At 45.7% G+C, this 461,373-nt stretch carries 386 protein-coding genes, 1 tRNA gene, 2 pseudogenes and 1 riboswitch (2 of these 390 cut by a window edge); of the genes and pseudogenes, 181 read left to right on the forward strand and 208 right to left on the reverse strand.

Annotation, left to right across the window (positions count from 1 at the left end):
* Positions 1 to 559, reverse strand: partial view of an NUMOD4 domain-containing protein gene (locus KOE27_RS05925; protein ID WP_215237896.1) — the 5' portion only. 14 nt of this gene lie to the left of the window's left edge; only the first 559 of its 573 coding nucleotides appear in the window; its start codon is at positions 557 to 559; its stop codon lies beyond the left edge, outside the window.
* A 153-nt stretch (positions 560 to 712) separates the two neighbouring features.
* On the opposite strand from KOE27_RS05925, the gene KOE27_RS05930 reads away from it, so the two are divergent.
* Positions 713 to 1,072, forward strand: a complete 360-nt coding sequence (locus KOE27_RS05930; protein WP_215237897.1) for a CoA-binding protein — start codon at positions 713 to 715, stop codon at positions 1,070 to 1,072.
* A gap of 127 nt (positions 1,073 to 1,199) precedes the next feature.
* Here the strand turns inward: KOE27_RS05930 and KOE27_RS05935 are convergent, their stop codons facing one another.
* From KOE27_RS05935 to KOE27_RS05960, 6 genes are all read right to left on the reverse strand, one after another.
* Positions 1,200 to 2,201 carry a 3-oxoacyl-ACP synthase III family protein gene (locus KOE27_RS05935; RefSeq protein WP_215237898.1) on the reverse strand — a complete coding sequence of 334 codons (1,002 nt, stop codon included), beginning with the start codon at positions 2,199 to 2,201 and terminating at the stop codon, positions 1,200 to 1,202.
* 33 nt (positions 2,202 to 2,234) lie between these two features.
* Positions 2,235 to 2,486, reverse strand: coding sequence for a phosphoribosylformylglycinamidine synthase subunit PurS (purS, locus tag KOE27_RS05940; RefSeq protein WP_215237899.1), 252 nt, complete (start codon positions 2,484 to 2,486; stop codon positions 2,235 to 2,237).
* Between the two features lie 138 nt (positions 2,487 to 2,624).
* Positions 2,625 to 3,326, reverse strand: a complete 702-nt coding sequence (gene pssA, locus KOE27_RS05945) for a CDP-diacylglycerol--serine O-phosphatidyltransferase (protein ID WP_215237900.1) — start codon at positions 3,324 to 3,326, stop codon at positions 2,625 to 2,627.
* A complete protein-coding gene (locus tag KOE27_RS05950) occupies positions 3,323 to 3,970 on the reverse strand; it encodes an MBL fold metallo-hydrolase (protein ID WP_215237901.1) in 648 nt (215 codons plus the stop codon). The genes pssA and KOE27_RS05950 overlap by 4 nt, the downstream gene beginning before the upstream one ends.
* Positions 3,971 to 4,132: 162 nt before the next feature.
* A complete protein-coding gene (locus KOE27_RS05955) occupies positions 4,133 to 4,846 on the reverse strand; it encodes a hypothetical protein (protein WP_215237902.1) in 714 nt (237 codons plus the stop codon).
* Positions 4,847 to 4,969: 123 nt separating this feature from the next.
* Entirely contained in the window at positions 4,970 to 5,686 is a 717-nt protein-coding gene (locus KOE27_RS05960; RefSeq protein ID WP_215237903.1) for an SAM-dependent methyltransferase, read from the reverse strand.
* Positions 5,687 to 5,771: 85 nt separating this feature from the next.
* Between KOE27_RS05960 and KOE27_RS05965 the strand changes: the two genes are divergently transcribed.
* Entirely contained in the window at positions 5,772 to 6,200 is a 429-nt protein-coding gene (locus tag KOE27_RS05965) for a hypothetical protein (protein WP_215237904.1), read from the forward strand.
* Between the two features lie 90 nt (positions 6,201 to 6,290).
* Here KOE27_RS05965 and KOE27_RS05970 read toward each other — a convergent pair whose 3' ends face one another.
* Positions 6,291 to 7,061 carry an alpha/beta fold hydrolase gene (locus KOE27_RS05970; protein ID WP_215237905.1) on the reverse strand — a complete coding sequence of 257 codons (771 nt, stop codon included), beginning with the start codon at positions 7,059 to 7,061 and terminating at the stop codon, positions 6,291 to 6,293.
* A gap of 375 nt (positions 7,062 to 7,436) precedes the next feature.
* Here KOE27_RS05970 and KOE27_RS05975 point away from each other — a divergent pair, with 375 nt between their 5' ends.
* Positions 7,437 to 10,181: a TonB-dependent receptor gene (locus KOE27_RS05975; protein WP_215237906.1), complete on the forward strand. Its 2,745-nt coding sequence runs from the start codon at positions 7,437 to 7,439 to the stop codon at positions 10,179 to 10,181.
* 55 nt (positions 10,182 to 10,236) lie between these two features.
* Here KOE27_RS05975 and KOE27_RS05980 read toward each other — a convergent pair whose 3' ends face one another.
* Positions 10,237 to 11,154: a patatin-like phospholipase family protein gene (locus tag KOE27_RS05980; RefSeq protein ID WP_215237907.1), complete on the reverse strand. Its 918-nt coding sequence runs from the start codon at positions 11,152 to 11,154 to the stop codon at positions 10,237 to 10,239.
* A gap of 273 nt (positions 11,155 to 11,427) precedes the next feature.
* Here KOE27_RS05980 and KOE27_RS05985 point away from each other — a divergent pair, with 273 nt between their 5' ends.
* The gene (locus tag KOE27_RS05985; RefSeq protein WP_215237908.1) at positions 11,428 to 12,402 is read left to right on the forward strand and encodes a polyprenyl synthetase family protein; all 975 of its coding nucleotides are present in this window, start codon (positions 11,428 to 11,430) and stop codon (positions 12,400 to 12,402) included.
* 148 nt (positions 12,403 to 12,550) lie between these two features.
* On the forward strand, positions 12,551 to 13,927 hold the full coding sequence (locus KOE27_RS05990) for a leucine-rich repeat domain-containing protein (protein WP_215237909.1): 1,377 nt from the start codon (positions 12,551 to 12,553) through the stop codon (positions 13,925 to 13,927).
* A gap of 4 nt (positions 13,928 to 13,931) precedes the next feature.
* Here the strand turns inward: KOE27_RS05990 and KOE27_RS05995 are convergent, their stop codons facing one another.
* Positions 13,932 to 16,106: a DUF5916 domain-containing protein gene (locus KOE27_RS05995; protein WP_229252659.1), complete on the reverse strand. Its 2,175-nt coding sequence runs from the start codon at positions 16,104 to 16,106 to the stop codon at positions 13,932 to 13,934.
* Positions 16,107 to 16,141: 35 nt separating this feature from the next.
* On the reverse strand, positions 16,142 to 16,441 hold the full coding sequence (locus tag KOE27_RS06000; RefSeq protein WP_215237910.1) for a DUF3817 domain-containing protein: 300 nt from the start codon (positions 16,439 to 16,441) through the stop codon (positions 16,142 to 16,144).
* 301 nt (positions 16,442 to 16,742) lie between these two features.
* Between KOE27_RS06000 and KOE27_RS06005 the strand changes: the two genes are divergently transcribed.
* The 3 genes from KOE27_RS06005 to KOE27_RS06015 all read left to right on the forward strand — a co-directional run bounded on the left by KOE27_RS06005 (position 16,743) and on the right by KOE27_RS06015 (position 24,746).
* Positions 16,743 to 19,337: a TonB-dependent receptor gene (locus KOE27_RS06005; RefSeq protein ID WP_215237911.1), complete on the forward strand. Its 2,595-nt coding sequence runs from the start codon at positions 16,743 to 16,745 to the stop codon at positions 19,335 to 19,337.
* A gap of 252 nt (positions 19,338 to 19,589) precedes the next feature.
* Positions 19,590 to 23,012: a SusC/RagA family TonB-linked outer membrane protein gene (locus KOE27_RS06010; protein WP_215237912.1), complete on the forward strand. Its 3,423-nt coding sequence runs from the start codon at positions 19,590 to 19,592 to the stop codon at positions 23,010 to 23,012.
* 45 nt (positions 23,013 to 23,057) lie between these two features.
* Positions 23,058 to 24,746: a SusD/RagB family nutrient-binding outer membrane lipoprotein gene (locus KOE27_RS06015; protein WP_215237913.1), complete on the forward strand. Its 1,689-nt coding sequence runs from the start codon at positions 23,058 to 23,060 to the stop codon at positions 24,744 to 24,746.
* 511 nt (positions 24,747 to 25,257) lie between these two features.
* Here the strand turns inward: KOE27_RS06015 and ccsA (KOE27_RS06020) are convergent.
* Genes ccsA (KOE27_RS06020) through KOE27_RS06040 form a run of 5 tightly spaced genes read right to left on the reverse strand, consistent with a single transcriptional unit; the run spans position 25,258 to position 29,980 of the window.
* Positions 25,258 to 27,855: a cytochrome c biogenesis protein CcsA gene (ccsA, locus tag KOE27_RS06020; RefSeq protein WP_215237914.1), complete on the reverse strand. Its 2,598-nt coding sequence runs from the start codon at positions 27,853 to 27,855 to the stop codon at positions 25,258 to 25,260.
* Positions 27,852 to 28,286: a cytochrome c maturation protein CcmE domain-containing protein gene (locus tag KOE27_RS06025; RefSeq protein WP_215237915.1), complete on the reverse strand. Its 435-nt coding sequence runs from the start codon at positions 28,284 to 28,286 to the stop codon at positions 27,852 to 27,854. The genes ccsA (KOE27_RS06020) and KOE27_RS06025 overlap by 4 nt, the downstream gene beginning before the upstream one ends.
* Positions 28,287 to 28,291: 5 nt before the next feature.
* Positions 28,292 to 28,525, reverse strand: coding sequence for a CcmD family protein (locus KOE27_RS06030; protein WP_215237916.1), 234 nt, complete (start codon positions 28,523 to 28,525; stop codon positions 28,292 to 28,294).
* A gap of 55 nt (positions 28,526 to 28,580) precedes the next feature.
* Positions 28,581 to 29,261 carry a cytochrome c biogenesis protein CcsA gene (ccsA, locus tag KOE27_RS06035; protein ID WP_215237917.1) on the reverse strand — a complete coding sequence of 227 codons (681 nt, stop codon included), beginning with the start codon at positions 29,259 to 29,261 and terminating at the stop codon, positions 28,581 to 28,583.
* Between the two features lie 56 nt (positions 29,262 to 29,317).
* Entirely contained in the window at positions 29,318 to 29,980 is a 663-nt protein-coding gene (locus KOE27_RS06040; RefSeq protein ID WP_215237918.1) for a heme exporter protein CcmB, read from the reverse strand.
* Between the two features lie 306 nt (positions 29,981 to 30,286).
* Between KOE27_RS06040 and KOE27_RS06045 the strand changes: the two genes are divergently transcribed.
* A complete protein-coding gene (locus tag KOE27_RS06045) occupies positions 30,287 to 30,514 on the forward strand; it encodes a FeoA family protein (protein WP_215237919.1) in 228 nt (75 codons plus the stop codon).
* A 24-nt stretch (positions 30,515 to 30,538) separates the two neighbouring features.
* The gene (feoB, locus tag KOE27_RS06050; RefSeq protein ID WP_215237920.1) at positions 30,539 to 32,671 is read left to right on the forward strand and encodes a ferrous iron transport protein B; all 2,133 of its coding nucleotides are present in this window, start codon (positions 30,539 to 30,541) and stop codon (positions 32,669 to 32,671) included.
* A gap of 457 nt (positions 32,672 to 33,128) precedes the next feature.
* Here feoB and KOE27_RS06055 read toward each other — a convergent pair whose 3' ends face one another.
* Positions 33,129 to 34,613 carry an NAD(P)H-hydrate dehydratase gene (locus KOE27_RS06055; RefSeq protein WP_215237921.1) on the reverse strand — a complete coding sequence of 495 codons (1,485 nt, stop codon included), beginning with the start codon at positions 34,611 to 34,613 and terminating at the stop codon, positions 33,129 to 33,131.
* Positions 34,614 to 34,810: 197 nt separating this feature from the next.
* Here KOE27_RS06055 and rplS point away from each other — a divergent pair, with 197 nt between their 5' ends.
* Both rplS and dapF read left to right on the forward strand, forming a co-directional pair.
* A complete protein-coding gene (gene rplS / locus KOE27_RS06060) occupies positions 34,811 to 35,173 on the forward strand; it encodes a 50S ribosomal protein L19 (protein WP_215237922.1) in 363 nt (120 codons plus the stop codon).
* An 83-nt stretch (positions 35,174 to 35,256) separates the two neighbouring features.
* Positions 35,257 to 36,036, forward strand: coding sequence for a diaminopimelate epimerase (gene dapF, locus KOE27_RS06065; RefSeq protein WP_215237923.1), 780 nt, complete (start codon positions 35,257 to 35,259; stop codon positions 36,034 to 36,036).
* An 8-nt stretch (positions 36,037 to 36,044) separates the two neighbouring features.
* Here dapF and KOE27_RS06070 read toward each other — a convergent pair whose 3' ends face one another.
* The 6 genes from KOE27_RS06070 to KOE27_RS06095 form a co-directional block, all read right to left on the reverse strand.
* Positions 36,045 to 36,350: a rhodanese-like domain-containing protein gene (locus tag KOE27_RS06070; protein ID WP_215237924.1), complete on the reverse strand. Its 306-nt coding sequence runs from the start codon at positions 36,348 to 36,350 to the stop codon at positions 36,045 to 36,047.
* A gap of 84 nt (positions 36,351 to 36,434) precedes the next feature.
* On the reverse strand, positions 36,435 to 37,571 hold the full coding sequence (locus KOE27_RS06075) for a DEAD/DEAH box helicase (protein ID WP_215237925.1): 1,137 nt from the start codon (positions 37,569 to 37,571) through the stop codon (positions 36,435 to 36,437).
* 196 nt (positions 37,572 to 37,767) lie between these two features.
* On the reverse strand, positions 37,768 to 38,016 hold the full coding sequence (locus KOE27_RS29585; RefSeq protein ID WP_310590059.1) for an Ada metal-binding domain-containing protein: 249 nt from the start codon (positions 38,014 to 38,016) through the stop codon (positions 37,768 to 37,770).
* Positions 38,017 to 38,730 carry a 2OG-Fe(II) oxygenase gene (locus KOE27_RS06085; RefSeq protein ID WP_215237927.1) on the reverse strand — a complete coding sequence of 238 codons (714 nt, stop codon included), beginning with the start codon at positions 38,728 to 38,730 and terminating at the stop codon, positions 38,017 to 38,019.
* Between the two features lie 38 nt (positions 38,731 to 38,768).
* On the reverse strand, positions 38,769 to 39,617 hold the full coding sequence (locus tag KOE27_RS06090; RefSeq protein ID WP_215237928.1) for a methylated-DNA--[protein]-cysteine S-methyltransferase: 849 nt from the start codon (positions 39,615 to 39,617) through the stop codon (positions 38,769 to 38,771).
* 128 nt (positions 39,618 to 39,745) lie between these two features.
* Positions 39,746 to 40,849 carry a lipase family protein gene (locus KOE27_RS06095; protein ID WP_215237929.1) on the reverse strand — a complete coding sequence of 368 codons (1,104 nt, stop codon included), beginning with the start codon at positions 40,847 to 40,849 and terminating at the stop codon, positions 39,746 to 39,748.
* Positions 40,850 to 41,042: 193 nt separating this feature from the next.
* Between KOE27_RS06095 and KOE27_RS06100 the strand changes: the two genes are divergently transcribed.
* On the forward strand, positions 41,043 to 42,299 hold the full coding sequence (locus KOE27_RS06100; protein WP_215237930.1) for a cation:proton antiporter: 1,257 nt from the start codon (positions 41,043 to 41,045) through the stop codon (positions 42,297 to 42,299).
* Positions 42,300 to 42,826: 527 nt separating this feature from the next.
* Here KOE27_RS06100 and KOE27_RS06105 read toward each other — a convergent pair.
* From KOE27_RS06105 to KOE27_RS06120, 4 genes are all read right to left on the reverse strand, one after another.
* Positions 42,827 to 43,480 (reverse strand): LysM peptidoglycan-binding domain-containing protein, encoded by a 654-nt coding sequence (locus tag KOE27_RS06105; protein WP_215237931.1) that lies wholly within the window; start codon positions 43,478 to 43,480, stop codon positions 42,827 to 42,829.
* A gap of 55 nt (positions 43,481 to 43,535) precedes the next feature.
* Positions 43,536 to 44,027 carry a 5-(carboxyamino)imidazole ribonucleotide mutase gene (gene purE / locus KOE27_RS06110; RefSeq protein WP_215237932.1) on the reverse strand — a complete coding sequence of 164 codons (492 nt, stop codon included), beginning with the start codon at positions 44,025 to 44,027 and terminating at the stop codon, positions 43,536 to 43,538.
* A 74-nt stretch (positions 44,028 to 44,101) separates the two neighbouring features.
* Positions 44,102 to 45,241, reverse strand: a complete 1,140-nt coding sequence (locus KOE27_RS06115; RefSeq protein WP_215237933.1) for a 5-(carboxyamino)imidazole ribonucleotide synthase — start codon at positions 45,239 to 45,241, stop codon at positions 44,102 to 44,104.
* A gap of 122 nt (positions 45,242 to 45,363) precedes the next feature.
* Positions 45,364 to 47,421 (reverse strand): BatA domain-containing protein, encoded by a 2,058-nt coding sequence (locus KOE27_RS06120; RefSeq protein WP_215237934.1) that lies wholly within the window; start codon positions 47,419 to 47,421, stop codon positions 45,364 to 45,366.
* 252 nt (positions 47,422 to 47,673) lie between these two features.
* Here KOE27_RS06120 and KOE27_RS06125 point away from each other — a divergent pair, with 252 nt between their 5' ends.
* Together KOE27_RS06125 and KOE27_RS06130 are read left to right on the forward strand one after the other, a co-directional pair.
* On the forward strand, positions 47,674 to 48,225 hold the full coding sequence (locus KOE27_RS06125) for a YcxB family protein (protein ID WP_215237935.1): 552 nt from the start codon (positions 47,674 to 47,676) through the stop codon (positions 48,223 to 48,225).
* Between the two features lie 131 nt (positions 48,226 to 48,356).
* The gene (locus KOE27_RS06130; protein ID WP_215237936.1) at positions 48,357 to 48,800 is read left to right on the forward strand and encodes a GNAT family N-acetyltransferase; all 444 of its coding nucleotides are present in this window, start codon (positions 48,357 to 48,359) and stop codon (positions 48,798 to 48,800) included.
* Positions 48,801 to 48,829: 29 nt separating this feature from the next.
* Here KOE27_RS06130 and KOE27_RS06135 read toward each other — a convergent pair whose 3' ends face one another.
* On the reverse strand, positions 48,830 to 49,438 hold the full coding sequence (locus tag KOE27_RS06135) for a DUF1684 domain-containing protein (protein WP_215237937.1): 609 nt from the start codon (positions 49,436 to 49,438) through the stop codon (positions 48,830 to 48,832).
* Between the two features lie 114 nt (positions 49,439 to 49,552).
* The gene (locus KOE27_RS06140) at positions 49,553 to 50,134 is read right to left on the reverse strand and encodes a collagen-like triple helix repeat-containing protein (RefSeq protein WP_215237938.1); all 582 of its coding nucleotides are present in this window, start codon (positions 50,132 to 50,134) and stop codon (positions 49,553 to 49,555) included.
* Between the two features lie 262 nt (positions 50,135 to 50,396).
* On the opposite strand from KOE27_RS06140, the gene KOE27_RS06145 reads away from it, so the two are divergent.
* Complete coding sequence (locus KOE27_RS06145) at positions 50,397 to 50,816, forward strand: OsmC family protein (protein WP_215237939.1); 420 nt, start codon at positions 50,397 to 50,399, stop codon at positions 50,814 to 50,816.
* 141 nt (positions 50,817 to 50,957) lie between these two features.
* Here the strand turns inward: KOE27_RS06145 and hemW are convergent, their stop codons facing one another.
* Entirely contained in the window at positions 50,958 to 52,085 is a 1,128-nt protein-coding gene (gene hemW, locus KOE27_RS06150) for a radical SAM family heme chaperone HemW (RefSeq protein ID WP_215237940.1), read from the reverse strand.
* Positions 52,086 to 52,116: 31 nt separating this feature from the next.
* Positions 52,117 to 54,171, reverse strand: a complete 2,055-nt coding sequence (locus KOE27_RS06155; protein WP_215237941.1) for a TonB-dependent receptor — start codon at positions 54,169 to 54,171, stop codon at positions 52,117 to 52,119.
* Positions 54,172 to 54,444: 273 nt separating this feature from the next.
* Here KOE27_RS06155 and KOE27_RS06160 point away from each other — a divergent pair, with 273 nt between their 5' ends.
* The 17 genes from KOE27_RS06160 (at position 54,445) to KOE27_RS06240 (ending at position 79,261) form a co-directional block, all read left to right on the forward strand.
* Entirely contained in the window at positions 54,445 to 54,903 is a 459-nt protein-coding gene (locus KOE27_RS06160; protein ID WP_215237942.1) for a hypothetical protein, read from the forward strand.
* Positions 54,904 to 55,279: 376 nt separating this feature from the next.
* Positions 55,280 to 57,505, forward strand: coding sequence for a DUF7133 domain-containing protein (locus KOE27_RS06165; RefSeq protein WP_215237943.1), 2,226 nt, complete (start codon positions 55,280 to 55,282; stop codon positions 57,503 to 57,505).
* 76 nt (positions 57,506 to 57,581) lie between these two features.
* Complete coding sequence (locus KOE27_RS06170) at positions 57,582 to 58,970, forward strand: Gfo/Idh/MocA family protein (RefSeq protein ID WP_215237944.1); 1,389 nt, start codon at positions 57,582 to 57,584, stop codon at positions 58,968 to 58,970.
* A 227-nt stretch (positions 58,971 to 59,197) separates the two neighbouring features.
* Positions 59,198 to 59,764, forward strand: coding sequence for an RNA polymerase sigma factor (locus KOE27_RS06175; RefSeq protein WP_215237945.1), 567 nt, complete (start codon positions 59,198 to 59,200; stop codon positions 59,762 to 59,764).
* A gap of 76 nt (positions 59,765 to 59,840) precedes the next feature.
* Positions 59,841 to 60,950, forward strand: coding sequence for a FecR family protein (locus tag KOE27_RS06180; RefSeq protein WP_215237946.1), 1,110 nt, complete (start codon positions 59,841 to 59,843; stop codon positions 60,948 to 60,950).
* A 194-nt stretch (positions 60,951 to 61,144) separates the two neighbouring features.
* Entirely contained in the window at positions 61,145 to 64,639 is a 3,495-nt protein-coding gene (locus KOE27_RS06185) for a SusC/RagA family TonB-linked outer membrane protein (protein ID WP_215237947.1), read from the forward strand.
* Between the two features lie 46 nt (positions 64,640 to 64,685).
* Positions 64,686 to 66,215, forward strand: a complete 1,530-nt coding sequence (locus tag KOE27_RS06190) for a SusD/RagB family nutrient-binding outer membrane lipoprotein (protein WP_215237948.1) — start codon at positions 64,686 to 64,688, stop codon at positions 66,213 to 66,215.
* A gap of 47 nt (positions 66,216 to 66,262) precedes the next feature.
* Positions 66,263 to 67,027 (forward strand): HpcH/HpaI aldolase family protein, encoded by a 765-nt coding sequence (locus tag KOE27_RS06195; protein WP_215237949.1) that lies wholly within the window; start codon positions 66,263 to 66,265, stop codon positions 67,025 to 67,027.
* An 11-nt stretch (positions 67,028 to 67,038) separates the two neighbouring features.
* The gene (locus KOE27_RS06200) at positions 67,039 to 68,502 is read left to right on the forward strand and encodes a GntP family permease (RefSeq protein ID WP_215237950.1); all 1,464 of its coding nucleotides are present in this window, start codon (positions 67,039 to 67,041) and stop codon (positions 68,500 to 68,502) included.
* 32 nt (positions 68,503 to 68,534) lie between these two features.
* Complete coding sequence (locus tag KOE27_RS06205) at positions 68,535 to 69,398, forward strand: 2-hydroxy-3-oxopropionate reductase (protein WP_215237951.1); 864 nt, start codon at positions 68,535 to 68,537, stop codon at positions 69,396 to 69,398.
* 90 nt (positions 69,399 to 69,488) lie between these two features.
* Positions 69,489 to 70,607, forward strand: coding sequence for a mannonate dehydratase (locus tag KOE27_RS06210; protein WP_215237952.1), 1,119 nt, complete (start codon positions 69,489 to 69,491; stop codon positions 70,605 to 70,607).
* Positions 70,608 to 70,667: 60 nt separating this feature from the next.
* The gene (locus tag KOE27_RS06215) at positions 70,668 to 71,972 is read left to right on the forward strand and encodes an enolase C-terminal domain-like protein (RefSeq protein WP_215237953.1); all 1,305 of its coding nucleotides are present in this window, start codon (positions 70,668 to 70,670) and stop codon (positions 71,970 to 71,972) included.
* 101 nt (positions 71,973 to 72,073) lie between these two features.
* Complete coding sequence (locus KOE27_RS06220) at positions 72,074 to 72,532, forward strand: lipocalin-like domain-containing protein (RefSeq protein ID WP_215237954.1); 459 nt, start codon at positions 72,074 to 72,076, stop codon at positions 72,530 to 72,532.
* 166 nt (positions 72,533 to 72,698) lie between these two features.
* Positions 72,699 to 76,772 (forward strand): hybrid sensor histidine kinase/response regulator transcription factor, encoded by a 4,074-nt coding sequence (locus KOE27_RS06225; protein WP_215237955.1) that lies wholly within the window; start codon positions 72,699 to 72,701, stop codon positions 76,770 to 76,772.
* 128 nt (positions 76,773 to 76,900) lie between these two features.
* Complete coding sequence (locus KOE27_RS06230) at positions 76,901 to 78,166, forward strand: DUF418 domain-containing protein (RefSeq protein WP_215237956.1); 1,266 nt, start codon at positions 76,901 to 76,903, stop codon at positions 78,164 to 78,166.
* Positions 78,163 to 78,543: a nuclear transport factor 2 family protein gene (locus KOE27_RS06235; protein WP_215237957.1), complete on the forward strand. Its 381-nt coding sequence runs from the start codon at positions 78,163 to 78,165 to the stop codon at positions 78,541 to 78,543. The genes KOE27_RS06230 and KOE27_RS06235 overlap by 4 nt, the downstream gene beginning before the upstream one ends.
* 100 nt (positions 78,544 to 78,643) lie before the next feature.
* The gene (locus tag KOE27_RS06240; RefSeq protein WP_215237958.1) at positions 78,644 to 79,261 is read left to right on the forward strand and encodes a YceI family protein; all 618 of its coding nucleotides are present in this window, start codon (positions 78,644 to 78,646) and stop codon (positions 79,259 to 79,261) included.
* A 91-nt stretch (positions 79,262 to 79,352) separates the two neighbouring features.
* On the opposite strand, the gene KOE27_RS06245 is transcribed toward KOE27_RS06240, so the two are convergent.
* The 13 genes from KOE27_RS06245 to KOE27_RS06305 form a co-directional block, all read right to left on the reverse strand.
* On the reverse strand, positions 79,353 to 79,961 hold the full coding sequence (locus tag KOE27_RS06245) for a sterol desaturase family protein (RefSeq protein ID WP_215237959.1): 609 nt from the start codon (positions 79,959 to 79,961) through the stop codon (positions 79,353 to 79,355).
* A 1-nt stretch (position 79,962) separates the two neighbouring features.
* Positions 79,963 to 80,535: a DUF4833 domain-containing protein gene (locus KOE27_RS06250; protein WP_215237960.1), complete on the reverse strand. Its 573-nt coding sequence runs from the start codon at positions 80,533 to 80,535 to the stop codon at positions 79,963 to 79,965.
* 15 nt (positions 80,536 to 80,550) lie between these two features.
* A complete protein-coding gene (locus tag KOE27_RS06255; protein WP_215237961.1) occupies positions 80,551 to 81,459 on the reverse strand; it encodes a PfkB family carbohydrate kinase in 909 nt (302 codons plus the stop codon).
* A 54-nt stretch (positions 81,460 to 81,513) separates the two neighbouring features.
* Entirely contained in the window at positions 81,514 to 82,227 is a 714-nt protein-coding gene (locus KOE27_RS06260; RefSeq protein WP_215237962.1) for an HAD family hydrolase, read from the reverse strand.
* Positions 82,221 to 83,288, reverse strand: coding sequence for a lysylphosphatidylglycerol synthase transmembrane domain-containing protein (locus tag KOE27_RS06265; RefSeq protein WP_215237963.1), 1,068 nt, complete (start codon positions 83,286 to 83,288; stop codon positions 82,221 to 82,223). The genes KOE27_RS06260 and KOE27_RS06265 overlap by 7 nt, the downstream gene beginning before the upstream one ends.
* Complete coding sequence (locus tag KOE27_RS06270; RefSeq protein ID WP_215237964.1) at positions 83,269 to 84,240, reverse strand: CDP-alcohol phosphatidyltransferase family protein; 972 nt, start codon at positions 84,238 to 84,240, stop codon at positions 83,269 to 83,271. The genes KOE27_RS06265 and KOE27_RS06270 overlap by 20 nt, the downstream gene beginning before the upstream one ends.
* The gene (locus KOE27_RS06275; protein WP_215237965.1) at positions 84,240 to 85,109 is read right to left on the reverse strand and encodes an ATP-grasp domain-containing protein; all 870 of its coding nucleotides are present in this window, start codon (positions 85,107 to 85,109) and stop codon (positions 84,240 to 84,242) included. Before KOE27_RS06275 ends, KOE27_RS06270 begins: the two co-directional genes overlap by 1 nt.
* A 71-nt stretch (positions 85,110 to 85,180) precedes the next feature.
* Complete coding sequence (locus tag KOE27_RS06280) at positions 85,181 to 85,894, reverse strand: nucleotidyltransferase family protein (protein WP_215237966.1); 714 nt, start codon at positions 85,892 to 85,894, stop codon at positions 85,181 to 85,183.
* Between the two features lie 53 nt (positions 85,895 to 85,947).
* On the reverse strand, positions 85,948 to 88,506 hold the full coding sequence (locus KOE27_RS06285) for a DUF5686 and carboxypeptidase-like regulatory domain-containing protein (protein WP_215237967.1): 2,559 nt from the start codon (positions 88,504 to 88,506) through the stop codon (positions 85,948 to 85,950).
* Positions 88,507 to 88,615: 109 nt separating this feature from the next.
* Complete coding sequence (locus KOE27_RS06290; RefSeq protein ID WP_215237968.1) at positions 88,616 to 89,626, reverse strand: NAD-dependent epimerase/dehydratase family protein; 1,011 nt, start codon at positions 89,624 to 89,626, stop codon at positions 88,616 to 88,618.
* Positions 89,623 to 90,744, reverse strand: a complete 1,122-nt coding sequence (locus tag KOE27_RS06295; protein ID WP_215237969.1) for a hypothetical protein — start codon at positions 90,742 to 90,744, stop codon at positions 89,623 to 89,625. The genes KOE27_RS06290 and KOE27_RS06295 overlap by 4 nt, the downstream gene beginning before the upstream one ends.
* Positions 90,741 to 91,946 (reverse strand): serine palmitoyltransferase, encoded by a 1,206-nt coding sequence (gene spt / locus KOE27_RS06300; RefSeq protein ID WP_215237970.1) that lies wholly within the window; start codon positions 91,944 to 91,946, stop codon positions 90,741 to 90,743. The genes KOE27_RS06295 and spt overlap by 4 nt, the downstream gene beginning before the upstream one ends.
* Positions 91,947 to 92,068: 122 nt before the next feature.
* Positions 92,069 to 92,680 carry a TetR/AcrR family transcriptional regulator gene (locus KOE27_RS06305; protein WP_229252660.1) on the reverse strand — a complete coding sequence of 204 codons (612 nt, stop codon included), beginning with the start codon at positions 92,678 to 92,680 and terminating at the stop codon, positions 92,069 to 92,071.
* A gap of 507 nt (positions 92,681 to 93,187) precedes the next feature.
* Here KOE27_RS06305 and KOE27_RS06310 point away from each other — a divergent pair.
* Entirely contained in the window at positions 93,188 to 94,204 is a 1,017-nt protein-coding gene (locus KOE27_RS06310) for an NAD-dependent epimerase/dehydratase family protein (RefSeq protein ID WP_215237971.1), read from the forward strand.
* 62 nt (positions 94,205 to 94,266) lie between these two features.
* Positions 94,267 to 95,343, forward strand: coding sequence for a dihydrodipicolinate synthase family protein (locus KOE27_RS06315; RefSeq protein WP_215237972.1), 1,077 nt, complete (start codon positions 94,267 to 94,269; stop codon positions 95,341 to 95,343).
* A 53-nt stretch (positions 95,344 to 95,396) separates the two neighbouring features.
* Here KOE27_RS06315 and KOE27_RS06320 read toward each other — a convergent pair whose 3' ends face one another.
* A complete protein-coding gene (locus KOE27_RS06320) occupies positions 95,397 to 95,798 on the reverse strand; it encodes a DUF4345 domain-containing protein (RefSeq protein ID WP_215237973.1) in 402 nt (133 codons plus the stop codon).
* Between the two features lie 305 nt (positions 95,799 to 96,103).
* On the opposite strand from KOE27_RS06320, the gene KOE27_RS06325 reads away from it, so the two are divergent.
* The 5 genes from KOE27_RS06325 to KOE27_RS06345 all read left to right on the forward strand — a co-directional run bounded on the left by KOE27_RS06325 (position 96,104) and on the right by KOE27_RS06345 (position 101,278).
* Positions 96,104 to 97,189 carry a sensor histidine kinase gene (locus tag KOE27_RS06325; RefSeq protein WP_215237974.1) on the forward strand — a complete coding sequence of 362 codons (1,086 nt, stop codon included), beginning with the start codon at positions 96,104 to 96,106 and terminating at the stop codon, positions 97,187 to 97,189.
* Positions 97,186 to 98,265, forward strand: coding sequence for a sensor histidine kinase (locus tag KOE27_RS06330; RefSeq protein ID WP_215237975.1), 1,080 nt, complete (start codon positions 97,186 to 97,188; stop codon positions 98,263 to 98,265). Before KOE27_RS06325 ends, KOE27_RS06330 begins: the two co-directional genes overlap by 4 nt.
* Positions 98,262 to 99,059, forward strand: a complete 798-nt coding sequence (locus tag KOE27_RS06335; protein WP_215237976.1) for a LytR/AlgR family response regulator transcription factor — start codon at positions 98,262 to 98,264, stop codon at positions 99,057 to 99,059. The genes KOE27_RS06330 and KOE27_RS06335 overlap by 4 nt, the downstream gene beginning before the upstream one ends.
* 118 nt (positions 99,060 to 99,177) lie before the next feature.
* Entirely contained in the window at positions 99,178 to 100,062 is an 885-nt protein-coding gene (locus tag KOE27_RS06340) for a sulfite exporter TauE/SafE family protein (protein WP_215237977.1), read from the forward strand.
* Between the two features lie 367 nt (positions 100,063 to 100,429).
* Positions 100,430 to 101,278, forward strand: coding sequence for a methyltransferase domain-containing protein (locus KOE27_RS06345; RefSeq protein ID WP_215237978.1), 849 nt, complete (start codon positions 100,430 to 100,432; stop codon positions 101,276 to 101,278).
* On the opposite strand, the gene KOE27_RS06350 is transcribed toward KOE27_RS06345, so the two are convergent.
* The 3 genes from KOE27_RS06350 to KOE27_RS06360 are packed head-to-tail and all read right to left on the reverse strand — an operon-like array spanning position 101,257 to position 105,345.
* Complete coding sequence (locus KOE27_RS06350; protein WP_215237979.1) at positions 101,257 to 103,059, reverse strand: ATP-binding protein; 1,803 nt, start codon at positions 103,057 to 103,059, stop codon at positions 101,257 to 101,259. The two genes, KOE27_RS06345 and KOE27_RS06350, sit on opposite strands and share 22 nt — an antisense overlap.
* Positions 103,049 to 104,998: a hydroxysqualene dehydroxylase gene (locus KOE27_RS06355; RefSeq protein ID WP_215237980.1), complete on the reverse strand. Its 1,950-nt coding sequence runs from the start codon at positions 104,996 to 104,998 to the stop codon at positions 103,049 to 103,051. The genes KOE27_RS06350 and KOE27_RS06355 overlap by 11 nt, the downstream gene beginning before the upstream one ends.
* 11 nt (positions 104,999 to 105,009) lie before the next feature.
* Entirely contained in the window at positions 105,010 to 105,345 is a 336-nt protein-coding gene (locus KOE27_RS06360) for a hypothetical protein (RefSeq protein WP_215237981.1), read from the reverse strand.
* A gap of 784 nt (positions 105,346 to 106,129) precedes the next feature.
* Here KOE27_RS06360 and KOE27_RS06365 point away from each other — a divergent pair.
* The 11 genes from KOE27_RS06365 (at position 106,130) to KOE27_RS06415 (ending at position 123,260) form a co-directional block, all read left to right on the forward strand.
* Positions 106,130 to 107,062, forward strand: a complete 933-nt coding sequence (locus KOE27_RS06365) for a type 2 periplasmic-binding domain-containing protein (RefSeq protein WP_215237982.1) — start codon at positions 106,130 to 106,132, stop codon at positions 107,060 to 107,062.
* Between the two features lie 316 nt (positions 107,063 to 107,378).
* A complete protein-coding gene (locus KOE27_RS06370) occupies positions 107,379 to 110,405 on the forward strand; it encodes a SusC/RagA family TonB-linked outer membrane protein (protein ID WP_229252661.1) in 3,027 nt (1,008 codons plus the stop codon).
* Positions 110,406 to 110,443: 38 nt separating this feature from the next.
* On the forward strand, positions 110,444 to 111,871 hold the full coding sequence (locus tag KOE27_RS06375) for a RagB/SusD family nutrient uptake outer membrane protein (protein WP_215237983.1): 1,428 nt from the start codon (positions 110,444 to 110,446) through the stop codon (positions 111,869 to 111,871).
* Between the two features lie 61 nt (positions 111,872 to 111,932).
* Positions 111,933 to 113,384 carry a sulfatase gene (locus KOE27_RS06380; protein ID WP_215237984.1) on the forward strand — a complete coding sequence of 484 codons (1,452 nt, stop codon included), beginning with the start codon at positions 111,933 to 111,935 and terminating at the stop codon, positions 113,382 to 113,384.
* Positions 113,385 to 113,420: 36 nt separating this feature from the next.
* Positions 113,421 to 115,751 carry an arylsulfatase gene (locus KOE27_RS06385; protein ID WP_215237985.1) on the forward strand — a complete coding sequence of 777 codons (2,331 nt, stop codon included), beginning with the start codon at positions 113,421 to 113,423 and terminating at the stop codon, positions 115,749 to 115,751.
* Entirely contained in the window at positions 115,748 to 117,142 is a 1,395-nt protein-coding gene (locus tag KOE27_RS06390) for a sulfatase-like hydrolase/transferase (protein WP_229252662.1), read from the forward strand. Before KOE27_RS06385 ends, KOE27_RS06390 begins: the two co-directional genes overlap by 4 nt.
* A gap of 42 nt (positions 117,143 to 117,184) precedes the next feature.
* On the forward strand, positions 117,185 to 118,582 hold the full coding sequence (locus KOE27_RS06395; protein ID WP_229252663.1) for a sulfatase: 1,398 nt from the start codon (positions 117,185 to 117,187) through the stop codon (positions 118,580 to 118,582).
* Positions 118,583 to 118,670: 88 nt separating this feature from the next.
* Positions 118,671 to 120,101 (forward strand): sulfatase, encoded by a 1,431-nt coding sequence (locus KOE27_RS06400; RefSeq protein WP_229252664.1) that lies wholly within the window; start codon positions 118,671 to 118,673, stop codon positions 120,099 to 120,101.
* A 3-nt stretch (positions 120,102 to 120,104) separates the two neighbouring features.
* Positions 120,105 to 121,574 (forward strand): sulfatase family protein, encoded by a 1,470-nt coding sequence (locus KOE27_RS06405; RefSeq protein WP_215237986.1) that lies wholly within the window; start codon positions 120,105 to 120,107, stop codon positions 121,572 to 121,574.
* Between the two features lie 80 nt (positions 121,575 to 121,654).
* A complete protein-coding gene (locus tag KOE27_RS06410; protein ID WP_215237987.1) occupies positions 121,655 to 122,989 on the forward strand; it encodes a sulfatase family protein in 1,335 nt (444 codons plus the stop codon).
* Between the two features lie 58 nt (positions 122,990 to 123,047).
* Entirely contained in the window at positions 123,048 to 123,260 is a 213-nt protein-coding gene (locus KOE27_RS06415) for a hypothetical protein (RefSeq protein WP_215237988.1), read from the forward strand.
* 202 nt (positions 123,261 to 123,462) lie between these two features.
* On the opposite strand, the gene KOE27_RS06420 is transcribed toward KOE27_RS06415, so the two are convergent.
* A complete protein-coding gene (locus KOE27_RS06420) occupies positions 123,463 to 124,638 on the reverse strand; it encodes a sialidase family protein (RefSeq protein WP_215237989.1) in 1,176 nt (391 codons plus the stop codon).
* A gap of 346 nt (positions 124,639 to 124,984) precedes the next feature.
* Here KOE27_RS06420 and KOE27_RS06425 point away from each other — a divergent pair, with 346 nt between their 5' ends.
* From KOE27_RS06425 to KOE27_RS06440, 4 genes are all read left to right on the forward strand, one after another.
* Positions 124,985 to 126,175 (forward strand): n-acyl-d-glucosamine 2-epimerase, encoded by a 1,191-nt coding sequence (locus tag KOE27_RS06425; RefSeq protein ID WP_215237990.1) that lies wholly within the window; start codon positions 124,985 to 124,987, stop codon positions 126,173 to 126,175.
* A 48-nt stretch (positions 126,176 to 126,223) separates the two neighbouring features.
* Positions 126,224 to 127,474, forward strand: coding sequence for a sugar MFS transporter (locus KOE27_RS06430; RefSeq protein WP_215237991.1), 1,251 nt, complete (start codon positions 126,224 to 126,226; stop codon positions 127,472 to 127,474).
* Between the two features lie 57 nt (positions 127,475 to 127,531).
* Positions 127,532 to 129,247 (forward strand): FAD-dependent oxidoreductase, encoded by a 1,716-nt coding sequence (locus KOE27_RS06435; RefSeq protein ID WP_215237992.1) that lies wholly within the window; start codon positions 127,532 to 127,534, stop codon positions 129,245 to 129,247.
* 125 nt (positions 129,248 to 129,372) lie between these two features.
* Positions 129,373 to 130,578, forward strand: coding sequence for an ROK family protein (locus KOE27_RS06440; RefSeq protein WP_215237993.1), 1,206 nt, complete (start codon positions 129,373 to 129,375; stop codon positions 130,576 to 130,578).
* A 32-nt stretch (positions 130,579 to 130,610) separates the two neighbouring features.
* Here KOE27_RS06440 and KOE27_RS06445 read toward each other — a convergent pair whose 3' ends face one another.
* From KOE27_RS06445 to KOE27_RS06510, 14 genes are all read right to left on the reverse strand, one after another.
* On the reverse strand, positions 130,611 to 134,399 hold the full coding sequence (locus KOE27_RS06445) for a metallophosphoesterase (protein WP_215237994.1): 3,789 nt from the start codon (positions 134,397 to 134,399) through the stop codon (positions 130,611 to 130,613).
* Positions 134,400 to 134,409: 10 nt separating this feature from the next.
* Positions 134,410 to 135,267, reverse strand: coding sequence for an SdiA-regulated domain-containing protein (locus KOE27_RS06450; RefSeq protein ID WP_215237995.1), 858 nt, complete (start codon positions 135,265 to 135,267; stop codon positions 134,410 to 134,412).
* Complete coding sequence (gene ppk1 / locus KOE27_RS06455; protein WP_215237996.1) at positions 135,264 to 137,315, reverse strand: polyphosphate kinase 1; 2,052 nt, start codon at positions 137,313 to 137,315, stop codon at positions 135,264 to 135,266. The genes KOE27_RS06450 and ppk1 overlap by 4 nt, the downstream gene beginning before the upstream one ends.
* A 12-nt stretch (positions 137,316 to 137,327) precedes the next feature.
* Positions 137,328 to 138,560: a Pycsar system effector family protein gene (locus KOE27_RS06460; protein WP_215237997.1), complete on the reverse strand. Its 1,233-nt coding sequence runs from the start codon at positions 138,558 to 138,560 to the stop codon at positions 137,328 to 137,330.
* A gap of 155 nt (positions 138,561 to 138,715) precedes the next feature.
* Entirely contained in the window at positions 138,716 to 141,124 is a 2,409-nt protein-coding gene (locus KOE27_RS06465; RefSeq protein WP_215237998.1) for a GAF domain-containing protein, read from the reverse strand.
* A gap of 199 nt (positions 141,125 to 141,323) precedes the next feature.
* Positions 141,324 to 141,908 (reverse strand): hypothetical protein, encoded by a 585-nt coding sequence (locus tag KOE27_RS06470; protein WP_229252665.1) that lies wholly within the window; start codon positions 141,906 to 141,908, stop codon positions 141,324 to 141,326.
* Between the two features lie 4 nt (positions 141,909 to 141,912).
* Positions 141,913 to 142,755, reverse strand: coding sequence for a metallophosphoesterase family protein (locus KOE27_RS06475; RefSeq protein ID WP_215237999.1), 843 nt, complete (start codon positions 142,753 to 142,755; stop codon positions 141,913 to 141,915).
* 17 nt (positions 142,756 to 142,772) lie between these two features.
* Complete coding sequence (locus tag KOE27_RS06480; RefSeq protein ID WP_215238000.1) at positions 142,773 to 143,501, reverse strand: methyltransferase family protein; 729 nt, start codon at positions 143,499 to 143,501, stop codon at positions 142,773 to 142,775.
* A complete protein-coding gene (cmoA, locus tag KOE27_RS06485; protein WP_215238001.1) occupies positions 143,498 to 144,244 on the reverse strand; it encodes a carboxy-S-adenosyl-L-methionine synthase CmoA in 747 nt (248 codons plus the stop codon). Before cmoA ends, KOE27_RS06480 begins: the two co-directional genes overlap by 4 nt.
* A 49-nt stretch (positions 144,245 to 144,293) precedes the next feature.
* The gene (locus KOE27_RS06490) at positions 144,294 to 145,205 is read right to left on the reverse strand and encodes an ATP-grasp domain-containing protein (RefSeq protein ID WP_215238002.1); all 912 of its coding nucleotides are present in this window, start codon (positions 145,203 to 145,205) and stop codon (positions 144,294 to 144,296) included.
* Between the two features lie 134 nt (positions 145,206 to 145,339).
* A complete protein-coding gene (locus tag KOE27_RS06495; protein WP_215238003.1) occupies positions 145,340 to 148,501 on the reverse strand; it encodes an efflux RND transporter permease subunit in 3,162 nt (1,053 codons plus the stop codon).
* 26 nt (positions 148,502 to 148,527) lie between these two features.
* Entirely contained in the window at positions 148,528 to 149,577 is a 1,050-nt protein-coding gene (locus KOE27_RS06500; RefSeq protein WP_215238004.1) for an efflux RND transporter periplasmic adaptor subunit, read from the reverse strand.
* Between the two features lie 71 nt (positions 149,578 to 149,648).
* Positions 149,649 to 150,968 (reverse strand): TolC family protein, encoded by a 1,320-nt coding sequence (locus KOE27_RS06505; RefSeq protein ID WP_215238005.1) that lies wholly within the window; start codon positions 150,966 to 150,968, stop codon positions 149,649 to 149,651.
* A 66-nt stretch (positions 150,969 to 151,034) separates the two neighbouring features.
* A complete protein-coding gene (locus KOE27_RS06510) occupies positions 151,035 to 151,646 on the reverse strand; it encodes a TetR/AcrR family transcriptional regulator (RefSeq protein ID WP_215238006.1) in 612 nt (203 codons plus the stop codon).
* A gap of 684 nt (positions 151,647 to 152,330) precedes the next feature.
* Here KOE27_RS06510 and KOE27_RS06515 point away from each other — a divergent pair.
* Both KOE27_RS06515 and KOE27_RS06520 read left to right on the forward strand, forming a co-directional pair.
* Positions 152,331 to 152,792 (forward strand): annotated as a pseudogene (locus tag KOE27_RS06515) (sterol desaturase family protein); the annotation flags it as partial.
* An 89-nt stretch (positions 152,793 to 152,881) separates the two neighbouring features.
* A pseudogene (locus KOE27_RS06520) lies at positions 152,882 to 153,567 on the forward strand (thioredoxin domain-containing protein).
* Between the two features lie 107 nt (positions 153,568 to 153,674).
* Here KOE27_RS06520 and carB read toward each other — a convergent pair.
* The 5 genes from carB to nuoB form a co-directional block, all read right to left on the reverse strand.
* Positions 153,675 to 156,518 carry a carbamoyl-phosphate synthase large subunit gene (carB, locus tag KOE27_RS06525; RefSeq protein WP_215238007.1) on the reverse strand — a complete coding sequence of 948 codons (2,844 nt, stop codon included), beginning with the start codon at positions 156,516 to 156,518 and terminating at the stop codon, positions 153,675 to 153,677.
* Positions 156,519 to 156,767: 249 nt separating this feature from the next.
* The gene (locus KOE27_RS06530) at positions 156,768 to 158,609 is read right to left on the reverse strand and encodes a hypothetical protein (RefSeq protein ID WP_215238008.1); all 1,842 of its coding nucleotides are present in this window, start codon (positions 158,607 to 158,609) and stop codon (positions 156,768 to 156,770) included.
* 114 nt (positions 158,610 to 158,723) lie between these two features.
* Positions 158,724 to 160,403 (reverse strand): hypothetical protein, encoded by a 1,680-nt coding sequence (locus KOE27_RS06535; RefSeq protein WP_215238009.1) that lies wholly within the window; start codon positions 160,401 to 160,403, stop codon positions 158,724 to 158,726.
* A 129-nt stretch (positions 160,404 to 160,532) separates the two neighbouring features.
* Positions 160,533 to 161,048 (reverse strand): NADH-quinone oxidoreductase subunit C, encoded by a 516-nt coding sequence (locus tag KOE27_RS06540; protein WP_215238010.1) that lies wholly within the window; start codon positions 161,046 to 161,048, stop codon positions 160,533 to 160,535.
* A gap of 37 nt (positions 161,049 to 161,085) precedes the next feature.
* Entirely contained in the window at positions 161,086 to 161,619 is a 534-nt protein-coding gene (nuoB, locus tag KOE27_RS06545; RefSeq protein WP_215238011.1) for an NADH-quinone oxidoreductase subunit NuoB, read from the reverse strand.
* Between the two features lie 319 nt (positions 161,620 to 161,938).
* Here nuoB and KOE27_RS06550 point away from each other — a divergent pair, with 319 nt between their 5' ends.
* Positions 161,939 to 162,661 carry a hypothetical protein gene (locus KOE27_RS06550; RefSeq protein ID WP_215238012.1) on the forward strand — a complete coding sequence of 241 codons (723 nt, stop codon included), beginning with the start codon at positions 161,939 to 161,941 and terminating at the stop codon, positions 162,659 to 162,661.
* 150 nt (positions 162,662 to 162,811) lie between these two features.
* A complete protein-coding gene (locus KOE27_RS06555) occupies positions 162,812 to 163,570 on the forward strand; it encodes a hypothetical protein (protein ID WP_215238013.1) in 759 nt (252 codons plus the stop codon).
* 30 nt (positions 163,571 to 163,600) lie between these two features.
* On the opposite strand, the gene KOE27_RS06560 is transcribed toward KOE27_RS06555, so the two are convergent.
* Positions 163,601 to 164,071: an NADH-quinone oxidoreductase subunit A gene (locus tag KOE27_RS06560; protein ID WP_215238402.1), complete on the reverse strand. Its 471-nt coding sequence runs from the start codon at positions 164,069 to 164,071 to the stop codon at positions 163,601 to 163,603.
* Positions 164,072 to 164,208: 137 nt separating this feature from the next.
* Between KOE27_RS06560 and KOE27_RS06565 the strand changes: the two genes are divergently transcribed.
* On the forward strand, positions 164,209 to 165,108 hold the full coding sequence (locus tag KOE27_RS06565) for an NAD(P)/FAD-dependent oxidoreductase (RefSeq protein WP_215238014.1): 900 nt from the start codon (positions 164,209 to 164,211) through the stop codon (positions 165,106 to 165,108).
* Here the strand turns inward: KOE27_RS06565 and moeB are convergent.
* The 6 genes from moeB to thiS all read right to left on the reverse strand — a co-directional run bounded on the left by moeB (position 165,105) and on the right by thiS (position 169,529).
* On the reverse strand, positions 165,105 to 166,163 hold the full coding sequence (gene moeB / locus KOE27_RS06570) for a HesA/MoeB/ThiF family protein (protein ID WP_215238015.1): 1,059 nt from the start codon (positions 166,161 to 166,163) through the stop codon (positions 165,105 to 165,107). The genes KOE27_RS06565 and moeB overlap by 4 nt on opposite strands.
* Positions 166,164 to 166,234: 71 nt before the next feature.
* Positions 166,235 to 167,350, reverse strand: coding sequence for a 2-iminoacetate synthase ThiH (thiH, locus tag KOE27_RS06575; protein ID WP_215238016.1), 1,116 nt, complete (start codon positions 167,348 to 167,350; stop codon positions 166,235 to 166,237).
* Positions 167,343 to 168,107 carry a thiazole synthase gene (locus KOE27_RS06580; RefSeq protein WP_215238017.1) on the reverse strand — a complete coding sequence of 255 codons (765 nt, stop codon included), beginning with the start codon at positions 168,105 to 168,107 and terminating at the stop codon, positions 167,343 to 167,345. Before KOE27_RS06580 ends, thiH begins: the two co-directional genes overlap by 8 nt.
* Positions 168,101 to 168,721, reverse strand: coding sequence for a thiamine phosphate synthase (locus KOE27_RS06585; RefSeq protein ID WP_229252667.1), 621 nt, complete (start codon positions 168,719 to 168,721; stop codon positions 168,101 to 168,103). Before KOE27_RS06585 ends, KOE27_RS06580 begins: the two co-directional genes overlap by 7 nt.
* Positions 168,722 to 168,724: 3 nt before the next feature.
* Positions 168,725 to 169,324, reverse strand: a complete 600-nt coding sequence (locus KOE27_RS06590; RefSeq protein WP_215238018.1) for a thiamine phosphate synthase — start codon at positions 169,322 to 169,324, stop codon at positions 168,725 to 168,727.
* A gap of 1 nt (position 169,325) precedes the next feature.
* On the reverse strand, positions 169,326 to 169,529 hold the full coding sequence (thiS, locus tag KOE27_RS06595) for a sulfur carrier protein ThiS (RefSeq protein WP_215238019.1): 204 nt from the start codon (positions 169,527 to 169,529) through the stop codon (positions 169,326 to 169,328).
* A gap of 64 nt (positions 169,530 to 169,593) precedes the next feature.
* A riboswitch (TPP riboswitch) is annotated at positions 169,594 to 169,689 on the reverse strand.
* Between the two features lie 236 nt (positions 169,690 to 169,925).
* On the opposite strand from thiS, the gene KOE27_RS06600 reads away from it, so the two are divergent.
* Positions 169,926 to 170,423, forward strand: coding sequence for a GNAT family N-acetyltransferase (locus KOE27_RS06600; RefSeq protein ID WP_215238020.1), 498 nt, complete (start codon positions 169,926 to 169,928; stop codon positions 170,421 to 170,423).
* 78 nt (positions 170,424 to 170,501) lie between these two features.
* Here the strand turns inward: KOE27_RS06600 and KOE27_RS06605 are convergent, their stop codons facing one another.
* The 20 genes from KOE27_RS06605 to KOE27_RS06700 all read right to left on the reverse strand — a co-directional run bounded on the left by KOE27_RS06605 (position 170,502) and on the right by KOE27_RS06700 (position 199,586).
* A complete protein-coding gene (locus KOE27_RS06605; RefSeq protein ID WP_215238021.1) occupies positions 170,502 to 171,608 on the reverse strand; it encodes a bile acid:sodium symporter family protein in 1,107 nt (368 codons plus the stop codon).
* A gap of 176 nt (positions 171,609 to 171,784) precedes the next feature.
* Entirely contained in the window at positions 171,785 to 172,714 is a 930-nt protein-coding gene (locus KOE27_RS06610) for an RraA family protein (protein ID WP_215238022.1), read from the reverse strand.
* Positions 172,715 to 172,888: 174 nt separating this feature from the next.
* Positions 172,889 to 174,697 (reverse strand): CocE/NonD family hydrolase, encoded by a 1,809-nt coding sequence (locus KOE27_RS06615; protein ID WP_215238023.1) that lies wholly within the window; start codon positions 174,695 to 174,697, stop codon positions 172,889 to 172,891.
* Between the two features lie 32 nt (positions 174,698 to 174,729).
* On the reverse strand, positions 174,730 to 176,004 hold the full coding sequence (locus KOE27_RS06620) for an amidohydrolase/deacetylase family metallohydrolase (protein ID WP_215238024.1): 1,275 nt from the start codon (positions 176,002 to 176,004) through the stop codon (positions 174,730 to 174,732).
* A gap of 317 nt (positions 176,005 to 176,321) precedes the next feature.
* Positions 176,322 to 177,866 (reverse strand): SusD/RagB family nutrient-binding outer membrane lipoprotein, encoded by a 1,545-nt coding sequence (locus tag KOE27_RS06625; RefSeq protein ID WP_229252668.1) that lies wholly within the window; start codon positions 177,864 to 177,866, stop codon positions 176,322 to 176,324.
* Between the two features lie 16 nt (positions 177,867 to 177,882).
* Positions 177,883 to 181,335: a SusC/RagA family TonB-linked outer membrane protein gene (locus KOE27_RS06630; RefSeq protein ID WP_215238025.1), complete on the reverse strand. Its 3,453-nt coding sequence runs from the start codon at positions 181,333 to 181,335 to the stop codon at positions 177,883 to 177,885.
* A gap of 212 nt (positions 181,336 to 181,547) precedes the next feature.
* The gene (locus KOE27_RS06635; protein WP_215238026.1) at positions 181,548 to 182,651 is read right to left on the reverse strand and encodes a FecR family protein; all 1,104 of its coding nucleotides are present in this window, start codon (positions 182,649 to 182,651) and stop codon (positions 181,548 to 181,550) included.
* Between the two features lie 134 nt (positions 182,652 to 182,785).
* The gene (locus KOE27_RS06640; RefSeq protein WP_215238027.1) at positions 182,786 to 183,394 is read right to left on the reverse strand and encodes an RNA polymerase sigma factor; all 609 of its coding nucleotides are present in this window, start codon (positions 183,392 to 183,394) and stop codon (positions 182,786 to 182,788) included.
* 197 nt (positions 183,395 to 183,591) lie between these two features.
* A complete protein-coding gene (locus KOE27_RS06645) occupies positions 183,592 to 184,050 on the reverse strand; it encodes a RidA family protein (protein WP_215238028.1) in 459 nt (152 codons plus the stop codon).
* A gap of 35 nt (positions 184,051 to 184,085) precedes the next feature.
* The gene (locus tag KOE27_RS06650; protein WP_229252669.1) at positions 184,086 to 185,564 is read right to left on the reverse strand and encodes a PQQ-dependent sugar dehydrogenase; all 1,479 of its coding nucleotides are present in this window, start codon (positions 185,562 to 185,564) and stop codon (positions 184,086 to 184,088) included.
* An 18-nt stretch (positions 185,565 to 185,582) separates the two neighbouring features.
* Positions 185,583 to 186,008, reverse strand: coding sequence for a c-type cytochrome (locus tag KOE27_RS06655; protein ID WP_215238029.1), 426 nt, complete (start codon positions 186,006 to 186,008; stop codon positions 185,583 to 185,585).
* Positions 186,009 to 186,101: 93 nt separating this feature from the next.
* Positions 186,102 to 187,844, reverse strand: coding sequence for a PQQ-dependent sugar dehydrogenase (locus KOE27_RS06660; protein ID WP_215238030.1), 1,743 nt, complete (start codon positions 187,842 to 187,844; stop codon positions 186,102 to 186,104).
* 71 nt (positions 187,845 to 187,915) lie between these two features.
* Positions 187,916 to 189,160 carry an amidohydrolase/deacetylase family metallohydrolase gene (locus KOE27_RS06665; RefSeq protein WP_215238031.1) on the reverse strand — a complete coding sequence of 415 codons (1,245 nt, stop codon included), beginning with the start codon at positions 189,158 to 189,160 and terminating at the stop codon, positions 187,916 to 187,918.
* Positions 189,161 to 189,206: 46 nt separating this feature from the next.
* Positions 189,207 to 190,430, reverse strand: coding sequence for an aminotransferase class I/II-fold pyridoxal phosphate-dependent enzyme (locus KOE27_RS06670; protein ID WP_215238032.1), 1,224 nt, complete (start codon positions 190,428 to 190,430; stop codon positions 189,207 to 189,209).
* A gap of 213 nt (positions 190,431 to 190,643) precedes the next feature.
* The gene (locus tag KOE27_RS06675) at positions 190,644 to 192,221 is read right to left on the reverse strand and encodes a SusD/RagB family nutrient-binding outer membrane lipoprotein (protein WP_215238033.1); all 1,578 of its coding nucleotides are present in this window, start codon (positions 192,219 to 192,221) and stop codon (positions 190,644 to 190,646) included.
* A gap of 49 nt (positions 192,222 to 192,270) precedes the next feature.
* On the reverse strand, positions 192,271 to 195,690 hold the full coding sequence (locus KOE27_RS06680; RefSeq protein ID WP_215238034.1) for a SusC/RagA family TonB-linked outer membrane protein: 3,420 nt from the start codon (positions 195,688 to 195,690) through the stop codon (positions 192,271 to 192,273).
* Positions 195,691 to 195,791: 101 nt separating this feature from the next.
* Positions 195,792 to 196,811: a FecR family protein gene (locus KOE27_RS06685; protein WP_215238035.1), complete on the reverse strand. Its 1,020-nt coding sequence runs from the start codon at positions 196,809 to 196,811 to the stop codon at positions 195,792 to 195,794.
* A gap of 67 nt (positions 196,812 to 196,878) precedes the next feature.
* A complete protein-coding gene (locus KOE27_RS06690) occupies positions 196,879 to 197,421 on the reverse strand; it encodes an RNA polymerase sigma factor (RefSeq protein WP_215238036.1) in 543 nt (180 codons plus the stop codon).
* Between the two features lie 267 nt (positions 197,422 to 197,688).
* Positions 197,689 to 198,798, reverse strand: coding sequence for a lactonase family protein (locus KOE27_RS06695; protein WP_229252670.1), 1,110 nt, complete (start codon positions 198,796 to 198,798; stop codon positions 197,689 to 197,691).
* A gap of 44 nt (positions 198,799 to 198,842) precedes the next feature.
* Positions 198,843 to 199,586 carry a carbohydrate-binding family 9-like protein gene (locus KOE27_RS06700; protein WP_215238037.1) on the reverse strand — a complete coding sequence of 248 codons (744 nt, stop codon included), beginning with the start codon at positions 199,584 to 199,586 and terminating at the stop codon, positions 198,843 to 198,845.
* 248 nt (positions 199,587 to 199,834) lie between these two features.
* Between KOE27_RS06700 and KOE27_RS06705 the strand changes: the two genes are divergently transcribed.
* The 3 genes from KOE27_RS06705 to KOE27_RS06715 all read left to right on the forward strand — a co-directional run bounded on the left by KOE27_RS06705 (position 199,835) and on the right by KOE27_RS06715 (position 202,996).
* Positions 199,835 to 201,370: an MFS transporter gene (locus KOE27_RS06705; RefSeq protein ID WP_215238038.1), complete on the forward strand. Its 1,536-nt coding sequence runs from the start codon at positions 199,835 to 199,837 to the stop codon at positions 201,368 to 201,370.
* A 69-nt stretch (positions 201,371 to 201,439) separates the two neighbouring features.
* The gene (locus tag KOE27_RS06710; protein ID WP_215238039.1) at positions 201,440 to 201,691 is read left to right on the forward strand and encodes a DUF6814 family protein; all 252 of its coding nucleotides are present in this window, start codon (positions 201,440 to 201,442) and stop codon (positions 201,689 to 201,691) included.
* A 123-nt stretch (positions 201,692 to 201,814) separates the two neighbouring features.
* Positions 201,815 to 202,996 (forward strand): thiolase family protein, encoded by a 1,182-nt coding sequence (locus KOE27_RS06715; RefSeq protein WP_215238040.1) that lies wholly within the window; start codon positions 201,815 to 201,817, stop codon positions 202,994 to 202,996.
* A gap of 9 nt (positions 202,997 to 203,005) precedes the next feature.
* Here KOE27_RS06715 and KOE27_RS06720 read toward each other — a convergent pair whose 3' ends face one another.
* Positions 203,006 to 203,509, reverse strand: a complete 504-nt coding sequence (locus KOE27_RS06720) for a GtrA family protein (protein ID WP_215238041.1) — start codon at positions 203,507 to 203,509, stop codon at positions 203,006 to 203,008.
* 283 nt (positions 203,510 to 203,792) lie between these two features.
* On the opposite strand from KOE27_RS06720, the gene KOE27_RS06725 reads away from it, so the two are divergent.
* Both KOE27_RS06725 and KOE27_RS06730 read left to right on the forward strand, forming a co-directional pair.
* On the forward strand, positions 203,793 to 204,308 hold the full coding sequence (locus KOE27_RS06725) for a hypothetical protein (RefSeq protein ID WP_215238042.1): 516 nt from the start codon (positions 203,793 to 203,795) through the stop codon (positions 204,306 to 204,308).
* 6 nt (positions 204,309 to 204,314) lie between these two features.
* Complete coding sequence (locus KOE27_RS06730) at positions 204,315 to 204,917, forward strand: hypothetical protein (RefSeq protein ID WP_215238043.1); 603 nt, start codon at positions 204,315 to 204,317, stop codon at positions 204,915 to 204,917.
* Positions 204,918 to 204,928: 11 nt separating this feature from the next.
* On the opposite strand, the gene KOE27_RS06735 is transcribed toward KOE27_RS06730, so the two are convergent.
* From KOE27_RS06735 to KOE27_RS06745, 3 genes are all read right to left on the reverse strand, one after another.
* Positions 204,929 to 205,888: an SMP-30/gluconolactonase/LRE family protein gene (locus KOE27_RS06735; protein WP_215238044.1), complete on the reverse strand. Its 960-nt coding sequence runs from the start codon at positions 205,886 to 205,888 to the stop codon at positions 204,929 to 204,931.
* Between the two features lie 128 nt (positions 205,889 to 206,016).
* A complete protein-coding gene (locus KOE27_RS06740; RefSeq protein ID WP_229252671.1) occupies positions 206,017 to 207,537 on the reverse strand; it encodes an alpha-amylase family glycosyl hydrolase in 1,521 nt (506 codons plus the stop codon).
* A gap of 16 nt (positions 207,538 to 207,553) precedes the next feature.
* Positions 207,554 to 208,132, reverse strand: coding sequence for a Maf family protein (locus tag KOE27_RS06745; RefSeq protein WP_215238045.1), 579 nt, complete (start codon positions 208,130 to 208,132; stop codon positions 207,554 to 207,556).
* Positions 208,133 to 208,303: 171 nt separating this feature from the next.
* Between KOE27_RS06745 and KOE27_RS06750 the strand changes: the two genes are divergently transcribed.
* Both KOE27_RS06750 and KOE27_RS06755 read left to right on the forward strand, forming a co-directional pair.
* Positions 208,304 to 208,759, forward strand: a complete 456-nt coding sequence (locus tag KOE27_RS06750; protein ID WP_215238046.1) for a MarR family winged helix-turn-helix transcriptional regulator — start codon at positions 208,304 to 208,306, stop codon at positions 208,757 to 208,759.
* A 51-nt stretch (positions 208,760 to 208,810) separates the two neighbouring features.
* Positions 208,811 to 209,422, forward strand: coding sequence for a YceI family protein (locus KOE27_RS06755; protein ID WP_215238047.1), 612 nt, complete (start codon positions 208,811 to 208,813; stop codon positions 209,420 to 209,422).
* A gap of 74 nt (positions 209,423 to 209,496) precedes the next feature.
* Here KOE27_RS06755 and KOE27_RS06760 read toward each other — a convergent pair whose 3' ends face one another.
* Positions 209,497 to 209,952, reverse strand: a complete 456-nt coding sequence (locus KOE27_RS06760; protein ID WP_215238048.1) for a type I restriction enzyme HsdR N-terminal domain-containing protein — start codon at positions 209,950 to 209,952, stop codon at positions 209,497 to 209,499.
* A gap of 41 nt (positions 209,953 to 209,993) precedes the next feature.
* Here KOE27_RS06760 and KOE27_RS06765 point away from each other — a divergent pair, with 41 nt between their 5' ends.
* Positions 209,994 to 210,767 (forward strand): AMP nucleosidase, encoded by a 774-nt coding sequence (locus KOE27_RS06765; RefSeq protein WP_215238049.1) that lies wholly within the window; start codon positions 209,994 to 209,996, stop codon positions 210,765 to 210,767.
* A 6-nt stretch (positions 210,768 to 210,773) separates the two neighbouring features.
* Here the strand turns inward: KOE27_RS06765 and KOE27_RS06770 are convergent, their stop codons facing one another.
* Positions 210,774 to 211,193, reverse strand: coding sequence for a DUF1801 domain-containing protein (locus KOE27_RS06770; protein WP_215238050.1), 420 nt, complete (start codon positions 211,191 to 211,193; stop codon positions 210,774 to 210,776).
* 5 nt (positions 211,194 to 211,198) lie between these two features.
* Positions 211,199 to 212,593, reverse strand: a complete 1,395-nt coding sequence (locus KOE27_RS06775; protein WP_215238051.1) for a glycoside hydrolase family 140 protein — start codon at positions 212,591 to 212,593, stop codon at positions 211,199 to 211,201.
* 194 nt (positions 212,594 to 212,787) lie between these two features.
* Here KOE27_RS06775 and KOE27_RS06780 point away from each other — a divergent pair, with 194 nt between their 5' ends.
* The 3 genes from KOE27_RS06780 to KOE27_RS06790 all read left to right on the forward strand — a co-directional run bounded on the left by KOE27_RS06780 (position 212,788) and on the right by KOE27_RS06790 (position 215,353).
* On the forward strand, positions 212,788 to 213,171 hold the full coding sequence (locus KOE27_RS06780) for a globin domain-containing protein (RefSeq protein WP_215238052.1): 384 nt from the start codon (positions 212,788 to 212,790) through the stop codon (positions 213,169 to 213,171).
* 469 nt (positions 213,172 to 213,640) lie between these two features.
* Positions 213,641 to 215,056: a CCA tRNA nucleotidyltransferase gene (locus tag KOE27_RS06785; RefSeq protein ID WP_215238053.1), complete on the forward strand. Its 1,416-nt coding sequence runs from the start codon at positions 213,641 to 213,643 to the stop codon at positions 215,054 to 215,056.
* 96 nt (positions 215,057 to 215,152) lie between these two features.
* Complete coding sequence (locus tag KOE27_RS06790) at positions 215,153 to 215,353, forward strand: hypothetical protein (RefSeq protein WP_215238054.1); 201 nt, start codon at positions 215,153 to 215,155, stop codon at positions 215,351 to 215,353.
* Between the two features lie 36 nt (positions 215,354 to 215,389).
* On the opposite strand, the gene KOE27_RS06795 is transcribed toward KOE27_RS06790, so the two are convergent.
* Positions 215,390 to 216,667, reverse strand: a complete 1,278-nt coding sequence (locus KOE27_RS06795) for a DUF2851 family protein (RefSeq protein WP_215238055.1) — start codon at positions 216,665 to 216,667, stop codon at positions 215,390 to 215,392.
* Positions 216,668 to 216,796: 129 nt separating this feature from the next.
* On the opposite strand from KOE27_RS06795, the gene mtgA reads away from it, so the two are divergent.
* Positions 216,797 to 217,483, forward strand: coding sequence for a monofunctional biosynthetic peptidoglycan transglycosylase (gene mtgA / locus KOE27_RS06800; protein WP_215238056.1), 687 nt, complete (start codon positions 216,797 to 216,799; stop codon positions 217,481 to 217,483).
* Positions 217,484 to 217,536: 53 nt separating this feature from the next.
* Here mtgA and KOE27_RS06805 read toward each other — a convergent pair whose 3' ends face one another.
* The 6 genes from KOE27_RS06805 to KOE27_RS06830 form a co-directional block, all read right to left on the reverse strand.
* A complete protein-coding gene (locus KOE27_RS06805; protein ID WP_215238057.1) occupies positions 217,537 to 218,376 on the reverse strand; it encodes an endonuclease/exonuclease/phosphatase family protein in 840 nt (279 codons plus the stop codon).
* A gap of 245 nt (positions 218,377 to 218,621) precedes the next feature.
* A complete protein-coding gene (locus tag KOE27_RS06810; RefSeq protein ID WP_215238058.1) occupies positions 218,622 to 220,217 on the reverse strand; it encodes a RagB/SusD family nutrient uptake outer membrane protein in 1,596 nt (531 codons plus the stop codon).
* A 23-nt stretch (positions 220,218 to 220,240) separates the two neighbouring features.
* Positions 220,241 to 223,657 carry a SusC/RagA family TonB-linked outer membrane protein gene (locus tag KOE27_RS06815; protein ID WP_229252672.1) on the reverse strand — a complete coding sequence of 1,139 codons (3,417 nt, stop codon included), beginning with the start codon at positions 223,655 to 223,657 and terminating at the stop codon, positions 220,241 to 220,243.
* A 219-nt stretch (positions 223,658 to 223,876) separates the two neighbouring features.
* Positions 223,877 to 224,890 (reverse strand): FecR family protein, encoded by a 1,014-nt coding sequence (locus tag KOE27_RS06820; protein WP_215238059.1) that lies wholly within the window; start codon positions 224,888 to 224,890, stop codon positions 223,877 to 223,879.
* Between the two features lie 201 nt (positions 224,891 to 225,091).
* On the reverse strand, positions 225,092 to 226,927 hold the full coding sequence (locus KOE27_RS06825; protein WP_215238060.1) for an alkaline phosphatase: 1,836 nt from the start codon (positions 226,925 to 226,927) through the stop codon (positions 225,092 to 225,094).
* A gap of 68 nt (positions 226,928 to 226,995) precedes the next feature.
* Complete coding sequence (locus tag KOE27_RS06830) at positions 226,996 to 227,586, reverse strand: RNA polymerase sigma-70 factor (protein WP_215238061.1); 591 nt, start codon at positions 227,584 to 227,586, stop codon at positions 226,996 to 226,998.
* Positions 227,587 to 227,788: 202 nt separating this feature from the next.
* On the opposite strand from KOE27_RS06830, the gene KOE27_RS06835 reads away from it, so the two are divergent.
* The 4 genes from KOE27_RS06835 (at position 227,789) to KOE27_RS06850 (ending at position 232,586) form a co-directional block, all read left to right on the forward strand.
* Positions 227,789 to 228,493, forward strand: coding sequence for an NUDIX hydrolase (locus tag KOE27_RS06835; protein WP_215238062.1), 705 nt, complete (start codon positions 227,789 to 227,791; stop codon positions 228,491 to 228,493).
* Positions 228,494 to 228,644: 151 nt separating this feature from the next.
* Positions 228,645 to 230,315 carry a ribulokinase gene (locus KOE27_RS06840; RefSeq protein WP_215238063.1) on the forward strand — a complete coding sequence of 557 codons (1,671 nt, stop codon included), beginning with the start codon at positions 228,645 to 228,647 and terminating at the stop codon, positions 230,313 to 230,315.
* A gap of 15 nt (positions 230,316 to 230,330) precedes the next feature.
* Positions 230,331 to 231,821 (forward strand): L-arabinose isomerase, encoded by a 1,491-nt coding sequence (araA, locus tag KOE27_RS06845; protein ID WP_215238064.1) that lies wholly within the window; start codon positions 230,331 to 230,333, stop codon positions 231,819 to 231,821.
* A 60-nt stretch (positions 231,822 to 231,881) separates the two neighbouring features.
* On the forward strand, positions 231,882 to 232,586 hold the full coding sequence (locus KOE27_RS06850) for an L-ribulose-5-phosphate 4-epimerase (protein WP_215238065.1): 705 nt from the start codon (positions 231,882 to 231,884) through the stop codon (positions 232,584 to 232,586).
* A 3-nt stretch (positions 232,587 to 232,589) separates the two neighbouring features.
* On the opposite strand, the gene KOE27_RS06855 is transcribed toward KOE27_RS06850, so the two are convergent.
* The 7 genes from KOE27_RS06855 to KOE27_RS06885 form a co-directional block, all read right to left on the reverse strand.
* A complete protein-coding gene (locus KOE27_RS06855) occupies positions 232,590 to 232,733 on the reverse strand; it encodes a hypothetical protein (protein WP_215238066.1) in 144 nt (47 codons plus the stop codon).
* 116 nt (positions 232,734 to 232,849) lie between these two features.
* Positions 232,850 to 233,026 (reverse strand): hypothetical protein, encoded by a 177-nt coding sequence (locus KOE27_RS06860; RefSeq protein WP_215238067.1) that lies wholly within the window; start codon positions 233,024 to 233,026, stop codon positions 232,850 to 232,852.
* Positions 233,027 to 233,349: 323 nt separating this feature from the next.
* A complete protein-coding gene (locus KOE27_RS06865; RefSeq protein ID WP_215238068.1) occupies positions 233,350 to 233,739 on the reverse strand; it encodes a response regulator in 390 nt (129 codons plus the stop codon).
* A 6-nt stretch (positions 233,740 to 233,745) separates the two neighbouring features.
* Positions 233,746 to 234,837 carry a hybrid sensor histidine kinase/response regulator gene (locus KOE27_RS06870; protein WP_215238069.1) on the reverse strand — a complete coding sequence of 364 codons (1,092 nt, stop codon included), beginning with the start codon at positions 234,835 to 234,837 and terminating at the stop codon, positions 233,746 to 233,748.
* Positions 234,830 to 236,998: a sensor histidine kinase gene (locus tag KOE27_RS06875; RefSeq protein WP_215238070.1), complete on the reverse strand. Its 2,169-nt coding sequence runs from the start codon at positions 236,996 to 236,998 to the stop codon at positions 234,830 to 234,832. The genes KOE27_RS06870 and KOE27_RS06875 overlap by 8 nt, the downstream gene beginning before the upstream one ends.
* Positions 236,989 to 237,681 carry a hypothetical protein gene (locus KOE27_RS06880; protein WP_215238071.1) on the reverse strand — a complete coding sequence of 231 codons (693 nt, stop codon included), beginning with the start codon at positions 237,679 to 237,681 and terminating at the stop codon, positions 236,989 to 236,991. Before KOE27_RS06880 ends, KOE27_RS06875 begins: the two co-directional genes overlap by 10 nt.
* Positions 237,682 to 239,964, reverse strand: coding sequence for an Rv1355c family protein (locus KOE27_RS06885; RefSeq protein ID WP_215238072.1), 2,283 nt, complete (start codon positions 239,962 to 239,964; stop codon positions 237,682 to 237,684). It lies immediately after the preceding gene.
* A gap of 319 nt (positions 239,965 to 240,283) precedes the next feature.
* Here KOE27_RS06885 and KOE27_RS06890 point away from each other — a divergent pair, with 319 nt between their 5' ends.
* Positions 240,284 to 240,751: a response regulator gene (locus KOE27_RS06890; RefSeq protein ID WP_215238073.1), complete on the forward strand. Its 468-nt coding sequence runs from the start codon at positions 240,284 to 240,286 to the stop codon at positions 240,749 to 240,751.
* 53 nt (positions 240,752 to 240,804) lie between these two features.
* Here the strand turns inward: KOE27_RS06890 and KOE27_RS06895 are convergent, their stop codons facing one another.
* On the reverse strand, positions 240,805 to 240,972 hold the full coding sequence (locus tag KOE27_RS06895) for a hypothetical protein (RefSeq protein ID WP_215238074.1): 168 nt from the start codon (positions 240,970 to 240,972) through the stop codon (positions 240,805 to 240,807).
* Positions 240,973 to 241,069: 97 nt separating this feature from the next.
* Entirely contained in the window at positions 241,070 to 241,927 is an 858-nt protein-coding gene (locus KOE27_RS06900; RefSeq protein ID WP_215238075.1) for a dienelactone hydrolase family protein, read from the reverse strand.
* 253 nt (positions 241,928 to 242,180) lie between these two features.
* Between KOE27_RS06900 and KOE27_RS06905 the strand changes: the two genes are divergently transcribed.
* Both KOE27_RS06905 and KOE27_RS06910 read left to right on the forward strand, forming a co-directional pair.
* Complete coding sequence (locus KOE27_RS06905) at positions 242,181 to 242,489, forward strand: MerR family transcriptional regulator (RefSeq protein WP_215238076.1); 309 nt, start codon at positions 242,181 to 242,183, stop codon at positions 242,487 to 242,489.
* 42 nt (positions 242,490 to 242,531) lie between these two features.
* Positions 242,532 to 243,755, forward strand: coding sequence for a M28 family peptidase (locus KOE27_RS06910; protein WP_215238077.1), 1,224 nt, complete (start codon positions 242,532 to 242,534; stop codon positions 243,753 to 243,755).
* A 19-nt stretch (positions 243,756 to 243,774) separates the two neighbouring features.
* Here KOE27_RS06910 and KOE27_RS06915 read toward each other — a convergent pair whose 3' ends face one another.
* Positions 243,775 to 244,284: a metallophosphoesterase family protein gene (locus KOE27_RS06915; RefSeq protein WP_215238078.1), complete on the reverse strand. Its 510-nt coding sequence runs from the start codon at positions 244,282 to 244,284 to the stop codon at positions 243,775 to 243,777.
* 253 nt (positions 244,285 to 244,537) lie between these two features.
* Between KOE27_RS06915 and KOE27_RS06920 the strand changes: the two genes are divergently transcribed.
* The 3 genes from KOE27_RS06920 (at position 244,538) to KOE27_RS06930 (ending at position 249,216) form a co-directional block, all read left to right on the forward strand.
* Entirely contained in the window at positions 244,538 to 247,366 is a 2,829-nt protein-coding gene (locus KOE27_RS06920) for an outer membrane beta-barrel family protein (protein WP_229252673.1), read from the forward strand.
* A gap of 21 nt (positions 247,367 to 247,387) precedes the next feature.
* Entirely contained in the window at positions 247,388 to 248,143 is a 756-nt protein-coding gene (locus tag KOE27_RS06925; RefSeq protein ID WP_229252674.1) for a GLPGLI family protein, read from the forward strand.
* Between the two features lie 185 nt (positions 248,144 to 248,328).
* Complete coding sequence (locus tag KOE27_RS06930; protein ID WP_215238079.1) at positions 248,329 to 249,216, forward strand: OmpA family protein; 888 nt, start codon at positions 248,329 to 248,331, stop codon at positions 249,214 to 249,216.
* Positions 249,217 to 249,327: 111 nt separating this feature from the next.
* Here the strand turns inward: KOE27_RS06930 and KOE27_RS06935 are convergent, their stop codons facing one another.
* The gene (locus tag KOE27_RS06935) at positions 249,328 to 249,771 is read right to left on the reverse strand and encodes an SRPBCC family protein (RefSeq protein ID WP_215238080.1); all 444 of its coding nucleotides are present in this window, start codon (positions 249,769 to 249,771) and stop codon (positions 249,328 to 249,330) included.
* 222 nt (positions 249,772 to 249,993) lie between these two features.
* Between KOE27_RS06935 and KOE27_RS06940 the strand changes: the two genes are divergently transcribed.
* The 6 genes from KOE27_RS06940 to KOE27_RS06965 all read left to right on the forward strand — a co-directional run bounded on the left by KOE27_RS06940 (position 249,994) and on the right by KOE27_RS06965 (position 254,453).
* Complete coding sequence (locus KOE27_RS06940) at positions 249,994 to 250,974, forward strand: GlxA family transcriptional regulator (protein ID WP_215238081.1); 981 nt, start codon at positions 249,994 to 249,996, stop codon at positions 250,972 to 250,974.
* Positions 250,975 to 251,064: 90 nt separating this feature from the next.
* Positions 251,065 to 252,018, forward strand: a complete 954-nt coding sequence (locus tag KOE27_RS06945) for a pyridoxal-phosphate dependent enzyme (protein WP_215238082.1) — start codon at positions 251,065 to 251,067, stop codon at positions 252,016 to 252,018.
* Positions 252,019 to 252,158: 140 nt separating this feature from the next.
* Complete coding sequence (locus tag KOE27_RS06950; protein ID WP_215238083.1) at positions 252,159 to 252,629, forward strand: hypothetical protein; 471 nt, start codon at positions 252,159 to 252,161, stop codon at positions 252,627 to 252,629.
* Between the two features lie 140 nt (positions 252,630 to 252,769).
* The gene (locus KOE27_RS06955) at positions 252,770 to 253,510 is read left to right on the forward strand and encodes a FecR domain-containing protein (protein WP_215238084.1); all 741 of its coding nucleotides are present in this window, start codon (positions 252,770 to 252,772) and stop codon (positions 253,508 to 253,510) included.
* Positions 253,511 to 253,717: 207 nt separating this feature from the next.
* A complete protein-coding gene (locus KOE27_RS06960; RefSeq protein WP_215238085.1) occupies positions 253,718 to 254,233 on the forward strand; it encodes an RNA polymerase sigma factor in 516 nt (171 codons plus the stop codon).
* Between the two features lie 40 nt (positions 254,234 to 254,273).
* Positions 254,274 to 254,453, forward strand: coding sequence for a hypothetical protein (locus KOE27_RS06965; protein ID WP_215238086.1), 180 nt, complete (start codon positions 254,274 to 254,276; stop codon positions 254,451 to 254,453).
* Positions 254,454 to 254,664: 211 nt separating this feature from the next.
* Here KOE27_RS06965 and KOE27_RS06970 read toward each other — a convergent pair whose 3' ends face one another.
* The 4 genes from KOE27_RS06970 to lpxK all read right to left on the reverse strand — a co-directional run bounded on the left by KOE27_RS06970 (position 254,665) and on the right by lpxK (position 261,401).
* Entirely contained in the window at positions 254,665 to 257,574 is a 2,910-nt protein-coding gene (locus KOE27_RS06970; protein WP_215238087.1) for a PD-(D/E)XK nuclease family protein, read from the reverse strand.
* A gap of 104 nt (positions 257,575 to 257,678) precedes the next feature.
* Positions 257,679 to 258,272, reverse strand: a complete 594-nt coding sequence (gene miaE, locus KOE27_RS06975) for a tRNA-(ms[2]io[6]A)-hydroxylase (protein ID WP_215238088.1) — start codon at positions 258,270 to 258,272, stop codon at positions 257,679 to 257,681.
* A 69-nt stretch (positions 258,273 to 258,341) separates the two neighbouring features.
* Positions 258,342 to 260,336 (reverse strand): putative porin, encoded by a 1,995-nt coding sequence (locus KOE27_RS06980; RefSeq protein ID WP_215238089.1) that lies wholly within the window; start codon positions 260,334 to 260,336, stop codon positions 258,342 to 258,344.
* Positions 260,337 to 260,348: 12 nt separating this feature from the next.
* Positions 260,349 to 261,401, reverse strand: coding sequence for a tetraacyldisaccharide 4'-kinase (gene lpxK, locus KOE27_RS06985; RefSeq protein ID WP_215238090.1), 1,053 nt, complete (start codon positions 261,399 to 261,401; stop codon positions 260,349 to 260,351).
* 68 nt (positions 261,402 to 261,469) lie between these two features.
* Between lpxK and KOE27_RS06990 the strand changes: the two genes are divergently transcribed.
* Positions 261,470 to 262,549: an o-succinylbenzoate synthase gene (locus tag KOE27_RS06990; RefSeq protein ID WP_215238091.1), complete on the forward strand. Its 1,080-nt coding sequence runs from the start codon at positions 261,470 to 261,472 to the stop codon at positions 262,547 to 262,549.
* Here the strand turns inward: KOE27_RS06990 and hemF are convergent, their stop codons facing one another.
* Positions 262,550 to 263,467 carry an oxygen-dependent coproporphyrinogen oxidase gene (gene hemF, locus KOE27_RS06995; protein WP_215238092.1) on the reverse strand — a complete coding sequence of 306 codons (918 nt, stop codon included), beginning with the start codon at positions 263,465 to 263,467 and terminating at the stop codon, positions 262,550 to 262,552.
* Between the two features lie 454 nt (positions 263,468 to 263,921).
* Between hemF and KOE27_RS07000 the strand changes: the two genes are divergently transcribed.
* On the forward strand, positions 263,922 to 266,231 hold the full coding sequence (locus tag KOE27_RS07000) for a TonB-dependent receptor (RefSeq protein WP_215238093.1): 2,310 nt from the start codon (positions 263,922 to 263,924) through the stop codon (positions 266,229 to 266,231).
* 12 nt (positions 266,232 to 266,243) lie between these two features.
* Here KOE27_RS07000 and KOE27_RS07005 read toward each other — a convergent pair whose 3' ends face one another.
* The 4 genes from KOE27_RS07005 to KOE27_RS07020 all read right to left on the reverse strand — a co-directional run bounded on the left by KOE27_RS07005 (position 266,244) and on the right by KOE27_RS07020 (position 269,123).
* On the reverse strand, positions 266,244 to 266,858 hold the full coding sequence (locus KOE27_RS07005) for a hypothetical protein (RefSeq protein WP_215238094.1): 615 nt from the start codon (positions 266,856 to 266,858) through the stop codon (positions 266,244 to 266,246).
* Between the two features lie 3 nt (positions 266,859 to 266,861).
* The gene (locus tag KOE27_RS07010; RefSeq protein ID WP_215238095.1) at positions 266,862 to 267,260 is read right to left on the reverse strand and encodes a cupin domain-containing protein; all 399 of its coding nucleotides are present in this window, start codon (positions 267,258 to 267,260) and stop codon (positions 266,862 to 266,864) included.
* A 167-nt stretch (positions 267,261 to 267,427) separates the two neighbouring features.
* Positions 267,428 to 267,709, reverse strand: coding sequence for a hypothetical protein (locus KOE27_RS07015; protein ID WP_215238096.1), 282 nt, complete (start codon positions 267,707 to 267,709; stop codon positions 267,428 to 267,430).
* Between the two features lie 154 nt (positions 267,710 to 267,863).
* A complete protein-coding gene (locus tag KOE27_RS07020; protein WP_215238097.1) occupies positions 267,864 to 269,123 on the reverse strand; it encodes an MFS transporter in 1,260 nt (419 codons plus the stop codon).
* A gap of 303 nt (positions 269,124 to 269,426) precedes the next feature.
* Between KOE27_RS07020 and KOE27_RS07025 the strand changes: the two genes are divergently transcribed.
* On the forward strand, positions 269,427 to 271,205 hold the full coding sequence (locus KOE27_RS07025) for a hypothetical protein (protein ID WP_215238098.1): 1,779 nt from the start codon (positions 269,427 to 269,429) through the stop codon (positions 271,203 to 271,205).
* A 106-nt stretch (positions 271,206 to 271,311) separates the two neighbouring features.
* On the opposite strand, the gene KOE27_RS07030 is transcribed toward KOE27_RS07025, so the two are convergent.
* From KOE27_RS07030 to KOE27_RS07065, 8 genes are all read right to left on the reverse strand, one after another.
* Complete coding sequence (locus tag KOE27_RS07030) at positions 271,312 to 272,166, reverse strand: caspase family protein (RefSeq protein WP_215238099.1); 855 nt, start codon at positions 272,164 to 272,166, stop codon at positions 271,312 to 271,314.
* A gap of 53 nt (positions 272,167 to 272,219) precedes the next feature.
* Positions 272,220 to 274,151, reverse strand: coding sequence for a serine/threonine-protein kinase (locus KOE27_RS07035; protein ID WP_215238100.1), 1,932 nt, complete (start codon positions 274,149 to 274,151; stop codon positions 272,220 to 272,222).
* 54 nt (positions 274,152 to 274,205) lie between these two features.
* The gene (locus tag KOE27_RS07040) at positions 274,206 to 275,249 is read right to left on the reverse strand and encodes a PP2C family protein-serine/threonine phosphatase (protein ID WP_215238101.1); all 1,044 of its coding nucleotides are present in this window, start codon (positions 275,247 to 275,249) and stop codon (positions 274,206 to 274,208) included.
* A 3-nt stretch (positions 275,250 to 275,252) separates the two neighbouring features.
* On the reverse strand, positions 275,253 to 275,834 hold the full coding sequence (locus KOE27_RS07045; RefSeq protein ID WP_215238411.1) for an FHA domain-containing protein: 582 nt from the start codon (positions 275,832 to 275,834) through the stop codon (positions 275,253 to 275,255).
* A gap of 25 nt (positions 275,835 to 275,859) precedes the next feature.
* Positions 275,860 to 276,654, reverse strand: coding sequence for a hypothetical protein (locus tag KOE27_RS07050; protein ID WP_215238102.1), 795 nt, complete (start codon positions 276,652 to 276,654; stop codon positions 275,860 to 275,862).
* A gap of 113 nt (positions 276,655 to 276,767) precedes the next feature.
* Positions 276,768 to 277,337: an FHA domain-containing protein gene (locus KOE27_RS07055; protein ID WP_215238103.1), complete on the reverse strand. Its 570-nt coding sequence runs from the start codon at positions 277,335 to 277,337 to the stop codon at positions 276,768 to 276,770.
* 30 nt (positions 277,338 to 277,367) lie between these two features.
* Positions 277,368 to 278,096: an anti-sigma factor gene (locus KOE27_RS07060; protein WP_215238104.1), complete on the reverse strand. Its 729-nt coding sequence runs from the start codon at positions 278,094 to 278,096 to the stop codon at positions 277,368 to 277,370.
* Complete coding sequence (locus tag KOE27_RS07065; RefSeq protein ID WP_215238105.1) at positions 278,093 to 278,659, reverse strand: RNA polymerase sigma factor; 567 nt, start codon at positions 278,657 to 278,659, stop codon at positions 278,093 to 278,095. The genes KOE27_RS07060 and KOE27_RS07065 overlap by 4 nt, the downstream gene beginning before the upstream one ends.
* 349 nt (positions 278,660 to 279,008) lie before the next feature.
* Here KOE27_RS07065 and KOE27_RS07070 point away from each other — a divergent pair, with 349 nt between their 5' ends.
* Positions 279,009 to 279,914: a Nif3-like dinuclear metal center hexameric protein gene (locus KOE27_RS07070; protein ID WP_215238106.1), complete on the forward strand. Its 906-nt coding sequence runs from the start codon at positions 279,009 to 279,011 to the stop codon at positions 279,912 to 279,914.
* A gap of 70 nt (positions 279,915 to 279,984) precedes the next feature.
* Here KOE27_RS07070 and ctlX read toward each other — a convergent pair whose 3' ends face one another.
* A complete protein-coding gene (ctlX, locus tag KOE27_RS07075) occupies positions 279,985 to 280,941 on the reverse strand; it encodes a citrulline utilization hydrolase CtlX (RefSeq protein ID WP_215238107.1) in 957 nt (318 codons plus the stop codon).
* A gap of 75 nt (positions 280,942 to 281,016) precedes the next feature.
* Positions 281,017 to 282,468: an arginine deiminase family protein gene (locus KOE27_RS07080; protein WP_215238108.1), complete on the reverse strand. Its 1,452-nt coding sequence runs from the start codon at positions 282,466 to 282,468 to the stop codon at positions 281,017 to 281,019.
* Between the two features lie 198 nt (positions 282,469 to 282,666).
* On the opposite strand from KOE27_RS07080, the gene sufC reads away from it, so the two are divergent.
* The 8 genes from sufC (at position 282,667) to KOE27_RS07120 (ending at position 289,132) form a co-directional block, all read left to right on the forward strand.
* Positions 282,667 to 283,425: a Fe-S cluster assembly ATPase SufC gene (gene sufC, locus KOE27_RS07085; RefSeq protein ID WP_215238109.1), complete on the forward strand. Its 759-nt coding sequence runs from the start codon at positions 282,667 to 282,669 to the stop codon at positions 283,423 to 283,425.
* Positions 283,426 to 283,481: 56 nt separating this feature from the next.
* Positions 283,482 to 284,798 (forward strand): Fe-S cluster assembly protein SufD, encoded by a 1,317-nt coding sequence (gene sufD, locus KOE27_RS07090; protein ID WP_215238110.1) that lies wholly within the window; start codon positions 283,482 to 283,484, stop codon positions 284,796 to 284,798.
* 81 nt (positions 284,799 to 284,879) lie between these two features.
* Positions 284,880 to 286,115, forward strand: coding sequence for a cysteine desulfurase (locus tag KOE27_RS07095; RefSeq protein ID WP_215238111.1), 1,236 nt, complete (start codon positions 284,880 to 284,882; stop codon positions 286,113 to 286,115).
* A 36-nt stretch (positions 286,116 to 286,151) separates the two neighbouring features.
* Entirely contained in the window at positions 286,152 to 286,532 is a 381-nt protein-coding gene (locus KOE27_RS07100; protein ID WP_215238112.1) for a DUF5618 family protein, read from the forward strand.
* A gap of 18 nt (positions 286,533 to 286,550) precedes the next feature.
* On the forward strand, positions 286,551 to 286,970 hold the full coding sequence (locus tag KOE27_RS07105) for a SufE family protein (RefSeq protein ID WP_215238113.1): 420 nt from the start codon (positions 286,551 to 286,553) through the stop codon (positions 286,968 to 286,970).
* A 55-nt stretch (positions 286,971 to 287,025) separates the two neighbouring features.
* Positions 287,026 to 287,337, forward strand: coding sequence for an SUF system Fe-S cluster assembly protein (locus KOE27_RS07110; RefSeq protein ID WP_215238114.1), 312 nt, complete (start codon positions 287,026 to 287,028; stop codon positions 287,335 to 287,337).
* Between the two features lie 76 nt (positions 287,338 to 287,413).
* Positions 287,414 to 287,842 carry a BrxA/BrxB family bacilliredoxin gene (locus KOE27_RS07115; RefSeq protein ID WP_215238115.1) on the forward strand — a complete coding sequence of 143 codons (429 nt, stop codon included), beginning with the start codon at positions 287,414 to 287,416 and terminating at the stop codon, positions 287,840 to 287,842.
* 180 nt (positions 287,843 to 288,022) lie between these two features.
* Positions 288,023 to 289,132: a vWA domain-containing protein gene (locus KOE27_RS07120; protein WP_215238412.1), complete on the forward strand. Its 1,110-nt coding sequence runs from the start codon at positions 288,023 to 288,025 to the stop codon at positions 289,130 to 289,132.
* A 20-nt stretch (positions 289,133 to 289,152) separates the two neighbouring features.
* Here the strand turns inward: KOE27_RS07120 and KOE27_RS07125 are convergent, their stop codons facing one another.
* Both KOE27_RS07125 and KOE27_RS07130 read right to left on the reverse strand, forming a co-directional pair.
* Positions 289,153 to 291,627, reverse strand: a complete 2,475-nt coding sequence (locus KOE27_RS07125; protein WP_215238116.1) for a PIG-L family deacetylase — start codon at positions 291,625 to 291,627, stop codon at positions 289,153 to 289,155.
* A gap of 45 nt (positions 291,628 to 291,672) precedes the next feature.
* Positions 291,673 to 292,299 carry a 4'-phosphopantetheinyl transferase family protein gene (locus KOE27_RS07130; RefSeq protein ID WP_215238117.1) on the reverse strand — a complete coding sequence of 209 codons (627 nt, stop codon included), beginning with the start codon at positions 292,297 to 292,299 and terminating at the stop codon, positions 291,673 to 291,675.
* A 114-nt stretch (positions 292,300 to 292,413) separates the two neighbouring features.
* Here KOE27_RS07130 and KOE27_RS07135 point away from each other — a divergent pair, with 114 nt between their 5' ends.
* From KOE27_RS07135 to KOE27_RS07205, 15 genes are all read left to right on the forward strand, one after another.
* Positions 292,414 to 294,096, forward strand: a complete 1,683-nt coding sequence (locus tag KOE27_RS07135) for a C45 family autoproteolytic acyltransferase/hydolase (protein WP_215238118.1) — start codon at positions 292,414 to 292,416, stop codon at positions 294,094 to 294,096.
* Between the two features lie 17 nt (positions 294,097 to 294,113).
* Positions 294,114 to 295,376, forward strand: coding sequence for a phenylacetate--CoA ligase family protein (locus KOE27_RS07140; protein ID WP_215238119.1), 1,263 nt, complete (start codon positions 294,114 to 294,116; stop codon positions 295,374 to 295,376).
* A gap of 31 nt (positions 295,377 to 295,407) precedes the next feature.
* On the forward strand, positions 295,408 to 296,025 hold the full coding sequence (locus tag KOE27_RS07145) for a hypothetical protein (RefSeq protein ID WP_215238120.1): 618 nt from the start codon (positions 295,408 to 295,410) through the stop codon (positions 296,023 to 296,025).
* 65 nt (positions 296,026 to 296,090) lie between these two features.
* On the forward strand, positions 296,091 to 296,720 hold the full coding sequence (locus KOE27_RS07150; RefSeq protein ID WP_215238121.1) for a hypothetical protein: 630 nt from the start codon (positions 296,091 to 296,093) through the stop codon (positions 296,718 to 296,720).
* Positions 296,721 to 296,839: 119 nt separating this feature from the next.
* On the forward strand, positions 296,840 to 297,568 hold the full coding sequence (locus KOE27_RS07155; protein ID WP_229252675.1) for a YdcF family protein: 729 nt from the start codon (positions 296,840 to 296,842) through the stop codon (positions 297,566 to 297,568).
* A 4-nt stretch (positions 297,569 to 297,572) separates the two neighbouring features.
* Complete coding sequence (locus KOE27_RS07160; RefSeq protein ID WP_215238122.1) at positions 297,573 to 298,631, forward strand: methyltransferase; 1,059 nt, start codon at positions 297,573 to 297,575, stop codon at positions 298,629 to 298,631.
* A 20-nt stretch (positions 298,632 to 298,651) separates the two neighbouring features.
* Positions 298,652 to 299,140, forward strand: coding sequence for a hypothetical protein (locus tag KOE27_RS07165; protein WP_215238123.1), 489 nt, complete (start codon positions 298,652 to 298,654; stop codon positions 299,138 to 299,140).
* A gap of 28 nt (positions 299,141 to 299,168) precedes the next feature.
* Positions 299,169 to 300,077: a hypothetical protein gene (locus KOE27_RS07170; protein ID WP_215238124.1), complete on the forward strand. Its 909-nt coding sequence runs from the start codon at positions 299,169 to 299,171 to the stop codon at positions 300,075 to 300,077.
* 2 nt (positions 300,078 to 300,079) lie between these two features.
* Positions 300,080 to 301,222, forward strand: a complete 1,143-nt coding sequence (locus KOE27_RS07175) for a beta-ketoacyl-ACP synthase III (RefSeq protein WP_215238125.1) — start codon at positions 300,080 to 300,082, stop codon at positions 301,220 to 301,222.
* A 109-nt stretch (positions 301,223 to 301,331) separates the two neighbouring features.
* A complete protein-coding gene (locus KOE27_RS07180) occupies positions 301,332 to 301,730 on the forward strand; it encodes a hypothetical protein (protein ID WP_215238126.1) in 399 nt (132 codons plus the stop codon).
* Positions 301,731 to 301,734: 4 nt separating this feature from the next.
* A complete protein-coding gene (locus tag KOE27_RS07185; protein ID WP_215238127.1) occupies positions 301,735 to 302,766 on the forward strand; it encodes a BtrH N-terminal domain-containing protein in 1,032 nt (343 codons plus the stop codon).
* Between the two features lie 12 nt (positions 302,767 to 302,778).
* Positions 302,779 to 303,528, forward strand: a complete 750-nt coding sequence (locus KOE27_RS07190) for an ABC transporter ATP-binding protein (RefSeq protein WP_215238128.1) — start codon at positions 302,779 to 302,781, stop codon at positions 303,526 to 303,528.
* 5 nt (positions 303,529 to 303,533) lie between these two features.
* Positions 303,534 to 304,811, forward strand: coding sequence for an ABC transporter permease (locus KOE27_RS07195; protein WP_215238129.1), 1,278 nt, complete (start codon positions 303,534 to 303,536; stop codon positions 304,809 to 304,811).
* Between the two features lie 48 nt (positions 304,812 to 304,859).
* Complete coding sequence (locus tag KOE27_RS07200; protein WP_215238130.1) at positions 304,860 to 305,126, forward strand: phosphopantetheine-binding protein; 267 nt, start codon at positions 304,860 to 304,862, stop codon at positions 305,124 to 305,126.
* Between the two features lies 1 nt (position 305,127).
* A complete protein-coding gene (locus KOE27_RS07205) occupies positions 305,128 to 306,321 on the forward strand; it encodes a beta-ketoacyl-[acyl-carrier-protein] synthase family protein (protein WP_215238131.1) in 1,194 nt (397 codons plus the stop codon).
* A 26-nt stretch (positions 306,322 to 306,347) separates the two neighbouring features.
* On the opposite strand, the gene scpA is transcribed toward KOE27_RS07205, so the two are convergent.
* Entirely contained in the window at positions 306,348 to 308,486 is a 2,139-nt protein-coding gene (scpA, locus tag KOE27_RS07210; RefSeq protein ID WP_215238132.1) for a methylmalonyl-CoA mutase, read from the reverse strand.
* The gene (locus tag KOE27_RS07215) at positions 308,483 to 309,871 is read right to left on the reverse strand and encodes a methylmalonyl-CoA mutase family protein (RefSeq protein ID WP_215238133.1); all 1,389 of its coding nucleotides are present in this window, start codon (positions 309,869 to 309,871) and stop codon (positions 308,483 to 308,485) included. The genes scpA and KOE27_RS07215 overlap by 4 nt, the downstream gene beginning before the upstream one ends.
* A 267-nt stretch (positions 309,872 to 310,138) precedes the next feature.
* On the opposite strand from KOE27_RS07215, the gene dnaA reads away from it, so the two are divergent.
* Together dnaA and KOE27_RS07225 are read left to right on the forward strand one after the other, a co-directional pair.
* Entirely contained in the window at positions 310,139 to 311,566 is a 1,428-nt protein-coding gene (dnaA, locus tag KOE27_RS07220) for a chromosomal replication initiator protein DnaA (RefSeq protein ID WP_215238134.1), read from the forward strand.
* A 33-nt stretch (positions 311,567 to 311,599) separates the two neighbouring features.
* Complete coding sequence (locus tag KOE27_RS07225) at positions 311,600 to 312,583, forward strand: GNAT family N-acetyltransferase (protein ID WP_215238135.1); 984 nt, start codon at positions 311,600 to 311,602, stop codon at positions 312,581 to 312,583.
* On the opposite strand, the gene KOE27_RS07230 is transcribed toward KOE27_RS07225, so the two are convergent.
* The 3 genes from KOE27_RS07230 to KOE27_RS07240 all read right to left on the reverse strand — a co-directional run bounded on the left by KOE27_RS07230 (position 312,577) and on the right by KOE27_RS07240 (position 315,362).
* A complete protein-coding gene (locus KOE27_RS07230) occupies positions 312,577 to 313,371 on the reverse strand; it encodes a DUF3108 domain-containing protein (RefSeq protein ID WP_215238136.1) in 795 nt (264 codons plus the stop codon). The genes KOE27_RS07225 and KOE27_RS07230 overlap by 7 nt on opposite strands.
* A gap of 10 nt (positions 313,372 to 313,381) precedes the next feature.
* On the reverse strand, positions 313,382 to 314,419 hold the full coding sequence (locus KOE27_RS07235; protein WP_215238137.1) for an aminopeptidase: 1,038 nt from the start codon (positions 314,417 to 314,419) through the stop codon (positions 313,382 to 313,384).
* 196 nt (positions 314,420 to 314,615) lie between these two features.
* On the reverse strand, positions 314,616 to 315,362 hold the full coding sequence (locus KOE27_RS07240) for an acyl-CoA desaturase (protein WP_215238138.1): 747 nt from the start codon (positions 315,360 to 315,362) through the stop codon (positions 314,616 to 314,618).
* 375 nt (positions 315,363 to 315,737) lie between these two features.
* On the opposite strand from KOE27_RS07240, the gene recA reads away from it, so the two are divergent.
* Complete coding sequence (gene recA, locus KOE27_RS07245) at positions 315,738 to 316,814, forward strand: recombinase RecA (RefSeq protein WP_215238139.1); 1,077 nt, start codon at positions 315,738 to 315,740, stop codon at positions 316,812 to 316,814.
* A gap of 75 nt (positions 316,815 to 316,889) precedes the next feature.
* Here the strand turns inward: recA and KOE27_RS07250 are convergent, their stop codons facing one another.
* The 6 genes from KOE27_RS07250 to KOE27_RS07275 all read right to left on the reverse strand — a co-directional run bounded on the left by KOE27_RS07250 (position 316,890) and on the right by KOE27_RS07275 (position 324,181).
* Entirely contained in the window at positions 316,890 to 318,428 is a 1,539-nt protein-coding gene (locus KOE27_RS07250; protein ID WP_215238140.1) for a sigma 54-interacting transcriptional regulator, read from the reverse strand.
* A 17-nt stretch (positions 318,429 to 318,445) separates the two neighbouring features.
* Positions 318,446 to 320,017, reverse strand: coding sequence for a ribonuclease Y (rny, locus tag KOE27_RS07255; RefSeq protein WP_215238141.1), 1,572 nt, complete (start codon positions 320,015 to 320,017; stop codon positions 318,446 to 318,448).
* Positions 320,018 to 320,167: 150 nt separating this feature from the next.
* Positions 320,168 to 320,479, reverse strand: a complete 312-nt coding sequence (locus KOE27_RS07260; RefSeq protein ID WP_215238142.1) for a cell division protein ZapA — start codon at positions 320,477 to 320,479, stop codon at positions 320,168 to 320,170.
* Positions 320,476 to 320,820 (reverse strand): hypothetical protein, encoded by a 345-nt coding sequence (locus tag KOE27_RS07265; protein ID WP_215238143.1) that lies wholly within the window; start codon positions 320,818 to 320,820, stop codon positions 320,476 to 320,478. The genes KOE27_RS07260 and KOE27_RS07265 overlap by 4 nt, the downstream gene beginning before the upstream one ends.
* Positions 320,821 to 320,887: 67 nt before the next feature.
* Positions 320,888 to 323,302, reverse strand: coding sequence for a phenylalanine--tRNA ligase subunit beta (gene pheT, locus KOE27_RS07270; protein WP_215238144.1), 2,415 nt, complete (start codon positions 323,300 to 323,302; stop codon positions 320,888 to 320,890).
* 222 nt (positions 323,303 to 323,524) lie between these two features.
* Positions 323,525 to 324,181: a DUF1684 domain-containing protein gene (locus KOE27_RS07275; protein ID WP_215238145.1), complete on the reverse strand. Its 657-nt coding sequence runs from the start codon at positions 324,179 to 324,181 to the stop codon at positions 323,525 to 323,527.
* 189 nt (positions 324,182 to 324,370) lie between these two features.
* Between KOE27_RS07275 and KOE27_RS07280 the strand changes: the two genes are divergently transcribed.
* From KOE27_RS07280 to rodA, 5 genes are all read left to right on the forward strand, one after another.
* Complete coding sequence (locus KOE27_RS07280) at positions 324,371 to 324,748, forward strand: response regulator (RefSeq protein WP_215238146.1); 378 nt, start codon at positions 324,371 to 324,373, stop codon at positions 324,746 to 324,748.
* Between the two features lie 5 nt (positions 324,749 to 324,753).
* The gene (locus tag KOE27_RS07285) at positions 324,754 to 325,515 is read left to right on the forward strand and encodes an MBL fold metallo-hydrolase (RefSeq protein WP_215238147.1); all 762 of its coding nucleotides are present in this window, start codon (positions 324,754 to 324,756) and stop codon (positions 325,513 to 325,515) included.
* A 276-nt stretch (positions 325,516 to 325,791) separates the two neighbouring features.
* Positions 325,792 to 327,360, forward strand: coding sequence for an NFACT RNA binding domain-containing protein (locus tag KOE27_RS07290; protein WP_215238148.1), 1,569 nt, complete (start codon positions 325,792 to 325,794; stop codon positions 327,358 to 327,360).
* Positions 327,361 to 327,497: 137 nt separating this feature from the next.
* Positions 327,498 to 329,375, forward strand: coding sequence for a penicillin-binding protein 2 (gene mrdA / locus KOE27_RS07295; RefSeq protein WP_215238149.1), 1,878 nt, complete (start codon positions 327,498 to 327,500; stop codon positions 329,373 to 329,375).
* 33 nt (positions 329,376 to 329,408) lie between these two features.
* Entirely contained in the window at positions 329,409 to 330,692 is a 1,284-nt protein-coding gene (gene rodA / locus KOE27_RS07300; RefSeq protein ID WP_215238150.1) for a rod shape-determining protein RodA, read from the forward strand.
* A 334-nt stretch (positions 330,693 to 331,026) separates the two neighbouring features.
* Here rodA and KOE27_RS07305 read toward each other — a convergent pair whose 3' ends face one another.
* On the reverse strand, positions 331,027 to 331,410 hold the full coding sequence (locus tag KOE27_RS07305; protein WP_215238151.1) for a DUF423 domain-containing protein: 384 nt from the start codon (positions 331,408 to 331,410) through the stop codon (positions 331,027 to 331,029).
* Positions 331,411 to 331,609: 199 nt separating this feature from the next.
* Between KOE27_RS07305 and KOE27_RS07310 the strand changes: the two genes are divergently transcribed.
* The gene (locus KOE27_RS07310) at positions 331,610 to 332,668 is read left to right on the forward strand and encodes a glycosyltransferase family 9 protein (RefSeq protein ID WP_215238152.1); all 1,059 of its coding nucleotides are present in this window, start codon (positions 331,610 to 331,612) and stop codon (positions 332,666 to 332,668) included.
* A gap of 43 nt (positions 332,669 to 332,711) precedes the next feature.
* Here KOE27_RS07310 and KOE27_RS07315 read toward each other — a convergent pair whose 3' ends face one another.
* Complete coding sequence (locus tag KOE27_RS07315) at positions 332,712 to 333,374, reverse strand: YggS family pyridoxal phosphate-dependent enzyme (RefSeq protein ID WP_215238153.1); 663 nt, start codon at positions 333,372 to 333,374, stop codon at positions 332,712 to 332,714.
* A gap of 139 nt (positions 333,375 to 333,513) precedes the next feature.
* Here KOE27_RS07315 and KOE27_RS07320 point away from each other — a divergent pair, with 139 nt between their 5' ends.
* From KOE27_RS07320 to rplI, 4 genes are all read left to right on the forward strand, one after another.
* Positions 333,514 to 334,455: a hypothetical protein gene (locus tag KOE27_RS07320; protein WP_215238154.1), complete on the forward strand. Its 942-nt coding sequence runs from the start codon at positions 333,514 to 333,516 to the stop codon at positions 334,453 to 334,455.
* A gap of 126 nt (positions 334,456 to 334,581) precedes the next feature.
* Positions 334,582 to 334,962 carry a 30S ribosomal protein S6 gene (gene rpsF / locus KOE27_RS07325; protein WP_215238155.1) on the forward strand — a complete coding sequence of 127 codons (381 nt, stop codon included), beginning with the start codon at positions 334,582 to 334,584 and terminating at the stop codon, positions 334,960 to 334,962.
* A 3-nt stretch (positions 334,963 to 334,965) separates the two neighbouring features.
* Entirely contained in the window at positions 334,966 to 335,217 is a 252-nt protein-coding gene (rpsR, locus tag KOE27_RS07330) for a 30S ribosomal protein S18 (RefSeq protein ID WP_015811483.1), read from the forward strand.
* Positions 335,218 to 335,236: 19 nt separating this feature from the next.
* Complete coding sequence (rplI, locus tag KOE27_RS07335; protein WP_215238156.1) at positions 335,237 to 335,683, forward strand: 50S ribosomal protein L9; 447 nt, start codon at positions 335,237 to 335,239, stop codon at positions 335,681 to 335,683.
* A gap of 173 nt (positions 335,684 to 335,856) precedes the next feature.
* Here rplI and lysM read toward each other — a convergent pair whose 3' ends face one another.
* Positions 335,857 to 336,309, reverse strand: a complete 453-nt coding sequence (lysM, locus tag KOE27_RS07340; protein WP_215238157.1) for a peptidoglycan-binding protein LysM — start codon at positions 336,307 to 336,309, stop codon at positions 335,857 to 335,859.
* Positions 336,310 to 336,614: 305 nt separating this feature from the next.
* Between lysM and KOE27_RS07345 the strand changes: the two genes are divergently transcribed.
* Both KOE27_RS07345 and KOE27_RS07350 read left to right on the forward strand, forming a co-directional pair.
* The gene (locus KOE27_RS07345; RefSeq protein WP_215238158.1) at positions 336,615 to 338,261 is read left to right on the forward strand and encodes a glycerol-3-phosphate dehydrogenase/oxidase; all 1,647 of its coding nucleotides are present in this window, start codon (positions 336,615 to 336,617) and stop codon (positions 338,259 to 338,261) included.
* 22 nt (positions 338,262 to 338,283) lie between these two features.
* A complete protein-coding gene (locus KOE27_RS07350; protein WP_229252677.1) occupies positions 338,284 to 339,339 on the forward strand; it encodes a beta-ketoacyl synthase chain length factor in 1,056 nt (351 codons plus the stop codon).
* A 42-nt stretch (positions 339,340 to 339,381) separates the two neighbouring features.
* Here KOE27_RS07350 and KOE27_RS07355 read toward each other — a convergent pair whose 3' ends face one another.
* From KOE27_RS07355 to KOE27_RS07365, 3 genes are all read right to left on the reverse strand, one after another.
* Positions 339,382 to 340,620, reverse strand: a complete 1,239-nt coding sequence (locus tag KOE27_RS07355; protein ID WP_215238159.1) for an NAD(P)/FAD-dependent oxidoreductase — start codon at positions 340,618 to 340,620, stop codon at positions 339,382 to 339,384.
* 2 nt (positions 340,621 to 340,622) lie between these two features.
* Positions 340,623 to 342,152 carry a phytoene desaturase family protein gene (locus KOE27_RS07360; RefSeq protein ID WP_215238160.1) on the reverse strand — a complete coding sequence of 510 codons (1,530 nt, stop codon included), beginning with the start codon at positions 342,150 to 342,152 and terminating at the stop codon, positions 340,623 to 340,625.
* A gap of 66 nt (positions 342,153 to 342,218) precedes the next feature.
* Positions 342,219 to 346,076: a 1-acyl-sn-glycerol-3-phosphate acyltransferase gene (locus tag KOE27_RS07365; protein WP_215238161.1), complete on the reverse strand. Its 3,858-nt coding sequence runs from the start codon at positions 346,074 to 346,076 to the stop codon at positions 342,219 to 342,221.
* Between the two features lie 148 nt (positions 346,077 to 346,224).
* Here KOE27_RS07365 and KOE27_RS07370 point away from each other — a divergent pair, with 148 nt between their 5' ends.
* The 19 genes from KOE27_RS07370 (at position 346,225) to KOE27_RS07460 (ending at position 364,718) form a co-directional block, all read left to right on the forward strand.
* Positions 346,225 to 347,754, forward strand: coding sequence for an HAL/PAL/TAL family ammonia-lyase (locus tag KOE27_RS07370; RefSeq protein ID WP_215238162.1), 1,530 nt, complete (start codon positions 346,225 to 346,227; stop codon positions 347,752 to 347,754).
* Positions 347,751 to 348,482: a 3-oxoacyl-ACP reductase FabG gene (gene fabG, locus KOE27_RS07375; RefSeq protein WP_215238163.1), complete on the forward strand. Its 732-nt coding sequence runs from the start codon at positions 347,751 to 347,753 to the stop codon at positions 348,480 to 348,482. The genes KOE27_RS07370 and fabG overlap by 4 nt, the downstream gene beginning before the upstream one ends.
* A 3-nt stretch (positions 348,483 to 348,485) precedes the next feature.
* Positions 348,486 to 349,709 (forward strand): beta-ketoacyl-[acyl-carrier-protein] synthase family protein, encoded by a 1,224-nt coding sequence (locus KOE27_RS07380; RefSeq protein WP_215238164.1) that lies wholly within the window; start codon positions 348,486 to 348,488, stop codon positions 349,707 to 349,709.
* A gap of 176 nt (positions 349,710 to 349,885) precedes the next feature.
* On the forward strand, positions 349,886 to 350,152 hold the full coding sequence (locus KOE27_RS07385; RefSeq protein ID WP_215238165.1) for a phosphopantetheine-binding protein: 267 nt from the start codon (positions 349,886 to 349,888) through the stop codon (positions 350,150 to 350,152).
* Positions 350,153 to 350,155: 3 nt separating this feature from the next.
* A complete protein-coding gene (locus KOE27_RS07390; RefSeq protein ID WP_215238166.1) occupies positions 350,156 to 351,028 on the forward strand; it encodes an LpxL/LpxP family acyltransferase in 873 nt (290 codons plus the stop codon).
* Entirely contained in the window at positions 351,021 to 351,434 is a 414-nt protein-coding gene (locus tag KOE27_RS07395) for a hypothetical protein (RefSeq protein ID WP_215238167.1), read from the forward strand. Before KOE27_RS07390 ends, KOE27_RS07395 begins: the two co-directional genes overlap by 8 nt.
* Positions 351,435 to 351,541: 107 nt before the next feature.
* Positions 351,542 to 351,964 (forward strand): acyl-CoA thioesterase, encoded by a 423-nt coding sequence (locus KOE27_RS07400; RefSeq protein ID WP_215238168.1) that lies wholly within the window; start codon positions 351,542 to 351,544, stop codon positions 351,962 to 351,964.
* Positions 351,965 to 351,975: 11 nt separating this feature from the next.
* The gene (locus tag KOE27_RS07405) at positions 351,976 to 353,058 is read left to right on the forward strand and encodes a beta-ketoacyl synthase N-terminal-like domain-containing protein (RefSeq protein WP_215238169.1); all 1,083 of its coding nucleotides are present in this window, start codon (positions 351,976 to 351,978) and stop codon (positions 353,056 to 353,058) included.
* Positions 353,055 to 353,660: a beta-ketoacyl-[acyl-carrier-protein] synthase family protein gene (locus KOE27_RS07410; RefSeq protein WP_215238170.1), complete on the forward strand. Its 606-nt coding sequence runs from the start codon at positions 353,055 to 353,057 to the stop codon at positions 353,658 to 353,660. The genes KOE27_RS07405 and KOE27_RS07410 overlap by 4 nt, the downstream gene beginning before the upstream one ends.
* Before the next feature lie 36 nt (positions 353,661 to 353,696).
* Entirely contained in the window at positions 353,697 to 353,954 is a 258-nt protein-coding gene (locus tag KOE27_RS07415; protein WP_215238171.1) for a phosphopantetheine-binding protein, read from the forward strand.
* 15 nt (positions 353,955 to 353,969) lie between these two features.
* On the forward strand, positions 353,970 to 355,052 hold the full coding sequence (locus KOE27_RS07420) for a metallophosphoesterase (protein ID WP_215238172.1): 1,083 nt from the start codon (positions 353,970 to 353,972) through the stop codon (positions 355,050 to 355,052).
* 30 nt (positions 355,053 to 355,082) lie between these two features.
* Positions 355,083 to 356,267: a beta-ketoacyl-[acyl-carrier-protein] synthase family protein gene (locus tag KOE27_RS07425; protein WP_215238173.1), complete on the forward strand. Its 1,185-nt coding sequence runs from the start codon at positions 355,083 to 355,085 to the stop codon at positions 356,265 to 356,267.
* A gap of 38 nt (positions 356,268 to 356,305) precedes the next feature.
* Positions 356,306 to 357,262: a beta-ketoacyl synthase chain length factor gene (locus tag KOE27_RS07430; protein ID WP_215238174.1), complete on the forward strand. Its 957-nt coding sequence runs from the start codon at positions 356,306 to 356,308 to the stop codon at positions 357,260 to 357,262.
* Positions 357,252 to 358,016 (forward strand): polysaccharide deacetylase family protein, encoded by a 765-nt coding sequence (locus KOE27_RS07435; protein ID WP_215238175.1) that lies wholly within the window; start codon positions 357,252 to 357,254, stop codon positions 358,014 to 358,016. Before KOE27_RS07430 ends, KOE27_RS07435 begins: the two co-directional genes overlap by 11 nt.
* On the forward strand, positions 358,009 to 358,635 hold the full coding sequence (locus KOE27_RS07440) for an outer membrane lipoprotein carrier protein LolA (RefSeq protein WP_215238176.1): 627 nt from the start codon (positions 358,009 to 358,011) through the stop codon (positions 358,633 to 358,635). The genes KOE27_RS07435 and KOE27_RS07440 overlap by 8 nt, the downstream gene beginning before the upstream one ends.
* Before the next feature lie 20 nt (positions 358,636 to 358,655).
* Positions 358,656 to 359,012 (forward strand): 3-hydroxyacyl-ACP dehydratase, encoded by a 357-nt coding sequence (locus KOE27_RS07445; RefSeq protein ID WP_215238177.1) that lies wholly within the window; start codon positions 358,656 to 358,658, stop codon positions 359,010 to 359,012.
* Positions 359,013 to 359,078: 66 nt separating this feature from the next.
* On the forward strand, positions 359,079 to 360,230 hold the full coding sequence (locus tag KOE27_RS07450) for a DUF2062 domain-containing protein (protein ID WP_215238178.1): 1,152 nt from the start codon (positions 359,079 to 359,081) through the stop codon (positions 360,228 to 360,230).
* A 326-nt stretch (positions 360,231 to 360,556) separates the two neighbouring features.
* Positions 360,557 to 363,172 carry a sodium-translocating pyrophosphatase gene (locus KOE27_RS07455; RefSeq protein WP_215238179.1) on the forward strand — a complete coding sequence of 872 codons (2,616 nt, stop codon included), beginning with the start codon at positions 360,557 to 360,559 and terminating at the stop codon, positions 363,170 to 363,172.
* A 313-nt stretch (positions 363,173 to 363,485) separates the two neighbouring features.
* Positions 363,486 to 364,718, forward strand: a complete 1,233-nt coding sequence (locus tag KOE27_RS07460; protein ID WP_215238180.1) for a multidrug effflux MFS transporter — start codon at positions 363,486 to 363,488, stop codon at positions 364,716 to 364,718.
* Positions 364,719 to 364,775: 57 nt separating this feature from the next.
* Here KOE27_RS07460 and KOE27_RS07465 read toward each other — a convergent pair whose 3' ends face one another.
* From KOE27_RS07465 to KOE27_RS07485, 5 genes are all read right to left on the reverse strand, one after another.
* Complete coding sequence (locus tag KOE27_RS07465; RefSeq protein ID WP_215238181.1) at positions 364,776 to 365,714, reverse strand: nucleoside hydrolase; 939 nt, start codon at positions 365,712 to 365,714, stop codon at positions 364,776 to 364,778.
* Between the two features lie 65 nt (positions 365,715 to 365,779).
* Positions 365,780 to 366,673, reverse strand: a complete 894-nt coding sequence (gene rbsK / locus KOE27_RS07470) for a ribokinase (RefSeq protein WP_215238182.1) — start codon at positions 366,671 to 366,673, stop codon at positions 365,780 to 365,782.
* 160 nt (positions 366,674 to 366,833) lie between these two features.
* Positions 366,834 to 367,784 carry a nitrilase family protein gene (locus tag KOE27_RS07475; protein WP_215238183.1) on the reverse strand — a complete coding sequence of 317 codons (951 nt, stop codon included), beginning with the start codon at positions 367,782 to 367,784 and terminating at the stop codon, positions 366,834 to 366,836.
* 66 nt (positions 367,785 to 367,850) lie between these two features.
* A complete protein-coding gene (locus KOE27_RS07480) occupies positions 367,851 to 368,663 on the reverse strand; it encodes a helix-turn-helix domain-containing protein (RefSeq protein ID WP_215238184.1) in 813 nt (270 codons plus the stop codon).
* 74 nt (positions 368,664 to 368,737) lie between these two features.
* Positions 368,738 to 369,097 carry a hypothetical protein gene (locus KOE27_RS07485; RefSeq protein ID WP_215238185.1) on the reverse strand — a complete coding sequence of 120 codons (360 nt, stop codon included), beginning with the start codon at positions 369,095 to 369,097 and terminating at the stop codon, positions 368,738 to 368,740.
* 397 nt (positions 369,098 to 369,494) lie between these two features.
* Between KOE27_RS07485 and KOE27_RS07490 the strand changes: the two genes are divergently transcribed.
* The 4 genes from KOE27_RS07490 (at position 369,495) to KOE27_RS07505 (ending at position 371,687) form a co-directional block, all read left to right on the forward strand.
* Positions 369,495 to 369,878 (forward strand): VOC family protein, encoded by a 384-nt coding sequence (locus KOE27_RS07490; protein WP_215238186.1) that lies wholly within the window; start codon positions 369,495 to 369,497, stop codon positions 369,876 to 369,878.
* A gap of 77 nt (positions 369,879 to 369,955) precedes the next feature.
* A complete protein-coding gene (locus KOE27_RS07495; RefSeq protein WP_215238187.1) occupies positions 369,956 to 370,453 on the forward strand; it encodes a DinB family protein in 498 nt (165 codons plus the stop codon).
* Positions 370,454 to 370,586: 133 nt separating this feature from the next.
* On the forward strand, positions 370,587 to 371,009 hold the full coding sequence (locus tag KOE27_RS07500; RefSeq protein WP_215238188.1) for a secondary thiamine-phosphate synthase enzyme YjbQ: 423 nt from the start codon (positions 370,587 to 370,589) through the stop codon (positions 371,007 to 371,009).
* A gap of 78 nt (positions 371,010 to 371,087) precedes the next feature.
* Positions 371,088 to 371,687, forward strand: coding sequence for a 2OG-Fe(II) oxygenase (locus KOE27_RS07505; protein ID WP_215238189.1), 600 nt, complete (start codon positions 371,088 to 371,090; stop codon positions 371,685 to 371,687).
* 29 nt (positions 371,688 to 371,716) lie between these two features.
* Here KOE27_RS07505 and KOE27_RS07510 read toward each other — a convergent pair whose 3' ends face one another.
* Positions 371,717 to 372,244: a Rossmann-fold NAD(P)-binding domain-containing protein gene (locus tag KOE27_RS07510; protein ID WP_215238190.1), complete on the reverse strand. Its 528-nt coding sequence runs from the start codon at positions 372,242 to 372,244 to the stop codon at positions 371,717 to 371,719.
* Positions 372,245 to 372,371: 127 nt separating this feature from the next.
* Between KOE27_RS07510 and KOE27_RS07515 the strand changes: the two genes are divergently transcribed.
* From KOE27_RS07515 to KOE27_RS07560, 10 genes are all read left to right on the forward strand, one after another.
* Entirely contained in the window at positions 372,372 to 373,172 is an 801-nt protein-coding gene (locus KOE27_RS07515; protein WP_215238191.1) for a helix-turn-helix transcriptional regulator, read from the forward strand.
* A gap of 327 nt (positions 373,173 to 373,499) precedes the next feature.
* The gene (locus KOE27_RS07520; protein WP_215238192.1) at positions 373,500 to 377,978 is read left to right on the forward strand and encodes a PAS domain S-box protein; all 4,479 of its coding nucleotides are present in this window, start codon (positions 373,500 to 373,502) and stop codon (positions 377,976 to 377,978) included.
* 161 nt (positions 377,979 to 378,139) lie between these two features.
* Positions 378,140 to 379,141, forward strand: a complete 1,002-nt coding sequence (locus tag KOE27_RS07525; RefSeq protein WP_215238193.1) for a PAS domain S-box protein — start codon at positions 378,140 to 378,142, stop codon at positions 379,139 to 379,141.
* A 491-nt stretch (positions 379,142 to 379,632) separates the two neighbouring features.
* On the forward strand, positions 379,633 to 381,042 hold the full coding sequence (locus tag KOE27_RS07530) for a mandelate racemase/muconate lactonizing enzyme family protein (RefSeq protein ID WP_215238194.1): 1,410 nt from the start codon (positions 379,633 to 379,635) through the stop codon (positions 381,040 to 381,042).
* A gap of 166 nt (positions 381,043 to 381,208) precedes the next feature.
* The gene (locus KOE27_RS07535) at positions 381,209 to 382,195 is read left to right on the forward strand and encodes a metallophosphoesterase family protein (protein WP_229252678.1); all 987 of its coding nucleotides are present in this window, start codon (positions 381,209 to 381,211) and stop codon (positions 382,193 to 382,195) included.
* A 69-nt stretch (positions 382,196 to 382,264) separates the two neighbouring features.
* Positions 382,265 to 383,503 carry an MFS transporter gene (locus KOE27_RS07540; RefSeq protein WP_215238195.1) on the forward strand — a complete coding sequence of 413 codons (1,239 nt, stop codon included), beginning with the start codon at positions 382,265 to 382,267 and terminating at the stop codon, positions 383,501 to 383,503.
* A 56-nt stretch (positions 383,504 to 383,559) separates the two neighbouring features.
* The gene (locus tag KOE27_RS07545) at positions 383,560 to 383,940 is read left to right on the forward strand and encodes a YchJ family protein (protein ID WP_215238196.1); all 381 of its coding nucleotides are present in this window, start codon (positions 383,560 to 383,562) and stop codon (positions 383,938 to 383,940) included.
* An 87-nt stretch (positions 383,941 to 384,027) separates the two neighbouring features.
* Positions 384,028 to 384,603: a hypothetical protein gene (locus tag KOE27_RS07550; RefSeq protein ID WP_215238197.1), complete on the forward strand. Its 576-nt coding sequence runs from the start codon at positions 384,028 to 384,030 to the stop codon at positions 384,601 to 384,603.
* Positions 384,604 to 385,112: 509 nt separating this feature from the next.
* Positions 385,113 to 387,011: an alpha/beta hydrolase gene (locus KOE27_RS07555; RefSeq protein WP_215238198.1), complete on the forward strand. Its 1,899-nt coding sequence runs from the start codon at positions 385,113 to 385,115 to the stop codon at positions 387,009 to 387,011.
* Complete coding sequence (locus tag KOE27_RS07560) at positions 387,008 to 387,193, forward strand: hypothetical protein (protein WP_215238199.1); 186 nt, start codon at positions 387,008 to 387,010, stop codon at positions 387,191 to 387,193. The genes KOE27_RS07555 and KOE27_RS07560 overlap by 4 nt, the downstream gene beginning before the upstream one ends.
* On the opposite strand, the gene KOE27_RS07565 is transcribed toward KOE27_RS07560, so the two are convergent.
* Positions 387,181 to 388,491 (reverse strand): ComEC/Rec2 family competence protein, encoded by a 1,311-nt coding sequence (locus tag KOE27_RS07565; protein ID WP_229252679.1) that lies wholly within the window; start codon positions 388,489 to 388,491, stop codon positions 387,181 to 387,183. The genes KOE27_RS07560 and KOE27_RS07565 overlap by 13 nt on opposite strands.
* A 170-nt stretch (positions 388,492 to 388,661) precedes the next feature.
* Between KOE27_RS07565 and KOE27_RS07570 the strand changes: the two genes are divergently transcribed.
* Positions 388,662 to 388,889, forward strand: coding sequence for a DUF2905 domain-containing protein (locus tag KOE27_RS07570; RefSeq protein WP_215238200.1), 228 nt, complete (start codon positions 388,662 to 388,664; stop codon positions 388,887 to 388,889).
* Positions 388,890 to 388,923: 34 nt separating this feature from the next.
* On the opposite strand, the gene KOE27_RS07575 is transcribed toward KOE27_RS07570, so the two are convergent.
* Entirely contained in the window at positions 388,924 to 389,931 is a 1,008-nt protein-coding gene (locus tag KOE27_RS07575; RefSeq protein WP_215238201.1) for a cytochrome d ubiquinol oxidase subunit II, read from the reverse strand.
* Between the two features lie 49 nt (positions 389,932 to 389,980).
* Positions 389,981 to 391,306, reverse strand: a complete 1,326-nt coding sequence (locus KOE27_RS07580) for a cytochrome ubiquinol oxidase subunit I (protein WP_215238202.1) — start codon at positions 391,304 to 391,306, stop codon at positions 389,981 to 389,983.
* Between the two features lie 265 nt (positions 391,307 to 391,571).
* On the opposite strand from KOE27_RS07580, the gene KOE27_RS07585 reads away from it, so the two are divergent.
* The 3 genes from KOE27_RS07585 (at position 391,572) to KOE27_RS07595 (ending at position 394,228) form a co-directional block, all read left to right on the forward strand.
* A complete protein-coding gene (locus KOE27_RS07585; RefSeq protein WP_215238203.1) occupies positions 391,572 to 392,504 on the forward strand; it encodes a sugar phosphate isomerase/epimerase family protein in 933 nt (310 codons plus the stop codon).
* A gap of 161 nt (positions 392,505 to 392,665) precedes the next feature.
* A complete protein-coding gene (locus KOE27_RS07590; protein WP_215238204.1) occupies positions 392,666 to 393,562 on the forward strand; it encodes a pirin family protein in 897 nt (298 codons plus the stop codon).
* A 156-nt stretch (positions 393,563 to 393,718) separates the two neighbouring features.
* A complete protein-coding gene (locus KOE27_RS07595) occupies positions 393,719 to 394,228 on the forward strand; it encodes a DinB family protein (RefSeq protein WP_215238205.1) in 510 nt (169 codons plus the stop codon).
* Between the two features lie 68 nt (positions 394,229 to 394,296).
* Here KOE27_RS07595 and KOE27_RS07600 read toward each other — a convergent pair whose 3' ends face one another.
* Positions 394,297 to 394,941, reverse strand: a complete 645-nt coding sequence (locus KOE27_RS07600; protein ID WP_215238206.1) for an SDR family NAD(P)-dependent oxidoreductase — start codon at positions 394,939 to 394,941, stop codon at positions 394,297 to 394,299.
* A gap of 225 nt (positions 394,942 to 395,166) precedes the next feature.
* Here KOE27_RS07600 and KOE27_RS07605 point away from each other — a divergent pair, with 225 nt between their 5' ends.
* From KOE27_RS07605 to KOE27_RS07615, 3 genes are read left to right on the forward strand one after another with little or no spacing between them, the layout of a single operon-like run.
* Positions 395,167 to 395,646 carry a YdeI/OmpD-associated family protein gene (locus tag KOE27_RS07605; protein ID WP_215238207.1) on the forward strand — a complete coding sequence of 160 codons (480 nt, stop codon included), beginning with the start codon at positions 395,167 to 395,169 and terminating at the stop codon, positions 395,644 to 395,646.
* 29 nt (positions 395,647 to 395,675) lie between these two features.
* Entirely contained in the window at positions 395,676 to 396,173 is a 498-nt protein-coding gene (locus tag KOE27_RS07610) for a DUF6265 family protein (RefSeq protein ID WP_215238208.1), read from the forward strand.
* A gap of 7 nt (positions 396,174 to 396,180) precedes the next feature.
* Positions 396,181 to 396,744, forward strand: coding sequence for a DinB family protein (locus KOE27_RS07615; protein ID WP_215238209.1), 564 nt, complete (start codon positions 396,181 to 396,183; stop codon positions 396,742 to 396,744).
* Positions 396,745 to 396,917: 173 nt separating this feature from the next.
* Here KOE27_RS07615 and KOE27_RS07620 read toward each other — a convergent pair whose 3' ends face one another.
* The 4 genes from KOE27_RS07620 to KOE27_RS07635 form a co-directional block, all read right to left on the reverse strand.
* On the reverse strand, positions 396,918 to 397,901 hold the full coding sequence (locus KOE27_RS07620; RefSeq protein ID WP_215238210.1) for a DDE transposase: 984 nt from the start codon (positions 397,899 to 397,901) through the stop codon (positions 396,918 to 396,920).
* Positions 397,902 to 397,968: 67 nt separating this feature from the next.
* Positions 397,969 to 398,268 carry a hypothetical protein gene (locus KOE27_RS07625; protein WP_215238211.1) on the reverse strand — a complete coding sequence of 100 codons (300 nt, stop codon included), beginning with the start codon at positions 398,266 to 398,268 and terminating at the stop codon, positions 397,969 to 397,971.
* Positions 398,269 to 398,406: 138 nt separating this feature from the next.
* Positions 398,407 to 400,425 carry a thioredoxin domain-containing protein gene (locus KOE27_RS07630; RefSeq protein WP_215238212.1) on the reverse strand — a complete coding sequence of 673 codons (2,019 nt, stop codon included), beginning with the start codon at positions 400,423 to 400,425 and terminating at the stop codon, positions 398,407 to 398,409.
* A gap of 53 nt (positions 400,426 to 400,478) precedes the next feature.
* Positions 400,479 to 402,113 carry a T9SS type A sorting domain-containing protein gene (locus KOE27_RS07635; RefSeq protein ID WP_215238213.1) on the reverse strand — a complete coding sequence of 545 codons (1,635 nt, stop codon included), beginning with the start codon at positions 402,111 to 402,113 and terminating at the stop codon, positions 400,479 to 400,481.
* Between the two features lie 144 nt (positions 402,114 to 402,257).
* Between KOE27_RS07635 and KOE27_RS07640 the strand changes: the two genes are divergently transcribed.
* The 4 genes from KOE27_RS07640 to KOE27_RS07655 all read left to right on the forward strand — a co-directional run bounded on the left by KOE27_RS07640 (position 402,258) and on the right by KOE27_RS07655 (position 404,813).
* Entirely contained in the window at positions 402,258 to 402,710 is a 453-nt protein-coding gene (locus KOE27_RS07640; protein ID WP_215238214.1) for a hypothetical protein, read from the forward strand.
* Between the two features lie 78 nt (positions 402,711 to 402,788).
* On the forward strand, positions 402,789 to 404,102 hold the full coding sequence (locus KOE27_RS07645) for an MFS transporter (protein WP_215238215.1): 1,314 nt from the start codon (positions 402,789 to 402,791) through the stop codon (positions 404,100 to 404,102).
* A gap of 18 nt (positions 404,103 to 404,120) precedes the next feature.
* A tRNA-Val gene (locus KOE27_RS07650) sits at positions 404,121 to 404,195 on the forward strand.
* Positions 404,196 to 404,585: 390 nt separating this feature from the next.
* Entirely contained in the window at positions 404,586 to 404,813 is a 228-nt protein-coding gene (locus KOE27_RS07655) for a hypothetical protein (protein ID WP_215238216.1), read from the forward strand.
* A gap of 79 nt (positions 404,814 to 404,892) precedes the next feature.
* Here KOE27_RS07655 and infB read toward each other — a convergent pair whose 3' ends face one another.
* The 3 genes from infB to KOE27_RS07670 all read right to left on the reverse strand — a co-directional run bounded on the left by infB (position 404,893) and on the right by KOE27_RS07670 (position 409,897).
* On the reverse strand, positions 404,893 to 408,015 hold the full coding sequence (gene infB, locus KOE27_RS07660; protein WP_215238217.1) for a translation initiation factor IF-2: 3,123 nt from the start codon (positions 408,013 to 408,015) through the stop codon (positions 404,893 to 404,895).
* Positions 408,016 to 408,081: 66 nt separating this feature from the next.
* The gene (gene nusA, locus KOE27_RS07665; RefSeq protein WP_215238218.1) at positions 408,082 to 409,323 is read right to left on the reverse strand and encodes a transcription termination factor NusA; all 1,242 of its coding nucleotides are present in this window, start codon (positions 409,321 to 409,323) and stop codon (positions 408,082 to 408,084) included.
* Positions 409,324 to 409,414: 91 nt separating this feature from the next.
* The gene (locus tag KOE27_RS07670; protein WP_215238219.1) at positions 409,415 to 409,897 is read right to left on the reverse strand and encodes a ribosome maturation factor RimP; all 483 of its coding nucleotides are present in this window, start codon (positions 409,895 to 409,897) and stop codon (positions 409,415 to 409,417) included.
* A gap of 163 nt (positions 409,898 to 410,060) precedes the next feature.
* Here KOE27_RS07670 and KOE27_RS07675 point away from each other — a divergent pair, with 163 nt between their 5' ends.
* Complete coding sequence (locus KOE27_RS07675; RefSeq protein WP_215238220.1) at positions 410,061 to 411,152, forward strand: endonuclease/exonuclease/phosphatase family protein; 1,092 nt, start codon at positions 410,061 to 410,063, stop codon at positions 411,150 to 411,152.
* A gap of 29 nt (positions 411,153 to 411,181) precedes the next feature.
* Here the strand turns inward: KOE27_RS07675 and KOE27_RS07680 are convergent, their stop codons facing one another.
* Positions 411,182 to 411,535, reverse strand: a complete 354-nt coding sequence (locus KOE27_RS07680; RefSeq protein ID WP_229252680.1) for a DUF4907 domain-containing protein — start codon at positions 411,533 to 411,535, stop codon at positions 411,182 to 411,184.
* 8 nt (positions 411,536 to 411,543) lie between these two features.
* Entirely contained in the window at positions 411,544 to 412,572 is a 1,029-nt protein-coding gene (locus tag KOE27_RS07685) for a Kelch repeat-containing protein (protein WP_215238221.1), read from the reverse strand.
* Positions 412,573 to 413,131: 559 nt separating this feature from the next.
* Between KOE27_RS07685 and KOE27_RS07690 the strand changes: the two genes are divergently transcribed.
* Complete coding sequence (locus KOE27_RS07690; protein ID WP_215238222.1) at positions 413,132 to 414,526, forward strand: DUF4270 family protein; 1,395 nt, start codon at positions 413,132 to 413,134, stop codon at positions 414,524 to 414,526.
* An 81-nt stretch (positions 414,527 to 414,607) separates the two neighbouring features.
* Here KOE27_RS07690 and KOE27_RS07695 read toward each other — a convergent pair whose 3' ends face one another.
* The 7 genes from KOE27_RS07695 to KOE27_RS07725 all read right to left on the reverse strand — a co-directional run bounded on the left by KOE27_RS07695 (position 414,608) and on the right by KOE27_RS07725 (position 425,963).
* On the reverse strand, positions 414,608 to 415,510 hold the full coding sequence (locus tag KOE27_RS07695; RefSeq protein WP_215238223.1) for a bestrophin family protein: 903 nt from the start codon (positions 415,508 to 415,510) through the stop codon (positions 414,608 to 414,610).
* A 141-nt stretch (positions 415,511 to 415,651) separates the two neighbouring features.
* Positions 415,652 to 418,807 carry an efflux RND transporter permease subunit gene (locus KOE27_RS07700; RefSeq protein WP_215238224.1) on the reverse strand — a complete coding sequence of 1,052 codons (3,156 nt, stop codon included), beginning with the start codon at positions 418,805 to 418,807 and terminating at the stop codon, positions 415,652 to 415,654.
* Between the two features lie 93 nt (positions 418,808 to 418,900).
* Entirely contained in the window at positions 418,901 to 420,037 is a 1,137-nt protein-coding gene (locus KOE27_RS07705; protein WP_215238225.1) for an efflux RND transporter periplasmic adaptor subunit, read from the reverse strand.
* Positions 420,038 to 420,100: 63 nt separating this feature from the next.
* Entirely contained in the window at positions 420,101 to 421,459 is a 1,359-nt protein-coding gene (locus KOE27_RS07710) for a TolC family protein (RefSeq protein ID WP_215238226.1), read from the reverse strand.
* 464 nt (positions 421,460 to 421,923) lie between these two features.
* Complete coding sequence (locus KOE27_RS07715) at positions 421,924 to 423,894, reverse strand: sialate O-acetylesterase (protein ID WP_215238227.1); 1,971 nt, start codon at positions 423,892 to 423,894, stop codon at positions 421,924 to 421,926.
* Between the two features lie 225 nt (positions 423,895 to 424,119).
* Positions 424,120 to 425,823 carry a sodium:solute symporter family transporter gene (locus tag KOE27_RS07720; protein ID WP_215238228.1) on the reverse strand — a complete coding sequence of 568 codons (1,704 nt, stop codon included), beginning with the start codon at positions 425,821 to 425,823 and terminating at the stop codon, positions 424,120 to 424,122.
* Positions 425,820 to 425,963, reverse strand: coding sequence for a hypothetical protein (locus KOE27_RS07725; RefSeq protein WP_215238229.1), 144 nt, complete (start codon positions 425,961 to 425,963; stop codon positions 425,820 to 425,822). Before KOE27_RS07725 ends, KOE27_RS07720 begins: the two co-directional genes overlap by 4 nt.
* 245 nt (positions 425,964 to 426,208) lie before the next feature.
* On the opposite strand from KOE27_RS07725, the gene KOE27_RS07730 reads away from it, so the two are divergent.
* Genes KOE27_RS07730 through KOE27_RS07740 form a run of 3 tightly spaced genes read left to right on the forward strand, consistent with a single transcriptional unit; the run spans position 426,209 to position 432,961 of the window.
* Positions 426,209 to 427,966 (forward strand): alpha-L-rhamnosidase-related protein, encoded by a 1,758-nt coding sequence (locus tag KOE27_RS07730; protein WP_229252681.1) that lies wholly within the window; start codon positions 426,209 to 426,211, stop codon positions 427,964 to 427,966.
* Positions 427,967 to 428,014: 48 nt separating this feature from the next.
* Positions 428,015 to 430,858 (forward strand): alpha-L-rhamnosidase, encoded by a 2,844-nt coding sequence (locus KOE27_RS07735; RefSeq protein WP_215238230.1) that lies wholly within the window; start codon positions 428,015 to 428,017, stop codon positions 430,856 to 430,858.
* A 21-nt stretch (positions 430,859 to 430,879) separates the two neighbouring features.
* On the forward strand, positions 430,880 to 432,961 hold the full coding sequence (locus KOE27_RS07740) for a right-handed parallel beta-helix repeat-containing protein (RefSeq protein ID WP_215238231.1): 2,082 nt from the start codon (positions 430,880 to 430,882) through the stop codon (positions 432,959 to 432,961).
* Positions 432,962 to 433,010: 49 nt separating this feature from the next.
* Here the strand turns inward: KOE27_RS07740 and rfbD are convergent, their stop codons facing one another.
* The 24 genes from rfbD to KOE27_RS07860 form a co-directional block, all read right to left on the reverse strand.
* On the reverse strand, positions 433,011 to 433,868 hold the full coding sequence (rfbD, locus tag KOE27_RS07745; RefSeq protein ID WP_215238232.1) for a dTDP-4-dehydrorhamnose reductase: 858 nt from the start codon (positions 433,866 to 433,868) through the stop codon (positions 433,011 to 433,013).
* A gap of 278 nt (positions 433,869 to 434,146) precedes the next feature.
* Entirely contained in the window at positions 434,147 to 435,514 is a 1,368-nt protein-coding gene (locus KOE27_RS07750; protein WP_215238233.1) for a sugar transferase, read from the reverse strand.
* A gap of 691 nt (positions 435,515 to 436,205) precedes the next feature.
* Positions 436,206 to 436,619, reverse strand: a complete 414-nt coding sequence (locus tag KOE27_RS07755) for a VanZ family protein (protein WP_215238234.1) — start codon at positions 436,617 to 436,619, stop codon at positions 436,206 to 436,208.
* A gap of 5 nt (positions 436,620 to 436,624) precedes the next feature.
* Positions 436,625 to 437,491 carry a glucose-1-phosphate thymidylyltransferase RfbA gene (rfbA, locus tag KOE27_RS07760; RefSeq protein WP_215238235.1) on the reverse strand — a complete coding sequence of 289 codons (867 nt, stop codon included), beginning with the start codon at positions 437,489 to 437,491 and terminating at the stop codon, positions 436,625 to 436,627.
* A 66-nt stretch (positions 437,492 to 437,557) separates the two neighbouring features.
* Positions 437,558 to 438,613 carry a dTDP-glucose 4,6-dehydratase gene (gene rfbB / locus KOE27_RS07765; protein WP_215238236.1) on the reverse strand — a complete coding sequence of 352 codons (1,056 nt, stop codon included), beginning with the start codon at positions 438,611 to 438,613 and terminating at the stop codon, positions 437,558 to 437,560.
* Positions 438,614 to 438,646: 33 nt separating this feature from the next.
* Positions 438,647 to 439,195 carry a dTDP-4-dehydrorhamnose 3,5-epimerase gene (gene rfbC, locus KOE27_RS07770; protein ID WP_215238237.1) on the reverse strand — a complete coding sequence of 183 codons (549 nt, stop codon included), beginning with the start codon at positions 439,193 to 439,195 and terminating at the stop codon, positions 438,647 to 438,649.
* A complete protein-coding gene (locus tag KOE27_RS07775; protein ID WP_215238238.1) occupies positions 439,192 to 440,292 on the reverse strand; it encodes a DUF1972 domain-containing protein in 1,101 nt (366 codons plus the stop codon). The genes rfbC and KOE27_RS07775 overlap by 4 nt, the downstream gene beginning before the upstream one ends.
* Before the next feature lie 84 nt (positions 440,293 to 440,376).
* Positions 440,377 to 441,471 (reverse strand): glycoside hydrolase family 99-like domain-containing protein, encoded by a 1,095-nt coding sequence (locus KOE27_RS07780; RefSeq protein WP_215238239.1) that lies wholly within the window; start codon positions 441,469 to 441,471, stop codon positions 440,377 to 440,379.
* Positions 441,458 to 442,597 (reverse strand): glycosyltransferase family 4 protein, encoded by a 1,140-nt coding sequence (locus tag KOE27_RS07785; protein WP_215238240.1) that lies wholly within the window; start codon positions 442,595 to 442,597, stop codon positions 441,458 to 441,460. The genes KOE27_RS07780 and KOE27_RS07785 overlap by 14 nt, the downstream gene beginning before the upstream one ends.
* Positions 442,598 to 442,607: 10 nt before the next feature.
* Entirely contained in the window at positions 442,608 to 443,339 is a 732-nt protein-coding gene (locus KOE27_RS07790; RefSeq protein ID WP_215238241.1) for an SGNH/GDSL hydrolase family protein, read from the reverse strand.
* A complete protein-coding gene (locus tag KOE27_RS07795; protein WP_215238242.1) occupies positions 443,336 to 444,031 on the reverse strand; it encodes an acyltransferase in 696 nt (231 codons plus the stop codon). The genes KOE27_RS07790 and KOE27_RS07795 overlap by 4 nt, the downstream gene beginning before the upstream one ends.
* A gap of 58 nt (positions 444,032 to 444,089) precedes the next feature.
* On the reverse strand, positions 444,090 to 444,857 hold the full coding sequence (locus tag KOE27_RS07800; RefSeq protein ID WP_215238243.1) for a glycosyltransferase family 2 protein: 768 nt from the start codon (positions 444,855 to 444,857) through the stop codon (positions 444,090 to 444,092).
* Positions 444,858 to 444,919: 62 nt separating this feature from the next.
* Entirely contained in the window at positions 444,920 to 446,257 is a 1,338-nt protein-coding gene (locus KOE27_RS07805) for an O-antigen ligase family protein (protein WP_215238244.1), read from the reverse strand.
* 3 nt (positions 446,258 to 446,260) lie between these two features.
* Entirely contained in the window at positions 446,261 to 446,782 is a 522-nt protein-coding gene (locus KOE27_RS07810) for an acyltransferase (RefSeq protein ID WP_215238245.1), read from the reverse strand.
* A 12-nt stretch (positions 446,783 to 446,794) separates the two neighbouring features.
* On the reverse strand, positions 446,795 to 448,114 hold the full coding sequence (locus KOE27_RS07815; RefSeq protein WP_215238246.1) for a flippase: 1,320 nt from the start codon (positions 448,112 to 448,114) through the stop codon (positions 446,795 to 446,797).
* Positions 448,115 to 448,132: 18 nt separating this feature from the next.
* On the reverse strand, positions 448,133 to 449,275 hold the full coding sequence (gene gmd / locus KOE27_RS07820; RefSeq protein ID WP_215238247.1) for a GDP-mannose 4,6-dehydratase: 1,143 nt from the start codon (positions 449,273 to 449,275) through the stop codon (positions 448,133 to 448,135).
* 48 nt (positions 449,276 to 449,323) lie between these two features.
* Positions 449,324 to 450,265 carry a GDP-L-fucose synthase gene (gene fcl / locus KOE27_RS07825; protein WP_304488612.1) on the reverse strand — a complete coding sequence of 314 codons (942 nt, stop codon included), beginning with the start codon at positions 450,263 to 450,265 and terminating at the stop codon, positions 449,324 to 449,326.
* A gap of 63 nt (positions 450,266 to 450,328) precedes the next feature.
* Positions 450,329 to 451,330 carry a mannose-1-phosphate guanylyltransferase gene (locus tag KOE27_RS07830; protein ID WP_215238248.1) on the reverse strand — a complete coding sequence of 334 codons (1,002 nt, stop codon included), beginning with the start codon at positions 451,328 to 451,330 and terminating at the stop codon, positions 450,329 to 450,331.
* Positions 451,331 to 451,391: 61 nt separating this feature from the next.
* Complete coding sequence (locus KOE27_RS07835) at positions 451,392 to 452,717, reverse strand: UDP-glucose dehydrogenase family protein (RefSeq protein ID WP_215238249.1); 1,326 nt, start codon at positions 452,715 to 452,717, stop codon at positions 451,392 to 451,394.
* Positions 452,718 to 452,921: 204 nt separating this feature from the next.
* Positions 452,922 to 455,300: a GumC family protein gene (locus KOE27_RS07840; RefSeq protein WP_215238250.1), complete on the reverse strand. Its 2,379-nt coding sequence runs from the start codon at positions 455,298 to 455,300 to the stop codon at positions 452,922 to 452,924.
* A gap of 47 nt (positions 455,301 to 455,347) precedes the next feature.
* Positions 455,348 to 456,178: a polysaccharide biosynthesis/export family protein gene (locus tag KOE27_RS07845; RefSeq protein WP_215238251.1), complete on the reverse strand. Its 831-nt coding sequence runs from the start codon at positions 456,176 to 456,178 to the stop codon at positions 455,348 to 455,350.
* A gap of 227 nt (positions 456,179 to 456,405) precedes the next feature.
* Positions 456,406 to 457,146, reverse strand: a complete 741-nt coding sequence (locus KOE27_RS07850) for a tyrosine-protein phosphatase (RefSeq protein WP_215238252.1) — start codon at positions 457,144 to 457,146, stop codon at positions 456,406 to 456,408.
* 7 nt (positions 457,147 to 457,153) lie between these two features.
* Positions 457,154 to 458,620 carry a capsule assembly Wzi family protein gene (locus KOE27_RS07855; protein WP_215238253.1) on the reverse strand — a complete coding sequence of 489 codons (1,467 nt, stop codon included), beginning with the start codon at positions 458,618 to 458,620 and terminating at the stop codon, positions 457,154 to 457,156.
* Between the two features lie 88 nt (positions 458,621 to 458,708).
* Positions 458,709 to 460,112 (reverse strand): capsule assembly Wzi family protein, encoded by a 1,404-nt coding sequence (locus tag KOE27_RS07860; protein WP_215238254.1) that lies wholly within the window; start codon positions 460,110 to 460,112, stop codon positions 458,709 to 458,711.
* An 880-nt stretch (positions 460,113 to 460,992) separates the two neighbouring features.
* Between KOE27_RS07860 and KOE27_RS07865 the strand changes: the two genes are divergently transcribed.
* Positions 460,993 to 461,373, forward strand: the beginning of a protein-coding gene (locus KOE27_RS07865) for a T9SS type A sorting domain-containing protein (protein ID WP_215238255.1). 1,830 nt of this gene lie beyond the right edge of the window; the window shows 381 of its 2,211 coding nt (coding positions 1-381); the start codon lies at positions 460,993 to 460,995; its stop codon lies off the right edge, out of view.

Consider the following 461,373-nt stretch of genomic DNA (forward strand, 5'->3'; position numbering starts at 1 on the left):
TTACATGTTTCCAGTTCTCTCCGGAACGAATCCGGTTCAGCTGCGTATGGGTAATACCAAACTGTTTTGCGATCATTTTGAGGCGGTTATTATCGTTCTTCAATAGTTTTTTGATGATGCGAACCTTGCTTTCGGTCAGTTTGTAGTTTTTGGTCCGGCGGGGAATCACCCGGTTGATAAACGCAGGGTTTTCCCTGTTGTGGTCAATCATTTCCGTTTTGGTGACCCACTTCAGGTTTTCATAATAATTGTTCTGTTTCTCAAAATCAAGGTGGATCACAAAATTATTATCGGCACTTGGTTTTTCCACAAAGTGCTCAGCAACAAGCTTATGGACATACCTGTTGATGGTTTTGCCTCCTGTAACCCTGATGTTTAAAGATCGATATCCCTGGATCACAGAGCCTTTGATGATGCTCCCTTCCTTGGGGTTGTTCTGGAAGCTTTTCAGCCTTCCATAGTTGGATACTTCATAATGAGGCGGATTCTCAATTTCGCTGAATATAATCTTTGCCCACTTTTCGTTCCAGAAACTGCGACTTGCATTTGACTCACTCATTTTTCTAATTGTGTTTGCAATATTTAAGATACAAAATTAGTGCTAATATTTTTTCGGTGTTTTCCGAAATGAAACGACTGGTGTACTTTTTTATGTTTTGTTACTGTTAATCTATTAAAAAACAGTTGAATTTCAATTTAATAACGAGTATTTATGAAACGTACCCTGATAATCGGAGCCTCAGTCAACCCCTCCAGATATGCAAACATTGCTGCAAACAAACTTGTTGCCTTTGGTCACCAGATTTTATTATTAGGTCTGAAAAAAGGTACTTTACTTGGAGAAACCATTCAAACCGAAAAGGTTAACTGGGAAAACGTCGATACCGTTACTTTGTATATCAACCCGACCCGCCAGCCTGAGTATTACGATTATATCATTTCATTAAATCCTAAACGTGTTATTTTTAATCCTGGTACAGAGAATGCGGAATTCCAAAGTATTTTGTTAAGTAAAAATATCATACCAGTCGAAGCATGCACCCTGGTAATGTTAGTCACAGGACAGTATTAGAAGCTATCTGGGAGGTTTCTGCCGATATTTCATTACCTGCATCGGGCAGTTATCCTTTTTGCCATGCAGAGAATATCCGGTTATCGCTGACGCGCCCAGACCGCCTGCCTGCTACTACGCTAGTGAATTACCAGCGTAGCAGTGCGGATGCCCAGGTAAAGCCGCTGCCAAAAGCAGCGAGGCAGATCAGATCTCCTTCTTTTATCTTACCCTGTTCCCAAGCCTCGGCCATGGCAATGGGGATGGACGCCGCCGTTGTGTTACCAAATCTCTGAATGTTGTTGATAACCTGGTCTTCGGTAAGCCCCATCTGTTGTCTCACATATTCGCTTATGCGAATGTTGGCCTGGTGTGGAACCAGCAGATTTATATCTTGAGAGGTTACATTGTTGGCCTTGAGGGCTTCATTGATGACTTCTCCAAACCGTACGATGGCATGCTTAAAAACTGCGTTTCCGTTCATGTATACATTGATCCCGCCATTTTCGATCATCTCCGTGGTAATGGCCCTTTCGGGCCGGCTGCTGCCGGGATCGCGTACGTATAATTCTTCAGCATAACGCCCGTCCGCATGCAGGTGGGTGGATAAGACCCTGTGGATGGGGTCCTCGGTTGCCTGAACAACGGCAGCCCCGGCCCCATCTCCGAAGATAACAGCAGTGCTGCGCCCCTGGGTACTTTTGTCAATCCAGGAAGACTGGATCTCTGAACCAACCACCAGCGCAGTTTTGTACATGCCCGTCTTTATAAACTGATCCGCTATGGAGAGTGCATAAACAAAACCGGAACACTGCTGTCTGATATCAATCACCGGCTTTCCGTCCATTCCCAGTTCCCGCTGCATGAGGAATGCCGAGCCAGGGAAAAAATAGTCGGGGGTGATTGTAGCGTATATGATTACATCTACGTCGCTGGGTGTAATACCCGCCCGCTCCAGGGCCTGGCGGGATGCAGCCGTGGCCATACTATGGTTGGTGTCTTTCCCGTATTCAAAATACCGGCGCTCCCGGATACCTGTTCTTTCCTGGATCCATTCATCCGAGGTTTCCATCCATTGTGTCAGATCCTGATTGGTAACAACATTTTCAGGAACATAATAACCGAGCCCGGTAATACGGGAAAAAGCCATATAATTAATGGTAATGTGGGAGTTATTTCCTGGCTATGCGGAATGCAGGGTATAAGTAAATTCTTCCATGATCAGGTTGGCCAACAATTTCTGACAAGCCGTTTTCACCTTTTCGTCTGCTGCCTCTTCCGTATCAGCTTCAAGTTTAAGGGAGATATGTTTTCCAATTCTCACATCATCTACCTGGTCAATGCCCAGATTGTGGAGGCCAAGTTTTACAGCCTTTCCCTGAGGATCCAGGATTTCCTTGATAGGCATGATATCTATTTCAGCAACAAATTTCATATAGTAACGAATATTAGTATAAAAAACTATGTAAATAATTTAATATTTCCAAGTCGAAAGGTGAAAGGATGTTTTTTTCTCAGCATTCCGGCTCAACAAGCCGCAAAATTGCAACAAAAAGTCTTTGATAACAATTGATTACTTTTTTTTCATTGCGTTTATGATCACTGACATCAAAATATAGATTACAATGATAACAGGTACCGCAAAAATTTTAAGAAAGGCTAACAAGGCCAGCGTAATAATGATAAGAAGGTACCTCGCTTCATTATTCTTCCAGGAAAATGATTTGAATTTGAGAGCCAGCAAGGGTATTTCCGATACCAGCAGAATGGACATTACCGCAGTTAAAATCAATAAGTTGTTGGTGTTGATGATGATCGATTTCAGCGATTCGTCACCGATGTGAGCCATAATGGGGAGTGAAGCCACCAGCATGGCGTTGGCCGGTGTCGGTACACCGATGAACGAGTCACTCTGCCGGGGATCATTGTTAAATTTTGCCAGTCGGATCGCCGAAAAAACAGCCATCATAAGTGCGGGATAAGCTTTCCATATTCCCATCAGATCAGGTATGCTTTGCATGAGAAGCTGGAAAATGATGATAGATGGCAACAACCCGAAGGTAACGAGGTCAGCCAGTGAGTCCAGATCCCGGCCAATGGGAGAGGAAACATGTAACAACCTCGCCAGGAATCCGTCCAGGAAATCGAACACCAACGCTATTCCAATCAGAGCGCAGGATAACAGCAGATTATTATGAAAGGCTTCCACCACACCAATACAGCCACAAAGGAGGTTGCCGCATGTGAGGGCATTCGGGATATTTCTACGTATCATATCGCTTCGTTCAGAAATGGGTTATGTTTCTTTTCGTAACCAATGGTTGTGGGCTGCATGTGCCCGGCATATACGGTGTAGTCATCGGGCAAGGTGAACATTTTTGTACGGATGCTATTCAGGAGTGTATTAAAATCTCCACCAGGGAGGTCGGTGCGTCCAATACTTTGCCGGAAAAGTACGTCGCCGCCAACCACCATACGGCTTTCATCATTTACAAATGCAACATGCCCGGGAGCATGGCCTGGTACAAATATGACCTTTAATGTTGTTTTGCCAAAGGTGACATCCTTTCCTTCGGTAAGGTAGGTATCAATTTCGGGTTCTTCAAAAAGCACAAAGCCATAATTGGGAGCATAGGTTTTGACTGCCTTTAACAATGGTTCGTCAATTTTGTGAAGGAGAAAAGGTATACCATATTTTCTTTTGACCGGGGCCACACCCAGAACGTGATCAATATGGGCATGGGTGTTGAGTATCTTAACCGGTTTCAGTCCGTTGGTTTCAATGAAGGAGTATAGTTCATTCAATTCACGCTGTTCATAACAGCCAGGGTCAATAATGACGGCTTCTTTTGTTTCATCATATAAAACGTAGGTGTTTTCTGAAAAGGGATTGAAAGTGAATGTCTGAATCTTTAGCATTTCCTGATTATTCTGGCGCCTGTATAAATTGATTGCTCCATGCAAATTTACAAAACACTTTGTTACATCCTGGTTATTAAAAAGAAATGGCACCCCAGTCATTAGGGTGCCATTCTTTATTGGTAGCAGACAGCTCTGCCGCAAGCCCTGGTCTATCTTTTTTCAGTTGCTGATCTTCTCTGAGATGGTGGCTTTGATCCGGTCATAATAGAAAACAGAAATTCCTTCATAACCCGAATCCGTTCCAACACAAAGCCAGATCTCCCCGCTGGCATTGGCATTGACTGTTACGGAGTTGTCGGCGCTGGACCTTTTCACAATTTTATAGACCGTTTCATCGGAGTCATTGGAGGCGTTCCCTATTACTGCCATTTCTTTTCCTCCCTGGGATTGCTGGCCTTTGTCGAGTGTGAAATTGTAATAGTCGCCTACCAATTTTTTTGCAGGCTCATTCGGTGACGCCCCGGCTTTCAGATAAACCGAAGTACCGGGCGCTCCGCCCGCGCCGAAGCTGTCGTTCGATTCGTTGGTTGCAAAATCAATATCAAATGCCACGTTGTATGTACCGCCCGGTCGAAAACCCTTTATTTTCTTTTTAACAAACATAAAGAGGTCGTCGCTGCGGTTACTTCCCTGCATCAGGATGCCGTACCTGGTGTTATCGAGCGGAGACGGAAGCAGTGCCCTCCGGGATCTCAGCGCGAGTGTGGCAGTGTCTGTGGCTGTTGAGTAATCCGAGAAATCCGCGGACCACCCATCCGTGCCTGACTCAAAATCAGAATCAATGGTTGTTACAGCAGTCATTTTTTCTCCATCGGTGCAGGCCGACAAACTTACAGCGAGTGCCAGGCTGCATCCAATCATCCATCTTTTCATAGCAATAAACTTTTTTGTAAAACTAAAACGATTGCAAGTAAAGAGCCCGTTCTGTTAACGATGGTTGGAATATTTAAGTAATAATTTTTAAAAAGTTGATTTATTCTTCTGAATATCAAATTATTAGGTATAAAACTGTGCCAGCAGGAAAATAGTAGGTTTTTTGTGCAGATCGGGTTTGCTCCTTTGCCAGTTTCGGATGGACTGGGTTCTGATAAACTCGTCGGGTGCCGTAACATTAGCTGCAATACAGAGCCTTGTTTCGGGCCCACAAGTTTCAAGAACGGCGTCGAGCAGCTGATTATTACGGAATGGTGTTTCCATGAAAATCTGGGTCTGGAGCCTTTGTGCTGATTCCCTCTCCAGTTGCTGAATGGCCTTTTTCCTTAACGTTTTATCTATGGGCAGATATCCGTGAAATGCAAAAGACTGCCCACTCATTCCTGAGGCCATCAGGGCGAGTAAAATGGACGATGGACCAACCAGCGGCATCACTTTGTAACCAAGTTCATGGGATACTGCAGCTGCTACCGCACCAGGATCGGCAACACCGGGACACCCGGCTTCGGAGATGATACCTGCATTTTTATTCAGGGCGGTTAGGCGTTGTCTGGTAAGTTCCATGGGGGTATCCTTGTCCAGTTCGAAAAACTCGAGATCGTCAATGACTTTGCCAAGTTTCAGGCTGCTGATGAACCGGCGGGCAGAACGGATATTTTCTACAAAGAAGACATCCAGTCCACCGATAACGGACCTGACCTGGCCGGGTAGTACCTCCTCGGAGGTACCTTCCGCAAGTACCGTAGGAATGAGGAAAATGGTTGGTTTATGATTTGACATTGCTGATCAGCAGGCTATAAAATGATAATCCCTTACAACCTTTTTATCGTGATTTCGGTCTTGAAGGAAGTACAAAGTTAAACTTATGAAATCAGTATTGCACATTTCGTTATTGCTGTTGTTAGTGCTAGGGTGTAAAAAGGACGACGCAGACGGACCGGTCAACTCTTTTGCTACTGGACTGGAGGGCAGATGGAAACTCGTGGAAACAGAAAAAGGAGTGGTGGGAAATCAAGGTTGGGTAGCTGTTCCGGGAGAGCAGGCAGATTATCTCATTTTCCGTTCAGACGGCGTGTTAATTGACTCCACCGGATTACCTGCCTGTTGTTCGCCTATTGCTTTTATCATCAATCAGAAATTATTCGAAATAAAACCCCAGGCCCCGCTGGCGGCTAATCCGGCCTGTTCGTCCAGGAATTGTGTGTTGTGCCCAACCTGGGATATTCAGTATAGTGGAAACGAGCTGGTCGTATCCTATTGTGACAGCCCCAGGAGAAAGTATGTCAGGGGCTGAGCGGGCTCCAAATCATTGTTTAGGTTTTGTATTGTGGCATAACAGCGAGACGGGTCGGGATCTGTCTCGCTGTTTGTTTTCGGGTGGTATTTACTCTTCGAGGAATTCCAGTAAAACCTTCAAAAACGCTTTGGGTTGTTCGGCCTGCACCCAGTGGCCCGCATCCCGGATGGTTTCCAGCCGCGCTGCGGGGAAAATCTTAAGAATATCTTCCCAATCTTCGTCCAGTATGTAATTGGATTTCTCACCCCTGATAAAAAGGGTAGGTACCTGCACGGGTGTATCTGTTTCTATTGCCGCACCTATTTTGGGCATATCGCTTGTCAGAACCGGCAGGTTAAACCGCCAGCCAAATGATCCGTCCTCTTCCCGGTAAAGATTCTTGAGCAAAAATTGTCTTACAGCAAGGCTTGGTTCAAAAGGACTTAGCTGGTCATCGGCGTCTTGCCGGTTGTGTACAGTGGCGAGGTCTATTGTATTCAGTCCCTGAAGGATTTTCCGGTGGTGAATGGGATACTGTTTCGGGCCGATATCCACAATCACCAGCTTGTCATAGGTTCCCGGATGATTCACGGCATATTCCATCACTGTTTTTCCACCCATCGAATGGCCGATGAGCACCGGCGTCTCAAGATTTTGCTGTGTTATAAATTCGGCAAGATCAGCTGCAAAGGTGGGATAATCCATCGGTTCTTCATGCGGAGATCGGCCATGGTTACGCTGGTCCACCAGGTATAAAGTGTATCCGGCATCAGCAATTGTTTTGCTGATGGATAGCCAGTTATCCAGCAAACCGAATACGCCGTGAAGAATAATGAGTGCCGGTCCGTTTTCTCCTACTTTTTTGAAATTCAAATGCATATCTGATATTTTTTTACAATTATTTTTTTGCCAGTCAAACGATTCGATTTGTTCAACAAAAAACAAAGATCACTATGAAATAATTAATGTAGTAGTCATTTGGTTATAACGCTTGCAAAATACTACCTGTTTCCCCGGGATAAAAGGAAAAAGCGCCCGGATGGCTTAACAAAAAAATAATATATACGAATGTGTCATTATTGATACATAAAAATGTATTATATCAACAAATCAGCTAGTTGCAAGATGTAGTATAGTATTTTAGTAGGATTTTGGTGGTTGGATAAGAACTTTAAAAGCCATTATTTTACATTAAAATTCGTTCATCTTCATGGATGAAACTACAACAATCACCAACCAATTCACCAAAAATTTATGGATCAGAAAAGTTTACTTTTCAGGGCAGCGTTCGTGGCGTTGTTCTTATTTTCATTAGCGCTTTTTCATCCTGCGCTGGCTCAGGAAAACGGTGCCTCGGTATCAGGCACTGTTAACGACGATAAGGGAGAGCCTCTGGCAGGCGCTACCATTGCATTAAAAGGAACAGGAAAGGGAACCACGGCTGACGGCGCCGGGAAATTTACGCTGACAGGCCTGCCAACCGGAAGTCAGACCATCATCATTTCTTTTATCGGGTTTGACAGCCAGGAAATTGCCAGGGATCTTGTTGCGGGGGAGAATTCCCTGGGAAACCTTAGCCTTGCGGTTAACGCCGCGGCTCTGAGTGAAGTGGTGGTGGTAGGGGTTGCCGATTACGCCAAAGAACGTCAGACACCAGTGGCGGTTTCCACCGTCAGGGCAACGGAAATCCAGACGAAACTGGGTAACCAGGAATTTCCTGAAATACTTCGCACCACGCCTTCCGTGTATGCAACCAAAAGCGGTGGTGGTTTTGGGGATTCAAGGATCAATATCCGTGGTTTTGATCAAAACAATGTAGCGGTACTGATTAATGGTGTGCCGGTTAATGACATGGAAGGTGGTACGGTTTACTGGTCCAACTGGGCCGGATTGTCCGATGTTACGTCGGCTTTGCAGGTGCAGCGCGGACTGGGTTCATCGAAACTCGCCATTGCATCGGTAGGAGGTACGATGAACGTCATTACCAAGACTACGGATATGAAGCAGAGCGGTTCTGCAAGTGTAGGTATCGGAAACGACGGTTATAATAAGTTTAACCTTGCTTACAATACCGGACTTACCAAAAGCGGATGGTCCGTATCTGCACTGATCAGCCGTACCTCCGGGAAAGGATATGTTGACGGTACGAAATTTGAGGGATACAACTACTTTTTGGGTATAGGTTATAAGCCTAATGCCAAGAACGACTTCCAGTTTGTGATCACAGGTGCTCCGCAATGGCACCACCAGCGCTCCACATTTATTTCCCTGGCTACCTATCAGAAGTATGGCTCCAATGGTGAGCCTAATACCAAATACAATTCGGACTGGGGCTATCTGAATGGAGACGAGTACAATGTGCGCAGAAATTATTACCATAAGCCGGTTGCCTCTATTAACTGGGAACATAAGATTAATTCCCGGATGAGCTTATCTTCAGTTGTGTATGCATCGTGGGGACGTGGCGGAGGAACCGGCCCAACCGGTTCGATCAACGGTAAGGCAGTAGCTGCCCTGCCAAAAACAACAGACGGTCTTATCCGGTTTGATGATATTGCAAGCTGGTCAGCCGGAGACAGCGTAACAGCGCTGGGTAAAAACAATGTTGCAACCAACGGTCAGTATATCAATACAACTTCCAAGGGCATTACAAGGTACGGTTCTATCAACTCTCATGACTGGTACGGTGCCATTATTAAACTGAATACCAAACTTACAGATGCTATTACGTGGGACCTGGGCGTTGACCTCAGGACTTACAAAGGGATACACTACCGCGTGGTGACCGATGTGCTCGGTGCAGACGGATACCTTGATAATACGGACGTCAATAACCCCAACCGCGTGATTACCAAATATTACGATGCCAAAGCCAGCTTCAATCCTTTTGTGAGCATGAAGGACCAGCAGAAAATGGGTTATTATAACGACGGCCTGGTGAGATGGGGCGGGTTGTTCACGCAGCTGGAATATTCAAAAAATAACCTGTCGGTGTTTGTACAAGGTTCGCTCTCCAACCAGGCGTTTAGAAGAATTGATTATTTCGTGAAAAAGAATGACGACCCGCTTCAGAAATCCGACTGGTCAAAATTGTGGGGAGGAACTGTTAAAGGAGGGGCCAATTACAATATTGACGATCACAGTAATGTTTTTGCAAATGCCGGTTTTTACTCGAAACAGCCATTGTTTAACTCTATATTCCCCAACAACGCTCAGACGATTAACCCCAATATCGAGAACGAAAAAATTCTGGGTACAGAGGTGGGGTACGGTTTCCGGTCAAAATTCTTCAATCTTAATCTGAATCTCTACCGTACTTCCTGGGCCGACCGCTTCCTGCGTGCAACGGTACAGGCTTCGGATGGAACCAGAGGCATAGCCTACGTGCAGTCTCTTAAGCAGGTCCATACAGGGGTCGAACTGGAAGCGAATACCAAACTTGTAGAAGGCAAACTGGAATTCCGTGGTATGTTATCTCTAGGAAACTGGAAATACAGCGGAAATGGCGTAGCCACTTATGTGGATGAGGCAACTTATGACATCAAAAAGAATCCTGATGGTTCGGTATTTGAACAAACCTTGTATCTGGATGGAGTGAAAGTGGGAGACGCCGCCCAAACTACAGCGAGCCTCGAAGGTATTTACGAGATCGTTAAAGGCCTTAAAGTCAATGCTACCTGGTTTTATATGGATAACCTGTATGCATCCTTTGCTCCCGCAGATTTTGCCGCAGCTAATAACAAAGGGGCTCTTAAACTGCCGTCGTACAACCTTTTTGATGCAGGTATTAATTATAAGCTCTCTTTGAGCGGCAGAAATGCGCTCATCTTTGGTTTTAATATCAACAACCTGTTTGACACGCAGTACATTGCCGAGGCAAAATCCAACCTTTTCCCTGATGCGGATTCTGCTAAAAACTGGAAAGGTATCAATACGGCCAATACAGTGTATTTCGGTTTCGGCCGCACATGGAACGCAAGTATCAAATATAATTTCTAAGCCACAGCTTAGTCTGGTTAAAGGTACACCGCCAAATGGGGCGGTGTACCTTTTCTCATTTAAGATCTATACTGTCTGAAACGGCTTGGGTTACCGTTTTAACCCCGATCCTGTACCCCTCCACAATTAACCTTGAAATATCCTCGGAAGTAAATCGCTGCATGTCCAGTACAAGGGGAGTTTCCGGCCTGATTACCGTAAGTTTCATGGGTCTGCCACGAAGAATGGAACGGTCAACATAAGACTCGGCCCATTGAATATTGTTGTTCACGATCTGATTTACGGTGATATCCCTGATGCGCTCAATAAGCGTGATCAGGTTACGGGTATTCATTCCCTCCGGCCGGTATAGTAACGGGGAATGGCAGGCAATGAGCACAATCTCCGTGGCACCGTCTTCAATGGCCTGCCGCACAGGTGCCACCTCTCTTAATCCGCCGTCCAGGTATTCTGCATCAGCGATGGGGACGCCGGGCATCAGCATCGGAATGGAAGAACTCGCATATACATAGTCCAGAAAATGAGGGTCATCCGTAGAAACATATTTAATTTCCCCACTTTCGATATTCACTGCGCCAACCTTTGACTTAATGGTGCACCTTTGGACATACTCATCCCGCACATTTTTGCGGATCAGCAGGTGCAGGGGAACGGGGTCCAGCAGGCCGTCAAACCGGCTCATCAGGGTATTAACACCCAGCTTTACACGTGACCTGAGTCTCGAGATGTCGTGCGGCTGGGTAATATTTTTGATCCAGAATTCCAGTAATTTTCTCCCGGCCAAGGGCCACCTGATCTCTTCGTTCTGCATCAGCTGCCTCCCGGTCTCATTAATCAGAAAGGTGGTATTCAACGCCCCTACCGAAATACCGTAGACCATATCCGGTTCAAAACCATTTTCCAAAACAGCCTGGATCGCGCCAACCTGGAAAGCTCCTTTCATGGAGCCCCCGCCAAGAACGAGTGCTTTCATAAGTTTGTGTATTTTTTAATCTGCTGACGAACAATATTTACTGATCTGGAATCAGCTTTGGTTACTGAAAGAATCATTTGCGGGTTTAAACGGTTTAAGAGTTACACCTTTTTTCAATTCTAAACATTTTCGATTTAAAATGCTTAGAAAAAGAAGATTTTGTTCCAAATTTGGAAATCAAATTAAAAAGATTTTTTACGCATAACGAATCCTGGTATCAACGCCGGGAAACCATCATTATGATTCCGGGAGGGAAAGTCCTCTAACTTTTATATGACCCTTTCAATAAAGGAAATTCAGATCCCGATTGCAGATGAAATGAAGGCTTTTGAGCAGAAATTTCGTCAGTTCATGAAAAGTGAGGTAATGCTGCTGGACCAGATCATGAATTATATCGTGCGCAGAAAAGGTAAACAGCTGAGACCCATGTTTGTTTTCCTTTCGGCCGGGGTTTGTGGCAAAGTAGAAGAGTCCTCGTACCGTGGCGCTGCGCTCATAGAATTACTGCATACCGCTACATTAGTCCATGACGACGTGGTGGATGACTCAGGTTATCGCCGGGGCTTTTTCTCCGTTAATGCCTTATGGAAAAATAAAATCGCTGTCCTGGTAGGTGATTACCTTTTGTCACGCGGGCTGCTCTTATCGGTTGATAATGAGGAATTTGATCTGTTGAAAATCGTGTCAACGGCCGTCAGGGAATTGAGTGAGGGAGAGCTCCTGCAGATGGAAAAGGCAAGGAGGCTCGATATTAACGAGGAGGTATACTACCAGATCATCAGACAGAAAACGGCTTCCCTTATCGCTTCCTGCTGTGCAGTAGGGGCTTGTTCCGTGGGTGCATCGGCTGAGGTGGTGGCCAAAATGCATGCATTCGGGGAAAAAGTGGGAATGGCTTTTCAGATCAAGGATGACCTTTTTGATTATGGTGATGACGAAATCGGAAAACCTTTGGGCATTGATATCAAGGAGAAAAAAATGACTTTACCGCTGATATATGCCCTCAATAAAGCTGCCTGGCTTGAAAAACGGAGGATCATCAATATCATCAGAAATGAAAGCCACAAGCCTAAAAAGGTTTCAGAGGTCATTGCCTTTGTGAAAGAATCCGGGGGACTGAAATATGCACAGGAAGTCATGCAGAGGTATGTTGAGGAAGCCAGGGCGCTGTTATATGAATTTGTAGATTCGCCCCACCGTCAGTCACTCGAACAGCTTGTGCAGTATACAATTGAACGTACCAAGTAACAGAGATACTTGTTCAGCAGGAAGTCAGTAAAAACCTTTGGAATACTATTTCCCGAGGTTTTTTTATGAAAATATTGTTTTGACTAATTGTTTAGTTATTTTTGACTAAAATATTAGTTGTGTAAAAAAATTATTGATTCCCCTGGTTATGAGACTATTGCTGCTTTTTGCTTTTGTTTTAGCCGTGCATTATGCAAGTGCGCAGCCGAAGGTTCTCAGAATAGATGCGCTTGGCAGGACTGAATACGATCAGATCCTGACGCGCTATTCGGATGATGTCAATAACCGGACCGACGGACTTCAGCTGAGAATCCGGATGGACAGTGCCGTAACGATGGCTTTTGGTGGTAAAAAGGAACTGGGGTATACCCTATTCCTCCAATGCCTGGTGAACGCTCAAGGTAAGGCCGACTATGTATTTTTTAACCTGGCTGCAGTTGGGAGGTACAATCATGACTCGCTTGAGGCGGAATTGAAATCAGCGGTGATGTCCAGAATGGCGTCATTCAAAGCCCGGGAGCTGGGGAAATACTGCATGTACAACTTTTCATTTATGGGAGGACGCCAGAAGGCTGCACCCCGAAAGGTGCCCAAAGGAGACAGTGCATTATCTGAAATAAAACAGTTACTTACGAGCCGGGATACTATAAGGATAAAGAAACTCTTTCTTCACGAGCTCAGCCTGACCGCCGTGCCAGATGCGATCTACCGGTTTCCCAATCTGGAGGAACTATACCTGGAAAAGAACCAGATTACTTCCGTTGCCATAGATATTAGAAGGCTTCCCAAATTATCAATTCTGAATCTGGGAAGTAATAAAATTACCAATGATAGCTTGCATCTCTCAAGAAACAAATGCCTGCACGTACTAAATCTGAATGAAAATTCTTTCACGGATATCCCCGTTGCTGTAAAAAACTGCCGAAAACTTAGCAGTCTTTGGCTGGCAGGTAATAATATGTCGGCGTTATCCGGGGTAAGTTTTAAGCGGGTCAGGAAATTACGTGACCTCAATTTATACAAGACGCAGATTGGCCAGGTACCTGCCGGTATTAAAAAAATGAGGAAACTGGAAATACTGGACCTGTATCATAACAAACTTACCGAAATTCCTAAGAGTGTAACCAAGCTGAAAAAGCTGACCCACCTGGCCGTGGCGCATAACCAGCTGAAGGAATTACCAGAAAAATTATATAAACTCAAACAACTTCATACGGTGTATGCCCATCATAACTGGCTGAGTTACCTTCCCGAGAAAATCGACAGGCTTAAGGAAATGAGGATTCTGGATTTAGGTTATAACTGGTTTACTAATTTTCCTGTTCAGGTTACGGCGTTTGAAAATCTGACCGAACTGGATATGTCGTCCAATAATTTTACGGAGTTTCCCGCGCAGCTGTTGGAACTGAAGCACCTGGAAAAGTTATATCTCCGCGGCAACCCATTTATCGGGAATGATGCGGAGACCAAGTATGCCAGCCAGTTGGGAAGTCTGAAAGGGAAGAATATTGAAGTTTTTTATTGATCCCTTAAAGATTCCACCAATAAGTTAATTTGAGTACGATGGCCCGGGTCTTTACCCTGAAATTATCCGGCAGATAGTTGTCGGTATAAACAATAAACAAGTCGGAAGCCGGGCGGTACCTCCACTGCAGGCGAGAGTTGAGGTTAATGTTATCGGCTTGTTTGTTGTACTGCATGAAAGTCGTGAAAAACAGACTGTTTGTAAAGGTTACGTCCACACGAGGGCCAACGAGCCAAAGCTCAGTGCGGTTCCAGGGGGTGGGGAGTTTAAGGTTGTTGTAATTCCCTGCAAGCGCGATGGCTACGTAAGGCTGAAAGCGATATCCCAGTTCCGTACGGAGTGTTGTTTTGGTTCCGTTTTCATACCAGCCACCGTGGCTTCCGGCAAGGGTGTAGGTAAATCTCTTCTGAGGGCCCGAAACAATTTCAATTCCTGCGGTTTTCCAGTTGTGAATGGTGCCCGCATCCAGTTTGCTGCCTCCCAGGTTGGTAGGGTCAAAAGGCTGCAACAGGCGGATATAGTTACTGGACACATAAGGTATTATTGTAGCCCGGCTTATGAAATTGATATTATAGGAAAGAATAAATTCCTTATCGCTCACCGAAAACCCTTTGTCCCAGTAAATGTTGGTCACAAACTTGGGCCCATGGCTGATAACTTTCGGAGATTTTACAAACCAGAGATATCCAATATTCGGGCTGATCTTGTAGTAGCCCATCCTTGTGGCATTGGGGACATACCCCACTTCCGCATTGTAGTTTTTTCCCACGTACTCATGCTGCCATTGCCAGAAGAAATTGGCTTTATTGAATTTCAGGTCCGCAGCATGGACGAAATCATCGGAAGATTTCCCCGGGGTGAATGACTTTAGGAACATGACTTTACCCGTCCATAAATTTTTTGCGCTGGCCAGGTTAAATTCCGCACCTATGTTACGGTTGTAGCGGTTGGTAGTACCATACTTTTCCTGCGAATAGTTGAGCGCATCTTTATTTACAAACATAAACCGCACATTGGAGCGGGCCAGTACCTGGCGCTGCAGGGCAAAAACTGCATAATTGTTTTTGGGAGTAATGCTGTCGGGCGATGCCGTCTGAACATCCAGCACACCAATACGCCAGTTTTTATCCAGTTTTCCGCTCATACGTGCCCCAAACTGAATGGGGGTTCCGAGACCTATCCTTCTCGAAAAAAAAGGCCGGAGGTTAGCATATCCGAAATTGGCGAACAAGTCAGCGTTTTCGAGGAAAAACTGCCGCCTTTCAGGGAAAAACAATTCAAACCGGTCGAGGTTGGTTTGCTGCACGTCCACATCCACCTGCGAAAAATCCGGGTTAACGGTGAGGTCCAGGTTCAGGGAAGGAGTGAGGCCTATCTTGACATCTCCACCGATATTGTTTTTATACTTCGGGGGCGAGTCTGTCTGGTAATTTTTGGTCATCCGGGTCGCAGCGTAAGGAATAACCGAAATGTTGGCACCAGGGTTTGGCGGAGGTACATCCCACACCAGCACACCTGTGTAGGCCAGCGATGCAGAGGGGAATTGCCGGGGTACCGGGGCCCAGGCAGATTTCTCGGATACGGTCAGGTCCTGCCTGCTGAAATTAATTCCCCACTCGGTAATGCCGGGTTTGTAACGGATACTCTTAAAGGGAATGGCCGCTTCCCAAACCCATTTGTCATCATCGTTTTTTACCGAAGTTAGCCATTTGTTATCCCAGCTCAGATCCACCGTCCCGCCGTCGCCCATTTGTCCGTCCCAGGGAGCACCAGCCGCATTGGCACCAAACGAAAAACCATTGGTTTTGTCGTGAAAGGTATCCATGAACAAGAGGAAGTTGTCGTTTTTTCCAAAAGTAAAATCCCGCTTCAGAGATTCCACGATGATGGTTCCTTTGATAGGTTTGTAATTGACAACCAGGATATAGATATTATGTTTGTCGTAGGCCATTTTTACCTCCGTCCGGCATTTTGCAAAGCTGGTATCCATCGGGGTAATCATGAAGAAATCAGTTGCTGTTTCCGTATCGTTCCAGGCCGCGTCATTGGCTAGGCCGTCTATTTTGATGGCCGATGTTGACGGGCGGATATGATATTTGTAATTTTCGTTAGGTTTTTGTGCAAAAGTTTTTGTGAGTACAAAAAGTAAAGCAAGGATAATCCGCAGGTTACGTAACACTTTTTAAAATGTGGGATTTAGGATAGAGTAAAAAATCACGATCTGAACCATTTAACATCGGCATAAAAGGTACCAAAGGGGATAAGCGAAGCTACGAAGGCCAGCAGGGACTTTTTGATAGACCATTGCCTTTCTATCGCAACCTGTATGAGCAGCAGAACGTACAAAATAAACAGGACACCATGCGCCATGCCTATCATTCGGACAGGCTGCGGCATTCCGGCAAGATATTTGAGGGGCATGGCTATACCTAAAAGGATGAGGTAGGACATACCCTCAAGAAAAGCGATGATTCGGAGCCTGCCCAGGGCTGACTTTACTAGATCGGTGATCATGAATGTATTTTGAAAATATACTGATATTGGGACAAAGATACGAGCCGTTATCGTTAACGCCTTGGATTTTGAAGCTGATTTTAGAAAAATGTCAGCCCGGAAACGTCTTATTTTGAATATATGAAAGATAGTATTGGTTTAATTCAGGATAGGGATATGCATCTTGAATGGATTTTAGAAAATGTATTGTAATTCTTTGGCTCGTATTGAGTTTAATGAAATTTTATTTTGATTTTTAGTACCACATTACACGTCGGGTATCCCGATTATTTATTATTTGCAAACCTTAATCACTGCATCAATGACAAAATTGATTTACTCCTTACTATTTATTTTAACCATTGGGGCCGCTCATGCGCAAACCTTCAAGGTGAGCGGTAAAGTTACAGACGAAAGCGGACAGCCCCTGATAGGCGCGGCGGTGCTGGAAAAGGGGACCAACAATGGCACTGTTACTGATGCAGATGGCCGGTATCAGTTAACGGTGGGTTATGTAAATGCCATTTTAACGGTTTCTTATGTCGGATACAATAATGTGGAAAGAGGAATTAACGGCCAGGGAACACAGAATTTTTCTCTTGAGGATGCCACTGTACTCAGCCAGGTAACCGTTGTTGGTTCCCGAAACATGAACAGGTCTGCTACCGACACGCCAGTTCCGGTGGATGTAATTGATATCAGGGAAATTACCACCAAACAGGGGCAGTTGGATGTGAACCAGCTGCTGCAGTTTGCAGCGCCTTCGTTTAATTCCAACAGGCAGTCGGGTTCGGATGGGTCCGACCACGTGGATCCTGCATCTCTGCGAGGCCTCGGGCCGGACCAGACCTTGGTGCTGATCAACGGGAAACGCAGGCACCAGTCGGCTCTGGTGAATCTTTTTGGTACCAGAGGGCGGGGAAATACAGGAACGGACCTCAATGCAATACCTGCAGCTGCTATCCAGCGCATTGAGATACTGAGGGACGGAGCAGCCGCGCAATACGGATCGGATGCCATTGCGGGAGTGATCAACATCGTTTTGAAAGAATCCGTAAATGAACTGACCGCCAATGTGAATGCGGGTATATTTCAGGCCAAATACCGGTTTGATAATAAAACTTTTGACGGGCTTAACTACAACGCCAATATTAACTATGGCGTAGCGATCGCCAAAAAGGGTTTTATTAACGTGACTGCCGATTATAATTTCAGGGATTATACCAACAGGGCTAATACTGTTCCTGAGGCAGATCTGGCCAGAAGGCATTTCGGAGACCCTCGCATTAAAAATGCCGCATTGTATTACAACGCCAAAATACCCCTGGGGAAAAATATTCAGGTGTACAGCTTCGGAGGACTGAATAACCGCAAGGGTGACGCCTATGCCTGGACGAGGTTTGCGGACGATGACCGGAACATTCCGTCCGTATATCCGGATGGTTTTGATCCCATCATTTCAAGCAAGATAGACGACCGGGCTGTTACCGGGGGTATCCGCGGAGTTTGGGGAAAATGGGATATAGATCTGAGCCATACCTATGGTTTTAATAAGTTTCATTTTCTGGTATCCAATTCGCTGAACCGTTCTTTGGGTGAGCTGTCGCAGCGGTCTTTTGATGCGGGTGGTTTTCAGCTGGCGCAAAATGTCACAAACCTGAATTTTACCAGGTACTATAAAGGATTTCTCAATGGACTGAATGTAGCGTTTGGAGGAGAGTACCGGACGGAAAAATACAAGATTTTTGCCGGGGAACGTCCGTCCTATTATAATTACGATCCTGACTACCCAGGAGGCTCGCAAGGTTTTCCTGGTTTCAGTCCAACTGATGTGATCAGCAAGAACCGCTCCAATGTTGGGGCCTACCTGGACCTGGAAGCTGACCTTACCAAAAAGTTACTGGTGGATATCGCGGGCCGTTATGAGAATTACAGTGATTTCGGTAATACAGTCAACGGTAAAGTTGCCCTGCGATATAAAATTCTGGATGAATTGTCGCTGAGGGCCGCAGTGAGTACCGGTTTTCGTGCTCCCTCTCTCGCCCAGAAATATTTTAACTCCACTTTCACCAACTTTGTAAACGGTGAAGCGGTGGAAGTACTGCTGGCGAATAATGAAAGCAAGGTTACGCAAGCCCTTGGTATCCCTAAGCTTCGGCAGGAGACGTCCCAGAACGCAAGTGCCGGATTTACCTATTCACCTTCGGGCCGTCTCTCCGTAACTGTGGATGGCTATTACGTCAAGGTGAAAGACCGCGTGGTACTGACGGGGCAATTCAGTAACGACGATGAGGAGATAGGACAGTTACTGACCGATTTGCGCGTAGGGCAGGCCCAGTTTTTTACCAATGCGCTTTCTTACACTACTACCAAAGGCCTGGATGTGATTGTTGCACACAATACACCCCTGGGTCCCGGAAGGCTGAGTACGACACTGGCTGCCAATTTCAACTGGATGGAGCTTGGGCCGATCAACACCACACCTTTGCTGGCCGGAAAGGAAGGAACCTATTTCAGTGAGCGGGAAAGGTACTTTGTAATGGCTTCTGCGCCACCTTCCAAAATCAACCTCACCTTTGATTATTCTCTCAAGAAGCTAAGTTTTATGCTGCGGTTTGTCCGGTTTGGAGAAATAAAACTCATTAACTGGAACTATGGAGGAACCGATGAAGCTACCAATGCGCCATATACGGCTGCGCAATACACGGACGTCTATAAACCCAAAGTGCAGACGGACCTGACTATTAATTACAAAATCAGTAAAAATTTATCAGTTTCTGTCGGAGGAAGCAACATTTTGAATGTTTATCCCGACATGTCATCACCTGCTCTTACCGAAGGCGGGGGAAGCTGGGATTCCGTACAAATGGGAAATAACGGTGCATTCTTCTTTACAAGGATTGGTTTAAAATTCTAGTGCCTGGATTACTTCATATCTTTTGCAAAATGTCACTGTGAGACTGTAAGTATACGAAGTAATCCATCACGGATCCAAGCCGAATTTTGATGTATCAGGTTATTATTTTTTAATTTTTTTAAGAAAGATAGATTTAATATATTCTTAAACGATAAACCTTTCACGATTAATTAAAAATTATATTTAAAAGAATTTATATTTGGTACCAATTCGAACATTTCAAACCCTTTATTATTCCTAATCTTAGACAACATGAAAAAACGTTTCCTCTGGTTACCGGAAATTTCCGGTAAATTACTCTTCCTATTTTTACTGGGGAGTTGCCTGATGGCTCAGGCTCAAACGATTAAAGTATCCGGAAAGGTTACTTCTGCAGTCGACAACAGCGTTCTGGTGGGGATCACCGTTTTGGTAAAAGGTACCAACAATGGTACCACAACCAATGGTGAGGGAGAGTATACCATTAATGCTCCTGCAAATGCCACACTTGCATTCTCTTTTGTAGGATTTGAGAAGCAGGAAATCTCTGTAGATAACCGGAGTGTTATTAACGTAGTATTAAAAGAAGACAATCAGCAGCTTGGTGAAGTGGTTGTAACTGCCCTCGGTATCAAAAGGGAGAAAAGACAGCTGGGTTATTCTGTAACCGAAGTTGCCGGTGCCAAACTGGCCGCTACCAATGAAGTGAGCCCGATCAGTGCTTTGCAGGGACGGGTTGCAGGGGTACAGATTGACCAGGGAGCTGGTGGTTTGATGGGTAATACCAAAATCATCATCCGTGGTAACTCCACCTTGGGTACCAATAACCAGCCCATTTTCGTAGTGGATGGTATTATTCTGGATAATGATGTTTATGATCCAAGTGCCAATGGCTCTGGCAGCAGGGACTTCGGGAACGCCCTTAAGAACCTGAACATGGAAGATTTTGAAAGTGTATCCGTATTGAAAGGTTCTGCCGCTGCGGCACTCTATGGTACCCGCGCCATCAACGGTGTTGTACTTATTACCACCAAAAAAGGAACGCAGCGCAAAGGTTTAGGTGTGAACGTGTCACAAACGTTCACCGCTCAGAAACCATACCGCGGACCAGATTTCCAAAATCAATACGGTGGCGGTACTGTGGGTGCATTTTTTACGGATACCCGGGATCCGAACTATAAACCAGACGAAAGCTGGACCACCAAGGTTTTCCCGACCAATAGTAACGGACAACCTTATATCGACCGTCAGATTGGACGTGAGCTGGAAAACTGGGGGCCGAGATTTGCCGGTCAGCAGGTACTTGACTATGATGGCAAAATGACCACCTACCAGGCGTATCCCAATAACTACCTCGATGCATTCCAGACAGGAAAGGGGAGTATCACCAGCGTGGCTATTGATGGAGGTTCGGAAAGATCTACCTTCCGTTTTTCCTATAATCGTAATAAGGCAACAGGGATCAATTTAAAGAATGAGCTCGAAAAGAATGCTTTTAACCTTCGCGCCACGCAAAACCTGAACAAATTTCTGGTGGCAGACGTGACAGCCGATTACACCACAACCGAAGGAAGCAACCCGCCCAACCTTTCTTTGAATAACTACATCTGGACTTTTCCGCGTAACTATGATACCAACTACTGGAAACAGCGTGCCAACTATGTGGGGTATAACGGAGGACTGCGCAACCCGGGTGACGTAAACGAACCTAACAAAGTGCCTGGTGCAGACTATTGGTTCAATATTTTCGAAAACGATTATCTCCAGAAGGAGCAGATGCTGAGAGGCCGGCTGGCGCTGACGGCCACCGTTACCGACTGGTTAAAATTACAGGTGGAGGGTAACATCAATAACCTGTATACCAAAAACGAAGCCAAAGAATTGGGAACCGGAGTGAATTTTACCGGTGGTAAATATGGCCTCGGACATACCACCAAAGAAACGAACTTCTTGAAATGGATGGCCATTTTTAACAAGCAGATCACCAAGGATATTGATTTCAGCGGTTACATTGGAGGAGAGCAACAGAAGTACAATACATCCTATAACTATTCGGAAACTGCCGGAGGGTTGACTTACCCTGGTAATTTCTTCCTTGCCAACTCGGTCAATTCACAGGTATCAAAAGGAGGTGTGAAAACCCGCCGGACCTATCGTTCACTTTATGCGAGTGCCGACCTGGGCTGGAGAGATCAGGTGTTTTTACAGGCAACCATTCGGAATGACTGGTCGTCCGCTCTGACCTATAAAAACGGGTCAGGTAATAATTCATACGCCTATCCTTCCGTGGCCCTGTCCTGGGTGTTTTCTCAGACCTACCATGCTTCCTTGCCTCAATGGCTGACCTATGGTAAGCTGCGTGGAAACCTGGCTGCTCTGGGTGGTGATGTCGATCCTTTTATATTAAACCCAGGTTTTTCTTTTAGTGGTTATACCAATGCGGGAGGTTTGGGAGACCAGCCTATGTCAACTTATAGCGCTAATTCTACCCTGCAGCCTAATCTGAAGCCATTACGTAAGATATCCAAGGAAATTGGTCTTGAATTGAAAACATTCAATAACCGCCTGGGAATTGACGTTTCGGTTTACCGTGATAACTCCCGCAACCAGCCGCTGCCGATCTCAACGGACATTACTTCAGGTGTGAACAGCATCCTGATCAACGCTGGTAATATTCAGAATACCGGTATTGAAATCGCTCTTGATGCGACACCCGTTCAGGTGGGTGACTTTAAGTGGAACACCATGGTTACTTTCTCACGCAACCGTAATAAAATCGTTGAACTTTATGGTGACCGTGAATATTACGCCCTTGAGAGCGAAGGCAACGGATCCAACGATTTGATTCCTTACGCCAAAGTGGGTGGAGCATACGGTGTGATCCGCACCAAAATAGCCGCCAAAAGATTTAATGCTGTAGACGCTGGCGGAAGTACAGTTAATGACCCCAGAAACGGGATGGCAGTGTTGTCGTGGAGAGGTGATGCACGCGCGGCATTTCCGGCACGCAGCAATGAGTGGAAGGATGTAGGTGATATAAATGCTAAGTTCCGCGGAGGCTGGGACAATACCTTTACTTACAAGAGATTGTCATTGAATGTGCTTTTGGATGCCAAAATCGGCGGCGATATGATCATTACCTCCCTGCGTTACGGAACACACACAGGTATCTTCACCAACAGTCTCAAAGGGCGTGATGCTGCAAACGGAGGTATTACATGGACCAGCAAATTCGATGGCAAAACGTATGATGATGGTATTCTTCCGGAAGGTGTTTTCGATGTAGGACAGACAATCACGCAGGCAGATGGGAGCTCGGTTAATGTGGGTGGCATGACTTTCAAAGAGGCATACGAAAAAGGATATGTAGAGCCTACGCACTTACCCCAGTACATGTATCGTTACGGTTCCTTCTCAACGGCGGTGGGTGACTACTGGATTTCAAAGAATTCGTGGATTTCACTGCGTCAGGTATCGTTAAGTTATCAGGTTCCTCAGTCCATCTGTAACAAGATAAAACTGAACAACCTTTCCGTTAACCTGATTGGCCGTGACCTATTGTATCTGTACAATACATTACCATTGAATTTCAACCCTGCTTCTAACTATTCTAACAGTACTGCGATCCAGAAGGAAGTGGGTTTTATACCACCGATGACCCGTTCGCTTGGTGTTACCCTGCGTGCTGGTTTTTAATGAGTTAGTTCTGAAGTAATAGTGTACTTAATGACATTCGAAATAATGAAACATAACATAAAGAAATGGATTGCAGGGACCACGCTTTTGGCGGGTTTACTGATAAATTCTTCCTGCGAAAATAACTTCGGAGATATCAATTCCGATCCGAGCATTGTAACCAATCCGGACCCTAAATATCTTTTCACTTATTCACTTAACAGCCTCGAATCTTATCAGGGAGCTGAGTGGATATGGGAAAATCTGGAACAGCTGCTGCGTTTTTCCCAGCACCTTACTACGGATCCCTATGAATTGTCTACCAACATCAATTCCAGGTATTCGGCCTATTATTCCAATATCCTTCCCAACCTGGTGCAGATCAGAAAACTGATTGATGCCAAAGCGGATAAGGACCGTTACCAGAAAATGAGAGCAGCTACTTACGTTGTGGCCATTTTACAAGGCTTACGGGTAACAGATATGGACGGTTCGATACCGTATCTGACTGCGATTGAAGGACGTGATGCCGGGAATTATACCCCTGAGTATGATTCTCAAAAAGTACTCTATGATACATGGCTTACTGAGCTGACGGATGCGGTGACTACTCTTACTGCTTCGTCCACAGATCAGGAAAGTTATGGTAACGCTGATATTTTTTATCACAGCGACTGGACGAAATGGGCCAAACTTGCCAATACACTTAAGTTGCGCATAGCCGTTCGTTATGAAAATCAGGACAAAGCCAAAACCCAGCAGATTTTTAAGGACGTAATGGGAAGTTCAGTTGGTCCTATTGTTGACGACGCAGATCAGTTTGTTTACCTTGATCCGGATCACAATCCGATCGGTGGAGACGTGGATTACCGTAGTATCCGTTATGCGACCAAGTCCATCATCACTTTCCTGAAATCTACTAATGATCCGAGGCTGCCAATTTATTTCAGTCCGAATGATTTAACGCCTGAGGCGCTCACAAATCTGGCCACCACCGGACAGGCCCTGCCTGCCTTTATCAATGCGGCTGACCCATTGATCCGCTATCAGGGTGGCCCTGCCGACTGGACTACGGATCCTACGACTGCTGCATTTTATAAAAACCCGCTGAACGCCGGTACCAACAAGTATGTTGTGATGTCTACCATCAACAAAAACTTCTTTGCGCCACGTCGTAATGGAGCCACGGGTACCTTTGTGGACAACATGGTAACAAGCGCTGAAACCTGCTTTTACATTGCGGAATTTATTCAGAAAGGGTATGGTGCTGGTGTGAATACCAATGGTACTGCCGAAGACTGGTATAAAAAGGGAGTTACTTCTTCTCTGAAAAACATGAATGCAATCGCCGTTTCGGCGCAATCAACCACAGGCTTGGTTGCCGCCACAGCGGATGCCCAGATTGCGGCTTACCTGGCTCAGGATAAAGTGAAGTTTAATGGGGTGAATAACCTGGAGCGTATTTATGTTCAGCAATATCTGAATTTCATGCGCCTGCCGACCGAGGCCTTCACCTTTGTACGTCGCACGGGATATCCAAAGAATAGCTCTACTTATTATCCACGTGATGCATTCAAAGAAAGTATTCCCCGCCGTTACTGGATTGATGAGCCCGCTTTGGGAACCAACAATGCGAACTGGTTGAAAGCTCAGCAGGAGCAAGGTTTTACTCCCGGAGACAGAAGCGTTCAGGCGTTAAGCACACAGCGGCTGTGGTTTGACAAAACCAGCCCTGATTTTGGTGCCGGTATCTGATCTGAATGATTAAAGCGTATAAAAAATGGTGGCCTGGCGGGATTTCCGCCGGGCCACCGTTTTTTATAGTTCAGAGTGGGCGGTTTTCAGTAGGCAGTTTTTAGTTAACAGTAGGTAGTTCATGGTAGGCAGTATGCCGAGTTGGCAAAGGCTGTTGACTTTTAGTTTTAAGTAAACAGTTCACAGTGGGCAGTTGCCGATTGGGTAACACTGTGAACTTTAAACTAAAAACTGTTAACTCCGATAGGCAGTATGCCGAGTGTGTAACGCCCTTAATTCTTCACTCTTAACCAGGACTTTTCAAAAGTAGTCAGTTAGCCCAGGGGGTAGCGCTGTGAACTTTTAGCTGAAAACTTTTAACTCAGTCGAGCAAGATATGCGGACAGCTTTCAGTTTGAAGCAGCGAATAGTAAGTATCTGCAAAATAAATAGAGCCGTTGCAGGATTCATCCCGTCACGGCTCTCTTTATTGTTCTAAAAAATAGATCAGCGATTAGACCAGACCTTCGGTCTATACCACCTGTACCTTTCTTTTTCCGTTTTGTTTTCCAGCATTGGCGTTTTCTTTGTCTCGCATTTTGATGAAGTCACGGAACCTCCGGACGGTGGCCATGATGAGGCCTATCACCACAATGAAAGTACCAAGCCATAACACGTTGATCAGCGGTTTTTCCACTGCTTTCATGACAATGAAATCACGCTGAGAAGTATTTACGGCAAAACTGAACTGCCCGGTTTGTGGATTGATCTCCTGGAACTGAACCCGCAAACCAAGATCATTGCTTACTTCCGGTTTACGTGCAACCATCCTGTCGCGGATTACAAAAGAAGGGGTAATTACATATTCCTTATCCTTGTCAAGTACCCGTATAATCGCTTTCACCGCAGCATCACCCTCACCCAGCGAAACTCCTTCCACCTGCTCGGTACGAACAACGTTGTCCAGAATAGCCACATAGTCATTCACGAAAAATGTGTCCCTGAGGTTGACTGTGAAATTTTCGGTCTGGCTCCACACTGGTTCGGCTGTTGGGTTTGTAACCATATTGACATTGGTATACAAATCCTTGTTCAGATTCCTGCGGATATCAGGTGAAGAAACAATTCCACCCATTCGCGGGTTGATCTGCACCCTTGGGAAAAGCGTAAAAATTTTACCGGATGGCTCCCGGTATTCAATTTCGTAGTAAAAATTTTCTGGTGAAATTTCCAGTGTATCTCCTTTGGCGTAATATTTTTTCTCATCCACCACGATATCCCGCAAAGCCACCGCACGGAAGTCACCTTCGATGAGATCCACCCAGCTTTTTGAAATATAACCGGGAATATGTCTCGGTTCAACGCGGATATCACGCCAGGTGAGCATGTAGTCTCCCATCTGCTCCGGCTTATTGAGCCAGAGCGTGATGTTTTCCTTATTCTCCTTGTTGTCGTTCTGGGTAAATTCTTCACTTCTGGATATCATCAGTCCTGAGTTGTTGATGGAAACAACTTTGGTGTAAGCGGATGAAAACAATATCCCGATCAGCATCAGCGCCACACCGATGTGCGTGATGGCTCCGCCCGAAAGTGCATAACTTCCGCGGAGGATATCGACCAGAATACTGCCGTTGGCTACCACTGCAAAGATGGAAGCCGTTAGCAATACAATGTATTTGATGTCTTTTACTCCTTGCAGCGTAATCACAGCGGCACTAAGGACCAGCGCCAGCAGGAGCGGGTTATACAGCGCCTGCAATTTATTCTTGCCAACCCTTTTCCACCAGAAATACTGCCCCACACCCGTAACGATAATAATGAGGGAGAAGAACCACAGCTGGAACTTGTTATAGTGGCCGATCTGGTCTACAGGCAGCGCAAGATTTAAAACAAGCCCGAAAGCTTCTGCAATTTTGTTATAAACCGGTATGGATGTCGTAGCCAGAATCTGGAAACCAGACAGACAAAGCAAGGTAGCACCAATAAAAATCCAGAATTCCTGAGAATAGGTTGATACCTCTTCCTCGTCACTGGGAAGATCTTTCCAGCGGAAAATCAGCAGGCCAACGGCTACAATCGTAAACGTCAGCAGATATATCAAAAGTTGTCCGGATAACCCCAGATCTGTAAAAGAGTGGACCGAAGCATTTCCCAGGATACCGCTCCGGGTCATGAAGGTGGAGTAAAGTACCAGTACAAAAGTTGCTATTGTCAGAATGAAAGACGTTTTTAGCGCAGTTGCATTCCTGCGGCCAATGATCATGGTATGCACTGCTGCTACCAGGATCAGCCAGGGAACAAAGGAAGTGTTTTCAACGGGATCCCAATTCCAGTATCCTCCGAAGTTGAGGGTTTCGTATGCCCAGTAGGCACCCATCAGAATACCAACACCCAGAATCAGGGCCGAGAAAAGTGCCCAGGGCAAAGCCGGACGTATCCATTCCTGTATTTTTTTGGTCCACAAACCGGCAATCGCAAACGAAAACGGAATGAGCGTAGTGGCGAATCCGAGGAAAAGAGTAGGAGGGTGAATGACCATCCAGTAGTTCTGAAGCAAAGGATTCAAACCATTTCCGTCTTTCATGATAAAGTTGGGGTCCGCCTTCCAGATGGGCAGATCCGGCATCACTTCTTTCAGTAAAAGAAAAGGTGTAGAGCCGATTTTCAGATCAAGCCCCGGGATTACCACCCCCAGTATCATGGAGGTAAGGAAAGCCTGTACCAAGGAAAAAATGGTCATAACAGGTGCTTCCCAGGAACGGTTGGTGTAGATGAGTACAGCGCCCAGTATGACGTTCCAGAATATCCATAACAAAAAGCTTCCTTCCTGATCCTGCCAGAAACTGGATATGGTATACCCGGTCGGCAAGGAAAGGGAGGAGTTTTTCCAGGCATAATGGTATTCGAAATAATGATTCCCGATGATCCAGTAAAGCGAGAAAACAACGCCAAGGACCGCCGCCAGGTGGATGTAGAAAGTGATTCTTGCAAATCTCTTCCAGGCCGGCAGTTCACTGGCCGGAGTGTTTGCCATTCCGGCTTTAAAATAAGAATAGGTAGCTACGAGTGCAGATACAAACGCAATAATTACCAGCAGGTGGCCTGCACTTCCGATAGTACTATGAATCATGATTTTTTGGCAGTATGTTCAGTGGTTTCCAGTTTTCCCTCGTTGTATTTAGAAGGACATTTCATCAGGATCTTTTCGGCAGTAAAAGCGCCGTCCTGCATTTTCCCAATCACAACCACCTGTTCCGATTTATCGAAATCCTGTGGTTTGGTACTTTTATATACTACTTTCTGAGCCACATTGTTGTTGTCGATCAGCGTGAAAGTGAAATAGTTAGGGTCAATTTCCGGACGATACTCCATTTCCTGGATTTGGCCGGAGGCATCTTTTTTCAATTTGCCTACCACATGAATACTTTCGTTGTCACCGTCCGCGGCCATTTGTTTGGCCTTGCTGAAGTCTACATAGGTACTGGCATCACCAGCCGTAGAAACAATGATGCCGATGGCAACAGCAATAATAATAAGCCCGAATATTTGGATCTTTTTCATGTTGATTACTTGATGTTTAATTCTTTTTCAACCTTGGTGATTTTGGAGTCCAGCCGGAGCATGTTGATCACAATGCCCAGGAATACTACGGTTACCACGGCCACCACCACCCATATTTTCCCGTCGGCCCTGAGTTTATCAGCCATTTCCACCTGGTCTCCAGCTGTTTGAGCCAGCAAATTTGTTACTGTTGTTAATAAGAACAGGCAGAGCAATGATATTTTTTTCAGAGTATTCATATTTATCTTTATTCTTAACGAAATTTTATATTGAAATGTTAATGCTCGACAAAAATTAGCGTGCATGATCAGTCACTTTGTCCTGCTGAACCCTGTTAATGATTTTTAACCTTACGCGCAGTTCCGCCAGCCAGAGCCCCATCAGTATCCACCCGATGATAGCAGGATAAAAAACCTTTCGCAGGTTTGAATCCAGATCAAACGACCCGAAGGTACTGTTTCCTCCGCTTCCCGGATGCAGGGAGTCGGTAAGGCGGGGCAAAATATAGATCAGCGGAATAAATACAGCGAACGCAAAAATGTTGTAAACAGAGGAAATCCTGGCTTTTCGCTGCTCGTCTTCAAATGAACCTCTCAGCAGCAGGTAAGCAAGGTACATCAGTATCCCCACAGCGGCACCGTTTAGTTTGGGGTCGTTAGGCCATGGGTCGCCCCAGGTGAAATTGGCCCAAACGGAGCCGGTCATACAGCCCAGTATACCATAAAAGATACCCGACTTAGCCAGTTCGCTGGCTATATCGTCATTTTTGATATTTCCGTCGCGCAGGTACCTTATCGAAAAAATCATGGATGCCAGCAGCAACGTTGTCATGGACAGCCATAGTGCTACGTGAAAGTAAGTATTCCGTACCGTTTCATTTACAATGGGCAGATGAGGAACCGGGCCCATAAAACCCATGATCATTACATAGAGTAACAATATGATACACAGTATTTTCCACCACTTTTTTCTCATTTCATTTAGTTTTAATCGTTATTCTAATTTTTTTACCGCCTACCGCCTACTCCAAACTAGCTCCGCCACAGATATGGAAAAAGCAGATAACTCAGCGTGACTACAATCGCATCAATAGCCAGTAAAGTCCTGATCTCGTCCATGCTCGAGTCCCAGTCCAGCCCGTCGATTGCATTTTTGGCAAGCCGGATCGTCATCAATAGCATGGGAAGAATAATCGGAAAACTCAAAACGGTCATCAGGGTGGCACTGTTTTCGGCTTTTGAAGCAATCCCCGCAACGAGCGTCAGCACCGAAGCAAAACCGATTGCTGCCAGCATGATGCTTAAAAGATATAAACCAGGATCACCTACCGGATTACCCATTACAAATGCGTAAAAGCCAAATCCTATCATGGATAAAACGATCATGATCAGGCAATTATATATTATTTTGGATAAAATGATTGCCTGTGGACTGCACAAATTGTAATAGTATAAAAGCCTGCCGTAACGTTCCTGCGAAAAACTCTTGGCAATGGCGTTTACGGCTGTAAACAGAAGGATGATCCAGAACAGGGTATTCCAAACGATGGGTGTCAGCTGGTTCCTTTTCAGGTTGAAACTCAGGTAGCAGATGAAAACAGTACTTACCACATACAGGAGCATTCCGCTGATTGCGTATTTCTGGCGCCATTCAAGGGTAACCTCCTTCCATATGAGGGTTTTGATCTCGTTCAATTTTTAAGTGGCTGTTGATATCCGGTCAACGGTTACCAATTGTAATTGTCCATGGTTTGCAGAGAGCAGTACGGCCGGATCATGGCGTCTATCTATAATATGTGTAATTCCTTGCAGATTTTTCACATAGCTATGTCCTGCTTTTCCGCCACAAAAGTACTACATAAAGCCTCAGGGTAATAATAAAATGGTCATGATTTTGTATGATTTAGGGAATGGCTATGTAAATGGTTAGGTTAAATATTTGATTTACGGGCCGCGAGTGCTTACTTTGTAATTAACTATATTCAATCTAAATAATGTTGTATGTCTGTCCGGACGGTTTCTAACCTGAAAAAGGGAGAAAAGGGAATAATCAAATCATTTAACGATAAGGTAATGTCTCTGAAATTACTGGAAATGGGTTGCATACCGGGCTGTGAAGTGAGGCTGGATGCAGTGGCTCCGTTGGGGGATCCGGTATGTATCAATATCGGAGGAAATTACTGCCTGTCGTTAAGAAAAAACGAGGCGGCCGCCATTGAGATTGAATAACTTTTAACTTCTTTAACAGTACTCTTGAAACAAGAAAATATAAAAATTGCGCTGGTTGGCAATCCCAATGCAGGAAAGTCCACTTTGTTTAATGGCCTGACAGGGCTCCGTCAGAAGACGGGTAACTTTCCGGGAGTAACGGTTGAAAAGAAATCGGGGCGTTTTTCTCTTAAAACGGCAGGCAACCAGTCTCATGAGGTGGTTGTGGTGGATTTACCCGGAACCTATAGCATTTATCCGAAGTCGGCTGATGAAAGCGTGGTGATGGACATCCTTGCAAATCCACTGCATCCCGATTATCCCGATGCAGTGGTTGTGGTTGCCGATGCCTCGAATCTTCAGCGTAATCTGTTACTTTTTACCGAAATCCATGACCTGGGCTTGCCTACAATCCTTGCGCTCAACATGCTGGATGTGGCATCGGATATGGGGCTTACAGTCAATGCTGTACAGCTTGCCATGCAATTGAAAGTGCCCGTGGTGCGCATCAACGCGCGTACCGGGGAGGGTTTGGATAAACTGAAGGAAGCGGTTTTGCAACTGGCAAAAAATACCGGAATTGGGGAGGTGTCTTACTTTTATGATTTCGATCAAAAGGATCACAGGATGATCGAGGAGGTGAAAGAACTTTATCAGCTAAGCAATAATTACGTTGCCATGCAGTATGTATGCCAGCATGATAATTTTTCTTTTCTGGAACAGCCCATCCGCACAAAACTGGATACCGTTATAGATAAATACGGGTTTGATGAAAGCAATTTCCTGGCAGCGGAAACCATAGCCAGGTATGAAAAACTCAGGCCCATTATTCAGAAAGCGGTAAAGTCGGAGGGTATTATACAGCAGCCCTACTGGACGCGGAAACTGGATGCCGTGCTCTTACATCCGTTGTGGGGATACCTGTCTTTTGCTTTAGTTTTATTGCTTGTTTTTCAGGCCATTTTTGCATGGGCTTCTTACCCGATGGATTTAATTGACGCCGGTACAGCGGCAACCATTGAATGGGTGAAAGGTATAGTACCTGCAGGGGTCCTGAACGATTTGCTTACCGACGGCATACTGGCAGGTATTGGGGGTGTCATTATTTTTATTCCGCAGATCGCCATTCTGTTTGCCCTGGTAGCAGTGCTGGAGGAATCCGGTTACATGGCGAGGGTGATGGTGATTATGGATAAACTGATGCGCAAATTTGGATTGAACGGCAGGAGTGTAGTGCCATTAATCTCCGGTGTTGCCTGTGCAGTTCCGGCTATAATGACCACCCGCAGCATCAGCAGCCGCCACGAAAGGCTGCTTACCATTTTGGTAACACCGCTGATGAGCTGCTCGGCCCGTTTGCCCATTTATGCCATACTCATTGCACTTATTGTACCGGATGAAAAAGTGCTGGGTGTTTTTAACATGGCCGGACTAGTACTTTTTGCTTTATATTTCCTGGGCCTGGCAGGTGCTTTGGGCTCAGCCTGGCTTTTGTCTCTTTTTATCCCTAAAAATGAGCCTGGTTATTTCATGCTTGAAATGCCATCCTACAAGCTGCCACGCTGGGGACATGTCGGAATGACGATGTACGAAAGCGTTAAGTCTTTTGTACTGGAAGCTGGGAAGGTGATTGTTACCATATCTATCATCCTTTGGGTGCTGGCCTCATACGGCCCAGGAGATAACATGGAAGTAGCGGAACAGAATGTAGTTGCGAAAATGCAGCAGCAGCCGCAGGAAGAGATTGATGCCGCCGTGGCTTCCGTACGACTGGAAAATTCGTACGCAGGAAGTTTCGGCCGCCTCATCGAACCAGTGATCAAACCCCTGGGTTACGACTGGAAAATAGGTATTGCCCTGCTGGCTTCCTTTGCAGCCCGCGAGGTTTTTGTAGGTACTATGGCTACCATTTACAGTATCAGTGGTGATTCGGAGGATGTACCCACCGTTAAGGAAAGGCTTGCGAAGGAGGTTAACCCGGAGACGGGGACTGCTATGTATACTCCCGCTGTCTGTTATTCACTCTTAATGTTTTATGTTTTTGCCATGATGTGTATGAGCACCATTGCGGTAGTTTACAGAGAGACAAGGGGATGGAAATGGCCGGTCATTCAGTTGGTTTACATGATGACGCTCGCTTATGCGGCAGCCTTTGTGGCATACCAGCTCTTGTCCTGACCTCTTTCCGAGTTAACAGTTTTAAGTTGAAAGTTCACAGCGCTACCGCCAAGGCACACTGCTTACTTTGAACGATCCTGGTTAAGAGTGAAAAATTAAGTGCGTTACACACTCGGCATACTGCCTATCGGAGTTATCAGTTTTTAGTTTAAAGTTCACAGTGTTACATACTCGGCATACTGCCCACTGTAACTGTTTACTTAAAACTACAATTCCACATCATTACCAACTCGGCATACTACTTACTTTGAACTGCTTACTCAAATGTTACAAACTCGGCAACTGCCCACTGTGAACTGTTTACTTAAAACTACAAGTCCACAGCCTTACCAACTCGGCATACTGCCTACTTTGAACTGCTTACTAAAAACTAAAAGTCCACAGCCCTACAAACTCGGCAACTGCCCACTCTGAACTGCCTACTAAAAACTAAAAACTGCCTACTCCTTTAAACTGTTCAATCAATTTTCAGATTTTCGATCACATCAGAGGCGATCATGGCGCTCTGTCCTTTTCTGGATGCGGCCCTGTCTCCCGCCAGGCCATGCTCGTAAACACCGAGTATGGCGGCATGCTCCGGGGGATACCCCTGGGCCAGCAGGCTGGTGATGATTCCGGTTAAGACGTCACCGGTACCGCCTGTTGCCATACCTGCATTTCCGGTTGAATTAAAATGAACGTCGCCATTAGGCAGGATCACGGCTGTGTGGGCACCTTTCAGGCAAATGATTATATTATATTTCTGAGCAAATTTCCTTCCTGTCTCCAGCCGGTCAAAGTCATTGGCGGTTTCCCCCGCCAGCCGTTGAAACTCTTTGGGGTGAGGGGTTAAAATACTTTTCGCTGGAATTTTGTCTAAGAGATCATTATGCTGTGAAATAATATTAAGTGCATCGGCATCAATCACAAGCGGTAGCCTGGCTTCTGTTAAAAGTTTAGCCAGCATCTGAGCTGTTGCATCTTCCTGTCCCAGACCGGGTCCGATTCCAATAGAAGAATAGGAAGAAACTGACCCAAGTGCTGTGTTGAATTTCCGATCTACATCCACAGAAACCATGGCTTCGGGCAGCGATATCTGGGCAATTTCATAACCGCACTCAGGTATATGGAGCGTGAGCAAGCCAACACCTGAACGCAGACAAGCCTTTCCTGCCAATATGGCGGCCCCGATTTTTCCATAACTCCCGGCAATAATGAGTGCATGCCCGAAGGTACCTTTATGCGAAAATTTGTTACGCGGCCTGATGATTGATTCCGCATGAGCGGAGTCAGTATAGTAATAGGGAGTATGCTGTTGCAGCAGGTGCACGGTGTCAAGACCAATATCCACGATCCGCCACTCACCCACAAAAACCGCATTCTGTGGCATGAAAAATGCAAGTTTGGGCAATTGAAATGTGATGGTGAACAAAGGCTGTATAATAGGATCCGTTTCCTGATTGGATTTGTCGATGAATAAGCCGCTGGCTATATCTACCGATACCACTTTATTTCGGGAAGTATTCAGAAGACCTATTACTTTTGCCATGATACCTTCCGCAGGGCGCGATAAACCTGAACCCAGCAGGGCGTCTATACAAATTGTTTTTTCTGAAAGATCGGGCAGATCGGTTTCCTTTCTGATCTGAAAAGGCGTGAGATGGTCTGATAACCGCTTCAGGTTTTCCGAAAAATCGGCAGACGTATTGGCGGTATGTTCTATGATATATACCCGGACGTCATAACATTTCTGTGAAAGGATCCTTGCAATGGCCAGTCCGTCGCCGCCGTTATTACCCTGGCCACAAAAAACAGTTACAGGCCTGGTATTGACAAACTGGTTACAGAACCACCAGCAGAATGCCTGAGCCGCTCTTTCCATCAGGTTAACGGATGAAACAGGCTCATTCTCAATTGTGAAGGCATCTAAATCCCTTATTTGCCCTACGTTCAGTATTTTCATAGCCGATAATTTTCAAAAACGCAGGGCTTAGGCGCTCAAATTTCCGTTCCGGCGTTATAATTTTAGTCCAATCCTTTTATATATCAGCAATTAAGGCTAGCTTTGCACTCGTTTTCTCAAAAGCTGTTCCGAATGAAGGGGCGTCACCTCATCCGCTGGGAGCAAGCTATAAATTTAAATCCAAAAAAGCATTCGTCATGAGCGAACTTATCAAACTCGTTGAAGCTACGATTGAAAATCGTAAATCCGAGTATCCTGATTTTAAATCAGGCGACACAATCAACGTTCACGTAAAAATCCGTGAAGGTAATAAAGAGCGTATCCAGCAGTTTCAGGGCACGGTAATTCAGCGCCGGAACCTAAACTCAACAGGTGAAACTTTTACTGTGCGTAAAATCTCCAATGGTATCGGAGTGGAGCGTGTTTTCCCAATTCTTTCACCAAGTATCGCGAAAATCGAATTACTTCGTCGTGGTAAGGTACGTCGTGCACGTTTGTTTTATCTGCGTGGACGTCAGGGTAAAGCAGCTCGTATCAAAGAGCTTAAGGTATCGAAATAAGAATTTTTCGGTCAAATTTTTAAGCCCTGCAAGCGATTTTTCTTGCGGGGCTTTTGTTTGCTTTATATGCAGTTAACTGGACTATGGAAATTACATTTTATAAATATCAGGGTACGGGGAATGATTTTGTGATGATCGATGACCGATCGGAAAATTTCCCTGTGGATAACGAGCTGATCGCTCATTTGTGTCACCGCCGGTTTGGTATCGGGGCAGACGGGCTCATCCTTCTTCGCCACGCCGAAGGTTATGACTTTCGCATGGTTTATTTCAATGCAGACGGCGGCGAAGGGAGCATGTGTGGAAATGGCGGAAGGTGTGTGGTTCGCTTTGCCCATGATCTTGGGATTTTTAGTGAGCACACTTCCTTCATTGCCGTGGATGGTCCCCACGAAGCAAGTGTGGACGGTGAGGTGATCAGTCTGAAAATGTCCCCGGTTAACAAGGTAGAGCAGTATGAGGCGTACGATTTTATGAATACCGGATCACCGCATTATGTAACTTATGTTGACGATATCAAGGAAACAGAGGTGGTGGAGATAGGGAAAGATATTCGCTATGGGCCGAAATACGGACCTGTGGGAGGTACCAATGTGAATTTTATTGAGGTCCTAAGAAATAATCATCTGAGTGTACGGACATACGAAAGAGGCGTGGAGGATGAAACTTATTCCTGTGGTACCGGTGTAACGGCCTGTGCGCTTTCGGCACATTTGCGGGAAGGCTGGGCTAGCCCCATTGTCGTGGATACCGTCGGAGGAACGCTCGAGGTATCATTTAATGCGCTGCCGGGAAATACATTTGATGAAATATACCTCACAGGCCCGGCAATGCGTGTGTATGAAGGCAGGGTTACGCAGTAACGGCGGCTTCATACAGATTCGATGATGCCGCCTTTGACATGCAAAATTTTCTTATCTGCCCACTCCGGAACCCGGCAGTAATCCATGGCGGCTACTTTGCTTCTGACGCCATTGGTACAGATAACAATGATGGTTTGAAAGGGATCCAGAAGGTCCCTTTTTTGCCTGATATCTGCCAGGGGTATATTGATTCCTCCTTCATTGAATTCTTCAAATTCCCAACTTTCCCGTACATCTACCACCACAGTATCCGTGTTGCTACGAAGCTGTTGCATTTCTGAAAGGGAGATGTCTGTAAAAGTGTTTTTTTGCATTCTGTTAATCCTATTAAACTGTATCAAATGCAAAAACCACAGATTTTTCTCTGTGGTTCCTGTATTTATCTGCTGTAAATCTGATTATTTCGAGTAGGGGTGGTCCTTTACTACCGGAATATTTTTAGCGATCAGTTTGTGGATATCTTTCAGGTATGGTTTTTCCTCTACATCGCAGAAAGACAATGCCGTTCCCTTCGCACCCGCACGTCCTGTACGCCCGATGCGGTGTACATACGTTTCTGGAATATTGGGAATCTCATAGTTGATCACATGCGTCAGATCGTCCACGTCAATACCTCTTGCCGCAATGTCGGTAGCGACCAAAACCCGCGTCGTTTGTGCTTTGAAATTTTTCAAAGCATTCTGGCGCGCATTCTGCGATTTGTTCCCATGAATGGCCTCTGACGTTACTCCCGCCTTACGTAATACCTTCACAACCTTGTCGGCGCCGTGTTTGGTCCGGGTAAATACAAGTGCGGTGGTAATGGCTGAATCTTTCAGGATATGCAGCAACAAAGAATTTTTGTCCGATTTATCAACAAAAAATACGGACTGGCGAATCGTATCAGCAGTAGACGAGACGGGGGTAACCTCTACTTTGGCCGGATTGGAGAGGATCGTGTTGGCGAGGGCGACAATCGCCGGGGGCATTGTTGCAGAGAAAAACAGCGACTGGCGTTTGGCGGGTAAAAGCTTAATTACCTTTTTTACGTCATGCACAAACCCCATATCCAGCATGCGGTCCGCTTCGTCCAATACGAAAATTTCGAGCTGATTTAATTTTATAAATCCCTGATTGATAAGGTCTAGTAATCTTCCGGGAGTGGCAATCAGTATATCAACACCTCGTTGCAAAGCATCGGTTTGAGGTTTTTGTCCAACTCCTCCGAAAATTACGGTATGGCGTACGGATGCGTGTCTGCCATAAGCTTCAAAGCTTTCACCGATCTGAATAGCCAACTCACGGGTGGGTGTCAGGATAAGCGACCGGATCCTGCTTCTTTCTCCTCTTCCAAGTGGCGATTCTGACAATATCTGTAAAATAGGAATTGCGAAAGCAGCCGTTTTTCCCGTACCGGTCTGCGCACAGCCCAGCAAATCCCGGCGATCTAATATAATTGGAATTGATTTAACCTGAATGGGTGTTGGCGTAGTGTATCCTTCTTCTTTCAGAGCCTTGGATATAGGCTCAATGAGTTCTAAATCTTGAAATGTCATTTGTGTTTTTTAAAGGGCCTCCGGTCAATACCTTGACGTTGGGCCCGGAGTAATTTGTTTAGGCTTTCCAGCCAGGAAGTTAACGGTTTTGGAATGGTTCTGGTTCAAAACGACCACCGTGATACTAACTAAGAAGCGGTAATATGCAAAATTACACAAAATGCGACAAATTGGAACTATAACGTTTTGTTCTGTTCTAAATTGATTGTTTCCACTGTATGTACTGTTTTCTCATACAATGGGCGCATGGCCGGTAACCTTGAGCAACAGCTTCTTGCTCCGACCTAAAAAAGAGGCGGTTTTCCGGCTTCATACGCTTGCCTGACTTACACCCGAGTTGTCCGTAAATCCTAAGACTCATGTTTCCGCCAAAAGCAATGACACCTGCTCTGATGGCTGATTTCAGATCGCAGTCACTGATATCCCTATGCCTGATCATAGCCATTCAGTTTAAAGCATCATGAAAAATGACTCCAAGGGTGTGCCGCTCACCCGAATGTAGCTCGCTCACGCCATGTTTGATGCGGGCACGGTAATACCCTCTGCTGCCTTTTACCGGGCGAAAATTTGTAGTGAAAATGAGCATATCTCCTTTGTCGGGTTGCAAAACAATAGCTTTTGACTGGGCGCGGGGTGTTTGCTGGGTAAGTACAAATTCTCCTCCTGTGAAATCGGTATCTGGCTCGTTCAGAAATAAAACTGTTTGAATTGGGAAATACACATCACCATATAAGTCCTGATGCAGTGTATTGTAATCGCCCTTTCCATATTTGAGGATCAGAGCCGTAGGTTTTGTCTGATTGCTTGCACGACAAAGCGTTTGCAGGCCTTCGAAGGTATCAGGAAAGCGGGAGTCCATCTGCAGTACCTGCATCCACAAATTTGCTATAGGTGCCAGTTTAGGATATATATCTTCACGGATACGCTGGATCAAACCGGGTAAGGGATAGCTGAAATACTTGTATTCACCCAAGCCAAAACCATGGCGCTCCATTGTGACTGTTTTTCTGTAAATGGCAGGGTTTTCGTAATTTCTTTTTAGCTCCTCGCATTGCATGGCAGTCAGTACCGAGGGAATGACAGCATATCCCTTTTCATGCATTTCTCCGGTTATTTTCGGCCAGTCAACCGCTTCGATTCTTGATTTTAGTGCGTCCATTTTTTATGTCACCGTTTTAAGAGATTGTATCCGGTACGCTAAAAATTACCGGCTGTTCTGGCTGCCTCCCAACCAATGATCGCTGTTTTACGGATGGGGCCCCACATGTAGCCACCAAAATTCCCGGTAGACTGGATCACTCTATGACACGGGATCAGGAACGCGACCGGGTTACTTCCTATCGCGGTACCCACAGCCCGGGAAGCTTTGGGACTCTGGATTTTTTCCGCCAGTTTTCCATATGTCGAAAGTTCTCCCATGGGAATTTTTAAAAGCGCTTCCCAAACCTTTAGCTGGAATTCCGTTCCTTTCAGATGCAATTTGATCTGGTTTAGTTTACTCCAGTCGTGCGTAAAAATATAGAGCGCATTTTGCTGGCTGAGGTCCAGCATCTGCCGGAATGCGGCGTTGGGAAAATGCCGTTTCATATCTGCCAGTGCCTTTTCTTCACCGTCGGCAAATGCCATATAACAAATTCCCTTGGGGGTTGATGCCACCACCATATTCCCAAATGGGCTCTCGGTATAACTGTAATTGATTGAGAGGTTTTCTCCGCCATTCTTAAATTCTCCCGGAGTCATTCCTTCTATTTTTACAAAAAGATCGTGCAGACGTCCGGTACCTGAAAGGCCGGTTTCATAGGCAGCGTCAAACAATGTGGCCTGTTTTTCCTTCAGGATCTGTTTGGCGTATTCAATGCTGATGTACTGTAAGAATTTCTTGGGGCTCACCCCGGCCCAGTCTGTAAACAGCCTTTGAAAATGAAACGGGCTCAGGTTCACTTTTTCCGCCAGCTCATCCAGTCCCGGCTGTTTTTGAAAGTTTTGTTTGATATAATCTATTGCCTCGGCAATCCGGTTATAATTGATGATATCCTGCTCGCTCATATCTTGAAATAATTTTGATAAGACAAAGGTATGTCTCACAGAAGTTAAGAGAAGCCCGAAACTTGCTCAATTCCTTACTGGGTTACGGTAAGATTAGCGTTGAAATGCGGGAAGTTACGGTGGGTGGTTCAGTGGGGGTATTTGGCCGCCAAAAAATAATAGGAATCCAGCAGATGATGCATGAAAACATTTTTACCGGAATCAGGATAAATTTTGTAGTACGCCTCATCAGGCAGCAGGATGACGGTCGGTCCTATTCTTACATAGTTGCTGCTGGTGGTATATACCGGAGCCTCGTAATCGGGAAGCGTTTTCAAAACCTGTTTTCCTGCGAAATTTCCAAGATACCTTTCATAATTCCGTTGGGTTTTTTCACTCGGTTTCCTCAGACGCTTGTAGGCATGCCGGAGTGCGAGGCGTGTTATTAACTTCTGTTTTTTCATAATTGTGTCAATGTTCGTGAAAGGGTTGGTCGTGTTAAAATCACCCAGGACCTGTACAGAAAATGGTGTTTCGGGTACCCAGTCTGCCGCATTAACCACATTGTATCCCCAGCCGCCGGCCACCATGTTTTCGTATTCATAGGCATAGTAGGAATTGCCTGCTTTGGGACTTGCACTGCTGTAGGTCTTGAAACGGATATCTTTTGGCAATAGATTTTCTTGCCTGAGTTGGTACAGGTAGGAAGTAAGCAGATAGGACAAGGCTCCTCCCTGGCTGTGTCCCGCGATAATGAAATCTCTGGCTCCCGACTTATAACAAGAGTCGATCTTCGGAACAATATCCCGCGCAAGAAATGCCATTCCGATCAGAAAACCAATGTGAACGGCAGCTCTGGGATTTTCTGCGAGTTTGTATTTGAAGGTATAATCCCTTGTGAGTTTTAACTCGCCGGTGGCCGGGGCCATGGCAGCATAAAAGTTTTCAAGCCACCCCACCGGGTTGGTGGTCGTGCCACGCAGGTTGATCATGAAAACATGATCGTCCGTTTTCCAAAGATCCCAGCGGTTGTCCAGCCCGGTAACAGCCGACCGGTAAATCAGTTTTGACGATCGGACCTCAGGTAATTTATTTTGTCCCATACCGTCGTAAATACCCCCGTGCAGCCTTAGAAATTCCATATATTCCATTTTGTCAAAACCCGCTTTCAGGTAAGATTGAGCCCGGAGGGAGGTCCAGCTGCTTATTACAACAATGGCCAGAATCGCATTTCTTTGGAATAGGTACCGCATCTTTTCAAAAAGTCGAATGTGAAAATAAATATACGCTTTTGTTCGAAATCAAGTGCTTTCTCCGTATCGCTGGTAACCCTTCCGGTACCTTTTGGTTTATTAGAATATCGTTAGAGTTATGCCGAAATGAGAGTTCATACTTTCTATTCCGATTGGTTTTTGGTATTTTTGGTTAGTCTAAAAAATATTTTCAATGGAGCTTTATTATTCATTCTCAATACTTATAGTACTTTCCGCTATCTTTTCTTATATCAATGCACGTGTTTTAAAACTGCCTTCTTCTATCGGTGTAATGGTCATTGCATTGCTGGTATCTCTTGGCTTACTGGCCACTGATAATATTTTCCCGCATACTTTCGACAGGCTAAGCAGCCTCGTGGCGAGTGTTGATCTCACCGAAGTTTTGATGGGCGCCATGCTTAACTTTCTTCTTTTTGCAGGAGCCGTTCACATACATCTTGAGGATCTGAAAGAACAGCGCCTGCCGGTCGTGATATTCAGTACCGTGAGTGTGGTGATCTCCACTTTTGTAATCGGTTTCATCATGTACCAGGTTTTGGGCTGGTTTCATATGGAAATACCGCTGATCCAGTGTCTGGTTTTCGGGGCCCTCATTTCTCCTACGGATCCCATTGCGGTGCTTGGCATTTTAAAGCAAGCCGGGGTACCCAAATCACTCGAAACGAAAATTGCCGGAGAGTCGCTTTTTAATGACGGGATGGCTGTTGTGGTTTTTATTATCATGCTGGCACTGGCAAGAGGGGAAGAGGTTAATACTTCATTCTCGGGGATTTCTTTACTTCTGATCAAGGAGGCCCTGGGAGGAATTACCCTTGGATTATTGCTGGGGTTTGTCGGTTCTAAAATGATGGACAAAGCCGATGGTTATAATGTTCACGTGCTCATTACCCTTGCTATCGTCATGGGAGGACACCTGGCCGCACAGGCGCTGCACATGTCTGGTCCGCTGGCCATGGTGGGTGCCGGACTTGTTGTGGGTAATTACGGAATGAACCTGGGAGGCGTAACGGAAACGGAGCGGGATTACATGGACAAGTTCTGGGAACTGATCGATGAGATACTGAATGCGATCCTGTTCCTGATCATTGGTTTTGAACTGATCCTGCTGCCGGATATCAAACAATACGGATTTGTGGGAGCTGTGACCATCGTTGTGGTACTTTTTGCAAGATTTATCTCCATCTGGATTCCTGTCAAAGTAATTCCTTTCCGGAAGCGTTTTGGAAAACAGTCGCTCATTATCCTGGTTTGGGGTGGATTACGTGGCGGGGTTTCCATTGCCCTGGCGCTATCTATAGATCATGATCTGAACAGAGATCTCATCATCTCGATAACCTATTTCGTGGTATTGTTCTCGATTATCGTTCAGGGGCTTTCCGTCGGCAAGCTGACGGGTAAAATCACAAAGCCTGAAACGGAGGTTATTTAGAGTTTTTAGTTTACAGCGGGCGGTAGGCCAGGTGGGTAGCGTTTTAGTTTTAAGTCGGCAGTTCAGAGTAGGCAGTAGGCCGTGGCGAGTTGGTAGCTTGTGTACTATTAGTTTTAAGTAGGCGGCTCAAAGTGGGCAGTAGGCCGAGTTGGTATCGTTGTGTCTTTTAGTTTTAAGCAGGCAGTTCAAAGTGAGCAGTATGCCGAGTAGGTAAGGCTGTGGACTTTTAACTCAAGACTGTTAACTCCGATAGGGAGTGTGCCAAGTTGGTAGTGTTGTGTACTTTAGTTTTAAGTAGGCAGTTCAAAGTGAGCAGTAGGCTGAGTAGGTAAAGCTGTGGACTTTTAACTCAAGACTGTTAACTCCGATAGGCAGTATGCCATGTGGGTAACACTCTTCACTCTTAATTCTTCACTCTTAACCAGTGCCGCTCAAAGTAAGTGGTAAGCCGAGCCGCTAACACTGTGAACTTAAACTAAAACCTGTTAACTCAGTAGCAGGTCAGGACTAGGGCTGGTTTTCAAATATTACTTTCTGCTGGAAAATGGTATGATCAGTTTCTCTCCTCTTTCTGAAAAGTCCTTTGATTTACCATTGGCTTTCATCAGTGCTTCTTTGGTAATTCCGTATTTGCTGGCAACTACTCTTAGCACATCCCCCGGACCAACCGTATGTACCGCCTGAACCTGAACAGACAAAGTGGTCATGTCACTCTTCAGGTCTGATACTGATGGGTTAAGGCCTTGTAGTGTTTCCAGTTTAAGATTGTAACGGGACGCAATACTTGACCAGGTTTCTCCGCCTTTAACTTTGTGTGTGATGGATTGTCCACCCACTGACGATGCCGATACATTGGTTTTTTCTTTTATTTCCGGCTCTGGTTTTTTATCTTCTTTTGGCGCAACTGGTGTTGGTGAGGGGGCTTCCGAGGTGGAGGCTGGTGTCTCCGCCGGGGCTTCATCGGCAGGAGAGACAGATTCCTCCGTAGTGGCCTCTTCAACCGTTGGATCCACCACTACCGAAGTAAGCTCTTCCGAGTCAGACGAGTTATCGGAAATATATTCATAACCGATATATAACATGGCTAAAACCAGTAGAACCAGAACGGCCAGTGTGATAATGGGCAGATTGGATTTTTCGGTTGGGCGCACATTTCTCTTTTTTGGGAATTCGTCTTCCATAGCGGATAGCGGTGATTTTTAGCGGTGTTATTTTTACGAAAATAATAAAGCAACCTTACTTTTCAACCTGATTTTTCAATTCCTCATTCATGATCGCCACTTTTTGCTTTAAATTAACCTTAAATTCATCTAATCTTGACGCCAGGGCCTCATCGGAGGCTCCGATAATCTGTGCAGCAAGAATTCCGGCATTACGTGCGCCATTCAGCGCAACGGTTGCTACCGGTACACCCGATGGCATTTGCAGGATCGATAAAACAGAATCCCATCCGTCAATGGAATTACTGGATAACACCGGAACACCTATTACCGGCAGACTGGTCAGCGACGCCACCATACCCGGTAAATGAGCTGCTCCGCCAGCTCCTGCAATAATCACCTTAAGGCCCCGCTTTCTGGCAGTACCTGCATATTCCAGCATACGTTCTGGTGTGCGGTGTGCCGAAACAATCTCCATTTCAAACGAAACCCCCAGTTCTTTTAGTGCCTCTGCCGCTTCCTGCATAACCTTTCTGTCCGAAAGGCTTCCCATAATGATCCCAACCATTTGTTATATTTTTGAATTAAAGGTGTATCTGTTTTTCAGCTATATCAAATCAGAAAACCAGCGTGAGCTGAGTATCACGCTGGTTTGTAACTTATTACTCTGATATTTCTTTTGACGAAATCGACCTTCTCTCGAAGTGACTCCATGTCATGGTCCATAATTGTGATGTGCCCCATCTTACGAAAGGGTTTGGTAATAGCTTTCCAGTATAAAAAAGGATAGACCTGCTCTGTAGCCAGTAAAGTTTCCATTCCTTCATACACGGCGGGTCCTTCAAAACCCTCTTCTCCCAGTAAATTTACCATAGCGGATGGGCCAAAGGGTACAGTACTTCCCAGGGGTAATCCGAGGATGGCCCGCCAGTGCTGTTCATACTGAGAAGTGGCGTTGGCGCGTATGGTATGATGGCCGCTGTTATGTGGCCGCGGCGCTACTTCGTTGATCAGAACCTCTCCTTCTTTTGTGAGAAATAATTCAACGGCCAAAAGTCCTGTGATACCAAAAGCTCCGGCCGTTCGGCGGGCAATATCTTTTGCTTTTTCATCAACTGCCGGTGAAATCTCGGCGGGGGCAAATAGGTACTCCACCAGATTATGCTCTGGATGAAATACCATTTCTACAGTAGGGAAACAGCTTATTTCTCCCTTTTCATTCCGAGCCACAATGACAGCCAGTTCTTTTTCAAAGTCAATTGCTTTTTCCAGTAGTCCGGGCTGGTCAAATGCTTTGGGAAGATCTTCTGCTGACCGGAGCCGCTGCACGCCCCGGCCGTCATAACCATCTTTTCCCAGCTTATGAAATGCAGGCAGGAAATCAATATGTTTAGCGGTATCATCCCGGTTCTCCGTTAGTATAAAAGGAGCGGTAGGGAGTTGATGCTCCGTGTAGAACTGTTTCTGAATGCGTTTGTCCTGAATTTTCCTGATAACCGAAGGCTGGGGATAAACTTTTTTTCCTTCTTTTTCCAGTGCCTCAAGGGCGTCAACATTTACTTTCTCAATCTCAATTGTAATGATATCCAGACTTTTACCGAAATTATAAACGGTGTCGTAATCTTGCAAAGAGCCTTGTTGAAAGTGAGGGGCGATTCTCCGGCAGGGAGCGTCCGCGTCCGGATCTAATATATGAATATCAAGATTCCAGTCGACAGCCGCCTGCAGGAGCATTAATCCGAGCTGTCCGCCGCCAAGAATTCCTATTCGGGATGAAAGCATTTTAATAAGGTATTGTTCGCTGCAAAATTGGGGCTAAAAAGTCAGAAACAGAAAACCTTTGTACTTCTATTTACTTTAGGCCCCCGATTTTAGTGTAATACAAATGGCATTAGGAGCCTGTTTTATTTCAGCAGCCTGATCAGGGCAATTTCCAGCAGCAGGAAGAACAGAGCGGCGTATAAAAAATATTTCCATAAGCTCGTTCCCAGATTCTGTTGCCTGAATTCCTCGGCAAATGCTGCGTCGTCAATTTTGTCAAATATCTGGACATGCTTCCGGCCCGAAAATATTTTCCTTAAATCGTCCGGGCTATAGTAATCCATTTTCGACTCGTTGTGATTATGGTTCAGCGCAATAGTCTGTTCGGTCTGGCTGTCTTTCACGAGGTCATAATATCCCGCCGACAGGCCTTCTCCTTCATCTCCCTTGGGTATCTCCAGCAGTAGCTGATTTCCCACCGCCCGTTGTATCGGAATGATTTCTGTTTTCCCGCTTCGCAGCTTGTAAACCGTGTTACCCGCTTCGTTGTTCACCGGCAGAACAATTGGATTCTCGTCAAAAGTGAAAGAAGTCCGTTGTTCTCTCACGCTGGCTGCGGCCATTTTATACATAATGGGTACGAAAATAGCATGCTGTGCCATGGATCCGTATTCGGGAGCAAGGGGGGCGGCAAAAAGGTATAATCTGCCTTTGCCCCGGTTAACCTGATTCAGATAGGTTTGTCCGTTACGGAAAGTGAGAAGCAACTGGCCAGCATTGTTCCAGCTCCAGACCGGCGTAGCGGCGGGAAGATTAAGGTTGGCCTCCTGGCGGATAGATTCTTCAAATACATCATTAAAAAAGGGACTGTTACGATCAGGCGGAGCGAGCGGTAGTGGCGCGGCGTTGGAAGGTGTTATGCCGTTCAGGCCGGTAACGCCCATCGTGCCTAGCAACAGGCTGTAACTTGCAACGTCCGGAACGGGTGGCGGGATCACGCCAAGGCTGCCTCCTTTTTGGGCGAAATCCTGCAGGTCGGCAGGGAGGGAGCCCGTCAGACGGGATACCCCATCCAGCACAATCAGATCAGCATTTTTGATCAGGCCGGGATCCATGTTTTGTACACTGAAACTTTGCAGGGAGAACAAACTGTCGTTGGCATACACATTTTCGATGAAATGGTTTTCTGACCGTTGTCCGTAAATATGCAGGATGCGGATCATGGGCGAGGCATTCAGCACAAAGTAATAGTCGTTGTCAAAAGTAACGGGATAGTCATCAAAAGTTATCTTCCCCTTTTTGTATCCCTTGCCCTTCAGGTTAAAATTGAAACGAGCGGTAGCGCTGCCGTTTGCGGGGATTGTCACTGAGGCAGTAGAACTTTGGGTATTGTCCAGGGTGAGTTTAAGTATCACATTTTTTGCCTCCTGGTTCCCTGAATTGCTTACTTTAACCAGCAGGACATTATTCTGAAGCTCACGGATAAATGGGGTGTTCAGCCAGGCAGAATCTACGAAAATGTTTTTTTCAGGCACTGCCTGTATCGGTACAAGAAACAGCCTGTCGGTACTGTCTACCTGAATTTCCGATAAATTACCTGCCGTACTTTTCTGAAAATCCGAAAACCAGAATATCTGGTTGTGACCGCCCGGCTGGTGTCGGGAGATAAGATTTTTTTGTCTTTTGTAAACCTCAGAAAAGGTACGGGGGGAGTGCGAAAGGTCAACTGTGGTGAGCCGGTCTTTTATTTTATCTGCTGAATACAACCCCTGCTCCTGAGCCGAAAAATCGTTGGTTACCAACTGCAGAGAAGTGGCGTTACGGAACAGCCCCAGTAATTCGCTCAGGCGTGCGGTAGCAACATCCAGGTATCGTTTGGTATTCAGCTCATTCTGCATGCTGAATGAATTGTCCAGATACAGGCTGGTAATACCGGTTTTCTTCGCGGCCTTGTCTTCGTTTGCAGGAAGAAACGGTTGGGCAAAGGCCAAAACCAGACACGAAATAGCCAGTATCCTGGTGAGCAATACCAGCCAGTGTTTGATTTTCCGGACGGAGCGCGTTTGGGTTTCAACCGCTTTGAGAAAGGCAACGTTGGTAAAGAATATGCGTTTTGTCCTCCTGAAATTGAATATATGGATGGCTATCGGAACCGATACGGCCAGTAAACCCCAGAGAAAAGACGGAAAAAGAAAACTCATTGATAAATATCAGGATTCGGATTCAGGATCGCAATGTGTTTTAAAAAAAGGGGAAAACAATATTTTGTTACTGATTTAAAGCAGGTGCAGCGCCATGATTGCTTCCTGCAAATTACATTAAATTCCGCTAACTGCTTTTTATTTCAACGCCTTTCTGATAAGTCTATTGCTTTTTTCTAACTTTGCAGTCCTGAAGGTTTTCTGCTCCGAGAGCGGATCGCACGAAAAGAATTATCTAATATCAATATATTTATGGCCAAAGTATCGGTAAATAAACACCAGCCAGTTTATCAAATGCCCACGAATCCGGCAGCGGTTCGTACTAAAAAATATGCGCTGCCAACCAAGAAGTATATCACCCTTGCCATGCGTTATTTCTTTAAATCGCAGATCAAGTGGGTGCTTTTACCCCTGGCTTTGATCCTCATCAATGCAGTGGTAAGTCTGACGGGCCTTTATCCTAATATCTGGATTTACATTACGGTTGTGGTTGGTGTGGTCTTGTATATCCTGTTCTGGTTGGTTCAGTTTGCAGGCATTACACAGCTTGCTCAGTATAAACCGATGTTTGAAAAGTTTCAATATGAAATTGACAACCGTCAGATACTCATGAAGTTAAACCAGAAGGAGGGGAGCGTAATGAAATGGGAGCAGATCCAGGAAGGTTTCAAGGAGAAAGACGGTTATGTGTTGGTGATTTCCAGAGGTCAATTCATTCATTTGCCCTTCAGTATTTTTAACTCGGAACACGAACTAAAGGTTTTTGAACGAATCATGAAACAGAAGGAGTTTTTAAAGTCCTGATTTTCAGATTTTATAGAGAAGAGCCCGGTACTTACCAGGCTTTTTTTATGGGAAAATTAATAAGAAGGGCGATTTCAGTTCTGAATTTTAAGCCTTAATTCTAAATTGTTTGATCAAAAGTGATGGCGTTTATGCAATTGCAGATTAGAGAGTTTAACGAAACGGATAGGGGAGATTTAAGAAAACTGTATCTGGAAGTACGCAGGCAGAGTTTTGGCTGGCTGGAAAAGGATAACTTTATTAAGGACACTTTCGACAGGGATACGGAGGGAGAGACGGTGCTTGTCGCTGTCAATGGCAGTGAGATAATTGGTTTTATCAGTGTATGTCCGCAGGAGAATTTTATACATCATATCTATGTTGCGACGGCCTATCAAAGACAAGGCGTAGGTGAGGCGTTGTTACGGTCCGTTCGCGATCTGGTGGAATATCCCGTCAGGCTAAAATGTCTGCAGAATAATACCGGAGCGGTGGAGTTTTACAAAAAGGGAGGCTGGATTCCTAAAAATCTGGGGATCTCTGCAGAGGGGATTTATATCCTGTTTGAGCTGCAAAAGGAAATTGTTTACAGTTAGGAAAATGCGTAGTGGCTGTTTCTGTGTACTTAATGCCGCTTACCAAAGTTCTTTTCTCCGGCTTCAATACTGATTTTCAAATGGTTGTCTTTGGGAGGTATGGGGCAGCTGTATCCATCGCTATAAGCACAGTAAGGATTGTAAGCTTTGTTAAAATCAAGGGTTAGCTGGTTGCCTTCAATATCTCCCGTTTTTAAGTCGATGTAACGGCCGCCTCCGTAAGTGGTCTTTCCGTTGGTCAGATCTTTGAAAGGTAGAAAAAGGTAATCGCGGTATTTGGGTATCGTCTGAAGTGAGGGGCTGCGATAAACCGTCAAAGTTTGTCCCTCCTGTCCTTCTATCCTGAACTTAAGGATACCGTAAGGTACGTAGGTCTGCTTCCGACCGCTGTAAGTAGGCATTTCAAAAGGCAGGGCATCTATTGTCCTTTCAAAAGAGGCCGTGACACGGTATACTGGGTCAGCCTTAAAGAACTCCAGGTATTTAAGGTCACTTTTCTTAAGCGGAGCATTGGGAGAAATCAGGAATTCTTCCTTGTAATGATCCCGGAAGCGTTCGGTTTCTTTGGCAAAATCTTGCGCAAAACCATTGCCTGAAAACAAAAGAGGCAGTACCAGCAGGGGTAGGATTATTTTCATGAGGAGCGGATCTGACAGGAAAAGAGGGGATTTATACCTTTTGAACAGTTTTAGACTATGGTAGCCTTCAATAATCCGGCTGTCTCATACCGGATTATTGAAGGAAGTACCAGCCTATTTTTTCACTTTGATTTTCCTGATTTTGCTTTCATCTATATTCATCAGCTTTTTCACGGCATTATAGTCTGTGTAGTCGATACCGCCGCTTTTCCGTGTGGCAAAATCTGATGGAATCACTATTACCCTGAAAGTCTGGTTTTGGGTCCAGTCGCTGGCAAGATTCGCCAGGTTAAAATTCCCTTCCAGGAATACTGAAAAATCTTTTAGAGTACGGTCAAAATTGTACATCAGAATGCCTTGGTCAACAATGGCGGTTTGGGGCAAAAGCCTCCATGCTGCAAGAGTTTCATTGCCTACTTTCTGATCATTCCAGTGGATATACACCAGCACGGCATCAGATTCCAAGACATTGACATCGGCATCGTCAAAGGTAAGGCCAAACGTATATTGATTTGCCGCGGTGAAGTTGACGCCTTCTAGATCGAAGGTAACACCGATATTGGCATCACCCGGGTCGCCCTTAGGGCCCGTCGGGCCTGTCGGACCACTCGGGCCTTCAGGGCCTGTCGGACCGGAACAACCCTTAAATAACAAAAGGGTGAAGATGAGGATAAAGGGCATCAGTTTTTTGTTCATGACTGTCTATTATTGGTGAGAAATTATTGTTTTTTGTTAGGCCTTGGATTTATCTGCAATATTAAAGTTTAAACTTAGATTATACGTTAACTTCAATTAACAAAATAATTACACCTGAAGTGGGATTATTCAAGGTAAATTATCCTCTGGCATAAAAAAAACTCGCATTTTGATAACAAATGCCCGGATAATTTTATTTGCGTAGATAACAGGAACATATTACTTTGCTTCTTCTTATACTGTCATTAAAAATAGAAACATCATGATTAATCGTAAGGCCACAGCCGTTTGGAAGGGTACCGGAAAAGAGGGTACCGGGGTAATCAGTACACAAAGCACTGTGCTGGAAAATACACAGTATTCTTTTAATACACGTTTTGCGGATGGAAAAGGGACCAATCCAGAAGAACTCGTTGCAGCGGCTCATGCGGGCTGTTTTGCCATGAAACTTAGTTTTGAGCTGAACGCAGCAGGATTTACTGCCGAAGAGCTGAATGCAACGGCCACCATTACACTGGATCCGGCAAAAGGACAGGTTACCAAAAGTCATATCGATCTGAAAGCGCAGATTCCTGACATCACGCCAGAGCAGTTTGCAGCAATTGCCGATAAGTCTAAAAAGGAGTGCCCGATTTCCCAGTTACTGAATGCTGAAATCTCACTCAACGCCGAGCTGGTGTAGGCCGAACCCGGTTCAGGAGCCGTACCCGAAACACAATCAGTTTCCGGTACGGCCCTCTGATTTAACCTAAAACTAGTTTCTCAAACCAGGTTTGACCTCCTAACAACCTACCGCTCACTGCCTACCGGTCATATTCCACTGCTACCTGTCTATAAAAAGATCCGCCGCAATCCGGTCTGCAAACAGTTTCCCGGCCGGAGTGAGCATGATCACCGCGTCCCGAACGCTTATCAGGCCTTGATCCAGAAAAGACTGCACTATGGATTGCTTTTCATTTAAAAAAGTCCCCCCGGAGAGCACGGCGAGTTGGTGGATGTTTACACCCCACTTGGTCCTGAGCCCTGTTAAAAGGTACTCATTGGTTTGATCTGCCTGCGTGAGTATCTCGAGGGTTGAAGGAATATTCCCTTGCGTTATCGTATTGATATATTGTGCATTGTGGGAGACGTTGTATTCCCTGCTGATTCCGTTAAAGGAATGTGCACTGGGGCCTACACCAAGGTATGGATGCGCTTTCCAGTACGAACTGTTGTGCCGACTGTATTTTTCTTCGCTGGCAAAGTTGGATATCTCATATTGTTCAAAACCGTTTTGTCCCAGCGTGTGCACGAGTATTTCAAACTGTGTGGCAGCGAACTCCTCATCAATGGGTTTCATTTTTTTCTTTTTCAGCCAGCTGCCAAAAGCCGTTTGTGGTTCAATGGTCAGGCAATAGGCCGAAATATGCGGTATTCTCAAATCAAAAACCCGCTGTAAATCCTGATGAAGGATGGTATGGTCGGGGGCTGGAATGGCATAGATGAGATCCACCGAAATATTGCTGATCCCGGTATCCTGGGCAAATTTTACACAGCGCTCTGCTTCGGAAGAAGAATGTATCCGGTTGAGAAATTTAAGGTGCGGTTCATGAAAAGACTGTATACCAATACTCAGCCGGTTGATCCCCGCTCCTGCAAGCTGATTGATTTTGTCCGGATGAAGATCATCCGGGTTGGCTTCCAATGTTATTTCAGCACCGGTGGTAACATTGAAATGGGTATGGATGGTATTTAGTATCAGGTCAAGCTCGGCTTGGTCCAGCAGGGAAGGGGTGCCGCCCCCGAAGTATATCGTTTCCAGTTTTTTATCCGTCAGATAATCCTTCCGAAGTGTGATTTCCTTTGCAATCGCTTCGGCCATTGCCAGCTTACTGCTGAGACTGGTACTGAAATGGAAATCACAGTAATAACAGGCCTGTCTGCAAAAAGGTATGTGTATGTAAAGATGCATTAAGCCTTTTTTTATCCTCGTTTCGCGTCCGTCACTTTTTTGCCCATTCCCAGCCCAGCTTTAAACCAGCCCAGAGATTATCTTTTGGAGAGGCGTTGAAATATCTGTTTCCAAATGCATTGATATCATACCCCTGGCTGTAGATACCGGCATTCACTTTTTCTGCCGAAACGGATACTTCACTGTACAAATGCCGTCCCCAGCTTCTTTTCCAGGACAATCTACCAATCCACTGATTGTAAGGTGTATTTTTAATGGTATTGGCATCGTTCAGGTAAAATGAACTGCCGTGCTGATAAGTCGCAAAAAATGAAATACCGTATTTGAGTAGTACATCCAGGCCTGTGGTTTGAGTAAAACGGGGTATGCCGGGTATTAAATTCCCACTGAGATTAGCCTCTCCCTGAGTATAGCTGTCAAAAGTGTATTTGGTCCACGTTCCTGAATTCCATGCTTTTAAAGTAACATCGTTTTCTGAAAGAATTTCATAGGCAACACTCCATTCCAGGCCGTTCTGTTTTGTTTTCCCGGCATTGACATAGTACTCCGCGCCCGACTCGTCACTTCTTCTCACAATGGTTTCCTTTAATCCGAAATGATAGAGGTTCAGTTCACCGGAAAATTTCCTTGTTATTTTTCGGATACCAATCTCTGTGTTATTACCGCGTTCGGCATTCAGGTCTTTCCGGAAGCCACCTGCGGATGGCCGTACTTCCTGAAGCGTAGGAGGAGAGAAACCTCCGCTATATGATGCGGTTACGGCCCAGGTTTGACCTATGACCTTGTTGAGTGCAAAACGAGGGGTGAATATCCCATCAAAATTTCGTTTTTCTTTACTGTAGGGCAACGCAAAAAAACGTTCGTATTGATATTTCAGTGTATTGTAGCTCAGCCCCGCGCTTGCTGTGAGATTGTCAAAAAGCACTGCTTCAAACTGGCTGAATACCGAAAGATTCATGGTGCGGATGTCTTCAACGGTTTGCTGTTTGCCCGGCAAACCGGCTAAATTATCATAGTTACGCTGTGCTGATTTTCCATATTGCCATTCGAAACCGCTGGTCCAGTTGGTTCTTACACTTCCGAGTTCGGCTCTGTTCTGCCACACGTTCCGGCCTCCAAGTCCCTGTTCGTCCCGCTTTTCATAATTGGAAATGAACGGATTGGCAAAGTCTGTGGTGGTGAGGTATAAAGCGAGCGACTGGCTCCAGTTTTTTGATAGCTGCAGACTGTAGTTGGCGCCTAGTAAGGCAAGTTTTGTATAAATAGCGGCATGCTGGGCTTCACTTCCGGGGACGGTGGCTGTTGACGGACGGGCCAGTTTGGGATTTTGCTGATACTGGGCAAGGTTGATACCTCCGGGTGTCTGGTAGTAAAGATCGGAATACATTCCCAGCAGCGACAAGCTCCCTTTTTCGCCTGCCTTTATGGTGCTGGTGAACCGGATCGCATCCCGGGCCATGGCACTATGGTTGCGGTAACCGTCTTGCTCACTATGCCCGTACTGAACCGAAGTTTCTCCAATCTGAATAACCGTGCTTCTGTTGACAAAGCCATATTTCCCATATCCAACTGCCTGTTCAATCCGGTTGCGTTCCGCATCATCGGTCCGGCTGCTGAGTAAAACAACACCCCCGGTTCCCGCTCCGTACAAGCTGCTGCCCGGTCCTTTGATCACCTGCATGTTTCCGATGGCCCCATAGTCCAGAGCGTTGAGAGGCGTGTTTCCGGCGGCATCGGTAAATGGTATCCCATTCCAGTAAAATTTAACATTACGTACCCCAAAAGGAGACCTGATCATACTTCCCCTTACCGAAAAGCGATAGCTGCCCGGTGACCTTTCTTCCATTTTAACCCCCGGAATCGCACTGAGTGCATTGGCCCAGGTAGTGGGGGAATATCTTTCCAAGGATCTGGATGTCAGAAGTCCGACTGATGCGTTGGCAGTCAGGCGGTTGGCGGAAGAAGCAAATGCGCTGATGGTCAGCTCATCCAGATTTTTAGCTTGTAAACTATCACTCTGGGCAAAGGATACAGACGGACCAAATGCTAAAAAAATGAAAAGAGAATGGTACAATTTAAGGTACATAGCGGGACAGGTATTGGGATAAGAATGCAAATCTGCCGATAAATATGGATAGTAACAATTTTTAAACGTTGTACAGTTTCGTTATCCCCCATTCTTTAAGCATGGGATATCCCATGAGGCGCGCTGCACGGTCATTCTGTTACCACATTGCGTAGATTTTTCCACAGAAACAGATGCAGTATCCTTCCGGAACGTGCTGGCAGTATTTTTCTATATACGCTTGGAAATGATCGGAACCTGGTTTTCCGATCTGGAACCAAACACAAACTAAAAATGAAAAAGATAACCTTACTAGTAGCTTCATTATTATTGTCGGGTACAGTTGCGCTGACAAGCTGTTCAGACAAGACAAAGGAATCCGCAAATGAGACCGTTGAAGAGGCCAAAAATGATATGGATGAAAACGTTGCTGAAGCTAAGGCCGACATCAAAGAGGCAGGAGAGGAGTTCAGTGACAAAGTAAAAAAGGATAAGGAGGAGCTAAAGGCAGATATTGATGATGCGATTGATAAGATCGACAAAAAAATAGAAGAGGCCGATGCCAAAATGGAAAAAGCCACAGAGAAGGAAAAGGCCAAATGGCAGGTTCGCAAAAAAGAACTAAATGAAGAAAGAGCAGAACTCAAAGCTTCATGGGAAAATACAAAGGATGAAACGGCCGAAAAGTGGGATGACTTTAAAGCCAAAACCAAAGCCAAAATCGAAAAGGTGAAAGCCGATTTGAATAGTTAAATTAGAGGGTTAGGATTAGTAAGTAATTCCTGTTGGAGGAGATAACCGAAAGGTTATCCGTTTCCAACAGGAATTTTTTTATGCCTGATACCTTTTCGTGCCGGTCTGGACTCACTTGGGCTGGTACAGGCAATCGTTGAGATTGATCATGTATATCGTTTTTAATATCAATCAGTTATGGCAGACCGCCGGTAAAAATAGGGCCCCAGTAGCTTTTAATATTGAGCATTAAGACAGTACCTGTTGGTAGAAAAAATAATTCGGAACGCAGTGAGCCGTTTCATCCGTGCCGGTACCTGTTGCACCACTGTCCACTCGGAAAGGAAAAACCCGTATCTTAACCTTCGTAATCCTTTTTTATTATAAATACATCACCATGAACAAGCAAATTTGGGTTTTCTTTATTGCATTTGCATTTCTGTTTGTAACCTGCCAGGTTGCCAGGCAAAGTAACATACCCAGAACCACGGACGAATCTGTGAAATCAATTCCGGCATTCACCGAAAACCCCTCTCCACGGCACCTCACACCGGAGCAAAGTTTGAAAACTTTCAAACTTCCCAAAGGATATCACCTTGAACTGGTAGCCAGTGAGCCTATGATCCATGAGCCAGTTGCCATTGCCTGGGACGGTAATGCCCGCATGTATGTAGCCGAACTCAACACTTATATGCAGGACGTGGAGGGTACCAACGAGCATGCACCCACCAGCAGAGTAATGCTTCTGGAGGACACCGATAAGGATGGCCGTATGGATAAAAGTTCTGTTTTTATCGACAAGATGCTGTTGCCAAGGATGATTCTCTGTGTCGGGCACGAGCTGCTTGTGAATGAAACAGATACTTACGACATTTTTAGTTATAAAGATACAAACGGTGACGGTGTAGCGGATGTGAAAAGGGGGGTATACACGCCTGGCAAAAAGGCGCCGGGAAACCTGGAGCATCAGCGCAGCGGGCTGGACTGGAACGTTGATAACTGGATTTATCAGACTGTGGATCCGGTTCGGTTCAGATACGCCAATGGTATACTGAAACCCGATTCAATCCCGAGCGGGTCTGGTGGGCAGTGGGGAATAACGCATGACAATTACGGACGCCTGTTTTATTCTTCTGCTGGCGGAGAGGTACCTGCACTGGGATTTCAGATCAACCCGGTTTACGGACGTATGGAAATAGACGATCAGTATCAGGACGATTTCAATGCAGTGTGGCCAATTATCAAAACGCCTGACGTAGAGGGAGGCCTTAAAAGGCTGCGCCCCGACACCACACTCAACCATTTCACCGCCAGTTGCGGACAGGTCGTATTCAGGGGTGACCGTTTGCCAGGTGACCTCGCAGGAGATCTGCTCATCAGTGAGCCGGTGGGACGTTTAATTCGCAGGGCGAAGGTTATCAATAATAATGGCAAAATAACGCTGCAAAATGCCTATCAGAAAGAAGAGTTCATTGCCTCTACAGACATGAACTTTCGAGTGGTGAATATGTATACGGGTCCGGACGGCTGTCTGTATCTTGTGGATATGAACAGGGGGATTATCCAGGAAGGTAACTGGACAGGGCCCAATAGTTATCTTAGACCGCAGATCAAAAGGCTGGGACTGGATAAAAACATTCAGCACGGACGTATCTATAGGTTGGTATATGATGGAATCAATCCTGGTCCGGCACCTCGTCTGCTGGACGAACCGTCCGGAAACTTGGTCGGCTACCTGGGCCATCCGAATGGCTGGTGGCGCGATAATGCGCAGAAAGAGCTGGTATTAAGAAATGATAAATCGGTGGTTCCTGATTTAAAAGAGATTGCGGAAGGGAAGCAGAACAAACGGCTTAAAACTACTTCGCCACTGGCTCGTCTGCACGCACTTTACACGCTGGACGGGCTGGGTGAGTTAGATAGAGGTATCATTGTCAATTCATTAAAAGATCCTGATATGCAGGTACGCAAAGCCGCTGTGATACTGAGTGAGGGTTTTCTTAAACAAAATGACGAACAGCTCATCGAACAGCTCGCGGTACTGAAAAATGACCCAAGTGTTGACGTCCGTATGCAGCTGGTATTATCATTATCGTACAGCAAAATACCCAAGGCCAAGACGCTGGCTAAGGAACTTGTTAGGGCTTCTGACGGAAATGATATGCTTGCCCGCGCGCAGAGGAGTATTGATAAAAATGAAGATGTGAAGAAATTTGGCCAGCGCCTCGGCCGTATGGATGAGACGGACAGGAATCTGGTACTGAATGGTGCCGTAATTTACAAATCCCTTTGCTCCACCTGTCATGGTATCGACGGGAAAGGTCTCGTCAGTAAAACGGCGCCTCCTTTGCAGGGATCCAAAAGGCTTGGCAGGGGAACTGACGCCTCGGTCCGTATTCTTTTACACGGCCTTTCGGGGAGTATTGACGGGCAGACTTATCCCACTGAAATGCCGGCCATGGGCGACAATGACGACCAGTGGATTGCCTCGGTATTGAGCTATGTGAAGTATGAATTCGGGCAGGCATCTCCGGTGAGGCCCGACGATGTCAGAAAAATAAGAGAACAAACAGCCGGAAGATCAAAGGCCTGGACTTTGGAAGAACTTTCAGTGAAGCAGTAGGGCTCGGTGCGTTTACCGGTTGTGGAATGTCAGTTTAAAAGGATACCCATTTATAACCAATTAGTGAGTCATTGTTATGTCAAATTTTAACGAAAAAAACCGGCGGGACTTTATAAAGAAGCTTACCGGAGGAGCTTTGCTCGCAGCCAGTCCTGTAAACCCGCTTTTGGCCGGTCGGCCCGGCTCAGCGCAGGAGATACCCTGGGCAGGCAAGAAAATTACTGCCAACGATACCATCCAGATCGCATGCATCGGCACGGGAATCATGGGAATGGGAGATACCCGCACGGCACTTAAAATTCCAGGGGTGAAACTCATGGCCGTAGCCGATCTGTACGATGGTCGCCTGGTGCGCGCCAAAGAACTGTTTGGAAATGATATACAGACCACCCGCGATTATTCCCAAATCCTGAGCCGTAAGGATATCGATGCGATCATTCTCGCTACGCCGGACCACCTGCATTCCCAGATCGGTATCGAAGCCCTGAAAGCGGGAAAGGCAGTGTATTGCGAAAAACCAATGGTTCATAAAATTGAGCAGGGACATGACATGATCAAAGCGGCGAAGGCTTCCAAAAAGACATTTCAGGTAGGCAGCCAACGGGTGAGTTCCATTATCTATGCCAAAGTAAAGGAACTGTACAAAGCAGGGGCCATTGGTGAACTCAATTTCATTGAGGTATATTACGACAGGCATTCGGCGCAGGGTGCATGGCAGTATTCGCTGCCGCCCGACGCGTCTCCGGCAACAGTTGACTGGAATCGTTTTCTGAGTGACAAAGCTCCTAAAATAGCCTATGATCCGCTGCGTTTTTTCCGCTGGAGGAATTACCAGGATTATGGTACCGGCGTAGCTGGTGACCTTTTTGTTCATCTTTTTTCCGGTCTGCATTATATTCTGGATTCCAAAGGGCCTAATCGCGTCATGACCAGTGGCGGTTTAAGATATTGGAAAGACGGACGTGACGTACCGGACGTGATGGTAGGGATTTATGACTATCCCAAAACAGCTTCACATCCAGCATTTAATCTGACGTTGAGGGTCAATTTTGTGGATGGTTCCGGAGGTGGGTCGGGCTTCCGGTTTGTGGGTACCGACGGGCAGATTACCCTGTTAGGAGACACCGTCACGGTGAAGAGGAAAAAAATGCCGATCGCTCCCGGTTACTCCATCAGTACCTTCCCGAAAGCTTTGCAGGATCAGTTCCTGGCGAGCTACAATGAAAAATATCCCGTCAAACCCGAAATGTCGGAACCGGATACGGAGGAGTATAAGGCGCCCGAAGGTTATGACGACAGGCTGGATCATTTCGCAAATTTCTTCGACTCAATGCGTAATAACACCAAAGTTGTGGAAGATGCTGAATTTGGCTTCCGTGCAGCGGGGCCTGCCCTGTTATCCAACAAAAGCTATTTTGAGAAAACAATCGTTAACTGGGATCCGGAGGCGATGAAGATCGTTTAGAGATTTTCCAAGACTTTCCAAGTCTTCAAGACTTGGAAAGTCTATGTATATGGGCATTAAATTTCAGAACCATCCGGTTTTCTCCGAATGGTTTTTTGCTACCTCCGAATACAATCAGAAATTATTAGTATATATTAATGTATTATTTTAATAAAAAAGATAAAAATAGTAGGGTATATATTCCTGATTTGCGGCTCATCTAATAAAAGTGTCAGTAAATTGAAAGGATGAAAGCACGTATAACTTCTGATGAGGCCCAAAAACTTTGGCACGACTATCAGTCGGGCGATATGTATGCACTGGCTAATATCATGCAGAGTTATTACTCCGACCTTTTCCATTGGGGCCTTCGCCTTTATGGCGAACGCGAGTTCGTGAAGGACTGTATTCAGGACATGTTTGTAAAGCTCTGGAAAATGCAGGAATCCGTGAATTCAGTTGAAAATGTACGGTCCTATCTGCTTGTTGTTCTTAAAACCCGAATACTCAGGGAACTGTCTAAAAAGCATGTCACCCATCAATCGGTCTTGTCAGAAGATTACTCTTTCTCGGTTGAATTTGCGGCGGATCTCCGGCTGATTGACGAGGAGCACGAAATCTATCGTATCAGGAAGCTGGAAGTAATTCTCAATAATTTATCAGGCAGGCAAAAAGAACTGATCTATTTAAGATTCTACCAGAGTCTGAGTTTCGAACAAATTGCCGAAGTAATGCAGCTCAGCAGGCAGTCGGTTTACAATTTACTCCAGAAGTCTCTGGGGAGTCTGAGGAAGCAGTATGATGGTGTTACATAAAGCTAATTTCTTTATTGATCGAGCGTCGTATAGTGCAAAGCGTGATAAAGGTGTTTAGAAATGCAAGCCCGGACCTATGAATAACTACAAATCATATACCTTAGAGGATTTTCTTCATGATGAAAGTTTTCGTAACTGGGTCCAGGGAGTTGGTAATCAGGAGGTTTTCTGGATCACATTTCTGAATAAGTTTCCCGAGAAACAGGAGGTTTTCAGGCAGGCGGAGCACATTATCCGGGCTGCAGACGTACCTGCTGACCGGATCAGTGAAAGGGAAATAAGGAACGAGGTACAGCTTTTCATAGAACGGGCGGGGCAAATTGATCCTACTGTATCTGGTATTCCTGTCGCATCGGGCCGGCCGCGTATCTTCACGCAAAAAATATTCGTACGCTGGGCGATTTCCGTAGCCGCTATGCTGCTGGTAAGTGTAGGCCTGAACTGGTATCTGAACAAAACGAAAACAGAAGCTTCAGGTTTAACCGCCTTACGTACAGGTCCTGCTGATCTGGTGCAGACCAGTAATGATACCGGCAAGCCCCTCAAAATGACGCTGGCTGATGGCTCCGAAGTGGTTTTGAGCCCGAAGAGTTACCTGCGTTATCCTTCCCAGTTTGCCGATAGTTCCCGTATCGTCTACCTGGTGGGAGAGGCCAGCTTTTCGGTAAAAAGGCAGGGGCAATCATTTCTGGTTTACACGGGTGAAGTGATCACAAAGGTATTGGGTACGAGGTTCGTGGTCAGGGCTTTTGATCAGGATAAAAAAATCACGGTTCAGGTGCAGACGGGCAAGGTGTCGGTATATGTGGCTAAACCCAAGCTTGTTCACTCCGAAAAGGAAGTAAAAGGCCTGATCATCACCGCAAACCAGGCGGCGATTTTCGAGAAGGATATCAGCCAGCTTTCCAAAACGCTTGTGAAAAATCCGGAAAAACTAACGAAAAGTTCAGTTGAAAACATTTCCAGATATGATGAGGTTCCGCTTCCGGTGATCCTGCATGACCTGGAAAAAGCTTACGGTATCACGGTTCAGTTTGATGCACGCAATTTCATGGATTGCAGAATTACAGCCACGCTGTCCAACGAAAGCATGTACGAAAAACTTGATATTCTGTGCAGGACCATATCCGCAAGTTACGAAATTGTTGACGGCCAGATTATTGTAAGCGGAAAAGGATGTCAGTAAGTGACTGAAAATGGCCTGCTGGCCTTCTTCAGAAGCAACTCAAAAGTAGTTCCGGTATTTAGTACCCCAGTGAATAAAAATGGCAGCGGATATCCCACTGCCACATAGGTCAATCCACTGAGTCTTCACTCGCCAAAGTCCGGCTCAGTATCAACAATTCCTTTTAACAAGAACCATTAACCCTTGTCAAACTTATGAAAAAACACGTTACCAGACAATTCTGGCTAAAACTTATGAGGTTTTCAATAACACAGAGTTTTGTCATGCTGATGCTTGTGGGCGTATCTTATGCCCATTCAGGTAAAGCGCAGGAATACCTGAACCGCCGTTTGTCCGTACAGGCCGAAAACCGGGAGATCAAGAAGGTACTGGCAGACATTGAAAAGGAAACCGATGTACGGTTTGTATACAGTTCCAACGTGATTTCCGCTTCCAAAAAAGTTACGTTGCTCGCTAACAATTCTACATTGGAGGAGGTTTTAAACCGGCTGTTCAAACCACTGAAAGTGAAATATGAACTGGCTGGGAGAAAAATTATCCTGTCGGCTGCAGCGCCAGGTCCTGACCACGGTGTAATTCCTGTGACCACAAAGACAGATATCCTGGGCGCCATCAGAAATATATCCGGAAAAGTAACGGATGAAAGAGGCGTGGCGCTGCCAGGCGTGAACATCATCGTTAAAGGAACACAACGCGGAACAACCACCAATGCAGATGGGATATTCCAGATAGAATTGCAGAACGGTGATAATGTATTGTTGCTGAGCTTTGTAGGGTTTCAGAGCAAAGAGGTAACAGTAGGAAACGAATCTAATCTGACGGTTTCACTGGCACCCGAAAGCAAGGCGCTGGAAGAGGTGGTGGTAACGGCGCTTGGCATTAAAAAATCTGCGAAAAGCCTTGGATATGCTACCGCAACCGTAGCGAAAGAAGAAATGACGGTGAACAGGACTGCCAATTTCATGAATGCCCTGCAGGGTAAAATGGCAGGGGTGAATATTACCTCACTGGGCTCTGGGCCAGCTGGTACCAGCAAAATTCGGATCCGCGGACAATCCTCTTTCGGAGGCAATAATTCTCCGTTGATCGTTGTGAACGGGGTACCAATTGATAATACCAACTTTGGTGCAAAAGGTGATGCCGGTGACAAAGGGTCTAACCGGACGTCGGACAGCGGGGATGGCCTGAGCAGTATCAATCCCGATAACATTGAGTCGATGACAGTGCTAAAGGGAGCGGCGGCATCAGCATTATACGGCTCCCGCGCCAAGGATGGCGTCATCATGATCACCACCAAAACCAGCGGGAACGGGGTGGGGATCGGGATTGAATATAACAGCAATTTCACCACCGAAACACCCCTTGACTATACCGACTATCAATATGAATATGGCCAGGGTGAAAATGGCCTAAGGCCTACCACCCCCAACCCAACATCAGGACAATGGAGTTTTGGTGAAAAATTCGCACCCGGCATGACCCAGATATTGTTTGACGGCGTAGAGGTGCCCTATACCCCGCAGCGTCACCAGATCACCGATTACTATCAGAAGGGGAACACCTTTACGAACACCCTGACCCTTTCTTCGGGAAGTGAGTTTGGCGGGTTCAGCCTGTCGCTTTCGAACCTGGATAACCGTACCATTCTTCCCGGCTCGGGTTATCACCGAAAAACCGTGAACCTTGGTTTTACGCAGACAATGGCCAAAAAACTCACTGTTTCCGGTAACATCAATTACTCCAACGAAACCAGGAAAAACCCGCCAAACATTGCGGAGCAGGATTACAGCCCGGTTTCCATTTATAACATGGCTAATTCCATGCCGCTGGACCTGCTCGAGAAATATGCTACGGACGCCAATGGGAATGAGTACGTATGGTCACGGTTTACCAACAGAACCAATCCATATTTCGCTCTGAAACGTTTCGAAAATATTGATAAAGACAGAGTTTTCGGTAACCTTTCGGTGCGCTACAATTTTACGAGCTGGTTATATGTCCAGGGCAGGGTGGGGCAGGACTATTATGCACGGGAGCAGGAGTATAACCTGCCCACCGGGAGCCAGCGCCAGCCAGCCGCCCCGGCGGGTTTTGTCAACGGACAGTATGTTCAGGATACTCGGAGTGTGCGTGAGCTGAATGCAGATATCCTTCTTTCGGCCAACCGTACTTTCGGTAATTTTGGTATCAATGTGAATGTGGGGGGAAACCAGATGTACAGGAAACTGAGCCGTCATAATGTATTCGTCCAGGATTTTTATACCAGAGGTTTATATACGATCGGAAACGGCAGGCAAAGGGATGCAACTTATGATTTTTCGAAAAGACAGGTGAACTCGGTGTACGGCTCGGCGGAAGTGTCCTATAAGGACTTTTTATTCCTGAACGGAACCGTCAGAAACGACTGGTTTTCAACACTCTCTCCGGCCAACCGCAGTATCATATATCCCTCGGTTACCGCAAGTTTTGTTTTCTCCCAGGCACTTGCTGCTTCTCTTCCTGCCTGGATCACCTTTGGTAAAGTGAGGGTTGCATACGCCGAAGTGGGAAGTGATACGGACGTGCAGCCTTATGCCAATAACCTTTTCTATGGCATTAACCCACAGCAATTTCCTAATCCTTCAGGCGTGGCTCAGCCGCTTGCTTCCATCAGCGGATCTACTGTCCCCAATGCTAATTTGCGTCCGATGAGGGTTTCAGAAAAGGAAGTGGGTCTGGAACTCAAGCTGTTTAACAATTTACTTGGGCTTGACTTTGCCTATTACGACAAGCTATCCTCTGACCAGATACTGCAGGCGCAGACTTCGGATGCGTCGGGATATCTCACGCAACTCATTAATGTAGGAAAAGGTCGGAACCGTGGGATGGAAATGATGGTCAACCTTTTTCCTGTGAGAAAGACCAACCTGAGCTGGAACCTGAGTTTCAATGCTGCGTACAATGTAACAAAAGTACTGGACCTGGGTGGAGATGTGAGCGATGCGATGATCACGGTGGGCACAGGGGATTTTACAGGTGAACTGCGGCAGGTGGTGGGCAAATCCATGGGGCAGTTGTACGGGTTCGGGTATCTGAGAAACCAACAGGGGCAGCAGGTTTTTGATGCCGGAAACGGCAGACCTTTGCGTACCGCCACACAGATTTCCTTTGGAAGCGCATTGCCTAAATGGGTGGGAGGAATTACCAACAGCTTTAATTACAAAGATCTTTCCCTCTCCTTCCTGATCGATTTCAAACTGGGGCATAAAATGATATCCGGTACCAATCACAACGCTTGGCGACACGGGCTGATGAAAGAGACTCTGCCTGGTAGGGCCGAAGGGTTCGTGATCGGAGATGGGGTAAATCCTAACGGAGAGGTGAACAAAACGAAGTCGGGAGTGCAGGCTTATTATGAAACCGTGCGTTCGCAGAATATTGCAGAACAGTTTGTCTACAATGCGGGATTATGGCAACTACGGCAGGTAACCATCGGTTATGACTTCTCTAAATTTCTGCCCGGGAATATACCTTTTATCAAAGGTGCAAGGCTGAACGCGGTGGCCAATAACGTTGCAGTCCTGAAAAAATGGGTACCTAATATTCACCCCGATCAGTTTGGGTTCCCATCGGATAATCTTATCGGGCTGGAAGCAACAGGGCTGCCTGTCACGCGCAGTATGGGTTTTAATCTCAACCTCAAATTCTGAACATCGGCAACTGTTTCAATCTCCTAAATTCAATTCTGAAATAGATATGAAAAAAAAATATAACCTATTCAGCACCGGGATCATAACCCTTATCCTGCTCGCTGCCTGTGACAAAGGCTTTGATAAAATGAATATCAATCCCATTGCACTCACCGCCGTGGAGCCTGCCTATCAGCTGAATACCACCATTGTTAACAGCGCGCCCACTTACGGAAACCTAAGTTACGAAACCACGATCGTTAAACAGATGATCACCCCTTTCAGCGGTCAGGGTTCCGCAGCGAATTTCAACCAGGATAACCGGGGCGTCACCTCCGGAAACTGGACCACCTTTTACCGCAGTATTATCAAAGAACTTACCGACGTGGTTGCCAAAACCAAGGATGATGCCAGCCGTACCAATTTATACAATATGGCGCGGATTTGGCGCGCTTATGCCTTCATGATCCTGACCGATACCTATGGAAACGTACCCTACACGGAAGCCGGCTTGGGTTTTCTTTCGGGCAATACCGGACCGGCCTATGATACCCAGGAAGCAATTTATACAGATATCCTGAAAGAGCTTGAAACGGCCTCGGCAGCACTGGACGCATCCAAACCGCTGGTGGCAAGTGACGTTTTATACGGAGGTGACGTTGCCAAATGGAAGCGGCTGGGTAATTCTCTGCTGTTAAGAGCCGCCATGCGGCTTTCAAAAGTAAGTCCTGATAAAGCAAAAGAATATGTAGCCAAAGCTGTGACCGGAGGCTTGATGACCTCTAATAAGGATAATGCGATGATCCGCCATACAGCAAGTTTCAGTAATCCGGTAGGCAGTTCACTGAATGGTGGACAGTCGGCTTTTTTCTATCTCGATAAAGAATTTGTTGATTACCTGATGGTCAATAACGACCCCCGGCTTGCTTCCATTGCGGTGCGTTATGTGGGTGCTTTGAGTGGTGCCAATCAGGTGGAATCCCGGGCTAACCGGGCTGTGAGTGTTCAGATAGGGATGCCGCAGGGATACGACAATACGACGATCAGCGCTGATGTGGCAGATAAAAAACTGGCCAGCCTGTGGGATTACAGCCAGCTGGACAAAACCAGAATGGCAGCACTGACCGCCCCGAGTTTTCTGGTTACTTATGCGCAAACACAGCTGCTTTTGGCCGAGGCCGCCTTCCGGGGCTGGACAACCGGCGCTGCCGCCACACTTTATGCGGAGGGTATTAAAGCACACATGCAACAGCTGGCGGATTATGGGGCTAGCAGTGCCGTACAGGACGCTGCTGTTACAGCATACCTGGCTGCGCACCCGTTGCCTGCCGGTAAGGAACTGGAGGAAATCAATACCCAGTACTGGGTAGCTTCTTTTCTGATAGGGCCCGAGGCTTTTGCGAACTTCCGCCGGAGTGGTTACCCGGTTCTGAAACCAAATCCGTACCCTGGCAGCGACCTCAAAACCGAACCATTTATCCGCAGACTTACCTATACCGATGCCGAGTTGAACGTAAATCACGACAATGTCCAGAAGGCGATACAGTCACAGGGCCCTGATCTGCTGGATACGAGGATCTGGTGGGATAAAAAATAGAGAAGGGACGTGCCAGGACGCGCATATTACTTATCAAAACCATCTGAATGAAAAATCTCAAGAAAAGGCTCAAACAGGGTGAAACCCTTCATGGTTGCTGGCTGAATACGGGAAGTTCGCTGACCGCGGAGATTGTCGGACTGGCCGGATTCGACTGGGTATTGATCGATCTGGAACATGGGGCAGGATCCGAAAGGGACGTTTTCAATCAGCTTCAGGCGCTGGAACATACGGCAACAGCGGCGATTGTGCGGGTGGAAAGCTCCGAAAGCCAGCGTATACACCGTGTGCTGGATATGGGAGCTGAGGGAATCATGTGCCCGAAGATTACTGGCCCGGAGGGTGCGTTGAAAGTGGTTCAAGGTCTCCATTATCCGCCTGATGGAAAACGCGGGGTCGCCAAAATGGTAAGGGCAACGGGTTTCGGACAGTATTTTGACCAGTATTACCGGGATGCAAAGGATAACATGCTGGGTGTGGCGCAGATCGAGACGGTTGAGGTACTCGATCATCTGGATGAAGTGGCTGCTGTGGAGGGTATTGACGTCCTTTTCGTAGGTCCGGCAGACCTTTCCATGGAGCTGGGGATTTTTGGGCAGTTTGATCATCCCCGTTTTAAAGAAGCCTTAAAGGCCACCGTTGATGCGGCCGGTAAGGCGGGCAAGGCCACCGGGATACTTTTCTTTAATCCAGACGATTACAAGATTTACCACGACCTGGGTATCCGGTTTCTGGCCTGTGGTTCCGACGCCACCTTTGTAGCGGACGGCGCCAGGAATCTTGCAAAAAAACTTAATTCTTTCAGACCTTAAACTGAGCTTTCATGACCCTTCCGTTATTTTTCAGTGACCCGCTTTTTATATTATTGATCGGAGTGATCATCGTTGTTGGGGGTATCATCGTATTGCAGCTGCATCCGTTTCTGGCACTGTTACTTGGTGCTTTTGCTGTGGCTGTGCTTACACCCGGTTCAGCCATTGAACAGTTTGCACTGGACAAGGGGCAGGCCCCGGCAGCTGCTCATGCACTGGCAGCCAAAAGTATTGGCGAACGGATCGCTTTTGAATTTGGAAGTACCTGCGGAAAAATTGGTATCCTGATCGCGATGGCGGCCATTATCGGAAAATGTATGCTGGAAAGTGGCGCTGCCGAAAGGATTGTGCGTTCTATGCTTCAGGTTACGGGGGTGAAAAATGCGCCAGTTGCTTTTCTGATCAGCAGTTTTTTCCTGGGAATTCCCGTTTTTTTTGACATTGTTATTTTCCTGATGATACCGCTGGCCAAGGCGGTCAGTATGCGGATAGGCAAAAATTATCTGTTGCTGGTGCTGGCTATTACCGGCGGTGCAGCCATGGCCAATTCCTTTGTCCCTCCCGCGCCCGGCCCCTTATTCCTGATTGGGGAAATGAACATACCCATCGGCATGATGATGGCCGGAGGTACCCTGTTGGGGCTCATCACGATTACAGCCGGGTACCTCTTTGCGGTTTATGTCAATAAAAAATGGCCTGTTGTTTTGCGCGATTCGCTGGATGCCCGGCTGGAAGATATCAAAGCCCTGGCAGCCAAGGAGGATTTTCAATTGCCGAAATTGTGGCTTTCGGTACTTCCGGTTTTACTGCCGTTGGTACTTATCTGTGCAGATAATATTCTGAAATCCATGCTTGCATCCAAAACGCTGGTTGTGAAATCGGCCTTTGCCGTCAAGCTGGTAGCAGTGATTCAACTGTTTGGAGATAAGAATATTGCATTGGTCACCGGCGGGCTCATCGCATTGGTTATTCTGGCAATCCAGAAAAAGGGCAGTAAGGATGGGATGACCACTTTTGTGCAGGCAGCTCTCATGAGCGGGGGAGGTATCATCCTCATTACAGCGGCTGGCGGCGCATTTGGCGGGATTCTTCAGCAAACCGGTATCAGTTCCAGAATCGGGGAAATGACAAAGGATTATCAGATGGCGCTCATTCCGATGGCCTTTGTGATCAGTGCGGTGGTACGTACTGCGCAGGGATCTGCCACGGTGGCGCTCATCACCGCTTCGGGTATTCTCTCAGGTTTGGCAACCAGCTCGCATCTGGAGTTTCACCCGATATACCTGGGGCTGGCAATAGGTTGCGGCTCAAAACTGGTTCCGTGGATGAATGACGCCGGTTTCTGGATCATTGTAAAAATAAGCAACCTGACCGAACGCGAAGCGCTCAAAACCTTTTCGCCCATGCTGGTGGTAATGGGTACGGTGGGGTTGATCGTGTTGCTGATAGCCGCCCGATTGTTTCCTATGGTTTAAAATGTAAGTATCAAAATATAGCTGTTAATCGTATGCAAAAAGTTGGATTCATAGGGCTGGGAATCATGGGTAAACCCATGGTAATGAACCTGATAAAGGCGGGGTATCCTGTTCAGATACTTGAAAAAAGCAGTGCCGCAAAAGAGGTGAGCGAGGCAGGTGCCACTGTTTTTCAGAATATTGCAACGCTGGCTGCGGCCAGCGATATCATTATCACGATGCTGCCGGATTCTCCCCAGGTGGAAGAAGTTGTGTTCGGTTCCGACGGGGTACTGCAGGGTATCCGGGAAGGATCGTTATTCATAGATATGTCCACCATAGCGCCCGCAACAGCCAGGAATTTGCATGCAGCCCTGCAGCAAAAGGGAGTGGAAGCGCTGGATGCTCCGGTTTCGGGAGGGCAGGTGGGGGCGGAGTCGGCCTCTTTGTCCATTATGGCGGGGGGCAGCAGTGCCGCATTCGAAAGAGCTTTGCCCCTTTTTCAGGTAATGGGTAAAAACATTGTCCATATCGGCGAGCAGGGGGCCGGACAAACAACCAAGGCTTGTAATCAGATGATCGTGGGTATGACCATCCAGGCGGTGGCTGAGGCATTTACACTGGCGGGAAAAGCGGGTGTAAATCTCGAAAAGATGAGGGAGGTACTGTTGGGAGGTTTTGCCCAAAGCCGTATACTCGATCTTCACGGGAAACGAATGATCGATGGAAATTTCAAACCTGGTTTTAAAATCCGGCTGCATAAAAAGGACATGGATATTGCGCTGGAAACCGGAAAGGAACTTTCAGTACCGTTGACCGGAACTTCCCAGGTGGCGGTGCAAATGCAACATGCTGTGGACATGGGAAATGGCGAGCTGGACCATAGTGCGCTGTATCTGGTTTTGAAAGAAAGTTAACCCATCAATTCACAAGTTTAGGATCAATCATATTTTGTTCACCCTAGCCGACAGGCAGCCATTGCTTAAAGCTAACAGTCAAACCTGGTTATGAAAAGAGATAATTTTATTAAGGTTTTAACGGCAGGATCCGTAGGAGTTACCGCATTAGGTACCGGACAGGTAAAAGCCGGGACAGCTGCCGAGCCCAAAAAAGTGCTGATGAAAGTCGGATGCCAGTCGGGCGGTACCAGTATCGAAAACCTGGAATTCAAAGCCCGTCATGGAGTTTTTAACCTGGACGGGGGAGCTCCTAAAACCCTTCCCGGCAAAGGCTGGGATCTGGATGACTCCTTGCGCAAGCGAGAGGCCTGTGAAAAATATGGGATCAGCCTGGATGCTTACCACTGGCCGCTGGCGTCGTCGGGGATTGATAAAGCCGAATACCCGAATGTTATGCTGGGAAAAAGCCCCGAACGTGACCGGGAAATAGAACAACTTCAGCAGATGATCATGGTTGCCGGGAAAACCGGGGTACACCTTTTAAATTATAATACAACCATACTCCCCGTTTTACGTACCGGAAAAACTACCGACCCAAAGCGTGGTAATGCGCACTACAGTACCTGGAACTACGCGGAAGCCCTTAAACAAAACCATCCGAAAACCATTGCCGGGGATGTGTCGATCGATATGATGTTTGAACGCATCACTTACCTGCTGGACCGTTGCCTGCCGGTGGCCAAAGAATACAAAGTTAAACTGGCCAATCACATAGCCGATCCCCCGACGCCGGTGGGTTACAGAGGTATCACGAGGTGGAACAGTCCGGATGTTTTTGCAGGTATCAAACGGTTTGCACAGTTGTACGACAGCGAGTATCATGGCTTTAATTTTTGCATAGGGTCCATTGCTGAAGGATTGAAGGATCCAAAAAATGAGATCATACCGATCATCAAATGGGTAGGGGAGCGTAAGCAGATATTTAATATTCATTTACGCAATATCAAAGGCGGATGGAATAACTTTCAGGAGGTATACCCCGACAACGGGGACATGAACTTTCTGCATGTTGTGAGAGCGCTCCGGGATGTCGGTTTCAGTGGGATGGTGATGCCCGACCATGTTCCGCATCACAACGATCCGGCGGCTACGTCGCAGGCATTTTCCTTCTCATATGGTTATATCATCGGCCTTTTACAGGCCGTTTCAGATGAGGTTAAGAGTTAGGGTAAATTAATTCTTACATTTTATCCTGATTACGGTTAATATTTCAAACAGAACAAAATAATGAATTGTATGCCAGGCCCGCTCATAAAGGATATGTTCATCACCCCGATTGCCATTACAGACCCGCCACTGCTCAATGCGGCGGGTCTGCATGCACCTTATGCACTGCGCACCATTGTAGAGCTGATCACCGACGATGGTATTTCAGGTATCAGCGAAATACCGGGCAACAGTAGTATAGACGAGGCACTGGAGTTGTCACGGGACCTGCTGATGGGCAAAGACGTATTTCAGCTCAATGAAATCAGGCAGGTCCTCACACAGTACTTCGGAACAGAAAAGGCGTCGCAAAGAGGAGATGCCCCCTGGGACCAGCGGAAGCTGGTGCATATCTTCAGCGCGGTGGAAGTGGCTTGTCTGGATATTATCGGTAAAGTTACCAGTCGCCCGGTTGTGGATCTGCTCGGAGGGAAAATGCGTGACAGAGTACCTTTTGCCGCTTATTTGTTTTACAAATATGAGGGTGCAGGAGGAGAATTGGCATTCGGGACCGATCCGGCCGCTACCGGCTGGGCAGCGGCAAGGCAGGCTGCTGCCCTGGATCCGGTGGGTATTGTGGCCCAGGCTAAAGCCATGTGTCAGGAGTATGGTTTTCAGTCTGTTAAGCTTAAGGGAGGTGTTTTTGAGCCACGCACGGAGGTTGATACAATGTTTGCCCTCCACGATGCTTTCGGGCCCGGAATACCGTTACGTGTGGATCCCAATGCCGTTTGGGAGGTTGAAACAGCCATAAAATACGGCCGGGAAATGCAGCATATTCTGGAATATTTGGAAGATCCCGTCCGTGGACAGGAGAATATGGCCAAAGTCAGGAAGGAATTAAATATTCCTTTTGCCACCAATATGTGCACTACTTCTTTTGAAGATATCCCCCGTAGCATTCAGCTGGGTTCCGAAGATATCATTCTGAGCGACCACCATTTCTGGGGAGGATTGCGTTCCTCTATCACATTGTCAGGTATTTGTGAAACATTTGGCCGGGGTCTGTCCATGCATTCTAACAGTCATCTGGGGATTTCGCTGGCGGCAATGGTACATCTGGGCGCCGCTTTGCCTGCTGTCCCTTATGCCCTGGATACACATTATCCCTGGCAGTCGGACGAGGTAATTGTGGGAGGACGCATTAAATTTGAAGAGGGGGCGGTTAGCGTTCCGACCGGCCCTGGGCTGGGGGTAGAACTGGACAGAGAAGCCCTGGAAGTACTTCACAGGCAGTATCTGAAATGTGGTCTCAAAAAGCGGGACGATGAAATAGAAATGCAAAAGAAAGTACCGGGGTGGAAATTCAAGGCGGTACGGTGGTAGGTACCCAATGGGGAAATATTCGTTGCTGGATAACGGTTTTACAATCTAAATAAAAACAATAACTTTATAGTCTTGTAACACAGGGTATTCCACAGGTCAAAATGAAAAGATTATTATTAACGCTATCTGTCTTTGCCATTGGCTACCTGACAGTACCTGCTGCCCATGCCCAAAATATTACGGGAACCTGGAAAATGTCATCCGCTGTTTTGGAAGAAAGTAACGGGAAGAAATCGGATACGCATCAGGACCAGTTAAAAAATATGCCTTGTGCTTCCACCATCACCTATACATTCAAACCGGACGGAACGCTGGTTACCAATGCCCCCGACTGCAAAAATCTGAAGGCAATTATAGAATCCCAGAACGGGAAAACAACCTGGAAACAGAACGGAAATAAAGTCACCATCACCACAACCGATACCCGGTTTCCGGCTCAGGTATATTCGGTGAGCGTGACCGGCAACACGATGACCTGGTACTTCGGCTATGCCGATAATCCCAAAACAGCCAACCCAACAAAGGCAAAATCATTGGTAACGGTTTACAAAAAGATTTAGTCAGTATCTTTAACTTACTTCGTGATTCTGATTGTAAATGAAAATAGGAGATGGAGCCATATAGCTGCTACCTGGCTTTCGCCCTTAAAATTAGGCTGGAAATGTGTAGTTCTGGATTTTATTACCCATTTTTACACTGGTTTCGTGACGATTGTTCCGGTTTAAAATGTTTCTCAAAACCTGCAGAGGATTATTGTTTTTGATGTTGGTACCTACCTTGTTTGGGCTAAGGTATCCTTTAAACGCACAAGTCCCCAAAAAACCGGTAAGAATACTGACCCCCCGAGACGGCCTTCCTCAATCATTTGTGTCAGGACTGATACAGGATAAAAATGGTTTTGTCTGGGTAGGAACACGCAACGGTCTGGCACGGTATGACGGCATCAACTTCAAAGTTCTCCGCCATGATAATAAGGATACTTCTTCGCTCAGTTCCAATGTGATTATTTCACTGTCAGAAGATAAAAAAGGGCTTATCGGCATAGAACATGAATCGTTACAGATTGATGTGATGGATCCGGCAACGGAGGCGATCGAACAGATTACCTCACGCACTCTTTTTACTTCCCACCCTGTAAAGTTTGTCAGAAGAGGCTGGCTGAGGGATTTTCAGGGAAATCTTTGGGTCATCGAAAAGGCAAATGGGATTTATAAGTATGACTGGCGCAAAGGAAATATTACACACTTTACAAAAAGAACACATGGTTTCCTGAGTGATACCATCAGGGGATTGTTTGAGGATAAGAAACGGCAGATATGGGTGGTAAGCCAAAAGAGTATCAGCCGTTTGAGTGCTGTAACCGGTCGTTTTGTTCATACCGCAATCCCTTTCGGACTCGATTTTAATAACTACGTAAACGCGGAAGCCGAGGTGGTGCGGATATACGAACGGAGGAATGGAGAAATCATGTTCGGTGATCGCAAACGGCTGGTTTTCTTTAATCCCCTCGCAGGGAATTTCCGAACCGTGACCTTGCCGGTATATCCCCAAAAGGGCATCAAATGTATACAAGCCGGGCCCGACGGTTATGATTATGTAGAGGCAGATGGCAATGTATACCGGTATGAAAATGAAAAGGGCCTTGTCAAGGTTGGCGACATAGGCAAGCAGTACCTAAGGGCGGCAGAATCTTTTCTCATTGACCGTTCCGGGTTGATCTGGCTGGGAACCGACGCCTCTGGCATTCACCAGATAGACCTTACCACGCCCTTTTTTGAATCCAGCCCGGGCAGGCATTCATTTCATTATGATTTACTTAAGCAGGAGATGAATATTTCCCTGGACCAGTTTTCGGGCTGGTCCTTGTCGGATAATCAGTTTGGTACTTCCAGTTATTTTTTCAGATCTGTCTACGATGATCAGCGGCGAGTCTGGATTGCGCTACGTGACAAAGTCGGGTACTACGATCCTGTCCAAAAAACGTTTACGGTACTCCCGCCTGTTCCCGGTGTGTCCAGTGCGGACAATCCCGCTTTGGGTGTAAGAGGAATAGACTTTACACCAGACGGAACGTTGTGGGTCATCGGATACAATGGCTTTGTAGGAAAGTTTGATTCAGTCAATCAAAAATGGGTCACATTCCTTGCATCTTCCGTGATCCAGGATGGGAACGAAGATATCACGCTGGTCGATCTTGCGGCAGATAAAGATAAACTGTGGATAACCACCCGAATGGGAGATGCCCTCCTCTGTGTGGATATAAAAACTAAGCAAATCGGCCGCTTCAACAGGAAAACACACCCTGATATGCTCCCAACGGATATGGTTCAGGGAATGCAACAGGATGTGGCATATCCCGAACTGCTGTGGATAGGAACCTATGAGGGGTTGGTTCGACTGAATAAAAAAACGCTGAAAAGTGAGATTTTTACGATGCAGGATGGCCTGCCGGATAATACGATTTACTCGGTTGAAGCCGACAAAGCGGGGTATTTATGGTTGAGTACCAATAAAGGATTATGCCGCTTCCATCCGGTCAGCCATCAGGTGCAGACCTTTCATACCGGGGATGGCCTGCCCGGAGATGAGTTTAACCGATTCCATCATTTTCAGCTTCCGGACGGGCGCCTGGCATTTGGCGGAACGGAAGGGTGGACGTTATTCGATCCCACGGCCATGAAAGCGGATTATTACCATCCGCAGGTTGCATTTACATCCCTTAAAATTAACAACCTGGTTGTTGATACTACCACCTCCGAAGGGCATTTGCCGGGAGCTTTGAACCATATCAAGAAACTGTCGCTGTCCTATGCACAAAATACCCTCTCTTTTGAGTTTGCAGGCCTGGAATTTAACCGGCCAGGCAGACTACGGTACAGGTACCAGCTTGCAGGTTATGACGAATCCTGGCTGGTAACCGGCAATAATCCGGTGGCAACCTATACCAAGCTGCCACCAGGAAATTACCTGCTGCGAATTAACTCATCCAACACAACCGGGCAGTGGAGTCCGCTGATCAGGGAACTGGCAGTTGTAATCCACCCGCCCTTCTGGCAGACCTGGTGGGCATACCTGTTTTATGCTTTCCTGGTGGGTGGGCTGATATGGGGATACATCAGATACCTCGTAAACCGCGAAAGATTAAAACAGGAGGTAATACTCAGAGAAACTGAAGCCAACCAGCTGAAAATCCTGGATACACTCAAAACAAAGTTCTTCTCCGACATCACACATGAGTTCAGAACTCCGCTGACCTTGATCCTGACACCGGCGCAGCGCCTGAAACAAACGCTTGCAACCCCTGATCAGCTCCGGTGGCTGACAGCCATAGAACGGAACGCGTACCAGCTGCTCAGGCTGATCAATCAGCTGCTGGACCTTTCAAAACTGGAATCGGGATCATTGAAAATCACGGAATCTGTGGGGGACGTCGGCAGGTTTGTATCGGACCAGGTACTTTCATTCAGTGACGAGGCAGACCGGAAAGGAGTAAAAATAGTTTGGATAAATAGTCTGGAAGCAGGAGCGTACTGGTTTGATGTGGAGAAGCTTGAGAGAATTATTTTAAATCTTATTTCCAACGCCCTTAAATTTACTCCAAGGAACGGAACCATCGAGATTGCGCTATCAGCACCCAACCAACTGGACCAAACCGATTCTGCTTCGGAGAATACCGGCATTTTGCTAAGTATAACCAATACCGGCATGGGTATTCCAGAGGATAAACTGCCTCATATATTTGACAGGTTTTATCAAGTGGATACCCAAAGTACTGAAATGAAAAACGACCGGCAACCCTATGGCACGGGTATTGGGCTTTCGCTGGTAAAGGAGCTTGTTGATTTACAGCATGGTAAAATCGAAGTGACCAGTCTCCCGGAAGATAAAGCGCTTTGGCGGACATGTTTCCGGGTATCGCTGCCTTACAGGCTGGTTGCCGCCGGGGAGGCCATCGTAACAGAACCCATCGGTTTCCATGATCCTTCTGACGTAGCAGAGGCAACGGCACCATTGCCGGGACAATATACTGACCTCCCATCTGAACTTTCATCTGTTTTGCTCGTGGAGGATAATACAGAACTGGCTGAATTTATTGCGGATACACTTCCTTCTTTCATCCGTGTCAGCTTTGCTGCTAACGGTGCCGAAGGAATGGAAAAAGCTCTCGAAGCGTTGCCTGATCTCATCATCAGCGACGTGCTTATGCCGGTAATGGATGGCTTTACCTTCTGCCGGAAGTTGAAAGAAGACCAAAGAACCAGTCATATTCCGGTCATTTTGTTAACGGCAAAGGCAGCTTTTGATGATCGTCTGCAGGGCCTCACGACCGGCGCCGACGATTACCTTACCAAGCCTTTTCATATTCAGGAGTTACAGCTGAAAATCAATAATCTCCTGGAACGCCAGCAACGTATGCGGGAAAGAATGCGTGTTGAAATCAGTTCTGCGGACTCCATCCAGCCCGCCGAAAAACCTTTGCCTACGACCGATCCGTTTATCAGCAGAATATATGAGATCATGGACGAAAAGCTTGACGATACTGCTTTTGGAGTGGAAGAACTTTCGTTGCGTATCGGGATGAGCCGCGCCAGCCTCCACCGGAAAGTGAAGGTACTCACTGACATGGCACCCGGTGATATCATGCGGAATTACCGCCTGAAAAGAGCAGCACAGTTTCTTAAAGAAGGTTACAATAGTTCAGAAACGGCCTATAAAGTTGGTTTCGACAGTCCGGCTTACTTTTCAAAATGCTTCCGTGAGTTTTACCAAATGACACCCCATGAGTACGCACAGGCTTAGTACTGCTCTTCGATAGCTTGCCCTGGTTGCAACAGAATTTATAGCATTTGAAACGTAATTTATAACCGGAGAAAACTCATTTTCCGACTTTTGTGCTTTAAAAATCAACGCATTGAAGAACGTAAAAGATGAATTCCTTATACCCCGGGCGTTTTGCTTCCCTTGATATGATCAGAGGTATTGCCGTGCTGGGTATTCTGGTGATAAACATCCAGACCTATACCCTGTTTGCGTTCCTCCAGCCTGAGCAGGTATATGATTTAAGGCTCGATATTCCCGAAGCCTACCTTCCCGTTGAGTTCTTGATCCGCCTGCTTTTTAAGGGGCAATTTTATACGCTGTACAGCTTTCTGTTTGGACTGGGTTTTTACCTGATGTTTAAAAAAAATGAGCAGGCCGGTTTGGATGCTGCCGCTCTTTTTCGTCGCAGGCTTTGGATACTGTTGTGTTTGGGGCTTATACATGCCTTAGTCTTCTGGTTTGGCGATGTCCTGCATAAATATGCCCTGCTTGGTTTTACGCTGTTGTATTTCAACAGGAAGTCGATCCCATCTCTGATCAGGTGGATTGGTATACTGGCTGCTTTTTTCATCGTATTGCAGGTTGTCAAAATATTGTTTTTCCCGGTATCGGCCGAATCCGCGGCGGCAAACAAAGTAGCTACGGAGGAAGTGATCATGCAGGTGATACATACCTGGCGAAAAGGTTCGCTAACTGAGGTGATGACCATGCAAAAATTAGGTGTGGTGATGCTGTACGCCATGTCCGCCCAAAACGGTTTTATGAATATCATTCATTATGAAATGATGTTCCTGCTTGGCCTCATAGCCGGTAAAATGCGTTATTTCTATCGGATTGAAACACTTAGGGCCAAGGCCCTGATGATTGCGTGGAGCATCCTTCCTGTTGCTTTGCTGTTGAAATTTATTTCCTGTTTACCGTTGCTTGCAGGTGAGCCGTTCAGTGAAAATCTGCGGGCCGGAGAAAGTCTGATTATCTCAGTTTCTGAATTTCTGGGCATTGCTTCTCTTACCTTTGTGTACCTTACCTTTCTATCGGTCACCTTGCGTGAAAGACCCTCAGGAATTCTTTTATGGATTGCCCATGCAGGAAGGCTTGGGCTTACCAATTACATCATGCAGACGTTTATTTGCATGATGGTCTTCTATGGATATGCAGGAGGAATGGCGGGAAGGCTTACCCTGGCCGGATCATTCGTGCCGGTGGCACTCATTTATGCTTTTCAGTTATGGTTCAGTAGTGTATGGCTCAGGTACCACACGCTTGGCCCGATGGAAAACTTATGGAGGGTACTGACTTATCGGAAAGATAAAACCGGGAAGGGATGGGAGAAATGGAAAACAGAAATGCAATCCCAACATTTAAATCAATGATGACAGATCACCAGCAGATCATCGAGGCGGAGGAGCGTTTATTGACGGCCGTTCAGTCAGATGATCAGATGAAGTTAAAAGAATTATTTCATGATGAACTGGTGGTCCTTGGACGGGACCGGCCCGGAGCCATGTATGCCACCGGGCTAGGAACGACAGGTTCAGACAATATGAAAATACGGAAGGTAAAAATCCTCGACAGGCAGATCAACCTTACCGGAAATACGGCAATGGTTTTGGTGGTGGAGAAAGTCATGGGGAAATACAAAGGACATCCGTTTGAAGGAAGGTATCTGTACATGCGGGTCTGGAAGAGAACCGGCACTGACTGGAAGGTAGCGGCGGCATCGGGTTCCATGCCCGTCATAGAATTCTAGCATCAGGTTTGTTGAGCCTGAGCGAAATGACAGGGCGGTGAGACATTACTGCGACTGGTTTCTTACACACCAATTATATGGTTTTATAGGTATTATGGGAGTGAAAACAATTCCGATTCTGGCGTTTGCGTGTCTGTTGTGGAACTGTCAGTCGAGGCAATCACCGCCGGCGGTATATACCCTGGACAAAGGTAAGTCGGTGATAACCTGGAAGGGGTATCTGAAAAATGGTGATTCCAACACCGGAACGGTTGCGGTCAGGGGTGATAAGATTACCCTGGAAGACGGGGAGATACAAATTTGTTCTTTCCGTGTGCCCTTGTCCACCCTGGTGAACCTGAACCTCCCCACGGCTGATCTCAAGTACCAGCTGATACAGCATCTCCAGAGCGCCGATTTTTTCAACATGCTGGTATATCCCGAAGTCAGGTTCGATCTCACAGAAATCGAGAAATATACAGACCGAACCTGGGAGCATACCCCTCAGGCAAATTATAGGATTGCCGGCGGGCTTACCATGCTTGGGAAAACGCATCCGGTTACCTTCCCGGCTAGGATCACGATCACGGATGAACAAATTACGGTTGACGGTAAGTTGACTATCGACCGAACCAAATGGGGAATGACATACGCCAGCGACAAAGCGGCCCCGGATGGTATGTACGTCAAGCCGGGGATTGACCTTCATGTGAGGGTGAGGGGAGAAAGAATCCTTTGATTGTGCCTACTCCGGTTCACAGGCAAAAGATAAACTTGGGGATAATTTAAAAATCTGAAAATTATCCCCGGGGAAATAATTTTAACTGATATCAATTGGACCGAAATACTCTGTCCCAGAAATCGGAAGTAACCCCATATCCCGTCTCACTATCCGAATAATGGTGGGTCATATGGTGCTTTTTGAGTTTCTTCCAGAAGCCGTTTTTGAAATTGGCATGATGTAGCGCATAGTGCGTCATGTCATAAAAAAGGTACCCCGTGATGAACCCAGAAAAGAATGCAGACAGGGGAAATACTGACAAAAATACACCGAAAAGAAAATAAAAACCGGTAGCGAGTGGTATGCTGACCGACGGTGGCATGACCAGGCGTTTTGCGTCATTGGGATAATCGTGGTGTACACCGTGGAAAATAAAATGGATGCGCTCCATGAGCTTCCCCCTGGGATTGAAATGGAATACAAAACGATGCATGATATACTCAGTGAGCGACCAGATGAAAAGGCCTGCCAGGAAATAGCCCATAAAGGTTATCAGCGCCATTTCTCCGGGAAAGAGGGCCCTCCAGCTAAAATAACCGATGACCGGCACAAAGATGAAAAGAGGGACGCTGAAATGCACTTTAGAAAGAGACTCAAGAAAATTACTTCTGAACATCCTTGATGATTCCCTTGAGTTGGAAACATAATTCTTAGCCATGTCAGGATGGTTTTATGCGTTGAACAACTGTTTTTCCCGTTGCAATATCTACTCCCTTGAGCTCTATATAGAGTACGTTGGGAGACCAGAACGAACCGCCGTCGATCCGGATAAAAACCCGGCTCAGCATACATTTTTTATTATTGATGTCGGTATACACATGGTATTGATTTTTGACATCACGCCGTAAATACATCGGAAGTTTGGAGTATGCGACAGACCGCAGCTCAAAAACGCCGTTACCGAGTGCCCTGGAATTGATCCCGTAGGCAAATTTTCGTTGCAGATAATTCAGATCTTTACGGATACCGCCTTCGGGGTATCGGATCCAGAAAGTGTGAACGGGCTGTTTTTCACTGATCTGCCCGCGCTCGTCCTGGTTTAATTCATAGACGATCGTATTGGTGTTCGGGTCACGTTGAATGTAAAACAGCAACTTGGGAACATTGGATGGTACCGGAAAGGTATCCGGATCACTCAGGCTTAAATCTGGATGTACCGTGACACGGTCAAAACGTTTGAATGAAAACAGCAGCGGAAGCGCTATAAGTATAATGCTGATGACGTATTTCATGACAATAAAACTTCATTACTTATCAAAAACAGGGGTGGAAATTTCGTGTGTGTAAGCCCCCTGCCTGATTAATTTTTCAATTATATTCCTGTTGCCGGAAAAAGGTCCGGACGATTCTATTTTTAAGGTAGCCATTGCGGCTCCAAACCTGCCAGCTTCGACTATTGAAGCCCCTTTTATTTTCTGGTACAGATAGCCCGCCATGTAGGTGTCACCGCAACCGGTAGCATCTACCACAGCAGTGGGCTGGTAAGCGGGGATTTCATGGAATTCTCCGTTGCTGTAAATCACGGAACCCTTGCTTCCCAAAGTAATGATCACCTCGCGTACGCCCATTGTTGCCAGGTAGCGGGCACCTGCCTGCACGTCAGTAGTGCCGGTAACGGCTTCCATCTCAAACTCGTTCGCTTTCAGGTACGTGATGTGCGGAAGAGCTTCTGTTTTATCGGCCCAGTCGGTGTAGTAAACTTTTTTATCCTTTACATATCTCAGGAAGCCCTGAATGTCAAGAGATACTTCACCTTTTGAGGCAAGCTCTTTTACCAGAGCAACCGAGATATCGTCAGATAGTAAGGGGCCAAGATGAAAAATTTTTGAGGAAAGCGAAGGCATTTGGGGTACATCAAAAGGCGCCGCCGTATGGAGCACATTCTGTTCGCGGTGATCCTGGTTGTGGCTGTATATGTTTTCGAAGTGTACGGTGAAATCACTTTCCAGCGCATGTACTTCAATAGCGGCCTCCCGCAGTCCGTCAACAATGTATTTCTCCCCGCTACCCAGTGCGGTTACCAGGATGTAGCGCAGGTCAAAATGCTGCAATGCCTTCGAAAAATAGAAAGAAGTACCTCCGGGCATGTATTTTACAGATTGGGATGTTACCACTTTATCCAGTGTAATATGCCCTATGGTGCAGATATCGTACATAATTTTTTGAAAGATAAATTCGATCGGTGGTTATCCACCGGCCAAAAATGATTACTATTTCAATTTCTTCATTTCGTTGGTCACGCTGGCAAATTCTGTAATTTCGGCGTCTGCCATCCATTGACCGTCACTAGCGGTTTTCGCTTCTTCCCAGCCTGTCACGTTGAGCCAGATCGCCCGACAGCCCAACTGTTTTGCAGGAACAATATCTTTTATAAATGAATCGCCTATCACCACACAATCCATAGGGTCGAGTTCCAGAAAATCGGCACCGAGCTGGTATATCTTCGGATCCGGTTTTCTTACGCCTACCACGGCCGACTCAATAATGGTTTTAAACAGATGGGCAATCCCGAATATTTCCAGCACCGTGTGGATATTCCCGTAGAAATTGGAAACCAGTACCAGCGGGTATTCCTGTGCCAGCGAGGTAAGTACCGGTTTTGCCCGCTCCACTGTTTGCTGTGCAAAGGCATTACAGTCACTTGCGATGGATTCAATAAGCCGGTCGTCTGTCGGGTATCCGTTCTCTTTTAAAAATTTAAACTGCTGTTCGGTTTTTAGAACAAGGGTATCGTGAAACGAATGCTCAGGTTTTACGATCGGGTGGATGGCCAGGGACCTTTCTCCAAAGGCATAAGCTTTTGAAAACAAGGCCTTGTCAATATTTACCTGATGTTTCTGGTAGCTATCCCACAACACCGCTCCCCAGTGCAGGCCATTGGTATCTATTGTACCGCCGTAATCTATCAAAACTCCTTTTACCATACTCTTCTTTTACTTTCAGCACTTTGATGTGCGTAACTTAATTCTCCATCCTTTTCCACCGGGCCTTCGTGTTGGGCAACGCCCTTTTTACCCATCAGTGCCAAGCCGATCATGATCCAGACAATTTCCCGGATCCGCATCACTACACCGATGAATATTCCGCCCGCCGCAGGCAATCCAACACTTTTTAAGGCCAGGGCAAGGCCCCCTTCACGGGTACCCAGCTGCATTGGGAAAAAGAATATCAGGTTGGCAAAAAGCGAAGACGCTGAACTGACGATCAATGCTTCTGTGAGAGACATATCCAACCCGATGGCAAAAGCAGTGAAATAAATTTCCAGGCAGCCAACCACCCGCGCCACAAATTCCAGTACCAGGGATGAATAAAAGCGCGACCGGCGGTCGGCATAGAAAATCCTGATCTGATTGTCAATTTCATGCAGCGTTTCTTCTTTTTCGCGGGCAAAAATTTTCGCTTTTTTGCCAATCAGCGGTACCCGGCTCAGCAGATTAACGGTGCTGACGGTGAATCCTTTTTTGTAAACCCTTATAAACCAAAATCCTAAAAGCAGACTGATGGCCAGCATCAGGCCGCAGCCCGCCAGCATGATGCTGTTGACCGGGATCACTGCCAGGATGAGACCGATAGAAACCACCCAGAATACAACGTGGGAAAACATATGCATGAGGCTGTACAATAGGACCGAAGAAGTGGCCTTGTGTATACCCAGCCTGGGTTTGAGTTCCATAATGCGGTAAGGCTCACCTCCAAGTGCTACAAATGGTGTGATGTAATTGATGGCGTAACCGGAAATGGTCAGTTTCAAAACGGATAGGAAAGAAAGGTCGGTTCGGGGGTGGCCGGGTTCATGGATCACGGCTTTGAAAGCAAAAGCATTCAGGATATAGATGACTAGCCAGCTCCCGATGACAGGCACAAACCAGATACCCGTTTTCTGTATATTCAGCCATAGGTCTTCTACTCCGATGCCATAGATCATATAGCCCAGAGAGAATATGCCGATCAGCATAAAAATGGCTTTATATACTTTGGTACCCATATTCTTTACTATTCGAAATCTTATTGTAGAAATATCCGCTCACTTTTTCCTGACGCACGCACATGTAGATCAGAATGGGGTTTAACACAAAAATATCAAAGAAGAAATAAACCCAGGCCTGGTCCATAAACAGCCACAAAAACAGAAACAAAACCCGGGTGTTGAACTGAATAATGTTGGTATACTTCATGAGCGGCCTGTTTTGAACCCGAAAATCCGTAATCAGGTTCGCTGGCAAACCGGCTCTGTATTTTCCGCGGATCAGCATCAGCAGTTTCTGAAGCCTGGGTGACAGGCTTTCCTGCAGATTGGTATAGTTGAGGTAAAAACGTGCCACCAGTTTCATGCCAAAATTCTGTGTCCATGTCAGCTGGTCGTACTCCCGTTGCAGCTCACGGCTGTTGTCCAACTCACTGCCCGATTTGCCTTTGATAAAAAACAGGTGGACATTCCGGTAATAATCGGCCATAGCGGACTGTACTACGTGTGAAAAACCTGCTACTACACCCGGTATCCATATCAGGGCGGTCCAGCCTTCGTTCATACTTCTTAAACAAATGGCAATGTGAATGGATATAAACCAGAAATCCCCGGCTGCACCGTCGAGTATCCTGCCCAGCCTGCTTTTGTTGTTTGTCATCCTGGCAAGCTGCCCGTCGGCGCTGTCCAGTGAGTTGGCAAACACCAGGGAGAGCATTCCAATGATATTAACTCCCAGATTCTGGCTGTAAAACAATATACCCGCAGCCACACCAAAAAAGATACTGATTATGGTTACCGTATTGGGGGTCATCCCGATTTTGGCACAGAACAGTGCGATCTGATACCCAATGGGGCGGTAAAACCATATATCAATTTTTTCCTCGGTATCATTCGATTTTAAGGAATTCTCGAATGAAGTTGTTTCTTGTCCGGCAAATGCAACGGTATCTTTCTTAGTCAGGTCGCTCATCAGGCTAATTTTGTGAATCTTTCAAATATTCTTTCGGCAATGTATCCGGCGGCTTCGTCCCGGCAAGGAGCAAAACTGGGCCAGTCGTTCAGGTCGATGATATGAAAACTGCCGTCTTCGCCTACAATTGCATCACCTCCATAAATATCAATCCCCAGCACTTCGGCAGATGCGGCTGCTACCTGTTTTAGCTGATTTTCGTCAAAAGCATGGTACATCGACTTCCCGTTGATACTTTCGTAGGCCGCGTATTTATGGTGGTTGTTGTCGTAAGGATAAAACCAAAAGAAAAAGTCGGTATCATAAACCCCGTAAAATTTCACAAGGTCACCCACGAGGTGTTCGGAAATGACGGCATCCGGGATGTCTCTCAGTGCATATTCTTTGATTATCTCCTTGGCTTCTTTTTTCGAATAGGCAAAAGTTACATCTTCCTTATGAATGGCATGAAAATCACCTCTTTTGATCCAGAATCCTTTTCCCGGTAACTGGTCAAAAACATCATCACCGGTGTAGGTGGTGGGCACTACAAAACTTTTGGGGTAAGGTATCCCGTTGTCCACCAGCCCGTTGGTCATGTTGGTACGGTAACAGTTTTCAATTCCATTTCCGGAGTTCACCACCACTACTCCGTTATATTCAAGAGTTTGTAGTTTTTTAACGGCATCTTTTTGCCTTGCCATGGTGAAAATGTATTGTTCCCCAATATGCTCACGGCTCAAAAAATCATCTTCCGAGCATATTCCCACCTTTGCGCCAAGGTTTTCAAGGGCTTTCATGGTGAGTGAAAAAATGGCATCGTCATTCCCGATATGGTTCGGCGAAAATTTCTTATTTCTGTGTATACCCAGGATGTCTATATCTTCCATAATGTGTAGCTGCAGCCTCCAGCGGGTAGCTCGCAGCTAATTAAATTGGTGTCGTTTTTTTGTTTTCCGGCTTAGGCCACAAATTCTTCGTTGAGGAAAAGCTCGGCTGTTTTTATATCTGCAACATGGTCCACATCCACAATTTTGGAAAACGGATATGCTTTTAGTTGTAATTTATTCTCCAGTAGCTGGCGCTGAAAATTTCGCATCCTGCTTGTTCCTTCTTCAATGGCCTGGGTTACTACATCCAGTGCTTTTCCGCGTAAGCAGTACATCCCTCCAGAAACATAGGAAGTATGCTGGTGGTTGTCATCCGTAAAAGCTGTGATGTTTTTGTTGTCATCGGTTACAACAAACAAGGGACTTTCGTCATCAATGAACGTTGTAACGGCCATTAACCCATCTATTTCCTGATGTTTTTCAAATGTTTCAATAAACGATCTGAATTCCGGTTCCCTGAACACGGTATCGGTAGTTGTCAGACACACTGAGCCGAGGTTTTTCGCACTTTTCAGTAGTTCATAAAAGCTGTGCAGAGAGCTTGGTGTAGACTTACGCACGATTTGTAAGGGCAGTTCGTAATCCGTTTCGGTCAGATGTCGTTCCAGTATTTCGGATTCCTCATTGATAATGATATGAATAGTCTCGGGATTGTTATTTTTGAAAACGCCGATCAGCCGGTCGATTAACGTTTCTCCGTGCAGGGTAACCATCGGTTTGGGAAGTTCGAAACCTTCCTTTGCCAACCTTGAACCTTCTCCTGCTGCTATAATTGCGTAATTCATAATTTATCTTTTACTATGATCCCGTTCCTGTTCATTACTTTTTCAGGATACTGTTAAAAATCGAGCCTGAACCGCGCCCTGATCCCCCATTCCGAAACATTAGGATGATCCAGATAATTAAAACGTTTCACCAGATCCACCCGCAGCAGTTTGAAAATGTTGGCAACGCCTATGCTGCCTTCCATGTAAGGCTGCTTGTCCATGGTGTAGCTGATAGGCCTGCCCTGGTCGTCAACCGGGAACTGGTAAACTGATGCGCCCTTAAGGGGGTTATTTTCATCACGTAATCCGCCAACGGCTGCCTTGAAACTGAATACTTCTCTCAATTTCAGCTTTTTGAGCAATGGGATTTTGTTAAACAGAAATCCGTTCATATAATACTGTACATCCAGACTGGCATAATGATCACTCACGAATTCCAGGAAGTTCATTAGGTTGTAGGAATTGAGCTGATATGCATAGGTCTGGTTGGCGCGGTGTATCGTCAGCAACGGGAAGGGAATGTTTTTCCCGAAGATGTAGCCGCCTTCCGTCGTAATGTCCATAAAGCCCAGTTGAGACAGGTATATCCTTTTGGAAATATTGGCCGTTACATTGTGATAACTGTTCTCGCCGTTCAGCACACCTTTTAATCCGGCATTATACCGCAATGTGAAAATCGGGAATTTATTGATGATCGGGGTACGGTATAGTTTGCCCTGGTAGAACTGTTCGTTGGGGGCATACCTTAATTCCAGGTTTACCTCGGTGTTGCTCAGCTGAGCCACGGTGGGCTGACCGTCAATATGTTCCACTGGCTTGTATTCAAGTATACCCGCCGGGCGCTGGTTCCAGTGTGTGAAGCCAACTTTGTAGGAGAACCTGTTCTGAAATTCCCGCACATATTCTGCCTTATAGATATCGTTGTAAAGCCAGCGGTTGTTCTGCCCTCTTTTGAAAGACAGCAGGAAGTTATCCTCCTGCACAAACTGGAGGTCCTGCCCGGGAATTTTTGTATCCCGCTGATAGCTGGCCCGGATGTAGTGCAGCGGAAAATGATATACAGACTTGTTGTTAAGCGAATAGGTTCCGCTCAGGAAATATTTCCACTTCTGGTCCTTAAAACCATAGGCCGCATAGGTCTCAAAAAATATCCGTTTACTGAGATCTGTGGTCGTACGCCCACCGAACCTTAACCGGAAACCCTCCACCGGATTGAAACTGTAAAAGGTATTCACAGGCCCTACTTCCACAATGTCAAAGGATTTATATCCTGCAAGGAAGAGAGAAGTGATGTCCATGGTGCGCCGGAAAGACGGAATGGTCTGCAGGGTATCAACGTTTCGATAAATATCTCTTTCAGACTTTTCCAGCGGAATATGTCTTACCTGCTGCCAGTAACTTTCCCCTGTTTTGATCAGCGGATTATAGATTGCCTGTTCTGCCGGGCCCCGGTAAACACTATCCGGCCTGGGCTGGTTTACTTCATAGTTTTTATAATTAACCACCCGCTGCCCGAACAGACCGCCACCCTTTTCGCCCAGCGCAAACTCCATTCCGAGTGTTGTTTTGCTCGGATGATAGCGGCCATCCGGACTTTTTTCAAATTCCAGACGTGCTTCCAGGTCTCTCATGAAATTGAGATTGATATCCTTATTTACCGTCAGATAGGCATTTTGCACGGCGTAGTTTCCATCCAGCGTAATGAAGAGTTTCCCTTCAAACAGCATGTCTGTTTTGTTTCGGGGAACAAATCCCAGTTCTACCAGCCATGGTTCGTGTGTTTTTACGGTATCCCGTATAAAGTACTTGTAAAAAGTAGGAGCGGTATTGGCTATCGGGCTAAGCAGCAGGTTGGTGGCAATGGAGATATCATTTTTATAAATATTGATATCCTCATACAGCCGGTTAAAATAGGCACTCAAGCCATCGTTGTCTACAAACCGTGCATCAAACTCAGCACGACGGTTCGCTTTCACCCACTGTTTTTTTGTATACGGATTTTTTCTGAAATATACCTGAGACAGTTTCTCCTGAATATAAGCCGGTAATATGTTTTTCCCGCCTATGGTGGAAGAATCCTGGTCTTTGAACAGGAACTGATAGTTGCGGAAAATACGGCGTTCCTTAAACTTGTCGGAAAGGTTGCTCAGTGCAAAAGAGATTTTCTCATACTGCTCATATTCCGCAAAGTCATAATTAGCCATCTGGTTTTTATCCCGGTTTTCAATGACCTGGCGGATAAGCTGTACTGCCGGGTTATCCTTGTTCCGGTACCGGGCCCTGCCTTTTACCGTCACTTCTTTTAACATGGAAGCATCAACCTTCATCTTGATGTTGATCACCTGGTCAGCACCAACGGTTATTTTTTTATCAATGCTCTCGTAGCCTACGTAAGTGAACCGGATGGCAGCGTAATTCTCCTTAAGAGTAAGTGCATATTTCCCATCTACATCCGCGGAGGTACCCATGGTGGTACCTGGAATGACAATGCTAACGTACGGCAGCGTTTCTCCGGTTTGTGCGTCGGTGATTACCCCTTTGATCGTGGTAGTTTGCGCAAGCACGCCTGTGCCTCCCAGAAGGAGTATACCGGCCATGAGGGCAAATCTTATGTATAGTGTCTTTAACATTTTGTAATCGCAAGAGATTCTGTATTGTTTTCCATGGCGCATATTTGTTCAGACCTTCCTGTTATCTGTCTGAAAAATGATTTTTCCGATACCAGCTTTAACCGTAAGGTTAAAGCCATTTGTTCGTGGTGTACCAGTCCAGCGTTTCCGCAAGACCTTTCTTTAAATTATATTGAGGCACATATTGCAGCTCATTGCTGGCCGCTTCTATACTGCAATACCAGTTTGCAGCCGTTAGTTCATTCACTTTTTCCGTATTCAGAACCGGTGTTTTACCCGACAGAGCCGAAAATCCTTCCAGCAACGTGGCAACCATTCTGATCATCTTTACCGGAACATGGAACCTGAATAACTTTTTCCTCTTTAGTGCTCCAAACAGCTCTGACAATGCGTACCGGTCATATTCCTGCCCGTCCGAAATATTATAGGCGCGGTGCTCTTTTGATTCTCCGGCCACCAGAGCAGTTAATGTAGCTGTTACCAGGTCTTTCACATATACGAAACTCAGCCGCTGCGGTTTTGTTCCGATGTGCAGGTCGAGGCCTTTGTTGAGGGTCTTAAACAAGATAAAAATGTCCTTTTCGCCGGGCCCAAAAACGGCGGTTGGTCTTATAATAGTAAGCGGAAGCTCCTTTAAATCAGCCAGATATTTTTCAGCGAGTAACTTGCTTTTACCGTAGGATGTAACCGGAAAAGGTTTTGTTTCTTCGGTGATTTTTTGTGCTTCTGCATAGGTCCGTGGCCCGATGGCCGCCAGACTGCTCATAAATACAAACCTTTTGAGGGGTAGTCTGGCTGACAGTGCAGCTTCCGCTAGATGAAGTGTATAAGTTGCGTTGACCAGATTGTAAGCTTCCCTATTTTTTGCTCTCGTAACCGCGGCTCCATGAATAATGTAGTCATACTGTCCCTCTTTCAAAAGAGGCTCCAATGTTTGCCGGGAGCTGAAATCCGGATAGACAAAAACAAGGGGTATAGTTGTTTCCATGGCTTTCAATCCTGAAATATCACTGGAAGGCCTCACACCTGCATGGACTTCATAACCTCTTTCCAGCGCCTGCTGCACTAAATGATGGCCTATGAACCCACTTGCTCCGGTGATCAGTACCTTGCCCCTCATATGGTCTTTTCAAATAATCTGTATCTTTTGTATAATACTCCGTTAATCTGCTCAATAGCGTGGTTCATCAGATAATTGTCTTCGAGCATCCATGAACATTCGCCGCCGGTAATCTTGGTGCCGTATGTATTTTTAATAATGTTGCCATACAGGCAGGCCTCTATTCCCATTTTTCTGTAACCTTCTATCACTCCTAGTGTCAGAACACGAATTCTGGTGATGTTTTTCTTTTGAAAAAGCAATTTGAAAATTCCTGTCGGAAGCAAGCGCCCACGTTTTATTTTGATCAGTACCTGGTTGATGTCCGGAATTCCCAGCGCAAATCCTACCAGCTGATCGTCTTTTTCGGCTACCAGACAAAAATTCGGATCCAATATCATTTTCAGATCTTTCGCCAGATAATTGAATTCCGAGTCGGTCATCGGTACAAATCCAAGGTTTTTATCCCATGCCTTGTTATATACCTCCCTTATCTTCCTGACTTCATTATCAAAGTCTTTCAGGTTCACTTTTCTGATCGTTATCCCGCTGTTTTTCAGTCGGTTCTGCAGAGTATCCAGTAATTTCACTGATCGGTCGTTAGACTCGCTCACGTTCAGTTCATATGCCAGGAGATCTGTTTTCTTTGTCAAACCGTTGTTAATCAGTAATTTTTCATAGTAAGGTGCATTGTAGGGCATCATAGCCATGGGAGGCCTTTCAAAACCTTCAACCAGCAAACCACAGGTATCGTTTGTTGACAGGTTCACCGGACCGATCATGTTTTCGGCTCCCTGCTCTTTTAGCCATTCGGAAGCTCTGGAAAGCAGGAGGTTGGCCGTTGGCTGATCATCGATACAATCAAAAAAGCCAAAAAAGCCATCTTTCCCGCCTGTGAAAGCATTGTGGTTGTTGTTCAGGATGGCTGCAATACGACCCGTGACACTACCTCCGTTATACGTCAGAAAGAGCTGGATTTTTGAGTGTTCGTAAAAAGGGTGTTTCCCTGGTGTGAGCATATCGCGCTGCGCAATGAATAACTCAGGAACATAGTTACTGTTGTTACGATACAGCTCATGCGGGAAATCAATGAACTTACCCAGTTCTTTGCCTGGCGATATGGAGACAATACTTGTCATAGTTTTTCTTTGATTGCCTCTGGGCAGATTTCGCGGTAAATTTTTGCCATCTTGTCTATTGCTTCTTCTATCTGACTGAATGTGTGTGTTGCCATTAATGAAAAACGGATCAGCGTTTCGTCGGTACGTACTGCCGGAGATACTACAGGATTTACGAACACGCCTTCTTCCAGAAGAAGTTTTGTGATCATAAATGTTTTTTCGTTGTCTCTGATATAAATGGGCAGGATCGGACTCTCGGTTTGCCCAAGGTCAAAGCCGTTCATGAGCAGCAGTTCCTTGGCGTAACGGGTATTGGCCCACAACCGCTCCATATGAAAAGGTTCCGACTCGATGATTTCAAGTGCTGCCAGGGTGCTTCCCACACTGGCAGGCGTCATGCTGGCGCTGAAAATGAGGGATCTTCCACGGTGTTTGATGTACTCAATGGTTTCGTAATCACTGGCAATAAATCCACCCAGGGAAGCAAACGACTTGCTGAAAGTGCCCATTATCAGATCAGTCGCGTCGGTAAGGCCAAAGTGCGAAGAGGTTCCCGCACCGCGGTGCCCTATAACACCCAGACTGTGTGCATCGTCCACGAGAATGGAAGCACCAAATTCTTCTGCAACGGTGTTGAGCTCGGGAAGTTTTACTATATCTCCTTCCATGCTGAAAATCCCGTCGGTAACAATCAACTTTAAGGCATCCTCAGGCAGCAGATTCAGTTTTTTCCTGAGGTCGGCCATGTCATTATGAGCATATTTGATGACCTTGGAGAAGGATAACCGGCTACCGTCAATGATGGAAGCGTGGTCTCTCTCATCGAGAATCAGGTAATCGTTGCGGCCCGTAAGACAGGAAATTGCTCCCAGGTTAGCCTGGTAGCCTGTGCTGAACAGAACGGCAGATTCTTTTCCTGTAAATTTGGCAAGCCTGTGTTCAAGCTGCTCATGAATGTCCAGCGTCCCGTTCAGGAACCTGGAACCTGCGCAGCCGCTTCCATACTTTTCAACGGCCTTTTGTGCGGCTTCCATGACATAAGGATGCGTGGTAAGCCCCAGATAAGAATTTGACCCGAACATTAAAACCGGCTTCCCTCCAATCATCACCTCCGTATCCTGGGCAGATTCTATTGCTCTGAAATAGGGATAAACGCCCTTTGCCCGTGCCTGGGCGGCTTCTGTAAATTCAGCTACTCTGTTTTGTAATCTACTTCTCATAATGTTTGGTGTCAAATTTAGAGGCTCCTGGTAGGACCAGTCTCTAAAATGTTAAAATATTCGTTCCCACACGCATATTTTCCTTTAAATTCCTTGGTCTTAATCTTATTTTAATCCATCTGTCAAGAATTGAACAAATAATTGGTAACCATCCCGATAACATGGTTTTTATGTGTTTCGGTATATTCGTAAAATTCGGATTCAGACATGTTATGCATTTTCATGTGCATTTTCTTGCCGACAAAAATAAACTGGATACTCCCCAGAATGATCGGCATCAGATGCTCGGGTTCGATATTCCGTATGCCTCCACGCTTCACCTCTTCCTGTATAAGCCCGATCAGTTTCCTGCTCAGGAGCTCCTTGTACATGGATATTTCTGACAGAAGATTTTCGCAGTCCCTATGGATTTCGTTCATAATGAACAATACCAGGGTAGGTTCCTGCCGCATCATCCGATAATCCTCTTCAATGATTTCTATTATTTTTTCCTTCAGACTGATCGGCTGGTCTATGATTTTGAGGGTGTTAGTGCAGTATATGGAAAACAGGTCCTTGAATATTTCAATAAACAGCTTTTCCTTACTTCTGAAATAGTAATTGGTGAGGGCAATGTTCATTCCTGCAGCATCGGCAATATCCCTGGCCGTTGTGCCGGTAAATCCTTTCTTAAGAAAAACAGACTTCGCTGCGTCCTTAAGCTTCTCTTCACTGGATTGATTGATACACTTCACAATTCTTGTTATTTATTGACAAGGCAAATGTCGTATACATTTTTCTTTTCTCCAACGAACTTAATCACAAATTTTAAATGATCGTTTAAAATCTTCACTTAAAATGATTTCGTGTTGGAATATTCATATTTTTAATGACGCTTGCGCCATCGTTGGCTGATTTATTAACTACGGAATTTGTCCTGAAAAGATTCATGTCAGGGCTTTAAAAAAACTAAAAAAAGTAGGGAAGGGAAAATTTAAGGAAGGACGGTTGGCCTGGGCACGGGTTCCGGTCAGATTTTAGCATCGGGTTCGCTGATAGGAAGGAACTGCGGTGTTTCGAACTACCCTTAACAGGAATGGTATCCGGAAGAGGATTTACGCAAAATATTTTAGATATAATTTGAAAAAAAATGAAATTTAAAATTTGTTTGTATATTTACGGGTACGTACCCGTAAATACTATGTTTCGCGTTTTAACGGCTTCCAAAAACATCTAACTTAATTAACAACACCGATAGTAATATGAAGGATATCACATCTTATGCGGAAAAACTCCTAAGCCCTTCCGCAGCTTTAATTGAAGATATAAAAAAGATCAAGGGAGATATTCTGATCCTTGGCGCTGGTGGTAAAATAGGGCCGAGCATTGCCCGGCTTGCCAAGCAGGCAATAGACGAGGCAGGCATGGATACCAGGGTGATAGGTGTTTCCCGTTTCAGTGAGGAAGGACTTGCCCAACAGCTGAATGCGGAGGGGATCGAAACAATTGTTGCCAATATTCTGGACGACAGTCAGTTGCAGGATCTTCCCGAGGTAGAAAATGTTTTATACCTGGCAGGAACAAAATTCGGAACATCCAATAATGAACCGTATACCTGGGCAATGAACACCTACCTGCCCGGGCGTGTGGCTGACAAATTCCGTAATTCACGTATTGTGGTATATTCAACCGGTAATGTTTATCCTTTCACAACAGTTGCCTCCGGTGGTGCAACGGAAGAACTCAGTGCTGACCCTGTGGGAGAGTACGGCCAGTCGTGTCTGGGAAGGGAACGTCTGTTTCAATATTTTTCTTCCCTGTATCACACGCCCTTGCTGATCTACCGCCTTAACTATGCCATCGATTTTCATTATGGTGTTTTACTTGAAGTCGCAAAATCGGTTCTGAACGGGAAGCCGATTGACCTTCGCACGGGACATGTAAATGTGATCTGGCAGGGTGATGCAAATGAAATGGCAATTCGTTCGCTGCTGCATTGCGAATCCCCCTCTAAGATACTCAATATCACAGGTCCGGAAACCGTTTCTCTTCGCTGGCTGGCTGGGGAATTCGGACGTATTTTTAAGGCTGAGCCACAATTTGTGCATGAAGAGCAGCCCACGGCTTTGCTGAGCAACGCGGCGGAATCGTTCCGGTTGTTCGGTTACCCGCGTACTACCCTGAAACAGATGATTGAGATCACGGCCAACTGGCTCCTGGAAGGTGGCAAGACGATTAACAAGCCTACGCATTTCCAGGAAAGACAGGGGCAGTTCTAGGGTAGGTAACGAACCGGGTAAAAAAGTTATGAATTAAAATATCGGGATAGATAATCGCAATCATGAAAGAATTAAGTCAGGATAAAAAGAAGCTGTTGTTTGCAGGAACGGTAATTCCGGCCCATCCGCTGGCGCTGGACAGTAATCTGCAGCTGGACGAAGCCAAACAGCGCGGCCTAACAGCCTATTACATTGCCAGTGGTGCAGGTGGCGTGGCCATTGGCGTGCATACCACACAATTTGAAATAAGAGACCCGGAAGTAAATCTTTTCGAAAAGGTACTTGAAATTACTGCGGATGAGATCAATAACAGTACCAAGGCGGATACATTTCTGAGGATTGCAGGAATTTGCGGACAAACTGCTCAGGCGGTGAAGGAAGCTGAAATTGCCGTAAAACATGGTTATGATCTTGGCCTTGTAAGTATGGCGGCATTTAAAACAGAACCTGAATCGGAAATTATTGAGCATATTAAAACCGTTGCCGGTATCATTCCTGTTTTTGGATTTTATCTTCAGGCCGCCATCGGAGGGCGTGTTTATACCTATGAATTCTGGCAGCAGTTTGCTGAGATCCCCAATGTATACGCCATTAAAATTGCTGCATTTAACCGATATCAGACTCTGGACGTGGTACGGGCGGTATGCAATTCTTCAAGAAAGGATGAAATTGCGCTTTATACCGGGAACGATGATAACATTGTGGCGGATCTGATCACGCCATACCGTTTTAAAGTAGGAGGGGAGCTGATTGAAAAAAGGTTCGTTGGCGGATTATTGGGACATTGGGCAGTTTGGACGCAAAAGGCTGTCGGTTTGCTGGAAACGGTAAAAAAATCTATCGGCACGGACTATCAGACGATGGAAGGCTTACTAAGCACCAATATTGAGGTAACGGATATGAACGCTGCAATCTTTGATCCGGCACATGCGTTTCACGGATGCATCACGGGTGTGCATGAGGTGTTGAGAAGGCAGGGGCTGCTGGACGGAATATGGACACTGAACCCGAAAGAAAACCTGTCGCCGGGCCAGTATGAAGAAATTACCCGTGTGATTGACGCCTATCCGCATCTGGTTGATGATGCATTTGTAAAAGATTTCCTGGAAAGCAGGTCTGCCGTTTCAGCACATTCCTGATGGTATGACGTTCAGAGCGGCGGGGTATCTGTCCGCCGCCCTGAGCCAGGCAGCTATCGTATTGCTGGCTGTTTTTTGTTCCACAGCAAAAGTGCCAGCGATACCAGACAAAGAACGGATTCTGTTTTGATCCACATATTTCCAAAATCCCCCAGCGGCCCATCCATGATGATTGTAAGCAGGCGGGACAATGCATAAAAGCCCCATAATAGGGTAAGAAATGCCAGCGCATGTTGGATATAGTTTCTTACGCTGTATACAAGACTTATTACGATGGTAAAACCCACTCCGCCATAAACGCCTCTGATAGAAGAGAGTGCGTCGTTATTGGGCAGCTGGACCCTGACAAGGTCCATCACCGATTGTGGATCCTGAAATGCCATGATACTTACGGACGCTATGCTAAGCGCCGAGAGAATAATGAAAGTTTGCGATAATAGTTTTTGAATTTTCATAAAGTTGTAATTACTTGGGATGTTTGCGCAGCCTGCATTAAAGCAGATGCGGAAGCAAAATTGGTGCTATCGTGGCCTATTAAAAACGGAGAAGCCATTGTACTATCTGTTTTCCTTCCTGAATCTCACATTTTATCGGTTCATCTGTTAAATGGTTCAGCAGATGGTTCTTACACGGATTAAATGGCGACAATCGGATTGAAAGGGATATTCCGACAATTGAATAACTATTTCTGATGTTTGAGGCAGCGTTTGCTTCCCATCAACCGCGTTCTGTTTAATTTTACTGCCCAGGAAAATTAAACATGAGCTTTCATCTGACATCTCTGGAAAAGTACTTTAGTTCTGTCCGGCAAAACCGGCTTTATTTCTATATACTTTTTTTATTGCTTCCCTGGTTTGTCCCGCTGATCGGGTACATGATGTGGGGGAAACTGTATTTTGCCAATGCAGGCGTATTTCTTGGAGGGACAATAATTAACCTGATATTGTGCCTGTTAGCCAATCAGGTGAATCAGGTAACGGCAATTTACGTCTCCGGAATGTATCCGGAAGCACACCAGACACTGTATCGGGTAGTTGCCTGGTTTGTGGTTTATTCAGCTGTCAATGTCATTATCCTGTACCTGGTACTCGCTGCGTATGATTATATCGGGCTTTTTGGGTATTCGCTGGATGGAGGACGTTTGTTGTATTCCGTTTTTTGTATTCTTGGCGCATCGCTCATCGGGGCCGGGTTGTCGGAGCTGGCTTATACCTTTATGCAGTGGAAAACCAATCAGTTGGAGCTGAGACAGATGGAGCAGCAGCAACTGCGGACTGAACTTGAAATTCTGAAGCAGCAGGTAAATCCGCATTTTTTGTTCAATTGCCTTAATTCTCTATCCATTTTGATATCCGATGCTCCGGCAACGGCCGAAAAATTCGTGGATGAAATGTCAAAGGTATACCGTTATCTGCTGACTGTCAACGGACCTGACCGCGAGGAAAGTCTTGTTGTGCTGGATGCCGAGATCCGTTTCATCAGATCCTATATATACCTGCTGGAAACGCGATTTGAAGACGGAATACACATTACTGTTGAAGTGGCAGATCTTTACCTGAACGGGCAAATAGCGCCGCTCAGTTTGCAAACCCTGATCGACAATGCCATTCGTCATAACATTGTATCAGCCGGTCAGCCGCTTTACATCAGCATAAAAACCACGGCCACCGGACAGTTGGAAATTAAAAACAACTTGCAGAAACGCATGGTTAAAATGTCCCTGAACAACGCCGGGTTGGTTTCTCTGATATCCCGCTATAAATTTTTATTTAACCAGGCCGGGACCATCCAGGTGAAGGAAGATACCTCCTCGTTTTCGGTCACCCTGCCACTGATTTACACATGAGACCTGCTTCCGGATTCAAGCGTATTGGAAAGTTCATTTGGCTGAGCCTGTTTGGCAGATGGATCTTCCTGCTGCTGATACCTTGGTTTGTGCCTACTATCAGCTATCTGCTCATAGGGGAGCCATATCTGGAGAGTTTCTCCAATTTTATTTGGGGTACGCTGATGGTTTTGCTGATGACAACCCTGGCGTTTATTCCTCATGACTGGGCAGTGCAGTACATTGCGGATCTGTACCCCTCCATTCACTTGTCTGCCAAACGGGCGGGGTTTACCGTTCTGGCTTTTTGTTTACTGACCGGCGTGTACATTAGCGTGTATGTTATGTTCATTATTCGTTTCAGGCCGCTGAATGCAGAACTAAGTACCGACGGTGTAATAAAAGTATATCTTTTTGAATTCTTTGCAATACTCCTGCTTACCTGTCTGTATGAGGTGAACTACTCCCTGAAAAAATGGAAAGAAATAAAAATGAATAAGGAGGCAATCAAAAAAGCAGGCCTGCAGGGGCAACTCCAAAGTCTGAAAAGCCAGGTAAATCCGCATTTTTTGTTCAACAGCCTTAATACCCTCTCTGCATTGATTACTGATGAACCGCAACGGGCCGAACGCTTTGTGGATGAAATGGCAAAGGTGTACCGCTATCTTCTTCAGACTAACGAGCATGAATTGACTGATTTGGCAACAGAAATAAATTTCATACGGTCTTACTATCACTTGCTGAGAACTCGGTATGACACCGGCCTTGTCCTGCACATAAACGTGGACGATGTGGCGCTGGAAAGTTTCATTCCGCCTCTCACCTTACAGCTTTTGGTGGAAAATGCCGTGAAACACAACACGATACTGGAGAAAAATCCATTGACTATTGAAATAACATCCTTAGAGAGCAACCTGCTGGAGGTAAAGAATAATGTAATCGTCAAATCCACTCATGTACGGTCCACTCAACTGGGGCTGGCCAATATAAACGCTAAGTATCAGATACTTTCCGCCAGACAGCCCGTGATAAGCGCCGGCCCGGATTATTTCGTAGTACTATTGCCTTTGTTAACTGAAAAACCTGTGAATCAATGAACATACTGATTGTGGAAGATGAAAAGCTGGCGGTCCGGAAACTCACCAGGTTGCTGGAGGAGGTGGCTCCTCATGTGGTAATCAAAGGAGTTACGCCAAGCATCGAAGCTACGGTTACATGGATCGACGAAAACCGTGGCAAGAATGAAAAAGAGCCGGATCTTATCTTTCTGGATATCGAACTGGCTGACGGACAGAGTTTTGAAATTTTCAACCGGACTGAAATACGTAGTATGGTGATATTTACCACCTCCTATGATGAGTATGCCCTTCAGGCTTTTAAAGTGAACAGTATCGATTACCTGCTGAAACCGGTTCAGAAAGAGGATTTGCAGCGCGGTCTTAAGAAATATGAGGATCTGGTCGGCTACAAACAGCGTGGGAATGTAACCGTAGTACCGGAAGGTCTGGAGAACATACTTAAAAATCTGCGATTACAGCAGCCCGCAAAGGAGTACCGGAAAAGGTTTCTGGTGAAACAGGGAGCACGCATGATTTCGGTGGAAGTAGGGGATATTGCATTTTTCTATACTGAAGAGAGCATCAGTTTTTTCAAAAACTATCAGGGACAAAAGTTTGTGTTGGATTACAGGATGGATGAACTGGAAGGTTTTCTGGACCCGGAGCATTTTTTTCGGGTTAACCGGGGTATGATCGTCACGCACCAGGCAGTGACGCAAATCCAGCCTTACTATAACCATCGCCTTGCACTGGCACTGCAGCCTGCCTTTGAAAAAGAGGTGATTGTGAGCCGGGAAAAAACCGGTGATTTTAAAAAATGGATGGGGAAATAACCCTACGCCTGGCAGGGTGAGGTGAAAAAATAATACTTTATTAGTCTATAAAATTTGTAGGATAGATAGTTTTACATACTTTTGTGCTTAAGTATACCAGTCTAAATTTAATATTGTAATGCAGGAAAAAGTAAGTGCCTTCAAACTATCCAGTCAGAAATACTGGTATGTGTTAGTCCCGGGTTTGGTTTTGGTAGTTCTCATATTCTCGCGTTATTACCAGGAAATTCTTCATTTCTTTAACAACAGTGATTTAGGGCTTGAGAGTGATTTTATTTTCTATCTTTTGGTTGGTTTGGGTGCGCAGTTGGTGGATGGTGCCCTGGGTATGGCTTATGGTGTAACCTCCAATTCGTTCCTTTTGTCGCTGGGAGTACCTCCTGCGGTAAGTAGTGCAAGTGTACATATTGCTGAGATGTTTACCACGGGAGCATCCGCCGTTTCTCATTTCCGATTTAAAAACATCAACAAGAAGTTATTCAAGAACCTTATTCTTCCGGGAGTTGCAGGTGCTGTTGCAGGGGCATATCTGCTTTCGGACCATATTAATGGAGACCTCATCAAACCTTTTGTTGCTGCCTATATGGCGGTGCTGGGATTGATCATCATCCGGAAGGCTTTGAAGAAAAATCTTGCCAAAACCAAAACCAGGCGTGTGGGTATTCTGGCTGCGTTTGGTGGTTTTATGGATTCTGTTGGTGGCGGTGGCTGGGGGCCCATTGTAACGTCTACGCTGATAGGGCAGGGGAGGGATCCGCGTTATACCATCGGGACAGTCAACGCAGCGGAATTTGCTATCGCTTTTTCCAGCGGGATTACGTTTATTATTTTTACTGAGATAAATAACTGGCAGGTGGTATTGGGCCTCATCATCGGAGGTGTTATTGCGGCACCTTTCGGTGCATTGCTGGTCAACAAAATCAAACGCCGCCCAATGATGCTGGTTGTTGGTGCGCTGGTAATTCTTCTCAGTATCCGGACCATCTTTCTTTCGGTCTTTTAATTCTTGCTTCTCCTTTTTTTATCATTATCACGATCTCTGAAACCCTGCCAGGTTAATTTAACGAGGTTTGGATAGTGATTTTCTATTTCCTGTGCGCTCTCTTTCGGTGCAACATTTCGCTTTTGCCATGGCCAGGTTGTGATGGGCTGAGGTATCACTATTTATTTTACGTTTATATACCCTCCGTTTTATCAGTACCAGGTCGTTATTCTTAATAATTTACAGACCTGTTATTTGGCGGATCAAAAAAATATGTAACTTGTTTTTGGTTAGTCAGTACATCAGTAATTCCCAAATAGCTGTGCTGCAATCTGAAACGCGCTGGCCGACCGGTTATCACAACTCTCCCTTTTTCAGGTACTTTAAGATGAACAATGTTTATCACGCTCAGATTGTTGAGTACTACAATCAATGCCAGAGAGATTATGAACTCATTTGGCATTTGAACACCCACCATTGCATGCATTATGGCTATTGGGAAAAAGATACCAGGAGATTAAGGGATGCATTGATAAATATGAATGAAAAAGTGGCGGAATATGGAAAGCCGCAGCCGGGCCAGACTGTGGCAGATCTGGGGTGTGGTGTGGGTGGACCGGCCATATACCTTGCCCGTAAGTACCGCTGCCATGTGACGGGACTCTCCTTGTCTGAATCCCAAATAAGCCAGGCAAGTGAGCTTGCTCATACACAGGGGGCCGACTTTGCGACTTTTAAAGTTGGAGATTATTGTAATACCGGTTTTGAAAACGCGTCTTTTAATTTGGCCTATGCCATTGAAAGTGCATGTTATGCAACAGATAAGAGCATTTTTCTGGATGAAGCTTTCAGGATCCTGAAACCGGAAGGGAAACTCATTGTTATTGATTTCTTCTGGGCAGGCAGTGCAAGAAATCAAAAGGACCGTGAGATCATGAAGAAATGGACCGACAGCTGGGCCATTGCCGATTACGCCTATGAAAATGATTTTGAAGATAGTCTTCGTAAGTCGGGTTTTTCAAAAATTCAGAAGCATAATTGTAATTTGCAGGTCTGGCCCAGTATCAAACGACTTTACTATTGCTACTATCCCGGAGTGGTGTGTGATTTTGTGTTGAGAACTGTGGGTTTAAGAGGTAAGGTCCTGACGCAGAATATGCAGTCGGCCTATTACCAATACGCTGCTTTCCAGCGCGGGCTGTGGAATTACAACATTTACGTTGCCGAAAAATCCTGATTTTCAGAAAGCAGATGAAATATTTTCCCCATCAGGTCCTCCTTGACAACGGGCTTGGAAGTATAGCCATTCATGCCATTGGCAAGGCATTTTTCAGCTTCTGATTTTCGTGCAGAGGCCGTCAGTGCAATAATTTTAAGGGTGTTGATCCTGGGCAGGCTGTGCTCCCTGATGATTTTGGTGGTTTCAATTCCGTTCTTTTTGGGCATCTGGATATCCATTAGCACCAGGTCGTAGTCCGTTTTGGTTACCATGGAGAGTACCTCGTCTCCGTCGGAAGCAAATTCGATCCGGATCGTGGGTATTTCCGAATGCAGGATTCTTTTGATCACCAGTTGGTTCACCTCGTTGTCTTCTGCGATCAATATTTTGAGTCCCGAAAGTTTTTCCCTGATTCTGCTTTTGAGCCCAGGTTCCTGAATCTGTTCATATTCTGCAATGTTGCTTTGGTCCATGGGTAGTGTGATATTGACCATCGTACCCACACCGGGCCTGCTTTTGATATGGATTTTTCCCTGGAAGAGTTCCACCAGCTGTTTGGTGATACTCAGGCCCATGCCCGTTCCGCCATATTGCAAATAAATGTCAGAATTGGCCTGACTGAAGATATCAAATACTTTACTCAGTTCTTCCTCCGACATACCGATACCGGTATCTCTCACGGTGACGGCGAGGATATTGGCCCGCTGATTAAATCCGACGGTTAGTTTTACTTCCCCTTTGTTTGTGAATTTTATGGCATTGCTCAGTACATTGTTCAGTATCTGGGTAATACGGTAGGGGTCACCGGTGAACCTTTCGGGAATGTCGTCTTCCATGTCCAGCAGCAGGCTGATCTGTTTTTCGTCCGCCCTGAGCTTATTGGTGTTGTAGACGGTCTGCAGAATCGGGGACAAGTCAAAGCTTACCTTCTGGAAGTGGAATTTACCAGTCTGTATTTTGGTGATGTCCAGGATATCATCAATGATATAGAGCAGGTGTTTGGAAGAGCGGTCGAGTATCTGCAGCAACTCCTCTTCGCCCTCTTTCAGGGGACTGTTGTTCAGTAATTCGCTGGTACCCAGGATGGCCGTCATAGGAGTCCGCATTTCGTGGCTCATCTGCGCGATGAACATATCCTTGTGTTTTTCAGCTGTTTCCAGGTCTTTTCTGATTTTTTCCAGTTTGTTCAGCGCATCGCGTAATTCTCCGTTGACGGCGTTGACTTCATTGAGGGAACTGATCTTGTTGTTTTCGAAGGAGTTACCTACAATAAAGACATTAAGGATAAGGAAGAGAATTACGGTGAGGGCGTAGTAACGGTGATCGCCCTCAAAGAACTGATATGCTTCCTGATATTTGATTCCCCAGATTTCCATCAGAAGAAAGGAAACAGGCATGAGTATCGAAACCAGAAACCAGAACCATGCAAATTTTTGGTTAAGTAACCAGAAAGCATACAGAGGAATGAGGATGCACCAGAAAGTAACCGGACTCTGTAATCCTCCTGAGACATAAGCGGATACCCCCACATGCCCAGCCCCGGCTGTAATATAAATATTGACAGCACGATTTAAGGATAGTGCTCCGGTATAAAACGATATAAAGATGCAGGCAAAAATTCCCAGGAAGACAAGTGAACTTATTTGTACCTGATGAAAATCGAGGGCTTCATTGGCAATGACCACCACAACCATCGTCAGTACGGTTAACTGGCAGCAGGTGTTAAAATGCCTGTAACGGCTCCTTTGCTCTTCATCAGTGATTTCAGAAGGAATTTTATAAGAGAGTTTATCGAACAAAATAGAGGGAGTTTATGAATTTCCAGACAATTACAACCAGGTAATTAATAATAACGGCTATAAATGCGATTACCACGGCCAGTGGAACTAAAGGGTACAATATTATTTTGGGCAGTTTTATAGCCTTAAAGCCAATCATCAAAACTGTTTTGCAAAACCAGTAGAACATCATCGGTTTTTGCCAGGGTAACCCGTTCCTGAAATTTCTTTCATCCATTATTCTTGGAATACTGAATAATCCGAAAGGGCTTGGCAAGGCATATGAGGCAGTCTTACAAAACTGCCGCTTTGGTTTTTTCTCTAGTTGGAGGATATTGTTTACAGCACGGCGTGCGGCTTCATTAGCGGTATCCATATCTGCCAGATCACTGTTTGTTTTGACGAAGTCGGCTGCCAGAAAGAAATTAGAAATCCTGGTATGTGCATCCGGACGGAGTGAATGGCTGACCACGGTATTGATCAGTAACGGTTCTTTGTTTGCCAGAATATCCGGGTTTTGCGGGTCTGGACCAATGGAGTCATCCAGAAACGTCAGATCCCGAAAAAAGTCTGAGTCATTTAACTGAATTTTTTGTCCAGTATCGTCGATAATTACACACTGTTTTATTTGATGCCATATTTCGGTTTTTACTTCTGTTTCAGTAAGCCGCTTCAAGGGCTTATTGACAAAGACACCATGTTCATCCCAATTAGAAACAATCACACTGAGAATAGATTTAACGGGCTGTCCTTTATAGGACGGAAGCGGATTAGTTTTGATATATTCTTCCCAATACTGCACCTGCGAAATAATTGTTATCGCAAACGGAGAGTTAGTAATGGTGATATGCCCATCGTTGATTTTAAGGTCAATTTTGAGATAAAACATTATGCCCGTCATCCAATCTATTTCTTTGCATAGTGGTTTTATGAATCTCAATGTTGGGTCTTTGTCCAGAATGGGAGTACTCTTGTCCAGCAGAATATCCAGTCTTTCTACCGGCAAGGCCGAAATGAAATAGTCTGCATCCAGGGTTTGTACGTTTCCCTTAAAGTCTTTAACCTCTATTTTCTCGATTGAATCCGGAGCACCCCAATATTCCTTATCCTCCTCTTTTTTTATAATCAGTCTGTCAACAAAGCGGTGAGGTATAATTGTGAGGGTCGACGGATAGGAAGATTCGAGAAAATTCCTCCAGGGATCTAACCAGGCCATACGGGTGGGAGCATTGAGTATTCTGTCTGCCCTTCCACCAAAAGGATTTACAATTTGCCAGATCATATGGGAAAGGATTTTCCCTCCTGTTCGGGTAGATGAGCGATCGGCTCGGCATGCGACAAGGTTTTTTGTCACCCCTTCGGCAAGCAGTAACCTGTAATCTCTGCCGTAAGAAGGCCTTTTTGCTTCAATAAATTCTTCCCAGGGCACCCTTTCATATTCGGTGAGATAACGACTCTCGCAAGACGTATACAATTGAACTAGTTTCTCAATAAAATTGTCTCGTCCCGAGTCGCTGATATCCAGTATTTTCTCATCAAATGCCTTTTTCAATGATTTGAGCTCGCCAATGACCTCCTCGGACTTACCCCGAATAATATCGAATACAATATTGAGTGGAATGTTAATTGGTTCGCGTCCGTCGGTAAACAAAAAAGTATAATACCTTACTCGTACCAGATTATCAAAGACTGACTTACCGTTGGCAAGCTTGATTTCTTTTAAGGTACGGGTGATGTTTCCGTAGAAGCCTGGGAAAAAACGGAAGCCATGTTCGGCAGGCAGGCTGTTGCTAAGGCCTGGGAAGGTGTGTTTCACGCTCCTGGCTTTTCCACCGAGTATTTCTCTACGGTTTTCCACAATCGTAACCCGGAAACCTCTTTTTAATAATTCATGTGCTGCACTTAATCCCGCTACCCCGCCACCCATGATCAATACTGTTTTACCGATGTCGTTGCTCATTAGTCAAAGTTTTAGGAATAAAATTGGAGGTATATGCTGATGGATTCTATTTCGGAGGGCAGCAGGGTTTCTATCAACTTAATACGGCCTTCAATTTCCCGGGCACTTAGGGTTTGGTCCGAAATACCTTCTTCCAGTTCGGACAACTGGCTCAGTAATTTTTTTGCACCCACCAGCAAAGCGCTGTTGGTCATCTGGTGGCAAAAAAGTTTCAGATGAGGTAAATCATTGCTGTTCAAATAAGCACGGAGCCGGGATGGAAGTATTTCAAATTGAGCGTGAACTTTGGTCAATACTTCCTTAATACCTTCTTCATCCTTTTCATAAAGTTCCAGCAGGTACTGCATAGCAAACGGAAAGGTTAGGAAAACGATACTGATAGAAACAAGGGTTTAAGCTAGAAGTGGAGTTATGAAGAAAAATTTCACCGATGGTACAAGATAAGTGAAATCTGATGTTGCATATCGTTTAGCAGAACCCACTCGGATATACTTTTGCTCAACCGATAGGTACAGAGCCTCTTACAAACACACAATAGCCATTTGGGTAAATTTAAAATAAAAAATCAATTAAAATGTAACCGTTGAAAGTTTAATTTCAAATAACCTACCCGGGTAAAACAAAGCGGTGGCCGTTGCATATAAACGTTTCCAGACCCGGATTAATGAAGAGGTGGCTGTCCGTTAAAGCATCTGGTTTGGGTGGTCACCTCCTGGCACGTAAACGAATAATTTTAGAAAAATACAGATATTTTATTTAATTATTTGAATGGTGTTCCTCCTGTTAAATTGACAGAGGCAAGCGATTTGATTAATTTTCCTGAAAACCTAAAAAACATTTGTTTGTTTAATTTTATTAACCTTACTTTGTCTATCAAATTAATAGAGTTATTCTGGTTTTTCAACCACCGCTAAACCAGGATATTAAATTTGCATGACAATGAGAACGATGAATGTAACTTCTTCGCGGGCAGGATCCGTGTGCATGGTGGGTAATCTGCAAAACCAGGGTTCTGGCAGCTGTTGTTGTTGAGATCCGCTGGTACTTCTTCCAATTTTTTACAGGAACTGTTACCGCACGGGTTTACCGTGACGGCAGGTCCGAAATGATTTCTAGTTATCATTCTGAATTATGAAAGCAATTAAAATTTTATTGTTGGCAGCAGGTTTGTTATTTTCATTCCGTCCGGCTGCGTTTTCGCAGGGGCAGTCTTCCAGCAAGGTTATTATTACAGGTGTTCGTTTTGCCTACCCGCTGGTAGATAAGTGGATCAAGGAATATACGGCAAAGAATCCCGAAGTTGAGATCGTTATTGAAACAAGAACCATAACAGATCCCGAAAAGTACGATCTTCTGATTGAAGCTTTTGAACATGAGAAGGAAGTGAAGGAAACCAGGGAATATGTGTCTATTGCCCGTTATGCCCTGCTTCCGATAGCCAATGCGAAATCAGCTTTTGCCCGGGAGTATGCCGACAAAGGGTTTAATGAAAAGACTTACAAGCAAATCTTCTTTCATGATATTTATGCTGAAAAGGACAAGTCAGTCACCGCTCCGTTTACAATTTATACCCGTCTGCAAAAAGCAGGAGCACCGCTGACATTTGCCCGGTATTTCGGTTATGAACAGCAACAAATCAAAGGTAAGACCATTGCAGGTGCAGACGAACATCTGATCAAGGCGTTGCTGAAGGATGAAACCGGGATCACCTATACCATTCCAGGCCTTGCGTATGATCTGAACACACGTAAACCTGCCGAAGGAATTACCATTATTCCGGTTGATCTGGACGGAAACGGCAGGGTTTCAAAGGACGAAAAATCGCTGGAGAATCTCGACCAGGTACTGGATCGGCTGGAATCAGAAAAGGTGAGCAATGTTCCTGTGGAATACCTTCATTTTTCAATCGCAAAAAATAACTCCAATCCGGAGGCCAAAAAGTTCCTGCTCTGGGTAGCGGCACATTCCGGGGAGGATCTGCGTAAGTTTGGCTATCTAAAGCCAGAATCGAAAAGATTGCAAACAGAAAAGCAGAAACTAGAAAGATTCTCGGTAGTGAAATAAATAGTTCAAACCGAACAACTGGTGCTTTTAGCGCGTTGCGTATATGCATCAGGGTGAAATTCGGGCCAGATAAACAGACGTCCCTGATCATGTTTGGTTATAACTTGTCTGTAAGCGCAATGAATTAATAATAACACCTGCAGATACCTTGAAAACAGGAGTATGTTTTCAGGTACAAAAATGTACGTATAGTGCTTTTCGGTAGCCCGGCAGGTTGTCCTATGTATTGTTGTGACCCACTTTAATTATTGTTTTTAATCCAAAAACGGTATGTATATATGCCGTTTACCAACCTATGATGAAAAAATACGTTTATTTGAGTTTTCTTTTAGCGCTATTAATTAACAATGCTTATGCGCAGCATAATGCTGCCCCGCCGTTCATTACAGGCGTTGTAAAGGACGAGTCGGGACAGACAATCCCCGGTGCAACAGTTTCTATTAAAGGGACTTCGGTGTATACCAGTACAGATCTGGACGGCAGGTTCAGCATACCGGCTGGCAAAGATCTTCCCTTTACAATTCAGGTAGGTATCACTGGTTTCCAGCAACAGGAAATTGATATTTACGAATTAACCGAAGAACCTGCCGAAGTGGCCCTGAAAACGGCCAACGTGCTGGACGAAGTGGTGGTGATTGGTTATGGAACGCAAAAAAAGGGGGACCTGACGGGATCGGTTTCTTCGGTTCCCCAGCTTGTTCTAAAACAGCCTATCAGCTCGTTTGACAGGGCTTTGCAAGGGGCTGCCGCCGGCGTGCAGGTCACGCAGTCTTCGGGCCAGCCCGGAAGTGCGGTCAGTATCCGTATCCGTGGGGGGAATTCCATTACGGGTGGAAATGAGCCACTTTATGTGATTGATGGATTCCCGGTTTACAATAACAATGCAGACGCAAGCGCGGGTGTAACGAACGGTCCCAGTATCAATGCCCTGGCCAGTCTAAACCCCAGTGATATTGAGTCCATCGATGTATTAAAAGATGCCTCTGCAACAGCCATTTATGGTAGCCGTGGTGCCAATGGTGTTGTGATCATCACCACTAAGAAGGGAAAAGCAGGGCAGAATTCATTTACTTACGATGCCTATTATGGTACGCAGAAGGTACTCAAAAAGGTGGACGTAATGACGAACGCCAGAGACTGGGCACTCCTTAAAAATGACGCAAGGGCCAATTCAGGAAAAGCACCATATTATACGCAGGACCAACTGGATAAACTAACCGGCGGTACCGATTGGCAGGACGAAGCGTTCCAGTCTGCACCGATACAGAATCACCAGCTTTCTTTCACCGGTGGTGATGACAGGACCCGCTATTCGGTCTCCGGAAATTACTTCAGGCAGGATGGTGTACTCAAGCATACTGATTTCGAAAGATACTCGGGAAGGATTAACCTGGACCGCGATTTCTCCGCGAAATTTAAGGTGGGTGTTAATCTGACAGCCAGCAAAATCGAGTCGAGCGTAGCCAATGCGGGGATCGTCAATGCGTTGTTGTCCATGCCGCCCACCGTCAATGTAAGAGATGCCAACGGTAAATATACCTATCAAAGTGAGTTTGAAACACCACTGGGAAATCCGATTGCGACACTGGAAAAGGAAATCAACCGGACCAAAACCTACCGATTTCTGGGGAATGTGTATGGTGAGTACACTTTCATAGAAGGACTTGTGGGTAAAATTTCGTTTGGGGCCGATGTGATCAATAACAAACAAAACCGCTATATACCCTCGGACATTTATCAGGGAGCCAATTCCAACCCGACAGGAAAGGCCTATGTAGGAACACGCTTTTCGTCAACCTGGCTGAATGAAAATACGCTGAGTTACTCCAAAACGCTGAACGACCGGCATGCTTTCAATATAGTTGTGGGATATACACAACAGGCCTTTGAAACAGAAAGCGCAACAGCGGGCTCACAATCATTTATCACGGATCAGCTGACTTACAACGACCTGGGCAGTGGCTCGGTGTATACCCAGCCCGAATCAGGTTCGTCTGCCTGGGCACTGAACTCGTTCCTGGGGAGGATCAACTACACCCTGGCCCAGAAATACATTTTTACAGTGAGGGGTCGCGCGGATGGTTCTTCCCGTTTTGGCAAGGACAAAAAATGGGGGTACTTCCCGTCTGCGGCTTTTGCCTGGAATATTTACAAGGAGGAATTTTTATCGGGTGCCCGAACGATCAGCAATCTGAAATTTCGCCTCAGTGCAGGGGTAACGGGGAACCAGGAGATCGGACAATACCTGTCGCTTGCCACGCTGAACTCCAATACCTATTTCTTTGGCGGACAAACCTATATCGGTTTTTCGCCCAACAGAATTGCCAATCCGGACCTGGGCTGGGAAACCACAGCACAGTACGACGCGGGAATTGACTTGTCGCTCTTCAAGAATAAGGTCAACTTCGTTTTTGATGCCTATTATAAGAAAACAACCAATCTGCTCCTGAACGTCCCCGTCCCATACACCACCGGACAAACAACCGCGCTGCAGAACTATGGCTCGGTGGAAAACAAGGGAATTGAACTCGGTATTAATACAGAAAACTTTACCGGCGTGTTTTCCTGGAATACCAATTTTGTTTTTTCCCTGAACAGAAACAAAGTGTTAACCCTTGGTGATGGTGCAGATTATATTATTTCGGGAGCCAATATTGCAAAGGTGGGCCAGCCGCTGGGTACCTTTTATGGTTACAAAACCAATGGCCTCTTCCAGACAGGGGATGATATAGCAAATCTGCCCACGATCAACCCCGCTACAACCAAGCCAGGCGACCGCCGTTACGTGGATATCAACGGAGATGGAAAAATTACCCAGGCCGATGACCGTACATTGATCGGTAACGCTCAGCCCAAGTTTCAGGGAGGGATCACCAATACCTTCTCGTTCCTGAATTTTGACCTGAGTCTTTTCTTTCAGGGAACTTATGGCAACAAGCTCTTTAATCAGAACAAGCAACAGCTGGAACTGTTGACAGGGCAGCAAAATGCATCAACGGCGGCTTATGATCGATGGACACCGGCCAACCCTGGCAACGTTGTACAGCGTGCCTTTGAAGATCCCGCTCCTGTCAATACAAGCAGGTACGTGGAAGATGCGTCTTTCCTTCGCTTCAAAAATCTGACGATCGGATATAATCTGCCCAAAAGCATTGCTTCAAAAATTCACGCAAACCATATAAAGATCTATGTATCGGCCCAGAACCTGTTTACAATTACCAGGTATACCGGTTATGATCCGGAAGTGAGCCGCAACGAACAAAGTACACTTAACCAGGGAATTGATTACAGCGTATATCCCGGAAGCAAATCGTTCCTGGGTGGTTTGAATATTACGTTCTGAGGCGTTCCTGCTGTTTTATCCAAATTGATTATATCCTAATGAAAAAGATACTATATATATTCCTGGGGTTATTTACCCTGTCTGCCTGCACTGATCTGAACGAAAATCCCGCGTCTCTGATTACCACGGAGCAATTTTATAAAACTGAAAGTGATGCGCTTTCGGCTGTGACGAGTGTATACAACGCGGCACTTAATAACGGGGGGCTTACCATGTACAACCGTCTTTGTCACCTGGCATTTGAGATCATGTCGGACGACGCTATTGCCGGTCTGCGGGTTACCAATGCGGATGTCAGAACCATCTCGGTACTTTCCCATTCCACTACCAACGACCGTGTCGACGAGTTGTGGAGGGAAAGTTATGTGGCGATCAACCGCGCCAATATTGCCATCGAGCGTATTCCTCGGATCGATATGAATGAAACCCTGCGGACGCGGCTTGTGAATGAAGCCAGGTTTTTGCGTGGTTTGCTGTATTTCAATCTGGTAAGGCTGTGGGGAGACGTTCCTTTGATATTGAATGAAACAGGGTCGCTTGATAAAGGCTCGATACAGATAGCCCGGACACCCAAGGAGGAAGTTTATCAGCAGATCATCGCGGATCTTACCGCAGCCGAAGCCTTGCCTAATTCCTTCACAGGCGCCGATGCAGGAAGAGCTACCGGAGGTGCTGCCAAATCCATATTGGCAAAGGTGTACCTTACCCGGCAGGAGTGGGGGAAAGCGGCTGCTAAAAGCCTGGAGGTGATCAACGGGCCTTATGGTTATGCCTTGTTTGACAACTTTGCGGATGTTTTTAACGTGGCTACCAAGAATGGCAAAGAGCATATTTTTTCGGCCCAATGTAAATCCAATGTCAACGGGCAGGGTAACCGGCTGGCTTCTTCGGCCACTCCTGTGGGTATTCCTGGTGTCGCTGCCGCCGGTACGGACGAACCTCATCCCGCAACGTATGCGTTGTATGCTGCCACAGACAAACGCCGTGATGTTACCTTTTTTACGTCTCTTCTGAGTCCTACAACGGGTAAGGAAGTTACGTTCCAGCCCCGGTTCTTTAAATATTTTGATATGGCGCAAATTGGTAACCCCACCGAATCTGCCAAAAATATCCCGGTGATCCGTTTTGCCGAAATCCTGCTGATTTACGCAGAGGCAGTAAATGAAGCAAGCGGTCCGAGTGCTGAGGCTTACTCAGCCATCAACAAGGTGAGAAAAAGAGCAGGACTGGCAGATCTGGCTGGTTTGAGCAAGGATGAATTCAGGGAAGCGGTGTATCTGGAAAGACGGCTGGAACTGATGTTTGAATTTCAGCGCTGGTTTGATCTCATCAGAACCAAACGGATGATTGCCGAACTGCACAAGATAGGAAAAACTAACGCTGCAGAGAAACACTACCTGCATCCGATACCGCAGCGTGAAATGGATTTAAATCCCAAGCTGGTTCAAAACCCGGGCTGGGAGTAAACGTCTGGTAATTAAGGAGATCATCAGCTATCACAGCTTATTAAGTAAAACAAGCAGATTTATGAAGAACAAGATTTTGTTAATTGGCCTGGTCCTTATGACGCTAGTTGTCAAGCAGTCACGCGCGCTTGAAAAAGGTCAGCCGGATGATAAAAAACCCAATATCCTGTTTATCCTTGTGGACGACTGGGGCTGGACTGACCTGGGTGTTGCAGGAAGCAAATATTACGAAACGCCCAACATTGACAAACTCGCCAGCGAAGGCCTGCGCTTTACCCAGGCCTATTCGGTAGGGCCAAATTGTGCTCCCAGCCGTGCATCACTGATGACTGGAAAGTATACACCAAGGCATGGTATTTTCACCGTGTCCAATTCTGACCGTGGGGAATCGTCTCAGCGAAAACTGATACCGATCGAAAACAATACGGTACTGAACCCTTCCTTTGTAACCATTGCCGAAGAACTAAAAAATGCGGGATATAACACCGGCCTGATAGGAAAATGGCAGCTGGGAGGGAAAAACAAAGGAGCTGATGCGCAGGCCCAGGGTTTTGACCATGTGATCGGAGGCTCGCCGGGAACACCGTCTTACTTTTATCCTTATAGCAAAGACGGCGATAAATCTCCGCACGAAGGAATTGAGACCGGAGAAGAAGGGGAATACCTTACCGACCGCCTGACCGACGAGGCGATCAGGTTTATTGATTCCAATAAACAGAAACCGTTTTTCCTGTATCTATCTTATTTCGCGGTGCATACGCCCATCCAGGCCAAAGAACCCGTCGTTCAGAAATATAAAGGTAAAAAAGGCGACCAGTATCACAACAATCCAACGTATGCAGCGATGATCGAAAGTGCCGACGAGGGTATCGGCAGGGTATTGAAATCGTTGGAAACGTTGCATCTGGCTGAAAACACATTTGTGGTTTTTTTCTCGGATAATGGTGGAATGGGTGCGGTAACGGCCCAGCCGCCTTTGCGGGGTTCCAAAGGAATGCTTTATGAAGGAGGGGTGCGGGTTCCGTTGATCATCAAATGGCCGGGCAAAACAAAAGCAGGTTCCAAAACGGAAACACCAGTGATAGGAATTGATTTTTATCCGAGCTTGCTGGAAATAGCCAATATTCAGAAACCACTCAACGGCGAGCTGGACGGACAAAGTTTTGTGCCGCTGCTGCTTGGGAAAACGACGCCGGCCAGAGATATCTTCTGGCATTTCCCGGCCTACCTGGAAGGATATAAAGGAGATAAACGGCATAAAGATACCTTCCGTACCAGGCCAACGAGTGTGGTGCGTTCAGGAGATTTCAAACTACACCAATTTTATGAAGATGGCCGTGTTGAGCTTTATAATATTAAAGCGGATATAGGTGAATGGGTTGATCTGTCCAGAAAGAATCCCGCTAAAACCAAGGAGCTGCTTTCCAAACTAGAAGCCTGGAAAACGGCTGTAAATGCACCGGTTCCTACACAGCCCAACCCCGATTTTGTGCCCGTAACAACGGGAAAATAACATTTCCATTCTTTAAAACAGCAGATGATATTCCCTATGAAAAAGATACTCTCGGCGCTTTTGAGCGGCTTGGTAAGCTTCACTTCTGTCCTGGCGCAGCATAGTCCGCAGCAGCCCTGGCACGGTAAGATCAACCCGACATTACAGGAGTCAACACCTTTTAAAATCAACTATAACAAAAAGGCACCCAAAGATGCTCCTAATGTTATCTGGATACTGATTGACGATGCAGGATTTGGGGCCACCACTGCTTTTGGCGGATTGGTTGAAACACCTAACATTGAAAAGCTTGCCAACCAGGGTTTGCGGTTTACTAATTTTCACACCACGGCCATTTGTTCTCCCACTCGTGCAGCGCTGCTCACGGGGAGGAATCATCATTCGGCTCACGTAGGTTTGCTCACCCCGGCTGCCATCGATTTCCCGGGATATGATACTTATATTCCGTTTGAAAAGGCAACTGCTGCTGAGGTTCTCAGGGAAAACGGTTATAGTACTTTCGCCCTGGGGAAATGGCATCTGACGCCGGTAACTGAAAATTCACAGGCGGGGCCTTTCAATCGCTGGCCTACAGGCAGAGGGTTTGATCATTACTATGGCTTTCTTCCCGGTGCGACCGATCAGTGGCATCCAGAACTTTGGGAAGACAATACCAAGCTGGATATTGAACCTAATAACAAACACTTAAATCAACTGCTGGCTGACAAAGCGATTACTTATATCGCCAATCAGAAATCAGTGGATGCAGAAAAACCGTTTTTCCTGTATCTGGCAACCGGCGCCACACATTCTCCGCACCAGGTAGCAAAGGAATGGATTGATAAGTACAAGGGAAAGTTTGACCTCGGCTGGGATAAATATCGGGAGATCGTGATCGAAAATCAGAGAAAATCGGGTATTATTCCTAAAAATGCTGTTTTGCCCGAACGTAATCCGGGTGTGAAGGAATGGGCCTCGCTCAGCGAAAAGGAGAAAAAGGCTTATGCGCATTTTATGGAAGTGTATGCTGCCTTTTATTCCTACACTGACTATGAAATTGGCAGGATTGTTAATTATCTGGAGCAGATAGACCAGCTCGATAACACGATAATCGCTGTGATTCTGGGAGATAACGGCGCCAGCAAAGGAGGTACTCAGCATGGTACCATTAATCCGCAGATCAACCGGCTGCAGGGTGAACAACGCATTGACGCCATTTTGAAGGCACAGGATCTTATTGGAACGGATGAGTCTAGCACGGATTATCCGATAGGCTGGGCGGCCGCAGCCAACACGCCATTCCGTTACTGGAAAGCTGATGCCAATACCGAGGGAGGTACCCGCAACCCGATGATTTTGTATTACCCCAAAGGGATCAAAGACAAAGGAGGTATCCGCAATCAGTATGGCCATGTGAACGATATTTTACCTACCACCCTTGAAATGATCAAGGGAGAAGCCCCCAAAATAATCAACGGCTACAAACAGGAGCCTTTTGAGGGAACCAGCCTTGCGTATGCCATAGACCAAGCAAAAGCACCTTCCAGACATACCATACAGTACTACGAAATTGCAGGAGCTTTGTCTATTTATAAAGACGGCTGGAAGGCTTCCCGGGGGCACAAGGTCTGGGAAAGTTTTGAGGCAGGCAGTAATGCGGACCCCAGCGGGAAAAAGGTCGATTTCAGTAAGGACGTCTGGGAGTTATATAACCTCAACGACGACTTTAACGAACGGTTCAATCTGGCATCTGAAAATCCTGCAAAGTTGAAAGAATTACAGGCCGTTTTTGACCAGGAAGCCAAAAAGTACTATGTATATCCTCTGAAGGATTTTACAGCCCATGACATGCCCGCCGGCAGAACGGTATATGGCAAAATGCCAAATATTACTTTGTTTCCCGGGGTGGACAATCTGGTAGGTGTGAGCAGCCCGCTTTATGACGGTCGTTCTTTTACAGTCAATGCTGAGACAGAAATTGTGAGCGGAAATGAAGAGGGCGTTTTGTTTGCCGTCGGAGGGGATAAAAGTGGTATCAGCCTGTTCGTGAAAGATGGCAAATTTCACTATACACATAAAACTGCCCGGGATGTTTTCAATTTCACAGCGCCTGATGTAGTGCCCAAGGGTAAGGTTAGTTTCAGGCTGGTATATGAATTTAACGGACCGGCCGAGGCAGGCAAATCTGTGGGTAAGGAAAGTCTTTTTGTAAATGATACAAAGGTGGGTGAAAGAAGTTTTACAGCGGCACAGGCGGCCATCCAGGGTGGGAGGAATATAGACGGGACAGACGTCGGCCGCGACCAGAAAACCGAGGTGTCCGATCAGTACAAGGCACCGTTTGCCTTTACCGGAAAGTTGAAAAAGGTAACCATCAAATATGAATGATCTGCAATAAAAACAATACGACCGTGCATGTAAATTTAAAACCAACGATATTACTGGCGATGACGCTGCTACTGTCGTTAAGCCTTTTTGCTCAGGAAAAACCGAATATCATTCTCATCCTGGCCGATGACATGGGAAAGGAGTGTATAGGTGCCTATGGCAGTACTTACAAAACCCCTAACATTGATAAACTGGCAAGCGAAGGCCTCAAATTTAATTACGGATTTTCGCAGCCGCTTTGCACACCATCCCGTGTGCAGATCATGACGGGGAAGTATAACTATAAGAATTACAGCGAGTTCGGTTTTCTGAATCAGAATGAAAAAACATTTGCACATCTGGCCAAAGAGGCAGGATATGCCACGGCAATCGCCGGGAAATGGCAACTGGGTCCTAATCAGAAATTACCCAAACATTTCGGTTTTGACCAATATTGTTTGTGGCAGCTGAGTAAACCGCGCAGGGAAGGAGAAAGATATGCAAGGCCGCTGATTGATAGGGACGGAGATATTCTGAAAACAACCGACGATGATTACGGGCCGGACATTTTCACGGATTACATTATTGATTTTATTGAAAAAAATAAAGACAGAAAATTCCTGGCCTATTTTCCAATGGCCCTGGTACATGATCCTTTCCTGCCAACACCCGACAGCAAAAGCTGGAAGAACAATGCAGCAGGTCGTCACGAAAAGGATACTTTGAATTTCCGGGATATGGTAGCCTATTCCGATAAAAATGTAGGTAAGATAATCCGGAAACTGAAAGAACTTAACCTTTATGAAAATACGATTATTGTTTTTACCGGGGATAACGGAACGGGCAGGGCAATTGTCACACAGCTGAAAGACGGCCGCAGGATACCGGGCGGGAAAGGCCTGACACTGGATCGCGGGCATCATGTCCCGCTGATTGTGAACTGGGGCAGTGGTAAATACAAAAAGCATGAAACGGATGATCTGGTAGATTTTACGGATATCCTGGCCACAATTTCGGACGCCGTCCAGGTACCGGTTCCGAAAGCTTGGGATACAGATGGAGTAAGTATCCTGCCACAGATCAAAGGTGAAAAGGGCACGCCAAGAAAATGGATTTTTTCACACTATTCACCCATACATTCAGAAGGAGCGAATAAAAATGCTGCCCGGTTTTTCCGTGATCGCCGGTATAAACTCTATTCGGACGGCAGGTTTTATGATCTGTTGAAAGACATCGAAGAAACCAGCCCGATCCCCGAAGGGAAAGCTGGTGCAGAAGGTGAAAGAGTAAGGAAGGTTTTTCAGACGCAATTGGCCAAACTCCCTGCCTGGAAATTCGGAGACCCCGGTGTTGCCAAGGTAATTCTGCCGGGTTTGGAACCGGTTCCGGGTTTTGCTGAAAAAGGAGATTAAATCAGTGGCACGGCATCAGTCGTGCCGCTGTTAAACAAACAAATGATGAAACAACGACTTTTATTGAAGCTAAGTTATACGCTTGGGTTTTGTCTGGTATCATTGCTGAGCAGTTTATCAGCCGCCGCTCAGCCGAAGGGAAAGCTCAATGTGCTTTTTATAGCTGTGGATGATATGAATGACTGGATTGGGCCTTTTGGCGGATATCCCGGCATTAAGACACCTAATATTGATAAACTTGCAAAAAAAGGGCTGATCTTCACAAGAGCCTATTGTGCCGCTCCGGCCTGTAATCCTTCCAGGGCCAGCCTGCTGACGGGCATTCGTCCGTCTACTTCCGGGGTATATCACAATAACCAGCCCTGGCGCCCGGTGATGAAGGACGCCGTTACTTTGCCACAGTACTTTACGGCCAACGGTTATGACGTCAAAGGTGCTGGTAAAATTTTCCATAATTCCTTTAACGACCAAGCGTCATGGCCCGAGTACTTTGATGTTCCCCATTCACCGGTACCTCCCAAAGCGCCGGTTAACGGTTTCGCCCATTTTGACTGGAGCCCGGTGGACGTGCAGGATGAAGATATGGGTGATTACAAGGTTGCGAACCAGGGAATTGACTATTTCGGCAAGAAACACGAGAAACCGTTTTTCCTGGCCATCGGATTCACCCGACCTCATTTACCCTGGTATGTACCGCAAAAATACTTTGATCAATATCCATTGGCGGGAATTAAACTTCCAAAGGTTATCAGTAACGACCTGGCCGATATACCAGAAGCAGGTGTGAAAATCGCGAAGCCGAAAGGCGATCATAAATTCATAACCGATCATAAACAGTGGGAGAAGGCGGTGCAGGGGTATCTGGCAAGCATCACCTTTGCAGATGCGCAGATAGGCCGGTTGCTGGATGCCCTTGAAAATAGCGAATATGCTAAAAATACGGTGATCGTTTTCTTTGGAGACCATGGCTGGCATCTGGGAGAGAAGGAACACTGGCGTAAATTTGCCTTATGGGAGGAGGCATCACGCGTTCCATTTATTGTGTATGCACCGGGAATTACCAAAGGAGGTTCGGTTTCTGAGCGGACCGTAAACCTCCTGGATATCTATCCCACCCTGGTTGAACTATTTAAGCTGCCCGTAAAAAGGGAGTTGGAAGGAAACAGTATTACCACCCTGCTGCGGAATCCTGGCGCTAAATGGGAACATCCTTCCATTACTACCCACGGCTTTGGTAACCATGCCGTGCGTTCTGAAAAATACAGATATATTCGTTATGAAGATGGTTCTGAGGAATTATATGATCACGATACGGATCCTCAGGAATGGAAGAATCTTGCAAAAGATGAAAAATTTGCGTCTGTCAAAAAAGAGCTGGCAAAGGCCCTGCCCGTTGTGAATACGAAGGATGCGCCAACAGTGAAGGAAGGGAAGGAGTAGGCAGTTTTCAGTAAGCAGTAGGGGAATGGTTGGGTAATGAATTGAACGGGCCAGTTCGGACTTAGTTTCACAATAAATGATTTTCATAATGAAAAAACGTGCTTTTCTGAATCTCGTCTCTTTTTCCATGGCGGGTTTTTTTATCCTTACCACCTATCGAGCAGGCGCCGGAAACGAGCCGCCAAAGAAAAAGTACAATGTGCTTTTTATTGCAGTGGATGATCTCAACACCGACCTGGGCTGTTACGGAAATACCTTTGTGAAAACACCTCATATCGACAGACTGGCCAAACGGGGCGTGAAATTTGACCGGGCCTATACCCAGTTTCCGCTATGCAGCCCCAGCCGCTCGTCACTTTTAACGGGACAGCGCCCGGATGTTACAGGTATTTACGAGCTGCAGACGCATTTCCGGAGGAACCTGCCGGACATTGTAACCCTGCCGCAATTGTTTAAAAATAACCAGTATTACAGCGCCCGAGTAGGGAAAATTTACCATTACGGGGTACCCGGGCAAATAGGAACGGATGGTCTGGACGATCCGATCTCCTGGGATCATAGAATTAACCCGAAAGGGCGTGATAAGGCCGAAGAGTCGCTTATCAAAAACCTTACTCCGGATCGTGGACTGGGCAGTGCACTGGCGTGGCGTGCAACGGAAGGTACTGATGATGAACAGACCGACGGAATGGTCGCAAATGAGGCGATCAAATTACTGGAACAGAAAAAGGATGAGGCGTTTTTTCTGGCCGTTGGGTTTTACAGGCCCCACTCGCCCTATGTAGCGCCCAAAAAGTATTTTGATATGTATCCCGTTGAGACCGTGCCGCTTGCCAGGGAAATTGAAAACGATTTTGATGATATTCCGGATGCGGCTTTGTTTACCAAACCAGCCAACTGGGGGCTGTCCAGAGCGGATCGTCAGGAAGCGCTTCGTGCTTATTATGCAACCATATCTTTCATGGATGCTCAGGTGGGTAAGCTGCTGGACGCTGTGGACAGGCTGAAACTCGCCGATCATACCATTATTGTACTCTGGAGTGATCACGGTTACAACGTAGGCCAGCACGGGCAGTGGATGAAACAGAGTTTGTTTGAAAACTCTGCACGCGTTCCGCTACTGATTGCAGCGCCCGGAGGTGTGAAAGGGAAAACATCCGGCCGTACTGTAGAGCTGCTGGATATTTACCCGACCCTGGCAGAACTTTGCCAGCTGTCGCCACCGCAGGCATTACAAGGAAAGAGCCTGACGCCACTCCTGAAAAAACCGGATGCTAAATGGGACAAACCGGCTTATACGCAGGTTCGCAGGAACCAGTTTTTTGGCAGGAGTGTACGTACCGAACGTTACCGGTATACACTTTGGGATGAAGGAAAGGCGGGAGAAGAACTTTATGATCATGACAAAGATCCGGATGAGTTTCATAATCTGGCCAAAAGTACGGAGCACGCAAGTATCAGAAATGAATTATTGGCTTTACTCAAGAAAGGTTACCCTGCTTTGAGCCAGGGCCAATAGAAAATGAAGGGTTATTTACTCAAATGTATACTTGGAGGCCTCGCCGTAGTCTCTGTGGCAGGCGTTGAGAAAGTTGACCGGGATCCGAAACCGGCTCAACTTTCTGTTAAGAACCCCAGGCCCAATGTGATCATTATCCTGGCGGATCAATGGAATGCACAGTCGCTGGGATACGCTGGTAATAAAGATGTCAAAACGCCGAATCTGGATAAACTGGCCCGGAGAAGTGTGGTTTTCTCAACGGCAGTTTCGGTTACACCCGTTTGCAGCCCGGCGCGCGCGAGCCTGCTGACGGGGCAATACCCTTTAACGCATGGCGTATTCTATAATGACCGGCCGCTTAAAAATGAAGCACTCACAATGGCGGAGATATACCAATGGGCGGGTTATCAAACGGGATATATCGGTAAATGGCATGTAAATGGTCATCACCCTTCCGAGAAACAATTTAGTGCCCGGAACCGTACCGTGCCTAAAGACCGGCGTCAGGGTTTTGAGTACTGGAAAGCAAGAGAAGTGACCCATGACTACAATCATTCTTTTTATTTTGATGAAAACGATGTGAAACATGATTGGCCCGGATACGATGTTTTCCCGCAGACAGACAGCGCGATCAGTTTTATTGATAAAAATAGAACAACACCTTTTCTGCTTTTTCTTGCATGGGGGCCGCCCCATGATCCTTACGCCACTGCACCGGAAAACTACCGCAAGCTTTACAATCCTGCACAGTTATCCCTAAGACGGAATGTTCCGGATTCGCTCACAGAAAAGGCCCGAAAAGATCTCGCCGGATATTATGCACATTGTACAGCCCTTGACAAAGCGGCGGGCGATTTACTGGCTGCGTTGAAAAGAGCCGGTGTGGAAGATAATACCATCATGGTTTTTTCATCGGATCACGGAGATATGATGTATTCGCATGGTAAGCTAAGGAAACAAAAGCCATGGGATGAGTCGGTGCTGGTACCGCTGATCATTCATTACCCCGCCCGGCTGGGCGTGCAGCAAAAGGATATCTCCATGCCTTTCAGTAACATAGATCTGCTGCCCACTTTGCTTGGATTGAGCGGGATTCCTATTCCTAAATCAGTCGAAGGAACAGACTATACGACGATTTTAACCGGAAAGAAAAAACCGAAAGGCAATGAGGCCGCGCTGATCCAGCTACCGGTACCTTTCCATGAATACAATTTCTCGAACGGAGGAAGGGAGTACCGCGGCATCCGGACGGCCAGGTATACTTATGTCCGCGATCTGGCTGAGCCATGGCTATTGTATGATAACCTGAAAGATCCGTATCAGCTCCGCAATCTGATTGGTAAGCCAGGCTCAGCAGCTTTGCAGGCCGAGCTCGAAAAGGTTTTACAACAAAAATTAGCCGATGCAAAAGATGAATTCCTGCCCGCTGATGAATATATGAGCCGGTGGGGGTATCATTACGATGGTAAAGACAGTCTGAGAGTAAACTGATCGTGAAATAATATGCTGATGAGATTTTCCTGAGCCTGATGAAAAAACTGATACTGATTTTAATAACTTTTTTTGGGTGCATGCCTCTTTTCGCGCAGAGTAAAAGGGGTAATGACCGCCCGAATATTATTTTTTTACTCACCGACGACCACCGTTGGGATGCGCTGGGGGCGGCAGGGAATCCCATCATTCAAACACCAAACCTGGATGCGCTGGCGGGCAGAGGAATATTATTCGAAAATGCCTATGTAACCACGGCCATTTGCTCGGTAAGCCGATCCAGCATCCTGAGCGGACAGTATCTTTCGCGTCATAACATTCGGGATTTTAATACTGATTTTTCGCCGGAGGCACTATCGCAGACCTATCCCGCACTTTTGAAAAAGGCTGGTTATAAACTGGGTTTTATCGGAAAATTCGGCATTGATGTCAATAATCAGCCTGACTCTCTTTTTGACTACTGGGCCAGTGCCAAGGAGGGACAGCCTCAGTACGAACTGGTTAACCAGAGTGGAAAAATCATCCATCATACTGATAGCGTAGGAAAAGACATCCGGCAATTTCTGGATCGCTTTGGCAGGCAGGAGCCTTTCTGCCTCTCGGTGAGCTTTAAGGCGCCCCATGAGCTGGACGGAAATCCTCCTACCTATCCGGTGCAGGAACGCTTTCGTAATTTATATAAGGGCGTTACGATCCCGGAGCCCGTTACAGCTGCTCCCGAATACTGGAACAGTCTGCCCGATTTTTTTAGAACCGATAAAAATATTGGCCGCGAACGCTGGAAACCTTTGCTGTCAACGGCCGAATTGCGGCAGGAAACCGTCAGGAACTACTACCGGCTGATCACCGGCGTGGATGAGGTGGTAGGGAATTTGGTAGCGCAGCTCAGGGAGATGGGGATAGATCAAAACACCATCATCATATTTATGGGAGATAACGGTTTTTCACTTGGCGAGCATGGGCTGGAAGGGAAGTGGTTTGGTTTTGAAGAGGCAATCAGGGTTCCGCTGATCATCTCCGGCGGGGCACTTCCACAGAAATGGAGCGGGAAGAAAACGAAAAAGATCGGGCTGAATATTGACATAGCGCCCACGCTGCTTGGTTTTGCAGGGGTACCGGTTTCGCTGGGTATGCAGGGAGTTGATCTTATGGCTGTACTGGGGGGGAAGGTCCCGGCCCGCAGCGATTTTTTTTATGAACATACTTTTCTGGGGAGCCCGCGGCTGCCCAAGGTGGAAGGGGTAGTGGGGGCTGATTTTAAGTATATGAAATATACAGAGTTTAATTACGAACAATTGTTCAACACCAAAAACGACCCGCACGAAACCAAAAACCTGTCCGGTGACCCTGCCTATCTCAAACAGCTGAACCTTTTCCGGTCGCGGTATCAGGTGCTGAGGGAGTCGGTTAAGTAGCAGACAGCAGAACTGATTCGCGCTGATTTAAAATTTTTGAGTATTATTTGTACAGCGTATGAATTTCATCAGCCGAGGCCGGGATTTTGTCGGTTGGATCGCGGTGGAGGCCACACATCTGGTTCATTTTAATGATGCCGTAGATCTGATCCGACGTCTTGGAGATATCCGGAAGATCGAAAGTATATCGGAGTCGGGCAGGCCTTACAGGTTATATACAGAAGCACAAAGTATCCCTGGCGAAAATCTGATCAGCCCTCACGAGATTTAGCAATAATAATTAGTCATTCAAAGCCTTATAGTTTTAGAGAGTTTCTTGCCCATCATTCAATTTCTGTTAACAGAGTTTATCCTCGAAAATTTTGAGTTAACTTCTATCCATCTGCAGAATGATGTCTTCCTTGTATATCGATGAGAAAAATGAAGAGGAGAATGATCCCGATAAGCAAAAAAGCCACCTGTCCCAGCACATTTCAGGGATTGACACGGGTTCTGAAAATGTTTTTTTGGTTTCCCAGTATCACATCTTCCTCCTTGAAGCGGCAATACAAAATATCCATGGCACCGGTACGCTCCCGGTCATATGTCACATGAATAGTGCCATCGGCTGTCTGATCCACATCAGGATAGGAAACCCAGTCACGTTCATCGAGCAGTAACTTGTGAGGCCATGTTTTACCACCATCCTTAGAGATAAAGGCCGTCATATCCAGCCGGTTCCGGTTATCATTCATCACCAGAAGCAGGTTGCCGGAAGCCAGCCTCCTGATATGAAAGCGGCTGCTGGTAGTGGGTCCGGTAAGGCGAAACGGTTCCAACTTTGACCAGCTTGCGCCATAGTCTGTACTTTTACAGTAATAAATCGTCCGCTTGTCTCCTCTAACGAAGCACAGCATAGCACCATTATCGGAGGTCTGTACGACCATGTGCTCGTCATAAGTTCGGGCACTGTCTGCCATCCTTACCGATGAGTAAGGCACTAGTGTAGTAAGTGCTCTTTTCTTTTTTCCATTGTAGTCAAAACGATGGATGAAGGTACCATCCTGCACGTAGCCTGGTTTTTGTAGCGCATCAGGACTTAATTTCCATACAGAAACCGGAAAAAGAGCGAAGTCTTTCTGTGGGACATACAATGGCTTGTTCATCATAATGCCATAAGACAGCAACCTCGACTTACCGTGCACCACTTTTTTACCATTCCAGGTAACAGGTATGGCATGCACACCTCCCTTAAGATCCCAATATTCATTATTGAGTGCCGTAGCATAAAAAAGCCAGACCTGCCCGCTCTTATCGCGCCACAGTGCCGCATCGTACACCCGGGTAGTAGATTCTTTAGGAAATACCACAAGCTGATCATTTTTCCAGCTTTTGCCACCATCCGTACTCACAGCCAGTGTGGCGTAATTACCCGGCCCTTCTTCTTTTCCGCCCGAATACCAGACAACAAAGATGGTCTTCCCATCTGCGGATGTTACCAGGGAAGGTACCCGCTCATGCTGACGGTTTTTAATCCTTGCATCGTCGGCTGGTTGCTCCAGAATAATAGCAGCTGAGGCCCTCTGAGGATCTGTTTTGGTCAGATCTGTTTGGGCTAAGGCGCGTACGCCGAGTATAATAAGTATAAAAGTGATATAGTTAAATTGCATTCCCGACGCACGGTTTATTAAAGATTGTTTATTGAAACCTATCTAATAATACGTTCTGCGGAGGGGTTCGGACTATTTTTTGGGGAATTCAGGTTCCTTTCCATACGCTCCTTGAGCCCGTTTCTAACAAGCACCAGATTTGATAACATTTGATCTTGATCCGAAAAAAATATTAATGGCCATTTCTTGTGAACTTAATTTTAAATATGGTATTTTGTTGAAAGTAAAATAAAAAATAATATTAAGTTGCTAGATAAATTTATTTTTATTCTTTTAGTACAGCGAGTTATTTATATAAAGGATCTTTTTGCTATAATTTGAAACACCTAAACCTGACTATTAAACAATGCAGTTTGACAAGTATGCTCAACTTTACAAAAATGCTTTATTGGATGATGTAATTCCCTTTTGGTTGAGAAATTCGGGGGATACTGAATTTGGAGGGTATTTTACCTGTCTGGACAGGACTGGCGAGGTATTCGATACCGATAAGTTCATCTGGCTGCAATGCCGGCAAGTCTGGTGTTTTTCAATGTTATACAATCAGGTAGAACAAAAAACGGAATGGCTGGATTTTGCCATTCAGGGAGCAGCATTTTTGGAAAAGCATGGTCGTGATCAGGAAGGCAACTGGTATTTCTCGCTCACCCGTCAGGGAGCACCGCTGATCCAACCCTACAATATATTTTCGGATTGTTTTGCTTCCATGGCTTTCGGGCAGCTTTTTAAGGCTACCGGCAATAGCGTATATGGGCAAATTGCGCTGGATACCTTTCATGGGATACTGCGGAAGAGAGATAACACCAAGGGGATTTATAATAAGAATTACCCAGGAACCAGGCCGTTACAAAGTTTTGCACTGCCGATGATCATCTGCAACCTGGTACTGGAGATTGAACATTTGCTCGATCCTGTCCTGGTCAGCGACAGCATAGCCAAAGGGATTCATGCGGTAATGGAAGAATTTTACCAGCCCGACCTTGGGATCATTCTTGAGAATGTTACCCCGGATGGAAAGTTTTCGGATTCGTTCGAGGGCAGGCTGGTTAACCCCGGGCATGGGTTGGAGTCTATGTGGTTCATGATGGATCTGGCCCGCAGAACCAGTGACCAGAAGCTGATCCGCAAAGCGGTTGATATCACCCTGAACCTGCTGGAATATGGGTGGGACAAGGAATATGGCGGTATCTTTTATTTTATGGATGTGAAAGGACATCCTCCCTTACAGCTCGAATGGGATCAGAAATTGTGGTGGGTACACATAGAAACGCTCATCAGCCTGCTGAAAGGATATCAGCTCACGGGTGATGAAAGGTGCAGGGCCTGGTTTGAAAAAGTACACGATTACACCTGGGCTCATTTCCCTGATCCCGAAAACGGCGAATGGTTTGGGTATCTCAACCGGGAGGGAAAGGTTTTGCTGCCTCTGAAGGGCGGAAAATGGAAAGGTTGTTTTCATGTACCCAGAGGGTTGTTCCAATGCTGGAAAACGCTGGAGGCTATCTCGGCCAAGGAGCCGGGAGTGATCACCGTCTGATTTTATCAATTTTTGCAGCAAAAAAATCACTAAAGTAAAAGCTGGGATATGGCAAATTTACCTTCACAGGCAACGGTTGTAAATGAGTCGGGGGAATCAGGGAAAAGTTATACCCCGGCATTGATTTCGCTCGCTGTATTGTATTTTATGATGGGTTTCATTACCTGTTTGAACGATACCCTGGTACCTTTTTTTAAAAAAGGTTTTACATTGAGTTATTCGGAATCGTCCCTGGTACAGTTCTATTTCTTCCTGACTTACGGAATTATGTCCATTCCTGCGGGCAAAGTGGTTGAAAGGGTAGGTTACAAAAACGGCATGGTCCTGGGTTTTCTGGTTGCAGCCTTTGGGGCGCTGCTGTTTTATCCGGCATCGGTTTTTCATCAGTATTACCTTTTTCTGACGGCCCTGTTTATCCTGGCGATCGGCATTGTACTATTGCAGGTTGCAGCTAACCCTTACATCACCATACTGGGCCCCACCAAAACGGCATCGGCGCGGCTGACACTGATCCAGGGAGTGGGTTCAATCGGTACCACAACGGCTCCGCTGTTTGGTGCTTATTTCATTCTGGCTCCGCTGCAGGGTGCTGTCTCGGGAAGTGAAGCTGTAAGATACCCCTATCTGGGTATTGCTCTGGTATTGTTACTGATAGCGACGGCAGTTTATTTTCTTTCTCTCCCGGTAATCGGCATTCAAAAGGCAGGTGGAAACTCCCTGATAAAAGCGCGGAGCATTTTTTCTTTTCGCAACCTTAATTTTGGTATTATTGCCATATTCGCATACGTAGGAGCGGAGGTTTCCATTGGTACTTTCCTGACCAATTATATATCCGAACTACTTTCCGTGACCGAAAGTGAGGCCAATACCTTTGTAGCTTTTTATTGGGGAAGTATGCTCGTAGGGCGGCTGTTCGGTTTTTTCGGTCTGAGGGTTTTGAAAGCCCCACTGATACTGAGCGTAGCCGCGGCGGTATCCATCGGATTAATTTTGTTTTCTGTCAGTACCAGCGGATATCCGGCGGTTTGGAGTATGATTGCGGTGGGGTTATGTAATTCGGTAATGTTCGCCATTATTTTTTCACTTTCGGTGGAAGGGGTCGGAAGTTATACTACCCAGGCATCAGGACTGTTATCGACAGCCATTGCAGGAGGGGCCGTTGTTTCCTTCGCCCAGGGTGTTTTAAAGGATCATACCACCTGGCAGGTGGCTTTTTTAATTCCCGCGATTTGTTATGTTTATATCCTATTTTTTGGAATAAACGGTTATAAGCATAAGAACGACATCTTTCATAGCTGATTACCGCTCAGGAAAAGCCAGTGGCAATCGTAGATTATTAAAAAACAGGTTACCTTCATGAATCGCAGAAATTTTATTGAATACCTTGGCATAGGAAGTACTGCAGCAGCTTCTGCCTCTTTTTTTTCATCCGGAGCTTTTGCCGCATCTTCATCATTATATACCGCCAACACAAAGGAGTTGTCTGCCGACGTGATCATAGCGGGTGGTGGGCTGGGTGGCTGTGCGGCTGCGCTGTCGTCTTTAAGAAATGGTTTGTCGGTTATCCTTACCGAGGAAACAGAATGGATAGGCGGGCAGCTTTCGCAGCAGGGTGTACCACCGGATGAACACCAGTGGATTGAAACACACGGAGCCACGCAGGCATACCGGGATTTCCGGACCGCTGTGCGCCAGTATTATAAAAGCAATTACCCCTTAACCCCGGATGCACGATCTCGCCAGTTCCTTAATCCGGGCGATGGAGCCGTTTCCCGATTATGTCATGAGCCGCGGGTTGCAGTAGCCGTTTTGCTGAATATGCTTGCGCCGTATCTGAGCAGCAGAAAACTGATTTTACTTACAGGACATAAAATCACAGGCGCGGATGTATCCGCTGATCAGGTGAAGGCGCTTCAAGCCAGAAATGTATTTACCGGCAGGGAGCTTATCCTTGCAGCACCTTATTTTGTGGATGCTACCGAAACCGGAGAGCTGCTCCCGCTTACCAGAACGGAGTATGTGGCGGGTGCGGAAGCAAAAAAGGATACCAGGGAATTACACGCAGCGGACGTTGCCAATCCACATAACAATCAGTCTTTTACTATGTGTTTTGCAATGGATTATCTCAAAGGCGAAAACCATGTGATCGATAAACCGGCGGAATATGCATTCTGGAAAAACCTGATACCCAAGATGAAACAACCCTGGTCGGGCAGGCTGCTGGATCTGGGTTATTCGGATCCGAAAACTCTGAAAAGAAAAGAGTTAGGATTTCATCCGGAAGGTATCCGGACGGGGGAAAGGCTGAATCTCTGGAATTACAGAAGGATCATCAACAAGGAGAACTTTACGGCAGGGACTTATCCGGGTGACGTTACGATCGTCAACTGGCCGCAGAATGACTATTTCCTGGGCGACGTGATCGATGTGAGTGAAAAGGACTTTAAAAAGCATGTGGAGAAGGCAAAACAGCTGAGCCTGTCATTACTATACTGGCTGCAAACCGAAGTTCCCCGTCCCGACGGTGGACAAGGCTGGGCTGGGTTGCGGCTTCGCGGTGATGTGATGGGAACGGAAGATGGATTGGCGAAGTATCCTTATATCCGGGAGTCGAGGAGGATAAAGTCTTTGTTCACGATTCTGGAAGAACATGTCGGGGCTGAAAACCGAAGTCTGGTGACAGGCGAAAAGACTAATCTGAAAGCTGCTGATTTTTATGATAGCGTAGGAATAGGTTATTATCATATTGACCTGCATCCCAGCTCCGCGGGAGATAATTATATTGATTTCGCCTCCCTTCCTTTTCAGATCCCGCTTGGCGCCCTGATTCCTCAGCGGGTTCAAAATCTGTTACCGGCCAACAAAAATATTGGAACAACCCATATTACCAATGGCTGTTACCGTCTTCATCCGGTAGAATGGAGTATCGGTGAGGCAGTCGGAATTTTGGTTGCCCAGGCTATCAGGGAGAAAGTGATTCCGAAAGTCATCAGAGAGGATAAAGGCAGATTGGCTGACTTTCAGGACATGGTACGGAAGCAGGGCATTGATACTGCCTGGCCTAAAGCATGATGATGGGATGTGGTCACACGTTGCCCGTTTCTTCACCGAAAAGTAGATAACCAATAGTTATGTAGCTTTTCGGTGAAAAATAAATGAAATAAACAGTAAGTTTGGAAAAAGTAAGGTTCGTCTCTATGAGTGTTAATATCAGGTTTCCGTCGGGTTCTACCAAACAAAATAATTTAAAGCGCTCGGTACTAGGCTATTTTGCGGTAAATGGGAATACTACCATACCGGATTTGTCCAGGGAGCTGGATATCAGTGTTCCTAAAATTACCGCTTTGGTAAACGAACTCATCCAGGACGAATTGCTGAAAGATTATGGAAAAATAGAGTCTAGCGGTGGCCGAAAACCTTCGTTATACGGACTGATAGCTGATTCTGCTTTTTTTATTGGTGTGGAAGTGAAGCATGATCAGATCAATATTGGAGCTACAAACCTCAAAAACGAGCTGATTAAGGTCTCGGAAAAACTTCCTTACGACCTCAACAATACCCCTGATTCGCTGGCAATCCTGTACGATTATATATCTTTTTTTATCAAGGAGCTCGGCGTGGGCAAGGAAAAGGTACTGGGTATCGGGATTAATCTGTCGGGACGGATCAATTACCAGACCGGGCATAGTTACAGTTACTTCCATTTTGAGGAAAAGCCTTTAAGTGAGATCATTGAAAGTAAAATAGGTATTCCGGTATTTCTGGAAAATGACTCTCGGGCTATGGCTTATGGAGAGTTTTATGAAGGGGTGGTAAACGAGGAAAAGGATGTACTCTTCCTGAACCTGGATTATGGCATTGCGGTGGGGATTCTGGTAGATGGAAGTATTTATTACGGCAAATCAGGATACGCCGGTGAGTTTGGTCACATGCCTTTGTTTGATAACGAATTGTTATGTCACTGCGGCAAAAAGGGATGCCTGGAAACCGAAGCATCGGGATGGGCTCTTACCCGCATGTTCCGTGAAAAGTTGCATGAGGGATCATCTTCTGTTGTATCCCTGCAGCACATTGATCCCGAAAACGTTCATATGGAGGATATTATCAGGGCGGTTCATAAGGATGATGTACTGGCCATTGAACTGATCGCGAAAATAGGTGAGCGGATTGGCCGTGGTATCGCTTTGCTGATCAATATTTTCAATCCGGAACTGGTCATCCTGGGCGGACGGCTGGCAGGTACCGGTGATTACCTGCGCTACCCGGTGCAAACCGCTATTAATAAATATTCCCTGAGCCTTGTTAACAACGATACCAAGCTCGTCCTGTCCAAACTGGGCGACCGCGCCGGCATTGTTGGGGCTTGTATTCTCGTCCGTAACAAAATGATGGCCTTGCATTAACCTGGTTGCAGTGATTTCTGGAAGGCACCCTTTTAAAACCAGAAACCTATCTGCACCGCAATCCTGGGTTTTTCTTCCTTCTTTTCTTTTGGTATGAAGGCACCTGCTGTAATGGTCAGGATATCCACAGGTGCCAGCCATATTCCTCCGCCGTAGGTGTAGTGCCAGTTTTCGGAAGGGTCATTTTTGAGCCAAACCCTGCCATAATCGAAACTGCCGAAGATACCGTAAGTAAGCGGAAGGGTAGGGTTGTAACTACTGCCCAGGCGTATGCGGAGGTCTGTATCGTGCCATACTGTACTTTTTCCATAGAATCTTTCGGTACGGTATCCCCGCAGCCCCTGCTTGCCACCCAGGGTTGGCATCTGGAAAAATTCATATCCACTGCCGAAATTTATACCAGTACCAATCTGAGTTGCCAGGATGATATTCTCCCTGGTATCCAAAGCATTATAAAAGGAAAACTGTGCCCGCCACGATGCAAAATCCCGATTCGTATTGAGATGTTTCGTCCAGTTAACGTTGGACCGGAAGCGTATCCCGGAATGCGGAGCGAACACATTGTCCACACTGTTGACGTCGAATAGCAGTTTGGCACCTGTGAAAAATTTGGTTTCAAAGATGTCATTGCTCAGGCCATTCTCGCTGTTGGTTATATACCTTCCCTGATTTGCTTCAATATCTGTCAGTTCTGCAAAAGGTCCCAGGGCAATGAAACCGTTATTATTGGCAAACCGTTTTTTGATGGCGGGATAAATGTGCAGGGCGGTCTGGTGTACACGGTAATAATTGGCGTTGTCAACAGGTCTTTCGGAGGTATTGCCCAGCCCTGCGTAGTTAAATGCATAGGTTGGTCCGCGATAGTAGGTATCCAGGTAAAAATCCAGGTTTTTGAATGTATTGATAAAATCTCCTGTATAGTTAACTTTAAACGCATTGGTCCCAAATGCATAGGTCCCGCCAAAAGTCTGTACCGACGCATACGGTTCCTTTTTGAAACCATACTTTGTCATACTTACATTTCCACCTATCAGTACGCCGTCATCAGGATTAAAGCCCAGGACAGGCATGGGCATGGCAATGTCGTAATTACTATCGGCACTGCGGCGGTCATAAACATTGTATCGGTAAAGACTGGTTCTTTTATCTTTGGTGTCAGGTCCTGTTGCAAGGATGTTATTGCCCAGGTCATCGTAAACCAAAGCATACTTGCCGGGTGATTTTACACTTGAGTGGTCTGTGAAGCGGTCTTTTCCTAATCCACCTATCATTCGGACCTCTAACCCTTTCCTGACCTTTCCATTGATCACGAATTCGTCATCTCCTCCGTTCCCGTATAGGTTAACAACCTGGGTAACATTGCTTTCGAACGTCCTTTGGTATTCCTGCTTTTTCTGGATTCCTTTTTTGCTGATTTCATAAACAGTCACTTTGGTTTGCGCATCATCCAGCCTTTCCACAACAAACCTTTCAGCCTCCTCTGTTCCAATCACATTCACCGACTTGCTGACAAACTCATAATGTTGCCTGGCCAGGTTTTTAAGATGATCTCTTCGGGCCATTATGCTTTTAATCAGCGTCGGGGATGACAATGCGCGTGCTTTGTCGGGCCAGTTGTCGAATGATTTTTGTATCACCTCATCCGTCAGATTTTTTTGTATGAATTCAATCTGTTCCTCCCATTGTTCCCAGTTTAACTCATTCAGGAAGGTACGATCAAACAGCCGGGCGCTCCAAGTGGTCCATTTCATGCTGCTTACTTCGGGGTTAAAACTTTGCAGCTGTCGCAGGAAGGGGAGTGTCAGCCGGGCAACGCTTGTAAGTAACCCGTCGTAAAGAGAAAAGGCCTGGTCGCGGTCACGGGGAATGGGGCGGTACAGGTTACTTCCATCTTTTTGTTTAATGGAGGCCCAGGCCCACTGGTCGTCATGCCGGTCCCAGTCGCCGATCACGAAGTCAAACAAACGTGTTCTGACCGCCCATTTTTCGTCTACTTTATTTTTATTGTTTTCAAGAATTCCCTCCACCAGTTCAGGGGTACTTACAATTTTATCCGGTTTCCCGAAAAACGCCGCATCTTTCCATTTTTTACCGTCGGGGCGCTCTTCAAACAAATTCATGGTACCGCCAAACAAAGTATTGAAATTGGCAAGCCCCGGTTGTGACGGAACATAATAAAGCCGGGGATTGGTATGGTAAACCTGAATGGCGTCTGCCAGAACGGGCATTGAAAGCGGAGCGAACGGATTGGTAGACAGAAAGTTGTCTTCTACCAGATACTGCGCTGCAATCATTTTATTGAATGGAAAGGGCAGAAAACGGGTAACATCCTTGGTCAACCCGCGGAGTACATATTCTTTCCCGTTCGGATCTCGCAACCTGAGCGAATTGGTCTGGTTACCGCCTCCTTGTTTCACTGGCGTGAGACCATCTTTGTAAGTACTCAGGTCCAGGACCGGGAAAGGGTATTTTTCAATGTACAGATCACGATTGTGCTGGCCAAACAGGAACTTGTGAAAAGCGCCGACGGGCTTCACTTCTTTCCTGGTTACAAACTGGATTGTAGAATCCTTATGCTGTTCATATTCTGCAAATTGAGCCGTAGAATCAAGCGTCTCAACAGTTGGTTTTTCTTTTATTTTCTTTTGAAAAAGAACTTTTGCATCCTTTCCGTCGGGACTTACCTGCCAGTATTTAACCCATGTTTCGCCTCCTTCATAAAAACTTAAAGTACTATAACCGAGTGCAGTGGACGAGAACTGAGAACCTTTGCCCATACCCACCGGGCTGGTTTTTGAGCCGCTCCCGCTTACAATAAATTCCTGTCCGTCGTTTTCGATGTACTGGAGTGTATGCTCATGTCCGCTGGCAAAAATAAAGTTGCCGTTTTTCTTGGCACCCGCCAAAATTGCCGTCCGCAAATCTCTGTAATGCTTGTTAGCCACATCCTGCCTTGACCCGATCGTGGCACGGAAGAGTGCGCTCAGGCTACCCAGGCCGGGAAGCGGAATATACAGGTTCGGATTCAGTTCAGTCAGCGGGAAAATGTGCTGTTTGACGGTTAACCTTCCACCATGCGGGCCGTAGGTATAGGGAGGATGGTGCATGGCGATCACCACATTTTTATTCCGGTATTTACGTACCACATTTTCAAATACAAACCTGAAATGTTCCCGGTTTTTGATCTCGCAGCCATCGTTAATCCGTGCATCCTTGTCCCAGTCGGTAAGCCACCATTGCGAATCCACTACAATAATCACCACGTTGTCATTCAGCTCAACCACCTCGGGGCCGGAGCAAGCATCAAGCGGTAGGAAATAATTTTCATATTCGTCCTTATCTGTTTTGCCGCGCCGTTTATTCAAATAGTTCTGGATGTATTTTTCCTGGCGTTTTAACCCCTTCACGCCCCAGCCGCGCCAGTCGTGATTACCCGGAAGAAAAACGGGGTACCCCTTAAAATCATTTAATGTTTCCAATTGGGAGTTGATCCGGTATTCGGCGTCGCTGCGATTGGCAGAATCCTCTGCGGCGGGCATGCCGTAACCATAAATATTATCACCCAGAAAAACCGCAGAACTGTTCTTTGATTCACTGCTAAGCCTGTTTTTCAGATATTCCATAACGGGTGCCTTATGCCCGGGAGAATCATTCCCAGCATCGCCGATGAGGTACATGGTATGCTTGAGTACCAGCTTCGGGTCTGGCGCATTGGCTTCCCATTTTACTGCTTCTTTGGCATACTTCGTTTTATAACCCGCACAGGACCAGTAGAAAACGGGGAGTGCTAGTATAAGAAAATAACGTAGAATTAATCTCATAGAATTTTTATCATTTTTTGCGGACAAACTTCAGAATATTGCCGTCCGACAGATCGTCACCTTCATCGGAAATATACATATTCCCGGTTTTGTCAAAAGCAATACCTTCCGGCTGGTTGAATGTATTTCCGTTCAGGCCAAATGCATGTTTAACCTTCCAGTGGGTATCAGTAATTACTAACAGTTTGTTTACGGCCGAAATGATATACCATTCAGAGGTAACAGGGTTCTGTGCCATGGCGGACGGTCGGAAACCTCTCTCCACCTTTCCGCTTATCGCTTTTATTTCGTCAACATTGATACTGAAATTCCCGGCGGTTTTCGCCTGGTCTCCCAGTTTCAATATATATCCCGAAACCCTTTTTTTAGAATTATCCTGCGGGCAGTTTTTACAGATCACATACAACTTACCTGTTTTTTCGTCGCCGTACATGCCTTCGTATTCGCCTTTAGGTAACACTTGGTCCAATTCCTTTACGCCGGCTGGCTCTTCATAAACTGCTTCTGAAAAAGGAAAGGTGAATAAATGCCCGTTACTTTTCAGGATCACGACCTGGTCGTTCAGAATGGCAACGTCTTCATAATCTCCTTTCTTTCCAAATTTGGTATGGCGTTGTACTTTTACGTCCCACCCCAGCCTGAAAAGCTTACCTTCTTCATCCTGGATAGCGTAAACCGTATCGCTGTTTCCTTTGTAAAATGTGATGCCTGAAATTTCAAACAGGCTTTCGGGCATGTTGAATTCGTCGGGGCTGTGAAGGTCATATTCTTCAAATACCTCCTCTTTTTCCTTTGTGGTGGCATTACAGGCAGCCAGCCCGATTGTGATCAGGGATAATGCGATCAGCCGAATAACTGAATTTTTCATAGTACTTGTGCTGTGAGTTCCTTTTCGATGTCTTCCGCTGATGCCATCAGGAGCCTGTAAATTGCCTCCTGTGAACGGGTATCTTTTTCGTTTCTATTCATAGGGATATTTTTCAGGTCCCGGTCAATCCGCACCGCTTTGGCAGTATCCTCCCACTGCAGTGCAAGGATAGAGACCATCTGTTTTTTTATTTCCTCATCATAAACCGGAAAACAAACCTCAATCCGGCGGTAAATATTCCGGTTCATCCAGTCGGCCGAACCCATGAATACTTCCTGTTTCCCATTGTTATGAAAAATGAAAACCCTGCCATGCTCCAGATAGCGATCCACGATCCGCCTGACGGTGATGTTTTCGCTGAGTCCCGGAACACCGGGCACGATCCTGCAGATACTGCGCACGATCAGATTTATACCGACTCCCGCATGGGAAGCTTCATAAAGTTTTTTGATCAGTACCTCTTCTTCCAGATTGTTCAGTTTGATGGTAATGCCGCTCGGCAGCCCTTTTCGGGAATTCTCAATTTCTCTGTCGATCAGCTGTAAGAATCTGTTCTGCAGGTTAAATTGAGCTACCAGCAAATGACGAAAAACCAGGTGATCGGTATTTTCGGGTTTTTTCTTCTTGCTTAAAAATCCAAAAAGGTTTTCGGCTTCTTCCAGCATTTCCTGATGTGCCGTGAGCAGTATATGATCGGTATAAAAACGGGCCGTGCTTTCGTTGAGATTCCCCGTTGCCAACAGGCCAAGCAGTGCAGATTTAGCGTTTTTTCTTTTTACAAGCGCCAGTTTCGCATGTACCTTCAGGGTGCTTACGCTATGGATAATTTTCACGCCGGCCGATTTCATCTTTTTCGCCCAGTGAATGTTATTGGCTTCGTCGAAACGTGCCTTTAACTCCACCAGTACCGTCACTTTTTTGCCATTTTTAGCCGCGCTGATCAGTGCATGGGCAATGCGTGAATCACTCGCTACCCTGTACATGGTGGTGTACACTTCGGTCACACTTTTGTCGATGGCCGCTTCATTAAAAAACCTTAAAATGGTATCATAACTCTGATAGGGAGCGTGGACGATCCGGTCCTTTTCCGAAATGGTATCAAATAATGTGGTATTCGGGTTAAGGGTATCTACCTGTTTGACGGCAGGCCAGTCGGGGTAAGTAAGAGATGGAACATGTACGGGTAGTGACGCCAGATCCTTAAGATTATGATACCAGCCTCCTTCTACCAGAGCCGCTTTCTGGAGATTTAAGATACTGGTAATATACTGGAGATGCCGGGTGGGCATACCTGGCTCATACAGGAACCTGGTGGCAAAACCCATGTCTCTGGATTTCAGTTGTTTCTCAAATTTTTCGGTTAATATTTCGTCATCGTTTTCGTCTAGCACATTTAGCTCCGCATCACGGGTTACTTTGATGTTGAAAGCGGCGATGTTTGTTGCGCCGGGGAACAGGTTCTGCAGATTGCAGCGGATGATATCTTCCAGAAACACAATATAGGCAAAGCCATCTGCATCAATCCGCACAAAACGTTTGAGGTCATTACTGGGAACATTGATCAGATAGGTGCGTTCGCCCGAAGGGAATTGAGTGATGGCTACCAGGTATAACTGATTGTTTTCCGGGAAAAAACGGGTATTGTCTTTCAGCTTAACAGGCTGAAGAAATCCGGCAATGTGTGTATAAAAATAAGTATTGACAAATGGAAGGATGGATTCTGGCAAAACCTCATGGTAACAAAAATGAAAACCATGATTTTGCAGCTCCGGCAGGATGGTTTTCTTTAAGATCTGCCCGTAATGGTCCTGTTGCTGGTTGATGATCTCAGTGGCCTCTGCCAATATTCTCTGATTTTTACCGGCCGCTTCCAGTTTTTGCAGGTAGGGGATCCGGACACGATAAAACTCGTCGAGGTTGGAAGAGTATATGGACAGGAATTTAATCCGTTCAAGCAGCGGGACTTCCTCGCTGGCGGCCTCCGACAATACCCTTGCATTAAAAGTCAGCCAACTGATATCCCGGTCAAAAAAAAGCGGCTCCTGCATGTGATTGTCCAATTAATGTCCGTAAAAAACAGAAGCAATTACAAAAGAGATCACCGAGGTTACTATTCCAAACATGAAAACGTTGTAAGCTACGCGCAGTAAACGGTACTTGCGCCCCAGTACCACCCCCTGTGAATAAACATCCTTGGTCAGGCTGCCATAGAGAAACTCGCGGTCGTTCATCATCTTGTTCATTCCGCTCGAATACTCACCGTACGACATCCTGTAAAAATTCCCGAAGAAAAGCAGATTCACATTTTTGGTGTCAATATCCTCCTGTGTGAACGTTCCGTGCGGAAGACTGGGTCTTGTGGCCAGTATTGAAAACACCATCGTGATCACGCAAATGGTCAGTAACAGGGTGGTAGGAATGATCAGATAGGAGTTGTCTTCCAGCTTACGTATCAGTACACTCAAGAGTACCGATATGATAATGGAGGTGGTGGTGATCATAATGTGCGCCTTATTGTCTGCCATGTCGCTCAGTCGTTGGTGGTTATTGGAGCTGATCCTGAACATGGTTTCGATCCCCTTGTCTGGCCGGTCGGACTTTACTTTCTTATTTTCATTATGCTCTGCCAAAGCCGATGCTTCTTCCGAAAAGAGTGCTTTGGGACGTGTAGTTTCTACCTCCAGTACGGGTTCTGTTTCAAGGTCTTTTTCCTTAAGTTTCTCAAGGTTTTTCTTTTTCTGCTTGTCCAGCAAATTTTTGCAGAAATCGGTATGGAAGGTGTGTTCCTGTAATAATCGGATGGTATCCTGCCGCCATTTTACCTTATCTATTTTTTTTCCCAGCCTTTGCTCCGCTTCTTTGCGCATGAGTTTGTTGCGTTCCTGAAATTCTTCCGTCCCGAAATGGAAAAGGTCTGCATCGCAGACAATCTGTTCCAGCAGTGTTTTAGGTTTTTGGGGAATGATCGTGGCCAGAATGCAGGCCTTTACGTTTTCAATGATACCTTCGTCAAAACCTTCGCCTGCCAGAAACTCCGATGCCAGCTCGGCACCGCGCAGTTCGTGGCTGGACGACTGGCCGGTGTAATACCCCGTATCATGAAACCAGGCGGCTGCTCCTACAACGAATGAATCCCGGTCGCTGAGCCCATAATGGTTCGCGATTTTAGCTGCATTGGATACCACAGACTCTGTATGAGTAAGGTTGTGATAGATGAGCTCTGCGATTTCGCTGTTGCCAAAAAAATGCTGAACATGATGCCTTACTTTGTCGAGCCGGTTATTGTAATTCATAAATGAAAGGGAACAGTGTATTCTTTATAAGGTAAGTACAAGTTAACTTAAGAAAAACGAAACATTGGTCACAGTTTAAAATAATCGGTACTGGGCAGATTATATCTTGTGTGCCGAAAAGTGATCGCTTTTCGGTTCAAAACAGACGACGGATTTCAATTCCATTCCGAATCGAGGTTAACTCCGATTCTCAGTGCTTTCAAACCGTTCACGCCCTGCAGTTCTTCCAGGTCCAGGTATTCCAGGTCGTCCAATAGAGTATTCTGTTCCTGCAGATACCTGATGTAATCCACATATTCCTCAGCTGATTTATTATTGAAATAAACCATCGCAATTTTCCCGGGCTGCGTGAGGCGTTCGCCGGTACCCTTCACATGCACCTTGTCGATTCGTTTTTTAATGATCTGATAACGGATATTGTATGCGCCTTCCACATCAAACCGGCGTTCGTCATCCCGGAAACTGATGTCTATACTGCCCGAATTAATGAAAATGAGCTGCGTGGTACGCAGGTGTTTTTCCATTTGCGGAAGTAGCGAATGCGTGATCCTCGCTATGGCGGCCATGGAAGTAAGCTGCCATAGCCTGATATTTTTCAGATAAAGGTGGCTGAAAGGTTTGTTGGGATCAATGGCCTGGCCAATATAAATATCATATTCAATCCCGTCGGTCCTGAACTTTTCAAAGTACGTTGGGTACGACAGCTGGATCTCATTTTTGAAAAGGTCCAGGTACAGATTCACCGAGGAGTTAATTTTTTGCATTGATATTTCCAGTGCCCGCCGTTGCGCAAAGGCAGCACCGTTTTGTTCGTCAATGATATCAAAATAACTATCTATAGCCTCTGCAATGGGGTCTATCTCAGTTTCAGCAGCGCTTCCGGCCAAGGCGGGAACCGTCTGTATCACGCGGTTTTCTCTGAAATGCATCAGGAAAGGATGTACTTCGGTTTCCAGGAAATCCCGGATTTTCATTTCATCGTTGTCATTTGATTCATCCACGATCTCGGCCAGCCATTTTTTGCATTTGAAAACCATTTCGTCCGCCAGGCCAAAACCCATTTGTTTTTTGAGCACCGAAAACGTTTCGATCAGGACGTTGAACTGTAAACGCAGGTCATTCCTCAGGGCCAGATTTCTTTCTATCGTGGAATTCCGGATATCTATTGCACCATAAAGCGGATACACATTTTTGAAATTAATACTTTCAATGGTTGCCGTGCTTGGCGACAGGGTTTTGTCTCTCAGGTAATGCCAGGCCGCGTCCTTGAATTTCCATTGAACGGCCGGCTGCAGGGAGGTGAATTTTTCCCGGATCACATTTTCTATGCCTGCATTAAACTCCTCAATACTGTTATGAAGTATCTGCGCGATCAAAGGAAGGGCCATATCCAGCCTGGAAATCAGTTTTTCATCCAGCAGATTGGCCTGGTAGGTATACACCTCAAGTACACCCACTATCCGGTTGTCAAAGTAAACGGGCAACAATCCGTAGGATTGGATACCATCCGTTTTTAATATCCTGATAAATTCGTATTTCTCATCCTCCTCCGTAAAAGATCTCATGAAGATCAGCTTAGGATCACTGAAATAGCTTTCCGCCATCGACAGGTACGTTTTTTCGGCCAGATCGCCGATGGCGGCTGCACTGATGAGCTTGCTGTTCAGGAAAGTACTCTGCTGGAAAACCAGCTTGTTGTTGACTTTCAGCATGGGCATCATCCCAAACTCAATCGCCTGGTTTTCAACCAGCCCTTTCAGGGATTCGGTTACCTGACTAAAAAATGTCTTTGAGTCAAATGTACTTCTGTTCAGGATTACATTTTTGATGTTTTCAACGGAATGTTCCGAGGTGACGTCGGTCAGTGTGATGATTGAAAACCCTTCAAACCGGAAAAGAGAGAGCGGAAGCAGATCGGTGATCAGACTGAGATCCTCATTTGCCTGAAATCTTCTGCGAAGCAGTTCAAGGTTTAATTCAGGAAGTTCGCCTTTGGGAGAAACGGTCGTAAAGCTGTTGTCAATATTAAGCTTGTAAAATTTCTGAAGTCCGGATACGTCGTCTTTTAGGGTAATGATCAGATCATTGGAATGAATGGCAGGGAAATTATAGAGTTTTTCCAGCACAAATGCATAGACCATCTGTACCTTTTCCGTCACAGAAAAGGAGTTTTCCTTCATAATACCGCATTTTACTTCACCGGTGGAGTTTTCAATCATCAGATTATAGAAAGCGTCGGTTCCGTAAAGAATAATGGGGCTTATGGGGGTACTAATGGCCCACAGAACGGATTTTTCGTCGGTTACGGGCGGTACAAGCATGTCGTATACCAAGGCAAGCTGCTCCTCGTATTTGGATATATTGCCCAGGGGAACACTTTCCAGAAAAGCAGGGTCAGCTTTGAGCCGGTTGACAACCATTTCAAAAAATGACCTTCGGATAGAAGTTTCCTGTTGTATTTTGTTTTCAAGATGGCTGACGTACTTCCTGAAAGAGATGGAAGCATCAATAGTCAACGCCGCCAGTGGAGAGTCTTTCGAGACATCAATGATGATGGATTTCATTATTTTTATTGTCCTGGTCGCAGATGTGTAAGTTAAGAATTATCCTGCGGTTACCGGATTTAATCCGGGAAAATTCACAAATAGCCGTGGGTAAACTCTTCATTTTTTGTTTCCGGCCTGAGCCGATAAGGAAAAATAATTATATAATCGAGAACAATAAACAATGAGATAGAATTCCTTTAAAAAGGACGATTATTCTTTAAAGTTTGAATCTTATACCCGCACCTATTTTGATAATGTCCGACGGGGACAAAGATTTCGTATTTAAAAAATAACTGACCAGGTACAGATCATTTGAGTTGAGTTCTATATAGCCTGTGGTTGCTTTGATAAAATTGCTTTCAGGAGATTTCCAGGTTATTGAAGTTTCGGTTATGAGGTGTGCTCTGAGGGCAGTTTTCCACCAGTAATAACCTTCCGGATATCTTCCCGGCCATCTGAAATGAAAGTCTTCTCCAAACTGGTAGCTGAAGCGGATGCCCGTATCCAGTACATTGATGTTCATCTTTGTAGAAGGTTTTATAATGAAAGGTTCGTAAACAAATGATCCTGATAAGATATGCAGGGGGCCGCCTTTTGGCTCTGGTACATAACCGTACTGTACACTAAGCCTGGCACGGTCTTTCAGGATGTCATATCCGGTTCCCACGCTGAGCCAGCCAATACTCCCCGCATACTGGACGGTGGCAAAGTCTGGGATTAGCCATTTGAGCGGCTGTGCCTTTGTCGGTAATAAGCCTGAGAGGATAAACAGGATGATTATCCGGAGAAATTTGTCATTCATGGTTTCAATAATCGATGATGCTCTTCAATACCTTGCCATCCACTATTTTCAGCAGGACAAAAGCATCCTGTTCGTACGCATAACTGGTGATGTAACGAACATGGTCATCATAGGGGTAAAAATCTCTGTGCTCATGCACATGGCCGTGAAGTGATACAAGCAAATTCGGTGTCTGGCTCAAAAGCCGGGTGTAAGGGCCTTCAAGGTCAGTGTTGAATTCGTCTGGGCTAAAGGGCGGTACGTGCGAAACCGTGACGATATGTTTCACGTTGGCGGCAGGTTTCAGTGCATTGCCCAGCCAGTTCATATCCGGTACCTTCCTGAACTTGTACTCGAGGCTGTTGGTATTGTGGGTCACAAACCGGATGCTGTCATAAACAAATGAAAGATTCAGTGGCCCGAACATTTTCTCGAAAACGACTTCTCCATTGGCCACCAGATCATGGTTGCCGATTACGCCGATGTATGGTTTGCTGAGTTTTGCCAGGCGGCTGTTAACCCACTCAAATTCCTGCAGAAGCCCAAAATCGGAAATGTCTCCCGCCAGTAAAATGAAATCTATTTCCGGCAGGGTATTGGCCTTTTTTACAAAACGGTCGATGTGAGCATAAAATCGCTGGGAATCTCCGGTGAAGGCGATGGTCACGGTATCATCGGCATTCCGGCCTAGTTTGGCAATGTTCTTTTCGTTGAGATTAACGGGAGAGTTCCGGTCGCTGGTCTGGTTAGGGCTAAATTCAAAAGCGTTGCAGCTCCCTAGAAACAAGGCCAGGATAAAAAAACTGTTGCGCGCAAAAGCAGGGTGCTTTAATACGTGCAACAGCAGATATTTTACAATCGTTTTCACAGCATTATATCAAAAAATTACGATAAAATCTCGGTCATTTTTCCCGATTTTTTGAGGTACCTGACGTAGCCGTAGGCCAGCCCCAGCAGGATTACTATGGCGCCAAATAGCCAGTTTCGGTTGGGCGCGTTATATGTTAATTCCGGATATTTGAACAGCAGCAAGGCAGTGATACCCACCAGCCACACCAGCAGGGTATTGTACTCTTTCAGGATCCATCTTTTGTAATTGAACCGCATTCCGGCCAGGGTATCTGAAATTCCATCGAAGCTGAACCACCAGCGGTTCACTTTCTGGCAGTAATTATCAAACTCAGCACCAAATTTATTGCGAAGAAAATTCTCTTCTGCCAGCACAATGGCCTGATAGATAAACAAGAAAAACGGTATGACCAGCCCAACATACAGTAGCGAATTGGAAAGTATTCCGGCTCCGAGCAGCATCATTATATTACCCACATACAGCGGGTTACGGCCATGCCGGAAAATGCCCTCGGTCACCAGCTTTTCGGCATATACTTTCTTATCGCGACCACCGCGGATGATATAGGCCAGCCCGATGGTGGCTGCCCTGATGGCCTCTCCGGAAATGGTGATCAGCAGTCCGAGGATGATCGGGATTAAATAATAATTTTCTCCCCACCCGGCAGCTGTAAACAGGGCAGGTGAAGGAGCAAAAAGAAGCAGATATAGGAAGATGAATAAATTATTCCTGTAACGAAAGAAGAAGTTTCCGATGGCGATCATTGTTTGGTAGCGATTATTCCTGAAAAATTGTACCACTTGAAAAACGTTTCGCAGTGGGTAAAACCGGATTCATGGAGGAGTTCTACATTTTCAGATAATTTGTAAGGGATTAGAACATTTTCCAGGGCCTCGCGTTTCTGTGATATCTCCAGCTCGCTGTAATCCCGGCGGCGTTTGTAGTCGTAATAGTATTTGATGAAGTCCCGGTTAAAAACGCTGTTTTCCGCCAGTACCTTTTCTACGAGTATCAATACACCTCCCTGGTTTAACCCTTCATAAATATTTTTGAGCAGTTTGCTGCGGTACAGCGGGCGCACAAACTGGAGTGTCAGACAAAGTATTACTACGGAGGCATTTTGAATGCGGGGCTGTTGATGGAGATCGTCGACGAGCAGCTCGTACGGACGGGTAAGACCGGCTTCCTTCAGTTTTATGTCGCATTTGCTGATCATTTCTGCCGATTCATCAATACCGATAAAGGGGATATCCTGTGGAACGAGCTCGTTAAGGCCAATTAAGGTTGTGCCCGTAGAACAGCCCAGATCGTAAATACTTGTGCCGGGCAATGCGTGGTCGGCAGCCAGTTCCGCAACCATGCGCTGGATTTCGCCGTAGTAGGGGACAGAACGGTTCACCATGTCGTCAAAAACATTGACAACCCTGGTTCCGAATTTAAAATCTGAAACTTTGGTGATCTCGTCTCTGAAAACAGCGTCCTGCTCCTGACTATTGGATCTTTTCATAGTTTTTAATCATCATAATTGGTGTTGATGTTCCCTTGCTTATCTGATATTACCAGACATTGTTCTGGGGCAGTTTATGTCTGATAGGTTCCCTTGTGTTTTCGGTGAATCTGTTGAAAACAGCGGAGGCAATATAGGGTGCGGCTTCTTCCCGGCAGGGGGCAAAGCTAGGCCAGTCATTCAGGTCAATGATTTTGAAATTGCCGTCTTTGTCCACAATCGCATCGCCGCCGTAAACTTCCACACCCACCGCTATTGCGGCTGCATTGGCTATTACTTTCAGTTTTTCAGTATCAAATACATAATGAGAAGCCTGTCCGTTGATATTCTCGTAGTCGGTATATTTGTGGTGTTTATTTTCGAAGGGATAAAACCAGTAAAAAAATCCCGAGCTGCGCACACCGTAAAACTTGACGAGATCCCCGGTCAGATGTTCGGAAACCAACGCCTCCTGGATATCACGCAAACCATATTCCCGCAGGATCTCATGCCCTTCCTGCCTTGAACTTACAAATGTTACATCCTCCCGGTGCATGGCGTGGAAATCACCCCTCTTCACCCAGAACTGCTGGAACGGGAAACCGTCAAAAACCCCGGCATCGTTGTAAAATGTGGAGACCACCAGGCTACGGGGCACTGGAATATTGTAATATTCCAGTGCTTTGTGCATGTTGATCCGATACGAATTTTCGATACTAAAGCCCGAGTTGACAACTTTTGCCCCACGGTATTCCAATGACTGCAATTTTTTTACGACCTGTTTCTGGCGGGCCATGGTCATGATATGCTGAGATCCGTTCTGTTCCTGAGCAAGGAATTCGTCCTCATCGTAAAGCTGGATTTTGCAGCCCATTTTCTGTAATTCTGCCAGCGTCAAAGAGAATATCGCCTCGTCGTTCCCAATATGATTGGGAGAGTATTTTTTATTGCGGCTCACCGCCAGTATTTCTAAATGTTCCATGTTAATCGGTACTAAGTTTATCTGAACGGGATAGGTTAATCTGCTTATTTGAAACTGATATGAATGCATCTCAGTTTCAAATCAAACCATGACCCTTCTGATCCGTTCAGATAAATTTTTAGCTGAGATATTCTTTAAATTTCTTCTACCACAACGGCCTCCTGTACCTGTGCGGGCCGGGTACGGAATGAGCGCCATTTCTCTCCCAATTTATCTACCAGGTAGTATACCATGGGCACAAGGTAGATCGTCAGCACCATAGAGCTGGACAGTCCGCCAATAAGGACCCATGCAAGGGAGTTTTTCCATTCTGCTCCCGCACCAGTAGCTGTTGCAATAGGGATCATACCTATCACCATCGCAATGGTTGTCATCAGGATAGGGCGGAGCCGTTCTTCACCGGCATATAGAATAGCCTTGCGATAGTGCATGCCCAGCGCTTTCTGCTGATTGGCAAAGTCAACAATAAGAATGGCATTTTTTACAACCAGCCCGATCAGCATGAGCATTCCCAGCATGGAGAAAATACCAATATCCGATGACGACAAAGCCAGTGCCAGCAAAGCGCCGATGACAGCAACTGGTATTGAGAATAATACCACAAACGGATACACAAAGCTGTCGTAAAGCAACACCATGATGAAGTAAACTAATATCAGGGCTGCGAGCATGGCGATACCCAGCGATCCAAAGCCATCCGACTGGTTTTTTGCGTCTCCGCCCCATGAGATTTCTATTCCATCGGGCAGCGGATTTTTAACAAGATCTGCCTGTATCTGAGCGGTTAAAGTGCCAGATCCGATTCCAAGTGTGTTGGCTGTAACAGTTACCGAAGAGCGGCGGTCCTTGCGTTCCAGCATGGATGGACCGGTGCTCAGGCTTACATCGGCAAACTCCGAAAGACGCACGGAACGGTTGGCAGCAGGACTGAAAAAGTTGATACTTTTCACATCTTCAGGATCTTTCCGGTCAAAAGCATCCAACATGATGCGGATATCATAATCCTCGCTGCCGTCACGAAATTTGGAGTCGTCGTTTCCTGCAAATGCATTCTGGAGTGTAGCGCCGACGGTCTGGATACTGAGGCCGAGTTTCGCCATTTTCTCCCGGTCTATATTGACTTCCACTTCCGGATTTCCGGCTTCAACACTGACGTTCACGTCATTTGCACCCGGTGTTTTGCTGATCCGGTTCCCAAGGTCCTGGGCCGCTTCCAGCAGTTTTTCCAGATTGTCGCCTGCCAGGAATATTTCGATGGGGGAGGTGCCGGAATTTACTATACCCACCACAGCGGAGTTGAATTCGATAGCCACAAATTTCTTTTCCAGCTCTTTCCGCAACGCAATCATATATTGCTCCGTGGGCAGGTGGTTTGGCCGGTTTTCCGCCGGGAGGAGTTCTACCGTAAGTTCTGTGCGGTTTGTTTGTCCTTGTCCCGAACTGTTAAGGCCGGTACTTGCCCCGCCGACGTTTGCGAAGATCGTTTTTACCTCGGGCTTCCGGCGCAGATAGTCTTCAATGCTTCTTGCTGTTAAATTATTGTGCTGAAGGGAGGCGCTCTTGTCGAGTTTCATGGTAAGCAGAAATTTCCCCTGATCGCCCTGTGCCACAAACTGCTGGCCTATAATGCCGAGGCTCATTACAAATCCGGTGGCAACAAAGATGGCGGCCAGGATACCTGTAAAAGCAAGTTTATGGGTTAATACCCATTCCAGGCTGCCATGGTACCACTTGGTGAGGTTGTTGAGCATCTTTTCAAACCACAACAAAAATGCCTGGAAAGGATTTTTCGGGTTAAGGTGTTCAAGTTTTGCCAGCCGGGAGGTCATCCAGGGCGTAAGCGTAAAGCTTGCCACCAGACTGACCATCGTTGCAAAGGCCACTGTTAATGAAAACTGACGGAGCAAATCACCGATTACTGAATTGACGAAAGTGATCGGAACAAATACTACCACAATTACCAGCGTAATGGCTACAGCCGCAAAACCGATTTCGCTCATGCCGTCCAGTGTCGCCTGCCAGCGGTTTTTACCCATTTCGAGGTGTCGCTGAATGTTTTCAAGTACTACAATGGAGTCATCCACCAATATACCGATCACCAGCGAAAGGGCCAGCAAGGTCATCAGATTGAGGGTATATCCCATCACATACATGAAGAGGAAGGCCGAGATGAGTGACGCAGGTACCGAAACCATCACAATGAAAGCATTGCGGAAACTATGCAGGAACAAGAGCATGACGGCTCCTACCAGCAAAATGGCAATGAACAGGTCATGCGTGACGGCGTCAACGGATTCGAGGGTGAAAATGCTGCTGTCATAGGCAATGGCAAAATTAACTTTGTCCTTTGCGTTGGCTTTTTCAATTGTCTCTAATTTTAATTTGACCAGCCTGCTGATCTCTACGGCATTGGCGTCCGTCTGTTTTTTGATGAATAACCCGATCCCGTTTTCTCCGTTATACCGGCTGATACTTTCCGATTCGCTCAGACCATCGGTTACCGTGGCTACATCTTTCACCCGCACCGGGCTCCCGCTGATACCTCCTGCTGTTTTTGGCGTTGCAACCACCAGTTCGCGGATATCGTCCATTGACCTGAATTTGCCAGCCAGCCGCAGCGTCATGTTTTCGGAGGTGTTTTTTACTTTTCCGGTCGGGAAATCCATATTAGCCTGATTGATGGCCATGGTCACGTCAAGAATAGACAGGCCATAATAATTAAGTTTGTCGTCATTGACGTTGACCCTGATTTCCCGCTTGTCGCCACCCACCATGTTGATTTCCGCAACGCCGGGTATTTGTTGCAAAATGGGTAAATACTTATCCTCCACCTGCTGGTAAAAAACTTCAGTCGGTAAGGTGGACGTGGCCAGTAACTGCATGATCGGCTGATCGCTCGGAGATATTTTTGTCAGTGAAGGTGTGGTGGCATCCTCCGGGAGGTCGCTCACCATGTTGTTGATATCGCGCTGTGCATCCTCCATGGCCAGGTCAATGTCGGTGCCAGGCTTGAACTGGATAATAACTACTGAGGCCCCCTCGTGAGACTGGGACTTCACGTTGTCGATATTGTCCAGGCCCGACACTGCGTCTTCAATCCGCTTGGTCACTTCTGTTTCCACCTCTGAGGAAGCTGCCCCGGGATACACCGTGGTGACCGTGATGGTTCCTACCGAAAATTCGGGCAGCAATACGTAACTCAGCTGGGTGTAGGAAAACAAACCACCGATGATCAGTACTGCAAAGAGTACGATGATCATGGAAGGACGTTTGATGATGGTTTCTATAAAATTCATAATTTATTTCTTTAAAAATGAATAAGTTACTGGGCAAGAACAGCCGTTCCGTTCTGCAGGTTGATCTGCCCGCTGGTTACCACTTTGTCTCCTTCCTTCAGTCCTTTGGTAATTTCGTAGTACTCATTGTTGGTAGTACCCACTGACACATCTTTAAGAATTGCTTTTCCATTTTCGATCACAAAAAGCTGAGGATTTTTAGCTGAACCTATAATGGCCTGTCGTGGCACCGATAGCCCCTCGCCCTTCACCTGGTTGGAATTGGTAACAGACCCGTACATGCCTGCGCGGAGCGGGTTATTTTTGGAGTTCTGCACCATGATTTCTACCGGATAGTTGTGGGCAGCATCCCCTTTTGAGCTGATCAGTGAAACCTTGCCTGCAAAGTTATGATCCGGATAAACGTCTGTTTTAACCGCGATCGACTGCCCTGGATGAAAGTGATTGATTGATTTTTCGGGTACATCCACCACGAGTTTCAGAACGGCAATGTCGGTAATCTCCGCAATAGGAGTACCTATAGAAACCACTGAACCTTTCTCAACAAGTTTCTCCGTGATGATCCCGGAAAAAGGGGCGGTAACATTGGTGTTCTGAATCTGCTTGTTCAATTGCTTGATCTGCGCCTGCGTTGCCCGGATATTCAGCGCGGTTCTCTCCAGATTCACTGCGGCTACGGCGTCGCCTTTAACGAGTACCTCATAACGTCTCAGGTCATTCTGATAACCTTCCAGCGTAACCTGCAGCGCTTCTACCTGATAGTGAAGCTGTTCGTCGTCCAGCTTGGCAACAAGCTGTCCGGCCTGTACGTACTGTCCTTCCTGAATAAGCAACCGAACCAGTTGTCCACCTGCGAGCGGGCTGATCTGCGCCTGGCGGTTGGGAGAGAAGGAGCCCAGGAAGCCGCTTTCCTGAGAAAGGTTGCGTTTTTCGACTGTGGCCGTTTTTACACCTATCCTTTGGTCGGGGTCGGGGCGGTATACTTTGGCCTCCGTTTTTTCTTTATTGTTTAATAATTTGGCTGCAGTTAGGCCTATCGTAGCCAGTAGTGCAATGAAAATGAATGCGCGTTTCATGGGTGTTAATGTTTGGTATGTGACAGGAGTATGGTCGGAACCTGGAATGATTCCGGATTTATGCAATGAAATTATTTTTCGAGGAGTGCACCGGTTGCTTTTTTCCAGTCAAGCTCTGCCTGCAGAAGCTGCACCAGTGAGGTCAGGTAATTGGTTTGTGCTTCATTCAAAGTATTCTCCGCCTGGATTACGTCGGTCAGGGAAACGGTACCTTCTTTAAACTGTAACTGTGTTTGTTTGTAAACCCTTTCTGCCAGCCGTACCTGATCGCTTTTGGAACGGATATTTTTTTGTTCAACAGTAAATTTGCTTTGGGCATTGGCCTCTTCCATCTGAAAGGTTTCCTCTAGTTGTCTGATTTGGACATTAAGCTTCTCAGTATCAATTCTATTCTGCGTCGCTTTAGCTTTTCTTGCAAAACCATCAAACACATTCCAGTTCAGCTGCAAACCGGCCCAGTATCCGGGTACTGCCTTTAATACCGAATTTTCTCCGCCTTTGCCATAGTATGCCAGGTTGGCTACTCCATAAGCGCTGACGGTGGGTATAAAACCGGCTTTGATATTGCGCCCGTCGAGTTCGTTGAGGTCTTTCTGCCTTTCCAGTAATTTCACTTCGGTTCTTCTCAACGGCTCGTATACTGTTTTGCCGGGATTAAGCATGTCATTGCTAACTGTTACTACTATACGTATGGTGTCGGATTGGGGCAGGCCCGTATAGAGTTTCAGCAGGTTGGCAATCTGGTTGTAAGAATCTCGTACCGATGCGAGCTGTGTTTCCGTAGCGGTTTTATTGATCAAAATCCTGTCTTTGTCTATTCCCTGGGCCATCTGATTTTGATAGAGCAGGTTGGATATCTTATAAAGCCGGTCCTGAGACACAAGATTGGTGTCCAGAAATGCTATCTGCTGTTTCAGCATAACCAGGTTATAGTAGGCGTAGGCAACGTTGTAAGCAATGTCTTCCTTTGTTTTTACAGTACTAAGCGCCGTCAGGTCTCGGCTCAGGTTAGCGGCTTTCAGTGCAAAACGGACGGATGGATTGAAGAGCGTCTGTGATACCTGGGCAGATGTGGAAAGATTATAGGGAAGTCCCAGCGCCAGTGTCGTATAGGATCCTTCCGGACCCCCGAAAGTACTGGCCGGAACTACCTGTCCGGGAATTTTAAAATAGCCCTTGTAGTCGCCAGATATGTTAAAGCTGGGCAGCAGGCGGGCTTTCACCTCGTCTATTTTGGCACTGGTCTTTTTTTCATCCAGTGTCGCCGACTGGATCTCGAAACTATTTTTAAGTGCCAGCTCCACCAACTGGTCAAGATTGTACTCTTGGGCATGGAGTGTCCCTGAAAGCAATACCATCAACAGGCTTGCCCAATGAAATGAAAATTTCATAATAATTAACAGAAAATGGATAAAATAAATATTTTAAATATTTGTTTAAATTAGGGGCAAAAAAAATTACTTTTTCCAGAACAGGTAACTCAGTACCATATCCAGTACCGTATTTTTAAATTCTTCGGCAAAGACCATGAATTGCTCTTCGCTTTTCTCAAACACTTCCTGGTGTATGTTTTTACCCAGGAAAACAAACTGAATTCCACAAGTGATCAATGGCAGGATCGAATCTATTTCAATGGGACGCAACGTACCTTCCTTCACCATTTCAGTGAGCTGATCATTGAACTTCGTGGCCTTGATCCGTCGCATTTTATGAAGCGGCAGCAACCGGCGTGGCTCCTTGTGCACTTCACTCATGACAAAAATAACCAGGTCCGGTTCACGTTTCATCATGTCAAACTGATGATTCACCACTTCTATAATCTTTTCTTTCAGGCTGATAGACTTGTTAAAAATGTCTATGGTTTCCTGAAAGTACAATTCGATCATATCCCTGAATATCTCAAGGAACAACTTTTCTTTACTCCTGAAATAATAGTTGGTAAGCGCAATATTAGTATCAGCAGCATCCGCAATATCTCTTGAAGTGGTACCGTCAAAACCCTTTTTCAGAAAAACCTGCTTGGCTGCCTCCCGGATTTTATCTTCACTGGTTTTGGAAATACACTTCATTTTGAGTTTTTCACTTTGTAATTACGATCCAAAGTTGTGGAATAGATTTTATAATACCAAAACATTTAAATTAAATTTTTAAATGTTTGTTTAATTGTTTTGTTTAATCTTCACTATTTTATAATTTTTTGTATTATTCCTTTTTTTTGTATCTACGAAAAGTTCCGGACCTCTTACCATAACGTGGCTTTTGTCTGTGATGTACCATAGAGGCATGTATCCAGGCCCATCCCGGCGACGAGATAAAAAAGAAAATTATTGAAAATGCTTGCAATTGTAAAATTAACAAATTTACTTTGTCTATATATTTTATAGACTAACCTTCGAACCACCCGGAGTGAGGTATTAACCCATGGATCATTTGAAAATGGTTAATTTACTTTATTTACGAATTTGTTCCCGGCAAAGCCAGGTGGTTTACAGCGACGTCATCCGTGTAATGATGCATTGTTGCTGATATTCTGATTCCCCAAAATTGATTTGATTACTGCACTGTACGGATATATTCCCGGTAGGTAGTTTGTCGGAATATCCTAATCATCGGTGGTTGGCGATTCTGGACTTGCCGGCACGCTGCCTCGGGAATATTTCTGTAACGTGTGGTTTGAGGTAACCTGTCAGGAGGTTGCGTATAGCTTAAAGCGTTTTTCATAAACCTGTCTTACGGCCGCGCTTACGTATGCAGGCCTGGGATATGCAGCTTTGTTTGTGAAATTGATCAAGTCACTCATTACCACAGGTGCACATTCCAGCATTCCCTGGGATAAGCCTTTTTATGAAATTAAATGGCTCAACCCCATTGGCTGGGTATTGGAAAGATTTATTTCTACTCCTGCCACGCATCATGCGCATCATGCGGATACTTCGGATGACGGTGTGGGATACTACAAAGGCAATTTTGGAAATATGTTTTTCCTGTGGGACATCATTTTTGGTACCGGCATCATCACCCGGAAATACCCTGCGTCGTACGGTATCAAACATTACCAGGAAGAGGAGTGGTATGCGCAGTTCCTATGGCCGATATTCAAATCAAAAAAGGAAGGCAGTGAGCTGTCTGCGAACGGTCCTATGGTAGGAGACGAAGTGCCGGTGGTTGTCCGTGAGCCCATTATTCTTTCGCCGGAAATTGCGCAACAGGCTTGATCCGGTTCTGATGATTCTTTTAAAACCAATTTCTGGCAATTAAAATGGTAAAGATGAAAAAATTACAACCGTTCGGATTTTTATTGCTGATGCTTGTGCTTCAGAATACCGGGTTTGCCCAAAACCGTGAGAAAAGCCAGTTGCTTACTTTTGAAGCATTTGAGGCAAAGTTGCAAGCCGCGGGAAAAGATGCCCAGATACTCGACGCACGTTTGCCGGAGGAGTATGTTCAGAATCACCTGGAAGGGGCAGTGAGTTTCAGTGTAACCCAAAAGGATGATTTTGCCAGGGAAACCGCCAGACTCAACAAGGATAAGCCGGTATTTATTTATTCTATCGGCAATGGAAGAAGCGGTGTGCTGGCTAAGGAACTCCGGGAGAATGGTTTCACGGATGTAACGGAGATACCGGGAGGTTTGAGTAAATGGATCGGCTTGGGCAAGCCGGTTGTTTCCACTGTGGGCAAAGGCCTCTCGCTGTCTGACTATGCTGCTTCATTGAACAGCGACAAGCTGGTACTGGTTGATTTTGGTTCAAGATATTGCGGCTCCTGTAAAAGACTTGCCCCACTATTGATTCGCTTAAAACAGAGCAGGCTAATGTTTTAAAGGTAATTCATGTTGAGGCCTATGAAAACAAACAGCTCACCAAAGAGCTGGGAATTACAGGGCTTCCCACTTTGATACTCTATAAAAACAATGAAGTGGTATGGAGGAAGACAGGCGGCGCTTCCCGGAAAGAAATTGAAAAAATACTGGCCGCACAGTCCTTGTAACTTCTCAATATGGGAACAGCGTTACAGGCTTTGTGACGCGGCAATAGAAAAATGAGCCAGGCTTTTCACGACCTGGCTCATTTTAAATATTCGGCATTTTATCTTCCTTAACGGCTCAGATAAAGGTTTCTTTCACTGTATATTTTCTGGAAGAAATCATCCTGCAGGTCATCTATAAAGTAAATGGCCTCACCGGTCGACTTCATTTCAGGCCCTAATTCCTTGTTCACATTCGGGAATTTATTGAAGGAGAAAACAGGGATTTTTATAGCCCATCCTTTTTTTACCGGTTTGAAATCAAAATCAGAAACCTTCTTGGCGCCAAGCATCAGTTTGGTAGCGTAGTTCACATAAGGTTCCTGGTATGCCTTACAGATAAAAGGTACCGTGCGCGAAGCACGCGGATTGGCTTCTATCACATACACCACCCCGTTTTTAATCGCAAACTGTACGTTAATGAGCCCTTTCACGCTCATGGCCTTGGCTATTTTTTTGGTATGGTCTTCAATCTGACGTACTTCATCGTCTGTCAGGTCAAAGTGCGGAAGTGCGGCATGTGAGTCCCCGGAGTGGATACCTGCAGGCTCAATGTGCTCCATGATCCCGATGATGTATGAATCTTCTCCGTCGCAGATGGCATCAGCCTCCGCTTCCAGGGCACCTTCCAGAAAGTGATCCAGCAGGATATTGTTATCCGGAATATCATGGAGGATTTTCACTACATGCTGTTCCAGTTCTTTTTCGTTGATAACAATTTTCATATTCTGGCCACCCAGTACATAACTCGGCCTTACCAGCAATGGGAAGCCCAGCGTACGGGATAATTCCACAGCTGCGTCGGAGGTACGGACGGTCCCAAATTTGGGATAAGGTATACCCAGTTCTTCAAGTAGGGGAGAAAAACGCCCGCGATCCTCGGCCCAGTCAAGAGAATGGTAACTGGTACCGATGATTTTGATACCATACTTGTCCAGTTTTTCTGCCATTTTCAGGGCAGTTTGTCCGCCCAGCTGAACGATGACTCCTTCCGGTTTTTCGTGTTCGATGATATCAAAAACGTGCTCCCAGAAAACCGGTTCAAAGTATAACTTATCCGAAATGTCCGGATCCGTAGATACCGTTTCCGGATTGCAGTTGATCATAATGGTTTCATAGCCCGACTCTTTGGCTGCAAGCACACCATGAACACAGGAGTAGTCAAATTCAATACCCTGGCCAATGCGGTTAGGACCCGAGCCCAGCACAATTACTTTCTTGCGATCGGAAACAACAGACTCGTTATCCGGCGTATCCTGGGAAGAATTAAAAGTAGAGTAGTAATAAGGTGTTTTTGCCTCAAATTCCGCCGCACAGGTATCTACGCATTTGTAAACACGTTTGATGCCCATTTCCTTTCTTTTATCGTAAACCTTACTTTCCTTGGTTCCGAGCAGATGCGCGATCTGACGGTCTGCATATCCTTTTTGTTTCGCTGTCAGAAGCAGTTCTTTGGGAAGATCACTCAGGTCGTATTTTTCGATCTGATGTTCCAGTTCTATCAGTTCTTCAATCTGGCGGAGGAACCAGGCATCGATCTTGGTAAGGTTCTGGATGGTCTTGAACGAAAGGCCGATTTTGAATGCATCGTATATATGGAAAAGGCGATCCCAGCTCGGGTGCTGAAGACTGTGTTTGATCGCTTCCTGGTCGCGGAGTTCGCGGCCATCGGCACCTAGTCCGTTGCGGCGTATTTCCAGCGACTGGCAAGCTTTCTGAAGTGCTTCCTGGAAGTTTCTTCCGATACCCATGGCCTCTCCGACTGATTTCATCTGAAGGCCCAGTGAACGGTCGGCGCCCTTGAATTTATCGAAATTCCAGCGAGGTACTTTAACGATCACATAGTCGATAGATGGCTCGAAGAAAGCAGAAGTACTTCCTGTGATCGGGTTAATGAGTTCATCCAGGTGATATCCGATTGCCATTTTTGCAGCAATTTTTGCAATTGGATAACCCGTTGCTTTGGACGCCAGTGCGGACGACCGGGATACCCGCGGGTTTATTTCGATGGCAATGATCTGGTCGTCTGCCGGGTTTACCGAGAACTGAACATTACAACCGCCTGCAAATTTTCCGATCCCGTTCATCATTTTGATCGAAAGATCACGCATTTGCTGGTACAGGGTGTCGGGCAGTGTCATGGCTGGGGCCACGGTAATGCTGTCTCCGGTATGCACGCCCATCGGGTCAAAATTCTCGATGGAGCAGATGATGATAAAGTTACCAAGGCCATCGCGGAGCAACTCGAGCTCATATTCTTTCCAGCCCATCGCGCTTTGCTCCACCAGTACCTCATGAACCGGAGATGCGTGCAAGCCGTTATTAAGTGCTTTGTCGAAATCCTCTTCTTTTTGCACAAAACCGCCACCTGTACCTCCCAGGGTATAGGAAGGGCGTATTACCAGGGGAAAACCAATTTCCTGGGCAATTTCTTTACCTTCCAAAAATGATCTGGCAGTACGACCCTTACAGACATTCACCCCAAGTTCAAGCATTTTCAGACGGAATTTCTCCCTGTCTTCGGTGGTTTCTATGGCCTTGATGTCGACTCCGATAATCTCAATATTGTATTTTTTCCAGATACCTGCTTTATCACAATCAATGGCAAGATTCAGGGCCGTTTGTCCACCCATTGTTGGTAACACAGCGTCGATGGGCCTTCCCAGCGCTTCGTGTTTTTCGAGAATTTCTACAATGGATTTTTTTTCGAGAGGAAGCAGATAAACATGATCAGCACTGATGGGGTCAGTCATGATCGTTGCGGGGTTGGAATTGATGAGTACAACCTCAATACCTTCTTCGCGTAGCGAACGGGCTGCCTGAGAACCTGCGTAGTCAAACTCGCACGCCTGACCTATAATAATTGGACCTGAACCGATAATTAGAACGGACTTGATATTCGGATTTTTGGGCACAGTAATTAAAAGTTAGAAGAAATATGGATTTTTTTTCTTTGAGGAACAGATTCCCTGCCGGTATGAGTCGGCTTTTTTAGGGGTACGTCCAAAAATTCCACAAAGTTAATTCACATATCTGAAAAAGAATACCCCTTTTCTGATTTTAATATAAAATTTAATTTCTTCATTGTCCTTTAAGGTGCTGGTGAATGCCCTCTTAAAAGGAAAAGATTCTGGGAAAAATAAAGGCGGAAAATGGTAAATGCATCATTGCAGGGGGACGATGGAGGGAGCGGAGATGTCAAAATCGCGTAGCCTGAGGGGAATATTGCCATCTGCACCAAACCGGAAGACGGAGGTGTTCCCGGGGATATTCGGGTAGTAACCCACCCTGAGCTGGATGGTATTAAAAGTAAGATTTTCATTCCTTAACCGTAAGCCAAGGCCATATCCCTGATACACCGGGCCATGGAGCAGTGATTTGACACTATTGACCAGGCCGAAGTCAGCGAACACAAAATAGGCAATACGGAATCCGAGAAGGCTTTTATCGGAGAAGAAAACGGTTTCCATGCCAAGGGTAAGCCTTTTAGTACCAATGAGGCGGTCGCTGCTGATTCCCCTGATTCCCTGCTCCCTGCTGATGTTGAGGTAATCCAGTGAGTCGCGGTTGACGCCGTAGGTATATTTAAGGGTAACAAACTGCCTGAAAAAGCTGTACCTGAAAGGGATCAGATTGCTGATGTAGTTGAGTTGGCCGTTGTAAACACCCTGCTGCATTTTACTGCTTTTGAAATAACTCCCGAAGTTCAGCAACAGATAGGAATACCCCATATTGCGGGGGAGGTAAAGCCCTTTAGCAAACTGAACGCCGCCATAACCCCTCTCTCCGAACTGCGTACTTTCCTGTCCACCAGTTACAGATAACAGGTTTCCTACAGGGACGTCCTCTGTCCGTCCGAAGCCATAGATCAGTACATCCCTTTTGTAGTTACGGTTGGAAAAGCCTAGGCTCAGGAGGGTAGCACTTCTGTTCCAGTAAATTTTGTTGAGATTGGGTCCCACCTCCGGACGGTCGTGGAATACATATTTATTATGACGCAAAGCCACCACCAACCGGGAGTTTTTGGTAAAGATCTTGCTTTCAAACGGAAATTTGAAAGCCCTGCCCAGCCATGAGTCGTAATAAAAGAAAGAAGTGGGGAAACGTATTTCAACCTCGGTATCATTAATTTTCCTCTTGTACTGCCGCAACCGGGTATGTCCTGCTTCTAAAGCACCGGCATACTTGGTTTCATTGGTAAGGAAAGGCCTGAAAAAACGTACCGACTGCTCCTTCAAATCCCTTTCATAAATAAAATTGGCCTGGCCGGTTATAAAGGTTTTTCCGATGTAGGGGATTGTGTAGATGGTCCTGAACTGGAATTTCTGAAGGGTGTCTTTGCCGTCCCACCTGACCGCCGTAAGCTGGGAGTGGGTGGTTCCCTGTACGTTAATATTTTCGACCCCCACATTAAATTTATTAAAGGTATTAAAACCGCCCGAAATATTAAGCGACCAGGCATCCTGTATGATTACCATTACGTCGGCCATCCAGGTGATATCTTTTCTTGGGATCACAACAATACGGGCATCCACCACCAGCTTGTTGGAACGCAGCAGCCGCTCATTGTCCTTGAGTACCTGCGCCTTGATCTCGTCCCCTTCCGAAAATAACAGGAACGATCGCCTGATGATGCCCTCGCGGGTATTGGTATGTAAATTTTTACTCAGAAAGCGCTCTAGTTGATTTCCCGTTCGGGCAGTGTCATATACAGACTGACCCAGGATATTCAGCTGTTTTACGATGATATTCTTGATAATCATCCCTTCATATTCTGTAAAGGGATTGGTTTCAATTTCCTTCACCTCCTTCACCTGTCCCTGATTGTAGACGTCTCTGAAAAGCAGACGGTAAATGGCCTTCGAAAATTTTGTTTTCGACATCCTCAGTTTCAGATTGGTATACCGGATACTGTCTCTGTTAGCCACACTTTTCGGGATCGTATCCTGATTTTGTGCAGCCGCAGATATACTCAGCAACAATAGAAACATCAAAAATTTATACATGGGGCCGGACAGGCAATGTAATCGGTCTATTAAATGTACGAATATCAGTTAACGTAAGATTACTTACTTTTAATATCGTACCAGCATACAGACTATCCTAGCCCGATCCGGGTTTTATTTTTCAGCGTTTAGAATGGCGGGGATCAACTTTTCCGGGGCATTCGGAGCGGGAGCATTTTTAGAGTGGAATTTCCCATTAGGCTTTATGATAGCGTAAGTGGCTGGTTCACTTGGATTTAATCTGAAGATGAGGTCCATTACCTGATTGGAGTTTAGGAACATGTGTATTCCTTTCAGGTTGTGGCGGACAATGTATTGCCGGGCCAGATCCGTGGAAATCAATTCCTGTTCATCCTGAAGATGCAAATAAATAATTTCTACCGACGGGGGCAGCTGAGCGCGTATACCAGCCATGTACTCGAGATCTTCCCTGCTTTTGGCATCTTCCAGATTCCATTTTACCAGGTATAACGTTTTACCAATGTATTTTTGCAAAACATCGTTCAGCCAGGTATTGCCTCTGTCATTGGATGCACTGATCCAGTAGCCAGGTATTACCTCCACAGGGTAGGATCGCACATCTTTAAACGAAACAAACTTTCGGATATCACTGCTGTCCTTCACTTCCAGGCTGACCAGTTCGGCCAGTGATTTTTTCAACTGCGGGAATTTCAGACGTGTCTGGATATGTTTATTGAGTGCGATCTGTTGGTTGTAACTGAATTTATAGAAATTGTTTGATAGATATCTGGCGTTGAGAAAATCCAGTGCTGTGCTGTCAAACAATTCTCGGTAAACACGGCTTTCCCGTTCAAAGTCGAAGAGCAGGTTCAACACCGGTTCGTTGCGCCCGAAAAGACGGCTCATGAAATCAACATCCGATTTTTCCCCGGCACCGTTTTTTTTAAGATCCGTCAGTTTTTCTCTTTCCGCCTCCGTAAGGTTGGGGGTATTGTTCAAAAAAAGGTCGGCCATTGTTTTTACCGGGAGCGAGTTATTTCTTCCCGGCGAAAGGCTCTTTTTGTCTTCTACTTTGGCATCTGCATAGGACCCGAAACGTGCCAGCCAGGTTGCTCTCTGGGCGGTTAAAGGCGGGTTGTTGAGCCGCTGGATGCTATCAGCGATTTTAGTGCCCAGTTCCAGCCGGTTGGCCAGTACGTATTCATAAATATTCTGCTGCTTTTCATCTTCGGCCAGGGAGCTCACCCAGGTTTTCAGGGCCGGTGACAGGATGGCTTTGGCGGATACTTGTGTGAGGGCCGACTTTCTGAGCTGAGCCCTCTGTTCGGCTGCGCGGAGCGCCTCATCGGGAGAATTGTCCCAGAATGTTTTGTAAAAATCCACACCCAGCGTTTTGTTGGAAGTGAAAGATTTATTCTCGCTCTCCAGGTAAGAATAGTACTGATTGTTAGCATCCGCATTGACGCCGGAAAAGTAAAACAACCGTTTCGCCGTAGCGAGTGAGTCTCCGTCGAAAGTAATCTGTATTTCTCCGGGTGAGCCCAGAAAGGTAGTAAAAGCTTTTCCGCCATAGTCCAGATAAAATTCTTCCTGCTGATAAAAGATAGGAAGTGATACCCTGAAAGTACCGTCGGGCTGCAGCGGAGCTTGTTTGGAAAGTTCGGACTGTGGCTGTAAAATGTTGTTCCTGGAAAAGGTCACCACGGATGCCTGGCGATAGAGCCTTCCGTTGAGATTCAGTATTTGTCCCTTAATGATCAAAGAGTCAGTCTGACTGTAAGACGACAAGGGTATCAGAAAAATGGCCAGTATAAAAGCGATGCGAAATTGCATAATTGTCAGGGAATTTATAGCGAAAAATAGTGAGGCTTTCCCTGTCAAACAAATTTCGTTGCCTGCATTTTTAACAAGGAGGCGGGAGCAACAGGCTTTATCGTAAAGTAATTCCCGCCAGGCGTTGAATTACTGTGCATTTCCATCTTCATAGCGTACGGATATACCGTGATATTTTTCCTGAGCGCTGTAATCTTTTCGGAGCGGGTGCCCTTCCCAGTCTTCCGGCAGTAAAATCCGGCGGAGGTCTTTATTTCCTTCAAAGTAAATACCGAGCAGGTCAAAAGCTTCTCTTTCGTGCCATTCTGCGGTACGCCAGATGTGGCTTACCGAAGGAACTACCGGTAAAGGCTCTTTGTCCTGGTTTCTCGGGAAAATGATCTTAAGCATCAAATCGTGGCCATAGGGGATGGAGGTGAGGTTGTAAATTACTTCCATGGTAGCCAGGCCCGGGCCGTTGTCGATGGCAGTAACGCAGGCCAGGTAGTCGAAATATAAACGGCTATCCTCGTGAAGATACCTGCAGATATCTGTCAGAGATTCGGTTTTGACAACAATAAAGGGCTGTATGGCATTGTCCCGGCTTTCGGTGATTGCATCGGGAAAACGTGTAACAAGTATCTGATTTATTTCTACAAAGGTCATACCGGAATGATTAAATAAAAGGCAAGTTGGGCGATCGTCAGGCAAATGGAACGGCTGTTTTTTCTTCCGCCTGCATGGCAAGAAACACTTCCGGTGCTAGCGGATGGCTCGCTTTAATTTTTTCCTGGAGTTTAAGAAAGCCTCCGATCAAAGCCTCCGGCCGCGGAGGGCAACCGGGGACGTATACATCCACAGGTATGATCCGGTCAACACCTTTTACCACATGGTAACCGTGTTCCCAGTAGGGGCCGCCGCAGTTGGAGCAACTTCCCATCGAAATCACATATCGGGGCTCGGGCATCTGCTCGTAAAGTCTACGGATACGATCAGCCATTTTAAAGGTTACGGTCCCTGCAACGATCATCACGTCCGACTGCCTCGGGGAAGGGCGTGGCATAATACCAAACCTTTCCAGGTCATAGTTGGAGGCATAGGTAGCCATCATCTCGATCGCGCAGCAGGCCAGTCCAAAGCCCATAGGCCATAAAGACGACAGCCGGGCCCAGTTCATCAGGTCCTCGGCATTGGTCAGTATGATCCCGCCGTCACCGGTTTTTATTCTTTCAGTCATCAGCTTTTGCTCTTAAGTGTCACCCATTTTTATTTAACCTCAAACGATTGAATAAAATTCGGCGATAAATCAAAAATGGAAGGTATCCTTTCTCTGTCAGAATGTTAGCATTTCCTCCTGCCTGCCTGCTTTTCCTGCCTGTAGTGCTTTAATCGTTTTTTAACCCTTTTTTATGCATTTCAGGGCGGTTGGGCTGCAACAGTTTCCGCATTACAAAAGTATACATATTATGTATACCAAACGGACCGGCTTGTGGCAAATGCAACATAAGCGGTTGCGGAGGGGTATACAAACAGTACCTCAAATAAAATTTTATCTTATGAAAATCAGAATCATTTTTACAGCGTTATTATTAGTGGTATCTCTTCAGTTTTTGCAGGCCCAGCCCGATTCCACCGCGAAGGAGTACAAAACGGGTTTCGCGGTTTATATTGAAACGGGCTTTCTGACCAATAACAGCTTGTCGAATATCCGGAAGACCTTAAAAACCAGGAACGTGGATCCTTTCAGCATCTCCATGACATCTCTGGTGCTGGCAAAACGCTATGAAACCAAACGGTGGATCACTGAAAGCAGGCTGGTTTTTACGAATCATGGAAATATGAAAAATGAAATTGATACCAAACGTGCCACGCTCATGGGAATAGGCTTGGGGCTTATCACCGGGCCCAAGATTGTAAATACCAGCCAATGGAACGTTTCCATACCCGTGGGATTAGATGTGATGGCCTACAGGATGACAATCAAAAGTAACTATTCGGCAGGTATCGCAAAGGTGATTGATACCCCTGCTGCTTATCAGGCCGTTAAATTATACACCGGTTCTCTCAATGCCTCTGTTGGGGCAGCGGTTGATTACAAGACCAATTTCTGGAAGAAAAAGCTGGACAAATTTTACATCAGCGGAAAGCTGAGTTATCAGTTGCCGATTACCACCACGGGACAGTGGCGGGGTGATAATGTGCAGGTTAACGACATGGCGTCTTTCAAGCCTAATCAGTTATACGGCCAGTTGGGTATCATATTGTTCCCGAAACTCTGACCGGAATAATCCTGTTACATTACAAGCAAAACTTCTGGATTCCGGAAGTTTCGCTTGTATACGCACTCTTAATACAAGAATTCTCGTTGGATGTGAGAACAAATAATTGGGGTTCATCGTTAAGGCATTAGTACTTAAAAATGAATCGATATGAAAAACCAAATACTGCTGATTGTCTGTTTTTTTGCGTTATCAACCCATTTTGCCAGTGCCCAGGAAGATTCTACCGCCAGAAAGTACCAGACGGGTATGGCCATCTATGGGGAGTTCGGGCTACTGTCCAACAAGAGTTTTGACGCAGTAAGGGATAAAATGATGAGCCTGGATGTCAAACCATTTGAATCAGTAATGGCTTCTATTGTGCTGGCCAAACGTCTGGAAACAAGGAGATGGTTCTCCGAAGCGCGCCTGATCCTGATGAACAGTACCAATTATACCAAAAATAAAAATGACGTAAAGGGCTATTTTGGCGGAATTGGTATTGGCATGGATGCTGGCCCCAAGCTGGTCAGTACGAAACATTGGAACGTGCTGATACCCATCGGATATGATCTGATGCTGTATCGGATGATGATCAAAAATAACCAGTCGGCAACATTGGGGCAGGTCGTTACCACACCGTCATCTTTTCAGTCGGCAAAATTCTACACCGGCAATATCAACCTGCACGGTGGGATAGGGGTTGACTACAAAATCAATATCAACGGGAAATGTACTGACAAACTGTATATCAGTTCGAAGGTATCTTATCAGTTACCTTTGCTCACAAACAAAAAGTGGAAAGGGGATGACGTAACGGTATCTGACCTGCCATCTTTTAAGCCCAACCAGCTATATTTCCAGATCGGGCTGATCGCTTTCCCTAAACATGACTACAGAATGTGGAAGGGAATGCATCACAGGATGTGACAGGCACGGCTGCCTGCGCACCTAACCTGCCTACTTCTTTGAGTACTTCTCATTCACCGACTGATACATATCCATCGGTACTGGAGACTCTATATGGGGTATTCTGGGTTGCGGGCGCACCCAATCCAGATACCCCTTCACCCATGCATAAGCCAGCCCAATCACCAGGATCAAAACAAAAACCGTCATTTCGGCGAGTGCAAACCAGCCCCAGCGGCCATTGGTCTGTTCTATCAGGTCAGCATTGCCGAATACCACCGACCATGGAAAAAGGAAAAGCAGTTCAACTTCAAACAAAACAAAGATGAGTGCAACGACATAAAATCTGACGTTGAACTGGATATTGGCATTACCCAGCGGATCTTCACCGGATTCGTAGGTCGTAAGTTTTTCCTCGTTCGGACGATGAGGGCGCAGCCATTTGGCCAGCACCAGCATGGTACCCATCAGCACCAGCCCTGCAATGATAAAAAGTAGTATTGCTCCGAAATCAGAAACCATATCGCCTAAAAATAGTAAACCGTAAAAATACGGATTTTTAGCCGGGAGAAGATTCGGGCATGGATAAAAACCGGCAGAAAAAAGTATTTTTGGGAATTCTTTTATTTGCATCAATGTTGCATTTTTAAAAAACAGGTATGGTTCAGTTTGACGTAATTATTATTGGAGGAAGTTATGCGGGGTTATCTGCGGCAATGGCGCTGGGACGTTCTTTAAGAAAAGTGCTGGTCCTTGATGCAGGTGATCCGTGTAATAAAAATGCACCTCATTCGCACAATTTTTTAACAAGAGACGGAGAAGTGCCTGGGACGATCAGTACCATTGGCCTGGCCCAGGTTCTGAAATACCCCACCGTGGAATTCCAACGGCAGGAGGTAACTTCCGTTGTCAGAACGCAGTCTGGAATATTTGAAGTGGCGACGGGAACGGCTGTGTGGCAAGCCCGGAAAATTCTGTTTGCAACGGGTATCAGGGATATTATTCCAGATATCCCCGGTATGCAGGCATGTGTGGGGATATCGGTGATTCATTGCCCTTACTGCCATGGTTATGAAGTACATAGCAAACCCACCGCTGTGCTCGCGAACGGAGACATGGGGTTTGATTATGCGAGAATGGTCTTTAATTGGACAAAAGACCTGACCTTACTCACCAACGGCCCCGCAAATCTGACGGTTGAAAACCATGAGAAATTGTTGTCTCGTGGTGTTAAAATAGAGGAGGCGGAGGTAGTTGAAGTTTTGCATACCCATGGACAGGTCAGCGGGGTCAGGTTTAAAGATGGAAGAGAATTGGATACCGAGGTAATTTATTCAAGAAATCCTTTCGTACAGAAAAGTTCTATTCCAGAGCACCTGGGCTGCGAAAAGGAAGAGAATGGATTATTAAAAGTGGACGATTTTCAGCGCACGACGGTCGAGGGTATCTATGCCGCAGGAGACAACTGCTATCCCGTACGGTCTGTGGCTGGCGCCGTGGCAACGGGTAATAAGGCCGGTGCGTTTATCAACCATGAACTGATCCAGGAGGATTTTTAATTATAGGCCTTCATCCAGAGGCCCCTCCCTTCAAATCCGGCCTGCCGCAAAAGCGTAGCGGCAATCTGGCTGCGTTTACCGGTGCGGCAGTAAAAAACAATTGTTTTGTCTGCCGGCATTTGTGACAGACTTTGTGGCAGGTCGGGGAGGGGAATGTTAATACCACCAATAAAATCCTCTTCAAATTCATATTCCTCCCTTACATCCACCAAGTGGAAGCTGTCAGGATTATTTTGCAATGAGATTTCAAATTCCTCAAAAGTGATCTCTCCTGGCTGAGCGGTATGCTGCTCGCTGGTTGGGGCTGAAATCGCTGTTTTTCTAATCTCAGTATCCGGATTTCGGGAAAAACTGAAAGTATGGGTTTCATTGCTGAGGGCGTTAAAAATAAGAAGCTTGCCGGATAGCGGCTGGCCTATCTCACACACCATCTTGATGACCTCGTTGGCCATGTAAGAACCAATGATACCCGGGAGGATACCAATGACTCCCGCCTCAGCACAGCTGTCACCCTCTTCGGCGTCAGGAAAAAGGCAGCGGTAGGTAGGCCCACCACGGTAATTAAATACCGAAACCTGGCCTTCAAACCGAAGTATTGAACCAAAAACCAGCGGTTTATCCAAAGCCACACAGGCATCGTTCACCGCGTACCGGGTGGGGAAATTGTCTGAACCGTCAACGATTATGTCAAAACGCTCAATGAGCTCAGTAGCATTGTTTTCCGACAGGCGTTTCTGGAAAGTTTCAATGTTCACATAAGGATTTAACGCCAGCAGTTTCTCCTGGGCAATGAGCGCCTTGCTTTTGCCGACGTCGTCAGGGCCGTAAAGTATCTGCCGGTGAAGGTTGCTGATATCCACTGTATCGTCATCTACAATGCCGATCGTTCCAATTCCTGCTGCGGTAAGGTATTGTAAAAGCGGACAGCCCAATCCTCCGGCACCAATGACGAGCACCCGGGCATTTTTCAGTTTTTCCTGTCCACGGAGGCCTATCTCAGGCAGGATAATCTGGCGGCTGTATCGTTTTCTTTCGGTTGGTTCAAATGGCGTCATAGGTACCTTGAGCAGCAGAATGGTATTCTGATTTTATTATTTAACATGAACAGTTGTAACGAAAACAGGGTTCAAATCTGGAAAATCTTGTCCCAATCTTTCCAGACCGGCTCATATCCCCTGGATCTGATAACCTGTGCTATTTCAGCCGGACTCCTTTCATCAGAGATTTCAAATTGTTCCAGCGACTCGGGCGCTACGGCATACCCTCCCGGATTTGTTTTTGAGCCTGCGCTGATAGACGTGATGCCCAGACCGATTACGTTGTTTCTGAATTTTTCCGATTCTCTGGTCGACAAGCTGATCTCAACTTCTTCATCCAGCAGCCGGTAAGCACAAATTAACTGAACAAGTTCTTTATCCGACATTTCTACCTTTGGACTGAGCCCACCCGAGAACGGCCTGAGCCTGGGAAATGACAAGCTGTAACGGGTCTGCCAATAGGTTCTTTCCAGATATCTCAGGTGTAAAGCCGTAAAAAAGCTGTCGGTTCGCCAATCCTCCAGACCGATCAAAACGCCCAGACCAATTTTATGAATTCCCGCTTTCCCGGCACGGTCCGGCGTTTCGAGGCGGTACCCAAAGTTTGATTTTTTACCTTTCGGGTGGTGTTTTTTATAATCTTCCTCATGATAAGTTTCCTGATACACCAGGATCGAACTTGCACCGGAGGCAATGAGCTGCTCATATTCCGGCTGGTCCATAGGCTGGATTTCCATCGATATCTGGGAAAAATATGGCCTGATGATTTCCAGTACCTTTTTGAAATACTCAAGATGTACGGTCTGATTGGCTTCTCCGGTCACCAGTAAAACATGGTCATATCCCAGGCTTTTGATCACCTTCACTTCCTGCAGTATCTCGCTTTCCGAGAGGGTCTTGCGCCTTACTTTGTTGTCCAGACTGAACCCGCAATAGGTACAGATGTTGGTGCACTCGTTTGAAAGATAGAGCGGGATATACATCTGAATTGTTTTTCCAAACCGCTTTTGCGTTAGATTCTGGCTGATATGCGCCATATGTTCCAGATAGGGTAAAGCAGCAGGCGATACCAGCGCTTTGAAATCCTCCATCGTTCTCCGGGGATTTTCCAGCGACCGTTCAACATCCTTTGCGGTTTTGTCGTAGATACTTTCCCGGACGTGGCTCCAGTTGTATGACCGGAACTCTTCTTGAAAACTACGCATCCAGAAAAAGCGTTAACGGGCTGCTTGCTGCCGCAGAATTTCCTTTGGCTGCCAGTCCGGCCTCAAATGCCAGTCTTCCTGCTTCCACACCCAGCCTGAAAGCATGGGCCATACCGACAGGGTCGGAAGCTACGGCTATGGCCGTATTGACCAGTACGGCATCTGCACCCATTTCCATTGCTTTTGCTGCGTCGGAAGGTGATCCGATGCCTGCATCCACAATCACGGGAACAGCACTTTGTTCAATAATGATTTCGAGAAAGTCTGCTGTTTTCAAACCCTTATTACTGCCGATGGGAGCCCCCAGGGGCATTACGGCAGCCGCACCGGCGCTTTCGAGGCGCTTGCACAAAACGGGGTCAGCGTGTATATAGGGCAAAATAACAAAGCCAAGTTTTGCGAGCTGTTCGGTTGCCAGCAGGGTTTCCATGGCATCGGGCATGAGGTATTTGGGGTCAGGGTGGATTTCCAGCTTCACCCAATGCGTTTCCATTGCTTCTCTTGCCAGCTGTGCTGCCAATATCGCCTCCCGGGCATTTCTTGCGCCCGAAGTATTCGGCAGCAGGTTGATGTGACCGTGCTTCAGGTACCTGAGGATCTCGTCATCCTGCCGGCCAGAAGCTACTCTGCGCAAGGCAACGGTCACCAGTTCCGACCCTGAGGACAACAGGGATTGCTCCATTAGGGCACCGGAGCTGAATTTCCCCGTTCCGGTAAAAAGCCTTGAATGGAAAGTCTTATCAGCGATTTTTAGCATAATGTTTTATAAAGTTGTGTAACAAATTGTTTGCGGTCAGGGGAATGAGTAATGGCAGCGGACATGGCCACGCCATGTACACCCGCGGACAGGAGGCCGGTAATATCTTCATCCGTAATACCGCCGATCGCGATCACTGGGATACTGATGTTCATTTGATGGATTGTTTCAAGAATCGCTCTGTAGCCGTCAGCACCCAGTACCGGACTTAGGTTTTGCTTGGTATTAGTAAAGCGGTAAGGGCCAAGTCCTACGTAGTCTGCGCCCTCCTGCACCCTTTGCAATACATCCTGCAGCGTATTGGCAGTACCACCGATGATCATGTTTCCGCCCATCTGCCTGGCCGTTTGGATGGGCAGATCTTCAAGCCCGAGATGTACGCCAAAAGCGCCTGTATCCCGGGCAACTTCCGGATAATCGTTGATGATCAGTTTGGCACCGTATGAATCGCAGAGGTTTTTAGCAAGTGATGCTTTTTCCAGGATCATTTCCGCAGGCTCGTTTTTAATGCGCAGTTGTATCCATCTGCAGCCCGCGTCAAGCGCGGAGGCTATGCTTTCCAGGTGTGTAAAAGCAGCCGTCTGATTCGATATAAAATGAAGTTTGCCGATCAAAGTTTATTGGTTTAGCACATTGTTAAGTTGAATAAAAGTCTGAGGAGCTTTTGCCGGATTTTTCCATAGGGTACCTGACACGGCTGCTCCGTCAAAATTCATCTCTTTGATGTTACGAATATTGGACTGATCAATTCCACCCAGTCCGATGACCGGTAACTTTTTCTCCGCTGCATCGAGCCGGAAGCCGGGAGGAAGGATACCCTGATACCCCGGTTTGGAAATACTGTTGTAAACCGGACCGAAAAATGTATAATCAAAAGAAGTTAATATGTTTGTATCCAGCAATTTGTGGATGGAAGTACTCAGGATAAAACCTTCTGATTTCATTTGCATCAGCGTGCTCTCATCCGTTGTCATCCGTAAATTTTCGGGAAAATGCAGCCGCCTGATCCCATATTCCAGGGCTACGGGAAAATGTTGATGAACGGCGATTTTGGATAAAAAGGCAGGGCAGATGCCACGCAGCAGACGGTCCAGATCCGATGCGGTCCCATCGGGTTTTCTGAGATGCAGGTATTCCATCCCGTTTTCAAAAAGCAGGTTAATGCACCCAGCCTCATTGGGCAGATACACAGGTGACGATATGACGATCAGCTTCATCCTAACCGCCTTGTGTGGCTCTGATGATAATTAATTGATCATCAGGCTGCAGTTGGTGCAAGGCCCACTGCGATTTGCTGACCACCTGGTTATTGATGGCTACCGCTATTCCCTGATGATTTGTTTCGAAAATTTCTGTCAGCAATTGCTGCACGGTAAAAGTGTCAGGAATTACGCTGGGTGTTTGGTTGATTTTTATCTCCATTCCGGTTATCGTTTGAGAAACTTGGGGAATGGACCTTGCAGAAAAAGATATAAGTAAACCCTTCAGGAGGCTCACTACTTTTCCCTTCGTCAGTATGAACTGCATCAGGTTCAAAGGGTATAATCTCAGACCACCATAGTGGACACCCCCAAAGTTTTAACAAAACTAAGTCAAAAATATGACGAATAAAACCTTCCGCCGGGAAGTACCTGCATGATGACGAAATATCGATATGGCGGTCTGATAAATATGCGATAAATTTGAAAGGTACAAGTATCAGGTCCGGACATTAAACAAAAGCATACGAGTTAACCGAAATGCCCGACCGTTGGGACTGTACACTCATATTTTAATCTAAACGATAACTCATTTAACCGAAATACTAAGTTTACCAGAATGGATCTTAGAATAAGAAACGCCACAAAGAAGGATTTACCCGCGATTTTAGAAATTGTTAATCAAACGATCCTCACGTCCACCGCAATTTATGATTATGAGATCAGGACGCTTGAGGAGCAAACGGAGTGGTTTGAGCGTGTGACGGACAACGGTATGCCCATCATTGTTGCCGATCAGGATGGGGAGGTGCTGGGATATGGTTCATACAATACCTTTCGCCCCAAAATAGGGTACCAGTTCACGGTGGAGCACTCTATTTATCTTGACGAGAAGTCCAGGGGTATGGGTGTAGGAGGCAAGCTATTGGGCAGTCTCATTCAGCGGGCACGGGAGCAGGGCCTTCATACGATGATAGGAGGGATAGATGCGGCCAACAGGGGAAGTATTGAATTTCACAAAAAATATGGTTTTGTAGAAAAGGGTTATCTGAAAGAAGTGGCCTACAAGTTTGATCAGTGGCTGGACCTGGTCTTCATGCAGCTGATTCTTGAATAGGGGGCCGACTGGCACAAAAAAATGGCTGCCCGCATCCGTGGCAGCCATTTTGCTATGTTATACTGTTGTTTTTTAATTTTAATGTGCTCGTCCGGTTTCTACGTAGGTATCTTCATCACCGGTTGGTTTCCCCTGCCACCAGGATGCCAGTATTGAGCCTGTAATGTTCATCAACGGCCCGAACACGGCTGGGGCAAGACCTACCGTAGCCATTTTTCCCATTTCTTTCGCGATACCGGATGCAAGTCCGCCATTTTGCATACCCACCTCAATAGCGATGGTACGGCAGTCGCGCTCGCTCATTTTGAATAGCCGTCCCGACCAGTAACCCAGTGTATAGCCCGAGAGATTGTGAATCAGTACGAGGAGCAACAAAGTGGGGCCGATGGTCAGCAGGCTGTCGCGGCCGGCAGCGGTGATGATCACGATAATGAAGGCAATTCCGCCCATGGATACGAGCGGCATGGCGTTGTCCAGCCATTTGGCCTTTCCGCTGAATAACTTATTGAATATCAGCCCTGCTCCGATAGGTATGATGACCATTTTTACGATATCCCACATCATGTGGAGGGTATCTATTTTGACAAATGCACCAGCCAGAAGGCTCATCAGTACCGGCGTTACAATAGGCGCAAGCATGGTAGAAATGGCGGTGATGGTAATGGAAAGTGCCAGGTTTGCTTTGGCAAGATAGGATATCACATTGGATGCCATACCGTTAGGAGAACAGCCAATCAGGATTATTCCTGCTGCAATTTCAGGCGGAAAACCACTCAGATTGGCGAGTGTGTACCCGATACTGGGCATAATAATAAAATGGCTTATCACTCCGATCAATACACCTTTTGGCATTTTAACAACGCCTACAAAATCCTGGAAACTCATGGAAGTTCCCATTCCGAACATGATGAGCTGGATCAGGGGGGTGATCAGCACAGCCAGTTTGAAACCGTTGAACTGCTGAAAATACTGGGGATAATAGAGGGCAGTGGTTACGGCAGCAAAAATAATGGTGGTATAGGTAAAGCCCTTGAGCTTTTCAAAACCACGAAAACTGATGGCCAGCGCCAGGAAAAACAGGATGAAAAAAGGCCCTGCCTGAGGAAGGCTGCCGGTTAAACCCAGGTAGAGTGCAATGAGGAGGCAAACGGCCGCTATACCTGACAATAGCTTGTAAATATTCATGTTTTTATTTTTATTATACAATTTTAAAAAGGGCATAGTTTATTATTTCAATGACTTTTGGCAGATACCAGTCTGTCAGTGTTTAGAAAAAGATAGCAGATTAAGGCCGCTTTATTGCTGAAAAAGCAGGAACAGAAGCTGCCTTACTTAATAAACTGCTATCTTCCTTCAGAAAATTACCAGGTTCTTTTTTTCATGTATTCGTCCAGTTCCGAACGTTTCATGGGGATTTCCTTAGGATTTTTATCCAGCCATTTCAGGAAATCTTCTTTCAGTTTGTCGGTCCACTGGCTGTCAATCTGGCCAGGAGTATATTTCCCTTCTTTGAGCATCTGAATACCAAATTTGTCACGGATAGCGATGAATTCGGCGGTAAGTACCACTTTTTCTACCAAATGAGCGGGAATGAAAATCACGCCCTCTCTTTTTGCGAGCACCACATCACCGGGAAGTACGATGGCCCTGCCGATGCGGATGGGTGTGTTCAGTCCTGTAAGTACGACGTCTTTCAGGTAGGAAGGATCCCAGTCTCTCACAAAAGCATTGAAACCTTCTATTTTGGACAGACCTTCCAGGTCACGGGAGGAGGCATCGAAAATGACACCGGTTCCGGTTTTTGCAAAAATAGAGTTGCCAAGGTTATCGCCGATAAGGGTTCCCTGGGCAATCTTCCCGAAACCATCCGCCACATATACATCACCTTTGGAGAGCTGGTCAATGGGCCAGGAATTGGTGTTGCCAATGCGGCCTGCTTTTTGGCCACGTTCTTTAATGTTTTTTTCAATATCCGGACGAGAGGGCATGAACTGCGCGGTAAGTGCACGCCCTGCAATGGGGACATCATTATGAATCATTTTCCAGTTTCCGTCGAACTGGCAGTTGTAACCTTCATTCTGCAGGACAACCCAGGCTTCTTCAATGGCAATTTCTTTCACGCGGCGGATCATGTCGTCCGATACTCTGGGGCGTCCGTCAGGAAAACGTTCTCCTTTCCATTCTGAAGTAAGGAAGATCAGTTCTTCTTTGGAAATGGTCTGTGCCCTGACAACGGCCAGGCTACCTATGAGACAGAGAGAGGTAAGCAGACTGAAAACTTTCAATTTCATAAAATAATAGTCAATTAAGCGGCAAATGGATAATGTAAAATCTGATGATAGGTTTTTTGCCGGAAGTTATACCTGAAACTTCCGGCAAGTTAGCCTAATTCTGCATGAATATGAACTTTGGTATAGGTAAGCTATTTCTGAATTAAACCTTCTACATTGTTTGATTATCATCCGTCAGTTTCCGGACAGGTCGGTAACAACAGGTAAAATAATACGGCTTAACTTAGGCCCGCCATGATGGACGGTCTGCTGTGCAATGCGTGTTTTGGTACTGCTTCCAAGAGGCTCGCCGGTATTTGGATTTCTGTCAAACTGCGGGAAATTACTGGAAGTGATATCCACCCGTATGCGGTGGCCCGGCAAAAATGCATTGGCTGTTCCGGTCAGTTCAATTTCGTACTCATAAACCTGATTGGGTGTGAGCAGTTTCATCTTATCCAGTCCCTCACGGAATTTCGCCCTGATGATCCCTTCTGAAACAGGCATGGCATAACCATTCGGATACACATCCACCAGCTTGATCATCCAGTCGGTATCCGGGCCATCTGTTGCCGCATGGAGTTTCATTTTTACAGGACCGGCTATGGTGATCGGTTTTTCGAGAAATTCACTTGTATAAACCAATACATCCTGGCGTTGTTCCAGCGTGCGCTGGTCACGGGGGCCGGAAGATGTAGGCGTACCGCAGCAGTTGTTTCCTCCCATGGTGGGTACCGGGTTTTCGGGGTCGTAACGGTATGTGTCTGTTGCAGCTTTTTCTGGTTTGGTAAAAGATAACGTACCTTCTCCGCGTACCGAATTGGCAGCACCTTTTGCACCCAGATACAGCTCCTGATATTTTGTTCCTGGAATGGGCCAGTCGGTCTCGCCGCGCCATTTGTTGATACCCATGTAAAAAAGTTTCACAGGTTTCTCCTTATCCAATCCGTTTTTGATACCTTTCAGGTGATAATCAAAGAAGCCGAGTTCCGTCTCAAATTGTTCAACATAAGCGGCAGGAGTGAAATCCACTCCGCCAAATGACTGAGAAGGACCATGTCCCCACGGGCCTATGATCATCCGTGCATTGGCTCTTGCCTCGGGTGTTGCACCTTTGTTTTTCATACCCACATATCCGTTGATCGTTCCCATCACGAAGATGTCAAACCAGCCACCTGAGGTATATACGGGTACCTTAATTTTGTTAAAACGTTCTTCGTCACTAATGGATTTCCAGTAATCGTCATAACTCTCATGTTTGATCCAGTCGCGGTAATGCTGCACCACAGAACCTGCTCCCCTCATATCCATATCTTTAAGTGGCAGGTGCATCAGTACATTTTCATATTTCAATTCTTCCGGCATAAAGGCTTCGGTATGCCAGGTCTGAGGAAGCATAATACGGTTGGGCATCCGTGCCACGCCCCAGCCGTAGTTGAAACTCAGGCGGTAGGCTCCTCCCATGGTCAGCCAGTTGGCATAAATGTTGGTGGAAGCCAAAGCCGGAAATGCAGCGGTTAAGTGCGGCGGTGCCATGCTGGCGGCCTGCCATTGGTTGTGGCCCAGGTAACTTCCTCCCTGTGTACCAACCTTTCCGTTCGAGAATGGCTGCGCCGCTGCCCATTCAATCGTGTCGTAACCGTCATTGGCTTCATCCCTGAAAGGCTCCCATTTGCCATCGCTTTCGTAACGGCCACGCACATCCTGAACAATCACAACATAACCGCGCTGTGCGAACTTGGTCATGGTTTGGTGGTGAACGCCTTCGCGCTGCGATCCGTAGGGTGTCCTGGTGATGATGGTTGGATACTTTCCAGGCGCCGCAGGCATGTACAGATCGGCGTAAAGGATGACCCCGTCGCGCATGGGAATTGCCCGGTGTCTTTCAATTTTTATTTCATTGAACTGGTTCGCATAGGCAAGCGCATTCGAAATAAAAAGCGCGCTGGCAAGCAGGAGTATTCGAAGTAAACCGAAAAATTTTGGATGAGGTTGAGTATTCATGCGTGGTGGATTTAGGATCAAAGGATAAAAAGCTACCTGCGTGAAATTACGAGGGGGTTGGTAAGACCATTCAGGTCATACACGACTCTTCCCGCGCGAATCGTCACTTCGGCTTCCAGTTTTTGTTTGCCTTGTATTTTGGTACCGGTGTAGTCCCAGAACCCGAAGGTGCCGGTATCATTCAGCTGGAACTTGCCATCGATCAGTCTCAGAACGGCAACATCCGCCCGGGAGCCGACAGAAAGATTACCGAGCTGTTCGCGGTGGATCGCCTGCGCGGGTGCCCAGGTACTGGCTTTGATCACACTTGGCAGGTCCATACCCATGGCCAGAAACTTGGACATTACATTCAGCATGTCCTTCATGGCATTATTCATGCTTCCGGTGTGGATATCGGTACTGATGGTGTTAGGGTAAAATCCGCTTTTAACAGCGGGGATGGCCTGGGAAAAGGCAAAACTGATCCCACCGTAACCGACATCGAAAAGGATACCTTTTTTGCGGGCTTCGTATACAAACGGTTTGATTTTGCCGGTGGCTACATCCAATATGGGCTCACGGCTCGAGAGCTGCCCAAAGCAATGCGTAAAGATATCTCCCGGCCGCAGGTGTTTCATGAAGAGTTCTTCAATGGGAAGCACAGGCGTACTTCCTCCGAAATCGATCATGACGGGGATATTGGCGAGTTTACCCGCCTCAACGGCCTTGTCGGTGGGTGTCCAGTTGTATCCGTTATAGTGCGCAAGTTTTACGCCGACCACATACTCCGGATTTTCCATAGCCACTTTGGCAGTAGCAGCCGCATCCATATCATCCACATTCTGTTCGTAGGTACCGCCCCGCATGCCTTCGCCCACAATGTTGAGAAATGCAAGTACCCGGGTTTTTGAAATATCAATGGTTTGTTTTTTGAAATCGGGAAAAGATTTCCAGCCGGAACAACCTGCATCCACAACCGTAGTGACGCCGGTACGGAAAGTGAAGCCGTCTGGCGGTAAGGCATTGGGGCCGTTGCTGTACGTCTGATCCATTTTGGTTCCAAAGAAATTGTGCGAATGAATGTCAATAAGCCCGGGGGTAACGTACAGGCCTTTGGCATTAACAACCTGCCTGCCTTCTTTTGGGTCGATATTTTTGGCAACGAGCTTAATGGTATCGCCGTTCATGGCTACATCCAGCAGTGCATTGATATTGTTTTTAGGATCAATAACACGGCCGCCCTTGATAACAACACTATATTTCTGCGCAGCGGCAACCTGGATACCTAGTGCAAAGACACTCAGCAAAACGATCAGCTTTTTCTTCATGTTTGTGGTTTAAGGGAATAAAATAATAAATAAAAGTTTTGCCGGAAAGGTAAGACTTGCCAGTGACCCGGTGTCTTTTGCGATTGAGAGCTACTTATTCCGAGCATTTTCAGTCGGCGTCTTCCGGAGTCCAGATGTTAGACATCATTTTGCAGGTGTGATCCCTATCCAACTTGAAAGTTTGTTTTATCGGTCTTGCCGTCTCGTCATTTTTCGGGCCGTTTTGCGAGACGTTCACGGGAAGATCCGTTTTGTCATAAAAAGAAATACGGATTGTCAGTTTATTAACAACCCGTATTCCGTTAAATGTATCTCAATCACTTATCCCACCATACTATGCTGGAAAGCGTGTTGGTGCCACCTTGTCTGGTGCGTGCTTCGTAGAAATTCGTCTGATTGTAAGTTTCTTCCGAATCCGGGATCACAAAACGGGTGGGGATTTTACCTCCCGTGAGGTTACCAGGGTAGTTGGTCGGGATAAGCTTGGGATAACCGGTACGTCTCCAGTTGGAGAATATCTCGTATTCATCCTCCAGGAAAAGAGATACCCATTTCTGCGTGTGGATCTGCTCCATCTGCTGCTCAACCGTGCCGGCCGCATTGTAAGGGTTGACGTCCAGGTACGCATTCACTTTAGCATCTGATATGGTAGCCGCCGCTCCGAACAGGGCCCATTGTCCCATTCCTGCTTTTACAGCCTTGTCGTAGGAATCCTTCGCAGTGGCTCCCGCATACCATCCTCTCAAAGTTGCTTCTGCTAGTAAAAGATTGGTTTCAGCATTTCCAAAAACAAGCAGAGGGGCGTTGTATTTCAGGAGCGTATTGGGGTTTGGCTCCGAAAAGCTGTTGAAGTTTTCGGGTACGTTGTTGTAAAGGGCATTGGGCATACCCAACTGGAGCGCTGTGCTGGTATCCGCAACAAAACTGCTTCCGGAAGGTATCCACACAATGGAGATTACATTCAGACGCGGATCTTTGGTTCCTTTCAGGTGGTCAATCAGGGTTTTTGCAAATTTACCACCCTCGATATTCTGCCCGCCGGGTGTGATGTAATCAGTACTTAACAAACCACTGGCAATGAAATTCCGGCTTGCGGTCTGGGTTCCGTCCACATAGGCGATCACGGCGCGGTCAGCATCTGCCGTAATAATGCCACCTGCAATTGCTTTTTCTACCCATGTTTTTGCCATGGTTGGATCAACCTGTGTCAGGCGCATGCCCAGGCGGAGCATAAGTGAATAAGCAAATTTCTTCCATTTGGTTACGTCTCCGCCGTAAATGAGATCGGCATTGGCAAAAGTGGGCTTCGTCGTATCAAAAGCCTTGGCTGCTTCATCCAGTTCTTTCAGCATGTCAGCATAAATAACTTGCTGTGTATCGTACTTTGGAGCATAATTTTTGTCCGCGAGCGCTTTGCCGGCATCAAAATAGGGGATGTCACCATAAAGATCCGTCAGGCGATGGAACAGGTATGCCTTCCAGATACGCGCTACAGACAATTTGTTAACATCGGCAGGGTTAACTGAAACGGCTTCAATTACCTGAGCCAACTCAATGACGGCCCCTGTGTAAGCACCCCAGTTTCCGGTTGAATAACCGTAGTTAAAGTACTTGTCTCCCGCGGCAGGAACCTCTTTACAGGTAGCGAAGTGCTGCATGGACTGGCCAATGGTGAGGTAGGCAGCCCCGGTATAGTTTACGCTGACGGCATCCAGCTGGGCTTTTGTGAAAAGAAACCCTGGCACTACTTCAGAGGATTTATTGGGGTCCTTGTTCATTTCCACAAAACCATTGTCGCAGGAAGGTAACATCAGGGCCAGAGGAGCTGCAAATAATATTTTTTGAATCAGATTTTTCATCATTGGAGAAATTAAATGATTAGAATTTTACCATCAGGTTCACACCCATGCTTCTTGTTCTGGGTACACCAAATGCTTCCAGACCCTGCGCATTGGTACTTGTATAACCGGATTCCGGATCAAAGTACTGGTTCTTCTTATCCTTGTAAAGAATGAACAGGTTACGTGCAGTCAGAGATATAGAGGCCGACTGTAGTTTGAGCAAGGAGAATTTGCTTACAGGCAAATTGTAGCTCAGCACCACCTGACGAAGTTTGACGAAATCATTGTTGAACATAAACATGGCCGTGTAATTCTTATCATTATCATAATAAGTATCTACGTCAACTTTTTGCCAGGTTTTGGTGTAGGGTGCTCCCTCGGCCGTAACACCTTCTACGGTTATGCCGGTATCACGTCCTGGAAGTGTTTCCTGAGGCAGACCAAAACGATAGGCATACTGATACAGGTTGGAGTAAACGATACTTCCGAATTTTCCGTCAATCAGTACGTTCAATGAGAAGTTTTTGTAGGTGAAATTATTGGTGATACCCATGGTCAGAGGAGGAGTTCCCTGTCCGATCTTTTCCAGATCACCTCTTACCGCGTAACCGCTGGCAGGGTTGAAAATTACGTTTCCGCTGGCATCCGTTTTCTTGCGGTACCCCCAGACGGTACCGTATGGCTCGCCCACCTTGTTACGGATTAAGCCACCGCCGATTCCGCTGCCGACGTCAATACTTTTAAGGCCTTCTGCCAGTTTTTCGATTTTACTTTTATTGTAAGCCATGTTGAAACTCACATCCCATCCGAATTTCCCGGTTTTAACGGGTGTTCCGGTAATGAGCAATTCAACCCCCTTGTTGCTTAGTTCACCCACATTCAGCAAAGCCGATGTGTAGCCAGAAGAAATAGCGATTGTACTTTGTACGATATCGTCTGTGGTTTTCCGGTTGTATAGGGTCAGGTCAAAACCCAGGCGGTTGTTAAGGAAACGGGCTTCAATACCTCCCTCATAGGTTGTGGAAGTAAGCGGACGCAAATCGGGGTTGGGAACCAGGCTTGATCCCAGTGTCTGAACCGGCCGACCGTTATGGCCACCCTGTACCATGCTGTAAGTGGGATAAATGATATAAGGAGCTACGGTTGCACCTCCCACTTGGGCCCATGATCCGCGAAGTTTTGCAAAACTTACCGCCTCGGGTAATTTAAAGGCTTCGGACAAGATCAGCGATCCACCCACGGAAGGGTAGAAAATACTATTGCTTTTTGGATTCAGAACCGAGAACCAGTCCTGTCTTCCCGAGAAAGTCAGATAGGCAAAACCTTTGTACCCAAAATCAGCTGAGGCGAAAACTGAGTTGATAGCACTTTTATTGTATGTTGGCGTTGTAGAAAGGATCGCAAGGTTGGTATAGCTATAGAAGTAAGGTACCGTAAACTCGCTTCCCGCAATGAGCGTCTGATCGTAAACACTTCTTTGTGAGTTACCACCCAGCATGGCCGAGAAACTGAGATCTTCAAAGAAGTTGGTATTGTAGTTCAGCGTCAGCATACCGTTGGTTTCCGATGAAGTTGTTTTTCTGGCCTCGTAGGTACCCAGCGGTGCATAGTTATTGTTGGTAGGCTGTACGTATTCAGACTGGAAACTGTAGTAATCCTGGCTAATACTTCCTTTGATGAAGAAGTTGTCAAGGATGTCATATTTGATGTTTGCCTGCCCGATGAAACGGTTTTTGCTGTCGTCGTTTTTAAATTTGTTAACAACAAAGTAAGGGTTGGATGCAATGGGGACCGGGTTCCAGGCAAGTTCGACACCTGTTACCGGGTCATAACCCGGAGCCAGGCTGCGGATATCCACGACGTTTGCCGCCAGATAAGTCGCCCAGTGAGGGTTCATATCCGCATATCCGACTTTAGGACGGTTCGTGCCCTGTTCCAGGTTATACTGAACAACGGTTTCGATGCTCAGCTTTTTACCCAGAAGAGCATTCAGATTTAGGTTTGCTATGCGCCTTACAAAAGATGAATTGGGTACAATGCTGTTGGACTTGGTATTGTTGAGACCCAGGCGGAAATTTACGTTTTGATTTCCTCCCGTGAAGGCCACCGAATTGATATAGTTAGTACCTGCATCATAAAAATGCTTAAGATTATCCTTCTGAGGGGAATAAGGATGCAGTTTCCCGTCTACCTGGATGGTGGGCTGTCCGTCCATTTTAGCGCCGTAGGAAAGACGTCCCGTGCTGATGGCTTCGGTCAGCGTGGTTGGCTTTTTACCATCCACACCCTGGCCATACTCATACTGCCAGTTAGGAATCACAGCAATACTTTCAAATGTAAAATTGCTGTTTACTTCCACACCGATGCCTTTTTGTGCACGTCCTTTTTTGGTGGTGATCAAAATTACACCGTTGGAAGCGCGGGCGCCGTAAAGGGCCGCTGCCGGGCCACCTTTCAAAACACTGATGGATTCAATATCATCCGGGTTAATACCTCCGATACCGTCCCCACGGTCCACGTTCATGGCGTTACCGTCAGAAGTAGTACCGCCACCAGGAATACTGTTGTCCATTGGCATACCGTTGATTACGTACAGCGGCTGGTTGTTTCCATTCAATGAGCCATTCCCACGGATAATGATACGGCTGGACCCGCCGGGGCCTGTTGCCATACCTGTGGCATTCACACCCGCAATTTTACCGGTCAGTGCGTTGGCTACGTTGTTTTCACGTGCCTGGGTAAATTCACTTCCCTTTACTTCACTTACGGCATAGGCCAGTGCTTTTTTCTCCCGCGCAATACCAAGGGCCGTAATCACGACTTCATTCAGCGCTTTTGCCTCCGGCACCATCTTGACCGATATCGTGCTTTGCGTACCTACGGTAACTTCCTGGGAAGTGTAACCCACAAAACTGAAGATCAGTACTGCAGTTGTAATTTCTTCATCAGGTATATCCAGCCGAAAGGAACCGTCAACATCAGTTGATGTTCCTCTTTGAGTACCTTTTACGAGAACACTTACCCCAGGCAGACCGTTGCCCGTTTCATCTTCCACTTTACCGGTTAGGTTACGTTTGGGAGCCAGGATAATTGAATTTGCCGGAACGCTTTCTTCCACCTGAACGGGTTGGCTGCGTTTTAATATGATTCGGTCCTGCACCACTTCATAAGAGACCTTGTAAGGGGAAAGAATTTTGGTGAGTACCTCTGAAAGTGCTTCGCCCTGAAATTTGTAGCTGACCTTCTGGTTGCCGGCAAAAATCTGCGGGTTGTACATAAACTTAACCTTCGTTACGTTTTCGATCTTGTCCAGCGCATAGTCAACCTCTGCATTGGATAACCTTAACGTTACTTTTTGTTCCAGAATCCTCTGCGCACGCAGGTCGTATGCGTGCACCAAAGTGGAAAAGGCAATGGAAAGAAGGGCTTGATACAGACTAATGCGCATGATTTTCTGTAAAGCATGATGAAAATGTACTGTTTTTGACATAATTTTGATTGTTGTCGGTTAAAATTCGGCATAACATTTCCCTGACACCCTTTCAAGAGGGTTGATGTAAGCGGTTACAAAAGGGGGAGCTTGAAGAGTCGGTGGATGTTGGCGCATCGCCGACTCGTTTTTTTTACTGGTGACAGAATCTGTAAGAATTTATCTCATAGGCAGTTAATAAATTATTTATGGGTTAGTTCCGGTTTATTTGCTTACATACATCCTTTGCTGGTAATGATGATGCTGGCATCCATTTGTTCGTATTGCGCACCAATTGTTTTACATATCAGATCGATCTTTTCAAAGAGTGGCTCATCAGAAAGCGTGGCAGTCAGAAAGCAATTGTTCATGGTTTCATTATCATAAATAATCTGAATCCCGTAAGATTTTTCGAGTGTGGCAAAGACAGTCGAAATGGGAGAAGCTTTAAAAATAAAAGACTGGCTCTGAATGGGTAATTCCAGAACAGCCGGGTCGGCTATCAGGCTTCTGGTGAGGCGTTGTTCTTTCGGCGCAAATACAATCTGCTGATTGGGGGTAAGCACCATCCCGTTCAGTTTGTTATCCGACTGCTGTGTGGCGAGTGCTTCGTGGGTCAGAGGGAAAACGGATACCTTCCCTGTTTTAACCACCACCTTCACATCGGTTTCGTTGTCAAATGCACTTATTTTAAAACTTGTTCCCAATACCTTTGTAGCCAGCGTGTTGGCATAAACAAAAAACGGTTGATCTGGCTTTTTGGCTACTTCAAAAAACGCTTCCCCAGAAAGAAACACCTCTCTTTTGCTACCGGCAAAACGGGTAGGGTAGGTGATCCGGCTGTTAGGCTGAAGCAGGATACTGCTGCCGTCTTCCAGGATAACCAGCTTGGGCAGGCTGGTATCATTGATGTTTTCCTGAAGCGGCTCCTGTATTTTGCTCAGGATCTCCTTGTATGTGCTCGTACTTTTTCTATTGAAACTCTGTCTGTTAAACCACCAGCCAACACTCAGGGCCAGCAGGATGGAAGCTGCAATACTGTACCATCTCGGGCGGAAGAGCCAGAAACGTGAAGGGCGTTTCCCCTCATTTTCTCCGATGGTCAGTGAAAGCCGGTAGATTTCGGAGGAAACCTCCTCGTCGGTAATCTGTTCAAAGTAGGACAGGGTGGAATCCAGGAATTTCCGGGTTCTTACGATAAGATCAGTTTTGTCCGGGTTCAGTTCCAGCCATTCTGTCCAGAAGAGGGTATCTTCCGGATTGTTATATAACACCCATCCTCTGAACGACGAATCAGCAGCAAGTTCCTCAGGTGAATAATTACGGTAATCAGGCATACGGATCCGATAATATTTTGGCGGAATTATTATAAGGATGCAATACTCTAGCGTGAATACTCTTCGGGAAGAAATTTTTTTTGTTATTCCTTGAAATACGAGAAGAACGTACTGTGGAATAATCGGATACAGCCTTAAAAAAAACAGGAGCAGGCGGCAATCAGATACTGTAGTATTGGTAATTGGGATTTCAGGGTGGAAATTGCCTTAAATAGCAAATTGGCAACAGACTGGCGGTTTACCTGCATGAGGTCAGCGATTTGTTCATTTTCCAGCCCTTCGTAATATTTTAAAAATACGGCTTCTTTCTGACGTTTGGGAAGCACATCCAACGCATTCCTGACCCGAATCTGATTTTCAGTTACGGCTTCATTTTGTTCAATTTGTGTTTCGGCATTTTCAAAGTCCGACAAATAGCCTAGGTTTTCGATGTCCAGAAATGTGTAAGCATTATTGCTTTTGCGGAATTCCTGCAGGACCTGATTACGAAGCGCTTTGAGAAAGTAAATGGTGACAAACTGAATGTTGATACCAGCCCTTTTTTCCCAGATGTGCATGAGCAGCTCCTGGATAGAATCTTTGACAAATTCCTTGTCGGAGGTAAAATTAAGGGCGTAATTAAACAGTGTACGATACTGTTTATCCGCGAGCTGGCAGAAGGCTACGCTGTCTCCTTCTCTGGCCTGTTGCCACAGATCCAGCAGCAACTCATTTTCAGCAACGATTCGTTGTCTCTTATTCAATTTTATATAGCTAGGTTAACAAAGAAACTGTTAAATCGTCATAATATGAAATGATCGAGGTATATTATTTTGATTGAAAAAATATAATCCTGATATTTTGCAGTTTCTCAAAATAAAAGATTGAAAAAATGCAAAAAGGTCCCGGCTGTCTGGAGCCGGAACCTTTTTACACTTGCACTTGCATAAGCCCTTTGCTACTAAATATAAGCGATACAATCGATCTCCACCAGAGAATCGCCCGGTACCCCGCCATACACCGCGACGGTGGTACGGCATGGTGGCTTGCTTCCGAAGCGGCCTTTGTAAGCTTCGTTCATTTTTTTGTAATCGTTCAGGTCATGAAGGAAAACGCTGCATTTTAAAACCTTTTCCATGGAAGATCCCGCCTTGATCAGCTCTTTTTCAAGCTCGTCCAGTACGTGTTTGGTATGTGCGGTAATATCACCTTCGAAGTGAGCACCTTTTCCTGCAACAAAAACCAGGTTGTTAAATTTGGTATGGCCTGAGAAAAGAGGCACATCCTGATACATTTCCACATCGCCTACCTCTTTTTCCGGAGCAGGATCAGCAATGGCTTTGGATGCAGCGCCAAGCCCTGCAACACCAGCTACCGAAGCAAATAATTTTTTAAGGATAGATCGTCTTTCTGTCTTCATGATTGTTGGATTATGGATGAATGTAAATGATAATATTAAGCTTTTTTCTTCTTTTTTGCCATTTTAGGGTCAGCCGGGAAGGTGATTTTCCATAAACTTCCGCCTGCTTTGTTACCGCCCTGCTTGCCGCCATATTCGATGATATAGACTACATTGCCTATCTGAAGTGCATCAGTGGGCGCTGTGAAACCTTCCACGATCCGCGTTGTTTTCACTTTATAGTTGTCCGTCGTTTTGTCATAAATCATGTCGAGGTGCAACAAGTCCTTGCCCTGCCTGCGAAGCGGGTTAGGATTAACCGCACCGTTACGGTTGCCACCGGCATACCTGATCACAAATCCGTCGCCCTGAAAATCTTTTGCAAGGGCTTTTTGGTTATCGAAAAACAAAGCGAGGGGAGAGGAGTGGGCATTAAACGTACCGACCGTTTTACCGGTGGTGTCTCCATCCATCACGATCCCCGTTTTCCGGTCGCGATACTCATTTGCATCAGGGCCAAGGTTTTGAACTGCGGGTGTAAAGTTTACGCCTACAGGCCGTTTGGGGTAATCGGGGTCATTATGGAAATATTTCATCAGCCAGGCAAAAGCGAACTTGCTGAGAAAAGGATCCGTCTCCGGATTGGGCTGGTAGTCAGGATATTGTTGTGGGTTGTCAATTCCGCCCATTACCCAGGGAAAGCCGTAATGATGCCCTTTTCTGATCCAGAACATATCTTCCGGGTGGTCATAGTCGCCGGAGTTGGATACTGCAAACAGATTTCCCTTTGGATCAAAGGCCATGTCATAGGCATTGCGGATCCCTTCAGCGTAGATATAGCCGTCTGCTTTGAGCTTTGCTTCATCGTCGGGCAGTACCAGATCTTTTACATCGATCGGGAACCTGAATATTTTTGCTGTCAGGGCATTGTCGCGTGCGTTAGGATATTCACCTCCGTTGTCCTGTACCTCGCCGTGGTCTGTGCGGGCACCGGTGTTGACAAAGATGTACTTCCCGTCCGGGCTGATTTCCAGTGCATTCCAGCCATGGTCAAAAGTTGTTTTATTAGCGCCATACTCCACCGTATTAAAAACGACCGTCATCACTGGCTTGGCAAGAGCGGGGTTCATATCATATTTCACCATACGCCCTTTGTTGCCCTTGTTATTGTTAACGTTAATATTCCCGGCCAGGAAAAGCGTGTTTTTGTGAAAAGCAGCGCCCTGCAGCCGGGTAATGCCATGATCTGCTGCCGAAAGCACTTTTTCACTTGTGGGCACGCCATTCACCTCTTTGATACGAAGCACATCTCCGAAGAAAGTAGTGTAATAAATTTCCCTGGTAACCGGATTTAGGATAATCCTGACGGCTTCGGGCTCAACTTTCATGAAATGCTCAACCGTGATATCGTTTCTGAGCGCTTTGGGTGGGGTAACAGCCTGTTCCTTAGGGGTCTGGGCGGTAGCGGCCGCCGGAGCCATCAGTGAAAGGGCCAGCAGGTAATTTTTAAAGGTTAATTTGTTTAATCGTTTCATCGGGTATGTGAACAGGAATTATTCAGTCTTTGACAATTTTCTTAAATAGGCCACCAGTTGCCATCTTTGCTCTGCTGAAAATACATCTTTGAAAGGGGGCATGTTCCCTCTCCCGTTGGACATTTTCCAGAACAGTGCGCCGTCAGATTGTCTGGTTACAAGGGTATCATGAAAATTCGCAGGTTTTTCGCCGAGGGCTCCTCCCGCGGCTCCATCGCCATAACCGCTGTCGCCATGGCAGGAAGCACAATAAAGGCTGAACAACTCTTCTCCGTGTGCCAATGTCAAAGGTTCGTCATGAAAGGGACTTTTAAGCGTATCGGCCCAGGCCGGAGCGATCCACGGTTCCCTGGCGTCTGATACATGCGGGGGAGAAACAAACCCAGCCATTGTTAAACCAGTGATCAGGATTAAGGTTGCGGCTAATTTTTGATTTTTAAGCATTTAAGGATAATTTGAAATGGGTATTCTTTCATTTGTTCCGAAATAGGCCGAAGAGCTATGCCCTTTATCCGGAAGAGTTTGTTAACGAGGGTATTACTTTGGTGCTGTTATGGTTTTTCGTACTCCGGCAACTTCTTCGGTACTCACGGCATCGGCTGAGTTACCAAAATTGCTACGGATGTGGGTCAGTACTTCTGCGATTTCCTGGTCCTTCAAAAAGCTATGTTGCGGCATAACATTGTTGTATGACTGTCCGTTGACCTCTATCGGCCCTTCCAGTCCTTTCAGTACTACTTCTATCAATCTTTTCTTATCGCCGGTTACCCAGTCGGACCCGCCAAGGGGAGGGAACCGCTGAGAATCACCTTTTCCGTTTCTTTGGTGGCAGGCAGCGCAGTAAACGCTGTAAACCTTTCCTCCTGCAACAGGTTTGTCTTTATCCAGATTGTCTTTCACAACGTCCGGAGTACGGATATGAGACATCGTTTTACGTTTTTCCATCGAGGCCAGAGAGGCCTTGGTGAACTTTTTCTTGCTGCCTTTGTATGTGATTTTCCAGATTTTTCCTTTTTCGGTCTCGGCTATATATATGGATCCATCGGGCCCCATGGCGATACCCATCGGGCGGTATTTTGCATCGCTGGTGTTCACAATGGGATCTACACCGGCAAAGCCATCCGCAAAAACCTCATATTCGCCCGAAGGGTTACCGTTTTTAAAGGGAACAAAGCCGATGAAATAACTTGCCTGCGGATAAGGAGCACGGTTGGTGGAGCCGTGAAATGCAATGAAGGTGCCATTTTTGTAATGATCGGGAAACTGGCTGCCCCTATAGAAGAGCATGTCGTTTGGTGCCCAATGGCCGGGAAAACCGATCAGCGGTTTTTCATACTGGTCGCAACGGCCCACAATTTTACCATCTCCGCCATATTCGGGAGCGAGTAATTTTTTGCCCTGCATCTGGTCATAATAACAATAGGGCCAGCCTGCATCGGTTCCCTCTTTTAATCTTAAAAATTCTTCGGAAGGCAGCACGGCACTTTGCCAGGGAGTGAAGACCTGCGGCCAGAGCCTGAGCAGATCGTCCCGGCCGTGTACCACCGCATACAGGTTGTCGTCCTCGAAATTCCAGTCCATTCCCACCACGCTGCGGAGGCCGGTTGCATACCTGCTGCCATCTTTCTGCGTCTGTCCCACCTTATTGGCATCAAAGCGCCATATCCCGCCATGGTCCTCCAGTAGCGGACAGGGGTCAATACCTACGGAACCTGGGGTGCGGTTTCGTTCCTGGCACGCGTTGGAAGGTGCACCAAAAGCAACGTACATATTACCTTTGGTATCAAAAGTAAGCGGCTTGGCAATGTGTTCATGCATGCCGTGCGGGTGATCGTCGGTCAGTATGATTTCCTGCGGACTTTCCGGTACCAGCTTTCCGGGAGTCAGTTTATAACGGTATACGATCAGTTCCGAACTGAAATAGAGGTATCCGTTATAAATACGCATGCCCGTACCGTAGGCCCTTTCTTTGGCATTTCCTCCAAAACGTTTGATGATATCTGCGCGCCCATCGCGGTTGGTATCCCGCAGGGCAATAACGGATTCATTTTTATCGGCAAAACGGGCCTTCACGTAAATATCGCCATTGTCGTTGACAGCCAGGTGGCGGGCTCGGCCCGGAAGACTGTCAACGACAACGGTGGCTTCAAATCCTTCCGGTAAAAAAAGACCTCCGTTTTTGCTGTTTACAGCTGGTAATTCTTCAGTGCCTGGTCCCGTAAAACCGGCTGCCACAATCAGAAGAGAAGCTGTGACAAATTTTAAATTAAATGAAAACATACTTGATCAAGCGGGTTGAAAAATAAGGAAGGATTCAGGCATAACCACGCTGCCTGAATCCTTTTCTATCTTTAATAAACCGGCGTAGCGATGCCGTTGAGGTCGTAAACAATTTTGCCGCCCATGATGGTCATCTCACATTCCAGTTTTTGTTTGCCTTCCATCTTGTAGCCGGTTTTGTCATAAAAGCCAAACTTTCCATTCCTCATTGAGAAAATGGCTACGTCTGCAATAGCATTTTCAGAGATATGTCCCAGGTTTTCGCGATGAATTACCTGGGCGGGTGTCCAGGTACTGGCCTTGATCACCGATGGCAAATCCCAGCCCATTACGTAAAATTTGGACATAACGCTGAGCATGTCTTTCATTGAGCCGTTCATACTGCCGGTATGAAGATCGGTGCTGATGGTGGATGGATAAAATCCCTGTTTAAGTGCCGGAATGGCCTGCGAATAATTGAAACTCGCACCACCATAACCCACGTCGAACACGATCCCGCGTTTTACGGCATCCCATACGAATGGTTTGACCTTCGCAGTTTTTTCATCTACCACAGTTTCACGGATATCGCCGGGAAGAAGTGTGTAAACATGGGTGAAGATATCTCCTGGCCGCAGGTGTTTCATAAAGAGCTCTTCCAGGGAAAGCGGGGGAGTACTTCCTCCAAAATCCACGATTACAGGCATTTTAGCTAGTTTTCCGGCAGCAACAGCATTGTCAACCGGTTTCCAGTCACGGCCCTGGAAGTGAGCTACTTTAAAACCCACCACATCGTTTTTATTACGGAGGGCCACCGCCGCAGCCAGCTGAGGATCCATATCACTGGTATCCTGCTCATAATCCCCTCCACGCATACCCTGGCCCACAATGTTCATGAAGGAGAGTACCCGTGTTTTGGAATTAAAGATGATGTTCTTTTTGAAAGTATCAAAGTTGGACCAGCCCGCTCCACCGCAGTCTACAATGGTTGTAACGCCAACCCGGAAGGTATATCCGTCCGGAGCCAGCGCCACAAAACCGTCGCTCAGGTAATGGTTGGGCTGCGTACCCGCAAAAACGTGTCCATGAATGTCAATCAGGCCCGGTGTAACGTACATGCCTTTGGCATCCACCACCTGGCGTGCTTCTTTGGGATCAATATTTTTGGCAATTTTTTTGATCTTACCTTCGAAGATACCCACGTCCATGATGGCATTCAGGTTGTTTTTCGGATCAATCACCGTTCCGCCTTTGATCACAATACTATATGTCTGGGCCTGAACTGAAAAAATAGCCAGGCATAACAGGCAGCAGGTCAGTAAGGATTTTCTTTTCATGATTTAAAAGATAAGGGTCAGGGGTTTTCTGTTCACTGAAAACGGACTAAACAACTGCTTTCGAAAATTCCTCTTTGAGCCGCGCAGCCACAATTTTGTCCTCACCGGCTTTCAGCATCCAGGTGGTGATGGTCAATGCATTATTTCCTGCAGGCATAAATTCTATGGATGGATTTCCGTTTCTGAGGTTTTCCTGTAAAGCTTTCACGGGAAGGTTCACTTTGGCCATATCCCAGGTGATCTTAAGCGTAGGGGTGTGGTTGCCCAGTTCGGGCGTAAACACCTCCGTGGTAATTCCGTTGACACTTTTTGCAGCTTTTTCGATGGTTGCAACACGGTCCTCCCACATTTTCCATTCCTTCTTGTGGTCCATGTTTACGAATTTCTCCAGGGCCACATACATACCCAGTATTTCTTCCTTATTCACCTTCATTCCACGACCAATGGTTGATCCGCGCGGAGGCATGCTCAGCCGGGCAGCAGCGATCAGGTCTTTTTTACCCATGAGTATACCTGCGCTCTGCGGTCCTCTCATTGCTTTTCCGCCTGATACGCATACAAGATCAAATCCCAGATCATTGAAACGCCACAGGTTCTCTACCGGCGGTACATCGGCAGCCATGTCGATCATCGTAGGTATCCCATGGCGCTTGGCAATTTTCACCCATTCTTCATGTTTGATCGCTCCCGAGTCGGCCTGGATGTTAAGGAACCACATCATGGCCGTTTTTTCATTGATGGCCTTTTCAAGTTCATCAACCGTTTCAATGTAAACAATTTTGCAGCCTGTGTTGGTCAGGGCGTGGGAATAGCCGATGTTATGGCCTTTTTGGATAATCACCTCTGACTTCATGCCGGTACCTTCCAGGTGTGGCAAGGCTTCCACTTTCTTTTGGTCCATGCCGGTCAGTACACCTGCTAGTCCAAGGGTCAAGGCTGAAAAGCAACCGGCTGTTACTACTGCCGATTCGGCGTGGGTAAGTGCGGCAATTTTTTCTCCCACTTTGGTCTGAACTTCGTCCAGCATCATAAATTCCTGTGCAGCTCCCTGGATGGTCGCTACTACTTCGTCTTGCATCAGGGAGCCGGTCATGGCTGTGTAGGTACCGGCGGCATTAATGAACGTCCGAATGCCTAGTTCCTTGGCAAGGTTGCGTACGGGTACTTTGGTTGCAGCGGATGCAAGCGGGTTAAGGCTGTTTTCACCCAAAACTCCACCCAGTAAAGGCAGGCTGGACAGATGTTTAATGAGGTCTCTTCTGTTAATCATGATTGGTAATGGACAGCGTATTCAAAAAATACGATTGGTTAAAATTTTGAGATAAAAAGTTCCAGATTAAAGATGAATTTTATATGGGTGAATACTCTTTAAAATATTAATATTTTTTAAATTTATTTAAAATGTAATTATAAAGTTTGGTGAATTCTGGTTTTGTTTAACTTTTATTTTGTTGTTTCAGGTCTAAAGCACACCTTTTCAGCATTAGTTTTTATCCCACCAAAGTGGCGTACTTGCCTTGTCTGGCCCGCCCAAAAGGGAAACAGCACCTTCCATAGCCGCAGCATTGTTGGTATACTCCTGCTGCAGGAAAGGAATTCTTCTGGGAAAACGGGTTGCAGGTACATCGGTATTAACAGAGTTAACCACCGTATATAGTTTAGGCAAACGCGTTCTGCGGAATTCGGCCCAGGCTTCTATGCCGTCAGGATACAAGGCCAGCCATTTCTGAGTGGCGATCTGCTCTCTTTGAATAGCCTCCGTGGCGGCCCATTTCACGGTAATACCGGATAGTGCAGGAGAATTCTGCTGGTCGGCAGGTGCCACCGGTGTATGGTTACTTGCGATATAATCATTTACCACCTGGCCTGTAATACCCCATCCTTCCATCGAAGCCTGGATACCTTTTTCATAGAATTCGCGGGCCGTTCCGGTTTCTGTATTCCAGCCGTTCAGGGCTGCTTCTGCCAGCAGGAAATAGGCTTCTGAAGTGTGCATAATGTCTTGTGCTACGGCCAGCTGCCTGTCCCATGCCGAACCTTTTCCTGTGTTTCTTATCCAGCGGGTACCTATGTTGGAGTTGTAATCATTGGTATTGAGTGTCTGGGTAAGCTCCGAGGAGCCAAGCCCGTTGCGCAGGCCTTCATAGGTTTTGGTGGTGAAAGCCGGTTGGAAATAGATACCGATCCGAGGGTCCTCAAAGCCTTTCAGTACCGACTCCATGGCTGCGCTCATGCGAAACTCGCCCCAGCCGGAAATGAAGGAAAGTCCGTTGTAATCACTCCCGATTAGATTTTTGGTCATCATGGCGTTGTCTGCCAGGGTGGCTAAAAGTCCTCCGGCAATGGCTGCCTCAGCTTCTGTTTTTGCTTTGGCGGGATCAGCCTTTGAGATACGCAAAGCCAGGCGAAGCCGAAGGGTGTTGGCGAATTTTATCCATTTTGAAACATTTCCCGCGTAAACGATGTCGTAGTTACCATAAGGCGTTTCCGAGGTTTTACCTGCCAGAATGGTTGTTGCTTCCGCCAGCCGTTTGAAAAAATCGTCGTAGATATCCTTCTGAGCATCATATTTTACAGTGCTCGGCGCAATAGCCGCTTCGAAATAGGGAATGGGACCGTAATAATCCGTTACACGGTGAAAAGCGTAGACCCACCAGATACTTGCCAGTGCATATTGGGAAGAGGAAGGGGCTACCTCATCAAAAAGTTTCCTCAACTGGGGCGCAACCTGTGTGTAGATGGGATTCCAGTGGCTGTCGATCCAGGTGGGGTGCATATAGTACCTGTCGGACTGGAAGTTAGGTGTTGTGGTTGCATAGTACTGCGCATATAAATCGGCGAACAGATTTTGAGCTGTCTGGTAATTACCAGCCGAGTAGGATGCCTGTTGCTGGGCACGGGCAAATAAATAGGGAAGTTCGGCGTCGGTGAGTTCGGTGAGTGCTGTTTTACTGGTATTAATCTCGTCAAAATCTCCGGTACATCCTGCCATTACGCCTGCTACTCCCGCCAATACAGTTACTGCCGCAATTCTGATATATATTTTCGTGACTAATTCCATAGGTCTTTAAAAATGAAATTTCTGATTAATATGAATTTCATCCATGATGCTAAAATCCTAGTTTTAAATTGAGTCCAACCGTTCTGGTGGATGGCAATGTTCCGTATTCCGCCCCCTGGTAATTGGCAGAACCCAGGTTAACGTCCGGATCAAACGGCAGTTTACGTTTTTTCAGACCGGGAATATCCATCCTGGCGCTGCCTCTGTAAAAGAAGAACAGGTTGCGGGCTGTAAGTGACAGCCGGGCGTTTTTAATAAACAAACAGGCCGGCGTTGGAATATTATATCCCAACGAAAGCTCTCTTAGTCTCACGTTGGTAGTATTATACGCAAAGAAACCACCCCATGTATAACGTCCCTGAGATACCGTTTGCCAGAATGTCTCGGCGGTGATGGGTACTGTGTTCTGTTCTGAGGTAACAACGCCATCGTCGGTTTCCACTACGGCCGGAAGTATCCAGCCTCCTTCGCGGTTTTCTTGTGTATACTTCGCCGTTCCGTCATAGGCCAGGTTACCATCTGTACCTGAAACCATTGTTCCGCCCACCCGTCCGTCGATCAGGAAGGTAAGCGTAAATTTCTTATAGGCGAAGGTGTTAGTGAAACCGAAGGTGAACTTAGGGTTGAAATTTCCTACAATGTTGTCAAATGAGGTCTGCACCGGAAGCCCCTTTGAGTTTACTACGTAATGGCCGTTGGCGTCGGTCTTCCAGCCATAGGCCTGCAGGTCGCCATACGATTTGCCTTCGCGTACGATAGCCGTAGTGGTGCGGGTATTTCCGCCCAGGGTCGCCGTTTTGATACTCGGGTGCAGCTTGATTACTTTGTTTACATTCCGGGCAAAATTGAGGGAGGCGTCCCAGGTAAATTTCCTTCCCCTGAGCGGAGAGGCCGACAAGGTGAGTTCAAAACCGTGGTTGTTGATCTTTCCCGCATTAACATACTGGCTGGTGAAACCGGTCGGACGGGCGAGGTTCAGTGTGAGCAACTGGTTGACCGTGTTACTGTTGTAATAGGTAAAGTCGATGCCCAGGCGCCTGCCGAACATGCGGAGGTCCAAACCGAATTCCGTTGAGGAAGAAATTTCAGGTTTGAGGTTTTCCGCAGGTTTGGTGGTATTTCTGGAAATGAACCCTCCGGTACCGCCTTGCGAGAAATTGTAGGTTTGTGAAAGGCTATATGGTGATGCATCGTTGCCTACCTGTGCCCATGATCCCCTCAGTTTCAGAAAGCTGATCCAGGAGGGAAGCTCGAATGCTTCGGAAAGAATGGCATTCGCGCCGAAAGAGGAATAGATATAGGAGTAAGGCTTCGGAAGTGTGGACGACCAATCGTTACGTATCGACGCGTCCAAAGTGATGAAATCACGCAAGGAAACGGATGCCGTACCGAAAACATACTGAAGTTTCTTTTCGGAGAAACCTGTGATCTGCGTTAAAGCGGAGGCAAAGGAAAGATCAAAACGGTTCGGAACCGAAAGTCCGGTTGTGCTGGCTCCTACCTGTGAGAATCGGTTATAGGTTGAACCCGCCCCAAAGTTGTACGTCACCGTGAGGTCGTTTCCGATGTTATTATGGCCAGAAAGGATCAGGTCCATGTTTCTTTCCAGCTGCTCACCGGTGTAGTCCGAAAATGAACCACCGGTACCTGCAAACAACAGCGTACCGGCAGCGTAACCGAAATTGTAGCGGTCGGCGTACCAGTCGTAACTGATCCGGCCCTGCACATTGAGCCAGTCGGTGAGGTTGTACCTGGCTGACCCCAGGACGATGACCCGATTCCTTTTTTCTGAAGCAAAAGTTTTGTTCAGCGTCCAGTAGGGGTTCATGTAAATACTCGAGCTGGTCCAGTAGGTAGGCTGTCCGTTTTCATCCTGATAGGTATTGTAAACATTATTCAGGTCCACACTGCGAGGAACCTTGTAGAGGTTCATGGTTACGGAGCTTTCCTCACCGGAGCGTGGTTTGTTTTCAATACTCTGATTGGTATAGGTAACTTTGGCATCTGTTGAAAAACGCTTGCTGATTTGTGTATTTAGCCGAAGGTTCATGCTGTGGCGCATAAGCTGGTTGTTCGGCAGGATGCCCTGGTTGTAATTATTGGTATAGGACAGGTAACTCTGTACCTTGTCGGTACCGGCCGAAATTCCAATGGAGTTGTTAGTTGCCACCGCATCACGAAAAAAATCCCTGATGTTATCGGGATAGGTAGTGGCCTCGGCACCCCAGCTATATGGTGAGTTGGAACTGGAAATGCCTCCAGCACCCTGCCCGAATTGATTCTGCAGGCGGGGTAATAAAAATGGTGTTTCAACCGAAACACCTGAATTGATATCGGCAGAAATTTTTCCGGCCTTGCCTTTTTTTGTTGTGATCATGATCACACCGTTGGCTGCACGGCTGCCATACAGTGCAGAAGCGGCCGGTCCTTTCAGTATGTTCAGTGATTCAATATCGTCCGGGTTGAAGTTGTTGGCCCCGTCACTGCCATTGATACCCCCGAAATCTCCGGTAACCTGACTGCGTACCGTGTTGTCGACAGGTACTCCGTCAATGACGAACAGCGCGTTGTTATTACCTGTAATGGAACGATTACCGCGCAGGATCACGCGGGTGGCAGAGCCCGGGCCCGAAGAACTTTGGGTGATACCGATCCCGGCAATCTTGCCCGAAAGTGTATTGACGAAATTGGGATCCCTTACGTCCGTCAGCTGTTTCCCGTCTATTTGCTGGGTTGCATAGGTAAGTGTTTTTGCGTTACGCTCAATTCCCAGAGCGGTTACCACTACTTCCCCAAGCTGTTTCACATCTTCGTTTAATACCACATCAACAACATGGCGGTTCTCTACGGCAATTTCCCGGGTAGTGTATCCAATGGATGAAAAGATCAGGACAGCATTGTCATCAGGAATGGCCATTGTGAAATTTCCGTTACCGTCCGTTGAGGTTCCCCGGTTTATTCCTTTGATCACAATGTTGGTTCCCGGAACGGCTGAGCCGGTAGCATCCTTCACGGTGCCATTTATTTCCCTGGTAATATGCTGCTGCGCTGCTGATGGAACCGAAACTGGCTGCGGAGCCTGGCCGGTGGCTCCAGAGGCCGGTTTGCTGCTGATGATAATATTGTTATTCACCTGGGTATACCCCAGGCCCGTACCGTTTAGTATCAGTTCCAAAACTTCTTTAACGGGTCTTTTTTCGAGAGATACAGATACCCTTTTCTTTCTATGGATCCGCTCAATGCTGGTTATGAACTTAAAGTCGCTCTTTTTCTCAATCGCTATAAATGCATTCTGGAGAGTAACGTTATGTAGGTGTAATGAAATTTTGACATCTTCTATACTCTGCATTTTGCCGGATCCCACGGCAGTGGAACGTCCGGTACATAATACTGAAATCAATAGAAAACCAAGAGATTTCCAATGCCCGACGCAGGAACCGGATCGCTTGGTAAATGTCTGTTTTCTCATTCTTTCGTATTAAAATAAATAATTCTGATAAGAGGGATATCGAAATTACAATGCGTTAAATTACATAGCTCCTTCGAGAAAATCTTAACGTTTTCCGGCCACTAGTGGCAGACCCCGCCAGTAATAATGACTTCGTCTCCTGAGATTTTGTAATGAAAGGAATTGGATATACTCAGCAGTTTCAATATGTCCGCCAACCGGGCGTCTCTGTTAAAGCTGGCCATGACACGGCACCCTCTGAGTTTTGAATTCAAAATCCTTATTTTTTTTCCATACCGGTCTTCCAAACTTTTTGCTACCTCTTCGTAGGTGTTGTCCCTAAAAGCAAGCGGGTCAAGTCTCCAGGCAGCAATATTATTCAATCTAACGATGCTTGTATACGTTTGTGCATTTTGCGTGTCTACCACCAGTTTTTGCATTGGTGTAATTTTGCTTGAAGCAGGTACCGAGCCATTGATACTCTCTGTATTTACTTCCACTTTTCCTGTCATAACGGAAACCTCTCCGTCTTTTTCATCCGGATAGGATCGCACATTGAACGAGGTACCCAATACCCGGGTGGATATCCCTTTACTCTTTACGATAAACGGTTTCTCCTTGTTTGGCTTTATTTCAAAAAAGGCCTCGCCCACCAGCGTAACCTCCCTGAGATCACCTTCAAATACTACCGGGTAGGTCAGAATACTCTTTTTATTCAGCCAAACGGTAGAGCTGTCCGGAAGTGTTATTTTTATTACATCGTAATTTCCGGTCACTTTCTGTTCAAACGCAAGCGCTGGCCTTGCAGTAATCATCCCTTTGTAAAAATTGAACGCAATGCCCAGGATCAAGATAATGCTTGCTGCCATAAACCAGGCATTTGCGCTTATGCTCAGTATCCTGTTCTCTGCTGCCTGCTGTTTTTGCGCAGCCATCCGGGAATGGAGTACATGAAGGCCGCGTTCAAGGCTGAAACTATTATTCTCAGGAATCTGCTGATTGCGCCATGCACTTTCCAGCTGCTGGAACAGCAGATGATTTTCCTCGTCTTCCAGCCATGTTTCCATGAAAGACATTTCGTCCAAGCTGCATTCGCCTGTTAAGTATTTGGCGATTAAAGGCCATGGTGTTTGATCTGACATGAATAACTGGCTTGCTGAAATTAGGACAAATAAAAAATGGCGGTACCCCTATCCGCGCCGAATTTTTTTAGATAAGATGAGTTTTCTGGAGAAGCTTAAGTTGCTTCAGCGCCTTACCCATTTGATTTTCAACTGTTTTGGAAGAAAGGGAAAGGATCTCTGCAATTTCGTTGTACGTAAACCCTTCAAACCGGTTTAACTGAAATATGGCCTTTCTTTTTTGGGGAAGTATATTGATCAGGTTGTGGATATTGGATTCAAATTCCTGGTACATGAGGGTTTCTACCGGGCCGGGCGCATTTTCAATGAGATCGTCACTCAGTTCATCCATTACATTTTTTTCCTGTTTCATGTAATTGATGCTGGTGTGGCGGGTCGCAGTGAAAAGGTAGGATCTCAGGTTGCGGTCGATCATGAGTGATTCCCGCTTTTCCCATATTTTGTAAAAGACATCTGCGACAATCTCTTCTGCCAGATCATTCCGGCCTGTGAAATAAGATGCAAACCGGCAAAGAGAATTATAGTACTTTTTAAATAAAGAATCCAACGCCCTGCTGTCACCCTTTTTGATAAGGGCGATTAGAAGTAAATCATTTTGGTTATTGATCATAAATTAACTTACTGTTGCTTAAACCAATTTCAAATGCTTCTCCAGGTAAATTTGCCGGGGTGGTTTGGATTCATGCAGTTATCCGGATTTTTATATGGCTCAGAATAAAAATAGTGTCATTTAATTCTGTATACTCCATTGTTGGGCGAATAACAACCTACGATTTGTTAAAATTATAAAAGTATATTCAAAACGAAGTAACACGCTGTAAAATTTTCTTGTAAATTTTTTACAGCGTGTTGGCCTGATTGGGTAAAAAGGCAGTGCTTACTTCAGAAAGTATTGTTTCACGCATACCGGAGTAGGCACGCTGATCTCCTTTCCAGTGTACGTTAGCTGGCCGTTTCCAGTGTTCCGGTTAAAGAAAACCACATTGTTATTGTCGCGGTTGGTCACGATTGCCAGCTGGCCTTTTTCATCAATCATGAAGTTTCGTGGATGTTTTCCATGGGTATCTGCGTGTCCGGCAACGGTAAGTTTACCGGTAGAGGAGTCCACGGCATAAATAGCCAGGCTTTCATGGCCCCGGTTGGAAGCATAAAGGAATTTGCCATCCGGTGAAAAATGAATATCTGCGGCGTAACTTTTACCAGAAAAATCAGCCGGCAGCATTGTTACTCTTTCCAGCGGTACAAGCGCCCCCGTACCCTTTACGATCTTGAAGGAATTAACCACTGATGCCAGCTCACAGGCAGAATACCCAAAGTTTCCATTCGGGTGAATGGCAAAATGCCTAGGACCATCACCGGCTTTTACTTCCGCAAATGGAACCGCCGCAGGTGTTAGCTTTCCGGTTTTCTGGTTAACGGCATATACCATAATTTTGTCAATACCGAGGTCAGACGCGTAGATATACCTGCCGTCGGCAGAGGGGATAATCGAGTGCATGTGAGGTTTTTGGCCAGGTGCTCCCTTGTCCTGGATGGTGTCGGCGAGGGCACCGATGCTGCCATCTTTTTCGAGCAGATAAACGGCCAGGTCGCCGCTTCCGTAGTTGGAAACATAAATAAAACGGCCCTTGGGATCCACGCTGACGTGGCAGGGGCCTCTTCCCTGAGCGGGTTTGTCGTTAATAACGGATAATTTTCCGGTAGTCTGGTCAATGGCATAGGCCGAAATGGTACTGTTACCTTCATTGGCCGAATACAGGTACTTTTTGTTCGGATGGAATTCAAGAAATGAAGGGCTGTTCTTATTGACGAGTACCTGTAGTTCTTTGAATGACAAATTCTTCCGGTCAAATTCGTAAACATATATCCCTTCTCCCTTCTGAGTGTAAGTACCTACGTACAGTATTTCCCGGGTTTTCTGTGCAAGTGTGGTCATCATGCTGATGATCAGGAAACTAATTGCTAGAAATATTTTTCTGGTTATCATGGTATTGGAATAAATAGTTTGGAATAAATAGTTTGGAATGAATCTTATTCGAAAATCAGTGTGCCGAATTTCTGGAATTCGTGGAAACTGCCGCCGGTTTTTTGCCAGGAATAATATGCGGTTTCCTGGTCGTAATCAATACGATAGAAGTTTCCTTTCCAGCGGGTGCCTGATACCGGCACCGAAGGAATCATAGGGTTCATGAGCCTGAAGGGGATAAAAAATTCGGCTTTCCATCCTTCCACGGCTGCCATGCTTTTCCTTTGTCCGCCCTGGACACTGGTGGCATGCTGTACTTTGTTGCGTTCGTCGTAATGCCAGGGCCGCCATCCCTGGATGCCGCCTTTTAAATGAGGTACCAGGATAACCAGTTCATAATCAAGTGGTGATATTTCATATTCCAGGTAAATGGGTACGGCGGTGTCAGGCCAGAGAAAAACTTCCACAACGTCTTCCTTGAACAGCGCACCAAAATCTTCCAAGATGGTTGCGGTCAGTTTTTTATCCTCATTATCAAATAGGAAATACATTCCTTTGTCGGAATAAAGGATTTTGACACGTGAGGAAAACTGTCGGCCCGGCTGTTTTTGACCTGGTCCGTTCTGTACGGCGATGTTAAACCATTGCGCTGCGGACCAGTTGGGGGCTGTGCCTTCACCATTTACGGCAAAGTCGGTTGTTTTTTTGATCAGCAGGGTAGAGTCGGCGCTGCCGGCAAAAACCGGATTGCAAAAACTTCCAATTCCTATCGCAGCAAGCGACAGTATTGAAAAAAAACTTTTAAGCATTTTTGATATTTGGTAAGAGTTGGGACGCAGGAGCGTTCGGGACCGGCAATTTCATCAGGTTTTTAGATATTACCAAATGGCCGGGGGAAAATGAGATAATTTTCGAAAATGCAGCTTTTTGCTCTATTACATGAGTAATGAAGGGGGGATCCTGTCTTATTCCTCTAAATTCATTTAATATTCCCGTCCAAACCGGTCTGAAGGACGAACCTTACCTACGTTATTTATCCTGACCCTTTTTAAAACCAATGAGTTCAAAGAAAGACAATGTGACGCAAAGCATTACACAGGTAATTGCTGCATCATCCCTTGGTACCCTGATCGAATGGTACGATTTTTACATTTTCGGCAGCCTGGCCGTTATCATAGGCAATCAGTTATTTCCCAGTGACGCGGGCGCTTCGGCGTTGATCAACACACTGGCTATTTTCGCAGCCGGATTTATTGTGCGTCCCTTTGGTGCTTTGGTTTTCGGGCGGCTGGGTGATCTTATCGGCCGCAAATATACTTTCCTGCTTACACTTGTGCTCATGGGAGGTTCCACATTCCTCATTGGGCTTATCCCTTCTTATTCTAGTATCGGATATGCAGCGCCTATCCTTGTGCTGATCTTACGGCTTGTACAGGGGCTGGCCCTCGGAGGCGAATATGGCGGAGCGGCTACCTATGTGGCTGAACATGCGCCAGCGGGGAAACGCGGTTTTTTTACCAGCTGGATACAAACTACGGCAACGCTGGGCCTATTCCTTTCACTTGGCATTATAGTACTCACCAAAAATATCCTGGGTGCGGATACTTTCGCCGACTGGGGTTGGCGGATTCCGTTTCTGTTGTCGATCCTGCTGGTGGGCGTATCCATTTATATTCGGATGAAAATGCATGAGTCCCCGGTTTTTACCAAACTGAAATCGGAAGGAAAAATCTCATCCAACCCGCTGAAAGAAAGTTTTCAAAAGAAAGCCAATTTTAAAATGGTACTGCTGGCGCTTTTTGGTGCTACCATGGGGCAGGGGGTAATCTGGTACACCGGCCAGTTTTACGCTCAATCGTTTCTGGAAAACACCTGTAAGCTTGATTTCAATGAATCTAGGTATATTTTGCTGTGGGCCATTTTATTTGCGACTCCGTTTTTTGTTGTTTTCGGATCATGGAGCGACAAGGTGGGCAGGAAATGGATTATGCTTACAGGGATGTTACTGGGTATCGTGTTCTATCGGCCTATATATCAGTATTTCATTGATGCCACCAATGTGAAGGAGTTTGAAAAAACCGAATTGCTGAGCGAATCAACACCGGTTATTACGCGGGAGGTGGTGAAGGGAGGACTTGATTCTGTCATTACTTCGACCTCCTCTAAAGTCCTCAAAAACGGCATGACATTTAAAGAATCTACCATCACCGTGGTTCCGGAAGATGTACTGGCCCCGGTACCGGCGGTTCAAACGGTTATCAAGGACGTTACCCTGTCCGACTCCACCTTTACGGTATTTATTCTGCTTGTATTTTTTCAGGTATTGCTTGTAACCATGGTGTATGGCCCCATTGCGGCATTTCTTGTGGAGCTTTTCCCCACACAGATACGGTATACTTCCATGTCTCTTCCGTATCATATTGGTAACGGTGTTTTCGGCGGTCTGGTGCCTTTTATTGCTACGCTGGTTGCATCATTTCAGGGTTCCACGCCTTTGTCAGGCTTATGGTATCCGATCGGCGTCGCGGCGTTGTCCTTCGTGATCGGAGCGGTTTATATCAGCAACCGTGTTGATCGTAATGTGATGGATTAATGACCTTCTCCAGGGAATGACCGTCTGTATTTTTGTAAAACCGAAATTGATTTTAATACTGAACATATTATGAATAATATCAAGAAACTTTTAGGCCTGGTGTGGATGCTGTCGGGGCCGGTTATCATTATCTTTCTGATTCAGCAGGCACTGGAGAAAATTGGAGCGGCTACGGAAGGTATTGCCCGTACCAACACCAGTCTTCAGTGGGGGATCATTATCCTGATCTTCATCCCGATATGCGCCGGATTGGTAATCTTCGGGTTTTATGCCTGGAAGGGTGAATATGACCGCTTGCCGGAGAGTTCTGAAGAGCTTTAAAGCTTAGCAGATTGTTAATGGTGCCTTCACATCAAATGGTGTGAAGGCATTTTCTATTTACAAAGGTTGTTATTTAGGGGGATATTAACTTACTTTCCCGGCAGTCATCTGATATTACCATTTATGAAAGACGAAGTTTATATCCTTTCCGCAGCCCGCACACCAATCGGTAGTTTCAACGGAGTATTGTCCTCGGTACCGGCAGGGAAGTTAGGAGCGGTTGCTGTAAAAGGTGCGCTGGAGAAATCCGGTTTACAGGTCAATGATGTTCAGGAAGTGTTTATGGGGAACGTAATTTCGGCTAATCTCGGGCAGGCACCCGCCAGGCAGGCTGCACTTTATGCAGGTTTGCCTCCGGAGGTGATCTGTACAACTGTCAATAAGGTTTGTGCTTCTGGGATGAAAGCCTTTATTTTTGGTGCGCAATCTATTCAACTGGGAGATGCAGATGTGGTGGTCGCCGGGGGGATGGAGAATATGTCGCAGGTACCGTACTATCTGCCAAAAGCCCGGACCGGTTATGGTTATGGGAATGGAGAAGTGGTGGACGGCTTGCTCAGGGATGGCCTGACCGATGTATACGACCAGCAGGGAATGGGTGTTTGCGGTGACCGCACGGCTACGAAATACCATATCAGCCGGGAACAGCAGGACGAGTTCGCGATCCGTTCTTATCAAAGAAGTACCAAGGCAAGTGAGGAAGGCTATTTTAAAGAAGAAATTGCAGGCGTGGAGATCGCAATGAAAGGTGCTACCTCCGTTGTAGATACCGATGAGGAGTACAAACGTGTGAAATTTGACAAGATACCTTTTCTGAAACCGGCGTTTTCGGCGGATGGAACGGTGACGGCCGCCAATGCGTCCACCCTCAATGATGGCGCGGCTGCACTGGTCCTGGCATCCGCTGAAATGGTGCAAAAGCATCATCTGAAGCCCATGGCCAGGATTGTAGCTTATGCGGATGCCGAGCAGGAGCCCATGTGGTTCACAACCACTCCGATTCTTGCTACACAGAAGGTACTTAAAAAAGCAGGATTGTCCCTGGGTGACATTGATTATTTTGAGGTGAATGAAGCTTTTGCCGTGGTGGCGCTGGCCTATATACAGGAGCTGAAACTGGATGTTAACCAGGTAAATATATTGGGAGGGGCCGTTTCGCTGGGGCATCCGCTGGGTGCATCCGGTGCCCGGATTATCACAACGCTGTTGTCCGTCCTGAAGCAGAAAAACGGGCGATATGGCCTGGCAGCGATCTGTAATGGCGGCGGCGGTGCATCGGCAGTTATTATTGAAAGATTGGGTTAAGCCTTCCGCTTAACGGATCAGTACTTTCAGGCGGTTGTAAAAACCGGTACTTTTAAAAGTGAAGGTTTTATGAAGGATATAGTTACTGATGAAACTAAAACCCATACCGGTGAGATAGGAGCCCATTTCTGTAACGTTCACTTCCTTTTTAGCGAATGGAAGTTTTACTTTGTAAATTTCCATACCCAAATATTCCGTTGCAAGTTTGAAGGAACCCACGGTAAACAGTTGAGTGACCGCCAGTGAAATTAAGGCAACCATAAAGAATTTTACCATTTCTCTTCTTGTCTGATTGCTTTTACGAGCATCAAACGCGAACAGTTTGGTAAGGATAAAACCGGCTACAAAACCGACCATATAAGAAGGGATGATCGAGTCGCTCCATGATATGTCGAACCAATCCTGAATTAAACTACTGGATACCAACTGTATTACGGCTCCCGTTCCAGCGACAAGAAAATAAGCAATTAAGTCTTTGATATTGAAGATTTTACTATTCCGCTGCTTGGTCACTGTGTTGCTGGTTGGTAAGAAAATTGCTAATTCGGGCTCAATATTAGAAAGAAATTACGGAGCGACCAAAGTGGCTTTGTAAATTTGATTTAAAGGTAAAGCACAAATTACCAATCGGAAACGGAGTGACCGTTATCGTTTCTCAGGGTCAATAGGATGTCAAATCGCTAAACCTGACGACCGTGGACTGTTTTTTTTGCCTTGTTTTAATCATACTTTAAACCATTCTTCATCCGGTGATTCGGTGTCCGCCGGACATCCTTGCCAAATTAAAAAACACATTATGAAAAGAATATTTTCTATTATCAGTATATCGATCTTATTGGCATTTTCTGCCGAGGCACAAACTAAAAAATGGGCGGTTGGTTTCGAGGTAGGGGAGCCGGTGGCTGTCAGTATCCGTAAATATGGTGATAAAAATGGCCTGGACGTCAGTATAGGAACTTATACCGGTTTGTTAAAAGGCAAAAGGGAATACCGGAAAGGGGAATATGCCAGCGTTGGGTTCATGTTTAACGCAACCTATCTATGGTATCTTCCGTTGATGAACCAGCGTATGACGGCTTATGGCGGAGTAGGTGCTCAGATCAACTCAAGACGGTATTTCCCGGAGCCCAAAAATAAGGATGTGCATGAAAATACGATATCCACGGGGCCTTCGGTTACCCTGGGTCTTGAATTTTTCTCGGCTCAGAAGCCATCTTCTTTTTTCATTGAAGGAGGCGGATACCTTGAGGCCTTACCGAAAATATTTTATTTCAATCCAAATCTCAGTATTGGGGTGAGACATAACTTTTGACAATGTATGATGGGACAAAAAATATTTCCTGCTGCCATCGCATTTTTATGGCTGCTGACGGCTTGTACAGGTGTGAGAAAAGTGTCGGGTACCCTCACCAAATCCGATGAAAAGAATAACAGCCGCTATGCCGGGCATGGCGATTACCTGAACCGACCGGATACCGCATCGGCTCCGCCGGTCAGGTATAAGCCATTACTTGCGGAGGAGAGTAAAGAGGATAGTAAACATGCCGGGAGTAGTGATACTTACCGGCGCGATTATGCGCGGATTTCGGAAACAACAGCGCCGGGGATAACTGAAAGTAGTAAGGAAGGAGGTTCCGAGCGGCTACTTGTGCTGCAGTATCAGGAGATGGACAGGCTGGCTGATGTGGTGCTGTATGAAATAAGTGTGGTTGAAAAAAGGTGGGATATGCTGATAGAACAGTATAAAAACGCCTCTGTGCCAGAAAGGGAGCAGATCTCGCGTGAGCTGGAAAGCTTGGATACCCGCAAACTTTCTCTGTACAAAGCCTATGTGAAAATTTATAAGGAAGGTAAAAACGACTGGCCAGCTACGAAAAAACAAGTAGAAGAAATACTTTTGGTACTGAGGGGAGTGAAATGACCCCGCGACCTTTACCAGCCAGCCCCTTTTGTGTTGGTTTGTACGCGGCAGACATAACTGTCCACGGTAAGATACAAAACGGAACCGTCATTTCCCCACGCGCAGTTTGACGTAAGTTCGCTCATTTCGAGGCGGCCGAGCAACTTTCCCTGGGGGTTCAAAACCAAAATACCTCCGGGTCCGGAGGCCCATAAATTTCCGTCCCTATCAATTTTTAAACCATCCGGTAATCCTTTCAGTCGCCCGCTTTTTAACATAGGTGTGGCGTCGTACAGCAGTTTCCCTACGCCTATGTGGCCATCGGCAGTTACCGGGTAAGTCATATAAATCGCTCTTTCGGGGTCAGACTGTGCCACATACAAGGTTTTGCCGTCAGGCGAAAAGGCAAGCCCGTTGGGTCTGGTGAGGTCTTTAATCTCCATGCTCACTTTCCCGTCAGGTGAAAGCCTGTACACCCCGAAATTGGTAATTTCCCGGCTGGGATCATCGTGCTTTTTCTCCAGTCCGTAGGGCGGGTCGGTGAAATAGTAACTTCCGTTTGAATGCTGTACTACGTCGTTGGGGCTGTTGAAACGTTTCCCTTCGAATTTATCCGCCAAAGTTATTTTACCCCCTTTGGTTAGTGGCATGGCAGATATTCTCCTGTCACCATGTTCGCACGCAATAAGCCTACCCTGGTCATCAACCGTGAGGCCGTTGCTGCCCGGCTCGTCACTGTAATATCCCAGGCCGGTATATCCGGAAGGTTTCAGGAAAACCGAAAGGCCCTCCTTTTCTTCCCATTTGTATATCACATTTTTGGGAACATCCGAAAACAAAAGGTAATTGCCGTTTTTAATCCAAACAGGCCCTTCCGACCAGTCGAAACCACTTGCCAGTACCTCTATCCTGGCATTTTTCGAGATCAGTTTTTCAAAGGCAGGATCTTCGGCGATGATTTTACCAATGGTAGGATATGTTTTCTGTGCCATTAAAGAATTGCAGGAAATTAGAAGGAACACAATGAGATGAGATTGCAGGTATTTCATTGATGCTGTTGTATAAAATTATTTATATCTAAAATGCAGCAAATGATATAACCTACTGTTTTACCGAGGCACTATCGGGCAGGCTGTGGGGAGGTATTAAAAATACACGAAGCGTAGGAACCGAGCCTGTAAATGTCATTTTCATGGCAATCGGCCTGGTTGCTGGTAAACAGTATGTTTTTAAATGCCGTTTGAGAAAGGTCAATTTCTTTGATTTCCGAAGTCAGATTATGGACGATAAGGAAAGATTCTTCCTCGTCATAGCGGATGTACGCAAGCATCTGCTCATCGGCAAGCGCATAAGGGAGCAGGTTGGGTTCAATTACTTTTCCCAGGGCGGTTCTGGATTTTTTGAGGGCAATCAGATTTTTATAGTGATAAAACAGGGAGTTTTGATCCCGCTGCTGTACAGACAATGGTTTTACGGTTTCCAGAGTCGAAAACACTGCCTCAATCCAGGAAGGTTTTTCGGGATCATCCTCCTGCACTGTCCATAAAAACGGTTCCCTGATGTGCGGATCTGGTTTCATACCCAGCATCCCGATTTCCTCGCCATAGTAAATATACGGCTGGCCGGGTAAGGTGAGCAGGATGCTTGCTGCCAGCTTTTTCTTCCTTTCATCATTATTTACCACACTGCCGATCCGGTCCTGATCGTGGTTGGTGAGCATAATTGCATCAACAAACTGAGGGTTGGATACTTTAAAAAGAGTGTAACTCGCAATCAGTTTAGCTACCAGATCCTCATCTTTTTCCCTGACCAGGATCCGCTGTATGGCAAAGCTGAGATCAAAATTAAAGGCCGCATTAATATGCTGGAAGTATGGCGCAACTTCTTCTTTTTCAGCCCAAACCTCGCCAACCGTAAATGCCCCTGGCCTGGCGTTATGAATGGTTTCACTGAAAAATTTCCAGAATTCGCAGTTGTCCGCTTTGGCCCAGATCGGGTAAATATGCCGTGCAGCGTCGAGCCTGAAACCGTCAACGCCAACATCCGTCAACCAGAAATTAATGATTCGGGCTACTTCCTGTCTCAGTTCGGCCGACTCATAATTGAGGTCAGGCATACCCTTGTAGAAAAGCCCATAGTATTTTTCGGAATCTTCCCCGTTGTCGTGCCAGGGGTATACTTCCTGAGAGTCATTGGAAGTTTCCCGCCGGGCTATGCCCAGCATGTTGATTTCGGCGTCATTCTTCCACCAGTAAAAATTCCGGTAACGACTGTCTTTGTTTTTCCTCGCTTCCACAAACCACGGGTGCAGGGTACTGGTATGGTTTATGATCAGATCCAGGTAAACGGCTATCCCCAACTGGTGTGCCTCATGCATCAATTCGCGGAAGTCTGACAGGGTCCCGTATTCAGGCTCTATATCATAGTAGTCGCGCACGTCATATTTATGATAACTTGGTGAGGGATGTACCGGGGTGAGCCATAGGGCTTCAATGCCTAGCTCTTTCAGATAGGAAAGTTTTGAAATGATTCCTCTTATATCCCCTATGCCGTCGCCGTTGGAATCACAAAATGACCTCACAAATATCTCGTAGCATACCTTTGGGATAGGAACCGGGCCGTGAAAGTCAGTTAATTGCACGAAGTACTATGTTGGTTCAGTCGGCAAGGTACGGCTTGAGTTGCTGATATACAAGATGTACCGGAAGTCCCATGATGGTGTAAAACGAGCCCTCAATTTTTTCAATCCCTATCATACTGATCCATTCCTGGATGCCATAAGCACCAGCTTTGTCAAAAGGGCTGAATTCCCTGACATAATAATTTATTTCTCCGGGTTCCAGTTGACGAAACCAAACCCTGGCGCTATCGGTAACGGTACTGATCTGCGCACCATCCAGGATACTGATCGCCGTAAATACCTCATGTACAGTACCAGATAGCATGGCGAGCATTTCACAGGCTTCGGCTGCATCGGCAGGTTTTCCCAGAATTTGATTGTCAATCACTACAATCGTATCCGCGGTGAGTACCAGGCTGTCGTCAGCGGCAGACCGGAATTCTTCTGCTTTGGTCTGTGAGATATGGGCAGCCACCAGGCTGCGGTGCAGGTCCGGGGGGAATGATTCGTCCGTTGGTATCACCCGGACGGTAAAATCAAAACCGGCTTTGGTGAGCAGCTCTTTGCGCCTGGGCGAATTGGAGGCAAGTATGAGTGGTTTCTTCAGTTTGAACATGTACAATAATATTTTTTCTATATAAGTATTTGATTATAAATTATTTATTGCGTTTTGATGTGGTCTGCGCAGGGAAATTTTAATTTTTTTCAGACAACTCGGAACTATCAGAAGCTATATGCATGTTGGTACATTAAATGTAGATACATTTTATTTCAAACATCAAATGCCATGTCAATTGAAACCGATATAAAACAGAAAAAATTTCGCAGCTCTTACCAAAGGCTGGTGATCAATCTGGTTTACACCAGCAACTGGTTGGTTTACAAACAGCTGGATGTTTTCCGGGAATATGATCTTACACTTCAGCAATATAACGTTTTGCGGATTCTCCGCGGGCAGAAATCCAATCCGATCAAAGTAAGTGATATAGCTGACAGGATGCTGGATAAAAATTCAAATACCTCCCGATTGGTCGACAAGCTTCTGCTGAAGGGTTTGGCCGAGCGGAAATCGTGTCCTTCTGACCGGCGGGCTGTGGACGTGGTGATTACGGAGGCCGGGTTGGATATTTTGAAGAAAATAGATCCCGTGGAGGAGGAATGGGAAAATAGCCTCAATAGCATTACCCCGGAAGAAGCAGACCAGATCAGTGCGTTGCTCGACAAGCTGAGGAAATCAGAATAGTACATTCATTACACAATCAAATAACAATCAATTCAATTAAACACAGTAACAATGAAATCTTTAAAATCTCTTGCTGCCTCACTCGCTGTTGCTTTATTCATTTCTGCCGGAGCTTCAGCCGAAGATGGTGCAAAAAAAGCGGTAAACTTTAAAGTGGTACCCGAAAAAAGCGAGCTTACCTGGCTGGCTAAAAAAGTAACTGGCGAACACACTGGTAAAATTACGTTGAAAGAAGGTCTGATCACCCTGGATGGTGCTAAATTGACGGGCGGTAAATTTATTGCGGATCTTAACAGCATTACTTGTACAGACCTTACCGACAAGACATACAACGACAAATTGATCGGTCACCTTAAATCAGATGATTTTTTCTCGGTTGCAAAACATCCTACCGCTACTTTTGTAATAACCAAAGCTACTGCGAAATCTGCTGGTGTATACGATGTTACTGGTGACCTGACCATCAAAGGAATTACCAAGCCGGTAACTTTCCCTGTAACCGTAAAAGCAACCGGAAGCGGAGCAGAAGCAACCGGTAAACTGGTGGTGGACCGTTCCAAGTACGATATCAAATACAACTCGAAATCATTCTTTGATAATCTGGGAGATAAAGTAATCTATGATGATTTCAGCATTGACATTAAGTTGGTTGCTGCAAAGTAACTAAGAACTTTCTTTTCAATGTATTGCCTGTGAAACGCGCTGTTTCACAGGCAATTTGTTTTTATATTGATTCGTTAGCGTTCATCACGATTGATGCTGTAAAAGGGGAAGTCGTCCAGGAACTGAATCTGTCCGTTTGCTGCCTGAAAGCAATAGTGGCTCATACCATTGGTGACGGCGAGGTAGGCGGGCTGCAAAGTGAAGTTGTAACGGCTGATCTGCGCGAAAGTGGACTCACTTACTTTCACAAAAGGGGCTTTACATTCTACCAGCAGGAAGGGGGCTCCGGTGGGAGAGAGGATCATGATATCTGTTCTTTTGGCCAAAGTGTTGTAACGAAGGCCTGTTTCTATGGCAAACAGTGCGCGGGGGTATCCATAATGTGTGATCAGCAGGTGTATAAAATGTTGCCGTACCCATTCTTCCGGGCTCAGGGAGACGAATTTTTTTCGTATAATATCGAAAATAAAAGGTTTCCCGTTTACCTGTTTAACTTTGTGACTGAACGAAGGGAGGTTTAACGATTCCATGCCGCGAAGATACACATCACAACAAATAATCACCGAAAATCATGACTACCAAAGAGCAAATTGTTGAAAATTGGTTACCCCGGTATACCGGTACGGCTGTGGAGGATTTTGGGAATTATATCCTGCTCACCAACTTCGTGAATTATGTGGATATGTTTGCCGAAAAATTTAAGGTAAAAGTGAAAGGGCGCGACAGGGCCATGCAGACCGCAACGGCCAACGATATCACAATCATCAATTTCGGAATGGGCAGCCCTATGGCCGCAACGGTGATGGACCTGTTGTCTGCGATCAGCCCCAAGGCAGTACTTTTTCTGGGTAAATGCGGAGGCCTGAAAAAGACACAGGTAGGAGATCTGATCCTCCCTATTGCTGCCATCCGTGGGGAAGGTACCAGTGATGATTATATGCCTGCCGAGATACCTGCGCTGCCATCATTCCGGCTGCAGAGTACTGTTTCGGCCAGTATTGCCAAACACAAGCTGGATTACTGGACAGGCACAGTTTACACCACCAACCGGCGCATCTGGGAACATGATGCGGCATTTAAGCAATATCTTCAGGATATCAGGGCCATGGCGATTGATATGGAAACCGCCACTATTTTTATTGTGGGTTTTGCCAATTCCATTCCGCACGGCGCACTTTTGCTGGTTTCCGATAACCCGCTGGTACCCGAAGGCGTGAAAACCGAAGAGAGCGACAGGAAGGTTACAGCAAATTATGTCCAGGCGCATCTGGATATTGGTATTGAAGCACTGAGTGAGCTCGCCTGTTCAGGAGAATCCGTGAAACATTTGCGGTTCGAAAATTAAGACTTCCTAGTTGGGGTAAAGCTGCTTCATCTGATTTGCCGAAGCAGTTATCATCTGGTTCAGTATATTCAAGTCAATGTCGGTCAGTTTCTTGATATAAATACAGCCCTTTCCTGCCTTGTGTTTCCCCAATTTTTCCAGGAGCTCTTCTTTGCCGGGAAAGTCGGAGGCAAGGTATAGGCTCATGGCATCTTTTCTGGGAGAAAAGCCCACCAAAGGGGCGTCACCTTCATGTCCGGTTGCATATTTATAGTGGTATCTCCCAAATCCTACAATAGCGGTTCCCCACATACTGGCTTCATAGCCGGTAGCCGATTTCATGATTTCCATGAGCCTGAAACTGTCATTTCGTTTTGCCTCATCCGTTATTGAACTGAGAAAATCGGTAACACTTTCAGGTGTTTCGGTTGTTTTATTTTGTGCCATTTCTGTTATTTTTCCCTTTGTTTTTTTAGTCCAAAACCCGCCCAGCTTTGGGTGGTGTCATCAATTACGAGGACCCAGTCTGTTCCCGGCCCCTGCGCATACGGCTTAAATTCCTCGGCTCCCTGGTTTTTGAAAGAGCCTATTTTAATAGAGGAGCCATCACGGGGGTTAAACCAGTAGGCTATAAGGTCCTGTGCTTTAAATTTCGACAGGTCAATTTTTAAGGTTCTGCCGTAAGGACTGTATGCCATCATAAAATCCCGGGCGGCGGACAAAGCCGCTATCTGAAAACCGGCATTTTCCGGGTTGTCGTTCAGTATCAATGATGTATCGGGTTGTAGTTCCTGCCAGGGATGTGATTCCATTAATTTCTTCATAAAGCCCATCTGAGAAGCGCCCGGCAAATGAACAGCGGTTTTCCAGGCGGTGCGGGCAAAGGCAATGGGCGGGTTAAGGTCGGGGTCATACATTTGCCAGATATCATGGCAGCCATAGGTATGTCCGCAGGCACCGGATAGTACCGACCAGTAAGCAGCCTGGCGTACGTCGAAATCGTTAAAGTAACCGAGTTCCGATTTCCAGTTCACCGGATGATCTTCGTATCGCGGCTCCGCATCCAGGGTAGGTTTCACCGGTGACTTGTCATAGTCATTTCGGAGCATCAGGTAATTTTTCCGGTCTCGCTGGTCATGCCCCGACTGGAACATGTTCATATTCAGCCAGGGCGCTTCATGGAAAAACCTGGAAGAATAACTGAGTCCCTGCGGGTGATAGGTTATCAGCTGGCTTTCGCCTGATATGTTTCGGATCCCCTGCGCCATGGCATGGACGATCGCGATATGCTTTTCTGTTTCCGGATTTCTGTCACCGCCCAGTATCCAGATCACATTTTTGCCCTTGTAACGTTTAGCTAGAAATTCGGTGTAAATCAAAGCATTTTCAGGTGTGAAAATTTCCGGTCCGCCTCCCCATTTTCGATTAAATTTGTCGCCCCAGGCCGGCAGCAGGCCAATGTAAAGTCCGAGTTTTCCAGCTTCGGCAATTACTTTATCCAAATGTTTGAAGTACTTTTCGTTGGGTTTAACAGGGTCGTTATTGAATAAAGGCTTATCTCCGTTGCGGTTGGCCTGGTTTAATCCGTCAAATTCCGCAATGGCAACTGCCTGTATCACATTGTATCCCTGTCCTGCCCTGATTTTTAAATAATTTTGCGCTTCCTCAAAAGTCAGCCTGTGAAATAATTCCCAGGCAGTATCCGCCAGCCAGAAAAAAGGCTGTCCGTTTGACTGAGAAATAAATCTTTTACCCTTTTCAACATGTAACCCGGTGAGGGTAGTCTGGGAAAACGCCGAGATAGCGGTTGAAAGTAATATCCAGCCGATGAGCAGAAATTTTTTCATGGGTGTATGTGATTTGAGGTATCCCTGTAGTGGGAATCATCAGTACTAAAAGTGTTCAAAACCATAAGGTTACTGTTAGCTGTAAGGATTTATGGGCAAGCTCGGTTCTGGCTTCTCCAACTTTTACGCATGTCAGGAGACTCTTTACGACGAAGATCATTGTATGAGGGGAATTTAAATCCGTATTTTATGGCATGGAAACAGAAACTTTATATGAGCGTATTGGCGGAGATTCGGCCGTACGGAAACTGACAGATCGTTTTTATGATCTTGTTTTTGAACATGAGCTGATTGCACGCCTTTTTAAAACTGATAAAGAAACTATACGGGAAAAGCAGCGTTTATTTCTGACCCAATTTCTGGGTGGTCCTCAGTTATACTCCGAAATCCATGGACATCCCATGATGCGTGCCAGGCATATGCCACATCCGATCACCGAAGATGATGCCGTGGCCTGGCTTCAGTGTATGGCGCAGGCCGTGGGCTCGCTGGATCTGGATCCGGAACTGAAGGACGAGCTATTCAACAGGTTTCCCAGGACGGCGTTTTTCATGGTTAACTGCGAAACCGACGTCTAGAATAATTTGCCAGCAATAAAAATGAATATAAAATCAATTAATAATTACTTAACTTTGGAAATCTGAATTATGCTTAATAATTTTATATTATTAAGAGGTAATATTCAAATACAGGGCCGCAATACATAAATTTTTACAATCCTGGCTTAGCTTGGAAGCTTTTTTGGTCGGGTTATAGCATTTTTAATTTGTTCAAAAATGGAGACAATTTTGTCTTATTTCCTTCGAGCGGTCATTGGTGTATTCTGGATTGTTGCCCTCATTGTTGCTTCCGCTGTCACTCTGTTTCTCCAGGTATTTTTATTTCTTTTTCAGGCAGTTATGTTCAGGCACCCCTTGCGTGTGTTACCTCACGGCAAAGTTCTCTGATTTTCGATAGCGCAATTTTTGCCGTTCAACCCTTTTATGTTTTCTACTGAAAACTGGTACGGAGTATGTATTCGTTGGCTGTATGCATTACCTTTGTCCCATGAATTTTAAAGAACAGCTGATCCACTATCCAATTCTTTCAACGGTTGTAAATGCTGCCGAAGAACTGGGAGCGGAGGTATACATCATTGGCGGGTTTGTAAGAGATCTTATTCTGAAAAGACCAAGTAAGGATATAGATATAGTGTCTGTAGGCAGTGGTATCGCATTGGCAGAGCAGGTGGCTGGCCAGCTTGGACCAGACGTGCAGGTAAGTATTTTTAAGAACTTTGGTACCGCGCAAATCCGTCAGGGTGACCTGGAAATAGAGTTTGTGGGTGCACGGAAAGAATCCTACCGGCCTGATTCCCGTAAACCTGCCGTGGAAGACGGAACGCTTCAGGAGGATCAGAATCGCCGTGATTTTACCATCAATGCACTGGGCATTAGCCTTAATAAACATAGTTTTGGAGACCTTGCAGATCCTTTCAATGGCCTGAAGGATATCAGAAAACGGATTCTGAGAACGCCTTTGGAACCAGGTATTACCTTTTCCGACGATCCGTTGCGTATGATGCGGGCCATACGTTTTGCCTCCCAGCTTAACTTTGATATTGAGCCGGATACCTTTGATGCCATTATGGCTATGAAAGATCGCATTTCAATCGTATCCATGGAACGTGTTTCGGATGAGCTCAATAAGATTATTTTGTCCCAGACGCCCTCTTACGGTTTTAAGTTGCTGTATCAGTCCGGCTTGCTGGCTATTATTTTTCCTGAACTGGTAGAACTCCAGGGGGTGGAAAATATTGACGGGAGAGGGCATAAAGATAATTTTTATCATACCCTTCAGGTACTGGACAATGTTTCCCAGCACACGGATGACCTCTGGCTTCGATGGGCAGCCATCCTGCATGATATCGCTAAGCCAGCGACAAAGAAATTCGACAAAAAAGTAGGCTGGTCGTTTCATAATCATGAGGAGGTGGGTGCACGGATGGTACCCGTCATTTTCAGGCGGATGAAACAACCTCTGAACGAAAAAATGCGGTTTGTCAAGAAGCTCGTCAGGTTACATCTGCGTCCTATTGTGCTTTCAAAGGAAGATATTACAGATTCGGCGATGCGAAGGCTGCTGGTGGAAGCCGGAGAAGATATTGAAGACCTGATGAAACTTTGCCGGGCAGACATTACCTCTAAAAATCCCGAAAAGGTAAAACGTTACATTCACAACTTTAATATCGTTGAGCAGAAGCTGAAAGATCTGGAAGAGCGTGACAAATTGCGAAATTTCCAGCCGGTAATCACAGGCGAAATGATCATGGAAACCTTCGGATTAAAACCGACACGGGAGGTAGGGATCATAAAGGAACTGGTGCGTGAGGCCATTCTGGAAGGTATTATTCCTAACGAACTGGATGCGGCACACGCATTTATGGTTAAAGAAGGACAGAAGATGGGACTACTTGTACAGTAAGATCACCGGCCTGTAATGAGCTCAGTTGTGTTTTGCCGGGATTTTGATACTTTTGCAACCTCAAACCGGTTCTTTTATCCTGCTTATTTTATACAAATGGAAAGTACACGCTTTAAGCGTTTTTTTGGCGCCCTTCTTACGCTTCTTGGTATTTCTGTGCTTTTGTTTGCATGCGTGGCTTTTCTCTCGGAAAAGCCTGTATTGGGGCTTACTGTCTCCAAATGGGAATCGGTAGTACCTTTTATGGTAGGCTCGGTGTTCCTGCTGACGGGGGTAAATCTTATCAGCCGGGGTTAGCCGCTCTGATCAAATTCTGGATGCGTTAATCGCGCCCTAGTCTGTTTTAATCAGCTTTGACCCCACGATGCAATCAAGACAGTTGTGGGAGGAGCAGTAATGATTATACCATTCTATGAGCCCCTGAGAGTCGGCGGCAGTATTCACCTTCATATCCAGTGTTTGCCACAACCTGGTGATACGGTTGTTTTCTGCGGGTATCTCTGTGAGCCAGGCCATTGCTGTTTCCAGTAACTGCGGCTCCTGTCGGGTCCTGGCATGGGCTACCAGCAGCGGTATGACGGCATTGATCACTAACAGATTTTTTGCTTCGTTACCCATGAAAGGTACTTTTTTGTTTGCTGTTTTCTCAAAATTAAAGTGCGTGGTCCAGTAGGCAGACTGCCTTAAACTTAAAATGGCATGCAGGTCTTTCAGGTTCCGGGCCGAAATAAGCGTGGAAAACAAATGCTCCGTACGGCTTAATAGATATGCAAACTGAGATATTCGGATTGTTGGAAAACCGGACGGCCGGAGCCTGAGAAATTTCCATTCGTTGCTGTTCATTTTTTGGTTTTCCATCCGATACTTTTTTACCTGAAAGTCATATTCTCGTTGGATACCGGTAACATATTCGTCGCCTCCGTTGTCAGGAATAAGGCCAGCGTTTCCGAAAAGTAAGGCTTCAATGCGGAAACTGTCTTTCTGTTTGCGTAGAATTTTCCATGGAGTGATGCGGCATAACCGTAAAAAAGCCGGATCATTTAATTTAAAACCAAAATGCTGACCTATCCACTGAAAAGTGGTTTCCTCCCAGTCGTTCTGATTAGCTTCCAGTAATGAGATCACGTTTAAGGCTTTCTTTTCCAGCCGCTCCAGCAAAACTCTATCGAGCATGGAGAACTTGAGTATACTATCCGCATCCGGGAATTGATTTCCGCAGGCAATATCCCAGGGGGCGTTCTGCAGCTGTGCATATCTGTGCAGGATAGAAAGCCTGACGATGCCGTTAAGGGTGAGTGTAGGCAAAAGGGTACCGTCTTTTCTGACAATAGGGACGTCGTTGTTCCACACCACATGCAGGATCACACTTTCATAAGCCTGGTCTGCGGAATGTTCATGCCGGTTCCAGTCGGAGGCGTTAACGTGTATTTCCACATCTCCGGCCCATTCAATTCCTCCGATCTCAATTCTGGCTCCTGAAAAATCCGGACCGGCATCGGCGTTTTTAAGACCCGTTTGCCTCACAGAAAGAAGTTGGCCGTGGTCGGTATGCAGAGAGGTTTTTTCAAAATATTGAAACCGCCACACGAAGCTCAGAATATCTTCATTCATACCAAATTGAAAGTTTTAGGAGAAAAATCTAATGATAAGGGCTGCCTTTCTTTGCCTATGCCTGATTAGTTTCAGTACTTTGTACGTGACTTTGGTAAATTGGTTTCGTTTCGGGAGAATAATATTTATATGCTTCAACGTTTATTTTTTATTGGTTTAAGATTGCTGATTTACTTTCTGGTGCTTTCCTTCGTTTGGGTGGTGATACTGAAATTTGTACCTGTGTGGGTAACACCTTATATGATTTCCAGAAAAATGGAGGCCATTACGAATGATGAAGATTCAGAGTTACATCATGACTGGGAGCCCTACGAAAATATATCCAAAGAGGTGGCACTAGCGGTGGTGGCTTCTGAAGATCAGAATTTTCCTCACCATTGGGGATTTGATTTCGGGGAGATTTATGATGCCATGACCGAAAAGCGCAAGCGGGCGAGAGGCGCAAGTACCATATCACAGCAGGTAGCAAAAAATGTTTTCCTGTGGCATGGGCGCAGTTATATCCGCAAAGGGCTCGAGGTTTATTTCACTATACTTATCGAGCTGATCTGGGACAAAGAGCGTATCCTGGAGGTATACCTGAATGTTGCTGAAATGGGGAAGATGACCTTCGGGGTGGAAGCGGCGTCGCTCAGATATTACAAAAAATCTGCGAAGAACCTGACCAGGTATGAAGCGGCGCGGATAGCTGCTGTTTTACCGAATCCTATTCGTTTTTCGATTAAGAATCCTTCTGCGTATGTCAACAAACGTACAGGGCAGATCGTGCGGCAGATGCGTTATCTGGGGGGGCAGAAGTATATAGCGGATTTGTAGCCCGGGACTAGACTTTCCAAGTCTTCAAGACTTGGAAAGTCTGATCGATCCATTTACCTGATGATTGCTTTGATCATGACCGGTTGGTGGTCAGAAGGGTATCTTTTTTCTTTTGCGTCAGTGAGTACTCCATACTTAAGGACTTCCACATTTTTGCTGACAAAAATATAGTCGATTCTTTTGTCCATGGGCGCGTCAAATTTGAAGCTGTTGAAAGTACCTTCCGGCCCGTAAGGAGCAACTTTTGTTACTTGATACGAGTCATTAAGCAGCGTTTGTATTGTTTTGATCTGCTCGGTTTCCGGCGTGGAATTAAAATCTCCTGTCAGTATGACAGTGGAATTTCCCGCTATTTCTTTGATTTTTTTCACCATTAAATTCCCCGACTGACGGCGTGCCTCCACCCCCCGGTGGTCAAAATGGACGTTAAACAGGTAGAACTCCTTTTTTGTGGTAATGTCTTTGAATTTTCCCCAGGAGCATATACGGTTGCAGCAGGTAGCATCCCAGCCCTTCCCCGGTTTTTCGGGAGTTTCGCTCAACCAGAAATCACCGGACTGTAAAAGTTTAAACCTATCCTTTTTATAAAAGATAGCCGAATGCTCTCCCGCTTCCTTTCCATCATCACGGCCTTTTCCTATGAAAGCGAAGTCAGATAGTTCCGACAGATCATTGAGTTGGTCTCGAAACCCCTCCTGCACTCCGAATATCTCGAACTCGTGAAAGCGTATGAGCGCCTTCACATTTTCTTTGCGGTTTGGCCAGGCATTTATTCCATCGCTGTCGGTGTTGAGCCTAAGGTTGTAGGAAGCAATAATAATCGGGGAAGTTTTTTGAGCAAAAGTGCTGTAAACAGTAATTAGCAGGAATAATAAAATGGTAATTTTTTTCATGAGTTATGGATGGATATTGTTAAATGCAAGGTCTGAGGGTATTCATAGGAGATGAGGTTGCGGAGGCAGGGGCCTTCCATCAGGTATTTGGGGCAAATTGCATAAAGGTATTAGGTATGGGAAAGTACGGTTTTTGGTACTTATATAAATGCCAAAGTTCACAGAAAAAAGCTTACGGTGAAATAAATTTACTGTAAACTTTAATCTGTGAACTCTTCACTCGTCATTCTTAACTTTGGATTAACTTACCAGCCCGGTGTTTGTTTGTAAGCACCGTTACTTCTGGAAACTTCATCAGGATTGATCGGCCAGGCAATGTGTTTGGCGGGATCAAAAGTACGGGCAGGCCATATTACTTTGATTTCGTAAGGTGAAGCCGGGTCCGTTTTGTTGGTATGGATTCTTCCATGGAGCGGTGCGTTGATCTTATCAAAGTCGCCCCAGCGCTTAAGGTCTGCCAGGCGGTCTGTCCATTCGCAGGCCAGTTCAACACGTCTTTCATGCTTAAGGTCAGCCATGGTAGCGCTTGTCAGAGGCGCAAGACCCACCCTCGCCCTGATCTCGTTTAACGGAGCCAGTGCTTCAGCGCTTTTTCCTTGCTGAATCAGTGCTTCTGCCTTAAATAAAAGGATTTCCGCATAACGCATCAGGGGCAGGTTTAACCGGGTTGACGGGCCGTCGCCATTCTGATTGATCATGGTATTGGTGCTGGCCACTTCGTTGGTTCCGTAGGAGTAGGGCTCCATATATTTGCGGTTCTGAAAACCAGACAAGCTGTTGGTTGAATAATAAGCACGTTCCTTTCCGAAGTAGGTAAACTTGTCGCCAAATTTCAGGATCGTAACCTCTCTTCTGGGGTCGGTGGCTTCGTATTCCTGGTACAATTCTTCCGTGGGCTGGAAATAACCCCAGCCGTTAAAAATACCCCATCCCTTGTTTTCAAGTGTGACACCGGGGAAAATAGAACCGCCCTGGACGCCTGACGTTACTGACCAGATGTACTCAGAACTCCAGTTGTTTTCGATTTTAAATACAGCCTGATAGTTTTCCCGGGCACTTCCTTTCCCTGTAATCAAGGCTCTTCCGCCTTCATTTTTGATTTTGTCAGCCAGAGCAGGTATCAAAGCCCATTTGGATGGGTCATACTGTGCCCAGTAGGCATAGGTTTTTACCATATATCCCCAAGCCGCAACTTTGTGCGCTCTTCCCTGGTCTGCCGATCCGTAGGTGGAGAACAGCGGTAACAGTTCAGCAGCTTTTTCAAGGTCCTTGATGATCTGCGCATAGTTATCCGTTACCGAAGGAAGTTGTGGCGGTATCCTCTTACCGTATTCCGGATTTTCCGGCCCGTCAAACGGAACACCCTGATTTTTGTGTCCCCATAAATAAGCGATCCAGAAGTGAGAAAATGCGCGGATAAAATAAGCCTCTCCCAAAGCCCGGTTTTTCAGTGCGTCAGAAACAGTTGCGGTTGGAAGGCCTTCAATAGCCTGGTTAGCCTTGTTCATCATCCAGTATACATCGTTCCAGCCATTTGCCATTCCTCCCTCACGTCCGGTGATATTGAAGTTTTTGATGTTGTCACTCTCTGCTCTCACACGGCCCGGTACTATGTCGTCACTGGCATCCTGCATCCAGAAAAGATTTCTTCCCCAGGTATTTTCATTGTCCATTTGCCGGTATATCGCCGCAAGGCCTCTTTTTACGTCCTCTTCGCTTTTCCAGAAAAAGGCGGTGGTAGCGGCTCCGTTGGGTTTGGTATCCACCCAGTTTTCTCCGCATCCTGTAATCGTGAGCAGGGATACTGCCAGCGCCAATGTATATTTTAGATTGAATTTCATATTGATTCAGATTTTAGAATGCCTTAAAATTTAAGTCTCAGACCAGCCGAATAAATTCTTGATACGGGATACTGTCCACCATCCAGGCCTATGTTTCCAACTTCCGGATCCATGCCACTGTATTTGGTGAAAGTCAGTAGGTTATCGCCACTTACGTAAATGCGGAGATTCATGTTTTTGGGAAGCTGCGTGAAGGTATACCCGATCATCAGGTTTTTCAGACGCAGATAATCGCCATCTTCCAGGTACCAGTCCGAATTCGTCTGGAAATTCCTGTTGGGGTCGTTTGCTCTGATTTTTGGTATGTCAGAGCCTGTGTTCGTTTCTGACCACGCGTCCAGGATTTTGTCCCAGCGGTTGTATCCCTGTTCTGCACCGTTCAATGTGGATTGTTTGAACGCATGGAAAAGTTTGACACCTCCTACGCCCTGGAAGAAGATACTTGCATCAAAATTTTTCCATGTCACATTTGCAGTAAATCCATAGGTGATCTCCGGAAATGCATTACCCATATACACCCGATCCAGATCGTCGATTTTTCCATCACCGTTTTCATCAATGAACTTAAGGTCACCTGCTTTGGCATTCGGCTGGATTCTGGTGCCTGTTGAGCTTACATATTCAGCAGCAGCGGCATCGGTCTGGAAAATACCGGCGTTTTTGATAAGCCAGTAGGAATAGTAAGGCTGCCCAACGGTGGAGCGGTAGGGAGTAAGAATACTTCTCCATGACTCCGTATGTGCCCAGACAGACCTAGGGTTATTATCAATATAGTCTACGCGGTTTTTAAGCGTTGCGAAATTTCCGCCAATTTCGTATCCGAAATCACCGGCTTTATCTTTCCATGATGCAGCTAATTCAAATCCGCTGTTTCTGATTTTTCCCTGGTTGATAGAGGGCGCACCATAACCAAATGTATTGGTCCATTCGGTATCCTGCTGTTTGATCAGGTCGAAGGTGAGTTTGTCAAAATAGTCCGCGGTGATGGTTAGGCGCTGTTTTAGTATGCTTACGTCCAAACCGATATCCGTCTGCTGAGAGGTTTCCCAGGAAAGCTCAGGGTTAAAACGGCTGTTGATAAACATGGCATAGGTATTAGGCGCGGCATCTCCGATCTGATTGGTTTCGTCTGTCGACAGCGCAGGGTAGCCATAATACAGCGGGATGGAATTAATGTTCCCGATACGTCCCCAGCTGGCTCTGAACTTCACCAGATCAATGCCTTTGATATCAAAAAAGGGTTCTGAGCTAAGCTTCCATGCTGCGGTTACAGCCGGAAACCCTTTTCCGCGGTATCCTTTGGCAAGCCTGCCTGCAATGTCGTAACGGTAACTTCCGGTAACGAAATACCTGTCTGCCCAGCTATAAGAAAGCCTGCCCACATAGGATGCAGTTCTGTCTTTGGTTTCTTTGTCGGTAGGTTTGTTCTGGTCAAAGATCGTGGCGTTAATAAAGAACTGAGCCCAGTCGGCCTCATTTTGAAAGCCTTTTGCAGAAATTGCAAACTCCCGGTTGAAATTCTCCTGTGCCGTCATGGAAGCCATAGCTCCGATGTTGTGCTTACCCAGCACCTTGCTGTAATTGGCTGTGTTTTCCCAGATCCAGTTAAAATTGCGTCCTGTGGAATAATCCAGGGTATTTTGTCCATCCGGTTTACCGGGCTCTGTTCTCCTTGGAGTGAAATTTTTGTACAGCTTACTTCCTTGTCTAAAAGAAAAACGGCTTACATAACTTAGTCCTGGAATGATGTCGTTATAGGACAGTTCCGTAACAGACTGCATGACGCTTTCTTTGTTTGTGGAATTGTTTCTCAGTAAGGTAGCCAGCGGACTGATCGCATCACCATGAATACCCAGGTACTGTGAATCGCGGGGGCCAACGCCTCCAAAAGTACCGTCGTCGTAATAAGCCGCAGCCGAGCGGGGCATATAAATAGCCGAGAGCACGGTACCGCTGTAACCACTTTCTGTGGAGGTACCACGGCTGTCGCTATTGTTGTAGAATACATCCTGACGGAGTTTGATGTTGTCGGTGAACTTGTAACTTGCATTAAGGCGCAGGGAAATGTTCTGCGAGAAGGTGTTGATCAGCGTTCCCTCTTCTTTTTCGTAACGACCCTGAAGCAGCGTGGAGAATTTGCCTGTGCCGGCATTCACGCTTACGTTATGGCGCTGAACCACACCTGTACGGAAAATTTCATCGATCCAGTCGGTACGTGTTACCTGTGCATAAGGGTTTTTATCAGCATTCCATCCATCCAGCGGAGCTAAGCCCGCGTTGGTGTAAGCCAGGTTGGAAACCTTTGCCTCGTTCACGGCTGTAAGGGACTGTGGAAGTTTCCACGCGTTTTTGGCACCTGTGAACCCACTGTATTCAACACTGGGTTTTCCTTCGGCGGCTTGCCGGGTGGTGATCAGGATAACACCTGCCGAACCTGAAAACGCGCCATAAATAGCAGCTGATGCCGCATCTTTCAATACTGTAATGGATTCAATATCAGCAGGGTTGTAGGGGGCGTTAGGGACACCATCCACCACGTACAGTACACTTTCATCTCCTCGTGAACCCACACCCCTTATGGTTACTTTAGGGCCACTATTCGGATGGCCTCCGTTGTTGACTGCCGTAACACCTGCCACTTTTCCCTGGATCATGGCACCGACATTCAGTACCGGCCTGTTTTTGATCTGTTCCATATCCGGCACGGTGGAAACGGCGGAGGAAAGATCACCCTTTTTCATGGTTCCATACCCAATCACCACCACTTCTTCCAGGGATTTGGTATCGGCTTTCAGGCCCACGTTGATCACAGATTGCGTACCCACCAAAATCTCCTGAGGCTCGTATCCCACAAAACTGAATATCAGGGTGGATTCTACATTAGGAACTTCAATTTCAAATTCTCCGTTCGCATCGGTCGTAGTACCTTTTTGTGTACCCTTTACCACGATACTTACACCAGGAAGCGCTTCCTGGTTCTCCGAAGCAGTCACTTTCCCCTTGACAACGATATCGATGGGTAAAATGGCACGCTGTAATTTTTCTTCCAGTGCTGGCAGTACCAGGTCAGATGTGTTTTTAGAGCGTGCCAGAACGATCTGGTCGTTGATGACCTTATAGCTTATACCCCGTGGCGACAAAAGCATGTCGAGTACTTTGGACAACTTTTGTTTTTCCACGCGAAGGTTGATTTTGTCGCGGAGGGATATACGGGTACTGTACACGAACTTCACATCCGTTTTTTCCTGAATTTGCCCCAAAGCATCCTTGAGGCTGAGATTATTGAAATTCAGTGTCATATCCTGGCTGAGCACAGACTGAGCTGAACTTTCCCTTGCATAGGCAAAACTGCCGAGCAGCGCTGCTAAAACACATTGAAACAATCCGATGCGCATAAGTTTTAGCCAGTTAACCGGCTTGTTACGTACTGATTTTTCCATAATTTTGACTGTCTGATTATTTTGAACTGATTGGACAAGAACCTCTTGCATTGTGGTGGTACACAATGTTTTCAAAAGGGGCAAATACTAAGCACGGGAGGGTCGGGTGTGGTGGTACACATCCGGCTCTTTCGCTTTTTTGGGTCAGGGAGGAATTGTAAATTTTTTGTGCATAAAGTCAGGATTGGTTGTGTTGGGATATTGTATTTTTATGTCTGATTATTCGCACGAAGGACCGTCTAGCAGGATCGTTTTTCCAGAGATACTGTAACTTGCGTCCAGTGAGGTACAAAGCATTTCCATAATGGCAGGTAACGATTGCTGTTCGAAATCGGCTGTCAGTCCACATTCTGCCATTTTGGGGTTCATCAGATGGATCTTAATATCAAAGCGTTCGTCGAGTAGTTCAATTACTCTTTTGACTGGCGTACCTTCAAATACAATGGAGACGGGTTCATAAATTTCCTTTTTCGGCTGGGCAGGTATTTTAGCCATTGTGAGCCGCTCAGACCCGAGTTCAAAAAATGCCTGCTCCCTGGGTTTCAGTACCATCGGTTGTGTGTTGGAATCTGTATTTGTTGAACTTACTGATACAGAGCCTGATACTACCGAAATTTCATAAATCTTCTGATTAGCAGAGGCTTTCACATTAAAGCTGGTACCCAATACTTTTATCTGCATCTGCCCCACTGCAATGTAAAAGGGATGTTTACTATCGTGCGCTACATCAAAATAGCCTTCGCCCGAAAATTTAACCTTGCGATCGGCCTGGTCAAAAACTGCCGGATAACTGATACTTGCCTCACTATACATCCATACGGTTGTGCCATCCGGTAACTTGTGTTGATTTATTTTTGAGTCGTTATTAGTAAAAGTGACCAGTTTATCTTCTGTAACCGGTTTGTTTTCAGCGACAATGATCTGATCCCTGGTGCCCGTTTTTTTTAAAGCAAAGTAACCCAGGGCGAACACAAGGAAGGAAGCCGCCGCTGCTACGGACCATCTGACCAGCCTGGATCTGTTTGTAGCGGAGCCTTCGGAAAGTGCCCTTTCGATAAATGAATAGGTTTCGGTTTTTAATCTTTTTTGTTCATGTTCTGGCAGCGTATCCAGGTAATTGGGTATGCCGTTAATCGCATTATACCATTTCTCAACCGTTTCCTTTTCCTGGTCTGTGCACTGGCTATCCAGGTATTTTTTAAGCAAATGGTGAGAAATAAACGGCTGTTTCATTTAAAGAAATAAAGAGAAAGTGATTTATAAATGTGAGGTCGCACGCCAGCGGGGTAACCCTTACTCAGATCAAAAAAATATTTAAAAAAATCTTCGGATTTATCAACAGAGAGCCGTCGAATCCAGGAAGTATCGGTAAGGGCAGGACGTACTGATTAAGGTATTTTCATTGTAATTGATTGATAGTGATATGCTTTTGTGTTATTTGGAATGGTACTTTTTCAGAAGAGTAAGCATTCTGGAAAAAATTTCGGTGTTTTCATAAACTCCGCGAAAATCCATAGAGTGAGGACCATAGGCAAATACTGGTACCATCACCGAGGTATGGTCGTTGGTACTGAAATTCCCATCCACATATCCTTTTTTGAAGTCGCCGTCCAATAAAGACAGGCCGCCTGTTTCATGGTCTGCCGTTACGATCACGAGGGTCTCGCCATTGGAATCCGCGAATTTCAACGCTTCGCCAATCAGTTTGTCAAAATCCAGCATTTCAGTTACCACATAAGGAAGTTTGTTGGCATGACCGCCGTAATCAATTTGTGCACCTTCGGCCATCATAAAAAATCCGGCTTTGCCTTTGCCTAGTTCCGTGGTAGCTTTATGAAATGCTTCAGTCAGGAAATCTCCTCTGCCTTGCAGTACCGGAACCGTTTTTGTTTTATCCAGTAGTACAAACGGAGTTTTGAGAGAAGTAATATCCTGCCAGTCTTCCGAAAATTTCACGCCTTTCAACTGCAGGCTGTCGGCTATTTTCCCCCGTTTGAAGAATGAATTATCGCCCCCGATGAGTATATCCACCGGCGACCTGAGGTAATCGTGCGCTATTTCTTTTTCCATTTCCCTGAAAGGCTGGTGTGCGAAAAAGGCAGCTGGAGTAGCATCCGTAACGGGACCGGCCGAGATCAGAGCCGAGCGGATGCCAAGTGGTTTAATCAGTTCGGGCAGATTGGAAACCGCATTAAAATTACTGTCAACCCCTATGGCCCGGTTTCTGGTTTTGTGTCCGGTAGCCATTGCAGTAGCCCCGGCGGCTGAGTCGGTAATGTAACTATCCGAAGCGTTTGTTTTTGAAAAGCCTATATTGAGAAAGCGGGATAAATTGAGCACCCCATGGTTTGCCGTTAGGCCTGAGTATATCTGTGCCAGGCCCATTCCGTCGCCAATCAGCAGTATTATATTTCTAACCTTGCTGAACCTGTCGTTGTTTTTATAGGAAGGCTGGTAAGGTGTATAGGATCCTGCATGGGTATACTCCGCATTTTTCCGGTTTTTCAAATAGTTGCCAAGTGCTTCAATTTTATCTGTGTTCAGATAATCGACATGGAGGTTCATCAGCATTTTCCAGGCATTTACATGATCTGGTGTAGCCCAGAACCTGATTTTTTTTCCCATGCTGTGGGTTTGCGCTATGACACTTTCTATTTCCTGTTTTTCCTTGGCAACCAGAATACCCTTTCCGTTCCATTTGGTATAATGCTGAAACGACTGGCTGATGAGGCCAATGCGGGATAGTTCTTCCTGGGTGTATGCAATACCCGGCCGGCCGTCAAACGAGAAGTAGGGAGGGTAATCGGCAAAATTTCGCGGAGACGGCGAATTCCCGCTGATCACCACGCTGACTTTTCCGCGGGGTATCAAAATGTCCTGATAGTGGTCCAGCTCTTTTTTCAGCGCCTCCATGGTAGATTTGCTTTCTGTTTTGATATCAATGAGTAGCTGGATCGGACCATCTGATTTTGGATATACCCGGCCATCATTTCCGTTAATCTGGGTTTGCAGGGGAATCAGGTACAGCTCTTTCAGGGTTTTTCCCCGTTTTATGTTTTTAGCTTCATGGGCTACGAACAAGGTATCATTTTTCAGAAACACATCTGCCTCGATGGACCCGAACTGCTGATAGTAGGCCCGCCAGAATGGTATATCCTGCTCATAATCATTGTGAGAATGCGCCTGAGCGGTGGAATAATGAGCGGGCTGGGCCAGGGTGAAGCCAATGGAAAGAAATAAAAGAGCAAGAATGGTAAATCTGGAAATCATAATCTGTTTGAAGTTTTTCAAAGGGTAAGTCGCTTCCCGGAGGCTTAACCCTTAGTCCTGTGCTGATATCAGGACAATAATTGTAAAAAGATAATCAGGTAGGGAAGGTGCTCCCTCAGATAACTGCGGAGGATACGAAGGGCTTTGGTAATGTGCTGCTCTACTGTTTTTTCAGAAATAACCAGTTGCAGGGCTATCTCTTTATTGGATAATCCCTGTCGGCTCAGTACAAAAACTTCCCGGCACTTGGGTGGCAGTAAATGAAGTCCCTCCTCGTAGCGGTTACGCAGATCGCTGGTAATAGCCTCCTGATCGGTTGTGACGGTACTTTCGTCGCTGCGGTAGATACCCCACTGGCTGTAATGATGCTGGCGGGTATGCTCTTTTCTGTAATACGAAATGATCAGTTTTTTAACAACAGCAAACAGGTAGGGGCGGCAGGATAAGATCTCGTTCCGGTAGCGTTGTTGCCACAGGTTCACAAATAATTCCTGAACAATTTCCTGTGCCGAAAATTCATCATTGATCTTGCTGTACGCATAGTTGAAAAGTACGCGAAAGTATCTTTCGTATAATTCCTGAAAAGCGGCCTTATCGTCCTGACTGCGGATCAGGACGATAATTTCTTCATCGGAAAGTGATAGATACTGTTGATTCATGAGAAGCGCACTTACTTATGAACGAAGTAATTAATTTTTTTGCAAATTTGGCTTTAAATCTGGTTTTTCTTGTTCAGGTAAATATTAAGTAATCCGGTTAATTTTTGAGCCTTTGTTAAAAATAAAATAACAGAATACGCTTGTATGCCATCGGATTTATGAGAAGCAAAAAAGCATATCTGTTACCCACCATGCATATTTCATGATAAATTATCCTCAGTCATCCAGAATTTTCCTGGCTATAGATTGCATCATTTTTGGATTTGACGGAAAAGACCTAAAACTGTTGCTGATCAAAAGAAATTTTGAGCCGGAACGGGGAAAATGGTCGTTGATGGGAGGTTTTTTGGAGCCTTCTGAGGATCTGGAAGTAGGGGCTGCCCGTATTTTACATGATTTGACAGGGCTAAAAAATGTTTATTTTGAGCAACTCGCTGTATTTGGAAAAACCGACCGGGATCCGGGAGAACGTACCGTTTCCATTGTTTTCTTTGCACTGATCAAGATTGATGAACACGACAGTGAGTCGGTGAGAAGCCATAATGCCTCCTGGATTGTACTGGACAATCGTCCTTCACTGATATTTGATCACAACGAAATGGTCCTGAAAGCCATAGAACATCTCCGTTATAAGGCAGCACTTCACCCGATCGGTTTTGAACTGCTTCAGGAACGTTTCACCATTCCCCAGCTTCAGAAATTGTATGAAGCTATTTACGGTATACCGCTTGACCGCCGTAACTTCAGCCGAAAACTATTGTCTACAGGCTTGCTGATCGATACTGGTTTTAAAAACAGTAATTCCACCACTAAGAAAGCCGCACTTTATAAGCTTGACATAGAGAAGTATACCGAACAGTTTCACTCTTTCTGGAATTTTATGCCGGATTCGATGAAGCAAAATTGAATTATTCAGGATACTGAAATGCATGGTAGTGCCTGAGGGGATGGTGTTATTTAATCAATAATAATTGTGTCAGGTATACACTATAAGTAGTTTTATTTATATTTGTTATCTGATTATCAAACAAAAAATCAAATTGTATCCTGAACCACCGATGGCAGAAGATTACGTAATAGGGATTGATTTTGGCACAGATTCCGTCCGTGCACTCGTTGTGAATGCGCACAACGGAAATTCAGTTTCCTCCGCATTACGCGAGTACCCCAGGTGGAAAGCTGGCAAATATTGTGATCCGTCAAGTTCTCAATTCCGGCAGCACCCGCTCGACTATCTGGAATCCCTGGAAGCTGCTGTTAACGAAGCGCTTGCAGGCTGTCCGGCGTCTGTTCGGGAGCAGGTCAGAGGAATTTCCATTGATACAACCGGCTCCACGCCCGTTGCAGTTGATCGGAACGGGCAGGCGCTTGCCATGCATCCCGCCTTTGCCGAAAATCCTAATGCAATGTTTGTGCTTTGGAAAGACCATACTGCCAATCAGGAGGCGGTTGAGATCAACAAGCTGGCTAAGCGCTGGACAACGGATTACACACGGTTTGTGGGAGGGATTTATTCATCGGAATGGTTTTGGGCCAAAATATTACATATCCTGCGTGTTGACGGCCAGGTTGCTCAGGAAGCATTTTCGTGGATGGAGCACTGCGACTGGATTTCAGCAGAATTGACGGGAGATACCGACCCGCTGAAAATGAAGAGATCCCGATGCGCAGCAGGCCATAAGGCATTATGGCATCCGGATTTTGACGGACTGCCTTCGGAGGACTTTCTGGTGGCACTGGACCCGCTCCTGGCTGGTATCAGGTCCCGCCTTTTTGCGGAAACAAGTACCGCAGATCAGCCGTTGGGCACAATATCCCGGCAATGGGCCAAACGGCTCGGGTTACCCGACAATGTGGTGATAGGCGTGGGAGCCTTTGACGCACACATGGGTGCGGTGGGAGCAATGATTGAGCCCTATGCCCTGTGTAAGGTAATCGGTACTTCTACATGTGACATGCTGATTGCCCCCAACGAGGAGGTAGGACATTTGCTGGTAAAGGGAATCTGCGGACAGGTTGACGGATCCATTGTGCCCGGTATGCTTGGGATGGAGGCGGGGCAGTCCGCGTTCGGGGATATATATGCCTGGTTTGCCAAGCTGGTCATTTCGCCGGTGAGTGCCCTGTTGGGTGAAGATCAGGCGGCTGAATTGGAAAAAAGACTGATTGCCTACCTGTCCGACCAAGCCTTGCTTCTGCCTGTTACTGAAAATGATCCGGTCACGGTGGATTGGCTCAACGGACGACGCACCCCGGATGCGAACCACATGCTGAAAGGCGCTATCCTCGGTCTTGATCTGGGAAGTGATAGTGCCAAAATATTCAAATCATTGGTCGAAAGTACTGCCTTTGGTTCCAAAAGTATTGTGGAAAGATTCAAGAAGGAAGGTATCCCCATTCATGAGGTAATTGCGATTGGGGGGGTAGCAAGGAAATCGGGTTATGTGATGCAGGTGCTGTCGGATGTGCTGAATGTACCCATTAAAGTGGCCGCCGCCGACCAGGCCTGCGCCTTGGGTGCGGCCATGTTTGCGTCAGTAGCCGCCGGAGTACACAAATCGCTGCCCGAGGCACAGGCAGCGATGGGTTCCGGTTTTGATATGGTTTATCATCCACGGCCCGATGTAGTGCCCGTTTATCAGAAACTATACGGGAAATATATTCAGGCCGGTAATTTTATAGAAAACGAATTTTTGGTCAGTCAACTGATTCCGGAAATAACCAACTAAGAAAAAATACAATCAATGATTGATTTCAAGCAGTTTGAATTGTGGTTTGTAACAGGTAGCCAGCATCTTTACGGTGAGGACACCCTCAGGCAGGTCAATGAACACGCTCTGATGATAGCCAGGGAGTTATCAGGTTCAGGGGCAGTGTCGGTTTCGGTAGTATATAAGCCCGTCGTCACAACTTCGGATGAAATTTATAATATCCTTCAGGAAGCAAATGTAAGTAAAAAGTGTGTTGGGATCCTTGCATGGATGCACACCTTTTCTCCGGCCAAAATGTGGATCAGGGGCCTGCAGATTTTACAAAAACCGCTGCTTCATCTGCATACCCAGTTCAACAGGGATATTCCCTGGGCAGCGATCGACATGGATTTTATGAATCTGAACCAGTCGGCGCACGGTGATCGGGAGTTCGGGTTCATGATGACGCGCATGCGCCTCAACCGCAAAGTTCTGGTAGGGCATTGGCAGGATGCCCAGGTGCTGGCAGGATTAGATCAGTGGGCACGTGTGGCGGTGGCACGGCATGATTTGTATGGTGCCAAATTCGTAAGATTCGGCGATAACATGCGTGAGGTGGCTGTTACAGAAGGGGATAAGGTTGCGGCCGAAATGACTTTCGGTTTCTCTGTTAATACCTATGGAGTGGGAGACCTGGTTGCGGTAATCAACGCAGTTTCCGATCAGGAGGTATATGATTTAATCAAAACATATGAAGACCGTTACCATCTGGTAGCTGACTTAGTCGCGGATGGCACCAGGCGCAAATCCCTTGCCGATGCAGCCCGCATTGAGCTGGGTATCCGTTATTTCTTGCAGGATGGCAATTTTAAAGGTTTTACCAACACCTTTGAAGATCTGCACGGGATGAAACAATTACCTGGAATTGCCACTCAGCACATGATGGCTTCCGGATATGGTTATGCCGGCGAAGGTGACTGGAAAACGGCGGCGATGGTCCGGGCACTTAAAGTGATGGGCAGCGGCCTGCCGGGTGGAAATTCATTTATGGAGGACTATACCTATCATTTCAAGCCAGGGGAAAATCTGGTGCTCGGAGCGCACATGCTGGAAATTTGCCCCACCATCGCTGCAGACAAACCTTCATGCGAAATTCATCCGCTGGGCATCGGTGGGAAAGACGATCCCGTCAGATTGGTATTTAATGCTTCTCCTGGAAAAGCGCTCAACCTTTCGCTGGTGGACTTGGGAAATCGTTTTCGCCTGCTGGCTAATGAAGTGGAAGCTGTTGAGGTAAGTAACCCGCTTCCTAAACTGCCGGTTGCACGGGCGCTATGGAAACCGTTGCCGGATATGTCAACAGCCTGCGCGGCCTGGATTTATGCAGGGGGAGCACATCATACGGTTTACAGTCAGAACCTTTCTGTGCAGCATATAGAAGATTTTGCGGAAATGACTGGCGTGGAACTGGTGGTTATCGACAAGGACACCCGGCTTCGCCAGCTAAAAAATGAGCTAAGATGGAGTGAAGGATATTATAAGTGAAAGTTGAGAGATTATTTTGCGGCACCAAATGTATGATCGCAATACCATTTTAAATAAAATATGTCAAGATATACTTATTTGAAGGAGCAGGTTTTTGAAGCCAATATGGAAATTCCCAAGGAAAACCTTGCCATCGTAACTTTTGGTAATGTGAGTGGGATAGACCGGCAGGAAGGGGTAGTGGCTATTAAGCCGAGCGGGGTACCGTACAACAGGCTAAAGGTGGAAGATATTGTTATTGTAGACCTTGACAACGTAGTTATTGAAGGTAGCATGAGGCCTTCGTCAGATACCCGAACACATACGCTTTTGTATAAAAACTTTCCATCAATAGGGGGAGTATGTCATACCCATTCGACCTATGCCGTAGCCTGGGCCCAAGCACAAAAGCCAATTCCTAATCTGGGGACCACCCATGCGGATCATCTCGTTCAGGCCGTACCGGTTACCGAAGTGATGACAGATGAAGCCATTCTGCGGGATTATGAATTGGAAACGGGGTATCAGATCCTTGAAACCTTTACCCGTAACGCTCTCAGTCCTGAGGAGGTCGAGATGGTGTTGGTGGCCTGCCATGGGCCTTTTACCTGGGGCAAAGATCCGGCCAAGGCGATTTATAATTCCGTTGTGCTGGAAGAAATTGCGAAGATGGCTTTTCTGACATTACAGATCAATGCATCGGCTGAAACTATTAAACAGACTCTGATTGACAAACACTATTTCCGCAAGCATGGTAAAGACGCCTATTACGGGCAGGGTTGTTAAGTATTATTTATTCTCTTTTCTCTTTGCGAAATTCCTCATTTGCTGAAGTGCTTCCTGGCGAGAGATTTTCTTCTCGTCAGACTTCGCTTTTTCAATTTCATCTTTGGAAAACCGACCTTTGAGTAAGCCAAATAATGTGAAGAACATATAGCGTATATCAGTTTGCTTTGAACCCAAAATTAAGGAAATCTTAACGGAATTCTGTTCTTGTTACTATTTTTCGCTGTATTTGTTATCGGCATTGGCTTCTTCAGGAGTTGCCGTCATTTTTTAACTTTCCCCCCTGGAACGAAATCGTCACTGATCCACCTGACAAAATTCTGAGAGTTGATTTTATAGATATTGGCTGAAAGCCGTTTCATTCCGCTGATTTCTATCTCTTTAACGTATTGTTCATGTAATTTTAATATTTCTGACATCGTGTTACTATCGGTCTTCATACTGCAAGGATTGAATAAATAAGTTTAAACCCTAAGTATTCCATAATCATACCAGAATAGTGGGAGTTCGGTAGATCTTTCTATAGTGATAAGAAAAAGAGGGTTCAGTAAATATTCTGTTAGAAAAGCAAGATACCGGCAGGGGTGAGGGTAAGAATAGCTCTACTGAAAAACTGTTTCTTTTTGCTACAATTTGTAGACCCTATTAAAACTTGTACAGGTTATTTACACGCAGAGGGCGTTGGGGGCAGCAGAAAAAATGACATCTCTTGTACATCGCTGATTATGTCAGTCTGCAGGCGATGTTACCTAGCTACCAAGACTTACAGGGAAAGTTTTTCTCTTAGCAAATCCACCTCCAACGGTTTAGATAGCAGGTCAATTATATAAGGGCTTTCCTTGGCTTTCTCGATATCTCGGGTATCAATCGTGGACGAAAGCATGTAGATTTTTATTTTATTCTTGACTTCGGATGGGAGTGTGTCGTAGGCATCGATAAACTCAAAACCATTCATATCTGGCATTTGGAGATCCAGCAGGATAATAGAATCCGGTATCTCACTTCCGGTGTCGGTCAGCCAGGCAAAGGCATCCCTTGCTGAGTTGTATTTGCTAACGGAGGTGGTCAATCCACTCTTAATGAGAAGTTTTTCATATATGAACAAGTCAAATGAACTATCGTCAATTAAAATAAAATTCAGAGGCACGGACATATCTCTCTATTTTTTTACAGAAGGAATGATAATCTCAAAAATACTTCCCTTCCCGAGGACGGATGTGGTATTAATTTGCCCTCCGAGTTTAGAAATAGCTTCCTGGACAATGTACAGGCCTATTCCTGAACCACTTTTTACAGCTCCTGCTCTATAAAACATTTTGAAAATTTTGTCCTTGTCCTCTTCTTTTATTCCTGTTCCGTTGTCTTCAATCGTGATAACAGCCTGTTCGGTATTGCACCGGACACTCAAATATACAAAGGGTTCAGGTTTGGTGTTGTCCTGAAACTTGATAGCGTTATTAATCAGATTGTTAAATATAATTCTTAGTTTCATTACATCCGACAAAAATATTGTGTCTTGCTGGATGTCTGTGGTTATCTTCAGATTGCCAAACTCGGGTAAATACTGAATGGTTGCAAGAACCTCCGTAACCAGTTCATCAAAATTGATTTCCGTGATAACGGGTACGCCCCTCGCGTTTTTGTAATAGTCGATAATATTGATGACAAAGGTATCTAATTTTTTTACCGATTGTCTGATCAGGTCAAGGTATTCATTCTGAGACGAGATATCGTCCTCCATCAGTGCGAGGTTTACAATACCCAGTATGGACATTAATGGCGCCCGGAGGTCGTGTGAAGCGCTGTAGACAAATTTGTCCAGCTCTTCGTTGGCCTTTTGCAATTCCAGGTTGCGTTGTTTGAGGTCTTCTCTTGTCTTATAAATGTCATAAGCGTGTGTGATCGCATTTTCAACATATTTGTAGTCCCACGGTTTGTCAATAAACCGGAACACCTCGCCTTTGTTAATGGCATCAATAGCGGCACTGATATCCGTATGTCCTGTGATTAATATCCGGATGACGTCGGGATACTGATTTCGGATTTTTTCGAAAAACTGTACCCCGGTCATGATCGGCATACGCTGGTCGGCCAGGACAATGTTGAAAAATTCCTTTTCCATCAATTGTTCAGCCTCAGTTACCGAGACGGTCGTGGTAATATCGTACTGTCTTCTAAACGTAGCCTTAAAAGAATGAAGGTTATGTTCTTCGTCGTCTATGTATAGTATACGGATGTTTTGCTCACTCATTGAATTCTGGAATAGGCCTTTTTTTCTTTACAATCGGTAAAGTTATTACAAACTCGGTTCCTTCACCTACTTCCGAATTGACGATGATCGTTCCGCCGTGCACTTCTATGATTTTAAAAACAATGGATAAACCCAGCCCCGTACCTTCTCCGATCTGCTTGGTCGTGAAGAAGGGATCAAAAATTTTGGTTTTCAGCTCGGCGGGTATGCCTATGCCATTGTCCTTAATTGATATAGCGACGTGTTCGTCATCCTTTAACCAGGTGGTTACCCAAATCGTAGGTTGAAAGTCTTTTTTTGTGTCTTTTTTTAATGCATATATGGAATTGCTGAGAATATTCATAAACACCTGGTTTATCTTTCCGCCGTAACATTCGACGCTCGGAATGCTGCCCAGGCTTTTTACAAGCTTTATTTCGGTGCCCATCTGATAATTAAGGATGACCAGTGTAGAATCCATTCCTTCATTCAGGTTCACCAGGTTAAGGTCTGCTTCGTCAATACGGGAAAAAACTTTAAGTCCCTTTACAATTTCAACTGTCCGCTTGGCACCGTCCTCCATACCGTTCAGTAATGTTTCCAGTTCGGCTTTGATATAGTCAATGTCAAGATCAATTTTTAAACGGTTGATTTCTCCCAGCCTTTTTTTGACGTGGTCGGGCGTTTCCGCCACATCCATGGTTTCATAAGCTGACAATACCTTCATAACATCTTCAATATCCCTTCTCAAAGGCCGCACATTTGAACTGACGAAGTTAATAGGATTATTGATTTCATGCGCAATACCTGAGGTGAGCTGACCGAGCGAAGCCATTTTTTCGGAGTCAATAAGCTGTGTCTGAGCGTCTTTTAGTTTGACAAGCGCCAGATTTAATTCTTTATTTGCAATTTGTAACTCAGACGTTCTCTCGTTTACACTTTTTTCAAGGTAGGCATTCTGTTCCAGTATGATTTTTTCGTTTTCAAGGGAAATTTCAAGTGCATGTGCCTGCGAAATCTCTTTTTCCTTTTTCAAAATATTTATCTTATCCGCAAGGGCAAACGACAGCAATATCACCTCAATGGCCGTACCGGCCTGCATGGTGTAATTCGTGAAAATATTATAAGGCAGTATGTTCAGATTTCGCAACGTGAACAGTACGATCCCGATCAGGAAAATCACCCAGGCCACCAGATAAAATTTGGCAGGGCGGTAATTTTCAATGGAAAGTTTGATGGAGACAACCAGGGCAAGTAACGATGCCGTTACCCCGGAAACATCAATAATTCTGTAACTTACCCGGTCAATACCGAACAGATTTAACAATATGGCGGCTGCATAGGCTGCGATGAGGACGTTGAGAATATGGTGCACCACTGAAGCCCGCTGCCTTGAATGAAGGAAGTTCTGAAAGAACAGAATAGCAAAAACACCCGCTAGTGCCGGGAAGAGGATGATGGAGAACTTATTAAAAGTGGGGGCGTCCGGCCATAAAAATTTAAAGGTGTACCCGGTAATGGTGGTTTGTGTAAGCCCGATGAAAAGAATGTAAAGAACGTAGTACAGATAGCTCTTCTCCCGGATTGAAAAATAAACAAAAAAGTTATAGAGCATCATCACGAAAAGCACACCGATGTGTATACCGGATATGATTTCATTGGTAAAGGCAAACTGGAAAAAATCCATTTCACTTCTGATGATCAGGGGGAGCACGAGCTGTTCACTTCCCTTTATTTTCAGGTAGTAGGTTTCACTGCCTTTGGGCGGTATGCTGAGTTTGAAGACAATGTTCTGATGCTTGACTTCTCTTTTATCAAATACATCGTTCCAGGAGATTTCCTGGAGCTTATCCCCGCTGTACAGGGTACAGGACTCGATCCTGGGATAGGCCAGTTCCAGAAAAATCTGGTCCTGAGACGTTTGGTTCTTGATGGTGAATCTGAGCCAGAAGGTAGAGTTACTTAATCCGAAATTGGGGGTTTCATCAAAACTTTGAGCAAACTTGCTGGATTTTATAACATCGGATAATGTACTTACTCCGGTGGTATCTTCCAGCACGTCCACACGCTTACCAATGGCAAGTACGTTACCGCTAAAAACCACTTCACCCGCAAATGCAGTCAAGGACGAGAGAAAAACCAGTAAAAACAGCGTGTACCTCTTGCGCAAAATTAGATCCATTGATTAATATCGTAAGTTATTTCCAATTCCCCTCTTAATCCGGTTTCGATCACGGTCTGTTTCGGATTCTCCCTCAGACTTAAAATTTTTTCTCTTTCCTCCGGCGTCGCAAAGGGCAGGTTTACCAGATCCCGGGCAATCAGCGATGTGGCAATCAGCCCTTCCTTCGGATAGTAAAAGGTTCCGTTGTTGCCCAGATCGGTTAATACTTCAAAGCCGATCCGCTGACTGATAGAAAGTGTCAGCGGAGAACATAGCCCCATCAGGTATTTGATCCCTACCATAGAAGAAATTGCCATAGCAGTGCGTCCCAAATATACGCTTCCTATACCATAACCCGCTACTTCTTTTGAATTAAACAGGCCACAAAACTCTGCTACATTGTAATCCCCTATGTTGTCCACATAGTTATAAATATTCTTATCAATTTTTGCGATAGCATCTTCCATGGGCATCTTTATTTCCGGAGATCTTATTTGCACCCTGGTACCGCCATATATAGTGCTCCGGTCATCTGATTCTACCACAATTACATACGTGTTGGGATCATAAAGCCAGTTATGACTGGCCGATGTGACCTGCTTTACACCGTATGCCTCTAGTACCTTCCTGTGCCCGTCGGCATATCTCAGGCTGGTTTCGACGTCATCAGGCGCACGATATGCTTTTATATGTGCCAGCATTTACGATTCCGGATTGATTATGAAAAGTGTTTCATCCAACGGCAGACGATAACTTTTGATATGCGGCTTTTCTGCTTTTGCAAGCTTGACTAAAAAAACTTCGGCTTTATTTTCGCCTAAAGGTACTACATCAAGGAATTTTTTCCTTAACTCTTTTAATTTTCCTACCTCGGAATCGTCCAGACCTGCTCCATTGCCATGCAGTACCCTCGGAAACAGGTAAAAAGGCGATATGAGCGGATGAACAGCAAATCCTAATTCCTCGGCTTTCAGCCACAAACGCTGCAGAGACATCCCGCCGCGGAAAAAGTCCCGGTAACTATATTGAGGTAATGTGATGATACCTATTGCGGAAGCCGTACTTACCGTTTTCATAGATACTTCTATCAGTGCCTGGCCGCCGTCAATATCTTTTAACGTACCGGTAATGTCCTCGTCTTTTATGATTGCCATGGCCGCCTGCTGTGCCCCATCCAAACCCAGGGTACGGATGTCAATTCCAGCTTTTGACTTTTCTGCATCCTGAGGCGTCCACCTCATCTCCCTGGCTACAAAATCATGGTGTCCTTTGGGATTCAGAAGCCTTACCCTGTCACATGCGCCAATGATCTCGCCAATGGTCAGTATTTGTTGTTGATCCGTAATATAATGAAATGTTGCCCCATTTATACTTTCAGCGGCACTTTTCAGTGCTTCGTACTGAGCATTTGATAGGGGTACCGGCAGGGAGGGGTTACGATTGGTACATCTTTCAAAAATTCCATGTACCAGTTGAGGGTCATGCACAGGCTCGAAATCCTGTTCCGGAGCTGTTTTGTAAAACGCAATGGATGCGATGAGTATAGAGTCGTCTCCCAACGGGAATATATTGCCGCTGATGGTCAACCCCGCTTCGTAACTTTTAAGCAAAAGATTCTCATAGCAAGCCCCAAACGACAGGTTAGAGGCGATCTGGTCAAAATCGCCAAAGGAATAGGATCGGTAACGATCGTGGAAAAGGTGTAACCTGCCGTTTCTGTAAAGCCACTTCCAGGGCTGGTCGTTACCTGTGGAAGGCGCCTGGCAAGCCGCATTAACAATTTCCTGAATGATATCTTCTGCAATATAGTCGGAGTTGCTATAAGGTACTGTGTCTGCCAGCACGATCGCCTCATCAATGTTGAAAGGCTCGTACGGATTGGTATGTACGGGCTTGGGTTTTGGGATTTTATCACCGACAATATCTTCCAGATCCACATAATATCTGCCCGACTCACTGTACTGATTCAGGAGGATACGGCGGGATACATCCGTCACAACGCCGGCGCCCAGGGTTACCGCGCTTGCCAGCTGCGGCCAGGTACTGATGGTCTGCCCGATTTCCACCAGAGATAATTTCCCTCTTTTGGAACCGTTCAGCGCATTCACCATTTTCAGCACCAGCGGGAGGCGGTCCTTTTCCGAAATGTGTTTGAGTTTCTCCTCAGGAATATCTTTTAACAAACCGTGCAGAATTGGCCTGTCGGGTTGCAGATCAAATCTTTCTACATCCAGCATACCTTTGTCACTCGTTTCCATCAGCACGGGAATGCGGTGTTTTTTTGCTTCGTTTCTGCACAGGATCTTGATGTTCAGCTCGTCACATTCTTCAACCAGCAGATCCAGATTCCCGTTTTCAGTTATAAACTGCGTGATGTTTTGTTCCGTGATCCCATCTGTGTAACATTCTATTTCAATGAAGGGATCAATCTCAGCTATCTCACGGGCGGTCAGTATGGCTTTGTTGGTACCAATATTGTGAAGGCCGGTTTTGATTCTGTTGAGGTTACTGAGTTCCAGCGTGTCAAAATCAGCCAGTTTGAGGTGTCCGCAGATTCTTTCGGTAGCCAGCGTTAACGCTACCGCATTCCCTACTGACAAGCCTACAATTCCTATTTTTTTTTCAAGCAAATGATTTTGCTCCGCACTTGTAATTTTGTGCTTGTTCCGGCTGGTTCTCAGTTCCACAAATTCGGCCTTCTCCAGGATATGAAGCATTCTCCTGGCCCAGGGATAATATACCCATACGCCTTCCTGATCAACATTTTTACCTTCTGCCCAAAGGTTAAAGTGTTTGTCGAGTTCGGTGGCGGACAACCGGGTTTTAGGATTCCTGACTTTGAAAAGCTCTTTTTTTTGTCCAGAAAAGAGGTCCAGGATTACGGTATCTTTTTTGTCGATGAGCAGCTCTTGGAAACTGTGATCAGCAGCACTTTCTTTCCGGGAGAAAAACAGTGGCCTGAAATCTTGTGTAATCGGATGCATTTTAAAATTCTGTTCGTATTATTAATCGGTTATTACACTATTCTCTAACAATTCTGTAACTTGGCAGCTGATAAGAAAGCCTGAGTGAAAATTCTTAAAATTGTGCAAACCTTATCGTTGATAATTAGTTTTGAACCGGCAAAAATGATTCTTTGTATTTTTTATATTGCGATAAGCAGAAGTTTCTAATTGCTTTTTAATAATTTTCGAATTTAACATTTATTCCTGTAAACAAATTTTATGTCTGAGTTTTTTAATGTAATTATCATACATAAAGTTGTTCTTTTGACCTAAAATCTTAAGATTAAGAAAATTCGCAATGGACATTTCTGAAAAAATCAGCGTGTTATACGTTGATGATGAGCTAAACAACCTAAACTCCTTTAAAGCGGCCTTCAGAAGGGATTTTAATGTGCTGATTGCCACTTCGGGGCAGGAGGGGCTTAAGATTCTGGAGGAGAACACCATTCACGTCATTATCACGGACCAGCGGATGCCGGGGATGACAGGTGTTGATTTTCTGATAGAGGTTCTGAAAAAGTTCTCTGATCCGATCCGTATCCTGCTGACCGGATATACGGATGTTAACGCGGTGATTGACGCTGTCAATAAAGGACATATCTATTACTACATTAATAAGCCCTGGGATGAGGATCAGATGAAAATCGTAATCCGTAACGCCTACGAGATTTTTAACCTGCGGGAAAAGAACCGGGAACTCATCGATAAACTGATTGAGGTGAACGGTCAGCTTGAATTTTTACTAAGGCAAAAATTGATTTCTTAGTCTGTCGTCAATAGGGAAAATAAATACTAAAACCGGTGAATAGTGATTGATAATCAGCTATTCACCGGTTTTTCTTTTGCCAGCTTCACACGATAATATAATCCCAGCGACTTAAGCAGATAGCTCATAAGGGTAAATGCGCCGGACAGGCCTATGGCTATAATCAGTATTCCTGCGAAGAAGATATTTGCCAGTGCTTTTAAAAAAAATATCAGTTCCATATCCGTTCAATTTTAAGACTGTTTTAGCAATGCAAAAAATCATGCCATGCAGCACTTATCCCGGATAAAATCCGTTGCGTTTTGTGTTAAGGTGATGTCAGGAAAGTGTCTCGTTAAATGCTTTAAGTGTACGTTCCCAGGCGAGTTTAGCGGCTTCTGGGTTGTAACGGGCGGCAGAGCTGTCGTTCAGAAAAGCGTGCTGAGCGCCTTCGTATATAAAAATCTCATATTGGGTGCCGGCCTTTTTTAACGCTTCCTCGTAAGCCGGTATTCCGGCATTGATACGCTCGTCAAGCCCGCCATAATGCAGCTGAATTCTGGCCCTTATCCTTGGAACATCGGCAGCTTCCGGCTGGCGGCCATAATAAGCTACGGCTACTTTAAGATCCGGCGAGTGCACCGCCAGCTGGTTGGATAACGCACCACCCCAGCAGAACCCAACGCAGCCTGTTTTTCCGTTACTTTCCTTCCTGCTTTTCAGGTAATCGAAGCCTTTCTGAAAATTGACAATGTTCTTTTGCGGGTCTATCCTGGCAAACAGCGCCCGGGCCTGATCTTCATCTGCGGGGGTTCCTCCAAAAGGGGCCAGGGCGTCAGGCGCAAGTGCAATAAAACCAGCTTTGGCAATACGCCTGGCCACATCCCTGGTATGTGGATTTAATCCACGGTTTTCATGAATTACGATCACCCCGCCTTTTTTGCGCTTTGTTCTGGGGACGGCCAGATACCCCTTCATTTCGGAACCATCAGCCTGATAGGTGATATCTTCCGTCAGTATTTCGTCGTCGTTCTCACGGACGGTTGCTGCATTTGCGTAGTTCACCTCCAGGAACGGCAGCACCGCAAGTGCAGCAGTTGTACTTCCTGTGATCCTAGCGAGTCGTCTGAGGAAAACCTCCCGGCTCAGAGGCTTATGGGTATATTCGTCAAAAAGATTTATAATACGCTGATCCATGTTTTTATTAGAATTAAAGTAAAACGGACATGTACGGATAATTCGCCGGGTAACCGGAAAGCAGCAACGGCGTTTTAATATACGGTTATTTTGGTTAATTTACATTGCTGTACGCTGTTACTTTAATTCTGTTCGTGGCGGAGTTATCTGTCGAATTTTACAGAGACGTACAGCCATACTCTCAATATTTTATTTAGAATTGTTTTAATTAAGGTAAAGGCCCATTACTTTTGCCATGCTAAATCAGGATCAGATGGAAGCAGGAAAAATTTATTATGATACCAATGAAGTGGCTGCCATGGTAGGATGTGAGCCATCCGCACTGCGTTTCTGGGAAAAGAAATTTCCCCAGCTTAACCCCAAAAGAGACAGCCGGAACAGAAGGCGGTACACCGAAAGAGACATTGAGATCGTTCGTAAGATCATGCACCAGAAGGAACACCAGGGTAGGACCATCAAAGGGGCCAGGGAGCAAATGAGGCGTAAGGAAGAGTCTCAGCTCCTGGTGCAGCGATTGCTGCGGGTCCGGAAGTTTCTGGTGGATATCAAGGAGGCATTATAAATAAATAAAAATAAGGGCACAGTGTCGTACATAAATCTTGTAATGAAGCAATTACTGTTTATCGTTTTTTTACTCAGAATAAGTAGTCTGCAGGCGCAGCCATTTCAGGTATCTGACCTAAAAACACACATTTCATTTCTGGCATCGGACGATCTGGAAGGGAGAGGTACCGGGAGCCTGGGGGAGATACGCGCTGCCAATTACATTGCCGCTTTATTTAAAAGTTACGGATTGCAGCCTGCGGGAAAGGATGGTTCTTATTTTCAGACTTTTGAAAGCAAAATTTCCGTCGAAACCATCCCGCATACTGTAACTGCCCGGAACGTGATCGGTTTTTTGGATAACGGCGCTGAGCAGACGATCGTGGTAGGAGCGCATTATGATCATTTGGGCAAAGGTTTTCAGGGAAGCTCGCTCTCGCCCGATAGTAAAAATCAGATTCATAACGGAGCCGATGACAATGCTTCCGGTACTTCAGGGGTGCTTGAGCTTGCGAAATACTATGCCGGGAATGGCGTGAATGAAAAGCATAATTTTCTTTTCATCGCTTTTTCGGGAGAAGAACTGGGCCTCATCGGTTCCAAATATTTTACCAGCATGCCCACCAAACCGCTGTCTTCCCTTGTTGCGATGATCAACATGGATATGATCGGCAGGCTGGACGACGCTAAGGGACTGGTTGTTTCGGGATGGGGAACAAGCCCTTTATGGGGGAAGATTGTTCCACCAGCTGCAAAAAAGTATAATATTGCCGTAACAGCGGATTCATCTGGGGTCGGGGCTTCGGATCATACCTCTTTTTATCTGAAAGATATCCCGGTACTCCAGTTTTTTTCAGGCGGGCATGGCGATTACCACAAAATATCGGATGATGCAGATAAAATAAATTATGAGGGCGTGGCCAGGGTACTGGGTGCCGTTGCGACGGTGATCAACAGCCTGGATGCCGAACCAGGCAAGCCAATGTTTACACAGGCTGGGAACGCGCATAAAGCCGCAACCACTTCAACGTTTAAAGTCACACTGGGTGTAATGCCGGATTATACCTTTAGTGGGAAAGGACTAAGAGTTGACGGTGTTTCACAGGGCAGGCCTGCCGCCGTTGCGGGCATACAGACAGGTGATATCATCATTAAACTTGCTGGCAAAGACATTGGTACCATCTACGATTATATGGAAGTATTGGGCGCGCACGAAAAAGGAGAGGTTGTGGAAGCACAGTATGTAAGGAAAGGCCAAAAACAAACCGTGACGGTCAGGTTTTAGCATTTACGGTATCCGCGTTTTATTGCATCAATCCCCGCTTTCCCAGTTCAATTACCTCCATTTGGCTGATGACCCCCTCGTGCAGATTGAAACGCAGCAGGGTTCTCATCTTATGAAATCCTTCCTTTCCTGCAGCACCGGGATTGATATATAACATATCTTTCAGGCTCTTGTCCCGTATCACCCTCAGAATATGAGAATGGCCGCATATGAAAATATCCGGAGTTTCTGCTCTTAATCTGGGCATAACCTGCGGATTGTATTTGGGCGGAGCCCCACCGATGTGGGTCATCCAGACCCTGAATCCCTCTGTTTCAAAATGCAGATTTTCAACCGAACGCTGCCGTACCTCCCTGTTGTCTATATTGCCGTAAACTACTTTTAGCGGCTTAAATTCTTCCAGTTTATCCAGGATATCTACCGTCCCAATATCTCCTGCGTGCCATATTTCGTCACATTGGGAAAAATGGTCGAATATCCTTGGATCCAGATAACTGTGTGTGTCCGAAATTAAACCTATTCTCGTCATTCAGTATGCTTTTTTTGCGCAAAGGTAGGCAACGAATTCACCGTTAAATAAATTTTTAAAATATTATTGGATGATATTGTTACTTATATATACTAAAAAGGGTAGTATTGAGTTGTACTAATTCTTAATAAAAGTTAAATGTATGTTATTTTGATCCAAAAACTAAAAAATTAGTTGTGAAATCGGATTGCAATATTTATACTTGCACCTAGTATTTGAAAAGTTACTTACAATCACCTAATTCTGCCCAGCCTTGAAAAAAATCCTACTTCTGCTCAGTTGTTGTTTATTGGTACTGTCTGCAAACGCACAGACAGGCGGACGTTTTACGCTCAAAGGAACCATGGCGGATACTGCTGGAGTGGGTTTGCCCGAAGCTACTGTGATGCTTTTGGCGCCGAAGGATTCCTCCCTTGTCAATTTCGGAAGAACAGGAAAAGACGGGTCTTTTGAGTTTAAAAATCTGAAGCGCCTTCCGTATATTCTTAAGGTTACCTACGTGGGTTATGTACCTTTTCAGCACAATGTTACTCCTGCAGAGGGTGATGTAACAGACCTTGGCAAATTCGGAATGAAGTATCTCAACCAGGAATTATACGCGGTGGTGATCAAAGCGGCCCGTGCGCCGTTGAGCATCCGCGGAGATACTGTTGAGTATGACCCTCGTTCATTTAAGGTACCACCGGGGGCAACAGTTGAGGACCTTCTTCGAAGGCTTCCCGGAATGCAGGTAGAACAGGATGGTACCATTAAAGCGCAGGGGGAAACCGTAAAACGTGTAACGGTTGATGGTAAGCGTTTTTTTGGAGATGATACCAAAGCCGCTACCAAAAACCTGCCAGCAGAAGCCATTGCTAAGGTACAGGTGTTTAATGATAAGACGGAGCAGTCGCGGATTACGGGTGTGGAGGACGGAAAACGGGAAAAGACGGTAAACCTTGAATTAAAAGACAGCCACAAAAAAGGTGGTTTCGGAAAAGCTTCAGTAGGAGCGGGGTCGGACAACCGGCTGGAAGGGAAGATCAACTATAACAGGTTCAACGAAAAAAACCAGTTTTCGGTGATCGGACTGGGCAATAATACCAACTCCGGGGGGATGTCCTGGGACGACTATCAGGATTTTAAAGGAAGCCAGTCTTTTAACTGGGGCGATGACGGAGACTTCGGATTTGGAGGCGGACGGTATATATCTTTCGGTGGAGATAATGACGAGGAGAGTCTCACCATTCAGGCGGGACGGGGCGGTCAGAACAAAGGATTTAACAAGAACTGGGCTGGTGGAGCCAATTATAATTATGACGATAAGAAAACCAAGTTCAATACCAGCTACTACTATAACCAGACCAACCAGACTCTGGATGCGATTGTTAACCAGCGGAATTTTCTGAGTAATCTGACCTACAACACGGTGGATACCAACAGACGGGCCAATTTTAACGGCAATCACCGGGGAAGTCTCAGGTTTGAAAAAACAATCGATTCGGTCAATACCCTGATCGTTTTGAGTAATATGAGAATCGGGAATGGTACTACCGATTACACCAATGACCGGCGGTACTTCCGTGAAGAAAACGTATTATCCAATAAAACCAATGTAAAGAACTTTTCAGATTTTAACTCCTTTGCCATTGGCAATACCGCCATTTTCAGGCATAAATTTAAGGAAAAGGGGAAAAATTTTGCTGCCAGTTTCGCGTATAATATCAACAACTCAAACGGTATCATTAATCAGCAGTCGGTTAACCAGTTTTTTAATCCGATGGAGACGGAACCTGACAGTGTACTGAATGTCAACCAAAGGAACGATACCAAAAGTTTACGTAACCAGATCAAGTCCAGTTTGTTGTATATCGAGCCGTTGTCCAAGAAATTCTTCCTGGAATCATTTTATAATTTCAGCCTGAAATCCGATGAGGTAACCAGGGAGGTGAACGACAGGGGAGAGGGGATAGATGTTCCCAATCTCAGTCTGACGAGGTACTATAATAATAAGTCGACCTTTAACAGAATTGGTACCACACTGAGATATTCCCATAACGGACTTAATATTTCGGCGGGTGTAGGTGCTCAGCAAATTCACATGGATGGAAAGTTTGCGGTAACCAAGGATGATGATTACAGCTTCGTAGACCGAAAATATAACAATGTGGTACCCAATGTTTCGATGAGCTATGACCTGAAAAAGAACCGTTATCTGTATGGGGGATACCGCATGTCGGTGAATGAGCCGTCCATCTCTGATCTTCAGCCCATTGTAGATAACAGCAATCCCTTGTTTATCCGCGTAGGAAATCCCAATTTGAAACCTTCCGTCTCTCAGTCTGCCGATATTGGGTATAATATGTTCAATCCGGGTAATTTCATGCAGGTATATTTCGGCGCCAATTATCAGTACTTCAGGAATCAGGTCATTTATAACCAGATTGTGGATGAGAATTTGGTCACCACCACCACACCCACCAATATCAGCGGTGGTAATATGTTCAGCTTTTATTCGAACTATGGTTTTCCGATCGTTAAAACCAAAAGTAACCTGACGCTGAACGCCTCCTATAACCTTAACAATAACCTTACGAACATTAATAATGTCCTGAATAAAACGCAGACAAATGGCTACAACTTTGGTTTAAGGACAGACTTTACACCCAGCGACAAGTTTACCATCTATGCCAATGCCTACTGGAATATCAGTGATACCAAATATTCCATCAGTGAGGGACAGAATCAGAAGATTGTGAACGGTAATTACAGCGCAGAACTGAATTATAAGCTTCCAAAGGATATTTATTTTCAGAGCCGCTTCAATTACAACACCTATACCAATGACAGGGTGGGTTTCAATCAGAGTATGCCGATCCTGAATGTTTCGTTTTACAAGGCTGTCCTGAAAAGCAAGAAAGGAGAGATCCGTTTGTCGGCATTTGACCTTTTTAACAAAAACAGAGGTATTTCGCAGTATGCCTCACAGAATTTCGTTTCACAGGAACAGGTACGTACGCTGGCCAGGTATTTCATGCTTAGCTTTACCTACAACATGCGCGGTGTGACACATTCGGTGCGCCGGAAGGGATATGGTTTCTAACAAATCAAAATGCTAAAACAGATGAAGCATTCCAATATGAAAAGGTTATTCGTTCTTTTATTCTTAATCAACAGCACCACCGGATTTTCCCAAGGTACTGAAGGTGTTGTCACTTATCAACGTACACAGTTCTGGACAAAAATTCTTCCCCGGCTTACTTTCCTCAGCCAGGAAGAGAAAGACAGGGAGCTCCGGACCTGGGGCAGCGATGATACGGGGTGGAAAACCAAATACCAGCTTTATTTTAACGGAAAGGAAAGCAAGTTTGTCGAAATACAGGAGCAATCGGAATACGGCTACAACCGCCGTCCCAGCGAGTACATGATCTACCGGAATTTCGATCAGGAGAAAAGGGTGGAAATTGAAGAGATCTCCGCCAAACAATATCTGGTGGAGGACTCACTGGTTACCCCTTCCTGGAAGGTGCTTAACAAGATTAAGGAAGTCAACGGTGAGCTATGTATGATGGCTGTGACTGAAGATACCATCCGTGGACAGAAAATTGTTGCGTGGTTCGCCAACAATATAGCCGTTTCCGCTGGCCCGGAAAAGTATTTCGGATTGCCCGGCCTGATCATGGAGCTGGATATTGACGATGGAGCCGTTATTATTTCTGCCATCAAAGTAGAAATGAAACCCGTTTCGGAACAGTTGGTGTTGCCCAAAAAGATTAAAGGGAAAAAAATTGGAGCTAGTGATTACGATAAACTCATCGCGGGTATCATTAGGGATAGCAATAAAGGGCGGAGAAATCCATACTGGTCCATTCGTTATTAAGTACTTCATTAGAAAATCATTAGAAAAAAGTGGGACTAACTTTCGTAGTTTCACTTTTTTTGTACCTTTGCGTTTTAAAAAACCGCTGCGTACGTTTTGGCATGGTTTTTTAAATTGGGAAATATGAAAAAAGGAAGTTTCTTAGTAACCAGTGTTAACTTTATACCAATAACCCTTATTTTATTATGAAAAATACGCTTGTAGCCGTTGCGCTGTTGTTTGTCCTTGGTTCATGTGCCAGTAAGAAGAAATTGCTTACTGCCCAGAACAAAGCAAACGAGATCCAGCTTCAGTTGGACAAAGCACGTGCTGATCTCAATGATTGTGATAGCAGAACGGCGAGTTTGAACAATGACATCAAACTCAAAAATGATGAACTCACCTCCAAAAATGCAAAATTGAAGGAGATGCAGGATCAGATTGACTTCCTGAAGAAAAACAACAACAATCTTCTTGACCGTATGTCTGACCTGTCGGTTATATCAAAAGAAGGTTCTGAAAGTATCAAGAAATCTCTGGCAATGATGGATGCGCAAGGTGCTCAGATCCGTGATCTTAACTCAAGCATCCAGAAAAAGGATTCTTTGAACATGGCACTTGTGCTTAACCTGAAACGTTCACTTGCTGATGTTAGCGATGAAGACGTACAGATTGAAGTGAAAAAAGGTGTTGTTTATGTTTCTCTGTCTGACAAAATGCTTTTCAGATCAGGAAGCTCGGTGATCAATACCCAGGCTGAAACAGTACTTGCCAAAGTTGCTAAAATCCTTAATGACTACAAGGAAATTGAAATCCTGATCGAAGGCCACACGGATAATGTACCTATTTCAACTGATAAAATTGCTGATAACTGGGATTTGAGCGTGTTGCGTGCGACATCTGTTGCCCGTACGCTTCAGAAGAAATATGGTGTAGAACCTGTTCGGATGATTGCTGGTGGACGTGGAGAATATCTTCCCAAAGCTGCTAACGATTCGGCTCCTAACCGTAGCCTGAACCGCCGTACGGAGATCATCATTACTCCTAAATTGGATCAGTTCTTCAACCTGTATACACCAAACGCAGGGAAGTAACATAACTTATTGAGTAAAACAAAATGCCTTCCGGATATATCCGGAAGGCATTTTGTTTTACTATCTCTTAAGAAAAAGCTTAGCCGGCTGAACATTTGCCGGGATCAGCGTCTAAACTTTTAGAAAGGGGGCGCCTTTACCCGTTGCAAGATAATCCCCCAGGCTGGCAAGAAATGTATTCCAGCCATCCTCACAAACCGTGTAACATTCCAAATCGGGGCTTAAACCCTCGTGTAGAAAAGTTAAGGTAGTATTTTCTCCCCTGTCGTCTAAGGTCCAGACGAGTCTGGTGCCCACCCATTCTCCCTTGTTTTGCAGAGAGTTCAAATCAATATAGGCTTTGGTGCAGGTCCATACTACACGGGTACAGGGAGTTGCTTCCAGGATTTTGAACGTTTTTCTAGTTTCGCCAAAGCCAATGGTAAAACTGTCCCCTGCCTGAGCCGCTGCACCCGTCAGATCGGTGCTCCACCAGTGCTGGATATGTTCGGTTAAAGCTGCGTAAACCACAGCTGCAGACTGGTCCGTTTCCATGTGTTTTTGATAATCATTCATGTTAGTTTTTTATTTTATTGGTTTTGTTAATGGCCGGAGGTAACCCGCATTTGAGTTGTGGTCGAATCAAATGGCTGTCTGTGGTTTGTTTGCTGAAATGTGTCGAATATCGAAGTAAGAAACAAATGTACTGTCTGAATTTGTCTTTTATGGTGTGTTAAATGGACTTTATGGCGGGTTGATTTGGACAAAACGGTTTGTTACCTTTGTGAAAAACGTGTCATGAAACAAGTCATCATCGTGGTGCCGAAAGGATATGCCAACCTGAGCAGCGTGGCAGGTTCTTTTCAGATACTGAGCCGGGCTAATACCTATTGGCAAAAGCAGGGAAACCAATCAAGGATCGAAATTCGTATAGCAGGTTTTGTGCCGGAATTGAAACTGGATGACGGTTTCTTTTCCATTCATCCGGTAAATATTGACGAAATTGGGAAAGCAGATCTCGTCATCATCCCGTCTATTTCCCATACCTACGATCAGATCCTCGGTGAAAATACATCCCTCATCCGGTGGATCGGCAACCAGTACAAAGGTGGGGCTGAAATTGCCAGTATCTGTACGGGCGCTTTTTTGCTGGCTGCTACCGGCTTACTCGATGGTAAAAGTTGTTCAACACACTGGAATGCTGCGGACGATTTTAAGCGGCTGTTTCCAAAAGTCAACCTCTTGACCGATAGCCTGATCACCGTTGAGCCGGGAATTTATACTAACGGAGGAGCATACTCATTTTTGCACCTGGTGCTTTTTCTGGTGGAAAGGTACTTCGACAGACAAACAGCTATTTATTGTTCAAAAGTATTTCAGATCGATATGGAGAGGGCATCACAGTCACCATTTCATATTTTTCAAACACAAAAAAAGCACGGCGACGAATTGATCAGCAGGGCACAGGTGTATATCGAAGAGCATTTGAGTGAAAAAATTTCTTTTGAGCAGGTAGCTTCGGATCTGGCCATCAGCAGACGTAATTTTGACCGGCGTTTTATCAAAGCCGTTGGTAATACCCCGGTAGAATATCTGCAGCGCGTCAAAATTGAAGTGGCAAAAAGTACGCTGGAGAAAGGAAGAAAAAGTATTTTTGAAGTTATGCATGAAGTGGGTTATTCGGATGATAAGGCGTTCCGAGAGGTGTTTAAGAAAATTACCGGCTTATCCCCGCTTGATTATCGTGCCAGGTTCAATAAGGAAGTTGTGCTTGTCTGATGCTTTTGAAAGCTGCATACCGCGCCATCCCTATTACGAAACCGAGGGCGGTTGATGGCTGCCAATGGTTGTATCAGAATAAAGTTATATATGAATCATCAGGTTATTTCCAAAGAAGAGATTGCGTTGGCGCATGAGCGTATCAGGCGATTTATTCACCGTACACCGGTGCTGCGGTCCTCGTTTCTGGATAATCTTACAGGTGCCGAATTATTTTTCAAGCCGGAAAATTTTCAGAAAATCGGGGCTTTCAAAGCTCGGGGCGGACTCAATGCATTGTTGTCTCTTTCGACAGAGGAACTGTTACATGGCGTTACTACGCATTCTTCGGGAAACCACGCGCAGGCCATTGCTTTTGCCGCCGCCATGGTAGGTGCCAAAGCATATATTGTAATGCCTGAAAATTCGCCAAAGGTCAAAATAAAAGCAGTGGAGGGATATGGTGCCGAAATTACATTCTGTATCAATTCGCAGGAGGAGAGAGAGCGTGCTGTACAGGAAATCATTCTGCGAACGGGCGCGGCTTTTGTACATCCCTTCAACAATTACCATGTAATAGCAGGCCAGGCTACGGCTTCCAAAGAGTTGTTCGAGGATGTAGGAAAGAGCCTCGATGTTGTGATCGCTCCGGTAGGGGGAGGGGGCCTGCTGGCCGGAACCGCATTGGGAGCGCATTATTTTTCACCCGAGACCAGTGTATATGCAGGTGAGCCGGAAGGCGCCGCGGATGCGATATTGTCTTTTAAGAGTGGTAATATTGAAAAGGCTCCGTATGTAAAAACAATAGCTGACGGGCTGCTGACCACCCTGGGGGACAAAACTTTTCCGGTAATCCGTGCGCATGTGACGGATATATTGGCAGTCTCGGATGAGGAGATAACCCAAGCCATGCGGTACCTGTGGGAAAGGATGAAAATTGTAGTGGAGCCCTCTGGTGCGGTTTCTCTTGCGGCCGTGCTTAAAAACAGTGCTTTATTCTCAGGGAAACGGGTAGGGATTATCCTGAGCGGAGGAAACGTTGATCTTGGTAATTTGCCATTTTAGCAGCATAATACTGTACCTTCGTAGTTTAATTACAAAATCAATTTTAAAGAAATATGCCTGATAAGCACAAATTGCCGTTATTAGGGAATAACGAGGTGTATTATATTTGGGAAGTTAAGATCTACAACAAAATTTAGAGTATGAAAAAATTAATTATATGCTGCCTGATTGTTTTCATTGGTTCCTGCAAGAGTAAGAAGGAAACAGAGGCGGACCCGGATTACAGCTCCAGATTTGTGGGAGATTACTGGACCAATACCGTTAATGGTACCAATTCAACAGCCCAGGATTGGAAGGTAACGAGCCTGGGGAAAAATCTGTTGGGTATTAACTACACAATTAATTATACGTTCAGAGAGCAGGGAAAAGAAATCAAAAGTGTTGAAATATATAAGCTTACAAAAGTGACCGTTGTGGATTCTCTTACTTTCAGGATCAATGAAGATGCGGAATTATCGGATGACGGGGTTACCAAAGTACGAAAAGTGGAAGCCGATGGCGTAAGATATACCGATGCGGCCAACAAGTCCAATATTGGTATTACGCTTAAATTTACGGATCCGGGAGGGGCTTCTTCCATGTCGGACTTCCTGATATTCAAAAAGAAATAGTATCCTGGAAATACTTCTGGTTACAAGAGCTGCCCGCAGGCAGCTCTTGTTCGTATTCGGGTATGGTAGAAAAATAAGAGGCCACCACGCACTTGAGAGATTAACCAAAGATTTGTAGCTTGGGGTATGACTCCTGCAGCATGAAAATTTCAAAAGAACTGGTACTGCTCTATTTTAACAATCAGTGTTCTGTCTCGCAGGAAAGGCAGGTAGTACAATGGCTGGCCGCTTCGGTGGAAAATACAAAACAAGCCATGAGGTGGATTGATGAGCTGACGGATGAAGAGGAAAAGCTTTTTCTGAAAATGGTGCTTTCTTCCAAGGATGTCTGGAAAGAGACGATGTCTCAAATTGAGGAAAACAAACCCATAGAAGCGAAGCGCAGCGGAAAACCAGGCAAAATCAGGATTTTGATATCCAACTGGCTGCATCATACCTACCGGAACGCCGCTTTACTGGCTGGTGTGCTGATGCTCATTTTTGCGTATTATGTGTATCAAAAAAGCCGGTTTGCAGATATATCTACCAAAATGGGTGAAGTGAAGGAGCATACCTTGCCCGATGGCTCAGAAATAAGGCTGGGGAGCAACAGCCATGTCAGGTACTATTATCACCAGAGAAACGGAGAAAGAAAGTTATGGCTCAGTGGGACGGCGCGCTTTCATATTAAAACCGTAGGAAACCAGCCTGGATTCCAATTGTACCTATCCGGGTATGACCATATTGAAGCTCGTGAAGCAAAAATTGAGGTGACTGAAACCGGGCCAAAGTGCAGGATCTCCTTGCTGTCGGGAGCCGCGCAGCTCCTGACAGCAAGGAGAGGTAAGATGGAGCGGATTGACCTTAAGCTGCACCAGCCGGTTGAAATGGAACGCCTCTAGTATCACGGTGCCGGACCAAACAGAACTTCCGCAAGGACAAAAGCATGGTGGGTAATAAAAATAACCTGTCAGAGTAAAAGTTGTTAAAAGTATAAAAATAAAAATTAACTCTTGTTTTTGTGTTTACTACTGATTGATTATATTTAATCTTTATTTAAGGGCGGAATAATATTTTGAACTGATATTTTAATGCTATCATAAAAAAGTATGAATAAATCATTATTTTCTGAAAAGGAGCTGCTCAGGCAACTTGCTGCTGACAATACTGCTGCGTTCAAAATACTATTTGATCAGAACTACCCCTCTCTGGTCAGGGTAATGATGCGTTATTCCAAGGATCAGGATGAAATTCAGCTTTGGATGAAAGATATATATATACAATTGTGGAAGTCCAGAGAGTTTTTTAAGTCCGAACGAGTTGAAAACTTTCGGGCCTATTCGATTATGGTGGCCCGGAACTATGCTGTAAAGATGTCTTTGAAATCGAGAAAACTTGGTTGGGGAGAGGGTAACGCTGCAAAGGATAGCGAATCATTCACTGCTGTTCAGCAAATCAGGTATTATAAAGCTGTGCAGGAAACAAGTGTTCAACAGGCCTCATTGCCCATTCATCTGGCAGGCAAAATCACTGCCGACCTCTTTACTTCTCTAAAAGCTTTTGAATCACAATTTGTCCGCATCATCTCCTTGCTGAGACAAGAACGGGTGGTTTTTAGAAGATAAGATTTTCGGAAACTTGCTATATTGCGTTAAAATAGCTGTTATGGAGTTTTCGGAGTATCTTCTTCAGAAAAAAATAAACCTTTTGGAATTCAAGGCCGCAGATCCTGAACGATTCGCAGAATGGGAGCGTGTTTTCCCTACCATGCATCCGGACAGTTTTACTGCGCAAAAGAAGTTTTTGATCAATGAAATCCGCCGCAGGTATCATACGCAGGTTTAATCTTCAATGGCGGTCTGTATTCCGACATAAATAGAAGTAAGGGGAAACAGAACAATCATGAGTACACTGGTGATCACAAACGCAATGAACCAGATAAGGCTTTGAAAAAATTTCGCTAATAATATCATATCCGTAAGTCTTTTAGCCTAAGAACAGTCAGATACGAAAAGAGTTGTAACTGACCTGGAAAAAACCACGACAAAAGTTGTTCCTATCTGCCACAAATTCCTGTAAAGTCGCAGTAAGTACATGTTTTTACATCATTTGTCTTCCTGAAAGGTATTTCAGGGTCCAGCAGGTCGTCCAGGATATCGGTAAGAATTTGTTCAGATTGTCCCAGAAACGCAACAGTATTCTCTGCTCCTGCAAGTTCCAATGGGTTGACAATCAGATTTTTCGGATCCCGGAAGGAGTAAAAACCTGACAAAATACGATAGTTTTCGAAGTCGTAGATGTGGCCGCTAAGCCGTAATCCATTTTCATCCAGCATCTTACGATATACCAGATATTCATACAGCCACAACTGACGTACATAACCCATTTTAGGGTCACCAACGGTTTTTAAAACCTCGCGCTGGAAGTCAGGATCATTGAGTTTTTGTTTTCCGGTTACTTCTACACTTCCGGTTTTGTAATCCATAACCAGCAAAGTCTGGTCTTCCGAAAGTTCTATCCGGTCAATCTTTCCACCAAGCCATACCTCGGTAAAACTACCCTGCAGTATTAGTTCGAGCCTGGCCCTGAGCGGTTGCTCGGTTGCCAGTATCTTTCGGCGGGGCTTTTGTTGCATCTGATGTCTGAGGAAGATCAGGATCTGCTGCTCGCCAATCTGATAGTAAATTCTGTTCAAACCCTGGTCTGTGACATATCCCTGGAACCTCGTCTCGAATTCCTCGCGAAGTATATGGATAATTTCTTCTTCAGTAGGATCTGTTCCTTTTGTAAAATATTCAATATCAAGTCGTTCCAGCGAAGCATGTATCCAGGTTCCTATCTTGTCCATACCCAGTTCTTCTTCGACGTCCTCTTTTTCCTGAACGCCTACGATATGCTTAAGGTAAAACTGCATGGAACACCTGATCAGTTCATTGAGATGCGTCGGATACAATCCTTTGCCGCTCAGGTACTTCCTGATCTCCTGCAGAACGCCGTCATCCTTGTAAATTTCTTCATCGGACTGGACTGCGGAGGTACTTTCGAACACAACGTTTTTATTTTCTACCACCAGTTTGGGATTGTATTGCGAAAGTTCATATTCAACCTGCTGAACAAACCTGCTTTTTTCGCCTCCTCCCGGTGCATCGTTGGTATTGGTGTAAAGGATATGAACCTCCGATGCTCGCTGGAGGAGCCTGTAAAAATGGTAGGACATTACCGCTTCCTGGTGCTGGTGCGTGGGCAAACCCACCGACTGTGCCGCATCAAAAGGTATCAGTGAATGCTGGCGCTTTGCAGTGGGCAGAACACCTTCATTGAGTGATAAAATGATAACACGCTCGAAATCAAGCGCCCGGGTTTCCAGCATACCCAAGACCTGCAGATTACTGATGGGCTCTCCGCTAAAAGGTATCCTGGTCTGGCGGATGAGCTCGAACATGAACGTACGTAACGTTTTGAAAGTAATCACATCGGGCCTGTCTTCCATTGTTTGCTCAAATTGTTTGAGCAACGTGTAGAACAGATACAGATATTCCGTTTCAAGGGCATTTTTGTAGTCCTTGTATACCTCCCGCAGCAGATCGATGAGCCCGTAAAAAGTTGCAAGTACCTGGGGCGTATTGTTGCGCTGCCAGCGGGTAAACAGGATTTTGAATAGTGGATGGTTTTCTCCCATCTCAAGCAATTCGTGCTCACTGAGAAATACCTTATTCTGTGTGGTAATGGTCGTCAGCGTTTTCTGGATGATCGTCTGCTCGTCCGTCAGGGGGCGTAAGATCACATGTTCATAGTGCCGGATGAACGGATGATTCAGGATTTTGTCAATGGATTTGTGGCTGAATTTTGGTATCCTGATCACATTTCCCTGTTTGTTCCTGAACTCAACTACATGCTGCTGTAAGTCGAAAATGCTGTCTATCAGTGTATACAGCAGTGAGTTGCGCATGGAAAGGCCCATGGTAACATTCAGGTCTGTAATGGATTCGTCCAGTGAATACAGCATGGGGAGCAGCAGATTCTCGTCTGCAAGTACAATGGCGGTAGGCACGGGGGTGTCTGGTCCATCCGCCTGAAGCATTTCCTTATAGAGCTGGCCGGCTACCTTGGTCTGGAGCGTGGCGTTGGGGACGCCGTAAACAGTCACTTTTTTAGAAGATGAAAGCAGGTCGTCGGAGGTCCAGTTCCAGTTTCCAAACAATCCCGAGCGCTGGTATTCCCGTAAGCTTTTTCCGGCCTCAACACCTTTGTTTACCGACATATAATATTGGTCGGTGTCCCATAGTACCTCCGCCTTGCCTTCTTTCACCAACGACTGTACGATTCGCTTTTCGGCCTCCGTGAAAGCGTTAAAACCTGCAAAATATATTTTTTCGTAATGCTTTTTATCAAAAATGATCTGATCCGGATGCTCGGCTACCTGGCGGTAAGCCATGCCCCTGTATGCCTTGCCTTTGGCCAAAAGCCTGGCTCTGAATTGTTCATAAAGCAGGTGCAGGTTCTCAAAAAGCGAAAAGTACTGTTTGGTACCTTCATAATTTTCAATTTTTTTTCCGGGAGGCATACTTTCCTGCCATCTTTCCAGGGCTTTGGCTTCGGACAAGTAATCGAACAGACGGGCTGTATCAACCATATACTGGTCGGTTTTGTCCAGGTCACTCAGCAGTACCGATGCCCAGCCCATGAAACGGTCAAAAGCAAGATCAGGATCAATATCCCTGAATGTTTCGTAGAGCTCAAGGAGCAGATGCACGGGATCTTCGACCTGCAGTGCCGATACACCCTCCACAAAATCATCAACAGCCATAATATCCGGGCTCAGAACAGGTTCTGCAGTGGTATTGGCAAGTTCCTGTAGCAGAAAATAGGCTGCCCGCCTGGTGGGGACTATAATACCTATCCTGCCCAGGGTTTGCGGATGATGTTGGTAAATGTGTTTCGCAACCCGGTTAAGAAATGTCTGCATTACCTTCAATGGTTTGTTACATTAAAAAAATCACTCTGCCAGAGACATATCGGTCCGATGCCCGCAAATGTTCCTTCATTGCATTTGTCAGGCTTCCTTCGTCCTTAGTGCATCCTGTCTGCCCGTGGTTCGAGTTCTTTCATAATTTCAGCCTCGCTAGCCAACAATTCCTTCCAGCGTTTTCTTACGATGTCCACCGGAATGTATTCCTCAGCAAGTTCGATAAAAGTACGGTAATGGCCTGCTTCTGATATCATCAGTTCCCGATAGAATTTGGTTAATGCATCATCGTCCAGAGACTCAGACAGCAATTTAAACCGCTCACAACTCCGGGCTTCAATCAGGGCGCAAAGCAATAACCTGTCCAGTAATGCTTCTTCGTAATCGCCTTTATTTCTTACTAATTTGAGCAGGCGGCCCACATATTCATCTTTCCGTTGGCGGCCCAGCGGAATGTTCCGCTTACGGAGTTCTTTTAATACCCGTTGAAAATGTCCCCATTCTTCACTCACAATGGGCGTAAGTACTTCCACCAGTTTTGCCTTTTCGGGATAATGTACAATCAGCGAAATGCAGGAGGATGCCGCCTTTTGCTCACAGTAGGCATGGTCGATGAGGATATCCCCGATTTTCATGGCTGCAATATTCACCCATCTGGGATCGGTTGGTAATTCTAACCCAAGTGTGGTAAGTGACATGGCTGGCAGACGGTTATAAGTATTGAAAGAGAGTAGGTTACACGGATACTTGTTTTACTGTACCCTGCTTTAATCAAACAGAGGCCAGAGTATTCCAAAACTGAAAGACCTGCGTAAGGCCAGATACCCCGGCGACTGGTAATATCCTGCCGCGGGCCAGCCCATGTTAACATGAGAAAACTTCAGGAACAGGCGTACCCGCGTAATTCTGAGATTGGCAAAAACATCGGCAGCCACGGATCCGTCCGTTTGCTGGTTCTTGTAGAGGTCTGAAGGCAGGTGAAATTGCTGTGTAACGGGCATGTACGCATAGGCCAGGTAAGCCGACCGGTACACTGCCGAAAGTCCGAGCTGAATAAAGAGCACTTTGGAATACACAAAATCAAAAGTTACCTGTCCGCTTCCGAAAAAGTCTGGGTTTCTGATGATGTTCTTATTGTCATTCAGGGTGTAGTAAGTTCTTGCTGAAAAATTCCAGCGGTTCAGGTGAACATCCGTTGTAGCACCTATCCGGAACAAATTGATCAGTCCGTCGTACTGTTGCGGAAGGGCTTCTTCGTCATAGTATAAGTGTCGTCGGATCAGGTGATATTGCATTTCAGGAACGAAAGATATCTTTTTGGTCTTAAGCGGGATAGATCCGTAAACGGTATTGACCCACTCCAGTTTGAAATCATTTTTCCAATTAAAAACGTTGCTGTTATAGTAGTTCATGAGCATATCCGGCGACCAAAGGATGGTCTGATACCCGGCTTTTGCCCAGCGTGTGGTAAGTTCCCCCTTTAGCTTCAGGTCTTTTGCAACCAAATGCTCACCTTCTGCCGTCAGGTATTGGGACGAATCTTTGAAGTAATATCCAAGCCAGAGCCCGATCATATTCTCAAATTTCAGGCCCGACCGGTATCTTGTGTATGGCGAGCCCTCCGTACTTGTTACCTGGCTCTCCGTCTTTAGTCCGTAGAGCCTCTGGCGCACATAGGCCCGGTAGTTAAACCCTGAAAATGCCCCTTTGATACCGATTTTATTATCAAAAAGTTTATAATATAAATCCTGGCGCGTTGCGGTGGAATCCCGGTAAGCTCCGGGATAAACACCTTTTTCCAGCCCGCGCGACATATCCAGGTCTGTGTATCGGTTAATGGTGGTTTGGTAGTCGGCCTGCTGAAAAACCTGGAAGCCGTTCACCAGCCGGTACTGCTGGTATATGTGCAGTGCCTGGCGTCTTTCCCATGAATTGGCATCGTCGCTGATGCGCGCGGCTCCTTCGTAGTCATAAATTCCTTCACCGCCAGCTGTGGAATCCGGGATAACACCGCCTTGCTCTCTCACTTTCTGGTTAAGATGGCGGTAGTGCGCAAGAAGGAGGTACTTTTTATTTTTGGAGAAAAAGCTGGTTTGGGCGAGGAAAGTCCAGTTCTGTCCCAGAAACGCTTGTGTATTTACGCTGCTATAGGTACCATATTGTTTGTTGGAAGTAAGCCGTTGAAATTTGATACCGAAGTTGAAACGCGGGTTTACGTTCTGGGTATAACCAAATCGTCCCAGTGAAGTTTTACGGGCTCCCGAAACAAATGTTATTTCAGTATGCTGCGAGCGTGTGTTGTAATATTCTACCTCCTCGGGTTTTATACCGTAGGCGTCGTAAGCGTGCATGCCAAGCTGCTTGCCGATATCCTCACGCGGCTGAAAGAAGATATTTCTTGAAGCCGTAGCCACATTTCCAAGGTCCACGAGTGTTCCCCAGGATTGTTCAATGGGCGTCCATCGCTGAAAATTGGTAAGCAAAGTATCCACCCTGTAACGGACCGAATCCCGGTTGTTGAGGATATCCTTTTCGTAGAAATGCAGTGTAGTAGCCGGGCCGTAAATCGTTTTGGTACTGTCGTCCAGAATGGCTCCCCCGCCTCCTGTGCCTGTTCTTGTCCCGCCGGTTCCGGAAGTTGCTCCCGAAGTACCTCCCGAGGGCAACTTTACACCTCCCGGCATTTTGATCTGTGCCTGAGCGGTGCGGTCAATAAATATCAGGCAAAAAATCCCGACGAAAAATGAAAAAGCAATTCTCATAAATATAAAAGTTCAACGGACCGACTGACCGGTTTGCGGAAGGTTATCTGAAATCCAACTGCTGAATTTCTCCTTGTCATCTCCAAAATCCACTTCAATGGGGACATAAGCAAACCGATCCGATACCCCCGCAGCCTGGGCCAGGGGTTTTAACTTTACCATATCCTTTTCCGTTGTGACCACAAAAGTATCGCTTTTTAGGTTTTGAATAAGGGCCGTCAGGTGCGTAGCTGTATAATTGTGGTGGTCGGGGTAAATTATTTTGTCTATAACGTTAAAATGACGACTTACATGGCGGATAAAGGGCTCCGGATTGGCGATGCCGGTTACTATTTTAACATTCTTTAACGTTGCCGAGCCGTTGGCGTGGAAAACTACCGGACCGTAACTGATGCCTGCAAAGAAAACCGGTACTTCCGGTCGGCTGAAGCGTTTGACGGCGGTAAAGATTTTCTCCCTTTCTTCCACAGAAATATTTTCCGGGCATTTGGTGACGATAATCCCATCAGCCCGCCGCGCCCCTCTCCGGGTTTCCCTGAGGCGCCCCGCAGGAAACGGAAGATCCAGGTAAAACGGGCGACTGTAATCATTGAGTAGAATATTGAGATCCCTGCCAATGGCTCTGTGCTGGTAGGCGTCATCCAGCAGCAAAATGTTTCGCCCGGGAAATGCCGTATTTAATTTTTCAGCACCTTCTGCCCTTTGTTCACAAACGGCAACTACAATTTTCTGTCCAAATTTCTGATCATACTGAAGTGGCTCATCGCCTATTTGCGCAGCATCGGACTGGTCCGTTGCCAGTACAAAGCCCTTTGTTTTTCGTCCGTAGCCCCTGCTCAGGATTGCCACAGAAGCTTGCGGCAGCAGGTATTTTACAAAATATTCCACCATGGGTGTTTTACCGGTACCTCCAACAGTAAGGTTTCCTATAGATATAGTAAACTGATGAGGTTTGGTGGAGGACAATATTCCCAGATCATAAAAGGTGTTACGAATGCCGGTGATTGATCCGTAGAGCCAGGAAAAAGGCGTTAATATGAATTTTATCCAATTAGGTTGTCTCATCTTATCTGCATAATTACATAAATTTTGTCTAATATTGTCGCCCCATATTCAGCTGACGCCACTTTTGTATGTCTTTAAAAATAGCTTTCAAGTCTCACAATCTGTTATTTAGAAAGCAGGCAGGTACTTCACGCGGCGTTTTAACCAGCAAGAATTCCCGACTGATACATATCACCGATACCGAAAAAGAAGGCATTTCCGGCTTTGGGGAATGCGGCCCGCTGCCGGGGCTTAGTGTGGATGATATTCCTGATTTCGACAGGCAACTGCAATCTGTTTGTGATGAGTTCAATGCGTTTGACCTGGAGGTCTTTCCCTTTAACCTTCAAATTATTCTGGATCAGTTGGTTCCGCCACATTTGCCTTCAGTACGTTTCGGGATTGAAACCGCTTTACTGGATATCATGCACGGAGGGCGCAGAATTATTTTCGACAATCATTTTTCTGCGGGGCAGACTGGCATTCTGATGAACGGGCTCATCTGGATGGGTTCTTTTGAAGACATGCTGCAGCAGGCTGAGGAAAAACTGGCACAGGATTTCACCACATTGAAACTGAAAGTGGGAGCGATTGACTTTGACAAGGAATGTGCAATCCTCCAGAGAATAAGGGAGCGCTATCCTAAAAAAAAGATTACCCTGCGTGTAGATGCCAATGGTGCTTTTGATGGCACCAATGTTTCGGAACGGTTAAATCGGCTCGGCCAATATGACCTTCATTCCATTGAACAGCCTGTTATGGCGGGGCAGCATGGGCTGATGAAAGCCGTATGTGCACTGTCTCCTGTCCCCGTTGCGCTGGATGAAGAGCTGATCGGGATTGTAGGATACAGAGAAAAATTTGACCTTCTGAAGAAGATCAATCCGCATTACATCATTCTTAAGCCATCGTTACTCGGGGGCTTTCAGCAGACCACCGAATGGATCGAGATTGCCGTGAGGTTAGGTATCAACTGGTGGATTACTTCGGCACTTGAATCGAATATCGGGCTGAACGCCATAGCTCAGTACACCGCCAGCTTTAACAATCCGCTTCCCCAGGGGCTTGGTACCGGCCAGCTGTACCAGAATAACTTTGATTCTCCGCTGGTTGTCCGGAACGGGCGGTTGTTTTACGACAACAGTCTGGATTGGAACCTTACCTGGTGATTACCCTGCCCAGTTAATACCTTTTTGCAGCAGCTTTAATGTCCTGGCTTCATCGGTACCCGCATCCGGGACAAAATTATATTCCCAGTTGGCCTGAGGCGGCAGGCTCATCAGTATCGATTCCGTACGCCCGTTGGTTTCCAGGCCAAATTTAGTACCTCTGTCCCAAACCAGGTTGAATTCCACATATCGTCCCCGCCGCAGATACTGCCATTGTTTCTGTGTTTCGGTTATGGCGTCATCGCGATGTTTGTTCATGAAAAACGTGTAAATCGGGGCGAAACATTCCCCTATGCTTTTTACAAATTGAAAGAGTTGTTCCTTGCTGAGCTGCTGTGCATTACCGGGTTCGTCGGGTTTGAGATAATCAAAGAAAATTCCCCCGATTCCCCGGGTCTCATTTCGGTGGGGAAGATAGAAATAATCATCCGCCCATGTTTTGAACTTTGGATAAAATGCCGGATGATGCTGGTCGCAGGCGGTTTTTAAATGATGATGGAAAAGTGTGGCATCTTCCTCAACCACATAATGAGGAGTGAGGTCAATCCCGCCGCCGAACCAGCATGTGCCGTTGCTCAGTTCGAAGTAACGTACGTTCATGTGAATGATGGGTACATGAGGGTTACGCGGATGCATCACAATGGAAACGCCTGTGGCCGCAAAATGATAATCAGCGCCTTCGCCCAGGTTCATCTGCTGCCGGAGCCTGGGATGTACTTCACCACGCACACTCGAGTAGTTTACCCCACCTTTTTCGATCACATTTCCATTCTGAATCAGCCGGGTTCTGCCGCCTCCGCCGGAATGATGCTCCCACCTGTCTTCAGTAAAAACAGACTGACCGTCGGCTGTTTCTATTTCATGGCATATATTGTCCTGCAAGCTTTTGAAAAAACCTTCTATATCTTCAAGTTTCATGAATCGGGATAAATCTGTTCGCGGCAAAGATACTTGAATGTTGGTAAAAGTTGGTGTGAACAGTGCTTGTCGCAGAAGCAACTCATATCCCTGGGTTAAACAGCCCCGGACATTTTTGAGCCTTGCCATCATTTCGGTTTCTCCGCGAAGGGTATCTTTTCATACGGCGATGGAAACATCGGAATGAAATTGACCTTGATGGTCCTGGCCAGATATATTCCATGAGCTGTTCCTAGGCCTTGGTTAGAGTCATCGTTCTACAGTTTAATATTGTATTCTACCTGTATGGATTGGATATTGAAATATTAAAATTCAGGATTGAAATATTTAAAAAAGTCTTTTCATAAGAAATAAAAAAGGACACTGGGCAGGGAAAGTGCCAGTATGTCCGGTTAGTATTTCGGAACAAAGTGCTTATATGTCCGGTTAAAATGAACAACGTTACCTTAAACAAATGCGCATTATTTTACTTTCGATATTTCTGCTTTTAACATGCTCGCTTTATGCACAACCTTTTACATCAACCATTCGGGGGACCGTCCGGGATGCGGATACAGGGATTCCGCTGGCAGGCGCCAGTCTGCGGCTTGCCTCGCTGGAGAGCGGTATAATGAGTGATGTTTCTGGTAGTTTCCGTTTTGACGGTCTGCCCGTGGGAAGATACGTATTGACGGTATCATACGTTGGGTATGAAAAGCTGGTTATACCAGAAATCCTCCTGGAATCGGGGAAAGAGAGTATTCAGGATATCCGTTTGAGCAGGGCGGCCAATCAGCTTGCTGAGGCTACCGTACTTACTTCCAGGCCTGTGGCTTACAACAGCGTACAGGAAATTACGCCGGAACAAACCCTGCGTTATGCCGCAACTTACCTGGATCCCGCCCGGCTCACTACGTCCTTTGCCGGCGTGGCTGTTGCGAACGACCAGGCCAACGGGTTGATCATCAGGGGGAATTCTCCCAATAGCATGCAGTGGCGGCTGGAAGGCGTGGAAATTGTAAATCCGAATCACCTTTCCAATGCAGGTACTTTCAGCGACAGGGCCACACAAACCGGTGGCGGAGTGAATATCCTGAGTACGCAGCTGATGGGAACTTCCTATTTCCTGAGCGGGGCATTTCCGGCTCAATACGGCAATGCGTTGTCGGGGGTGCTGGATATGTATCTGAGAAAGGGCAATGACGAAAAGTCTGAATTTACAGCCCAGGCAGGGCTCATAGGACTTGATATTGCGGCGGAAGGGCCTTTCTCAAGAAAATCGAAAGCGTCTTATCTCGCAAATTATCGTTATTCTTTCACGGGACTGATGGGAGCTATGGGTGTCAATTTTGGAGGAGAGGACATTCGTTTTCAGGATTTATCATTCAATATTAATCTCCCTGCCGGTAAGGCGGGCCATTTTACTTTTTTCGGCATGGGAGGTATCAGCAGCAATACCTTGAAAGCCGATAAGGATACCACACTCTGGGAATTTCAGAAAGATGGCAGTAATATTTTTTACAAAAATAAAATGGGAGCGCTGGGAATTACCCATGCACTGGTTCTGAATAAAGGAACATCACTGCAATCGACCCTCTTGGGCTCAGGGCTGACCACTTCCCGGGAAGAATTCGCCGTAAATCCTAAGGATTTCAGTACGGCTTTAAAGCAAACAGAAGAATTGTCTAAAAGCAGGCTGTCGGTAAGCAGTATCATAGCAACCCGGTTTTCTGATAAAACCAGATTAAAAACAGGTGCATTTTTAACACTCCAGTCAGACATGGTGGGTACCTCCGCCAAGCCAGCACCGGCCGATCATACTGTTGAAGGATTTGTTCTGGAGCCTTTTGCGAGCTTTAACCATCACCTGACTTCCAGGTTGTCAACGGAAGTAGGGGTACATTATCTTTATTATTCTCTTACCGGCAGCAGTTCGGTTGAGCCGCGTGCTGCACTGCGTTTTCAGGTAACATCGTCCCAGCAGCTTAGTTTTTCCTATGGGCTGCATAGCCAGTTGCAGTTACCGCAGGTGTATATCTCCGGCAAAGAGGGAAACCCGGCACTCAAAGGGAACGCTGACCTGGGGCCTTCCAAGTCGCATCATTTCGTTGTGGGATATCAGAAAAATTTCAGGAAAAATAATTCGCTTAAAGTGGAGGCATACCTTCAGGAGTTGTATCATATCCCGGTTAGCGGCTCGGCGAGCAATTCTTTTTCAGCTCTTAATCTGGTCGAAACCAATATTGATACAAAACTCGTAAGTACCGGAACCGGCCGGAATTACGGTATTGAAGCAACCTTTCAAAAGTACCTGACCAGCGAGTTGTATGTTTTGCTGGCGGGTTCGGTTTACAAATCAACCTATGAGGGAAGTGATGGAATCCGCAGGGATTCACGTTTTGCAGGCGGGCATACTTTCAGTTTTACCGGCGGTAAGGAGTTTAAGTCGGGGAACAGTACCTGGGGCGTGAATACCAAAATTCTATGGGCCGGCGGGTTTAGAGATACACCCATTGATGCGGTCTTATCTGCATCAACCGGTGTTACTGAATATTTAGAACAGGAGGCCTTCACCCTTAAAATGAAAGATTATTTTCGCCCCGATTTGAGGATTTACTGGAAAAAAAGCCGCCGGAGTTACAGCCGTACGCTGGCAATTGATATTCAAAATGTAACCGGTACTAAAAACGAAGCTTTCGGATATTATGATACTTATAAAAAACAAACGGTGATCCAGCATCAGCTGGGCCTTATTCCGGTATTGAGTTATCGCTGGGAGTTTTAATCGGATGGTTTGTTACGAAGGGCTTAGCAGGCCCTTTGTCAGCTTTTCCCATTGTATTTTTGAGAATGCCAGTTTTCCCGCCAGACCAACCACTGCGTTTCTGATCTTATCGCCGAGTTCCCCGGTTTCCGTATTGGCTTTGGTATTGCGGTCATAAACGGCGGCAGTTACGGTTGTTTTTTCCCGGGTAACGGTAAATGTACTGGTTGATTCGTCAGAGTAGAAATGAGCCGTTTCGCTGCTGTCCGTAGCCGGGTTAGGGGCAGACCTTACCCTTAATCCGATACTTTCTACATCTTCGGACTTGTATTCCTCAATTTCTTCCACTTTCACCCAGTCGTATCCCTGGCCTGCGTTGTTTTCGGGCCCCGGTATCTCAATCCTGAAATACCTGCCTTTCACTGCCAGGCCTGGCTGATCGGAGCCATGCTCATCGGTCAGTGTGAAGCTGGCCATTGCTTTCCCGGCCAGTTGCTCCCAGCTATTCACATCCAGCAGCCGATGTTTTGCAGTGGTAAACAAAAACCTGGCCTCTTCCTCATTGGCCGATTTTACCTGGCTTTCCGCGGAAATGGACGTACCCTCCAGATTTTTGGGAATGGTGCGGGTATAGTTTTTCTCGCCCATGCGTCAGCTGCAAAATGTGGTTTGTACTATGACCGCATCGGAGGAGGCTTTCACTGAGTGAACCAGCCCGGGATGATACACCATACTTTGTCCTCTTGTCAGATCAAATACCTGGCCCTCAGTTTCAATCCTTACTTCCCCTTCATAAATCTCAATGGACGAAAAACCCTCCACTGAATAATCCTTCATCACCGCCCCGGATTTCATGGCGGTGATGACCATCGCGAGTTTATCGGATTTGAAAACGGTGATGCCATTACGGTCATTCTTTTCCCAGGTTTTTTCATTCCTGAGTTGTTCAATAAAACCGGGGGTATCAATAAAAACGTAAGGCGCATCCAGTATCCTTTTGCCCTGAGGCCGGTTTTCTGTGGGATGATTACTTTTAATTTCTGTATTCATGTGATTTCCGTGTTCATGATGATGGTTTGAAATACCTGTATGGAAGCGGATAGCAATCTTTATGCCCTCGCCATTACAGAGGGCAATAAATCTTAAGTACAGTATTTTTTAGTTTTTATTCAAGATTTTGTATGATTTTATATAAAAACAGCCTTCATATTTCTGGTTTATTGGGCTGTGCTGGGTAATAGTGCCCAACTGGCTTTGTCTGGCACAAAACTTTTAAGAAGATAGTCTTTCATATAACTCAATCTAGACCAGCTCATGATAGGAGAACCAGGAAATACACCAACACCCGCCGAAACGCCACCGTTGGTACCGCCAGCGGAAGCGCCGCCCGTTACCCCACCTGCCGAGACACCGCCGCTACCGCCACCTGTTGAAACGCCTCCGGTACCCTCGCCGGATGAAACGCCACCCGTAATACCGCCGGTTGAAACACCGCCCATTACACATTAAGCGGATTATATCCCCGCATGATGATTTATAAAAAAACTCCCGGCATGAGAAACTTATCTCGGTTCGGGAGCTTTTACTGTTAACGATCTTTGGGTATCGGCTTTAAGGCTTCTGATATGTCTGTCTGTTTTAGCCAAAGAATTCCTATTGTTTAACAAGCTGGTCAGGAGACTTTACCACAACAATTGTGATGATGGTTGAAAGCAGCAAAGCCACAGCCATGAAAATATAGGATGCCTCGAAGCCGCCTGTGTGGCTGTTGAGATAACCCACCAGGTAAGCTCCGGCGAAGGATCCCAGTGCGCCCAGACTATTGATTAGCCCGATGGCACCACCCACCACATTTTTGGGTAAAATTTCGGTGATCACGGCAAAAAATGGACCGTAGGGGGCATACAGAGCGCCTCCTGCCACCACAAGCAGGGAGAAGGAAATCCAGAAATGTTCGGTACCGAGGTAATAGGAACCCACAAAAGACAACGAGGCGATCAGCAGAAAGGGCCAGATGAAAATTTTCCGGTTCAGGGTTTTGTCTGAAAAATAAGAAGCTGCCAGCATACCGATAATTGCGAGTATATAGGGTACTGACGACAGCCAGCCTGTGGTAACGATGTCCATGTCTGGTGCTGCTTTGATAATGGAAGGTAACCACATCACAAAACCGTAGACGCCTACACTCCACAGTAGATATTGCAGACATAACAGGATCACCGACCAGGACCTGAAGGCTGCCATGTAATTTTTGACTGGCCGGATACCTGCCTGTTCGGCCAGGAGTTGCTCTTCTACTTCTGCTTTCTCAGTATCAGTAAGCCAGTTTGCATCCTTCGGCTTTTCATCAATCAGCTTCCACCACACAAACGCCCATATAATCCCTGGAGCGCCCTGAATAATGAACATCCACCGCCAGCCAAGGGATTCGATCAGATACCCCGACAATACCGACATCCATAGTACTGTAACCGGGTTTCCTAAAATCAAAAAGGTATTGGCGCGGGAACGCTCCTGTTTGGTAAACCATTGGCTCAATAAGATAAGCATGGCAGGCATAACGGCACTTTCCACCACGCCCAGCATAAACCGTATGATGATGAGGCTTGTAACATTACTTACCATACCCGTGGCAGCTGCAAGGCCTCCCCAGCAGATCAGCGAAATGAAAATCAGTTTTTTTGCACTTTTATGGGCTGCGTACTGCGCTCCGGGAATCTGGAAGAAGAAGTAACCCAGAAAGAACAAGGAGCCCAGCAGAGACGAGGTTTCCTTGGTAATCTGAAGGTCTTCCGCCATGCCGCCCGCAACGGCAAAACCAAAATTGGCCCGATCGAGATATGCCAGGCTGTAAGTAATAAAAACAACGGGAATAATACGGTACCAGCGGGCAGGGGCCAGAGATTGCTTCATGGATTGGGAAGTTAATATGGAATGGCTTTCCAATTTTACAATTTTTCTGCCGTGCTATCGAATTTCGGAGCGTAATTAATTCAAAAATTTCTTTATTTAATATTAACTGCTGCTGCGCTACCGGATTGGCCTGTCAGCCGAAACCAAATTCCTGAGCACGCTCCTCATTCGGCAAACGGATAGGTTTGTCTCGCTGATGCTCCTGACCGATGTCATAAATCTCCCAAACCGCCATCAATTTTTGTGTCAGGGTAATGTCTTAGTTTTGAGCTTTCTAATTAGCATTTTTCCAGGAATTTAAACATGACGCATACCTTTCATATACCGGTTTTAGGGCTTGGATATTCTGTGGATACTCCAATCAAAGTTTCTCCGTTTGGTATCTCTTCTGTGGCATCTATTGTGGATGATGTGATGATAGAACGGATGAGGAAACTCCACAGCCTGAAAAACGATGAGGTTTATATCCCGATACTTTCAACAGAAGAGGATTTCAGAAGCAGGCGCATCACGGCTTATCTGGATCTGATGGAAAGGCTTGTAAACAAAGCTTTTGACCGCATTCGAGCTGAGCCGTTTGAACCAGGTACTGACCTGACACGGTATTTTGAACTTTTGCCGGATACCGCTGCCTTAAAATCCGTTTACCAGAAAATGCTCGTCTGTATCGATCCGGTCGAAAAAAGCCGCATGCAGGATGAGCTCAGAAGAAGCATGTCCAAAGGGGCCATTGATGTAAACATTATGTCCAAGGTTGACAAACTGAACCGGGATGTTCATGGGGAACAGTTGCCCGACGATTATTCGGATGCATCTGCTGCGCTGAGAGGTTTTGCCAATAGTACTTTAACGTCTTCCCTGATCTTGTCCGCAGGAATGAATCCGAGGCTTTACAATTATATTGAAACTTTTAAGGATTTCTTCCCGGATGAAAACGGGCAGCTGAAAAAGAAAATTATTTTAAAAGTAAGTGATTTCCGGTCGGCCTTTATCCAGGCTAAATTTCTTGCCAAAAAAGGTATATGGGTTTCTGAGTTCAGGATAGAGTCTGGACTTAATTGCGGCGGACATGCGTTTGCCACGGAGGGCTATCTGCTGGGGCCTATTCTGGAGGAATTCAAAATGCGCAGACCGGAAATGCTGACAGAATTGTTTGGCTTGTATCAAACCGCACTGATCCAAAAGGGAATTGAGATCAGCGAGATGCATACATTAAGGATCACCGTGCAGGGAGGTATTGGTACCGCGGAGGAAAACAATTTTTTACTGGAACATTATCAGGTGGATGCCACGGGGTGGGGTAGTCCGTTTTTACTGGTACCAGAAGTGACCAATGTGGATGAACAGACTTTAAACGACCTGGTAACTGCCAGCACAGACGATTATTACGTGTCTGATTCATCGCCTCTAGGGGTGCTTTTCAATAATTTCAGAAAGAGCAGTGCCGAAAAGCAACGCCTCGACCGGATCGCCAAAGGAAAACCGGGAAGTCCATGTAAGAAGAAATACCTGGTATCCAATACTGAATTTACCAGCGAGCCCATCTGTACCGCCTCACGGCAATACCAGAACCTAAAAATCAAACAGATTATGGCACTGGAGCCCCGGCCTGCTGACTACGAAGCGCAGATCAGTGCGGTTACCGCAAAATTATGCCTGTGTGAGGGATTAAGCACTTCAGCCCTGCTGAAAAACGACCTGCTGGCCAGGCGGGAGAACCATGCCGTTGCGATATGTCCGGGACCTAACCTTGCCTGGTTTTCCAAAGTATATTCGCTGGATGAAATGGTGCGGCATATTTATGGAAAGCTCAATTTGCTGGCCGGAGTACAGCGGCCAAATATGTTCATCAATGAACTGAATCTTTACGTTGCGCACTATCAAAAGGAACTTGAAATACAGGCCAGAAAAATGAATGATAAAAAGACGAAGTATCTTCAGAAGTTCAGGGAGCAGCTGCTGTCGGGGATCGAGTACTACAAAGAACTGATCCCCCAATTCCCGGGCCAGTCTTTTGAATATCAGAGAGAAATGTTTTCGCAGCTAGGGGCCATTGAGCTTGCGCTCAAAGTAGTGCAATAGGGAATTCCCTTATCATTTATTCACAGAATCGGCTGGTACTTGATGTAGTATCCAGCCGATTGGTATGATTTACAATGAATTATCTTGGGGTATTTTCTGGAAACAATCAAGCGGATTTCAGATGCGCAATGGTCATGTCGGGATCATATTTGCCAAAGATAACGGGAGTCTGTCCTTTGTCGTCAGGGCCCTGTTTCGGAAGCGTTGTCAAATTACGGAAGAGATAGTCATATGTTTCTTTGACTGTAACCCGTTGGTCTGCGTTTTTATCTGCCTTGCCTTCCAGTCCTTCCACCAGAAATTTGGTGAAATAGCCATGTACGATATCTACATTTTCACCGGCATTCTGGTAGGAGCGGGTGGCCATCAGCACGACCAGTCCTGATTCCAGGTCTTCCAGAGATTTTTTAGGCAGCTCTTTTTTTTGTTTGGTTACATCATTTTTCATACTGCCCGACTTGCAGGCATCCGCAAAGCAGAGGCGCGTTTTTGCCCGGCATTTACGAAAAGCTTCCTTGATATCCTGATGTAATAAATTCGTTTTTGGATCACTGAGGTCAATGTCATAGGCTGCGAAGTAACCCGTACTACCATGTCCGGCAAAGTAAAAGATCACGCGGTCATCGGGGCCCGATTTTGCAAAGGTCTTTTCTAATTGTTCCAGGATATTGGCCTTGCTTGCCTTATTGTCAATCAGCAGTGCAATGTTGGCTTCCGGTACCGAACCACCTGCCGGTGTTTTCAGAAAACTGTAAAAGAGATGCGCATCGTCATCACAGTACCTCAGGTTGTTGACCTGGTTGGGGCGTCCAGCCCTAAGATAATCCGATACTCCAACAATGACCGCGTAGGTCTGGCCCTCTGTTTTTACGTCTTCTCCTGAATTTCGCAGCCACCGGTATCCAAAGAATATACTGCCGGCAACTCCAAAGAACAGGATCGTACTGACTAGATTTTTCATAATAGATTTTTCTAAGCTTTGAAATTGTTTTCGATGCCGGACAGTATCCGGATTTAATAACCAATGGCATTATGAAGCTGTTGTTCCCCCCATTTTTTCCATCGCTCTCCGGCAGTATTGGCCGGTTTGCTCGCTTTGGCGGACTTGACATTGGACGACCCACTTTGGTTGTTACCATTATTGATATTAATGGTGACAAGGTATATCCTGGCTTCCGGGTAGCCTTGCTCTGCCGCCAGTTTTACATACTTGCGCCCTTGCGTGGAGTTGGCCACTGTACCTTGTCCGTTTAAATACATTTTCCCAAGTTCAAACTGTGCGTAGGCCGAATTCCCTTCTGCTGCTTTTTCAAACCATGATTTGGCCAGTGGAAGATTTTGGGTGACTTTGTATCCCCCCGTCAGATAGATGTACCCCAGGTTGTTTGCTGCGTCCACCAGCGGTCTTTTGTAATAGGCCGCTTCGAAGAGGGCCGCCGCTGCCGCGTAGTCTTTTGGAGCGCCTTTTCCCATGAAATACATATAGCCCATATGAAATTTTGCTGGTGCGTAATCTTCTGCCAGTTCAAAAAAGCCTTTCGCTTTTTCAAAACTTACGGGTGCCCCGCCGCGGCCTTCCATGTAATAGGTGCCCAGTATATCGTTTGTGGTATCGTCCATGGCAATGGTACCTGCATATTTGTCCAGCGTTTGAAAAATCTGGCCGAAAGTCGTAGCGGTATCTGCTGCCGGAATGTTCCCGAAAGTGGTAGCTTTTGCCCAGCTAAGCTCATTTTTCGCTTTCTGTTTCCAGTAGAAAAAGTAGCCCAGGCCCAATACCACGGCAAGGCCGGCGGCTATCATACCGAGGGTTTTTCCGGAGAAAGACCTTGTCTTTTTGATCGTATTGGTACTTAATTTTTGCCGGGTAGATTCAAGCTGAAAACGGGCAGGCATGTTGGCAGGATCAGTGCGGAGAATTTCTTCATAGAGTTTGATGGCTTCGTGAATGTTTTGTTCTCTGGCAAAACCAGATTTTCCTTCTGCTTCCCGAACAAGGTAGTCGGCCCGTTGCGAGAGTTCCTTTACATTCGAAACAGGTTCGTCAATACGAAGGGTGTTTTCCTGAAGAATAATGGGTTTTGGATTTGGTTTGTAATCCGGGGTGACACCGAGCAAGAGAAGTAATTCATCAGCTTTTTGAACCCTTTGGGTATTGTCAGCGACCAGGCATTTTTCAATTATCGTCTTGAATGGCTCGGGAACAGCGTTTATCTTTTCCGAAACTTTTCCGTTTACGATCAGCTTGCTCACTTCCAGGTTCCAGCTTTCCTGACTCATGGTACGCGGAGCCTCAAAGGGAAGTTCTCCAACAAACATCTGGTAGGCAATCACGCCCACCGCCCATAGGTCAACATTATGTTTTATGTCCCTGTTTGATATCTGTTCGGGTGCAGCATAGGCAATAGAAAGCCCGATGGACGAATTCTCGACGGCCCGGGTATTGCTGTCGGCTAGTTTGCTCAGGCCAAAATCCGTAAGCTTAGGTACCCAGCGGCCATTTTGATTGTCCATGAGCACATTTTGCGGTTTCATGTCCCGGTGGATGATGTGGTGGTTGTGCAAATGTCCCACACCTCTGAGGATGCCTTCCAGGATCTGATGTTTTTGATCGGTATCCAGGGGATATTTGTTCAGGACATCGGCCAGGTTTCCTTCTTCATAAAAGGTAAGGATGGCAAAATCATATCGTACCGGCATGAAGGTAAAGCGGAAGCAATTGCCGTAACGTGCGACGTTTTCATGCGAATCGAGTTCATCAACAATCTGTTTTTCATACATCAGATTGAATTTTTCGTGTTTGACTTCCGCGATCTTGACGGCAATATAACGTTTCTGTACGGTGTCGTAGGCTTTATAGACGGAGCCAAATCCTCCTGCACCCAGCATGGCATTTTTGTCCTGGGTATCAAATTGATAGCGCTTCAAAAATTCTTCGTAAGTCATGATCTTGCTTTTTGTTGTTCCTTTTGAACCTTTATCGAATACAAAGGCGGAAGGTCACCGTGGGTTGTTGTTTAATTTATTTTTTACCTTTATTTTAAAAGGCTGGCCAGAAGGCGAATTGCTGGCCGAGGAGTCTTTGGAAACATGTTTGTACGTGGTTTGCTGCTTTCTCGTTTTAGTTACTTTGGCTGGCTGATGAAACAAATACCATACGGCGGAAAAAGCAGCCAGGGCTAGTACCCAGCCTAAGCTTTCCCGCAGAATCCTGCCGTTAGCAGCTCCTTTGCTTTCTCGAACAGGCACTTTCTTGTTGAATTCAACAGGCTGCAGCAACTCCACTGTAAGGTTTTCAACTTGGGTAATACGCACGAGATAGGCCGAGAAGTTATCCCTGCTGTTTTCTCTGCAAAGACCTGCTATCCGCTCCATTTTGACAGTATCTGCATCCTGGGTACTCAGGATTTCCGTAAGGGTTGTATCATCCACACTTTCCAGGATGCCATCGGAGCACAGAAAAAAGTAGTCCCCTTTGTTGATTTTCGGAATGGTGTGGACATCAGCCGTTACATTGGGGTCATTTCCCTGTAAGGCCCTCATAATGACATTTCTTCTCGGGTGCGACAACGCTTCGGCCTCTGTGATCAGCCCTGCATTGACCAAATCATTTACGTAACTGTGATCACGGGTTTTCCAAAGAATCTTACCATTACGGATGTGGTATACCCGGCTGTCGCCAATGTGTGCAATGGTAGCTCCGTCTTCATGCAGGTGTAATAAAGTGAGTGTTGTAGCCATTCCTTCTGAGCCTGGATTGTCCCGGAGGAACTTCTCAATCTCAGTTTTTGCAAATGCAATTGCGTCATACACGGTTTGGGCTTCACTTTTGAAGATACTATTCCTTCTAAAATAATCAGGAATGGCCTGGCAGGCAATATCACTGGCTATTTCACCTTTTTCAGCTCCTCCCACGCCGTCACAGACCAGAAACAGCCTGTCGTCGGAAGTAGCCATTCCCTTAGCGGGGAACAGGTTATCTTCATTATTTGTTCTCTTGCCTATTTCGTGCAGTGCACAGGGCCTGGCTATTTGTATCTTCATAGATCAGAAAATAACTGTTTTAGCAAAATCCCCGTTAACAACTGTTTCAGTAGCCTTTCGGGCGGTACCAGCAATGGCAGGAGTTTTAAGGATTACCTTGGTTTTTCCCAGTTGCATAATGGCGCCATCCACCAGTTCAAGTGTTGTTCCGCGTTTGAGCGGATAAGTATTAACAAAAGTGGGATTGATAGAATCCGGATGTTCCGAAACCCAGTACTTATAAGCCCCGTCTTTCCCTTTTACCACTTCAATGATCAGGTGATGACGGCTCATATACCGGTCCTGAGACTGGATCATTACTTCGCAAGGCTTACTCACGGATGCTCGCCCTACGGTCTGTTTTCCTGTTTTAAGCGGCAAGGTTTGTGTCTGGGTACTCTCGTCGTGAACAATCACCCAGCCGACTTCGGCAGGCTCAAAAATAAAAGTACTTTCCTCGCTGGCAGATACAGGAATCACTTCCGGGGGCAAATAAACCTTGACCGGAGAGTTGCATCGCACGCATTTGATAAAGGGGTTTTGTACGGAAAGCGCCTTTTCGTTAATCCTTAAACGGGCACTGCAGGACGGACATGTAATAATCATATAAAATCAGATTTAGCGCCGGGAATCAGACAACGTCGTCGGGGTTCACCCATTCGTCGGTACCTTCGAAATTGTTGTCGAAATCATCCGGAGAATACGACAGATCGAGTTCAGAGCCAGTGACGGTACTGTCGGCCTCTATATAATTTTCGTCGGAATCTCCCTCCAGAGGGTCATTTTGATCAGGAATGGGTTCTTCGTTTACTTCATCACCATTCGGATCTTCTTCCGGAGAATGCACAGGCACGGTTTCATGTGTTTCTGCCGGGATATCCAGTACGTTTTCCTCATTGGCAACCCACAAAGTATTAAACTGGTTTTTCACTTCTGCTGGCAGGGCTGCGTATTCGTTCGGATGGCAGGTGTGGTACAGATGGCCGTGCCATTCAAACAATGCTCCGGGGCCCATTTCTTTACGGCTTGCTTCAAATGCCTCGTCAAAAGAAAGATTACCGGATGCATAACCAATTTTGATGTTATCAGGAATAACCTGTACATCAGGTGATGGATTTAACTCCTGATGAGGTGGTGGTCCGGCGGGTGCAGAAACCGGGGTGCCTGGCTGTACAGGATTAACAGGAGCTTCAGGATTTGCAGCGGTGGTATCTGTGGAAACAGATTCGGTCGAATCAGCCGCAACGACTTCCGGTTCCTCACCGGTTTTTTGTGACCCATATGCATCAATAGCAACGGCACCAATACCAGCCATGGCACCCGCACCTACGGCGGCGGCAGGTTTAATATTTTTCTTTGCATGAGTTTCTGGCTTCCCTCCTGTTACTCCACCGTCTTCTGAAATCAGTTGTGTTTGCTCCGACATGGTTTTGAAAATTTTATATGTTAGCTAAATACCGGCCTCTTCCGGCCTTCTGACTCTTTATCGCCGGGATAGGAAGGAGGTCACCCTATTTTTTGATTTTTTCTTCAATTTTTTTAAAACCACCGGGCCTTACATTTAGGGCAACGCCTCAGGTGTTCGGCATCATTCCAGGTAAGCCATTCATAATCACGCAATGGCTGCTTGCAGGAAGGACATACCCACATCCTGCGCATGTCTTCTTTTAACTTTACACGCCTGCCTTCCAGGTTGTAGTGGTTGGCTGCCCATAACATGATGATCCGCCCGATGTACGGGATGGCCAGGAGTACATCTATTTTCTTTTGAGACTGAAGAATGCTGATCCGCTCTGTTTCAAGGGTATCCCATACTGGGCGCAGCTCCTGAAATTCAGCGGAAAAGTCATCCGGTTTTTTATTGAATCTGAATATTTTACGGGGGTCCAGGGCAACCTTGCCCAATGTAATGCTGCTTTCGCCGGTGATCAGGGTTTTTCTGACCCTCATCCCGTCCACATAGGTACCGTTAGAGGAGTCATTGTCTTCCAGCTCCGCAGTATTTTCGTTTCCTAGAGTAGCAACAGCGTGATAGTGGCTCACGCTAAGGTCATCAATTACAATATCATTATCCGGTTTCCGGCCTATCCGAAGTACCTGCGTTTTCATAAAAGAGGGGGCAAATTTGTTCCAGTAAAATTATATTAAAGGTGTGATTTTATCTGTTTTTTGGATGACATAAACCTTCCGCCCGATCCATAGTTTGTATATTCCGGTGTCCCGGTCATACTGGAGCGTAATTTTTTCACCTTTTTCAGACAGAGTATCGGAGTACAATTCGATAACGGCATTAAACCGGTAGTGAAAATGGTACTTAGGTTTTCTGATGATCACTACATCAATAAATTTTTTATCCTGTAATACAGGTTTGTCGTTTAAGGTACTCCATGTAAGAAACGGAACTCTGAAGGCCTCGTTTTTTCCGTTAAGCCTTATCCCCATCTGCTCACCTATCATATCAGAAGGTTTTTTCAGAACGGTCCAAACGCCAATGATCGTGATTGCAATGGAAGCAGCGATGGCCATGTAAGACCAATTTCCCCAGTTTACCCGAAGTACTTTTTCTTTTTTCTTTTCGGACGGAATGTTTTCCTGGCTGTTGAGAACCGGTATTTTGTCTTCTTCCTTCATTCCTTCTTCCTCCATCAGGCTGAGGTGAAATTTATCAAACATACTACGAAGGGATGCCTGTTCTCCCTGGTGCACAATCAGGTTTCGCACCGCAAGCTGAGCTTCCACTTCCAGGCGGAAGTCGGGGTCTAGTGCCATGGAATTTTCAAAATCTTTACGTTCGCCGGGAGGTAACACTTCGTCCAGATAGCGGTCTATCCATTCGGATTTATTTTCATCGTCTGTCATATCCTTCATGCGTAGAATTGTTTCAAAGTAATTGCCGCTAAGTGTCTGGCAGTACCCATACACTTGTTTTTCTGGCTTTTTGCCGAATTGGCGTCCGCGTAGCCCAATTCTTTTGCAATCTGAATCATCGAAAGTTTGTCATAATAATAGGCCCGAAGCAGATCTCTGCATTTTTCTCCTATCTTGCTCATTACTTTTTCCAAAGCATCCGGGTAGGGTGATTCTGTTTCTTCTTCCAGTACTGCGCCTTCCGGCTCGTCACCAAAGCCGGTTTCGATCATTCTGCCTTTTTTTCTTAACCTGTCGATCCATTTGTAATAGCAGATCGAATAGAGATAGGTCGACAGCTTGCTGTTCAGCTGATCCAGCTTCCCTTTCTTAATCTGTAACACAACTTCTATCATGGATTCCTGGTATACATCTTTTGCATCGTCGGCATCGCCGCTGTTTTTGTAAACAAGGTTTTGTATCCGGCCAAAATTTTCTTTGTAAAAAATGCTGATGGCTCTTTCGTTTCCATCTTTGATAGCCTGAATGAGGGGTAAATCCGGGAAGCCAATTTCTGTTGTCATAAGTAAGTCGAACACACAGGGGGATAGTCACTTATAAATTTAGAAAAATATTTTATCTCCCTCAATCATTTAATATTATAAAAGTGTCAATATGTAGCCGATGTGTAACTTATAGCGATGATCATTCACGTTAGAGATGGGTGGTCGGGGATTATACCCGGAAATTCGCTGAGGTAACAGAAAGGAGCCCAAACTGTTTGCCACGATGTCGGAATAATCCGTAAGTTGCTGATATAAAAAGAATAATAATGTACCGCTGTACGGCGGCTGAAAGTAATAAACCGTTGCCGGACCAGCGTAATAATCGTTAATTTGCGTAATCCTTAACAGAAAAATAATCAGCAGAAATATGATGAAATCAGGACGCAGGGCATTTCTGGAAACCTTTACCAAGGTGGCAGGCTCATCAGTATTAATAGGTTCTCAACTTCTGACAGCCATTCCCGTCCTAGGGGAGGTAAGGGGTAGCATGACGGTAGGGGAGGTGATAGATCTGATTCTCAAAACAATTCCCGGCGCACCATTTTCCAAAACCGTTGATACCTTAAAATCGGGAAGTGCAGGACAGCCGGTTACCGGCATCGTCTCCACCATGTTTGCTACCGTGGAAGTGATTGAAAAAGCAGTGAAGCTTGGTGCTAATTTTATTATTGCGCATGAGCCTACTTTTTATAATCATGCGGACGAAACCGCCTGGCTGGAAAATGATGCGGTTTTCCAGTATAAAAAAGCGTTGCTGGACAAGCATAAAATTGCGGTTTGGCGTTTTCATGATTACTGGCACACGCACCAGCCGGATGGCGTACAAATGGGTGTGCTTACCTCGCTGGGCTGGGAAAAGTATTATGATGAAAAAAATCCGGCGGTGGTGACCCTGCCCGGGGTGTCTTTGAAAAACCTGACTACTCATGTGAAAGAAAAACTGGGTATTGCCACCATGCGAGTGGTGGGAGATCTGGCCCAGCCGTGCAAACGGATTCTGTTGATGCCAGGAGCATCCGGTGGACGGAATCAGATCGGTGCGATCATCAGGGAAAAGCCGGACGTACTCATTTGCGGAGAGGTGAGCGAATGGGAAACGGCGGAATACGTACGGGATGCCAGACGCAAGGGTGATAAACTGTCATTGATTGTTATGGGGCATTCTCCGAGTGAGGAGCCTGGTATGAAATGGCTGGAATCCTGGCTTCAGCCAAGGGTGCCGGGTATAAAAGTTTCACATGTGGAATCAGGCAGTCCGTTTTTGTTTGTATAGGGCAGGGTTAGGGATGCAATGCAGGTTTGGTGTTGTTTCGTAGCCACGGCACAGGGGGGTAGTCATGCGCTCAGGCCCTTGGTAAATGAATTTCGGTCATCATACATCGGGCAGACCCTCCGCCGTTTCCTTCAATGACGGATAGATCGGTGTGCAGGATATTGGCATAGTCGCTGAGAGCGGTGCGTTGTTTTTGTGTAAGCGCTTCGTATGCCTGGGTGGACATCACCAGAAATTTGTCTTGCCTGGCGTTACGTACCATTAGCATATTTCCTGCAAAATGATGTACCTGGTCCAGCGTCAGTTCGATAATATATTTGTTGGTATCTTCCAGTGCAGTACGAACCAGGAGGCGTTCGTCGGGATTTTTGATGGCATCCAGGCAAACGACGGCAAAAATATCTCCCACACACATGATCACATTGGTATGGTATATCGGCTTATTATTTTCGTCCGAAGCTGAAAATGGCACAATTTCGTACCCCATTATTTCGCCGAATTTTTCCAGAACTTCTATGTGGGTACGGGGCGAAAGACAGGCATAAGCAATTTTATAACGCCGGTCCAGCACCATACTTCCGGTACCTTCCAGGAATTTATCTTCCTGTTCGAAATACGTGAGGTCAATAATTTCTTCTACCTTAAAATCTTTTTTCAATGCCTCAATGATATCCGGCCTGCGTTCGTTCCTGCGGTTTTCGGCCATCATGGGGTACAAAATCACTTTTCCGCTTTGGTGAAATGAAATCCAGTTGTTGGAAAAAACAGCATCCGGACGGTCTTTTTCTTCATTATCATCAAATATATGCAAAGAGATACCTGCCTTTCGAAGCTGTGATACCATCAGGTCAAACTCTTCTCTGGCGCGATTCTGGGCAATCGTCATCGTTTCTTTAGCAAAATCCTCCTGCTGAAATTCATTGCTTTCGGCGGTCTGGGTATTAAATCCGAAATTCACCGGCCTGATCATCATGATCTGAGCGGTGGACTGAGGCTGTATCTGAGCCGTTGAGGTGATGACGCGCATAGTAGCAAAAGTTAGGTGCGAATAATTTCCGGCCTACCTGCAATTTAAGTTATTACTGAGCCGAATACAAACTTTTTAATCCCTGAGAACCGGCATGCTCATGCAATGCGAACCGCCCCTGGCCCGGGATAACTCGGCCGAAGGCAGGGTGATAAACGTGTCGGTAAGGGTATCAGGCGATAGGTCATCGTTTTCAAAACGGAAGATCAGTTCCGCGGCGCTAATGATATGAAATCCCCGTTCCCGGAAAGCTTCCAGGGTTTTATCATTACGGTCATAGCCGATCACCACGCCATTTTGTATGGCCAGTAAATTACAGGAATCGGTCCACTGCTCCCGCTCGCCAAAAGGAAATTCATTGTTTCCGGAATAAATAAACTGAACGTCGTCTTCGCAATTCAGATCATTACGGCTGATATCCGTCAGCAGATCTTCCAGGTTTTCAATTTCGATGGGTTTGTGTTCATGGCCTTTGATAAACTGAAGTATCCTGAAGTCCTGCTGAGGCTCGGCAGGAGCAAAAAAATGAAGCACATCCCGTTTCTTAGCCTCGTCGCCGGTACGTGCCAGAGCGCCCAGCAGTACCCACATATTTTTCTTAACCTGCGTAAATAGGGTGTCGATATGCATGTAATCCCGTTTTTTAGGGATTTTGATGATCGTTATGGTATCTACAACATTTCTGTCAAAAAGTATTTTCATAACCTGCTGTGCAGCGTACACAGAGGTTCTTTCACTGCATCCGATCAGCAGATGCCTGGGTGCAACCATCATGACGTCTCCTCCTTCCAGTGTACAACGGTGGTAATCGCTGGCTTTTTCTTCATCGGGGAGCAAAAAATGCCGTTCGTTTTCCGGTATTTCTATGATATTTTCCCTGATATCCGCAAACATGGGATGATGAAAGAAAACAAACTGAGCCAGTATTGATTCCCTTGTTCTGGCAGCTTTCGCCGGTTTGTTCAGCAGGATGTGGTCGTTAATCACTATACCTATATCCCGCATGAAAATCAGGTTGGGCAGAGGAGCAAATAACATCCGCCTGTCCGGCAGCGAACCTGAAATGAAAATGGTGGCCAGTTCATTCGCATCGTACGCGGTTAGCGCTTCGTGAGTCTGAAAAGAACATTTTTCTATGCCACAAATAGCCGCGGTGAGTTTTATTCGTACAGACTCGTTTTCCAGAATCTCACCCAGCAGTTTCTGGATATCAATCACTTTGTCGGAGTTGAAATAGGACTCCGAACCGGGGATATAGAATTCCCGGGAGGTATCCGCGTCAATAGCTTTCAGTCTGCCTTTGATTTTGGCCGGATCCAGAAAATACAAAAGGAGTTTTACAAAATAGTCATATTCGGCACGGCGCATCGTGTCCAGATGTACGATATCTTCGAAGAGCCAATCCTGTGCTTTGGAGGGTACTACCTTGCCCAATCCACGGTCCGGACTGTGGATAAGCAACTTCCTGAGCCGTCCGGTTTCGGTGGAAACATTTATTCCTGAATGGTTTGAGGTATCTGTTTTCATATGTTGATGACATTTGAACCGCCGGGTTGGGCAGATAACCATAATATATGGGGGCTATGGGAACATCCCTTCTCCGAAAACGGTTTAACTCTTGTATGCATGCCGTTTATCCAATGGTATTGCATTTTAATATACGGGCAAAGGTTACTACTTTTGCGGTAAATTACCAAGAACTACATATTAAGTATAAATTTAGTTATGCTCTCAATTAATGGATTGCGTGCCTCCATCGAAGGCAAAGAAATATTAAAAGGAATTAACCTGGAAGTGAAAGCTGGTGAGGTACATGCGATTATGGGCCCCAACGGTTCAGGCAAAAGTACTTTAGCTTCGGTTTTGGCGGGCAGGGAGGAATACGAGGTGACCGGTGGCAGTGTAATATTCGACGGAAAGGAGTTACTCGAACTTGCCGCTGAGGAAAGAGCTGCCGAAGGGATTTTTCTTGCATTTCAGTATCCTGTGGAAATACCCGGGGTAACGACCATTAATTTTCTTAAAACAGCCGTTAACGAAATCCGGAAATATAAAGGTGAAAACCCTCTGGATGCCGCTCAATTCCTGAAAATGGTAAGAGAAAAAGCAAAGCTGGTAAGTATGAATGATTCATTGCTGAAAAGGGCTTTGAACGAAGGCTTTTCGGGAGGAGAGAAAAAACGCAATGAAATTTTCCAGATGGCAGTGCTTGAGCCTAAGCTGGCTATACTGGATGAAACAGATTCGGGACTGGATATTGATGCGCTGCGTATTGTAGCAGAAGGTGTTAACTCGCTCAGGTCGCCGGACCGTTCTGCCATTGTTGTAACGCACTACCAGCGTTTGCTGGACTACATCGTTCCGGACTACGTTCACGTATTATACAAAGGCCGGATTGTGAAATCGGGACCGAAGGAGCTCGCGCTTGAACTGGAAGAAAAAGGTTATGATTGGATAAAAGCTGAGGTAGAGGCAGTTGGTTAATAAATCTCTGCCAGTATCCTGCTGATCATTTATCATCACCCAATTTTAAGAAAAGAATGAGTACCGAAACAATAGATTTAAAAACAAAGTTAGTCGCTGATTTTCAGGCGCGCGAGGCCGTCATGAACGGGGAAGCGAGTTCTGCATTTCATCAGAAGAAACGTGCCGCCATTGCACGTTTCGACAAACTGGGATTTCCGACGATCAGAAATGAAGAATGGAAATACAGCAATGTAAAAGATCTGATCAGCGAGTCGTATCATTTCAATGCTGAAAGTACACTGTCTTCTGCCGATCTGGAAAACCTGAATATTCCTGATCAGGATGCCAACATTCTGTATTTCGTAAACGGGCACTACCGTCCAGAGCTCTCACAGCTCATTTCGTCATCGGAGTTTATCACGATTGATTCATTACAGGGTGCGTACAAAATAAATCCTGAGCTGGTAAATACCTATTTCAGCGAATTCAAAGAGAACCCCGATGCCTTCACAGCATTGAATACTGCTTTTGCACAAGATGGTGTTTTTATTCATGTGCCAGACAACCAGGCTGTTGACCACCCGGTTATCCTGCGTTTCGTATCCGATTCGCGGACACAGAATACGGGCAGCCAGCCACGTAACATTATTGCGGTTGGCAAAAATGCACAGGTAAAACTGGCCGAATCTTTCAGGACTCTGGGCGACCAGCGCTCTTTTACCAATGTGGTTACAGAAATTCACATGGGGCAGGATGCCAATGTTGAATATTACAAGGTCCAGAACGAGAGCAATATGGCGTATCATATAGGTACGACACAAGTTTATATGCTGGACCGCTCCCATTTTTATGCTGGGACGATTACGCTGAACGGGAAATTTACCCGCAATAATCTCAATATCCAGCTGGATGGAGAACGCTGCGAGGCGCATATGTACGGCCTGTATTTCCCGGACGGTACGCAGCATGTGGATAATCATACCGTTGCGGATCACATGAAGCCTAACTCTGAAAGCAATGAGTTGTACAAAGGAATTCTGAGGGACAAGTCGAAGGGGGTATTCAACGGGAAGATATTTGTAAGACCTGATGCGCAGAAGACCAATGCTTTCCAGTCTTGTAAGAACATTGTTTTGTCGACCAATGCCACCATGAATACCAAACCACAGCTGGAAATTTATGCGGACGATGTCAAATGTTCGCATGGAACAACCACCGGGCAGATCGACGAAGAAGCGCTGTTTTACATGCGTTCGAGAGGGATATCCCGCCCGGAAGCGATGTCGTTGCTGATGTATGCCTTCTGTGCTGACGTAGTTTCTCAGATTAAAATTGATTCGATCAGAGAATATCTGGAGGAAGTGATCGCTGAAAAGCTTTCGGAAAAGTAAAGAAAACTGGGCGTGTTTGATCTGATGGGAGTTGCCTGGCCTATACCCTGCTGCCAGTTCCACCATTAACTTAGGTACTATATGATAGCTTCTCAAAAAATTCTTGATATAACCTCCATCAGAAACGATTTCCCCATTCTGAACGAGGTAGTGAACGGGAAACAGCTGGTTTATTTTGATAACGCGGCTACTACGCAGAAACCACAGGTAGTGTTGGACGCTATTTCAGGATATTACGGGCATTATAATGCTAATATCCACCGGGGAATCCACCATCTGGCAGAGAAAGCCACCGGAGCATTTGAACAGTCACGGCGAAGCATACAGGCTTTTCTGAACGCTGCTTCTTCCGAAGAGGTAATTTTTACCTATGGTACTACCGACAGTATCAATCTTGTGGCGCAGACCTATGGACGGAAATTCCTTGGAGAAGGCGATGAAATTATCATTACTACCATGGAGCACCATTCCAACATTGTGCCCTGGCAGATGTTGTGCGAGGAAAAAGGCTGTATCCTGAAAGTGATACCGATCAATGACGCGGGAGAAATTATCTTCGAGGAATACGAAAAATTGCTCTCAGAGCGCACCAAAATTGTATCCGTAGTGCACGTTTCCAACGCACTCGGTACTATTAACCCGGTGAAGAAGATCATAGAGAAAGCTCACGAGTTTGGAGCCAGAGTATTGATTGACGGCGCGCAGGCCTGCTCTCATATTGATATAGACGTTCAGGCACTGGACTGCGATTTTTATTCGCTGTCGCTGCATAAAATTTACGGGCCCACCGGTATGGGGGTGCTTTACGGAAAAAAGGACCTGCTCAACGCCATGCCGCCATACAGAGGCGGAGGGGAAATGATCAAGGAAGTGACTTTTGCCAAAACCACTTATAACGAACTCCCTTATAAATTCGAAGCTGGTACTCCTAATATTGCGGATGTGATCGCTGCCAGATTTGCACTGGATTATGTGGCCAGTCTGGGAAAGGAAAATATAGCTTCCTATGAAAACGAGTTGCTGGAATATGCAACGGCTGCATTAAGCGAAATTCCCGGTCTGAAAGTTATCGGGCAGGCAAAGGAAAAGGTGAGTGTGATATCCTTCGTTATGGAGGGTATTCATCATCAGGATATTGGTGTTTTGCTGGATCAGCAGGGGATAGCCGTCAGAACGGGGCACCATTGTACACAACCTTTAATGCAGCGGTTCGGTATTACCGGAACCAGCAGGGCTTCCTTTGCCGTTTACAACACGACGGAAGAGATTGATAAACTTGTTGCAGGCTTACTTAAAGTAAAGAAAATGCTGAGCTGAAACGTGTTAACTTTATACAGAATCAACACACTATATATGGATAACGCAATAACAGAAGCCCGGAGGTACCTCGACAATGCGCGGGAATTGCTCCGTGAAAAGGCGAAAAAAGAAGAAGGATATTATCAGGATACTAAATATGTAAAGCTTGCCGGCCATGCTGCTTACGATGGAATTCTGGTTGCACTGGATTCATATTTAGGTAAAAAGGATAAGGGAAGAAAACATGTGGACTGGTATAAGGGGCAGTTGTCTGTTCTGGATAGAAAACTGCTTACGTCTTTTGTTGCTGCCTACGACACCCTTCATCTTTCGATGAGCTATGACGGAAATCCTAGTGTGAAAGTTGCGAAAGCCGGATTGGAAGATGCTGAAACCATTATCACCTGGATTGAAAAACGGGTTGCGAATGCATAAATACAGGAAATTTCACCTATGACGATCAACGAAATACAAGACGATCTGATCTCGGACTTTGAACTGTTCGATGATTGGGAAAGTAAGTATGAATATATCATTGACCTTGGCAAGCAGTTACCCAAGCTTGACGAGCAGTATAAAACCGAAGAAAATATCATCAAGGGATGTCAGTCGCTTGTTTGGCTTCATGCTTATATGGATGGAGACAAGCTCAAATTCGATGCAGATAGTGACGCTATTATCGTACGTGGGTTGGTGAGCATGCTGGTGAAAGTGTTATCAGGGCATACGCCTGAGGAGATTTCCCGGACAAATCTTTACTTTATGGAACGTATTGGTTTACACCAGCACCTGGCACAAACACGGTCCAACGGACTGGCGTCAATGGTGAAACAGATGAAAGCCTATGCATTTGCATACCAGGCGGTGAACTGATCAGTGAAAAATTTGTTTGGATATCAGGAAGTAATAATTTTTAATTAACGGCAAAATGACTGAATCGGAATTACGTGAAGAAGTTGTAAGGGCAATCAAGACAGTGTATGACCCGGAAATTCCTGTGGATGTGTACGAGCTGGGGTTGATCTATGACCTTAAAATATTTCCTGTAAATAATGTTTATGTATCCATGACCCTCACGTCTCCTTCCTGTCCGTCGGCCGGGACTTTGCCGGGAGAAGTGGAACAAAAGATACGTGAAGTGGAAGGTGTCAATGACGTAAGCCTCGAACTCACATTTGATCCGCCATATAGTACCGAAATGATGTCGGAAGAGGCGAAACTGGAACTAGGATTTATGTAGGCAAACGATTGGTGAATTTGGCCAAAAAAGCGGTAAGCCGATATTTTTTATTTATAAACTTAAATTTTCAAAAAATATGTATCCCCCCCAACTTGTAGCTCCCATGAAAGCCGAGCTTGTTAATGCAGGTTTTCAGGATTTATCAACTGCTGAAGAAGTAGATAACTTCATGCAAAACACAAAAGGTACTTCTCTTGTTGTGATCAATTCCGTATGTGGTTGTGCAGCTGGTGCGGCTCGGCCGGGTGTGAGAGCAGCGCTTACCCGCAGCGATATCAAGCCCGATAACCTAGCAACGGTGTTCGCCGGATTCGACTTGGAAGCGGTAGCTAAAATGCGTGAGTATTGCCTGCCTTACCCGCCATCGTCGCCTGCGGTAGCACTTTTTAAAGATGGAGAACTGATCCATTTTGTTGAGCGCCATCATATCGAAGGCCGTTCGGCTGAAATGATCGCTCAGCATTTGCAAATGGCATTTGAGGAATTCTGTGCAGAAGAAGCATAAGGTAAAATATCCTGGCGCGTTTCAATTACGGAGCAGGTTTTTTTACTTTTCGTTCTTCAGAATTCATCAGGAAAACGGCTGCTTTCAACTATCGAGAAAGTAGCCGTTTTTTATTATTATAATTAAGGATGTTTGCTTAAATTTCATCCTGAGAATTCACTGGCAGATAAAGATACAGCTATGAGGGGGCACCTTTTTTCGAAATTCGTTCCGGCAGAAAGTACCGGAAATTCCAAATTTGAACAGTTATACGATATTTTCCAGCAATTGCTGCTCATGACTTCCGGGGATGTAAGCGAAGCTATGTCATGGCTGAGCGAGCTGGACCGTCAGTACAATTTAACCAATGATTCGTACGGGATCGGCGATTTCTTCGATGATCTCAAAAAGAAAGGATATATCAGGGAAGAGGCGGCAGATGGTGAAAAAAAGGTGATTATGACTCCTAAGGCTGAGAAGAGTATCCGGAAAAGTGCGCTGGATGAAATCTTTGGGAAACTGAAAAGATCTAAGTCAGGAGGAAACCACCATACCCCGCATTTGGGCGTGGGAGATGAATTAAGCAGTGATATCCGTGATTTTCAGTTTGGTGACACACTCGACCAGATTGCGATGACGGAGTCAATTAAGAATGCCCAGGTTAACCACGGGATAGGGGACTTTATGCTGATGGAAAATGACCTGGAAGTGGTGGAAAGGGAACAAAAAACCACTACATCGACCGTTGTGATGATCGATATCAGCCACTCGATGATCCTCTATGGCGAGGACCGGATTACCCCCGCTAAAAAAGTTGCCCTTGCTTTGGCTGAACTGATCAGGACCAAATATCCCAAAGATTCACTTGATATCATTGTATTCGGCAATGATGCCTGGCAAATTCAGCTGAAAGACCTGCCCTATCTTGAGGTAGGACCGTACCATACCAATACTGTTGCGGGTCTGGAACTTGCGATGGATTTGCTGCGCCGGAAGAAAACAAAGAACAAACAGATTTTTATGATCACCGACGGAAAACCAACCTGCCTGAAAGAGGGTATCCGGTATTATAAAAACAGCTTTGGGCTCGATCGCAAAATCATCAATAAAACGCTGACGCTCGCCGCGCAGGCACGAAAACTGGATATCCCTGTGACAACCTTCATGATTGCTTCGGATCCTTACCTGAAGCAATTTGTACAGAATTTCACACAGGTCAACAACGGACGTGCTTATTACAGTAACCTGCAGGGATTAGGCGGTTTTGTCCTTGAAGATTTTCAGCGCAACAGAAGAAAAAATATGAAGTGAGGTTTTCGGACCAGCTTCCCTTATTTTGTTTTACCTACTGAAATGATATTGGCAAATAGCCGGTAAGCGCCGGTAACCCCCGCGGGCAATTCCCTGAAAAAGGAAAGCCCGGTATAGATATAGTGCCCTTTCCCATAACGGGCATGTAGCAAAATGCCTTCTTTGCGTGTTTCATCCGTGTCGTTGCCGGATAGAAGTGCCTGATAGTGCGTTTTGTCCCATGTTTGGGCAAAGTACAAGCCGCGTTCCTGTATCCATCCCTGGAAATCTTTATCCGTAATTTTATTAGGAAAGTTGAAAAGCGGGTGTCCGGGGATCAGAAATTTCAGCTCGGCGTCTTCTTCGGCTATGCGGTCCCGGCCAGTCTGAAGCGGATAGGGGCCAATATCTTTTACTTTCTGGTCGCCGGGAATGGTGTACTGAACCACCAGCGTTCCCCCGTTTTTAACATAATCCATTAATTTGGACTGGTAATTAATCAGCCGGCTTTCCGTATTATAAGCCCGCACGCCTACCACAATGGCCTCATAAGCCGACAATTCCTTGGCCAGCTCAGCTTCGTTGAGCATTGTGACTTCACAGCCAATCTGCCGCAATGCGGATGGGACATCGTCACCAGCTCCGGCAATATATCCTATTCTTTTTACACTGGTTTTAACATCCACCCGAGCCAGTTTGGTCTCGGCCGGCGGGAAAATGGTTTGGGTTGGAATATGGCGGAAGCTGATAGTTTTCAGGGACTTATCATATACTGTTTCGCCGACTTTTGCGACTGCCTTTATGGTAACTTCTTGATATAAGGCCGGTGGTGTTACCTTGAAAACCTTATATTGCTGCTGATATTTTTCGGCAATAGCAAAGTCATAGGCCGTCGGATCGCTTTTCCAGCCAATAGGCAGGTCAAGTTTTAGCTGCCCCTTCATGCTGTCCCGCTGTGCCTGGATTGTAACACCGACAAACTTAGGAGTGGGGCTGGGGAAAATGAATACCGGTTCGTTGAGAGTGACCGTCATAGCGGGTCTCACCTCAAAAGGCCGGTAAATTTCACCTTCTGCCGGATCGTTAAATTTATAAACCCAGGGTTTGGTGTAAACGAATTCCTGTCCGTTTATTTCAAATTTAAATTCTGAAAGGGTTTTGGGCCGGTTTTCGGGGTATCCAATATCTTGCTGTTGGTCAATCTGAAACATACCTTTTTCAATCGGTTTTTCCAGCCAGTAGGGTTGTGTGGTTTTTATGTTTTGCGGTAAAATGGTGCTGACGGGTAAGCTGAACAGATCGTTATCCTCCAAAGACATATTAAAAGTACTGTCACGTTCTCTTCCCGTCCATTTAAGCGAAACCAGTTTTACCGGATACCCGGAGCGTTTAACGATGGAAATCTGAAAGTCTACGTTTTCTCCGGCGGTTGCCGAATAATTTTTTGGATTACTTTCAAACCATAAACCCAGGCACTGTACCAGTAAATGCTGTATTTCTGTTTTTTTTGTTTTTACATATATATTTTCTTCATCCAGTTGGTTCAACGCCGCGTTAATCTGCAGCAGTGCCGGGACCGACTTGACAGGCTCCGCAATTGAAAACCGGTCGATGGCATCAGAAATGAGCGCCTCTACTTTTTCGCTCCCTTTCACTCGTTTCCAGGATGTATCTATGTTGTCAAACAAGGAAACCTTGGCAGGTTCTCCGGTTTTGTGAAGGAAGTAATCAATTCTGGTGCCTCGCACCGGAGAGCTTCCAAACGCCTGACTTTTATGCATGCTGCGGCTTTCTGCCGCAATTTCGGTATAAGACTTGCCCAGAACAGTATTGTATCCTCCTATTTCAATGGAAATAAACGGAGTTTTTTCGTCGGTTGGTTTTTTATTGGTGAAACCGGGTGTGAAAGAGTTCCATACCAGCCGTTTAGTTTGCCAGGTTTTTACAAATTTTAATTGATCGGGATAGGCCTTTGGATCGGGAGCAAGGGCAAATGCTTCCTCAGCCAGATATGCCGAGGTCTGATGGTGCCCGTGTCCGGCACGCGGGTCGGGAGGGAATCGGGTAATGATCACATCAGGCTGAAATTTTCGGATCATCCACACCACATCACCCAGTACTTTATCCTTATTCCAGAATCGTAAAGTTTCATCACGCGTTTTAGAGAAGCCGAAGTCATAAGCACGGGAAAAAAACTGTTCGGCACCATCAATTCGCCGGGCTCCAAGTAATTCCTGCGTTCTGATGACCCCAATGTTATAACCTTGCTCCGGCCCGATCAGATTTTGCCCGCCATCTCCCCTGGTTAGGGACATATATCCCGTTCTGACCAGCTGATCCTTGGACAGATAGGATAACATCAGGGTGTTTTCGTCATCAGGGTGGGCAGCTATATACAGCACAGAACCGAGCACGTTCAGTTTCTTCAGATTCTGATAGATTTCGCCGGCAGAGGTTTGCGCGGATAATTTTGTGACGGCGGAAATAAGGATCAGGGAAAGTAATATTTTTCGCATAGCTACTTGAAACGGGCCGGTTTAATGTACTGCAATTTTCAGGAATCAGATTGTCCAGGTGAGAACATAATCACCGATTATCTCATACCCGATACTCACTGCTGTTTGCGCTTCCCGAATGAAAACATAAGCCTGCATTTTTCCAAATTGTTCCGGAACGAACCGACTTATTTTGATATCTTTTTTCAGATTGAGGCTGTCATCGCCAAAAAATTTAAATACAGACTCCTTTGCAGACCAGATCAGGTTTTGAACCACCACATCACCGTTTTCGGCCCATATCATTTCCTGTTCAGTCATAAAAAAATCAGCTCCTTTTATTACGGAGCTTCTCATTTGTTGAATATCAACGCCCGTTTGTCTGGTTTTTGAAAGATATAGGGCTGCGTAATTTGCTGAATGAGAAATAGATACGTGATATTCACCACTGAGAAGATATGGTTTGCCATTCGACTGGTAGCATATCTTTTCCGGTACGGGCATCATGTGTGCCAGCAGCTGACGCGTGGCAAGCCACTCCTTCCGGCGTTTTTCAGAAAATGGCTTCTTTGTTGCCAATTCTTCCTGTTCGGCTGCTATCAGGCCTTCCGTAAGCTCAGAGGCAGTTTCTGTTATTTGCCACAGGCTCAATATTCCCTCCGTACCAATTTTTTTTGTGAGAGCGATGCCCATTTTATTGTTAATTTTACACCCTGTTCCCGAAAATTTCCAAACCAGATCTTTCGGGAGTATCAGGAAAACGGTTGTGTTCTCATGCGGTTTCCTGCCTAAATATTTTACTAAATTATGTGGCCGAAAAATAAAGCTATTCGCGTTGTTCTGAAAGTTGTAAGTGTTGTATTGCTTGTTTCGGGTATTCTTTTCGGACTGTTCATCTGGCGGATAAAGGTACCAAGCCCTGACATTAAAAGTACAAAAACGGTTGAAAGTTATAGCCGTGTGCAAGTAGGGCCAGATCATTACACGGTTGGTAATTGCTGGCTCAAAAAGAACAAGTATGGTATCTGGGAAATGTATCTGGAAGGCGCACCGTATGAACGGGGCCTCATCTACGGGGTTCTGGCTAAGGAACTTATAGAGAAACAGGAAATCTATTTTGTTGACCAGATCAACGAGCTCATTCCGAACCGGTTTTTCCTGCAGATTATCAAAGGTTTTGTCGGCTGGTTTAACAAGGATATCTATAAGTATGTGCCAGAGGAAAATCAGGAAGAGATTTATGGGGTCAGTCAATCATTTTCGGATCAGTTTGACTATATCGGGCCTAAATATTACCGGATACTCAATTATCACGCGGCCCATGATATTGGCCATGCACTCACCGACCTGAATATGGTGGGATGTACTTCTTTTTCTGTTAATAACGGTTTATCGGCTGATTCCACATTGCTTATTGCCCGTAATTTCGACTTTTACATGGGCGATGCATTTGCTAAAGACAAACTCATTGTTTTCATGAAGCCCGACAAAGGGTATAAGTTTGCTTCTTACGCCTGGGCGGGTCTTACCGGCGTTGTTTCAGGGATGAATGAAAAGGGAATTACGGTTACACTGAATGCTTCCAAGTCGGATATCCCTTATGGCGCCAAGGACCCGATATCGCTGCTGGCACGCGAAATATTGCAATACGCCAAAAATATTGAGGAAGCAGTAGCTATTGCCCGCAAGCGGGAAACCTTTGTTTCTGAGTCGTTACTGATAGGCTCCTCGGAAGATAACAAGTCGATTATCATTGAAAAATCTCCCCAGAAAATGGATGTGTATGACTCAGGGAAAGATTACCTGGTATGTGCCAATCATTACCAGGGTGAAAGTTTTATCCGGGATTCGGTTAATATCATGAATATAAAAAATTCGGATTCCCGGAGCAGGTTTGAGAGAATGAATCAGTTAATGGAGCGTTCTTTTCCGATAGACGTGACGGAAGCAGCCGGGATACTGCGGGATAAAAATGGCGTAAACGACGAGTTTGTGGGATATGGTAATCCCATGACGCTGAATCAGCTGATCGCGCACCATGGTATTTTGTTCAAACCTGCCCAGAAAAGAATGTGGATATCTACCCCTCCTTATCAGCTGGGTACTTTTGTAGCTTATGATCTTCAACAGGTTTTTGCGTCCGGCGGGAAAGTCACCTCCGCAGAAGCATTGAATGTACCGCAGGATCCCTTTGTAGTATCACCTGATTTTGACAAGTATGAGGCGTTTAAAATGACGAAACAAAAGATCAATAAGTTTGTCATGCTGGGGATACCATTGGCACTGAGTCCTGCGGATGAAAAAAACTTCATTGACAAGAACCCGAAGAGTTACCTTCCTTATCTGGCTCTGGGAGATTACCATCAAGCAAAAAAAGAAAACGAAAAGGCTATCATTTATTACAATAAGGCTTTACAGCACACGGTGTCGTCTTTGAACGAGCGGCATGCCATTGTAGAAAAAATTAAAGCATGTAAAAAGGATAACTGATGCAATCCCTGACCCGTATGACTTCAGCAGAAATAACAGCCTTACAAAACCGGAAGCTCCAGGAGCTTCTTCAGTACCTCTCAGCCCGTTCGCCCTACTATCAGGAGCTTTTCCGGGAAAGGGATATCGATATCAGTACGATCAGAACTACTGCTGATCTGTCGCGGCTTCCTTTCACCACAAAAGACGACCTGGCCAGGAATAACGATGCATTCCTGTGCGTGGCAAAGTCGGACATTACTGATTTTGTGACCACCTCAGGCACCTTGTCTGATCCTGTGGCATTTTATCTGACGGATGCCGATGTGGACAGGCTTGCGCACAACGAAGCAGAGTCGTTCCGTTGTGCGGGTGGAACAGCCGGTGATATTTATCAGCTCATGACCACTATAGACAAGCGCTTTATGGCCGGGCTGGCTTACTGGATGGGTGCCCGAAAAATGGGAGCCGGTATCATCCGGGTAGGGCCGGGAGCACCTTTTCTTCAGTGGGAATCCATCCTTCGTTTTTCTCCCACTGTGCTCATCGCCATCCCGTCTTTTATTCCGAAACTTATTGACTATGCCGAAGCAAATGACATTGATTTCAGGTCCTCAGGAGTGAAATCGGTTATTTGTATCGGAGAGCCGATTCGCAACCCGGATTTTAGTCTGAACGAACTAGGTAAGCGGATCACTTCCAAGTGGGACATCCGGTTGTATTCCACCTATGCATCCACGGAAATGGGTGCGGCCTTTACCGAATGCGAACAAGGCAGGGGAGGCCATCTGAATCCCGACCTGCTGATACTGGAGGTGGTGGATGAAAACGGAAATGAGGTGAATGAAGGAGAACTCGGGGAAGTGGTAGTGACCACGCTGGGTGTTGAAGGCATGCCACTGATCAGGTATAAAACGGGGGACCTTTGTCATGTATACCACGCACCATGTGCCTGCGGGCGTGTCAGTACCAGGCTTGGGCCGGTTGTGGGACGCAAGCAGCAGATGATCAAGTTTAAAGGTACCACCATATTTCCTCCAGCGCTTTTTGACGTACTGGATATGGTCAGGGAAATAGATCTTTACCAGGTAGTCATATCCAAAAATGAGTACGGAAATGACGATATTACCATACTGCTTTCCATGCAGCTCCAGTCGGTATCTTTTCGGGAAAAATTGCATTCTTTATTCAAATCAAGACTTCGGGTAACGCCCGCTTTACAATTTATCACCGCTGAAGAACTTTCCTTTCGAATATACAAACAGGAGAAACGCAAACCTGAAAAATTAGTCTATATTTGACCAGTCTATTAACCAAAAAAATAAAAATAAAATGAAAAATGGTTTGTTATTAGCCTCTGTGATAGCATTTTCGGTGCTTGGGGCAGATCTGGCTCAGGCACAGCGGGTGGAGTTGCGGTCGGGAGATGTGACCGTGTTGTCAGGAGAAAAAACGGTAAATGTTGAGTACGATTACTCTAACTTCGGCGTCGGGAAATTCGCAACGGAACAGGAGTACCTGGATAAGAAAACGGCCGAGTACAATGCCAAGGAAGCCGGAAAAGGAGATGCCTGGAGAAAAGCATGGGTTGCAGACAGGAAAGAACGTTTTGAGCCTAAATTTGAAGAGTTGTTTAACAAGGGACTTCAAAGTAAAGGGCTGACGCTGGTTCAGGGGAGGCCGGATGCAAAATATACCTTCATTGTGCGGATACGGTTTGTAGAGCCAGGCTTTAATGTGGGTGTGATGCGGAAGAATGCCTACATTGATTTTGAAATTGACCTTGTGGAATCCGGCAATAAATCGGCCAAAGTGGCTGAAATGTTTTTAAATAATGTTCCTGGTGGTCAATTTGGAGGTTTTGACTTTGATACCGGCGTAAGACTTGCTGAAAGTTATGCTAAAGGTGGTAAAGTTTTGGCCGGATTTTTGGATAAGAAACTGAAATAAAAGCGGATAGTTCTTACTTTTGAATGGTCCAATCCTGTTGAAAATAGAAGCTCAATATTTTAATTATGAAAAAGTTATTACTTCTAGCCTTCGTTTTTACCGTTTCCCTGGGTGCCAGGGCACAGAATACCATGGCAGACTTGTTCAAGGGAAATACAAAAGTTGTTTTTCTTGGACTGGATTTCACGCAAGCCAAATACATAGGCAGCATAGGTTTCACGGATCCTGCGGCGATTAAAAACCAGCACATGGTGAGCTGGAACAGCTTGATTGAAATGGAACCAAAAAAGTTTTCTCTGGCAGGGCCATTGAAACTGAAAGAAGATCAGTATAGCTCCAGGGTTGAGGATATGACCCAGCTCAATAAGACTGTTAACGTAGAAAAGAACATTACAGAAGACAGTTATACGATCACGGAAGATCAGGTCAGGAAATCGGTATCGAGATATAGTTTAAGTGAAAAGGATGGAATCGGTATCGTATATGTGGTAGAGAGCATGAGCAAGACGGATGAAAAGCTTTCGGTTTGGGTAACTTTTATTGATCTGAAAACCAAAAAGGTTTTGCACACCGAAAAAATTCAAGGTAAGGCCGGTGGTTTTGGATTCAGGAATTATTGGGCGGGAGGTGTGGCCAACGTTAATAAGGCCGTTGGGTCCCGTTACAAGCAATGGAGTAAAACTTTCAACGGATAATCTCCGGACTGCATCACCAAAATGCGGTGATGATAAATAAAAAAACCGATTAGCAAGCTGTGGGCCCGTTCAAGCAAGGACAGATCCACAGCTTACTCTTTAACCGATAACCCACGTTCGTGTATAAAAGTGTCCTGGTAACTGCTTGTTTATTGGCTGTTCTGCTGAGCGGATGTAACAAAATTTTTTTTCGTTCCGCCGAAAAATCTTTTCAAAAGGGTATTAAGGATCAGCCCTATGACGCTATCATTGTACCCGGATATCCTTATAATGGATACAGCTGGGACAGGGTGCTGACCTTGAGAATATGCTGGGCCAAATTCCTGTATGACAAAGGATATACCAAAAATATCATTTTTTCCGGCGGCGCCGTTGCCACGCCGTACATCGAAAGCCGTGTAATGGCCTATTACGCTGAGGCTTTGGGGATACCTGCTGAAAATTTGTTTACCGAAGAAAGGGCTGAACACAGCACGGAAAACGTTTACTACTCCTATCGGTTGGCAAAGGAAAAGGGTTTTAAGAAAATAGCTTTGGCTACTGACCCTTATCAAAACGGCTATATGCAAAAATTTGTGAGGAAATATCAATTGCCTGTTGCATTTTTGCCGACGGTATTGGACACCTTGCGAAAACTGGACACACTGCAGCCATCCATTGATCCTAAGCCGGCATTAAAAGAAAATTTTGTAAAACTTTCGGATAGAGAAGGGTTTTTTAAGCGGTTCAGGGGTACCCTTGGCAGGTACATTGTGTGGCACGAAGAGGATCTGAAAAAAGAGAAATATAAACGAAGATATCGGGACAGGATGATTCCTGCCCGGGAATTAACCAGGGACGATAAATAACAGGATGAAAAAAGAATTGTCGGCGATTGATGCCAAATACGAAGCTCAGAAAATTGCGTTTGGCCCCATGTACTTCCAGGCAGTGATAGCCCTTCGGGATTTGGGGATACTGGAGTACATCAGCAAGCATCGGAAAGGTGTTGAAATTGATGCCATTGTGGCCAACCTGGACGTAACCGAATATGGTGTGAACCTGCTGATAGAGGCGGCCGAAATTCTGGGAGTGCTGGAAATTGAAGACGAAAAGGTGAAAATAACCAAAACGGGTTTTTTCCTGCTGAAGGACGAAATGACCAGGGTCAATGTCAATTTTATGAATGACGTATGTTACCTTGGCGCAAAGGCCATGACGGAAAGCATAAAAAACAGCAAACCCGAAGGCTTGAAAACGCTCGGCGACTGGCCTACCATTTACCAGGGACTGTCTATTTTGCCGGAGCCTGCCAAAACTGCCTGGTTCGAATTTGATCATTACTATTCTGACAATGCCTTTCCTGATGCTCTGAAAATTGTTTTTGAAAAGAAGCCCGGACTTATTTTTGATGTGGGTGGAAATACCGGGAAATGGTCGTTTGCATGTTGTGATTATGATCCTGAAGTGAGGATAAAAATTCTCGATCTTCCGGTGCAGATTAATGTGGCTAAAGGCAATGCAGCTGAAAGAGGATTGCTGGAGCGGATCGATTTCCATGAAATAGATTTGCTGGACAGCAGCCAGAAAATTCCCAAAGGGGCTGATGTGATCTGGATGAGCCAGTTTCTGGATTGTTTTTCAAAAGAACAGATCGTTCAGATTCTTAAAAATGCATGGCAGGCGGCATCCACGGAAACCACCTTGTATATCCTGGAGCCGTTTTTTGACAACCAGAATTATCCGGCCGCGCATTATAGTCTGGTAGCTACGTCTTTGTATTTTACAATCATGGCCAACGGGAACAGTAAAATGTACCGGATCGGAACCATGAAAGAGCTGGTGAGGCTGGCGGGCTTTGAAGTGGTTGAGACCTATCCGCTCATTGGTGACAGCTATCATACCATTCTTGAATGTAAAAAAGTACCTTGAAATTAATTGTAAAGTGAAGGATGAGACGAGCAGCGATACTTTTGGTGATTATGGCTCCCGTGATACTGAGTGCCTTCGCTCAGGCTACCATTGACAGGAATGATTACTACCAAATATTATCGTCTGAATCGGAACCTGGGATAGATGGAATGCTGAAGAAACTGGAAACGGAAAAGCAGTCTTCACAGGTAATGGCCTATACTGGCGCTATGCTCATGAAAAAGGCGGGCTTTGTAAAAGGCGTTAACGGAAAGGTAAAGACCTTTAAAAAAGGTGTAAGGTTGCTTGAAAGTGAGATTGATGCCAACCCCGCTAATGTCGAATACCGCTTTTTACGGCTAACCATTCAGGAAAATGCACCTCATATTTTAAAGTACAATCAAAACCTGGCGGGAGATAAGGAGGCCATCCTTACTTCGTACCGGAAACTGGATACCACTTTGAAAAATGTAATTGCGGATTATAGCCGGAACTCAAAGGTTTTGAAATTAACAGATTTGGAACACTAAGTTGTTCGGATACAGATATATAAATGGAATGAAAAAGATATTGGCGGTTGGGTACTCACAATCGGGGCAGTTGAATGCGATTCTGGATCAGTTTCTGAAACCTTTTGATCCGCAGACTATTGAGCGCCTTTACCTTTATCCCGAAAAGCCCTTTCCTTTTCCATGGACAGCGGATGTCTTTTTTGATACCATGCCGGAGTGTGTATTGGAGGAGGGGATCGAGCTTGCTCCGTTTGGTTTTGACGCTCCCCGTTATGATCTTATTGTGCTGGCTTACCAGCCCTGGTTCCTTTCGCCGTCGTTGCCGGTAACCTCTTTGCTGCAAAATCCGCTTTTTCAAAGGATGCTGAAAGATACCCCCGTCGTTACCTTGATAGGTGGCAGGAACATGTGGCTCAACGCCCAGGAGAGTGTGAAATTGTATATCAGAAAAGCAGAAGGGAAATTGGTGGGAAATATTCCCTTTATGGACAGAACTTCCAATCTGATCAGTGCCGTAACGATTTTGCACTGGATGCTTACCGGCCGGAAAGACAGGAAATGGAATATTTTTCCGCTCCCCGGTGTTAGTGATGAAGACATAAAGTCTGGTGCACGGTTTGGAAATTTGGTGAAGGAGGCTTTGGAGGTAAAGGGTTTTGATAACCTGCAGGCCAGTATTATGGCAACCGGACTGATTGAAATTCCGACAGACATTTTATTCATTGAACAAAGAGCCAAAAAGCTGTTCAGAATCTGGGCCAACCTGATTAAGAAAAAGGGGAATACACCAGGTAAGCGGAAAACTTTTGTAACCTTGTTCAAATATTATCTGCTGGTGGCACTGTTTATGGTGGCTCCGTTGCTTTTACTTGCATATAATTTGTTGGTTGCACCGTTCACGGGGGGTACGATTAAAAAGAAAAAAGAATACTTTTATGGTTTAGAAACCAAATAATAATGTCAGAAGCATACATTACAAGAATTGCCAAGTTTTTACCGAATCAATCTGTTTCCAATGAGGAAATGGAGGAATATTTAGGATTCATTAACGGAAAGCCATCAAAATCAAAGGCTATTGTTTTAAGAAATAATGGGATTAAGAACCGCTATTACGCCCTGACTAAGGACGGAGTTGCTACCCATACGAATGCGGAGATGGCCGCGCTTGCGGTGAAAGGCCTTTTTAAATCTCGTCCCGAAGACATAAAAAAAATTGACCTGCTGAGCTGTGCTACTTCCAGTCCTGACCAACTGATGCCGTCTCATGGTGTAATGGTGCACGGGTACCTTCCCGAAACCAGTTCTGTGGAGGTGGTTTCTCCGTCCGGCGTTTGCTGTGCAGGGATGCATGCGTTCAAGTATGCCTACATGTCGGTGAAAATCGGAGATAAAAAAAAGGCGGTGAGCTGCGCCTCCGAGAGGCTCTCGCCCGTATTACGCTCGGAGCAGTTTGAGGATGAGATACAGCAGCTGATCAAACTGGAACAAAATCCCTATATCGCCTTTGACAAGGATTTTCTGAGATGGATGCTGTCGGACGGTGCGGGTGCATTTTTGGTTGAAAATGCGCCAAACAAAGAAGGCATAAGCCTGAAAATAGAATGGATCGAAGGCTGTTCGTATGCTAACGAGGAAGAAGCCTGTATGTACATGGGAGCCGACAAGCTGGAAGACGGAACTTTGAAAAGTTACAAGGATTTCACGCTAGAGGCAGTTTTGGAAAAATCTATTTTTAGTATCAAACAGGATGTCAAGCTGCTAGGAGAAAAGATCGTAAAGCTTGGGTTTAGCAAACTGAAGAATATCCTTCATGACAAAGGAGTTTCCATGGATGATGTTACCTACTTTCTGCCACATCTTTCCAGTTATTTCTTTGAGAAAAAAATTGATGACTTTTTTACGGAAAACGGGATACCTATCCCAAAGGAAAAGTGGTATACCAACCTGGTGTCTGTAGGTAATGTGGGTGCGGCGTCAATTTATATGATGCTCGAAGAAGTTTTTAACAGCGGTGCGCTGAAAAAAGGTGAAAAAATACTACTGGCTGTGCCTGAAAGCTCCCGCTTTTCGTATATGTTTTGTTTGCTTACGGTTTGCTGAGGGATCTGCAACAGTATCTTTAAATAATCAGTGATTATTGCAAGTGAGCTGATAATCAGGTAAATTGGATTTCAAATCATTGAGAGACGAATAGCTTCAATCTTTATTTATGAAAAAGGAAGACCTACCGCAAGACCCGGGCGCACTCGACCACTTTACCCGCGAAGTTTGTTACGTCAAAAATGAAGAGGGAAAATACGAAACGGCGCTCAGCCGCGGCTGGAACGTGAAAAAAGAAGCGTTGGATAGTGCCTGGGATGAAGTTAACGACCGCATAGAGGAGGCCAGGGTGGCTGTGGCAAACGGAGAGAAAAGCCCGGTATACTATTTTATGGAGCTTAGGCTGATGGATATGACGGTGTTGTCGGGTTACACGGGTTTCTTTCCTTTTTTTATTAAAAGACATATGAAACCGTCGGTATTTAGCGGATTGAGTGACAGCAAGCTTGCCAAGTATGCCAGAGCGTTTGACATTACGTTAGAAGAACTTAAGAATTTTAAAGGGTAAAAAAGTGGAGATAGCAAGTCAGGCAGATACTTTTCAACACGTACAGGCAGCTCATTGCGAAAATGGTGTTACTACCGCGCTGTTGCGGCATCAGGGGCTCGAATTTATGACAGAGCCATTGGCCTTCGGCATGGGCTCTGGTCTCTTTTACATTCAGATACCATTCCTGACGGTGAATAATGGCCCGGCAATCTCGTTCAGGACCATGCCCGGTGCTATTTTTAAAAGAACTTGCAAGTCGCTAGGAGTTGATATCACTCATAAAAAATTCAGCAGTGAAGACAGCGCCAGGAAATTTCTGGACCAGAAGGCAGAGCAAAAGATACCTGTGGGTTGTCAGGTAGGCGTTTTTCATCTTACTTATTTCCCCAAAGAATACCGCTTCCATTTTAATGCCCATAACCTGATTGTCTTTGGAAAAGAAGACAACCGCTACCTGATCAGCGATCCGGTGATGGAAAATACCACCACCCTGAGTGATGAGGAACTGACACGTGTTCGTTTTGCAAAAGGTACTTTTGCACCCCGGGGGCATATCTATTTCCCCGAAAGAGTAGGTGTCGTTACAGAAGATGTGATCAGAAAGGGCATTGTAAAGGGGATCAAAAGGAACGTAGGTGATATGCTGCATATCCCCGGGAGTGTTGCAGGTGTGGACGGGATCAGGCATACATCCAATCATATCAGGAAATGGCGCGACAAACTCGGTCTGAAAAAGGCTGGTTTGTATCTGGGACAGATCGTCCGTATGCAGGAGGAAATTGGAACCGGCGGCGGCGGATTCAGGTTTCTGTACGGTGCGTTTCTGGAACAGGCAGCGGCTTACCTTCACAATGACCAGGTGGCAAACATATCTGAAGACTTTACGAAATCAGGGGATATGTGGCGTGCCAGTGCCATAAAAATGGCGGGTGTTTACAAAGGAAGGCTCACGGAACAGAAGGATTTCGAGGAGATTGCCGATATGCTGGTGGAAATCAGGTTGGTGGAAAAGGATGCTTTTAAAAAGCTCTCGAAACTGAACCTGGGTAAGTGAGTGGATCTGGAAATGGCAAAAATTCCTTGTATTGAGATCAGTAATATTTCCAAAAGATATAAATCGTCACAGGAGTATTCGCTCAGAGATGTTTCTCTGACGATCAACCAGTCGGACGTATTTGGTTTGCTCGGCCCCAACGGTGCCGGAAAAACCACGTTGATATCCATTCTCTGCGGAATTATTCCCCCCACTTCAGGTGAAGTGAAGTACTTTAAGGACCAGTACCTGATATCCCCGGAGGACCGTAAGCGGATGATCGGGTTTGTGCCACAGGAATATGCCTTTTATCAGGAACTTACACCCCGGCAAAACCTGGATTATTTCGGAGCGATGTACGACATACCCCGGCATGAGCTAAGGGCAAGGCGCGAACATCTGCTGAATGTTCTGGGATTATCTAAAGCTGCGGACAAAAAAGTTGAAACGTTTTCGGGAGGTATGAAAAGGCGGGTGAACCTGGCCATCGGGATCATTCATGAGCCATCCGTACTTTTTCTGGACGAGCCTACAGTGGGCGTGGACGTACAGAGTAAAAACGCAATCATCAGATATCTTACCTTCCTGAACGAAAGCGGAACAACAATTATTTATACCTCGCATCATTTGTCGGAAGCAGAGGAATTTTGCAATCGGATCGCCCTAATAGACAACGGAAATGTAATGGCTGATGGTGAAATCGCTGATCTGATGATGCAAAACGAGACTGTAAATTTACAGGCACTTTTTATAAAACTGACCGGCGAGGAATACCGCGACTGATACTTATGTTCAAGATTTTCTCATCGTTAAGAAAAGAGGTACTGCTGTTATTCAATGACAAAGTAGGGCTGGCACTTATGTTTTTGATGCCTTTACTGCTGGTTTTTATCATTACGATTATTCAGGATGGGGCATATAAGGTTGTGAATGAAAACAAAATTCCGATTTTGGCAGTAAATCATGACTCGGGGAAAGAAGGCAGAAAGCTTTTGGCGCTGCTGGCCGGGTCAGGCCTTTTTGAACTGGATACGCTCAACACTCTTCCGCAGGAGGCTTTAAAAAGTGAACTGCTTGCTAAGGGAAAAATGATCGCCCTTTATATTCCGAAAACTTTTTCGGCTGGCCTGGAAAGTAATGCGGGTGAGGTTAGCAATATCCTGATGAAAGATCTGGGCCTGGATTATGATTCTGATAGCACGGAATCGTCACCGATGCCCTCGCTCACATTTTATCATGATCCTGTTCTGCAGGAAAACTATAGCTATTCGGTGCGGGGAATTATTCAATCCTATATGAGTGTGATTGAGAATTCGCTCATGATTGAAAGAATGTATGCCGCCATGGACCTTAGTGGCAAGGAAGATGTCCTGAAAGATAAAATGATGAACAACCGGGTCAATATAAAACAGGTAATTGCCAGTAACAGCAACAGCATGGCGGTACCCAATTCAACACAGCATAACGTACCGGCCTGGACCATCTTTGCCATGTTTTTCATGGTAGTTTCGCTTGGGAGCAATATTGTGAAGGAAAGGATGAGCGGCAGTTTCCTGCGACTGAAAACCATGCCTACTACCTTTATGCTGGTTATGTTCAGTAAAATGGCGGTGTATGTTGCGGTGGCGGTGGTTCAGGTTGCACTTACTTTTTCAATGGGTATTCTGGTTTTGCCCCGACTGGACTTGCCAGAGCTGACAATCCCTTCGAATATCCCGGCTTTCGCTGCGGTGGTATTTGCAAGCAGTATGGCTGCCGTGAGCTACGCACTTATGATCGGAGCATTTGCCAGGACGCAGGAACAGGCAAATGGTTTTGGTGCTATATCGATTATTATTTTTGGGGCAATTGGAGGTATATTAGTGCCCACGTTCGTTATGCCCTCTTATATCCAGGTATTAGGAAGTTTTTCACCACTTCACTGGTGCCTGGAAGGTTTTTATATTTTGTTTCTCAAAGGCGGAAGCTGGCCCGAACTGAGGCCTGTTATTTTGTTTTTGGGAGTATTCATTTTGATTTGCCAACTTTGTACATACTTTAAATTAAGAATAGAAAAAATTATCTGACAGCCTGCTCTGGCTTGTATCACAGCAGATAAGCATTAAAACTAAATCATGGACGTAAACAGTTTAAAACCGGTATTAAAGACTCAGATTGTTCAATATCTTAATTTATTAGATGTTAATCCGGAAGATATCAAAGATGATGAACCGTTGTTTGGCGGAGATCTGGGGCTTGATTCTATCGACTCCCTGGAGCTTGTCGTTTTGCTGGAACGTGAATATGGGATTAAGATTACCAACCCGGCAGAAGGACGTAAGATCCTGGTAGACGTCAATCACATGGCTGAATATATTCTGGCCAATACGAAAACTGCGTAAAATGGGGCGGGTTTTGGTTACGGGGCTGGGGGTGATCACGGCAATTGGGAACAATCTGGAGGAGAACTACCAGCGCCTGAGGAACGGGACTACGGGAATAGCCAAAGCGTCTTATTTTGAATCTCTTTACGCATCGCAACTTCCTTTTGGAGAAGTTAAGTTAGCCAGTGAAACACTGGCAGAAATGCTTGGCCTGCAAAATGAAAAGGGATATACCAGAACTTGTCTGCTGGCGGTGAAAGCATTTGAAGAAGCAATAGCTGACGCCGCGCTGACAGCACAGGATTTGTCGTCTTTTGATACCGCTCTTGTTTCTGCCAGTACCGTCGGAGGCATGTGTCTTACGGACCAGCTATATGAAGACGCAAATCTGAGGTCTAGAGGCTCGGAATATTTAAGTGCCTACGGCTGCTCCGCGCATACGCTTAAACTGGTGAAACGCTATTATATTCGTGGTTTTTCCGATACCATCAACACTGCCTGTTCGTCGTCGGCCAATGCCATCGCGCTGGGTGCGCGGCTCATAAGGGCAGGAAGGGCCAGCCGGGTGATTGTGGGTGGTGTGGATAGTTTGGCCAAATATACAGTCAATGGTTTTAATGCCCTGAAGATACTTTCTTCTCAACCATCCAAACCTTTTGACGAGAACCGCGATGGCCTTAATCTGGGGGAAGCTGGCGCTTATCTGGTCTTGGAAAGTGAGGAAGTCGCCGGTGACAAAAGAGTTTATGCAGAGATTTGTGGATATGGTAATGCCAATGATGCGCACCATCCCACTGCCATGTCAGACAATGCTGTAGGAGCCATCCGATCCATGAAGGAAGCATTGGAAACGGCTGGTATATCCCCTTCCCGGATTGACTATATCAATGCACACGGTACCGGCACACCCAATAACGACCAGATTGAAATGTTTGGAATTTCCCAGCTTTTCGACAAGGTACCTCCTTATAATTCAACGAAGTCGTACACCGGTCATACCCTGGGTGCAGCGGGAGCTGTGGAAGCCGTTGTTAGTATACTCAGTATTAAACATTCGGAAATTTTTCCCAGCCTGCATGTTCAGACGCCCATACAGGAATTTAACCATGCACCTGCAGGCACACTGATGGAAAACTACCCTGTAAATTATGTGCTTTCCAATTCCTTTGGCTTTGGCGGCAACTGTACATCTCTGGTGATCGGGAAGGTGTAAACCGAACGGGCCAGACGGATGTCGGGTCAGCTCTCCATCAGGTCTTTGAGGATTTTCTGGGCCGCCACTGAAATAACCGTTCCGGGTCCGAAAATACCTTTCACGCCGGCATCGTATAAAAACGGGTAGTCTTTTGCTGGAATAACTCCTCCCGCAATGACCATAATATCCTCCCGTCCGATTTTCTTAAGCTCTTCAATCAGCTGGGGAATAAGGGTTTTGTGCCCCGCAGCCAGGCTCGATGCACCAATGACGTGTACGTCGTTGTCTGCCGCTTGTCGGGCCACTTCCTGAGGTGTCTGAAAAAGAGGGCCAATATCGACATCAAATCCCAGGTCGGCAAAGCTGGTAGCAATCACCTTGGCGCCCCTGTCGTGGCCATCCTGTCCCATTTTTGCAATCAGTATCCGGGGACGTCGTCCTTCGAGTGCGGCAAACTGATCAGACAAAACCAGGGCGGCCCTGAAATTCTCATCATCGGTAACTTCACTGCTGTAAATACCTGATATAGCCCGGATGGTTGATTTATACCTGCCAAATTCTTTTTCCATAGCACTGGATATTTCTCCCAAAGTAGCTCTTTTACGGGCCGCATCAATGGCCAGCATTAATAAATTTGAGGTCATATCCTTGCCTCCTTGCTCTTTGCACGCCTGGGTGATCAACGCCAATGCGTTTTCCACTTCCTGCTGATTCCTGTTAGCTTTTATACGATCAAGCCGGGCGACCTGAACCTCTCGGACCTGCTGATTGTCAATTTCCAGCGTTTCCAGTTCCTCGGTGGTGGCACCGTAGTATTTGTTAACACCCACAATAATTTCCTTACCGGCATCGATCCTTGCCTGTTTACGGGCAGCCGCTTCTTCTATACGCATTTTGGGTAGTCCCGTTTCAATGGCTTTTGTCATTCCGCCCAGTTCTTCTACTTCTTCAATCAATTTCCAGGCTTTTTCGCACATCGCATGGGTCAGGTATTCAACGTAATAGGAGCCCCCCCAGGGATCAACCGCTTTGCACAGATCCGTTTCATGCTGCAGATATAACTGGGTATTACGTGCGATCCTGGCCGAAAAATTCGTAGGCAGGGCAATTGCTTCATCCAGAGAATTGGTGTGAAGAGATTGGGTATGCCCCATCACAGCGGCCATAGCCTCTATGCAGGTTCTGGTGACGTTATTGAAAGGATCTTGCTCAGTGAGGCTGTAACCGCTTGTTTGGCAGTGGGTCCTCAGGGCCATTGACTTTTCATTTTTTGGACCGAACTGCTTGACAATTTTTGCCCAGAGTACCCTTCCTGCCCGTAATTTGGCAATTTCCATAAAATGGTTCATGCCAATTCCCCAGAAAAAAGATAACCTCGGTGCGAAGTCGTCAATCTGCATTCCTGCTTTTAAGCCTGTCCTGATATACTCAAGCCCATCCGCAAGTGTATACGCCAGCTCTACATGAGCCGGAGCACCGGCCTCGTGCATGTGGTAACCGCTGATACTTACTGAATTGAATTTCGGCATCCACTGCGTGGTATAGGCAAATATGTCACCCACAATTCGCATTGAAGGGGCTGGCGGATAGATATAGGTATTTCTTACCATAAACTCTTTCAGTATATCGTTCTGTATCGTTCCGGAAAGTTGATCCGGCGCATAACCCTGCTCCTCTGCGGCTACGATGTAAAATGCCATAATGGGGATCACAGCCCCGTTCATAGTCATGGACACCGAGATGTCTCCGAGCGGTATCTGGTCAAACAGGATTTTCATATCCTCAACGGTATCAATGGCTACGCCGGCTTTGCCTACATCTCCGCGTACACGTTCATGGTCCGAATCGTAGCCACGGTGAGTGGCCAGGTCGAATGCAACCGAAAGACCTTTTTGCCCGGCTGCCAGATTCCGCTTGTAAAATGCATTAGACGCTTCGGCAGTCGAAAATCCTGCATACTGGCGGATGGTCCAGGGCCGCTGAAGGTACATGGTAGCATAAGGTCCTCTCAGAAAAGGGGGTATACCCGCATCAAAATGAAGCAGATCTGCATCCTGAACCTTATTTTCTCTGAATTTTCCGGGTATGGCAATTCCCTCGGATGTCATCATGGTTCCTGCGTCCGGCGCAGGTATATCTGTCATAGGGAAGGCCTGACTTTTTTTTCTGAAATCTGGTTTCATGGCTTTTCCTGATGAGCTTGTGATATACTAACGTGGTAATCCCGGGCGAGATTTCTCTTCGGCAGGTAAGGAGGCCATGGAACCGGGGGCATTGTAGTTTTCACCCTGTTTTCGGTTTGTTGAACGTACTTATTAACACCTACCATCACGTCGTCTTTCTTTAATGCTTCAATCTGCTCATTCCAGCGCTGGTCCAGCAAACGGCGTAAATCACCACTTAAAAAGTAGGGAACGATACCGCCTTTTTCTTCTATCTCTAAAAATAGATTCCAAGCGGAATCCGCCAGCTGAAGGGTCATATCCTCTATAAGGTAGGAGCCGGCGGCGGGGTCCGCTACCCTGTTCAGGGAACTTTCGTGGGACAGGATAAGTGAAACATTCCTGGCTATCCTTTCGGAGAAATCATTTGGTGTTTTAAAACTCTGGTCGAAGGGGTATACTGTCAGTGCATTACAGCCACCCGTTACGGCACTCATTGCCTGTGCGGTTGTCCTGATCATATTGGTATAGGGCTCGTCTTCCGAGTGATGGAAGGCGGATGTAGTGCTATGAATAAAGGGTTCAGCTATGACCTTTATGTCATAACACTGAGCTATTCGTACATGGAGTGAGCGGAAGGCGCGCAGTTTGGCGATTTCGGTAAGGTATTGCGGGCCACACGGAATGGAAAAATAGATGAGAGAGAGCGCTTTTTCGGGAGATAGGCCCGTGTTCGTGAGTATGTCCAGGTCAAGCACCAGAGTGGCCAGGCAAAGAGCAAGCTCCTGTACGGGATCTGCCCCGGCCTCCTGGAATACATGGCTTTGTACCAACAGCGGGAAGAAGTTTTTAGCGGTGCTTTTCGTTTGCACCAGTTCCGAAATATGCAACAGATAACCCCGGAAGTCACTTCCGTTTTGCAGCCATTCCGCCACCGGATCCAGGGCTATTCCACCTGCTTTTAATCCTCCGAAATTGTATATTTCCTTGATTATATTGTTGTCCCTGTTTTTGGGCTGAAAAAAGAAGCGGGTGTTGATACTTTGCAAAAGGCTAAGCAGTTGATGAAGGTCTGCCGGGGCGGGAGCTGTGCCGACAGGATCAAGCAGGATTGCGTCTGCTCCATTTTGTATCAGGTGCCCGATTTTTTCAACAGCTTCTTCGAGGGGATAATCGCGCAGTAATGGTGTATTAAGCCAGCCTGTATCACTTCGTTGGCATTGGCGTATGCTATCAGATTCTTCGGCAGGACGTCCATCGTAGGTAGCATAAGGGCTAAAAACCAGGTTTTCGGAGGGAATCCATCTTTTGATTTCAGAGAGCGGCGCTCCTAACTCTTTTTCTGCGAGGTTCTTCCAGGCAAAAGGCTGCGGAATTTCGAACTCCTTAAACAAATGATCAGTCATGATACCTGTTGTGGATGTAATTTTTTATCTTAATTAAAACCGGTTCTTACAAAGCTACAAATTTGAAATTACATTTTTTTTATTGTCTGAAACTCAATGCCCTGACTCCCTGTACATTACTTTGCATTATTCCGATACGTTTAACTTTTGGTTTGTATATCGCATGTCTTGGTGTTAAATTGAAAATCATTTCGCCTTCCCTAGCCGGTAATTTTATATCTTTGCCGTCCATTTAAGTTTTGACATTCGGACTTCGGAAAATTAACATTGGAAAGAGTAGCTACATATAGAGAAGTTGACCAGATTTGGGATGCCTGCTTACGGGTGGTCCAGCAGCACATTCCGGAGGAAAGTTTCAAGACTTGGTTTGAACCCATTCGTCCGCTGAAACTCTATGGTAAGGTGTTGACGATACAGGTCCCAAGTCAGTTTTTCTATGAATGGCTGGAAGACAATTATGTCAACCTGCTGAGAAAGGCGCTCGATTATGCCATTGGTCGCGACGGGCTGCTGGAATATTCCATCATTGTGGATAAGGGAAATGACAGCCATCAGCCGCTGACGATGAACGTATCTGCCCCAAAATCGGCACATTATGCCGGACCGGATAATTTTGCTACCGATCCGAGGCTGGGGTCTAACAGGAATGTGAAGGATCAGGATTCCATGAACCTGGATACTTACCTGAACCCCAACTATTCATTTGATAATTTTATTGAAGGAGATTGTAACCGTCTGGCACGCTCTGCGGGTTTTGCAGTGGCACAGCGTCCCGGCCTAACGTCTTTTAACCCGCTCATGATGTACGGCGGAGTGGGGCTTGGCAAAACGCATTTGGTACAGGCCATCGGGAATTACATTATGAATCATTTTGACAATAAAATGGTACTATATGTTTCCTCCGAAAAGTTTACCAACCAGTTCATCAATTCGATCAAAAACAATACGCTTCAGGAATTCACCGATTTTTATATGAAAGTGGATGTGCTGGCGATAGACGACGTGCAGTTTTTGTCGGGAAAGGAAAAAACGCAGGATACTTTTTTTCATATTTTCAATCACTTACATCAGCTTGGCAAGCAGATCATCATGACGAGCGACAGGCCGCCCAGGGAGCTTCAGGGCTTGCAGGATCGTTTGCTGTCCAGATTTAAATGGGGCCTTACGGCAGATTTGCAAACTCCTGATTTCGAAACACGTATCGCAATTATTCAAAAGAAAATTCAGTCGGAGGGAATCTCTATAGATTACGACGTCATTGAATATATTGCCCACAGTGTAAACTCCAACGTCCGCGAGCTTGAGGGCGTAATCGTGTCTCTGATGGCACAGGCCTCGCTTACCCGACGGGAAATTGACGTGGAGCTGGCCAAAAATACGCTCAGGAATATTGTCATGAATGAGCATAAGGAGGTAACCATTGATACCATCCAGGAAATTGTAGCCGATTATTTTCAGGTTTCAATTGCCGATCTTAAAAGTAAAAGCCGTAAAAAGGAAGTGGTATATCCGCGCCAGCTGGCCATGTTCCTGGCGAAGGAATATACGGATCTGCCCCTCAAATCCATCGGTTACCATTTTGGAGGCCGCGACCACAGTACCGTAATCCACTCCATTCAGAGCGTGAATCTGCTGATGGATGAAACGCCCGACGTGGAAGAAACTTTACAAAAACTGCGCAGCTACTTTAAGTAACACCCCGGAATTTTAAAGCCCATATCTCCCGCTATGTCCGTGTCGCCGATTCTTTTGTCGAGATCAGATATAGCAGAGCAGCATTGGAATGCGCTGATTGCGCGCAGCAGACAAAGTGTGATCTACGGATTTTCCTGGTATCTTGATGTGGTGTGCGACAACTGGATGGCTTTGGTCTGGCCTTCAAAGGATACTTACAGCGTTGTGATGCCGCTTCCTGTTAAAAGTAAATGGGGATTTCAGGTAATTCAGCAACCTTTTTTTTGCCAGTATTTAGGCATATTTTCAGAAGACGCGGAAATAGCTGAAGAAGTTCTGAGTGCTTTTCTCAGATGCCTGGCTCATCAGTTCAGGTATATATCCAACTATCAGTTTAACCCCGATAATACGGCGAATATCAAGACAGCTTTAGACCAGTCGGCATTCATGGTTGTTCCGTTGCATACCTATTGGTTATCCCTCGCAGATACGGACGGCCCAGTTTCCGGAAGGTATTCGAAAGACCGGAGGGAGAACCTGCGGAGAAGTTTGTCGTTTGACTGGGGCATTTCGTCTTCAACCGATATCTCGCCGCTGATAGAACTTTTCCGTCAGAACCATGAACAGCGTATAAGCGGGGGTGTCAGTACTCAGGCTTATGATTTGCTAAAAAACGTTTTTGAAAAGGTACTTGAAAATGCTGATGCGAAGCTCCTGTACGCACGGAAGCAGGAAATCATTCACGCCGGGATACTGCTGATTCGTGCTGGAAACAGGGTGATTTATATCTTTAATGCAGCGGATCGTACAGGACGAGAGGGCAATGCCAGAACATTTCTGCTGGATTATTTTTTGTCGGCGGAGAACGGAACAAATACCGTATTTGATTTTGAAAGTCCTGAAATAGAATCTATTGGGTCCTTTTACAAGAGTTTTGGAGCAGAAAAAAAGCCATTTTTTAGTATACACCAAAACCGACTTCCTTTTCCTCTGAACCTGTTACAAGCCTGGCGAAGAAGGCGTGCCGCGGATCATTGAAAAACAATATCCTTCTGAAGGCCTTTGAAGGATTTAATATCCATGTCGAGCGATCCGATGGCTAGTTCGACTTCTGCCTTTAAAGGGATTTTATTGACATCGTCGGAGACCCACAAGCGCATTGCGCCCTCCCCCTTGAAAAATTTGTTATCAGGAATGAGCGGGTTAAGCCTTAACACCTTCGTTTTTCCGAATTTGGTTTTAATTACATCTTTTCCGACATACCTGATCCTCAGTTTGTAAATCTGCCCGTCGAAGAACGTAGGTACTTCAATAATATCACCTTCCGAAATATGATCGAAATTAAGTGTCCGCAGGTAGAAATATCCGCTGATGATGTCGTGCACATTATTGGGGGTATTATAAGTTTTAACCTCGTCCTTAATCGTAGAAACGGCCTGGTCTGTGGTGTGGTTAAAAACAACGGTTTCCTCCTTGCGGTATTTGTTTTCCTGGATACTTCTTTGGAACATCCGGGGTAAAATGGCCGTCGTATCCAGGTAGGAGCGCCATGTATCCCGTACGCGGGATATCAGATCAAAAGCACCTACCGTACGTCCGGAGACATTAATTTTAAAACAGGGGCGGTTATTAACAACCGTAATGTTTTTAGAAACCTCCACTTTAGCTTCGGCCGCATTGATGAATCCGTAGTGCACACGGTACTCAACTTTTTCTCCCGTACCGAAACTCTTGTTGGGCAGGTTGCGTTCGGCCTCATTCTGTCGGAATGCATATAAAATGAAACAACTGATAACGAATACTATTCCTATGGCTAATTTTTTCATGCTAATGATGTTACAGCGAGGAGTATTTTTCTTTCAGATAGCTGAAATAATTTTTAAAATTACTGTCAAACTTCTTTTCAAATTCCTCTTTAAATATATTCTGTCTGGACCGGTAAGTTTTGTAATTAATAAAGACTGCGTTATTGGGTAAAAGTTTCCCGGCTTCGAACTTTTTGCTCTTTAACGCAACTTTGCCTCCCATAAGTGTGTCAATATTTGTAACAATTGATAAAATTATTGCCTTTTTTAATGAATCCTTCCTTGGGTCTGGCCTCATATCACTTTCAAATCCTTTATACAAACTGTCCAGTTTGCCAATTCCCCGCAGGATATGTTGAGCATAAGCGTCGTTATATTTTTTGGAGAACTCATAAGTCTTTAACGGCTCAGAGTCGGCCCCATACTTTTGTTTGAGATAACGGATTGCCCCGTAATCACCCACGAAGCTGGCCAGGTTCTCGTTGAGTTCCAGATCGTTTTTTACAAAAAGCGTTCCATGGGTCAGTTCGTGCAGGATCAGGTTTGCCAGGCTTCCTTCTTTTCTTTTAAGCATACTGGAAAGGATCGGGTCTTTGAAGTATCCCAGCGTAGACCAGGCCGAAATGTCACCTATATCCGTGTCATATCCCTGGTCCTTAAGTTTTTGCTCATCTGCAACCGCCCGGGTGGAGTCGAAATAACCCTTGTATGGGAAGCTACCAATAATGGGGAAATTCCACTGGTAAGGTTCGATACGATATCTTTCTGACGCCGTAATAACCCATATCAGCGGTTTGCCATGCTGATCATAAAAGGTTGTGTAGTTTTTGGAGGGGTTCAGTCCAAGCGAGTCCACACCAAATTTTTTGATCTCTTCAATCAGCCGGATCTGTGCTTTCAGGGAGTCAGGAAAGGCGGGGTCGCTCAGTACCTCTTCCACATCACGTACGTTCCAGAGGATACCAAGCTGTCCTTTGGCCTGCATGTAACCGTAACTGAGCAATTCCCTGTAATACAGTGCCAGTAAAATTAAAATAACTGCCAGGGTAAGTAATATTTTTTTTAACACGTAAGAGGCTATAAAGTAAAAATACCAGAAAAGGCCAGTTAGTAACCGGCCTTTTCTGGAACAAAAATATTGTTAGTTTTAATATTTAACTGCTATTCGGGATAAAATTTCAACTGCGGCTTCCTGTTCGCTCTGACAAACATCTCAAACCCCAGAGAAATAACCATAATTATGTTGTAACCCGGATAAACATTAATTACATATAGTTAAGATCATTATTCGGTTTCAGCTTTATAATTTTCAATTTGTTGAGTATCAAAATGAAAGGATAGGTAGGGTCGAACTCATGCCATCTAAAACCAAAGTTGGCCCTTCCGCCGTATTTGTGGTGGTTATTGTGGTAGGACTCGCCCATCATCAGAAAGTCAAAGGGTAACAGGTTTTTGGCGGTATCGTCTACTTTAAAATTCACATAGCCATAACGGTGTGCATACCAGTTGATGATAACCCCATGGATAGGGCCCATCAGGAAGTGTACGGGCAGGAGCAGGAACATCCACCAGGCAGTGGCAAAATGAATGTAAAACATTACATACAGCACACCCCAGCCGATCCTGGATACCCAAAGGTCGCCCAGCCGCTCCATAAACGTCCAGTTGGGTACTCCCTTCTTGAATTTCGGATCAATGTTGTCCGTTTTGTGAACGATTTTGTTGTAGTAGTTTTTCGTTTTCCACATCATATCCATTACACTATCCGAAAAACTGGGTGAGTGGGGGTCATTCTCGGTGTCGGCGTAGGCATGGTGTAAACGATGCATGACTCCATATGCGTAAGGGCTCAGGAAGGATGAGCCCTGGAATATCCAGGTGAGTGTATAGAATATTTTTTCCCAGGCAGGGCTCATTGTGAACATTTTATGAGCCGCATAGCGATGCAGAAAAAATGTTTGCATAAGAAGTGAAAGGTACCAGTGCGCAATAAAAAAAATGAGTATTTCCATGAAAGAATCCGTCGGATGAAATAAGATTATTTTGGCAAAAATATTCCCAGCCGTGCTAATGAAAGATGACCCAGGTCAGCTTCTGAGAGGATATTCAGCAGAAATGAAACCAATGAATGGTGACAGGGATACGGAGGGAAGTGGCATTAAAGTCGGAGCATGACTTTGATTATATAGTAAATTGATCGTTTTGGTATCGCTATAATTCGATAATTTGATATTTTTTCGATCAAAATGTGATACAAATGCTTGCAACACATTGTTTATGACACTAAAAAGAAATAAATTTACATCATCAAAATGAACCAGTCTGAGGCGGTTTTTGATCAGCAGAAGCCGCTATTTTTGTATACAAACTAAATTGAATGACCTTTTATGGCACAAGCGACAACGGATAAAGATAAAACGGGGGATAAAGATAACAAGCTAAAAGCACTGCAGACTACGCTTGAGAAGTTGGACAAAGCTTATGGCAAAGGCACAGTGATGCGCCTTAGCGACACCAAAGTCCTGGATATCCCGGTGATTTCTACCGGCTCTCTGGGGCTGGACCTGGCATTGGGAGTGGGCGGAGTGCCAAGAGGCAGGGTTGTAGAAATTTATGGTCCTGAGTCTTCCGGTAAAACCACGTTATCCATGCACTGCATTGCAGAGGCACAGAAGAAAGGTGGCCTGGCAGCGTTTATTGACGCAGAGCATGCATTTGACCGTTCCTATGCTGAAAAGCTAGGTATTGATACCAGTAACCTGCTGATTTCGCAGCCGGATAGCGGCGAGCAGGCACTTGAGATTGCCGAACATCTGATCAGCAGCGGGGCGGTAGATATCATTGTGATTGACTCCGTTGCTGCTTTGGTACCACGTGCCGAGCTGGAAGGTGAAATGGGGGATAGTAAAATGGGCTTGCAGGCGCGCTTGATGTCACAGGCCTTGAGGAAACTTACAGGGGTGATCAATAAAACGGGATGCTGCTGCATTTTTATTAACCAGCTTCGTGAGAAGATCGGTGTGATGTTTGGTAACCCTGAGACCACTACCGGTGGTAATGCATTGAAGTATTATGCTTCTGTACGTTTGGATATCCGTCGTGTGGGGCAGATCAAAGAAAGCGCGGATAACATCCTGGGGAACAGAACGCGGGTGAAAGTGGTCAAAAACAAGGTGGCGCCTCCTTTCAAAGTGGTGGAGTTTGACATCATGTACGGAGAAGGTGTTTCCAAGGTGGGAGAGGTGATTGACCTGGGTGTAGAACTGGATATTATTAAAAAATCGGGCTCGTGGTTTAGCTATGACGGTAACCGTTTGGGGCAGGGACGTGACGCTGTAAAGGCTTTGCTAAGGGACAACCCCGAGTTAATGGATGAGTTGGAAGGAAAAGTGAGAGCCAAGGTGAACAACGACCCTGATTCTCTTATTGATACCAGCGAGCCTAACGTCAGTGATAACGAATAGAACAAAAATCCTTTATAACGTAAAGAGCGCATCAGGTTATCCCGGTGCGCTCTTTGCGTTTATAAAAAGATATATTTACCTGAACGGTTTTTCATCGTCGTCGTCAAAGTCGTAGTCTTCATCATCTTCGCCCGGACCGGAGAACATGCTGCTCACCAGGTCCTGAAATTTCATTCCCTGGTCCAGCGACTGTTTACCGATCAATGAGAACTCGGCCATTCCATGCAGTGCAAATTCCATCATGAATAATTTTTCTGCTTCATTGCTGTATGCACTGAGCATATCCACAAAGTCATCCAGTCCGTCGATGGTTTTGAGCCGGGCAGAATATTCGCGGTCGGTCATGTCGCCGGGCATTTCCATGGTATTGCCTGCACCGAACCATTCAATTACCTTGGCGTAAGGGTTGATCCTGCTTTTCTTGCTTTTTTCGGGGTCTGGGAAAAAATGGAGGAACTGGGTCCGCAAAGCCTTCCCAATCAGGTTTTGGGCTACAATCACAGGGCCCTCCACTTCCCCTTCGTACACAAGCTCCACCTTTCCGCAAATGGCAGCCACTACGCCATAGAGGTCAGAGATCCTGACCTGCGTTTCGCTTTCATCGTTTATGAGTGCGCGTCTTTCTGCCGTACTCAAAAGGCTTTCATAGGCAGATATTGTCAGACGTGCCGAGACACCACTTTTACTATCTACATATTCACTATCTCGTGCTTCAAAGGCAATCTGTTCAATGAGCACTTTGGTAAGCTCGTTTACATGCACCATTCCTTTTTGCTCCTTCTTTACGATGGCTTCCTGCTCAGTGATTTTCTTGCCAACCTCAATTGTTTTAGGATAGTGTGTAACAATCTGGCTTTCTATCCTGTCCTTCAATGGTGTCACAATACTTCCCCTGTTGGTATAATCCTCCGGGTTGGCGGTAAAAACAAATTGAATATCCAGCGGTAAGCGTAATTTGAAACCGCGTATCTGGATATCACCTTCCTGAAGAATATTGAACAAAGCGACCTGGATACGCGCCTGAAGGTCTGGGAGTTCATTAATAACGAAAATGCCGCGATGTGAGCGGGGTATAAGGCCAAAATGTATGACACGCTCATCAGAATAGGGCAGCTTCAGAGTGGCCGCTTTGATGGGGTCCACATCGCCGATGAGATCAGCAACAGATACGTCGGGTGTAGCCAGTTTTTCGGTATAACGTTCTTCCCGGTGCAGCCAGCCGATGGGTGTATGATCTCCCTTTTCCTCAATAAGCTCCCTGGTTGAGCGGGTCAGCGGGGCCAGCGGGTCTTCATGGAGGTCTGTCCCTGCCACAAAGGGAATGTACTCGTCCAGCAGATTAACCATCATCCGTGCAATACGGGTTTTGGCCTGCCCCCTGAGTCCAAGAAAATTTATATTGTGCATCGAAAGGATTGCCCTTTCAACGTCAGGAATAACCGTTTCCTCGTAACCCCAGATTCCCGGAAAATTTTTCTCTTTATTTTTGAGCCTGTTAATCAAATTGTTACGCAATTCCTCTTTCACAGAGAAAGAGTGGTAACCGGCCTTTTTTAAATCTCCGAGGGTATGAATACCCAGTCGTTCGGAACTCGTCAGCAGTGAATAGGTCATGAATAATGGTTTCTTGATTAACGGGCGTAGGCCACTGAGCGCATTTCACGAATGACGGTAATTTTGATCTGGCCCGGATACTGCATTTCTTTTTCAATTTTTTGGGATATATCAAATGAAAGCATGCCTGCTTTTTCGTCTGATACATTGTCTGCATCAATGATGACCCTTAGTTCCCGTCCGGCCTGGATAGCATAACATTTTTCAACGCCGTCAAAGGATAGTGCCAGATTTTCAAGATCTCTCAGACGCTGGATATACGATTCCATCATTTCGCGTCGGGCGCCGGGGCGGGAACCGGAAATAGCATCACATACCTGGATGATCGGGGATAGCATACTTGTCATCTCGATCTCGTCGTGGTGGGCTCCTATGGCATTACAAACTTCCGGGTTTTCCTTATATTTTTTAGCAAGTTCCATGCCCAGTATTGCGTGGGGGAGGTCTGATTCCTCCGGCCATACTTTACCAATATCATGCAACAAACCGGCACGTTTGGCAAGTTTGGTGTTAAGGCCCAGTTCCGCTGCCATGGTAGCGCAGAGTTTGGCAACCTCACGGGAGTGCTGTAAAAGGTTTTGGCCGTAGGATGATCGGAAGCGCATCCGTCCTATCATTTTTACAAGTTCCGGATGCAAACCATGGATTCCCATGTCAATTACGGTTCTTTCACCGATTTCGACGATCTCATCGTCTATATTCTTCCTTGTTTTTGCTACAACCTCTTCAATACGAGCGGGGTGGATACGTCCGTCCTGTACGAGCCTATGCAACGCGAGCCGGGCAATTTCCCTGCGGACGGGATCAAAACCTGAAATAACAATTGCTTCGGGGGTATCATCCACTATAATTTCAACACCCGTAGCCGCCTCAAGTGCCCGGATGTTACGTCCTTCACGGCCGATGATCTTACCCTTGATATCATCGTTTTCGATGTTAAAAACCGACACACAGTTTTCGATGGCGTGTTCCGCAGCCGTGCGCTGAATGGTTTCAATAACAATTTTCTTTGCTTCCTTGGTAGCTGTAAGTCGTGCTTCTTCCATGGCACTTTTGACGTAAGATCCGGCCCTGGTATCGGCCTCGGCTTTCAAGGCATCTACCAGCTGATCACGCGCCTGGTCAGCAGTAAGGTTGGCAATTTTTTCCAGCTGAGATACCTGCTGCTGGAGCATTTTTTCGGCTTCTTCTTTTTTCTTGGCTGCCGTTTCAAGCTGTTGGTTCAGCGTGTTTTTTGCGTTTTCCAGTTCTGCTTCACGGCGCTTATTCTGCTCTATCGACTGGTTGAGGCTTTGTTCACGCTGCTTGAGTTTCTGTTCGTTGGTCTGAAGAATTACCCTTTTTTTATTGGCATCTTCTTCAAATTCCGATTTCAACCGAAGATACTTTTCCTTGGCCTCCAGTATGCGGTCCTTTTTGATGTTTTCTGCTGAAACTTCTGCATTACGCAGTATCTCGGCGGCTCTTTCCTGTGCTTCTTTTTCCTTTTGATCAAAGGATTGCTTGAAGATATATTTGCCAGCAAATATTCCGACGCCGATCGCAATGATGTCGGACAGCAGGATGATAAAAATTAATGAACTTGACATTTTATGTAATGTTTACAAATAGTTGGGGGTACGCCGACTACCTGGCCATTAAATGCCGAACATTCCGATCCGGAGCGATATATGAGAGTGAAGTGAGACTAAGGTAATGGATGGTACATCTGGTAACTGATTTAAAATACCGGTACCGATTCAATTTGAAATGGCGTTCGCAACGGTTTCCTCAAGCTTATCTACCCGATCCTGAAACGCCTCTGTCAGATGATCCATTTGTTCACGAATTCTTTGCAAAGCCACCATACATTCTATCGCGGTAAGGCCCATTGCTTCAATATCATCGTATCCTTTTGCCTTATTTTTATGCTGCTTTACACGCTCCATGAAGAATTCATAACCTTCCCTGTAATATTTTTCCTGATCAGCCGGTACACTCAGCTTGAAGCCTCTGTCCAGCAGTTTTATAAAGACAGAGACATCAGGATTGGGTATGTTATTTTTTTTCATAAGGTATCTTCAAGCATCTTTATGCACTTATCGATCTCTTGTATATATCGTTCAACTGAATCTTTCAGTTCGGCCACTCCGGCTGTTGGTGTCAGTTTACTAGTGACAATTTTAGCGAAACTTTTAGACTTATTAAAGTCTTTTTCTAAAGTACTGTATTTTTTCTTTAAATCGCGGTTCTCAGCTTTTAGCGCTGCACTGGCCTCGCGCAGTGCAGCATTTTCCTGTTGTAATTCTGATACAGACCAGTTTAGTTTCTCTTTGATGTTGATCAAAATCTCCAGCTTTTTTTCCAGATCGGATAATTTGTGCTCAAGAATACGAGAACTGTTTGGCTCCATTTTTTTTAATTGTCTGTATCAGTGATCAACTTACGGGTTATATTTTAACCAGGCCACTCCGAAGAACCTACTTGCGGATCAGTGCACTCAGTTCTTTTTCATAGGCCGAAATAAGCCGTTGCATTGATTTGTCAATCACTTTGTCCGTAAGTGTTTGCTGGTCATCCTGAAGGATAAAACTGATGGAGTACGACTTCTTACCTTCCAGGTTAGCCCCTTCGTACACATCAAATACATTCAGAGAACGTAACAACTGCTTTTCTGTTTTGTAAGCGATCTGCTGTAATTCCTGGAAGGTTACCTGTTTTTCGACTACCAGCGATAAGTCCCTTCTTACTTCCGGGAATTTGCTTATTTCTGCATATTCCACCTTGCCGTCATATTGGCGAAGGAGATAATCCCAGTCAAAATCAGCAAAGAAAACCGGAATTTTAAGGTCAGCCCTTTTCGTGATCGCTGATTTGATCAGCCCAAAACTTACCAGGGGCTTCTTGTTTAATGACAGTGTTAGTCCATACTGGAAAATATTGGGGTCTGCGGGCTGCTGTTCTACTGACCTTACTTTCAGCGCACCTAATACCTGATTGATATAGCCAGCCAGATCATGGAAAGCCACTTCCCGTGATTTCTCCTGCCAGTTCTCTTCCTTAATATCTCCGGTCAGAAAAAGGGAAAGCCGTTCCTTTTCAACATACTTTCCGTTGTTTTCATAATAAATCTTCCCGAATTCGAAAAGTTTCAGGTCCTTTTGTCTCCGGTTAACGTTATGTGCTACTACTTCCAGTCCCGAAAAAAGGAGGGTCTGCCGCATTACAGAAAGATCTTCACTCAGATAATTCAATATTTTTACCGTTTCTCCAGGCAAGCTTTCTCCAAGAGTTGCCTGTGGGTCAGGTTTGGTAAGCGAATTGGTGATCGTCTCTATAAAACCTTTGGCTGCAAGCTGCTCAGATATCCTCAGCTTTAATTTTTCAGGATCATTAACGGGAAATTCAGAAATAAAATCGGAGCTCAGCGACTCGGATAATTCAACTTGCCCGAACCCATATATTCTTAGAATTTCCTCAATGATGTCCGCCTCGCGCTGTACATCCACGCGGTAAGGTGGTACCACTGCTGTAAAGCCGGATTCAGTGATGTCTTTCAGCTCAATGTCCAGCTTGTTAAGGATGGTATGTACAAGGTCTTTTTCGAGTGTTTTTCCAATGAGCCTGTTGATATGTGCATAGCTGACCGGGAATTCGAAGTCGGCGATCGGGCTTGGATATAGGTCCACGATATCGGATGTAATCATACCGCCTGCAAGTTCCTGGATCAACAGAGCCGCCCTTTTTAATGCGTAAACGGGCATATTCGGATCGGTACCGCGCTCAAAACGAAACGATGAGTCTGTTTTGAGACTGTGACGTTGTCCTGTCCGGCGCACCCAGACGGGAGAAAAATAGGCAGATTCCAGGAATATCGCTGTTGTTTCGGAAGAAACGCCGGAGGTTAACCCGCCAAAAACACCTGCAATGCACATTGGCTCGGAAGCATTACAGATCATCAGATCGGTTTCCGCAAGTTTCCGTTCCTGACCATCCAGCGTCACAAAAGGAGTTCCTTCGGCTACGGTTTGAACAAGAACCTGGTTCCCTGTTACCTTGGCTGCATCAAAAGCGTGCATGGGCTGGCCAAGTTCGTGGCATATATAATTGGTAATGTCAACGATATTATTGATAGACCTGATTCCGATGGTCTGAAGCCGTTGTTTCAGCCAATCCGGTGAATCAGTAACGGTGATACCGCTGATCGTTAGGCCTGCATATCTGGGGCAGGCTTCCGGATTTTTGATTTCTACCGCAATGGAGAGAGACCGGTTGTCGGTTTTAAAGTTCTCTACAGACGGCAGAGTAATGTCACGGTTGAGGACTGCACGCAAATCTCTGGCCACACCAAAGTGGGAAGCTGCGTCGGCCCGGTTGGGTGTCAGCCCGATCTCGATCAGATAGTCGGATGTGATACCAAAGTATTCTGCGGCAGGAGTACCGTTGGTTAAGGCCGTATCCAGGATGAGAATACCATCATGGCTGGTTCCCAGGCCCAGTTCGTCTTCGGCACAGATCATCCCTTCCGAAACGGCACCTCTGATTTTTGATTTCTTCAAAACCAATGGCTCCGCACTACCTGTAGGATACAACGTGGCACCTACAGTGGCAACGATAACCTTTTGTCCGGCCGCAGCATTGGGGGCACCGCACACAATGGAAAGCGGTGTGCCTGAACCTACATCCACGGTTGTCAGTTTTAAACGATCTGCTTCCGGGTGTTTTTCACAAGTAAGTACCTCGCCGATTACTACACCTTTCAGGCCACCTTTTATGGATTCTACTTCTTCTATATCTTCTACTTCCAGACCTGTCGCGGTCAGTAACTGACCAATTTCTTCAGGAGTTTCGGTTAGTTCAATTAACTCTTTAAGCCACTTATAGGAAATTTTCATGCAAATATGGATTCAATTAAGTTTGCAGCGGTCATCGGTTACACGTGATGTTCTTCAAACCCTGATGTATTTGGAACTGATTGTTTTTACAAAATTAGTGATTTTGGTCTGACCGCTCACAATGAAACTGTTTTATCTCAATTGAGTAAACTCTTTTCACTATGTTTCAAGGCTACGGTCTGCCGGGTCAGTACCGGGTGTAACGTACATAAATGGCGTTGGCTAATGAACCGACTCCTCCGTCTGTTCACCGGCGAAGATCGGAATGCTCATCTTGTTTTCTGCCGGCGGCACCGGGCAGGCATAACTTTCCTGATAGGCGCAGTATGGATTATAAGCTTTGTTGAAATCCAGGATGATGGTATTGTTTTTGATCTCGGATAAGGGATAATCCAGGTACCGTCCTCCGCCGTAGGTTTCTTTGCCGCTGGTTTCGTCTCTGAAAAGCAAGGAAATCACGCTCTCATGTTTGAGTAGAAGTAATTTTTGAGGCTGATCGTTGATTGAGAAATGGGCATAACCATACCTTTCATATTGATCGGTGGTACCGTCGGTATACTTAATGATGAGCTCTTTGTCGTCACCGGTGTAAGGCACAATATTGGCTTTTACACGATATTCCGGATTAACTTTAAAATAGTGCAGGCCATGAAAAGCAGCTTTATCCTTGATCGGAGAATCTGCACCCGTTCTGAAGAGCTCATCCTTGGTGCGCCTTTCTTCATTGATTTTATCGATGTATGCCTTTGGGTTTGAGATAATTAATTCTTCCTCAGGGTCACCCGTACCGGAGTCAGTGAAATTTTCGACAAAGAAGTAGGCCAGGACCGCCAGCACCATTGCGATGGTACTGTATCGGATAACTTTATTTTTAAACATATAGAATCAAATATTCATGGTGAAATCAACTGCAAACTTACGTTTGAATCCGAGGTTTGGGAAACGATCGAATGTTTATTTACTTTTTTGTGATAATTTTGAAACTAAACCGCACAACGATTTGTGTTGTTGATCGAAATATACATAAATTGACCTGGCAAATAATTAAACCAATACCTGATCCATCATATGTCATACACAAAGCGAGTACTCATTGCCGAAGACAGTTCAGTAATTCAAAATCTGGCAAGGAAGATTCTGGAATTCCAACATTATGAAATTACTTCCGTAAAAAACGGAGAGCAGGTGCTGCAGCTTCTGGAAAAGGAAGATTTTGATATCATATTGCTGGATATTAACATGCCCGTGATGGACGGAATGGAGTGCGCCAGAAGCATCCGTAAATTGCCGGATGCCGGGAAAGCAAAAACGCCCATCGTTGCGATAACAGGAAATGCAAAAAATTATTCAGACGAAGATTTTAAAGCAGCAGGTTTTGACGACGCCCTGATGAAGCCTTTGAACTTCGACCGGCTGGTGGAAGTGGTGGCGCATTTGACAGAGTAAACTGCATGAAGATTACCCTATTAGGAACCGGCACGTCGCAGGGGATACCCGTTATTGCCTGCGATTGTGCCGTTTGCCGTTCGGAGGACCCCCGTGATAAAAGGCTGAGGGTCTCGGTGTGGATACAAACTAAAAACCGGTCTTTTGTGATTGACGCAGGCCCGGATTTCCGCCAGCAAATGCTCAGGGCTAACGTGAGGTCCCTGGATGCTATTCTGTTCACACACCAGCACAAAGACCATACTGCAGGGCTTGATGATTCACGCGCTTTTAACCACCGTCAGCAAAAAGATATACCGCTGTATGGCCGCGCAGAGGTGCTGAACCAGATCAGGACCGAATTTTCCTATGCTTTTTCGGAGTTTCGTTATCCGGGGGTGCCACAGTTTGAAATGCATTACATAGAGAACAAGCCCTTTTCTGTTGAAGGTATTACCTTTCTTCCGATTGAAGTGATGCATCACAAGTTACCTGTTTTCGGTTTTCGGATTGGCGATTTTACTTACATTACCGACGTTAACTTTATTTCAGAAGAAGAGCAGGAAAAAATTAAGGGCACAAAGGTTCTGGTGCTGGATACCTTGCAAAAAGAACCACATCTATCTCATTTTACGCTTCCGCAATCGCTCGACCTGATCGATAAATTAAATGTTCCCCAGGCCTACCTCACACACATTAGCCACAAACTCGGGCGTCATGCAGACGTTGAAAAGGAACTTCCTCCACACGTAAGGCTTGCTTTTGATGGGATGGAGATTGAGTTGTAAGTAACTGTCTCCAAGAGATTAGGGATGCTATACTAAGATAATAAGCCCTAAACCGATATTTGAAAAGCGGATTCTTTTGGGGTGTGTATTTTGATGCAGATGCTTCTGATTTCAATACCCCAGGCTATAACTTAATTTTGCCGATGTGAGGGGAGCCAAGTAGGTCTTAAGGGGCAACATGGGAGGAAGTAAAACGATTCATTCAAAAAAACGTAAAAGAATATTTAAAGTAATATCCGTTCTTTGAGGCGATTGTTATTATCAATGTGAATCGAGGTGCATCAAAACTATTATTTTTTAAAACAACTGGCTCCCTGGCTACAGGCAGCGTTGGCGGGTAAAACCTTTGTTGAAGCGTTCAGCCAGGAAAAAGATGAAATTATCCTGGTTTTCTCAGAAAATCATCCGGAACTCAGCAATCCATTTTTTATAAAGGCCACCCTCCGGTCTGACTTTGCGTGTCTGAGCTTCCCCGATAAATTCGACCGTGCCAGACGGAACAGTGTTAATCTTTTTCAGGAGTTCAATTCTCTGGTGGTCAGTACTGTACGTGTGTTTCAAAATGAGCGGGCGATCCGGATTGCCTTCGAAAACGGATCATGTCTGGTGCTGAAACTATTCGGAAACCGTTCCAATCTTATAGGATTTGATGCCCCCGGCAACATTACAAGTTTGTTCAACAATAAACTTACGGCAGATCACCAACTGTCCATCCATATCCTGGACCGGCACATCGACCAGTCATTTGAGGCATACGTTCGGTCAGGCATGCGGCACGAAATCCTGTTTCCAACCTTTGGGAAACTGGTCAGTACCATTCTTAAGAACCGTCTGGCAACTGAAGACCGTCCTGCAAAGCGGTGGGAAATGATTCAGAATCTTTTGGCAGAACTGAATAGAGCGCAGTTTTATATCACTAAAATAGACCTTATACCCGTACTTTCTCTGCTGGAGGTGGGAGAGGATGCCGTTATGTATGACGACCCGGTGGAAGCACTGAACGCGTTTTATTTCGCCTTTGTCAGGCTTAACGGCATTGAGAAGGAAAAGGCCGAAATGATCCGCCTTTTAAAGAAAAGGATTCAGCAGACCGACCATTATCTGGAAAATACCTTCAGCAAACTGCTCGCGCTGGAAAGTGCGGTTAAAAATGAGGAAATAGGGCATATCATCATGGCCAACCTGCATCAGATACCTGCCAGGGCCGAAAGTGTGGAGTTATATGACTTTTACAGGGAAGCAAATATCCGTATCAAACTAAAAAAGGACCTGAGCCCGCAGAAAAATGCGGAGAGTTACTACCGTAAATCCAAAAACGAAAAGATAGAGCTGGACCGACTTCATGACAGCCTTCGGGTTCGGGAGCAGGAACGTATTAAAATGCTGGAACATTTATCGGTTATAGAACCGATGGAATCGCTCAGGGAGCTCAGAGCTTATATTAAAAACAATGGTTTGAAAACTTCTTCCAACATAAGTACGCCGGTGGCAGAGTTATTCAAGAAAATAGAGTATCTCGGTTATATTATTTTAGTAGGGAGAAACGCCAAAAACAATGATTTACTCACCAAGCAATATGCTTTCAAGGAGGATTTGTGGCTGCATGCACGGGATGTGCCGGGATCTCATGTAGTTATTAAAAACCAGCCAGGGAAGAAGTTTCCTACCCCTGTGATAGAACGGGCGGCGGAGTTGGCAGCGTTTTATTCCAAAAGAAAAACAGACAGCTTATGCCCTGTGATTGTAACCCCGAAAAAATATGTACGTAAACTGAAAGGGATGCCCGAAGGTGCTGTATTAGTGGATAAAGAGGATGTAATAATGGTTGTAGCCAAGGGAGAGTAGTGCTGGCATGCTCTGGCACTTTGTTGTCGAAAACAATCCTTGAAAGCTGGAATAATCCCCGCCCCAGGGCTTTGATAAGTCTTTCCATATCACGAACTTCGCGTAAAAATTGAGAGAACCGGAATATTGCATGCAGAATGCTTGAGAATCGTCGCTTTGTTATTATTGGATTTTTTGCTTTAGTAGGCTTTATTTACTTATCGCGACTATTTTACTTACAGGTACTGGATGACAGTTATTCTATTGAGTCGTCCAGCAATTCCATTAAACGTGTCATAGAAATACCTTTTCGCGGCCAGATCTATGACCGTAACGGAAAGCTTATTGTTTATAATACGCCGGTTTACGATCTGCTGGTTACACCTTACAAAGCCAGGGTTGAGGATACCCTCAAATTTTGCAGGGTACTGGGGATTGAACGGAGAGATTTTGACAGCCTCATGGCGGCAGCAAGTGCATACAGCCGCGTAAAACCGTCTACCTTCCTCAGGCAGTTGTCCAAAGAAGACTTTGCATCCATTCAGGATGTAATGGTGGACTATTCAGGTTTTGAATTTGCCAAGAGTTCCCTTAGAACTTATACCGCGCCCACACTCGCCAATACCCTGGGGTATGTAAGCGAAATTACAGGTGCACAGCTTGAAAAACAGGAGGAACGGTATTACCGCCAGGGTGATTATATCGGTCAGAATGGCGTGGAAAAGATATACGAAAGTGACTTGCGCGGGAAACGGGGTATCAAATTTGTGATGCAGAATGTGAATGGCGTTTACAAGGGCCCATGGAAAAACGGAATTCTGGATACCATGGCGGTTGCAGGTGAAAACCTTTACACGGGGATTGATCTGGCTGTACAGCAATATGCGGATAGCCTTATGGTGAATAAGGTGGGTAGTGTGGTGGCCATTGAGCCTAAAACGGGGCAAATACTCACCATTGTCAGTGCTCCTTCTTACGATCCCAACATGCTCGCAAGCAGGTACTTCTCTAAAAATTTTGCCGCACTTGCCCGTAATCCTTATAAACCTTTATTTAACCGGACGGTTATGGCCAGTTACCGGCCCGGTTCCACCTTCAAAATGATACAGGCCCTGGTGGGGCTGGAAGAAGGAGTGATAACGCCTTCAAGCGGGTTTTCTCATGCAGGCAGTCCGATCGGCTGCCACAATCATCCAGGAACAGGTACCGTTGCGCTGGGTGTTATGCATTCGTGCAATCCTTATTTTTACAACGTTTTTCGCCGTATCGTGTATAACAATGATATCCGAAATACCTACAAAGCATCAGCTGCAGGGCTGGATACCTGGTATGGTTATGTCAGTAAATTTGGCATAGGGCAGCGGCTGGGTGTTGATATTACCGGTGAATACAAAGGGAATTTACCCAATAAAAAGTATTATGACAGAATTATTGGAGAAGGCCGCTGGAAGTTTTCCAATATATATTCACTAAGTATTGGTGAAGGAGAGCTACTGGTAACCCCTATAAAAATGGCGAACGTTGCTGCCATTATTGCCAACAGAGGATACTTTTATACGCCGCATGTTGTAGGAGGGATAGGAGATAAAAGAAGAATTGATACCACGTTTACCAGAAGGCGTGAAACCGGCATTGCCGCCCGGCATTTTGAGCCTGTGATTGAGGGCATGATTGGGGCTGTGGAAGGAGGAACGGCCCGGCGTTCAAAGGTACAGGGCATCACCATTGCTGGTAAAACAGGAACTTCCCAGAACAGGGTAGGTGACGATCATTCCATCTTTATCGCTTTTGCACCGGTGGATGATCCCAAGATTGCCATCGCTGTTTTTGTTGAAAATGCTGGTGCGGGGGGAGTTGCGGCAGCCCCAATAGCCACACTGATCATCGAAAAGTACCTGACAGGAAAGGTAACCAACAAGGCTTTGGAAGAATCGATGAAGAATGCCAACTTCATGCGTAAGGTAGTTTTGCCGGGACAAAAAAGACCGGCAGTTGCAGATACCGCCAGGAAAAGGATCAACAATCCTGATAATTAAACTACCCCGTTCAAGATATAAAGAAGTTAAATTATGGCTGAGAATAAACCCATAACCAAAAATGTAGACTGGGTAGTGCTGCTGATTTATATAACCTGTCTTTTAATAGGCTGGATTAATATTTATGCTGCCGTTTATAATCCCGAATCACATACCAGTATGTTTGACTTGTCTAATAATGCTGGCAAGCAGCTGATGTGGATAGGAACAGCAACGCTGCTGATTATCTGTATTCTGGTGATTGATTATAAGTTTTACGAAACTTTTTCATTTATCATTTATGCCATCATGATATTCCTGCTGGTGGTCGTATTGTTTGCTGGATCCAACATCAACGGGTCCCGGTCCTGGATAAAATTTGGGGCTGTATCTTTGCAGCCTGCCCAATTTGCCATACTCGGCGTTAGTCTCGCCATTTCAAAATACCTTAGCGATCCGGCCATCAGTCTCACCAGGAAATTTAAGGACTATTACCCCATTATTGCCATCATAGCCGTACCTTCAGTGCTGATCCTTTTGTCGAGAGAAACAGGATTGATGCTGGTATTTGCGTCCTTTGCGATAGTCCTGTACCGGGAAGGAATGCCTGGCATTATCCCGGCGGTCGGGATTATCCTGGCGGCCTTGCTGATCATCACCCTGCTTTTTGTAAAATGGTATGTTGTTGGGGCAATTGTGTTTATTGCCGGTCTGGTTATTTGGCTGATGCCGACGCTGACAAGGAGGAGAGGAGGACTGTGGGCTACTATATTAGTCGCGGGGGTTTTGGTGAGTTTCGTTTTTGGGGTCGATTTTTTCATGAACAATGTCCTGCAGAAACATCAGAGGGGGCGGATCATGGTATTACTTGATCCTGATTCAGATCCTCGTGGAGATGGCTGGAACGTGATTCAGTCAAAAATTGCGATAGGGTCCGGAGGATTCAGGGGGAAAGGGTTTCTGGAAGGAACGCAAACTAAATTCGATTTTGTACCCGAACAAAGTACTGATTTTATCTTTTGTACGGTAGGCGAGGAGCACGGTTTCATCGGTACCTTGGTGGTAATATCTCTCTTTGTGGCATTGATATGCCGGCTCGTGATCCTGGCCGAAAGGCAGCGAAGCCGTTTTGCCAGGGTATACGGTTACTGTGTGGCGGGGGTGATATTTTTTCACTTCCTGGTCAATGTCGGGATGACAATTGGCCTTATGCCCGTGATTGGTATACCCCTTCCTTTTTTTAGTTACGGAGGTTCTTCGCTGTGGTCCTTTTCGGTACTCTTATTTATTTTCCTCAAAATAGACGCACAACGGCCATTTACGCTCTCAAGAGGGTGAGTTTTTAGGAGGCAGTTTACTGCAGTAGGCGGTTTACAGTAGGAGGTATGCAGAGTTGATGGCGCTGTGAACTTTGAACTAAAAGCTCTTAACTCCGAGCAGGTAGTTCTTAGTTTTAAGTAGGCAGTTCACAGTAGGCGGTATGCTGAATTGATGGCTACGTCATCAAATGCCTGGCGGAGAAAAAACTGCTTACTGAAATTGAGAATAGAAAGGACTATCCAAAATATCTCCGTGGAGACTGCTTACCGCCTACCAAAAACCGCCTACAAAAAAACATACCCCCGAACGGGCAACTACGGTACGGCTCCCCCTGCCTACTAAAAACCGCCAACTAAACCCCCAGCTTCCCAGCAGCTATAATCAGCAACACCCAGCCAATGATCATCAGCAGGCCTCCAATGGGAGCCGTGGCACCGAATTTTGTGATACCTGTAAAGCAGATCGCATACAGGGATCCCGAGAAAATGATCACCCCTGCGGCAAAGGCATTTCCCGACCAGCCCAAAAGTTTAACGGCATCCGTTCCTGCCCTCTGCATCAATATCCCTACCAGTACCATGGCCAGGGCGTGATAAAACTGATATTTCACGGCGGTTTCAAAAGTATCCGTTCTTCCCGAAGCTTCCAGCATTCCTTTTAAAGCGTGCGCACCAAAAGCGCCTAGTGCCACTGCAAGAGCACCCAGAATTCCTCCTGCCTGGATCATAAATTTCATAAAATATTAGGTTGGTTATTTCAGATTTATTCGGTCAATAGTACGCATACAATGGTTAACGGCTGTGTTTGGTAAGAGCTGATAGTCGTTAATATTTGAATTTGTAACCGTTCAGTAAAGTTAGGCGTGCTCCAAGGCCAATCCAAGCACTACAGAAGTTTTTCTTTGTTAACTTGCAGCATTGCTGACTAGAATAAAAATGACATTAGACCGATTTATCCAACTCTGGACGCACCGTTACCATAAAAGCTGCCATATTTTTAAAGCTTATTTTCTGGGATATTCAGCTGCTTTTCATTTTTTATGGCGTAAGCTGTTTTTTAAAAAAGGCAAAGACCTGATCGGGATTGTCCGTACCGAACATTTCGGGGATATTGTAGCCGTGGAACCTATTTCACGTTATGTACGGAGTCTGTATCCTGATGCACATATTGTTTGGTTTGTGAAACCGGTTTTTAGGGAACTGGTAGCGAATAACCCGTCCGTGAATGAGGTTTTTCCGGAATTCTGTATTTCGGAAAGAAAAGCTTTGTTATCATTGGGTGTGTTCGACAAGATTTTTGAACTTCAGTTCCGGAATAATAATTATTGTCCAAAGTGCCAGGTTTTTAAGGAAAACCCGATTGCCCAGCAAAGGAATATTAATGTTTATAATTATTTCAATTACGGAAATCTGCTGGAAGTTTTTGCGCAAAGTGGTGATCTTATTGCTCCAAATGCAGTTTTTCCGGCAGACGACCAGCCCAAGTTGTATCTGACAGACGACCACAGGAAGAAGGTAGAAAAGCTGGCTTTGACGAAACCTTACCTCGTACTCCACTGCCAGTCCAACTATATCCTTAAGGACTGGCCGGCCGACAAGTGGAACCAGCTGGTTGCCTGGATGGCCGAGAAGTATGACTATCAGATGGTGGAAGTAGGGTTGAAGAGCAATCTCACCGTGGCAACGGATAAATACCAAAATCTGTGCGGACAACTATCCATCCTGGAAACCGCCGAAGTAATACGGAATGCCGCCTTTTTTATCGGATTGGACAGCGGTCCCTCCCATTTGGCTAATGCAGTCGGAACTTACGGGATGATCCTGATGGGCTCTCTCAACGATTTCCCTACTTACAATCCGTATTCCGGTGGTTATGGAAGACAGGACAATGCAGTATTCATCAGACAAGAGGGAGAGGTGTGCGCCAACCTTTCCTTTGATTTTGTACAGAATAAAATAGAAGCGGTCCTGGACCATTCTGCTCACGGCGTATAACACGCAGAACTTAATAGTACTCCTGCTTTCCTGTGTTTATTATTTATCTGCTGCCAAAAATAGCGCTCCCGATCCGGACCATCGTACTTCCTTCCTGCATGGCAAGATGATAGTCACCGCTCATACCCATGGACAGTTCCTTCATGGATATGCTTTTACTTTCCAGTGCGCGGAAAGAATCAAACAGCGTTTTCAAACCTCTGAATTCCTGTCTGATTTTTTCAGTATCATCACAATTGGAAGCCATACCCATTAGTCCAATAATTTTAATATGGTCCAGTTGCCCGAATGCCTCGGACGTCAGGAGTTCGTAAGCTTCCTCTTTTGATAATCCGAATTTGGTTTCTTCCTGAGCAATATAAATCTGAAGAAGGCAGTTGATCACCCTTTTATTCTTAATGGCCTCTTTGTTGATTTCTTTAAGTAATTTAAAACTGTCCACACCATGGATGAGATAAACGTAGGGGGCTATATACTTAACTTTGTTGCTCTGCAGGTGCCCGATCATGTGCCACTCGATGTCCTTGGGCAAACGTTCGTACTTATCGGTCATTTCCTGTACTTTATTTTCTCCGAAACGTTTAAACCCCGACTGATAAGCTTCCAGCAAATCTTCGAGTGGTTTTGTTTTGGTAACCGCAATAAGCTTCGTGTTTGCATTTAATTCATTAAGTATTCCGGTAATATTCTGAGCTATTAGTGACATCTCGATACTATAATATTTTGATAATTAAACCATTAAATCAGTAATTTCGCATGAATGCTGTACAAATAGCGTATTACTTATTTCAAAATTGAAAAAAACATAGTTCTTTTACCAAACAAACATATAAATAACCTTCTGTATGGACTATAATAAGGAACAAAAACAAGATCGTAAAACTCTGCTATGGGCGGCTTTGGCGGTTTTGCTAATCCTAAATTTGGTACTTGTCTATTTTATCTATCATGAGAAACAGGAAAATAATGTAAAGGATGATATAATTACTGCCAAAACCGAGGAAGTTCTGATTACCAAAACAAAACTGGATTCTATTTCTGCAGAACTGGATGTGAAGATTGCCGAAATTCAACAGCTCGGAGGCAGCGTGGATTCTCTGGTTTCTTTAAAAGCCCAGCTCGAAAAGGATAAGCAGGATCTTAAAAATGTAAATAGTTACTCCCAGGCCAATTATAATAAGAAGATCAAATCCTATGAATCAATTCTGAATCAGAAAGATGTTGAGATCAGTCAGTTAAAAGAGCAGTTAGGTATCGTAACTTCTAAAAACGAGGAACTCAGCCAGCAGGTTTCAGGCCTGGAGTCTGAGCGCAAGCAACTTGCTGACTCGGTCAATAACTATTCCGCAGCCAACAAGGAGCTGAATGAAAAGGTTACGCTCGCGTCAGCATTAAGGGCTGAGGGCTTGGTGGTGAATGCTGTATCCAGTAAAGGGAAAGAGCGCGCTGGCGGGAAATACAAAGCGAAAAGAATTGACAAGCTGAAGGTGAGCTTTAAGCTGGCAGAGAATGCGGTGGCCAAACAGAATGAAAAGGATATTTTCCTGCGTATTCTGGATCCGGATGGAGCGGTTCTTTCGGACATGGCTACGGGGTCAGGATCATTTGTATATGGCGGCAAGGAAATGATTTACAGTTCTAAGGAAACGATAACCTTCTCCAACACGGGGCAGATGATCGATATTTTCTATGGAAGGGGTGGTATTCAGATGAAAGAAGGCAGATATGCCATAGAAGTCTACAGCGAAGGTTTTAAAATCGGGCAGGGAGATTTTACGGTTAAATAAATTTAACTGTCTGGAAAAGTGATGATAGGGCTTGGAAATATTAATTCCAAGCCCTATTTTTGCACCCTCATTTTGAGTAAAAGCGAAGTGAGGATTATATTCATTTAATAATTAATCAATTACCGTATGTCTAAGCATTATGAAACGGTGTTCATTCTAACTCCCATCTTGTCTGAGGCCCAGGCAAGGGACGCCGTTGAAAAATTCAGTGCGATTGTCACTTCTAATGGTGGAACAATTGTACATGAAGAAAACTGGGGATTGCGCAAGCTGGCCTACCCCATCCAAAAGAAAAATTCCGGTTTCTATCAGGTGTTTGAATATTCAGCTGAGGAAGGTGGTGTAGTAGATGTTCTGGAAACAGAATTCCGTCGTGATGAGCGCGTATTGCGTTTTCTTACCATAGCGCTGGATAAACATTCTCTTGCTTACAACGAGAAGAAACGCAAAGGCTTGGTAGGCAGAAAGAAAGAAGTGTCGACTGAAACTAAAACCGAAAACGCATAAGCTATGTCACTAGTAAACGAACCGGTTGAAAAAAATATTAACCGCAAAAAATACTGCCGTTTCAAAAAGGCAGGTATCAAATACATCGATTACAAGAATCCTGATTTCTTATTGAAACTTGTAAACGAGCAGGGTAAAATCCTTCCGCGTCGCCTTACCGGTACCAGCCTGAAATATCAGCGCAAAGTATCCCAGGCAATTAAAAGAGCACGTCATTTGGCTTTATTGCCATTCGTTGCGGATCAATTGAAATAATTAGAAAGAGCTACGAACAATGGAAATCATATTAATAACAGATATTGCAGGAGTAGGCTACAAAAACGATATCGTTACTGTGAAGGCAGGATACGGTCGTAACTATCTTATTCCACAGGGATTTGCATTATTGGCAAATGCTTCGAACCGTAAAATTGTTGCTGAAAATGTCCGTCAGGCTGCTCACAAAGCTGAAAAGCTGAAAAAAGACGCAGAGGATATCGCAGCGGCTATTGGTGATCTGACGATCGATATCCGTACTGTTGTTGGCGAAAGCGGCCGTATTTTCGGTCGGGTTACCAACACACAGGTTGCAGACATCCTTAAATCCAAAGGATTTGATATCGACCGCAAGAAAATTACCGTAGACGACGTGAAGTCGATCGGTACTTACAGCGCGCTGATAGATCTTCACAAAGAAGTGAAGCACAAAATTACTTTGAACGTTGTAGCCGCTGAGGATTAATCCTTCCGAAGGTATACGAATTCAGTAACAAAAAAAGACAACTCGCGAGGGTTGTCTTTTTTTGTTGTTAACCGTTTCGCTCTAATCCGGTACTTTGATCTGTATTCGGATGATTGATGCCGGATGGCAAGCCCGGCTGCTTTAAGCTTAACGGGTGTGAAAATCCAAAACCGTTACAGAGCTGGTATGCGCAAAACCTGGCCGGGGTATATCTTGTCAGGATGCGCAAGCATGGGTTTGTTAGCTTCGAAAATAATAGGATACTTCATCATGTCGCCATATACTGTCTGCGCAATTTTGGAAAGGGTATCTCCTTTCACAACAGTGTGGTAGGTAGCTTCCGGAGCAGGCGTGGCTACCGACAGACGGTTATCCACCACTTCTACTCCTTCTACGTTACCCACGGCAAGTGCAATTTTTTCTGCATCAGCCTGTGCGGCAACTTCTCCTTCAATGGTTACAGTATCACCCGAAGTTTTCACTGTTAATGAGTTGTAAGGCAACCCCAAAGACTTAACGTGTGCGAGTAAAGCACTGGCCCGCAATGGCTCAGTTGCTGGTGTAGGAGCCTCTTCCTTCTTGAAGATTTTTTCTCCAACACCTTTAAAAAATGATAATAATCCCATGTTTTTTTTGGTTTTTAATTGAAAATAAATGTGATAACTGATTCAAAGCTAGATTATTTTCGGAACCGAACAATTGTTTGACCAAAAAATATCGGCCGCGTCACACCACACTCGGAAAAAATCCCGGTTAAGGGATATCACGCATTTTTTTCAATCTGACGGCCCCCCGGAACAGCTGAGAAATGGATTTTGCAATGCTACTCAATTTTTAGCCGCGTATAGCCAGGTTATTTTTTATTTTTTGACACTTAAAGTTTGTCAGGTTGTACTTTTGTAAAACTGATATCAAGCATTAGCCCAATTATATGAACAGAGATACAGCCATAACCCGTCTGGAAAATGAAGAATTTGATATTTGTATCATTGGGGCAGGAGCAAGCGGGGCGGGCTGTGCATTGGATGCAGTTTTGAGAGGATATAAGGTAGCATTGGTGGATCAGGGAGATTTTGCGTCTCAGACTTCCTCCATATCAACAAAACTGATTCATGGAGGAGTAAGATACCTGGAGCAGGCTTTTAAAAAGCTGGATTTTGCTCAGTTAAAACAAGTACGCCACGGACTGGAAGAACGGCACACCCTGTTGAAAAATGCGCCGCATCTGGCTCGGCCACTGGCGCTGCTTACACCCGTAAGCTCCTGGCTTGAAGGACTGTATTTTACCATCGGCCTGCGTTTGTATGATCAGTTTGCCATTAACGATTCTTTACCCAAAAGTAAGTGGCTTTCTAAAAAAAAGGTTCTGGAGCTGATGCCTACGCTGAACCGGCATAAGCTGCACAGCGCCGTTATGTATTATGACGGCCAGATGGATGATGCGAGATATTGTCTTGCGCTGGTTCAGTCGGCAGTTGAAAATGGGGCTGTTACCGCCAATTATATTTCAGTTACGGGTTTTGGAAAAGAGAGAAACGGGAAAATTAACCGGGTAAAGGCCAGGGATATAATCGGTGATAAGGAGCTGGTAATCACCGCAAAGCTTGTAATCAATTGTACAGGCCCTTTCTCGGATCATGTCAGACAAATGGCCAATGCTGAACTTTACAAGCGAATCCGTCCCAGTAAAGGGGTGCACCTTGTGCTTCCTCCCGGCATTTTGAAAAGTGACTGTGCGATGCTTATTCCGAAAACTTCCGACGGCAGGGTGGTTTTTGCAATACCCTTTGAAGGAGCAACGATGCTGGGGACAACCGATACGGAATACAGCGAAACCGGTGAAATTCCTGTACTTAACCAGGCTGAAAAGGAATACCTGGCTGACACACTCAACCCATATCTTGAGAATAAAATGGATCTGAGACAGATTACCGCCGGTTTTGGCGGAATACGCCCTCTGCTGTCGGCGGATCCGGGCAAATCCACAAAAAGTCTGGTGAGGGATCATGAAGTAGAAGTTGACCCTTCGTCGGGGTTAATAAGTTTGCTGGGAGGAAAATGGACTACCTATCGGCTCATGGCCAAAGATACCCTGGATGTGGCGGACCGTATTGCGGGCAAATTAAATGACTGCCTGACAGCGAATTATGTGTTAGCTGGTGGGGAGCTTTACAGATTTGACCAGTGGAAAGAAATGGAAGTTACGTACTGCCTTGCACCGGACATCTGCCAGCATTTGCTGAAAAAATATGGTTCAAGGGCAGAGAAAGTAGTAAGGGATCTTCCGTCAAATCCTGATCTGGGTGAAAGACTGCATCCCGGTTATCCCTACATTAAAGCGGAGGTTATATTTGCAGCCACCTCTGAAATGGCGGTGACGCCGAGAGATTTCCTTGCCCGCCGTATCCGCCTGGAAATAACAGACTGGCAGGCGGCATTGGATTGTGTTCCGGTTGTGGCGGATCTGATGGCGTCCGTTTTGGGATGGGATGATGAGAAAAAGAAGGAACAAATATTAACTTATTCCGGAGAACTGAAATACTTTATGGCCATGGCCGGAAAAGAGATAAGAGTTTAAACCGGGATTTCAGATTTTAAGAATGATATATATTACCGATCTGGCATGTATTTCTCCGCAGCCGACATTCGACCATACTTTTTTTGAAGGGGAGGTACATATTTATAAAGGTGCACGTTACCTGGCAGTTGAGCCAGGGTATACGGACATCATTCCGGCGGGACTCTTGCGGCGGATGGGGAAGGCTGTCAGAATGGGTGTGGGTGCAGGCTTATCTTTGCTGAGGCATCATCCCGACATCGAAGGCATCATCCTGGGTACTGGTAACGGGGGGCTGGAAGATTGCCTCAAGTTCCTCAATCAGATCGTAGATTATGCGGAAGGTACGCTCACGCCCACGAATTTTGTTCAGAGTACGCCCAATGCCGTGGCAGGAAATCTGGCGCTGATGGGCAAACTGACAGGCTACAATGCCACACACGTACACAAGGGGCTGGCATTTGAAAACGCACTGTTGGACGCCATGATGCTTCTGGAAGAGCGTAAACTGCATGCTTTGCTCGTAGGGAGTGTGGAGGAAATATCAGATTACAACCATAACATCGATTTCCTGAACGGAAATTTTAAAGAAGGGGATTTTACTTCAGAAACGCTATTGAAAACCAACACTCCCGGTACTGTCAATGGGGAGGGCGCAGCTTGGTTTGTGGTTTCGGACCGGAAGGACCAGGCTTTGGCTGAAATTGCCGATATCACTCACACCGGAAATCTCGCGGCAGAAGACCTCGATAACTGGGTTCTGCATTTTTTAAAGCGGAATCAGCTGGAAGCGTCAGAAGTGGAAATGCTGATGACCGGTATGAATGGAGATGTCAGAAATGATTATTTTTATACCAATCTGCAGGCAGGTTTATTGAAAGACCGGCCTGTGGTAACTTTTAAAAATGTAGCCGGTGAACACCCTACTGCGTCCGCCTTTGCAACCTGGCTTGCCGTGCATATTCTCAGTGGGAGCGGTGTTCCTGCATCTGTAGTATATTCCGGAAGCCCGGCAGGTATACCCCGAAACATACTCCTTTATAATCACCACCTGGGCGAGCAGCACGCGCTGATTTTGATGAGGTCAGTCAACAGGTAAGGAGTAGAAAGCGTACGATTTTACGCCGCACGCTTGCCAGAATCATTGCTGCACTTCTTTTTCCTTCATTTTGATCACCTTTGCAAGCGTGGGCAGGATGGTGTCGTGTTTTTTTACGAATGGATTTGCCTGGTCCCATACATAGCCGGCCAATACGGAGCAGATCTGATTTTTGAAAGTGCTATCAATTTCCCTGGCAAATACAATGGTCTGGAAATCACCGCTGTACCATCCGGCAACATAACTACGGAAAACGTCGATGCCTTTTTGTATGACATCCTCGTAATCCTTCTTCCAGTCAACATTTTCCCCCTGCAGGTGGCGATGTGTCATTTTGGCCGATAATAATCCCGATGCTGTTGCAAATGTTACTCCGGATGAAAAGATAGGGTCAAGAAATTCGGTACTGTTACCGGACATCACGAAACCTTCGCCCCACATTTTTTTTACACCAATGGAATAACCCAGAATGTGGCGTGGTTCAAATTTAAGGGCGGAATCGGTAAAACGCCCTTTCAGGTCTTCAAACGTACGGATGAAATCCTTGTAACCCTGGCTGTCATTTTCAGCCAGTTCAATAATCTTCTCCTTGTCTCCCACGATACCTACGGACGTCGAACCATCGGAAAAAGGGATCGCCCATATCCAGGATTTATTATTGTCGAAAGAATGGACAAAAATATTCTGGCTGGCTTTTTCGGTACGGTTAATGTCTTCAAGATGAGCGAAAATAGCACCCCTGGGGGTAAAGGAAGAGGGTTTGCTCAGATCGAATAGCCTGGGTAACACACGGCCATAGCCGCTTGAGTCAATAATGAATTTTGATCGGATCGTGTGTATGGCGCCTTCTGCATCTTTATACTCAATGGTCTGCATGTCAGCAGAGCATTCCACACTCAGTACTTCACATTCAAAATGAACGTCCACGCCTTTTCGGGCGGTTTCCTGGGCGAGCGTCATATCGAATTCACTTCTTTTGACCTGCCAGGTCCAGGTCCATCCCTGTGTAAACTGTTCGGAGAAAAAGAATTCACATCTTTTTTCTCCTCTCATGAAGGCTGCGCCCGTTTTTTTCTGAAAGTTTTTTTCTTTCACTGCCTCCAGTAATCCGGATTCCTCCAGATGTTCCATGCAGCAGGGCAACAGACTTTCGCCTATCTGGAAACGCGGAAATTTTTCTTTTTCAAGGATCGTTACTTCATAACCTTGTTTTTTTAAATAGGAAGCGGCAACTGTGCCTGCCGGGCCTGCTCCAATGACCACTACGTCAACATTTTGCATAACTAAGCGTTTTTTACTTTCTGAACCAGTGTCTCTTTGTCTAGAAATGAAAAGCACGTAACAAAAGCACTTACAGTGACGCCCAATATGCCATGCAGAGAGACGTTCTGTCCCGTGAGATGTAGATTAGGGATTCTGGTTTTCGTGTTAATTTGGGTGCGTGCCGGTGATTGTGATTTTTTTTTGATGCCGTACAACGAACCATCAGGATTTCCGATGTAATCCCGGAAAGTGAGGGGAGTGGCACTATGCACGGATTTTATTTTGGACCTGATATCCGGGAAAACCTTTTCCAGGTGGGTCAGTACTTTTTCTTCTTTTTCCTTCTTGAATTCGTAATAGGAGATATCTCTTTCACCCGGTTGGGTCACCGTGTTGTGCGAATGGCTCCATTTCTCTATTTCTGCGGTATTCATGTAAGTCATAATGGACATGGAATCCGCAAATTCCGGATGCTTGGATACCGCCGGAGTACAGATAAAATAGGTTTCGGGCCATTCCCTTTCATCATATTGCAGGCCTCCCCACACATCATCAATGTCGTGCTGATAAATATTGTAGTTCAGGTAGGGAAAGCTCTTTTCATTAAATGTAAGGTGGACCAGGAAAGTAGAAATGCTATTTTCCAGCCCCTTTACTCTGTTTTTGTAAACTTTAAGAAAGCGGTCCTCTCCAAAGATATCGATGGTTACCGCAGGATGGACATTGGAGATAAACTCCTTGCCCCTGATGGTATCTCCGTCTTCGAGAAGCACTTCGGTAACAAGGCCCTCGTCATTGTAATGGGCCGATACTACCTTTTTTCGTTTAAGAATTTTTCCGCCCATGCTCCTGATTCTGCGGCTCAGCAATATAGCCAGTTGTGAACCGCCATCCACCAGTTTGTAGGCCCCCGTAAGGTAGCTGTTGATGATCAGGGCATGAACGTAAAAAGGGGTGTTATGTTTATCCCCCGCGTAAAGCAGATTGGAGCCCGCCAGTACATTTCGAAGCCTCACATTGGTAGTCAGGGTGGCTATGTAATCATGTGCATTTAATTCCAGCAGGTCCTCATTCATCTGGTAATTCATTCCAGAAGTCCTGAGGTTGTACAAGGGAAAAAAGCTGCAGGTTTCCTTTATTTTAGCGCAGTAGGTATCAATGGCCTTTTGCTCGTCGGGAAAACAGGCGATCAGATTTTCTCTGAACTGATCGTATCCCTGGCCATAGTTATATGCTTTCCCATCTGCAAAACGGATCACATCAAAACGATCTTCATCAAGCCGTTTCAATTTTAAATCCTCCAGGATACCAAAGTACTTAAAAAACTGGTACAGGTTTTCTCCGGCATCCATACTTCCTATATAATGGACGCCCGTATCAAATATGGTTTTATCCCTGCTGTATACCTGAAGGTTTCCACCGATCTGATGATTTTTTTCAAGAACAATCACCCGTTTTCCTTCCGATGCCAGTATGCAGGCACAGGCTAAACCGCCCAATCCACTCCCCACAATGACAAAATCATATTCCTTGTCTGATACCTGCTGCATGTACTTGTGACCGAATAAGTATTAAGGTGTGATCTGTAAGTTAATAGGGTGGGTACTGCTTGTTGTTTATCCGATGGAGGACAGGATCGCCGGGCCGTTTTTTTTCAAAATAAACAGAACATTGGAGGTATTGGCGGAGTGTCGCCGCATTTCATAGTCCAGTCCATGTTTTGCTGCAAAATGCCGGATCGTATCGGAATGAAAGAAATGGAACTCATCCTGTTTTTTATTAAAAGAAAACAAACCGGTTGATAATTTTTCGGTAAGTTTTGTGTTTTCGTGCTGCTCTGAAAAATCCGTTATACCATCCCGTATGAAAAGAATTCCCCCGTTCCCGAGCGCTTCTACACAGCGGTTCAGCAAAGTAAACTGTTTTTCCTCTGATAAATAATGAAGTATATCATTTAAAAAAATTACATCCTGGTGGCTCATTTCATAAGTCATAATATCCTGATAAAAAAAGAGCAGGTTTTCGGTTTTATGATAGCTGTTCCGGGCCGTCAGGATTTTCTCTTCATCGTAGTCCACACCCTGAATAACCCTATCCGGATTTTTATAATGGAGGAAAAATGAGAGGTAGCCATATCCGCAGCCAACATCCAGAATGTGCTTCCGGCCTGCTATCTGTTCATTGTAAAAGGTATAATTTTTCGCTTCAAGTTTCCATTTTATTTTGAAATACCACTCCAGGACCGGGCCCTTGAAAACATAGTTTGTGAATATCCGGTGTTGAAGGTAGGTTGTGGTTTCCATCTCGTCACGGTACCTGGCATACTCTGCTTTGAAGTGTGCCGAAATATTTTTTGTGATATCCCTCAGCTGGATACCCCACGATCCGTCGGTAATGCTGATCCTGGGCAGTACCCGTACGTTCAGGCCACCGGAACTTATCAGGAAATCATTTTTGGGTAAAACCTCTGAGGCGCCATGAATGAGTATAGGCTGAATATCCAGCCCGAGTTCCTGAGCCAGGTGGAAGGCCCCCTTATGAAAACGCCCGATCTCTCCATCATAAGAACGGGTTCCCTCCGGGAAAATCAGGAGCGAATAACCGTCTGCAACCAATTGTTTCACCTTTCGGAGGTTTTCCTCGGGGCCATCCTCTGTATAGATGTACCCCGCAAACCGGATGATCGGTCCAAAAAACGGCGAATTATAAACCCAGCCTTTGACCATGAGTACAATTTTAGGGCTCATCATAATGGCCAGCAGGATATCCAGAAAAGAGCTGTGGTTGGCAATGAATATGACGGGCTTGTCGGTTGGCAGGTTTTCGAGGCCTGAGAAATTTTTCCGGACGTGCGGGCCGGAGTATATCACCGTTTTGGCATAAAACGACAAGGAACGATTGATCATCTCCCTTTTTCTCTTTCTGGAAACCGGGAGCAGTAAAATGGTTACCAGCTTGGAATGTAAAAACAGACAGCCCGACAGGAAATAGGTGAAACTACTGATGCTGATCAGAAATGGTAGCAGAGTCACCGGAGCTTTCTTTCTGGCGATCCGGTTCTGCACGAAGAGATTGAAAATCAGGGGTTGGAAAACGAAGGAGATCAGAAGAATACAGACAATACCCAGCACGCTAATGAGCGCAATGGAGTGGATGGCGGGGTGTTTGGCAAAGATAAGCGCCCCCGTTCCGATGATGGTGGTAAGGCCCGACAATATGATGGCGCTCCGGTAAGATTTCAGATTATCCTTCCCGTCTTTGTATTTACTCAGCAGACCGTCTGTCACAAAAATACTGAAGTCGTCACCCAGCCCGAAGATGAAAGTAGTAACGACCACATTCACAAAATTGAACTTTATACCAACCAGTGCCGCAATACCCAGAATCCAGATCCAGCTCATTACCATGGGCAAAAATGTCAGCAGGGCCAGTTCCAGCCTGCCATAAACGATCAGTAACGTAAGGAATACAACGGAGGCAGATATCAGGAGTATATAATTAAAGTCGTCTTTTACCATGGTAAGCAGGCTCGCGGCGAGCTCACCCCGGTCGAAGATTTCGGTGCCAGGTACCGCCCTTAAATCGGCTTTGACATTTTCCAGCTGTGGCAACGGAACAATAACAGGTGTGATGTAGGTTACTTTTCCGGCTTTGATATCCACCAGGTTGTCAAACCCAAGATCTATTAACAGCTCATTTTTATCTGTATGGTTTGCAGGAAAGGCAACCAGTCTTTTAAAGGAGTCAAAGGAATGGATACTAAATCCGTTCTGAGCCGACGCTTTATTCAGATCGGAAAATACCTGGCTTTTTTTCTCTGGTGTCCAATACTCTTTCCAGCGCCTGCTTCGCTCTTCCCGAATATCTGACGGTACCAGGAAAGTCCCCGAGGATATAAAGCTGGTGATTTTTTCCTGTTCCTTTAGTTTCGATAGTTTTTGAAAAACCTGGTAATTGGAAGCCTGAGCCCGGTCGTTGGTCGTACTGGTAGCAAATACATATATTCTTTTTTCCTTTGAGGGGTTCAGGCCCGTGAGTTCATTTTCCCGTTTTTTTAAATCGTCATTCTGGATGCTCAGGTTTTCAAAACTACTGTCAAAAGTAGTAAACTGCGCATAGTAGAGGAATATACCTGTGAGCAGGATAATGATCGCCACCACTGGTGTGCGCAACCTCCCCGACCAGCGTGGCAGCCTGAAAAATACGGGTTCTTTTAATGACTGGGTGAAGTCAATCCCGACGCTTTCCAGGATGACCGGCAGGCCGGTTAAGGTAAAAACAGCAGCGCCCAGCAAACTGAGTGACGCAAAAAAACCAAAATCCTGTAGGACGGTCGAATTTGTGAAATGAAGTGCTGTAAACGCCATAACAGTGGTAAAACTGCCTGTAAGCAAAGGGGAACTTACCTCTTTTATCGCACTTTGGATGGAGCCGGTGTGCCGGAGGTGTGTGAAAAAATGAAATGAATAATCCAGCAGGATACCGAAAACCACCGCTCCGGTAGCCAGTGATATGCCTGATACCCCGGGGCGGAAAAACCCCGTGATACCCAGTGCGAACAATCCTCCGAAGAGGCCGGGAAGTATTAAAAACAGGGGCGTCAGTACCTTTCGGTAATAACTGATTAGTAACAGGAGAATAGCGGTGATGGCAATAAGCATCGTTTTCAGAGAATCCTGCTTGACCTGGATAGCATTTCGGGCAGAAATTTCGAATGTACCGAAGTAGGAAAGCTTGTGGACGGGGAATTGCCTGTCCCATTTGGTTTTGAAAGCCTCCACCCGGTTGAACAACGCTACGTCTTTTTCTGAATTCCCCGAATTATAGGCCGTAATGGCCGTTACAAGTATCTTTTTATTGTCACCCGAAAACATTACGCCGTCCGCAACCGAAATTCCACCTGCATTACTTACTGCGTTAAGTCGTCTGAAATAGGGGCCGGTGACACCGAGCGGGTCGTTTAAAATGAATTGTTTAAAAAAAGTACCCCCTGGTGCGATCAGTTGTTTTTTGACAGCCGAGACCGACCGGTTTATGGAATCTGCCGAGAGTCTTGGGGAGAGTACCGCATAATAAGAAGAGTCAATCAGTTGCGGAAAATGATCGTAGGTATAATTGTAAACATCCTGCTGGACGTCTGGACGGATTGCCTGGATGTTGATAATCAGTCCCTTGCAGGCCTTGTTCAGGGAGTCGGCAAAGTTCTGAGCCAGCTCCGCTGCGTCGTAAGTACCGGTATTGTCGGTGTACTCCAGTGAAAATACAATTTGATTGATGAAATTTTTATTCTCTACCAGCCGGTTAAATTCTTCAAAAGTTTTGCCCTTCGGTAAGGTTGCAAAGATACTTTCCGTGATCCTCAGCCTGGAAATTCCCCAGCCCAGCATTCCGGTAATCAGGAGCAGGCCAATAAAAAAACTGAGTTTATGTCTGGAAAGGAGTGAATTTAGCCTTAGTAATAGTTCTCCGATCATGGATAGGGGCAACGTGAGTGTGAGGCAAAAATAATGAAATGTATTACTCCTGCCAACTTATTAATGTTCAAGGGCAGTATCCGAACAGGTTTGTCAAAGCGGCAAAAAAAGATTTATTTTACGTCATATTTAATATTCTCAACTGTAAATGAATCGTATTTCCCTCGCTCACATTGAGCAGCATGCCATTGAAAAGAAGGAATTTATTTTAGCGGACGATGCGCTTGACAAGGTTTCCCGGTCTTTTAACTTTTTGACTGATTTCTCAAAAGATAAGATTATTTATGGTATCAACACTGGTTTTGGCCCCATGGCTCAATACCGGATCGAAACAGATAAACTCAATAGTCTTCAATATAATCTGATCAGAAGCCATTCCAGCGGAATCGGCAGACCGCTCAACGAGATATACGCAAGAAGCGTTATGTTGGCGCGTCTTAATTCTTTTTTGCAAGCTAATTCTGGGATCAGTACCGGTGTAATCAAACAAATTGTTTTGTTTCTCAATCACGGTATCGTTCCCGAAATATTTGAACATGGCAGTGTAGGGGCAAGCGGTGATCTGGTACAGCTCTCCCATCTGGGTCTTAATCTGATCGGGGAGGGACATGTTTATTACAAAGGTATCCGGCGGGTAACCTCCGAAGTTTTTGCCGAACTGGGCCTACAGCCGCTTCGAATGGAACTGCGCGACGGCCTCGGGCTTATCAATGGTACCTCCTGTATGACCGGCATTGCTGCGATTAACATCATTTACGCCCAACGGCTTGTTGAATGGGGTATTGCGGCTTCATCGATGCTCAATGAGGTGGTGGAGGCTTTTGACGATTCGTTTTCCAAAGAATTGAACTCGGTTAAGCATCATGCGGGACAGCAGTATGTTGCTCAGCAAATGCGTGAATTTGTGCAGGGAAGCGGAATGATCCGTAACAGGGAAGAACTGTTTAAGGATGATACCGCCCTGCAGCGCACCGAATTTGAAAGAAAGATACAGGAATACTATTCCATCCGCTGTGTGCCGCAGATCATTGGTCCCATTGTAGATACCATTAATTATGCACAGGATGTTATTGTAAACGAACTTAATTCGACCAATGACAATCCGATTGTAAATCCTGAGGAAAATAATGTTTTTCACGGAGGTAATTTCCATGGCGACTATATTTCTCTGGAAATGGATAAGGTCAAAATCGTACTCACCAAGTTGTCGATGCTCATGGAACGTCAGCTTAACTTCTTGATGAACAGCAAGCTGAACAATAAGTTTCCGCCTTTCCTGAACGCAGGAACCTGGGGGTTGAATTTCGGGTTTCAGGGGGTACAGTTTACAGCTACTTCCACAACTGCCGAAAATCAGTCACTTTCTGGATCCGTATATGTTCACAGTATTCCGAATAACAATGATAATCAGGATATTGTCAGCATGGGAACCAACAGCGCCGTGATGGCGAAGCAAGTGCTGGAAAACGCATACCAGGTAATGTCCATTCACATTATGGCGATCTGCCAGGCGATTGACCTGCTGGACAGTGAGGAGAAGGAGCGTCTTTCAGACCAGGCGAAGTCGGTTTACACGCAGATCCGCAAAAAGGCCAGCTTCGTGAAAGACGACGTGCCGCAGTCCGAAAGTATTGCTGCCGTTTATGAATATATCAAAGAAACATCATTTAAATTATGAGCGTTGCGTTAGTTACCGGTGCATCCAGAGGGCTGGGAAGAGCAATTGCGGTTCAGTTGGCCAAGGATCACGGGTTGTATATACTTGTTAATTATTCTGCAAATAAGGACGCTGCTGAGGAAACCCTGCGCGAAATACAAAACACCGGAGGCGAAGGTGAACTACTCCAGTTTAATGTACAGACAAAAACGGAGGTAGACGAGGCGCTTAACAAATGGAGAGAGCAGAACGAAGGAAAACACATTAGTGTTCTGGTGAATAATGCAGGAGTAACACGCGACGGTCTTTTTATGTGGATGCCCGAAAAGGATTGGGACGATGTCATGAATATTTCCGCCAAGGGGCTGTATAATGTAACGCAGAATGCCATCCAGCAGATGTTGCGCAAACGTTCCGGCAGGATCGTCAACATTGCGTCGGTATCGGGGATGAAGGGTGTGGCCGGGCAGACCAATTATTCGGCTGCCAAAGGAGCCATTGTTGCAGCCACCAAAGCTTTGGCACAGGAAGTTGCCAAAAGGAAAATTACAGTGAATGCCGTGGCACCGGGTTTCATTACCAGTGATATGACGAAGGATCTGAACGAAGACGAGTTAAAACAGATGATTCCGATGAACCGCTTTGGAAAAGCGGAAGAGGTGGCCCATCTGGTGAGTTTTCTTGTTTCCGATAAAGCCGCTTATATTACCGGCGAGGTAATTAATATCAATGGAGGAATTTATTCTTAGGTAATGAGTAACAGAGTTGTCATAACGGGTATCGGTATCTACTCTTGTCTGGGTGAAAACCTCGGCCAGGTGACCCAATCGTTATATGCGGGAAAAAGCGGTATCATATTTGACAAGGCACGCAAAGATTTTGGTTTTCGCTCTGCCCTTACGGGAATGGTTGCGCGGCCCGATCTTAAACCGTTTTTGTCGAGAAGGCAGCGCATGGGCATGCATGAACCGGCAGAATATGCTTACATGGCTACCAGAGAAGCGCTGGAGACATCGGGGCTTGATATTGATTTTCTGGACAAAACCGAGACGGGGATCATCTTCGGAAACGACAGTACCGCGGCCTCGGTGATTGAAGCAACCGATAAAGTGCGTGAAAAACGGGATACCACGCTGATTGGGAGCGGAGCCATTTTTCAGAATATGAATAGCACCGTCAATATGAACCTTTCAACCATATTTAAGCTGAAAGGGATCAACTTTACCTTGAGCGCCGCCTGCGCTTCGGGCTCACACTCCATTGGCATGGGTTATCTGCTGATCCAACAGGGCCTGCAGGAAAGGGTGATCTGCGGCGGAGCGCAGGAGATCAACATGGAGTCTATGTGCAGTTTCGATGGTCTGGGCACTTTCTCTACGCACGAATCTGAGCCAATGAAGGCTTCCAGACCTTTTGACCGTGATCGTGACGGCCTGATTCCCAGCGGAGGTGCCGCAACTGTGATACTGGAATCCTATGACGCGGCGGTTAAAAGAGGGGCGCCTATCCTGGCAGAACTCATTGGTTATGGATTTTCATCCAATGGAGACCATATCTCCAATCCAAGTATAGACGGGCAGGTGAGATCCCTGCAAATGGCACTTGGCCAGGCAGGCATAGGGCCAGAGGCCATCGATTATATCAATGCACATGCCACTTCCACGCCGGTAGGGGATAGCAGTGAGGCCAGGGCTATTTATGAGGTTTTCGGCGGGGAAGTACCAGTGAGTTCCACCAAGTCGTTAACAGGGCATGAATGCTGGATGGCCGGAGCGAGTGAGATCGTTTACTCTTTGCTGATGCTCCAGAACGATTTTATTGCTCCTAATATCAATTTTGAAAATCCTGATGAAGATTCGGCCAGGATCAACATCGTTCCCGAAACAAAATCTCACAAAATCGACTGTTTTTTATCCAATTCATTCGGTTTTGGAGGTACCAACTCCACGCTGATCGTGAGGCGCATTACTTCGTAAACGGTACCGTGCTCCTCTTCAAACTTAGTAATTTTGCCAATAGTGCCTCGTAGAAAATAAAATAGCTGATCTTTTACTACGATTTGTAAAAATTATTGTGTCAAAGGCTATTTTTAATTTCAAAATTTGAGGGCATTATGGAAACTATCAGAAAAGAATAAATTAATTTTGTTGCCATGAATGTAATTGACGTAAAAATGAGTTTGGAAGAAGTTATTGAAGGGACAAGAGATTTTTTATCCGAAGAATTCGAGGTAGACAGGAATTTAATTCTTCCTCAAAACAGCCTGAAGGAAACTTTGGACCTGGATAGTCTCGATTACGTTGATCTGGTGGTGCTCATTGAAGAGAACCTCAACATTAAAGTAACAGGTGAAGATTTTAAGGATATCGTCACTTTTGGTGACTTTTATGCACTTGTAAAAAAGAAACTTGCACTCTAAAGCATGAGCCGTTGGGATGGGAAGACCAGAGGGTCCTTAACCGGCTACAAAATATTCCTGTTTTTTATCAGGCATTTGGGTTTGGGCTTTGCCTATACTCTTTTAAGGATAGTAACGTACTATTACTATCTGTTTGCTTCGGGCCCAAGAAATATCCTCATTCAATTTTATCAAAATTCTTTTCACTTTTCAAAGGAGAAGGCCAGAAAACTGGCCCGCAGGAATTTCTATATCTTCGGACAGACGCTTGTGGACAGGGCTGCATTTTTGCTGGGAAAAGTGGATACCTTTAGCCATACCTTTGAAAATGAGCAATACCTGGTGGATATCAGAAATGCCGGTAAGGGAGGCATTCTTTTGAGTGCTCATGTAGGGAACTGGGAAACGGCGGGCAATCTGCTCAAGGGAAGAATTACGCCAACCATCAATATTGTGATGCTGGATGCGGAAGTGGAGAGTATTAAAAAGTTCATGCAATTGTCAACCGGCGGTCCCAAGTTTAATGTGATTCCGATTAAAAATGACCTGTCGCATATTATTTCTATCCGTAATGCGCTGATCAGTAATGAGTTTGTGGCCATTCATGCAGATCGGTATCTGGACGGTGCGAAATTCATAGAGATGGAATTTTTAGGAAAAACAGCCAGATTTCCGATGGGTCCGTTTATTATTGCTTCCAAATTCGATGCGCCAGTAACCTTTGTTTTTGCCACAAAGGACGGAACACACAGTTATCATTTAAGTGCAACGGAGCCAATTACTGTGCGTTTGAAGCCTGAGCAAATTGCCAGACAATACGTGCAGGAACTGGAAAGGAAAGTGAGGCAATACCCTGAGCAATGGTTTAATTACTACGATTTTTTCAATAATGGCTGAAAAGCAAAATATTCTGGATTATATCCCGCATCGTCCGCCGTTTGTAATGTTGGACCGCCTGTTGAGCGCTACGCCGGAAAAATTTGAGTCTGAATTTTATGTGGATGAAGATAATGTGCTGGTCAGCAAAGGGTTTTTTCTGGAAACAGGGCTGATTGAAAATATCGCGCAAACCAGCGCAGGCGGTTTTGGTTTTCTGGACCGGTCGGAGGACAGTGGCCCAAGGGTTGGTTTTATAGGTGCGGTTACCAAAGTGGAGGTATATGAACTACCACCCGTCGGCACTACCATATCGACCATCGTGATGCCCACGCATCAGTTGGGTAATATTGTGATGGTGCGAGGTTCTAATTATCTGAACGACCGGAAATTACTGGAGTGCGAAATGAAAATTGTAATATCCTGACAGGTCCAGGATGGGCTGAAAGGTGAACAATAACCAAGGCGAAGGCGGCAAAATTCAGAAAAAATGACTATTCTTGCTGACTCCTAACGCCGTTCTAGAATTAAAATATGCTTTCCTCAGAAATTGAAATTGATATCAGATTTAGCGAAACGGATGCGATGGGTGTTGTATGGCACGGTAACTATCTAAAGTTTTTTGAAGATGGAAGGGAGGCTTTCGGAAAGGCCTACGGCCTGGAGTACCTCACTATTTTTGACAAGGGATATTTTACGCCGATCGTGAAGTCGGAGATTGACCATAAGGCACCTGTTTATTACGGGCAGAAAATAAAAGTGATCACAAAGTATATCCCCGCCAAATCTGCTAAAATTCTCTTTGAATATGAAGTAGTTAATCTCACTACCGGCGAGCTTTGTGCTGTAGGGAAAACCATGCAGGTTTTTCTGGACAAAACTTCCCGTACGCTGGAGCTTCTCACACCCGAATTTTATCATGCGTGGAAGGTCGCCAACCTCGCTCAAAGCAACTAGTCAGTAGAGTAATGTCTTATATCGGCGCCGAATCGATCATCAGCCCTTTGGGTAATTGTACGGAGGAAAACTGGGACGCGCTTTGCGCCAACCGCACAGGTATTTCACTGGTGGAAGGCGCGGGTTTTAATGGTGGAGCACTTCATTTGGCCCGAATGGAGAATTTCCAGCCAGCCTTCAAATTTGAGAATCTTCTGGTCAAGATTTTAGCCGATATATCTGATAAAATTGATCCCGCCATCATTTCCTCGGATCGGACGCTGGTGATAATCAGTTCTACGAAAGGTGCCATAAACGAAAGCATCCGGGATCAGTTTGCTTCGGCTGTTCAAAATATTTCGCGGCGATTCAGCCTACGGCATATACCCCTGGTGATTTCAAATGCCTGCATATCGGGGGTGCTGGCCATCAATGCAGGAGGTAACCTCATCCGCGCAGGGCACTACGACCATGTGGTAGTATTGGGATGCGATGTCATTTCAGATTTCGTGGTTTTTGGATTTCAGTCACTTTTTGCCATTAGTAACCGGCCCTGTGCGCCGTTTGACGCCAGCAGAAATGGAATTACCATGGGTGAGGGCTGCGCAGGAGTGGTGCTTTCCAAGAGCCTTGAAATTTACAGGGAGCCGCCTCTCCGGCTACTGGAAGGAGCTTCGGCCAATGATGCTAACCATATTTCCGGGCCATCGCGTACCGGCGAAGGATTGTTCAGGGCCGTAACGCGTACTTTGGCTGATCACAGTTTAACGGCCTCGGACATTGATTTTATTTCGGCTCACGGCACTGCCACCGTTTATAATGATGAAATGGAGGCCATCGCGTTTGACAGGCTTGGGATGAATCATATTCCTCTCAATAGCCTGAAAGGGTATTTCGGGCACACGCTGGGGGCAGCGGGTGTGATCGAAACGACGGCATCCATGCAGATGTTACGAAAGCAAACACTGATCCGGTGCCTTGGTTTTGAAAACTCAGGGACTTCAAAGGAACTGAACATTGTAAAAGATAATATCGCAACTCCCTTGCATACCATCCTCAAAACGGCATCGGGCTTTGGGGGCGGGAATGCTTCACTGATTATCCGTAACCTATGAGCTTTATTACATCCTACTGCCGGATAAGCCATGATCGCTGTACAGTTAACGGAGAAATGGTCGCCAGCCGGAAATTCACTGAAGACACCTGGCTCAGGGAGTTGTACAAGGAAACAGGGCTGTCGTACCCGAAGTTCTATAAAATGGATCAGCTGGCTCAGGCAGGGTTTCTTGCCTTTGAAGCACTTCGGAAGGTGAATCCTGACCTGTCTTCCTATCGGGATGATGCAGTGGCCATGGTTTTTGCAAACAGCCATTCCAGTGCTGATACCGATCAGCGTTTTCAAAAAACATATCAGGAAAACACAGCTCCGAGCCCCGCTCTTTTTGTATATACCCTGCCCAACATCGTATTGGGCGAAATAGCTATTCTTAACAAGTGGTATGGTGAAAATATGTTTGCTGTTTTGCCTAACTTCGCGGCTGATTTTTTTGTGAACTACGGAAATATCCTGCTTTCAGGAAATACAGAAGCGGTACTGGGGGGATGGCTGGATATACTGGATGATAAAATCGAAATTTTTCTCTTTTTTGTGGAAACAAAAGCGGGTACAGGAATTGACTTCACAGCAAAGAATCTGGCATGTATTGCCGGGATATGATTGATAATTTATTGCAGAAAGGTAATCAGGATGATAATGGATAACTTAAAAGAAGACTTAAAGAAACAAATCATTGAGCAGCTGAATCTGGAAGATATCCAGGTTTCTGATATTGGGGACGATACTTACCTTTTCCGGGAAGAAGGCCTGGCGCTGGACTCGATTGATGCCCTGGAACTCATAGTGCTGCTTGAGAAATTCCATGGTATTCAGGTCACCAACCCGGAAGAGGGGAAGGAAGCCTTCCTGACGGTCAACACCATGGCGGAGTATATCCGCAGTAAAAAAGGTTAATCTCATGCTGGTCTGATGAAAAGTAATCTGCAACTGCTGTACGGAGTTTTACTGTTATGGATACTTTCACAAAGTGCCATTGCGCAGAAAAGCGATTATGTATCACCAAAGCTCACTGATCCGGCTTCCTGGTCGCTTGTGCTTTTGCCCGACCCACAGACCTATGTCAAATTTGAAAGAAACCAGGCGATTTTTGACCTGATGACTTCCTGGGTAAGCGAGAATATCGACCCGCTCCAAATCAAAATGGTTTTGTGCACAGGAGATCTCGTAGAACAAAACGAACTCCTTGCTCCGGACGGTGTCAACGGAAACCAGACAAGCAAGGCGCAATGGCAGGCTGTTTCCCGCGCTTTTGGGCGGCTTGACGGCAAGGTACCTTATGTTGCGGCAACGGGTAATCATGACTATGGTTTTAAAAGCGCCGAAAACAGGAACTCCCGCTACAACGAGTATTTTCCGGTTGATAAAAATATCTTGTCTCAAAAGCTTCTGCGTGAGGTAGGTACTGACTTTCTGGGACAGCCTACACTGGCTAATGCGGTCTATGATTTTACCTCTCCGCATGGTAAAAACTACCTGATTATGGTACTTGAGTTTGCGCCACGGAATGACGTGATCACCTGGGCAAAAAAGGTGATTGAGCAGCCAAAGTATAAGGATCATCAGGTGATTGTGCTGACCCATTCTTACATGGACTCCGACAACCAGCATATTGTGAAGGAAGAGTATCCGCTGACGGATGTAAATTACGGAGCGGCTATGTTCTCCAGACTTGTGCGGCCCAGTACCAACATCAGGATGGTTTTTGCGGGGCACATTGGTTCTCCGGATTCACCAAAAGAGCATGTAGCTTTCCGGACGGATCTGAACAGTGCAGGTAAACCGGTGCAGCAAATGGTATTTAACGCACAGGCAATGGGAGGTGGCTGGCACGGGAACGGAGGAGATGGCTGGCTGAGAATACTGGAATTTTTACCGGACGGCAAGACTGTAAAAGTAAAAACGTTTTCACCGTTGTTTGCTATCTCACCAACCACCAGGCAATATGCCTGGAGAACTGAGCCTTTTGACCAGTTCACCTTTACACTGGACTGATACTATTTTATTATTCTAATTTAACCGAAAGTGGGTGTTCGTATAACAGGAATGGGGATTGTTTCGGCTATTGGCTTAACGGTAGACGAAAATCTTCAGGCGTTGCGGGGAGAGAAATCCGGGATATCGGTTTCCAAACGCTGGGATGAAAGGAATGACCTGCTGGTGGGGGAGGTGAAAATGAGTAATGAAGACCTACTCGTGCGTTTCGGTCTCAGTAATCCCTATCTTTCAAGAACAACCCTTTTGGGTCTTATGGCCGCCAGCGAAGCCTGGGGCACTAACGTACATCATCCCCAGCTGAAAACAGGTATTATTTCTGCCACTTCCGTGGGCGGCATGGATAAAAGTGAAGTTTTTTACCAGGATTATCTGAAAGGAAATCCTGGTAACTATGAAGTACTAAAATACCACGACAGTGGCAATACAACTGAAAACATTGCAAAGCAACTAGGCATTGCGGGGTATATTAATACCTTGTCGACGGCCTGTTCTTCGGGAGCCAATGCCATTATGCTCGGTGCCCGGCTGATGGAACAGGGAAAGCTGGACCGCGTGCTGGTAGGCGGAATTGACCCGCTCACCAGATTTACGATCAACGGATTTAAGTCGCTGATGATCTATGATGATGCCTGGTGCCGCCCTTTTGATGAGTCACGCGCTGGCCTTAACCTCGGAGAAGGTGCTGCTTTTTTGTTACTGGAGAATGAAAAGAGTTTAAATTTTTCGGGCAATAAAACCCTGTGTTATCTGAGCGGCTGGGCCAATGCGGCAGATGCATACCATCAGACGGCCTCGTCTCCGGAAGGGAAAGGGGCTACCCTTGCCGTCGGGAATGCGTTGAAGAAGGCAGGGATAACACCGCAGGAAATCAGCTACATCAACGCACATGGTACGGGTACAAAGAATAACGATGTGTCGGAGTCTGTGGCTTTGAAAAATATTTTTGGAGACAACATTCCGCCCTTCAGTTCAACCAAAGCTTATACCGGGCATACCCTGGCCGCTGCCGGAGCAATTGAGGCGGTTTTTTCTGTTCTGGCGATCAGAGACGGTCTGGTTTTTCCCAATCTGAATTATAGAAACAGTATCGAAGAGACGGGTTTAGTTCCGGTAACAAGCCTTAAAACAGGGCAGGATATTCATTCGGTCCTTTCCAACTCATTCGGATTCGGTGGAAATAATTCATCATTGGTATTTGCCCGGGAAGCCTGAGTTGTCGTTTTAATCATTGAGATCTAAAAAATAAGTCGTTGTATTATATAACTGCCGCATCTTCCATCACCCACCAGCCATCATTCGGTAATGATGGATTTTCCTCTGTGATCAGCCCGCTGGCGGAAGGTTCTGAGCTCATCCAACCCAACTATAAAGAATACATTGAGGCAGGCCTGTTGAGGAGAATGAGTAAAATCCTGCGAATGTCTGTAGCTTGTTCAAAAGACTGCCTGAGGCAGACCAGTACGGATCAGCCAGATGCTATTGTAGTCGGAACCGGTCTAGGTTGTCTGCTGGACACCGAGAAGTTTCTGAACAACGTACTTACACTGGAAGGGATGTTACCACCCACATCTTTTATCCAGTCTACCCATAATACCATTGCCGGACAAATATCCCTGAGCCTTGGAAACCATGGATATAATATGACCCACACGCAAAATACGCTGTCTTTTGAATATGCTTTGCAGGACGCTTTACTGTTGCTGGCGGAAGAGCAGCGGAATATCCTGGTCGGGGCTTCTGATGAGCATATCCCGTTTCTGAACGAAGTATCTGAGCACCTGGGGCAGGGCCCGGCTGACATACCACTGACTTCAGGTGCTTCTTTTTTTATGGTATCCGAAGAGAGGGAGAACGCATTGGCAGAAATCATTGATGTAGAGGTTGCGGGAGCAGTGCAGGATATACCCGCTGCTGTTACAGCATTTCTGGCTCATAACGGACTGACTGCCATGGACCTGGATCTGGTACTGTATCCTTCGGCTGATTTTGGTGGATCGGCTGATTTTCAGTTTGTTAAAAGTGAAGATGCCGGGCTAGCGTTTGTGGAATATTTGCCATACTCCGGTTTGTATGCAACGGCCTCTGCCTTTGCTCTGCATTTTGCTGTTGACCGGTTCGGGCAGGGGAGAGCGGGTGCGCTTGCATTAGTATGTAATCGGATGAACAGGAATTTGGGTTTAACGCTTATTCGGTCCGTTGAAGCATAACATTGTTACATACGCAGCCGCAACGGCCATTGTAGTCCTTGGTTTTATCTTTTGGGAAACCGGATTCGCCTATTTTGTGATCGGGGGTATTGCTTTGTTGTATCTGAGCATAACGGCTTACGGCTCAGCGCAGATCGGGGCTAATTATTTCCTCAGATCGATTAACCGCGGAACGAAAAAGTCCATAGCACTGACTTTCGATGACGGGCCAGATCCTGATAATACTCCCCGGATACTGGCCATCCTGCGTGAAAAACAGGTATCGGCTACCTTTTTCGTGATCGGGAAGAAAGCGGAAAAAGAGCCCGCGCTTCTCAGGCAAATCCTTGCAGAAGGGCATACCGTTGCCAATCATTCGTACAGTCATAACGTGTTCATCGGCTTTTTTTCGACGGCGCGGCTGGTCAGGGATTTTGAAAAATGTAATCAGGTTATTCAGGATATCACCGGGAAAAGGCCCGCTTATTTGCGCCCACCTTTCGGAGTTACTAATCCGCGTTATGCCGCAGTATTACAACAGCTGCACATGCATTCAATTGGCTGGTCGCTGAGAAGCCTGGATACCCGGGCCAAAAATAAGTATCAGCTGATAGACCGGATATTAACCCGTTTAAAAAAGAGAGACATCGTTTTATTGCACGACCATCTGTCTGTAACGGCGGATGCCCTGGAAGATGTTATCGAACATTGCAGGCAAAAACGGGTCGTCATTGAGCCGCTGCACACCATCATTCAAAAAGAACCTTATGCTTAAGTATCCGATATTTCTTTTCTTGTTTTTTGTTCAGATACATTCTGTTTCGGCGCAGGATTTTAAACCTGTGCAGGATCCGGCACAGGTTGTGGCCGAACTTAAAAAGTCAGCACAAAACACCGGCAGCATTCAGGCAAATTTTAAAGAAGAGAAATACCTTGCAGTTTTGAAAGAACCCCAGAAAACAGCAGGAATATTTTATTATCAGAAGGAAAACAAAATGCGGTGGGAGCAGGAAAGCCCATCCAGGTATATCATTCTGATCAATGGTGATCAAATGCGGGTGAGTGATAACGGCAAGGAGAAAAATGTAGCCGCAGGCCGTATGGCAGGCCAGATCAAGGATCTGATGATTGGCCTCGTGAACGGCGACTTCCAGGATAATAAGGGATTTTCGAAAGCGTATTTTGAAAAGGCGGATCAATACCTGATCGTCCTGACACCTGTGAATAAGAGATTGAAAAATGTGTATTCTAAAATCAGTCTGGTTTTTACCAAGAGCTCGTTCAGGCTGCGGGAACTAACTTTTTTTGAAAAAAGCGGCGATAAAAGCATCATGAAGTTTTCGAATGAAAAAATCAACCAGCCGATAACTGCCGGAATCTTTGATAAGTTGTAAGTCTTTCTGTTTCATATCTTATGTTTCTTAATAGTTTATACACCGTCAGAAGTATTGATCAGGAAGAGGGCGTTATTATGGCGGAAATCCGGCTGGATGCGTCTCATCCCATTTACAGGGGACATTTTCCCGGGATGCCGGTAACTCCTGGTGTTATCCAGCTGGAGATCGTAAAGGAAATTATGCAGCAGCACCTGGGCCGAAAGCTCCGGCTGAAAAATATGCGGACCTGTAAGTTTTTACAAATTCTTAATCCCGAAGAAACGCCCGTTGTGAATATAGGTATTAAATTTACGGATGGCGAATTTCTGGAAGTCATGTCATCCGGGTCTTTTAAAGAAACAGTTTATTTCAAGGCCCAGTCGTCCTACGCCTAGCACTGCTGCAGTTACCTCATACCTTCTTTCTCAAAACTGATCCAGTCTTAACCCGATATCCCCAAAATGACCCTGGCAGCCATTCAATGTTGTGTCCTTATACCCACTTACAATAATCAGAATACGCTGAAACGGGTAATTGATGGTGTGCTGGAGTATGCGGAAGCGAAGGATATTTTTGTGATCAACGATGGATCAACGGACCAGACAGCCGTTATTCTGGCTAAGTACCCGGACATTCATATCCTGACAAACCAGGTAAACCGGGGTAAGGGATACTCCCTGCGAAAGGGGTTTGCAGAAGCCTATGCCCGGGGGTATCAGAATGCCATTTCAATAGACTCGGATGGTCAGCATTTGCCGGGAGATATCCCGCTTTTTATCAGCAAGGCTATGGAGTATCCGGGAGCGCTCATCATGGGTTCCAGGAATATGAACCAGGAGGGAGTTCCGGGCAAGAGTTCGTTCGGTAACAAGTTTTCCAATTTCTGGTTTACTTTTGAAACCGGCCTGACCCTTCCTGATACACAAACCGGCTTCCGCCTGTATCCCCTTGAACCGATCAGCCAAATCAGTTTATTTACCAATAAGTTTGAAACCGAAATCGAGGTGATCGTTCGGCTTGCCTGGAAGGATGTACCCATTGTGCCGGTGAGTATCCGGGTGATTTATGATAAAAATGAAAGGGTAACCCATTTTCGCCCCTTTCGCGACTTTACGCGTATCAGCATTCTCAATACCTATTTTGTTATCCTCACTTTGCTGTATTACCTGCCCAAGCGGCTGTTGAGGAATGTCAGGCGTAAAGGGCTTTGGGAGATTATCCGGCAGGAGGCCGTCAAGCCGGAGGAAAGTAACGTAAGCAAGGCAAAGTCCATCGGTTTCGGCTTTTTTATGGGAATTGTTCCTATCTGGGGATTTCAGTTGCTGACGGGAATTCCCCTTGCCGTTTATTTCCGTATGAACAAAGTACTTTTTCTAACAGCCGCGAATGTCAGCTTACCTCCTTTTATCCCGTTTATAATCTTTGGCAGTTATAAGTTCGGCGGGTTGTTCTATCGTAACGGGGTGGAACTCACCTCCATGGATAACCTCACGCTGGCGTCTATCCACATGAACATTGTTCAATATTTTGTTGGAGGGACACTTCTAGCGGGTATAGCCGGAACGGCCGGATTTCTGGTGTCTTATCTCATCCTCAGCATTTTCAGAAAGTAAACTTCTTTGTTCCGATTTTTTATACCAGAGCCACTTTCGCGGCAGGATGCCTTACAGTGATTTTTGGCGCGCCCGGGTTGTTCTGGAAGTATCAGGATTTGCTCTTTTTCGGGCCTTTCACTACCCTGAACAGCACGTTTTTGTATTTTGTCTGGTAACCAGCTCCTTGTGGCATTGTGTCTATTGTGCGGCAGGGAAAATCTCTTTAATTTTTTATAAAAACTGTTTGAATTGGCCAAAAAAAGTGGTTTTCCCATTTTGTAATGGCAGGGCAATCTCTATATTTACGAAATTTTAAATTCTTTAACCAAATCCTAATCGTTCGCATGAGTTATATTACCTATTTAGTGCCGATTCTTGGCTTAATTGGCTTGCTGGTTATGTTTTTTAAGAGGGGATGGGTTGTCCGACAAGACTCAGGTGATCCTAATATGAAAGAAATTGCTGATGCCATTGCAGACGGTGCATTAGCCTTCCTCAAAGCCGAATGGAGAGTACTCATCATTTTTGGAATCATTGTCAGTATACTTCTGGGATGGTCTGGAACGCTGGTGGAAAATTCCAGCGTATTCATAGGTGTGTCGTTCATTGCCGGGGCCTTCATTTCCGCCTATGCCGGATATATCGGCATGAATATCGCCACAAAATCAAACGTTCGCACTACGCAGGCTGCACGTACAAGCCTGAGTAAAGCACTGGAAGTATCCTTTACAGGTGGTTCTGTGATGGGTATCGGCGTGGCCAGTCTCGCTGTAATCGGTCTCGGGGGGCTGTTCATTATTCTCTATTATTCCTTTGTGAAGGAAGGTGCTGACGTAAACGGTGCGGCCATGGAAAAAGTGCTGGAAGTACTGGCAGGTTTTTCCCTCGGTGCTGAATCCATAGCGCTTTTTGCACGTGTAGGCGGTGGTATTTATACCAAAGCGGCTGACGTAGGTGCTGACCTCGTTGGTAAAGTGGAAGCGGGTATTCCGGAGGATGACCCGCGTAACCCGGCGACCATTGCGGATAACGTAGGCGATAACGTGGGTGACGTAGCCGGTATGGGTGCCGATTTGTTTGGTTCGTATGTTGCTACCATTCTTGCAACGATGGTTTTGGGGCGGGAGATTATTTCAAGCGGAGATAATTTCGGAGGTATTGCCCCCATTCTTTTACCGATGGTCATCGCCGGGGTCGGACTTGTGGCATCTATCATAGGAATGCTGCTGGTAAAGGTAACTTCCGATCAGGGAGATGTGCAGGGCGCATTGAACCGCGGAAACTGGGGCTCAATCATTATTACTCTTGTAGTATCCTATCCTCTGACCATGTGGATGTTACCTTCCGGTTCGCTGGTGATCAGAGGAGTGGAGTTCGGTGCAATGGACGTTTTTTACGCTATTTTACTGGGTTCTGTTGTGGGTGCTATCATGGCGTATGTTACTGAGTATTACACGGCCATGGGCAAACGCCCTGTTCAGTCGATCGTGAATCAATCTTCCACCGGGCATGCAACCAACATCATCGGAGGACTTTCCGTTGGGATGGAATCTACTGTTATTCCGACGCTGGTATTGGCTGCTGGGATTTTTATCAGTTACGAATTTGCAGGTTTATACGGCGTTGCTATTGCAGCGGCAGGTATGATGGCTACCACTGCCATGCAGCTCGCTATTGATGCTTTCGGGCCGATTGCCGACAATGCTGGTGGTATTGCTGAAATGGCACATTTGCCGGAGGAAGTGCGCGGCCGTACGGATATCCTGGATGCTGTAGGAAACACCACGGCTGCCTCGGGAAAAGGTTTTGCAATTGCATCTGCTGCGCTCACTTCTCTGGCTCTTTTTGCGGCATTTTGTGGTGTAGCTGGTATCAGTGCTATTGATATCTACAAAGCTAACGTACTGGCGGGTCTGTTTGTCGGTGCGATGATACCCTTCATTTTCTCTTCCCTTGCGATTGCGGCTGTGGGTCGTGCAGCCATGAAAATGGTGGAAGAGGTGCGTCGTCAGTTTCGTGAAATTCCGGGAATTATGGAAGGTACTGCCAAGCCCGAATATGATAAATGTGTGGCTATCTCTACTCAGGCTTCCATAAAGGAAATGATTGCCCCAGGCTTGATAGCCCTGATCGTCCCGGTGCTCGTTGGTTTTCTTTTTGGACCTGAGGTATTGGGCGGTACGCTGGCTGGTGTAACGGTCTCGGGCGTACTAATGGGTATTTTTCAGAACAACGCAGGCGGTGCCTGGGATAATGCCAAAAAATCCTTTGAAAAGGGTGCGGTAATCAATGGACAGACTTATTACAAAAAATCGGATCCGCATAAAGCGGCTGTTACGGGGGATACTGTCGGTGATCCTTTTAAGGATACCTCCGGTCCTTCGATGAACATTCTGATCAAGCTGATGTCTATCGTTTCACTGGTGATTGCCCCGCATATCGCGGTTACCTCGCATGAGGCGGTAGAGGTAGTGGAAGTGATGGAAACACCGGTGGTTGTATCCGAAACTGCTATTCTGGAGCTGAACGGGATGAAACTGAATATTGCAGCCTCCGGTACTCCGGTAGAGTCTGCACTACTGGAGTTCATCCAATCGGATGCCAAAGCTGACAAGGAAACCTGGTTCGATTTTGACCGTTTGTTATTTGAAACAGGCAGTGATAAACTTAAACCTGTTTCTCAGGAGCAACTTGAAAACGTGGCCGAAATTCTGAAAGCCTATCCGAACGTAAAAGTCAAACTCGGCGGTTATACGGATAATACCGGAGATTCCGTTGCTAACCTTAAACTTTCCACAGCAAGAGCCGAATCGGTGGAAGGTTCTCTTAGGGACCTGGGAATTGAGGCTTCCCGGCTGGAGTCCGAGGGGTATGGAGAAGAACATCCTGTGGCTTCCAACGAAACCGAGGAAGGAAGAGCTCAGAACAGAAGGATTTCGATACGGGTGACGAGCAAGTAGTCCATACCCGTATAACATGCAAAAAACCGGCCTTTTCGCCGGTTTTTTGCGTTTACTGACCATTCAACCAATAGGATGATTGAGTTGATTTTCTCCCGAACAGAAAATGTTGTAATGATCCGGACATCAAAATAGTTACAAATAGGGACTTTGTAGAACAGGCTGATAATTTTATTTAAATCTTATTGATTAAATGAATAAAAGTTGTCATGCCAATTATCTAACTTTGCAAATAAGTTGATATTATTATCAGATCTGAGGAACTATAAAAGCATTTCTTCGGGTTGTTGTTGCGTAAGTTGCTGTAATACAAATGAGTCGTAAAAGATATTCCTTCATCATCCTGATACTAGGTTCGCTCGCTACTGTGAGTCCGTTTTCGATCGATATGTATCTCCCGGGTTTCCCCACCATCGCCAGCGACCTTCACACCACCATTGATAAAGTACAATTTTCGTTAACAGGATATCTGATCGGAATTTGTATCAGCCAGTTGATCTATGGACCGCTGATTGACAGGTTTGGCAGGAAAACGCCCCTGTATGCGGGTTTGGTTTTGTATGTACTCGCATCGGTCGGCTGTGCGCTGACATCATCCGTCGAAGCGCTGATCATCATGCGTTTTTTTCAGGCAATGGGCGGATGTGTGGGGTTGGTCGCGTCACAGGCGCTTGTCAGTGATTTGTTTCCTGCCGGAAAAAGAGCGGAGGTTTTTTCCATGATCACACTGGTGATCGCGGTTTCTCCCATGATCGCCCCGACTGTCGGCGGTTACGTAACTGTCGGTTTCGGCTGGCAGTGGTTATTTATTATCCTTGCGGGGATTGTGTCCATCATGATTGTTGGGATTTATTTTTTTCTGCCCACCGGCCAGGCAGCAGATCACTCCATCTCCCTGCGACCGCGCTCGGTACTGGATAGCTATATCACTGTGATCAAACAGCCCCAGTTTCTGATCTACACCCTTGCCGGTGGAGTGGCTACTGCGGCCCCCTTCGCCTATATTTCTGGGTCTTCAGATGTTTTTATGAATTTATATAAAGTTACGGAGCAGCAGTACGGGTGGATATTTGCCCTATTGGCGGTGGCTATGATCGGTTCTACCCAGTTTAACCATTTTTTGCTTAAGAAGTATTCCAGTGAACAGGTCATTAAGGTTACCTTGATCGGGCAGACTATTATGGGGTTGTTCCTGATCGTCGGAGTTTGGGATCACTGGTTTAACCTGTACAGCCTTATCGGGACGATGTTTATATTTCTGATTGGCCAGGGGTTGACGGGCCCCAATATCACAGCTCTGTCACTGGCACCGTTTCGCAAGCACACGGGAAGCGCTTCTGCACTAATGGGCAGCTGGAGAATGGGAGCGGGTGCCATCATCTCCGCTATCGTCAGTATTTTACATAACGGGACTGCCATGCCTATGGTTGGAATAATGGCCGCCTGTGCCATGGTTGGTCTCGGTATCCTTTATGCTGGGAATTCGGTAGTGCGGTATCGCGCGAGCAGGCGTGATGTGGAAGAAGAAGTTTCGGTACTGCTCTAATGGTAGGTAGGTAATACATTACGGAGAGGCTACCGTCTGGTTCCTCTCCGTAGCCCTTCAGGGGAGTTGCCGGATCGCCTCTATGAGCAGATCCATGAACCGGTCTCTGTCCATATCATAAACAACTTCTACGTTTGGGGTCTTGTGCAGCACATTGTAGAAATCAACAACCGTTGCTCCCAAAGTAAGTGTTCCCTGGGTTTCCACGTCAACGTAACACTGTTTTGACGTGAACATATCTGGCGCTATGAGCCAGGCAATAGCACAAGGATCATGCAACGCTGCGCCGCCATCGAGTTCGACACGGTTTTCCCGGTAAAATTTTGAAAAGAAATCAAGCATATCTCCTGCCGCTTTTCCTGTGTGGTTTCCAATAGCCCTGAACGCTTCAATATCCTTCTGGAAAACAAGAGCCTTGTGTGTGACATCCAGGCCACACATCGTAATGTTTACCCCCGAGCCAAAGACAATGGAAGCCGCCTCTGGATCGGCGGCCATGTTGTATTCTGCCAGGGGTGTCATATTGCCTCGGAAAATACCGCCGCCCATCAGGGAAATTCTTTCGATCTTGTTTTTAAGATGTGGAAATGCAAGGAGAAAAGTGGCTATGTTAGTGAGCGGACCGGTGGGTACTATAGTAATTTTTTCATCACTTTCCGTCAGGATTTTGGCAATACCCTCCATGGCGGACATCCGCTCAGCCTGGAAAACGGGTGAAGGAAGGATCGGTCCGTCCAATCCGGTCTCGCCGTGAACATAATCCGAAATCATCAGATTACGCAGCAATGGTTTTTCACAGCCCTTGTAAACCGGTACCCGGGCTTCTATTAAAGTTAATATCTTAAGGGCGTTCGCAAGTGTCTTTTCCTGGGTTTGATTTCCAGCTGAGGTTGTCACTGCCCGCACATCAAATTTCCCGCTTCCAAAGGCCAGCATCAGCATGATGGCGTCGTCATGGCCCGGGTCGCAATCTATAATAACAGGAATTTTATGCATGTTCTTTGTCAAATTTGCTGTAATATATCATTTTATCACGCTGGAATAGCCAACCATTTTTTTGTTCAAAGCTCATGTTCATAGGGAGCCGAACTTTGAGCACCTAGCCTTGTTACCGAAATAGCGGCTGCCTGGCAGGCATATTCACAGGCTTGCACCCAGTTTTTATCCTGCGAAAGTGCTGTAACCAAAGCACCGTTGAAAACATCTCCGGCAGCCGTACTATCCACAGCTTGTACTGGTAAGGAAGGGATAATTTGATCAGATTCATGGTTTTTCAGGTACACACCCGCCTTGCCCAGCGTAATAATTACATTTTCAACCCCTTTGCTCAGGAAATAAGCAGCCGCCTTTTTTCTTGAGTTTTCATCCGCCGGCAGGGTACCTGTGATAATCTGGGTTTCCGTTTCATTGGGTGTGATGAGGTACAGACCATCCAGGATTTCATCATCAAGTTTTGCAGCCGGGGCGGGGTTAAGTACTGCCTTAATACCCAACTCCTTACATTTTTTGAGGACATACCGCACCGTTTCCATGGGTATTTCAAGCTGGATGAGGACCAGCGTAACGTTTTCGAAAACTACATCCGGCAGGTCAGCAGCGCGAAGATCCATATTGGCGCCTGAGGCCACTACAATTTCATTTTCCCCGTTTTTATTGACTGTAATCAGTGCAACCCCCGAGGCGAATTCCTTTGTTGTGGCGAGATACGCCATATCGATTCCCTCTTTTATGAAACCTTCCTGCGCCTGCTGGCCAAAGATGTCGGTCCCTGTTTTGGTGATAAACCGTACATTCGCCCCTAATCGAGCCGCAGCCACGGCCTGGTTGGCGCCTTTTCCACCCGGGTTCATCAGGAAAGTGCCGCCGAGTACAGTTTCGCCGGGTTGCGGGAATGCATCCGTCCTGACCACCATATCTGTATTGGAACTGCCTATTACCAGTATCTTTTTTTGCATCCGTCTGTTACATGAATGAAGTTGGACTCAATTTTCGGCTTAATGTTAAAGGGTTGACGGCATATAACCAAAAAAACCTGTGATTCCTGTCGATTGAAGCCGGCAATATCATTGAATATTGATTCGGGATGAAATTTTAGCGTTATATTCCCTATAAACGTTATTCTGGTTTCATCCAGACTACCTTTTGTTCAGGAGTATGTGAGTCGCCAATGATAGCCCGGTAGAGATCGGGTCTTCGGGCATTCCGGTAACGATGTCCGCCTGCCTGAACCAGTTTCTCCGGCGTACAGGTAGCTATTACAAAATCATTATTCAGCTCCCGGCATTCGGCTAGAATATCTCCAAACGGATCCAGAATCATGGAGCAGCCATTTTTGAGCTGATCGTCGTCCATCCCAATAGGGTTGGAAAATACCACATAGATACCGTTGTCGTAAGCGCGGGCTGGGAGCCATTTCATAAGCCAGCCACGTCCTTTGAGGCCATCAAATTCAATACGCAGGGAGGTAGGGTCAGTAGTCCGGTTATACCAAAGTCCGGGATCCGCAAAGCCAGCACCTGGCCGGGTGGAGGGGGTCATCATGGTGACGTGGGGCATGAAAATAATATCGGCCTCCAGCAAAGCGGTGGCACGTACATTTTCAATGATATTATTATCATAGCAGATCAAAATACCACATTTCCATTGATGGATATCAAAGACAACATACTCGTTCCCCGGTGTTAAATTGGGATTAATAAAAGGGTGCAGCTTTCTGAAACGTGCAATCAGACCGTTTTTGTCTACGCAGACATAGGCCTTGAAAAGATCACCAGCGGAATTTTTTTCGAACAGACCAGCCAGTATGACAATGTCCGATTGCGCCGCTATTCTGATGAGTTCCTGTACACTGGGCCCGTCCGGAATGACCTCTGCTACCTTTGTCAATTCTGTCTTGCTGAGATTTCTTGCAAAGGTATATCCCGTTACCGAACATTCATGAAAAGCAATGACCTGCGCGCCTTTGGCCGCGGCGTCCGCAGAAAGTTTCCGGATTATGGACAGATTATACGTTTTATCTCCGCTTTTGTTTTCGAACTGAGCGGTGGCTATCTTGAGTGGTTCCATATTTTTTTAGCAAAACTCGGTTGAAATCTGTAAACCGAATTGTATAAATCCGTCAGGAAGTAATTTTTATGCTTTTGATATCCACATCAGATTTACAGCAAGGCGGTTGTTGTTTGCGGCATACTGCTTGGGTGTAAGACCTGTCAGGCTGCTGAATTCATGTATGAAATGTGCCTGATCATAGTACCCTGCGTCGTAACTAAGTGACGTAAGCGTCAGGGCAGGATTCAGTTTTCTTAATTTGAGATAATGCTGCAAACGTATCACTCTTCCATATTTTTTCGGAGAGATACCTACCATCACATCAAACGCTCTTTCTATGGTTCGTTCTGAAACGGAAAATTGCCCGGAGAGTTGTTTCACTGATAATTGACCGTTTTCTCTGTCCGATTGGTCAATACAGGCCTGTACGAGTAGAAGTTCACCGGGTTTTCTTATAATTCTTTTCAATAGCCAGTGTTCAATAAGTTTTATGCGTCCCACATGGCCTTTCCCAAACATCACCTGTTCACTCAGGCTTTCTGCTTCACGTCCAAAAATATCCGTGAGGGATATAATACTGTTGGTAAGTTCTTTAGCCGCAACGCTCGTAAACATGGCTAAACCGTACGGCCTGAAAACTACAATCAGCATGCTGATCTTTTTTCCGGCGATCAAATTAAAATGCTGGGAGACCTGCCCGTATACCAGGCTCTGAGGGTGTTGGGAAATCTGATCTGAGTATGCTGATTGTTCTTTAAAGGTATCCCCAAAGTGAAATATCATACCCGAATGCCCGTCAGGAAAAAAACGGAGGAGGCTATTTTCCTGTGTTTCCCTTTCGATGATCAGATAGTGGCTGATGTAAGGTGCCAGTGGTTTGGAAGGATAGAATTGCATTAAGACCTGCTTTCCGGGATTTTGTGCAAAAGATCAGGAGTGGGTAAATACTGTGTGCGTTGAAGAGATTGTTTTTAAAAGTTAAGATTCTGTGCGATGACTTTGTGGAAATCGGAAAGTAATGCGTTTTTGCCGATAAAGTCATGCGCGCCATTTTCCAGAAAGGGGGTTAGTACTTCTTTTTCACAATCTGAAAAAAGGACCAGCCTGGATAACGGAGATTTCTGCATGGCTTCTCTGAGAATGGGTGTTGCATAGTCCATTTTGGTATGGTCAACCTGGAGTAATATTAAATCAAAACTGAAGTCGTTAAGGCTTTCGGTAAAAGCTTCGGCGGAAGAAACAAAATAGGATTCGGTGCACAAATCGGTCACTATTTTTTTTAGAGGCCCATTCAGAATGGAAATCCTGTTAAATATCAACGTCTTTTTCATGATTGAGGCAAGGCTCTCTTCGGTCTTTAGCGGATTACGCATCCTAAGAAACTAAAAAAGTATGATTTCTTTAAATGTTTAAGATAAATTTCGGATATAATGGCATAATTCCACCCCTGAATTGTCTGATTTCCCCTTGTCATCAACCGCATTTGAATGGTAGTTTTGTACATCCGGGTTCTGATCTCAGGCTAGCCAACTGTGTGTGTATCGGAGTTGACCGGGACTGCCTTAGTACCGAACTGCTCCGGTGCTGGCAAGATTGTTTCCAGAAAACGTTGTGACTGTATACCGATAAAATGCAGAAATTTTTGTCCGGATTCCCTGAGGGGTACTGTCTTTACATGAATGTAAAGTTTATTTTAAAAGGTATTGATATTCACTAAACCAACAGACTATGTTTAAAAACACAAAAGCGTTCAGCGGGTATTCGGTAAACGATCTGGCGAAGGCAAAGGAATTTTATGGGGAAATACTCGGTCTGGAAGTCTCGGAATCACCAGAAATGCCCGTACTCAGTCTTAAAATTGCAGGTAGTCATGATGTTATTCTATACGAAAAACCCAACCATGAGCCTGCAACTTTTACTGTGCTTAACTTCCCTGTAGCAAATGTGGACGACGCCGTGGAAAAACTTAAGGCACTGGGCGTGATATTTGAAAGTTATGATATGCCCGGTCTGGAAACCGACGAAAAGAATATTCTCAGAGGGGAGCCTGAAATTGCCTGGTTTAAAGATCCCGCTGGGAATATTCTTTCAGTGCTGCAGGAACACAGGTAATCAGCCCCAATGATACCGTTGGCGGAGATAGAGTATCATTGTAAAATCATTTCATCATCTTTAAACAATCGGCTCAAATGGAAATCGAAAAATCGGACCGACTTACAGCGTTGGTAGCACTGTACGATATGCAGACAACTTTTTTCAATAATGCATTGGAAGGTATAAGCGAAATCGACAGCCACAAAAGACTGGATACCAAAGCTAACCACGTTGCCTGGCTCACGGGAAGTTTGGTGGAACAGCGTTTCTGGCTGGTCAGGGAACTGGGTGACACCGAGCAAAAGCAAGAGGCGGATACATTGTTCCGGGATAACAGAGGAATTCAGGATGAGATTACTTATCCTTCACTGGAAGTTTTCAAAAAGGATTGGAAGGCAATAACGCCTGTTTTAAGAGATGCGCTGGCACAGGTGACGGATCAGCAGCTGGAAAATAAGATAGAAATGGGGCCTGGCCAGGCATTTTCCTTGTTTGATATGATCACTTTCCTCATCTATCGGGAAGCCAACTGCATTGGGCAGATTGCCCTTTGGCGCCGGTTACTGGGGTACCCGCCGATGAAATATATGTAGTATGATTTTTGGTGGGAATCAGTACGGCACTACCTTCGTGTACAATGCATGGCCATTTAAGTTTAGTATTTTTGGCTAACGATAGGATCAGCCACCAAGTCATGGGTATCCGGCTACACCAACTATTGGAAACATGAAGATTTATCAGCGGGAAATACAGTTGAAGGAACGAAAGCGGGGTTTTCACCTCATAACTCATGAAATAAGCCAGGTGTTACCTATGGCCACTGAGATTAGTACCGGAATGTGCCAGGTATTTATCCGCCATACCTCCGCTTCGCTGACTGTTAACGAAAATGCGGATCCCACCGTTCGCAGGGATTTTGAAATGTATTTTAACAAAACGGTTCAAGAGAATGATCCCGCCTATGAACATGATTACGAGGGCGCGGATGATATGCCGGCACATTTAAAGGCATCGTTACTGGGCTGTTCTGTGTTGATGCCGATCCGTAGCGGACGGCTGGCGCTGGGAACCTGGCAGGGGATTTACCTCTGCGAACATCGCAACAGCGGAGGGCCCCGCAGCCTTGTTGTTACGGTTTGGGGGGAATAGAGGTGGTTTCTGATTGCAAATAAATGGAGGATTTTTGTTGAGTTCAAAAAATTAATAGATTTAGCAAAAAATCTATACATGCCTAAATTATTAAACTACCACCGGTACGAAAATTTTCTGGATGCTGAAACCGCACAAAAGTTACTGGAGTATTGTATAAGTCAGGAAGACGCATTTCGTGATGCAACGGTGAATGACGGAGTGGTAACGAAAGTCAGTATAGAGTACCGGAAAAGTATGGTTCTGAAAGATTTAGGGGAGTTTAAGGACATTATGATACGTCGGGTGGCCGAATTCCTTCCTGATATCTTTAAAAAATTAGAGATTGTTCCTTTTGATATCAAGACGCACGAACTTGAAATGGCAGCCCATGGAGACGGTGCCTTCTTTCGTGAACATATTGATACCCTGACCGGCGATCAGGAAAAGACAAATGCGCGGACCCTCAGTCTGGTTTATTATTTTCATAAAGAGCCGAAACAATTTGAGGGCGGAGAGCTCAGTCTGATTCCCTTTGACTTTTTTCCGGGGGATGATAAGCCCGTTGCTTTGGCGCCGCTGCATAATTCACTGCTGGTTTTCCCTTCCTTTGCTCCGCATGAGGTGCTTCCAGTAAAATGTCCTGATGTTCCGTTTCCTGGCTGGCGCTTCACCATTAATTATTGGATTTATAAGTAGGCAAAATATTAGGCGGAGACTAATCATTTTTAAAACCGAAATAATCCCTGGAAGAAATCAGTGCCGGGATGGAGACAGGATTCGGTAAATCCTCCGGGGGTATAACTGGTCAATTTTTCGAAAGATGTCTCTTCGCCGTATGTGGAAACGGCGTATTCCAGAATGCGCGCATCGGCATGCAGCAGCAGATTGGGCAATAGCTGGTGGGTAAAAAGCAGACTTGCCAGGTAGTCGGTCTTTAACTTTTGATCCAGTTCTTTGATTCTGTAATCAGTAAGTTTGCGGTTGTCGCAGAGTTCCCTGTAATGGACGAGCAGGTCAACCTCGAAATTCATATTGATATGATCGCAAACGGTTACAATACTGCTCATTAGTGTTTCGTCTACAGCATAGTGATGGACGTGGACAGGATACTGGCGTTGAATTTCCCCGTTTAACACTTGCAACGCATCGTCATGTTTTCCAAGTAAAATCAAATGTCTGTGCTGCCCGGCCAGTTGCGTGGCAAATGCTGTTCCCCAAGGCGTGTCTGCACCTCTCAATACTGAAAAATTCATCCTGAAAAATGTATTTGTTGAAAATCTCCGACCCGATTAAGGTAAATCAGGTTTGAGTTGTCATGTAACTAGGGCCGGTAACAGTTACCGGGATTTTTGTTGTTTTACAAAGTAAGGTCACCTGCGCATGGGAAAAAATACTGATTTATCATTACAGGCAGAAGGAGTTAAGGATTTGATTTTTGAATCCGGACACGAAAAATCAGGGCCTGAGCAAAGTGAGTTATCTGCCAGCCGGCTTAAAAAGCAGCTCGCGCTCATTAAAGTCATGGCGCAGCTAAGCAGCAGTGGGATAACGGTTTACGATCATCATAAGCGTGCCCATGTGTATACTTCCCGAAATTTTTACCATCTGTTCGGATATGACATTTCAGAAAACCAGCCGGTAATTGAAAATCAAATCTTTGACAGCAAGATACATCCGGATGACTTGTTGGAAATGGAAAGAAATGGTTACCTGGCGATGAAATTCCTGCTAGAATTGCCAGCGATTTGCCGGAAACAATATAAAATGGTGAATGAATACCGGATACTTTCAGACAGGGGAGACTATATGCGGGTTATTGAGCAGCATCAGGTTCTGGAACTGGACGCAGCAGGTAATATCTGGCTATCGCTTGGTGTGATTGATATCTCTCCGAATCAGGAATTATCCGGCGGGGTCAGCTCGCAGGTACTTAATTTCCATACCGGAGAAATGGTGCCACTCCTGCACGACGCCCCCGTGTCGGTCACACTCCTTACGGCCAGAGAAAAAGAAATCCTGAGAATGATCAGTAACGGCAAACTGAGCAAAGAGATTTCTTATCTGCTGGCGATCAGCGTACATACTGTTAATACACACAGGCAGCGTATTCTTGAAAAATTACAGGTCGACAATTCCATTGAAGCGGTATCGAGGGCCAGGCGCTGGAAAATCATTGCCTAAGTTTTTTGAAACGGACGGACATACGAAGCAGAAATAGTTTGTAAATAATGGTAACAACTATTTTTAGTTCATCATTTATATGAGTACGAACTAATTCGTTAATTTTTATGGTTAAATTTCCGTTCGTTTTAATGGTCCCGAGATGATTTCGGCTCTGACTTTTTTTGTATGTTCGGGATACCGTCGGTTATGATAGACATACACAAGAGCTGGTATACGGTGCAGGAAAGTGCATTCTTGCATAAATTGAACTGAACACCAGTATATTAACCATAAATTGTGTTATGGTTAATATATGCCCTGAAAACGGTAGGATTTTAATCTGGTATGGAAGGCCCTCTACGTCTTAAAGAAATATTCAATGCTATGCCCGTCCCCAGTATGGTAATGCTGGCAGACGTTCCCGTATTTACAATAGTTGAGGCGAATGAGGAATATCTCAGGCTCACCGGCGTTTCCAGAGAAAACCTTCTGGGGAAAAGTTTTTTTGAGGTATTTCCTGAAAATGTTTATCTGACGTACCCCTATAACAGGGACCTGTTTCAGGAACTGCTTGATAGTAAAAGAGGTAACAAAACTCCCGTTTTTGAATTTCGTGGACCCGGTAGCGGCAATCTTGTTACTAAAACGAGACATCTGGTATGCACCAATACCCCAGTGTTTGACAAACATCAGCAAGTAGAGTATATCCTAAGGTCTGTAACTGATATGACAGAAATGCTGTCGACGCGGGCCAGTGAAAAATCGGCTAACGACAGCCTGGTTAAAAAGGAGAAGTTGCTGAGCGAAACACAGCAGATAGCCCGGGTGGGCAGCTGGGAGGCTAATCTGCTCAGCGGGACACTGACATGGTCGGATGTGGTGCGGGAAATTTATGAAGTTACGCCCGATTATATTCCCAGCGTTGTTACTACCTCCTATTTTTACAAGGAAGGAGAAAACCGTGATGCCTTTTTTCGAGCTGTGCAGAATACCATTGAGCATGGAACGATGTTTGACCTGGAACTGAATATCACAACAGCAAAGGGGAACGACCGGTGGGTAAGGGTTACGGGTACTTCGGAGCGAAGGGAGGGTAGCTGTACCAGGCTTTACGGATCGGTACAGGATATTGACGACAGAAAAATAATTGAACGAAAACTGATCGAGTCACGGAACCAGTTTGAGTCGCTCGTTCAGACCGTTGATGGTATCGTCTGGGAAGCGGATGCACAAACCTTCGAGTTTTCTTTCGTCAGTGATCATGTGAGGCACATACTGGGATATAGCCCGGAGCAGTGGCTAAGCGACCCTTATTTCTGGGTAAAACACATTCATGCAGATGATCTGGAACACACCCTGAATTATTGCCGCGCCAATACCAGGGATGGTAAAAATCACACCTTTGATTACAGAATGATCACCGCTGCGGGGAACATTGTTTGGATCAAAGATGTGGTATCGGTGATTTCAGAAAAGGGGATTCCGACGCTGTTGCGAGGCGTAATGGTGGACATTACAGAAACCAAACGGTTTACTGAGCTGGAAAGCCTGGAAAAGATTGTCCTTGAATTAAATTCACTGAAAGGTAGTACAGTGGAAGAAGTACTGGACGTATATCTGAAGGGAATTGAAGCAATTTTCCCGCACATGATTTGCTCCATCCATCAGGTTAGCAACGGACGTCTTCAGAACTGGTCCTCGGCGTCATTGCCTGCTGCTTATGTGGCATCGGTTGAAAATCTGCTCATCGGGAGGAACACCGGATCCTGCGGGACAGCAGCCTTTCTTAAACGAAGGGTGATTGTAAGCGATATTGAAAATGATATCCGCTGGAAGGGCTATAAAGAACTCGCTCTGGAACACAACCTCAGGGCATGCTGGTCACATCCGATCATCAATTCAGAGGATCGCGTGGTGGCAACTTTTGGGATTTACTATCAGGAGATAAAAAAACCCAATGAAGAAGAGCTTAAGGTAATAGACCGCTCTGCTGCCATACTGAGGGTTATACTGGAAAGCAGACAAAGCGCGGAGGCACTTGAAGAAACTTCCTTCCTGATGGAGCAAGGACAGGAACTGGCTCATTTTGGTACGTGGCAATGGGATATCCCGCATAACAGAGTCAAATGGTCGGATACACTATATTTTATTTACGGGCTCGACAGGCATCATTTCAAAGCGACATTTGAAGGGTATCAGGAGCTGCTCCACCCGGAAGATAAGGAAAGAGTGAGGAGGACGGTATTGAGTGTTTTGGAAACCAGAAGGGATATCGTTTTTGAAGAGCGCATTATTCGGCCGAATGGTGAAATACGGCATCTTAAATCCTGGGGCCGATTGAAAACAGATGAAAAAGGCGCACCCCTGAAAATGATAGGCGCGTGCCTGGATATCACGGACAGTAAAAAGATACAGGAAGAATTGCTTGCCAGCGAAGCACGGTTAAGGAGCCTGGTTGATGCACAGACCAATTATGTCATGCGTATTGATCTAGGCGGAAGATATACGTACTACAATAAGAAGTACCAGGAAGATTTCGGCTGGATTTTTGATATAGATGACCTGATCGGGCAGGATAGTATTATTACGGTGCACGCATCCGACCGCCGCTCGCTGAGGGAAGCGGCCGAAAGCTGTATCAGAAATCCCAACAAGGTATATCAGATTGAGGTAAATAAAATTAAGAAGGGGGGCGGCGTGAGGGCCACACTCTGGCATTTTGTATGTCTGGCAGATTCCGAAGGAAGGCCTTTGGAAATACAATGTACCGGCCTGGACGTGTCTGACAGGAAGAAAATGGAAAATGCCTTAAGGATTAGTAATGAACGGTACGAGTATGTGAATAAAGCCACTAACGATGCCATATATGACAGAGACCTGGTGCGAGATCACATTGCCTGGGGAGATGGCTTTCACCGGATGTTCGGATATCAGATCAGTGACGAAAGATATCCTATGGATAAGTGGAAGTCGCTGTTGCATCCTGCTGATGTCCAGGCAACGGACTTAAGCCTAAAGGCTACACTTGACGATCCCGCACAGCATAGCTGGAAGGCTGAGTACCGGTTCAAAAAGGCAGATGGAGAATACGCTTTTGCCAAGGAAAACGGATATCTGATCAGAGACAGGAAAGGCAGGGCGATCCGTATGATCGGGGTGCTGAGAGATATTACGGAAAGAAAGAGAACGCAGTTAAAGTTATACCGGAAATCCCGGCTTCTGGCAGCAATAGCAGAAGTAGACAGTAACTTGCTGCAGCATAAAAATTGGTTTAAAGCGCTGGAACAGTCGTTTGCTATCGTGGGAAAAGCGGTGGATGTGGACCGGGCCTATTATTTTGGAAATCAAGCGGATTTTGGAACCGGGAGAAAGGTTTTCGTTCAGCAGCTTGAATGGAATTCGGGTCATTTTGCACCCCGCGGCAACAATCCTGAATTACAGGAAGTCTCACATAAAACTGTACAGGACAAAATGTCTTCGCTAATGGAAGGGCGGCCATACACTGCTATCATGGATAACCTCACAGACTCTGACTTTAAAACCAGGCTGATTGAGCAGGATATCCGGTCGGTAATGATTTTGCCGATTTTCGTGAAAAACAAATTTTATGGATATATCGGTTTTGATGATTGCCGCACCGCAAGGGAATGGGATGACGACGAGGTATCATTCCTGAAAACCATAGCAGTCAATGTTGCCAAGGCCATCGAAATTGAAGAAGCGGACAGTGCACTTTTGACTGCATTTGAAGAAAAAAACAAAACCCTGGAAAGTATTCAGGATGGATTTTATGCGCTTACCAGTGACTTTACGGTTACCTACTGGAATAAAGAAGCAGAAAATCTGCTGGGGATCAAAAGAGAGGATATCGTCAACCGTAACTTTTGGGAGGTTTTTCACGAAAACGATTCTTCCCAATTTTTTAAACAGTTTACCAAAACACTCACAGATCATGCACCGGTCCGTTTTGAGGAATACCATGCACCGCTTGACAGGTGGTTTGAGGTAAGCGCTTTTCCTGCTGAGGCAGGCCTTACAGTTTATTTTAAAAATATTACTGAAAGGAAATTATCGGAAGAAAAATTAATAGAAATGCATCACGAGCTGGAAAAACATCTGAAAGTGCTGGCGGTGTCTAACGCCGAGCTGGAACAGTTCGCTTATGTAGCCTCTCACGACCTGCAGGAGCCATTGCGAATGGTAACCAGCTTTCTTACCCTCCTGGAAAAAAAATATGGGGAGATACTGGATGAAAAGGGAAAGAAATATATCTTTTTCGCCGTGGATGGCGCCCGCAGAATGCGGCAGATCATTCTGGACCTGCTAGATTTCTCAAGAGTAGGGAAAGCAGAGAACAGTCTGGAGAAAATTAACCTGAACACGCTGATTGCGGAAATATTAACTCTTTATCAGAAACAAATTCAGGAGAAAAAGGCAAAAATAAAGTACGGTACTTTGCCGACGGTCTACTCATTCCATACCCCTTTAATGCAGGTATTCCAAAACCTGATCAGTAACGGACTCAAATATCAGCCTGAGGGACAAATTCCGCAAATCACCATTTCTTCAGTGGAAACAAGCGCATTTTGGGAATTCTCAGTAAAAGATAATGGAATAGGCATCGATCCGCAGTATTTCGATAAGATTTTTATTATCTTTCAACGTCTGCATGGCAAAGATGAGTATTCAGGGACAGGAATGGGTTTGGCCATCACAAAAAAAATTGTGGAAAACCTGGGTGGTAAAATCTGGGTGGAATCCACCAGGGGTCTCGGAAGTACGTTCCATTTTACGATTGCAAAACACAAGGAAACAACGTTATGAAAAATGGGTTTATTTTACATACTAACATATCGTATCACAGCCACACTAGTTGTTTCGTAACCCTGTCTGAAAAACCAGGCGTATTTCCCGGGTTACTTCCGGGATTGACAGTTTATGGACCAATATAATGAAACTCCCCTTTTAAATAGTGTAAGTGACTGATGGAAAAGGATAAGAATCCGTATCGTATTTTAGTGATTGAGGATAACGCCGGCGACTTTGCCCTGATTGAAGATTTTTTGCAGGAACAGATTTCAACCCCTGAAATTTACAGAGCAAGAAATTTCAAAGAGTCCGAACAACTGTTAACCGCCGAAAACCATGCATTCAGTGTGATCCTGCTGGATCTGTCGCTGCCGGATAAAAGTGGTGAAGAGTTGATTACCGGAGTGCTTTCTATCAGTGCCGGTACTCCTATCATTATCCTTACTGGCTATCCCGATGCTTCGTTCAGTATCAAGTCGTTGTCATTAGGTGTTTCTGACTATCTGCTGAAGGATGAGTTGTCGGTTTCCTCACTTTACAAAAGTATACTTTACAGTATTGAAAGAAAGAAAAAATCAGTTGAACTGGAAGAATCCGAAAAGAGGTATGTAGACCTTTTCCAGCTGAGCCCCCAACCGATGTGGGTTTATTGTCTGGAAACCTTCCGTTTTTTGAACGTCAACAATGCAGCTATCAATCACTACGGGTATAGCCTCGAAGAATTTTTGTCGATGACCACCCGTGAAATAAGACCACCCGGCGAAATTCCTTCGCATGAAGAGGCAGCCCTGCTGGCGGCTGCACAAAATGAGCTATACTATACGGGGATATTCCGTCACAAGAAAAAAAATGGGGATATTATCCATGCTGAAATAAGGAGCAGTGCCATTCAGATGGACGGAAAAGATTCAAGGCTGGTGCTGGTGAATGATATTACTGAACGTTACAACTACATTGAAGCCATTGAAAAGCAGAACGAAAAATTGCAAAAAATAGCATGGATGCAGTCGCACGTCGTGAGAGCTCCGCTTGCAAGGCTGATGGGTGTCGTGAACCTCATCAAAAACTATCAGAATTCCGATATTGAGAAAAACGAATTGCTGGATCATATCCAGACCTTCGCTTACGAGTTGGACTCCATCATCCGCGAAATTTCAGGGAAAACCAGCCAGGTCTGAAAATAAGCGGGAAAGATCCATAAAATAAGGCCTGTCCCTTCTTATGCGCTCAGTCAGGGGTGCGGTTGGTGATAGAATACCATACTTCATCGAGTACAAACCCACTTTATTTCCGTCACTATCCATAAAAGAGGGAAGGAAGCTGATTTCGTTCAGCTTTATTCCGGTCTGCCGCTACTCCAACGTCCGGATACATTTGGACAACTAGCTTAACGCACGCTTTGGCTGAAAGATTTGGTTTCCAAATGAGCTGAACGTACAATGGTAAGTTATAAATACATAGTTTTTTTCTCGGATAAGTCTGCCCGTGATTAGCTAGAGAGTATGGCAGAGGTGATCGGGCCATGGAGGTATCAATCAAGGATAAAAAATGAGCTTCCACGTGAGGGTAGTATTGTGCCGAAAGGCTCTTTTTAACTTGTCACCTGCTTTTATATTTTGTAAAACAGGGACATAAGTTGGAATTTAATCTAAAATCAGCTCGCGCTATTATGTTTGAATCACAAGACCGATATATATCCCGTCGTGAATTTATCAACCGGGCGGGCGCGGCAGGTTTGCTGGCGCTCAACCTGCCGGATACCTTTAGTTCAGATGCTACTGCTCAACCTATGAAAAAGATTACGATCAAAAATGTTGATTCAAATTTTGAAAGAGAACCTTTAAATCCATACCGTTTTAAAGGAAGTGCTATCACTGATAGCTGGCAGGGCATATCCATGCTGGAATCCGATTCGGGAATAAAAAAGGTGGGGCTGGCAACACAAGGCGTGCTTTGGTCAGATTCCCGGGTTTTTGCGGCTCATTCGGAAAGCGCAGGGAACGCACTTATGTACGCCATGAGTGAGCAGGCACTTCAGATGGTGAAAGGAACCTCCTTTACCAATCCTGTTCAGTTGCTCGACGACCTTTTGCCTGAGGTGCTGGCCTATGGAAAAAAAATCACGGGTAATCCGGATCTGAGAAAAACTTTTGCGCTCAATGCCCTCGTATCGGTCGATAATGCGGCATGGCTGTTGTATGCGGCGGAAAATAAAATGGGCCAGTTTGATGAACTGATACCGGCGGCTTACCGTCCGGGCCTCTCATACCGGCACAATAAAGTGGCTAGTATCCCTTCCTTCAGTGTAGGAACATCCGCCGAACGTATCAAGCAGGCGGCTGATGAAGGATATTTTATTATGAAACTAAAAACCGGGTCGGCCGGAACGCAGCAGGAAATGATAGAAAAAGATATTGCTTTCCTCACAGCGGTACACAAAGCCATTGGTCATTACGAAACCCCATATACCAAAAACGGAAAAATTCCTTACTATTTTGATGCCAACGGGCGGTATGAAAAAAAGGAAACACTGCTGCGGTTTTTGGACCATGCGAAAAAAATAGGCGCATTTGATCAGATTGCCGTCATAGAAGAACCTTTTGAAGAAAGCAACGAAACATTTGTTGGAGATTTGGGCGTTAGAATTGCGGCAGATGAAAGCGCGCACACAGTAGAAGACGCGGCACACCGGATAGAACTCGGGTACTCGGCCATAGCGGTAAAAGCCATTGCCAAAACGCTGAGTATGACCATGAAAATCACACAATTGGCTTACGAAAAGAAGGTACCTTGTTTCTGTGCCGATCTCACGGTAAATCCGATTCTGGTGGATTGGAACAAAAATGTTGCTGCGCGGCTGCAGCCATTTCCCGGTATGTCGGTGGGCCTGCAGGAAACCAACGGTCATCAGTATTACAAAAACTGGGAGCGGATGATGGCCTATCACCCCAAAGCGTCTGGTTCCTGGATACGGACACAAAAGGGAGTTTATCCTACCGACGCCTCGTTTTATGCGGAAAGCGGGGGGATTTTAACACCTTCGGAACATTATGACAATCTTTTCAAGGCTAAAAGCTAGGAGAAGCAGACAGGCACACTCGCATGAAAACCGGCTTTGCAGGTTCTTGCCCAAGCAACGGCCCGGATTTTCTTTCAGTCTGAGTATTTCAGTGTTGTCCCTTATTACTTGGTATATTTTCGGTCTTAAAGTCTTTTAAGGATATTTATCTTATTCTTTTTTATTCATGCAGATCAAACGACGTGACTTTATTCAGAGTGCTGTTGCCGTTACGACGGTACTTAGGGGAAATCAGGAAAAAGGTAACAGAGACGAGCAGAGAAGCAAGTTTTCCCTGGATCAGAATAAGGTTAAAATTTATTCCCCGGATTTTAAAACGCCCGTAAAGGTACTGCTAGTATCTGATACGCACCTGTGGATGGACGATCAGCGTGGTGAACCCTATACCCAATACAGCGGCCGCATGGCCAAAGCATATAATGTAACACGTCATTTTCAAACCGGTGAGCCCACCAATCCCAATGAGTCATTTGAGAAAATGATCAGGTTGGCAAAGGATTCAAAAGTAGATTTACTTTCATTACCGGGTGACCTTTTCAGTTTCCCATCCGAAGCAGCCATTGACTGGGTAACCCGGCAACTTGGCGAATCCGGCGTTCCTTTTCAGTATGCAGCCGGTAACCACGACTGGCACTACGAAGGTATGGAAGGAACCCTTGCGAGTCTGCGCAACCAATGGACGACTCAAAGGCTGGGGCCTTTGTACCAGGGCGACCATCCGCTGATGACGGTCAGGGAAATACATGGGATACGCATTGTGATGCTTGATAACTCCATTTATGAGATTTTGCCGGAACAGCTAACGTTTTTCAGAGAGCAGGTTAAAACGGGCAAGCCGCTGGTACTTTTTGTACATATTCCGCTTTATGCGCCAGGGAGGCCCGTTAGTTTCGGCTGCGGACATCCGCAATGGGGCTGGGATATTGACAAGAGTTTTACCCTTGAACGCCGTCCCAGATGGCCCAAGGCAGGACATACCTCCACCACCATGGATTTTCATAAAGAGGTTTTTGCTGCCTCAAACTTACTGGGGGTATTTGCAGGGCATACGCACAAACAGTCTCTGGATGTAATCAATGGTATCCCTCAGTTTGTTACAGCCGCCAATGCCATGGGTGCGTTTATGGAAATTGATTTTTTGACTGTGGAATAAAACGCGTTTCCTGTCCATTCGAACAAACCGTTTACAGTACCACTGGCATATTCTCTCCTTCGCCAAATCATGAAAAAACGTTATCAGGTTCTGTTTGCCCTTTCTCTTCTTTCTGTAATTACATTTTTAGACAGGGTTGCCATCAGCGTTGCAGGGCCCAAAATCATGACAGACCTGGACCTGAGCAAGGAACAGCTGGGGTGGATATTGGGGATTTTCGCGCTTGCCTATTGTGCATTTGAAATACCCACCGGCCTGCTGGGCGACCGTCTCGGGGCTAAAAAGGTTTTAATACGTGTAGTATTGTGGTGGTCAGTTTTCACGGTGTTCACTGGCTTTGCCACCGGCTTCGGTATGTTGCTGATCATCCGTTTCCTGTTTGGGGCCGGAGAAGCAGGAGCTTATCCAAATACCGCCATTGTACTTTCCAAGTGGTTTCCCGTTCTGGAACGGGGGCGGGCGCAGGCATGGATATGGTCGGCCAGCAGAATGGGTGGTGCACTGACACCCTTTTTGGTCATCCCGATCCAGACCCATTTTGGGTGGAGAGCAAGTTTTCTTTTTTTGGGAGTACTGGGGATATTGTGGGTTGTTTTCTGGAAATACTGGTTTAAGGAGCAGCCCTCGGAAATGAAAGGAATTTCTGAAAAAGAACTTAGCGAAATTACCAGCCACAGAAACCAGCCCGAAGCACACCCCAGGTTTTCCTGGACCATTTTCAGGAACCGGAACCTGTTGCTGCTGATGGCGATGTATTATTGCTACGCATCAGGAGCATTTTTTTTCCAGGCCTGGCTCCCCACCTATTTGCAGAAAGGAAGAGGGCTCAATGATGGGGATATGTCTTTTATTACTTCGTTTTCATTTGTTTTGGGCGCTTTAGGTTGTCTGTCGGGGGGGTATGTTTGTGATTATCTCGTTAAAAGGATGGGGCCGCGGTGGGGCCGGGCATCCGTTGCCCTTACAGGCCTAGGGCTCTCTGGACTGTTTATGCTTATCTCAGTTTTTATCACTGATAATGGTGTGGCAACCGTGCTGCTGTCGGCAGGATTGGGGCTGATGGATTTCACAATTCCGGCTTCATGGTCAACGGCGATGGATATTGGAGGAAAGAATTCCGGGTTTATTTCGGGCGCGATGAATACCGCCGGGCAGGTAGGGAGTACCATGAACACCATCGGCTTTGGGTATCTGGTGACTGCGTTTGGAAACAATTATCACGCCCCTGTCATGCTGCTGGCTATTCTGCTGATTGCAGGAGCGTTGCTCTGGCTTAAAATAGATGCTACCAAAAAGATAGTATTCTGATCTAAGGCACCGTGGCTGATATTATAACTACCATTAAACCGGCATTTGTAAATTAAATGAAAAACTGTTTTTGTGGTTCGGATGAGCCATTTTCCCGTTGTTGCGGACAAGCCATCAAAGGTACGGTTCCGTCAGAATCTGCTGAGAAGCTGATGCGTTCGCGGTATAGCGCTTATGTGATGGCGGCAGTTGACTACCTCATCGCGACCACCCATGTTTCTCGCAGAGCAAGGCTTGTGCAAAAGGAAATTGAGCAATGGGCGAAAACAAATAACTGGCAGCGGTTGGAAATCATATATGCTGATACGTACAGCGTGGAATTCAAAGCTCATTTCCGCGATCGGAGCGGGAAAAAGCAGATCCATCATGAGAAATCTGCTTTTGTTTTTGAACAGGGTCGCTGGTACTATCTGGATGGTGAATTTGAAGATTTATAGCCATCCTTACGGTACTATTTGAGACAGTACTCCTTTTAGGAAAGTTTGGCTGGTGAAGGTGTATGATTTCTTGTAAATAAAAAAAATATGAGAAAGTTACATGGAAAAGGTACGGATAGGGTACTCGCCTTTCTGTTTGGGTTGCTTAATATTCTCCTGATTTTTTTGTTTGCCATCAGCGATGATTTCCTGCACTGGGCTTTTACCCGTCATCAAAATCAATGGAGCTGGTATATCCGCCCATTTTTTCTCATTCCCTTTTGTTTCAGTGCTTACAGGCACAGTTTTGCGGGTATGCTGGCGTCTGTTTTTCTATTGTTTACGAGTATGTTCTGGTTTCCGGAACCGGATAATATAGACCCCGATGTACGGATGTTTCTTCAATTTGAGATCAACTGGCTAAAGAGTCCCTGGGGGGCGGGCAAAATATTCTCGCTGTTTCTGATACCCTTGTCTTTCACCATGCTGGCTGTCGCCTTCTGGAAAAGAAGTTTTCCCTTCGGACTTGCCGTGCTGGCCTTCATGGCATTAGGGAAGATAGCCTGGTCTGTTTGGGAAGGCGGGTCTTTCGGGAAATCTGTAATCGTACCGGCAACAGCGGGTCTGGTTGTAACCTCCCTGCTTATTTATTACGCCTGGAGAAGGGTAAATTCAAATGGGTAACAGGTATACTTCATTGAGAGGGCCGGGCATACCTGAGTGAGGCAGGTGGATTTAATTTTCCCGAAATTTTATTGTAAAGTGTTTTAACAAACGAGAGGCATTATGTCTCTCTTTTTATTTTGCCCCAACACTTTTTCAGGAGCCGCAGGTGACACGGATAGCAAGTCCTGTTTTCAGGTGTTAAAAAACTTTCTTGGCTGCAAAGGTTTGCGAAAAGGTTCGCGGAATTTTTTTAACTAATTTATTTGCAGGGAGTTAAATAAAATTCAATATTTCGGGTATAAGTGTTTGTTTGACACAATAGGTAGTACGGTGTGTTGGCTACAAAGTAAACCGGAAGATATGAAAATAATAGGAGCAGCTGTCCACAAACGTGCCGGATGAAAAGCGGCTGGCAGACAATTGGGGAAACAAACCCATCTGGCGCTTGCTGCTGCTCAATAAAACACATAGGACATCTGGCCATTTTTCTTACACGATCAGTTTTTAATTCATTTCTGCTTCCGGATATGCTAAAAAAGATTAAACCAAAATATGGGGTATGTTTCGCGACTTTCCTGCTCGTCTTTCCAGTTTTTATTTATGCACAGAATATACCTTATCAGGATCTCACACACAACAGCAAGGTCTTTGGCCATCAGAAGTGGTACCGTCTTTATCTGCCGGCGGGGTATGAAAATTCTGATAAGCACTATCCTGTCATTTACTTTTTTCATGGCTGGGGAGGTCGTTATTTTAAGGATGACAATGCCCGGCTGGAATACGAGAAGCTCAAAACGTTGGTAGATAAGTATCAGTGTATCATGGTGATGTGGGATGGGAACCTGGAAGAAAAACAGCCCCGGCCTTACAACGTGGGTGACCATGCGGATATCCGTTTTGAAGTTCAAATGAAGGATTATTTTTCTGAGCTGGTAAGATACGTAGATACCACCTACCGGACGTTGACGGACCGCGGGCACAGGGCGATAATAGGTTTCAGCATGGGTGGGTTTATGTCACTGTATCTGGCCGGAAAGTATCCTCATTTGATAAATTCTATAGTGAGTATGATGGGCAGTCCTGAGTTTTTTGTGGGTACTCCTGCCAACCATACTTTGTACCCGGTGAGATATACCTTTGAAAATTTGCAGGAGGTAAAAACCAGGGTTCACACCAGCCCGACGGATATCCTGTACTATCTGAACGAAGAGGTAAGGAGAGGGGCCGCCTGGCAGGGGAAAACCGTGGAGTTTGAGGAATTTCCGGGCGGACACATGGTGGACCTGCCTGGACAAACCTCGGTATTTGAAAAGGCCATGAAATTCGCTTCTGATTCTTTTCAGACTGATCATAAAAAACCGGCAAAATGGTCACACTACGACCTTTACGGTGATTTTGAAGTATGGGGGTATGAGCTCCGCAGCAGTAAAACCCAGCCCGGATTTATTTACCTCAAAGACGTTGAACAGGGAGGCTTCGGATTATACACCAAAAAATGGCTGCCACGTGGGCCTGTTATGGAAATGGATAAAATTACGCTGAAAACAGCCCCGCTTTACACGCCTGATTTTTTATATAACACGGTATTATTTTCACAGAAAACCGGAAAAGTGACTCCCGGAAAAGTGAAGAGTGATTCAAATGGAACATTATCTTTTGAACTGGATGCTGCGGGGAATGAGATAGGGATTTTTACTGAAAACAGCCCCGTCAGCTGGAAGGTGGCGGATTACACGATAGGGTCAGGGAGTAAGTATCTGACAGCGGATAGTACCAATCAGTTGTATCTGAAATTATTCAACAGAGGGGCAACGCCGCCCGAGAGGGACGATATCAATGTCATTGTGGAATCGCTGGAAAATGATGTCGTAATCGGCAGTACGTGGGTTTCTGCTAAACCGGATTCCGGAGTAAGAGTCTTTGTTTTACCACCATGCCGGATAAGCAGTTTCAGGAAACCTGTCTTACATGGAGAACCGGCAGACGTACGTCTGAGGATTACCATTAAAAATGGAAGTTCTGAGAAAGTTGAAATTTTAAGAATTCCGTTCTATTATGATGTTCCTTACTTTCGGAACCTTAAAATCGACGATGGAGCTGAGGTGCGGGGAGAGGCACTAGGGAAGGGAAACGGGGATGGAAAGGTAAACCGGGGAGAAAAAATTCTGGTATATGAGGGAAAGAACCGCCTGAGAATCTATTCAGAAAACCCGTTTGTGCAGAACTTCAAAGAAGAGTTTACGGATGAAATTATTCCGGCACGCTGGCCCGATGGCTTTACCCAAAGCTCAGTGATCAGTATCTCTCCTGACTGTCCTGACGGGCAGGAAATCGAATGTTTGGCAAGTTATGAAACCAAAACATTCAACCCTATCGAACGAAAACTTACCTGGGGGAGGGTCAAACTGAAAGTTTATAAAAAATGAAATACTGGCTGGCTTTGTTGGTGGTGGTAACGGCGAAGGGAAACGCAACGGCGCAGAAAACTGCCACAGGCAAAAGGCAGATTGTTATTTTGAAAGCCGATGACCTGATGTTCCATGATAGTGTCAATGCATTTTCCCCGAGTGAGACAGGTACCAAAATTAACCCGATTTATCTTGCCTGATAGGGACCGTGAACCGCCTTTACGGAAAGGTTTTCATTGCTATCGTTCAGGATAATAACCTGGTAGGTTTCACCACCGGGAGCTACCCGGATCACGATATGGCCTTTATCACTTTTTAGTTTATTAAGCAACTCTCCGATCACCAGCTTGTTGGCTTCCAGCATATCGGTAGCGAATATATCCCGCTCCCCCTGATAGATCTGCTGGGAATAGAGCCTGTCGAGCACATCATGTCCGGGATGATCTGACGACCACACCGGGATCACCACAATTCTTGGTCGCAGGGAGGCTAGCAACGCGTCATTCTGAGAGTCCCTGTTTCCATGATGATCGAGAATGTGGGCATCCACAGGCCCCACAATTTTTGATACCGGTGTCTCCACATCGTTCCAAAGCGGAGCTCCGAACCGGAGTACCCCCGGCATGTCTCCACCCGAAAAATAATCGAATTTCCCATAGCTGATCCTCACACCGATACTGCACATGTTTTCGCTGGGGTACTGCCCGGGCGCCAGGCTTTTAAGGTCCGGAAAAAGCTTTTTGGTAGTCGTGCCCAGTCCTGTCCATAACTCTCCGTTAGCAATGATATTCCTGACCTCGAAGTGGTCATCAAACTTTGTTTTGTTACGAAGCAGCACAATCTGATCGTTACGGCCCGGCTTGCTTTGCTCGAAAACCGTACTTTTATTTTTTCGCTGCCAGTTTACGAATATTTTATAGTTGGTCATTACCTCATCTTTCAGCGGGGAAGGGTAGGCATAAGCAGGCCAGCCTCTGTCAATAATTTTATCAATAGGTAAATACGCCGCCACTTCCGTGATCCCGGCAAGTTTGAAACCTCCTTGGTCCGCCATTTTAGAGATACTTGAAGGCATTCCCATGTGGTCGTCGTGGAAATGGGTGAGCTGCGCATAATCAAGTTTTGGAGGCAAGCTGCTCATTGTCATTACTTTGCTGATATACCGTGCTATCCATTCGCCCGGCTGCTTTTCCGGACCCGGCACTGCGGCAGTGTTCCGCGCACTTTGGGTTCTCGGATCAGTCGGGTCCAGGGCACCCGCATCAATCAGGAGCGTAGTACCATCGGGCAGAATAAAAAAGGTGGCATTTCCTCTTCCAGTATTGATGTGGTGGATATCCATTTCCCCTTCTTTCCAGGCAGGCAGTGTTTCTCCTGCCTTTTGGGAATAAGCAGAAGCGGAAATGAAAATGAATAATACATTTGTTAAAATGCTTGAAATAAGAAAGTTGTATTTTAGATGCATCGCTGGAAGCAGATTGTGTGACAGGTCTTTCAAATTTAAGGAGCTTCCGCCAGAAAATTATCGGATGCCGGAAAATGTAACAGAAAGGAAATGTGTTTCAGTTTATCACCGGTTTGAGAAACGAAACACCGGCGCTTTCAAAAAATGATATCTTAAAGTATCTTGCTGTAATAATCGTTTTATAAGCCACCACCAACCACAGCATGTCTGCTTCAGCCGGTAAGTATCTGATCATTGCAGGACTGCTCATCCTTTTTATCGGATGTGCGGTTTACTTTTTGGGGAACAAGTTATCATGGTTGGGACGCCTGCCGGGAGATATCAGAATAGAAAAGGAGAATTTTAAATTTTATTTTCCAATCACCACGATGATCCTTTTCAGCGCTTTGCTGAATTTGGTGATTCTGCTGGTCAGAAAATTCCTGCATTGAAATCTGAGGAGAAAACAGTATTAGTATAACTACATTATGCACTTCCCTTTTTTTGAAAACTGTAGATAAGATATCCCAGTGCCGGCAGAATGAATATACTTCCCAGAAGCAGGGCCATTGCGAGGGTATAGATCGTCTGCTCTTGCCCGCTGTGTTCCAGCAGCGACAGATAGCCTCCGTTTTTCAGGATCACGATATTAGGAAAATGCTTGAAAGTGGTAGTAATCAGGATCATCGTTACCTGAAAACCGGCCAGCGGGCGAAGCCATCTGATGTTGCCGATATAAAGCAGATACCACATGAGTATCAGTGAAAGTGTGGCGGAAATAATGGCGGTTCTGCCCACCCAGTTACCGAATACCCAATCCATCAGCGGGATATGTTCCAGATAAGAGGCAATAAAAACCAGTACGCCGCAAACCACGGCAGCGATGTTGAAAAACTGTGCTTTATGCGCAAACCGCAGCCTTTCCTGGTCTGTTTCGGCCTCACCTATGAGGTATACCGCTGCCAGAAATCCGCAGATAGCAACGGTAAAGAGGCCGACCGAAATTGAAAAAAGATGCATCCAGCTGAACAGGTAGGCGTCTGCGAAATTATCGGCTCCCGTGTCTATATGCCCCGAAACGGTACTGCCTGCAATAATTCCCAGAAAAAACGGGGTGATGAAACTGGAATATTCAAAGATGGGGGTATAGATGTTCTGCATGTCGTCCTGTACCGCATCATAATGCCTGAAGGTGAACGCTGTGCCCCGGGCAATGATACCTAAAAGCATAATCGTAAGCGGAATATGGAGATGTACCGACATGGTGGCATAGATGACCGGAAATCCAACAAAAAGTATGACGATGGCAATGATCAGCCACATATGATTAGCCTCCCACACGGGGCCTATGGCCTCATAGAGGGTTCGGAGGGTCTTGCTTTTATTTTTACGCGAAGTAAAAAGCTCAATGATCCCCGCACCGAAATCTGCGCCTCCCAGGAGCAGATAAAGCAGGATAGAAGCCCAGAGATAAGTAATTACTACATAGAGCATAGCAAGCAGATTAAATCGGGTATTGGTTTAAGATTTTTCATAAGCAGGTTTAGTGTGTATTTTCATTGGAGGTATCATATAAGGTTCCCACCATTTTAATCTGACGGTAAAGCATGAACACAACAATCACGGCCAGGGAAATGTAAACGGCTGAAAATAAATAAAATGAATAGGCAATGCCGGGCATCGGTGTAACGGCTTCGGCGGTACGCATAATCCCGTAAATGATCCACGGTTGCCTCCCCACCTCGGTAACCGTCCAGCCTGCCTCTACTGCCATAAATCCCAAGGGAGTAGCCAGTACAAAAAGTTTCAGAAGCCAGCCGTTTGAGAGCCAGTGTTTCCTTTTCCAAAAAGCGAAAAAATAGAGAACCGATAGCAGCATCATGGCCATACCCATCCCTACCATCAGCTGAAAAGCGTAATGGGTGATCGCCACCGGGGGCTGGTCTTTCTCAGGTATAGAATCCAGTCCACGGACCTCTGCTTGGAAATTTCCATGTGCCAGAAAGCTCAGGAAGCCCGGTAATTCCAGCGCATAATCCACTTTTTTATGCTTTTCATCGGGAATGCCGCCGATGATAAGAGGCGCTGCTTTTGAGGTATGGAAATGAGCTTCCATGGCCGCCAGTTTAGCAGGCTGCCGCAACGCCACATCTTTGGCAGAAATATCTCCGCTTAACGGCTGGATCAGTGCGGCCGTACATCCGAAAATAGCGGCAATGGTAAAGGATCTGGTGTGAAACAGAACATTCTGCCTCCGCAGGATCATCAGCGCATGCACACCGGCCACGGCAAACCCGGTGGCGGCAAAAGCAGCTATGGTCATATGTAAGGCCTGAGAAAACCAGGCATCGTTGAACATGGCTGCAATGGGATCAATGTTGGTATACTGTCCGTTTGTAAAGTCGAAACCGGCGGGACTGTTCATCCACGCATTGGCGGCCACCACCAGTATCCCGGAAGCCAGGCCGGAAACTCCCACAATTACACCGGTGAACCAGTGAAACCATTTATTAAAGCGGTCCCAGCCGTAAAGGAAAAATCCCAGGGCAATGGCTTCAATGAAAAATGCCGTTCCTTCAAGCGAAAACGGCATTCCGAAAATAGGTCCCGCATGTTTCATGAATTCAGGCCATAAAAGACCGAGTTCAAAAGAGAGTACTGTTCCGGAAACCGCACCGGTGGCAAAGAAAATGGCCACTCCTTTGCTCCATGCTTTGGTGATATTTTTGTAAACGATATTGCCGGTTTTCAGCCAGTAGAAATGGGACACGGCCATAAAAAACGGCATCACCATTCCGATGCATGAAAATATGATATGAAAACCAAGAGAAAGGGCCATCTGAGACCGGGCCGCTATAAAATTATCCATGGCAGGCTTGCTATGATTACGAAAAATCTTTTCCTCAGAATACTGTCGGCCGCACCTTCAATTTCGACATATTTGCGCGGATGAATACATGGATTACTTCTGAAGAGTGATGGGGCCAAAGCTAAGCACCGATGGCCGCAAATGCTATTAATTATAGGGAAATTGTTGGGCTATTGTTGTGAAAATAGGAGAGTTCAATGGCAGCTGAAGTAGTAAGAAACCCTGCGGGTGTTTACTTTTGCACTATCATAAAAGATCACAGCCGATGACTTATTTATCCAGACGTCACTTTCTCAGAACAGCCGGAGCGGGCACCGTGCTGGCCTTGGCCGGAGGGCATGTTATTTCTGTTCCTAACGTCAGCAAACTCCGTCTTGGCGGGCCGATTTTCCTGAAAAGTACTGATCCTGAAGAACTCGCCAGGGAACATCGTCGGCTGGGATATGGCGCGGCTTATGTACCTGCTCTGGAACTAAAAGATACCGACAGAATTATGGCCGTCCGAAAAGCTTATGCCGCTCAGAACGTGGTGATTGCAGAGGTTGGGGCCTGGGTGAACATGCTTGACAGTGATGCTGTAAAGAGAAAGAAAAACCTGGATTACGTAATCGGGCGGCTTGCATTGGCGGAGGAAGTCGGGGCGTTGAATTGTGTCAATATCGGTGGCTCCTACAACCCCTTGCAATGGGACGGTCCTGATCCCCGGAATATGACCCGGGAATATTTTGACGCTACCGTTGAGAACTGCCGGAAAATAATTGACGCTGTAAAACCGCGATCGGCCAAGTTTTCCCTTGAAATGATGGGATGGAGCCTGCCTGACGGCCCCGACTCATACCTGAAATTCATCAAAGCCATTGACCGGCCCGCGTTTGGGGCACATGTTGATATTGCCAATATCCTCAACAGTCCCGAACGGTACTACAATAATGCTGCATTGATTAACGAGACTTTCAGAAAACTTGGGAAATGGATCACATCTTGCCACGCCAAGGATGTGTTCGGGAAAGATGTACATCTGGCTGAGACCATGCCTGGGAAAGGTGCTCTGGATTACAATGCTTATCTCAGAAACGTGGCCGCACTTTCCAGAGAAGTGCCCTTCATGCTTGAACATTTAAGGACTCCGGAGGAATATGATCAGGCCCGTTCTTTTGTCGTGAAAAAGGCGCAGGAGCTTAGTATTCAGTTGGTGTAATCGAATGGCAGTCGTTCCTGCCTGGCGGGTTAACTTAATTCCCGCCTGGCAGTTTCAGAAGGATACGAGAATTGATCCTTTATGTCAGATAAAAATCAGCGCTTAAATTGCCTTGATCATCAGTAATTTGTAGTGTCATTTGAGATTTTAATCATAGCATCATGTCCAATATTAGTATTATCATTGAAGAACGCCCGGCTGACATCGGTAATTTTCTGGTAGGCCGTTTGCTGCCGTTCCGGAGCAAGCGCATGGTAGGGCCTTTCGCTTTTATTGATCACATGGGGCCCGCCAACCTGAACGAGTATCAGAATATTGATATCGGCCCGCATCCGCATATTGGCCTGTCGACGCTCACATACCTGTTTGAAGGTGCAATCATGCATCGGGACACGTTGGGGATGAAAGTGGAAATAGCACCCGGGCAAGTCAACTGGATGACGGCCGGAAAAGGTATCGTTCATTCGGAACGGACGCCGGAATACCTCCGGCATACCGATAAAAAGCTGCATGGTCTACAGATATGGGTTGCTCTGCCGAAGGATCTCGAACAAATGGAACCTACCTTTTTTCATGCCAATGCGGAAGATATCCCGACTTGGGAGCACGAGGGCTTACATTATAAGCTAATTGCCGGTTCGGTTTTCGGTAAACAGTCACCGGTGCCGGTTTACAGTGATCTTTATTTTTTTGAGATTAAAACGGAAAAACGGCAGACTATAAAAATTGGAGAGGAGCTGTTCGGTGAAACGGCCTTATACATTCTGGAAGGAACAGTGGAGAGCGAAGGGAACATTTATGAGCCTAAAAGGATACTGGTAGCCAAAAACAGTTCGCTTTGTGAGTTTGTGATGGAAGCCGGAACCACAGTATATATTTTCGGTGGAGAGCCGTTGCCGGAAGAACGGTTTATTTACTGGAATTTTGTTTCGTCTGATCCTGCTTTGATAGAACAGGCCAAGCTGAACTGGCAGGCAGGAAATTTTCCTGTCATTGACGGTGAAGGAGACCTGGTACCTTTGCCACCGGTGACACCGGGTTTGAAACCTAAAAATTAATACTGAACCGGCGCTTGTCCCCATGACTTATCTCGGGTAATAGCATTGAGAATATCTGAAGGTAATAGCATTCCGCCAGTTGTTACTGGGAAATAATATGATGTACTGAAATTAATTGTAGTTCAAAAACTGTTCTGACTAAAACATATTTACATTATGAGCACTTTTGACGAAACAACCACCGTGCAGTCGGGCAAGGAATTATTTATTAAAATGGTCATATCCAACTGGGAACTGCAGAATACAAGGCTGAATAGTCTGCTGGAAAAGCTTTCGGACGAGCGAATTGCTGAAGAAACTGCGCCTGGGAGGAATGCAGGCATTTATATACTCGGACATCTGGCAGCGGTGAGCGATGGAATGCTTCCGTTACTGGGATTGGGCGAGCGGAAATATCCTGAGCTTGACAAGCTTTTCCTGACGAGTCCGGACAAAGCAGGGCAGGAGTATCCCACACCAGGCCAACTAAGATTGTACTGGAGTGACATTAATGAAACACTTTCCAGCCGATTTTCCCAAATGGAGCCCAGTGAGTGGTTTGAAAAACATACCTCCATTTCCGAAGAGGATTTTGCCAAGGAACCCCACCGTAACAAACTCAACATACTGATCAATCGTACCAACCACCAGAGCTATCATTTTGGCCAGCTGATCTATCTGAAATAATTCTCAGGTTCAAGAATATTCTTCCGTCCTGACTGCTGTTGAATAAATTTCAGTCAGGACGAAGGATTTTAGGAAATCAATTCACTTTTTGAACGGCTTTTATAAAACAGCCACAGTTTTTCAGCCAGTATTTCTGGAGAATGTGTAGGGCTCTCCGGCGCTATCAGGCCGCCTACGGTGATAACACCAACAAAAATTCCTTCCTCTGCGAGCCGTTCATGGAGCATGATGGCCAGGCTTCTCAGGCCCGCTTTGCCAATGGACAAGGAGCCGAGGCTTGACAAAGGATAGGCAGATAACCCACCACCGGTAAGCAGCACAGCACCTTTGCTCGTTTTGAGTTCCTGATGCAATAGCTGAACACTTAAAACGGCATGAGCGATATTGATCCGGAAGTCTTCCGCCAGTGACTCGGGCGTTTCTTCCAGGATATCCAGCATTTTAATATTTGCGGCATTGTAATGCAGAACAGATACGCCACCCATTTCGGTTTTTAGCTTGGAGAGGGCTGAGGCAAGCCTGATGCTGTCGCCAGCATCCGCCGCCGACCAATAGGCATCAATTCCTTCGGCTGCGAGTTCCTTGCAAAGTCGGGTAAGTGTATCGGGAGAGCGGCTGATAAGCCCGACTTTAAAACCATGGCTGCCAAATTTCCGGGCAACCGCCATGCTGAAACCGTTACCGGCACCGACTATTATTAAAGAATTGTTCATTGTGCAAGATTTAGGACGATCAGTCGGCAAGGTATGATATATGCCGGTAACTCCGGCAGCCAGATTGTGAAGATTTGAAAAACATGTATATTTAGGTCAGGGATTTTGCAAAATCGCCTGTTTCAGATTTGCGATATGTCCTCAGTTCCCGCCGGACGTTTGATGAAAATAGCCAGAACTTTGAAAGAGAAATCACAATCCTGATCGTAAAAAATACCGGACCTTATGGAAAAGCCTTTTGTAGATAAGGAATATGTTCTTGAAAAATTTGACGGGAAGGGTGGATGGACTTACGCTGTCATTCCGGAAGCAGTTACAAGCAGCAAAAATTATTTCAACTGGGTAAAGGTACGAGGCAGTATTGATGGTGTAGAGCTCAGAGGTTATAAATTAATGTCCATGGGAAAAGGGAAACTTTTCCTGCCTGTAAAAGCCGAGATACGAAAGAAGATCGGAAAAAAGGAAGGAGATCGGGTACATATTATTTTGTATGAAGACAATACTCCGTTGGAAATTCCGGAGGAACTCAGGTTGTGCCTGGCCGACGAACCCAAGGCGTATGAAAATTTTATGAATCTTACGGAGGGCTATCAGAAAGAATTTATCAATTATATTTATTCTGCCAAAACAGAAAACACGCGCGTGGAAAGGATCGCCAAAACGATCAACATCGTTTTAGCAGGAAAGACGCTTTCCAGGCAATAAACAGAGGAAAGATATTGAAAAAGGATTCTATGAAACACGGAAGTAATAGGCTTGCCCTGGTCGGAATAGGTGCTGCAATCCTAATTTCCCTGGGTACGTCGTTACCCGCCTTTTACGGCACAAAGGATTTCAGAAAGCTGGATATGCTTCTGGGAACCTGGGAAATGAAAACTGAAAAAGGGAGTTATTTTGAAAAGTGGAACCGGAACGGGAGGACTGCTTTTTCGGGAGTCAGTTTTAAAGTCAAAGGTGGGGATACCACCATGCTGGAGACCGTTCGGTTGTATCTGGCAGACCGGCAGATCGTTTGTGCACCCACTACTTATGGCCAGAACCGTGAGCAGGAGGTCCCCTTTCAGCTCGTGACCATAGAGGGACAAAGGTTTGTATTTGAAAATCCGCAGCACGATTTCCCGCAGCGTATCGTGTATCACTTCACAGGCGGAGATTCTTTACATGCTTATATTGAGGGTCAGGTGAGCCAGAAAATGCGGCGCCTGGATTTCTATTATTCCAAACAAAAGTAACGCAACGATGAGAAAATCAGATATTAACCCTATGCCCGCTTTTTTTGACAGGTATATCAACCTGGCGGAGGATCTGGATATCCTGGAAGCGCTGGAAAAGTATGCACCCGAAAATGTTTATGACGAAACAGAGAAGTTGGTAGAGATGGGAGACCGGGTATATGCTCCTGGCAAATGGACCGTAAAAGATATATTACAACATGTAATTGATAACGAGAGGATTATGTCCTACCGGGCTCTGCGATTTTCTAGAAATGATAAAACGACGCTGCCTGGTTATGACGAGGAGATACTGGCGGCGCATACGATGGCGTCCAAGCGTACTGTGCAGGATTTAATGGACGAGTTCGGTCTTGTAAGAGCTACGTCCATTGCTTTGTTTAAAAACATGGACGAGAAAATGATCCTGTCATCCGGCGTTGCTTATAAGAGTGAGATATCTGCCCTTGCTCTTGGCTTTGTAATTGTGGGGCATGCGGTTCACCATATGAATGTGATCCGGGAACGTTATTTTCCATTACTGCAAGGCGATAGGCCTACCTTGGAAATTCGAAAATGCGTGAGAATTTAATGTAGGTAACCCTAATTTGGGTTCTGTTTTTTTTCTCATCAGCAGACACAAATTGGAATAATTCAATTTGTGTCTGCTATTTTTTTATTTAACGGAAAAGGTGTTCTATACGAGCATAATTGTCCTGCCCTTTCAAGTTTGAAGAGTACAAAAATTAGATTTTTAAGAACAAGTTAGGCTGCGTTTTTAAGCTCCTGTTGCCTTCGTCGACGTTTGGCAATTAACACACAATTTGCTGTAAGTACTCCGAAAAATAGCCAAACCATCTCTGTTTCTGGGTTTCTGGCCTTAATTTTCCTAAGTAGATATTGCTCCTTTTCATTTCCAAAGCTGCCTTCCAGACGTGTGGATCTATCCTTATTTAATAGAGCTTTGATTTTCTTGGTGGGCTTATCATCTTTCCCTCTCCCTTTTCTTACAAAATTTGTGGTGATGTGCTCCTTAGTCGCAAATTTTCTATTTTCATTCGTGGCATAAATGGCATCGCCTGCCAGGTGGGAGCATGTCTCAAATAAATTTTTATGCTTTAATATGCTTATTTTAAGTCTCTTACATTCGTTAAAAGCTTTGTAACTAACGTGTTCGAGAATGCTAATTCCACCTACCTGTATTTTGTGTACCTTAAGCCCGAACTCAACGGGTTTGTTCTCTTTTCCCCGAACAATAGGTCTGATATACGGCTTATAGATACTGACAATCCTCTCTTTTATTTTAACTTTTGGGTATTGGAAATGGTGATACTGCTGCTGATAAACCATCTTGATCGTCTTGAAAGTAGCAGCATCCTTATCTGTAAACCCACTTGCTTTCAATTGATTAAGTAGGTTTTGATAGGCATCTATTCCTTTCAGCAGCAACTTTAATAAAGCATTCTTTCTGGACTTTGTTTTCCTGAAAGTCTTTTTTCTTTGTTTACTATAAACATTTGTTTTCTTTTTTTGATCCTGATATTTGGATCGTGGTTGACGGAGGCCATGAAGTTGACAAAGCGCTGGAATTTGTTTTTCCCAGATCCATTGACAACTTTCCCACAAGATCTTGGTATCGGTAGGAAAACGCATATGTACTTCATAGCAGGTAGCATCCATCAGAAGCACATTTTTATCAGGAATTTCATTTTTCCAGGCAGAGATCAAGACCTTTTGCACTGCCTGCATATCCACATGATGACTCAGATAACTTCTTACCTTCGAGACAAAAGAGTTGTCTTTAATTGATTCATTATCAGACAATAATACACCACAAAACAGCTGCATCGCCCACCGCGGCGGCGGACCGCTCGGTGTTGAAACGATCCAGAAGTTTTTGATCGCTCTGGCCAGTATAATGTTTCAAAAACATCATCCCGAAAAGCCCTTTGGGCGGTAACCAGGACGGTGCACCCCGCAGGGTTTTCTTTTTAGGAAGCAACTCAACTAGATTATCCCAGTCGATACAGTCATGAAGACGACCAAGTTCAGTATTCTTGAAAATATACCATTTAGAAGAGTAGTAAGAATCCGAAGAAAATAGAGTATTTTGCATATGTTTATATTAATGCTTGGTAACCTTAAGATAAACAAAAACCCCGAATTATGCCAGTTCCTGACATATTCGGGGTTAATTATTTTTATAAAAAACTAATAATCAGATAATTAAAAGGGTAAAGGTCGCCCGCGATATTTAACCGGCCGATGCAATCTGATCGATGGCATCGGGCACGGTGGTAACCGGCAGCTGGCACATTTTATCATAACAGACATATATAGCTGTTTTGCCATTCAGGTCTGTTCTGCCGGTAAGCAGCGGTAATTGCGAGATGGTCGCTGTGCCAAGCATTATTTTATTGGGAATGAAAAAGCGGTCGAGGTCTTTCCTGTAGTGATCCGCATCCTCACCCACAATCACTATTTCGGAGGTTGGGACAGCCCTCAGGCAGTAAAGTGCCGCCCAGTTGGTAACCCATTGTACATCCGTTAAAAGTATTTTTCTCATTTTAGAGAGCATTTCATCCGCATACCGGATATACTCCTGATGATCCAGTATCATGCCGAGATAATAAAGATTATGCGCCATGACGGAATTGGAGGACGGAATAACGTTGTCAAAAAGTTCTTTCTTCCTGGCAATTAAACGTTCGCCTTCCGAATCCGTAAAGTGGAAATAGCCTTCCTGGTGATCATAAAAATTACTGATGCTATAATGACAGAGATCCCGGGCGGCACTTATCCATTTTTCGTCAAATGTGATCTGGTACAGTCCCAGGTACCCTTCAATAACGGCGGCGTAGTCTTCCAGAAAACCAGTTATACTGGCATTTCCGTTTTTGTAACTATGCAGCAGCCGCTGATCCCTGACCAGATTACGCGAAATAAATTCACCGCACCGGATTGCCAGTTCTCGGATTCTCTCTTCTCCCAAGGCCCTGTAAGAATCTGTTAAGCCTTTGATAAGCAAACCATTCCATGAAGCAAGTATTTTGTCGTCCAGTCCAGGCCGTGTTTTTTGTTTCCTGGCTTCTGCCAGTTTTTGAAGTGCCCCGTTGTATTGCTCTGCAAAATCAGCAGCATGTATCCCTTTTGCTTTAGCGGTAACCTCCACAGGTTCGGTCAGATGCAGGTGATTGAAACCGTGTTCCCAGTTTCCCCCAGCAGAAATAGCATAAAGCCTGGCGAACCAGTCGAAATCCTCCTGGAGTATTTCTTTGAGCTCCTTTTCGGTCCATATATAGAATTTGCCCTCTATGCCTTCACTGTCGGCATCCAGGGCGGAGTAGAACCCGCCTTCAGGACTCATCATTTCATTCTCAAGCCAGGCGATGGTGGCACTGATGCGGTTATGATACAGGGGGTTTAACGTCAGGCTGTATGCTTCCGCGTATATGCTGAGCAGCTGCGCGTTATCGTACAGCATTTTTTCAAAATGGGGTATGAACCATTCGTCGTCTACCGAGTAACGTGCCCATCCTCCGCCAACATGATCATAAATGCCACCCAGGGCAATGCGGTCCAGGGTAAGCTCTATTTGTGCCAGCGCTTCGGGATTTTGGGTGATATCGTAGTACCGCAACAGGAATTTATAAATGGATGGCATGGGGAATTTTGGAGCACGGTCCATACCACCCTTGATATCGTCGAAATTCCTTTTCAATTTTTCAAACATCAGGTCGAGCTCCTCCACCGTGAAAGCGTCGGGTGTGTAGACCAGTCCATATTTTTCAGATTCCGACCTGATCATATTTTCTACAAAACCATTTGCCGAGTTAACGAGCTCAGCATAGTGTTTGTGAAACGCATCATTGATACTGCGTAGCAGCTGTACCCAGTTCTGCGGCGGAAGGTAGGTGACGCCATAAAAAGGGCGACAGTCGGGCAGGAGGAAAACATTCAGCGGCCATCCGCCTTTTACGCCCATTGCCTGTACGGCATCCATGTACACTGCATCTACGTCCGGTCTTTCCTCCCGATCCACCTTAATACAGATAAAATGCTGGTTCATCACAGCAGCAATATCTTGCTTTTCAAAACACTCGCGTTCCATCACATGGCACCAGTGACAGGCAGAATAACCGATGCTGACCAGTATGGGTTTGTTTTCTTCCTTGGCTTTGGCCAAAGCTTCATCACCCCATGGATACCAGTCTACCGGATTATGAGCATGCTGAAGAAGGTATGGGCTGGTTTGGTTTGCAAGACGGTTCATGGGATGGAATGCTAAATCGGTATACAATACATACTCCGGCAATGCCGTATCAATTATTGGCTTACAATTACTTTTTTAGTAATTGTTCTGTCTTTGGATATAAATCTTGCAAAATATATACCATCCGGCAATTGGGGTAGTATAATGGTTTCCTTGGTCTGGCCCGCATGAACCGTAAGATTCTGTTTTTTGATTTCCTGTCCTTTCGTATTGATTAAAGTAAAATCAACCTGAGTGGCCCCGTTAAGCCCTGTGAGTACCACGTTGAGATCGTATTTTACCGGATTAGCGTAAACAAATACATCCGAAAAACTGGGTTCAACAGAGGTAATTCCGTCATTGAGATCAAATTTGCAAAGAAAGACTTCCCGTCCTTTTAACACGATGGTTTTAACCCATTTTTGATAAGATACCGTTACGGGAGTTTCCTGGTTATCGGTGGCATAAGGGTTCTGTGCGGCTATCAGTACCTCATTATTTTTAACCACTCCGCGCCAGATGGGGTTCTGAAGCTCCATGTGGTCCCGGGCCGACTGGGGTATGATGAGCTGGTAGTTCCCCGTAAACATGTCTTTAAAAGCAGATAGGCGGTAAAGCCCGTTGATAAAATACTCATAAGGTGCATAGTTCTCCTGACGGCTACCTGGAAAAGAAGGGTTTTCCCAGAGCCACAAACCGGATGCACCGGAAAAGAAAGGGAAAATTGCAGTAGCCTCGGCAATAAAGGGAGCAATCAGCGGGGTATTGGGGTCATAGCTGTCATGTATCCTGAGCCATACAAATGGAATGATGGGTTTATTACTCCAGGCGCGGTTCACCTCAATATGAAAAAGAAGGTATGACAGATAATCCTTTCCCAATGGATTGTCATATCCGTAGTAATAATAAGGCGATGGTGCCATGATATCATGCGCTGTGTAGTAACTTCCACCAATTTTACCATCGTCGCCCTGGTCCAGATAGTGTGTCCGTGCCAGGTTGGTAGTCCAGTCCAGCCAGCTGTTTGAGGTAATATTAAGCCAGGTATTTCGCACGGGAACATCGCTATAGCTCGTGATTAAGGCCTGAGGTTTTTTGCTTTTGAACCTTCTTATCGACTCAGTATACCACCATCGCATGTCGCGTTTGTAAGTGGTGACAAATTCGTTGTCGGAGAGGCTCCGGTATTTTTGAGGAATAGCAGTATTACTTTTCAGGGCCAGTATATCCCGGTCCTCGCGCTGCATTCTTTCGATATCCAGACATGCAATTTCCGCGTCGTAAATCGTGGATGCGAAATTGTCCCAGTAATTACGGTACGCTGTTGTGTCGTTCCCCCAAGGACTTCTGAGGGTATTGTCGCCCCAGGGCTGCGGCACGCCGCTGTTGGTGGCCACGCCATACCACAAAAGGGCTCGTTGGCTGGGTGAAAGGGAGCCAGGTTCGGGACCGCTGAAGGAGGCCAGGTGGCTGAAACCGTGTTTCAGGGGCTGCGACTGCGTGTCGCCAAGGCGCACAGCATTATAAATAATTTTAAAAGGTAGCGTAAACTCAGGAAACTTACTCCACTCAATGGTATTGTTGGAAGTCACCGGAACCAGGTTGTAGGCCGGAGTACAATTCTGTGAATAGCTTTCGATAGGTTTGATTATCAGCACGATAATCATCAATAGGAGTGTACCGTAGGATAATTTGATAAAGTATTGCATAAGAATTCGTTCAACAAATTCGTTAACTTTGCAATTATAGAGGAATCGGTGAGTTGGAGCGGGGAAGAAGTGAAGCGGATTTACCTTATTATTTCTCTTTGTTCCAAAACGTTATATTCTTCGATCTATTAATACAAAGCTAAAATGAGAAAGTTATTTAGTCTCCTGTTTGCAGCAACCGTTCTGTCATTAATGAGTTCCTGTAAGGACAAAGATAACGGTGAAACGCCGTCAGAAACCGAAAAAGGCAAAATTCTTATCAGTTATCCATGGAAGATGTCGCAGGTGACGGATCTTTCGGGTAAAACAATACCCTCGAATCAGTTAAATGCACAAACACAGTATATTCCTGCGCTTGAGATACAGTTTGTAACAGGCAATAAAGTTTACGCAAAAGACGAAGCTCTGCAGGTCCAGAACGGTGGTACATGGTACCTGGTTAATAACAATGGGACGCTGAATATTGACATCATCGGTTTTGAGGGAGAATTTGGTGTGGAAGAACTTACCAATAGTAAAATGAGGCTGAGGAGTAAAATGCCTGTAAGTGGTGTGGAACAGGAAACGATTATGGTTTTTGCCCCGGTGATAAAGTAACTGATACAATAATTTAAAACGTAGAAGCGGCGGAAATAATCTGTCGCTTTTCTTATTTTGCGGGGAAATTCTCCTGTTATGCAAAAAAATAATCCCCGCATTATTAACGCCTGGTGTATGTACGACTGGGCTAATTCTGTTCACGCCCTGGTTATCGTTTCGAGTATATTTCCGGTTTATTTCAACGCCACAGCTCTGAAAGCCTATGGTGGTCCTGAAATGGACTTTTTTGGTACTCCGATCAAAAGTTCCGTTTTATTCTCTTACACCGTTTCGGCCGCTTTTTTGATTACCGCTCTGGTAATTCCCCTGTGTACGGCCGTAGCAGATAATACCGGAAGGAAAAAGGCTTTCATGAAGTTTTTCTGTTATCTGGGTGCGGTTAACTGCATGCTGTTATATTTCTTTACCAGGGATACCATTCTTCTGTCCGTTTTTCTGTTTGGTTTAAGTTTGGTTGGATGGAGCGGAAGCATCGTTTTTTATGATTCGTATCTACCGCAGATCGCGACGGAGGATCAATTTGACAGGATCAGTGCCAAGGGTTTTTCGATGGGTTATTTTGGCAGCGTTTTATTGCTGCTTTTTAATCTGAGCATGATTCTTGCCCCGTCCTTCTATGGCATTACCGATAAAGCCATACCGGCCAGAATTTCCTTTTTTACAGTGGGCGTGTGGTGGATATTATTTGCCCAGATACCCTTTAAATATCTGCCTGATGCCATTGGAAACGGAAACAAACGTGCCGAAGGATGGTTGTTCGATGGTTTCAGGGAGTTGAAAAAGGTATATGCTGAACTTCGGCAACAGCCCTACCTGGCTAAGTTTCTTTCAGCATTTTTTATTTACACCATGGGGCTGCGGACCGTCATGTATGTAGCCACGATTTTCGGAGCATCGGAGCTGAAACTTCCCTCCGACAGCCTGATTATCACCGTTTTGTTAATTCAGTTGGTGGGTATCGTTGGGTCATTCTGTTTTGCCTGGCTGTCCGGGCAAATCGGTAATATTTATGCGCTGATGGTGGGCGTTACCATCTGGATCGGGATCTGTGCCGGTGCTTATTATACTACTGAAGCGAAAGAATTTTATGTGCTGGCTTGTACCGTGGGCATGGTTATGGGCGGCTTGCAGTCACTGTCGCGTGCCACTTATTCCAAACTTATTCCCGACGACACCCCGGATACGGCATCCTACTTCTCTTTTTATGATGTTACCGAGAAAATGGCTATCGTGGTCGGAACATTCATATATGGTATGGTAGAACAGGTTACAGGCAGCATGCGTAACAGTATCCTGGCACTGCTGGTCATATTTGTTTTGGGATTAATTCTTTTGTACCGCATTCCATCCAGGAAGGTATATCATTATGACCTGAATCAAGGAAATTAGTATATTTGATTTCCAAAAAGGATGTTAGCTCAGTTGGTTCAGAGCGCCGCCTTGACAGGGCGGAGGTCAGCGGTTCGAGCCCGCTACGTCCTACAATTAATGGTTGCTGAGTATCTAAGTAATACTGTTTTCAAACGCTTGCAGGTTGTATTGCCGTGGTTAGCGGGGACACGACGCTTTTATCAACAGATATCAGAGATACGTGTTCTGATATGAATAAGTTTGATGTCCTGTTTGACAATTGGATTACTTCGGATACCTGCAGATCTGAAAACAAATTATATATGATAAAATTCTGTGCTGCCTTTGTTTTGTATAAAGCAGGATGCGGGGCGGTACTATGCAAGGGCCTCGAGATCATGTCGAATGGTAATGCTCCCCAAAACGCTGCGTTCACAATCGACTTCGCAAATTGGCTTTGCCATTAACCGTCACTGGCACTATATTTTTAACAGTGTATAATATCAACACTTAAGCATGATCATGAAAAACATGGATTTGCCGGATGATGGTGTGCAGGTTATATTTACGGACCACCATGGCGTTACCAGACAAGGCGTTTACCGCAGGAGTTTGAACGGATTTATGGAACCGCTCGGAGATGAGGGACCGGAAGATTCCGGTAATTTTTATCCTGAGGCTGACATCGCGGAGTGGGAGTATGTGGAACCACGGCAGAATCCTGCCTCCGATTTTATGGTTATTTTTTAGGATTATTAAATTCCTGATCAGCAAAAAAGCCGGCCTCAATTTTCATGAGGCCGGCTTTTTTGATATTGATCCCAATGACTTACAAAGTCCGTTTCACTTCACGTAATTCGAAACTTTCGATGATATCACCGATTTCTATATCATTGAAATTCTTGATACTTAAACCACATTCGTATCCGTTTCTGACCTCCTGAACATCATCTTTGAAACGTTTCAGAGAGTCTATCTCTCCAGTCATTAACACGATACCGTCTCTTACGATCCTGATCTTGTTTTTGCGGTTTACATAACCATCCGTAACATAACAACCAGCAATGGTTCCGATTCGGCTGATCTTGAATACTTCGCGTACTTCAATATTACCGGTAATGATTTCTTCAATCGTTGGCGCAAGCATACCGGTCATCGCATCTTTGATCTCGTCAATGGCGCTGTATATCACGGAATAGTGACGGATTTCGATCTGATCCTGCTCAGCCATTTTCTTCGCATTGGAAGAAGGACGAACCTGGAACCCGATCACAATGGCATCAGACGCAATGGCAAGGTTCACATCCGACTCGGATATCTGCCCAACAGCTTTGTGAATGATATTTACCTGTACCTCCGAGGTGGAAAGCTGCAGTAACGAATCCGAAAGCGCTTCCACTGAACCATCCACGTCACCCTTCACAATCAGGTTCAATTCGCGGAAAGTACCGATTGCCTTCCGGCGTCCTATTTCCTCAAGAGTAATGTGTTTACGTGTTCTGATGGTTTGTTCACGCTGTATCTGCTCTCTTTTGGTAGCGATATCCCGTGCATCCCTTTCATTTTCGAAAACATTGAAACGGTCACCGGCTTGTGGCGCGCCATTCAATCCAAGCAGCTGAACCGGGGTAGAAGGTCCTGCTGTTTTCAGTTTCCTTCCCAAGTGGTCCGTCATGGCTTTTACCTTACCGAAGTGGGCACCAGCCAAAACTACATCTCCTACACGCAGGGTACCTGCTTCCACCAATATTGTGGTGACATACCCACGGCCTTTGTCCAGTGAAGCCTCCACCACGGTACCCAAGGCCCGGCGGTTCGGATTGGCTTTCAGTTCCAGCAATTCGGCTTCCAGCAGTACCTTTTCAAGAAGATCGTCGATACCCAGACCGGATTTGGACGAAATTTCCTGGGTCTGATACTTACCACCCCATTCTTCAACCAGTAAATTCATATTGGCAAGTTCTTCACGGATTTTCTCAGTGTTGGCACCGGCTTTGTCTACCTTGCTAAATGCAAATACAATCGGTACACCTGCTACCTGTGCATGGTTGATCGCTTCCCGTGTCTGTGGCATGACGCTGTCGTCTGCTGCAATCACGATAATGACTACATCGGTAACTTTTGCTCCCCGGGCACGCATCGCGGTAAATGCCTCGTGACCTGGTGTATCCAGGAAGGTAACCTGCTTGCCGGTTTTGGTTTTTACACTATACGCTCCAATGTGCTGGGTGATACCACCTGCTTCCCCACTGGCAACATTTTCCTGTCGGATATAGTCAAGAAGTGACGTTTTACCGTGGTCAACGTGTCCCATGATCGTGACGATCGGCGCACGTTCCTGCAGGCTTTCTTCATCATCCTGTTCTTCGACAACATCACTCTGTACTTCTTCTTCTGCCGAGATGAAGGCCACTTCAAAACCAAATTCGTCAGCTATGAAAGTAATGGCTTCTGCATCGAGGCGTTGGTTGATGGATACAAACATACCCATACTCATACAAACCGAAATAACTTCCTGTACCGTAACATCCATTAAGGATGCAAGATCATTCGCAGAAACGAATTCGGTTACGCGCAATACCTTAGTTTCTTCGTCGTCACCTGCGTTCAGGTCGTTCTGATCTGCACGGTCCCGGCGGCGTAATGCAGCTTTTCCGCGTGCAGAAGTTTTGGTATTTCCTCCACCCATCCGTGCCATGGTGGCGCGGATATTGTCAGATACTTCTTTATCCGATACCTCTTCACGTTTCCCACCGCGTTTGTTCTTGTCGCGGCTGTTTCCGGTACCCGCACCGGCAGGTCTCTGGGCCGAGGAGCCCGTATTAGGCGTACCAGTACCGGGTGTGGCAGGCTTGCCCGGAGTTCTGTTGGCAGGTGTTCCCGCTGCGGGGTTTTCTCTGCCACGTGGCGCCTGCGCAGTACCTGGTGCTGCTGCGGTTCCGGTACCTGGTGTAGCAGGTTTCACATCGCCCGGTGCTGCCGCACCGTCACGGATGCGTTTTCTTTTCCTTCTGCGTTTTTTATCTGCTGCAGAATCACTGGAAGCAACCGGATCTTTCTTTTTGAATTTGTCAGATGGCAATTCAATTTTTCCGACTACCCGTAATCCCCGCAATTGTTCCCCACGGGCTTCTATTAATTGGGATTCAGGATTTTCACTTACCTCCGCTGCAGGTTCTGCAACGGGAGCTGCTGGTTTTTCAATTGGCACAGGAGCCTCGGCTGCTGGTTCTTCCTTCACTATTGGTTTTGCTTCCGGTTTTTCCTCGGTCACCGGGGCAACAACCGGTGCTTCCTGGGCAACCACTTCGGGTTTTACAGGCTCAGCAATGGTTTCTTTAACCGGTTCTGGTGTGATTTCTTTTGGTTCGGCAACAGGCGCTTTTTCAGGTTCCGGAGCCACCACCTCTATTTTCTCGATCGTCTTTTCTTCTTTAACAGGTAACGGTTCCTGGGGCGCTTTTACCTCAGGAACAGCCGCCGCCTGCGGCTCTTCAGCTTTTACAGGCTCTGGAGCCTGAGCCGGAGGGGTAGGAGAAGGTGCCGGTCTTCTGGCATCAAGATCTATTTTTCCTACTACTTTAATTCCCGGAAGCTTGTTTTCTGTGGGAGACACAACAGGCTCTGGTGTTTCCTGTTGTACCGGTTTTTCCTCGGCAGGCTTGGCCGGAGCATTTCGGAAGTAAAGGATATCGTCTACATCACTTTTAACCTTATCATCCTTGGTTTCGACCGGAGCTTCGGTGGAAGCCGGCCGGGAAGTCAGAGAGGATTTCAGGAAATCAGACTTGAAGTCCGAAGCCAGAAATTCAATCTGATCAGAATTTATTTTGGTATTGGGATTACTTTCCACCTTATACCCTTTGGCAGACAGATGATCTACGATCGTAGTAATTCCTACGTTCAGAATCCGTGCCACTTGGCTAAGGCGCATCATTTTATCTTCTGCCATATCAGCAATCAGTGGAAAAGGTTTTGCATTGGCAGAGCTTACCTTCAGATAAGTCTCTGCATATTATTATTCAAATTCTTTTCTGAGTATGTCAAGAATTTCCTCGATGGTATTGTCTTCGAGGTCAGTCCTGCGTACCAGTTCTTCTTTACTAAGGGCAAGCACACTTTTAGCGGTATCCAAACCGATCTTGTGCAGCTCACTGATCATCCATTCATCAATTTCATCAGAGAATTCAGACAGGTCAACGTCTTCGTCGTTCTGCTCTTCGATATCACGGAAGACATCAATCTCCATTCCGACAAGTTTACCCGCGAGCTTGATGTTCTGTCCTCCTTTACCGATCGCCAGTGATACCTGGTCTGGTTTCAGGAATACGGAAACTCTTTTTCCTTCGCGGTCAATCTGCATGGAGCTAACCTTCGCAGGGCTAAGCGCACGGCTTATCAGCAATTCAAGGTTATCGGTGTAGTTGATCACATCAATATTTTCATTACCCAGCTCGCGTACAATCGAATGAATACGGGAACCTTTCATTCCGACGCAGGCTCCCACGGGATCAATGCGGTCATCGTAAGACTCAACAGCTACTTTAGCACGTTCACCCGGTTCACGTACCACGCGGCGTACCGAGATGATGCCATCGTAAATTTCGGGGATCTCCACCTCAAACAGTCTTTCCAGAAATACCGGGGAAGTCCGTGACAAAGTGATTTTGGGAGAACCATTGTTCATTTCAACTTTATGGATCACCGCCTTTACCGACTCGCCCTTGCGGAAGCGATCCTTAGAGATCTGTTCGGTTCTGGGTAGTGAGAGTTCGTTGTTTTCCGAGTCAACAATAATCACTTCATGCCGCAATGTCTGATATACCTCGCCTGTGATCATCTCACCCACCTGATCTTTGTATTTTTCATACATGATCTCCTTCTCCATATCCTTGATCTTCTGGATGAGGGTCTGGCGGGCTGTCTGAACCAGGCGGCGGCCAAATTCTACCAGTTTTACCTCTTCAGCAACCTCTTCTCCTACTTCAAAGTCATTCTGTATCTTGCGTGCTTCGGCCAGCGGGATTTTATTGTATTCCCAAATATCTTCGGAGTTGTCGTCCACAATTTCCCTGGTACGCCACATTTCAAGGTCTCCGCTTTCAGGGTTGATGATTACGTCGAAATTATCGTCGGTGCCGTACTTTTTACGAATCATTGTTCGAAATACTTCTTCCAAAACACTTATCATCGTTGGACGATCTATGTTTTTGGAGCTCGCAAACTCCGCAAATGATTCTATTAATGTTCCGCTATCCATTGTTTTGATTATGAATATTTGCTGATCTTTAGTTTATACACAATAAGGTTTCAAATTGTTCGGGAATTGCCCTGGTCTGAACTCCTATTTTTTATTTAAAAGATATTTCAACCATTGCCTTGGAGACATCGCCCAGGTCTAGCTCTCTTAAAAGCGACGCTTCATCGATCACCGTTTTGGCTTTCTTTTTGGGTTCTGGTAACTGGATTTTGATTGCATTTCCGCTGAATTCCAGGAGTTTGCCCGTCACGATCTCCCCGGTCTTAAGGGTTACTTTCAAGGTTCTTCCTATGTTTTTCTGAAACTGGCGAGGTAATAGCAAAGGATGATCCAGTCCGGGAGAGGACACTTCCAATGTATAGGCGTCAGCGAAAAATTCCATTTCTTCCAGCTGCTTGGCCAACCTCCTGCTTATTGAAGTGCACTCCTGAATAGTGATACCTTCGTCACTATCCACCAAAATTAATACTTTCTGACTTGCTTTGGAAGGTTTCAGGACAATGTCGATCAGGAAACAATTGCTTGCTTCCAAAATCGGATTGAGCAAATCTTCCAACTGTTCTTTTACTGTCATGTAAGATAGACTACAAATAAAAAAGGGGATTTATACCCCCTCAATCAACCGATCAAAATAGAATTCTGCCACGAAGGTAACACAATTTAATTAAATGTACAACTGAATAAGTATTCCTAATTGAAATGTATCATCTATTTTTGTTTCGCTAAATTGGATTAAAATGAACACACTAAAATTACTGCTACGGTTTTCTTATGTTGCTTACGCCGTTTTTACCCTGATTCTCATCCTGATTACTTTTTTCGGCTTCAACGCATCCTGGATAGCCGGGTTTTTAGGGTTATCACTGCCCGTGATCCTGTTAAGTCACGTACCTGTGTTTTTGCTCTACCTGTTTTTTGATATCAAAAGAATCGGATGGTGTTTGCTGGTGCTGGCCGGTAGTGCCATTTTGCTGCCGCGTACGTACGTTTCTGGCAGCGAGGATGGGGCAACGGTACCTGCTGCAAGCCAGGTAGTCAGGCTGTTGAATTACAATGTACGTAACATGAACACAGGATCTGAGAATGATGCTTCCAAGGATGAAATACGGAACTGGCTGGTGAATGCACCTGTTGACATCATGGTTTTGCCTGAATATTTCAGTAACATTTCTTATAAGAGGTTTCAGATTAATACGCTTTTACAGAGAAAGGGTTTTAAGTACTACCATTCCCTGCGGCATGAGAATAACCTGAAAACCGGCCGTTTTCATGGACTTATCCTTTTTTCGAAGTTTCCGGTCATTACTGCCAAAGATACCGTATTTGAAGATCTCAACGGCATTATTTTAGCTGATATCAAGGTAAGGGAGGATACCGTCACGATAATCGGAGTCCATCTTTATTCCATGATGCTGCGCCTGGACGAACTGTTAAATCAAAGAAAAAGGTCTGAGATCACCAGGGAAGGGAAGGAAAGTTATTACAGGATCAGAGATGGTTTTGTGAACCGGAAACGGGAAACGGATCTGATGCTGGCCTGGATCAGGGCGTCAAGGCATCCTGTTATCGTTTGCGGGGATTTTAATGAAACGCCGTATAGTTACAGTTATAGCCAGACCCGCAGATTACTGTCTAACGCTTTCGAAGACAAAGGCAAAGGTTTTGGATTTACTTTTAACGGTACCCCTAGTTTTATAAGAATTGATAATCAGTTTTATGATGATGAGCGGCTGGAACTGGTCAGTTTTCAGACGCTAACTGATGTGAAGCATTCTGATCATTATCCGCTGATCGGTGTGTATGTTATCAAAAAGCCGGACCGGAAATAATGTTTTCCGGTCCGGCTTTTTGGAAGATTTCAGTATTTAACGCCCAGGCTGTCTAGTTCCTTTTTTGTTACAGTAGGAGGAAAAACGCCTGACTTTAGCTTTTTTTCAACCAGTTTACCTGTCCGCAGCGCCAATGCTTCGGTTTCAAATCCTTTTGTTCCTGGGATCCCGGGCAAATACTTCTGTTCGATAATGAGCGTGGTATCCTCGTAGATCCGATACCCCCAGGCAGTTGCAGTATACTGCACTGCCTCTACTTTCAGGTGGGGTAGGGTAATATGCTGAGCGGATGATTCCTTGCCCTTTTTACAGGAAACCAGGTAGCCACCCCATAAAACAACTAAGGCAGCTACCTGGATTTTATATCTGATGCTTTTAAGCACGAGGCAAATTAATTGTCGTCGTCGTCCTGAGCCGCGGTCGGATCAAACGCCCAGAAATCATCATAACCACTGGATCCGGAAGGGCTTCCAGTTCCTATATAACCATAGTTTCCGATAGCGAAGCCACCTGCAAAGCCTCTTGCCTGCAGGAATGGAGCCACCTCTGTCCAAACATTGGTGCCCGGTACATATTCCCATACGTCGGAAGCATTTTGCCCGCCAACGATGTAGGCCTTTTCGTTGATGACCAGTGCAAGACCGTGCGCACGTGCAGGGAATTCATCGTCATCCTCGTGTTCCATTTTAATCCATGAACCTTTTCCGGCGTTACCGGTAGGGTCAAACTGATACAGATCTTTGGTGTTGGCACCGGAGTTGTTCAATCCGAATCCTACATAACCTTTGCCGCCTACCGTGAACGAAATGGCTCCTCTTCTTTTACCGCCGGTGAAAGTTGCAATTTCAGTCCAGGTATCATTGGTTGGATTGTATTCGTAAAAATCCTGGTAGTATCCCGAACCGTTGTAGCCCAGACCTACGTATCCTTTATCTCCAACGACAAAGGCCGACGCATACTGACGGGTACCTCCCTTGAAGTCGGCAACCGTATCCCAGCTGTTGGCAACGGGGTCATACACAAAGAAATCTTTTTTATAACCGTTGTCAACGAGCGTATTGCCATCGAATCCGGTACCTACGTAGGCTTTGCCGCCGATCACAAAGGCAACTGCATCATGCCTGCCGGTTCCGGGGAATTCCGCAGTCTGCGACCAGATTTTCCCGGCGGCGTCGTATGCCCAGATATCTTTTACGTATTTAATCGTTTCGTTGGTGAGGCCTGTGCCGATGTATCCTTTATTACCGATTACAAAACTTACGGCCCTGGTTCTTGCTGAACCGCCATAACTTGGGATACCATCCCTGAACCAGTTTCCTAATTTATCAGCTTCTGCATCACTGTTTTTGCAGCTTACCTGAAATAAAGCTGTTGAAGCAACTAGAAGGGCTAATGATGTCTTTTTTAAAGTATTGAACATGAAAAAATTATGGTTTGACGAATTGTTACTCATGAAAATCAAAAAAACAAGCGAAAACTTTACGAACCGGGCGGCGATTATACAGCGCTGCTCAATCTAAATTTTTTGCAAACATAACATCTTGCCTCTGGTATGTAAAATAAAGCAAATGTTTTTTGTCTAAAACTTTTCGGAGGAGAGCTATTTCCTAACGAAAGGAGCTGCCTGGATGTTGTGGTCCGATGCATCCAATAAAGGCCACCGGCTTTTATTTTTTTCAAAAGATTACCCTGCCAGAAACTAAAATAGAAGCCTTCTTTCATCGTTTAAGTTATCATTTGCCACGAAACGGTTTTAAGAAGCGTATCAGACTGGCAGAGGATATGAATGGTATTTGCCTCGTATTGGTAAAGATATCAGTCATTTTTTGTCCTTTTTGCTTGCGCTTACAATAGCATACGTACATTTGTAGGATTTTGTTGCAAAAGAGAAAGGGCATGTAATTACTTATGTTTCTACAATACATGTTGTAAATATGTTTACATCTGATAATTTTGCACTTTTACCGTTCCTTTAATAAATGAAATTCAATTCACATTCTGCAAAGGCATTCTCTTTCCGGATATCCGGTTTTTTGATAATACTAGGATTATGTTATTCATTGTCAGGCTGTACGTGGGGCGATCAGATTGCTTCCCTTACGCAACCGAATCCTGATGATTTCGCTGTATATTACTCTGATACTTCTACTGTAAGGATGTCTACCATCGCCTACGATTCCGTAATGACAGGCGGGGCGAGCCGGTTGCTTTTTGGACAGTATGTTGATCCTTATTTTGGAAAAGTAACCGCGACACCATTTACGCAGCCTACCCTGGAAGGATCTCTTACGGTGCCGGAAGAGGCGGTTTATGACTCAATCATCGTGTCCATAGGTTACGACAAATATTATTACGGGGATACCACCAAGATCATGAATCTGGGAATTCATGCCATCCAGAGTGATATCATGGCACGGAGCAGCTATTTTAATACCAGCACGATGCCATACGATCCCAAACCTCTTGGAAAGTTAAGATTTTATCCAAGGCCTAAAAGGGATTCTGTCATTACCGTCAGATTGTCGGACGAATTTGGTAATAAGATTTTTGACATGGCAAAGGGTAACCTGCTTACTGCCGCTACGGACTGGACCAACGTGCTGCTGGGAATTGCCATTGTACCCGGAGCTTCCGATAACGGGGCGGTCATCGGTATCAAGTGGCCCGACAATGCAACGGCTATTCAGCTGCATTATCATACTGTTGGTACTGAGGGTGTAGTGGAGGGCTACGCCGGTATTAAAGTCAATGCCGCATATAACCAGATCCTGACCGACAGGACCGGAACGCAGCTTGTGAAACTGCCTAAAACCAAGCGGTTATCCATTCCTTCTGACGAAACAGGAAATATGTCGTTTATCCAGGCCGGGGCTGGTTTGGTAACCCGTATTGACATTCCTACTGTACGGGAACTGAAGTATGTCAAATACTCGGTAGCTAATAAGGCATTTCTGAAGTTATATCCAGTGGATCAGTCGGTGACTGATTTCTTAACCCCACCAGCATATTTATATATATATCGTGTAAATAAGAATAACGAGTATTACAGCAGTGCGTCAACAGGAGGGCCATTAGCCTTGACGGACCTCACTGGTAGTACAGCGATAAGAGGGGTATACGATCGGGATAGTTTGAACAATGAACCTTTTTATCGGTTTGACATCAGTTCTTACGTTGCCAATATTCTTTTAAGCGATTATCAAATTGATGAAGGACTGGTGCTGATCAACTCTCAGCTTGGAGGAGCACTGTACCCTGAGACCAACACGGATTTTGTGAAGTCGGTGAACCGCCTGGTAATTGCAGGGCCCAATTCGGGAAGAAAAAGCCCGAAACTTGAATTGTATTATACCACGGTGAAGGTGAAAGAGTAAAACAGACTTTTGTTATCCCGTAACGCCATTCAACTCAGCTGAAGTGAATGGCGTTTTTTTATAAGAGACATACCTCGTCAGTTACATCACCACCCCGCTTCTTGGAAGAATGGGTGACGGGATCTGCTGCTCGCCGATGATTTGTAACAGGTTAATTTCGATGGTCCGGGAAAGAGAAGTCATCGGTATGTCATTAGACACTCCCTCGAAGGGGTTCTGCAGGGTGTAGGCAATCCACTCAACATATAAGAATAGGAAAGAAATCACGAAAGTGATCGGGATGGCAATGCGGCCAATGCTGTCAATCAATCCCATGGGAAGAATAAGGGTGAAAATAAAGATGACCAGGTTAATGAAAAAACTGTATTGTGTTGGGAAAACAGTATTCTTGATGCGTTCACATTTACCCATGGCGTCGCAAAGCCTGCGGATGGTATCATCAATGCTTTGAAAAAACAGTGGATCAAGCTTTCCTGCATGATATAACTTTGTGATTCTTTCTTCGATCAGGAGCAAGATGGCATTCGGCACATTGCTGTGTCCGGAAATAAATGCCAACTCCTCGGGTTTCAGGTGCAAGTCCGCATAAACCAGAACGGCCTCTTTCCGCAGTGAATTTGCCAGCGCATAACACCACGCGATCTGAAGATGAGCTATATTTTGGATTATTTCTTCTTTTTCCAGCGGATTTATACCCGCAAAAGCGATTGACTGGCGCAACAGCGTCCTGCTGTCGTTCACGATGGCGCCCCAAACCTTACGTGCCTCCCACCAGCGGTCATAAGCAGAGTTGGTCCTGAAACCCAATAGCAGCGCTAATGCCGTACCAAGTATGCTGATGATGGAAATGGGGAACACAAGGAAATGCCAGTTGTAATAATTGTATAGATAAAATACAAGAGCCGCATAAGTGTTGATGGCAATAAGTCCCGGCCAGATGGCCCTTAGAATGCTCCATACCGAGAATACCTGTTTTACGTACATTGAAAGTGTTGGTTATGAATTTTTTCTGATTATTTTTTGAGAAGCTACGTAGAAATAATTCCAGGACAACACAAAAGGCGCGGTATTTTACCACGCCTTTTGTTATTTTGTTAAATATTTAAGGAAATGCGAAATCCAGTTTTACAGAGTCTCGGGATCGGTATCTACTGTATGTTTTTTCTTACCCATCACCAGTTTTTCGATAGCCACAAACAGTACCGGAACCACAAAAATGGCGAGTGAAGTAGCTGCGAGCATCCCTCCGAAAACTGTCCAGCCGATGGTCTTTCTGGACTCAGCAGCCGCGCCACTGGCAAATGCCAGAGGCAGTACCCCCAGAATAAAGGCCAGTGAGGTCATGATGATGGGTCGTAACCGCAGCCCGACGGCCTCCAGTGTAGCCGCGATCAGATCCATGCCGTTGTCTACCCGTTCTTTTGCAAACTCTACGATCAGGATGGCATTTTTTGCAGCGAGCCCGATCAGCGTGATGAGCCCGATCTGGGCATAGATATTATTGGACAGATTGGGCAGGAAAGTAAGCGTAAGGATAGAACCGAAGGCTCCGATGGGTACCGCGAAAAGTACGGAAAAAGGAATGGACCAGCTCTCGTAAAGCGCTGCCAGGAAAAGGAATACAAAAACAATGGAAATCGCGAAAATGGTGGTCGTGCTGTTTCCGGCTTTGATCTCTTCACTGCTCATTCCCGAAAATTCGTAGCTATAGCCGGCAGGAAGTGTTTCCGCCACTTCACGGAGCGCTGTAATAGCCTGCCCGCTGCTGTAACCCGGTTTGGGTGTTCCGTTAATTTCCACTGAACGATAAATATTGTAATGGGATATCAAAGCAGGGTTTTCCACTACTTTTGACGTCACCAAAGCACTCAGCGGTATCATACTACCTTGATCATTGCGGACATAAAACTTCTGAATTTTGTCCAGAGACGACCGGAAACTGCTGTCGGCCTGCACCATCACCCTGAAATTCCGTCCGTACAAGTTAAAATCATTCACATAACTACTTCCCAGCAGGGTAGACAGCGAGCTGAATACGTCAGATACCTTCACACCCAGTTTTTTGGTCTTATCCCGGTCCACATCCAACTGATAACTCGGCGTGCGTGCGTTAAAGAAAGTATAGGCCAGCCCAATCTCCGGCCGTTTGTTAACGGCGGCCATGAAATTCCTGGCAACCGCTTCAAACTGTTGAATATTGTCGGTACTGGTTGACTGCTGCAGTTCAAAAGTAAAGCCGGAAGTGGCCCCCAATCCGGGAATAGCCGGAGGAGCAATGGCAAGTATCCGTGCTTCTTTGATATCCGCCGTTCGCTTTTTGATCTCAGCAATAACCGCCTGCACGTGATGTTCTGCGCCTTTCCGGTCTGCCCAGGGATGCAGGTTGACAAACAGCGTACCCACGTTGGATTTGTTGGAGAAACTTACCACATTCAGACCGGCCAGCCCCCCTGCCACACGTACCTCAGGAATCGTCTGGATCCTCTTCATGACCTCTTTCATCATGGCAATATTACGCGTTGTAGAGGTGGCTTCCTGCATTTCATAGGTTACAAAAAGACGTCCTTCGTCTTCAATGGGTATAAATCCTGTGGGTTTGTTCTTAAAAAGAAAGAAAAGTCCCACAAACAGGCACACCATCATGACAAGCACCAGCGGAGTTGCTTTTATCCATTTGGCCACGCCATTGGTATAACCATGAGATACTTTATCAAACCATCTGTTAAAACGGTCAAAGAACTTTTCAAGCCAGTTCTTTTTATCGTTAGCACCTTTGGAGGGTTTCAGCATGAGCGCACAAAGGGCAGGTGTAAGCGATAAGGCAACAAATGCCGAAAGCAATACTGAAACGGCTATGGTAATGGCAAACTGCTGATACAGCCTGCCCACAATACCAGGAACAAAACTTACCGGTACGAACACTGCAGCCAGGATGAGCGCAATGGCGATCACCGGGCCGGAGATATCTTTCATGGCCTTGATGGTCGCTTCTTTGGGCGACATTTTGTTGTGGTCAATATAATGTTGCACGGCCTCTACCACTACAATGGCATCATCGACTACGATACCAATGGCCAGTACGAAGGCAAAGAGCGTCAGCGTATTGATCGTAAATCCAAAAGGAATGAAGAAAACAAATGTACCGATCAGCGAAACAGGAATTGCGAGAATGGGGATGAGGGTGGCGCGCCAGTTCTGAAGGAAGAGGAATACCACAATCACCACCAGGATCATCGCTTCTGCAAAAGTGTGAAGTACTTCTTCAATCGATACCTGTACAACGGTGGCTGTTTCTGTTGGAATGGTATAGTCAATATCCTTCGGGAAGGTTTTTTTCATAGCTTCCAGTGCCTTGATGACGCCTTCGTACGTTTCCAGTGCATTGGCACCGGGGGCCTGGTAAATCAGTACAAAAGCGGCGGGTTTTCCATTGACAAAGGCATTGGATGCATAGTCGAATTTACCCAGCTCCACCCTGGCAACATCGCGGAGATAGACCACGCTGCCTTCAGCCGGTGACGATCGGACAATGATGTTCTCAAACTGCTCCTGGGTGTTCAAACGGCTATTGGTCAGGACGCTGTATTCAAAACTCTGTGTATTGGGCTGAGGGTTACCACCCACGGTACCTGCCGCTATCTGGAGATTCTGTTCCGCCAGCGCTGCTGAAATGTCCGCAGGTGTCATCTTGAGGTTGGCTAGCTTTTCTGGGTTAAGCCAGATACGCATACCAAAGTCATCGGCACGAGATACGATATCACCCACACCTTTGACACGCTGAAGGGCGTCTTTGAGATAGATGTTGGCATAATTACCTATGAACTGCGCATCGTGCGTTCCGTTGGGAGAGTACAGCGCCAGGGCGATCATGATACTGGGCTGGCGTTTACGGACGGTAAGTCCCAGCCGCTTCACGGCGTCGGGCAGCGTGGGTTCTGCCACGCTTACCCGGTTCTGCACATCCAGGGCCGCAATGTTGACGTCTGTGCCTACATCAAAAACAACGTTGATACTGCTTTGCCCGCTGCTGGTGGAGTTACTGGACATGTAGGTCATGCCGGGCGTACCGTTGATCTGCGTTTCAATAGGCGTGGTGGTGGTTTGCTCCACCGTTTGCGCATCAGCACCGGTAAAATTCCCGGAAATTGTAACCGTCGGCGGGGTTACGTCGGGGTACTGTGCCACAGGTAAGGTGGTTAACGAAATTAGCCCCACCAGCACCAGCACCACCGATGTTACAATGGCGGTTATTGGCCTTTTAATAAAAATATCTGCAATCATATTATTGTCAGTATCTAATGAAAATGAAATAGGAGCGGAGAAACGGCCCGGATCACTGTACCCGTTTTTTTACTCAGCCCGCATTTTTAAGGATTACTTTTTAGGAGCTTCGGCGGGTTTTGTCTGCGGGTTTTCGGTGGTAACCACGGCTCCTTCCCTCAAATTCTGAACACCTTCCACGGCAATTTTTTCACCGTCTTTAAGGCCTTCTTTCACAATAATGTCTTTGCCCAGCGAAGTGCCAAGTACAACGCGTCTCTGGCTAACCTTGCTGCTGTCTCCCAATACGTACACAAAATATTCACCCAATTGCTCAGTTACCGCTTTGTAAGGTATTGTAACCGATTTACCCGCTACATTGAGTACCCTTACAGTCCCGCTCATGCCTGCCCGAAGTAAATTATCCTTATTTGGAAAAATAAGGCGCGTGCGGATAGTACCGGTCTGAGGATCAACGGCTCTATCCATTAATGAGATTTTGCCAGGGTATGGATAAATATCGGTACCGAATTTAAGGGTAAAGGTCGAATCCGCAGCTTTACTGTTTTTGATGAAATTGCTGAAACGGTATATCTCTTTCTGATCCACATTAAAATCAACCGCCAGCTGATTGTCGGTGGAAACGGTGTTCAGCACGGTCTGTCCTGCGGAAACCGGAGAGCCTGCTTTTACACTTGAAATGCCAATTACACCATCAAACGGCGCGGTTATTCTGGTATATCTTACATTGGTCTGTACTGCTTTGATACTGGCTTTGGCTGCATCCGCCTGTTTTTTTGCTACCTCAAGGGCAGCATCTGCATTGTCAACGAGTTGCTTGGCAACGGCATCGTTTTTGTCAAGCTCATGATAGCGGTCAGCATCTTTCTGTGCTTTCACCAGGTTAGCTTCCTGAACATTCAGGTTGGCAACAGCCTGGTCGTAATTAGCAGTATAGAGCTGAGCATCAATGGTATACAAAAGCTGTCCCTTACGTACCCGCGCACCATCCTGAAAATGAACACCGGTCACAAACCCTGTGACCTGCGGCCGTAATTCAATCTGGTTCAGTGGTACAACGCTTCCGGGATACTCGTCATAATAAGAAGCTTCAATACTGGTCACTTCGGTAAGTGTCACAGGCACCGCAGGTGGAGCGGCAGGTTGTTGCTGTTGGTTTTTATTCCCGCACGACATCATCACTGCGGCGAGAATGACTACTGATAAATATTTTTTAGATTCTGAAAACATATGTCAAGGACGTTTTTCTCTTTAATTTTTTGTTCTGATGGTGTTAATATGCACAGCGCCGGATCAATAATTGAGCTGCCCCAGTGCTTTCTGGACATCAATTTTACTGGCTAGTACGTCATAAAGTGCGTTGTAATAATTGATACGGGCCAAACGCAGGTCAGTTTCCGAAGTCACCACTTCCAGATATGTTTTAATACCCGACCGATACTGCAGCTGAATCACGTCATAAACCTCCCGGGCCAGGTCCACGTTTTCTTTCTGTGCCAGCAGGTTGGTGAGGTTTCCTTTGTAGTTGGCCAAGGCTGTTGCATATTCGGAACTGATATTCATTTTAAGGCCAAGGATATCCCAGTCGGTACGTTTGAGCTGCCATTGTGCCTGATTTACGTTGGCCTTTCGTTTCCCACCCTGGAAAATAGGGAGCGAAAGCGTGATGAGTCCGAACGAGTTGGGATAGTTGCGGCCGTAAAGATCAGTAAACTGGTTGTTCTGAAAGTTCAGATTATAGGCGCCGTTCAGGGAAACATTAGGCAGATAACTCCATTTATTATACTGTAAGTTTGCTTCTGCCAGTCTTTTCTGAGTAGTCAAAAGCTGGAATTCTATTCGGTTGTTAAAATCCGGGCTCTGCAGGGTATCCAGCATCATTTCACGTTCCATCTGCAGGGTGTCATAGGCAATCCTGAGTTCCTTTTCGGCAGGATACCCCATCAGCGATTTAAGATATTCCAATTTCGCTTTCAGTATCTCTTCATTGCTTTTTTTATTGGCCCGGGTATTGTTCAGCGAGATAGTTGCCCTTTTGTAATCTATTTTGTCGGCAATTCCCGCTTTGTACTGATTCCCGGCATCTTTCAGACTTCTTTCCAGCCTTACAATATCCTCGGTCGCCACACGGATCTGCTGCGAAGTGGCCAGTACATCATAAAATGCTTTTGATACATTGACAGCAATATCGATTTTATTGAAACCGGTATTCTGGCTTGCCTGAAGCTGAACGTCCGCACGGGTGCGGTTGGCAAGCAGAACGTCACGGTTAAAAATCTGCTGCGAAAGCGTGAATTGTGCCGCAGAAACGTTACGCACACCCAGTTTAACAGGATTGCCTGCAATGATGCTGGTTTGTACGATGAAGTTGTGCTGTAAATTGTAATTAAAATTAATCTGAGGATACCAGTCGGCAAGTTTGCTGCGGATCTGGTTCTCTGTTATTCTTTCATCAATAAGTGATTTCTGAATAACGGGCTGGTTTTTAATAGCATACTGGATAATGCCCTCTAGATTTGCGTTTTCCAAGGTTTCTTCCGAACGTTTCCCCGCCTCATTCTGGGCCAGAAGCGGGGTAAGCGAATAAAAAAGGACAAAGGCTATGCTAAGCGCCAAACGCAATGTTCTTTCTGGCTTAGACTGATCATTCATGTAAAAAGTATTTGATTGAGGTAAATGTTGATGGTTAATAAGTGCCTTGAATGGTTACAGAGATAACCCAGGCAATGAATAAGCTATTAATCAGCTGTCTGTGAGGAAGTCTGAAGTGTTTACGCCATCAATAGAAGCGGGCATCGGCATAGTTAAAAGAGTGAAATAAAAGATATTTATGTAGACTAGTGGTGACATAATGGATTCTGAAATGCCGTTATGGCCAGCACCAATTGTATTCACTAAGGATTTTAGAGGGAGAATAGTTTCATTCCGGTCAGGAAAAAAACTGCCGTCAGATTGTTTTTATTTGAATTTTAATACTATTTAAAGAAATAGTATTTTTTTCTTACAAAGAATTAATATCGCTTCGCCTGAGAGCAGTGGAGTGTCTTCGGCGTTTGAAGGACGAGCCTGCAAGCCCGTCCTTCACAATTAAGAAATGGAGGATACCCGGGATTATCCTATCTGAACCTGACGTCTTCTGTAATTCCTTTCCAGCTGTCGGTACGGAAGGGTATGGCGGGAAGATCTGCGCTGTTGAAAAGATTGGCTTCTGCATTGTCATCCGCCCATCCGTACCTGACCGCCACCGGGTTAGGTACTTTGTCATTCCATATTACAACCTGCTCACCCATGACATTGCCGATTGCCCAATGAAATTTTTGATCTTCTCCGGCCACTTCAAAACCGGTGAGATAGCCATACTTTCCTTTGGTATGTAAGCCTCCTTCTGCATTTTTAAAGGTGATGGTAACCTTATTTCCCGCTCGCTGCATGGACTGATAAACCGGGCCTTCTGCTACCAGATCTTGTCCGTAAGTGCCTTTTAATGCATTCAGAGCCAGTCTTTTGCCAACATCCTGTTTGTTGCGGGGATGTATGTCGACGGGGTTGCCAATGTCGGAAGTAACCGCCATACCGGTGTTGGGAGATACCGCAAGCGTCATGGTCTGTGCTTCGCGTAATTCGGCCCATTTACTTCCTTTTTCACTATTGCCTTTTGCATCATCAAAGCTGGCCAGCTGAACAAAGTAGAAAGGGAAATTTTCGCCTCCCCATTTTTTTCGCCAGTCAGCAATCATAAGAGGGAAGGATTTGCGGTACTGGTAAGCTCTTCCTGTATTGGACTCGCCCTGGTACCAGATGGCTCCTGCAATCGCATAAGGAACCAGAGGAGCAATCATGGCATTGTACAACAACGTCCCGGAAGAATTGGGGCCTGCGAGCTGGTTGTTTCTAATGGAGGTCTCGATATGATATTTCCAGGGACCAGCCAGGGGCATATTGAAATCATCTTTGCCAATATAAATCTGTTCAGCTTTTCCCCTGATTCCTCCGTCACCGCTTTCATTCACAAGCCGTATTGAAATAGTATTTTCACCAGATTTTAAAACTGCCGCCGGAACCACATACTGCCGGTTTTTGCCTTTCTGGGTGCTGGATCCTATCAGGGTGCCATTGATATAGGTGCTGTCAAAGTCATACACAACCCCAAGGCTTAATATCAGGTCTTTACCGGTTACTTGTGGCGGAAGTGTGAATTTTTTCCGAAACCATAAGGTTCCGTCGAAATAGGGCAGCATCTCACGGTCGAAAGCCTTGGGTAAGTCCATCGTCATCCAGGAAGAGTCATCGAAATCCGAAGCAGGCCATTTGCTGGTTTCCTGCGGGGCGGGGAATCCACCGTGTTTCCGGACAATCAATTCATCCAGTTTTTTCTTTTTCAGAAGGGTAAAATCATCCCATGTTGCTGGCAGGTCCGCAATATGTTCAGCAAATTCATCGAAACTGCTCATGCCTTCCCTGCTGATCCAGGTCTCTATCTGTGTACCACCCCAGGAAGTGTGGATCAGGCCGATGGGTACTTTGAGTTTATTGTAGAGCTCTCGGGCAAAGAAATACCCCACCGCAGTAAAATGGGGCACATTTTGAGGAGTTGTAACCTGCCACTCTCCTTTTCTGACATCTTCCTGTGGAGATAGGTTTATGTCTTTCGGAACTCCAAAATGCCTGATTTCTGGGTAAGTGGCAGCTTTGATCTCTTCACTTGCGTTTTCAGTAAGAGCAACCGGCCATTCCATGTTAGACTGCCCGGAGCAGATCCAGACTTCCCCAATCAATATACCGCTATACAAGATCGAATTCTGTTTGCCTTTCACATTCAGTTCATAAGGCCCTCCGGCTTCAAGCGGATCAAAGCGAACAATCCATTTACCATTATTTCCTGCTTTAACGATCTTCGTTTGTGCCACCTTACCGAAGGCTGTGAGTTGCAGCGTTATTTTTTCACCAGCTTCGGCCCATCCCCATACCGGAATCGGTTTCCTGCGCTGTAATACCATGTTTGAGCCAAAAATCTTGGGTAGTTTTATTTCGGCAAATACCTGCACACTGAAAAATAACAGGCAGGCAAGAAGGATGGATTGTTTCATCGGTAACGGATTCAAATTATCGGACAGGATGTCTGTACATAATCTTACACCGAAAAGCCACTGATTGACTACTCCTGACCATTGTTAACGCCGTTTTTTCGTTAAAAAGATCGTCTGAGAGCGATGCTTCGGTTCGGACAAGCCGTCCATCCGGATTGAACCGATAACATCCCGCCACAGTCAGGGGTCTGTATCAAAAATAAACGGGACAGCGATTAAGTATGTTTATTCAGGCAATAGAACCTCTTTTCTTTCAGGCCAGATCAGTTCAATTATATAGGAAAACCCAATGACGAGTACACAGCCAATGAGGTTCAGCCAAAGGAAAGCAGTCAGATCGGCCCAGTAGCTGGCCACAACGAAAATTTCTCCGATGATACTTCCCCAGAAAACAGCGCGGCTGCCTATTTTTTTGAAATAAAAAGCTACCAAAAAAATTCCCAGTATTACTCCATAGAACAGCGAGCCTAGTATATTAACGGCCTCGATCATACTGCCCAGCCGGGAAGCGTACTGCGCGACCGCGACACAGAATATACCCCAGAAGAATGTTGCCCAGCGCGATGCAGTAACGTAATCCGTCCGGTCCTGGTCTTTCCTGTAAATTCTTTTGTAAATGTCAACCACCGAACAGGAGGCCAGTGAATTGTAGGCCGAGGCCACGGAACCCATAGATGCCAGTAAAATGACGGCGATTAGCAGCCCTACCAGCCCGGCAGGCAGGTAATCAATGACGAAACGAAGGAAGATATAGTTTACGTCATTTACATCCGAACCGTTGGCTTTGGATAGCAGCGCCTCGGCTTCTTTCCGAACCGATTTTACTTCGTTTTCAATTTTCCCGAGTACTTCTCTGGAATCCGCAATGGCAGTTGTGTTATCCTGGTGAACGGCATCGGTAAGTGCCATTACGTGTTGATGTTTATCGGCCTGAATTATTTCATGCCGTTTTTCAAGTGCTAGGTATTCTGCGGCGTAAGAAGTCTTCCTTACTTTGTCAACAGCCGTTTGGTTGAAAAAAAGCGGGGGATTGGTAAACTGGTAAAATGCAAAAACCAGTACTCCAACCAGCAATATCAGGAACTGCATCGGGATTTTGAGCAGCCCGTTCATAGCCAGTCCAAGTTTGCTTTGTCCTTCGGAGCTGCCCGTGAGGAAACGGCCCACCTGCGACTGGTCTGTTCCAAAATAAGACAACTGAAGAAAGAAACCGCCTATCAGTCCTGACCATACGTTATAACGGTTATTAAGATCAAAGGTGAAATCTATTACGTTTGTTTTGCCCATTTTGCCGGCTACGTGTAGGGCATCAGTAAACGTTATGTTTTCAGGTAACAGCCTTACCACCATCACACCAGCCACCACCATACCGATGGTAATGATTCCCATTTGCTGCAGATGCGTATGGGAAACCGCTCCCGAGCCGCCCCGGATGGTATACAACAGCACAATACTTCCCGAAATGATATTGGTCCAGGTGATATCCCAGCCCAGTATGGCGGAAAGAATCAGGGAAGGTGCGTATATGGATAATCCGGTAGAAAGGCCCCGCTGGAGTAAAAACAGAAACGAAGTAAGCGCCCTTGTGCGTAGATCAAACCGGCTTTCAAGAAATTCGTAGGCGGTGAATATTTTAAGGCTATGGAATTTCGGTACAAAAGTGATACACAGCACCACCATGGCCAGTGGCAGCCCGAAATAGAACTGTACAAACCGCATGCCATCTGTATAGGCCTGTCCGGGTGCTGAAAGGAAAGTGATGGCACTGGCCTGGGTCGCCATGAGCGATAGCGTGACATGATACCAGGGGAGCGACTGCCCGGCGAGCAGGAAGGAATCCATCGTATGCTTTTCACGGCTGCGGTAGATTCCGTAAGAAATTACAAATATCAGTGTAAGTGAAAGTACAATCCAGTCAAGATAGCTCATTGAAAATGTTTCATGAATAAATAGAAGAGAACAATAAGCGTTAACAGCGTACCCACCAGCAGGATATACAGCTGTTTCCAGTTTTGTACAAATGGCGGCAAACCGTCGCGCTCCATGGGAAGCTTATCTGTTTCTTTCATGTCAGGGTTTGGTAGGGATATCCGGAATGGCACGGGTGACAAAAATAGAACGGATTTTAAACTGTTTTCGCATATACGTGCCTGAACTTGTCTCAAATTTTAAAGCATTAACATTTATTAGCAAATACCGCCTTAGGGATATGTTTGTTTTTTCTGAACTCCTCCGGCAGGACAGGGCAGGCTAGTTCTTTGCATTATAATAATTTATTTTCGGGAAATATTACAATACTATCCCTTTAACAAAAGTGAAAAAAACATCTCCGCTATTTCTGTTCCTTCTGGTAGTGAACGCATTATACTCTTCTGCCCAGAAATTGCCTCCGGTTTTTGGTGATGAAACCCAGTATCAGACCGATTCCCGCGTGAGGAGTTACCTGACCGCCCGGCGTATCGTCTGGATGTCTGACCATACCGGTGCGTTTATAAAGGGGCCGCAAAACCTGCTGCTGCCGGGAAGCGGCCAGGCCGATCTGGTCCATAAAAATTTCTGTACCCTTAAAAGCACGGATAAGATCAAGCCCGGTATCGTGCTGGATTTTGGAAAGGAAATTCAGGGAGGGATACAGCTGGTAACGGATCAGCCATCCAACCACAATCCCATTCGGGTCAGGATACGCTTCGGGGAATCTGTGAGTGAAAGCATGTCGGATATTGACACCATCCAGGGGGCCACCAACGACCACGCCATGCGCGACTTTACCATGGAGGTACCATGGCTCGGAACCATCCAGGTAGGAAATTCAGGCTTCAGGTTTGTCAGGATAGATCTTGTAGAACCAAACCGCGAATTGCAGCTCAAAGAGGCCAGAGCGATATTTGAATACAGGGATATTCCATACCTGGGTTCCTTCAAAAGTAATGATCAGCGCCTCAATCAGATATGGAACACGGGCGCCTATACTGTGCACCTTAATATGCAGGAATACCTGTGGGACGGTATCAAACGCGACAGGCTCGTGTGGGTGGGAGATATGCATCCGGAAGTGATGACGATCAACACCGTATTTGGTAAAAATGAAGTAGTAGCCAAGAGTCTGGACCATGCCCGTGACATCACACCGCTTCCGGGGTGGATGAACGGCATCAGTGCGTATTCGATGTGGTGGGTGCTGATTCACCGGGATCTTTACAAAAACCAGGGCGACAGGGAATACCTTCGGAAGCAGCAGCGGTATCTGGTGGGCCTGCTTGACCAGCTGATTGGAAAAACAAAGGATCATTCGGAAGCTTTGGATGGAGGACGCTTTCTGGACTGGCCGTCAAGCGAAAACTCCAAAGGAGTGCATGCAGGCTTGCAAGCCATGATGGTAATGACACTGGAAGCAGGCGCAGAATTGTGTCTGATACTGGATGAACCCGCCCAGGCAGCCAAATGCAAGGAAACCGTTTCCCGGCTTAAATTGTATATTCCGGATGCCAATAATTCCAAACAAGCCGCTGCATTGCTGGCGCTGGCGGGGCTTGTTGACGCAAAAAAAGCGAACACCGAAGTAATTTCTCAGGGCGAATGTGAGAGGTTTTCGACGTTCTATGGATACTATATGCTTCAGGCAAAAGCCAAAGCCGGCGACTACCAGGGTGCGCTGGATTGTATCCGTAATTACTGGGGAGGCATGCTTGACATGGGTGCCACCACTTTCTGGGAAGATTTTGATCTGGCCTGGACAAAAAACGCAGCGCCCATTACCGACCTGGTGCCAGAAGGAAAGGATGATATTCATGGGGATTTTGGAGCATATTGTTATAAAAATCTTCGCCATAGCCTTTGTCACGGATGGGCTTCCGGGCCTACCTCATGGCTTTCCGAGCATGTGCTGGGTATCAGCGTAGTGGAGCCGGGAGGTAAAACCATCAGGATACAGCCTAATCTGGGGGACCTGCAATGGGCGGAAGGTACCTATCCGACGCCCATGGGGATTGTGAAGGTCAGACATGAAAAACAAACTGACGGAAAAATTAAATCGACCATTGATGTGCCTAAGGGAGTGAAAGTACTGCGTTAATCTCTGTTTTTGCAACCGGCTCTTCAAGTCAGGATAAATGATATCAAAATGAAAAAAATAATATTTTATCTCTTTACAAGTCTGATCCCCGGGATTGTTTCCCAAGCATCCGACCTGACCCCTCGGTTGTTAAAATGTGAGTACAAACAGCACCCGGTTACGGACGTAACTTCGCCGCGGCTCAGCTGGGAACTTACATCGGCGGTTGCCAACCAAAAACAAACCGGCTATCAGATACTGGTGGCTACATCGGTTGACAAGCTGACACCGGAAAAATCGGACCTCTGGAATTCAGGAAAAATGCCGGGCCGTCAGACAAATCAGGTGGAATACCACGGCAAGGCGCTGGCTTCTCGTATGATTTGCTACTGGAAAGTGCGGAGCTGGGACAAAAACGGGCTGCCCGGTCCCTGGAGCAAGGCGGCTCGCTGGGAAATGGGGTTGCTTGGGAAAAATGAATGGAAAGGAGAGTGGATAGGGATGGACCTGGACCATTTGGGTAAGGGGCCGGAATATCACTTGCCACCAGCGCCTTATACGCGTAAGGAAATAAGAATCACCCAAAGGGTAAAGAAAGCCAGACTGTATGTGACGGCGCTGGGGTTGTATGAATTTTCGGTGAACGGGAAAAAAGTCGGGGACGCCTTCCTTGCACCCGGCTGGACCGACTACGACAAAAGAGTATATTACCAGGTATATGACGTTACCGATAGGGTGGTGCAGGGTACAAACGCTTTGGCAGCACAAATATCTTACGGATGGTATGCCGGTTACCTGGGTTATGCGCTTCTGGTAAAGAATCCGGTGGTAAGGGCATTTTATGGTAAAGTCCCGGTGCTAAAGGCTCAGCTTGAGGTAAATTATGAAAATGGGGAGAGCGAAACATTTGTAACAGGCAAAGACTGGAAAGTAAATTACGGGGCATTGCAGGAGTCGGATATACTAAATGGTGAGACATACGATGCAAGACTTGAATTTAAGAATTGGGATAAGCCTGGCTTTGAGGATAAGGCGTGGAAAGTGGCAGAAATATTTGCAGATAGGCCTGAATTACAGCTACAGATACATCCTGGCCCGCCTGTAAAAGTGACTCAGACGTTACCTGTGAAGACACTTACTATAAGGCCCAACGGTGCATATATATTTGATATGGGACAGAACTTCGCCGGAATTGTCAGGATCAGGGTGAGAGGTGCGGCAGGAGATACCATACGGTTGCGTTTTGGTGAAAAACTGCATTCGGATGGCCGGTTGATGACGGAAAACTTAAGGAAAGCCAGAGCAACAGATACTTATATATTAAAGGGTGACGCCGGCGGAGAAACCTGGGAGCCCAAATTTACTTTTCACGGGTTTCAGTATGTGGAAGTGAGCGGGTTAAAACAAAAGCCAGATCAGGAAACCGTTAAGGGCCTGGTACTGGGTTCAGACACGCCAAAGGTGGGTCATTTCGAAACGGATAATGCCATGGTGAACCAGCTTTACAGCAATATCGACTGGACGCAGCGGTCTAATTACGTGGAAATACCCACCGATTGTCCCCAACGGGATGAGCGGCTGGCATGGACCGGGGATGCCCAGACTTATGTGAAATCAGCAACTTATAACCGAGATGTTTCCTCCTTTTTTACAAAGTGGATTGTAGACCTTAATGATGCACAATATAACCATGGGGCTTATCCGCTATATGCACCTCGTCCCAATATACGGGATTCGGATACCTTTTCTCCGGGCTGGATGGAAGCAGGTATCGTTTGCCCCTATCAGATATACAGAGCGTATGGTGATACGCGTATGATCAGGCAAGGATGGGCGCACATGACACGTTTCCTTGATTTCCTGGAAAAAAGAAGCAAGGGGGAATATGTGTTCAAAGAAAATAATTTTGCTGACCTTCTTCCAAAGGGCGGCTTCGGCGATTGGCTATCTTTTGGCAAGAAAACGCCTCCTGATATGCTTGCATCTTTTTATTTTTTCTATTGTGCTGATATGATGGCCGAAATGGCGCAGGCAACAGGAAAAACGGCCGATCAGGAACGCTTCTCAAAAATGGCTGTGAAAATACAGGAGGCCATCAAAAATTATTATACCGATGCTTCCGGCAAATTTGTTTGTAATGCTGCTGCCTACGGCAATGGCGAAGGGTATGTGGATGGAGCGCTGGGTTTTACCGGACATACCCAGACGATATATGCCAATGCCATTTATATGAACCTCCTCTCCAAAAATAATACTGCAAAAGCGGGCGAATATCTGATGGACTTGCTGAAAGAAAACGGAGGCAAACTGGGCACAGGTTTCCTGGGAGCAAAGCCATTACTTCCTGCTCTGTCTGCTACCGGGCATACAGATATGGCTTATCGGCTTTTTCTGAGTAAAGAGTTCCCATCCTGGGGGTTTGAGGTAGCCAATGGCTCCACCACTATCTGGGAACGCTGGGATAGCTTCACCAAAGAAGATGGTTTTAAATACAATGCAGCCATGAATTCTTTTAACCATTATGCTTTCGGGGCAGTATGTGAGTGGATGTTTGGCAATGCAGCAGGTATCAAAGCAACACAGCCCGGATATTCTGAATTTACAATCAGACCAGAAATTTCACCCGATGGCATGGGAAAAGAGGGTATCAATGAACTGAAAGCAAGTTATCACTCTGTAAATGGTGAAATAGTATCTTCCTGGAAGAAGGAAGAAGGAAGGTTGCTGATGCATGTGACAGTACCGGTCAATACCAGAGCAGCGATCTGCATTCCGTCTTCCAGTACCTCCACCATCAGGCTCAATGGGAAATCTATACGTCAGTCTGGAGTGGAAAATAAGGGCTGGGAAAATGGGTATGCAATGATTGGGGTGGGTTCGGGAAATTATAGTATAGTAGTTGTAAATAAATAAAAAAATAGTCCCTTCTGTTGAATGAAAAAAGTTGGTTGGTTTGTATTACTTCTTTTACTGAATTTTCATTTCGGATTTTCGCAAACCATCTATGTTTCTCCTGATGGCAAGGACCGGCACGATGGCAGTAAACGAAATCCGGTAGCTTCTCTGGAAAGGGCCAGAGACTTGGCCAGGCAGCTGCACCGGAAGGATGTTTCAAAGCCGATGACCATTTTTATAAAGACCGGAGATTACTATCCCAACCGGGCGCTGGAATTGACATCTGCTGATAGCAATCTGCGGTTTACTTCGGATCCCAATAAAAAGGCAGTTTTCCACGGAGGGTTTAAGATTACCTCATTTCAAAAGATTTCTGACACGTTATGGCTGGCTGATGTTCCGGAAACTCTGATCTCTACGCGGTCATTTGAGCAGCTTTTTGTGAATGGGGACCGGCTGGAACGTGCCAAATTCCCCAACCAGGGGTATTACAATCCCGTGGCTGTTACCGAAACCATTCTTGGAAAAGTGGAAGGTGAAAGAGCCGATTCCGCTCTGCAGCACATCAAAGTACCTGGTGAATGTGTAAATATCCTGGCGGCACTTTCGGAAGAGGAAATAAGGCATACCATCATCCGCTTCAATCACCTGTGGGATAATACCATTAAACCCATCCAACATTTTAACAGGAAGGATTCAACCGTTACCATTTCAGGGGTACAGATGCAGCCCTGGAACAGGATTACGGTGCAATCTGTTTTTACACTGGAAAATCTTAAATCTGCTCTGGACAAACCGGGGGAATGGTACCTGGAAAACGGAAACAAGTTATATTACAGGCCGCGGGTCGGAGAAAAAATAGAAACCTGCCAGTTCACGGCGCCTTTTCTGGAGCAGCTGATTATTATCAGAGGAGATGAAACGGCTGCAAGACCGGTTAAAAATATCACTTTTGAAAACATATCTTTTGAGCATTCGGCGTTTCACATTCCGGAGGGTGGGTTTGAGCCACTGCAGGCAGCTCCTTTTGCACCTGCGCTGGTTGAGGCGGACTATTCAGCACATATCAGTTTCAGGAACTGTGCTTTTCAGCACACCGGTTCCTATGCCATGTGGTTCAGGAAAAGCTCACATATTGATATCCGTAAAAATTACTTTCAGGACCTGGGAGCCGGTGGCCTCAAAATCGGAGAAACGTCGCTGCCCGCCGACAGCACGCTGGTAACGCATCATGTCAGCATTGAAAATAATATTTTTCATTCGGGCGGGCGCATTCTGAGCTGTGGTGTCGGGATCATTGTTTTTCATGGTCATCACAACAGGATCGTCCATAATGAAATTGCCGATTTCAGGTATACCGGTATTTCCTGCGGCTGGGTTTGGGGTTATCAAAAAAGTCCGTCGCACCACAATCTCATCGCTGATAATCACATTCATCATCTGGGATGGGCGGAAATGAGCGACATGGGCGGTATTTATCTGCTGGGAATTTCTCCGGGGACCGAGGTGAGGAACAATCGTATACATGATATATATGCACTGGATTACGGCGGCTGGGGTATTTACACGGATGAAGGATCGAGCCATATTCTCGTGCGGGATAATCTGGTATACAGATGTAAAAATGCCGGTTTCCATCAGCATTATGGCAGGGATAATCTCATCACCAACAATATTTTTGCTTATAATATCAAGGCGCAGTTACAGGCTACCCGGGTGGAAACTACCCACTCTTTCACCTTCCGGAACAATATCGTATCTTATACCGGAACAGATCTGCTGATGGGCCCCTGGGAAAAGGTACGTATGGTATCGGATTCAAATTGTTACTGGAACCAGGATGGTACGGTATTATTTAAGAAAGAACAGTTAAAGGGTTGGCAAACCCGGAACAGAGACATTCATAGCGTGATAGAAAATCCGGGATTTCTGAAGCCAGAGGCGGATGACTTTCGCTTTGATCACCGGGTGTTGGCTCGAAAAATCGGTTTCAAATATTTTGACTATACACAGGCGGGCGTATATGGAAGCAGGGCCTGGAGGGACAGGGCAAAATTGGATCAGCGGATACGAAGAGACTTTGAGTTAGTTGTAAACCGTAATGAGGCATTAAAAAAATAAAGATGGGAAAATCCCGCAGACGAAACCACCTCCGCGGGGCTTTCTCTACCTAGGAGGCCTGAAGCCTTTCCAGACAAACGGCCAGGCTGTCGCGCCAATAAGGTATTTTGATAGCAAAAGTACTTTTCAACCTGGACTTATCCATGACGGAATAAGCGGGGCGCACTGCTTTGGTCACGTACTCAGAGGTTTTGACAGGATTAACTATGACATCCGTCCCGCTGATATCAAAAATGGTTTTTGCAAAATCGAACCAGCTCGTAACTCCTTCGTTACTGTAATGATAGATACCATACTCCTGGCTTCCTGAGCCAATAATATCTAATAGGGCTCCTGCAAGATCAATGGCATAGGTGGGCGAGCCCACCTGGTCAACGATCACCCCCAGGTGGTCGCGTTCACTACCCAGGCGCAGCATGGTTTTAACAAAATTATTTCCGTATTCTGAATACAGCCAGCTCGTTCTTATCGTAAAATGTTCGGGCAGTAAAGTGGCAATGGCTTCTTCTCCCTCAAGCTTGGTGAGACCGTAAACATTCTCCGGCAAGGTGGGGTCCGTTTCATTGAGCAGTTTTGGGATATCGCCTTTAAATACAAAGTCGGTAGAGATATGAATCAATACAGCACCGTATTTTTTACAGGCTTCCGCTATATAGGCCGCTCCGTCCCGGTTTACTTTCCTGCAAATTTCCTGTTCATCTTCGGCTTTGTCCACTGCCGTATAAGCTGCGCAATTAATGACGTAGGAAGGCTGTTCTTTGGCAAATAACTGATCCAGCAGTGTAGGGTCCAGGATATTACCCTCCGTTTCGGAAGGGAAGGAGATATCCGTAATGTTTCTTTCTCCGGAAACTTTTTTCAGACAACTGCCAAGCTGGCCGGATGCACCCAAAACAACTATTTTCATACAACGATTTTAAGTAAATGTAGATTGGCAAAGATAAACAATAGGCAATAAATCAAACGCGCTCACAAAAAAAAGGTCTGACCACGTTTCAGCAGACAGACCGGCATTAAGATAACGTTGAGTAAAATTTATTGATAATTTTTAGAAGATATCGGAAAGGCAATAAGCGAGATTCATTTTGCCCGTCCGATATTTTGATGGTGAAGCATAATCGTAATAGCTGATATTCCACATAGCATGTTCCAGATTGGACACTATGTTCAAAAAGGTATGGATCTTTACTGACCTCTTCCCAATACCATCACCTGAACCGTTTTAAAGATCAGCGAAACGTCGTCCATTACGCTGTACGATTTAAGGTACTGCAGATCGTATTTAAGACGTTCCACATTCTTGGCAACAGTATCTGCATACCCTACGTTGATCTGCCCTATGGACGTGATGCCGGGTTTTACCGTAAGCAGCCTTTGAAAATCATGCGGTTCGGCCTCCATGAGCATGTCTACATCATATTTGTATAGAGGACGTGGGCCCACCACTGACATTTCACCTTTTAATACATTCAGGAACTGCGGTAGCTCATCCAGTCTCGATTTTCTTAAAATCCTGCCGATCGGTGTGATGCGTGGATCATTGTCTCCCTGAGAATGCTTTAAACCCATTTTGTCCGCATCCACATACATGCTTCTGAATTTGTATATCTCAAAAATCTGCCCCCATTGTCCACTGCGTTTTTGTTTAAAAAATACAGGCCCGGGGGATGCAACTTTAATAATCGCCGCTATAAGCAGGAATACAGGTGCGCCCAGTATCATGACGATGGAGGAGAAAATCAGGTCGAAGCTCCTTTTCATGGTCTGCTCGTTGAAGCTTGAAAACGGCTTGGTATTCACCTGAATGATAGGGTACATGTCGTGGTATTCAATGGTTGCGCGGTTGGTCATAAATCCCCGGAAGTCCGGAACCAGTCTCACCTGTGTTTTCTGCCGTTCTCCCAGTTTAATCACACCTTGCACCTGCTCGTCGGTCATATCCGAGAGGCAGCAGTAGAGATAGTCAACCTGCTCTGTTCTGATCAGATTTTCAAGGGAATTCAGTTCGTTGCCCCTGTTTTTGAACTCAAATGAACCGCAAAACCGGTAACCCAGTTCTTTGCGGTCTTTGTAAAAATCGCGTATCAGCGAAGCAACATTACCCGTGCCGACGATTGCGTAACGGTTAAAATTGTAACCTGCCTGGCGGTACATTTTAAGTACCATGATGGCAACTGCGCGGGAAGCCATTGCCGACGCGAAATAAAGTCCGTAAGTAGCCAGGAACTGAATCCTTGAATAATCTTCTCCTTTTTGTGTAAGGTAAAGGAATGCCATCATGAACGCCGCATGTACCACCAAAGCTTTCACAAAGTTGGTCAGCTGAATGTTGAAATGATACGACAACCGGGTGAACAGGTAGGTTTTGAAAATGTGTATTGTAAATATCCAAACCAGATTGGCAACCAGGAGCAAATTAATATACTGGTTATCCATAATGTCTGCGGGGTGCCCGAATCTGAAAAGATAGGCGGAGAGAAAAGACAGATTCAAAAGGACCAAATCAGTCCAAAGATGAATTTTAGGGAGAAGACCTGCGTAACGACTTTTCATAAGTACTATTAGTGTTGAGTAACCTATTAGTGTTGAGTAACTTCAGTTTTAAATTGTACCTTTTTATCCGGGTAATCACATTCGCTTCTGTCTCTGTGATTTTTCACTTATCCAATACAATACCTCAATCTTATTAAATCTATGCCACAATCGAATGCATGTAGTAGTAATTCAATTATTTTATAGAATGATTTCTTACGACAAGTTTAAGTTATTCCGGTATTATATCCAAGTATAGCTTGATGGTTATTTTGTTAATTTATTGATTATTAAATTATTAGGTAATTTATTTTTTTAAAATAACAAGAAATTCTTTTTATTGTTCTATTTGTAAGGGCCGAAAATCGGAAAGTTTAAGCTGTTTTTACAATTATGTTGTAGAATATTGTAGTATGTTTTCTTGATTTTTTTCTACAAGCGAAGTTGCGGATTTTAGGGCTCAATAGGGCCTTCGTACGTCCCTGAGGGCAATATTGATTTGGAAGGCCGCGGAGTTGAAAAATTTCGTTAAACAGCCATTTTTTTTGAGTAGAGTTCTTAAAATATTAATATTTTAAGAAGAGGTTTAACCCTGGCCTTATGGGGAATGTGGGGCGAAACAAGCAGGCTGGGGAATTTTTCCCCAAGTTGTTTCAGAGCTATCATTTGGAAATAAACTTGTGAGCAAATCGGGTGTCATGTGGGGGATGATCTATTGCTTAGGAGCTGTTATTATGGAGAAGATTCGCTTCCAGAGCATACTCAGCACAATACCGGCTGCACCTCCCGCCGCTCCCCATACAATATCCATCAGGTCAAAATGACGATGGGACAGGAAAAGCTGGCCCACTTCTGCTATGGTTACGGCAAATGTGAGGAGCAATAAATAAAAAAAGCGGAATGAAGGAGGCGTTATTCCCTTAGGGCGGGGGAGGAATTCGGTAAGCAGCCCAAGAAATACGAAGGGTACCCCGGTGCGTAACCTTCCATGAACGTTGGTCCATTTCGCCAGTACGGATGGGAAATACCAGCTTTCATGGAAGTCGGGGCTGGGCAGCCAGCTGAGGTAAAAAACGATCAGAATGCCGATTGCTGCGCATATACCAGAGAACAGTTTGACGGACATGTTTTTTACAAGGCTGGAATAAGGCTCAGTAAGTACTTCCCGTAACCACTTTTTACAAGAGGCGCTGCCAAAGTGGCCAGTTGATTTTCATCAATAAAGCCCATTCGGAATGCCACTTCTTCAATACATCCTATTTTAAGTCCCTGGCGCTCCTCAATCACCTGCACAAACTGACCCGCCTGCATGAGGGACTCAAATGTTCCGGTATCGAGCCAGGCGGTGCCACGGTCCAGCACGCCAACTTTCAATTTCCCAAGTTCAAGGTACTTCTTGTTGACGTCGGTTATTTCAATTTCTCCGCGAGGAGACGGTTTGACGTTTCTTGCTATTTCCACTACATCGTTATCGTAAAAATAAAGCCCTGGGACTGCGTAGTTGGACTTGGGCTGTACCGGTTTTTCTTCGATGGATAGGGCGTTGAAGTCAGGATCAAACTCTACTACCCCGTAGCGTTCGGGATCATGAACCTGATAGGCGTAAATCACCCCGCCGTCGGGATCGTTGTTGGCCTGCAGGAGTTTGGAAAGACCAGATCCATAGAAGATATTGTCGCCCAATACGAGGGCGACTTTGTCAGTACCAATGAAATCGGCTCCGATGATGAAAGCCTGCGCAAGTCCGTCAGGTGTGGGTTGGACTGCATAACTGAATTTGCATCCCATGCTGCTGCCATCTCCCAAAAGCTTTTGAAAATGGGGAAGGTCATGGGGCGTAGAGATGACCAAAATTTCGCTGATACCCGACAACATCAAAATGGAAAGGGGGTAATAGATCATCGGCTTGTCGTAAACCGGCATTAATTGTTTGCTAACCGCTAACGTCAGGGGATGCAGGCGTGTACCTGACCCGCCAGCCAATATGATACCTTTCATTTTTTTAGAAATTAAATCGTTGATTAAGTGATGATTAAATAGTTGGCGAACAGGGCGGCTCTGACACTACCGGCCTGTATACATACCCTCATAATAATGCTGGTAGGCGCCGGAAGTAACATGGTTCAGCCATTGCTCGTTGGCAAGGTACCAGTCCACCGTTTTTTTCAGGCCTTCGGCAAACTGGAGTGAAGGCGTCCAGCCCAGTTCATTTTTTAGTTTGGAGGCATCAATGGCATAACGCAGGTCATGCCCGGCGCGGTCGGTTACGTAATGAATCAGTTTTTCAGAAGAGCCCGGTTCCCTGCCAAGTTTTACGTCCATGGTACGGCAGAGGAGGAGTACCAGGTCAATATTTTTCCATTCGTTGTGGCCGCCGATGTTATAGGTTTCTCCAACTTTGCCCTGATGAAAAATAACGTCGATGGCCCTAGCGTGATCTTCCACGTATAACCAGTCACGGATATTTTCGCCTTTTCCATAAACAGGCAATGATTTTTCATGGATGATATTGTGTATCATCAGCGGGATCAGCTTTTCGGGGAAATGGTTGGGGCCATAGTTATTGGAGCAATTGGATATCACCACCGGCAGTTTGTAGGTATTATGGTAAGCCCTTACGAAATGATCCGATGAAGCTTTGGAAGCACTGTATGGCGACCGGGGGTCGTATTTGGTGGTTTCCAGAAAAAACTCGCCGGGGTCATGCAGTTCGCCGTAAACTTCGTCGGTTGAAACGTGGTAAAACAAATGCTCCTGCATGGTATCTTTCCATGATTTTTTCGCGGCATTGAGCAAATTTACGGTACCGATCACATTCGTCATCACAAAAGCCATCGGGTCCGAAATGGAACGGTCAACATGTGATTCCGCAGCCAGGTGAATTACTCCATAAAAGTTGTTTTCCTCAAAAAGCTGGTCAATAAATCCGGCATCGGTAATATCTCCTTTTACGAAGGTATAGTTTGTCTCATTTTCAATATCGCGCAGGTTTTCAAGATTGCCTGCGTAGGTGAGCGCATCCAAGTTAAATAGCTGGTAATCCGGATATTGTTTTACCAAACGGCGTACCACGTGCGAACCAATGAAACCGGCTCCGCCCGTTATCAGTATTTTTTTCATTTTAGCTGAGTTAAATCGAAAGGTATGAGCAGGTCACTGATGCAGGCTTTCTTTGAATAAATCCTGGAATAAAGGTAGTAACTGGTCCTTTTCAGAAACAATCGGGTTGGTGACGTTCCAGGGTATGGCCAGGTAAGGATCATCCCAGCGCAAGCCTCCCTCAGCCGCCTTGTTATACTGGCCGGTACATTTATAATGAAAAATGCTGTCTTCCAAGGCAGCAAAGCCATGAGCGAAACCTTCGGGAATAAATACCATGTTACCGCTTTCCCCGTCGAGCTCAAAAAGTTCGTATTGGCCGAAAGTAGGAGACTGTGGCCTCAGGTCCAGTGCTAGGTCCAGCACACGGCCTTTGATCACCCGCACAAGCTTTCCCTGCTCATAAGGTGCCGACTGAAAATGAAGGCCGCGGATTACCCCTTTTTTCGAAAAGGACTGGTTGTCCTGTACGAAATGATTGGTGAGGCCCTGTTTGCGCCATACCTCTGCATTAAAAGACTCGAAAAAATGCCCGCGCTCATCTGTAAAGATAGCGGGTCGGATGAGCAATACATCCCGTAGGGAGGTTTCGTGAAATGTCATGATTTCGTTGAGTAAATATGCTTAAAATGATTTTCGTACTGGTCAATGATATTATTCCATTCGTAGATATTCTTGATCTTGTCCAGATTGTTACTCACATAAGGAAGATACATTTTCTTTTCCGCAGTATCTATTACTTTTTTGACTTCGTCGCTGTTGGAAAAGTACAGCGCATCACCTTCCAGTATGGTCGAATTGAATTCATTTTTATGGGCACAAATCAGAGTCTGGGATGCCATGGCTTCCAGCAAGGAAGGATTGGTACCTCCCACGGAGTGCCCATGAAAATAGAGATTGGAATAGTACCGCAGATTATTGAGTGCGTTGATATCATAAATTCCACCAACAAAGCGGATATTCCCGAAGGCTTTGTATTTGTCCTTAAGGTATTCTCCGTAATGCGTGGCGTGTTTGCCAACCACCAGAAACGGTAACTTTGTTGCCGCTTTGGAAACCCCTTCCAGAATGGTATCCACATTGTTTTCGGGTTCCAGACGGGCAATGAGCATGTTAAAACCAGAGGCTGTCAGCTCATACTGCGCCAGCATTTCAGGGTCCGGACTTTCAAAAGGAAAAGCACCATAGGGGATATACGTGGAAGATATATTATATTCTTTCGATAAATAATCCTGAATGCCCAGTGAGTCGGAGATCCAGTAATCGCTGAAAACGGTTCCCAGGTACTCCGCTTTTTTGAGGAACGCTCTTACGGGTTTCGAATATTTGGTACGTTTCCATTCCAGCCCATCCATATTGGTAGTAATAATACAGTTTTTGCGCGGCAGCAGCCAACCCCAAACGGTGCTGCTGGTATACCCAAGCTGCAAAATGATGTCATAAGCCTGTGTACGGCAGTGCCTGATACAGTTAAGGTCGTAAATAAACTGCCCTGCGGTACCCCACTTATCTTCCGGGTCGTGACAATGAACCAGCTTTACACCATTCCATTCCGGCTGCTGATAGGGGTGGGAATGCGAGTTGTAAACCGTAATTTCGTGCCCCCGCTCCACCAGCCCCTTGGCCAGGTATTCTGCAAATTGCTCGAAACCTCCGTAGTGATTCGGTATCCCTCGCGTGCCTATAATTGCAATTTTCATTGAGTAAAATGTTCAGCCTCCTATCCCGATCGGGATATATCCGGAGTGTGCTATTGAAATCTCTTAACTTCTTTTCAAATGTATTTAGGGACCTGTGGCAGACGGAATTTGAAACAGCATGGCCTTTTTGACGCCCTGGACCACGTCATCTCCTGTTTTGCAAGGTGTTAAATAGGCACCTTCGCCATACTCATTCCATGCATATAGTACAGCAATATTTCCTGGTACAATTTCGGAACGGTTGCGTGCCATCCATTCCCGGCAGGCCGACACCGCCTGGTTGACCGATTGATTTGAAAATCCGGAAAACCGGGGAGACCGTACATCAGACGCCTCCCAGGGGCGCTTATCCCAGTTCACCGTAATGGCTGGTATAAAGGGCTTATCACTTGCACGGGTCAGTGCATTCCAGATGCGCTCCTCGTTGATACGCATACTGTCAATAGGCACAACTTCATTGGAGGTATACTGGTAGCCATAAGTATGATAGTTATAGCCTGTAATGATATCATATCCTGACTTATTGGCCCACTCCAGCGAGACCGTTTCATTGACAATGGCAGCGATGGATACGCCCTGTAAACCCTCTTTTACCGCTTTACTTTTAAAAGTCTCAAACGCCTCTTTCACTTTTCCACTTGTGCCAAACGTCCGGATGAGAGACATCATATCATAAAATGTAATGAGGGGTTTGTCATATACTTTTAAGTAGGTATCGTCCTTGAACAACGAAATCCAGTAGTTACACAGGTCGTTCCACTCTTCCGCTTTGATGGCATATCCTTCGTGGTTGGCAACCATTATGGTGTAACCCAGTTTGTTTTTATTCCGTGCCTGCCTGTACAAATTCAAAGCATTGTTTTTGGGATCATTGGCAACGTCTTTTCCGCCGCTGAGCGGGTTGTAATACCAGCAAAAATCAAAAAAATCAATTCCGGAACCTTTGGCTACGTCGATTTGCTTTTCCATGATTTCGGGTGTGCTGGTCAGCCAGCCCCAAACGGGTTCCCGTTCGGGAAAATTGTTTTTTAATTTATCCGTAAGATGGTAGGTCTTGCCTGTCCATCCGTCGAAATAATAAGCTCCCAGTTTCATTTCCTGCTGTGCATTAGCAGCAAATGATACGGAAAGCATGAAAACGAATCCGATCAGACTGATACCGGGCTTAAATGGTCTCATTGGGCTCAGAGTTTAAAATGTTATCTACAAAAAATGCATGGCCTAGTTGCTTATGCATTTTATCTACTGAAAATTTATTCAAAAATAACGCTCTTGAGACAATTCCATGCGAAAGCAGCAAATCTCTGTTAATTAAATACTTAAGCAGGTATTCATTAAACGAGTCTGCGTTGCCCGGTTCGAATAAAAAGCCATTTTCCCCATGCACGATAATTTCAGGAAGTCCTCCGTGATTGGCCGCTAAAACCGGTTTTCCAACACTCATTGCTTCAATGGCTATTCTGCCAAAAGGTTCTGGTTTGGTAGAGGGTACGATCACCAGGTCGGCATTTTTATATTCTTCCGAAGGGTCAGGGGCAAACTCAATAAACTCGATTTTGCTGTCCAGCTTTAAACCATTGGTTAATGCCCTGAGCTGTACAAGCAGCTCTTCATTCCCGGCGGCAGTACTTCCCACGATGCGCAGCCTGAAGTTCTCCCCGGCAAGTTTGGAAAGCGTTCTGATGACGAAGTCTTGTCCTTTCCAGGTATTGATTCTTCCGATCAGGAGAATTTTCAAGGGATTTGTCATGTCCGGTGTTTCAGAATTATTGCTGGTTTCGGAGTAATCGTAACCTTCAAATGCATTATGAATGACCATGCTGTTTTGAAAGCGGTCAAAACTTTGCTGTGTGGAGTAGGAGTTGAATATGACCAGGGAGTTTGAGCGGGCAATCAAAACAGACAAGATTTTTCCAAGCCATTTTGCCGGAATTTCCCTGATGTGTATCATTTTTTTTAGTTTCAGAAAGGGGGCGAGTACGTAAAAATCAAGAATGACCGAAGTATTCACGTACAGTATATCATACTTTTTGATGAGCTCCAGCTTCTTTCTGAAGGCCAGCAGCGGAAAGATTATCTTCCCCCACTGGAACTTCTTCAGGTAAGTTTTACTAAGTAAGGACATCTCAACAAAAATAACCTCCACTTCCAGGCTCTCCAGTATTTCCGAAAGGGGGCCGCTCCTTGGCAAAACCACTGTTATTTGAGAAAACTGACCTGATCCTTTCAAAAATTCAACCACCTGTAGAAAACTACGATCAGATCCGTAAAGATCAGCACTTTGATGCAAACAGATAATTCTCATTTCAGGTGTATTAAATTAAAAACAGATACTGAATTTTGGCCCATATTCTTTCACTGATTTCCTTCATCCCCTGGTCCGACGGATGCATCCCTACACCAGCGTTTGCAAAATTATTGATTGCCGTATTCACCTGCCGGTTTTGATAGAGGCCGTCAAGACTTACATAGTCCCATTTGTTTTTTACACATAGCTCCTCGAAAATGCGGTTAATGTTCGCATTGGGCCAGAAACTACCCACCAGGCAGACGCGCGGACTGGAATTTTGCTTCAAATAGCTGATCAGGGATTCAACATGTTTGTCCAGTGATTTTTCAACAGCAAGGCTGTCTGTTATGTTTTCTCCAATCCTCAATATGATCAGATCGGGCTTAAAATCGCGGTAAGTAGTGAAATGAGACGTGTCGGCCTGCCAGAACACTCGCTCAAATGTGGCTGCAATATTGCCTATACTGAACTGCGCGGAAGCGTTGTGGGTTTTGATTTTACCTTCCAGCAGGTGGACATAATCATGGCTTTCCGAGCTCGCGGCCATTCCGTAATTACCCGTCCAGCCGATATCAGGCTTAGAACCGTGAAACGTGATGCTGTTTCCCAAAATCAGTACCTTATTAATTTTAACGGTCTCTTCCGGGATGATGGGCTCCTGTTTGCCTGAACTGCACGCCTGGCACAGCAAAGCGCTGCAAAACATGATGGCCTGCATCAGAATACCCATCGCATATTCACTTGTCCGCTTTCTCATGCCTCAAATCTGTTTTTAATTACCCTTGCCGGAACGCCCCCTATGATGGAGTTGGGAGGCATACTTTTGGTTACCACGGCGCCCGCCGCAACGACAGAATTGGCGCCGATTTCCACACCCGCCAGCACGGTGACTTTGGAGCCAATCCAGCAGTTTTCTCCCACAACAATGGCAGCTCTGGTCGTACCCTGATTTTTAATTAAAACGTCGCTTCTGTCATAATTATGGTTTTCAGGGTGACAGCTGAAATACTGCCCTATGATACAGTTGTCGCCGATGGTTAACCCGCCAGAACCACCAAGACTCGCAAACTGACCAATACCTACATTGTTCCCTATCTTTATGTATTCCCCTAAATTGTTAAATGAAGTGGATATGATAATCTGGCTGTAAGAACCAATCCCTGCTCCCCTGCCAATTTCAAGCTTTCCTCTTCCCAAGCCGCTCAGATACGCCCCACGATCAATTTTAGTCCACTTGCCGATGCTGATATTCTTCATATTGAAAAATCGTACGTTCGGTCCGAGAAAAATTAAACCAGGCTTTTTAAAATAGAATAACAGTTTTAAGGAACGTATCAGGCAAATCAGTTTGTCAAAGAATAGGGCAATCAGGATGCCTGTATCTATGTTTTCATCAAAGACAAATGCAGGATTTTTCTTTTGAATTATTTTTTGCAATAACTTTTTCATCTAACGTTGAGTTATACCAAACATTTATAGTAAATGTCATAAATGAGGGCATATGATTTTATTTTCTAATGTATGCGTTTACCCCAGCCTTTCGCAGGAGCTTTTTGGTACGGAACTTAAAATAAGTAAGATAAGTATAAAAATATGCTGAGAGCGGGGAATACCCTCCGGTAATAATGGCTGCCTTGCAATGTTCAAAAATTCCGACCGGGCTATCACTTATTCCTCCTTCCTGCATAATCACGGTTACCTCGTTCATAAAAGCACTAACCATTTTTTCCTTAGGCCGGATTAAAAACTCAAAGTCTCCCGCACTTTTATAGGATATATCAAAATAACCGTAGGTTTCAAAAAGAGCTTTGGAATGTAATGATCCGGGGTGGGCAATGGTGGTTGTCTTTAAACAATCGGGCCATTGCCAGGGCCAGCCGTGCGTTCTTAAAACTTTTCCGCTGACATCCGTTAATTGCATTCGGGAGGATACAAATTGCAGTTTGTTGTCTTTATTGTGCTCTTTCAGAAAGGCGCTGTATTTGATCAATGCATCCGGCAATAAAATATCATCGGCACCCAAAAACATTATCCAGTTTTTGGTAGCTGCCTTCACACCTTTGTTCCATGCATCGTATATTCCGTTGTCTTTTTCAGTGATCCAATAGGATATATCCGACGCATATTTTTTTATAATATTGATGGTCTGGTCTTTGGAACCACCGTCTATAATAATGATTTCCGTGTCGGGTACCTTTGCTTCCAGTATACTTTTTAATGCCCTATCGAGGACCTTATCGGCATTAAAGGTTGCAATGATGATTGAAAAACTCATGGAGATGATTCTTGTAAAATTGAATAACTAAGATCGTTGGATCCGAGGCTGAGGGCCTTGGGTCAGACTAATTTTAACACTTTTCTTTTCCGTTTTTTTAACATAGGCGATAGATGATTGAAGTGGTTGATACCCAGCCCTAACAGCAGCCACCATAAATAAATGTAAGGCATACCATAAGGATTGATGGAAACAAAACATACCAGCAACGTTGGCAAAGTGACGGAGATAGCAATCTTGGCAAAGGGCCTGAACTCCGCTCCCTTATAATCATACATTTTCCGGAAAATGGCAAAATGAAGCAGGATCAGCAGCAGCAGACCGAGCAGGCCTATTTCATAGGCAATGTTCATAAAGGCAGATTCTGCAAAAAACTCGTAGCTTTTGTAACGGTGATCCGTAGTACCAAGCCCATGCCCGAAAGGTTCGGTTAAATTAATTTCCAGGGCATTATTAAAGTTGTTACTCCGGTCTGCCGCACTTGCTTCTTTTCCGGTAACAGAATTGTACAGAACCTCCCCAACCTGGGGGAAATATTCGAGCAGAAAAAAGCCGGATAACGCAGTTAAAGCACCCACCACAACAAGATAGCGCAGATGTATTTTTATTGCCCCTAACCGCAGGCTGATCAAGGCCCCAAGAAATGCAATAACCCAGCCCGCTCTTGAAAAAGAAAAGAGCAGGCAAACCATTGATAGGATTGCTGTGATCAGCACGAGGTTTCTTTCCCAAAATGAAAACAGAAATTTCTTGGTATTTAAAAATATCCCTAGGAAGAAAACGAATGTAAAGGAGCAAAATACCCCAAAGGTATTAGGCCCTCCCATAATACCAGACATCCTTTCAAATCCCAATATCCGGGCCGAAGTGGTTTTGTATTGCACATAACCGGAATCGTCAATAAAATCAATTCTACCCATCAGCATGGAGATTGGAATGTTGAGGAAAAAGTTTTGTACAAAACCCATGATGCAGTTGATAATGACGGATACTGCAAAAATCAGTGCGGTTTTTTTGGCCACCCTGACATCCAGCGGACAGCAGGATAAAGCTACGAAAAGGATGATGGGAAAAAGGTGATCCCGAAGGGTTGCCAGAGAATCGCTATGGTTATTGCTAAAGAAATAAAATACCAGAATTACCCCGAGAAAAATTTGTAACAGGATTGACAGATTTTTGCTAAATTTTATATGATAGTTTGTATATACCTTAAAACATAAAATAATGATAACCAGCTCCTTCCAGACGGTAAATATGTTTCCTCCTCCTTCATAATAGACAAAACAACTTTTAATAAAGGTGTGAAACGGGAGAAGAAATACTATTAAATAGAGTATATTTTCCTTTTTCGATAAGGAGGAAAATATGATAAGCCCTAAAAGGAATGCAATTTCAATCATGCTCTAAAATCTATATTTGATTACTTTAGCCGGAACTCCAACTGCAATAGCATAGGCTGGAATATCAGACTTTACAACCGATCCAGCTCCTATCACTGCCCCTTTCCCAATTGTAACACCCGGAAAAATTACGGCATGCGATCCTATCCAAACATCATCCTCAATTCTGATGGGTTGGTCAATGGATTTGTCAAACCGCATGGTTTCTGATGCATAATTGTGAGTCAGTGATGTTATAGCCACGTGCGATGCTATGAGAACTCTATCTCCAATGGTTACTCCGGATTTTCCTGCCCAGACATGGACAAAGGAATTAATAACACAGTGTTCGCCAATGGAAAGATTTTTTTTTCCCTGAATATTTACATATTTATCAATGGTAAACCCCCAGCCACATTTTTTAAGCAGCAGCATGTATATCAATCCTCGTAGCTTAATGGGATAAAATATATTTAATGAGTCTATAACTACCGGGGTAAGCCCAAGAAATGCGGCGGGTTTTCGTAAAAACTTTAATCGTACCATATCAAAAATAGGCTAATGATGTGCTCTTAGGGATTTCACGTTGTTGATTATATAGCTGGGGCGGAAATAGGCTAAATTTATAGCCTCTATTCCTCTGTTTTTTAGGGTGACATAGAGGGTTGAAAGATTTATCAATTCGGTAAGAAGCCACGTAAATGCGGTTCCTACATAGCCAAACCGGCTTACCAGAAAAATATTAATGAATATACTTACAATGGCGCCCGTAAAAGTTATTCTGAGAAATAATTTGTCCAGTTTTAGGTTTAACATAAGATGAATACCTAATATCGTTCCTAATCCTACTACCATTGGAATAAATGCTAAAATCTGGCAAACGATAACAGAGTTATCGAATTCTGACCCATATAATATTCGAAGTGCCAATGGCGAGAAGAGCAAAATTCCGACTGTACAGAATGCAGTGAAATATAGCACGATGGGTAAAAGCTGTTGAGCTATATTAATTCCTTTCTGATAATTCTCGGCAAAAGCCTTGCTGATATATGGGAATAGAGCCTGCGCCAATGGAATGGATATAAGCGCCTGGATGATGCCAATCAATTTTTGAGCTGCTGTATAAAATCCTACCTGGGTTGGGTTCTGAAAAATTCCCAGCACTACAACATTTGTGATGGTATATAAATTAATTGTAACCAGAGATAAAAAAAATGTCTTTTCGGACCATAAAAGATCAAGACAGGATTTGAAGGAAGTCTTTTGGAATTTTAGATTGTATTTTTTTATTGACCATATAAAGGAAACAATGGCTATCAGCAACTGAGCAATACTGATGGATAATGGCTGCCAGATGTAGTCATCTTTTTGATCGATCAATATAAAAATGGCAACCGTAAACAGGATTTTGGACAGCAGGTTTAAAAAGGCTACTTTCTGTAAATCCTGCATGGCCTGAAACAACCAGTTTTGGGTAAATAAAGTGGCGAAGCAGGTTATAAAAGTGAATATGGCAACCATCTTTTCCTCTTTTAACTGTGGTAACGTTGCAAGAGATATCATAAACAGAACCACTGAAATTCCGGTCAGAATACAGCGGGAATAAAATACTTCACTAAATGTTTTATTCCGGTTGTCGGCGTTTGACGGATCACCTGCAACTTTTCTGGTGGCGGTAAGATCAAATCCATAACCAATCAGAAGCACGAAATAGGCAATGTAAGCACTCGCAAAATTAATAACGCCAAATTTGTCCGGTCCTATGATTCTGACGACCATAGGAATACTGATCATAGGAAAAACGTAATTAGCAATTTGTACCACAAACAAGCTGGATACATTTTTAATTACGTTTTTTTTCTCCTTAATATCTGTCAAAATTGTTGTTGTTAATTATTATTCGAAATAATTTAAAACACCAAAACCCTCTTTAAGCAGCAGCTGATCCTTTTGGAACAGTCGCAAATCGGAGGTTGCCATATCTTCAATTAAGGTATCCAGTGTATGCTTGGGTTTCCAGCCCAGCTTTTCGTTCGATTTCGTAGGATCCCCGATCAACAGTTCAACCTCTGTGGGGCGATAATATCTTGGGTCAATTTTTAGTACCTGCGTACCTATTTTTAAATGTTCCCCTTCTGCTATGCCCAGTTCAAGCAGCCGTGCGGAGTCCACAGCTGAGATCGTCCCGGTTTCGTTTTCTTCGGTACCGCTGAAGGTAACTTCTACCCCCAGGAAGGCAAAGGTCTTTCTGATAAACTCACGTACCCGTGTAGTGACACCGGTTGCAATAACGAAGTCTTCGGGTTTTTCCTGCTGAAGAATGAGGTACATGGCTTCCACATAGTCTTTGGCATGACCCCAGTCGCGCTGGGCATCTATATTCCCCATGTAAAGGCAATCCTGTAAACCCAGGACAATTTTTGCGGCAGCCCGGGTGATTTTCCGCGTTACAAAGGTTTCACCGCGCAAAGGCGACTCGTGGTTGAAAAGGATACCATTGCAGGCATACATGTTATATGCTTCCCGGTAATTGACCGTGATCCAGTACCCGTATAGTTTGGCTACGGCATAAGGCGAACGGGGGTAAAAGGGCGTGCTTTCGGACTGCGGAACCGCCTGTACAAGACCATATAATTCGGAAGTACTGGCCTGGTAGATTTTTGTTTTTTCGGTAAGTCCCAGTAGACGGACGGCTTCCAGGATGCGCAGCGTTCCGATGCCGTCGGCATTGGCCGTGTACTCAGGCATTTCGAAACTAACCTGAACGTGGCTCATGGCGGCCAGGTTGTATATCTCATCGGGCTGTACTTCCTGAATGATCCTGGTAAGGTTCATGGAGTCGGTCAGGTCACCGTAGTGCAGAATAAACTTTGCATTGTCTACATGCGGATCCTGGTAAAGATGATCGATTCGATCCGTGTTAAACAGCGAACTCCGGCGTTTAATACCGTGAACGGTATATCCTTTGCTTAGTAATAGTTCACTGAGATAGGCACCGTCTTGTCCGGTTACACCTGTAATTAATGCTACTTTATTCATCTTTATATCGCTGAGTGATGGTGAAACTGTTATTATGAATGGATCAATTTAAACCGCATATTCTTCCTGGTTTTGAAGGAAGTCCTGGTAGGCCAGCGCTACACCCCTTGTTAAATCCGTTGTATGTTTCCATCCCAGATTGTGCAGTTTGGAGACGTCCATCAGCTTGCGGGGTGTACCGTCAGGTTTGGAAGTATCCCACCGGATCTCTCCTTCATAGCCGGTGATTTGAGCCACCAGCTGTGTAAGTTCTTTAATGGAAAGGTCTTCGCCGGTACCTATGTTGACCAACTCTTTACCATTGTAGTGATCCATCAGATAAAGACAGGCATCAGCCAGGTCGTCGGCAAATAAAAACTCACGCTTGGGAGAACCCGTGCCCCAGGCTTCCACATAGGGCTTGTTTTGTTCTTTTGCCTCATGGAATTTACGGATCAGTGCGGGGAGTACATGAGAATTATGCAGGTGATAATTGTCTCCGTAGCCGTACAGATTGGTAGGCATGACACTGATAAAATTAGTGCCATACTGATCGTGATAGGCCTCACAAAGTTTGATACCGGCTATTTTGGCGATGGCGTAAGGCTCATTGGTGTCTTCCAGCAGGCCCGTAAGGAGGTATTCTTCCCGAAGAGGCTGGGGAGCTAGTTTGGGGTAAATGCAGGAGGAGCCAAGAAACATCAGTTTTTTAACGCCGTTTAAATGCGCCTGGTGAATCACGTTGGCTTCTATCATCAGATTTTCATAAATGAAATCGGCACGGTAGGTATTGTTGGCGATGATGCCGCCCACTTTTGCCGCTGCAAGGAAAACGTATTCGGGTTTCTCGCTCGAGAAGAAATCGGCTACGGCCTGCTGGTTACGAAGGTCCAGTTCCGATGAAGAGCGCGTCACAATGTTTTCAAACCCGCGGTCGCGTAAGGCTCTGTGAATGGCAGAACCCACCATACCTCTGTGTCCTGCGATATATATTTTAGATTCCTTTATCATTTTGTTCTGAAATATTGCTGAATGTTCATTTGGAAGCCACTCATGAGCGGTAGTTTTCCGCAATCAGTCCACCAGTTCCGGTTTGTCGCGCTCCAATCTTTCGTATATTTTTTTTACATCCTGGGAGCTGTCTTTTGCCAGCACAAGGATCGCATCATTTGTTTCAACCAGCACCAGATTGCTAACGCCTAAAAACTCTACATGCTTGGTGGAGCCTACCACGCAGTTATTGTTTATAAACCGATGCTGTTCACCGGTTTTCTCCCAGTGCTCCCAGATGGATTCAAAAGAGCCGAGGTCGGACCAGCCAAAATCTGCTTTCACGACTTTTATTTTTCCGGAGCGTTCCATCACTGCATAATCTATGCTTTTGGAAGGAATGAGCAGTGTTTCCTCGGCAGGTAAAAAATCAGCTTTCCGGCAGTTCCAGCAGTGCCGGGAGGTTTGCAGTATAGCCGGTTCAAAAGTATCGAGTTCGGCCAGATAGGTGCCCGCCCGAAAACAAAACATCCCGCTGTTCCAGAGAAAGTTTCCCTGATCTAAAAAGGACTGGGCAGTTGGCTGATCGGGCTTTTCCCTGAAAGAAAGGACTTCATTTCCCTGGTATTCAATATAACCGTATCCCGTTTCCGGCTTGGTGGGAGTGATTCCGAATGTTACCAGATAACCTTCCGTTGCCAGCCGGGTTCCTTCAGATAGGGCGGCTGCGTAGGCTGCTTCATTGGTGATGATATGATCAGACGGCGTCACAACCAATATATTCTCCGGCTGAACGGCCAGTGCGGCGAATGCAATGGCTGCTGCGGTATTCCGGGGAGAAGCTTCAATGATCTCAGTGAATTCGGATATACCGGCACGCATCATATCGGCCTGGGAAAGCAGATAGTTGTCTTTATTTCCTACTACAAGTACTTCATCCACAAGGTGTTTGCTTCGCTCGGCTGTAAGCTGGAAAAGGGATTTGTCTCCGAACATCGGAATATACTGTTTCGGCATCGACTTCCTGGATACAGGCCAGAGACGGCTTCCTACTCCTCCGGATAATATGACGTGTACGATTTTCATGTTAGATAAGCTTACAGAATGATCGGGATTGGTTCCCTCGCAAGTCTCTTTACTGTCTCGTTTATATCACCGGTACCGACGATTGCACCGTTTCCCGACCTATGCTGTAATAAGTGAAACCCTGTTCTTTCATGGTTTCAAGTTCGTACAGATTCCTGCCGTCAAAAACCACCTTTTCCTTTAACAGTTTCGACATCTTTACGAAGTCGGGTGTACGGAACTGGGGCCATTCGGTAAAAATCATCAGCGCATCAGCATCGTCCAATGCAGCGTAAGCAGTATGGCAGTAAGTAATGTTGGGAATTAACTTTTTAACATTATCCATGGCTTCTGGGTCGTACACGGTTATGCTGGCCCCAGCCTCTAACAGCGCCTTTATGTTTTCCAGTGCCGGAGCTTCCCTGATATCATCGGTATAAGGCTTAAAGGCAAGCCCCCATACGGCAATGGTTTTTCCCTTAAGATTGCCACCGAAATACTCCATCACAATGGGAAGCAATTTCTTTTTCTGATCCTCGTTAACCGCCATGACAGACCGCAGCGTACGGAAATCATAGCCATAATCGGAAGAGGTTTTGGCCAGGGCCTGCACGTCTTTCGGGAAACAGCTGCCGCCATAGCCGATTCCTGCAAATAAAAAGCGTTTGCCTATGCGGCTGTCTGTACCAATTCCGCGGCGGATGTCGTCCACATTAGCGCCTACTCTTTCACAAAGATTAGCGATCTCGTTCATGAAGGTTATTTTCAGAGCAAGAAAGGAATTGGCCGCATATTTGGTCATTTCGGCAGAACGTTCGTCCATAAAAATAACCGGATTCCCCTGCCTCACCAATGGTGCGTAGAGTTTTTCCATCACCTTTTTCGCTTTATCGGAAGTAGTTCCTACCACCACACGGTCCGGCTTCATGAAATCATCAACGGCAACCCCCTCTCTCAGGAATTCCGGATTGGATACTACATCAAAATCTACCTTTGCGTGTTGTGCTACCGCCTGACGGACTTTTTCCGCGGTGCCAACCGGTACGGTACTTTTGTCAATAATTACCGCATAATTTTCCAGAATAGGACCCAGGTCATTCGCCACACCCAGGATATACTTAAGGTCTGCGGAGCCATCTTCACCCGGAGGGGTGGGGAGGGCCAGGAAGATCACCTCGGCATCTTTTATCCCTTCCGCTAAATTTGTTGTGAATTTCAGACGGTCTTCGGCAATGTTCCGGTCAAACAGTACATCCAGGCCCGGTTCATAGATCGGGATTTCCCCGTTCTGCAGGCGGGCTACCTTATTGGCATCAATATCAACACAGGTAACCTGGTTACCTGTCTCGGCAAAACAGGTGCCGGTAACGAGGCCTACGTAACCGGTTCCAACAACGGCAATTTTCATAATGACAGACGAGTTTTAGTAACGGACATATTGCTATGCTTTGGTATCATTTGGCACTGGCTCCGGACACGGAGCGTGAATTCAGTTAAATCCCTGGGAGAAACAGATGTTCCCTTCATTAGATTTACTGAAATGGTTTTCATAACGTTCAGTAGAATGCTATTTGCGGAAGGCCGTCAGTTGGTCAGAAAATGCTAACCAATCCTAACTCTTTCCGACCAATTTTTTGAGCTTGGTGCCAACACCGCCTTTGGATGAACCTTCCTCGGCGTAATAGCCATACCCATATCCTCCATATCCATATCCGTAGCCATAACCTGCGCCGTAATTAACGCCGTTAAATATTACAGATAGGTTAGAGAATCTGCGTGCTCGCTGAAGTTCACCAATCCGTTTCAGGTGATCCAGCACTGTATAGTTAAACCGGACAATGTATAAGGTCGCATCCACATGTTCAGCTATAAGTGCGGAGTCGGTCACCAGACCGTATGGTGGAGAGTCAATCAGGATGTAATCGTACTCCTTACGCAATTCGGCCAGTAACAATGGAAGTCTGCCATTGCTTAAAAGCTCCGAGGGGTTTGGTGGGATAGGCCCGCTTGTCAAAACATGAAACCTGGGATGCACACCTGTCGGCTGAATAAAATCCCGGTAGTTTCCGTGCCCGATCAGGCAGTTGGAAACTCCCTGTTTGTTAGGAACTGCCAGCCTGTCGTGAAGTGTAGGTTTGCGTAAATCCATTCCCATGAGGAGTACCTTCTTGTCGGAATAGGCAAGACTCGCCGCCAGGTTAATACTGATAAAGCTCTTGCCCTCACCCCCGATGGAGGAAGTGAACATGAGCACCCTGCAGCTTCCATCCCCCAGGTACTGAAGATTGGTCCGAAGTGCGCGGAACTGTTCGGCCACCGCGCTTCGGCTGGTCATTTTGATAATGGATTCCTCACCCGGCTGTCCCAACGCCGTTTTCATATGCCCGATTTCCCCCAGAACAGAGGAATGAGTTACTTTTTCAATCTCTTCTCTGCGCTGTACCGTGTTATTCAGCATGAACAGCAGGTTGATCAGCAATAAAGGAATGGCAAAGCCCGCGATTCCGGCACCAAGCCAAACCACCGCTTTTTTTGGTTTGATGGGTTTGAAGGCCGTGATGGGCGCGTCAATCAGGCGGCTGTCGGTTACTGTGGCAGCGTAGGCAAGCGCTGTTTCTTCCCGTTTCTGCAACAGGTACAGATATAGTTCCTCTTTTATAGATTGTTGTCTTTTTATGCCTACAAACTCTCTCTCCTTTTTAGGAATACTTCTCAGACCTGCAGAAAAACGTGTATTGATACCTTCCAGATTTTTCTTCGTGACAGCCATTCCACGTTTTAAGTTCTGAACGTTTTCACGGATAGACTGGCGTGTACCTTCCAGCTGGGTATTAATGGTTTCCAGTAAAGGGTTTTTTGCCGTGGTGGTACGGGCATAACGTTCCCGTTGCAGTTCCAGCTCGTTGAATTTGGTCAGGAGTGATACCAGAACCGGATCGTCAATCATATAGGTGGCCGGAGCTACCGCACCTTCGCCAGCATTCTGGATATAATTATCAACGCTTTCCAGGATACTAATCTTGGTATTGACCTCGTTCAGTTTGGAGTCGTTTTCTTTGATATTTTCAAGAAACAGCTGTGATTCCGCACTGATATCTGTAATTCCCTGATTGGTTTTATAGGATTCAACATCTTTTTCAACATCTCCCAGTTCGCCGGTAATCAGTCCCAAACGGTTTTCAATGAACTTCAGGGTGTTACTTGCCTCCGTATTTTTATCACTTAACGATGCCTGAACGTAGACGTCAAGCAGTTTGTTGAGCACATCTTTGGAGCGTTGAATATCGGTATCTTCATAGGTCAGTTCCAGTACCGTACTTTTAAGATTGGGCTGTGTCACCTGGAATCTTTTCAGCATCTGTTCTGCCAGATTCTTCACATCCGTAAAGTGAACGGACATATCCTTATATTCTGACGGTGTACCTGCCTTTACCACAAAAGCACCCCAGGCATTATTAAACCGCTGGCCCACGGTGAACACCTTGTCTTCTTCGTTAAATTTAAAGTGAGTACTGTCAATCACGTGGATGATCAGCGGTTCCTCCATCCCGAAATCAGTAATGACCTCAGGAATAATAACAACAGGGCTTTTCTTGTACAAATTAACCGTCCGCAAACCATCTTTGGCCGTGTAGGAAACATCAAGGCTAAGTTCCTTGATCACCTGTTCCATCAGGTTCTGTGATTTGATGATTTCCTGTTCATTTTCCACCACCTTATTTCCGCCGAACTGCGAACTCATCTCGGTAAGGATATCTCCCTGCGAGCCTCCAATGCTTTTTTCTTCTTTAATAAGGATACTTGATTTGGAGCTGTATACCGGTTGCGATATCTGCAGATAAAAGAAAGCTGCCGTTAAAGCCAGGAACAAAAAAATGGGAAAAAGATACCAATATCTGAAATACCGGCGCACATATTCGTTCAGATTGAAATCCTGTTCCTCCTCTTCCAGAAAGTCCTGTTGAACTCCGTTTAATTTGTTATTCATCATAAAATATCTAAGAAAAACATGTACTAGATTTTAAGAATGACCGCATCTTAAAGTTTGGTGAAATTTAAGATCAAAATACCCAGGGTGCTTATCCCTCCCACAATAGTGGCAATAAGTGGTACCGTCCTGATCCTGCTATCTGTATCCAGCATCCTTGCTTTTACCGGCTCCACATAGATCACATCATTTTTGTGTATATAGTAGTAAGGAGAGTTAAAAATTTCTCTGGATGTTAAATTGATCCGGGCCTGCTCCCTCTTACCGTTTTCTTCCCGAATGATCATCACATTGCTGCGGTTACCATATATGGTCAGGTCACCTGCAAGGCTCAATACCTCGGGGAGTGTAATTTTTTCGTCCGGGATAACGTACACAGCCGGAAGTTTCACCTCACCCAGTACCGATACCTTGAAATTCAGATTCCTGACAATTACACTGGGTTCCTTCAGGAAACTCATGAGCTTGGTGCGGATGGTGTCGGCAGCGTCGGTAGTGCGTAATCCGCCAATTTGGATTTTGCCAACCAGCGGAATTTCAATGGAGCCGTCGGAGTCAACCAGATACCCCAAAGGTTGTACCCTGGCACCTCCGCCTGTTGAGGAGTAGTTGGTGCTTGCTGTTGTAAACAAATTGGGCGTGTTAAAAACCTCGTTCGCCTCGGCATTCAAGCTACCCACCACTATGGAAAGAATATCATTAGGCTGGATGGTGGGAATATATTTCTGTGATATTTCCTGGGATGAGTAGCGTGATGAATCTCCTTGGAAATATACAATTGTCTTCGGTGAGACACACGAAACGGCTCCTCCGATTATCGCAAGGATTACCAGCAGAGAAGTCAGGGAGAATGGATAGTTGCGTTTGGGGTGTATGTTCATAAAAAAATCAGATGAGTATCACGTTGTTTTGTAAAGTGTTGTTTTCGAGGTACTTTGTTTTAATCTGGAAAGGGCGAAAAGTACTGTGACTTGTTTTTTTGATATCTTTTCAGCATGTCGCCATTTGTACTGACCTTAGAATAAATTTAACTCAGTTTCTTAATAATGTTCAATATTAGCCAGAAATTTATTCTTATGCAAATGTAGAATAAATTCAATTGTTATCCTTAAATACTTATAAGTTTTTCATTTTGAAAAGGATATTTTAGGAGCCAGTGATTGCCCGGGTTTTTGTTAATCATATCCAGATGCTGAATTTTATGGGCATCGGTACCCAAAAAAGTAATGAGCCCATTTTTAAGTAACCATTCTGCCATTTTGTGAACATTTGCACCGTAATAATGGCTGAGGGATAAAATATTCACCTGCAGTTCGCACCCGTGATCGCAAAGCTTTTTATATACCGAAGGATCCGAATAGAAATAGGTATATCGTTCAGGGTGAGCCAGAACGGGTTGATAACCTTTGCTGATGATGAAGAATATGGTTTCCGAGATATTCAATAGCGGCGTGGAGTAGGGGAGTTCTACCAAAAGCCTGTTTCCCGGAAGGGTCAGAAATGGCTGCCCGGTACGTAACAAATGCATGAAATGTTCATCGATGAAATACTCCGCTGCCGCATTGATCTGGATCGAAAGACCGGCATTTTTTACAGCTTGCTGCACTTCGGTCAAAATCGGTAATATGATTTCAGGAGAATTACGATAACAGTCCCACATGACGTGCGGTGTAGTAAACATTCTACTATATCCAAGCTCCTGCATTCTGGCAGCCATCGCTACCGACTCTTCGATTGTTTCCACACCATCATCAATTCCGGGAATAATATGGGAATGGATATCTATTCCAATTCTGTCAAGATTGATTTTATGATTGCTTTTATTTTTACCAAACAGCCAATTAAGCATAAGAATTTTAGAACGTTTTAGCGGCCTTCAAAAGAATACCTGACGAGTTTAATAGTAAATTTCCGCTATCCAGCGCTCCGGTTATGCCAATGGTATATCCGTTTCCAATCCTCCTGTCGGCTGAAAGGTAACCGGAGAACTGGCCTACTTCGGGGAAAATTCCATAAATGGGGGCAGTATGCACCTCCCCAGTCGTATGACCGTTAGGACTGGTGCCAAAGGTTCCGTAATTCCTGGAATAAGATAATTTGGACAGAAGGTGCCACTGGTATACCGAAAGATCAAGTCCGGCATGAAAGGCCAGCACTCTGTTATTCATGAAATAATCTTTGGGGAAATGGGGAAGCCCGTCCCTCACCAATGTTTTGGAAGTAATGAATGGTGTGCCCAAACCTTCGCCCTTGTAAGACCAGCCCTCAGAATACAGATAGTTATTATAGTAGTCCTCGTCGCCGGAAGGGGTTACCTTTGACCAGGTTTCCCCGCCTTGATTTTTGGTATAGAGTACTTCAATTAACAATTTATTCCATTTTACTTTTTGTTCACTTTTTTTCAGATTGGTAATGCTCACGCCATTCAGTCCATCCATGATGTTGGACAAATGGGCCAGCCCTCCCACTTCGTAAAAGGTTTGGCGATAGGCCAGCAGCTTCATATTTTTAAAAGCGTACTCAAATCCCAGATCAATGGAACCCAGATGGTTTCCTACCTTACTGGAGTTCCAAACTTTGCCCAAAACAATGTACTCGTATGTTTTTAAACCAGAAAGTTGAAAACTGTTGAGGTAGAAACCCTTTTTGGACCAGACATATTTTTCGTCTCCAAAAAATACCTGATGGTTAAATCCTCCATACAGTTTGAGTTTCCAGCCCGGCTTACCGAAGCGTCCGTACAGCGACTTTTGGTGAAATTGAGTGGTAGTCTGCGAAGTATCTCCGTATTGAACCGGCGTTTTTCCAACCCATCCGTGAGCGTAATTTCCTTTGAAGGCCAGTACTTTCCCCCAAAACGGAAGGCTGTAAAATTCGGGTATCGAGATTTGTATCTTAGGAATACCCAGCGCGTTTCCGGATATGGCGTAGTTTCCCGAAGTCAGCAAGGTATCAGAGAGTCCGGATACTTCCTTGATCCTTCCGCCCTTTAATTCGAAAATTCCCACCTTTAACCTGCCGTATCCTTCTATTAAGGTAACATTGGATGTTTTACCGGCGTTGGCCCTCACTTCAGCACGGGCTCCCCAGTCAACCAGCTTTGTGCCGGATGTGTCGTATTCTATTTCACCGGTTCCTATAAAACTCGCAAAGGCGCCTTTTACGGGTACACTTCCAAACTGGTTGGAACGCATCCAGAATGGAACCGCTTTCTGGCTGGTAACTCCGGCCTGGCCCTCGAGGCCAAAACGGACATGCGTGAATTGTGCTTTTGCGTGAAAAAACAAAAAGGTTAAAACCAGTATACTGGAAATTTTTTTCATAAAATGCGTCGTTGAGCAGGGTAAATTTAAATAACTGTCTTTGCTGGCCCACCCCAGGGTAAAGGCTTTTTGAATTTTTCTCTGAATTTTAAAATTTCTTTTTCAAACTTATCAATAGTCCCCCAGTGGTGTTCAGCAAGTCGCCTGCGTCCAGGGCTGCTGTAAGGCCCAGGTATAGTTTGTTGCCTATGTCTCTGTTTGCTTCAATGTATCCCGAAAACTGAGATTTTTTTCCAAAAGATTTTTCTGTACTGTATGTTCCGTAATTCATTGAGTAAGAAAGTTTTGTAGTGTACTCCCAGTTGCCAGCGGTGCCTTGCATTCCGGTATGGAAGGCAAGTAATCTGTTATTGCTGAAGTATTCGTTAGCGAGTTTTGGGATTTCATTACGCACATCGTTGCGAGAAGTTATAAAAGGCGTGCCAAGGCCTACAGATTTGTATGACCAGCCTTGTGTATAGATATAATTATTGTAATAATCTTCGTATCCCAGTAGCTGCAGGCTGGTTACAGAATTTTTTGCCTGATTCTTCGTGTATAAGAACTCAAACACAAACCGGTTTACACTAAATGTTTCGGATTCCGTTTTTCTGGTAAGGGAGATTCCCGTTAAACCATCCGAGATATTTGCAAAATGCTTTAAGGCGTCTTTATCGAAATAACTTTGATGATAGAACCTGACTGTGCTTTGTGAAAAACGATGGTCCACCGCCAGATCCACCGTTCCGAGGTGATTTCCTACCTGTGAGTATTCGAATTTTTTGCTGAGAATTACATAAGTATACTCTTGCCAGGGCGTTAACGTGAATTCATTCTTAGAGAATATTTCTTTGCTATTTCCCCATAACACATTGTCATTCAGTCCCAAATAGACTTTGGTTTTTGCATCGGGCTTGCCCAGGCGCAGATAAAGTGATTTCTGGTGCAGGTATGTTTTGGCTTGGTCCACCTGTCTGTAAGGAAACTGAATGGGTACATTACCAAGCCATCCATGGGCATAGTTGCCTTTAAAAGAGAAAAACTTCCCTGCAAAAGGCAGGCTGTAAAACTCAGGAATGGAAATTTCCAGTTTTGGGATTCCCAGCGCATTACCTGAAACAGCAAAATTTCCGGAACTGAGTAGTGTATCCGCCAGGCCAAAGTTTTCACGGGACCTTCCGCCTTTTACTTCCAAAATTCCCAAACGTATTTTTCCGTAACCTTCCAGCAGAATGAATTCAGCTTTTTTTCCAAAATTGGTTCTGGCTTGCACAGAAGCGCCCCAATCAAAGAATTTTTTGTCTTTTGACTGATACATTTTTTGCCCTCCGGCCAGGATACTGCCCGAGGTTCCGGATAAAGGAATACTTCCAAACTGATTACTTCTCATCCAGAATGGTACATTTTTACCCATGACTGACGCTTGTGCCTCAACGTTGGCCTGGTAAAGAGCCGACTGTGCCTTGCACCACAGGGAAAGTACAATTAAAACCAGAGATAAGGTTATTTTCATAAATAGTAACGTGAGTGTAGCTCAAATATAATAAAACGCACAAGTCTACCTAGCGGCTGTACTGGATCACCCGGGCTTCATGAACCGGAATAAGAGGAATGGAGCCTGCTTTATTGTCCTATTCCTTGAGAGCGTCCCTGCACGGACGGGCACAGAGGGCGTTGATGGTAAGTTCTACTGTATTGAAAATCAAACAAATAGAATTTTTTGTTGTTAAAAGTCGGATACTGTCGTATCGGAAATGCGAATAAAATAAGTTTAATATAGAATAGATGCTACAATTGGACATATTGAAGTTCTACTTTTTGGTGAGAAATATTTTGCGCAAAATTTGACGAACCAACTTTCACCCCAAAACAACTATTTCGCCCTTTTTGTCTACAAGTACCTCTGTGAAAAGTAATGTTTCGTAAGTGGTTGAATATCAAATTATTGAAAAAAATACTAATAAAAAAACGAAGGTATTTCACCCCAAAATAGAAAGTCGTTCACCCCAAACGGGTTGTAGGACGCCACACATTGGGGTAATTTTACATCATCGAAACAGCAGCACAATTCAACTGTTCAATCTGTCAGGTTTCTTTTTAGATTGGATTAAATGAAGAATAGCAGAGTTTCACAACAGATTTTGAGTCACAATTGAAAATTTTTTAATAGAAATAGTTTGAATTAAAAATTTACGGTAAACCCATGCTAACAGTCAACCCAACCCATTTCAGTTTCTCGCCGAAGCGCGCTGGCTAATCCGATAGCAAAAATTTAGGGAGAGTTTCTGAGAGGATTTTTCGAAAGCAAAAATCCTTGCCGGGAAAAACTGTGCCCGAAAAAACAAAAATTTCTTTTGCCTCTCATTCATAATTACTTATAAATCAACGATATAATGTTCTTTTCTCTCAATCTTCGTCAATTGGTTAGTTTCAAACTGATCCTGCCGGTAATTTTACTTCTCATGATGGATCGGCCTGGTTTTGCACAGTTGGAACTTACAGCTTCCAGTTATTCAGGCTCGGTACCCTCAGGTCCAACAGCAGACCCCGTTAAGTTAAAATTCGTTCAGAATACCTCTGGCAGCACATTTTCGGATTTCGACCCTGAGTTAACAGTAACGGCTTCTTTTGGAGACCAGCAGTTCCCGAATACGGCGGATGTTCCTGCGGTATTCTTTGGAGGAACTTCTAATGACGTTGCCAAAACGGCAACATCCGAAAAAGTCATAAGGCTGCTGAGCAGTATTTCATCACCTTCAAACAACCTGTTTACC

Origin of the sequence: Dyadobacter sp. CECT 9275 (assembly GCF_907164905.1) — a bacterium.
GTDB classification, from domain to species: Bacteria; Bacteroidota; Bacteroidia; order Cytophagales; family Spirosomataceae; genus Dyadobacter; species Dyadobacter helix.

Excerpts from the sequence above, each read along its gene's own strand:
- KOE27_RS05930 (WP_215237897.1), top strand. The coding sequence starts at position 713 with ATGAAACGTACCCTGATAATCGGAGCCTCAGTCAACCCCTCCAGATAT.
- KOE27_RS05935 (WP_215237898.1), bottom strand. The coding sequence starts at position 2,201 with ATGGCTTTTTCCCGTATTACCGGGCTCGGTTATTATGTTCCTGAAAAT.
- purS (WP_215237899.1), bottom strand. The coding sequence starts at position 2,486 with ATGAAATTTGTTGCTGAAATAGATATCATGCCTATCAAGGAAATCCTG.
- pssA (WP_215237900.1), bottom strand. The coding sequence starts at position 3,326 with ATGATACGTAGAAATATCCCGAATGCCCTCACATGCGGCAACCTCCTT.
- KOE27_RS05950 (WP_215237901.1), bottom strand. The coding sequence starts at position 3,970 with ATGCTAAAGATTCAGACATTCACTTTCAATCCCTTTTCAGAAAACACC.
- KOE27_RS05955 (WP_215237902.1), bottom strand. The coding sequence starts at position 4,846 with ATGAAAAGATGGATGATTGGATGCAGCCTGGCACTCGCTGTAAGTTTG.
- KOE27_RS05960 (WP_215237903.1), bottom strand. The coding sequence starts at position 5,686 with ATGTCAAATCATAAACCAACCATTTTCCTCATTCCTACGGTACTTGCG.
- KOE27_RS05965 (WP_215237904.1), top strand. The coding sequence starts at position 5,772 with ATGAAATCAGTATTGCACATTTCGTTATTGCTGTTGTTAGTGCTAGGG.
- KOE27_RS05970 (WP_215237905.1), bottom strand. The coding sequence starts at position 7,061 with ATGCATTTGAATTTCAAAAAAGTAGGAGAAAACGGACCGGCACTCATT.
- KOE27_RS05975 (WP_215237906.1), top strand. The coding sequence starts at position 7,437 with ATGGATCAGAAAAGTTTACTTTTCAGGGCAGCGTTCGTGGCGTTGTTC.
- KOE27_RS05980 (WP_215237907.1), bottom strand. The coding sequence starts at position 11,154 with ATGAAAGCACTCGTTCTTGGCGGGGGCTCCATGAAAGGAGCTTTCCAG.
- KOE27_RS05985 (WP_215237908.1), top strand. The coding sequence starts at position 11,428 with ATGACCCTTTCAATAAAGGAAATTCAGATCCCGATTGCAGATGAAATG.
- KOE27_RS05990 (WP_215237909.1), top strand. The coding sequence starts at position 12,551 with ATGAGACTATTGCTGCTTTTTGCTTTTGTTTTAGCCGTGCATTATGCA.
- KOE27_RS06000 (WP_215237910.1), bottom strand. The coding sequence starts at position 16,441 with ATGATCACCGATCTAGTAAAGTCAGCCCTGGGCAGGCTCCGAATCATC.
- KOE27_RS06005 (WP_215237911.1), top strand. The coding sequence starts at position 16,743 with ATGACAAAATTGATTTACTCCTTACTATTTATTTTAACCATTGGGGCC.
- KOE27_RS06010 (WP_215237912.1), top strand. The coding sequence starts at position 19,590 with ATGAAAAAACGTTTCCTCTGGTTACCGGAAATTTCCGGTAAATTACTC.
- KOE27_RS06015 (WP_215237913.1), top strand. The coding sequence starts at position 23,058 with ATGAAACATAACATAAAGAAATGGATTGCAGGGACCACGCTTTTGGCG.
- ccsA (WP_215237914.1), bottom strand. The coding sequence starts at position 27,855 with ATGATTCATAGTACTATCGGAAGTGCAGGCCACCTGCTGGTAATTATT.
- KOE27_RS06025 (WP_215237915.1), bottom strand. The coding sequence starts at position 28,286 with ATGAAAAAGATCCAAATATTCGGGCTTATTATTATTGCTGTTGCCATC.
- KOE27_RS06030 (WP_215237916.1), bottom strand. The coding sequence starts at position 28,525 with ATGAATACTCTGAAAAAAATATCATTGCTCTGCCTGTTCTTATTAACA.
- ccsA (WP_215237917.1), bottom strand. The coding sequence starts at position 29,261 with ATGAGAAAAAAGTGGTGGAAAATACTGTGTATCATATTGTTACTCTAT.
- KOE27_RS06045 (WP_215237919.1), top strand. The coding sequence starts at position 30,287 with ATGTCTGTCCGGACGGTTTCTAACCTGAAAAAGGGAGAAAAGGGAATA.
- KOE27_RS06055 (WP_215237921.1), bottom strand. The coding sequence starts at position 34,613 with ATGAAAATACTGAACGTAGGGCAAATAAGGGATTTAGATGCCTTCACA.
- rplS (WP_215237922.1), top strand. The coding sequence starts at position 34,811 with ATGAGCGAACTTATCAAACTCGTTGAAGCTACGATTGAAAATCGTAAA.
- dapF (WP_215237923.1), top strand. The coding sequence starts at position 35,257 with ATGGAAATTACATTTTATAAATATCAGGGTACGGGGAATGATTTTGTG.
- KOE27_RS06070 (WP_215237924.1), bottom strand. The coding sequence starts at position 36,350 with ATGCAAAAAAACACTTTTACAGACATCTCCCTTTCAGAAATGCAACAG.
- KOE27_RS06075 (WP_215237925.1), bottom strand. The coding sequence starts at position 37,571 with ATGACATTTCAAGATTTAGAACTCATTGAGCCTATATCCAAGGCTCTG.
- KOE27_RS29585 (WP_310590059.1), bottom strand. The coding sequence starts at position 38,016 with ATGGCTATGATCAGGCATAGGGATATCAGTGACTGCGATCTGAAATCA.
- KOE27_RS06085 (WP_215237927.1), bottom strand. The coding sequence starts at position 38,730 with ATGGACGCACTAAAATCAAGAATCGAAGCGGTTGACTGGCCGAAAATA.
- KOE27_RS06090 (WP_215237928.1), bottom strand. The coding sequence starts at position 39,617 with ATGAGCGAGCAGGATATCATCAATTATAACCGGATTGCCGAGGCAATA.
- KOE27_RS06095 (WP_215237929.1), bottom strand. The coding sequence starts at position 40,849 with ATGCGGTACCTATTCCAAAGAAATGCGATTCTGGCCATTGTTGTAATA.
- KOE27_RS06100 (WP_215237930.1), top strand. The coding sequence starts at position 41,043 with ATGGAGCTTTATTATTCATTCTCAATACTTATAGTACTTTCCGCTATC.
- KOE27_RS06105 (WP_215237931.1), bottom strand. The coding sequence starts at position 43,480 with ATGGAAGACGAATTCCCAAAAAAGAGAAATGTGCGCCCAACCGAAAAA.
- purE (WP_215237932.1), bottom strand. The coding sequence starts at position 44,027 with ATGGTTGGGATCATTATGGGAAGCCTTTCGGACAGAAAGGTTATGCAG.
- KOE27_RS06115 (WP_215237933.1), bottom strand. The coding sequence starts at position 45,241 with ATGCTTTCATCCCGAATAGGAATTCTTGGCGGCGGACAGCTCGGATTA.
- KOE27_RS06120 (WP_215237934.1), bottom strand. The coding sequence starts at position 47,421 with ATGAGTTTTCTTTTTCCGTCTTTTCTCTGGGGTTTACTGGCCGTATCG.
- KOE27_RS06125 (WP_215237935.1), top strand. The coding sequence starts at position 47,674 with ATGGCCAAAGTATCGGTAAATAAACACCAGCCAGTTTATCAAATGCCC.
- KOE27_RS06130 (WP_215237936.1), top strand. The coding sequence starts at position 48,357 with ATGCAATTGCAGATTAGAGAGTTTAACGAAACGGATAGGGGAGATTTA.
- KOE27_RS06135 (WP_215237937.1), bottom strand. The coding sequence starts at position 49,438 with ATGAAAATAATCCTACCCCTGCTGGTACTGCCTCTTTTGTTTTCAGGC.
- KOE27_RS06140 (WP_215237938.1), bottom strand. The coding sequence starts at position 50,134 with ATGAACAAAAAACTGATGCCCTTTATCCTCATCTTCACCCTTTTGTTA.
- KOE27_RS06145 (WP_215237939.1), top strand. The coding sequence starts at position 50,397 with ATGATTAATCGTAAGGCCACAGCCGTTTGGAAGGGTACCGGAAAAGAG.
- hemW (WP_215237940.1), bottom strand. The coding sequence starts at position 52,085 with ATGCATCTTTACATACACATACCTTTTTGCAGACAGGCCTGTTATTAC.
- KOE27_RS06155 (WP_215237941.1), bottom strand. The coding sequence starts at position 54,171 with ATGTACCTTAAATTGTACCATTCTCTTTTCATTTTTTTAGCATTTGGT.
- KOE27_RS06160 (WP_215237942.1), top strand. The coding sequence starts at position 54,445 with ATGAAAAAGATAACCTTACTAGTAGCTTCATTATTATTGTCGGGTACA.
- KOE27_RS06165 (WP_215237943.1), top strand. The coding sequence starts at position 55,280 with ATGAACAAGCAAATTTGGGTTTTCTTTATTGCATTTGCATTTCTGTTT.
- KOE27_RS06170 (WP_215237944.1), top strand. The coding sequence starts at position 57,582 with ATGTCAAATTTTAACGAAAAAAACCGGCGGGACTTTATAAAGAAGCTT.
- KOE27_RS06175 (WP_215237945.1), top strand. The coding sequence starts at position 59,198 with ATGAAAGCACGTATAACTTCTGATGAGGCCCAAAAACTTTGGCACGAC.
- KOE27_RS06180 (WP_215237946.1), top strand. The coding sequence starts at position 59,841 with ATGAATAACTACAAATCATATACCTTAGAGGATTTTCTTCATGATGAA.
- KOE27_RS06185 (WP_215237947.1), top strand. The coding sequence starts at position 61,145 with ATGAAAAAACACGTTACCAGACAATTCTGGCTAAAACTTATGAGGTTT.
- KOE27_RS06190 (WP_215237948.1), top strand. The coding sequence starts at position 64,686 with ATGAAAAAAAAATATAACCTATTCAGCACCGGGATCATAACCCTTATC.
- KOE27_RS06195 (WP_215237949.1), top strand. The coding sequence starts at position 66,263 with ATGAAAAATCTCAAGAAAAGGCTCAAACAGGGTGAAACCCTTCATGGT.
- KOE27_RS06200 (WP_215237950.1), top strand. The coding sequence starts at position 67,039 with ATGACCCTTCCGTTATTTTTCAGTGACCCGCTTTTTATATTATTGATC.
- KOE27_RS06205 (WP_215237951.1), top strand. The coding sequence starts at position 68,535 with ATGCAAAAAGTTGGATTCATAGGGCTGGGAATCATGGGTAAACCCATG.
- KOE27_RS06210 (WP_215237952.1), top strand. The coding sequence starts at position 69,489 with ATGAAAAGAGATAATTTTATTAAGGTTTTAACGGCAGGATCCGTAGGA.
- KOE27_RS06215 (WP_215237953.1), top strand. The coding sequence starts at position 70,668 with ATGAATTGTATGCCAGGCCCGCTCATAAAGGATATGTTCATCACCCCG.
- KOE27_RS06220 (WP_215237954.1), top strand. The coding sequence starts at position 72,074 with ATGAAAAGATTATTATTAACGCTATCTGTCTTTGCCATTGGCTACCTG.
- KOE27_RS06225 (WP_215237955.1), top strand. The coding sequence starts at position 72,699 with ATGTTTCTCAAAACCTGCAGAGGATTATTGTTTTTGATGTTGGTACCT.
- KOE27_RS06230 (WP_215237956.1), top strand. The coding sequence starts at position 76,901 with ATGAATTCCTTATACCCCGGGCGTTTTGCTTCCCTTGATATGATCAGA.
- KOE27_RS06235 (WP_215237957.1), top strand. The coding sequence starts at position 78,163 with ATGATGACAGATCACCAGCAGATCATCGAGGCGGAGGAGCGTTTATTG.
- KOE27_RS06245 (WP_215237959.1), bottom strand. The coding sequence starts at position 79,961 with ATGGCTAAGAATTATGTTTCCAACTCAAGGGAATCATCAAGGATGTTC.
- KOE27_RS06250 (WP_215237960.1), bottom strand. The coding sequence starts at position 80,535 with ATGAAATACGTCATCAGCATTATACTTATAGCGCTTCCGCTGCTGTTT.
- KOE27_RS06255 (WP_215237961.1), bottom strand. The coding sequence starts at position 81,459 with ATGTACGATATCTGCACCATAGGGCATATTACACTGGATAAAGTGGTA.
- KOE27_RS06260 (WP_215237962.1), bottom strand. The coding sequence starts at position 82,227 with ATGGTAAAAGGAGTTTTGATAGATTACGGCGGTACAATAGATACCAAT.
- KOE27_RS06265 (WP_215237963.1), bottom strand. The coding sequence starts at position 83,288 with ATGGGTACCAAAGTATATAAAGCCATTTTTATGCTGATCGGCATATTC.
- KOE27_RS06270 (WP_215237964.1), bottom strand. The coding sequence starts at position 84,240 with ATGAGCGACCTGACTAAGAAAGATACCGTTGCATTTGCCGGACAAGAA.
- KOE27_RS06275 (WP_215237965.1), bottom strand. The coding sequence starts at position 85,109 with ATGGAAGATATAGACATCCTGGGTATACACAGAAATAAGAAATTTTCG.
- KOE27_RS06280 (WP_215237966.1), bottom strand. The coding sequence starts at position 85,894 with ATGAATTACGCAATTATAGCAGCAGGAGAAGGTTCAAGGTTGGCAAAG.
- KOE27_RS06285 (WP_215237967.1), bottom strand. The coding sequence starts at position 88,506 with ATGTTAAAGACACTATACATAAGATTTGCCCTCATGGCCGGTATACTC.
- KOE27_RS06290 (WP_215237968.1), bottom strand. The coding sequence starts at position 89,626 with ATGAGGGGCAAGGTACTGATCACCGGAGCAAGTGGGTTCATAGGCCAT.
- KOE27_RS06295 (WP_215237969.1), bottom strand. The coding sequence starts at position 90,744 with ATGACAAGTATTGTCTCCATATCGCCAGGCAAAGAACTGGGTAAGTTC.
- spt (WP_215237970.1), bottom strand. The coding sequence starts at position 91,946 with ATGAGAAGTAGATTACAAAACAGAGTAGCTGAATTTACAGAAGCCGCC.
- KOE27_RS06310 (WP_215237971.1), top strand. The coding sequence starts at position 93,188 with ATGAAGGATATCACATCTTATGCGGAAAAACTCCTAAGCCCTTCCGCA.
- KOE27_RS06315 (WP_215237972.1), top strand. The coding sequence starts at position 94,267 with ATGAAAGAATTAAGTCAGGATAAAAAGAAGCTGTTGTTTGCAGGAACG.
- KOE27_RS06320 (WP_215237973.1), bottom strand. The coding sequence starts at position 95,798 with ATGAAAATTCAAAAACTATTATCGCAAACTTTCATTATTCTCTCGGCG.
- KOE27_RS06325 (WP_215237974.1), top strand. The coding sequence starts at position 96,104 with ATGAGCTTTCATCTGACATCTCTGGAAAAGTACTTTAGTTCTGTCCGG.
- KOE27_RS06330 (WP_215237975.1), top strand. The coding sequence starts at position 97,186 with ATGAGACCTGCTTCCGGATTCAAGCGTATTGGAAAGTTCATTTGGCTG.
- KOE27_RS06335 (WP_215237976.1), top strand. The coding sequence starts at position 98,262 with ATGAACATACTGATTGTGGAAGATGAAAAGCTGGCGGTCCGGAAACTC.
- KOE27_RS06340 (WP_215237977.1), top strand. The coding sequence starts at position 99,178 with ATGCAGGAAAAAGTAAGTGCCTTCAAACTATCCAGTCAGAAATACTGG.
- KOE27_RS06345 (WP_215237978.1), top strand. The coding sequence starts at position 100,430 with ATGAACAATGTTTATCACGCTCAGATTGTTGAGTACTACAATCAATGC.
- KOE27_RS06355 (WP_215237980.1), bottom strand. The coding sequence starts at position 104,998 with ATGAGCAACGACATCGGTAAAACAGTATTGATCATGGGTGGCGGGGTA.
- KOE27_RS06360 (WP_215237981.1), bottom strand. The coding sequence starts at position 105,345 with ATGCAGTACCTGCTGGAACTTTATGAAAAGGATGAAGAAGGTATTAAG.
- KOE27_RS06365 (WP_215237982.1), top strand. The coding sequence starts at position 106,130 with ATGAAAGCAATTAAAATTTTATTGTTGGCAGCAGGTTTGTTATTTTCA.
- KOE27_RS06375 (WP_215237983.1), top strand. The coding sequence starts at position 110,444 with ATGAAAAAGATACTATATATATTCCTGGGGTTATTTACCCTGTCTGCC.
- KOE27_RS06380 (WP_215237984.1), top strand. The coding sequence starts at position 111,933 with ATGAAGAACAAGATTTTGTTAATTGGCCTGGTCCTTATGACGCTAGTT.
- KOE27_RS06385 (WP_215237985.1), top strand. The coding sequence starts at position 113,421 with ATGAAAAAGATACTCTCGGCGCTTTTGAGCGGCTTGGTAAGCTTCACT.
- KOE27_RS06390 (WP_229252662.1), top strand. The coding sequence starts at position 115,748 with ATGATCTGCAATAAAAACAATACGACCGTGCATGTAAATTTAAAACCA.
- KOE27_RS06395 (WP_229252663.1), top strand. The coding sequence starts at position 117,185 with ATGATGAAACAACGACTTTTATTGAAGCTAAGTTATACGCTTGGGTTT.
- KOE27_RS06400 (WP_229252664.1), top strand. The coding sequence starts at position 118,671 with ATGAAAAAACGTGCTTTTCTGAATCTCGTCTCTTTTTCCATGGCGGGT.
- KOE27_RS06405 (WP_215237986.1), top strand. The coding sequence starts at position 120,105 with ATGAAGGGTTATTTACTCAAATGTATACTTGGAGGCCTCGCCGTAGTC.
- KOE27_RS06410 (WP_215237987.1), top strand. The coding sequence starts at position 121,655 with ATGCCTCTTTTCGCGCAGAGTAAAAGGGGTAATGACCGCCCGAATATT.
- KOE27_RS06415 (WP_215237988.1), top strand. The coding sequence starts at position 123,048 with ATGAATTTCATCAGCCGAGGCCGGGATTTTGTCGGTTGGATCGCGGTG.
- KOE27_RS06420 (WP_215237989.1), bottom strand. The coding sequence starts at position 124,638 with ATGCAATTTAACTATATCACTTTTATACTTATTATACTCGGCGTACGC.
- KOE27_RS06425 (WP_215237990.1), top strand. The coding sequence starts at position 124,985 with ATGCAGTTTGACAAGTATGCTCAACTTTACAAAAATGCTTTATTGGAT.
- KOE27_RS06430 (WP_215237991.1), top strand. The coding sequence starts at position 126,224 with ATGGCAAATTTACCTTCACAGGCAACGGTTGTAAATGAGTCGGGGGAA.
- KOE27_RS06435 (WP_215237992.1), top strand. The coding sequence starts at position 127,532 with ATGAATCGCAGAAATTTTATTGAATACCTTGGCATAGGAAGTACTGCA.
- KOE27_RS06440 (WP_215237993.1), top strand. The coding sequence starts at position 129,373 with ATGAGTGTTAATATCAGGTTTCCGTCGGGTTCTACCAAACAAAATAAT.
- KOE27_RS06445 (WP_215237994.1), bottom strand. The coding sequence starts at position 134,399 with ATGAGATTAATTCTACGTTATTTTCTTATACTAGCACTCCCCGTTTTC.
- KOE27_RS06450 (WP_215237995.1), bottom strand. The coding sequence starts at position 135,267 with ATGAAAAATTCAGTTATTCGGCTGATCGCATTATCCCTGATCACAATC.
- ppk1 (WP_215237996.1), bottom strand. The coding sequence starts at position 137,315 with ATGCAGGAGCCGCTTTTTTTTGACCGGGATATCAGTTGGCTGACTTTT.
- KOE27_RS06460 (WP_215237997.1), bottom strand. The coding sequence starts at position 138,560 with ATGAATTACAATAACCGGCTCGACAAAGTAAGGCATCATGTTCAGCAT.
- KOE27_RS06465 (WP_215237998.1), bottom strand. The coding sequence starts at position 141,124 with ATGAAATCCATCATCATTGATGTCTCGAAAGACTCTCCACTGGCGGCG.
- KOE27_RS06470 (WP_229252665.1), bottom strand. The coding sequence starts at position 141,908 with ATGAATGACAAATTTCTCCGGATAATCATCCTGTTTATCCTCTCAGGC.
- KOE27_RS06480 (WP_215238000.1), bottom strand. The coding sequence starts at position 143,501 with ATGATCGCCATCGGAAACTTCTTCTTTCGTTACAGGAATAATTTATTC.
- cmoA (WP_215238001.1), bottom strand. The coding sequence starts at position 144,244 with ATGAAAAGATCCAATAGTCAGGAGCAGGACGCTGTTTTCAGAGACGAG.
- KOE27_RS06490 (WP_215238002.1), bottom strand. The coding sequence starts at position 145,205 with ATGGAACATTTAGAAATACTGGCGGTGAGCCGCAATAAAAAATACTCT.
- KOE27_RS06495 (WP_215238003.1), bottom strand. The coding sequence starts at position 148,501 with ATGAATTTTATAGAAACCATCATCAAACGTCCTTCCATGATCATCGTA.
- KOE27_RS06500 (WP_215238004.1), bottom strand. The coding sequence starts at position 149,577 with ATGAAACGCGCATTCATTTTCATTGCACTACTGGCTACGATAGGCCTA.
- KOE27_RS06505 (WP_215238005.1), bottom strand. The coding sequence starts at position 150,968 with ATGAAATTTTCATTTCATTGGGCAAGCCTGTTGATGGTATTGCTTTCA.
- KOE27_RS06510 (WP_215238006.1), bottom strand. The coding sequence starts at position 151,646 with ATGAAGTGTATTTCCAAAACCAGTGAAGATAAAATCCGGGAGGCAGCC.
- KOE27_RS06530 (WP_215238008.1), bottom strand. The coding sequence starts at position 158,609 with ATGTATAAATTTTTGATGTTTCTATTGTTGCTGAGTATATCTGCGGCT.
- KOE27_RS06535 (WP_215238009.1), bottom strand. The coding sequence starts at position 160,403 with ATGCAATTTCGCATCGCTTTTATACTGGCCATTTTTCTGATACCCTTG.
- KOE27_RS06540 (WP_215238010.1), bottom strand. The coding sequence starts at position 161,048 with ATGACCTTTGTAGAAATAAATCAGATACTTGTTACACGTTTTCCCGAT.
- nuoB (WP_215238011.1), bottom strand. The coding sequence starts at position 161,619 with ATGACTGAAAGAATAAAAACCGGTGACGGCGGGATCATACTGACCAAT.
- KOE27_RS06550 (WP_215238012.1), top strand. The coding sequence starts at position 161,939 with ATGAAAATCAGAATCATTTTTACAGCGTTATTATTAGTGGTATCTCTT.
- KOE27_RS06555 (WP_215238013.1), top strand. The coding sequence starts at position 162,812 with ATGAAAAACCAAATACTGCTGATTGTCTGTTTTTTTGCGTTATCAACC.
- KOE27_RS06560 (WP_215238402.1), bottom strand. The coding sequence starts at position 164,071 with ATGGTTTCTGATTTCGGAGCAATACTACTTTTTATCATTGCAGGGCTG.
- KOE27_RS06565 (WP_215238014.1), top strand. The coding sequence starts at position 164,209 with ATGGTTCAGTTTGACGTAATTATTATTGGAGGAAGTTATGCGGGGTTA.
- moeB (WP_215238015.1), bottom strand. The coding sequence starts at position 166,163 with ATGACGCCATTTGAACCAACCGAAAGAAAACGATACAGCCGCCAGATT.
- thiH (WP_215238016.1), bottom strand. The coding sequence starts at position 167,350 with ATGCGTAGTTTTCAAGAAGAGTTCCGGTCATACAACTGGAGCCACGTC.
- KOE27_RS06580 (WP_215238017.1), bottom strand. The coding sequence starts at position 168,107 with ATGCTAAAAATCGCTGATAAGACTTTCCATTCAAGGCTTTTTACCGGA.
- KOE27_RS06590 (WP_215238018.1), bottom strand. The coding sequence starts at position 169,324 with ATGAAGCTGATCGTCATATCGTCACCTGTGTATCTGCCCAATGAGGCT.
- thiS (WP_215238019.1), bottom strand. The coding sequence starts at position 169,529 with ATGGAGATAAAAATCAACCAAACACCCAGCGTAATTCCTGACACTTTT.
- KOE27_RS06600 (WP_215238020.1), top strand. The coding sequence starts at position 169,926 with ATGGATCTTAGAATAAGAAACGCCACAAAGAAGGATTTACCCGCGATT.
- KOE27_RS06605 (WP_215238021.1), bottom strand. The coding sequence starts at position 171,608 with ATGAATATTTACAAGCTATTGTCAGGTATAGCGGCCGTTTGCCTCCTC.
- KOE27_RS06610 (WP_215238022.1), bottom strand. The coding sequence starts at position 172,714 with ATGAAATTGAAAGTTTTCAGTCTGCTTACCTCTCTCTGTCTCATAGGT.
- KOE27_RS06615 (WP_215238023.1), bottom strand. The coding sequence starts at position 174,697 with ATGAATACTCAACCTCATCCAAAATTTTTCGGTTTACTTCGAATACTC.
- KOE27_RS06620 (WP_215238024.1), bottom strand. The coding sequence starts at position 176,004 with ATGAAGAAAAAGCTGATCGTTTTGCTGAGTGTCTTTGCACTAGGTATC.
- KOE27_RS06625 (WP_229252668.1), bottom strand. The coding sequence starts at position 177,866 with ATGATGAAAAATCTGATTCAAAAAATATTATTTGCAGCTCCTCTGGCC.
- KOE27_RS06630 (WP_215238025.1), bottom strand. The coding sequence starts at position 181,335 with ATGTCAAAAACAGTACATTTTCATCATGCTTTACAGAAAATCATGCGC.
- KOE27_RS06635 (WP_215238026.1), bottom strand. The coding sequence starts at position 182,651 with ATGCCTGATTACCGTAATTATTCACCTGAGGAACTTGCTGCTGATTCG.
- KOE27_RS06645 (WP_215238028.1), bottom strand. The coding sequence starts at position 184,050 with ATGAAGACAGAAAGACGATCTATCCTTAAAAAATTATTTGCTTCGGTA.
- KOE27_RS06650 (WP_229252669.1), bottom strand. The coding sequence starts at position 185,564 with ATGAAACGATTAAACAAATTAACCTTTAAAAATTACCTGCTGGCCCTT.
- KOE27_RS06655 (WP_215238029.1), bottom strand. The coding sequence starts at position 186,008 with ATGCTTAAAAATCAAAAATTAGCCGCAACCTTAATCCTGATCACTGGT.
- KOE27_RS06660 (WP_215238030.1), bottom strand. The coding sequence starts at position 187,844 with ATGTTTTCATTTAATTTAAAATTTGTCACAGCTTCTCTTCTGATTGTG.
- KOE27_RS06665 (WP_215238031.1), bottom strand. The coding sequence starts at position 189,160 with ATGAAAAGAAAATCCTTACTGACCTGCTGCCTGTTATGCCTGGCTATT.
- KOE27_RS06670 (WP_215238032.1), bottom strand. The coding sequence starts at position 190,430 with ATGATTAACAGAAGAGACCTCATTAAACATCTGTCCAGCCTGCCTTTA.
- KOE27_RS06675 (WP_215238033.1), bottom strand. The coding sequence starts at position 192,221 with ATGGAATTAGTCACGAAAATATATATCAGAATTGCGGCAGTAACTGTA.
- KOE27_RS06680 (WP_215238034.1), bottom strand. The coding sequence starts at position 195,690 with ATGAGAAAACAGACATTTACCAAGCGATCCGGTTCCTGCGTCGGGCAT.
- KOE27_RS06685 (WP_215238035.1), bottom strand. The coding sequence starts at position 196,811 with ATGTCAGATCAAACACCATGGCCTTTAATCGCCAAATACTTAACAGGC.
- KOE27_RS06690 (WP_215238036.1), bottom strand. The coding sequence starts at position 197,421 with ATGATCAATAACCAAAATGATTTACTTCTAATCGCCCTTATCAAAAAG.
- KOE27_RS06695 (WP_229252670.1), bottom strand. The coding sequence starts at position 198,798 with ATGATAACCAGAAAAATATTTCTAGCAATTAGTTTCCTGATCATCAGC.
- KOE27_RS06700 (WP_215238037.1), bottom strand. The coding sequence starts at position 199,586 with ATGCTTAAAAGTTTTTTTTCAATACTGTCGCTTGCTGCGATAGGAATT.
- KOE27_RS06705 (WP_215238038.1), top strand. The coding sequence starts at position 199,835 with ATGAGTTCAAAGAAAGACAATGTGACGCAAAGCATTACACAGGTAATT.
- KOE27_RS06710 (WP_215238039.1), top strand. The coding sequence starts at position 201,440 with ATGAATAATATCAAGAAACTTTTAGGCCTGGTGTGGATGCTGTCGGGG.
- KOE27_RS06715 (WP_215238040.1), top strand. The coding sequence starts at position 201,815 with ATGAAAGACGAAGTTTATATCCTTTCCGCAGCCCGCACACCAATCGGT.
- KOE27_RS06725 (WP_215238042.1), top strand. The coding sequence starts at position 203,793 with ATGAAAAGAATATTTTCTATTATCAGTATATCGATCTTATTGGCATTT.
- KOE27_RS06730 (WP_215238043.1), top strand. The coding sequence starts at position 204,315 with ATGATGGGACAAAAAATATTTCCTGCTGCCATCGCATTTTTATGGCTG.
- KOE27_RS06735 (WP_215238044.1), bottom strand. The coding sequence starts at position 205,888 with ATGGCACAGAAAACATATCCTACCATTGGTAAAATCATCGCCGAAGAT.
- KOE27_RS06745 (WP_215238045.1), bottom strand. The coding sequence starts at position 208,132 with ATGTTCAAACTGAAGAAACCACTCATACTTGCCTCCAATTCGCCCAGG.
- KOE27_RS06750 (WP_215238046.1), top strand. The coding sequence starts at position 208,304 with ATGTCAATTGAAACCGATATAAAACAGAAAAAATTTCGCAGCTCTTAC.
- KOE27_RS06755 (WP_215238047.1), top strand. The coding sequence starts at position 208,811 with ATGAAATCTTTAAAATCTCTTGCTGCCTCACTCGCTGTTGCTTTATTC.
- KOE27_RS06760 (WP_215238048.1), bottom strand. The coding sequence starts at position 209,952 with ATGGAATCGTTAAACCTCCCTTCGTTCAGTCACAAAGTTAAACAGGTA.
- KOE27_RS06765 (WP_215238049.1), top strand. The coding sequence starts at position 209,994 with ATGACTACCAAAGAGCAAATTGTTGAAAATTGGTTACCCCGGTATACC.
- KOE27_RS06770 (WP_215238050.1), bottom strand. The coding sequence starts at position 211,193 with ATGGCACAAAATAAAACAACCGAAACACCTGAAAGTGTTACCGATTTT.
- KOE27_RS06775 (WP_215238051.1), bottom strand. The coding sequence starts at position 212,593 with ATGAAAAAATTTCTGCTCATCGGCTGGATATTACTTTCAACCGCTATC.
- KOE27_RS06780 (WP_215238052.1), top strand. The coding sequence starts at position 212,788 with ATGGAAACAGAAACTTTATATGAGCGTATTGGCGGAGATTCGGCCGTA.
- KOE27_RS06785 (WP_215238053.1), top strand. The coding sequence starts at position 213,641 with ATGAATTTTAAAGAACAGCTGATCCACTATCCAATTCTTTCAACGGTT.
- KOE27_RS06790 (WP_215238054.1), top strand. The coding sequence starts at position 215,153 with ATGGAAAGTACACGCTTTAAGCGTTTTTTTGGCGCCCTTCTTACGCTT.
- KOE27_RS06795 (WP_215238055.1), bottom strand. The coding sequence starts at position 216,667 with ATGAATGAAGATATTCTGAGCTTCGTGTGGCGGTTTCAATATTTTGAA.
- mtgA (WP_215238056.1), top strand. The coding sequence starts at position 216,797 with ATGCTTCAACGTTTATTTTTTATTGGTTTAAGATTGCTGATTTACTTT.
- KOE27_RS06805 (WP_215238057.1), bottom strand. The coding sequence starts at position 218,376 with ATGAAAAAAATTACCATTTTATTATTCCTGCTAATTACTGTTTACAGC.
- KOE27_RS06810 (WP_215238058.1), bottom strand. The coding sequence starts at position 220,217 with ATGAAATTCAATCTAAAATATACATTGGCGCTGGCAGTATCCCTGCTC.
- KOE27_RS06815 (WP_229252672.1), bottom strand. The coding sequence starts at position 223,657 with ATGGAAAAATCAGTACGTAACAAGCCGGTTAACTGGCTAAAACTTATG.
- KOE27_RS06820 (WP_215238059.1), bottom strand. The coding sequence starts at position 224,890 with ATGAAACAGCCGTTTATTTCTCACCATTTGCTTAAAAAATACCTGGAT.
- KOE27_RS06825 (WP_215238060.1), bottom strand. The coding sequence starts at position 226,927 with ATGATTTCCAGATTTACCATTCTTGCTCTTTTATTTCTTTCCATTGGC.
- KOE27_RS06830 (WP_215238061.1), bottom strand. The coding sequence starts at position 227,586 with ATGAATCAACAGTATCTATCACTTTCCGATGAAGAAATTATCGTCCTG.
- KOE27_RS06835 (WP_215238062.1), top strand. The coding sequence starts at position 227,789 with ATGATAAATTATCCTCAGTCATCCAGAATTTTCCTGGCTATAGATTGC.
- KOE27_RS06840 (WP_215238063.1), top strand. The coding sequence starts at position 228,645 with ATGGCAGAAGATTACGTAATAGGGATTGATTTTGGCACAGATTCCGTC.
- araA (WP_215238064.1), top strand. The coding sequence starts at position 230,331 with ATGATTGATTTCAAGCAGTTTGAATTGTGGTTTGTAACAGGTAGCCAG.
- KOE27_RS06850 (WP_215238065.1), top strand. The coding sequence starts at position 231,882 with ATGTCAAGATATACTTATTTGAAGGAGCAGGTTTTTGAAGCCAATATG.
- KOE27_RS06855 (WP_215238066.1), bottom strand. The coding sequence starts at position 232,733 with ATGTTCTTCACATTATTTGGCTTACTCAAAGGTCGGTTTTCCAAAGAT.
- KOE27_RS06860 (WP_215238067.1), bottom strand. The coding sequence starts at position 233,026 with ATGAAGACCGATAGTAACACGATGTCAGAAATATTAAAATTACATGAA.
- KOE27_RS06865 (WP_215238068.1), bottom strand. The coding sequence starts at position 233,739 with ATGTCCGTGCCTCTGAATTTTATTTTAATTGACGATAGTTCATTTGAC.
- KOE27_RS06870 (WP_215238069.1), bottom strand. The coding sequence starts at position 234,837 with ATGAGTGAGCAAAACATCCGTATACTATACATAGACGACGAAGAACAT.
- KOE27_RS06875 (WP_215238070.1), bottom strand. The coding sequence starts at position 236,998 with ATGGATCTAATTTTGCGCAAGAGGTACACGCTGTTTTTACTGGTTTTT.
- KOE27_RS06880 (WP_215238071.1), bottom strand. The coding sequence starts at position 237,681 with ATGCTGGCACATATAAAAGCATATCGTGCGCCTGATGACGTCGAAACC.
- KOE27_RS06885 (WP_215238072.1), bottom strand. The coding sequence starts at position 239,964 with ATGCATCCGATTACACAAGATTTCAGGCCACTGTTTTTCTCCCGGAAA.
- KOE27_RS06890 (WP_215238073.1), top strand. The coding sequence starts at position 240,284 with ATGGACATTTCTGAAAAAATCAGCGTGTTATACGTTGATGATGAGCTA.
- KOE27_RS06895 (WP_215238074.1), bottom strand. The coding sequence starts at position 240,972 with ATGGAACTGATATTTTTTTTAAAAGCACTGGCAAATATCTTCTTCGCA.
- KOE27_RS06900 (WP_215238075.1), bottom strand. The coding sequence starts at position 241,927 with ATGGATCAGCGTATTATAAATCTTTTTGACGAATATACCCATAAGCCT.
- KOE27_RS06905 (WP_215238076.1), top strand. The coding sequence starts at position 242,181 with ATGGAAGCAGGAAAAATTTATTATGATACCAATGAAGTGGCTGCCATG.
- KOE27_RS06910 (WP_215238077.1), top strand. The coding sequence starts at position 242,532 with ATGAAGCAATTACTGTTTATCGTTTTTTTACTCAGAATAAGTAGTCTG.
- KOE27_RS06915 (WP_215238078.1), bottom strand. The coding sequence starts at position 244,284 with ATGACGAGAATAGGTTTAATTTCGGACACACACAGTTATCTGGATCCA.
- KOE27_RS06925 (WP_229252674.1), top strand. The coding sequence starts at position 247,388 with ATGAAGCATTCCAATATGAAAAGGTTATTCGTTCTTTTATTCTTAATC.
- KOE27_RS06930 (WP_215238079.1), top strand. The coding sequence starts at position 248,329 with ATGAAAAATACGCTTGTAGCCGTTGCGCTGTTGTTTGTCCTTGGTTCA.
- KOE27_RS06935 (WP_215238080.1), bottom strand. The coding sequence starts at position 249,771 with ATGAATGATTATCAAAAACACATGGAAACGGACCAGTCTGCAGCTGTG.
- KOE27_RS06940 (WP_215238081.1), top strand. The coding sequence starts at position 249,994 with ATGAAACAAGTCATCATCGTGGTGCCGAAAGGATATGCCAACCTGAGC.
- KOE27_RS06945 (WP_215238082.1), top strand. The coding sequence starts at position 251,065 with ATGAATCATCAGGTTATTTCCAAAGAAGAGATTGCGTTGGCGCATGAG.
- KOE27_RS06950 (WP_215238083.1), top strand. The coding sequence starts at position 252,159 with ATGAAAAAATTAATTATATGCTGCCTGATTGTTTTCATTGGTTCCTGC.
- KOE27_RS06955 (WP_215238084.1), top strand. The coding sequence starts at position 252,770 with ATGAAAATTTCAAAAGAACTGGTACTGCTCTATTTTAACAATCAGTGT.
- KOE27_RS06960 (WP_215238085.1), top strand. The coding sequence starts at position 253,718 with ATGAATAAATCATTATTTTCTGAAAAGGAGCTGCTCAGGCAACTTGCT.
- KOE27_RS06965 (WP_215238086.1), top strand. The coding sequence starts at position 254,274 with ATGGAGTTTTCGGAGTATCTTCTTCAGAAAAAAATAAACCTTTTGGAA.
- KOE27_RS06970 (WP_215238087.1), bottom strand. The coding sequence starts at position 257,574 with ATGCAGACATTTCTTAACCGGGTTGCGAAACACATTTACCAACATCAT.
- miaE (WP_215238088.1), bottom strand. The coding sequence starts at position 258,272 with ATGTCACTTACCACACTTGGGTTAGAATTACCAACCGATCCCAGATGG.
- KOE27_RS06980 (WP_215238089.1), bottom strand. The coding sequence starts at position 260,336 with ATGAGAATTGCTTTTTCATTTTTCGTCGGGATTTTTTGCCTGATATTT.
- lpxK (WP_215238090.1), bottom strand. The coding sequence starts at position 261,401 with ATGAGACAACCTAATTGGATAAAATTCATATTAACGCCTTTTTCCTGG.
- KOE27_RS06990 (WP_215238091.1), top strand. The coding sequence starts at position 261,470 with ATGTCTTTAAAAATAGCTTTCAAGTCTCACAATCTGTTATTTAGAAAG.
- hemF (WP_215238092.1), bottom strand. The coding sequence starts at position 263,467 with ATGAAACTTGAAGATATAGAAGGTTTTTTCAAAAGCTTGCAGGACAAT.
- KOE27_RS07000 (WP_215238093.1), top strand. The coding sequence starts at position 263,922 with ATGCGCATTATTTTACTTTCGATATTTCTGCTTTTAACATGCTCGCTT.
- KOE27_RS07005 (WP_215238094.1), bottom strand. The coding sequence starts at position 266,858 with ATGGGCGAGAAAAACTATACCCGCACCATTCCCAAAAATCTGGAGGGT.
- KOE27_RS07010 (WP_215238095.1), bottom strand. The coding sequence starts at position 267,260 with ATGAATACAGAAATTAAAAGTAATCATCCCACAGAAAACCGGCCTCAG.
- KOE27_RS07015 (WP_215238096.1), bottom strand. The coding sequence starts at position 267,709 with ATGGGCGGTGTTTCAACCGGCGGTATTACGGGTGGCGTTTCATCCGGC.
- KOE27_RS07020 (WP_215238097.1), bottom strand. The coding sequence starts at position 269,123 with ATGAAGCAATCTCTGGCCCCTGCCCGCTGGTACCGTATTATTCCCGTT.
- KOE27_RS07025 (WP_215238098.1), top strand. The coding sequence starts at position 269,427 with ATGACGCATACCTTTCATATACCGGTTTTAGGGCTTGGATATTCTGTG.
- KOE27_RS07030 (WP_215238099.1), bottom strand. The coding sequence starts at position 272,166 with ATGAAAAATCTAGTCAGTACGATCCTGTTCTTTGGAGTTGCCGGCAGT.
- KOE27_RS07035 (WP_215238100.1), bottom strand. The coding sequence starts at position 274,151 with ATGACTTACGAAGAATTTTTGAAGCGCTATCAATTTGATACCCAGGAC.
- KOE27_RS07040 (WP_215238101.1), bottom strand. The coding sequence starts at position 275,249 with ATGAAGATACAAATAGCCAGGCCCTGTGCACTGCACGAAATAGGCAAG.
- KOE27_RS07045 (WP_215238411.1), bottom strand. The coding sequence starts at position 275,834 with ATGATTATTACATGTCCGTCCTGCAGTGCCCGTTTAAGGATTAACGAA.
- KOE27_RS07050 (WP_215238102.1), bottom strand. The coding sequence starts at position 276,654 with ATGTCGGAGCAAACACAACTGATTTCAGAAGACGGTGGAGTAACAGGA.
- KOE27_RS07055 (WP_215238103.1), bottom strand. The coding sequence starts at position 277,337 with ATGAAAACGCAGGTACTTCGGATAGGCCGGAAACCGGATAATGATATT.
- KOE27_RS07060 (WP_215238104.1), bottom strand. The coding sequence starts at position 278,096 with ATGAAGGATATGACAGACGATGAAAATAAATCCGAATGGATAGACCGC.
- KOE27_RS07065 (WP_215238105.1), bottom strand. The coding sequence starts at position 278,659 with ATGACAACAGAAATTGGCTTCCCGGATTTACCCCTCATTCAGGCTATC.
- KOE27_RS07070 (WP_215238106.1), top strand. The coding sequence starts at position 279,009 with ATGATGAAATCAGGACGCAGGGCATTTCTGGAAACCTTTACCAAGGTG.
- ctlX (WP_215238107.1), bottom strand. The coding sequence starts at position 280,941 with ATGCGCGTCATCACCTCAACGGCTCAGATACAGCCTCAGTCCACCGCT.
- KOE27_RS07080 (WP_215238108.1), bottom strand. The coding sequence starts at position 282,468 with ATGAAAACAGATACCTCAAACCATTCAGGAATAAATGTTTCCACCGAA.
- sufC (WP_215238109.1), top strand. The coding sequence starts at position 282,667 with ATGCTCTCAATTAATGGATTGCGTGCCTCCATCGAAGGCAAAGAAATA.
- sufD (WP_215238110.1), top strand. The coding sequence starts at position 283,482 with ATGAGTACCGAAACAATAGATTTAAAAACAAAGTTAGTCGCTGATTTT.
- KOE27_RS07095 (WP_215238111.1), top strand. The coding sequence starts at position 284,880 with ATGATAGCTTCTCAAAAAATTCTTGATATAACCTCCATCAGAAACGAT.
- KOE27_RS07100 (WP_215238112.1), top strand. The coding sequence starts at position 286,152 with ATGGATAACGCAATAACAGAAGCCCGGAGGTACCTCGACAATGCGCGG.
- KOE27_RS07105 (WP_215238113.1), top strand. The coding sequence starts at position 286,551 with ATGACGATCAACGAAATACAAGACGATCTGATCTCGGACTTTGAACTG.
- KOE27_RS07110 (WP_215238114.1), top strand. The coding sequence starts at position 287,026 with ATGACTGAATCGGAATTACGTGAAGAAGTTGTAAGGGCAATCAAGACA.
- KOE27_RS07115 (WP_215238115.1), top strand. The coding sequence starts at position 287,414 with ATGTATCCCCCCCAACTTGTAGCTCCCATGAAAGCCGAGCTTGTTAAT.
- KOE27_RS07120 (WP_215238412.1), top strand. The coding sequence starts at position 288,023 with ATGAGGGGGCACCTTTTTTCGAAATTCGTTCCGGCAGAAAGTACCGGA.
- KOE27_RS07125 (WP_215238116.1), bottom strand. The coding sequence starts at position 291,627 with ATGCGAAAAATATTACTTTCCCTGATCCTTATTTCCGCCGTCACAAAA.
- KOE27_RS07130 (WP_215238117.1), bottom strand. The coding sequence starts at position 292,299 with ATGGGCATCGCTCTCACAAAAAAAATTGGTACGGAGGGAATATTGAGC.
- KOE27_RS07135 (WP_215238118.1), top strand. The coding sequence starts at position 292,414 with ATGTGGCCGAAAAATAAAGCTATTCGCGTTGTTCTGAAAGTTGTAAGT.
- KOE27_RS07140 (WP_215238119.1), top strand. The coding sequence starts at position 294,114 with ATGACTTCAGCAGAAATAACAGCCTTACAAAACCGGAAGCTCCAGGAG.
- KOE27_RS07145 (WP_215238120.1), top strand. The coding sequence starts at position 295,408 with ATGAAAAATGGTTTGTTATTAGCCTCTGTGATAGCATTTTCGGTGCTT.
- KOE27_RS07150 (WP_215238121.1), top strand. The coding sequence starts at position 296,091 with ATGAAAAAGTTATTACTTCTAGCCTTCGTTTTTACCGTTTCCCTGGGT.
- KOE27_RS07160 (WP_215238122.1), top strand. The coding sequence starts at position 297,573 with ATGAAAAAAGAATTGTCGGCGATTGATGCCAAATACGAAGCTCAGAAA.
- KOE27_RS07165 (WP_215238123.1), top strand. The coding sequence starts at position 298,652 with ATGAGACGAGCAGCGATACTTTTGGTGATTATGGCTCCCGTGATACTG.
- KOE27_RS07170 (WP_215238124.1), top strand. The coding sequence starts at position 299,169 with ATGAAAAAGATATTGGCGGTTGGGTACTCACAATCGGGGCAGTTGAAT.
- KOE27_RS07175 (WP_215238125.1), top strand. The coding sequence starts at position 300,080 with ATGTCAGAAGCATACATTACAAGAATTGCCAAGTTTTTACCGAATCAA.
- KOE27_RS07180 (WP_215238126.1), top strand. The coding sequence starts at position 301,332 with ATGAAAAAGGAAGACCTACCGCAAGACCCGGGCGCACTCGACCACTTT.
- KOE27_RS07190 (WP_215238128.1), top strand. The coding sequence starts at position 302,779 with ATGGCAAAAATTCCTTGTATTGAGATCAGTAATATTTCCAAAAGATAT.
- KOE27_RS07195 (WP_215238129.1), top strand. The coding sequence starts at position 303,534 with ATGTTCAAGATTTTCTCATCGTTAAGAAAAGAGGTACTGCTGTTATTC.
- KOE27_RS07200 (WP_215238130.1), top strand. The coding sequence starts at position 304,860 with ATGGACGTAAACAGTTTAAAACCGGTATTAAAGACTCAGATTGTTCAA.
- KOE27_RS07205 (WP_215238131.1), top strand. The coding sequence starts at position 305,128 with ATGGGGCGGGTTTTGGTTACGGGGCTGGGGGTGATCACGGCAATTGGG.
- scpA (WP_215238132.1), bottom strand. The coding sequence starts at position 308,486 with ATGAAACCAGATTTCAGAAAAAAAAGTCAGGCCTTCCCTATGACAGAT.
- KOE27_RS07215 (WP_215238133.1), bottom strand. The coding sequence starts at position 309,871 with ATGACTGATCATTTGTTTAAGGAGTTCGAAATTCCGCAGCCTTTTGCC.
- KOE27_RS07225 (WP_215238135.1), top strand. The coding sequence starts at position 311,600 with ATGTCCGTGTCGCCGATTCTTTTGTCGAGATCAGATATAGCAGAGCAG.
- KOE27_RS07230 (WP_215238136.1), bottom strand. The coding sequence starts at position 313,371 with ATGAAAAAATTAGCCATAGGAATAGTATTCGTTATCAGTTGTTTCATT.
- KOE27_RS07240 (WP_215238138.1), bottom strand. The coding sequence starts at position 315,362 with ATGGAAATACTCATTTTTTTTATTGCGCACTGGTACCTTTCACTTCTT.
- recA (WP_215238139.1), top strand. The coding sequence starts at position 315,738 with ATGGCACAAGCGACAACGGATAAAGATAAAACGGGGGATAAAGATAAC.
- KOE27_RS07250 (WP_215238140.1), bottom strand. The coding sequence starts at position 318,428 with ATGACCTATTCACTGCTGACGAGTTCCGAACGACTGGGTATTCATACC.
- rny (WP_215238141.1), bottom strand. The coding sequence starts at position 320,017 with ATGTCAAGTTCATTAATTTTTATCATCCTGCTGTCCGACATCATTGCG.
- KOE27_RS07260 (WP_215238142.1), bottom strand. The coding sequence starts at position 320,479 with ATGAAAAAAAATAACATACCCAATCCTGATGTCTCTGTCTTTATAAAA.
- KOE27_RS07265 (WP_215238143.1), bottom strand. The coding sequence starts at position 320,820 with ATGGAGCCAAACAGTTCTCGTATTCTTGAGCACAAATTATCCGATCTG.
- pheT (WP_215238144.1), bottom strand. The coding sequence starts at position 323,302 with ATGAAAATTTCCTATAAGTGGCTTAAAGAGTTAATTGAACTAACCGAA.
- KOE27_RS07275 (WP_215238145.1), bottom strand. The coding sequence starts at position 324,181 with ATGTTTAAAAATAAAGTTATCCGATACAGTACCATCGCAATGGTGCTG.
- KOE27_RS07280 (WP_215238146.1), top strand. The coding sequence starts at position 324,371 with ATGTCATACACAAAGCGAGTACTCATTGCCGAAGACAGTTCAGTAATT.
- KOE27_RS07285 (WP_215238147.1), top strand. The coding sequence starts at position 324,754 with ATGAAGATTACCCTATTAGGAACCGGCACGTCGCAGGGGATACCCGTT.
- mrdA (WP_215238149.1), top strand. The coding sequence starts at position 327,498 with ATGCTTGAGAATCGTCGCTTTGTTATTATTGGATTTTTTGCTTTAGTA.
- rodA (WP_215238150.1), top strand. The coding sequence starts at position 329,409 with ATGGCTGAGAATAAACCCATAACCAAAAATGTAGACTGGGTAGTGCTG.
- KOE27_RS07305 (WP_215238151.1), bottom strand. The coding sequence starts at position 331,410 with ATGAAATTTATGATCCAGGCAGGAGGAATTCTGGGTGCTCTTGCAGTG.
- KOE27_RS07310 (WP_215238152.1), top strand. The coding sequence starts at position 331,610 with ATGACATTAGACCGATTTATCCAACTCTGGACGCACCGTTACCATAAA.
- KOE27_RS07315 (WP_215238153.1), bottom strand. The coding sequence starts at position 333,374 with ATGTCACTAATAGCTCAGAATATTACCGGAATACTTAATGAATTAAAT.
- KOE27_RS07320 (WP_215238154.1), top strand. The coding sequence starts at position 333,514 with ATGGACTATAATAAGGAACAAAAACAAGATCGTAAAACTCTGCTATGG.
- rpsF (WP_215238155.1), top strand. The coding sequence starts at position 334,582 with ATGTCTAAGCATTATGAAACGGTGTTCATTCTAACTCCCATCTTGTCT.
- rpsR (WP_015811483.1), top strand. The coding sequence starts at position 334,966 with ATGTCACTAGTAAACGAACCGGTTGAAAAAAATATTAACCGCAAAAAA.
- rplI (WP_215238156.1), top strand. The coding sequence starts at position 335,237 with ATGGAAATCATATTAATAACAGATATTGCAGGAGTAGGCTACAAAAAC.
- lysM (WP_215238157.1), bottom strand. The coding sequence starts at position 336,309 with ATGGGATTATTATCATTTTTTAAAGGTGTTGGAGAAAAAATCTTCAAG.
- KOE27_RS07345 (WP_215238158.1), top strand. The coding sequence starts at position 336,615 with ATGAACAGAGATACAGCCATAACCCGTCTGGAAAATGAAGAATTTGAT.
- KOE27_RS07350 (WP_229252677.1), top strand. The coding sequence starts at position 338,284 with ATGATATATATTACCGATCTGGCATGTATTTCTCCGCAGCCGACATTC.
- KOE27_RS07355 (WP_215238159.1), bottom strand. The coding sequence starts at position 340,620 with ATGCAAAATGTTGACGTAGTGGTCATTGGAGCAGGCCCGGCAGGCACA.
- KOE27_RS07360 (WP_215238160.1), bottom strand. The coding sequence starts at position 342,152 with ATGCAGCAGGTATCAGACAAGGAATATGATTTTGTCATTGTGGGGAGT.
- KOE27_RS07365 (WP_215238161.1), bottom strand. The coding sequence starts at position 346,076 with ATGATCGGAGAACTATTACTAAGGCTAAATTCACTCCTTTCCAGACAT.
- KOE27_RS07370 (WP_215238162.1), top strand. The coding sequence starts at position 346,225 with ATGAATCGTATTTCCCTCGCTCACATTGAGCAGCATGCCATTGAAAAG.
- fabG (WP_215238163.1), top strand. The coding sequence starts at position 347,751 with ATGAGCGTTGCGTTAGTTACCGGTGCATCCAGAGGGCTGGGAAGAGCA.
- KOE27_RS07380 (WP_215238164.1), top strand. The coding sequence starts at position 348,486 with ATGAGTAACAGAGTTGTCATAACGGGTATCGGTATCTACTCTTGTCTG.
- KOE27_RS07385 (WP_215238165.1), top strand. The coding sequence starts at position 349,886 with ATGAATGTAATTGACGTAAAAATGAGTTTGGAAGAAGTTATTGAAGGG.
- KOE27_RS07390 (WP_215238166.1), top strand. The coding sequence starts at position 350,156 with ATGAGCCGTTGGGATGGGAAGACCAGAGGGTCCTTAACCGGCTACAAA.
- KOE27_RS07395 (WP_215238167.1), top strand. The coding sequence starts at position 351,021 with ATGGCTGAAAAGCAAAATATTCTGGATTATATCCCGCATCGTCCGCCG.
- KOE27_RS07400 (WP_215238168.1), top strand. The coding sequence starts at position 351,542 with ATGCTTTCCTCAGAAATTGAAATTGATATCAGATTTAGCGAAACGGAT.
- KOE27_RS07405 (WP_215238169.1), top strand. The coding sequence starts at position 351,976 with ATGTCTTATATCGGCGCCGAATCGATCATCAGCCCTTTGGGTAATTGT.
- KOE27_RS07410 (WP_215238170.1), top strand. The coding sequence starts at position 353,055 with ATGAGCTTTATTACATCCTACTGCCGGATAAGCCATGATCGCTGTACA.
- KOE27_RS07415 (WP_215238171.1), top strand. The coding sequence starts at position 353,697 with ATGGATAACTTAAAAGAAGACTTAAAGAAACAAATCATTGAGCAGCTG.
- KOE27_RS07420 (WP_215238172.1), top strand. The coding sequence starts at position 353,970 with ATGAAAAGTAATCTGCAACTGCTGTACGGAGTTTTACTGTTATGGATA.
- KOE27_RS07440 (WP_215238176.1), top strand. The coding sequence starts at position 358,009 with ATGCTTAAGTATCCGATATTTCTTTTCTTGTTTTTTGTTCAGATACAT.
- KOE27_RS07445 (WP_215238177.1), top strand. The coding sequence starts at position 358,656 with ATGTTTCTTAATAGTTTATACACCGTCAGAAGTATTGATCAGGAAGAG.
- KOE27_RS07450 (WP_215238178.1), top strand. The coding sequence starts at position 359,079 with ATGACCCTGGCAGCCATTCAATGTTGTGTCCTTATACCCACTTACAAT.
- KOE27_RS07455 (WP_215238179.1), top strand. The coding sequence starts at position 360,557 with ATGAGTTATATTACCTATTTAGTGCCGATTCTTGGCTTAATTGGCTTG.
- KOE27_RS07460 (WP_215238180.1), top strand. The coding sequence starts at position 363,486 with ATGAGTCGTAAAAGATATTCCTTCATCATCCTGATACTAGGTTCGCTC.
- KOE27_RS07465 (WP_215238181.1), bottom strand. The coding sequence starts at position 365,714 with ATGCATAAAATTCCTGTTATTATAGATTGCGACCCGGGCCATGACGAC.
- rbsK (WP_215238182.1), bottom strand. The coding sequence starts at position 366,673 with ATGCAAAAAAAGATACTGGTAATAGGCAGTTCCAATACAGATATGGTG.
- KOE27_RS07475 (WP_215238183.1), bottom strand. The coding sequence starts at position 367,784 with ATGGAACCACTCAAGATAGCCACCGCTCAGTTCGAAAACAAAAGCGGA.
- KOE27_RS07480 (WP_215238184.1), bottom strand. The coding sequence starts at position 368,663 with ATGCAATTCTATCCTTCCAAACCACTGGCACCTTACATCAGCCACTAT.
- KOE27_RS07485 (WP_215238185.1), bottom strand. The coding sequence starts at position 369,097 with ATGAAAAAGACGTTGATATTTAACAGGATTTCCATTCTGAATGGGCCT.
- KOE27_RS07490 (WP_215238186.1), top strand. The coding sequence starts at position 369,495 with ATGTTTAAAAACACAAAAGCGTTCAGCGGGTATTCGGTAAACGATCTG.
- KOE27_RS07495 (WP_215238187.1), top strand. The coding sequence starts at position 369,956 with ATGGAAATCGAAAAATCGGACCGACTTACAGCGTTGGTAGCACTGTAC.
- KOE27_RS07500 (WP_215238188.1), top strand. The coding sequence starts at position 370,587 with ATGAAGATTTATCAGCGGGAAATACAGTTGAAGGAACGAAAGCGGGGT.
- KOE27_RS07505 (WP_215238189.1), top strand. The coding sequence starts at position 371,088 with ATGCCTAAATTATTAAACTACCACCGGTACGAAAATTTTCTGGATGCT.
- KOE27_RS07510 (WP_215238190.1), bottom strand. The coding sequence starts at position 372,244 with ATGAATTTTTCAGTATTGAGAGGTGCAGACACGCCTTGGGGAACAGCA.
- KOE27_RS07515 (WP_215238191.1), top strand. The coding sequence starts at position 372,372 with ATGGGAAAAAATACTGATTTATCATTACAGGCAGAAGGAGTTAAGGAT.
- KOE27_RS07520 (WP_215238192.1), top strand. The coding sequence starts at position 373,500 with ATGGAAGGCCCTCTACGTCTTAAAGAAATATTCAATGCTATGCCCGTC.
- KOE27_RS07525 (WP_215238193.1), top strand. The coding sequence starts at position 378,140 with ATGGAAAAGGATAAGAATCCGTATCGTATTTTAGTGATTGAGGATAAC.
- KOE27_RS07530 (WP_215238194.1), top strand. The coding sequence starts at position 379,633 with ATGTTTGAATCACAAGACCGATATATATCCCGTCGTGAATTTATCAAC.
- KOE27_RS07535 (WP_229252678.1), top strand. The coding sequence starts at position 381,209 with ATGCAGATCAAACGACGTGACTTTATTCAGAGTGCTGTTGCCGTTACG.
- KOE27_RS07540 (WP_215238195.1), top strand. The coding sequence starts at position 382,265 with ATGAAAAAACGTTATCAGGTTCTGTTTGCCCTTTCTCTTCTTTCTGTA.
- KOE27_RS07545 (WP_215238196.1), top strand. The coding sequence starts at position 383,560 with ATGAAAAACTGTTTTTGTGGTTCGGATGAGCCATTTTCCCGTTGTTGC.
- KOE27_RS07550 (WP_215238197.1), top strand. The coding sequence starts at position 384,028 with ATGAGAAAGTTACATGGAAAAGGTACGGATAGGGTACTCGCCTTTCTG.
- KOE27_RS07555 (WP_215238198.1), top strand. The coding sequence starts at position 385,113 with ATGCTAAAAAAGATTAAACCAAAATATGGGGTATGTTTCGCGACTTTC.
- KOE27_RS07560 (WP_215238199.1), top strand. The coding sequence starts at position 387,008 with ATGAAATACTGGCTGGCTTTGTTGGTGGTGGTAACGGCGAAGGGAAAC.
- KOE27_RS07570 (WP_215238200.1), top strand. The coding sequence starts at position 388,662 with ATGTCTGCTTCAGCCGGTAAGTATCTGATCATTGCAGGACTGCTCATC.
- KOE27_RS07575 (WP_215238201.1), bottom strand. The coding sequence starts at position 389,931 with ATGCTCTATGTAGTAATTACTTATCTCTGGGCTTCTATCCTGCTTTAT.
- KOE27_RS07580 (WP_215238202.1), bottom strand. The coding sequence starts at position 391,306 with ATGGATAATTTTATAGCGGCCCGGTCTCAGATGGCCCTTTCTCTTGGT.
- KOE27_RS07585 (WP_215238203.1), top strand. The coding sequence starts at position 391,572 with ATGACTTATTTATCCAGACGTCACTTTCTCAGAACAGCCGGAGCGGGC.
- KOE27_RS07590 (WP_215238204.1), top strand. The coding sequence starts at position 392,666 with ATGTCCAATATTAGTATTATCATTGAAGAACGCCCGGCTGACATCGGT.
- KOE27_RS07595 (WP_215238205.1), top strand. The coding sequence starts at position 393,719 with ATGAGCACTTTTGACGAAACAACCACCGTGCAGTCGGGCAAGGAATTA.
- KOE27_RS07600 (WP_215238206.1), bottom strand. The coding sequence starts at position 394,941 with ATGAACAATTCTTTAATAATAGTCGGTGCCGGTAACGGTTTCAGCATG.
- KOE27_RS07605 (WP_215238207.1), top strand. The coding sequence starts at position 395,167 with ATGGAAAAGCCTTTTGTAGATAAGGAATATGTTCTTGAAAAATTTGAC.
- KOE27_RS07610 (WP_215238208.1), top strand. The coding sequence starts at position 395,676 with ATGAAACACGGAAGTAATAGGCTTGCCCTGGTCGGAATAGGTGCTGCA.
- KOE27_RS07615 (WP_215238209.1), top strand. The coding sequence starts at position 396,181 with ATGAGAAAATCAGATATTAACCCTATGCCCGCTTTTTTTGACAGGTAT.
- KOE27_RS07620 (WP_215238210.1), bottom strand. The coding sequence starts at position 397,901 with ATGCAGGCAGTGCAAAAGGTCTTGATCTCTGCCTGGAAAAATGAAATT.
- KOE27_RS07625 (WP_215238211.1), bottom strand. The coding sequence starts at position 398,268 with ATGCAAAATACTCTATTTTCTTCGGATTCTTACTACTCTTCTAAATGG.
- KOE27_RS07630 (WP_215238212.1), bottom strand. The coding sequence starts at position 400,425 with ATGAACCGTCTTGCAAACCAAACCAGCCCATACCTTCTTCAGCATGCT.
- KOE27_RS07635 (WP_215238213.1), bottom strand. The coding sequence starts at position 402,113 with ATGCAATACTTTATCAAATTATCCTACGGTACACTCCTATTGATGATT.
- KOE27_RS07640 (WP_215238214.1), top strand. The coding sequence starts at position 402,258 with ATGAGAAAGTTATTTAGTCTCCTGTTTGCAGCAACCGTTCTGTCATTA.
- KOE27_RS07645 (WP_215238215.1), top strand. The coding sequence starts at position 402,789 with ATGCAAAAAAATAATCCCCGCATTATTAACGCCTGGTGTATGTACGAC.
- KOE27_RS07655 (WP_215238216.1), top strand. The coding sequence starts at position 404,586 with ATGAAAAACATGGATTTGCCGGATGATGGTGTGCAGGTTATATTTACG.
- infB (WP_215238217.1), bottom strand. The coding sequence starts at position 408,015 with ATGGCAGAAGATAAAATGATGCGCCTTAGCCAAGTGGCACGGATTCTG.
- nusA (WP_215238218.1), bottom strand. The coding sequence starts at position 409,323 with ATGGATAGCGGAACATTAATAGAATCATTTGCGGAGTTTGCGAGCTCC.
- KOE27_RS07670 (WP_215238219.1), bottom strand. The coding sequence starts at position 409,897 with ATGACAGTAAAAGAACAGTTGGAAGATTTGCTCAATCCGATTTTGGAA.
- KOE27_RS07675 (WP_215238220.1), top strand. The coding sequence starts at position 410,061 with ATGAACACACTAAAATTACTGCTACGGTTTTCTTATGTTGCTTACGCC.
- KOE27_RS07685 (WP_215238221.1), bottom strand. The coding sequence starts at position 412,572 with ATGTTCAATACTTTAAAAAAGACATCATTAGCCCTTCTAGTTGCTTCA.
- KOE27_RS07690 (WP_215238222.1), top strand. The coding sequence starts at position 413,132 with ATGAAATTCAATTCACATTCTGCAAAGGCATTCTCTTTCCGGATATCC.
- KOE27_RS07695 (WP_215238223.1), bottom strand. The coding sequence starts at position 415,510 with ATGTACGTAAAACAGGTATTCTCGGTATGGAGCATTCTAAGGGCCATC.
- KOE27_RS07700 (WP_215238224.1), bottom strand. The coding sequence starts at position 418,807 with ATGATTGCAGATATTTTTATTAAAAGGCCAATAACCGCCATTGTAACA.
- KOE27_RS07705 (WP_215238225.1), bottom strand. The coding sequence starts at position 420,037 with ATGTTTTCAGAATCTAAAAAATATTTATCAGTAGTCATTCTCGCCGCA.
- KOE27_RS07710 (WP_215238226.1), bottom strand. The coding sequence starts at position 421,459 with ATGAATGATCAGTCTAAGCCAGAAAGAACATTGCGTTTGGCGCTTAGC.
- KOE27_RS07715 (WP_215238227.1), bottom strand. The coding sequence starts at position 423,894 with ATGAAACAATCCATCCTTCTTGCCTGCCTGTTATTTTTCAGTGTGCAG.
- KOE27_RS07720 (WP_215238228.1), bottom strand. The coding sequence starts at position 425,823 with ATGAGCTATCTTGACTGGATTGTACTTTCACTTACACTGATATTTGTA.
- KOE27_RS07725 (WP_215238229.1), bottom strand. The coding sequence starts at position 425,963 with ATGAAAGAAACAGATAAGCTTCCCATGGAGCGCGACGGTTTGCCGCCA.
- KOE27_RS07735 (WP_215238230.1), top strand. The coding sequence starts at position 428,015 with ATGAAAAAAATAATATTTTATCTCTTTACAAGTCTGATCCCCGGGATT.
- KOE27_RS07740 (WP_215238231.1), top strand. The coding sequence starts at position 430,880 with ATGAAAAAAGTTGGTTGGTTTGTATTACTTCTTTTACTGAATTTTCAT.
- rfbD (WP_215238232.1), bottom strand. The coding sequence starts at position 433,868 with ATGAAAATAGTTGTTTTGGGTGCATCCGGCCAGCTTGGCAGTTGTCTG.
- KOE27_RS07750 (WP_215238233.1), bottom strand. The coding sequence starts at position 435,514 with ATGAAAAGTCGTTACGCAGGTCTTCTCCCTAAAATTCATCTTTGGACT.
- KOE27_RS07755 (WP_215238234.1), bottom strand. The coding sequence starts at position 436,619 with ATGTCCGTCAAACTGTTCTCTGGTATATGCGCAGCAATCGGCATTCTG.
- rfbA (WP_215238235.1), bottom strand. The coding sequence starts at position 437,491 with ATGAAAGGTATCATATTGGCTGGCGGGTCAGGTACACGCCTGCATCCC.
- rfbB (WP_215238236.1), bottom strand. The coding sequence starts at position 438,613 with ATGAAAAAAATACTGATAACGGGCGGAGCCGGTTTCATTGGTTCGCAC.
- rfbC (WP_215238237.1), bottom strand. The coding sequence starts at position 439,195 with ATGACATTTCACGAAACCTCCCTACGGGATGTATTGCTCATCCGACCC.
- KOE27_RS07775 (WP_215238238.1), bottom strand. The coding sequence starts at position 440,292 with ATGAAAATTGCAATTATAGGCACGCGAGGGATACCGAATCACTACGGA.
- KOE27_RS07780 (WP_215238239.1), bottom strand. The coding sequence starts at position 441,471 with ATGAGACCATTTAAGCCCGGTATCAGTCTGATCGGATTCGTTTTCATG.
- KOE27_RS07785 (WP_215238240.1), bottom strand. The coding sequence starts at position 442,597 with ATGAGAATTATCTGTTTGCATCAAAGTGCTGATCTTTACGGATCTGAT.
- KOE27_RS07790 (WP_215238241.1), bottom strand. The coding sequence starts at position 443,339 with ATGAGAAAGCGGACAAGTGAATATGCGATGGGTATTCTGATGCAGGCC.
- KOE27_RS07795 (WP_215238242.1), bottom strand. The coding sequence starts at position 444,031 with ATGAAAAAGTTATTGCAAAAAATAATTCAAAAGAAAAATCCTGCATTT.
- KOE27_RS07800 (WP_215238243.1), bottom strand. The coding sequence starts at position 444,857 with ATGAGTTTTTCAATCATCATTGCAACCTTTAATGCCGATAAGGTCCTC.
- KOE27_RS07805 (WP_215238244.1), bottom strand. The coding sequence starts at position 446,257 with ATGATTGAAATTGCATTCCTTTTAGGGCTTATCATATTTTCCTCCTTA.
- KOE27_RS07810 (WP_215238245.1), bottom strand. The coding sequence starts at position 446,782 with ATGGTACGATTAAAGTTTTTACGAAAACCCGCCGCATTTCTTGGGCTT.
- gmd (WP_215238247.1), bottom strand. The coding sequence starts at position 449,275 with ATGAATAAAGTAGCATTAATTACAGGTGTAACCGGACAAGACGGTGCC.
- fcl (WP_304488612.1), bottom strand. The coding sequence starts at position 450,265 with ATGATAAAGGAATCTAAAATATATATCGCAGGACACAGAGGTATGGTG.
- KOE27_RS07830 (WP_215238248.1), bottom strand. The coding sequence starts at position 451,330 with ATGAAAATCGTACACGTCATATTATCCGGAGGAGTAGGAAGCCGTCTC.
- KOE27_RS07835 (WP_215238249.1), bottom strand. The coding sequence starts at position 452,717 with ATGAAAATTGCCGTTGTTGGAACCGGTTACGTAGGCCTCGTTACCGGC.
- KOE27_RS07840 (WP_215238250.1), bottom strand. The coding sequence starts at position 455,300 with ATGATGAATAACAAATTAAACGGAGTTCAACAGGACTTTCTGGAAGAG.
- KOE27_RS07845 (WP_215238251.1), bottom strand. The coding sequence starts at position 456,178 with ATGAACATACACCCCAAACGCAACTATCCATTCTCCCTGACTTCTCTG.
- KOE27_RS07850 (WP_215238252.1), bottom strand. The coding sequence starts at position 457,146 with ATGCTTAATTGGCTGTTTGGTAAAAATAAAAGCAATCATAAAATCAAT.
- KOE27_RS07855 (WP_215238253.1), bottom strand. The coding sequence starts at position 458,620 with ATGAAAAAAATTTCCAGTATACTGGTTTTAACCTTTTTGTTTTTTCAC.
- KOE27_RS07860 (WP_215238254.1), bottom strand. The coding sequence starts at position 460,112 with ATGAAAATAACCTTATCTCTGGTTTTAATTGTACTTTCCCTGTGGTGC.